The sequence below is a fragment of the Ruminiclostridium papyrosolvens DSM 2782 genome, assembly GCF_029318685.1.
Classification (GTDB): domain Bacteria; phylum Bacillota; class Clostridia; order Acetivibrionales; family DSM-1351; genus Ruminiclostridium; species Ruminiclostridium papyrosolvens.
Genome location: NZ_CP119677.1, coordinates 3,669,114 through 4,130,486 on the forward strand (window position 1 = coordinate 3,669,114; position 461,373 = coordinate 4,130,486).

The window sequence follows — 461,373 nt, forward strand, 5'->3', positions numbered from 1 at the left end:
CATCAAATGCGTCAAATGCTTGTGTGATAGCTTTAATATCCTCATCCCGTAGCCTGTTCTTGTTCCCGTTCTTTACAAAGCCCTGGCTTGCATCGATAAAAAGGATTTTACCCTTTCGTTCCTTTGATTTATTCTTATTGATTATCATCAGAGCTGCAGGAATACTTGCTCCATAGAAGCAATTGCTTGGCAATCCTACTATTGCTTCTATCAGGTCGTCTTTTGCAAACCCTTTACGGATCTTCCCTTCGGCCCCACTACGGAACAATACACCATGCGGAACAACCGTCCCCATCTTGCCCTTTGCATTGAGGCTGGCTACCATGTGCGACACAAACGCCAGATCGCCGTAGCTCTGCGGCGGAACGCCATAGACAAAACGATGATACGGGTCTGCCATAGCTTCTTCATGACCCCAGTTTTTCAGGGAGAACGGCGGATTTGCCAACACCTTGTCGAAGGTCTTCAATACACCACCTTCCAGATGCATCGGGTTGCGTATAGTATCACCCTTGCGGATGTCAGCCCCCTTCGCATTATGGAATATCATATTCATTTTGCAGATTGCCCAGGTTGATAAATTGATTTCCTGACCGAACAAAGACAGGTTCCGAGGATTGCCGCCATGGTCACGGACGTATTCGATACTCTTAATCAGCATACCGCCGCTGCCGACGGTCGGGTCGTAAATGCGATCCCCCTCCTGGGGCTTCAGTATATTTACGAGTACCTGAACCACCTCTGAAGGCGTATAGAATTCACCGCCCTTGGCTCCGCCTTCATCTGCAAACTCCTTGATGAGGTACTGATAAGCATCTCCCAGCATATCAGAGCTTTCCAAATTGTCAGCATCCAACTGCATGGTATCAAAGAGCAACAGCAGCTGTGAAAGCTTTTTATCACTTACACGTTCTTTGTCGTTAAAATTCGTTGTAGTCAGAACACCAATCAGTTCAACATTCTTGGGCTCGTCTTCAATAGCCTTGAAGGCTTTGTCCAATTCAGGACCGATATTCAGATTCAGGTTTTTGAGATTGTCCCAGCGAGCCCGTTCTGGAACAAAGAATGAAACATAAACCTGGGGATCTTCCAGCAGCTCGTCTACTTCTTCAGCAGGCATGCCCTGCTTCAGAAATTCCTGCTTCTTGGTTTCTCTTTCGGTCTGGAATTCATCATTCATGCGTTTCAGAAATAAAAGATCAAAAATATAGTCCTTATACTGGGCAGCATTCAGCTCTCCACGGAGAATATCTGCTGCTTTCCAGAGATTTGCTTCCAGTTCTTGCAGTGTCAGTTTCGCCATTATCATTTACCCCTCATATATGTAAAAATTCGTTAATAGTCAAATGTAATTTTATCACATTTCGACTAAATTCTAAAGAAAACTTGTCCTCAAATGCCCACAAAATTCATTATACCACCAAACCCACTGTTCATGGGCTTTTTGAGTGATATTAGACTTTAACCCTTTTTGTAGCTATTATATAGTCATTACCAGACATTTTGATTTCAGTGGAGTGTGATGCTATGCCAATTATGTATGAAACCATAAGAGATTTCCGTTCTTTGATTGTATATCAGCGAGCCAAAGAACTTGCTAATGATATATGCAAACTCTCGGACAAATTTCCGCCGTCCGAGAGATATGAAAGCACCAGCCAGATACGAAGAGCTGCAACTTCCGTGGCGGCTAATATCGCAGAGGGCAACAGTCAAATCTACCCATCAAAAGAATTGACCTTCATTAGCACTGCCATAGGGAGTCTCGGCGAAGTCCGATACTGGCTGGAATTCGCCTATGATCAGGATTTCGTCCCGCAATCAGAGTACGAGCGTCTGGATGCCCTGTGTCTTGAAATTACGAAGATGCTGTATGGATACATGCGGCGTGTCAAACAGGTTATCGACGGTGTCGGGCAGCATAAAGGCACTATTAAATATCCTTAAATTCTACAATATACTTGAAAAGTATATATATCCCTTTGTAATATAAAGGTAGTATTAAATATCATAATTTTGAAGAAGAAGGAGACTTGAGCTATGGCAAAAACAAAAACAACTGTATTGAACCACGAAAAAATCGGAGAGATAATTCTTCCTGTTGATCAAAATGGTAAACCGATCTACAATAAGGAATCCATAGGTGCCATTCTGTTTGCTGGAATCTCTGCATTAAACCAAAAGCAGATCATCACTGATAACGACATGGAAATTCTTGATTACAAGTTGAAAGAGGCACGAATCGATGTCATCGAGAACTTGGGTACTCGGATATCCTACGATTACAAGTACAATAGCCTTACTGGTGAGCCCGTGGATTTATCCATTTCATTCGATAGCATGAATGCATTGCTGGATATAAATGACACAATTGATTCACTGCTATGTATTTTATGTGATATTACATTGAGCGTCATACATCCAGAAAGCAATATCAAACGTGCCGCAGGAGAAGACTACAAAGGCAGCAATTGGGAAAAATACGCTTTTTCATTATTACCAGAGGAAAGAGCAACAAATGAAATCATTGAAGGAAAATTGCGTAAAGCTGCCCTGGATTATTTTGCAGAACACGTTAATCCTAAACTCTCCGAGTTATTAACCGAAGAGTACGGTGAGGATTGGGAAGACTTTCTTGCTAATAATTATGCGGAAACAGTTGTGTCCGACCTGAATGAAATTGCAGACTTTGAAAAAGGCGACTATCTACCAATAGATGGTTACGTTGAAGATTTAATTTACGACCATGAATGGGAAGAACAACTATCATAATTTTAAGCCTCAACCGCTGGGTTGGGGCTTTTTATATATATCAGGCTTTTTTAGTATGTTTTATGTTGATAAGCTTAAGCCATAACAAAAACATATCTTAAGCCATATCTTGAGTATAGCCTTAAACCCAGCATAAAAGGATGAAAACACCGCTCTGTACAATCGACCCTAATGGGATGATAAAGCATATATCTTAATCGTTCCAATTATAGCGGATATAGCAAACTCCTGCATTTCTTATATATAAAGAGAATTCGGGAGTTTCTACTATGCTGCGATAAAGATATGGCTTTAGCATACGATTCTGCATACCATGATTGAGCATATGGTTACAATTATTTTATTTTGTTTCAAATAATCATAGAGTCACTTTATTGCCAAAATCATGCCAGCATATAGGAGATTTGGTCAGAAAAGCTTATATTTGTGGTATCCCACTTCCTTGTTGGGCAATCCTTAAGTTCATATGCAGTCCCTAAACTGTCGACAAATTTTGCAAATCGCTCATCAAGCCAGGGTGGAGTCCATGCACCCGATCTGCATATATGAACTGCCGACACTTCAATTCCTGTGTCCAGGTCATTAAAACCTGGGTAACGAACATTGAAAGCATTATTTATCGGCTTGAAATAATCTGGCTTTTCTGCTGTATACGGGCTGTAAATTATATTTGCTTCTCCAATCCAATTATCCTTTAAGAGCTTGCCAAGCCAGTTGGCACAATTAACCTCAAAATCAAGCGAAGATAGCCCTCCATAGCCCAGGTCTGCATGTGCATCAAAAAGATATACTGTATTACACCCCTGCTTCCTTGCTATATTATAGGATAAAGCGTGGGAGTCGGAAACATAGGCTTTAATTCCCTTTGCAAATATGAAATTCCCCTTGATTTTCTCCCAAAATCCGTCTATACACGAAGAAAGCCGAAACGACTTTTGAATATCCTTTCCCAGTGCCTTCGCCTGGATATACCGCTTATACCACAAATTTATAACATTTTTAGTATTTTCTATATATGAACCCCAATTTTCTTTCTGTGTATGGATAAAATAGTCCCAATCTATTGATAATAAGCACTTTCGCATTACATCACCCCCCCAAAAATGGAATTGGCTTATGATATAAAGACATTTTTATAGTAAAGGCTGCGGAGTTGAAATTCCGCAGCCCGTATACAAATCATTTGAGGAAAGGGAGCCTTTGGGGGACTTTGCTGGACAAAGCTGACTCCCTTTTCCATATATATGGCTAAAGGCTATTTAGGCCACAAGCCTTATTTTAGTAGTCCATATCCCCTGCAGGCATTGCTGGAGCTTTCTTTTTCTCTGGCTTTTCAGCTACAGCACTTTCTGTGGTCAGGATCATCGCTGCCACCGATGCTGCGTTCTGGATAGCAGATCTGGTCACTTTCACAGGGTCGATAATTCCTGCTTCAAACATATCTACATATTCATCTTTTGCAGCATCGTAGCCCTTTCCTTTTTCACTGCTTTTCACTTTTTCTACAATTACCGAACCATCAACACCAGCGTTGACAGCAATTTGACGGAGCGGTTCCTCCAAAGCTCTTAATATAATCGCAGCTCCTGTCTTTTCATCACCATGAAGAGTATCTACTAATTTCCCAACTTCTGGTATTGCATTGAGATAAGCTGTACCGCCACCAGGGACAATTCCTTCTTCTACAGCTGCTCTGGTTGCATTGAGAGCATCCTCAATTCTGTATTTCTTTTCCTTCATTTCGGTTTCTGTTGCAGCCCCGACACGGATTACTGCTACACCGCCAGCCAGCTTCGCCAATCTTTCATTGAGCTTCTCCTTATCATAGCTTGAGGTTGTAAGCTCTATTTGCTTTTTGATGGATTCAACCCTGTCCTTTATTTCTTGCTGGCTTCCCGCACCGCTCACAATAATAGTATTTTCTTTCTGGACTTTTACCGATTTTGCTTTTCCAAACCATTCGAGCTTAATATCCTTAATGTCCATGCCCACTTCTTCGGATACAACCTGTCCGCCCGTCAGGATTGCAATATCACGCAACATCTCTTTTCGTCTGTCGCCAAAGCCTGGAGCTTTTACGGCCACACAGGTGAAAGTGCCTCTTAATTTGTTTACTACCAAGGTTGCCAAAGCATCTCCTTCAACATCCTCTGCGATTAAAAGCATTTTCCCGCCGTTCTTTACCACCAGCTCAAGGGCAGGCAGCAAATCCTGTACATTGTTGATCTTCTTTTCTGTTATAAGGATATACGGGTCTTCCAGAACGGCTTCCATCTTATCGTTGTCTGTAACCATATATGGAGAGATGTAGCCCCTGTCAAACTGCATACCTTCAACAATCTCTATTACTGTATCCGAGGCTTTATTTTCTTCAATGGTAATGACACCTTCTGCTGTAACCTTCTCCATTGCATCGGCAATAAGGCTGCCTATTTTTTCATCTCCAGAAGAGATAGTCGCTACAAATGTCATATCATTCTTGCCTTTGATTTTCTGGCTGTTTCCCTTTATAACCTCAACCACCTTATCAGTGGCTTTTTCTATTCCTCTTTTAAGTATTATGGGGTTCGCACCTGCGGCTATGTTCTTCATGCCTTCTCTGACAATTGCCTGTGCGAGCAATGTTGCTGTGGTAGTTCCGTCACCAGCAACATCATTGGTCTTGCTGGCTACTTCCTTTACAAGTTGAGCACCCATGTTCTCGTAGGGGTCTTCCAATTCAATCTCTTTTGCAATAGTTACACCGTCATTTGTGATCGTAGGAGAACCGAATTTTTTCTCCAATACTACGTTTCTGCCTTTAGGTCCCAGTGTTACCTTTACGGCATCTGCCAATTTATTTACACCATTTTCAATTGATTTTCTTGCATTCGCATCAAACGAAATTATTTTTGCAGCCATATTTTCCACCTTCCTTTACTCTACAATTGCTAAAATATCTTCCTGTTGTACTATCAGGTATTTCTGACTGTCCAGTTTGATTTCGGTCCCTGCATACTTGCTGTAGAGTACCTTATCTCCCTTTTTTACCTGCATTTTAATTTCCCTACCGTCCTTGATTTCACCAGGACCGACTTCAACCACTTCTGCCACAAACGGCTTCTCTTTTGCATTTGAGGGCAGAACAATGCCACTCTTTGTGGTCTCTTGTGTTTCTACCTCTTTAAGTAGAACTCTTGTTCCTAATGGTTTAACTTGCATAATTGTTCAGCTCCTTTACTCTTATTTTTTATAGTAAAGCTACTTGATTAAGCAGCTTATAAACAAATTACACCTTGAAGATATGAACAGGCAGGCTCACACGGGATTTTAACTCCTTCATAGAAGCAATTCTTGGAAGAATAGCCTTTATCATGTCCATTAAAATAAATCCAAGAAGCATGAAAGCGGCAATTATTTTCATATCTTCATTAACTTCATTCATAAACTGTGCCACTATCGGATGTAAGCCATAAATGATAAAGCACCCAAGCAGTCCCCATAATATCGAAAACTTCAGGCAAATCCGCCCTCTTATATTGCAAAATTCATTGCTGTAATCCCAGGCTTTCACCTTAAGGAACGTCTCCAGTATATATCCCGTCAGATACTCCAAAGCAGTGGTAAGCAGAATTATGAATATGATATTGCTTAAAAAGCCTGGATTCTGGAGTTTCAAGAGGGAACCAATATTTAGAATCAAAAGTGTTCCAAAACCGTATATAGGACAGATAGGTCCTGCCAAAATGCCTCGATTTACAAATCTTCTTTCCTCATGGAAAGCGTACACAACCTCAAGAAGCCATCCGATAAAGGAGTACAGCATAAAATAAATTCCTACATCATAAAAGCTGCCACACATTTTGATGTCTCCTCTTAATATTCATCTATATATTTTTTGAAAATCAAGTCCAGGCTTCGCCTGTAAGAATTGGGATGCTACGTTATTCTATGTAAGAAGTCACAATGAATTTTTATTCAAAACTCTATTAAGATACGTCATTAATAAAAGCCTCCTCTCACCAATCACTAATGTTATCCATTAAAAATCAGAAAAAGTTACTCGATGATTAGCACTCATTCAACATGAGTGCTAACAATTTTTATTTTAATCATATTTTTTTCAAAGTCAATATATAAAATTCAAATTTTGGTAGGATTATTTTTGATAAGCTTAAGATATTCCCAAAAGGATTTGATTTTTTTAAAAAAATCTCCCGATTTCTCAATCACAATCAAAGTGAATATGTTGATGAACATGTATTATTTTAAATTGAAAAGGCAGCCTGTTAAGATCACCAGACTGCCTGCCATTCAGCTCTACTGAATATCAATCTTTCTACTCTTTATTTTTGAAGGCTCAACCTTCGGTACTGTAATTGAAAGGATACCATCCTTATACTCTGCTTTCGCCTGTTCTGATTTTACCTCGACAGGCAGCGGGATTGTCCTTGAAAAGCTGCCGTAATACCGTTCTGTCCTGTAAGCATTTTCATCCTTCAGTTCGTTTTCCCTCTTTGTCTGACCTGTAAGTCTTACAGTATTCTCGTCGATATATAAGTTCAGATCATCCTTTGAAACGCCAGGTATTTCTGCTTTTACAACTACATCCTCTTCCGTCTGGTAAACATCCACACGGGGAGAAGAGAAGCCTCCAAATATTTTTGAGGGAAAATCAAAGAAACTGCTCATTTCCCTGCCGATATTATCCATATCCCTAAAAGGATTCCATGGTACAAGAGCCATATTAAATTCCTCCTTCATGTTTTTTATCAGTAATAGTTTTTCCTTTCATATGATTTTTTATAAGATTTTATGAAGGAAACATAATAATTCACTTGCTTGATATTTATTACAGATACTTCAAGCGATTTGCCTTTCCATGATTTATGTTTGATTTATACTGGATTTGTTCCTGTAAAATATCAGTCTTTATCTTGTGGATTAATTACTTGTTTGTTATGTGGATATTTCTTTAAACATTTTAAAATAAACAGGTTCCGATAACTCTCACATTGTGCATAACTTGTTGATAACAAAATCAAAAACTCCCAGACCTTACATCATTTTGAATTATTGTTTTATATGTATTCAATAACTTTCCTGTATGTAATTTACTTTTTTATATAAATTTTATTTCCTATTCTTTTGCAGTCATTATTTTTCAGATATTCCACAATATATGCATACAGTTTCTGGCTTAATCGCAGAATCGATTGCTTATGTACATCACCGCTTATCACCTGTTTATTCAATTCTTCTCTCAATTCATTGATTTTATCCGTCAGCATTTGTTCCATCTCCCTGTTATAATTCATCAAGTTTATTTCTTTTTTTCTCAATAACCTTATCAATAATAAAGAGAACTATCGTCATCACAAATAATGCTCCATATGTAATCTTCCCTTCTCTTGTCTGGAAAAGCTCATAATACAGCATTTTGCATCTCCTTTGCTTATTGTTTGCACATCCCACATATTACACTAAATACCATAATATATACAAAATACTTTACTACTACAAATTGCTATTTGTAAATATTAATCGTATGCTAACTGCACATTCTGTCTTCTGAAATTGTCCAATATTTTGGAATGTTTAGAAGTCGGGATGATATGTGGAAGAAGAAATAACAGATGTAGTTCTTGAGAAGGATCAGTTCCATCGGGCTTTTGCTCCAACTTTCCTGCTACATTGAAGAAGTTTATTTTTTAATAAAGAATTTTTTGCCGATAACAATTTCACTCATCATATTAAATAAAACCGTTGTTCTTCCCATTTATTCTCTAATTGGAAGATAAAGCATATCTATAGCAATCCCATTAAGAGTAATAAACTCCCGCATTTCTTATATATAAAGAGAATTCAGGAGTTACTTCTATGCTGCGATAAGGATATGGCTGAAGCCATACATCGCTTACATATATGGATTCTGATATGTTTAAGCATATGCTCCAGTTATCTCCCTTAATCTGACAGAGTCCGAATCCAAACCACCACAGGCCCCATCTTTCTGGCCGTCATATGGCAGTCTTTTCTTGTGCCTTCCCACCTCATGGAAGAACTTTATTTTCCCTATAGAAGAACCGTTTTTACCGACTTTTTTAGCCCTTTGACCCTTTCCCCTTTTTTCTGACCCCTAACTATATTCCCACCCACCAAAGTCCTTCCCTGCCCCTATCCCCAAACCCCTGATTTTACTGGCTCCTGATTTTCCGTCCAAAAACACTTCTTCCGTAAAATCGCCGAAATCTTCTTTTTTCTTTTTCCCGTTCAACCTAATAAGGTTCTTCCGTGAAAAAGGCAGGATTTAGGGGTAAGGGTTAAGGTCCATGTCCCTAAAACCTTGCAACCATGCCCCTTTCAGGATGTCCTAAAATAGTCCTTCCCTCGGCTGTACCTAAAAAGGGACGGAAGAACTTTGGCTGGTCTGCCGTGGTCCTCTCGTCCCTTAATTCTACTGGGTTTTATCTATATTTTTTATCCGTTTTCTTTTTCCCTGGCACGGAAGGGGTTGGGGCGGCTGGGAAGAAGATGGAGGGCTGAAAATAATCACCACCACCAACCCCATTCCACTACTCCACCGTTACACTCTTTGCAAGATTCCTCGGCTTATCAACATCGCAGCCCTTTTCTATTGCCATATAGTAAGCAAATAGCTGTAGAGGAGTAACGGCTGAAATCGGAGCAGTTAATGAGTCCACGTCCGGTATGGTAATTACAGTGTCCGCTGTCTTTCGCAGTTCTTCTGCATGCTTTTCCTGTGTAATGGCTAGAACCACTGCACCTCTGGCTTTAACCTCACGGATATTACTTACCATTTTATCAAACAGGGTATCCTGAGTCATTGGGCAGACAACAAGAGTTCCTTTTTCAATAAGTGCTATAGTTCCGTGCTTTAATTCGCCACCTGCGTATGCCTCCGAGTGAATGTAGGAGATTTCCTTAAGCTTTAAAGAGCCTTCCAATGAGAGAGCATAATCAAGGCCTCTTCCGATAAAGAATATACTCTTGGCATTGTAATGCTGATGAGCAAACTTCTGAATATCTTCTTTATTCTCCAGAATCTTTTCAATATCGTTTGGGATCTCCTTTAGCTGATTCAAAATAGTATCGGCTTCCTCTTTTGTTATTGTACCCTTTTTGAGTCCAAGTTCCAGAGCCACCATATAAAGAGCCGTCAGCTGCGTGTTGTACGCTTTTGTTGATGCAACTGCAATTTCAGGCCCCGCCCATGTGTACAGAACGTCGTCTGAGTCACGTGCAATAGAACTGCCTATAACATTAACTATAGATAGAATTCTTGCTCCTCTCTTCTTTGACTCACGGAGTGCAAACAGTGTATCAAGAGTTTCCCCCGACTGGCTTATGATTATTGTCATATTCTTATCAGAAATAAGAGGATCACGGTAACGGAACTCAGATGCAACATCTACTTCTACAGGGATTCTGCAAAGCTTCTCTATAATGTATTTTCCGATAACACCCGCATGATATGCTGTTCCACAGGCAACAATATATATTTTATCCAGCTTGTTAATATCTTCCTCAGTAATAGTTACATTATCAAGAACCAGTCCTCCGTCCTTTAAACGAGGATTTATAGTGTCTCTAATAACCTTTGGTTCTTCATACATTTCCTTCATCATAAAATGCTCATAGCCACCCTTTTCAGCAGCTTCCACATCCCAATTTACCTTGAAAATCTCTTTATCAACAGGAGCTCCGAGGCTATTGAAAACCTGTACGCTGTCCCTTGTAAGAATAGCAACTTCCTTATCCTCAAGAATGTAAATATTTCTTGTATATTCAAGAATTGCAGGAATATCTGAAGCAATGAAGTTCTCGCCTTCCCCAAGTCCTATAATCAAAGGACTGTCTTTTCTCGCACATACGAACATATTCTCATCGTCCTTGCAAATTACTCCCAGTGCATAGGAACCTTCGATTTCATCAATAGCTTTCATTACTGCATCTACAAGGTCTCCATCGTAGTAATACTCCACAAGATGCGCAATAACTTCAGTATCAGTCTCTGACTTAAAAACATATCCCTGACCTTTTAAAAACTCTTTAATTTGCATATAGTTCTCAATAATTCCGTTATGGACAACAACTATTTCACCAGACTGACTTATGTGTGGATGTGAATTAACATCGTTTGGCTCTCCGTGAGTAGCCCATCTTGTATGGCCGATTCCCATATTACCGTTTAACTTCTGTGATTCAAGCTTTTCTTCCAGACATGCAAGTCTGCCCTTGCACTTGATAACCTTTAAAATTCCGCCCTCATTAACAGAGACTCCTGCTGAATCATAACCCCTGTATTCAAGCTTTGACAATCCATTTATAAGAACAGGTACTGCTTTTTTATCGCCAATATATCCAACTATTCCGCACATATTAATTCTCCTTTTAATTTGATAGTTTACATAATTAATCATTATTTCAACAGTTTTAACACAAAAAAATATACACTTCTCCCTTAGTACAGGCGAAAAAACGATGCAAAATAACGCATCAGTGTAAAAAAGGGCAAAACTAAAAAACCCTTCCAAATTACTAAAAAACAATATTAAATTTTTATATAATGAATTTTATGAGATATATACAGGATCAGTTACATGAGACCATTTTGTTTTTGCAGTCGCCTGCAAGCTTTGTTTTGTCTCTCTCGACCGTAACAGCCGGAAGGTATCCGCCGAATCTTTCGATACGACACACGTTGTTTTGTGTATCGCTTCCTTCTCCTCGTCAACAGACTTATAAAAATCTGCCCTGGCGCCTTTTTAATTCATATTAATCCTGCCTTTTTTCCCACCTCCCTATTATCCAGTTATTTCTTGAAGCTATTTACATCTATATTACAATATATTATATATACTATAAAATTGTCAACACTATTCACAGTTTTTTAACTTTTGTGGGATATATATACTAAGGACATTTGACACTAAAAACAAAAAAATAGAAGGGCGGAAAAATCTCTTTCCACTCCTCCTATTATGTGTAACTTTATGACAACCTTCCTTCAATAACCCTTACGAGTTCCTTTGCACGTCTGGTAATAATGTCCTTGTTCTTGCCTTCAATCATTACCCTAACCAAAGGCTCGGTACCTGAAGGTCTTATAAGAACTCTTCCTTCTCCCTTGAACTCGTCCTCTAGCTCCTTGCACATTTTCTTAATTACTTCGTCATCCAGATATTTGTACTTCTTTTCATTGGTTACTTTTGCATTTATTAATATCTGTGGCAATATCTGCATTACGCTGGCAAGCTCTGAAAGCTTTTTGCCGGAATCCTTTAAAACCTTCATCAGCTGAACGGCAGTTAAAAGACCGTCTCCGGTAGTATTGTGGTCTAGGAAAATAATATGTCCGGACTGCTCACCGCCAAGCATGTATCCTTTATTGAGCATTTCTTCCAGAACATATCTGTCTCCAACCTTTGTCTTCTCAATATTAAGTCCGTTATTTTTAGCCATAATATCAAGTCCCATATTGCTCATAACTGTTGCTACAACTGTATTTTGAGCCAGCACCCCTTTATCTTTCAGGTATAGGCCTATAATAGCCATTATCTGGTCGCCGTCTACAATATTACCGTTTTCATCAACAGCAAGAACTCTGTCAGCATCTCCGTCAAAAGCAAGACCTATGTCAGCCTTTATCTCCTTTACATACGCCTGAAGCTGCTGCATATGTGTAGAACCGCACCCGCTGTTTATATTTGTTCCGTCTGGTTCATTATTTATAACACTCACTTCTGCTTTTAAATCAAACAGCGCCATAGGAGCCGCTTGAAAGGATGCCCCGTTTGCACAGTCAATTGCTACCTTTATTCCTTCAAGGTCACCTGAAATAGTTCCCTTTACAAAGTTTACGTAATCTTCGAGTGCATTTTCCTGATAGCATTTAAAGCCAATATTCTGACCAACAGGCTTAGGCAAATCTTCACCGTCATTTTGTATTATTTCTTCAATCTTGTCTTCAATAGCATCAGGCAGCTTATACCCGTTTGAATTGAAAAACTTTATACCGTTATATTCAAAAGGGTTATGTGAAGCTGAAATAACAACACCGGCATCGGCATCATATTGTCTTGTAAGGTACGCTATTGCAGGAGTTGGAATTACTCCAAGGCTGACAACCTGCGCCCCTACAGAGCAAATTCCCGAAATCAGAGCAGCTTCCAGCATATCCCCTGATATTCTTGTATCCATACCAACAAGTATCTTAGGTGTATGCTTGGTTTCTCCCGTAAGTACGTAAGCACCTGCCTGACCAAGCTGATATGCAAGTTTTGGAGTCAACTCAAGATTTGCAACACCTCTGACCCCGTCAGTTCCAAATAATCTTCCCATTTTATCCTCCAAGTTCCATTTATTTCGAATTTAACTTTCAATATATAATATATCATTTTTTAATATGTTATTAATAGTTCTATTTCGGAATTGCATAAGTTTTAATAATTTGTTCTGCTATCCGTATTCCATCCACAGCGGCACTAACTATTCCACCCGCATACCCTGCTCCCTCGCCTGCCGGGTAAAGTCCCTGCAAATCAACACATTCAAGCATATCGTTTCTTGGTATTCTCACGGGAGATGAGGTTCTTGTCTCAACACCTGTAAGCAATGCATCCTTCATACCAAACCCTTTTAACCTTCTGTCGAAATAGCTTATTGACTGTTTTATACTGTCCGTCACATATTTCGGCAGGCAATTATTAATATCAGCACATTTGGTTTCTCCTGTATAGCTGGGCTTTACACTACCAAGTCCCCCTGTCCTTCCTTCCAGAAAATCCTCAAGCCTTTGTACGGGAGCGCTATTATTTCTTCCTCCTGTTTCAAAAGCAAGTCTTTCCCACTTTCTCTGAAACTCGATTCCTGCAAGAGGGTGCTGACCTTCAAAATCTCCGGGTCCTACGGAAACTACTAATGCACTGTTGGCATTATCCTTGTCGCGTTTAAATTCACTCATACCATTAGTGACAATGGTGTCTGTCTCAGAGGCCGAGGCCACAACCACTCCCCCGGGACACATACAGAAGGAATACGCCGTACGCTCCAAAAATTTGCAGAAAAGTTGGTAATCTGCCGGCCCCAGAGTGGGATGTCCTGCTGCATCACCATATTGTGCAGTGTCTATAACCTCCTGAGGATGTTCTATTCTCACCCCAATTGAAAATGGCTTCTGAACAAAGGTAATTCCCCTTCTATACAGCATTTCAAAGGTATCCCTTGCACTATGTCCAAGAGCCAGTACTACTGCATTTGTGTCAATCAAAGAGTTTGTATTGGTATGAACCCCGCAAATTTCTCCATCCAGAGTCTTAACATCTACCATCTTTGTGTTAAAAAGAACTGTTCCCCCAAGATGTTCAATTTCCCTTCTCATTTGTACTATAATATTCTTCAGAATATCAGTCCCAATATGAGGTTTTGCTTTGTATAATATTTCGTCAGGTGCACCAAACTTGTGAAATTCATTTAGAACCTTTTCGCACCTTGCATCATTTATTCTCGTTGTGAGCTTGCCATCGGAGAACGTACCCGCTCCACCTTCACCGAACTGTACATTTGTTTCGGTGTCAAGGTTTCCCCCGTTCCAGTAAACAGACACCTTTTGAGTACGTTCAATGACATTCCCGCCTCTTTCAATTACAATGGGCCTATATCCGTTCTGAGCCAGAACAAGTGCGCAGAAAATACCCGCAGGGCCAAAGCCTACTACCAGAGGTCTTCCCTGCATTTGTTTATTTCCCGGAAGTAATTCTTCCTTGGGCAATTCTTCAAGGATTCGAATGTCCTTATCGGCAGGTATTTTAATACTATCCTTTAGCTCACATGAAACCGAGTAGACAAAACGTATGCCAGGTTTTTTCCTGGCATCTGTTGATTGTTTAACTATTTTTATATTTTTAACTAAATCGCTGTTTATCCTAAGCTTTTGAAGCACCTGATGTTCAAGTTCCTTTTGGCCTCCATCAAGTGTCGTTACCAGATTTGATATTATAATTTTCATGTTTTCACCTTGCATCCTGCAAATTCTGATTTTCTTCTTCCGGTACTTTTGATATTTTTACAAGTACTTTCGTCTCACCTGATTGTGTAATGTTGGGCGGAAGCGTAATCTTTATGGGAATACGGTGTTCTCCTTCTTTAAGCCCGTTTACATCAACCTTTGCCGAAAGGCTGTTCACCGTTACATTAGCCATATCTTCCTTTTTCCCTTTTAAAGAAACCGACACAGGCTCTTTTATCTCATAAGCAAGTGTATTGTCATTTATGGTGCCTTCCAGAGTCATATCCCTTGGCTCAAATTTATAAGTCTTTACATCCAATGGAATAATCTTTACCTCAACACTAACTTCACGGGTAGAACTCACAAGCTTGAGTCCATTTGGTATCTGCAATAAAACCTGAGTATTTAAAGTTTTATCTGCTTTATCAATATTTATCGGAACAGTCTTAACCTCATTAACTTTATCCATAATATCCGGTTCACCCGTAACTAGTATGCTGTTAGGTTTTACTGAATATTCGCCTTCAAGGAAGTTTTCCGCAGGAATACCTTGTGTAATAGGTATAACAGGTACTCTTTTACCTATCTCTATCTTTATGTCAACGTTAAGCTTCTTGCTTAATCCCGGCATCTCCACGCCTTTTTTGTCGTACACCTTACATTCCTTCCGGATTTCCAGATTTCTGTCAAGTCCGGTTACGTCAACAAAGGCCTTTACAGAGCCAACCGAGGCTATAACAGTATCCACGTCCTGAATTGATACTGTATTTGGCCGTGCAGTTTTTGAAATTATTTCGTAACCTGCAGGAAGTTTGCCCTGAGTTTCCACCTGAACTATAAAAGGATTCTCCTCAATACGTGCCAAATCAAGTGTGATGGTTTTTTGCTTTAGCTCTATATTTTTAGGGTTAACTCTTTCCCTGCCCAAGTAAACAGGTGGTTCCAATGCAATAACCTTGTCATCTACACTTTTAACTTTTGACAAGTCAAGTGTTACTTCAAACTCACTGTCCTTTATATTATTAAGAACATCTCCCTTATCCCTGACATCCACTACAACGTATTTGTTGAAGTTTTTACTGTTCAGAACAAGTCCTTGTGATTTAAGACTCTCCTCATTTATTATATTTAATGGAACAGTATAATGTTGAGTCTGTACAGGGTTAATTGCAAACCACAGAGATATAGCAAATACTATTGAAAATATTTTTAATGTTAGATCCTTCTTCAGGAATTCTTTCACTTTGATTTCCCCTTCCAAAGTGCCAGCTTCTTGTTTACAGACTTCTTTTCAAGTAAATTTTTATTTAACGCCTTTCGTAAAATATCAGGCGTAAGATTTCTGCTCAAACCGCCGTTTAAGGCATAAGATATTTTTCCCGTTTCTTCCGATACAACTACCGCTATGCAGTCCGATACTTCCGTAATACCCAGCGCAGCTCTGTGTCTGGTGCCCAGCTCCTTGCTCAGGTTTGGGTTATCGGTAAGAGGAAGAAAACACGCCGCTGATTTAAGTTTATTATTCCTTAAAATCAAAGCTCCGTCGTGCAGCGGCGTATTCGGTGTAAATATATTCATAATCAGCTCAGCACTGACACTTGAATCAAGCCGTGTTCCCGTATTTATGATTTCACCTAGCTTTGTCTCACGTTCAACTACAATAAGCGCTCCGGTTTTTGTCCTTGACATCTCCGTACACGCTTTTACTATTTCTTCTATTGTAAAAGTCGTATGTATAGTGATATCCTTTTCATCAAAACTGAAAAAGCCTTTAAAGTTGCTTCTTCCAATCTGCTCAAGTCCACGCCTTAACTCAGGCTGGAATACAACTACCAGTGCAAATCCCGCAAGCTCTATAGTTTTGTTCAGTATATAAGCTAGTGTACGTAATTTAAGCCAGTCACTGAGCATTGCTACAACGAGAATTACAACAATACCCTTTACCAGCTGCCACGCTCTTGTCTCCTTTACAAGCTGAATCAGCTTATAAGTCAGATACGAAACAATACTTACGTCAACTAGTGAGCGCAGTATTTCCAATGGCTGGGTAAATGGTACATATACCGATAAAAAATCCAATATGCTTTTAAAACTAACAGCAACAGCATCCAGCAAAAAATTCACACCCTTGTAAGATACATACTTTTACAGAAAAACACAAAGTCACATAATAATTTTATTATATTTACCGCATTCGTAAAATGGGTAAAATTGACTAATTTTTATGGATTTATAAAGCTATTTTTATAACACTGCTAACCTGCAGTAATAATTGAATATCCTGCCATCCCCAATGTGGTAAGCAGCATTATAATTGCAAGTATCAAAGCAACCGTTTTAACCCATTTCTTTTGCATAATAACCTCCTAAAACTCATACATTTTTTAACTTATTCAACCATATTTCCACATCAGCATCACTTGGCATTCGCCAATCACCTCTGGGAGAGAGACTAATTGACCCCACCTTTGGTCCGTCCGGCAGACATGAGCGCTTGAACTGCTGACTAAAGAACCTCCTTAAAAAGGTTTCAAGCCATTTTTTTATAGTAGCATTTTCATATTTGCCCGAGAAAGCCTGCTCCGCAAGTTTATAAATCTTATCAGGTTCAGCTCCGTATCTTACCAAATGGTAGAGGTAAAAATCATGAAGCTCATATGGACCTACAATATCCTCAGTCTTTTGCTGTATACAGCCTTCCTTGTCCGTTGGAAGAAGTTCGGGACTTATTGGAGTGTCCAGAACACTTAACAGTACATTTCTGATGTCATTGTTGAACAAGTAGTCTGCACACCATTGCACCAGATATTTTACCAAAGTCTTTGGGACTCCGGAGTTAACCGCATACATTGACATATGGTCCCCATTATAAGTTGCCCAACCTAATGCAAGCTCGGATAAATCACCTGTTCCGATAACCAGTCCACCAATTTTGTTTGCCATATCCATTAATATCTGGGTTCTTTCTCTGGCTTGAACATTTTCATAGGTGACGTCATATTTTAAAGGATCATGCCCTATATCCTCAAAATGTTTTAAACACGCTTCCTTTATATCTATACGGTGGGTTGTGACATTCATCAGCCTCATTAGTTCAAGTGAGTTACCCAGAGTATTGGATGAAGTTCCGAATCCGGGCATTGTAACTGCATGAATATTCTTCCTGTCCAGCCCAAGCCTATCATAGGTTTTAACAATAACCAACAGTGCCAGAGTAGAATCAAGGCCTCCTGAAATTCCTATGACACATTTGTTCAGACCGGTGTGCTTGAGTCTTTTACCAAGTCCAGAGGTCTGGATATTAAATATCTCTTCACACCTCTTGTTTCTTGCATTTGGGTCTGACGGCACAAAAGGATGAGGATCTATCCACCTCTGGAGTTTACCTGTTTTATGCTCTGCTACACAAAATAATACTTTTCTGAAAACCATATCATTAGTGTTGTGCTTGAAAGCAGAGTTTTTAAATCTCTCATTAACAAGCCGCTGTATGTCTATATCCGAAATAATCATTTTTTCATCAAAAGAAAACCTCTCTGTCCGGGCAAGCACCGAGCCGTATTCACTAATAAGTGAATGTCCCCCGAAAACCAAATCAGTAGTTGATTCATTAGGCCCTGATGATGCATATACATAAGCAGCAGCACATTTTGCCGACTGCATTTTAATAAGTTCTTCCCTATATTCATGCTTTCCAACAATATCATTGCTTGCGGACAAATTAAACAACAGCGTTGCACCATTGAGAGCCTGATTACTGCTAGGTGGTATCGGAACCCACAGGTCTTCGCATATTTCTATTCCAAAACAAAGGCCTTCCATGTTTGCAGCTTCAAATAACAGGTCAATACCAAATGGTACAGTCTTTCCGAGTATATTTACCGTTTCCGCAGGTTTGTCCAGCCCTGAGGAAAACCATCTCGCTTCATAAAACTCGCTGTAATTAGGTATATAACACTTTGGCACAACCCCCAGAATACTTCCGTTTTTAATAACTACAGCACAGTTGTACAGTCTGCTGTCCAAAGTCAACGGCATACCTACTATTATAACACATTCCATATGAGCCGTTTCAGAAATTATTACCTCTAGAGAACTTAATGCCCTTTTTTGCAGTGTAGTTTGTAAGAACAAATCTCCGCAAGTATAGGATGTAACAGCCAGTTCAGGGAATACAACAAACTGTGCCCCCTCGTTTTCAGCTGTTCTGACTGCCTTAATTATTTCCCCGGCATTAAAATCACAATTTGCTACTTTCAATTCCGGCACGATAGCTGCAACTCTAACAAATCCATAATTCATTTTTTATCACCTAAATGTATTTTTATTATTTTTTCCATTTTTACCACAACCGATACTTCTTTCCCACAACGGGGTAATACTATGGTTTTATTTAGTGTATCATATTTATGTTTTTTTTTGTATATTCAAACTTCGTTTTTGATATAGTATCTGCCTCTGGCGTTGCCATACTTATCAACATAATATTTTTTATTTAGAACTATCTGATTAAGACAGGCAATAAATCTGTCTATTTCGTAAAACCCGTTATATATACCAAAACTAGCCCTCACAATTCCGGGGAATATACTATTGGGGTCTTTCATCATATCTTCCATATCCTGCGCCGAATACCCCAGTAACCGCTCGCAATAAGGATGGGCACAGAAAAAACCGTTTCTTACAGCTATTCCTGCTTCATACGATAAAATAGCAGACATAAGGGAATGATGTACACCCTCAACATTAAAAGGTATAACACCAATGGTTTCCTGAATTTCAGGGTGACTATAAAAGGTAATTCCCGGAATACTTTTCATCTTTTCATATGCATATTGCAGCAGTGCTGCTTCATGATTGAATATATTGTCCATCCCCAATGAAGTCAATGCTTTGATAGCTGATAGCATTGCTGCTATTCCCAAGAGGTTTGGTGTACCTGCCTCATCCTTATGAGGAGGCTCCTCCCACCATATTTTATTATGTGTAACCAGAGAAATTGCGCTCCCTCCCTGACAATAAGGCAAGCCTTTCTCAAAGGCGGATTTAGGGCCTATCAAAGCACCGCTGCCATAAGGAGCATACATTTTATGAGCTGAAAATGACATATAGTCTATGTAAGAAGCAGTTCTATAAGGTTTCATTTCCACCGGCAAATGTGGTACCAGTTGGGCACCATCTACGTGTATTTCCGCCCCATGCCTGTGTGCCAGCTCAGCTATCGTATTAATATCATTTAAGTATCCGGTAACATTAGACGCACCGGTGACTGTAACAAGCCTAACCTTATCCTTATACTTTTTCAGCTTATCCTCCAGATTATTCATGGACAGTCTTCCATAGTCATCTGTCTCGATATAGTCAACGGTAAATTTATCCCGCCATGGCAAGTCGTTTGCAGCATGTTCCATCCATGTGGACAGCACTACATCCCTTCCGTTTTTCTGCTGACTGAGTATGCACGCCAGTATATTTATTGCTTCTGTAGTATTTTTTGTATACACTACAGTGTCATTGTCACGGTCTGCCTTCACAAAATCCTTTATAGTATTGCGTCCCTCTTCATATAAATTCGTTGATACAACAGACTTATACCCCTTGCCCCTGTGTACGGAGGAATACCAGGGTATAAAGCTGTCAACCTCATTAATTACAGACAGAAACGGAGGCGTGGTAGCTGCATTGTCAAAATTAATTCCCGTCGTGTATGAACCATTGTCCAAAGGTATTCTTGTATCCACTCCTGCTACAAGGTTACGGTATGAGTGCATATTGTTGTATCTAATGTTTTGTGGCATAAAAATACTCCTATCACTTGTTTAGGCTATTAACAGTATATTGGTTTATTATAAAACTGTTACCTAAGTGAATAGGAGTATTAATTTTTTACTTTTTCAAGCTTTCAAGTCTTTCAACTACCTTGTCATACATATCCTGATATTTTGCCTGTTTTGCCTTTTCTTCTTCAATTACCTTCTGTGGTGCTTTTGCAACAAAGCCTTCATTGCTCAGCTTTCCTATTACTCTTTTTAGTTCTCCTTCAAGGTTTTTCTTTTCCTTTTCCAGTCTCTCAATTTCTTTCTCAATGTCTATAAGCTCATCAAGAGGAATGAATATTTCTGCACCGTGAACAACTGTTCCTACAGCATCAGAAGGAATTCCTTCCTTAGTCAGTTGTACTGTTACGTCAGAGGCACTTGCAAGTCTCTGGAAGAAAGAAGTTCCTTCTGTCAGAGTAGCTTTTTCTGCTTCGCCTGCTGCAACAAATATAATCTTTGCTTTTCTTGAAGGCGGAACATTCATTTCGGCACGGGTATTTCTTACGCTTCTGATGGCATCCATGATAATTGTCATTTTTGCTTCATCGTCAGCAAAGTTCAGTTCTTGGCTATACTCCGGCCATTGGGAAATCATTATGCTGTTGCCGTCATTTATCAGATGAGTATAGATTTCCTCTGTTACGAAAGGCATATACGGGTGCAGCAGCTTCATAGCGTTTCCAAGAACAAAGTTAAGAACATACTGTGCTTCCAGTCTTCCTTCGCTTTCTCTGTCATACAGTTTTGGCTTAACCATCTCGATATACCAATCGCAGAACTCTTCCCATATAAAGTCATATACTTTCTGCAAACCGAGACCAAGCTCAAACTTCTCTATATTTTCAGTAACCTCTTTAGTTACGGTATTTATTCTGCTCATTATCCATTTATCCGCAATAGAAAACTTCTTTTTGTCTACCTTGCTGAAATCAAGGTCTTCGTCAAAATTCATCAGAACGAATCTTGAAGCATTCCATACCTTGTTTGCAAAGTTTCTTGCTGCTTCAACCTTTTCAGGTGAGTATCTCAAGTCATTTCCCGGTGAGTTTCCGATTGTAAGGGCAAATCTCAGTGCATCTGTACCGTACTGAGCAATCACTTCCAGCGGGTCTATTCCATTGCCAAGGGATTTACTCATCTTTCTGCCCTGTGAATCCCTCACAATACCATGTATGAATACATACTTGAAAGGCTCCTGCTTCATATGTTCCATACCTGAGAATATCATTCTTGCAACCCAGAAGAATATAATATCATAGCCTGTTACCAGTACATCGGTAGGATAAAAATATTCCAAATCCTCTGTTTTATCAGGCCAGCCCAAGGTTGAGAAAGGCCAAAGTGCAGAGCTGAACCATGTATCCAGTGTATCCTGGTCCTGCTCAATTCTCTTGCTTCCACATTTAGAACAGGTGTCGGGAGCAGTTCCCTGAACCATCATATGCCCGCATTCCTGACAATAGTATGCAGGTATTCTGTGTCCCCACCAAAGCTGTCTTGAAATACACCAATCCTGAATATTTTCCATCCAGTTAAAGTATATTTTAGAAAATCTCTCGGGTACAAATTTAGTTGTTCCGTCCCTTACAACATCTATTGCCGGTTCAGCCAACGGCTTCATGCGAACATACCATTGTTTTGAAATAAGAGGCTCAACAACCGTCCTGCATCTCTGACAAGTACCAACATTATGTGTATGGGGTTCAATCTTTACCAGAAGTCCCAGTTTCTCAAGGTCCTCTACCATTTTCTTTCTGGCTTGGTATCTGTCCATACCCTTGTATTGACCGGCGTTATCATTCATTATGGCATTGTCGTCCATTATCCTTATCTGAGGAAGATTGTGACGAAGCCCAACTTCATAGTCATTTGGGTCATGTGCAGGTGTTATTTTAACGCAACCTGTTCCAAATTCCTTGTCAACGTAGGAGTCTGCTATTACAGGAATCTCCTTGTTTACCAAAGGCAGCATCAAGGTTTTTCCTATCAGGTGTGTATATCTCTCATCTTCCGGATTTACCGCAACAGCAGTATCGCCTAAAAGTGTTTCGGGACGGGTAGTGGCAATTATCACAAATTCATCAGAATCCTTTACAGGATACTTGATATGCCAGAAGTTACCTGCCTGTTCCTCATACTCAACCTCTATATCAGATATGGAAGTATTACACTTAGGACACCAGTTTGTAATTCTTTCACCCTTGTATATAAGGCCTTTGTCATAAAGCTTCAGGAAAACTTCCTGAACCGCCTTGGAAAGTCCCTCGTCCATTGTAAAACGTTCACGTTCCCAGTCACAGGAGCTGCCAAGTTTTTTGAGCTGCTCAACTATCCTGCCACCGTAAATCTTTCTCCATTCCCATGCCTTTTCAAGAAATTTCTCACGGCCCAGCATATCCTTTGATATACCATCTTTTGCCAGCGCATCAACAATTTTTGCTTCTGTCGCAATACTTGCATGGTCAGTTCCCGGAAGCCACAAAGCACTGTAACCCTGCATTCTCTTTGTCCTTATGAGAATGTCCTGTAGGGTATTATCCAGAGCATGGCCCATATGAAGCTGACCCGTTATGTTTGGTGGGGGAATCACAATTGTAAAGGGTTTTTTGTTCTTGTCAGGTACTGCGTGGAAGTAACCTTCATCCATCCATTTTTTATATAGCCTATCCTCAACCTGTCCCGGATCGTATTGCTTAGCTATGTTTTGCTGTTCATCCATAAAAACAACCTCCTGTTTATTCTTAAATAAAAGCTATCTGAAAATAATTAATAAAGCAATTCCCGGTGTTGCCACAAGAAATCCTAACATTTTTATATTAAAAACAGCCTTGGTAAACTTGTATTCCTCTACTTCCTCAACAGTCATTTCTGTTTCATGCTCACAAGTCTGTTTTTTTGCCAAATCAAACTTCCTCACTATTGTTTTTGCCATATAAACAGTTATAAATCCAATAGCCATTAAGACCAGAGACAATATTTCAATTGGCTTCATGTCTTTTCTCCTTTCTGATTATAATAAAAAAACTCCATCCAATATTTGGACGAAGTCTATTTCGCGGTACCACCAAAATTCACGAATAAATGTTACAGGTCAAATTCCTATAAATCTATTGATGATCTCTGACGAGTTAACGTTCGCAACTCCGCTGCAGCCTACTGTTATTTCGGTGCAGAGCTCCCAAGCTACCTTCTACAGTCCCGATCCGAAGCTTTTCACCAACCGCTTCTCTCTTTGGGTATCAACAAAACTGTATACTCCTCTTGTTCACAGCCTTTATTCCATATCATTTCTTAACAAAAGCTTATTAAATTTATGATATATAATATGAGCATTACTGTCAAGTGTGATTTTCCTTGTCCTGTTCATCTGTTGTCACATCCGTTGTTTCATCAGTTGAAGAACGGTTATTTCTTTTGTTGTCACTGAAAAGCAGGGCAAAAGCCACTATCATAAGAACCATACCTACATTATTTACTGTTTTCGGGTTCAAATTAAAGGAAAAAATCCTGTCGAGTATACCATATAAAATCAATACTCCGGCTATTACTACAATTACAGTTAATTTGGTCTTTCTATTAAGCTTCATATCTTCTCCGTTTCAACACTCTTTTTATTTATATAATAAATAAACTTTTGTTTTAAAGCAATATATTCTATACTATCAAATCTATTGCCTTTTTAAAAATAACTTTCAGCATTGCTGCAACAGGCACTCCTATTAACATTCCTATAATACCGAAGAATTCTCCTCCCACCAGTACTGCAATTATTGTTGTCACAGGATGCAACCCCAGTTTTCCTTCAATAATTTTAGGAGAAATGAATGCATTATCAATTTGCTGTACTACTATAAAAACAAGTGCCGCTAAAGCAGCTTTATAGGGCGATTGAAGTAAAGCCACCGCAACTGCCGGTATAGCCCCCAGAAAAGGGCCGAAATACGGAATCATATTTGCCACGCCCCCCAGCAGTCCAAGGACAAAAGGATATTTTATTCCCGCAAGATACAACCCGATAGTTTCCATACTGCCAACAATAAGTGCTGTGGTAAGCTGTCCCTGTATAAAGTGAGTCGCTATAGCATTCAGTTCTCTGCCTGTATTTATGAAATCATTTCTCATTTTCTTTGGAACAAGCATGAGAGTGGAATTTTTTAAAGTTTCAGCATCCTTTAAAAAGTAGTATGCAATTATCATAGACAGTACTATGTTCAGAATGATTACTATTGAAGAAGCAAGTACGGATAGCGTTTTCTTCATTATCCTTCCCGCATAAATCTGCAAAAACCCTGAGCCATAGTTAATTTCATTGAAAATCAGATTTTTTACTTCCGGGGGCCATTTGCTTGCCTTAATACGAGATATGCAGTTGTTAAAATATTCCTGATAACTGTTCGTTATATTTGGTAAGGTCTTAAAAAGCTCCTTTGCATTACTTAAGACCTCCGGCATAATGTAAATACCAAAGAAAATCAGAGTCAGAGCAATAAATACATAAATCATTATTATAGAAACACTTCTTTTTACGCCTTTACGCTCAAACCTTATAACCATAGGATATATAATGTACGCAATCAAGGCTGCTATAAAAAACGGAAACAGAATCTTTATTATTTTATCAATATAGAAATAGACAAATACTGCTGTACCACTCACTAATAGTATTAATATTATGTAAAATATGATTTTTCTTGTGTTAGTCATAAGTACACCCCATTTATGGTATTTGGGTCTGCTGCAATCAGATTTATACAGCAGACCCCTTGCCTAAGCTACCTGTTTTTTAACATCTTGTTCATCTGAACAGCTGAATCATTTCACCAAACACATTGTTTGAACGATGTAAAATTTTTCTTCCTGACTTCATCATTTTTCTTCTCATTCTGGGATCAATTACCTCAGGATTTGTTAAAACACTGACAGATGCACCAATTAATCCTCCGATTACCAAGCCTTTTGTAAAATTTCTCAACATAACTCACTCCTCCTGTTTTACATTAAAGTATTTTGCCCAAGCCGGCCTTTTAAGCCTCCGCCTGTACTTACCATCTCTTCAACTGCACCGTTTTCAATTAAAATATTACTATTGCTTATTTCAACCTTACCGATAAAAGGTAGAATACTTCTTCCTCTGAGGATGTCCTGAACAAGACCGTCGGAAACCTGCACTCCTTCAACTTTTCCTGTTCTGTAGTCAAAAAGGATATCTTGAACAACTCCTATATCCTCTCCCTGCCGGGTATATATTTTCAATCCACGAAGCTCAATTTTTTCTCTTTTTTCAAAGGATTTCTTAAACTTTCTGTAATTGAGCAGACAGTCCGGATTACTTACTATCAATGCATCATTACCCAGACTCAGAACGTCATGCAGCATTACCACGTTACCTTTTACAGGATTACCTCCCTTTTCCATTACAAAAGCGACTACACCTTTGTTTTCTTTGGAAAACACAACATCCTTCAGATTTCCTATTTTCAATCCATTGCTTGCACTTATTACAGGCAGTCCTAAAACATGGCTGTACATACTCAACATTCTGCTCACCTGCACTTTAATTGGTCTGTTATTTATTAATTTTTACACACATTATTATTTGTTATATTTTTTAAATCATTCAAAGAAATTAAATAATAATAAAGGCAAAATTTATTATGGAAATTGGTGTGTTAAATTGACTAAAAAGTGCAATTAATGTAGAATTTACATGAATACTTTAATTCGCTAAATTGTGAGGTATATAATGAATAATTACAAAAAAATACTATCCGAGTTAGGTTTAATAATTCCTAAAATTATGCTTCCTGATTCAAAATGCCAGCTTGAAAAATGGGCGGTTGTTGCATGTGACCAATACACATCCCAACGTGGTTACTGGGAAAATGTGGCGGATATCACAAAGGGTAATCCCTCCACCTACAATATAATCTTTCCTGAGGTATATTTGGAGGATGGTGACAGTACTACCAGAATAAATACAATTAACAATAACATGGATAACTATATACAATCCGGTACATTAAAAGAGCTGGAGGACTGTTTTATCCTTGTAGACAGAAAAACTACCCATGCTCCGTCCAGAAAAGGGCTTATGGTTGCACTAGACCTTGAATGTTATAACTATACAAAGGGTTCATGCACCTTTATAAGAGCCACTGAGGGTACAGTCATAGACAGACTTCCTCCACGTATAAAAATTCGTCAGAATGCTCCTATAGAGCTCCCTCATATTATGGTTCTTATAGACGACCCCGACAGAAAGGTTATTGAACCTCTGGCTCAAAAAGCTGATAAACTGGAAAAATTGTATGACTTTGAGCTTATGATGGACGGAGGACATATAAAAGGCTATCGAGTGTCTGACGAAGAAGATATTTCCTCAGTTGCAGAAGCACTGTCACAACTTGCGAACTTGGAAAGCTTCCGCAAAAAATATGATTTGAGTAACCAAAAAGATGTACTTCTTTTTGCAGTAGGTGACGGTAATCATTCTCTCGCCTCAGCAAAAGGCCACTGGGAAAATGTTAAAGCAGGTCTTTCACACGAAGAACAGCAAAACCATCCTGCAAGATATGCTTTAGTGGAGCTTGTAAACGTACACGATGAAGGTCTGGTATTTGAGCCTATTCACAGGGTACTGTTTAATGTAGATGCAAAAAATCTTTTAACTGAATTTTCTGCTTATTACAAAAACAATTCAGACAGCGGGGCCTCAAAACCTCATGCATTTAAATACATAACCTCAGAGGGTTCAGGAGAAATGCTCATTGATAATCCCGTCAGCAATCTGGAAGTAGGTACACTTCAGGCTTTTCTGGATTATTACATGAAAGAACACCCGCAAGTAAAAATTGACTATATCCACGGTGAGGATGTTGTAACAAAACTAGGCTCACAACCGGGAAACATGGGTATTTATTTGCCTTCAATGAATAAGACAGACCTTTTCAAAACTGTTATTTTAGATGGCGCACTGCCAAGGAAAACCTTCTCCATGGGAGAAGCAGAAGAAAAACGTTTCTATCTGGAATGCAGAAAAATTAAATAATTGTATCTCTACACCTAAAAAACCTTCCTTTTTGCTTTTGGGCTAAAAGGAAGGTTTTTGTTTAGTTTATCTGTTTTAAGATGCTTCCGAAGTTTCAAACTGACTGTTGTACAGTGAAGCATAGAAACCGCCTGCTGCAAGGAGTTCCTCATGATTTCCCTGCTCTACTATGTCTCCGTCTTTCATAACCAGAATTAAATCTGCATCTCTGATTGTAGACAGTCTGTGAGCAATAATAAAGCTTGTTCTGTCTTTCATGAGGTTTTCCATGGCCTTTTGTATCAGTACTTCGGTACGTGTATCAACTGAACTTGTTGCTTCATCCAGTATCAGAATCTTAGGGTCTGACAAAATAGCTCTGGCTATTGTAAGGAGCTGTTTCTGACCTTGTGATACATTACTGGCCTCTTCATTCAAAACCATGTTGTAACCTTCTGGAAGAGTCTTAATGAAATGGTGGGCATGGGCAGCCTTTGCAGCTTCCTTAACCTCTTCATCAGTTGCATCCAGTCTTCCGTAACGTATATTTTCCATTATACTTCCATTAAACAACCATGTGTCCTGAAGCACCATTCCAAACAAATCACGTAAATCATTTCGCTTGAAATCATTGATATTAGTACCATCAATGAATATGTCACCGCTGTTTATATCATAAAAACGCATTAGCAGCTTAACCATTGTAGTCTTACCGGCTCCGGTAGGTCCAACTATGGCAACTCTCTGACCCGGTTTTATCTTGGCTGAGAAGTCATTAATAATGATTTTCTCAGGATTGTACCCAAAGTGAACATTCTTAAATTCAACTCCGCCCTTAACCATACCTGTATCAGCAGGCTCTTCAACATCTTTTGGTTCTTCCTCTTCTTCAAGGAAAGCAAAAACTCTTTCTGCTGCTGCCGCTGTAGACTGAAGTACATTAGCAATCTGTGCCGCCTGTCCTATAGGCTGTTGGAAGGTACGAACATATTGTATAAATGAAACTATATCTCCAACCTCAATTTTATTCTTGATTGTCAGCCATCCGCCAAGCATAGTTACTAAAACATATCCGATATTACCTATGAAGCCCATTATGGGGAACATCATTCCGGAAAGAAACTGTGATTTCCATGCTGACTTAAACAGTGTATTGTTAAGACTGTCAAACTGTTCAACGGCTTTTTCTTCACCGTTAAAGGCTTTCATTATGTTGTGTCCGCTGAATATTTCTTCAACATGGCCGTTAACATGCCCCAGATATTCCTGCTGGGATTTAAAGTACTTCTGTGACTTCTTAACTATCAGTGATATTAATATTATTGACAGAGGTATTATAAGCACCGCAGCCAATGTCATAAGCCAGCTTATTGACAGCATCATTATCAATACACCGATAAGCACCGTAAATGAAGAAAACATCTGTGATAAGCTCTGGTTCAAAGTCTGACTGACGGTATCAATATCATTTGTAACCCTTGATAAAACCTCTCCATGTGTAACCTTATCAAAGAACTTCAACGGCATACGATTTATTTTCTGAGAAAGATCCTTTCTCATATTGTATGAAACCTTCTGTGCTACTCCTGTCATTACATAACCCTGTACAAATGAGAATATGGCACTTATGAAATACAAACCTACAAGAAATAATAAAGTCTTTCCTATATACCCAAAGTCAATGCCATTACCCGCACCACTGACTTTATCCATCAAACCGAGATAAATCTTTGTAACCGCTTTTCCCAATATTTTAGGTCCTGCAATCGAAAATGCGGCACTGGCTACAGCAAATATAAGTACTACTATCATAGACACTCTGTAGGGCTTCATATAGCCAAGCAACTTTTTCATTGTACCTTTAAAGTCCTTGGCCTTTTCCGCCTTCATACCCATTGGGCCGCCACCGCCCATAGGGCCTCGTCTTCCGCCTCTTTCACGCTTTACTGAATTTCCACTCATGCCAATTCCTCCTTTGATAACTGAGATAAGGCAATCTGTTTATAAACATCGCAGGTCTCCATTAGCTCCCTATGAGTTCCCATACCCACAACCTGACCTTCATCCAGCACAAGTATCTGGTCAGCAGACATTACTGTGCTTATTCTTTGTGCTACAACAAGCACTGTTGCACCCTCTGTCTTTTCTTTGAGCGCTCTTCTTAATGCCGCATCTGTTTTAAAGTCCAATGCCGAAAAACTATCGTCAAATATAAATATTTCAGGTTTTTTAACCAAAGCACGGGCTATGGAAAGCCTTTGCTTTTGTCCGCCGGATACGTTGGTACCACCTTGTGATATTTCTGTCTTAAAGCCATCTTCCTTTTCACCGATAAAGTCCATAGCCTGTGCTATATCAGCAGCAGTTCTTATATCTTCTTCACCTGCTGACTCATTACCGTATTTAAGATTGCTTTCAATTGTACCTGAGAATAAAATTCCTTTTTGCGGTACGTATCCTATTTTGTTCCTTAAATCATGTTGAGAAATATCTCTTATATCAATCCCGTTAATAAGAATCTTTCCTCCGGTAACATCATAAAACCTTGGTATCAGATTAATAAGAGTTGATTTTCCGCTTCCTGTACTTCCTATAAATGCAGTAGTCTCACCGGGCTTTGCTGTAAAGTTTACATTTGATATAACATCATCCTCTGCACCCGGGTATTTGAATGAAACATTTTTAAATTCTACAGTACCCTTCATTCCACTCACAAAATCTTTGGATACATCAGGGTCTTTTATAGAACCTTTTGTATCAATAACTTCACCTATACGTATTATTGAAACTGATGCACGTGGCAGAATTATGGAAACCATTGAAATCATAAGGAAGGCCATAATAATCTGCATAGCATATTGTATAAATGCCATCATATTACCAACCTGCATATTCCCTAAGTCAACTTGGTGTGCACCAACCCATACAACTAATATCATAACTCCATTCATTAAAAGCATCATTGCAGGAAACATAGCTGACATAATTCTTCCTACAAAAAGATTTGTTCTTGTGAAATTAGTGTTTGCCTGCTCAAACTTTTCTTCTTCTGTCTTCTGGGTACCGAATGCTCTTATTACAAGCATACCTGTCAGTGATTCACGTGTTACGAGGTTGAGTCTGTCAACCAGCTTCTGCATACTTCTGAATTTCGGCATTGCTACGGCGAACAAAACACCCACCAGAACCATTATGGCCAATACGGCAACACCGATAACCCATGTCATTGAAGTATCTGTCTGTAATACCTTTAATACACCGCCTATACCTAATATAGGTGCATAGAATACCAATCTCAAAAACATTACAAGGAAAATCTGCACCTGCTGTATATCGTTGGTACTTCTGGTAATAAGTGAAGATGTAGAGAATTTATCAAATTCGGCATTTGAGAAGCCTACAACATTCTCAAATACGTTCTTTCTCATGCTTCTGCCAACACCTGCTGAAACTCTTGCTGCCATCAGACCAACTGTAACAGTAGCACACATACTGATAAGTGATATCAGAAGCATCTTTAAGCCGGCTATCAGTATATAATTGGACTGAAGATTTCCCGTATTCCTTCCAAGCTCCTTGTACTCAGCCTGAACATATTTAACTGCTCCCTGTGTGATTATACTGTCCGGCATGTCACTAAATTTGTCATTTACATTCTTCATTATGCCCTGTAACTGCTCTTTAGGCAGCTTGGTCAGAACAGTAAAGGGGTCAGTTCCGGGAGGAACACTGGCAAATAATTTCTCCAGTTCCTTGTCACCGGTATTATTGCTTTTGTTTTCCGATGAATTCTCGGACATTTTAACACCTTCAATAGCTCCTACAAATAACATCGGCTTTCCGACTGCAGCATTTACCTTGTCAATAACCTCAATGTCGCTTGTATTCAACTTGTATACATCGTTATTTTTGATTTCAGGATACCTTTTTGAATACTTATCCAAATCGTCCTGAGATGCTTTACCTTTTTCAATTAAAGTATAATTGTCCAAAACAGTTTTTTTATCTTTATCATTCATAAAAAAAGTTATTTTGTCCATCTCAGTTTTTCTTATTACGTCAGGTACGGCATTCTTTATACCTCCCTGTTGAATACCTACATTAACAATATCAGACATATAGTCCGGCAGCGATAAATCACAATATGCCTGAACAAGTAAAAATAATACTATTCCGATAATTGATATTATATGAGGTTTCAAATGTCTCATTAGTTTCCCCATGTATTACTCCTTTCTGCAGTAGGGTAAAGTCTTGCCGAAGAACAAATTTATATTCAAGACCATATCCAATTTACTTTACTAATTTGGTGTGTTATTAGTTCATTTTTTAATTATATTTATATAACTATTATATGTCAATAACAATTTGATTGTATTATTACACTGAATCGTTTATAATAAAAATATAATTAATAAATCAATGATACTACTGTGTAACAAATAAATATACTCTGATATTTATTTTATGTCTGTTTTGGGAATATATGGTAGTTCATTTATTTAAAAGGAGTCAATGGAATGTTACCCGAAGAAGAAATTAATAGTATATCTGATGATTTGTTTTTGCTTGTACTTCATTTAAGCGGCAGAATATTTAATCCGTCAACTATGTTCAAAGGACTGCCAATTCCGCCGTCCCATACCAAAGTACTGTTCAGGCTGTCGAAGCTTGGCCCCTGTCCTGTATCACAGTTGGCCAATGACTTGATAATTTCAAGGCCTAATATGACACCGATTATTGACAAGCTTATTGCCGAAGGTTATGCTGACAGATATGATGATCCTAATGACAGAAGGGTAATAATGGTTAAATTAACTGAAAAGGCATGTAAATTATTACACACCATCGAACAGAAAGCCAAAGATTTATTTGTTGAAAAGTTGGCTATTCTGGATGATAATGATTTATCGAATCTGAAAAAACTTGTACCTGAACTAAATAGTATTGTTTTAAAAATTAAATAGAGCTTTAACAACAAAAATCCCGGTGGAATATGTCCTCCGGGATTTTTGCCAAATAATAAATCAGATGTTAAAGAAACTTATTACATTTACAGCATTTAATTAGGTTCGTATATAATCTTCGAATATCCAGCGTATGTAGTTACTAATATATCAATAATTATTTCAACGTATGTATCTGCTATTAGTTTAATCAATTTATGTATCAACTATTGTTATCAACATCTTAATACTAATTTACCATATATATTTTAATTTGTAAACATTTTTGTTGTAAAATATTGAACTTTGTTGTAAATTATTGATTTTCATTGTAATATCTTGATATTTACTGTAAATATTTGCATATTAAAAATACATAAAAAAAGCCTAACAATCGTTAGGTTTTTTTATGTGCCTCTTTTTATGTGCCTCATAGTTCTATACATATGCGAATCTTTTTTTATACAATTCCATTTCTCTTAAAGGATCTATTTCATTATCGGTCTTCATGTATTCTTCCAGCTCACTGCTTAAATCTGTTGCGGTGATTAAGTCGTTCAAGGCCATGCTCAGATTGCCCGTATGAACGTAAAAACATGCCCTGTTGTAGTACAGAAAAGACGCATCAGAGTTATATACTATCCCGTTTGAAATAACCTCTATGGCTTTGCTTACGTCATGTTCCTCCATAAATATCAGAGAAAGATTCAGATAGCTATAAGGATATCTGGGGTTCTTTTCTATAGAGGTATTATAGTATTCCACAGCCTTCTGAGTGTAACCAAGCCTGTTCATAATTACCCCTGCATTAAAAAGTGCTTTAAAATGATTAGGTTCCAGTCTTAAACCTTTTCTTATAGCAATCAGAGCTTTATCATATTTCCCCATTTCTTCGTAAACGGCAGCAAGATTGTTATATGCCCAGAAATGGTACGGCTCAAGCTCCGCCGCCTTTTCATAGTACTCAGCTGCTTCTTCTTTTCTACCACCCTCATCGCATGAATTGGCAAGAAAAAAATATGCTTTCGTGTAGTCAGGATTTATCTCAATAGCCTTTTGGTACATTTCAATGGCTTTGTCAAATTCCTTTCTGTCATCATATATTATTGCCAGACCGTAATGTGCTCTGGCTTCGCAAGGATTAATTTCCAAAACCTTCCTGTATGTTTCAACCGCATCCTGCTGTTTTCCCAAGGAGTCAAGAGTCACCGCAATATTCAGCAATAAATCTATAAAGTCAACTTCCAAACGCCTTCTAAAATAAATATTAAGAGCTTTGTTATAAAAATAAAGGGAGAGTTTTGGAGCCTTATCCATAACCAAACCTCCGCAAAAACAAAAAGTTTTATAACAAATTAAATACAATATTATCACTATCCCATATATTAAAATTGTTTTTTATAATATTAATCAATACTTTCTAAAATAATTCTATGTTCAACCAGTTCCATTTCTTTTATTCTTGCTCGTACTGTTTTTCTTTCGTTGTAAATATTTTCTAATATTATTTCATCTTTATCAGGAATCACCTTGTCCACAGAGTCGAGAACAAGAGTCTCCTTGCCGTTCTTATCTAAAAGATATACATTAGCCTCGCACATTTTTATCACTCCTTATTACGTTACCAACCATAGCTATTGCATCGTCCAAATGATGTGGAAGAGGCTCATCACAAGTCCCGGTTACCAGAATGTTGCATCTGTTTAAAGGAATTAATATCTTTACTGCCTGGCTCTGTGCAATAGACGCTGCCATTACAGGTGTGAGCTCGCCCAGCATGGAATTTGCACATACAATTCCTATTGTCCCGATTATTATATCCACTTTCGATGCATTAAATGAAATTGCATTTTCACCGGAGGCTCCCTCATTTGCACCAGCCTTGAGCATTAGTGATGCGGCTAGTGCATTTGTTCCCAGGGCAAGCAGTTCAATTTCATTGCCAAATGAAGCCCGGAGCTTTTCAATCATGAGTTTGCCTATCCCTCCGCCCTGACCATCTATAACTGCAATCCGCATATAACCTCCCAACAAATCCTTTGATTACCATCCTCACATGCTACTGTCTGAGTGAACATTCTATTACCATTATAAGTAATAAATATATTCTGTAAAGTATTGAATGTATTATTTCTTAATTTTTTTTAAGAATTTCCGTATATCAATTATCATGTCCAAGTCATGACTTGTTATAATTTCTATCCCTATTACATAATAATAGACCCATAAGGGTATGTATCTACTAGCCCTTGATGGGTCTAATTAAATTTTCAACAAATAACAAGCCATAGCTATTTTACAATAAAGAATTTTCCATGTCAAACAAAATACATGTTAATCCATAAGTTCACTCTGCTCAAAAATACCCTTGCTAAGGTATGCCAACAGTATGGAAATTAAAACGTTTACAGCCAGCATACATAAAGATGTTTCTATAATATTGGGCATACCGTTTGAAATAATCGCTATTACAACTAATATTACTATGGCAGGTATACATGCCACAATTACAAACAGCATTCTGAGCATTGTAACTACTACCGCATTGGAGTTTGATCCAATTAACCTGTATGTAAAGATTTCTGCAAAAACAAAAAGTATGGCAAAACTAAAAAATACAAGTATATAGTTAATTCCGGCGGCAGGACTTAGTTTGTATGCCACAGCAGCAATAGCTAAAGCTATTCCGCCGCTTATCATTGTTTTAATTAATCCCGGCAACACGGAATAGATTAGTTTTTTGAAGGAGCTTTCCGGAATCAGAAAAACATAGGGTTTTTTAAAGTCTCTGTGCCATGAATCATTAAGAGACATTGACAAAGCTCCAAAACCCACCATTGCAATAACAAAGTTAAATTTAAACCCAAAAATCAAACCAAAGGCTACGTAAAACAATTGGAGCAATATTTCCCTGTTACTGGACATTATACCAAGTTTTCCACTTTCCAGCATCTGTTTGGAATATATCGCCCCAGCTCCTGTTTTAAATTTAACAGAGACAGGCTTGTTTTTCAGCTTTGAAAATGCATGTGAATCTGCCTTACCCGATGTCTTTATATCATCCATTATTTTTTGGAGACTAACCGAGTCCTCCAAAGTTTTTTCATAGAAATCAACTTTTACATTGTACAGCATGATACAAAGCACAGCATTTACAGCCAGCAGCAAACATACAGACGGAATAAATCCGGTCAATATCTTTCCTGTCAGAAGTGAACTTACAGCCCATTTTGTCCAGCCAAAAAGCGGTACCCAGTTATACCAGGAGCTTTCAAAGTACCTTTTTACCGTAATCTTTAATTCAAAATCATTATTTAACAGCACAGCTGCAAAAGCAACTGCAAGTGCCCCTAAAAATGCCCAGAAAATCTTTTTTGCTTTCTTTTTAAAACCTGTATTCTCCGCATCAATTATATAAATATAATAATACGAAAGAAATATGATTCCAAGAAATAAACTTATAACAACAAGAGTTATCAGATACTTACCAAAACTCAAGGCCGGGCCCATTAGCATTGGAAGATAAAAACACATAAAAAAGCCTATCATCAGCGAAGCAGGTGCCACTGAAATCAAAAGATACATCAGTACCTGCCTTTTTTCAAAGGGCCCTGTAAAAAGGAAGTTTGCGTCGGCCATTGTTAATATTCCCGTATCTCTTGAAAGGAATGAATTGTAAAGCAATACTCCCAAGAATAGTACAATTGCCGCAACAATTGTTTCTGAAGAGGCACTCTCCAGCGGAGACTTTTTCATCCTGAAAGAAGCAATAAATATAAATATGAATCCTGCCACACCCAATACTGTCAGAATGGCAGAGGGTATACTTTTAAATGAACGTTTTATCTTATTTAAATAGGTTTTTTTAATTAAATACATTATTGCCTGCATTCTTCTTCCTCCCCGGTGAGTTCAAAGAATATTGTTTTTAAATCCCTTCCGTCAAGCTCCTCTTTCGTAATTTGTGAAACTATTTTACCTTTATTCATAATATATGCTCTGTCCCAAACATCATTTATAGTATCAATTATATGAGTGCTGACCAGAATACTCTTTCCCTGCTCTTTAAGCTCACAGAATATTTTTAAAACCTCATTTATTGCTTTGGGGTCAAGACCGACCAAAGGCTCGTCAAAAAGTACCGCTTTGGGCTCTATAAGCATAGCCAGTGCAATACTAAGCTTCTGCGTCATACCTTTTGAAAGCTCCCTAACGTATTTGTCCTTTTTATCATATATCTCAAGTCTTTCAAATATTACTTTTATCTTGTCCTCCCAATCCTTATCCATTTTGTAAGCTTTGGCAATAAATTCTGCATGTTCCATGGGAGTGAGCAAATCGTACAAAGCAGGAGTTTCGGGAATGTACCCGAAGACCTTCTTTGCATCTACTGTTTTGTTTGGGAAACCCAAAATTGTTATTTCACCTTCGAATTTCAGAAGCCCGGCAATACTCTTAATTGTTGTGGATTTTCCTGCGCCGTTAGGTCCCAGAAGTATAGTTATTTCACCCGGTTTTGCAGTCAATGAAATTCCATCTACCGCTTTGAACTTACTATAGCTTTTTGTAAGATTGTTTATTGCAATCATTTTTTTCCTCCATGTTTTATTATTAAACTAAGTGTTTAGTACCTTTAATATTTCGCTGTTTGTACAGCCTGCATTTTTCATTGGGTTAACAATGTCCCTTATTATGTCAGGTATATAAGTTTTTAGAGCCTTTAATTTCCCGGAAATCGTGTATTCCCCCAAAGCTGCAGGCAGAAATACTGTTTCTCCGGCATTTACTCTAACACTTTCTTTCTCTGTTTCAACGACTCCATCTCCTTCTACAAATATGTAAATATAGAATTTGCTGCCATCGCTTTTTTCCGTAACCTCTCCAGTTAATTCATATCTTTCACATGCAAAATATCTGTTTGCCAAAAATATTGTTTTGAAGCAGGTATTATTGATTTCAAGCTTTACACCATCGCATTTAACCTTTCGGCTTTCGGCTTTAAAGTTAATAACATCAAGTGCTTTATCCAAATGCAGCTGACGTCCGACTCCTTTTGTGTCAACTCTGTTGTAGTCAAACAGCCTGTAAGTGATGTCTGAAGTCTGCTGGATTTCCGCTATTACTATACCCTTACCTATAGAATGAACTGTTCCCGCAGGTATATTTATGACATCTCCGGGCATAACCCCAACTTGTAACAGACAGTCTTCAATGCGGTTTTCTTTAACAGCTTTTAAAAATTCCTCTTTGGTTGTATTTTTTTTAAGTCCGACTACCAGACTAGCATTTGGTTTTGCATCTATTATATACCACATTTCATTTTTTCCAAAGGCATTTTCAAAAACTGCAGCATATATATCATCGGGATGTACCTGAACGGAGAGTTTATCATTGGCATCTATGAGTTTTATCAACAGAGGTATTTCTCTGCACCCTGAAGGAAAATTTGCTCCTGCAACACCGATTGGATCTGCTTTTATAAGCTCGGAGAGTGTTCTCCCTGCATATTCGCCATTGGCTATGACGCTAAGTCCATTTTTATGACAGGATACCTCCCAGCTTTCAGCAATTAACCCTTCCGGCAGCTCCCTTCCCAGCTTCTGAAAGTACCGGCCTCCCCAGATATATTTTTTGTAGACAGGTTTGAATTTTAAAGGATAATACATAAATGTCCTCCAAAGACAAAAATGCCAAATGATTTTTCATTTGGCATTTTAAATTTACATATTATTCAATTTATTCGAAGTCCTGTTATAGGGTGATTAAAATCTTACTATTTAACGACAGCATCCTTATTTTCTTTTGAAAACTTCAGCAGTTTTCCTATTTTTAACCTGTCACCATAATGGAGTACCGCAAAGGAGTATAGTTTCACCGAAATCATCGCCACAAACGCTATGCTTATAAGTAATATTCCCAGGGACAGTCCGATTTGCCACAAAGGTACATCTGCCGTAACCAGCCTTGATGGTATTGAAAATGGTGAAGTAAATGGTATTAATGAAGCTACTTTTGCAGCAGTACTGTTTGGAACCGCAAATGTTCCATATGAGAAGTAGAACGCTATCAATGCTATAAAGGACATAGGCATTATAGCTGAATTTACATCTTCCGCTTTGCTTACGGTTGCACCGACAACAGCATACATAAGTGCATACAGTGTATAACCAAGTATGAAATAGATTATCACCATTGCAAGTGAAAAGGGTGTAAAGCCTGAGAAATCCAATTTCATACCGCCTATAGTAAAATCTGACGGGAATACAGTCTTATACGTGAAAGCGCCAACCCCTATTATCAATGCAAGCTGTATAAGTCCCAGCACTCCCATACCTGCCGTTTTTCCGAATATTATTCTTGAAGGCTTCACGGAAGTTATCAGAAGCTCCATAACTCTGGAGGTCTTTTCTGATGCAACTGACATTGCTACTCCATAGCCATAGAAGTATATTGCAAAGAACAATATTATTACTATAAATATACTGGAGATATATCCTCCTATTTTACTGCTGCCCAATTCATTTACTTTGACATTTAAATCTGATAAAGTTTTTGCAATAACATCTTGTGAAACATTTTCACCTTTTAGCATGGTTGTCACGTAAATATTCTTGAGTACCTTGCTTATCACTTCAGGGCTAGGGCCGCTGCCATACTGCTTTGTAAAGTACTCTACATTCGGAAGGTTTTCTTTGAGACTGACAACTATCATATAGCTCTCACCCTTATCCTTTATCTGAGTTTTCAGACCTTCCTCTTTATCGTCAGCTACTTTTTCAAGCTTATAGTCTGACATTTGCTTCTGTAAATCATTTATTCCCTGTTCAAATATTCCTGTTTTATCAACAAAATACACTGTTTTGATATTCTTGGAGTCTGTCTGTGTTTGCTCTTTCGGATTGTCCTTGCCCGAGGATTTACTATTGGAAATTGCAGCCGGTATTATCATAGCTGCTATAACTATTATAATAATCAATACCGTTGATACAATAAATGATTTTTTCCGTGCATTCTCTCTGAATGTATACTTAAAAACTTCTAAAAATTCTTTCATTTTGCTTCACCAGCCTTTTCTATAAATATTTCGTGGAGAGATGGCTCTCTTATTTCAAATTTATCAAGCACAAGCCTTTTGCTAAGTATTTTTTCCAGCAATCTGTACGCCTGCTCTTCATTTGATATTTTAAACTCATAGCCTGCTGCGGTGGTGTTAACCTTTGTAATGCCCTCTTGTGCAGCAAGTTCAATAATATCTCCATCAGAATTTATTAACAGATTGTTTCTTCCGTAGCTGTGCTTAATTTTTTTAAGATTTCCGTTAAGTACGGTGTTACCGTTTTTAAGAATTACTATGTCCCTGCAAAATTCCTCTACTGTGGACATTTGATGACTTGACATTATTATATATTTTTCTTTGCTTATAAGTTCATGTATTACACTCTTGAACAACTCTGTATTTACAGGGTCCAGTCCGCTGAAAGGTTCATCCATGAATATCAGGTCTGGGTCATGCAGTATAGATGCAATAAACTGTATCTTTTGCTGATTTCCTTTTGACAGCTTCTCTGCTGCCATATTTGCATATTGGCTTGCTTCCATTCTTTCCAACCAGTAGCTTATGTCCTTTTTTGCCTTAGCAGCACTGATTCTTCTCAAGCTTGCAAAATACATTAACTGCTCTGTAACTTTTACTTTAGGGTAAAGTCCTCTTTCTTCAGGAAGATATCCAAAATTTATAATCTGTCTTTCTACGGGTTTGTTATCCCACATAATGCTTCCCGAATCTTTTTTTACAATATTCAATATCATTCTTATTGTTGTGGTTTTACCTGCTCCATTTGTACCTAACAGCCCAAACACACCCGGCTCGCTTACTTCAAATGAAATATCGTTAACAGCAAGCTTTTCTCCAAACTTTTTTGATACATTTTGTACTTGTAAACTCAAATTATCCACCTCTTTATTTTATTTTTTATTGATTCTTTCTGAATTTAGTTATTGTCATCACCAAACTTGTAATTACAAATGAAAAGAATGCCAACATTACGGAACCACCTATACAAAGAGCAGGCAACATGACTTTGCTGCTGTCCTTATACGTGCTCCATATAAGATTTCCGAATGTCACACACTCCATTACTAAAATAGCCAGTACTATTGCAAGCAATGCCTTATTTTTGGCAATAAGACTTTCAAAGTCAGTGTACAGGTCAGGTCTCTCCTCGTCATATTGTTTCCTCAATATATACCAGCCCATTCCAATCTGATACAGCTCCCATCCGTCGTCCTTAACCAGCGTAACATAATCAGGGGTAAGCTTAGATTGATAGTCAATACAATATCTGGCTTTCATAGGCTGACACCTTTCAAAGTAAAAGTATAAACCTTTCACTCTTGTTTCAACCAGTCTCAGACCTTTTGATTCCATTTCTTCAAGCCAGTCTTCTATCTTTTCATAATCCCAGGCCCACCACCATTTAAATATCTTTATCATGATTGCATCCCCCCAGAACCTCATGCCCGTTCACATACATCTCGTCTATACGACGCATTTCCTGCTCAAGCAGCCATTTACCCTTCTCAGTTATCCTGTATAGCTTACGTCTGTCCTCTTCTCCTGAAGGCTCAATAAGACTATCCTTTTCAAACTTTGTAAGGGTTCCGTAAATAGTCCCTGCTCCAAGATTTATCCTGCCCCCGGTTAAGTCCTTTACATGAAGTATAATTCCATATCCGTGTCTGGGCTCATTAAGTGAAAGCAGAATATAAAAACCCGTTTCACTCATGGGTAAATATGCTTTTATTAGTTTTTCATTCATACCTTCATTCCCTTTCAGATATATCACGCTGTGATATATCATGTTTGTAATATATCACAGCGTGATATAACGTGTCAAGACATATCAGGGATAAATTTCATAAATATTTTACGCATACTAAAAGAGCTATTGCAAAACAAAAAGTTTTCTTGTTTTAACACAGGTACTCCCGTATAAAATTGTATCAATGCATCGTCGATAAACAACTTCAAATATCTTTAACCCAGCTTTCATTGATATAATTTATACTCCGAGTACAGGTTAAAAAAGATAAAAACTAATTTTGCAATAGCCCTTTATAACATCTGCTATACGGCTGTCTTATTACTTTTCCTTTTTCGTACAAACCTGACTATACCTAGAACAGCAGCAGATATAACAGCAACTGCTGCAAATACAAGCAAATATAACTTTACTGCTATACTGTTGGGATTACCCAAAATTGCCCCCAGACTGTTTGTGTTATCAATAATTTTTCGTCCGTGTAAGGTATTATAATAATATGGTATTTGGGGTACACCCTCAACTTTTGGAAAGGATTGTAGATATCTGGCAGTTGCCAGCCATTCCTTTAGCTCGGTGGTATGTCCCCCTGAATTAGTGTAAATAATACGAGAATTAAAATTCTTAATGGGCTTACCGTCCCTTGTTTTAGGTATTATGGGCAGAAGTCCGAAAGACCTGTCACCCACAGTAGAGAGCATTTGTGCATTATATAAACCGCTTACTACCCTATATAGTTTTTTATCATTGATTTTTTCTTTTGTTCCGTCATGCTTTTGCAGGTAAGCTTCTGTAACCCTATTGAGCATCATTCTGTTAGGATTAAAGGTGTAGCTGATGCCTGACATATACAGTTGAGCATAACTCAGCATAGGAGATATGGAGGCATCCAGTTCACATAAATTTTTCAGTTCTTTTCCAGTAAGATACACTGATATAAGGGGATAGCCGGATATGTCATCAGGACCAATTCCAAGGCAGCTTGAAATAAAAGCATCCTGTACGGTTATTTCACCCTCTACAAAAGAGCCTCTAATTGTTCCCACAGGTGCAATAGCAACAGCTACAGGTTCGTAGGCTCCCCCCTCCGCCTGCTTGACGGAATAAATATATCCGTCGGAAATAAGGTTCCCCAAGGTATCCTCTTGCAGTTTTTTTCCTATTTGGTCAGTAGCAATGAAACTAAAAGGAGACTTGCACAAAACTTCATCAAATTGCAAGTCAAAATAATTAAGATATTTTTGCTGAACCATATCCTTGAATTTGCTTATGGTTTGGGAAATTTCTATGTTCTCATTAATTGATTGGTCAATATTCTTCAAATGGTAATCCTTTAGCGACCATCCTTTGCCGGAAGTCTGAACAAGTTCAATAACTCCCAGATTATTTCCATATTCGCCACAGGAACCGATTACAGTATTTCCATGTATAATAGGCTTTTGTAAAAGGGTATGTGTGTGTCCGCTTATTATAACATTAATTTCAGGAACCTTCTTTGCAAGTATTTCATCCTCTGATTTTGAAGACTTTTCCCATGTACCTGAGTGAGAAAGGCATACTATAAGGTCTACGCCCTCCTGTTTGAGCTTTTTTACCACTTTTTTTGAACTCTCAACAATATTATCAAAGGTAATCTCCGAGGCTGTTCTGCAACTGTCAGCGTCCCTTCCCATAAGGCCGAATATACCAATCCTGATTCCTCCTTTGTTGAGAATAGTATATTCTTTCACTCCATATGCTTTCATTGCCTGCTGCAGCTCATAGGAGGATTTATTCATTTTTTTCACATCCGGAAATTCAATATTCGAGGTGACTATCTGAGGAAGTTTGTCACCACTGTTTTTTGCAGCATACAAATGACCGGACAGACCGGTATCTTTAAATTCAAATTCATGATTGCCAAATGTGGTTACATCATAACCCATTTGCCCCATAATTCTAAGCTCCGGTGCATCTGTTGAAAACAATGATTGAAATAAATCTCCCATTGAATAGTCTCCGGCATCTACCAGAACTGTATTTTTGCTGTCCGCTTTTTCCTTGTCAATTGCCGTTTTCAGTCTTGAATATCCCCCTGTCCAGACAGTGTTGCCGTTATATTCTCCCTTGTTTGGAAGCAGGTGATCATGTATGTCATGAGTAAATAGAATTTTTATTTCCCTTGCCTCCTGATATGCAAATGTTTTTGAAAATACTGAAATAATAATTATTATGATTGTTATTGCAAATAAAGCCAGAATTTTATACCTCATTATTTTATCTCCCCTGTTCAATAAGCTATACTGCTACTTATTCATGCACTTAGCAGTTTATGCATTTTATATGTGTTTTTGATATACTCTAGATATTATACTAAAAACAGAGGAGGTTTTGTAATATATGTATAAATTTACAGATAAAACCATAATTGTAACAGGTGCAGGTCAGGGTATCGGAAGAGCAATATCAAGAAAATTTGCCCAAGAAGGGGCTAAAGTTGTAATCGCAGATACAGACGAAGAAGCAGGCTTGGAAAACGAACAACATATAAGGAATGAAGGTTTTGAAGCTGTTTTTATTAAAACTGACGTTTCTGACACGGCCTCTGTGGAAGAAATGGTAAATTATTCGAACAAGAAATACGGCAGTATTGATGTACTTGTAAACAATGCCGTTCTCACAGGCTTTGGTAATATATTTGATACAACTGTTGAACAATGGGACAAGGCTATTGCGGTAAACCTGTCCGGTGCATATTATTGTGCAAAATTCTGTGCCGGATTTATGAAAAGCCAAAAAAGCGGGTGCATAATTAATATGGCCTCGACAAGAGCCTTTATGTCAGAACCGGATACTGAGCCGTACTCTGCCTCCAAGGGAGGAATTATAGCACTGACCCACTCCATGGCATCTCCCTTGGAAAGTACGGCATAAGAGTTAATTCCATCAGTCCGGGCTGGATAGATGTTTCATCCTGGAAAAAAAGCTCTGCTGCAAGTCAGGAGATTTTATCAGCAGACGACCATGCCCAGCATCCTGCCGGAAGAGTGGGTGTTCCCGATGACATAGCTGAATTATGTATTTTTCTGGCATCCGACAAATCCGGCTTTATAACAGGCGAAAACATAACCGTAGACGGCGGAATGACTAAAAAAATGATTTATGTATAGGCCTGCTGTCATCCCTCAACCTGAAAGCTGTTAACAGGGTGCTCAAGGGTAGACTTGCCATATTTTCTGGGAGACATACCGTACATTTTGGAAAAAGTGCGTACAAAGCTTGAATAGTCGTTAAATCCGCATTCTCCTGCTGCATCAGAGGGAGCTTTTCCCGACTTTATAAGAGCAGCACTTTTTTGAAGCCTCTTGTTATTTACGTAACTATGGATTGAGAACCCTGTGTTAGCCTTGAATTTATGCATCAGATAATACTTGTTAATGTAGAACCTTTCGGATAGAGTTGCTATGCTCAGATCCCCTGACAGGTTCTCATTAATAAAGTGTATTACCTTCTGAATCTGTTCATCAAACTCTACTTCTATGTCCTCTACTTGTTTATCCGGCTTTAAAAATAATCTGTTTATGTATACCATGAATTGCACGAAAAGTGCATTTGCAAGAATACCCGAACCGAAGGTTATTTTTTTAAGCTCTTTTTCAAGATTCACCAATATAGGCTTAATATTATTAAGGGAATTAACACCCAACCTCACCAAATGCTTTTTGTCTCTGGCCATGTTAAAGCATGTCAGAAGATCATTATCGCAATTTCCATGCTCCTCTAAAAATCTATTGTTTATCCATATAACTATTCTTTCATAGTCACGGTCAGGTGCTATTATAGGCTTATGTACCTGATTTGCCGGAACAAAAAGTACATCCCAAGGTTTGAGTTTATAGTTTTTACCTTCTATATTGTATATAACGTCACCAAGTAAAAATATTATTATTTTATTAAAATCGTGATAATGGTGTTCAAACTGAATATTGTTTCTGTCCTTCAAGTGAAAGAATTTAAAATCATCCTCCAGATAGCCTCTTTTGATACCCGGCTCCTTTTCCATCTTAATCATCCCTTCATAACTTGTGAAAATACTAAGTAATACTATTTTATTATATGTTTAAAATAAAATAAATGGACAAAAAGCACTTTTTGCATATTTTTAAACAGTTTATGCAATAAACTTGGCTAAAAGTTAGAATATAATATAATATGTAAACTAATAAATTCAGGCGGGTACATATTATGAACATTATTACGAAAAACAACGCTCAAATATTTCTTATATTAAATGCCGTACTGTGGGGTTCATCATATATATGGTCCAAAATGCTTCTGGGCTTTTTGCCGCAGTTCTCAATACTCTTTATATGTGCTGTATTGGGGCTTGGTTCAACAGTAGTACTATTCAGAAAAAAGCTACAGGGTTTCAGTAAAAAGATTGTTGTCACCTGCGTACTTATAAGCCTTGTTTCAGTGGTAAGCAACACCTTCTGTATGCTTGCACTAAAAAGAACCTCCGGCTCAAACACGGCATTTATAGTACAGCTGGCTATAGTAATAACACCTGTTATAATGGCTGTATTAGAGAAAAAAGCCCCTACCCGTAAAACAATAATTCTGGCAATGACAGCTATGATAGGTATTTACTTTATTACTTTTGCCGGAAAGGGTTTCAGTATAAATATAGGAGATATTTTCGCACTATGTAATGCAATTTTTTTCTCCTTGTTTATTGCACTTCAAAATAAGTTCTCAAATGTATTTACCCCGGTACAGTTTACATTTATACAGCATAGCACCAACATAGTAAGCTTTTTGGCTCTGGCTCTGATATTTGAAACAGGTAAAATATACTTATCAAATGTAGTAAATCCGGTATTCCTATTACTTATTTGTCTTAATGCCGCTGTTACTATATTTACCTCTCTGTTTCAAAGCTCTGCAATCAAATTTGTGCGACCCGAAAATGCAGCTATTACATATGCCTTAGAGCCTGTTGTTACTGCATCTCTGGGTATATTACTTCTTGGAGAACGCTTCACAGGAATTCTTTCTGTTATAGGCTGTGTGATTATATTGTTTACCATAATCGTTTCAGCTTTTAAGAAAGGTAAAGCTGTTACAAGACAATCACTAAAAATACGTATTACAACAAAGGCATAAATATTTTAAGGATATATTCCCAATAATTTGAACTACTCATATTATACTATATATTTTATTTGTTCCGGAGGAATCAGATTTGAGCAGCGATTTTTTCAACCTTTCTCCTGAAGAGTACACAATTTTGTCTCTGGCATTAGCATTTTTACTTGCAGAAAATCTTGACGACAGAAATCGTCTCATATTGGGTGAATTTTTAATTTCAACAGGTGTAAACCTGACTCATTTGACTGCTGAAGCCTGGAATTCCAACTTGTACGAGAATTAAAAAAGGACGCATTTTTGTTAATATGCGTCCCCTTTTGTCATATAAAACTAATTATTTTGTTTATTATCCGGCTTGTCAATCTTCAAATTAGGAAAATCTTTGCCGTCCCACTCATCAAGCTCTTTTTTTAGCTCCGTCAGAAACTTTTGGCCTTCCTCATTTGTCAATTTTCCTTCTGAAACCTTTCTTTCAATGTGCTTCTGGAATCTGCTGTAGATTTTTTCTTTCTTCTCGGAAAGAGGCAAGCTGTTAAACTCATTGATTTTTTGTATGCGATGCTCTATTTCCTTTATCTTTTCGTCAGCTTCCTCCTTGGAAATACGACCTTCCTTCAAATCTTTTTCTACGCTTTGCTTTTTATCTTCAAGATATTTAATTGGATTCTTACGACACTTCTGACATTTGTCTTTGTCCTTAATCTCTTCTTTATGTTGATCAACTGCACCATCTTGTGATTTTGAACCTATGTCTGACTCAACTGCAAAGACATTAGAAGATAGCATTGAAATAACAAATGCGATAGTAATAAGAAGTTTAATATTTTTCACTACTATCACCTCCTTTCTACACTATCTTTCTCAACTAATGTGTAAATATTGTGTAGATTTTGTAAATTGCTTCAAACAATTTTTTCCATGGCACTATGCCAAATCAGTTTCAAACCAAAACATAACACCTTCTGCCTTGTTTATAACACCATAAGCATTGTTATGGGCTTTCTGAATTGCTTTTACAATGGACAAGCCCAGACCTGTTCCTCCGTACGCTCTTGTTCTTGCCTTATCAACTTTAAAAAAGCTCATCCAAATGCTTTCTATAACTTCATCAGGAATGTTTTTTCCTGAATTGAATACCTCAACACGTGCCTTTGTATCTGTTATTTCAAGGTCGACATTTATTATCTTTTTATCATCCATGTGATTAAGTGCATTGCTGAGATAGTTCATGAAAACCTGTTCAATATAATAGTAATCCGCATTCACAATTACATTATCCTTGCCCTTTGAATTGAAGGTGACTTTCGCATCTTTTTCGGCAAAAAGAATGGCTTTCTTTTTTAAAACATCAGTTATAAGCTCATTTATGGGAAAGTTATCCCGCTCAAGAGAGATTTGATTGAATTCAAGTTCTGATAGTTCAAGAAGCTTTCTTACCATGCTATCCATTTTGTTTGCTTCATCAATTATAACGTCACAGTAAAAGTTCTTGTTTTCCTCGTCATCATTAACATTGAGCCTAAGTCCCTCTGCATAGCCTTGTACAATAGCAATAGGCGTTTTCAGCTCATGTGATACATTGCTGATAAATTCCTTTCTCATTTCATCAATCTGTCTTTCCTTCTGTATATCCTGCATTAACTTAAGGTTGGCTTGTTGCAAATCTCTTATTGAGGATTCCAACTGCTTCGACAGTGAATTTATGCTTTCTCCCAGTGTCCCTATTTCGTCGTTTCTGTTTACATAATATTTCTCACTAAAATCAAGGACAGCCATTTTTTTTGCAATAACATTCAGCTTTACAATTGGTTTTGTAACTCTTGAAGTAAGAATGTAAATAATTAGTCCTCCAAGTACCAGGGTCAGAAGGCCTGTAAGAATAGAAAAGCTTATAGCTATTTGTGAGCTTTCCTGAATAGCGGCGAAGGGTGTTCCCATGTATATATATATATTATCATCTATTTTGGCATAGAGTGATACAAAGTTTGATTCCATCCTTTTATCGTATCTGATTTCTATTTTGGGAGTATCCGTTTGAAGTCTGCTAATTTTGTCTTTTATAAACTTTCTGTCAATAGACGGAGCAGTCCCCATAATATGTCTGTTTTCCCTTAACATTTGCAGGTTTCTCTGTCTGGATTGATAAATTACATTTAAATCCTTATCAAACAATAGTATGGCTGTTCCTCTCAGACTTTCAATTTTTTCTATATCCATCATTATATTGTCGGAATCGTTATTATAGGCATCCTTTATAATATTATAGCTCTGCCTCATAGTATTTCTCTGGTTATGATAGTAATACTTTTGAAGAAGAGTACTGTTTAGAACCCACGTCAGAACCACCGAAAATACTATCAAGCCAAAAAATGCCCCAAAGAGCTTCGTTTTTAATGAGATTTTCATTTAGTCACCTCAAACTTATATCCCAAGCCCCTTATGGTTTGTATGAAATCGCCCTTTTCTCCCAGTTTCAGTCTCAATTTTTTTATATGGGTATCAACAGTTCTGACATCGCCAAAATAACCATAATCCCAAACGGAATTAAGGATTTTCTCTCTGGACAGAGCTATTCCGTCATTATCACAAAGATAGAGCAACAGTTCAAATTCCTTTGGGGTAAGCTCTATTTCTTGACCGCTGACATGCACTGTATGAGCCGGAAGATCAATCTCCAAACCGTCAAAGGATTTTTTACCGTTTATATTAATATTTAATCTTTTAAGCAGAGCTTGTACTCTTGCCAATAGTATCATCAGGCTGAAAGGTTTGGTTATGTATTCGTCTGCTCCAATACCAAAACTCAGCAGCTCATCTGCTTCTGTACATTTTGCTGTCAGCATTATTACGGGAACCTTTGAATATTGGCGAATACTCCGCAATGCCTCCCATCCATCCATTATGGGCATCATTACATCAAGAATTACCAGACTGATTGTTTCTTTTTGCTCAATAATTATCTGTAATGCCTTCATTCCGTTATCTGCTTCAATTACGGCATATCCCTGTTTTTTGAGAAAATCGGCAACCAGTCTTCTCATTCTTTCCTCATCATCTGCAATAAGAATTTTAATTAAACCCACGAAAAGTATGCCCCTTTCATATGAACTATTAAATAAAATTATAGTTTATATTTGTGAACGATACGTGAATTTCCCCGGTATATTTCGTCATAAATTTAAGCTTTGTCGGGCGTACCTACCTTTTTATTTTTTAAGTATGCTATAAAACCCGGTAATATAGATATTGCAATTATAGCCAGTATTACAAGTGTAAAGTTATCCTGAACAAGGGGAACATTTCCGAAAAAGTACCCTGCTGTCAGAAATAATGAAACCCAAAGGACACCACCAATAATATTGTAGCTTATGAATTTCATATAGCTCATTGAACCCATACCTGCTACAAAGGGTGCAAATGTTCTGATTATGGGTATAAATCTTGCAAGTATTATGGTTTTACCACCGTGTTTTTCATAAAAATTATGGGTTTTTATCAAATGTTCCTTTTTAAGGAATCTGACGTTATCCTTTCGGAATACCATAGGGCCGAATATTTTACCTAAATGATAATTACAGGTATCTCCGAGAATAGCAGCTGAGATTAATACCATTGTTATAATCTTCAAATCAAGCTCACCGCTGGCTGAAAGAGCTCCCAGTACAAATATCATGGAGTCCCCGGGTAAAAAAGGAGTTACAACAAGGCCTGTCTCACAAAAGACTATGGCAAACAAAATCACATAGGTCCAAATACCAAAGTTATTCGCCAACATAGTCAGATTCTCGTCCAAGTGCATTACAAAATTAAAAAAATTTACAATAATATCCATCTCTACCTCTTTAATTTAGTTTATATGTTTACCTGCTTTATTCAATATACTTAAATTTAACCCAAAAGTCTGTAGATATATACTAAATTTTTTTATTTTTCTTTATTTTTGGGTAAAATTAAACAGGACAGCTGATTAAAAGCAGTCCTGTTTAATTATCTAACTGATATTAATATTTGCAATCATTATTGTGAATTAAAAGATTATATAAAGAAGCATGCCTTAATTCATCCGTAATTATTTCTACCATCATGTTTATATGTTTTCTGTTTTTCATGGCAGCTAATATCCTGCGGTATTTTTTTACCGCATTAGTTTCACCCATAAGAGCTCCTCTAAGCCCGTCACAATATGTTTTAGGTTTTTCAAAGGTAACATTTTCATCAGGTTTTACGGTCTTTCCCGTATGTTCGAAATAAATCTGTCGGAACATCTTTGCATGTTTTATTTCATTGTCCCTTATCTCTGTGATAATTTCTTTGTCCAGCATCGCCGGGGCATTGTCTAAAAGATATTGATAGAATAATTTGTCATGTATCTCACCTTTTATCGCTTGTTGAATTAACTCCAACGCCTCCGACATATCTACATCCATTTTATCCTGTTGCATCATATCAGGGCTCATACCGCAATTCATCATATCCTGCTGCATCTTGTCGGGACACATCCCTGGCTGCATCATACCCTGCTGCATCATGTCAGGACACATTCCGGGCTGCATCATACCCTGCTGCATCATATCAGAACCCATTCCGGACTGCATCATGCCCTGCTGCATCATGCCAGGAGCCTTTTCATCTTCATCGTGATTTATATGTGGTGTATAGCCCGGTTGTATATCAGGACTATTGGTCTGCATGGTCCAAGGGTTTGTCATCCCTGAACCTTGATTTTTATTTGAAGGGCCCGGAGCCATCATATTACTGCTTACATATGGCCAATTTACGTAATTATGCACAATTATACCTCCTCTTTTATTAACATAAATTCCTTATTACATGTTATGTAAAATATACAGGAATGTTTCCCCCTACTAAGAAGAGTTTTCAAGTCCGATATAATATTTTTTATGTTAATATATTTCGGTAACAGTATATACACACGTTAACTTTAATTAGTGATTAATTAGACAATAAAATCAGAACAGTGATTATCCTTTTGGCTTTCTATTACATAATGCATGTAAGCACATTTTATCTCTTTCCTGCCTGACTGTCGTATGGGAATAGTGAAGCTGTTTTTCAGAACAAACTCATTTTCTTTGGTTGCAATTATATGCTGCATATTTACGATAAATCCTCTATGGGACCTTAAGAATCTTTTGTCCTTAATAATATCACAAATTTTTGCCATAGGCATATGAATTTTATATTCTTCGATTTCGGTAGTTATGACAATACCATTCCTTACAGCTTCAATGTACATGATATCCCTAAGTCTGATTTTCACAGTCTCTTTCCCCAAAGGCAATTCTATGTACTTTGCATCAAAGGCTAAAATCTTTTTGCAACGGTTTAAGGCTTGTTCCACACGTTTATATGTTATAGGCTTAATAAGATAGTGTGTTGCAGCAACCTCAAAGCCTTCACCTTTGTGGTCCAAGCTGGAGGTTGTGAAAATAATTTTACAGTCCTCATCAGTTTCACGTATTTTCTCAGCAACTTCAACTCCGTCTATACCTTTCATGTATATATCCAGAAATACAATTTTATATTTTTCCTCTAAAAAAGACGTCAACATTTCTTCACCACTGTCAAACTCCACAACTTCAATATTGACAAAATTATTTTTTGCATACTGCAGTATGTACTCGCACAGCAATGTACGATCAAATCTTAAATCGTCGCAAATGGCTATTTTCATCGTAACCTTCCTAAGATGCAATAATAATTGGAATATCTTTCCTTTTAGAATTATAACATGAAAGATTTGATTTTTTCAATCGTATTGCACTTTTTGCCGTCGAATTGCACATACCGCTTCACTTTTGTCCAAAATACTGATATCATTAGCTTTAATAGGAATAATGGGTATGGAGGGGATATTCTCGAAAAAACTAACCAAAATTAATCATTATGCATATAGTTACCTTGTTTAAAAGCTTTCTTTCATTAAATTTAAATGTTTTTACTTAAAGGTTAATAATGGTGTTTACATCAAAATTTCAAACAAAGAGGCGAGGCAAATTGGATAGAATTAAGAAACTACGGTTAAGACCTATTGTAGATTTAAAGGTTGACACCATTTTGCCGCATTACGAAATCACTAAATGTGAAGCATGTAATCAGGCAAAAGTAGGTAATAAAGAATTTCCTACACTGCAAAAAGCACTTAATTCCATAGAAAGCCCAGAAGAAACAATTATTACTCTGCTCACAGATGTGAACCTTGGTGAATCTACTCTGACACTGGATACTAATACTAATGTAGTACTTGATTTGGCAGGTCATAAAGTCACCAGTAGAAATTTTGACGGTACAATATATCTGGAGGGTGCATTAACCGTACAAGACTCCAGCGAAAAGGAAACCGGCGTAATTGAAAATTTATATCCAAAAGGTATGGGAATCTATTTTAATAAATCCGGTGTTCTAAAACAAGAAGGTGGAACAATAAAAGGCTATAGTGCATTATACAATTGGAGTAATACACCCGCGCCTTTTGTAATAATGAACGGCGGAACATTAAAAGGCAGTTGGTACGGAATATCATATCTGGATGCAGCAAATATAATAATAAACAATGGAACAATACAAGGCGGAGTAATGGCTTTTAACAATTGGGGCAAATCTAAGCATTCATTTTACATTGGAGAATCCAGTTACATAAAAAAGGGTGCATTGCTGCACAATGGTATAGCTAAGAAATATGATGCTACTGAAAATATTGTTATAGTTAAAAATCAATATGAAATTGTTAACCCTTTTTTTAAACACAGTACTATTACCTCTTCTTTTTCATTGGCTTAACTTATTTTTTGATTAGTTGCAAAATACCTGATAAATATATCGTCCGGTTAGGAAGCTTAAACTTCTAAACCGGATCTTTTTATATTGTTCAAATTACTACATTTCGAATAAAAAAATTAATAAAGCAAATAATTTTTATATCTTATATTTTTTTATAGGGTTAATTTTTCTCTTTTCATAACAATAATTATACTTGGAGGTAGCTATGAATAAAAAAGATAAGCAACTGGACGGACGGGACAACAGACGAAGAACAGCGTACAGACCCACTGACAATGAGGGAACGGCTGCCTGGACAAATGAAGCCGCAAAGCAAAAGGACACTAATGTTGTCATTCCAACAGTGGAAGGTGTTTCAGAAGCAAAAAGCTGGGTAGATAATGGAAGTAAACTATAATACGGGGGTGTTTTTTAAATGTCGAAAATCAAAATGACGGTTGACGGTAATACTGCAGCTGCATATGTGTCCTATGCTTTTACCGATGTCGCTGCAATTTATCCAATAACACCATCATCAAACATGGCAGAATCAGTTGACGAATGGTCTGCCAAAGGCAAAAAAAATATATTCGGGCAAAAAGTCCGAGTAGTTGAAATGCAGTCAGAAGCAGGTGCAGCAGGTGCCCTTCATGGTTCTCTTCAGGCAGGTGCCCTTACTACTACGTTTACTGCTTCCCAAGGCTTGTTATTGATGATTCCGAATATGTACAAGGTTGCAGGGGAACTGTTGCCTGCTGTTTTCCATGTGAGTGCAAGAGCTATTGCAACTCATGCTCTCTCCATCTTCGGCGATCATCAGGATGTAATGGCAGCAAGGCAAACCGGTGTAGTCCTGCTTGCTTCCGGTTCAGTTCAGGAAATAATGGATTTGGCACCTGTAGCTCATTTGGCTGCAATTAAAGGACGACTTCCTTTCCTTCATTTCTTTGACGGCTTTAGAACATCTCATGAAATACAGAAAGTCGAAGCACTTGAATATGAAGATTTGGCAAGTCTGGTTGATTACGAGGCAGTTAAGGAATTCAGAGACAGAGCCTTGTCTCCAAATCATCCTGTTACAAGAGGTACAGCTCAAAACCCTGATGTTTATTTTCAGGGTCGTGAAGCCTCTAATCCTTTTTATAATGATATTGTCGGTATTGTTGAGGATTACATGAATAAGGTTGGGGCTCTTACAGGCCGTAAATATAGCCTTTTTGATTATTACGGAGCACCTGACGCCGAAAATATAATTGTTGCAATGGGTTCAATTACAGATGTTGTTGAAGAAACTATAGACTATATGAACAGTCAGGGTAAAAAGTACGGACTTGTAAAGGTTCACCTTTACAGACCATTCTCTGTAAAACACCTGCTTAATGCAATTCCTAAAACAGTTAAAAAAATAGCTGTTCTGGACAGGACAAAAGAACCGGGTTCCATAGGAGAGCCTTTATACCTTGATGTTAAAACTGCGTTTTACGATGTTCCTAATGCACCTGTTATAGTCGGGGGAAGATTTGGTCTTGCTTCAAAGGATACTACTCCTTCCGATATTAAGGCAGTATATGACAATCTGGAACAGCAGAATCCTAAAAACCAGTTCACCATCGGTATAGATGATGACGTTACTCATACATCCTTGGCAGCAGAAGCAAAAATTAATGCAGAACCAAAGTCAACTATCAGATGTAAGTTCTGGGGACTTGGTTCCGATGGAACTGTAGGAGCAAACAAACAGGCAATAAAGATTATAGGTGATCATACCGAGAAATATGCTCAGGGCTACTTTGCATATGACTCTAAGAAATCAGGCGGAGTTACCATGTCCCATCTCAGATTTGGAGATGAGCCTATAAAATCTGCGTACCTAATAAATGAGGCGGATTACATTGCTTGTCATAATCAATCCTACGTAAACCAGTACGACTTACTCAAAGGTATTAAAAAAGGCGGTATCTTTGTCTTAAACTGCCTGTGGGACGAAAAGGAATTGGAAGACCACCTTCCTGCTGAAATAAAACAGCAGATATCCAAAAATAATATACAGTTCTACACAGTTAATGCAACAAAGATTGCCGAGTCAATAGGTCTAGGAAACAGGATAAACATGATAATGCAGGCTGCTTTCTTTAAGCTTGCCGATATTATTCCTCTTGAAGAAGCTGTTAAGTACCTCAAGGATGCCGTTGTAAAAAGCTATGGCAAAAAGGGCGAAAATATTGTTAAGGTTAATCATGAAGCAATCGACAAGGGTATTAACGCCATAGTCAAGATAAATGTTCCAGACAGTTGGAAGGATGCACAGGATACGTCCAATACTGACATTAATGAGCCGGAATTTATAAGCGAAGTCATGAGGCCTATGAATGCAATGAAGGGTGAAGAACTTCCTGTAAGTGCATTTAAAGGAATAGAAGACGGAACTTTGCCAAATGGAACCTCAGCTTATGAAAAACGAGGCATTGCAGTTAATGTCCCCGAATGGCAGCCAGAAAGCTGCATACAGTGTAATATCTGCTCTCTGGTATGTCCTCATGCGGTTATCAGGCCAACTCTGGCAACCGAAGATGAGTTAAAGGCCGCACCTGAAGCCTTTGTTACAAAAAAAGCTGTGGGCAAGGGAATGGAAGAATACCAGTTCAGAATACAGATAAGTCCTATGGACTGTACAGGCTGTGGCAACTGTGCTGACGTTTGTCCTGCTAAGCCAAAAGCTCTGGTTATGAAAAAACTGAGCACCCAGACAGAACGAGAAATACCTAACTATGACTATGCTACCAACAAAATAGGATATAAAGGCGGTAACTTTGGAAACAAGACCATTAAGGACAGTCAGTTCAGAAAGCCTTTAATGGAATTCTCCGGAGCTTGTGCCGGCTGTGGTGAAACCCCATATATTAAGCTTATAACACAGCTTTACGGTGACAGAATGATGATTGCAAATGCAACCGGTTGTTCATCAATATGGGCTGCCTCATATCCTACAAGCTCATATACGGTAAACCATGAAGGCAAAGGCCCTGCTTGGGCAAATTCCCTGTTTGAGGATAATGCCGAATTCGGTTATGGTATGTACCTTGGGGTAAAGCAAATCAGAGAACGTCTCAGAGATGTTGCAAATGAGCTATTGGAGCTGGATATTGATGAAAAGCTTAAACCTTTATTAGCAAAATGGCTGGAAAGTGTTGAAGACGGTGCAGCCTCCAAAGGAGCCAGCGAAGACTTAATTAGTGCTCTGCAGAGCTACTCAAATAAGGATCAGAAGCAAATGCAGCTGGTTAATGAACTTCTGGAAAAGAAGGACTATCTTATTAAACGTTCCATATGGGTAGTAGGCGGTGACGGATGGGCTTACGATATAGGCTATGGCGGACTTGACCATGTTCTCTCTACCGGAGATGATATCAACATGCTTGTATTTGATACAGAAATTTATTCAAATACAGGCGGCCAGGCCTCAAAGGCAACTCCTACGTCCGCTATTGCAAAGTTTGCTTCTTCCGGTAAGAAACAGGCTAAAAAGGATCTAGCCGCTCAAATGATGACCTATGGCAATGTATATGTTGCTCAGGTGGGAATAGGTGCGGACAGAAACCAAATGCTAAAGGCAATTGCTGAAGCCGAAGCCTACAAAGGGCCTTCTATTATTATTGCATATTCTCCATGTATAAGCCACGGTATCAAAGACGGCATGGGAAGAAGCATAGCAAATTCAGCAGCCGCTGTATCAGCGGGATACTGGCATTTGTTCAGGTATAATCCTGATTTGAAGCAGGAAGGAAAGAATCCGTTTATTCTGGATTCAAAAGAGCCTAAGGAAAGCTTCAAGGAATTCCTGATGTCTCAGGTAAGATATTCCTCTCTTGCAAAGATGTTCCCTGAAGAGGCGGAAGAGTTGTTTACTCTTGCAGAAGAACATGCAAAAGATAAGTACCAGCGTTTAAAGCGTATGGCGGAGTAATAATATGAATTAAATCAATAAAATAAAGACTGATATCTGTTAATTTCAGGTATCAGTCTTTGTTTTCTAAACAACATATCAGTTCTGAGTAACAGATAAAAGTATTAAGTAATCCTAAACGACCCGCCTGTCAGCTGTAGAAAATAATCTTCCAAAGTGTCATTCATTACACTTATTTCACTCACCTCTACCCCATTTTCAGATAATGTACGGTTAAAGGCGGAAGATTCGTTCAACTTTTCGTAAACCCTTATAACTCCTTGTTCAATAACCTTGTAATCTGTAATTCCCATTTTTTCAAGCAAAAATGATGCCTTCTTGTCGTCGCCTGTCTTAATTTGAATATAGCTCCTGCTCTTCTTTTTCAGAGACTCAAAATCAATTTCCTCTAACAAAGTTCCTTCATTTATTATGCCTATTTTTGTGGCTGTCTGCTGTATCTCACTAAGTATATGTGAAGATACCAGAACCGTAATTTTCCTTTTCACAGAAAGGTCTTGAATTAATTTGCGGATTTCCTTTATTCCCACTGGGTCAAGGCCATTTGTAGGCTCATCAAGTATCAGTAATTCAGGCTTATGCAGCAGCGCCCTTGATATTCCAAGTCTCTGTTTCATCCCAAGAGAAAAGCCCTTGACCCTCTTGTTTCGTACATCTGTCATACCCGTTATTTCAAGGGCTTCTTCAATATAGCTTTTATTTGTGACACCCATAAGTCGCCTATGTATCTCCAGATTTTCAACAGCTGTCAGGTTTGGATAAAATCCGGCTGTTTCAATAACCGAACCTATTCTTCCGTAATGTTCATGCTGACCTTGGGAAATTCTCTCTCCGAACAGAAATACCTCTCCCTCTGTTGGCTTTACGAGTCCCATTATCATTCTGATGGTTGTTGTTTTACCAGCTCCGTTCTGACCGAGGAATCCATATATATCTCCCTTGGCAACATTCATATTTACACCGTTTACAGCTTTTTTATTTTTATATAATTTCGAAAGATTTTGAGTTTTTAATACATAATCCACATTTACGCCCTCCAATTATTCTATTTATACACATCATGCTTTGAATAATAAACAGCACTAATTAAAACCGAAAATATAAAAACTGAGGCAACCACTGCCAAAATACCCTTTATATCACCCCTGCCAATATTTTCTGTCAAGAAATAATAATCAACAAGCCTGTTAGGTGTACAGGTAGGTATATAAAGACTGTTTTTTATATTTATAAAGCTCATATATGAAATAAAGTAACCCATCCCGGTAAAAATGCTTGTTCCCACCGATTTAACCACCAGACATATAAAGGATGTGAGAGGAACAAGAACAAAATTCAGTCCAGCCATAATAAATATCAGCCTTAAAAGTTTCAACATTAGTTTCCATTCAGGAACACCAATAAATATGATACCAAATAAGAATGCCGCTACCAGAAATGAAATATACAAGCATATGCTAAAAATCAGCATTACTGCTTGTTTTAACGTAAATAGCCTTATCCTTGAGACGGGATATGTAAACAATATGCCTATAGTACTTTGGTGATACTCACCAGATATAACGTACCCTGTTATTACTGCAATGACCAACAGCGCCACGAGGTTTATACCATTCAGCCCCGCCACTGCAAAATCATCCCATGTTGCAACAGCTTTTTGTGATGTTACAAGGAGCATTGCAGTACCTGCCGAAAGAAACCCTCCTATTGCAATTATCCAGAAGACAGGTGTTCTTTTGTATTTTATCAGCTCTGTATAAATCAGATTCAGAAACATCAGACCCTCCTCCATTTATATTATAAAATTGCATCCGATTTTTGGTATGCTATCAGGCCCAAACCCAATGAAACTGCTGCCAAAGCAATAATAAACATTGCTGCGGCTGTAGTATTTACAGTTACGTCCCTGAAATAGCTGACCAATATGTAGTTGTCTGAACCGAAAATCCGGGCGGCCACTGCCGCAGGCGTCATAAAAGGAGATATGTAAATATTATTCTTTAAATGAAAGGGGAAAACCAGCATCAAATATCCAAATAAAATAACGGATGTAAGAACAAATCGTTTGGTTAATACTGAAATTAAAACAACTGTAGTTGACAGTAATCCATAGGACAACATATACCAGACTGTCACTTTAATTAATTTTAATAGCAAAGCTTTGGGAATAGCAGCTTTTATTGTTATAACCCCAAACAGCAGCTCTGATACCAAAGTTACCGCAAAAATCAATACTACCACGGCAAATATAGTCAACAGCTTGGCCATAAAAATCTGGATTTTAGGAACCCTTGAAGTATAGATATACGAAGCTGTACCATATTGGTATTCCATATTGAAAATGAAGCTTGAAGATAAAATAACTGTTATCAGCACTCCAAAAACCATAATTTCCTGCCTTGAAGCCAAAAACCACTGCCAGCTGTCGACTTTATCCGTGTTTCCTGAGAGAAATTGAAGAAATTTGACTATAGAAGGAAGAATACCGGCAATTAAAGCATAAATTAACAGCTTTGACCTTCTCAGCTTTAAGAATTCCGTTGAAATTGTTTTGTACATTGCATCACCCCGCAGTTTTTTCTTTTATAATACAATATACACCTTACACTGTTTTAAAGAAATTCTTACAAATTTCTTAACAAAAAAGATATTGCAAATAAGAGTGAATATTATATTTACAACATCCTCAACAGCTATATGTGATATTTTATAAGACTGAAGGAAAAAACCGTTTTCTCACCAAGGACACTGGATACTTCAATCTCCCCATTTTGCTTCTCAACCAGCTGTTTTGTAATTGCAAGTCCCAAGCCGGTACCGCGCATACTGCTGTTTCTAGAAACTTCGGAGGTGTACAGCCTATTAAACACAAGCGGTAAATCTTGCTCAGGTATACCTTTTCCCCTATCCCACACATCCACCCATACCTTGTCGGACACTTCTCTCAAAGAAATACCTATTACCCTTCCGTCTTTTCCATACTTTAAAGCGTTGGACACAAGATTGTTCAGTATTCTCTGCAAGCTTATCCTGTCCCCCAAAACATATACTCGCTGCTTGGGAAGCTGAATCTCCGGTGTTATCCCATTCATAACAAAATCCTTATAAAAGGCTGCAACAGCTTCTTCTGCTAAATCTGTCAAATCCGTTTTAACAAGCCTGATAGGCGTATCTTCCGATTCAAGCTTTGACAGCTCAAAAAAGTCCTGAATCATTTGATAAAGATTCTGTGCTTTTGTCTGGATAATATCCAGATATTCCTTTTGCTCAATACTGCTGATACCATCACCTTTTTGAAGTACCTCTACAAAACCAAGAAGTGACGTTAGGGGTGTACGAATGTCATGGGATATATTTGCAATGAGCTGTTTGTGGGCAATTTCCAGAGTTTGTTTTTCGTCAAGTGTTCTCTGAAATTTATCGAGAAGTATATTAAGCTGACTGCTTATGTCCTTGAGTGATTTATATTTCAAGCCCATATGTATTCTTCTGTTTGATCTGAAATTGCTTATGTCAGCCAACACCTCGCCAATGCAGCTCATACCTTTTTTATTAACTATAATTCTCAAGGCTAATATAATATTTAAAAGTACTGATAAAGTTACAATTCCGATTAATATACTCATGTTACTCCTCTACAAGCTTGTAACCTATTCCCCATATAGTCTGTATATATCTGGGATTTGAAGGGTCTTTCTCAATTTTTTCACGCAACCTTCTTATATGAACCATTACAGTATTCTCGTCGTTTATATAGTTTTCACCCCATATGGATTTAAACATCTGGTTTTTTGTAAATACCTTCTTGGGATTCTTTAAGAAGAGTTTTAGTATCTCAAACTCCTTGGCTGTCAATGTAACGGAGTTGCCCCCTACTTTCACTTCATACGTATTTATATCCATTTCTATGTCCATATGTCTGACTATTTGTGTTTGCAGCTGGGGTTCACATGAAAATTTCAAAAATCTTCGTAGCTGTGCTTTTACCCTAGCTGTTAATTCGCCAATGCCAAAGGGCTTGGCCAAATAATCATCAGCGCCAAGCCCCAAACCAATTATTTTATCTGTTTCCTCACATTTTGCAGACAATATGAGTACGGGAGTATTTCCTTTCTCCCTTATTTTTTGCAACACTTCGTAGCCACCTATCTTTGGAAGCATTATGTCCAAAATAACCAGTTGGAATTTGTCAGCCTCAAAATATTCTATAGCGGCTGCACCATCATATGTGCTTGTTACACAATATCCTTCCTTGACCAGATTGTCAGCTATAAGTCTGTTGATATCCCTATCATCTTCAACAATAAGAATTTTTATTTTCTCCACCATGAAAGCCCCCGGATTTTTTATTACACAGCTTTACTGATTCTCCTTAAAAGCCTTAACCAAAACCTTCAGATTCTCATCCATAGTCTTGATATAGCTGTCTGCAGGTGCATTTTTCTCTCCTGTTACAACAGGGTCAAGAAGATAGACTTTTGCTCCTGTTTGTTTTGCGATTGATTCCGCTGCTTTTGCAGAATACTGAGGCTCTGCAAAGAGTATTTTTACCTTTGAACTTTTTATCTTGTCAATCAGTGCTGCCAGCTCTCCGGCACTTGGCTCCGTACCGGGTTCACGTTCTACCACAGACACTATATTCAACCCGAATTCCTTTGCGAAATAGGGAAAAGCCTCATGGAAGGTGATTACATTCTTGTTTTTAAACCCATCCAATTCTTTGTGCATTTTTTCTCTCTGAGCCTCAAGCTGCTTTACATAATCAGAAGCATTTTTCCTGTAGGCTTCAGCATTTTTTGTATCTGACTTTGCAAGTCCTTCAGAAATATTTTTGACTTCTTGTATCGCATCCGAAATACCAACCCAGACATGAGCATTATCTTCTCCGTTGGCATCTTTTAGCAGCTTCATGTCTTTTGAGGCTTCTATTATTTTGAGGGCAGGCCTCTGCTTGATTACTTTGTCCATAAAAGCTTCCATCCCTGCCCCGTTAATTACAAATATGTCTGCTCTCTCAAGGGTTTTTAAATCAGCAGGAACCATCTGGTAATCATGAAGACAGCCTTGCTGTGGTTCAGTCATGTTTTCAACCTTTACACCGGGTATATCCTTTACAAGGTTCTGAGTAAAAATATACATGGGATAGAATGAAGTCACTATTGTAGTTTGTGTTTTTTCTGTGGTATTTGCTGTTCCATTGGAACAGCCTGCTAATATAAATGAGAACGACAACGTTATTAACAGTGTCCTTAAAAGTTTACCTTTTTTCAATTAAATTACCTCCGATAAATGTTATGTACTAAATGGGAACTATTCGCATTTATATTATATACCACTTTTACGGTTTATAAAACCATTAATTATTAATCAGCTTATTTATTGTTTCCAAATCAGGGGGATACAATGCCAGAGGGAATCTGCTGCACACAGTCGCCGCCGTTGCTGCGGCGAATTGTACTATTTTTTCGTCACTCATATTTTTTAGCACTCCATATATTGCTCCGGCCTTGAAAGTGTCTCCAGCACCCAAAGTACTCTGAACTTTAACCTTATATGGTTTCATTCTTTTTATGGGTTGATTTCTTCGTCCGAACATAATTTCCCGGGAACCAAAAGTAAATATTACCAGCCCCTCTGTGTTTGCCGTATACTCTTTAAAGAGTTCATCTATATCCTTCTCAGGATAATTACCCTTTATAAACTCATTTGATAAAATATTAACTTCCGAATATTTATGAATCACTGTATCGTACTTACAGTCAATGGTAACATACTTCTTTCCTAATTCATGGCAGTAGTCTGCAACCTGTTCGGACTCATCCATAAAAAATGGGTCCAAGCCCACAACCTCGCAGCTTTCAATGTCCTTACGATTAGGCTTGTTCCATCTTTTTATATCATTACTGAAATACGCACCAAATCTACCGAAGCAGGTTCTGGTATTTGTCCCTATTAACACCATGTCCTGAACTCCGTCAAAAGTCTCGTCGAAATATACACCCGACATATCAATTCCGAATTTCCTCACAAGGTATTCATCCAGAACTTTCTGAGTTTTTGGTCCCTGATAGTTTCCGTCAAGCTTTACTGTACAGCCCAGTGAAGACAGTACTACTGCACAGCTTCCGGTTTCCCCTCCCGGAAGTACATAGCTTTCCTTTATTTCGGAATAAGTATCAGCTTCCGGGTACCCTCCTACCAACAAATTCATGGTTGAAGCTAAAGTCATGCCGTAAAGGTAAATATCATTTTTTCCCATTACTTAACCCTCCTGATTATTTATTATTTTAAAGGGGTTGTTTCATGAGTCTCACCGTAAATCTAGTACCTTTTCCCAGGGTACTGCTTACATATATTGACCCACTCTGACCTTCCACAATAGTCTTGGTAATGTATAGTCCTATTCCGATATTTGTTGGATTGCAGCTGTAAGACCCTTTATAGAATCTGTCAAAGATTCTTGGAAGCTCATCTTTTGGAATCCCCTGTCCCTCATCTTGAATAATTATCTGCGCAAAGACACTATTTTCGTCCCAGGATATATTTATATCTCCTCCTGCTTTACTATGTTCTATACAATTTTTGATAATGTTTGAAAATGCTTCTGTAGTCCAGTTTATATCATGCTTTACCATAATGTTTGAAGAACCGTGAAGCCTGATGTCCACATTTTTTTCAGAAGCAATTGCTTTAAGCGGGGAAAGACTTCTTTGTACGGTTTCAGACACATCTGCTTCCTCCATTGTAAATTCAACTACTCCTGCCTCAAGTTTTGCCATTTTCAGTATGTTTTTTATAAGCCATTCCATCCTATCCAGCTGATTCTTACTCTCTAAAACAAAACCATCCCTTTCCTCTTCAGAAAGGGTACTGTCATTTTTCATTATATCATTAAACATTATAAGAGACGCAAGAGGCGTTTTAAGCTGATGTGAAATGTCCGCCATAATACGTTTTAAAAATATCTTTTCATTTTCCAAAGCATGAACGTTTTCGCTTAAACGTTCACTCATACAATTTATCTGATATATGAGATATCCTATATCTCCTTCTTGGGTATCCCCTTTTATTGAATCGTAATTTCCTTCTACAATGTCTTCAGCACTCACACTAATCTTTCTTATTTTGTAGAAAATTCTGTTAAAACAAAATACGCACAAGGAAATCAGAACTGCCCAAAACACTATAAGGGTTATTCCTATTGTGTTGTTTGCCTTTCTATAGGTATTTTCAAGCATATAGTTTTTTTCCAGGCTAAGATTTTCGTCATAGGAGTATTTCTTTAAAATTGATTTTCCATACTCATATTCTTCCTGAAAACCTTTTGTGAAGTTCTTAACGATATCGCTTTCAGACTTTGGATATTGCTTTGCAATAGCACCTATTACCCCGATATTCTGCTGTATCTGTATTTTATTAACGGAATCTGCAAAGTTTTTAACCGTGTAATAAGAAACAGCACCAAAAGCTATAAGTAAAACCGTAACTATCCCTATGATAAGCTGTATTTCTTTATTTTTCAGAAGCTTCAATATTAAACCTCCATCTGTGTGCTATCATTCTTTCCACATATACCCCAAACCTCTCACTGTCTCTATATGCTTTTCATCTTCTGTTTCTATCTTTTCACGGAGTCTTTTCATATAAACATTAAGAGTATTATAATCAACAAAATTACTGTCAATATCCCAGAGCTTTTCAATAATAGTGTTTCTGCTTATTACAATCCCTTTATTTTCAAGCAGTACAAGCAACAGCTTATATTCAACAGCTGTAAGAAAAACCTCTTGTAAATTCACATAAACCTTGCATTTCAAGGGTTCAACCACAACATTTCCACTGGTAATTTTCCCGGTATCAACGCCCTCAATCTGCTTCTGCCTTCTCATAATGGCATTTATCCTTGATATTAATTCGCTGGTTCTTACAGGCTTTGAAATATAGTCATCACCGCCTATATCAAGTCCGAATACTACATTAGGCTCATCATCAAGTGCTGTCATAAAAATTATAGGCACATTGCTGGTCTGCCGTATCTGCTTGCAGAAATCATATCCGTTTCCGTCCGGAAGAGTAACATCCAGCAGAATTAATTGTATGTCTTCATTAAACATCCTGTGTGCATCTTTAATATTCTTTGCTATTGATACTGCAAAATCCTGCTTTTTCAATGCATATTCAATCCCCATAGCAAGGGGTGCATCATCTTCCACAAGTAATATATTCATGGATTGTCTCCTCCTGTTATACATTAGGATATAAGTATAATTATACACTATAAATAAAAAATACATAGCCTGCCGGAAATCCGGCAGGCTATATCAAACTAAATCAACCGACTTTAATTTACTCCTCAACACGAAGTGATTCCACAATGTTCATATCGTTTAATTTTCTCAATGGGAACAGTGCAGCTAAAAGTGTAATTCCAATCATTCCCAATCCTCCGTATAAATATGGCCACCAAGCTGCTTGATAACCAATATCACCAAGCGGATTATTGCTGAGTATACCAAGGTAGGTAAGAAGGAAGGCGATTGGCAGTCCTATTATACAAGCAATTATTCCGAACAAAGCTCCTTCTAAAAGCACCAGCTTCTGAAATTGTCCTTTTGTCATACCTATGGCCTTAAAAGTAGCGTACTCCCTCTTCTTTACAAGAAGATTGATTGTTACCGTATTAATTATATTTACAGTTGATATAAGTATTATAAGGCTGATGAAACCGTATACAAGAATCAACATCTGGTTCATCTGGTCGTCAGACTGTTTTTTCTGCTTATATACATCCATGTACTGGGCTTTGTGTTCATCAGCAAGCATATTAAGCTTCTCATAATTTTTTTCAGCATATTCAGGTGAATTAAAGTTTATAGCCAATATTGATAGTTCATCTGCTCCCGTTAATTTCTTAAAACTGTCATGGGACATTATTATGCCGCAACTGTTGTATGGGATATTTTGTAATACTGACTCATACTCAACCACACCGACTACCTTAAAGGTAATTGTATTTCCATTATCAATAAGACGCTTCAACTGTTCGGCATCAGGGCTCTTCATATAACTGCTGTTTAAAACAGGCATTTTTATTTCGTCCCCTACCTTGTATTGTGTAAAGCTATCATATATTGTTTTTTTATCTATACTTCCTCTTGCCTTATTTACAATGATTACCTCATTGTTATTTTTAAAGTTGTTATAGTCAATATTTGTTTTATTTTCTTTATTAAAGAGTTTGAGACAACTCTCGTCATAACCAAAGAGATTAACATTGTTGATAAGATAGTTCTGTCCATATTCTTCCAACTTATTTTTACTTTTCAAAGAATCCTTGAATTTGTCTGAAAGCATTTTTTTATCAATAGTATACGTAATATATTCGCTGGACATTTCATATGTCTCTTTTATTCCCTCCAGCTCTTTAACCTGTTTTGGAAGATTGCCCAGATATACGCCGCCGTTGTTGATAAAAGTACTTTCAACCTTTACAGCCTGACTTGCTATCTTGTTGCTCTGGAGGAATATATCTATAAAGTTCGAGAAAAATACGAACATAATAATGGATATCATAAGTGATATACAGGTAATATAAAATCTTTTTCGGTTCCTTTTAATGTTCTTGTAGGCAACCTGACCTTCAAAGCTGAAAAGTAGTTTTGCCCAACGTCCGCCTCTTCTCTTGGCCTTATCTCCCTTTACAACTACAGTACCCCTTATTGCATCTATAGGTGACACCTTTGATGCTGTTCTCGCCGGAAAAAATGCAGAAATAAACACTGTGAATATTCCTAAAAGAGCAGCAACAATAATTACCTGTGGGTAAAATCCAATTTCAAAAGCTCCTAAAAAGCCGTGCATAACCAGCCTGAAGGTGATAAATATCCCTGCAAAGCCCGCAATAATACCAATAGGTACAGATATTGCACTCATTATTGCAGCTTCTTTGAAAACCAATCTTCTTATCTGAGCTTTGGTGGCTCCTATACTGCGAAGTATACCGAAATGCTTGATTCTTTCCATTACAGATATATTAAATGCATTGTATATAACCACAACCGTACATACAATAACAAATCCTGCAATTATGGCAAATATCTTATCCATACCGGCATTTCTGGTTTTATCAGGCCCTTCACCCATAAGGTATAAGAGACGTGTGTTTATATCTATTTTTACATCGTTTGCTTTTGCTATTTTTTGTGCATTATCAACTATATTTTTTTCGCTTTTCATATTTGCATACAAGAAATAATCCTTTGAATCAGAAGAAGTCTTTATGTCCAGATAGCTTAATGCGGTATTAGTGATGTAGTTGCTGTCGTATACCCCTACAATAGTGTACTCTTTGACACTTGAAGACTCGTTCTTGCCTGTCAAGGTACCTTTTAGCACATTGCTTATTTTTTTATCCTTTATAACAGAGCTTATTTTTTTGTCTATCAATATTTCCGAGCTATTCTTAGGGAGTCGCCCTTCCACTAACTTAACCTTGAAAATATCTTTAAAAGCTGCGGCATCATAGCTCTTAATATCAAGTGTTCTCAAGGATTCTGTTAACTTATCACTTTCAAACTTGTAGGTTCCTTCCTGCTTTGTGATTCCAATGTTTTTAAATTCAGCATTGGAAGCTAATGTATTAACATTTTCTTTTCCCAATTCAAAAAAGTAAACTTGAAAATCACCATTTGCCTTTGCGTTTTGAATTTCACTATTAATTCCACTGTAGTAAATACTGCCTATAGCCGTAAACATTGCTATGGCTATAATAATTCCTATAAGAGTAAGTACAGTTCTTCCTTTATGCTTTTTTAAGTACCGTGAGGTAAGTGCTGAATAGTTTTTCATTGTCTCACCACCTCATCGGAAGAAATTTTACCGTCCACTATAGTTATAACCCTGTCTGCCATACTTGCTATATTCATATCATGTGAAATGAGTATAAGTGTCTGATTGTATTTTTTTGCAGAGTATTTTAACAATTCCAGAACCTCTCTGGAGTTTTTTGTATCAAGGTTTCCTGTAGGCTCGTCAGCTAGAATTATTGATGGTTTATTTGCAAGTGCTCTTCCTATTGAAACACGCTGCTGCTGTCCTCCTGAAAGTTCTGATGGCAGGTGCTTTCTTCTTTCTTTTAAATCAAGTATATTTAGTAGTTCGTCAATGTATTTCTTATCCTCCTTCCTGCTGTCCAGAAGCAGAGGCATGAGAACATTCTCTTCTGCTGTCAATACGGGGATAAGGTTATATGCCTGAAATACAAAACCCACTTTTCTTCTTCTGAGTATTGATAAATCTTTTTCCCTTAGTCCGTAAATATCCTTGTCATCAATATATACTTTACCGGAAGTGGGTTTATCAACTCCCCCTAATAAATGCAGCAATGTACTTTTACCGGAGCCGCTTGGCCCTATAATCGCAACAAACTCACCTTTTTCAACTGAAAAACTTATATTGTCAACTGCTGTTACCTCATTTTGTCCTTTACCATATTTCTTTGTCAAATTTTCGATTCTTAAAACTTCTTTCATTTTACTACCTCCATATATTCTTTAGTTCATTTAAAGTAATAGTGAATTATTTTAAAAGCAATCCGCGGCATTGCTTATCTTTCATACACTTGATTATACGGAGTTAAAATTACAATTGCATAAATTTTAAAATTACAAATCTGTAAGTTAAAATAAAAAAGTGCAGAGGAGCTGTTGCAAAAAAGAAAGTTTTCCTGTTTTAACAAAGGTAACTCCCGTATAAAATTATATCAATGATTGCTTCCAAGCTTCCATTGATACAATTTATACTCTCGTACAAGTTAAAAAGGATAGAACTTAATTTTGCGACAGTCCCATCTACACTTTTTACACATCTTAAAAACTATATATATATTCTGTATTTGCCTGCCAGCATCAGCAAGCTGAAAAAATAAAGACAGTTATCGTAATATCTGCGCTCTCCTTTTCTTAAAGGGAGTTCCCAGAAATCCTTGACCCACTGATGACGATATTTCCCTTTTGCCGCCAAGGAACCGGCAGCATTAGTTGCAATTATTGCAACCGGGTGCATGGCAGGCTCATCAAAAGGTTTTCCCGTAATAGTATAGGCCTTGTATTCGCCTAGTTTTGTATTTTCGCTGAAAAAGGCCTGCAATTTATCTACCGTTTCTCCCAGTGAATTATCCTTGTTGAACCAGGCAGCATCCAAACCTATATTCATTGCTACCCTATAGGCATCGGAATAAAATTCATAATCCCTGAACAGCAGCTTGGGAGTACCATCAAATTTTGCATACTCAGGAGCCATTCCGGTATCCTTGTTACATGACATATGCAGATATTTTCTGCTTTCTTCTGCGGCTTTTTTCCAAAAAGGCCTATCCTGTTCATCTGCTTTTAGTGCAAAAAGCTCGTAAAAATGAGGCAGATGATAAGATGGGTCTGAATAAGCCGCTTCCGGGACAAATTTGATGTAGTAGTTTGAATTGTCCCACATGGCTTTTCCGCCTTTAACAATTTCAGCCTGATGCAGGCAATGTCTCAAAATCTCTCTTGCCTGAGCACTGTAGTCAAAAGGCGGAATCCCGTCCCCCCATCTGCTGCTTGCAAAGAAAAGAGCCATTGCGAAATACTCTTCACCGTCAGGCGCAGGGCCATCATAATTCTTTGTGCCGTCAGTTGCCACAGACCATGCAAAATAACCCTGGTACTTACCCTTGGTATGTTGCATATATGTTTTTGAGAAAAGCCACAGTCTGTCAAATATGTCTTTTCTGTCCATCTGGACGGCCATCATCATGCCGTAACTCATTCCCTCAGTCCGTGCATCATTGTTGCCTGTATCCATTATGTACCCCATGTCTTTACCCATTTCAAAATAAAGCTTATCCTCGGGGTCAAAAAACATGGTATTGAAAGTTTCATCTATTTTCTTTTTGATTAATTCATGGGAAATACCTATTTCAGAAAACAAATCAGGATATTGTTTTGTATAGTATGCTCCGTCTGTCATTATGTAACCTCCTTCAATTTTTTTGTTTACTACCACCACTTTTTCTTTTTAAAATAATAAAGCATGAAGGCAACAATTGCAATCATCACTCCCCATAAAACAGGGTACATGTATGGCCAGCCCAGTTCGGGCATATTTCTGATATTCATGCCATATATACCTACAATAAAGGATAAGGGCATAAAGACAGTGGATATAATAGTTAGTACCTTCATTATTTCGTTCATGCGGTTACTGGTGCTTGAAAGATATATGTCCAACATACTTGAAAGTATATCTCTGATGGTTTCGGTCGTATCCATAGCCTGAACAACGTGATCATACAAATCTCTTATAAATATGTTAGTAGACTCATTTATAAGCTCACTCTCACCCCGTTCAAGGGAAGACAAAACATCTCTTAAGGGCCAGACAGCCTTGTGAAGGAATAGAACCTGCCTTTTTAGCTTATGTATGGTTTTAAGTGTCTTTGAAGTAGACTGTACTATCAGCTCATCCTCTGCAACCTCAATCTCTTCACTGAAGTCCTCCAGTACGGTAAAATAATTGTCCACAATTATATCCAGCAGACAATACATAAGGTAATCTGTGCCAAGCTTTCTTATTCTGCCTGCGCTAAGGCTTAAACGCTTAATTACCGGCGCAAAAATATCCGTATCCTTTTCACAAAAGGATATAACAAAATTCTTACCCAGAACAAGGCTGATTTGCTCTATGTCAAATTCACCGAGCTTCTTGTCATAGTTAAGCATCTTTGCACAAATGTACATATAGTCCTGGCTAAACTCGATTTTGGGACGTTGGTCGGTATTAAGAATATCCTCCATTACCAGTGGATGCAGACCGAATTTATCGCCTATTTGGGCCAGAACTTCAGTCTCATTCAAGCCTTCAATATTCAACCAAATCGCTTTTCCTTCAGATTGCTTTATTTCAGACAAATCTTTTGAAGAAATATTACTTTGATTGCAAGTATCTTCTCCGTACTCAATCCGGGTTATAACTGTGGTATCCCTTTTTTTGTCACCAATGTGAACAAGACTCCCCGGAGGAAGTCCTATTGTTTTTAAACGGGATTTAACAATTTTTTGCATAGTATAAACCCTCTGCTTTTCTTAAAGAATTACTTCCAGTTTTACCAGTCTGGCAACTATCTTGATTTCCTTAGTACTTACAGTCTCAGTTATAAGTGTTCCCCTATTGTAAACCAGAAGTAGCTTGTCTCCCTGAAGTTTCTTCACCTGTCTTACAGCTCTTTCTCCATTGTATTCAATAAGAAATATGCCGTCTTTATCTATCTGGTTTTCAAGAACACCGAAGGCTCTGTCCCCTTTAAATATCCTGAATCCTGCCATATCAGTGTCTTCTATATTCAGATAGAAGACCTTTTCCTTTGCATAACCCTCAACCTTGTTCTTTTCTATGGGAAGCAATTTTTTGTCTATAATCTTGTCCATTTTGTAGCCGTAAACAGGAACTGTTTTCAAAATATTTCCGAAAGCATCATCCCATACCTGTTGTACAGGTTCATTAGTGGCAACAGACGCCACTTTTTTAACAGGACGGACACTATCCTTATTTCCGGTACTCGGTGCGAACTTATCATCCGAAGCAAAAAGTCCTATAGGCCCAAGTTCAAAGTCAAGTGCTTTAGAAATCCTGCCAATCATGTCGTCACTAACTATTTTTTTACCTGATTCTATATCCAGTACAAAACTCTCTGAAACTCCCAATGCCTTTGCGAGCTGCTTTGGAGTCTTTCCTTTTTTTAACCTCACCTTATTTATTTCTTGGCCTATCCTGCTCATAAATAACAATCCCTTCCCCCGTTAAATTACATCACCATATACTAAGGACCTGCTATCTTGCCCAAAGTACCAACATAAATGAGTTATACTTGTCAAACTCATTCCCGCTAAAATCAGCAAAAAGCTTTACTCTTTTAAAGCCTGCATTCAAAACTGCTTCTACCAGTTCATCCTCTCTAAGGGGATAAAGAGGTATTTCATTTTCATATACCTCACCGTCAACGCTAAGACAAGTATTAAAATATATCCTGTTGCAGCTCCTGTCATATCTGTAGTTTCTCTCAAAAGTAAGTCCTGCATCTTTGTTTTCAATAGTCGGCAGACCTTTAATGTCTCTAAGTATTATTCTGTCAAAGTTTATTATCTGAAGCACGAGGTTGCCTTCTTTACCGGTCAATTTCTTTGCTGTCTTTACAAACTCCCTTATCTGCTCCAGATTTTCAAGATGCACTATTGAATTTCCAATGCAAAATACCAAATCAAAGCTATCAGAAATCTTATTCTGCAACTCAAGCATATTTCCCTGCATAAATTTTACTGATTGATTATTTTCCTTCGCCTTAACCTCAAGCCGGCGTACCATTTCTTTGTCTAAATCCACCGCCGTAACATTGTAGCCCCGTCTGTCCAGTTCAAGAGAGTACCCCCCTGTCCCACAAGCTATATCCAGTACTGATTTTGGCGGTTTCCCTGCAATCTCCTTGAGAAAATCAAGCTGCTCTTTTCCCGTCGGAAAAATGTAATCATAATATTTAGATATCTTTTCATAAAATGACATAGTTAATTTTCCTCTTTTGTATTTATATCACTGAAAGTAACTTCAGGTGTTTCCATTATATATTCTGCAATCAGGAATTTTATTAGAATTCCATCTTCAGAGAACATTATTTCATGTTCTGTAGGAACATTCTCCTCAAAACCACTTTCATGTAAATTCAAGGTCTTATATTTTATTATAAACCCATTTTCTTCAAAATATTTTACTGAATCTTCAAAAAGACCGTCGTCATCAGTCTTAAACCATATTTCCGCACCTTGCGCCATAAATTGCTTGTACTTTATAAGCTGTTTACCATGTGTCAGTCTTTTTTTCTTGTACGGAGTCTTAGGCCACGGATTACAGAAGTTAATATAAATCTTGTTAATTGCATCTGTTGTGTCCAGCATATTATCAATTAATTCAATATTCTGGGACATAAGCCTGATATTCTTTATTTCCTCAATACCTTTTTCATTATATTCCTTCTCAATCTTTCGCTTTGCCAGTCCAAGAACTTCACTTTTTATATCTACAGCAATATAGTTAATATTTTGATTGTCAGCAGCAAGCCTGGATATAAAACCTCCCTTGCCGCACCCCAGTTCCAGATGTATCGGATTATTGTTTCCAAAAACCTCCCTCCATCTGCCCTTATAACCGGGCGGATCCTTCACATAAAAATCACATGCCGCCAGTTCAGGTCTTGCCCATGGTTTTCTTCTAAGCCTCACAGTATACACTCCCGTTTTATAAAATAAATATATAAAAATATTTTACAGTCCTCACACCCCCCTGTCCATAATAATTTATACCCATTATGCCATAAATAAATTAAATTTTGTTATTTCCTATACAATTATATTGAAATGGGAACATTTCAGACAATGACATGTCTAAAATCGTAACATTAATTGTTATTACCCGGTGCCAAAGTTTGCTTGACTAACTTTGAGTATTTAAGTAACCTATATACAAAAGGCAATTGGCAGGAAATACATTATTAAATTAATCTGAAAAGGTGGTAGGAAATGGATACTTTGTTATTTGTGCTTAAATCAATAGTTCTGGGAATTGTTGAAGGTGTAACGGAATTTCTCCCTATTTCTTCAACAGGGCATTTGATTATATTTGAAAAGCTGATGAAATTTGAAAGTGTCAGCCCAAACTATGTTGAAATGTATACATATGTAATTCAGTTAGGTGCCATATTGGCAGTTGTTCTCTTATATTGGAAAAAGATAAGGGAAACTATTGTAAATTTCTTTCCTCAGAAGGTTGGGTATGAAAAGTCGGGTTTCAAATTCTGGTTTATGATTTTTATAGCGTGTATCCCCGGAGCAGCTGTTAAGCTTCTGCTGGATAAGCCTGTTGAAAAATATCTCATGTCTACCGTACCGGTAGCTATTGTTCTTATACTTGGCGGTTTTTGGATGATATATGCTGAAAAGAAGTTCAGAAACAACAATCTGGGTAAACAAAAGCTAAGCGTAACCCCAAAGCAAGCCTTGATAATTGGTGCTTTTCAGTGTCTGGCAATAATTCCGGGTATGTCCCGTTCCGCTTCAACAATAATAGGTGGATGGGTTGCAGGTCTTTCTACTGTCATAGCGGCAGAGTTTTCATTCTTCCTTGCCATTCCTGTTATGTTTGGGTACAGTCTATTGGAAATAATAAAAATAGGGGGCCTGACCTCACTTCCGGCGGCTGAGCTAATTTCTCTTGCAGTTGGGTTTGTTGTAGCGTTTTTAGTATCTGTGGCTGTAATCAGTCAGTTTATTTCTTATTTGAAAAGAAAGCCTCTCAAATCCTTTGCAATATACAGAATGATTTTTGCAGTTATAGTTTTAATAGCAGGCTTTATGGGATTCTTTTAAACAATGACATTTCAAAAGGTTGTCGCAAAACATATAGTTTTTTGTTTTAACACCTATACTCCCGTATAAAATTATATCAATGATTGCTTCCATTGATATAATTTTATACGGGAGTATAGTGAAGATTAAGCCTATTTATTCCGATACACGAGTTTCCTTACCAAATTTTGCTCTGGCACTTTCACCTTGAGGATCATGTTTTATATTTTTTGAGTGGAAAGCACCGTCTTCTTTCTGTTTATCACTTTTTTTATTTTTTTTATTACCGCTCATGTCATTACACTCCTTATACCTATTTTTTTAATCAGATATGCTTATTTTACCTGTAATTTACTTTAATATTCGTATAATTATTGACAGATGAGCAGCTTATATCGTATTATTTAAATATAATGATATTAAAATATTATAGGAGGTCTTAATATATGAGCAAAAAAGTGATAATAGTAGGCGGAGTTGCAGGAGGCGCAAGTGCTGCTGCAAGACTTAGAAGACTTGATGAAAACGCGGAAATCATACTTTTTGAGAAGGGACAGCATATTTCTTTTGCTAACTGTGGCCTTCCCTATTATGTTGGTGAAGTCATAACCCAGAAAGAGAATCTTATTGTAGTCACTCCCGAAAAAATGAAGGAACGTTTCGGAATAGATGTAAGAGTCAATAGTGAAGTTCTGAGAATCGACCCAGTAAATAAAATAGTTGAAGTTAAAGACCTTTCCGGAAACAGCACCTATACAGAGTCCTATGATAAACTTGTGTTATCTCCCGGTGCAGAGCCTATCAGGCCACAGCTTCCCGGAATTAATTCCTCAAGGATTTTCACTTTGAGAAATATACCTGATACATACAGTATCAAGGACTATGTGGATAAAATGAATCCTCGAAGAGCGGTAGTTGTAGGGGCAGGCTTTATAGGTCTTGAAATGGCAGAAAATCTCCATATGAGAGGAATTGACGTTTCAGTTGTAGAGCTGGCAGACCATGTTATCGGACCTATGGATTTTGATATGGCAGCCCTTGTCCATAACCATCTGAGGATGAAAAACGTTGAACTTATCCTAAAGGACGCAGTATCAGCCTTTGATGACAACGGAACTCATATAAACGTAATGCTTGCAAGCGGCAGAGCCATTAATGCCGATATGGTCATTATGGGAATTGGTGTTCGCCCCGATGTACGTCTGGCGGCAGATGCAGGACTTACTATCGGAAGTTCAGGCGGAATCAGCGTCAATGAATATCTTCAGACTTCTGACCCTGACATTTATGCTGTGGGAGATGCTGTACAGGTGAAGGATTTTATAAGCCAAAATCCTGCTCTTATTCCTCTGGCCGGGCCTGCAAATAAACAGGGTAGAATTGCCGCCGATAATATCTGCGGAGGTAATGAAAAATATGAAGGCACTCAGGGAACCTCTATTGTAAAAGTCTTTGATTTGACAGTTGCCATTACCGGTAACAGTGAGCGCTTACTGCAAAGAAACAATATTGAATATGAAAAATCCTTTACACATTCTGCCTCACACGCAAGTTATTACCCGGGAGGTATTCCCATGGCAATCAAGATTGTTTTTGAAAAAAACAACGGTAAGCTTTTGGGAGCGCAGATTGTAGGATATGACGGAGTAGATAAAAGAATTGATGTTCTCTCAACTGCCATAAGGGTAGGAATGACTGTATATGATTTAGAAAAGCTTGAATTGGCCTATGCTCCGCCATTCTCATCTGCTAAGGACCCTGTGAATATTGCAGGTTTCACTGCTTCAAATATTCTAAAGAACAAATGCAGTATTTTTCACTGGAATGAAGTTGACAGCATAAATAAAGATACCGGACTATTGTTGGATGTTAGAGAACATGCAGAGTATGAACTTGGAACCATAAAGGGTGCAGTTAACATTCCCTTGGATGAGCTTAGAAGCAGGCTTAATGAGCTGCCAAAGGACAAAACAATTTATGTATTCTGTCAGATTGGTTTAAGAGGCTATCTCGCAGCAAGAATATTGATGCAAAAGGGTTACAATGCAAAAAATCTCAGCGGAGGCCTGAAGACATATAAAATGGCTGTTGAAAAGCAGACAAATGAAGGTATATTTGAAAGCCATTTACCTCAGGAGCGTCACACTTTGGCAGAAAACCCTTCTTCCATAATTGAACTTGATGCATGTGGACTTCAATGCCCCGGCCCTATTATGAAAGTATTTGACACAATTAAGACTCTTAATGATAACGATATTATGGAAGTCAAAGCTACTGACCCGGCCTTTCAGGAGGATATTAAAACCTGGTGCAAATCCACCGGAAATGAACTTCTTGAGGTTAAATTTGAAAATAAAGCCTTTATTGCTAAAATAAAAAAAGGAGCAAAAGAGGATAATTCAATAGCAATGCAGTATAAAAACAGGAATAATAAATCAATGATTGTTTTCAGCAACGATCTTGATAAGGCTATAGCATCTTTTATTATAGCAAACGGAGCAGCTTCAATGGGAAGAAAGGTTACTATGTTTTTTACCTTTTGGGGACTTAATATCCTTAGAAAGCCCAAAAACTCCGGCATTGTAAAAAAAGACTTTATTTCCAGAATGTTTGGTGTTATGATGCCTAAGGGATCAGTTAAATTGTCACTGTCCAAAATGAATATGGCAGGCATGGGCCCAAAAATGATACGCTCTCTAATGAATAAAAAGAACATATATTCATTGGAAGAGCTTGTTGCTCAAGCCCAGAATAACGGAATTGAATTTGTAGCCTGCAATATGTCAATGGATATAATGGGTATTAAAAAAGAAGAACTTATTGAAGGAGTTACTATTGGAGGCGTGGCCTCATTCTTGGGTTCTGCCGAAGAATCTGATATGAGTTTGTTTATTTAGGGAATAATTTATATCAGGGCTATGCTTTAAAAAGGGGGATTACAATTTTGATAGACTTAAAAATTTATGAAAAGAAAGCCGATAAAATAAAAGCACTTGCTCATCCTCAAAGGCTGTGTATTGTAAAAGGCTTAATAGAAGGGGGCTGTAACGTAACCAAAATTCAGGAATGTCTTGGTCTTCCCCAGTCTACAGTATCACAGCACCTTGCAAAACTAAAGTCGGCAGGTATAATTGACGGAGAGCGAAAAGGGCTTGAAATTTGCTATCGTGTTATTGATGATGAAATTATCGACATTGTAAAAGTCCTTCTGAAAGATGAAATTGCTAAAGTCTAAAACTAAACAGCCATACAAACGAAGCAGTCTCTTCACATCATCAATATGAATGTGAAGAGACTTTTATTTATTATAAGCCCGTAAGTGCGTCTACTTCTGCTTTTTTCTCAAATAGCATGCAGCCTCCCTTGTGGTCGCCCATCAGCAGTCCTCCGCTGTCAAGTCTTAAGAACAATGGCGATTTCAAAGCGTCTTTAAGACTGACTTCCCCGAGGTTTGTATCTGATTGAGGCGAAAATGGGCATGGCTCTGCTCCACCATCAGAATTTATATGGAAAAAGCCTCTTCCTGCCGCCAAACAGCCTCCTGTTGCTTTTTCATCTCCCGGAAACGACAAAAACAGTATGTCCTTGTATTCCGACCGCAGCTCTTTAAGCCTTTCTGCCAGCGACTCACGTTCCTTTTCCGTTGGAGCGAGATAATATGTTCCTTCTTCTGCCGGAACATATTCCACGTAAAAAATTATTTTACATCCCATATTTGATAGAATATCAATAAATTTTTTATCAGAAACCTCCCCAACATTTTGTGTTGTTACCGTTACCGATGTCCCGTACACTATTCCATTGTCATTCAGTCTGCTCATTACTTCTAACAATGCTCTATATGTACCCTGTCCCCGTCTTTGATCAGTTTCCTCCTGATACCCTTCAATGCTTAATACAGGTAGCAAATTTCTATTTTTTTTGAACAAATCTATGTAAAAGTCATCTATTAGTAATCCGTTGGTAAATATGGGGAAAATTATATTTTTTCTGTCCGCAGCTTTTACAACCACATCTCTTCTCATCAAAGGCTCTCCTCCAGCCAAAAGTATAAAAGATATCCCCAAATCCTCAGCCTCACCAAATACTTCCTCCCACCTCTCCCATGTCAACTGACTGTTCCTCACTCCATCAGAGCAAGAATGCAACTCTCTTGCATAGCAACCGCTGCATCTTAAATTGCAGCTTTTAGTTATGCTTGCTATGAGGAATGGAGGAATATGAAGCCCTGCTTTTTCGCTTCTCTGTCGTTTTGCTGCTGCTTTTTTTGCAGTAAACATATATTTCATTAAAAAAGCTGTTTCCTTGGGGTTTTTTAAAGTTGACTTGATGGTATGGTTCACAATATTCTCTACGGTTCTGCTCATATATTCAGAAAGACTGCTGCTATCCATAAATTTCTCCTTGACCTTTCATATATAATATTTAGAATTTTATAAAAAAATATTATTATTATATATTTACGCACAAATAACGATTTTGTCTACAGAGAAATTAAACAAAGGGTAAACTCACTATTTTAATGGGTTTACCCTCTTTAGCTAATATACTTTTTTTGTATCATCATCTTTACGGGACTTTAATTCATGTTCCGTAAGCTCATCAACATAGGACTTCAAGAGAAATTCTTCTGCAATGCAACTTTGCTTATAATACCAATCCTTAACGGTTTTCTCAATCTCTTCATCCGTACCGTCAATTTTATAGGGATATACAGCAAGAAGCTGTCTGGTCTCCTTATCCCTTATCCCGACTTTTTCAGCGCCTTCGAATCTTCCCATAATAAGTATCCCCTCTTTAATATTTAATGTTAATTACTAAATAGGTTTACCTAGTTTATGTGATTAAATTCAAATTTTTGATTTTTCTATTTCAAGAAGCTTTTGCTTTATTTCCAGACCGCCTCTATACCCTGTGAGATTTCCGCTTGTACCTACTACACGATGACATGGTATAAATATGGGAATTGGATTTTTATTATTGGCCATTCCTACAGCCCGGCATGCCTTTGGATTTCCTGCCGCCTCTGCAATCTGTTTGTAGCTTTTTGTAGCTCCATATGGTATTGTAATCAGACAATTCCAAACGGCTTTCATAAAATCTGTTCCTTTTGGGGCCAGCGGTAAATCAAACTCTGTTCTTTTACCTTTCAGATACTCATCAAGCTGCTTAGCCGCATCTGTCAAAAGTACTGTTTCTTTTAAGTCGAATCCTGACTGTTGAAGGAACTTATTTTTGTCTGAAACAACCTCCATATTGAAATCTGTTTCAAAAAATACGTTGGTTATTCTGTGACTTTCTTCTGCAATGCCTATTGACCCTATTTGTGTTTCAAAAAAGTATACGTTTTTCATAGTATTTCTTCCTTTTCCTGAGATAATTTACCGGCTAATTATAAAGGCATTACCGTTTGTTATCGGTAATGCCTTATAACTAATACATACATTTATTTTAAATCAAAATCAGCTTTAAGTAAATCCTTGCAGGCAGAAGATGCACCAATTAATGCAACATAACCTATATCCTCAACCACCCACTGATTCGATTCGGTACAATAGTAAGCAAGGTCATCCTTATTTATCTCAATTACCACAGTCTTTTTCTCTCACGGCTCAAGATGAATTTTAGTGAAGCCTTTAAGATCCTTTACGTGGCGTTCAACCTTTGAAGCCCTGTAGCCAATATACAGTTGTACAACTTCGTCTCCGGCCATTTTTCCCGTATTGGATACGTCAACCGAAACAGAAATTGTGTCACCCTTCTTGGATACTTTAGGATTACTGTAACTGTAAGTTGTATAACTTTGTCCAAAGCCAAAAGGATACGACACTGGGTACTTTTCTTTATCTGCAAGGAAGTAACCATGATAATAGTCATATACAATTGAAGTTGCATCTATATCGTAGTAAGGCAATTGCTGCGGAGTTGCAGGTACTGTGACGGGCAGCTTGGCAGATGGATTCACTTTTCCGAAAAGTATATTTGCCAGAGCAGTTCCGCCTTCCATACCGGGATACCATTGAATAAGAATAGCCTTTGCAAGATTTTTCCAAGGTTCAACTATAATAGTACTTCCACCTTGTAAAACCACAATTACGTTTTTATTTACCTTTGCTACAGTCTCAATAAGATCTTCATCTTCAGGATGTAACCCCAGATACTTCCTGTCCCCTCCGATATCACCGCCATTTGTAATAAACTCTCCCTCATCAACAGATGTTAACCCTGCCACAATAATAACTGCATCTGCATCCTTTGACAGTTCCTGCGCCTGATGGGGTGTTCTTCCGTCTGCATACTTAACTTCTGTTCCGCTTCCTGCCTCATTTATAATCCCCTGAAGCGGTGTTATGACATAAGGAGGGAATACGGCACTGCTTCCCTTTAAATCACCTGTATTAGGCTCAACTGCCAGTCTTCCGACAACTGTAATTTTCTTAACCTTAGCCTTTTCAAGTGGAAGTATACCTTCATTTTTAAGCAGTACCGTGGATTTTTCAGAGACTTCCCGAGCCAACTGCGCATGTTCCTTACTTCCCATTTTCTCAGGTGAATATTGTGCCTTATCTCCAACAAAGGAGAATCTGATTTTTTCTCTCAATATTCTCTTTACTGCTGCATCTATCTTGCTTTCATCTACTTTTCCGTCTTTGACAACTTCGACAAGCCTTTTCCCAAAGAACTGTGTTGCATACATCTCCATGCATTGTCCGCCGTTTGCTGCATCTACGGTATCTCTTACACCCCAGATGAAGTCAGACATTACGAATCCTTTGAAACCCCATTCTCCATTTAGAATCTGATTCAGCAGGTAGTCATGGTGACCGCACCACTCACCTCTTACACGGTTATATGAACTCATTATTGCTGCCGCACCTGCATCTACACAGTCTTTGAAATGAGGAAGGTATATCTCCCGCAGAGTTCTTTCATCCATTTCAACACTGACTTTAAAACGTGCATTTTCCATACTGTTGGCAACATAGTGCTTTATACATGCCATCATATGTTTTTGAACACCCTTTGTTAAAGCAGCACCCATTTTACCTAAAAGAACAGTATCCTCACCATATGTTTCCTGAGCACGGCCCCATGCAGGATGGCGAAGGAGATTTATACATACTCCTGCAAAAAAGTTTGCGCCCCCTGAGCGGCCTTCTATACCTATTACATTTCCCACACGTTCCTCAAGTTCAGTATCCCAGGTTGAACCACGAGCAATTGATACCGGAAAAGCCGTGGCATTATAACTCATAACCACACCTGTAGGCCCGTCCGTAAATTTAACGGCAGGAATATTCAATTCCAAGTCTTCACCTGCGTAGTATGGAATGAAGTTATATCTTGGCGGGTTTAAAGGTGCATACCTTGCGTCGTTATCACATGACATCTGGTAAACCTTCTGCTCCAGAGTCATTTCAGCTAAAACCTCTTCAGCCAGTTTGTCAATTTCACTCTCTGACATCTCCGGAAGATTTTCAAAACGTCCCCATTCGGTATCCAGATGTTTTATAGGATTTTCTTCCAATTCCTTTCTGATAATTCTTTCAAATTCTTTTTTTTCTTCCCTTGGAAGACGGAAGAATTCATCACAGTGAAAAATTCGAGTGTTAACAGCCATAGTTTAATCTCCTTTTATTAATATAATGTTTACTGCGAATGTAATGTTTATTCTTTATTTATGTTTGGCATAAAACTCGTTGTAATCCTGTAACTGCAGCTTAAGAAGATTTGGAGTATCAATGCTGTATGGGCAGTGGTTTTTACATTGTCCGCATTCAATACATTTATTTATAAGTTCCATCTTTTCTTTAAACTCATCGCTTAGAAACGGTTGGTAAGGTGCTCTCCGCATAAGTAATGATATTCGTGCCTGAGTAGGAATCTCAATTCCAACAGGACAAGGCATACAGTATCCACAGGCCCTGCAGAAATTCCCTGCCAGTTCTGTACGGTCTTTTTTTATGACTTCCCATAATTCATCAGTCAACTCGGGAGGGTTCTTTTCTAATTGGAGAAATTCATCAAGCTCGGCTTCCCTTTGTATCCCCCAAATTGGAACAACATTATCAAACTGTCTTAAAAAAGCAAAAGTGGATGCCGAATTTGTAATCAACCCCCCTGACATAGCTTTCATGGCTATCAGGCCAACATCCTTCTTCTTGCATATCTCAATCAGTTCAAGATCAATATCCGAAGAAATAGAGTTAAGTGGAAACTGCATTGTGTCATACAAACCCGATTCAACTGCTTGTATTGCAGTTTTTATCCTGTGGTTTGTAATTCCTACAAAACGCACCATACCCTTCTTTTTAGCTTCAATCATACCTGCGTATGAGCTTTCCGGGTCCTCCGGGTCCGGCAGAACCCCGGGGTTATGTAGCTGAAGTATATCAACATAATCTGTTTTCATATTTTTTAAGCTGGTTTCAAGGTGCTCAAGCAGTGTCTTTCTGTCTGTTGCAACGCTTTTTGTTGCAATTATTATATCTTTTCTTATATCAGAAAAAGCATATCCAAGCTTCTCCTCACTATCAGTGTACATACGGGCAGTATCATAAAAATTAATACCGCCCTTGTAAGCCTTTAAAAGAATTTTTTTAGCTTCATCAAATGAAATTCTCTGTATGGGAAGTGCTCCAAAACTGCTTCTTGTAACCATCAGGCCTGTCCGACCCAATCTTGTTTTCTGCATGTAAACCTCCGTAAATTGTTCGTGTATTATTTGTCATATCTCAGGATTGTTCTGCCTGTCCCTGAATTCTGTGGGGGATAGACCGGTATTCTTTTTAAATGCCAGAGAAAAATAATTCGTATCATGATATCCTACCTGTTCAGCAACCTCATAGGTTTTAAGTCTTGAAACAGTCAGAAGATGTTTTGCTTTTTCGATACGTTTACGAGTAATATATTCGTTGCAGCCCTCTCCCATCTCCTTCTTGAAAAGTCTGGAGAAATAATTTCTTGCAACATGGAACTGTTCCGCCAACGTAAATACAGTCAAATCCTCCGTAAGTCTTTGGTTTATGAATAAAGTTGCCGCCTCTATTATCTCATGCATTTGCTTCTTATTAGTATACATCAGTTTTACGATAAACATTTCGGTAAATACACAGCAATTTTCTAAATCATTGGTTTGTAGTGTTGTAATCAAGGTTTCTAGCCTGCCATCTGCCGGATTTCCTGTGGTTTTAAGGTATTCCCAATAAAACGCAGATGCCAAATCGTAAAACTTTTGCTCGGCTATAGACTTTGTAACTCCTGATATTTTAACTTCATTTATGTACTTTTTAAGATATTCCTTTGCTGCTTCAGTATCATGAAAGCTGGAAAGTACCTTTTCTTTCAGAACTAAAAGCTTATCCTTTTTGCTTTGGTATTCATTACCAAGCTTGGTATTATTAATACCGCACTTTCCCCTTGCTTTTTCATAGGAATATTTTATCCGTGACATGTTAGGAACTACGGGGCCTATACCGACCTCCATTTCCACATCAAATTCCACATTAATAATTTCCTGCAATTTTGAAATTTGTTCTTCGGCATTCTCAGATTTTTTGTCTACATAGAATATAACAACTATATCTCCGTCAGAATTTTGAAAAGTCCAGCCCGAATTTTTTGCATCTACCATGTCAATAAAGAAACTCTTTACTGACAGCATAAGCAAATTCCTATGCTGATTCCATATACTATTCTCAGATATTTCAGGAGTAAGTACTGCAACCTGATATTCACAGTTATCCTCAAATTTTATACCTTCCGGGACTTCAATAGCATAAGCGTTGTCAACTGCTTTTTCAGTAAGCTTAATCAGCGACTTTTCAAACTCTCTCTGATTTTCAATCATTCTTTTACGGCTCATAATACTATTTTCAACTGCAGATTGTATTTCAGACTGAATATTGTCTATTTGTAGTTTTATACACTTAATAAGGCTGCTTTCATCTACCGGCTTGAGTATAAAGTCCTTAACACCAAGGGAACAGCTTTTTTGTGCATATTTAAAGTCATCATAGCCTGTCAGGACTATTACTTTTAGGTCAGGCACCTTTTCAAGCATAATTTTAGTCATTTCAAGCCCGTCCATTTCAGGCATGCAAATGTCCGTGAGCATTATATCTGGTTTGGTGTCCTGTGCTATTTTCAGGGCTTCCTTTGCGCACGATGCTGTCAGAACATCGCTTACTCCTAAATTTGACCACGGTATCATATTGTAAAGACCATTTCGTATTATACTTTCGTCATCTACAATCAACACTTTGTACAAATTCATCACCCACTGTTCTTTATATTTCACTTCGAAGTCTGACGTTAACGGTTACTCCGCCATACTCATTACTTTCGTAATACAGTCCGTAGGGGCTGCCAAGAAATAGTTTGATTCTCTGGTGTACATTTCTGACACCATAACCCACACTTGGATCATTATCCTCCAAGGTCTGGTTTAACCTGCTGATTTGCTCTGCTGTCATTCCGGTACCATTATCAATAGTTTTAACAATAATGTCGTTTCCGTCTCTTTCAGCAGTTATTTTAATGAACCCCTTTGCTTCCCTACCTCTTAATCCATGATATATTGCATTTTCAACCAAGGGCTGTAAAGTCATTTTGGGGATATTTATGTCATAAAATTCTTCAGGAATATCAATATAGCTTTCCATTTTTTCTTTATATCGTATTTCCTGAATGGTCATATAATTATCCACATGCTCTGCTTCATTTTTTAAAGAAATAATTGCTTCTCCCTTACTAAGGCTGATTCTGTAGAAGCCGGCTAGGGCTTTCACCATAGTAGAGATTTCATGGTGTCCGCATAGCAGCGCCTGCCAATGAATTGACTCCAGCGTATTGTAAAGAAAATGGGGATTAATCTGAGACTGCAAAGCCTTAAACTCTATTTCCTTTAATTGCCGCTGTTCCTCATATATCTTTTTCATTAATTCATCTATATGCTCAACCATTATATTAAAACCCTGCGAAACCTGCTGAAAATCAGGTCCGTAAGTGGGCAGACTTATTCTCGTTTCCATGTCTCCCGCTGACACTCTTGACATTCTGTATATAAGTTCATCAAAGGGTTTAAATAAATGCTTGCTGAAGCCATAAGAGATAAAAATACCAACTATAAATGATAATATGACTATAATAAAAATTGCCAAAAGCATAACATTATTATCACGAAGGAGATAACTAATAGGCAAGGTACCTACAACGTACCAGTCCCAATCTTTTACATATTTGTAAACCACCAACTTTCCATTTATCTCCTTTGAGCCGTCCTGTTTGTGAACTATGTTTTTTAGTCCCGCATCGGCATATATCCTGTTTTTATTCATATGAGATATTATCATGCCGTTTCCGTCCATGATAAAGGTTTCCAGCGGAAGATTTGTATTTGAGTGTGAATAGAATCTGGCGACAACATCCTCTGAAACGGATATACCCAGAATCCCTATAGGCTGTCTTATTCTATATATATCAAATATAGGCCGATAAACGGATAGTGTATATTCTTTATTTATAACAGGGTCTTTCCTGAAACTTGTTCTCATTGGACTACCTGTTACATCGGGTTTGGATAAATATCCTATACCCGTTGAAAAGTCAGACTTATTTCCAGCTTTTGTGGGTCCAAGATATAACTCTTTACCATTGAGAAGTTTATAAACATATACGTACAGTATATTTCTTTTTGAACCAAGTATGTTTGACATCAACTTGTATACATCGTCAACCTTTTCAGTAAACTCCAGATTATCTTTATCAGCGTTCGACAGATATTCCTGAAGACTCTTATCATTAATAATGTTATCCGGTGTACTCTCAATATTTTTAAGATAGTCCTCCAGGTTCAGTGTGTTCTGCTCCAGTTGCTGCATTGTCATGTTCTTTGCCTGCTCTTTTATTGAGCGACTTGTAATTGTATATGAGAAAGCAACTATAATCAAAACTGTGATACATATCGTTATTACAATAAAATACGTAATTTTTGATCGGAATGTCAAATTTCTTATTGTTTTTTTTACTGACTGTAACAACCAATTTTTCATATCCTCACCTGTTACTGATTATAGTATTGTTTAGTAATCTTTTCCAATTGCTCAGCAGCTTTTTTGGGATCTTCACCTCCGAATATACGTCGGGAAAGGGTTAAATGAGCTTCCGACAGTTTCGGAGGAAGGTACTGGTCATACCAGAATTGAACATTTGGAGAGTGATTTATATAATCCAATATTTCATTAATCAAAGGATTTTCTATATCCAGATCCTTGACAGGCGGTATTTTCCCTGCAACTATACGCTTCTTTACTGCAGTATCATCAATTAAGTACTTTATAAGCTCAAAGGCTTTATCAGGATATTCGCAGGAACTGGCAACGGAGTAATAATTGTCTCCCAGTGTTCCTATAGTATTACGGGGATCACCTTTTCCCCCTGTAATAGAAGGGAATGGAAATACTCCTATCTTATCAACAAAATCAGGTTTTTCATACCTGACATTGCTTATAAACCAACTACCCGCCAATGACATACACGCTGAATTATTATACAAAAGATTTCTGGAATCCCCGGCATCTTCATCCATCCAGTTGAAGCCCTTTGGGAAAGCCCCCATGTTTACAAGCTCCTGCACCATTTTTCCGGCCTTGACAAATACATCGTTATCAAAGGAGCCCTTATTTTTTCTGTTTGCTGCATTGTCGAAAACGGATGGCCCACCAAGTCTGTCTACAAAATACATGTAGAACATGGACCCCGTCCAAGCGGTCCTGTTTGCAAGTGCAAATGGGATATACTGATGTTGTTTAAGTTTAATTATTATGTCCTTGAGCTCATCAAAAGTCTTTGGTTCAGATAACTTCAAGGCATTAAAAATGTCTTTGTTATAAAATATGAGTGCAATTGCCATGTTTTCAACAGGAACACCCCATATTCCATTATCATCGGTAACCATCTTTAACGCCTTGTCATTAAACTTATAACTGTAATTGTCAGCCTTCATATATTTTTCAAGATTTACTACTCCACCAATACTTATATATTGCTTTAAAATTCCACCGGACCAGGTGGGAAAAACGTCCGGCATTTGATTAGTTGCCACACAAACAGACAGCCTGTTCTTGTACAAGTCGTTGGGTATGAGTTCATGTACTACCTCAAAATTACTGTTATCCTTTTCAAATCTGTACACAGAATCAGCAATTACCTGATTTACAGATGAATCCCCCTGTATGGTATATAAAGTCAATTGTTTTTTAGAAGGGTTTGTCTTAACCAGCACGTTATCTCCGTCATAAAAGCACCCGGATATAATTAGTACAATCATCAGTATAATAAGGGCTTTAAATATTTTTTTCATATTATACCTCATTAGTTAATTTATAGCCTTATTATATACCATCTGGAGGTTTCTGTCTGTAGAAAACTACTGTAACTTTACCTTGTATATTGTAAGCTCTATCCTTTGACTGCACCAGCCATCATTCCCTTTATTAGTTTATCCTGACCAATGGCAAAAGCAAGAATCATAGGCAATGCGCATAAGGTCAAAACAGCCATAATCATTGGTATATTAGCATTATACTGACCCTGATACTCCCATATTGACAGAGGAAGCGTACGGCTTTTTTGTGATTGAGTAAGTACAAGTGCAAAGCTGAACTCATTCCACATGTTAACACTGTTGTATATGGCAAGCGTTGCAAGTCCCGGCTTTGAAAGAGGAGCTATAATACTGAAGAAGGTGCGATACTTACCGCATCCGTCAATTTCGGCGGATTCTTCCAGTTCTTTTGGAATTTGTGCCATAAAACCTGTAAGTATAAACACCGATATTGGCAGATTAAAAGCTGTATATGGACCAATAAGTGCAAATACTGTATCATACAGATTCATTTTTTGGGTAAGCTGGAATACCGGAATCAAAGTTACATGTATAGGTACAGCCATTGCAGCAACTATTATTCCGAAAAGAGGCTTGTTAAGTTTAAATTTAAATCTTGAAAAAGGATATGAAGCAAACAGCGATGTAAATAATATCAATACTAATGATACTCCAACTACAAATATACTATTAAACAGGTACTTGTAAAAATCACCTTCAATAACCTTGTTAAAGTTCTGCAAATACAGGCCTTTAGGCATTGCAAAAACTCCTGATGTAAATATTTCAAACTGTTCTTTGAAGGCGGACGCCACCATAAAGTAGAAAGGAGCACCTGCAATTGCAAGCCATATCAAAGCCAGTAAGGCAACGACTATTTTTCCGACTTTAAATTTCTTTTTCATGTGCATCAGGCCTCCTCTTTTCCGTTTATGACTCTTAGTGTTACCAAGGAAATAACGGTAATTATTATAAACATTCCGGATGCTACTGTGGCACCGTAACCCATTTTACCAATGGTAAATGCATTCTTATACATGTACGTCGCCATGAGTTCTGTAGCCCCGTCAGGACCGCCTTGTGTCATAACGTAAATCAAATCGAAATATTTCAGAGAACCTACCAGTGACAGTACAGCTGCGCTTTTAATAGTTCCCTTCATTGACGGTAAAGCAACCCTCCAAAAATATTGTCCGTGGGATGCACCATCAATAATTGATGCTTCATATATTTCAACCGGCAACGAACTTAATGCCGCCAGAAAGTAAACCATGTAAAAAGGTATAAACTGCCAGCAAATAACTGCTATTACACCAAAAATAGCTCTATGGGGGTCTCCCAGCACATCAATCATTCCCTGTCCGCCTAACATAGTGTCAACTGCGCTGATTAGACCGAACTGAGGGTCATATGTATACTTGAATAAGAATCCAACTGCTACTGATGACATTAGCATTGGAAGAAAATATATCATTTTAAGGAAATTGAGTTTCTTTCCTCCCGTATCAAGAAGAAAAGCAATAGCCATTGCTATAGGGAGCTGAATTACAATGGACAATACCACTATAATCATGTTATTTAAAAAAGCTTTAAAAAAGATTTTATCTCCCAGCAGAGTCTTCCAGTTTTCAAGTCCCAAGAAAGTTTTTCCGGAAGTAATGCCGTTCCATTCATGGAAACTCAGCCAAAACGAATCTATTATAGGATATATAATAAAAATAAGAATAAAAAAGAATACGGGCAGAAGAAATACTGTTGTGGCTGTTAACGTACTCTTTTTTCTGTATTCTGATAATGAGCGGGTAGTTTGCATTATATCTTCCCCTTCCTGAATTGCGTTGATTTTATAGAAATAAGGATTATATATCTTTTTTTCTTACGTTAAGTTTATCCGTATAAGTTGATTGGGTACCTGTAAGAGAAAGTACCCAATCGTCTTATACTTTGAATTTATTTTCGAGATACTAATACTTATTTTTTAGCTGCTAACTCCTTAGCCTTTGCTTCCATTTCCTTATCAACCTGGTCAGGAGTCTTTGATAATCCAAACAGAGCCTGTGTAGTACTCTTATGTAAATCACTTAATTCAGGTGAGAGGTATTGGTCATACCACAACTGAACAGAAGGAGCCTTTTGAACTGCATCTAAAACATTCTGCAGAAGAGGATCGCTAACTTTTACACCCTTCACTGGAGGAACTCTTCCTGCTTCAATACGCTTTTCAACTGCTTTATCATCAATCATGTACTGAATGGCTTTAAATGCACCTTCAGGGTCTTTACAAGTCTTTGCAATATGATAGAAGTTGTCTCCAACAGTACCAACAACTGCATTTGGTTCACCCTTACCGCCTTCAGCAGCCGGGAATGGGAATGAGCCAACTTTTTTCATAAAGTCTTTGTTTTCACCTGCAGCTGTTGAAAGGAACCATGAACCCATAAGAGTCATAGCTGCTTTTTCAGTGTACAGAAGTGTACGGGATTGTCCGGAATCTTCATCAAGTCCGTTGAAGCCCTTGTTGAAGTAATCTTTCTTAACCCAATCCTGTATAGTAGCTCCGGCCTGTTTAAATGATTCATCCTCAAATGAACCTGTACGTGCCGCTGCATTCTTGAATGCATCTGCTCCACCAAAACGGTTAGCAAGGTACATATAGTACATTGAACCAGTCCATTGTGTCTTGTTTGCCAGTGAGAATGGGATTATCTTATTTTTCTTTAAAGTGTCACATACAGTTTCAAGTTCTTTTATAGTCTTTGGAACCTGAAGGTTATATTTAGCAAATAAGTCTTTGTTGTAGAAGAACATTGCAACTGCTGTGTTTTCTACAGGAACACCCCATATCTTATCTTTGTATGTAGCCTGATTGATGCCTGCATCCATGAAACGTTCTTTATAGTTGTCTTTATCCATGTAAGGTGTTAAATCTACAATCTTGTCTGCATCAACATATTCATTCATTGAACCGCCGGTCCAGCTAAAGAATATATCAGGTGCAGTATTTGAACTCAATGCGATTTTAAGCTTTGTTTTGTATGCGTCGTTCTGCATAACCTGAACATCTACTGAATATTTTGGATTTTCTTTAGTAAATCGGTCAATATCAGCCTTAACGTTGGATGTCATAGGCTCGGTTGTCTGAATATGCCACAAGGACAATTTTACAGGATCGCCTGATGCTGCAGTACTTGGTGCAGCTGCTGATGAAGAACCTGCCGCCGCTGAAGAGGATGATGATTCTGATTGGTTCCCTGAACCACAAGCCGCAAGTGATACTGTCATAGCCAGTGCTAAAGCGGCAGAAAGGGTTTTTCCAATTACTTTTTTCATATTTTTGCCTCCTTTATTATTATGTTTCAATTCTAACACGATAAAGGAGGCATTTTAATTTAGAAAACTTACTTCTTCATATAAAATTGTGACATTTATATAATTTTAATACTATAAGTTAGCAGTTTTGCATAATGCGTTTAAAATTTATATCAATTCAGATATGTGGAAAATGTTGATATTATCTTTTTTTCTTTCTGGAAACTTTAATAATACAAACATTAATTACAGCACCTAAAACAAAATATAGCATCCAGCACAAACCATAAGTTTTAAGAGAATTACCTAGCTTTGGTAAAGGAGTATAAGACCAATAAAAGCCCCCTACTTTACCATCCACGAAATTGAATATACATGAAATAGGCATTAATAATAAAATCCATGTATTTATCAATAAAAAATACTTTATAGATATTTTTTTAGAATCATTTTCGCCGATTATCATTCCTATCACAAAAATCATACAACCTATAGCCATTACAATAAATCCTGTTGCAACAGCAGAGGATGTCTGCTTCTCTTTCCATATCATAATTGCTAAAATTAAACCAATAAAATTAATAGCCGTACCCATAGCCGCAAAAATAGCAGCACTCGGTTTCTTTTCCGTTGTATCCTTTGGAAGATCAATTCCCTTTAATAAATAATCCGTCGTAATTTTAAAGTACTCACTCATCAGAATAATTTTCTCAATATCCGGCATGCTCTGTCCGCTCTCCCATTTAGATACTGCCTGACGGGATACTCCCAATTCATCAGCAAGCTGTTCTTGTGATATTCCTTTTGTTTTCCTTAAACTTTGTATTCTGTCTGATATATTCATCAGTGATACTCCTCTCAAGTTTTGTTGGTACTATAGTAAATAAAATATCGGTTGCTATCCACCAACTATTAAAGGAAATTTGTCAACCAGTAGTTGCATACCTGTAAAATCAAGGGTTTTAAAACATAAGAGAGTTCAACAAAGTTCAATCAAAACTGAAAATAAATAAAGGAATTGGTATTAAAAACTCCAAATATAATAATAAAAATTAATGCTGAATAGTAAATAACCCATCTGTATGCAACAGGTCTATTGTTTAACTCATTGATAATTTTTCTGTTTCGTTGAAATAACTGCACTACCAGTAATAGAAAAATTACTCCACAGCCTAATGCCAGTTGATATCTGGAAACCCCTGCTCTTCCTATGTTAATTTTCAGACTGAAATCCATAAAAATTCGCTTAATAATTGTAACAGCCTCTGTAAAGGAACTCGCTCTGAAGAATATCCATGAAAAGCATATCAAATTAAATGTACAAAATACTTTAACCATTTTATTTATATATGGGAATTTATCAATGCCTGTCCTCTTTGTAATTTTGGCTCTTATGTCCTTACTGATTATTGCAAATACTAAGTAGAAGCCGTTCAATCCGCCCCAGATAACATAGGTCCAATTGGCTCCATGCCAGAGCCCGCTGAGAAGGAATACTATCATAGTATTCCTAAACCATTTCCATTTAGCGCATCTGTTTCCGCCTAAAGGGATATATACATAATCCGTAAACCAACTTGAAAGGGATATATGCCATCTCCTCCAAAATTCAGATATTGTCTTTGAGAAATAGGGCCTGTTAAAATTCTGCATTAATTCAATTCCCATTACTCTTGAAGCACCCCGTGCAATATCCGTATATCCTGAGAAGTCACAGTATATTTGGAAAGCAAAGAAATAAGTTGCAATTACTAAGGACAATCCATTTACTGAAGTTGGATTCCCATAAACACTATTTACTACCAAAGCCAGATTATCTGCTATTACTATTTTCTTAAAGAGTCCCCACGCCATAAGTTTTAACCCGTCTGAAACCCTCTGAGCATCAAAGCTATGCTCTTTATGAAATTGCCACAGCATATTTTGGGGTCTTTCAATTGGACCGGCAACTAATTGAGGATAGTACATAACATATAAAGCATAAATTCCAAAATGCTTCTCCGGCTGTTGTCTACCTCTATATACCTCTATTATATAGCTCATGCTCTGGAACGTATGGAATGAAAGACCTATGGGTAGTATAATTGAAAGACTGCTTATGGGGTAATTCCAGTTTAACATGTCGGACAAATGCTTTATACTTTCGTTAAAGAAGTTAAAATATTTAAAAACGAATAACATTCCTATGTTTGTAATTAAACTTGCAATAAGAAATATTCTCTTACTGTTACCTTGCATTCTGGAAATAATTATTCCTGCAAAGTAATCCACTACTATTGTTACACCTAATATTAGTATGTATTTGGGAACAAAAGCCATATAAAATATACAACTGCTAATTAAAAGCAAAAACCAACGACTTTTGTGTGGTAATAAAAAGTACAACACTGTCACTACAGGAAAGAATATTAAAAACTCCATTGAATTAAACAGCATTTCTATATCTCCTTATCTATTTTAATCCATAAATCTTGTGCAATAAAAGAATATCCATCCGGCAGTAAATGCACGTGATCGGAAAAAAGCTTATAGTCAACTTTATTATTGTAATTAATAAGTTTTGCATTCTTATCATCAAAAAGCTTTTCTATAGCATTTACATTATCCTTATAGCCTTGTTTTGCTGTCTCACTTTTAAGCAGTTGGTTATTCACTGCATTTAAAATAAATGTTATATTTTTACCCTTTTGCAACTCAATAATCTTGTTAATAAAATAAATTTGAACACTGCTTTCATTAAGATTAAACTTTTTATCAGAGAAATACCATTTATTTTCGGGCTTTGTCATAGCATTTATTAAATCTGCCTTTGAACTCCATACACTCAAAGTCGGGTTTGATTCTCTTAGCAAGTTATTTGATACTGATTTTATCTTATTTGTTACAAACCCGCTGTTTCCAATAATCCCGATATTTTTATTGGCAAAATGGTATATTTCAGATTTTATTTTTTTCCAAAGTGAATCTTCTTTTATTGCACCTGCTTCAACCATTTCGTTATAACTATCATTATCCAGTTCCTTTAAATAATGATTAAACCAGTAAGTTGGTGTCTTTGCATTTATCTCCCAATAAGAAAAATTCAAAATAACATTCTCTATAGAAACCCCATGCTTTTGAAGTAAGAGTAAAATCGTATAATAATCTCCGAACATGGTAGACGGTAATGCTAAATTAAAAAACCTGATATCTTTGCCTTCTTTTTTTGAAATAGCATTTAAATAACTACTAATTGTTTTGTCCGGAGGACATGGGGTACCATACCCAACTGAATCACCAATAAATATGTAGTAATTATTAATTTTTTCTCTTGATATCGTCTGTTTAATGGCTTTAACAGCCAATTCTATAGAATAAACATTATCCTTGAATACATCATAAGTAATTCTTTGATTATACACATATCTTGCAGGGAAAGCATACGCAAAAATAACCTCTGTAGATATAAGAAAGATAATTAAAAAAATAATTGCTTTTCTTAGAATTTTCATATTTCACCCTTTTATTTAATAATTGTAAAACCCTTGCATATAATACTATATTCTTGTTTATTTTTCAATATATGTAAGTTGAATGTGTTTGCAATTAACAAAAAAATGCAGAAAGCCCCTTCAGGCTATAATTAACCTGAAATTCACTTTCTGCATCACCAGAAATTCAGTTTATTAATTTACGATAATCTTCCCTCAAAATCCTCATATCCAAACTGCTTTATTATCTTTATACCTTCTTTTTCACTGTAGAGTGCAATAGCAGGAAGGTTTATGCCGTTAAAGGTATTGTTCTTGACCATCGAATAATGTGCCATATCACAGAAAACAAGTCTGTCTCCGGGTTTCAGTTTTTGATTAAAGGAGTAGTCCCCGATAATATCCCCAGCCAGACAGGTATGTCCTCCAAGCCTGTAGGTTACGAGGTTTTCATCCGGCATTCCCGCTCCGATTATGTTTGGCCTGTAAGGCATTTCTAATACGTCAGGCATATGGCAGGCTGCCGAAGTATCCAATATTGCAATATTCATTCCATTTTCTACCGTATCAAGTACCTTCGCCACAAGATATCCGGTATTTAGTGCAACTGCTTCTCCGGGCTCCAGATATACGTCAATTCCGTATTTATCCTGAAAGTAATTAATTGAACGAACAAGCGCTTCAATGTCATAATCAGGTCTGGTTATATGGTGACCTCCGCCAAAATTCAACCATTTCATGTCCTTGATATAACGTCCGAATTTTTCATCAACCACTTTAATTGTTCGCTCAAGGGTATCTGAATTTTGCTCGCACATAGTATGGAAATGAAGTCCTTCAATACCCTCCAGTTCTTCGGGCTTAAAATTGGGAAGGGTTACTCCCAATCTGGAGAATTTGTAGCAAGGGTCGTATATTGGATGCTCCAATTCAGAATACTCGGGATTAATACGTATTCCACAACCTATTTTTTTAGTTGCTGTCTTAACCTTGCCTTTATATTTGCCCCACTGGTGAAAAGAATTAAACACTATATGGTCACAATATTTCATTATTTCGTCAAACTCTTCTTCTATATAGGCAGGGGCATAAATGTGAACCTCTTTCCCCATTTTCTCGTAACCCAGTCTTGCCTCAAACAAAGAGCTTGAAGTAACTCCTGCGAGATATTTTCCAATGAGAGGATATACCGAATGCATGGAAAAACCCTTTTGTGCCAGAAGTATCTTGCAGCCTGTACGCTTTTGAATTGAGTCCAGAATTTCAAGATTTTTTACAAGAAGACGCTCGTCAACTATGTAGCATGGCGTAGGCAAGCTTTTTATATCAATACCTAAATTATTAATCAATTTTAATTAGCCTCCATGAAACGCCGCCACCAACCCAGCTATTTCTGTAGCTTTCGCATTTGGCAGCGGCTGCATAATGTTCTCTTACTAGTCAATAAGCTCCGGTGAAAAGCTTTCTTTCCAAGGAAGTCCGCATCTGTTCAGTTCTTCCATAAACGGATCGGGATCAAATTCTTCTATATTGAAAACACCCGGTCCTTTCCAAATTCCCTTGAGCATCATCATTGCACCTATCATTGCAGGAACTCCTGTTGTATAGGAAATTGCCTGTGAACCCACTTCCGCATAGCACTCTTCATGCACACATACGTTATACACATAATAGGTTCTTGGCTTTCCGTCCTTTATACCCTGTATAATACAGCCGATGTTTGTTTTGCCCTTGGTTCTTGGCCCAAGTGAAGCAGGATCAGGAAGTACAGCCTTCAGGAACTGCAGAGGAATAATCTTCTGTCCTTCAAAATCAATTGGCTCGATAGATGTCATACCCACGTTTTCAAGCACCTTCAAGTGTGTTAGGTATTTCTCTGAAAAAGTCATCCAAAACCGAATTCTTTTTACACCTTTTATGTTCAGTGCCAAAGATTCAATTTCTTCGTGGTGCAGCAAATAAACATCCTTTGGTCCTATTTCTGGAAGATCGTAAACCCTTTTTAACTCAAGTGGCTCTGTTTCAACCCAGTCCCCGTTTTCCCAATAGCTTCCTTTTGCAGTTATTTCACGTATATTTATCTCAGGATTAAAGTTAGTTGCAAACGGGTATCCATGATCTCCTGCATTTGCATCAACTATATCTATATAATGTATCTCATCAAAATAATGTTTCTGGGCATATGCGCAGAAAACACTTGTTACACCCGGGTCAAAACCGCTACCCAAAAGTGCTGTTATCCCAGCCTTTTCAAATTTATCTTTATAAGCCCATTGCCATTTATATTCAAATTTCGGTATCTCAGGCGGTTCATAATTTGCAGTATCGAGGTAGTCCACACCCGTTGCAAGACATGCATCCATTATAGTCAAATCCTGATATGGAAGTGCTACATTTATAACAATGTCCGGCCTGAATTTATTGATAAGGTCGATTAGCATATCAGTATTATCAGCATCCACCTGTGCTGTTTGAATTTTAGTTTTGCTTCCTGCCAATTTATTTTTTATAGCCTCGCACTTCTCCAATGTTCTGCTGGCTATACATATTTCTTCAAATACATCGGGATTCTGACAGCATTTATGGATAACAACACTTGCTACACCACCCGCACCAATTATCAAAGCCTTTCCCATATCATCAATACCTCCTGATTTACATATCATAATTACTTCACGGTGATTATACAGAAAATAATATCAAAAATCAATATAATTTATCTGCATATAAGTATATTATGTGATTAACACTAATTTTCTATCCGTTTGCCATCACTCGTAAAGGTTTCTAACGGAATTATAACAAAAAAACAGAACCTGTAGATAGAAAAGTTCTATTCCTGCAAGTCCCGTTTTATTAACATATTTATTCAATATCAAGCAACTTCATTACTCTCTGTACCAGTGTCAGGCTTTGCCTGCTTCATATATTCAACTATTAATTCATCAAGTTTTTGGCTTAAGCCTAAAACTTCCAAGCTCATGCCTCCATTTTCCAGACAATCTTCCAGTTTTAGGTTCAGTCTTTCTCTTAATGTCTCCATATCCTTATATAATTGTTGTATATCCAATTAATGTATCTCCCCCTTGACATAACAGAGAATACTCCGCATTTGATACGGATGTTTTACTGTGCTGTCTGTCCTGGTGTTGTTGGCTCTGTCGGTGTTGTTGTTGGTTGTGCTGGCATTGTTGTCGTCTCTGCGGGTGTTGTTGTTGATTGTGCCGGAACAGTAGGAGTCGGGTTTTCAATCTCAACTACCTGTGAATCACTATCCCATTTCACCAATAATCCCATCTTCTCAACAATAAATTTTATTGGAACAACAGTTCTTCCGTTTATTGAACATGCTGGTACATCAATCTTTGATTCAACGCCGTTTACATATATTTTATTATTATCTAATTGAAGAACTATTTCAGTATTATCTTTTGTAATGAGAACCTTTCTTTCTGCAGAAATCCATTTAACCTCAGCTCCGAAAGCTTCTGATAATGCCTTTACCGGAATTAATGTTCTACCGGATTTGATGACCGGTGGTGTATCAAATTTTACTTTTGCACCCTTAACAATTATGTTTTCTACCGGTAATACTGTGACATTTTTATTATTTTTTTTGATTTTATCCCCTGTAATTTTCAGCTTTGCAAGCTCATCTTTAGAATAAGTAGCTTTGATAGCTGCCTTCTCTGCAGCTCTATCCTGCTTTTTCATACTGTTGGCATTTTTATCCGGTTTATTGCTGTCAGCTATCGTATACTTTGAAGTTGTATTACTGCTCTTTGCCAACACACCCGGCATTACCAAAGACGTCATTAAAATTATAAATGCCAACGATCCAATCAATACTTTTTTTAATTTCATTTGTATCCCCCCATAATAAATATAATTTGCAGACAATTATTATCAGCAATATATTCATTCGTTATAGTTTGTTATTTTAAGGGGGTATTTTTATTAATTTTCTACACAATTCCCCACTGATTCATCAGCTTATCAAATATATCGGCACAATTTGCCGTATCTTCAAGAGGAATTATATCACTTTCAAGCTTGCCTTTTTCAAATAATTTATTAAAATGTTTTATTTGATAGACAAAACCTTCCTGGCAATCATCTTCAAATGATTCAACCAGATTATTATTATTGTCGTAAAGCTCACACTTCTTTGAACTGAAGAACTCATATAGAACTATTCTTCCATTAGTACCGTAAATCCCGGCATCCCGGTTTACGTCAGCCCTAACTCCACAGCTTAACATTGCCAGTGCACCTGATTTAAAGCTCATATTAATAACCGCAAAATCATCTACACCAGTATCTGCTTTCGTTGCAAACCCACTTACCATGTCAGGCTTTTCTCCCAAAATTCCGGTTGTAAATTCTATTACATATACACCGACATCATATAGGCTGCCCCCTGCGAGTTGAGGATTAAAAAGTCTGTGTTCAGGGTCATAAGGTGTGTTAAAGCAGAATTTTGCATCTACAAGCCTAACATCACCTATCCTGCCTGAGTTTACCCATTCTTTTGCTTTTTGAAAGGAAGGCAGACAGCGAGTCCACATAGCCTCCATTAAAAGCACCCTCTTACTTCTGGAAAGAGCAACCAGCTCTTCTGCATCTTCTTTATTTATGGCAAGAGGTTTTTCACATAAAACGGCCTTACCGTTTTCAAGACACATCTTAACTATATTAAAATGAAAATTGTGTGTGAGTGCGACGTATACGACATCTACTTCGTTATCTTGTATTAATTCAATATAGCTGTCATAAATTTTTGATGCTTCGAATTTTTTGGAAAAAGCCTCTGCTCTTTCCCTGTTGCCGGAAGCTACAGCCACTAGTTCTGTATCCGGAACGGCATTTAAAGCTCTTGCAAATACCTGAGCTATACCGCCTAACCCTATAATACCATATTTGATATTCATTTGGAACCTCCGCATGTAAATTTCAGCAATATAATTTAACATTATACCACCGTATTTAGCTTTGAAACAACAATTGTTAAAATACTTTTCTAAATCATTTTCTGTAAGTTATTACATTCCATGAAGAATCCAACTCTACGAGGAAAACTTCATTTGTATAATCCTTTATTCCCTGTTTTTTTAACTCCTCTACCAACCAGACTTCACTCCTGCCAACATACTCAAGATTTTCCTTTACAATTCTTCCATTCATTATCAGTGGCATACTGATTGGCTTATCACACACATTAATATTCATATCCTTTTTGGTAACAGGCCTATTCTGTGCCTTAGCAAAAACAGAAAGTGTACCGTTAGGCTCTAAAACTGCTGCTTCAATATCTGAAACCCGGTCGAACCCTTGCTGCCTCAACATGCCGAAAAGCACATTCAAGCTGATATTCAGTCTCCTCAATTCATTAAAGTCTATCTGACCGTCATTTATAATGATAGAGGCACTATGCTCCATTACTTTTGTAAATTTGGCTGTAACAGCTATCTTTGATGTTATTAACATTAATAGTATCAACAGACCTGTTCCATAAACAGATTTAATCATTACCTTGTCAACCAGTGGTTCAGCTGCAACATTTCCAATAACCATCAGTCCTGCAATTTCATATGCCGTCATCTGAGCGATTGCTTTTTTTGTAAGTATTCTTGTTGATAAATAAGTAAAAAAGTAAACTAAAACCACTCTTACAGAATAAGTTAAAACTGTTTGCATATTTTTCTCCCACACTTAATTAAATGCCGTTTTACGGCTCTGCAAATGGCTGTATCGCATATCGGAGTGCTGCTTTCAATAATCCCGCATACTCCAGTGCACTATCCTGTTTATTTTTTACTGCAACAGATAATTGTTCAACTGTATGGCTGAATGTAATATATATTTCACTTGAATTATTAATTTCAATTAAATACTTTCTTGACTTGTAATTAGCTGTGAATTTTTCTGTTTCTTTTTCCGCTCTTGGCCAATCTTTATTTGATACTGCTTGTTCAACTGCTTCCAGTTGGCTTTTCATGGCTCCAGTCTTAAAACACACAGAAAAAACTATCCATATTAAAAGAAATAACACCAGCCACAAAAATACAAGTTTCCTTCTTATGTCAACTCCGATTAACACCAAATATCCACCTCCTTGTATTTATTTTGCTTTAATTGTATAAAAATTATTTACAACAGAATAATAACTAATTATCGGTAATGGGGAGGAAGCGAATTGAACGAAGGACTGGTAGTATGCGTCAGGTCAATTATAAGCTTTTTTTCACTGTTGATATTTACCAGAATATTAGGCAAGGAACAAATAAGTCAATTGACATTTTTTGATTATATTCTTGGAATAACTATCGGCTCCATAGCGGCGACCTTGTCAACGGACCTTTCCAGCCGTTCTTTGCCCCATTGGATAGGGTTACTGGTATGGGCGGCCTTGGGTCTATTACTGGAATATATAACTTTAAGATGGAGATATGTTGCCAAGTACTTGGAAAATGAGCCTACCATAGTAATTATGAACGGCAAAATAATGGAGAAGACTTTGAAAAAAATGAAGTTCAGAGTTTCGGATATTACTGAGTTGCTGAGGAACAAGGATGTATTTGATTTGAATGAGGTCGATTTTGCCATTATTGAGCCAAATGGTCAATTATCAGTTCTGAGAAAGCCTGAATTTCAGAATTTTACCCCAAAGGACATGAATATTCAGAAAAAAACAACCGGTATAAGTACTGAACTGATTTATGACGGAATATTAATAGAAGAAAATCTACGGCAATTGGATAAGGATAAAAAATGGCTTTTAAAGGAACTTAAAAAGCACAAAATATCAAATATTTCAGATGTTTTTCTTGCAACCTTAGACCCTTCTGGTTCCCTGTATATTGATTTATACAAAGACCATATGAATAAAATCACTGATATCGGTGATTACAAAGGACCATATTAATGGAGTGAAGCAAAATGAGAAAATTTCTGGTTATAACTATTCCTATTGTTACAATAGTTTTGTTTATTTTTGTTATGGAAAGTGATATATTCTTAAAAAAACCCTTTGGGAAGAATGACAGTATACCTCAGTCAATAAATGCCGTTATCAATGATATCCAAAAGGACGACTGGGATAAAGCTGTCAAGGATACAAACAATCTGTCTGAAGTCTGGAAGAAAATCGTCAGAAGGGTTCAGTTCAGCTCAGAACGTGACGAAATTAATGCATTTAGTATTAATCTGGCAAGACTAAGAGGTTCCATACTGGCAAAAGACAGAGCAGGAGCTTTTTCAGAGCTATATGAAGCTTATGAGCATTGGGAAGATTTAGGCAAATAGTTATTATTGTATTAATAGCATGGGGAGGCTGCAAAACACAAAGTATTTCTGTTTTGCAGCCTCCCCTTAAAGTCTTTATTTATTATCTTTCGTAATAGGTGTACCCTCTCAATCCGTTATCATATGCACGCATTATTTCAGGTCTCTCACTGGCACTTATTAAACCTTCATGAATTGCCTGCTCAGCTTTTTCACGGAAGCTTACCAGCATATCCTTAGGGTCAAATTCTACGTATGAAAGCACATCAGAAACACTGTCCCCATGGATTTCCTTTACAAGGTCATAGGTACCGTCACCGTTTATTCTGACACTGACAACATTTGTGTCTCCAAACAAATTGTGAAGGTCCCCTAAGGTCTCCTGATATGCCCCCACCAAAAATACACCAAGATAGTAGTCGTGGTCGCTTTTAAACTCATGCAGCGGAAGTGTTGTTCTTACGTCGTGTAAATCTATAAATTGGTCTATTTTTCCGTCACAGTCACAGGTTATATCCGCTATTACCGCATTTCTTTTAGGCAATTCAAGCAGCCTGTGCAAAGGCATTATAGGGAAAAGCTGATCTATGGCCCAGCTGTCAGGTATTGACTGAAATACAGAAAAATTACAGTAGTAAATATCTGCAATTGCACTTTCAATATCCTCCAAGTCAGGGGGAGCATTTTTCAGCTTTTGTTTTTCCTTCGCTATCTGGTTAATAGTATTCCAGAATATCTTTTCAGAAAATGCACGTTCACGAAGACTGATACGTCCATGTTTGAACATATCACGTATTTCATCCCTATAATAAAGGGCATCGTTATAGCACTCCTGTATATTTTTGAGTGTTATATTCTTATTTACATCAAACAGGTTTCGTATCTGCTCTGATGTACTTTCGTCAAGCTTGTCAGGTATATCATGCTCTTCAAATTTCTCAGTATCCAGTACATTAAATATAAGCACCGAATAATACGCAACCGTAGTACGCCCTGACTCTGTAACAATTACAGGGTGAGGTACGTCGCCTGAATCAAGGGTAGTCATAACAGCCTCTACAATATCCATGCAGTATTCCTCAACAGTGTAGTTTCGGCTGTTGGTGTAATTTGTATTTGAGCCGTCATAGTCTACTGCCAATCCGCCGCCCAAATCCAGATACCCCATGGGTGCACCTTCTTTTACCAGTTCCGCATAAACACGGGCTGCCTCAAGAACTGCCGAACGTATATCTCTGATATTCGGTATCTGTGAGCCCAGATGGTAATGCAATAGTTTAAGAGAATCCAACATTCCCTCTTCCTTCAGCCTGTCAACCATTGAAATCACCTGAGACATATTCAGTCCGAATATACTGCGGTCTCCGCCGGATTCAGTCCAATGTCCCCCCGCTTTTGCAGAAAGCTTTATACGTATACCAATATTAGGCTTAATCCCCAATGCCCTTGAACGCTCAAGAACAATATCCAGTTCCCCGGGTATCTCTATTACAAAAAAGCATTTAAAGCCCATTTTTACTGAATACAGGCCTAAATCTATAAATTCTTCGTCTTTGTATCCGTTACAAATCAGACAGGCTTCCTTATCCTTCATTACCGAAAGTGCGGCAACCAGTTCCGCCTTACTGCCTACTTCAAGTCCGTGGTGATATCTCTGACCGAATCTTGTCACTTCCTCTACTACCTGCTGCTGCTGATTTACCTTTATGGGATAAACTCCGCGGTATGCACCCTTATAGTTAAGCTTGTGCATAGCCTCATTAAATGAATTATTTAAAAATGAAATCTGTGAATCCAGCAAATTTTCAAAACGCAATAGTACAGGCATGTCCAGTCCGCGTTCCCGAACTCCTGATATAATATCCATCAGGCTTACAGCCGCAGAGCTGTTATCCTTGTAAGGATTTACCATAACCTCTCCATTGTCAGATACAGAAAAATAGCCGGCTCCCCAATTCTTAATTCCATAAAGTTCTTCGGACTTTTCTTTAGTCCATCTACCCAAAAGTTCTGCTTTATTCATGGCCCTCTTCCTTTCCATATAACAAGTTATTCTCTACCTAACAACGGATTATTCTTGAAAATATCAAGGTGCTTCACAGAGGTAAGAGTCAAAATTTTTTTCTAGAAGCAGACAATACCACACTTAAAGGACTGTTGTCAATATAGTATAGCACACTTGTAAATATTCCTATTAAATCTCAAATTATACATCTGTATTTTTTAACAAGTATCTGCCATTATACAATCCAATAGCCAGTCTGCATATGATTAATTACTATCGTCTAATTTGTTTATACTTAACTTTCCATTATACCTTTTACTTCTTATTATATAACCTGTAAACGCAATAATTTGTGTTACCAGACCGAATATACATACCCCCGTCCATGAAAAATGTTCAAGACTGAAGGAACCCATAAATGAGCCTGTTGCCCCTCCCACAAAATATGATACCATAAACACCGTATTTATCCTGTTTCTTGCTTCATTACTCAATGCGTGAACTCTTGCCTGGTTTGAAATCTGACATGCCTGAACACCCAAATCCAGCAATACTATACCTGTTATCAGCCCCCAAAGCTTAAATCCAAGGAATAAAAAACACAGATATGCCGCTGTAACAGTAAACATACCTATTACTACCGTAAATCTGGGACTTCTTTTATCTGCAATCCTGCCCACTACAGGAGCTGCCAACGCACCTGTTATTCCTATAAGGCCAAATAATCCGGCGGCATCTGCTCCCATTTTGTATGCAGGGCTTTGAAGGAGAAAAACAAGGGTTGTCCAAAATGCGCTAAAAGCAGCAAACATCATAGCTCCGTTAAGAGAAGCCTCTCTTAAAACCGGCAGCTCCTTAGCCAGCTTACCCATTGACCTGAACAAATCCTTATAGCCAAGGCTTGAAATACCGGGGCATTCCGGTATGAACTTTCTCAGAAACACAGCCAATACCAGCATCATAACCGCCGCTATCAGGTATACAACCCTCCAGCCCATATATTCTCCTATCAATCCGCTAAAGGTACGTGATAAAAGTATACCAATAAGTAAACCACTCATTACAGTTCCTATAATCCGGCCTCTCTCCTTGGGGTCAGCAAGCTGTGCAGCCAAAGGTACTATAAACTGAGGTACTACAGAAGTAAAGCCTATAGCAAAAGATGAAACTGCAATCATTATAATACTATTTGAAAAAAACATTAGCAAAAGAGAGCCACAGGAGAAACAAAGCATAGTGATTATTAATTTCCTTTTTTCCTTTATATCTGCAAGAGGAAGTAAAAATAACATTCCCAGAGCATATCCTGCCTGAGTAAGCATAGCCACAAACCCCACGCTTACCTGTGTAACATTAAATTCTGTTGCAATTTCCGCAAGCAACGGCTGAATATAATAAAGGTTTGCTACAGTTATTCCGGTTGCTGCAGCCATTATCAGTACCAAAAATCTGTTTAATTTAAAGCTGTTGTAAGTAGTGTTATTGTTTTGCAAAGAGTCTTGCCCCTTTCAATAATATAAGTATGGGAATCATTAGTACGACTATAGCTGCACCGCAAGATACAAAACCAATCCGTGCATTGTAGAATTGTGTCATTGCACCTGCAAACAAATTGCCTATAGGTGTTGAGCCTGCAAAAACCAACGTGTATATGCTCATAACTCTTCCCCTGTATTCATTGTCTGTATTAAGCTGTAATGCTGAATTTGAACTTGAGCTGAACATAACGAAGAAAAAGCCTGTTATGGCAAGAACAAGTCCCGTAAGTATGAATTTATCCGTAAATGCAATTAATATCAAGAGCAAACCAACCGCAACAGGAACGATGCGTAGTATAATCCTTTTTGGGCCTGACCTGCTGAAAGCTGCTACGTAAACTGCACCAAACAGTGAGCCAACTCCCATAAAAGACATAAGATACCCGAATCCGGCTTCCTTCATATGAAGAATCTTGGACGTAAATACCGGTATCAGTACACTGAAGTTTGGAGCAAAAGTGCCTACTATAGCCATAATTATTATAGTGGAGAAAAGAATTTCACTTCTCAATATATACCTAAGTCCTTCTCCGATATTTTGAAATATGGTCTTACCCTTTTCCACCTCTCCATTCTCTAACTTTTGTGGCTTTATGAAGAACAAACTTATTAAAACAGCTCCAAAGCTGATTGCATTTGCAAAAAAACAAAAAGCTACGCCTGAATATTCCATTAAGATACCTGCTATTGCAGGCCCTATAATTCTTGAAATATTAAAAACAGTGGAATTCAGTGCGATTGCATTCATAAGGTCTTCTTTTCCAACCAATTCAATTACAAAGGATTGTCTTGCAGGCATATCCAAGGTATTTGCCATTCCAATGGCAGAGGCCATTATTATCAGGTGCCAGTATCTTATTTCTCCCGTAAAGGCTAAAATCGCAAGAATAAGTGTTATTAACATAGATGCTGACTGAGTGATTATAAGAAGTTTCTTCTTTGGAAATCTATCAATTATAACTCCGGCAAATAAAGAAAACAACAGTACAGGCAAAAATTGAAGTGCTCCTACCAACCCAAGCAAAAAGGGAGAATCAGTTAGTTTATAAGCAAGCAGAGGTTGGGCTATATTCTGCATCCAGGTTCCTATTTGTGAAATGCACATTCCAAACCAATAATACCGAAAATTTTTATGTCTCAATGATATAAACGGGTTGTTTAAATTCGCCAATTAACCGCCTTCTTTCCAGTTCAACTGATAAATATTATACATTTAAACAACCACAATCATCAACTATTTATATTTTCTGTCTTTTACAGGATTGTCACATGGCTCATTATTGCCTTTTATGGAGTTTATACAGAACTGTTATTATCCGGGTTAATAACAAAATTTTAAAAATATGGTATTTGGTATTGTAAAACTTAATATAATAATATACAATACTACCAAACGGTAGGTAGTATTTAAGGAGGTCATATAAAAAAAAATGAGATACTGAACAAATCATTAGAGTTATTTGCAGGCAAGGGGTATTTTGGTACCCACATGGATGATATCGCCAAAGCTGTTGGAATTAAGAAAGCCTCCTTATACTCACATTACTCAGGTAAAGAAAGTATATTTACAGCTATATTCAATGACATTTTAGAAGATTACTCTTCTTTTATTGATAATTTGACAGCTTATAGTGAAGAGTTAAACTGTCTGGAGAAATTAGTAAGTATTTTTTCAGGCTACTTAAATAACTGTAAGAATAATAACAAAATGGTCTTCTGGGATAGATATTATTATTATCCGCCAGAATATTTAAAAGACTATATTTTACAAAAAACATATGAAATCGAAATGCTTTTCATAAACAAAATCACAAATATTATAGAACATGGAATCAAAAACGGAAATATCAGAAATGTACCTGCAAACGATGTTGCCTTATCTTTTTATTACATGATGATAGGGTTTTCCATGACGGTTAAGTTTTACGATGAAAAGGATATAGAAAAGGATATTGTTAAATGTACAACTGTATTTCTGGATGGTATAAGAAATTAAATTATATGTTAGGAGGGTATTTTATATGAATCAAGAATTCAAGAGAAAACTTGGACGGTCAGGAATTGAAGTCAGCCCCTTAGGATTGGGTTGTTGGGCTATTGGCGGACCATTCTTTTATGCCGGAATGTACGACGGTTGGGGTGATGTTGATGATGCTGAGTCAATTAAAGCCATACACAGAGCTTTAGAACTTGGTATAAACTTCTTGGATACTGCAGATTGCTATGGTGTTGGTCATAGTGAAGAAATAATCGGAAAAGCCATTGCAGGAAAAAGGAACAACATTGTACTTGCTACAAAGTTTGGAAATTTTGGTAACGAAACAACTAAAACCTTATATGGTGTCAATCTTACTCCTGATTACATAGAGAGAGCATGTGATGCCTCCCTTAAAAGATTCAATACCGATTACATTGACGTTTACCAGCTTCATGAAGGTAATATATTAATCTCCGACGTGGAAACAGTATGTATGACTCTTGACGAGCTTGTCAAAAAGGGTAAAATTCGCACATATGGTTGGAGCACTGATTTTATTGATGGTGCTAAACTATTTGCAGAAAGACCTAATTGTTCTGTTATTCAGCACTGCCTAAATGTTTTTAATGATGCTCCGCAATTAGTTGAATTCTGCAAAAACAGCGACCTTGCCAGTATTAACCGCAGCCCTCTGGCTATGGGGTTCCTAACTGGCAAATTTAATGCAGAATCTTTGTTGCCAAAAGATGATGTTCGAGGTGCGGGTCATTCTTGGATTCAATATTTCAAAGACGGAAAGCCTGTACCTGAGTTCCTTGATAAACTAAATTCAGTGAAAGAAATCCTAACCAGCAATGGTCGTACTCTAGTTCAGGGTGCTATAGCATGGATTTGGGGTAAAAGTGATAGCACTATACCTATTCCCGGATTTAAAACAACAAAGCAAGTTGAAGAAAACGCAAAGGCAATAAATTTTGGTCCTTTATCAAAAAATCAAATGGATGAGATAGAAGGAATTCTATCAAAAGGCTAAGTAAATAATATGTTTTTTTGGGGCTTGTAAGTAATTCTTGAGCTTACAAGCCCTCTATTCAACCGTTTTACTTATTACTTATATCTGTGTACTGGGCTTACCTGCTTCTAATAGAATCTTGTTCAAGTATAACGCAATTCCTATAAATACTATAAGTACTCCCGTAACTCTCAGCAGCCACTCTATTTTTATATAATCCGCCATAGGGCCAAACACAAGCATACCTGCCGGCATCATAGAGCTGGTAATCATTGACATAACTCCAAATACCCTGCCCATATACTCTTCTTCAACCTTTTCCTGTAAAAGGACAGTTGATGGAATATTAAAAACAGGCATTGATAATCCTATCGCCCCCATAAAGAACAGATATATCCAGAATACGGGTATTATCCCCAGTACCAAGGTACAAATGCCCGTTACCAGTGTAGATAATGCCATGGTATGGGCTTTGTTTTTAAAGCCGCCCCAGGATGCCATGATAATCCCGCCCAAAGTCATACCTGCTGAAAACACAATTTCAATTGCCGTGAGCCTCCACACATCATTTCCGAAAGTTCTTGTAACCTGAAGTGGTGTAAGGAATGCCGCCGGAGCTGCTAATATTAAAAAAAGCGCTTCAAAAATAAAAAACGTTCTTAAATATCTATGGTTTTTTGTGTATATGAGACCTTCATGAAAATCTTTAAAGTAGCCTCCGGACTGTTTGTTCACAGCTTTTGAATGTACGGGAACATGTACAAATAAAAGAAGAACTATAATTGCGATTACAGCTGTAAAGACATCAATAAAAAATATGAGATTAATTGTTGTAACACTCATTAATGCACCGCTCAGCATTGGCGATGCAAGCATAACCAGCGCTTGTATACTGCCGTTTATTCCATTGACTTTTGTAAGGTTTTCCTGAGGTACAATCTGGGGTATAAAAGCACCTACCGTAGGTGTCTGAACAGCAGTTCCCAGTGCCCTTATTGCAAGAACCACAAAAAGCAGCCACATACTGTTGTATCCGGCCATAAACAAAATCGCCATTATAAGTGTAGCCAGTGCTATTAAACTATCGGATGCCATTATAAGAACTTTACGGTTATATCTGTCTGCCCATACCCCTGCAAAGGGTGAAAGGAAAAATGTAGGGACGAAACCGCAGATAATGGATATGGTCATCATTACGCCGGACTGTGTAGTCATGGTAATATACCAAATAATAGCATATTGAACCAAAGATGAGCCCAATAATGATATGGTCTGACTGGTCAGAAACAGTATTATATTCTTCTTCCAATTATTACTTGGGTTGTTCATAAGGGTCAGGCCTCCTTGCCATAATAAGTTATTATGCTTTCTTGCACACTAACCTATTATAACTAAAAACCGGAACTTATACGATAACTTATTTATTTAAATATTTATCAAAATTCTTGCTGTACTTTATTTTACCATCCTTAGTAACCCACAGTGCCTCAGTATCAGGTAAGGATTCAATCAATTTGTTTCCCTGTTCAAAGGGCATATTGAAAATAGCAGTAGATAATACATCAGCCATGCCTGAATCATGGGTGACTATAGTAACTGCTGAAAAGTATTCTGACGGAAACAGGGTGTTTGGGTCTATAATATGGTGATATCTTTTACCGTTTACTGTGTAGTATCTTTCATAGTCTCCGCTTGAAACAACTGATTTATCGGCAACATATATGAGCTTCAAAGTTGAGTTTTTGCTTTCTGTGTCCGGGTTCTGTATTCCCAGATTCCACAACTGATTGTCAACGCCCTTGTTTCCTATGGAGCGTATATTCCCCCCCACACTTACAAGTCCGGATTTAAAGCCGTTTTTCTCAGCAATTTTGCTGACCTGTTCTGTTGCATATCCTTTTCCCACAGCACCAACATCCAGATTCATTTCAGGGTCTTCCAGATAGACGGTGGAGTTTTTTTCATCTATTTTAAGTTTATTTATATTCGTATGTTGTGATGCTTTTTTTAAAATATCCATAGGAGGTATTTTGGCATTTTCTTCATTATCCAAACCTGCCGTACGGTAATCATGCCATATTTTCAAAACAGAACCAAATGCAATATTCATTTTACTGTCGGTTTTTTTATACCACTCCTTGGAAAAAAGCAGTAGGTCTATTATCTTTTTGTCTACCTTAACAGGCTTTTTTCCTGCATTATCATTTATAGTCTTTATATTGTTTTTCCCGGGATAATCATGATATATATCATATAGTTCATGGTATTCTTTCAGGTTATCATATATTAGCTGAGAATACTTTGTAAATTCTTCTTTGGTGTCAGTATATGCAACAATTTTTGTTACGGTATCAAAAAGCACAAGAAATTCTGCTTCATATCTGGTTTTCTTCTTGTCTGCACATGCCGTAAGATTTATGGAAAATGCCAGTATAAGTATTATCACTGTCAGTTTTTTTAACGTTTTCATTTTATATTAGCCTCCGTAAGCCATTCGGCACTTTTTTCATTTAAAAAATTAAGCTTAAACGGGGCTGTTACAAAACACAAAGTTTTTCTGTTTAGCACCCGTACTCCCGTATACAATTTATACTCACGTACAGTTTAAGAAAAAACTAATTTTGTGACAACCCCAATTTAAGCATTGAATTTGATTTATTACTTATATTATTTGTGGATGATTTGTTTTAATTCAACAATTATTTAGCATTTGCAGCTGCTTTAGCTATAACAGCCTGGTAGTCGCCAATGTGAATTGTTACAGAGCTTGTTAATTCTGCCTGTGAAGGTACTCCTTCTGCATTAACAGCAATACCCTTGATTTCATCAGCTGTTTTTCCTGCAACGTATTTTGCAAGAGCTTCTGTCTGTTCAAACCACTCTTTTTTAATTTTTGAAACCTTACCAAGACCATAGTCAGCACCAAGTTCAATTTTACTCTTTAAAGGAGCCTTTAAATCTGAAGTGATTTTTCCTGCCTTAGAGAATTTCACGTCTGACTGTGAAGCATCAATAACACAGCTGGTTACTTTTCCGTCTGCACCAAATGTTGTAGCTGAGTAATTTGAGTAAGCCTGTGCTACTCCGTCCTTGTCGGCTGCATCAGTTGACTTGCTGATGTTTGTAGTAACACCAAGTCCAAGCTTGTCTCCGGCTTTTGCACCAAGGTCCTTTGCACTGTTAACAGCCTTTTCAATTGCAGCAGTGAAGTCCGCAATATGTATTGTAACTGTAGCGGAAAGTTCCTTATCTGATGGAACACCTTCTGCATTTACAGCTATTCCCTTTACTTCAGCAACTGTTTTACCTTCAACATATTTTGCAAAAGCATCAGCTTCTTCATTCCAGTCCTTACCAAGTTTAGAAATCTTGTTCATTCCGTATGCAGTCTTCAATTCCTGTTTTGATTTGAATTCTTTTTTCAGGTCAGTAGTAAGTTTGCCTGCTGCTGAAAAATTAATCTTTGTCTGTGCTGCATCAATAGCACACTTAACAATTTTACCGTCTTTATCTACTGTAACTGCAACAACAGTAGAATCAACTTGTCCAAGACCATCTTCTTTTCCTGCATCTTTGGAATTTGCTATTGATGAAATAACAGCGAGTCCTGTTTTAACAGCATCTCCATTTGCTTCACTGCTTACAGCTGCAGTAGAGCTGCTTGCGGAAGTAGATGGAGCTGAATTTGTTGAATTACTTGAATCGGATGATGAGCCACAGCCGGCAAGAAGTGAAATTGCCAAAACAGAACTCATTACTAGCGAAATAATTTTTTTCATAAGAAGTCCTCCTATATAATTGTATATGTTTTTATTTAAGCCAGCTTTTTAAGGGCCGGTAAAATAAACCTGAGTAAGGTAGATGTTGCTATCCCTGCGATTACCCCTGCAAATAAAAGCACAGGCAAATAAACCCAAAGATACATGTTTGTATAAAGAATTGATATAATAATAAACTGACCTGCGTTATGTGCTACTGAGCCAAAGATACTAAGAATCAGATATGAAATTTTATCCTTAAAAGCAAATACCAGCAACGCCATTACAACTATGGACAAAACTCCTCCGCCAAGGCTAAGTAAGCCTGCTATAGGTCCTCTTACAGACAAGACGAACAGTGCCTTTAAAACAGCAATTGTAAATGCCTGTCTTTTGTATAAAAAGAATAGAGCAAACATTACGGCAATGTTGGAAAGTCCAAGTTTTATACCGGGAATTCCTGCCGATATTGGCGGAAAAGAATTCTCAACTACAGAAAGTACCAAGGCAACAGCAAAAAGCAATGCAGTAAGAACCAGTTGTTTAGTTTTTGTCATACTGTTCCTTGAATTATTCATGAGCAATATTGACCTTCCTATTTACCTATTATCATGTCTATATCATCGTTGCTGCGGTTATTATCCTGTGGCACTATTTTTAGAAATACTTCATTAGGAAGACATGCCGCAGTCTGTCCAACCTTGTCAAGCCATCCTGTCTTTATGCAAATCTTATCCGGACAATCTGATTCTTCAAAACGTATCCTGCCATCAGCTGAAAGATGAAATACTACATGCTTGGATTGGGGTATACTGAAGGTTTTATCCTTACCCTTAGTCAAATCAACAGTTTCAACAAGTTGAGATTTATAGTATATTTCAGCTTTTGCAGGCTTTTTTGAAAAGGAGCTGTTATATACTGCCCACAAAACTCCTCCGGATATGAGAATTATTATTATTATTAAAATGTCTGTCTTTTTAGCAAATTTCATATTAACTCCTTAATTACCCTGAAATAAGAGTCCTCCTATAAAAATCAGCAATGATATGGAGCTCATTATAAGCACATAATTTTTTATGGAAACAATAAAAGTTTTTGCTTTATCCTGCTCCTTGAAAAACAGATTTATGTTTTTCTGTACCGGATATAATGATATTAATGCTAACAGGCATACCCAAGGCAGTTTGCCAAGCGCCACCATGAGAATGATATCCAGATACACGAGATAATACAACCCGGCAAACAGATAAACTGATTTGCTTTTACCCAAATAATAGGGCAGTGTAAATCTCTTTACTGTAATATCCCTTTCAAGGTCACATATATTATTTGCCAGCATTATGTTTGCTGTAGTACATACCGGTGGTATTGAAAGCAGAATTACTGTAATTATAGGCATAATGCTTAATTGCAGATTTATTTCAGTTAAACTAAGGCTCAAATTCAAAAGTGTTCCCTTTGGAAGGTTAATATACAGAAGAATAAAGGGTATCAGTAACCCGTAAAAAAAACCGGAAAAAATCTCTCCCAAAGGTTGTCTTGATATGGGTATAGGCCCGAAAGTATAAAAAATACCGCACAGGAAACATACACCACCAATAAGAAGTACTACCACATCACTGAGATATGCAAGATATAAACCCAGTGCCGTACTTATACCAAGCATTACATATATAATAGCCAGAGCGGTATTCCTTTTAAATCCCAGTGATTGATGATTGGTTTTTGAATCTATATAGTTATTTATTGCAGTAGTAGTCATATCAAATATGAACATTGATGCAAAAAATATCAAAGTAAGCTTCCAGTTAACAGGATTTCCTATATAGAACAAATAAGCCATTGTAATAAGAAATGCAAATGTACTGGTTATCTTAGTCTTTATTTCAACATAATTCAAAAATCTTCCAATCACCCTATCACCTCTTTAAGCTCATATTGAGCATTAATCATTGTATATATACCATTTTCTGACTACAGGTAGCTTTTTCCACTGTCTTTTCAGGAAAGGCATTGCATAGTAATCAAGTCCGAAGGTTCTTCCTGCGCCAATTAATACGGCAATTCCGGCAAATATCATCCAGAAGGTTCCCAGATACAAGCCTGTTGTACACACGAACATAAACTGCAATATAAGAGATACTGCTGAAGCAGGTGTAGTAAACAAACCGCCTATTAATGCAAGACCTATTAAGATTTCAGCTATTACTATTGAAATCTGCATAAACATCTGAATAGAATCATTTCCAAGTATAACTTTATTAACAAAAGTGTTCATAAGCGGTATATCAAGTCTGAATGCAAAATCACTCAATGCAGACTCAGCAAGGTGCTTTCCACTTACAAATATAACACGGAAAAGGTGTAAGAAATCAAAGTTAATTATTGTAGTTCCTATCTGCTTGACTCCTTCTGCAACTGCTTCTCCGCCTCCTGCAGCTGTAGCCGAGGAAACTGCTTCTGCAGCGGCCTTTCCTGCTTCGCCGGTTGCACCGTTTAGAATACTGTCATACCAGCCGTTAGCCCCACCGAAGAATCCTGCCAGATGTGGTTTGCTAAACCATCCCTCAACAATCTTCATAACACCTTCAAATAGCCATACTGCACCAAGCCATACTCTAAGAGCAACTAGCAAAAAGCTAGGTGTTCTGTTAGAAAAATGTCCGCCGACAAAGCTTCTGCAATTTCTAATTGTGAAAAATTCATGTTTTACGTAGCTGAATATTTTGTTCCAGCCTAGTACCTGTATAAAATAAATAATATTAATGAAATGCTTTGCAAACATTGCAAGAAAAGACGGCAGATTAAACATTAATTTGGGCAAGCCCACTCTTGCTACACCGTATCTTCCTCCTACACATACCATCATTCCATGGAAAGATGGCTTGTAAGCTTTCATTTCACCTTTACCTGTAATAGCACTGTAAATATTCTTTGCTGCAACCGCCGCACTTTGTTCACAGTTCTCTACCATTTGCGGAACAGGTCTTTCCTCTCCCTCAGCTGTAAAGAGCATATTGTCTCCAACTACGTATACATGGTCGTTATCAAGTGAGCGCAAATATGAATCCAGCTTTATACGACCTCTTGCAGCAGATTGAAGAGTTTTTGCAGCCTCATTGGTAATATCGGAGCTTTCGATACCTGCCGCCCATATAACTGTTCCGGAAGAATGTCTTGTAACCTTTTCTCCGTTTTTAGTCTCAATAAAGTCTGCACCGACTCCTACAACGCCATTATTAAGCATCATAGTAACGCCCATTTTCTTCAAGCGGTTTTCAACCTTGTTTGACAGCTTTTCAGGCAAGTTAGGAACTGTACGTGTTAACACGTCTACGTTGAATATACTTACATCTTTTCTGTCTATTTCATATTTTTCACATAGAACAGGAACGTATTCTGCAAGTTCCCCTACCATTTCAACTCCTGTAAAACCCGCTCCAACAACATGGAAAGTCAAAAGTTTCTTTTTCTTTTCTTGGTTGGTTTCTGCTGCAGCCTTTCTGAAGCAGTTATGAATATGTTCTCTCAAATTAACAGCGTCATCGAAAGACCAAAGCTTATGGGAAAATTCCTCAGCACCTGGCACACCGAAATATGTCGGTTTTGAACCTGCTGCCAGTACAAGATATTCATATTCGTAAGTATCACAGTTTCCCATAACCTTATTATTCTCAAAATCAATGGATTCTACGATATCCAGTACAACGTTAACCTTTCTGCCTGCAAACACCTTGCTCAAGCTGATTTTGATACTGTCCTCATCTACTCTATTTGCAGCTACCTCATGGAGCTCAGTTAGCATTGTATGATACGGATTTTTATCAATTATAGTGATGTTTACATCATCATTCTTTTTGAATTTTTTAGCCAGTTTCTTAGCAGTGAGTATTCCCGCATAGCCTGCACCAATAATAAGTATTTTGCTTTTCAATTGGCTTCCCCCTCTTTGCTTACTAAATTTTACTACTTTATTCTACATTTTTCTACACATTTCTACACTATTCTATCAAAGGAATACTAAATAATCAATGAAATTGTTAAATTGTAAACACACCAAATATTTACATTATTTATGTGTCTATAGTCATTTGATATTTACCACATTTTTATCTGTATAAACAAAGACCGCAGCTACAATTTGCATTTTTTTGCATATTGTAGCTACGGTCTTTGTTTTTGTTCAATACCATGGAGTGGTAACAATAAGATTAGAGGAGCTTTCTTATATTAAAAATAGAGCTTAAAACTAACCAATTCTGCGGGAAGTAACGATTTATTGTCCAGTAGCTCACTCCCCCAAGCCTGTAGTCATGGGCCAGAGTCAGTCTTGCAAAAATGCTTCTGGCATCCTCAAACCAAACCACATGCTGTTTTCCGTCATCAGCATAATAATAGAAGAAAGGTGCCTGAGATACTTCGTCATACTGAATTTCAGCCCCTTCCCTTCTGGCAAGATCCACCGCACCTGTATTGGTGACAGTTCTTGCAGCAGTTCCGGGAGTATATGGCAATGTCCAGTCATAGCCGTAATTTGACATACCCATAAATATTTTACGCCTTGGGATTACCGTTACGGCATAGTCCAGAACACGCTTAACCCCGGTTATTGGGGATACTGCCATAGGTGCACTGTATGTGAAGCCCCATTCATAAGTCATAAGTATAACATGGTCTACCAAGGCTCCATGAACAGGATAATCATGAGCCTCATACAATTTGCCCTGCTGAGTCGCTGATATCTTAGGAGCAAGTGCTGTAGTGATGGTATAGCCAAGTGGCCTTAAGGTTCTTACGATTCTTCTCAGAAAATTATTATAGCTCTCTCTGTCATACGGATATATATACTCAAAATCAATGTCCAGACCAAAATAGTTTTTCTGTTTTAAATTTCGGGTAACATTATTAATAAGATTTGTCTGAGCAGTCTCATTTGTAAGTATTGAATGGGCAATATCACTGTCAAAGCCTCCACCCTCTTTTATGTTTGTAATAACCATCAGGGGGGCTACCTTTGCAGCTCTTGCTGCCTGAATAAGAGGCTCATCGGGTATGGACTTCAGGTTCCCGTCGGGACTTACCTGATAGCTAAAAATACTGAGATATGTCAGATTTGGCAGCGTCTTTTTCAAGACTTCCATATTAATATTGGGAAAGGCATAGCCGTTTACTTCCATAGGTCCGTAATTATAGGTCATCGGAGGTATGGTAATAACCATACCCGGCTGTATTCTTGAGGGGTCTGTAATTTGAGGGTTGGCTGCCAAAAGCTCATTAACACTTATCCTATAGGACCTTGCTATGGAATAAACTGATTCACCGGGGGCTACAACATGTCGCCGGGTCCCTTCCAGTATTACTAAAGTTTGTCCTACTACCAGCTGATTCGGGTTGGTCAGCTCATTATCAGATATTATTTTTTCCGGGGAAACCCTATATTGCTGTGCAATTGAATAGATACTTTCACCTGACTTTACAACATGAATTCTCAAAGCAAATCACTCACTTATATATATTTATAAATCCAATATATGTGAGTTAAATTTAATTGGTTACTGTGTTTTGTTGGCTACTTAAAAAGTCTGTTTGGCCCAATTATTATAACAACTGCAATAAGACTAATAATTATCGGATATACACTATCTGGTATAAAATGTACCTGTCTTAAAATAAGTGTCATTATTAATAATACTGATAAAATTATTCTAATAATAAGAAGCTTTTTTTTATTTTCCATATAAGTTCGTCCTTTATATATAGTTGTCTTGCCGTTGAAGCCTTACCCTCAAAAACAAATGCAGCATTATTTACCTCATAAGTACAAATTAAATTATTTTTTTGCAAGGCAGAAAATATCCACAAGTGAAAATATTGTTACCATCTTCTTTGATATTTGCATAATTATCGAATGAGTAGTATTCCATTGAAATCCCAACAACTGAGTAATCAGGCATATACCCGTTTTCTCTCATTATTTTCTCGGTTTTGGTATGTGCCCCCTTTTCCAGATTAGAAGTATTTCCTTTTATCCACCCAATACCCATTAGACATTCCGGGATGTCGCGATAAGAAAATCCGTTTGGAACATTAGTATCCGGTTTGGCAAATACCCCCGCTATGTAAGTAAACTCTTTAGTCTTGGAATTGTAATCACCCATCCAGCCTATTGTGTCCCCTCTGGGAGAAACTCTCTGTGGCATATTTTGAAGAAACTCATTTGTACCGTCTTCTAACATATTACTCCATAATTCAGGAACAGGATTTTTCTTGCCAACAACCACCTCTTTACCAATAAGCCTCACTGCTTTGAAGTTTTGTACTTCAAAAGATATTTTCAGCCCCATAAAATCCTCCATAGTTAAGTCCAATAATAATATAATAATTTAGTCTGTACATTATACCATACATCTCATTTAAAGTAATAATTTCACATTGCTTCTATAATCAAATTAATCCATAGTCACTTGAAACCAGTGGCTTATTAATTCAAAAAACTTATAGCAGTTTCCAAAAGCCGGTTATTTATTTTTTTCATAGTTTCTCATAAATATTGTACAATTTTTTTCACCGTGTTATAATAGCCGTAAGTTAATTAAGTTTTTTTCGGTTGAACGGATAACTACCGTTTTCAAGAGTACTTGGCTTCTGGGGTGGGAAGCTCGTATGCGTACGAGTTTTCCACCTTTTTCGCGTCCTTATTTAGAAAAATCTGGTTCTCGTAACATAAATTACTTCCCAATATTTGAAAGTTTCCCATGCATTTAGATAAAAAAGGGGGTGACACTAATGAATAGCGTAAAAAAACATCTTATAATGGTAGCTTGCTATCTTATAGCTGCAATTGGAATTGTTATTGTTTTAGCTAATTTAATGAAATAAATAGACTTTGGAGGATACTAAATGATTATTGGTCTTTTGATTGTACTGGCATTAATATTAATACTACCTTTCGTATTTAAGCCCATAGAGCATAATCTGGAATACTTTCTGCTGGTTATGGGAATTGCAGCAACCTTAATTTCAGGTACACTGTCTACGGACTTAGTACTGCATATATTTGAAAACTATCTTCTTTATTTTATAACCGGGGCAGTACTGGTAGCCGGATTTATTTTCAGGATTTCAGTGGGTAAAATCAAAAAATTTGTAGGTTATGCCACAAAACGCATACCAATAAGTATTTTTGTTTTTCTGTTAATAATAGTTCTTGGTCTGGTTTCCAGTCTGATTACAGCTATAATCGCTGCTTTGATACTTGTTGAGATAGTACACGCTCTACCCTTCAAGCACAGTCAGAAGGTAAAGCTGACTGTAATATCCTGTTTTGCCATTGGTTTGGGTTCAGCCCTAACTCCTATAGGAGAGCCTCTTTCAACTATAGTAGTTTCCTCTCTGAAAGCTGATTTTACGTATCTTTTCAGAAACATAGGTATATATGTTATTCCCGGAGTTCTTGTTGTGGCAATACTTGGAGCTGTGATTGCAAAAATGATGCATAAGGCAAACCAAAGTGAAATTGAGGGAGAAAATAGCTGGAAGGATGAAAACGAAGGAGTTTTGGAGCTTGAAAGCATAAAAGCAGTATTTGTTCGCGCCATAAAAATATTTTTGTTTATAGTTGCTTTAGAGTTACTTGGTTCAGGTTTTAAGCCACTTATAAACACATATGTAATTCATCTGCCCAGCATGCTGCTATACTGGATAAATATATCCTCTGCTGTACTTGACAATGCAACACTTGCAGCTGCCGAGGTAAGCCCTGCTATGAGTACCAAACAGATTCAGGCAATTCTTATGGGGCTGCTGCTTAGCGGAGGAATGCTTATTCCGGGCAATATTCCGAATATCATATCGGCCGGAAAGCTGGGAATTAAGAGTCGTGAATGGGCAAAAATCGGACTTCCGCTGGGTTTTGCTCTGCTTATTATTTATTTTGTAATTATATTCTTTATATAATAGAAGTAAAAAATAAGCGTAATAACAGAAGTAAAATTCCTTCTGTTATTACGCTTATTTTATGTCTACTATTCCTAACAGGAATTATTCCTTTATTGCTTCATTAAGTTCTTTTATCAGTTCATCCGCATTTATACCGTGAGCCATGGCACCCTGTTCTATGTTCTCAAACCTTGCTGCCATACACCCGAAACAGTGCATTCCGTGGTTCATCAATATTTCTGCAGTTTTAGGATATTTCTCAACTATATCAGTTATTGACCAGTCCTTTGTTATCATTTTATCACCTCCTTGCGAGATTAATTTATTAACCTAACTTTATATACCCATTGCACGGGCGGCCCAATCAGAATCATTTAAAATTATTCTGCCTACCCCTATCAAATCAGCCTTTCCATCAGTTAAAAGCTGTTCTGCAACCTCCGGCTCCGTGATTCCTCCGGTAAGTATGACAGGAATGGAAACCTGTTCCTTAATTGCCTTTGTCAATGGCCAGAAGTAGCCCTGTTCCTTTGCATCCGGCTTACTATAGCCGCAGAAGCCCCCTGAAATGTCCAGAGCTGCCACGCCTGCCTTTTGAAACTCACGAGCTGCAATAGAACTATCTTCTATTGTAGTGCCACCCTCCATATAATCAGCTGCCCCCAGTCTCAGAAAAACGGTGAAATCCTCTCCTACTGCTTTTTTTACAGCATCAATTACCTGAAGATGTATTTTTATTCTGTTTAAAACATTTCCGCCATATTCATCGGAACGCTTATTACTAATAGGAGACAAAAACTGGCTCAGAAGATAACCGTGGGCAGAATGTATCTCAACACCATCAAAACCCGCATCTTTAACTCTTTTTGCAGCATTTGCAAATGAACTTATTATGCCATTTATTTCTTCCTTTGTAAGTTCTTTAGGAACCACCTTCGGACTTCTCGGATGCGGTACGGCGGATGGGCCTACAGGACTCTTTCCGGTTACCTCGGCAGATGCGACACTTCCTGCATGATTAATCTGCATAATGGCCTTAGAGCCGTTTTTGTGGATTACCTCCGATAATTTTTTCAGATTTTCTATTACACTGTCATCAGCTATGGACAACTGATTCGCACTGGCTTTGCCTTCTCTGGTTATATAACTGTGTTCAATAATTACAAGACCTATATGGCCTCCCTTTGACTTTTCATCGTAGTAGTCAATAATGTCCCGGCTTACTTTGCCGTCCTCCTCTGACTTTGCAGTAGCCATAGGCGGCATAACCAATCTGTTGCTTAGTTTAAGATTTCCTACATTTACGGGCTTATGCAGCAATTCCACAATATCTACCTCCACACATATATTATATTCTAAAATCTAAAGTTTACTTATGTTAAATAGTTCAAATATAATTGAACTATTTAAATATATCACAGCTTGTGGTATAATTCAATAGTATATTAAGTTAAAATAATACAGGAGGTACAAAAACTTGCGGGAATTATTTCATCCTACAGCAGAACAAATGTGTTTATCTACTGTTTTAAATGCCCTTGGTGATCCTACCAGACTTCAAATTATTAAAAACCTTGCAAATCAGCAGGAAACCACCTGTGCAAGCTGTAACATAGACTTGACCAAGTCTGCCCTTTCCCATCACTTTAAGGTTTTAAGGGAATCAGGCATTATAAACGTACGGATTGAAGGTAAACAAAGATTTATGTCCATAAGATACAATGATTTAGACGCAAGATTTCCTGGGTTACTGCAATCTGTAATGAAGAGTATTTGATTTGTTGAAAAAAGCATGAACCGGCTGCTTGTGCCAATCCATGCTTTTTCTTACGTATATGAAATTACTTATTATACGGGAACTATTCTGAACTTATATTTATCAAGCTTCAATTCATTTTCACCGCTGTCAGGTGCTGTTTCTACAACATGGTCTGAACCCTTTTTGGTGGTGGAGGCGGCAAACATATAACTAAACTTTACATTCTGTATGTACATTCCCAGCATGGGATGGTCTTCATTAATATAGCCTATTCTCCATTGTGATTTAGCTACATCACCTACGTTTCCGGCTTCAACATAATGGTCATTTTCATCCTTTGTGGTGCTGGCTGCAAACATAGTTCCATACTTGAGATTTTCAATTGAGTAATAGCCGCCCGGATGCTTTGTAATTTTAAATTTAAATTTTTCGTAATTTATATCATCATCTGATGGCCTTGATTCTACAATGTGATCATTCTCATCCTTATCACCATCAGCTGCAAAAATGTATCCATACCTTAAATTCTGGATATAGTATATTCCATCCAAATCTTTCATAAAAGAAACCTCCTTTTAACTTTATTTGTATATTTACGCTTTAAACATTACTGGATTTAATGATATAGTCCAGATAAATATTTACAGGTCGTGTCTCGGCGTCTCCTCCGGCGATAACATGTGTATGATTTCCGTTATTATCCGTTACTTGGCCTGAAGGAAAATTGGCAACCTCGTGTCCTGCACAATAATTTTCTATATATTTATCATGTGGCAGTTTTGGCGCACTGTGAGTATGTAAACCGTCTGTGGATAAAGAAAAATTAGCAGCTTTGGGAAGAGCAGTCAAGTAATCCTCTGTTTGTCCTACTCTGGTGGAGCCCTGTACTCCTGAGGTATCTGATGTATTTGTGTTTACACCTCGTACAAATAATCCTCTGAGATCCGGTACATTGAAGTTGGTCTGGTCTCCGCCGTATATATTGCAAATATTTTCGTAAAGTTCAGGATATTTGCTGACTTCATATGCACTTCCGGTACATGGAAGCCATCCGTTAGCAATCAGGTCATTATTCTGATTTACCGCATCTCCTGCAAAGGAGACAATAGACCCTGCAGCTAATAGCATAGACTCATCATAGTCAGCAGAAGTGAATTTTATAATCCAATACATATAAAGATTTATAGGTCTGGATTCACTGTCTCCACCGGATATAATAGTGTGTGAATGTTGTCCGGCTTCCCCTGATGTAGCTGTACGTCCCGGGAAATTTGCACCTTCATTATCGGTTATGGCACATGCTGCATTCCAGTAGTCTGTGGGCAGATGGTCAACCGAGTGGTTATGATTGCCTTGGTCGTTTGTTATAAAGGTATTTTTTGGCCTGCCTGTGGCAAAGTCCTGAACTGAACCGGTATTGTCTCCTGTCACTGCTCCTGACCTTGTGGCTTTACGCTGCTGTGCATCAGGGTCATACCCTCTTCCATGATCCGTTGCACGAACAAATCTTCCCCGAAGATCAGGTATATAAAAATTAGGTACACCATCTCCTCCATATTTTGTTCCTATTACATTAAACAGTTCTGAATATTGTGCTTTATCCAATACTCTTCCGTCACAAGGAAGCCAGCCGGAAGATTTCAACTGGTCTTCTTTAAGTGGTCCGGCAAAAGGTATAACTATACCTACGGGAAATTTTAAAGGCATATCTCTTCCTCCTATATAAAAAATGATTATTTGCTGTCTTTGCTGAATTTAATTAAGAAATGCAGATTCATATTTCTTGGTCGGGTTTCCGGATCTCCTCCACCAACAATAGCATGAGAATGGACACCGGCTTCACCTGTTCTGGTATCGGCGCCGGCTTCTTTTCCGCCATCTCTGCCTATACTTCCGGCATACGCATTGTGGGAACCATCAGGCAAGTGAGGTAAGTTGTGTGTGTGACTGCCGCTTACATTAGTATAAAAACCAGCCTTTGGAAGTCCTGTTGCAAAATCCTGATAGGAACCTACATCATTTCCGGCATTTCCACCGGCTTTAGCAGCCGCTCTTTGAGCTGCATCAGGATCCATCAGCTTACCTGACGGACTAACGGCATCCCCGTTAACTCCTCTAATAAACTTGCTTTGCATATCAGGCACATAAAAATAATTATTATCTCCACCATGTGCATTTCCGATGGCCTGAAAAAGATCGGGATAATCAGCAATTTTTAATCTGCTTCCGTCACAGATAAGCCACCCCATTCTATACAATCTGTTAACCATTTCAGATTTAATTTCTCCTGCAAATGATATAACACTTCCTACAGGCATTCTCTCCGTAGCTGCCATAAGCAAACATTCCTCCTTCTTTTGGAATCAAATTTAATTTCATTTATTCTATACACAATAATATGTCATAATTAATGACATGTCAATATATAGAATTAAATTCACTTTTACCCTTTAGCCTGTAGTTATTGAGTTGTCTAACTTTAAGCTCAAATATTTTTTTATTCAATATTAATGACATGTTCTTATTTGCAGCTTTATGTTAACAATTTGTCGTTAATTAGCATAAAATATATTAATAGCTCAAATTTGCGTAAGTACATATTCAAACTTAAGGAGGTAGGTAATTTGCCACTCACATTAAGATTTAAATTATTTTTATCATTCGGCATTATATCAGCTGTTTTGATAGGATTGGGAGTATATGCATATGCAAGTGTCGGGCAAATGTATAAGAATGACACTGAATTTGATAACATGTGGCTTACAACTGTAGAGGGTGCACACAAAATAGATACTTTGAGCTATGAATATAAAACCAATGAATACAGGTTTATGCTTTATAAAAGTGCTTATGCCGATAAAATGGCCTTTGAAAAGTTTGAAAAGGAAATGAGCAATATTGAGACAGAAGCCCAGAAAATTATAACATCAAACAGGACTTCCAGTGTACGAACAGAATATGCCAAGAAATGGGAACAAATTGAAATACTATGGGAACACTATATAAACGCCAGCCGGAAAGTTGTTGATAACACAAAACAGAATAATTTCACGGAAGGTATTAATCTTTTGTTTGCAGACAAATCAAATGAGGCCTATGACAATTTGCGTAATGCCACCGATGCTCTTGTAAATTATAACCGTGAGCAGGTTGCGAAAGCCGGTGAAACTCATCATGAGGACTACAAAGATTTAATAGAGGTACTATTAATATACCTCACTGTGTCATTGGGCATTATTATTATAATGGTATTGTATTCTTGTACGGTTCTATCCGGGCCAATTAGCGGGTTAGAAGAAGTATCTCGCGCAGTAGCTGACGGCGACCTTACAATCAGAGCTGAAATTGAATCAAATGACAAGCTTGGCCAATTAGCAGAAGCCTTTAACTCTATGATTAAAAGACTTAGAGTATTAATGCTGCAAATAGGCGAAAGTTCTCAGCACCTTTCAGCCTTATCTGAGGAGTTAACCTCAAGTTCCCAGAAAAGCTCTGACGTTATGGAAAAAATCGAGCTTACAAGCCGTAACGTAGCATTAAGTACTGATAGACAACTTTTAAGCATCAAGGAAGTTTTTGATTCCATTTCTCAAGTTTCTGCAGGCCTGAACCAGATTTCGGTCAGCAGTCAGAATGTTACGGAACTTGCACGGGCGTCTGCCGTTGCAGCAAATAATGGGATGGTTAGAGTCAATGCAGTAGCCGAGCAAATGAAGGAAATTGACAGTACTATTTCAAATACTGCGGAAGTAATAAAAAATCTTAATTTAAAATCCAATGAAATCTGTAAAATTATTGATATAATTTCTGATATAACAGACCAGACAAACCTGCTGTCTCTCAATGCAGCAATCGAAGCAGCCCACACAGGCGAATGCAGCAAAGGCTTTTCCGTTGTTGCCGACGAGATTAAAAATCTGTCAAAGCAGTGCAAAGTATCCGCAAGCCAAATAAGAAGCCTTATATTAAGTATACGTGAAGAAACCAAAAATGCAGTTACGGCAATTTCAAAAGGTACTGCCAAAGTTGCAGAAGGCCTTGAAAAATCCCTTCAGGTAAGTCAAGTATTTGAGGAAATTCAACAATCTGTAGAAAATGTAGATACACAAATTCTGGAGGTATTCTCTGCAACAAAACAAATTACGGCTGAAAGCAATAATATTGTAAAAACCATTGATATTGTTGAAAAAACAGCTGAGCAAATCAATAATACCTGTCAGGAAAATACAGTTACAACACATGAGCAAACTAAAGAACTTGAAAGAATCTCATCAAATACACAATTATTATTAAAGTCTATGGAAGATTTAAATGCTGTGATTTCACAGTTTAAAACCCAATAAGGTAAAATCTGAGGTGTTTTTACTTGACTGGTACGTTTACTGTGGATTATAATATAGGTAATTGAACAAAGAAGCACAAAATGGGGTACACCACCGCGGGTGTAAATTCATTTTGTGCTTTTTTTTTCGAAATTTTTATGAAAGGAAGCACTAATATGAAGGTAAACGGAGCTCATACGGAATTGGCATTTACACAAAGCCTGCAGGATTTTTTGATTTCTCAAAACCATGATGTTTCAAGAATTGCCGTAGAACTAAACGGTGAGATTGTTCCTAAAACAACCTATTCCCAAGTAATACTGGATAATGGAGATACCCTTGAAATTGTCAGGTTTGTAGGAGGAGGCTGAAAATGCTTATTACACTAAATGGAAAAAAAATGAATGTCACATGGGGAACAGCCTTTGAGGTACGCCGTGAACTTGGCAGGGAAACTGACATAGTTATTTTAAACGGATTTCAGATAGACCAGGATTGCGAGCTTTCCGAGAGTGACACTCTTGCTGTCATTCCAAAGGGCTGTATGCCTGACAGGGATGAGCTTGAAAGCATGATGATGGCACGGCATACTCCAAATGTTCATAGCAAGCTGAAGAAAGGCCGTGTTGCCATAGCCGGACTTGGAGGACTTGGTTCAAACATAGCTGTCATGCTTGCAAGAATAGGCGTGGGTCACCTGCTTCTGGTGGATTTTGACGTGGTGGAGCCAAGTAATCTCAACAGACAAAGTTATTACATAAGTCATCTTGGTATGGAAAAAACTGCTGCTCTAAAAATGCAGCTTAAGGAAATCAACCCTTTCATAACCGTTGAAACACGAACGATACGTGTAACAGAAGACAATGTTTGTGAGCTTTTCAATGACTACGGTATTATTTGTGAAGCCTTTGACAAGCCGGAAGCAAAGTCAATGTTGGTCAACACTGTTCTGGAAAGGCTTCCGGGCAGTAAAATTGTTGCTGCCTCCGGCATGGCAGGATATGAAAGCTCAAATATTATTAAAACCGTCAGGAGAATGAAGGGTTTTTACCTGTGCGGTGACTTTGAAAACGGAGCAGGCATGGGCAAAGGCTTAATGGCGCCACGAGTTCAAATATGTGCCGGACATCAGGCCAACATGATTGTGAGGCTGCTCCTTGGTATTGAAGATGTATAAATAATTTATAAATGGAGGTTAATGAATTTTATGAATGATAAGTTAGTTATAGGTGGACATGAATTTGAATCAAGATTTATACTTGGCTCCGGAAAATTTTCTTTGGATATGACAAAAGCGGTTATTGAAAGCGGAAAGGTTGAAATGGCAACTCTTGCTCTTCGCCGTGCAAATGTTGGCGGTGAAGAAAATATTCTGGACTATATGCCCAAGGGCATAACTCTGCTTCCAAACACCTCAGGAGCAAGAAACGCTAATGAAGCTGTGAGAATAGCACGGCTTGCCAGAGAAATAGGCTGCGGAGATTTTGTAAAGGTCGAGGTGGTTAATGACTCAAAATATCTTATGCCTGACAATTACGAAACTATTAAGGCAACGGAGATACTTGCAAAAGAAGGCTTTATTGTAATGCCCTACATGTATCCCGACCTTAATGCAGCCAGAGCTATGACACAAGCCGGTGCAGCAGCAATTATGCCTCTTGCCGCCCCTATAGGCAGCAACAAGGGTCTTAGTACCAAGGACTTTATTCAAATCTTGGTGGACGAGATTAATTTACCTATTATAGTTGATGCGGGAATAGGACGTCCCTCACAGGCATGTGAAGCAATGGAGATGGGCGTGGCTGCAATCATGTGCAATACTGCAGTTGCAACAGCAGGTGATGTGGCCTTAATGGCAAAGGCTTTCCGACTTGCAATAGAAGCCGGACGTGCAGCTTACCTATCAGGTCCGGGAAGAATATTAAACTACAAGGCGGAAGCATCCAGTCCCTTGACAGGCTTTTTGGAGGATTAAAAAATGATAAAAACAAATCATATGGAATATCAAAAAGGCATGGAGGCAATTGATTCAAATATAATGAATCAGGTTCTGAAGCTTACAAATGAATATGACTATAGCAAATATACCTTCGAAGATGTTGAGACAGCTCTCATGAAATCATGGCTGTCCCCGGATGATTATGGAGCCATACTTTCTCCTGCGGCTGCACCCTATCTGGAATATATGGCACGCAATGCAGCAATGGAAACAAGAAAGCATTTTGGTAGTTCAGTCAGCATGTTTACACCTCTGTACATAGCCAACTACTGCGAAAACCATTGCGTTTACTGTGGCTTTAACTGTCATAATAAAATTCGCCGCGGAAAACTCAACTCTTTAGAGATGGAGGAAGAACTAAAGGAAATTGCAACGACGGGGCTTCGGGAGATATTGATTTTAACAGGAGAAGCCCGTAATGCTTCAGGAGTTCAATATATAGGGGATGCCGTAAAGCTTGCTTCACGATATTTTTCTACTGTAGGACTTGAAATATACCCTCTAAATTCAGATGAATATGCGTATTTGCATGAGTGCGGAGCGGATTTTGTCTGTGTATATCAGGAAACCTACAACCCCGACAAGTACCAACAGGTACATCCAAGCGGCCCAAAGAGGATTTTTCCGTACAGGTTCAACGCTCAGGAGCGTGCCTTACTTGGAGGTATGAGGGGCGTGGCCTTTGGTGCTTTGCTGGGTTTGGATGATTTTCGCAAGGATGCCTTTGCCGCAGGCCTTCACGCATATTTCATTCAACAGAAATATCCTCATGCAGAAATTTCTTTCTCTGTTCCACGGCTAAGACCCTTCATAAATAATGAAGAGAACAACCCAAATGACGTACATGAAAAACAACTTTTGCAAGTTATGCTTGCCTACAGACTTTTCATGCCTTTTGCAGGAATTACTATTTCTACTAGGGAAAGAGCAGGTTTTCGTGACAATGTGGTGGGACTTGCAGCCAACAAGATTTCGGCAGGAGTAAGTGTAGGCGTAGGAGGCCACAAAAATGACGAAAAAGGCGACGAGCAATTTGAAATCAGCGACAGCAGAAGTGTAGATGAGGTTCATGAAATGATTTTGTCAAGAGGCTTACAACCTGTTTATTCAGATTACATCAGAGTTTAAAAGGAGACGTACAAAATGGTGATTTATGTAACCAACCGTAATTTGTGCAGGGACGATTTTCTGAAAAGAATAGAGTATTTAGCCTCAGGCAAACCCCATGCCATAATATTGAGGGAAAAGGATTTGAGTACTGAAGATTATCAGGCTCTGGCGGAAAAAGTCAAACCTATAACTGACTCCGCAGGAGTTCAGCTTATAGTCAATAAATTTATTGAAACTGCAAAAAATTTGGGAATAGCCACAGTACATGTTTCCATGGGGGATTTAGTGAAATACCAAGATGCATTGCAATGCTTTTCCCAAGTTTGGGTTTCCGTACATTCGGCAAAGGAAGCACAAGAGGCATATAACTCGGGTGCTTCCGCCCTGATAGCCGGACATATCTATGAAACGGACTGCAAAAAGGATTTATCTCCAAGGGGATTGAATTTTTTAAGAGAGGTTTGCAGTTCTGTTTCCATTCCCGTTTTTGGAATCGGGGGTATTACTAGAGACAGAGTAAAAGAGGTAACTGAGGCAGGTGCAGAAGGTGTTTGCATAATGAGTGAAGCAATGACCAGCCTCTCCCCCTCCTCTCTTACGTCACAGATGCTATCTTTTACACTTAAAGACTCCTGCTATACTGTCAATGATTACAATTATAATAAAAACAGCAGCAAATATCATAAGCCCCCTTTGCCAAAGCAATGTCACTTGTGACAAAGTCAGGTTTGTAAGGTCCTCTAATAAGTGTAAAAATTTAACATTTACTATATTAGTGTCTCTTACCATAAACAGCATAAGAACGGCTGTGGCAATGTTAAAGCCTGCATTTGCGGCAGCCAAAGGTATGCTCCAATATGGATAAATTGTCTTCCATACCAGAATACCAAGACTTACAATCGCCAATAATACTATACCAACTGTATACGTAGACAATATTTCTGCATTGAGTATTGGCACAAATCCGCTGCCCTTCAGGGAAACACCTATAATTTCAGGTCGGAAGATTAATAGCGATGCAAACAAAATTGTAAAAAATATTTCTACCGTTGTAGATACTCTTGATATTTTCTTTTTTCCATAGTCAGGTATAGCCTTCAAGTCTTCCAAAGTCCATTTTTTATTTTTAAAAGGGCTATGGCCCTCATGTACTCCGCTTCTTTCCATAATTATAAATACCAATGTAACCCAGAAGGCTCCCTGCATAGCCCCGCCCATAGCCGCCGATATAACATCCGATACTATTTCCTGAGGTTTTTGTACATCTGAAAAATTAAACACCCCGGTAAATATAGCTATACATCCCAGAGTTATTGCAGCAATACCTGTTACTAACTTTAACAGTTTTATATACTGGTTATAGACACCCGGGCCTATCAGGTATCTTTTTTGCGGATTATATTCAACCGCAAGTTTCGCAGGATTACCCAACTTCTCCAGAACCTCCTTTATTTGAGCGTCCGATGCATCCTCCGTCAACATATCCTGAATATTAGACCGAAGCTCCTTGCTTACATCCTCACGGATGTTTTCCGGCAGGTGTTGTGCAACAGCATATATATAACGGTCAATCATTTCCATAATCTTTTTCCTCCTCTAATAAATTCTCCAAATTCCCGGACAATGTTTTCCATTCCTCTTTAAGACACTGAAATACTTTTTTCCCTTCTTCACTAATTACATAGAATTTTCTCGGTCTGGCTTCGCTTGTATCCCAGTTGCTTACCAAAAGCTGCTGCTTTTCCAGTCTCCTCAATAAAGGATAAAGAGTGCCTGCATCAATAGGGTTATTTTTTTGCTCAAGCTTTTGTACTAGAGAGTAACCATACTCAGGGTTAAATAGTTGGCTGAGTACCGATAGTATCAAGGTTCCTCTCTTTAGCTCCACAACCAGTGAACTTAGTATGTCATCTGTTGCTTCCATTGTATCACCTCACTTATTATTATACTGTACGTCATACAATATTGTCAATGTGTTATTATTACGTATTTTAAATTAATATCAAATCATGCATATAAAAACTCCCGAGGTTAATAGTTAACCTCGGGAGCTATATTCATACGTTAATTTACTGCGGAATACCTTTTAGAATCCGCTGTAAAAAGGAATTTGAATATGTTTTAACAAAACCGTTCTGAAGTATAAGCATTATAGCGGATATAATGATACAATACCCAACACTAAGCCATTTGTAATACCAATTAAATGATAAGAATACAAAATAAATATAGAAGCTTGCAATAACGCCTCCTGTAAAAACCGGAAGCAAAAACATAAGTCCAAGTTTTTTATTAACAAGAGACCGAAACTCATCCTCCCTCATTCCCATTTTATATAAACTCATGAATTTTCTTTCCTCGTCTTCAAATTCCAATTGCAATTTCAAATAAAGAATTATATTTGCAGAAGCCCAAAACAGAAGAAAAACAAAGGTTTCAACAAATATTAAGAAAATTGCTGATTGTTTTGCAAGATTATATTTTCCCAACCTTGAGGACATTTTGTAATACTTAGGCTCGATTGTGGGATTAACTTTATACTGCTTTTGCTCCAGCTTGTCTAAAATATCGCCGGATTTTCTCCATTGTGCAAATTTAAACATCTTAACATTCCCCGCCTTATAATTAAGAGAAGCTTTCTTAATTTGCATATAATCAGCATCATTAACAAGTATTGTAAAATCGGACAGAGCGTTATTATCACCAAATAGTATTCTTATATCCTTCCCAGCAGTCTTTAATGGATAATCCCCATCATTACAGGGAATATTTATTACAGGTACCGATAGAAAAGAATGCTCATACCCGTCCTGTAAATCATATTGGTACAACATCAAAAAATTTCCTTTTGCTACATGGTAGTCCGTTTTAAAAACTTCATTAACCTTTGAAGCAGATAATATGTTAAAAGCCCCTCTTAATACTTCAATTGACTTCTGCTGAGTTACCTTGGTATCTCCACTTTCAAATATTTCGCCAAGGTCATAATCAGATATTTTGTTCATACCGTAAATCTCAGCGTATACCATATGATAAGGGGTATATATAACTGCATTTTCAAGCATGGACGGATATGTAACTGTACATAAGCCCATAAAAAAGATTGCAAATACAAACAGCCATATCATAGTAAAAGTAACTTTTTTGGTTGAATGAAAACGGTATTTGAAATCTCCTAAAAACAGGCAATTTCTTATGTAAAAATTTTTAAACCTTTTACTTACAAACAACACAATTACTTCGGCGTTGCATAAAATCAAATAGGTGGCTCCACAACAAACCAACATACTTATAAACCACATATTCCAAAGCTTGATATAATTATTTACAAACATAAGCACTGCAGAAATAACCAAAATAGCTGTTCCAATGCCAAATACAATTTTAGATGACTTAGCTCCTTTATCAGCCTTATACCTCTCCTTTATCATATCAATTATTTGCATTTTAAGGGATTTGAGAATACTTATTAGTACAGTCACAATAAATATCCCACCGTAAAACAATATTGTTATCAAGTATGCTTTGAAGCTTATTCCAAAGGTTACGTTTTTGATACCGATTACATGTATAATAAAGCTAAAAAAACCCATTGAAACCAGAGTTCCTGCAAGCAGTCCCGTTACAATGGAAATCAAAGCAATCATTCCATTTTCAAATAAAACATTTCTGAAAATTTCTTTGTCTGTCATTCCCAAAGTCATGAGTATACCGTAATCGTTTCTACGCAGCTTTTGGAAAGCACTGTGGGAATATGGCACAAACAGAGCCAGAAATATTGAAACCATAATACTTGGAGCAATAACATTGCTGGAAATCATGCTGATTTCTGATGTTGTGTCCATAAATGACTTGTTTGTGAATAATGCAGCAAAGCAGTAAAACAGTACAATGGAAAAGGTATTGCAAATAAAATAAAGCAAATAACGTTTATAGTTTGCGCGAAACATCTTTTTGGCTATGGAATTAAAATTCATCTGTATCACCGCCGATTAAAGAAAGTACATCCAGAATTTCCTTAAAAAATTGCTTTCTGGACTCTTTTTTTGAAATCTCCGTTATTATCTTTCCGTCTTGCAACAGTATAACCCGGCTGCAATAACTTGCAGCCACTGAATCATGAGTTACCATTAGCACACTGGTTCCGCACTCTTGATTAACCTTATTGAGATATTGCATAACATCCTTTGATGACTTAGAATCCAGGTTTCCCGTAGGCTCATCAGCGAGTATCACTTCCGGCTCATTTACAAGTGCCCTGCATATTGCAACTCTCTGCTTCTGTCCTCCTGAAATCTCGTATGTATTTTTGTCCAGAATATCTGATATTCCCAGTAATTCTGAAAGCTTTTTCAGTTGAGCTTCTATCACAGCCGGCTCTTTTTTCTCCAGAATCATTGGCAGCATTATATTTTCCTTCACAGAGAGGCTGTCAATCAGGTTAAAGTCCTGAAAAACCATTCCCATCTGTCTTCTGCGCAACAATGCCATCTCCGATTTATCCATATCTATGAATTTCCTGCCGCTAAACATCACTGTTCCGCCATCAGCCCGGTCTATGCCGCTGATTATATTCAAAAAGGTGGTTTTACCGCTTCCCGACGGCCCCATGATTGCAATCATTTCGCCCTTGCATATACGCAAGTTTACACCGTTAAGAACTGTAATTCCACCTTTGTTTTTGAGTTTATAAGTTTTAGTAATATGTTGAATCTCCATAATATCCATATGGGTTTCATCCCTTTCAATCAGGCAAAATTTGATACATTATTTCCCATATGTTATCACTTTACAGGTTCTTTAGTCAATGTCGCTTCAAAGTAACATTTCATTGATACTGATGTTTGGATTGGTATAACGTCCCTTTTTTTCAGTACCTTTCCCAAATTGTATTGCCTTTGTGGGACAAAAATTTATACATGCCAGACACTGGTTACATTCCTTTCCCCACTTTGGTTTTTTATCTACTTTAATGCTTTTGCAGGTACACACCTTTTCACATATACCGCACCCATTACACTTGGAAATACAAATCCAATTATTTCACCGTCCTCAAGGTAATATTCAAATATTTCTGCTTCGCTGTTTACGGCAGAAGTTATGGATACTAATTTTGTGTCATTTTGTTGTGCAATGCTTTTAGCAATATATAGTGAATTTCCTGTGCCCGAAAACCAAAATATCATATTATCACCCTTTCAAACGATTATTTACGTTTATTCTCTCTATATTTCAGTCAATGTGTAACATGCCGTAAATCCCCAACATAATATATTAATAACCTATATTCTAACTGTATCACATTATGATACGAAATCATATACTTCTAAAATTAAGGATGATTTATCATGAGTCTGTATGAAAATATATTAAATCGCAAAGAAAAAATAGCGGTAATAGGCCTCGGATATGTAGGATTACCTCTTGCTATCGCGTTTTCTAAAAGAGCCTCTGTCATAGGTTATGACATAAGTATTGATAAAATAGAGTTATACAAAAAAGGTATAGATCCAACCAAAGAAGTAGGAGACGATGGAATAAAAAACTCTGCTGTAGAATTTACGTCGGATGAAACACGACTTAAGGAAGCAGGCTTTTTAATTATCTCGGTACCTACACCTGTTAAATCAGACCATACTCCCAATCTGAATCCCGTAGAAATGGCAAGCCGCCTTGTAGGCAGAAATCTTGCCAAAGGGACAATTGTTGTATATGAGTCCACTGTGTATCCCGGTGTCACCGAAGAAATCTGCATACCCATACTGGAGAAAGAATCTGGTATGAAATGCGGGGAAGATTTTAAAGTAGGCTATTCTCCCGAAAGAATAAACCCCGGAGATAAAACACACAGGCTTGAAAACATTATAAAAATTGTATCTGGCATAGACGAAGATGCACTTGATACAATAGCAAAGGTTTATGCAATGGTTATAAAAGCAGGCGTATACCCTGCTGAAACAATTAAAGTCGCGGAAGCGGCAAAGGTTATAGAAAACTCTCAACGAGATATTAATATTGCATTTATGAACGAAATCTCAATGGTTTTCAATAAAATGAACATTAATACTAAATCTGTGCTGGAAGCAGCGGGAACTAAATGGAATTTTCTGAAGTTTTCCCCCGGATTGGTGGGAGGGCACTGTATAGGTGTTGACCCTTACTATTTTACCTATAAGGCAGAACAGTTGGGATATCATTCTCAAATTATTCTCTCGGGCAGAAGAATTAATGATGTTATGGGAAAATATATTGTTGAGAATCTTATAAAAAACATGATTAGGGCTGATTTACCGGTCAGAAATTCCAAAGTCGCAATCCTTGGCTTTACTTTTAAAGAAAACTGTCCCGACACCCGCAATACAAGGGTTATAGATATAGTGGAAAGCCTCGGTGAATACGGAATTACACCCGTTGTTTCTGACCCCGAAGCTGATGCTTTGGAAGCAATACAGGAGTATGGTATTGCTTTGACTCCTATTGAAGACATCAGAGATATGGATGCAGTAATATTGGCCGTTAGCCATAACTCTTTTTTACAGCTGTCAAAAACTGATTTTGATAGGATGTTTAAGACTGATGTAAAAGAAAATAAAGTCATCGTGGACGTTAAAGGTGTATTAAGTATAAATGAGTTCGTTAATCCTGAGTATATTTATTGGAGTCTGTAAAATTTATTAACATCAAAGGGATTGTTACAAAATAGGAAGTTTTTCTGTTTTTGTGACAATCTTTTTTTATGCCGCTCACGTCACACTGTAAGCACTTTGTATTATATTTGTATATTTATGTAATATATGTTTGAAAATGTATGCCATGTAGAGTATAATTGTAATAGTATTAAAAATATTTTTTTAAAAGTATTTTTTATAAGCAAACTGAACCTTGAAAAATGAATATTTACTAATCTACTTATAGGAGGTATTTTTATGAAAAAAAGTCGTTTGCTGATTTTATCAGCATTTTTTACACTCTTCACCCTGCTATTACCCATGACAAGTGTCGGGGCAACTATAGTGTACGGAGATCTGAATACTGACAGTTCAATAGATTCTATAGACTATTCCATTTTGAAGGGTTATCTTTTTGGCAGTATAACCATTTCAAATCCTACAGCAGCCGATGTAAACGGAGACGGCAATATAGATGCTATTGATTTATCGTTAATGAAGCAATATATTCTGCACATTATTACCAAGTTTCCTGCTGATAATAATACAAATCCCGAAGATAACACTCCTGCAGCTCAATTGATTGGAGATATGGTTTTCTCTGTTCCAAGTTGTACCTTCAGCAACCAAGTAACAGTAACATTGAGCTCAAAAATTGCCAATTCTCAAATCCGCTATACTACCGACGGTAGTGTTCCTACCGCAAGTTCTCCTTTGTATAGCATTCCTTTAACCTTTACCAAGACAACACAGTTGAGAGCTCAATCCTTTGTAAACGGAGTTGTAAGCGGTAATATGGGTACTGCAGTATATGTTGCAAGTGCTATAAACACCAAGCATGACCTTCCTGTATTGATTCTTGACGCCTACGGTGGTGGGAAACCCGCTCGTGACTATAAAGATGTTGCAGTTATGCTGATGGAGCCCCAGAACAACGAAGCTTCATTATTACAAACGCCCACAGTCGCCACTCGTGCAGGTTTTCATGTGCGTGGTCAGTCCTCAGCTAATTACGAAAAGACTCCCTATCGTCTTGAGTTGTGGGATAACAAAAACGATGATGCCAAGTACTCTCTGCTAGGTATGCCGGGGGACGGCGATTGGGCATTGCTCTCACCTTTCCCTGATAAATCTCTGATAAGAAATGCTCTCGCTTATGAATTAGGGGCCAGTATGGGATTAAAATCACCAAGGTACAGATTTGTTGAAGTGTACCTGAATCTTGATAATCAACCCTTATCCTCCGCAGATTACCAAGGTGTATATCTGTTAACAGAAACTTTGGAAATAGACAAGGATCGTGTCAATATCAAAAAGCTTAAGGAAAAGGATCTTACAGAGCCGAATATTACCGGAGGTTATCTGATGCAGTTCAACATGATGGCAACTGATGGGCCGTTAGTAAAAGGGTCGGGATGGAATGATCTTGAGATAACAGACCCAGACGATTTACTGCCTGAACAACTAACTTGGATAAGCAACTATATTCAGAAGGTGCACAATTCTATTCACAGTTCTAATCCTTCTGATACAACCAACGGATACCCTGCTTACATTGACGTTGATTCTTTTATTAATTATATTATTGGAAATGAAATTGCTCGTGAAGGCGACTCATATATGCGCAGTACTTACATATACAAGGATCGTGGTGCAAAGCTCGCCGCCGGACCTCTTTGGGATTATGATCTGGCCTACAACTGTGTAACAGGTATGATGGGGTCAACAAACTACATAGAAGGCTGGCAGTTCCAACCAATGTTTGGTATGAGTTCAACATGCGACTGGTACTACAAGCTTATGCAGGACCCTACTTTTCAAAGCAAGATTAGTGCACGCTGGCAGGAATTGCGCAGCGGACCTCTTTCAGATGCACAGCTAAAAGCACTGGTTCAAAAGCTTACAACACCTTTAACAAACGGTGCTAAACGTAATTTCCAAAAGTGGAACAATCTAGGTACTAAAAATGTAGGTGGTTTCAGTACACAAACAACTCAAACCTGGGAAGAGCAAATATCAATTATACAGAACTTTCTTCTGCAAAGGGCAGCTTGGTTGGATAAATCAGGATGGAAACCAACTACTCGCACAAATCCCGGCTGGGGAGGTTAATCAAGATATATTAAAGGCATCAATCAAGGTTTTCTGATTGATGCCTTTTTTTATCTCCGTTATTTTCTCTGAATTACCTGCAATTAAAATTTCATATTACTCATTTAAAAATTCTGAATTAAAGAATATTTGGATTTATTCCTATATAGACGTCGATAATCATATCATCAAGAGTCAGTCCGGGCATGGGTTCATTTATCAGAACATTATACCCTACTGTTATCTGCTGCAAAGCATTTTCCTGGATAAATAAAAGCATTTCATTGTACGTCTTCTGCAAATCAGTCGGATTGCCTTTGTGTCTTGCATAAACTGCATTCGTCACCTTAAACAAAGGTTTAAATACATAGTCACCCGATAGTTCCAATTCCTTATCCATAGGCACAAGTATTTCCATGTCCAGTACAGGTTCTTCGTTCTGCGTGTCAATTGAAAAAGTTACCGTAACTATGGGCCCCGCCTGAGTTGCACCATTACTCTGAAGAAACTCTCCTATTTTCTCCATTTCATCGTCTAATTGTCTCTGAGTCATCTTTTTTCTAAGAGACAGAACATTTTCCATTATAAATTCTTTACCTGATTCCACCATGAGTTTACATATTCCCCTATCTATGTATAATATTTGCAAACATCTGCAACCAATATTATATATCATTATCAAATAGGTTACTATAGCTTTTTTAGTATATCATATCTACATATCCGTCAAGCCAATCCACCAAAGTCTGAGTGTAGGGTGACATATTTTCCTGGTCAACATCGCCATATTGCTTCAAAAATACGTACTGCAAAGCTCCATTCTTTACGATATTTCCCCCATAAACATTTATCCCCATATCACAAGCAGCATTCTGAGGATTCGTTATTGTTCCCTGTGAGGCCAGATATAAATCTAAATACATAGACTCAATCTCAATTTTAGGAACTTTTATAGTTGAGGGATCTACATTTGGTGTTATGTTTCCGCTGGTGTAAATATTTCCTTGTTTATCTATACTTAATCTTATATTTCTATATCCCCATGCACCATTTACATAACTATATTGAAATACTGTTTGTGGCATGTTCCTTAGTATATCCGCTGATGGCAGTGATGCCAGTGAACCTGATATAAATTTGTTCAGCAGATCGAAATCCTGTCTGTTAATATATCCGTCATCATTAACATCCATTGTGTAGTCCGCCATATCATATGGAAATGTATTTGTGTAGCCGGATACGTATAGATTCAGAATTGCCGCGTCAGTCACATTGACAAGTCCGTCCCCATTTGCATCACCAATAATTAAACCACCTTCCTGAGCCGCTACAGGAAATGCCCCACAAGTAATCAATAAAGCCAGTACCAGAGCCATTGCAAAAACCGCTTTACTTTTTCTTAAACCTTTCATTTTTATTCCTCCTTAAAATTATAATAAAGTACACTATATACCAATATTACCATTTTAAAGAAATACAGTAAATATATTCTGCTATTCAAATAGATTTAATCCATGTCTTAAATAATAATTTACCGCATCGTAATTATTCTTATGGTCATTGATATAATACCCAAAGGATTGATACATTTGATTTAAGCCTATTTGATAGTTATTATACTTCATGGAAATCTTTCTGTTGCCTTCGATATTTTGAAATTCAAAGCCCACCATTTTCATATATTCGCAAAGGCTTATAGAGAATATAGGGAAATATTTACTATTTTATGAAAAAAGTATCATTCATCAGGCTTTTACACCTTTTGAATGATACTTTTTTTAATACTATTGTTTAGTTGCTTGGAAGTATGGTTACCATACCAAGGAGATATTTTTTCAAAACTACAAGGTCAAATGCATTTACTTCATTGTCGAGATTAACATCCAAATTCTTTACATAAGCATGGTCAGCATTCAAAAGATATTTCTTTAAGCCTGCAAAATCAAGTGAGTCAACATATCCATCGTTGTTAATATCTCCATATACAATTACAGGGTCAGGATCATTCTGTGCTTCAAAAGCATATTTCACCATTCCATCCATGATTTCAGGGAACTTGAACTGACAGTTTCTTCTATCTAAGAAACCAAATAATTCACCGGTACCTGAGAAATTATTGTTATCCCACAATACGCATAATATACCACGTGCTTTGGCTTGTGCAACATAATAGGACATATATTCTACTCTTGTCTTCAGATTGTTCTTGTCTACTGCTCCACATTCACCGATTATTACAGGAATGCCCCTGCTTGTATATTTATTATAAATATTATCCATAAACCAAGTAACTTCACTTTGATCTTTTGAATCATTTATATTCCAAGTACTTACTCCTCCACTGGACATTGACTGTCCTGCAAAAACCCAAGGACAGTATGCATGTACGGATACAATTAATTTATTATTATTACTTGAAATATCATTTGGCATTTTAAAGTAATCATTTGTTGCTCCATCAGGAGATGCAACATATCCCGGACACATTAAATATCTGCTTGCATTTTTTCCACCTGTTGCACGTACTGTATTAACAAAATCCTGATTAAGTTGATTAATACAATTAATAGAATCAAGTACATCGGAATTTTTTAAATCAGGCCACCACTCATTAGCATGTCCTACAAGACGAGGCTCGTTCATTCCTTCAAAAATAAGATGCTCATCATAGTTTGCAAACTTAGCAGCAACCTGTGCCCATACACTGGTTATAAATTTCTTAGAGCTTGTCAAATATTGACTACTTGGGAAATAACCTTTTGCTTTGTCAATGTCATGATGTGTGTTTAAAATGACATACATTTTATTATCTATACAATAATTTACTACTTCTTGAACACGATTCATCCACACATCACTGATTTTGTAATCTGAGCCACTTAAGTGTGGAAACCAGGATACAGGAATACGAACTGTATTGAATCCTTTTTGCTTTATGGTATCAATCATCTGCTTAGTTGTTTTGATACCGCTCCAGGATGTTTCATAATCCAATTCATTAGTAATATTTGTACCGTTATTTGCATCAAATGTATTACCCAGATTCCATCCAAGCCTTAATTTCTTTACAAAATTCATTGCATCATTACCGGGAACGTTCTTTTGCTGAATCTGAAGATTCGGGATAAGTGAAGCATCATAAGCATTAGCATTTTGCAGTGGCAATAATGCTGTAAAAATCATTAGAAAACATAATAAAAAGGCTGTTGTTTTTTTCATTAAATTTGACCCCCTCAATTAATAATAGTTTGTAATTACCAGTTCACATTAAAATAAAAATGTGACTTGCTGCTTGAGATAAGAGGTATAATTTGAGATGCTGTATTTGAATAATGTATGTGTAACATACACATTGACGTTAATAGCATAGTCGGCTTAATTATGTATTAAGCCTGAAGACAGGAAGTACTAAAATATATATAATTTCATTAGGTGCTGCATTATCTTACCTCATAAAAACTACTTTTCTGCCCCCCTTTCAAAATACCGTTATTTCATAGATTACTTTTAGAATTGGTTTAATGTTTCTAGCAAAGAAATAAAAATATTTACTGTAATTTACTGTAAATATTATACTTTAATATGAACCACTATTCAATTGGTTTTTATTTTATCTACATAAAAAGGATGCACCAATCACCCGGTACATCCCCTCTTTGTCAACTACAAACTTTTATCTTATTTCCGCACCTGCCGGCATCGGTTTTTCAGGTACCATAAGTGCAAGTTCTCCATTTTCATCCTCTGCACATAGTAGCATACCCTCGGACAAAACTCCTGCCAGTTTTACAGGCTTGAGATTTACCAACACCATTACCTTTTTGCCAACCATTTGTTCCGGCGTATAATGCTTCTTTATACCTGAAACAATCTGCCTAATCTGCCCGCCTACTTTTACCTGTGAGCACAACAACTTCTTGGATTTTGGAACCTCTGCACATTCCACAATTTCGCCAACCTGAAACTGCATTTTTGTAAAATCATCATATGAGATTTCTTCCTTTGCAGCCACTTCAATAACATTTTCCTTCTTTTCCTCTGCAACAGTTGGTGAAGTTGTTTCAGGCTCGTCTTTTTGCCCCACTTTCTCCAATATGTCCTTTATATCCAATCTCAAAAACAGGATTTCTGGTGTTTCAGTGACTTTCGCTCCTGATTTGTACTGCCCGTAAACCTTCATATCCTCTAACGACCTGATGGAGGTATTTAACTGTGCAACAATTTTTTGTGCAGTCTCAGGCATGAATGCTTCCAATAAGCTTGCTCCGGTCACAATGCTTTCTACCAGATTGTACAATACCGTTTCCAGCCTTGGCTTTTTGTCTTCATCCTTTGCAAGTATCCAAGGCATTGTTTCATCAATATACTTATTGCAACGTTTGAATAATGAAAAAATCTCTGAAAGTGCATCTGCAACTCTCAATTTATCCATTTTTTCAACTACTGTTTCAGGTGTTTTCAGAGTTAACTCAATGAGTTCATTGTCGATTTCTTCCCTGACATTTGAATTATTTACAACACCTGAAAAATACTTGTTGCTCATAGCAATTACTCTGTTAACCAGATTTCCCAGCACATTTGCCAAGTCCGAATTTATACGTTCAGTAATCAATTCCCAGGAAATTACACCATCATTATCAAAGGGCATTTCATGAAGAACATAGTATCTGACTGCATCTACTCCGAAAATGTCAACCAGTTCATCTGCATATATTACATTTCCCTTGGATTTGCTCATTTTACCGTTACCCATCAACAGCCACGGATGTCCAAATACTTGCTTAGGAAGCGGTACCTCCATTGCCATAAGCATAATCGGCCAATATATTGTATGGAACCTTAAAATATCCTTGCCTATCAGGTGCATATCGGCAGGCCAGTATTTATTAAATTTTTCATCATTATTTCCGTCAACATCAAAGCCCAGACCTGTAATATAGTTGCTCAGTGCATCAAGCCACACATATACAACATGCTTGTCATCAAAATCTACAGGAATTCCCCATTTGAAGGAGGTTCTTGACACACACAAGTCCTGTAGTCCCGGCAGCAGAAAATTGTTCATCATTTCATTTTTTCTGGACTCAGGCTGAATAAATTCAGGATGTTCATTAATGTGCTGAATCAAACGGTCCGCATATTTACTTAGCTTTAGGAAGTATGCTTCCTCTTTAGCAGGATGACATTCTCTTCCGCAGTCGGGACATTTACCGTCTACTAACTGTGAAGGCGTAAAAAATGCTTCGCAGGGTGTACAGTACATTCCTTCATAGTGTCCCTTATAAATATCCCCCTGTTCATATAGCTTTTTGAAAATCTTCTGAACCTGCTTTTCATGATATTCGTCAGTTGTACGTATGAATTTATCATATGTTGTATTCATTAAGTCACAAATTCGCTTTATTTCTACAGCAAAATTATCAACGTATTCTTTCGGGCTGATACCGACTTCCTTGGCCTTCAGTTCTATTTTCTGGCCATGCTCATCAGTCCCGGTCTGAAAACGTACATCGTAGCCCTGCATTCTTTTAAATCTTGCAAAGCTATCAGCCAATACTATTTCAAAAGTATTACCTATGTGAGGTTTACTGGATGTGTATGCAATAGCCGTAGTCAAATAATAAGGTTTTTTTGACATTTTTACTCCTCCTGATTTACTGTCTGTCTTTTGGTTAAAATAAAAAACGTCTTTAAATAAATAATTATTTAAAGACGAGAAAACTCGTGTTACCACTTTAATTTACTTTTGCCTCACGGCAAAAAGCCTTAACAACTGCAATAAATACAGTATGCACTATAACGGGTGTTCCCGTCCCTGCCTAAAGCCGAAATTCCAGCCCTCAGCAAAGAAGCTCCGAGTCCATCTTCAACAATTTCACGACTCCCCTGTTCTCAGCACTCCCAAGGTTCTCTGTAATCGTTACCTCGTCTACTCTTCTCTTCACAGCCTGTTAACATTATTAATATTAGTCTAAAGCTAACACGATTTGTTGTCAAGGGGATTAGTCCCAGTTATATTAAAGCAACTTTAATTTCTTTACTTTCTTCCCCTCTATCCAGCTTGAAATTGCCTTTCATTCCGACTGCTATTGCTTCATAGTCTCCAAAGAAGCCTGAAACCGTTACTTCGCCATTTTTATCTGTAACTGCATTAAACGCCCCCGTCCACCATTGCTTCTTGATAAGTTTATGTAACTCATCATATATGGGTTTCAGCCTATTGTCCTGTGACACAAAACCTGTTGGTGCACCAAGCCATTGTCCGTCTACAAAGTCCCACCAGGTTATTGATTCTACAAGAGGATGAGAAAACAGTGTCTTATAATGCAAGGCTGCCTCTTTTGCCTGACGTTCTTCTCCTTCCGGGGTGGAAGGCCATTTATCAATAACATAATCATTAAAATCTTCTATTCCTCGTGGCATGGTATGTCCTGATACCAAGGTGGACTCTGTAAAGTGAATTGGAAGCATAAAACATGAAAATCTCTCCAGAACCTCACAGGTTCTTTCAACTCCCCAGTACCCCTGATGCATATGTGATTGAATTCCTATGGCATCAATGGAGACTCCTGCTTCAAGGCAGCCCTCAATTAATATTTCATAAGCATCAATGCCTGTATAAACAAAATCATTAATCATCAGAAAAGCACCCGGGTTCGATTCCTTTGCGGCAGAAAACATCTCCTGTACGGCACAAATCCGCCCCATGCTTTTGCAAATTCTGGTTATTCCGTTATCGTATTTATTAAATATTGGCATAATAACCGCTTCATTAACTACATCCCAAATATCTATTAATCCGGTAAAATTTTTCATTTCACGCCGGATACGTTCAAGCTGCAATTCAAGGATTTTAGCATTTGTCATGTCAAGGAGCCAAGACGGGGCCAAAGTGTGCCAGCACAAGGGATGTCCCTTTATTGTACAGCCGTTTTCCTTAAACCATTGGGCGGTTTTCTTCAATCTTTCGGTATCCGGTTGACCTCTTACATTTTCAAAGTTACTCCAATAGAATGGCAGCGTCACATAATTGAACAGGTCGAAAAATTTTTTAAATATCCATTTGGCTCTTTCATTTTCCTCCTGATTAAGCTCATTATTGGCAAAGGGTATGGAGCTGAATTCCGCACATCCAAAAAGAAATTGGTGCTTTGTCTGTCTGATTGAAACCACTGTATTTGCAACGGGTTTTCCATTTTGTCCAATCAACTTTAATTTTCTCGTACCCATACGATGTTCGTATTTCTTATAGTATTCAATATCCATAGTTTCTTCCTTTCTATTTCATGTACATCCTGTTTATTGCTTGCATAACCAATTCCATGGGAACAGCCGTAAGTATGCTGTGATTAAAGGTTTTGCCAACCCTGTCCAAAAGCACCATTTGGACAGTTCCTTCCTCAACGGCGGTATATCCCCTCTTGTTGTCATATTTCAATATGGATAAGATGGTGTCAGCATTTATTTTTCCGTCTATGGCTGTGGGGGCTCCTGCCTTTTCCAGTAGTGTTCTGTGTATTTTAATATCTTTGTCCGGCAGATGTCCCAGCATATGGGATATTTCAGCTGCACACAGCATTCCCAAGCCCACCGCTTCTCCATGAGTTACAATCCCCCCACCTGCCAGCTCTATGGCATGTCCGATTGTATGGCCATATTCCAATATCAACGCACCTTTTTTTTCATAGGCATCATTTTTCATAACCTGTGTTTTGGCTTTTACGGACATTTCAATAAAATAACGGTAATTTCCCCCGGTATAGCTGCAATCCGCATTAAGTATATCTGACAGCCGCTCTATATTTTCAGGTAAAATAGTAAGCACATTCTTAATTGTTTCGCACAAACCGGATATAATCTCTTTTTTAGGTAATGTTTTCAGAAATTCAGTGCTTGTTATTACCATTTCGGGAGTATGGAATACACCTATTAGATTTTTACCGTAATCTGAATTGATGGCTTGTTTTAATGACAGCACAGAGTCGGATATTGCCATAAGAGATGTTGGTATATGTATAAACTTTATTCCACGAAACAGTAGTGCAGCAACCATTCCTGCCATATTTCCGCATATACCTCCGCCAAGTCCTATAATACATGTACGTCTGGTTGCTTTTAATGAAATAACCTTTTCTATCATTTCTTGCAAAACCGTCAGGTTCTTGGTCTTTTCTGTACACTCAAATATAATCAATTCACACCTGTAGTTTTTCCTTATACGTTTTACAATATCTTGTCCATATATTCCTCCAATATTTTTATCACTTAAAATTACAAAGGAATCAATGTCCTCTAAATCGGACAGTCTTTCCGTAATATTCTCAAAATCGTTATATAAATAGTATTTAAAGGATTTGTCCCCGAACTGAATATCAAAAGTACTGCATGAATTCTCTGCATAAGCATTCTTCATCCTACCACCACCCTTAATTATTTGTAATCATACTGTCCATGGAATCAAACAGGCTATTATAAAGCTTGCTTTCCATATCATATATTTGGCACAGCTTATGATAATATTTCTTCTTATCCTGTACTCCGCCTCTTAACTGGTCTCTATATGCCAAATCCCTCATAACTGCCCACGCCTTATAGATTTCCTCCATCAAGGGTACATATTTACTGTTTTCCCCCAGTATGTTTCTGAACTTAAACAAATTTGAAGCCGAAGCAACTTTATTATTGAAACAAGCTGTCTCACTCATATCAAATTCATTTATGTTTTCAGCCAGTGTTCGTATGCTTTTCAAACCATTATGAATTATTTCACTGTTTGCCATAAGATTATTTATCATTGTATTTTTATATAATTGAGGGTCATCATTTACTTTAATTTGGGGATTTATTTTTGATATCAGCCTTATTGTCGGCAAGCCGCCTTGTACGTAATTAACAACTCCTTCATGACATTTTTTCATATCCTGAAAGCTTATTTCATGCTTATAGAAGCATCTTTCCGAATCTGATTCCATGCCATTGGCTTCTGCAGTCAGAAATACCTTCCTTTCCGAATTAAAACCGTAAATCAATATACTTTGGTAGTGATGGTGCTGCAGATAAAACAAGTCATGGTACGGATGCTTGTAATAGAACCCATCAATTGGAATTATGATTAGCTTGTCATGAAGTAATGCTTCTTTTATTATATCTACAATATCATGGCAGTACTCAAATTTGCTTTCCGTAAGTATTCCGTTATATTTCTCCAAATCTTCTACGGGTCGAATCTGGTAATTTCGGACTACCAGCGACAAACCGGCAGGTGTTTTCTCCAGATTATATGCAAAATAATCATTGGATATATAGCTGAAAATACTTCCGTTAAAAGCTTTTATTGCTGTAAAAAGAGCTAAGAAAAAACAGTCAACATAATAGACCGTATTAAAAGGAGAAACATTTTTTATTTCATAATGTTTCATTTGTATCTGACCTCCTTACTTATGGTATCAGGCGGGTTTTCTTACATATTTTATAGTAATATAAACCACGAGTCAGTTCCACTATATGTATTTGTAGGAATTATAAGTAAGATAAAAAGAAATGCTATGGCATTATATAGTGCTAATGTAATAAAAACCCATAACAAAAAAAGCCATGGCACATGTCATGACTTTTCTTATATACCGCTTACACGGCTACCTTCTGCTCATCAATTAATTGCTTGTACAGACCATTATTATTTAAAAGTGTATCATGGTCTCCCCTTTCAGCAATATATCCGTCTTTTACGACAATGATTTCATCAGCATCCTTAATAGTTGATAATCTGTGTGCTACAACAAACATTATGCCGCCTTTGTCATACACAATATCATTTATATTCTGCTGCAAAATTTCTTCTGTTGAAATATCTATGGCTGAAGTTGCTTCATCCAGAATATAAATATCAACGTCCTTTGTAAACAGTCTCGCCAATGCAAGTCTTTGTCTTTCTCCACCTGACAGGGTAATACCTCTGTCCCCGATTTCAGTGGATAAGCCAGCCTCCTGCTTTTTAATAAAATCATAAAAGCAGACTTTTTTGCATACTTCCACGATTTTTTCGTCTGCTGTGTCATATCCAAACAGAATATTATTTCTAATTGTATCTGCGAACAAAAATGTATCCTGAAAACAAATTGCTGTCTTTTTACCTATCCATTCGTCACTGTCAATTGTACTTAAATCAATACCGTTGACTTTTATAGTCCCTCCTGTTGGCTTAATGATAGACAGCAATAGCTTGATAATTGTAGATTTACCTCCACCGCTGGGGCCTACTATCGCTATTTTCTTCTTACCTTCTATCTTAAAGCTCACATCCCTTAAGACCTCTTCTTTTGAGTTATCGTCGTATTTGAAGCTGACGTTGCAAAACTCTATGGTTTTTATCTTACCTATATTTGCACATGATTCCGGTTTCTCTGTATCATAAGTAAGTTTTTGAACCCTTGATATTTTTGCAACAATTTTTGATAAATCCGTTGCTTCATTATACACTACTTCAGCAGAGTTGAGGAAAAGGTCGCAGTATCTGTAAATTGCTACATATACGGCAATGCTCATACTGCTATTTATAACAAGATATCCTCCATATAACAGGAAAAACACCATCAAGGTCCATTTAATTATATTTGTAGTCAGGAATTGTAAATTCTCCATGTTTTTTAATTTCTTGGCCTTAACATAATACCTGTCGAATACTCTTATTCTTCTGTCCTTTTCCCATTTTGCGCGATTGTACGCCAGCACCTCTCTGGTAGCAGCAACCCCTTCTTCAGTAACTTTATGTATTAGCGTCACATCTACAAAGTAGTCATCCATTGCCACTAAGAATTTCTCTGTAAATATTTTACCTATTAACAGATATAGCCCTCCCAGTACAACGGTTATCAGCAATATGTATATACTTATTCTTCCGAGTAGGAACATGAGCACCAGCATTTGAACAACAAAACTTATACTCTGGGTTTTTTGCTTTATGCCTGAACCGATAGCCTGTATGTCTTGTGTAAGCACATCCACATATGTGGCATTTGAGGTCTCTTTTAGTTTACCTAACGGCATAGCATATACAGCTGATAAAACCATTTTGGTTAAATTGTCTACAAGTGGGATTTGTAACAGTTTGAGTCCGAAATATTCCATAATCGAAGGAAAAATACCTTTTGCAATGAGTATTCCTGCCAAACTTAAAGCTAATACTACAGTTGTATGCAGCTGATTATCCAGAACGCTGTTAATAATGGATTGCAGTACAAAAACTTCACTTAATGTAATAAAAGCAAATGCCAAAGACAAAAGAATAATAATTGCTATCTTTATTTTTATTTTTTCTATTTTAGACAGCACCCAGGACAAGTTGGAAAATACTTTATTCATCACCGCCTATTACCCCTTTTTTCACAAGATTATAAAAGCATGTACCTTCTTTAAATAAGCTGTTGAAATCACCGTCTTCAACAATCCTGCCTTCATTTAGTACAAGTATTCTGCTGAATTGTTTTATGACTGAAAGCCTGTGTGAAACCATAAGCATTGTTTTGCCGTCAGATATGTCAAAAAGATTGTTCATAACCTTTGCTTCCGTAATGGAATCCAAATCAGATGTTATTTCATCCAACAAGTAGATTTGAGGAGCTTTAAGTATAACTCTGGCAATTGATAATCTCTGTCTTTGGCCTCCCGACAGATTTTCGCCCCTGCTTCCCAGCATAGTATCATAACCGTCTTTCATATTTTCAATAAATTCATGAGCTTCTGCCAATCTAACCGCTTTAGTAAAATCATCTTCGGCAGCATCCGGCTTTGCAAATTTCAGATTTTCCTTTATGGTTTCAGAAAAAAGAAACATCTCCTGAAATACAATACCAAAAGAATTGCGAAGGTCATTAAACCTATAGTCTTTTATTGGTACACCGTCTATGAGTATTTCGCCCTCACAGCAGTCATAGCATCTAAGCAGAAGTTTCAGAATTGTTGTTTTACCGTTGCCGCTTCCACCTACTATTACAACTTTTTCGCCTTCGGCAATATTGGTAGTAAGATTATTTAGAATACCAGCTTGATTTTCATAATTAAAGCTCACATTGTTAAAGGTAATACTCCCCTTGATTTTGTTATTAGTGGGATTTTCGCTTTCTTTAACAGTAGGCTCAATATGCATAAAGGTATAAGGCTTTTCAGCATCGGTCAGATTTTTATTCTGGTTAATCAATAAATTAGTCAGTTTGGATAATGCAGTAATCGCCATGGATACATATGCATAATACGCAACTATATTACCTACTGAAAAGAAATTTCCGTCTGCATTATTTATTCCTAGAATAAAATATGTTCCGATTGCTACGGCTTGAAAAAAGTTAACGTAGTTCAATATCCTTTGTTCCAGCCCCAGATTTCTAAGTTTCTTGCTGTTGAGGTTACCCAGCTCAGAAATTACCCCTTTGGAAATCCAGCTGCCTGAGTTGTATCCCCGAACATCTCTTACAGATTCAATGCAGTCATATACCTTCTTATAATGCAAATTTGTAACATCTCTTATTTCCATATTTCTGGTATATATGCGCCTGCTGGATACTAACGTCACAGCCGCTACGCAAAGACAGCAAATTAAAACCGTTGCAATAAAGTAAATATTTTTGCTTAGAATAATCATTATCATAGGAAGTGTGAAGGCACACAATAACCGCATTGTATTTGGAATAAAGTCATAGTATAAAAAGTAGACGGACAATACATTCTGATATGTCTTGGCCAAAAAATCTCCTCTTGGCGTTTTTTCAAAATAGTCATAGCCCAAATCTCTTGCCTTGTCTATAACTGCATATTGTATTACCTTTGTTCCCTTCTCGCAAAAAACCATACCGCATAATCCGTGTAAAAGACGGACAATAATAATCACAGCCACAATCAAAACAGTGTATGCCACAAGTCTTGTAACAATGGAAAAATCCTTACTTATGGCAACAACGTCAATAAATTTTTGAATCTGCTTTGGCAACAGTATAAAACAGGTTTCCTGAATTGCTACAAGTACAAAATACGAAATTACATAGAAAGTGTACTTTTTTAAAAACGTAAAGCACCATAAGTACAACTTAAAATGATTGACCTTTTCTTCTTTCATAAATTTCTCCTAAATTTTACGTTATTTCCATTATTATCAAAATTATACCAATAAACCCAGTCAAGTTCAATTAATATTACAGTAATTGCCCATTTAGTCCAAGTTTTTCAACAATACATTTCATTTCACAGTTCAGCTCCTTTGAAATCATATCTTTAAAATAACTTGTGGCATGTTCAAATTCTTCTTTAGTTAAGCTTCCGTTTTCATAATCCAATTTAAACTCATTTAATTCATGGAACTTAAATCCCAGTTTTTCTTTAAATATTCCAAAAAGACTTGTCAGTTTGCAGCCTGAAGTGGTATATTCTGCATTTGATACACCGGGTGTGGGGTTTTCCCATTGATACTCTTCCTGAAGCTCCTTTTTTATTTGAGAAATGTTGTAACCAAAATACAAGAAGGGATGGATTACAGAGACACTTTCGGGGCAAATGAACATCTTGTCAACAATATCTTTTACAACACAATCTGTTTTGTACCGTTGTGTGGTTTTTATAGTTTCATAGGCATTGTCAAATCTTGCTTTCAGCATCTCCTCTGCTATATTTATCATGCGTTCGGACATTTGTGCCTTTGTACCAAAGATTTGTGCTGCGGTTGTACCGCTTGCCACAAAAGGAATACCCATATTGTCTGCAAAATGCATTCCTAACGAGGTAAAATAACGGTTGCATAAATAACACAAAGGATTATCATCTAAATCTATTATAGCGGGATCTATTAACAAAAAATTATAGAATTTTAGTATATCCCTTACCTTTGGCTTGTAGATAAAAAGGTCAAGATTCAGTTGATCCGCAACTTTTTTTGCCTGAGCATCATCCTCAAAACTGTTATCTACAGTAAACAGACAAACTCTTTGACCTTTTACCTGTTTAATGAGATGGGCCAAATATGTACTATCCTTTCCTCCGCTGAACAGTACGAGACAATCATATTTTGATGTCCCGTTTTTTTCTGATAATTTATTATAAAAAACATTTTCAAGTGACATAGCCACCCCTCCTTATATAATTAGTTTTTTATCATGCTTTCCACGTAGTCAATCAGCTCCTTGATTATAGAAAATCTACCGTTATTCAACTCCTCTTCCCCAAATTCAAAGTTAAACTCCCCTTCTATTAATACAACTATTTTGATATAAGTAATTGAATTGATGCCAACCTCCGTTAGCTGACTGTTTGTATCAATTTGTTCTATGTCAGCAATTCCATCCACAGTGATTCTTATCATTTCTTTTATTTTTAACTCTATATCTTCATATTTTGGAGCTTGGGTATTTGGTTGGATTTTTTGATTTGGTTGCTTTGAAATCAGCTCAGGAGGAGGCAAAGCCTTTCTGTCTATTTTCCCGTTGAGAGTTTGAGGTATGTTGTCTATCCTAATAAAATAGGCCGGCAGCATATAATCGGGCAAAGACCTTACCATCTGTTCACGTAAATCAGATACCGAAATTTCCTCGTCAGAAACATAATACGCACACAAATACTTAACACTTTCTTTTCCATCTATTACTGCAACAACCGCCTGCTTAACAGGGGCAAATTTTAAAATACAGCTCTCTATTTCCTCAAGCTCAATTCTGTAGCCTCTGATTTTTACCTGATTATCAATTCTCCCCAGACACTCAATATTGCCGTTCTCCAGCCATCTGGCAAGGTCGCCTGTTTTGTATATTTTTTCATTAAAAGCTGTCGAGTCCTTTATGAATTTCTGAGCTGTTAATTCAGCTCTGTTAAGATATCCTCTTGAAAGCCCGTCTCCTCCGATACAAAGTTCTCCCTCAGCACCGTCTGTAACAGGTTTATTGTCTTCGTTAACTATGTATATTTGCGTATTTCGTATTGGCAGCCCTATGTCAATACTGTCTCTCTCGGTTAAATCAGCTACTGTTGACCAGACTGTAGTTTCCGTAGGGCCGTACATATTATATATTCTGGCACTTGTATAGCTTTTTACTTTCTCCAACAGCACTTCCGAAAGTGGCTCTCCTCCAATCATAATAATCTTAAGATTCTGCAGGCACTCCAGATTTTTATTATGGTTAATCAGCATTTGCAGTCTGGAGGGAGTAATTTGCAGAATATCTACACTGCATTTCATAATGAGGTTACACAGGGACTTGGGATTTTTCTGGTCGTTCTCATCGGCAATGGCTATTCTGCGTCCAAGTGCCAAAGGAATTAATGTCTCCAATATAAATATGTCAAAAGAAATAGTAGTTAGTGCCAATATCACGCTATGTTCACTCAAGGGAATTATGTCCGATATACCATATAACAAATTAACTACAGACTTATGCTCAATCATTACACCTTTAGGCTTACCCGTGGAGCCGGAGGTATAAATCACATAAGCAAGATCAGAAGCCTTTGCAACTTTATTCAAATTTGAATTATCATGGTCGTATATATCCGGTTCATTAACGCAAATTACTTTATCCTTAAATGGAAGAAATCTATGTTCCATTTCAGCATCAGATATTATAATTTTTGCATTACTGTCTTCAACCATATAAACTATCCGTTCTTCCGGGAAATCAGGGTCAACAGGCAGAAACGCTGCTCCTGACTTTAATACCCCTAAAAGTGCCACAAACATCTGCAGTGACCTTTTAACCATAATACACACTATATCGTTTGGCTGAACTCCCATTTTTCTGATTTTCCAAGCCAGTTGATTCGACCTACTATTCAGTTCCCGATAGGTGAGATAACTGCCTTTGAATTCCACGGCTATGGCATTTGGAGTCTTTTCTGCCTGTTCTTCTATTAATTCATAAATTAACCTGTATTCGCTATTTTTAATTTTATGCCACGGCTGTATCTGTTGAAGCAGCTTTTTGAATCCGGTAACCAGTGAATGTGAATTATTCCTTCCCATAATTGGCATACTCCCTTTCAAAGTTTTATAAAGCTTCCTTCAGGGAAACAATACTTTCTATAAAATTTTCAAATTCTTGTATAAGCTGAGATACTCTGTTAATCGTCTTTTCATACATTTGTGCTGAATTTGTATAGGAGGTTTTTAGTATTAACGGAGATAAAACAAGGAGATGATTTTTAATGTTTTCGAGACAATTAATAGTGTCCTTCAGAACAGGTAATTTCAATTCATCATAGCTTAACTGAAAATAAAGCTGTGAAAAATCCAAGCCATTTTTTATGATGTAAAATTTATTGAACAAGCCTTTCAGAAATGCATTTTTTTTATTATTATCAAGCCCTGAATTTTCTTTAATTATATTCAGTACATGTTTCAGTCCCGAAACTCCTCTTTTAGGAGCATTGTTTTTTTGCAATGTCAATTCAATTGTTTCGTAAAGTAAAGAATCAATATCTGCATTCCAATCTCCACTTTGTATTTCAATAAATTTACAGTTTGTCGGATAACCTGCAAATAAGCCTTCCCCCGAGGGATTGTTTGACTTTCTGGCAAGAGTAAATTCGTCGTAAGTTATTTGTCCTTTAAAAAACCAAGGAGAAAACCAATCAACAATATCTATCCTGTCTGAATTTTCATCATAGCCACAGAATATATTTGCATGTAAATTATGTGACTTCTGATAATTAATAGAGTAATTCAGATAAAAGGTGTCAACAGCAGTAATAATTGGTGTTCCAGAGTGAACTCTCCTTTTATTGTCTTCGTACAGACTCTCAAAATCTTTAAAATCATTTATGTTGTAACAGTTAACCTTATGACAATGGCTTGGTAAAACTGTAGCATTATCACTTAACCCCAGCTTAAAGTCAGGAAAATCTGAATCTGCATCATTTATAACAATATTAAGAGCACTATTGATAAAAAAAATGGCTTTATCCACTCCATAATACTCTAAAACCTGTCTTACTGCATTATGAAAGCATAGAACATCAAATGCCCTATTATAGCTATGTTCAAAGTTATAAAAATCATTAATCAGCACCTTAACCCCTCCTACTTTTTGTAATTTATCGCATTAGTCGGGCATAATTCCATACAACATGTGCATAGAGCACACTTATCCCGGTCAAACTCCGGTATTGTTTTCAGAGTAATTGCATGGAAGGGACAGGCGTCAACGCATGCACCGCATCTTATACATAAGCTGTCATCAACTTTGTAGGTTCGTTTCAGCATATCCATATACTTTTTTCTGTACTTACCAATATAAACAGGTACCCTGTTAAAATTTTCTTCTTTGTCCTGAAATCCACAGTCTATCATTTTCAAGTCGTCTATTTGGGATTTTGTCAGTTCTCTCTTAAAAGCAGTTTGAAGTACCTGAAGATTTTCCGTTTCATACCCTACCAGCTTGGACATATAATAGTCTGCAAAGACACCATCGGTACTAAGCACCAGATATCCCAGATGTCTGGGTTCTCCCAGAGAAGGCCCCATCCCCTCCATACATACTATTGAATCCATTATAATCAAATCAGGAATACGTATAGAGTAGATAGAGCAAATAATATTGGCAAAATCACCGGCATCAATGAACTTGTGCAGTTCCTTTCTTTGCTTTCTGGATATACAGCCATACATGTTTTTTATTGCTCCTGTAAAATCAGTAAGCATATGATTCTTATATTTGGGTACGGAAATGACTATATCGCAGGATTCTATCAGTGACGAATACATATATTCTATTCCTTCAACAAGAACAGACTCGTAGCCGTAGTCTCGCAGATTGTAAAATTTCAGGTTGTAATCCTTTATTAATTCCTTTATACCTGTAACTTCCAACACGTTTTCTTCAGATATATCTTCGCAAAGGACTATTTCACAGTCCAAAGGCAGTAGTGCTTCAACCACCGAACGTACCACCTCAGGGTGAGTCGTTGCAGCTTTTTGAGGCTCAAAGGGGCCCACAAGGTTGAGTTTTACAGCTACCCTGTCTGCTGCTTTCATATTACAATTTTTACTTATGTATTCTGAAATATCCTTTGTCAAAAAAGATAAGTCTTGGTAATGTAAATCTTTTATTATCTTGAGATTATTGTGCATTTTTATCTCCACCCTTACAATCCTACCGTGTCTTTGGTAAGATCATGAACAAGCCATAAGTTTTCCTGTGAATATTCAACTGTACCTTTTTCAATATCAACTTTTATGGGCTGCAGTGCACCGGGAACAATATATTCGCCTGAGTATGGAAATTTCAACCCGGTCCAGTCCTCCCATTCACTAATGGTTCCTGATATGTAGATTCCGTTGCACTTCTTTACTATGGTTGCGCCAAGCTTAACATGGACTCTTATCCAAGGGTCAAAGGGCAACCCTTCCTCATTTGTCCAATTGAAGTATTTCTCACTATCCATTAGAGGATACTTAAATTTTGCAGAAGGTCGGATTGGAATGAACAACCTTGTATAACCCTTTTCTTTCCCGAGACGAATCAGTTCCTTAACACATATATAGCTCAATTTTTTGCCTTTATAATCAGGATTAATGGTTATCTGCAAAGCCATAAAAGCATTTGGCTTTTTGTTCTTATAAAAATCACTGGCTATTTTTTTTAGTCCCCAATATATTCCACCTTCATCCAACTCCGCATTATCACCGTCAAAGTTAAACGCTCCTGAATTTACTATGGCTATCACTTTATCTTCTGATGTAAGTAAAATCTGATAATCAGAAAATTCCTCTTCAACGAATTTCCAATACGTTCTCATTACTCTTTCAGCACCCATAAATTTAGGAAAAGCACCGGCATACAATTTTTGCATCTGCTCCGCTAAATCAGGACGGCTTTTTACAGTTGAAATTTCAAACCTCATATGGACACCTCTATCTGTTTAATAGTTCTTCTATATATGAAATAATAGTTCTAATGCTCTCAAACTTTTTAATATCTAAGTAGCCTGTCTCAAACTCAATTCCAAACTCAGTCTCTATCTCCACCAAAAGTTTGATAAAAGTCATAGAAGTTATGCCGACATTTGCAAGAAAATCATCAAATTTACTTTCGTCGTTGATATTTAACTCAAGCCTCTCATTAAGTATTATCATTACCTTGTTTTTTACCTCATTAGAAGTCATTACAATCCCTCCTTTATTTACGCCATCGCCTTATATGAGCTATCAATCAGTAAGTCAATCATTTTTCTTTCATCTCCACACAGTTTTTCCATAACGCTGATGGCATTACTGAGTTTTTCATCAATATATTCCCCTGAGTACTTGTAGCTGAGGATTGACAGACGGACAAAAGTCCAGCCGTTCACTATATCCTGTATGGTATCTTCCAATTCTTTGTTTTTAAAAAAACTGTTTATCCTGTATTGCTCAAGTTTCTTTGCAGCGATAATCTCCATAAGTGACTCAAGTATTTCATCTGCATGTTGTTCTAGGAGTTCTCTATTCTGCATAGTGTCTACCAGATTATTTTTCATACTAAGCAAATGTTCCATACTTTTTATGACTTCAGCCCGGTTCTCCAGATATCGCGCTGCATATCTGGACACATATGCTTTAAGGGGATGCTTGTTTTTTTCTTCACGGCAAGCCGATTTGCAAAACTTTATGTACGCAGGTTCTTTTAAATGTCCAAAATGCCGGTAATACCCGTCACTGGCTTCCTGAATACAAGCGTATGATATAGTTTCGGGCTTATACCTCAAGCTGTTTTTATTTTTGTGCTCAAAAATATTAAAGGTTTGCATTGAGTCATCGTAGCCATAGACAAGCAAGTTGTGGTCCAAATGTTCAGTTCCGTATAAATCGGGTCTCATAGGCTCATAAAAGCAATCTACCTTCACTATTACCGGCATACCCTTGCTTAAGGCCTCTCGTATGCCGTATACAATATTTCCGTATTCCTTACATTCAACTAATTCAATACTCATATCATTTAAAAGCCGGGTTACCGGCTGGATGAGGACATAGTCCACATCCGCCTGTAACCAGCAATAGGGGGAATGTCTATACAAAATGATATCATTGAGAAAAAATCTCATGACCTCACCTTGAAAGTATTTAACTATTGAAAATAAGCAATTATAGAAGCAATCTTTGTAGTAAACTTCATTAAACGGCATAATATCAGTCAGTTTTTTTGCTGCTATCAACTCTTTCATACAAATTATTCTTCCTTATGTAATCAACTAGTTTATTAATTGTGTTATTGGCGTAAATGGCATCCTGTTCAAGTGCTATGCCAATCTTCTCCAGGGATATCTGCATCATTGCTATAATAATGGAATTGCCCCCCATATCAAAGAAGTCTTCATCGGGATTTATAGTCTCCAGATTAAGCAGTTGTTTCCATATACTATTAAGCTTATTTACCAATACATCACTGCTATCATTTGTCCTGGTACTATGTTGGTTTATTCTATAACTTCTTAATTTTTCTCTGTCTACTTTGTTGTTGACAGTCAGAGGTAACTTGTCTATAAGGACAAACTGCTGAGGAATCATGTAAACCGGAAGGGACTTACTCAAAAAGGTTTTTATTTGTGGGATATCCACCCCTTGATTCGTAAGGAAGCAAACCAGTATATTTTCACCTAAATGGTCCTTCTTATGAATAACAGCCACTTCGTCAACACCCTCAAACAGCAGTATGTTCTTTTCGACTTCACTGATTTCAACTCTGTTTCCACGAATTTTCACCTGATTGTCCATTCTTCCAAAGTAGGCAATATTACCATCACTGCATAATGCCCCTATGTCCCCTGTTCTGTACAGGGTTTGGCTATCTATGGCATTACAGTCAAATTTATCTTTTGTCAGTTCAGGCTTATTCCAATATCCCTTTGCAAGGCCTGTACCACTTATACATATCTCACCTTTTTGACTTATATCACACAATTCATTTTCTCTATTGAGTATATACACTTTGGTATTAGCAATGGGTTTTCCTATGGAAATGGAATCCTGCCCTTGGTCCAGCTGCTTTTCTATGATGTTACAGGTTGCATATATGGCAGATTCCGTCATGCCGTATATGTTGGCAATTTTCGCTGTACGAAACAGTTTGTTCCATCTTTCGGCCAGCTGAGGGGTGATATGTTCTCCTCCGTTGAATATCCATTTAAGTTCGGGCAAAGGATTTTGTATCATATGTCCTTCAATAAAGTCCAAAAAAACCTTGAGGATGGATGGTACGAATTGTGTAATACTGACTTCATTTTCTTTAAGCCTGTAGTACAATCTCTTCTGATCCTTTATATCCCAATCCTTTATAATTGATATCTCCGCACCGTTCATCAGTGGCCAGAAAATTTCCCAAATAGAGTCTGTAAAACTAATGGATGTTTTATGGGCTATAATATCTCCGGAACCTATATCAAATTTTTCACTCATCCAGAACAGGGTATTAAGGACAGCCTTATGTGTTACCATAACCCCTTTTGGTTTTCCCGTGGTACCAGAAGTATAGAGGAGGTAAGCCAAATCATCCTCCTTCACAGGCCTCCTGTTAACCAAATCAAAGGTTCTTGTGTGCTTCCTGCCTGATGTTGACGAGTATTGAAACGAATCCATCACCTGATCTATATAGAGAATTATAGTTTCATCCATATTGATGCCTTCCGGTAAAGTATGACCTGTCAAAGGCAGGATAACCGCCTTACATGAAGTGTCCTCCAATATGTACCTTACCCTGAGTTCAGGATAAGAAGCATCGATTGGAACATAAACTGCGCCACACTTCAATATGGCAACAGCCGAGACAATTAGTTCAATACTTCTGTCCAGCAGAACAGCTATTGGCTGTCCTGCTTCTACACCGCTTTCCAGCAATATATTAGCGACATAGTCGGACCATTTATCAAGTTCTTCATAAGTCATTTCTCTTCCATAATCAGTAACTGCTGAATTTTCAGGGCTAATCCTTGTCTGAGCTGAAATCAGTTCATGGATGGTTGCATTTTTTTGGTACACCTTTGCAGTGTCATTTATCCGGTTATATATATCCATTTTCTCCATAACTGTTATGACGCTCCCCCATTAAAAAAATCCACCAGCAAATCTATTCCTTCCTTGTACCTACTAGTTGAGAATGAGAGCCTTAATGTGGTAGGCAGGCCAAAATCAGAACCCGGTACTGTTGCTACACGTTTGGTTTCAATGATTCTTTTTGCCAGTTCAAGACTGTCTTTATAGTTATGTTTGTCCATGAAATCCTTACATTCCAGTGTGATGTAAAAGCCACCTTCTGAATTTATTACTTTTACCAACTGGTTGTTACGGAATTTTTCCACGGTATAATTTCGTCTATCTTTATAAAGCTCCACAAGCTTCTCAACCTCTTCAGGATAATCAAGGGCTGTCAACGCACCATATTGAACCACCGGATCAACCGTCAGCAATGTATGATGCTGTATAACAGTAAGGGGATCTACCAACTCATCAGGTACGATACAGTAGCCTACTCTCTTGCTGTACATACGATACGCTTTTGAGAATGCATTGGTCGTAATGAAAACGGATTTAGTATTTTTCAGTTGCATTACTGATTTATTTTTTTCGTCAAAATATGTATTGGAATAGATTTCATCGTTGATAATTACTGCTTTGCCGTCAACAATTCTGTCCATCTCGTACAGTTCGTCATCGGTGAGTACATTTCCAAGGGGATTACCGGGTGTATTTATAACTACAATTTTGGTCTTCTCTGTAAAATTCTCTCTGAAGGAATCCATGTCCATTCTTCTGGTGCAGGGATCAATTTTGTAGTACTTTATATCAGCCCCGGAGAGCAGTGCAGAGAATCTGTATAAGGAATAGTACGGGGTAGGAAGTAAAACCTCATCACCCTTTTGGGATAGTATATAAAACAGATTTCTAAAAATTGCACTTGTACCTGTACTGATAATAAAATTATTTGGGTTTATATCCACATCATACTGCTCTTTATAGTAGGAAGAGAGCTTTTCCTTGAGCTCCGGCAAGCCTCCTGGGAATACAAGTGAGCTCTTGCTGAAATCTCCTGTTGCGTCCTGCATGCTTTTGATGATATCAGGATGCAGAGGTAGTTCTGATTTTCCTAAGGTCATTCGGATTACCTTATTATCCGGGTTTTGTTTATCCAGCTCATACGCCATTTGGTCTAAAACAAACATCAAAAATTTGTTATCGAAAAAATTCACTTCGGTTCTTAATTCCACTTTTGACCTCTCCTTTCAACCTGTGTAAGGTTTGTTGTCTGATGTATTTCAAATTCCACTTACTGTAAGCAAGGGTCCATTTGTAATAATTCAATAACGTTTTTATCCGGATCCTCATAAAAAACAATTTTTGTTTTCCCAAACTTTGGAGTGTCAACAGAAAAAACTTTACTTATGGGTTTAATCCCGTAATCCGCCAGCTTTTCCATCTTCCTATCCAAGGAATTGACCAGAATTGTGAAATTTGCCGGAGATGGTGCCAACTCCGCAGAAATTCTGCTTCCGTCCTCATTCATGTATTCCATAAGTTCAAGCATGGAACCTGTGTGTGAGACCTTTAGCAGTACCAGTCTGTAACGGTTATAGGCACCATTCGACACAAAATTTACAAGTTCTCCGTCGATTTGGGTATCGTCTACTATTTCCATTCCTAATTTATTTACATAAAAGTCTAATGATTTTTCCATGGAGCGGACGAACAAATCTATATGTAGCAACATAACTTTGTTACTTCTCCCTTAAATATTAAAGTATTGTTTAGGTTCAATCCCTGCTTTATTCAGCTTCAGGTAAAGTGACAAGCGATTTCTTTCAAGGTCATCACTGGTACTCTTGAAATACTTGAGGTTCCAGTATTCCTCTGTTATCTTATCAGCCTTGTCCTTATTCCATCCGCCTTCAGTCATTGAAAGAAGTTCTCTGAAGCACTTTGCATTGTTCTTATTAACCTTGTGCAAAACTTCCCATGCATAATCTTCATGTGCTTTTATTGTGCTAAGGAATTCAGGAAATTGGCGTTTTATATGATTTAAAAGCTTAAATTCCTCACGGATGTAGCTTCCTATTTTTTTAGAATAAAAGTACTCTTTTGAATTTTCATTTTCGTGATACTTGAAATATAAATAAACCGATAGTTTTCCTACATCTTCATCCACATATCTATATGAATGGCAGCTGTCAATATCATCATTAATGATAAGTCCGTCTCCTTTTACCTTGTAATAAATATTAGAGAATTTGGTTATTCCGCATCTTTCCACAAGGTAGTAGAGTACTGAAGCAAAACAGGTCTTTTCAAGATAATCTACGTTTTCACTAAGTCTTTTTATAGTCGAATAAGGATTAAAGTTTATGAAGCCTATATCAATTGCTATATCATTATCTCTGAAATATTTGATAGTATTATAGTTGTCTTCAGCAGTCGCAGGTTTGTTATAAAGCTTCAAATCTTCCGCATTTCCCGACTCTATTCCAAAAATAGTACCTACAAAACCGGAATCCTTTAAAAGCTTTATTTTCTTTTCGTCAAACTGCTTGTAAACCTCTGCTCTGAAATATGTTTCATAGGATATATGCAAATTATTTTCAATTATTTTTTCGGCTATTTCCCACATTCTGTTGGGACATGACTTATTGCAATCCTCAAAGCTGTCATCAATGAACCAGAACCTGTTTACATTATATTCGTCAACAATTTGCTTGACTTCTCTTACTACGTTTTCCGGGCTTCTTCCTCTCCACTGGTTTTTGCCATTGGTTCCCCAGAAATCGTTATGCCAGCAAAAGCTGCAATTTGCCTTACATCCACGGCTGGTTGAAATGTACGCATACTTTAACATGTTGTTCCTGAGGAGATCTCTTTCAGGGAATGGCAGTGAGTCCAAATCCTCAATAAGTGCTTCCCTCTCATTTTCAATAATCTTATCGCCATCTCTGTATAACAAGCCCTTCACATTACTATATCCACTGTCATTTTCCATTGCTGTTACCAGATTCTTGAAAACTATTTCTCCTTCTCCCTTTATGATGAAATCCACCATAGGGTATTTCTCCATAAGGATATCTCCGCACAGGGTAGGCCAATATGCTCCAAAGCATATCTTTGCATTTGGTACTTTTTCCTTAATTTTTTTGCATACCTCATAAACAACCTTTTCTGTTGTAGAATACACCGGAAGACCTATTAAGTCCGGCTTCATTTCATAGATACGTTCAAGATCAAGATATTTTCTGCTGGAATTAATAAGCTCAACATCAAAATTTTCTTTCCTCAGGTATGCTGCAATAGAACATATGCCTATTTCCTCAGTAATTATTGCATTTTTTTCAGTCAATACACTCAGGAGCAAGGTCTTTATACGTTTTTTCATACTTATCACCCTTCTCTTTACTAGATTTGAACTAAGACTTACTTTTCTTTTCGACTGTATCAACCATTGCATTCAGCGTTTCGAAATTTTCAGGCAGCATATCTTCTTCACTGAATGAAATTTTGAATTGCTTTTCCAAAAACAGAATAACATTAACGATACTGATAGAATCGATTAACCCGCTATCTATCAATTGCTGCTCATCAGATATCGTATCCACTTCCTTAATCACAGTATCCAGTAGGAAATCCTTTATGATTTTCTTTTTGTCCATACTCTCCCCTCACTTTCTATTTTTACTTTTTTGAGATAATATTTTTAGAATAGTACTTCATATGCTGCTCAATTCTTTCCATTACGTCCTCCGGCCTTTCCAGAATCATCAGATGCGTAGCACCGGGCAAACGGGAATAGTTTGAATTTTTAACCCGATTGTGGGCCCATTCGGACTGTTTATACGGTGCTATTTGATCACACTCCGCAGAAATGAATAAAACAGGCTTATCAACTTCAGTCAGAAGGTCTGTTATATCGTGCAGATAATACTCCATACACATATTCAGAAAATTCACCATCTTTTCCTTGGAGGTAAACGGCTCGAGAAGAATATCCCTGTGCCTTTCGGGCATAACTTCATATATATATTTATCATTCTCGCCGGAGTATTGCTTAATAGGTTTATTGAACATGCCGTTATGGATAATGCGCATGTAGAAATCCAGCATCTTTTCATTATCACTTACGAGTTTTGCAATCAGCTGTATGTTCTCTCTGAATTTAGAGTGATGTGCTTTACTTCCCTCGTAAGGTGCATATTCACCTGCCAGCAAGATATGGGATTTTATCATTTCCTTATGCTTTTGGTAATACATCATTGCAGATTTTATACCGGAGCACCAGGATATTATATGAAAGCTTTTTAAGCCTTCGTTATTAACAATTTCTTCTATATCTTCAACCTGATGTTCAACGCCAAAGATAAAGGACGGATCTTCATTGGGTTTATCCTTATGATAAATGCCTCGTGTCTGCCATACTATGACATAGAAATTCTTTGACAATTTTTCTATAACCAGATCCCATGCATCGGGACTGACTCCATAAGCATTTACGATTATTATGGCTTCTCCCTTACCCGCAGTATAATATGTAAATTCACGTCCGTTTTGGGATATAATCGTTTTCTGGTTTTTGTTTACGGCAGGAGGAGGCAGCAAGTTTCTATTCCGGCTCATTTTCAAGGTATCTGCAATATAATCATATATATACATATAACTTTGCTTAACAGCTTCCGGGGATTGTTCTATGACTTTTTCAGAGTCTGTTGTAAGTCTTAGGTACGGGAGATGATATGACAGGATATGCTCGAATATAAGATCAATTTCATTCAATGTCTCTTTATTATGAGTAATTTCTATGCGGATATCACTCATATTTCTGCTGATTTCCTTTATCAGCTTATCAAACTGAAAACTACAGGAACATGTGGCAGGAAGAATTTCAATGTTATTTACACTCTCTTCCCTGTATTGCTCTACTATCCTGTCTATGATGCTCTGGGTGCCTGAAATATCAATTGTAAATTCATCTTCTGAAAATATAGTCAGGGCATTATCATCAAAATAACTGGGAATTCTTGAATTTACCCATTGTTTAAATTCCAGCAATCTGTATATAAAACGGTCTATTGCTTCAATCCAGTCACTTTCCTTCAACTGCCTGAAAGCTAGGGGTGTCTGATACACTTTTATTCTGATGTTTGTACCCTTAAATTTTTCTGTCAGGAATCTCTTATTTTCCGTCTGTAATTTTCCAAGCAAAGTGCAGTTATCATCACCTTTAGCCTCCACCGCCGAATACATGGAAGTTATATAATTCACCTCGGATACATAGCACTTTTCACAGAGTTCCTGAATATTGTCCATGATTTTTTTGTTGCTGCTTAATATCTGGGACTCATAAATTGATACAATACACACCTCTTTATCCAGATGCCAAAGGCTTATTTCCTTGTCTGCGAACAGTTCCTTGCAATTAAATACCTTTAATTCTTCAATATCCTCAAAAATAACCTGTATACTGTTCATTGTATGGAATAAATCTTCTCTTTCGTGGATACATGAAATACTGTCTACTATTTCCAGCAACGTATTCCATTCCTTCTTCCCGGAAAAGCAATAAACGGGGCCCAGACTTTTTTCCATAAGGGTATTGATGAATCTCAATCCAAAAAGGTCGTATATTCCTGTAAATAAGATAATCTTATCCATATTTCCCCCTACTTATTTCTCATTTTCAAGTTGTTAACCAACTCGGTATTTCCTCTGAATACATTAAGCATTTTGTTGACGTTTTCCCTATACCTGTCATCAATTTCCTCGTCCTTGTATCCTACTACATCCTTAAATATTTTTGAAAGCTCCATAAATTCACTTATTTGTGTTCCCTGAGTCAGGAAATAGGCCAAAGACCACAGATTAAAAGAAAGAGAAGGCATAAAGTAGGAATTTTTTATGTTTCTGATTCCATCCAGAACTATTTTACCGGCTGACTCATAATCCATGTCCTTATGGGACCAACTGTACCCGTACCCTTCAAGATTGTAATAATCTCTTTCCTTAGATATAGGTACGGCATTTTCAAAGAACCATACCTGAAGGTCATAAAATGTAGGTTTGGCTTCCTCAATAAATTTAATGGTATCCCTTGCTGTTTTTTCCGTTTCCCCTGGGAATCCCACCATACAGGATGCATGGCTGACAATACCGTATTTATTTAGCTGTCCGATACCCCATACCAGCTGTTCGGTAGAAACTCTTTTGTCCATATTTTTTCGTATGGTATCATTGCCGGACTCTACGCCCAAAATAACACCACCGCAGCCGGATTTAGCCATTAATTCATAGGTTTCTTCATCTGAATGGGATATTCTAAAAAAGGAGTACCACTTGAAATTATATTTATTTCTTATCATCATCCTTAACATGTCTTTAAACCTATCCAGAGGTACATTGAGGGAATCATCAACAAAAACTATGGATTTTACTCCTAGAGAGTGAATATAGTTCATGTTTTTTTCAATACTCTCTACTTTCATGAACATTGGCTCCCCGCCAAGTATAGGGTATCGGCAGAAAGAGCAGCACAAACTGCAGCTGATGGAGCAGCGCATATAAACCGGCGGTTTAGGATGATTTTCATAAAATGTAAATTCTTTTATAGGATCATCATCCAGACATATGTTTTCAGGTACTTTTACCGTTCTTTTGTAATGTCCGTCCTTGTATATGATATTTGGGATTTTGGTTAAGTCGGGCTTGTCCTTTCTTAATTCGGTACATATCTGAAATAATGTATCCTCCCCCTGACGCTCATGAATGAAAATATCTGCCCCTATACTCTGAAGCAAATAATTTTGCTGGGGAGTTGAATATTCAAAATTTATACTGTTAATAAAGGGACCGCCTACCACAATTACAATAGATGGGTCGATTGAGCGGATATAGTCCACAATTTCCCTGATTGGTGCAGGTTCAACATGGCATGTTGAGGATACGCCTATGCAATTTGGTGAATAGTTTTCAATCAGATACTTCAATTTTTCTCTGCCATCATTAAAGTAGTTTACATATCCTACTGACATTCCGTGCTTTTTAAGGTAATTCATACAGTAGTGTACTGCCATGTTGGGCATTCTGTATATTGTAAGGTCGCTATGCATTCCTGTTGAATTTGTAATACTTTCTCTTACAATTTCAGAATACTTCAACCGTTGTCCGTTAACTACAGCAGACCTTGCAAGCATATGTTCATAAGCTGCACTTTTATCCTTGTATGGCTCTATACGTTTGATAATGGTACTCATTTTTTCATCATTAAAGCCAATCATTACGCAATCATGTTTCATATGTATTTTATCTCCCCTCTCTACTAATAAGACTTACCAGATTAGCTATATTCGGCTTATTGAAGAATTCGCTGTAATCAACTTCCACATTAAATTTATTGTAGATTTCGGCTAGGAGTGTCATAACCCGCAAGCTGTCCCCTCCAAGGCTCATAAAGTTTTCATTTACGCCTATTCTATTTATTTTGAGTATTCTTTTCATAACTTCAGCCACAGACACTTCAAGCTCTGTACTTGGAGAATCCTGAATTTCCTTTGATTCTAAACGGTCTTCTAAAGGAACAGGCAGTCTCTTTCTGTCAATTTTCCCATTTTTGGTCAAAGGCCATTTTTCAACTATTACATAATTGTTGGGGAGCATGTACATAGGGAGATACTTTGCAAGGAATTTATGCATTTCCACTTCATCAAGAGAGGCATTTTTATTCATTATCAGGTATGCAATTAATTTTGGATAATCTGAGTCCGAATTTACAATAACAAGTGCTTCAGCCACACTCTCATGCTTATTCAGATTTTCCGTTATCTCCTTGAGTTCAATTCTGTGACTTCTTATTTTTACCTGGTCATCCTTTCGGCCCATGTAATATATGTCTCCATTTGCCATAAATTTGCCTAAGTCACCGGTTTTATATATTTTATCTGCCTTTGGATTAATCTCAGGGTTTGTAATAAAATGGGCATTGTTCATTTCCGGACGGTTATAGTAACCCCTTGTTACACCATAGCCCGAAATATACAATTCTCCAACACTTCCTACAGGTACGTTTTTCATATTGTCGTCCAGAATATATATGCTGTTGTTATCTAAAGGCCTTCCTATATGAGGTTCAGTACTGTCATTATTGTTTACAAGGCAATATGTTGAATCTACTGTACATTCAGTAGGACCATATACATTAAATATCCTAATTTTTTTCTCTTTCCTGAGCAAATCCCACATTTCGTTTGGAATAGCTTCTCCCCCTACCAGAATTAAATCCAAATCTTCACTGCACTTTTCCAGAAGCTTTTCTCTCAGCAGCAGATTTAACTGGGATGGCGTACAATCAAAAACATTCATTTTACTGTCAGCTATGTACTGTATCAGGCCTATGGCAGAATTTCTTACATTCTCAGGGATTATACTGATGCTGTATCCTTTGAGAAGCGCAACAAGCTGCTGTACTGAAGCATCAAAACCAAATGGTGCATTTACTGAAGCTACAACATTATTTTTTTCAGATATATATTTGTACATGTGAGCATCAATGTTCATAAAAAGATTCATAACAGAAAAATGTTCTACAATAGTAAGCTTAGGATATCCTGTTGACCCGGAAGTATATATCCCGTAAGCCATGTTATTTTTTGTAATACACAGGTCAAGGTTTTCTTTTTCAAACATGCTCATGTCAAAGTCATCTATATACAAAATCTGGCTATCATCTGTAGGTATACTGGACTGGAATTTAACTTTCGAAATTATGAGTGGCATGTTGGTTTCACGTATCATAAACTCCAGTCTTTTAACAGGAAAGTTCTCATGTCCGGGATTCAATGTATCAGAATCTATAGGAACATAACCGTTACCTGACTTCATAATTCCCAGTATAGAAATGATGTATTCTATAGAGCGTTCCATAAAAACTCCTATTAAACACTCAGTGTCCTTGCATTTCTTATGGATATAATGTGAAAGTTGATTAGCTTTCTCATTTAACTCCCTGTAGCTTAATTTCTTGTCTGCATATATTACCGCTGTTCTGTCAGGGTACTCCTCTGCCCTTTGTTCAAACATCTGATGGAAACAAATATCGGGAACTTCTCTTTTGGGACTGACAATAAATTTTTTTATAATTTCATCTTCTGTAGAATTTATTATGCTGATATCTTCAATTGTAATCTGAGGGTTGCCGAGGAATTCATCAACAATTTTTTGTAATCTGCCTTCCATGAGAGTTTCCGTCTCATCATCTAAATTAAAACAATAAGAAATCGCATTATTTTCGCTGAGACAATACAGTGTATTAATTCTGTCTTTTTTACCTTGGTATTTCTCCAGCTCTTCTTTACAAAAAGCTTTATCACTGTAGTAAAACAATGGGGTTTCACTACAATCCCCGCTATCTTCAGTCTGACAACAGCAGCAGCCGGATATTTTGTTTTGGATATCCAATAAAAGCTCAGTGAATTTTGTTCCTCCGTCAACTGATACACACAGTACAGATTGTTTACCGGAATTATTGACACGTATTGTCCATTTGCTAAATTCATTCATCTTATGCAGAAGTACTGAATAGCAGCCCAGCAAAAAGCTTTCTTGCAGAATGGATTCCTCCGTTAAATATTTTTCGACTGCACTTTTACTTCCGAGTATAGTAAATTTTTTATCACCCATATTTTCAACCTCTCTTTTGATAATTAAAATTTCTATTGCCTATGTTTTTCAGATTTTTTTAACTTATAGTCTCACCTCTTTTAATTTTTTGTAACGACATACTGTTTAGTTTCAAAATCCTCTTTACTACCGGGGTACTTATCAGAGAAGTTACTATTGCCATTATTACCAAGGCTACAAATACTTGCTCTGTAATCATATTTAAATCAAGAGCGGTAGATGCAATAATAATTTCAACAGCACCCCTTGAGTTCATGCATACCCCTACGCATACAGCGGCCTTTGTATTCATTCCACCTAAAACTGCACCTGCGAAGGCCCCTGCTATTTTTCCTATACACGCAATAAGCAGAACAGCAACAGTAAGAGGTAAGTTTAAGTTACTCATAAAATTTGCTTTTAGTCCGATAGAAACAAAGTAAAGAGGTGCAAAAAATTCGATTGCAAATCTATGCATAATTACACGGTTATTTGCACCACTCATTCTGTAATATTTGCTTAAAACAGTACCTAATATAAAAACTGCAAAAAACGGGTGTATTCCGGCCATTTCAGCTGCAAAGGCTGTGAATAATATAAATACAATGGATATACCGATAAAAGCACTTTCATTTTTAAAGAATTTATTGAAAAACGTTATCACAGTTTTACATATCCTTGGAGCAATTAAAAACATTACAATTATAAAAATAAAAATTTTTAATACTGATATAAAAATGACTATTGTTGCCGCATTCTTTGAATTTACATAACTAATAAGACAGGAGAAAATTGTCCACCCTATAAGGTCATCAATTGTTGCAGATCCAACGATTGCAGTACCCAGTTCTGTTTTTAATATGTTCAAATCCATGAGTGTCTTAATTATTATAGGTAGTGCCGAGATAGATAGAGCTGTTCCGATAAACACCACAAATATCCATCTTTCCATATGTGCAGAGTGACCCTGCTCCATTGGAATAAACAATGCCAGAACAATTCCCAGACATAGTGGAATGATTATTCCCAATGAACTGGTTAGAAATATTAGCCTCCTCCTTTTCCATATAATTCTGAAATTAATTTCAAGTCCTGCAACATACATAAATAAGAACATTCCTATTTGGATGAAGTTTGCAGTATCAGGCAGTAAAACAGTGTCTGATGGAAATACTGCCGAAAACAAGTCCGGTGAAACAGTCTTTAGTACTGTTGGTCCTAATAAAATGCCTCCTATTAATTCTCCGAGTACCGTCGAGTTAACAAGTTTATTGGACAATTGCCCCATTAACAGTGCGACTGCCAGCAAAACACCTATTTGAAGTATATATAAATAAGTATTGCTCATTAGTATAATGCTCCCTCTTTAATGCCTTATTTCTATTTTCTACCATGTTAATATACGGATGGTTTGTTTTCTACTCTAAGAAATTATAGTATTTTGTGTATTTTATGGAATAAAACTACTAAATTTTGTAGTATTAGGAATTATATCTCATCTATGGTTATTAGATTGTACTTCAAAGCTTTCACAACTGCATCGATTACATTTCCGGTATCCAACTTCCTGAAGATAATCTTTTTATGGTATCTTACAGTATTTATACTGATTCCGGAATCGATGGCTACTGCTTTTTCAGTCATTCCCTTAGCCAGCAATTTCAGCACCAATAATTGCTTTTCGCTGAATTTCATTTGAGATACCAGCCTTTTAGCCATACCCTGCCCCGCCACCTCTACTTCATTCGTAACCTGATATGCCAAGAGCTCCGTTATAATAATCAATTCCTTCTTTAAGGGAATACCTGTGGATGCAACAGCTATAGAGCCTATAATTCTGTTTCTGAAACATATTGGTACAGAAAAAAAGTACATCCTGCTGAAGAAGCTACAGTAATGGTGCTGGGGTTCAGTATTAACTTTCTTATTAAGTTGCAGGGATAGAGAAACTGCGTTTGTACCACTGATACCCTCTGCAAGTGAGATGCCTTCCTTGAGAATAGAGTGGTTCTTTTTATTTATATACAGAATTACGCCTTCAGAATCCGTTAGAAAAAAGGAATGTTTACCGAGTATTTGGGCGTTTATCTTTTCAACAGCATCCTTAAAGACCGATAAGAATAATTTATTCTCATCTAATTTGGCCTTTATATCATATTCTTTCACGCCTGCAGGAATTAAAGCATTACTGGGTAAATCCATCTCTATACACCGCCTCCATGAATTTAAAACCTCCTTACTTACGTATGAGTTTTTCATACACTACCTCCAAATTTTGTATTTTTTTTAAAAAACAGCCTTAACTGTTACATAATATAAATATTTCATAAGTTCTTTTAAGAATTTTAATAACCTTTTTGTTTATTTTTGGTAATAACTCCAGAAAACTATAATATTATGTAGGTTAAAATAATTATTTGGAGAAAAGTGGGATTCAAAAGTAAAGAAAAAACGTCGACATTTGTTAAAATGTCGACGTTTTTTCTTTACTTTTTCTATTAGAAGTAAATTATTTTAAAATTTATTACCTGTTTACTGTATGATACGGACATGACCTTATATGGTCATCCACCATACCGATTGCCTGCATAAACGAATATATTATAACAGGGCCAACGAATTTGAAATTTCTCTTTTTCAAATCCTTGCTTATTTCTTCTGACAGAGGTGTTTTTACAGGAATTTGTTCTTCAGAATCCCAAATATTTATTTGAGGGCGGTAATCAGTGTAACGCCACAGGTAATCTGAAAAGCTTCCAAACTCTGTTTGCAATTTTAATACAGCCAGAGCATTACTCCTGACAGACCTTAATTTCAAAGGACTTTTAATAACATTATATTCGTTTTTGATATTTTCCAGTTCTTCATCGCTCAGGGTTGAGCAATACCTGATATCAAAATTTCTAAAAGCCTTTATATATTCTTCTCTTTTTGATAGGACGATACTCCAGGATAATCCGCTTTGAGCCCCTTCCAAAGTAAGCATTTCAAATATATATGAATCATCATAACTTGGTCTGCACCATTCGTTATCGTGATATTGCTTCATTACAGGATTATCGCCGGGCCACAAACAAGCACTCATATAAAATCCTTTCTGTTAATAGTTTAATTTGTATCTATAAATAATCAATTGCCACAACTTCCGGATACTCTGATAAATTGTCTTTGTTTATTGTAAGCTCATTGCTGGAGTACCTTTTACCCTCCAGCTTTTCCATGAAACTTTGGGGTTTTGCCAGTTCAAAAGACAAATGCTCTGTCTTATAGTGCATGGGAATTGTAATTCTTGGATTAATAGATTTAGCAACCGTTATTGCCGTATCTGAGTCAATTGTGTATACACCTCCTATTGGAAGGAGAAGCACATCAATCTTTCCCATTTCCCGAATCTGCTCTTGAGATAAAACATGTCCCAAATCTCCCAAATGACAAATAGTCATACCGTCAATTGAATAAATGAATACTATATTTTTACCCCTTTTTGCGCCACCCAATTCATCATGAAATGTTGATATTCCTTTTATACCTATATCTCTGTAAGAAAAAGCACCCGCATCCTTTATATGTTTGAAAGCCCCCTTCACTACCCCAACATTGTCATGGTCACTATGATTGTGACTCACTGTTACAATCTCTGCCTCTGTGTGAGGAAGAGGATAACCCACCTGCTCATCAAAAGGGTCTGTAAGTATCCTTGTACCATTTTCTGAGGTTATAAGAAAACACGAGTGTCCAAACCATTTAATCTTCATATTTACCTCCTGTTTCATCTAAGTATTATACATATTTTACTATAAATTCAACAGAGTATAAATAAAATTGGAAAATACCTTCTTCGCCCTTCCAATTGATAATAATTATCATTTAGCTTGACTTTTTTAAATAGCATATGTTATATTTTATAAAGTTAGCACACGCTAACTTTGATTAAGCAAACAGAATAGTAAATTTGAAGGGGGTGTTTTTAATAAAAAGCAAGCAACTATTTGAGATAAAGGGAATCTATTTCATGTCATTAGTAACCTTGACAGCTGCAATCATATTCTCCCTGTGTTTCTCGGCATCCGTAGGCCAAGCAGATGTACCTCTGAATCAAAGCTTTAATATCTTGATTAATAAAATTACCGGAGGTGCTGTCGGTTCACTTGAAAATATACCAAAAGCTTTTGTTAACATAGTCTGGCAGGTCAGAATTCCAAGAATTCTTTTTGCTGTTTTCGTTGGGACAGCTCTTGCAGTAAGTGGCGCCGTTATGCAAGCTCTGGTGCAGAATCCTCTTGCCGACCCGTACATATTAGGTATTTCGTCCGGTTCCTCTTTAGGAGCCACATTCGCTATATTAATAGGCTTTGGTGGAGGCACAATTTTTTCACAGTTCGGCTTGACATTCAGTGCCTTTTTGGGTGCAGTGCTGGCCTCGCTGTCGGTTTTACTGCTATCAAGTATTGGCGGGCGAATGACATCAATGAAGCTGGTATTATCAGGTTCTGTTATTAGTGCTTTATTCAGTTCCTTTTCCAGTATCATAGTATATTTTTCAAATAATGCTGAGGGTATGAAAAACGTTACTTTTTGGGCTATGGGAAGTCTTGCATCATCAGCTTGGAGTAAGGTACCTGTTCTGGCACTTGTGGTAAGTATAGTAACCGTATTTTTTCTATTTCAGCACAGGATACTCAACACCATGCTTTTAGGTGATGAGGCTGCAACGACACTGGGTATACCTTTATCAAAGTACAGAAGATTTTACATGCTGCTTACGTCTCTGTTAACGGGAGTTGTTGTAGCATACTCCGGAATGATAGGCTTTATTGGACTTATTATCCCTCATATTGTGAGAGGCTTTATCGGTTCTGACCACAAACGTATGCTGCCTATGACTGCATTGATTGGTTCTCTGTTTTTAATTTGGGCAGATGTGTTATCCAGAATAATTATAGAGAATGTGGAGTTACCAATCGGTATTATTACCTCCATCATAGGAGCACCAATGTTTATTTATATTATTGTAAAAAAAGGCTATAACTTTGGAGGTTAGTATGGAACTTAATGTTAAAAATCTCAGTGTATCCATCAGCAAAAAGGAAATTGTCAGGGACGTTTCACTTCGTGTACATAACAAGCAATTTGTGGGGATTATCGGTGCAAATGGCTGCGGGAAATCCACTCTGCTCAAGGGCATCTATAAAAGTCTGAAACCCCAAGGAGGCTCAGTGTTTTTAGATAAAATTGATTTGTTGAACACACCTCCCAAAAAAGTATCTCAGAAAATGAGTGTGGTAGGCCAGTTCAATGAAATTAGTTTTGACTTAACTGTATTTCAAATGGTTCTGCTTGGACGAACTCCACACAAAAAGCTTCTTGACTCCGATACCAAAGAGGACATGGACATTGTCCACAAAGCAATAAAGCAAACCAATCTGACGGAATATTTGAACAGAAGCTATTTAACACTATCAGGCGGTGAAAAGCAACGTGTTATTCTTGCCCGGGCAATTGCGCAGCAGCCTTCTTTTTTAGTATTGGACGAGCCAACCAACCATCTTGATATACGTTATCAATTGGAAGTTCTGCACTGTGTTAAAAGCTTGAACATAGGTGTACTTGCGGCATTGCATGATTTGCAGATGGCAGCCGAGTATTGTGATTATATTTATGCCATGAAAAAAGGTGAGATAATTGCACATGGAAAACCTAAAGAGCTTTTTACAGAAGAGCTGGTAGCTGATTTATATGATGTTAAGTGTAAGATTTACGAAAACCCCTTTTCAAGAAATTTAAGCTTTATATATCAAATTTAAGGAGATTTTTATGAAAAAAATATCAACACTTTTTACAGCAATAGTATTGACTTTAACCTTTTTACTCACAGGCTGCGGAACTGAACCTGCTGCACAAAATTCAGCTTCTGTCTCAGATTCTGAAAAAACAGCCACCTCTTACCCACTGACTGTTAAAAATTACACTAAGGCAGAAGGAGCAGCAGAATGGCAGGAAAAAACTATCATATTTGAGCAGGCACCCGAAAGGATAGTAGCGACAACACGTACCGCTGCCGAGTTCCTAATTCATCTCGGTCTGGCAGATAAAATTGTTGGTGTGGGCGGTGTTTTCGGTAAACCTGATGAGTCGGTATCTCAAGAATTTAACAAGCTCAAAAACCTTGGAAAGTCATATATCACCAAAGAGGTTGCTATGAGTGTAAACCCTGACTTTGTGTTCGGAAGAGGCGGACTTTTTGATAACGCTGACTGGGGTGTAGGAACTGTAGACGCTTTAAATCAAATGGGTATAAATACATATGTGATGGAATCATCCGTACCCGGCGGTACTTTTGATTCCATATATAAGGACATTGAAACAATAGGTAAAATCTTTGGTGTTCCGGAAAAGGCACAGGAATTTTCTGCTGAATTAAAAGGACGGCAGGAAAAGGTACAGAATGCATTGAAGGTTATAAAACAGGATAAAACTTTTGCATACATACACTCAAGTGAACCTGAAAGCTTATCCGTATATGCTGCCTATAACGATACCTTCTTTAGCGACATGTTCAAAATGCTTAAACTCAAGAATGTATTTGAAAAAGAACAAGGCGAAATCAGTGTTGAAGCCTTAATTGAGCAAAATCCCAATATACTTGTGACATTGCATTGGGACACTGAAGGAGAAGCTGCAACACAAAAAGATGAAAATGCCACCATTAAAAATATTATGACAAACCCAAAGCTTGAAAGTCTGGATGCTGTTAAAAACAAGCAGGTGTTTGTTGCAAACTACAACCATTTATTCGGCTATAGCTATCAGACTCTGGATGGTGTGGAAAAGCTTGCGAAAGAGCTTTACCCTGAGCTGTTCAAATAGTTTTATTGTTTATCAAAAAGCTGCTTAAAAATCCCCCTAAACGTAAGGTATGATTACCATCTACGTTAGAGGGATTTTTTACTGTCATTAATATCTTTCCCTCTTCTTACTTTATTGATAACTACTTTTTGAGGTTTAAGTCCTTCTACAATTGTATCAATAATCAATTGAGGATTGCAGTGTTCACCACAAGTAAATGCATCAATAAAGGTTGAATTATATTCCGGATACGTATGAATGGAGACATGAGATTCAGAAAGCAATGCTATCAGAGTAATTCCTCCTGTATTGAACTTCTTGACTTGAATCCCATGACATGAAGCGTTGGCCTTCATTATCCCATCCGAAACTATCTTTTCCAGGAAATCAATACTCTCCAATTTGTCGTTGGATATTCCGTATAAGTCTCCCAGAATATGTGTACCGGTAAATTTATATTGTTCTTCTTTGGCGTCAACTTCAACCAAGCTGCTGATTTTTGGCCTCACTCTTAAACACTCCTTATAATACATAGGCACTATATCTTAATTTTTACACCTTTTTATATTTGTAGCAATTATATTATTATCAACCTTATTTTAACAAATTTTTAGCAATAAATAAACTGTTTTTATTTATGTTTCCAATGCTTCCATTTTGTTCAACAGAGATATACTATATATAATACCCACATTTACGCCAAATTTGATATAATCTTTCAAATTAATTCTATAATTTGTTAAATTTTCCAACTATGTATTGGAACTTTTTTACTTTCATGGTAAAATTACTTATATCTCAATGTGAAACAATTGGTTTCTGAATTTGAGAAATCTTATAATGGATGGGTGTTTCAATGAAAACAGTATCAATAATTTCTAATAATTTGGAATGTGATGAGCTTGTTGGCTATTTTGCAAGATTAGAGAAATACTTTATACTAAATGGTTGGCAGTCAGTTAAAAATCTTGATGCTGATCTGTACGTTATTGTAGCATGTGGAGCAGTTGATTTTGTACACGACCGTGTAAAAAACGCTTTAAATGATATTTCATTAAAGAAGGGGAATTTTAACTCAACTGTTATTATGGGATGCCAGCCCGTTACATATGAAGGCAAACTAAAAAGTATTTTTGACGGCAAAATGATAAACTATGGTCAGGAAAGTATGCTAGACGAATTAATAGGCGCGGAGTATACGTTTGAATCTGTAAGTATCCCAAATATATTTAATTCTCCGGTAAATCGTAAGAACGAATTGTTTACAATAATTATTTCAACCGGCTGCATGATGAAATGTACATACTGCGTAATAAAGAAAGCTCACGGCTATATCACAAGTAAACCTGTAGACGAGATTTGTGAAGAATTTAAACATGCAGTAAGGTTAGGATATAAAAACATTGCAATAGGCGGAACAGACACTTCTGTTTACGGGCATGATATTAACACCAACTTCATTGCATTAATTAAAAAATTGAGAGCAATTGATTCTACAGTTAAGTTTTATGTTGACAATTTACATCCTCATAATCTGTTGAAGTACCGTGATGATTTTATAGAATTGGCAGGGCAAAATGCTTTTTCATACCTTCACATAGCTTTTCAGCATATTGATGATGTAATGCTGGATCGTATGGGACGTACTGCACATTTTGAACAGGTTTATGCCATGATTGGTGAAATGAAAAAAGTTTGTCCAAAATTGATTCTATTCACCGATTTTATCTGTGCGTTCCCCGGAGAAACAGAAGAACAGTATGAAAAGCTTCTGGATTTTGTTAAAAAAGACACCATATTTGACTATTATTATATTCATGATTACTGTGACATCGACGGTGCAGTTTCTTATAATTATACGGATAAGATCAGTGATGATGTAAAGACAGAAAGATGCCAGAAATTAATGATTGCTTTTGAAAGAAGAAAAGATGAAAAGATAAGTCTTCTGGACCCTGAAGCCTACAGAATCTTCAAGAGCAGATACGATGTTGAAAGCGAGGCCGATAAGGATAATCCTCAAGGCTACTATTTCTGTAAAAATACATATCTTGAGCCGGCATTAGTATAATTAATCAAAAAAATCCTCTACGGTTTGCAAATTTTAATTTGCCGTAGAGGACTTTTTTTATCTGAAACTTTCTTCCCAAGCCTTCCTTAGACCACTTTCCAAAGAAACCAACGGCTCCCAGCCCAATTCCCGAAGCTGTGTTATATCCGCCCGCTCATTTCCCGTTTCCTCATTTCTGAACTGGTCAGAGTCTATTTCCAACTTGAGATTCTTTCCTGTTATATGATTTACTATATTAATTAGCTCCGAAACGGAGGTACTTATACCACTGCCCACATTATAGCAGGAAAAACCGTTTTGAGCTTTTTTTAAAACTGTTGCAATGCTACTTGCAACATCGTCCACATATATGTAATCTCTTTTTATATCTGCATTGCCCAGACGTATACTTCCTGACTTTATATGGGAAATTATTTTTGGAATTAAAAACCCTTCTCTTTGCCCGGGTCCGTATGTGTTAAAAATTCTTAATACTACAATTCTTTTATCTTTTGAGGATATTTCTTTTTGATATAGACTTAGCAGCTGTTCTGCCTGCCATTTGAGTTTTGCCATATATGACGAGGGTTTTACTTTTAGAGATTCTGATAAATAGTCTTGGGTATGATTTCCGTAAACTCTGCTACTGGAGGCGAAAACCAGCGTTTTCAGTTCATTGGCATTAAATGCATTTATCAGGTTCAAGGTTCCCTCAATACATGTATTAAATGCAATGATTCTATTGCTGTTTATCTGTTCATACCCGTTTACTGCTGCAAGGTTAATCACAGCATCACAGCCCTTCATGGCCTCTGACAAGTCATCTTGATTTAAAATATCTCCTTTGTAACACTCTACATTTGGATTATTGATATTCTTCCTTGAAAATGCCACTACCTCGTGGCCTTCTTTTAATAGCTCCGGCATCAGATTGTAACCTATAAAACCACTTGCTCCGGTTACAAGTATCCTCATGGACGAACCTTCTCCCCGCCCAAAAGAGACTTGTGTATCCAGTTTCTGTTATCCAGATACCACTCTATGGTTTTATCAAGCCCTTTATCGAAATCTACGGAAGGGCTCCACCCCAATTTTTCCCGTATTTTCCGAGTATTGATGCTGTAGCAAAGGTCTGATGCCTTTCTGTCCTGTACATGCCGAATCATATCTTCACGAACTTCGCCTTTTATATACGTTAAAATTTTATCTACCACAAATCTATTATGATATTTTTTCTCCGTGGCTATATTGTAAACTTCACCGGGTTGCCCCTCATGTAAAACCAAGTCGATTGCAGAGCAGTTGTCCTCCACATATATCCAATCTCTCATTTGCATACCGTCACCATATACCGGAAGTTTAAGGTTCTCCATGGTATTATGTATCATTAGCGGAATCAGCTTTTCCGGGTATTGATTCGGACCGTAATTGTTAGAGCTTCGAGTAATATTGACAGGAAACCTGTAGGCATCCCAATAGCATTTTACATAGAATTCAGCGGCTGCCTTGCTGCAGGAATATGGATTATGTGGGTTCAAAGGAGATTCTTCGGTACAACATTCAGTACAGGAGCCATATACCTCATCTGTGGATATATGAAGGAACCTGACTCCATCAATATATTCGTTATCTCTGATTTCCCACGCTTTCCTGGCAACATTCATCAAGTTTACTGTTCCCGTTATATTTGTTTCAATAAATTCCTTTGTGTTGGTCATGGAACGGTCTACATGACTCTCTGCGGCAAAATTGACTACATAGTCAATTTTATGTGTTCTGAATATTTCTTCTATTTTGTCTTTATCACAAATATCACAGCAATAAAACTTGTAGTTTGCGTCATTAATTAAAGCTCCTGTCAAATTATCCGTGTTTCCCGCATAAGTGAGCTTGTCTACATTAATTATAAAAATATCTTTATGATTTTTTAACATATATCTTATATAATTAGAACCTATGAATCCCGCACCGCCTGTTATTAGATAAGTTTTCATGCTAAATTCTCCCTTTTACAAATATAAATGAGCATAAAGGACTTTATATTGAAAGCAGATATTCAGAATACTGAGTTCCTTTATACTTTTCAGCCGCCATAGCCACTTCAGATTTCCCTATAAATCTGTTTTTATAGCTTATTTCTTCCAGGCAGGAAATCATATTCCCTGTTTCTGTCTGAACTGACTTAACAAAATTGGATGCCTCCAGCAAGGTCTCATACGACCCTGTATCAAGCCATTTAACATCCGGCGGCAGCACTTCCACCTTGAGCTTTCCTTTTTCAAGGTAGACATTGTTTACAGTGGTTATTTCCAGTTCACCTCTTTTTGAAGGCTTGATACTTTTCGCTACTTCAATAACATGGTTGTCATAAAAATAAACTCCGGGAACCACATAATTTGAGTTGGAGTCCTTGCTTTTTTCCTTTATTGATAATACTCTTCCTGTTTCGTCGAACTCCACCACTCCGAATTCTTCGGGGTTTTTTTCCTGATATGCAAAAATCCCCGCACCCTCTTTAAGCTGACTTAATGCTTTTAAGTGGTAGACAAAACTGTCGCCATAGAAAAAGTTATCTCCCAGAATAAGACAAACAGAGTCGTTCCCGATAAACTTTTCACCTATTATAAAGGCCTCTGCTATTCCCCTTGGCTCATCCTGAATCCTGTATTCTATATGTATACCCAGATTGCTTCCGTCTCCGAATAAATTTCTGAACGCTTCTATATGTTCATTCCCTGCGATAATTAATACTTCGTTTATACCTGCCATTAGTGCAATGGAAAAAGAATAATATATCATAGGTTTATCATATATCAAAAACAGATGCTTTGAAATAGCAACAGTTGCGGGATACATTCTGCTGCCTTTGCCCCCTGCCAGAATAATTGCCTTCAAATAAAATCCCTCCCCCTGCTGTAAAAACGTGCTTTACGGATTCCATATCTGCATGATTGTATCCAATCTTACTTCGTCTCTGTATTCAGGCTTTATCATGTAATAAACATAATTTTCCAGAACCTCTGCAGGATTTCCGTATCTGCCCTGTATTTTAAAATGCTTGAAGCCCATTTCCTTTAATCTTTGTAAATCTTCAAGCTTAACAAAAGACCTGTTTTTAAAGGACTTATAAAAACCTTCGGAACCGTCGTTACATTCCCAGTCATAGGAATTAAGTGTTTCATAATTCAACTGCATCTTTGAGTGATAGTCGAAATGTTCCTTCCTAACCTTACAGTCAGGTGAACATATTTCATTCAATACTATTTCAACTCTTCCCTTGTCCTCTATTTTTTCCAAAAACTCATAGTTGTTGTTGTTTCTATAGTCCAAAACAACCAGCTTGTAGTCTTTTTTAAGCTCTTCATTAAACTCGTCAATGTCAAGAATACATTTTGTTGTAGATGAGATTATTTTATACTTTGGATAAGCTTCTCTGATATTGTCTTCCAACAGCTTCATATTTACAATAGCTTCGTTTAAGCCGTTATTTCCTTCATTCATAATCAAATTGCAGTATGTATCATTCAAATGCTTTTCTTCCAAAAGGCTGTTGGTCCAAGTAAATCTGCATGGAATCCCTTTTTCATTAAAGTATGCAAGACTTGATTTAATGCGTTCTCTGTCACTAATTCCGGGTTTAAGTCTTCCACCGTTCCATATGGCTCCATAAAAGCTTCCGTAGACAGCTTTAATTTCTACACCATCATAAAATTTTTCAGGCTCTTTTTCCCAAAGCTCAACTATTATTCTGTTTAAATTAAATGGATCACAAAAATCTGGTAAATAAAAATTCATGGTCATCTTCTCCTAACATTTTTATATTTTTTTAATACTCTCTACCAACTTCAAGGATTCTTTTCCGGCAAAAAGTTTCATTTTCTGTAAGTCCTCCACGGAAATCTGTCCGTCAATATACAGGTTTATAATTTCTGACACTGTAAAACAGGTTCTGCACGATGCAAGTCTTGGAGGTGTTAGAGAATATAAATTGTACATTTTGCAGTTGCATATGGAATCGGCTATCTCGCTGGATAAGTCTTTTGTCGCATTACCCAGTTTTACGCTCCAATCCATGCAACATGCTGTTATATCGCCGTTGTGGAAGGTTTGAATGATTGCTTTGGGTATATGGCAACCCTCTCTCCTTCTGCCGTCATTAAAAAAACTGCAAAGTCTTTCAAGATATTTATACGGTGGCAGTATTTCTTTATAGTTATCAAAGTATGATAAAATCCTTGAAAAAGCCTCCTTATCCTCGGAAGAAGGATAAAACTCCTTACATTCTTCCCCTCTCACCGGGAATGGCAGCAATAAAACATCTCCCTCCAGTCCATAAAAATAACTGACCATTTCTTCATATCTCTTTGTATTTGCATCTGTCAGACAAGTTGCTATCTCAAGTGGAATACCCATTTTTATCACGTTTTTGATGTTGTTTATCAACCTGTCCTGATAAGCACTGTTTTTAAGCCTTCGGCTGTTCAATTCCAAGGTATGTCCGTCAAGTGATATATGAAGTATGCAGTTGTTTAAATTTTTGATTCTGCTAAGGAGTTCATCATCCAGAAAATGTCCGTTACTTATTATCTGAACAGTTTCATAGTTTCCGTAAATCTGTTCAATAAATGACATAATGTCTTTTATATAAAAAAGCTCTCCCCCGCATATTCTTAAAATCGGAGTCTTGAAAATTGAGTCGTATTTTTCAAGTATTCCTTTAGTTTTTATGAAAAAATCCTTATTATCCCCTTCTTTGTCGTACACTGTTTTTGTGCGGTTGCTGTTGTTGTTTTTTTCCCAGTCGGGAGCTTCCTTGTATAAACAGTAATCACATTTATAGTTGCATAAATCGGGTGTAATAATAAAATCATTCATTAAAAAATTCATTTAAATTTCCCTCACTCCCTCTTAGCTGATTTCTGAAATGTTTTTATTTAAAACATCTCTAAGGATTTTCCCCAGACTGTTCCGGGGAAGTTTTTCTGCAAATTCAATAACAGTGGGACATTGATGCTTATTCATATATTTAGAACAAAAATCATATATTTGCTCTTCTGTAACATCACTTGCTACTATTGTGGCTTTGACACATTCTTCTCCGTTATCTTTTACGAAGCCTGTTACTGCACATTCTTCCACGGCGGGATGCTTTAAGATTGTCTTTTCCACTTCATAAGGATTAACCTTTTTTCCTCCGATGTTAATAAGCAGCTTTGTTCTTCCTGTGATATACAAGAAGCCCCCTTCATCCATATATGCCAAATCACCCATGTTAAAAAATCCGTCTTCATCATAAATACTTTTTTCTTCTCCAAGATACCCCTGCATCATATAGGTTCCCTTAACCCAAACTTCCCCTTCTTCCCCGGTACCAACAGCATTATGGCTGCTGTCACAAAGCTTCACTTTTACCCCTTTCATGGGTTTCCCTATGGATTTGTATGGCATTGGCACAAGTCTTGATATAATACCTCCTGTTTCTGTACTCCCATAATTACTGAAGAGAGTTATACCAAACTTATCCTTAATTGTTTCATACAAGTCCTTTGTAACAGGGCCAGCCCCAACAAGGGCTATTCTTATTGACTCCAGAGAATAGTTCTGTTTTGTATAGGTGTTGCACAAAGCTCTTGCCATTGCAGGTACCATTATGAGAATATTTATTTTATTATTATGAATCATTCTCAATATTTGTCGGGGTGCAAAACTGTCAACCACATACAAAAGGCATCCCGACATAAAAGCAGTCATCAAAGCTGCCCCAAGAGCAAAAGAATGATAAACCGGCGATGCACTGATTATGCTTTCGGACGCTTCCAAACCGAATTCTCTTCTGAAACACTCGCCCTCTAGGCTAAGGTGTTTTACAGTTCTGACACATAGCTTTGATTTGCCCGTGCTTCCCGATGTTAAATGATAAATACCTCCCATTTCTGGGTTTGGCATTTGAAGGTCTGTAGGTGCTCCCCCACAGCTTTCAAGACTACTGTACGTACTGTCATCAAACAGTTTCCCAGCTGTATCTGCCAGCACATTTTCCAGTTCGCCCGGCATAATATTGGATGGTACAGGTACAACCCAACAGGGTATTGATAATAAGCTTAGAAATGCAATTACGTAATGTACCTGATTTGTAATTTTCAGTACTACCGTGTCATTCTCACAAAAACCATTCATACGAAGTAAAGCTTGATTTTCAGCCAATTTTTTATATAGCTCTTTATAAGTTATTTTCGTACTTTCACTTGCCAGAGCGAACAACTCTTTTTCTGAATATTCTTTTATTTTTTCAAATAACATACTTCTTACCTCTTGAACTTTTTATAGCAGACCATGTACAAACTTGTCCAAGTCTATTTTTTCATCCACAAAATCCTGTAATTGAAGTATTTTTTCATCTTTATACTTTTCATAAAAATATGATAATGTACTCCTATGGTCACCCTTTAATTTTTTGCGGTAATGTGAAATATGATAATTGGCTGCACAAGGGGAATATGTAAATTTCTTATTCATTACATACAGTCTGTAACCCATTTCTAAATCCTCACAGCCCCATGTAGTACCAAAATTTTCGTCAAACCCGCCTGCCTCTTCTATCCATTGTTTTGGTACTCCGGTATTCCCTCCGTTAAAAGAAACCCAGTCAGCTGTGGAATTATGCTGGGTAAGTAATATTTCTGTTACACGTTCAAAAGGTGTGACCTTGGTGCAGCTGCCTATTCGTGCTTCAAAGTCCTGCAAAATATCCTTTTCACTAATACACATTTTAATCAAAAGGTCTGATGGCCTTCCCGTATCGCAATCCGGATAAAAAGTACCGTTGGTAGGGTCTTCAAAAAATTTCAGATAGGATAGGTTGTGTATCCTTCCATGTACTATTTTCAGGGCTTCTCTTTGTTCTTTCAAATGCTCCGTAATAAACATGGGATGCAAAATACAATCGTCATCTGAAAAAATCAGAATTTCATTTTCAGCACTCTCAATTGCTATATTTCTGGCACCTGCACGTCCCTTATTTTCAGAATGTATACATCTGTAGTTAAAGGGAAAGGATGAATTCCTTAGAAATTCTTCTGTGCCGTCTGTTGAACCATCATTAGCAAATATAACTTCAAAATCTTCAAAAGGGCATTTTTGTCCCATGATGGATGCTACCGTCAGTTTAAGTCTTGGTAATTTATTATATGTAGGGATTATCAGGCTGACCTTCATATTAAATGCCCTCCTCCTCAGATAACATATCGCTAAAAAGCTTTAATAGTTTCTTCGTACGTTTTCCCGAGTACAGAGGTATATCGGCTATTTCATCATATGTCATTTTATTATCCAGATATAGATTCAACATATCCAAAGACGTGAAGCAAGAGCGGCAGCAATCTATTCTCGGCCTTTTCTGCAAGAAAAGAGTGTACATTTTTTCATTTTTTATATTATTTAAAACAGTTTCTTTGTCGTTCTCCAAAACATTACCCAATTCTGTAGTCCATGAGTTTGGACATGGAGTAAGCTTGCCGTCGTCAAATAGCTGAATCATTGTTCTGGGAATATTGCACCTTAATGTCCTATTACCTGTCAGCAGGTTTGAAAGTTCTTCAAAATATGCCTTACAGGGTATTACCTCCCGGTAAAAATCATATTTACTTACAATATCGTTAAACTTATCTATATCCTTTTCATTTGGATAAAACTGTTTTCTTAAGTCTCCTCTCACCGGGAACGGATATACTTTAACCTTTCCTTCAAACCGTCTCAGATAATCCATAAACTCAGCATAATTTCCTGTATTTGCGTCGGTAAGTACGCTTCCTATTTCTATAAAAAACCCTAAATCCACTGCTGATTGCAGATTATTTAACAGGACTTCCTGCATTTGCTTATTTTTTACCCTGTAGCGGTTTTGCTCGTATGTACTGCCGTCCAGAGAAATATGAAGCTGGCAATTGGGAAGATTTTTTAACTTTTTAAGTCTGTCTTCCGTTAAAAGAAATCCATTTGTGATAATCTGTACAGTTTCGTAACTATCCTGCTTGTTTAAAAAATCTTCAATCCCCTGAATTAGTAAAATCTCTCCACCGCTAATTCTAAGTATGGCAGCGTCAAATATGGAATTAAAATTATTTATAACCTTATCCAGACGTTTACCTAATCCGGACTCTTCATTATAAAGAAATTTTTCTGCAACGCCCTTTGTTATTTCCCATTCCGGTGCCTCGCTGGAGAGGCAGTAACTGCATGAGAAATTGCATTTATCCGGCCTTACAACAAAATCATTAAATACAAGCTGTATTTTTTCATCTGATTCATTTTTCAAAAAGTGCATTATATCACCGCTTCCCATATCCGTTCTATATTATGTCCCTGTATTATGCTGCCGGAATGAGTTATGACAGCACGAATTTCCCTGTCCTTAATCTGACTTTTATAAAGAGACATGATTTCAGCTTTTCTTTGAGTAAAGCCGTCTATCTCAATAAAGCTTTCTTTAAGCTTACAAGGGCATGATTCAAGAGTCTGATTCATCCAAGCCTTATTTAACCCATAAGGCAGTTCCTCGTATAAAAACAGTCTTACATTTTTCCGCTGACTATGCCGCCAATCCAACACAACCTCTCGGGTAATAAGGTGATCCACATGTGCTCCGCATCCCAAGGGTATAAATATAATGTCCGGATTTATTTTTTCTACCAGATAGTCAAATCTATCGTAAACCTTTTCTCCCAGTTGTTTTTCTTTAAAATCGGCAAATGAAAAGTTCAATATATCACTTAATCGTGCATACCCACGCAATCCCGCTTCCGGCAAATCGTCCATAACAAGACTGACACCGAGAGCCTGCATAGCTGCCTCTTCTTCCCTTTTAATCTGTTCCTTTGCATCTGTTTCATTACTGCTTGCGACTGAATATTCCTGTTGAGAAAAAACATCCCAAACTGTTATATCTGCCTCGTGATTTTTTAGAATAAAGCCTCCTAAAGAAAAACAAGCATCATCAGGGTGCGGAGATACAATCAATACCTTCCCGGTCACTTTTAAATTCCTCCATTATTTTATTTATGCATTGATAAAGTCCGGCTAAACGTTCACGGTCTTCCATGCCCGATTTTTGGAAAGCCTCAATTGCACCAAATCCTTCATAACCTGTATTATTGAGGTTTTTTAAAATATCATTCCAGTCAGCTTCTCCGTTTCCCGGGTCAACAAACTCATAAATGGTTCCTCTTCTTTTTCTGAAATCAGTAAAGTGCAGTTTTTTAATTCTGTCCTTTAAACAATTAATCCAGTGCTGAGGGTAACTGTTCAGAAGAGTGTTTCCTAAGTCAAGACACACCGCCAAAGCCGGTGAATTTATATCGTCGCAATATTGGGCAAATTCCACAGGTCCTAAGAGAAAACCGTGCCATACATTTTCAGCACATAATATTATGCCTGCTTTTTCAGCACTACAGGACAATTTGTAAACCTGCTCCTGAGATATCTTCCATGCATCCCTGTAATCAGTGCAAGGACTTATCTTTCCGGGAGAAATTGAAACTGTTTGAAGCCCCAGCTCCGAAGCAATATCTATCATTTTTTCACATATGGAAAATGCCAGTTTTCTTTCATGGGAATCCTCTGAAATCAAGCTGATATCATTTAGCAGTAAAGTTGAAAGACTGCTTAAAGCCAATTCATTTTCTTTGAGTTTTCCTGATATTGTTCTGATATCCTGCAATCTTGAATTCATGCTGATATCCCCATCTTTGTAAAATGAAGCCTCAAGGGCATCAAAGCCCGCGTCTTTCGCCTTACGGGCCGCATCTATAACAGATATTTCTCCTGTCGTCCCACCGTTTAAAGCCCAAATAGTAACCGCAGATTTCATTTTGATTAATCCCATATACTGCTCCTTTACTTTTTTTTGAGTTCATCAAGGTTGTCTCTTATTTTCTTTATGCCTCCTGCAATTTCGTCCATATCCTGTCTGTCTCCCAGTAACAATGACTGTGGAAGCCACACAGCTTCCCGACATACATTTTCGGCAACAGGGCACCGCTTTTCAAATACAGAATAATCATAATCCTCATATAGCTTGAAAAGAGGATTTTTATACAAAGGATACTCATAACCTGCCTGACATTCTATTCCTTCTGCGTTAAGTGCCATTAGAAAGCGCATTTTGCTCAAGTTTCTCCATTGTTCCTTTTTATAACTGAAGGTAAACAAGTGGTAAACCCTGTCCCCCGCCTTTTCCAAAGTAATAGTAGGCTCTATACCCTCTATCTCCTTTAGACAGCTAATAAGGTATTCTGCGTTTTCCTTTCTTTTCTTCTCCCGTTCTTGAAATTTGTTTAACTGTGAGCATGCCAATGCAGCTTGCAGTTCCGTAATTCTATAATTTGAACCGAGAATTTCATGTTGGTACCACTTTCCATTTATTGCTCTTCCTGCCATATGTAGTGAAAAGGCACGTTTATAGTAGTCAATATTATTTGTAATAAGCACTCCGCCTTCTCCGCAGGTAGTATTCTTTGAGGACTGCAGGCTAAAACATGTTATATCACTATTGCTTCCTACCGGCTCATTCCCCCAGTATGCCCCCAGTGCATGTGCAGCATCTTCAATAATCTTGAGATTATGTCTTTGTGCCAAATTTCTGATGGCATCCATATCAGAGGACTGCCCTGCAAAATGAACAAGCAGAATAGCCTTAGTTTTAGAAGTAATGCACTTTTCAATACTGTAGGAGTCAATATTCCAGGTATCCTTGTTTATATCCGCAAATACAGGAATAGCTCCTGCCTTTAAAATACAGGATGCACTTGCAATAAAAGAATACGGCGTTACTATAACTTCATCTCCGGGCCTGATATCCTCAATAGCTTGAACTGCCAGTTCCAAAGCCGTAGTGCCGCTGGTCACTGCAAGAGCATATTTACATGAATGAAGCTCGGAAATCCTTTGCTCCAGTTCTTCTATAAAGCCTTTATAAGAGTTGGGATTTAAAAAGCTGTCATTCCCGCTTCTGGCCCATCTTCTGCTGTGCAAGGCTTTAAGAACGGCTTTGTCGTCTTCCTCCGAAATTATAGGATAATCGGGAAACGGTTTGCTTTTTATTTTGTTTCCGCCCGTAATTGCCAAAATCCCCATGATTATTCACACCCTTTACCTTTGTGCATTTTTATTTATTATCCTTCTGCATTTTAATGCAAGTAGGATCGCTTTTCATAATAGTCCCGTAATATTTGTATGCCACCGCAGGACAGCCTCCTCTGCAGGTTCGCCAGTATTCGCACTCACTGCATGGTTGTTGGGCTTTTATTATATCTTCTCTTTCTTTCATGACTGCACTCCTACTATCCCAATTGCCCAATATTTCTGCTACACTGCTTTGCCTCAAATCACCTGCTATAAATTCTTCCATGCTGTACATGGCGGTACATCCGGTAAATTTGCCCTCTGATGTAATAACCACACTATTTTTAAATGCCATGCAACTCATCAGTGGATCAAATTCAACCGATATTTTTATATTGTAATTCTCCTCAAAACGCTTTTTATATGGCATTAGAGGCTGCATACAAAACCCCGGAAGTACAAGAGTTATATCGAGTGGCTTTTTTGCCCTGCAATTGTTTTTTTCTATCCATTCAATTACATTTGTATAGATGTCTATAAAGCTGTCAATGTTCAAATTTTCTTCAAACATGGCGCCGTTTACTGACACGTCCAGAAGCCTTAACAAATTAATGTATCTTAGGTTATGTTCCAGTGCAAACTGCAAAATATTTTCTATCTGTGTGCAGTTATCCTGCATTATCAAGAAATTAACTCCGATATTTTCAAAACCAGCTTTTTGTATTTCCGTCAAACCCTCAATAGATTTTGCATATGCGTTTTTATCGCCTCTTATGGCATTGTGTTCATCCTCTATGGTGGAATCAAAAGAAATATATAAGCGGTCTATTCCCGACAAAACAGGCTTTAAATTGTCTAAGCGGTCTTTTATTAATGTCCCGTTGCTTACAACAAACAGCTGAGTATTATCATATGACTTGATTTCTTTTAAAATTTCCGTTGTATCATCTCTTAATAAAGGTTCCCCTCCGCTAATATCAAACTTTCGTACACCACATTCATATAAATCGGAAATGAGTTTTTTATATTCATCCAAAGTCAATTCTTTTTTTAAGCTTTGAACGTTTTGATGACCGCCGGAATAGCACATCTTACAATGTAAATTGCATAACAAGGTAGGATACAAATATGCTGTTTTTGGAAAAGCTTTTGTACTTAAATCTTTATTTTCTCCCACAAATAATCACCCTTATCAGCCGGTTGTACATAAAATATTTTTCATGCAGGCTATATTTTCAGTTTCTTTTGAAATAAGCATTTGGAGGAAGTTCAATGCTTTGTCCAAGTACTGCATGGAGTCAAACATAGAATATCTGAACAGGTTTATCCCCATACTTCTCCAATAAGTTGTAAGGTCTGTTATATTGTTCTTTAGCGTCACAAGGTCTTCCTGTACACTGCTTTCTTGGGAATAATCCTCAAGAAACTTTTGAATAAGCCCAAGCATACAGATTGGTCCGCCAAAGGATGTTATATTTTTATACAGTTCCACAAGTATATCCTTTTCACTGTTTTGACGTGTCATTTCAGTGTTCATGAATGTTTTAAAAGCCTCAAGGGCTTTTGTCCCCGTAGAATATATAAAGCAGTTTTTACCTATATCAATTCGGTTGTCAGTTGACGCCTCTTCAAAATTATTTACTGTGTTGATAATATAGTTTTTAAATACTTCTGAGGCACCGGGAAATTTCAAACACTTACTGTCTGCGGGATGCAGCGTCCACGCTATTTTCTTTCCGTGGTTTATCCTTACACCTGTAAAGTCCAAAGCTTTAATAAAAGCTTCCATACTCAAAAGGCCGTTGTAGCTCTGAACTGGAGTAGACGGAATATAGTTGTCTATAACATTTACAAAGCCATCCTCAGATATTCCATACACTATTATGTAATGGGCATAACTGTCGATTATATTTTCCGGCCAATAATTCATATGCAATGAATTTACATTCACAATAACAGGCATATCAGATTTTAATGAAGTCTTTATAAACTCCATAAATTCATCAGTTGTGTCATACATATGTTGTTCAAGCATCATTCCGGCTTGGGATAGAATTTTATCCAAACCTTTCCTTTCAACATCAGCATCAAAGCACTGTAAACAAGGGGTTCTTTCACTGCCATTTCCGGACACCCAATACCCGAACCTGTTTTGATATCCAATGGAAGAATAAAACCAGGATTCACGCATTTCCAGAGAGAAGTAGCCTGAAACCGAAATTAAGTTGCTTATAAAACAGTTGTCCCCTGTTATTTCACGCAGTCTTTCTCTATTACTTATTACCACGTTGCCCTTCACCTCTCAATTATGTACCTGTTTTTAAAATATCACCGAAGCATTCAATTTCGTACTCATCTATGATACAAACAATAACCCTGCTGAACTCGCCCACATTTACTTCGTTTTTCGATAGACATTCTTTTGTTGCCAATAAAATATTTTTTATCAGCTCTCCTATTTGGTCTCTCCACTTTTTTATGCCTATAATTTTTGTCAGAATTTCCTGCCTTGACTCTTTTTTATTGCTGTTTGAACGCATTTGCCTGAATTCACTGCTCATATAATCCGGAAAATAGTCCTGAATCAGCCATGTCAGCTTATTGATATACGGCACCAAGACTTCCCAGACCTTTTCCACATCATCATCAAAAATTTTATATTCTCTTGCAAGCATTTCTTTACAGATTGCAACCAGGTCATTCTCATTTTTCACCGGCTTGGTTATAACCGACATATCAGGTGAGTCCAATTTCCCTTCATCTCTTAAAAGACGTTCGGCTTCACTTCCCCTAAACAGAACCATCTTGTTGAACATATTCATAGGTACGTTATCTTCGTATATTTTTGATTCAACGATAAAGTCTATAGTATCAATTAAATCTTGCTTGGTAGTACTCGGACTAACCATAATCATAGCCGGTTCAAGCATAAATCCGTGACTTTTTACCATTTCAACTGCTCTCAAATTTCTTTCAACGGTAACACCTTTTCTCCAAAGATTCAGCAATCGCTGAGAACCGCTTTCAAGTCCTAACAGTAAATCTCTGAGTCCCGCTTTTTTCAAAAGATTCAGAAGGTCCGGCTTTATGGAGTCAACACGTATTTCTGCATGGAAGTTGATTTTGATATTGTTTTCAATTATCTTATTACAAAAAACTTCCAATCTTTCCAACGCCTTGCTGCCGTAGCCAATAAAATTAACATCGCAAAAATACAGATATTCCACTCCAAATTCCTTAACAAGAAATTCAACTTCTTCATAGAGTGATTCCCCGCTTCTGCATCTCCATTTTTCAAGCTCAAGACAGCTTGACGAAGGCGCTGTACAATAAATACAATTCCCCCTGCAGCCTCTGCTTGAATAAATCGAAGCAGTCCTTGTACTGTAGCCTTGATTTTTCAAATAGTACAAGCTGTCTCTGGCTGCAAACGGCAAAACAGATAAATCAGAAATAGTCTCTTTCTTTTGGTTATATACAGCTTCCCCGTTATGCATGTATGCCAGTCCGTCTATATCCTTCCAGGACTGCTTGCTTTTCAATCTGTTGACAAGGGTGAGCATTGGAAGTTCACCTTCTCCCAGAATTACAGAGTCTATCCCTACGGTTGAATTCAAAAGGAACTCGTATATAAAGGATGCACAAGGGCCACCTATGGTAATATGTCCCTTGTACCCTCTCTTCCTGAGATTAAAAATAACCTCCATAGTGTTATAAAGGTGCAGCTCATAAAGAATACTGAAGCCCACCATAACAGGATTGTCCGCCAGTATTTCGTCCTCAATCTGCCTATTGCTTTTATTTTCTATATTGCTGTTAATTATTTTTGTGGGTATATTGTTTTGCCTCAAATATGCTGCCAGACAGGCAATCCCCAAGTTTTCCCTATACCTGTTTATAAAACCGTTAAACAGAGGATTCAAAGACAGATTCTTTGTGTCTTCTCGTATGGCAGTTTCTCTGAAAACGTTTCTGATGCTAATATTTTTCTCCATGCAGGCAACTAAAACAGCATCCACCATTTACACCTCTACTTTTAAGTTATATATAAACTCGGATAATTTTTCTGCATCCTGCAGCAAATCAATATTCAGGTACTCATCTGATATTTCTATATCAAACTTTTGCTCTATTTTCAAAAGCAGTTCCAGTGCATCAACTGAATTGAGCATAAAAGCCGAAGCAATATTGCAGTTTAACGCAATAGAATCAACGCCCTTGTCCTTGCAATATGTTTCTACAATAAGTTCTTTTAAATCATTCTGAATTTGTGCTAAATTTTCGTTTGCCATATTTATCTCTCCTTACAGTTTTATTATTTATTTACAAAACCGGAGAACTCACTGAAAAATGTCTCCGTGTTAGCTTTTACGCAGTTTATACAGCTGTCCAGTTGTTTTCCATTTTCCAATACATTTTCATAACGCTGATAAACCTCTGTCAGTTCATCAGAACAGACATTGCCGTAAATTTCTGCCGGGCCGAAAAAATCACAGCCGCATTTTAGAAAGTCGCCGTTTGTTCCTATAGTATCCTGATATTTGGGAACAAGACACCATGCCGGTAATTCAAAATTGGGAAGGGTATGATGATTTTCATCCAACAAGACTTTATCAAAGTCCTTCAGGTTGCCTGCTCTGTTCCATATAGGCTTACTACCGGCAAAATCTATTTGTTTTTCTTCCCAAAACCTTTGAATTTCCTCACTTGTTGATTTCACCACTGATAATTCGTTTGATATTATCAATAGTTTGGTCTCTGTAATGTTGTTATCCCTTAAATAGTCCCTTACCCCAAGTACATTATCCAATGTAATATCAAAATCCAGATCCAGTGCAGCCTTATAGTCTTCTTTTGTTATTGCATGTACACTGACATTAATCTGGTTAAGTCCGCTTTTGACCAGTCCTTCAACTCTTTTATGGGTCAACAGCTGACCGTTTGTTATAATTTCCGATGGGTATCCGTTTTGAGTACACAGCTTTATGTATGACTCCAGATTTTTATTCAGTAAAGGCTCTCCGCCGCCTGCAAAAAGAAACTTGGGTTTTCGTTCCTCTGCTTCGGAATAATAACGGTTATATACTTCAATAACTTTTTTAAAAGTGTCCGGTGACATGAATAAGGCCGAATCTAATCTTCTTGTACTTGGACAATGAATGCACTTTGCATTACACTGATTAGTTGTCTCTACTTCCACCTGACTGCAATTATGCTTTACGCTAAATAACTCAGAAAATGACATATATCTCTCCTCGAACCATAATAGTTCTTTACTATACTTTTAAGGTATCTACGTATTCTGCAACACTATTTAAGGTTTTGTAGTCCTTAAAACTGAATTTTGATTCGTCAAACTGAATTCCCAACTCTGCTTCCAATAACACCAAAAGCTTTATCAGAGTTATTGAATTCATACCCAGATTAGTTAATTCCGCGTCAAGATCCACTTTGTAATTTTCATCTTCGTTCAAACACTTTCTTACACATTTTTGTATACTTTCTTTTGTTTCTGTCATATTTCATATCCCCCTTAATTATTTTTCATAACATTATGATACATATCACTCATAGCTTTGATTTCAGCTTCAAAATCAATGGATTTACTCCACGCTATGCTGTTATCCCTGCATTTTTTATATAAAGCTTCATTATCCAAGAGACTGTCAATGGCATTAGCCATTTTGTCAGTATCCATGAAAGGCACCTTTATCCCGTTATAGCCGTCACGCAGCCATTCATCCACACCGCCTATTTCAGCAAAAGCAACCAATGGTATTCCTCTTAGCATAGCCTCATACCCCGGATAACCGTAACCTTCGGCATAAATAGAAGGAAAAATCATAATTTTTGCCTTATTAAATACATTCAAATATTCTTCATATTTGCTATGTCCCATAAAGATTACTTTATCATCGATGTTGTTCACTATTGAAAACCTGACAAGGTCTGCTACATAAGCCTTGTCCCCTGTACCTTCAATAAACAGCTTCCAGTTTTTGTTTTTGACTTTTGTGAGGCTTTTCAGAAGCAATTCCGTTCCCTTGTGATAAACTACCCTTCCCGCAAAAAGAAGTACATTTTCTTCTGCCTGTTTTTCAAAAGTTTTTGGCGGCTTCATAATAGGAGGCATTTTGAAAATTTTCTCCCTGTCAGCACCCATATTCACCAGATAATTTACATTAGCCTCAGACAGGCAAACATTCATCTTTACTCTCTTGAGTAAATTAATTTTCTTGTTAAATGCTGCAATATCTTCTTCCTTAATGCAGCCTTCCTTTATACAGAATCGGTTAATAAATTCCTGATCCCTTTTTTCCTTAAAAAGCGGGTCACACGGACAGTAAGCGTTGTCAAACATAGGACGGGGACAAAAGGGGCCCCAATCGAATACCGATCTTACGGTTACATAATTTTCAATGCAATACTCAAAGCATTCATTTTGTAAATCAGAATGTATATGTATGATATCCGGCTTTTGTTCGTCTATGTAGCTGTAAAAATCACCGTCCCCAAGAACATCCATGGGCAGCGTCACAAGGCTTTGGTCCAGTTCATACGGCGTATTTTTTAAAGCCAGATAGTGATTTTCAATTCCATATGAACCCAGATTTTCTTCCAATATTCTAAGTATTTGATACAGTCCCCCGTGGGGGCCTATATAATCTACTATGTGCAGAATCTTCATTAAAAGCTCCTCCTATTTACAGAGAGTTAATTATTGACCTGAAGCAATATGCAGTTATAGTTTACGCTCTTTGAAATTTCTCCTATTGCATAAAATACCATCTTGTCACCTTTTTTCATCTTTCTCTTTTTCATGACATCACGGCAGTTGGCAATCAGGTCTGCATCACCAATATGTGCAATTTCCTTTATGTTGTCCCAGAAAAGAACATCTTTGTTAAGCTCCAACAACAAACAAAATATTATTTCATATATTTCAATACTAAGGTTTTGATGAAGTACACATGCCAATTCATCCTTACTTACACCATTTCTTTTCAAAAGGTTATTTATTGTTCTGGAGCATACTTTCATCATTTCAAGATTGTTATTTATTCCAACTTCACCTTCATATTGCTTTGTATTAAAATCAAAGTCTAAAATTTCAATACCGTCATTCGAGTATTTTATTTCCATTATGGCTGCCGCATCACCTATAATGGAATGGGGTTTATACCTCTCGGTGAAGCCCTCCATCATATTTGCCGTTAAAATTATTGCGACCTCATTTTCCCTTAAAAGCCTGCTTGCCATTCCAATTGTCCATACACAGGACCCGCACTGCTGATTTATTTCTGAAACAGAAGCATTTTCAATATTAAACTTTTCTTTTATGTAATTGGGAACGCTTGTTATCCCGCCATCTGTCAGGGATGTTGCTATGTCAGTGTAAAATATGTACTTGATACTATTTTTGTCTATATTGGTTTCATCAAGATACTTTTGTACAAGCTCCTCGAAAATACTCAATATATTGCGTTCATTCTCAATAGCAATTTTGTCAAAGCCTGCTTTTTCTATAAAATACTTCTCAACCTCAGCGGCATTTTGCGGGTCAGGGAATAGCTCATCCTTACATTTTTCAAAAAATTCATGTACACAAATTGTATTACCGGGTAAATAATAATCCATATAACCTATACTCGCCATATTAAAACCATCCTTTTCTTATCATTTAAATACTTTTCTGTATTTTATTGCTTTATTTTACACAATTTTACATGTTATGATAAAACTATCCCCTTTCGGCACCAGTTAAATAATAAGCCTGTTGCTTAGGGGAATACGATTTTATTAAGTTGTAAGGCTATATATTTATTTATCCGAACAACCGCTGTCAAACAAAAAATCAGTTAGGCTACCCACGGTTTCCAAGCATTCCAGTTCCAAGTCCTCTTCTATTATATCTACTTTAAAATTGCTCTCTATTTTATTAATAAAACTGGTAATGGTCAAAGAGTCCATAATTCCGCCCTGTCCAAGTAATACTGTATTTTCATTGAAAATATATTTATCTTTTTGAAGTACTTCCTTCAGCATTTCACACACCTGATTGTATATTTGTTCCTTCATTTATTCTCTCCATATATTATTTTTAGCCATTCTATTAACATTTCTTTGACTTTCTCAGCGTCTAGCCTTAGGAAAAAACTTTTCCCCGACTTTTCTATTGTTTCAAATCCCAAAAGCTTCAATAGCAAATATGCAGGTTTATTATTTTCTCTCTTTTCATAGGTACATTCAATATTTTTTATGTAAGGTTTTTCTTTTTCCAAACTAAGCATAGCACTGTTTAGAAAAGCTGTCCCTATTCCCCGACCTTCAATACGGCAGGAAATGCAAAACAAGTCTAAAACCGCATTTTCAGAATTTAAGCTAAACATACTTACCCCTACAATACCATGTTCTCCGAAAATATCAGTAAGCTCACAAACAAATATAGCCTTGCTGCTATCCGTAGCATATTCTTTTAAAGAATTCAAATCCAAACGTGTGTGGAGGTTATTCATTTGATTAGTCCTGTGAACCAACTCAAAAACACGGTTGAGGTCTGAGTCCTTATAGGCACGTATTGTAAGGGTCATACAGCACTCTTTTAAAAATTCTTCCCGTGTACCTAAAAATGCTTTTTCAGCCTGTAACCTTTTTTCTCTCTTTTCCATAAGCTCTCTATGGTTTGATAAAGAGGGAAAAGTTTCAGATAAGGACTTTATCTGTTCTTCAAGCAAAAGCTTGTCTTTTATATTAAAAACCTTTACCTCCGGCAGGAATCTCTTTACTTCATACAGCTCAAAATCATTATCATCCACAAATGCTATGCTGTCCGGGCTTATATTGAAATGGACGGATATCCTTTTAATACTCTCGGCTTTTGAGCTATCCGATATTTCAGGATTAATAAAAAATTTATCTATTTTTAATTCCCTGATTTTATAAAGAGCAGCGGAATAATCATTTCTGCTTGCAATAGTCTGTATAATGCCCATTTCGTCTGCCATCTTTATTGTGCTTACAACGTCCTCTTTGAGTCTCACATCAGAATTGTATTTTAATGTGCCATCCCAAACAGTATCATCCAAATCCCAAACAATGCACTTAATCATTTCATAGACTCCCGGTATCCATATTGTATATCTACTAAAAATTTATCCCCGGTATAATCCAACTGGGGTGCTTAACGGACTCTGCTTTTACTATTTCCACAATACAGTCTTTTACTTCAGGTGCAATATAAAAGTGAGGTTCAGTCAAGTCGGTATCTATATTAATAACTCCCTCCTTGATTGCCAGATAGTATAGGGGAGTTTTAGGATATATTCTCATACCTATAACAATTCCCGTTGATTCAGGCTCTGTCTTTTCAAGTAATGAAAAGGTTTCGTTCAGTGTTTCTTCCGTTTCGCCCGGGCCTCCCAAAATAATATTGAAGTAAACCGGCATATCCTGTAGTTTACATTCTTCTGTAGCTTTATAGATTGCTTTAGTATCGCAGCTCTTGCCATAACGCTTCAACACCTCGTTACTTCCCGAGTCCATCCCTAAATCTACCCCCTCACAGCCTGTATCTTTAAACAGTAAAATATCTTCTCTTGTGAGATTGCCCAAATCGACGCTTCCTGTCCAGCATACCGGAAGTTCTCTTCTCTTTATCTCCTGAGCAATACTACGGCTATGCTCTACAGGGTCATTAAAAACACTGTCTGTAAATAAGAAGTAGTTTATGCCCATGGTTTTTATATAAAACTCCATTTCATTTACCACATCTTCCGGCTTACGTAAATGACATGTACGTCCCTCAATAATCGGGTATGTACAGTAAATACAATTATAGTTACAACCTCTTTTGGTTGTTATGCCTATACTCCCGTGAAACTGCTTGTACCATTCAAAATTGAACTTGGCATTAAGTTCTATTAACTGTTGAGAAACGGTAAAGGGATTTTCATACAGGTCTTCCGTATCATATATAATCAAATGCGGAGGGTCTTCATTATTTTGAAGCTTCTCCAGAAGCTTGGGAAAACTTTTCTCTCCCGGCCCTATAATACCGTAATCAGCTTCTGTTATATCCAAAATCTCTTTAGGCATTATTGAAAATCCTGCACCGCCTAAAATAATTTTACCTTGATAACCGTCTTTCCTTATTTGAGAAACTAAAACCTTTAACTCCGGGATGAAAGATTTATAGTTAAGATAAACAACATTGTCCAAATTTCTCATGGAAATACCTATAATATCAGGTTGAGCCTCCCTTATTCTTTGAAGGGCTTCTTCTGTTGTCAGCAGGTTTAAGTCCACAAAATCAACTTCATGCTGCATCATAATTGACTTTGCAATTATGTAAGCCCCTATAGGAAATACAGGGTGAGGAAAACGTTCCTGATTGACGGATATCAATAATATCTTCATTTGGTTAAACAACCTCCAATGGTTAAAATTTATATTCCATAGATAAGTGTGTAGGTTTAAATCCAAATTCCTTATACAAAGCTCTCATGGATATGTTGTCTATAAATACCTTGCCCACAACCATATTTGCCTGTACGCTTTTACAAAAATCCATTGCAAACTTCATTAATTCTCCCGTTAGCTCTGTGCCCTGAAATTCTTTCACTATATAAAAACTACGGAAGTTAATATACTTTTCGTTTGTTAAAAAGTTTATTTTTTCATCCATCCACAGCCATCCGGATATTTTTTCATCCACTGTTAATACAAACATTCCTTCCGGATTTTTCTTATAACTCTTCAAGAGCTTTTTCTGGTGGACATCCAAATCCGTTACTGCAGTATCCCCGAAAGATATAATGCATATTTCCTTTTCAAAATCCGCAATAGTGAGTATATCCGATTCCTTTATTGGTCTTATATCTACTTTATCCATAATTATCCCTTTTTTATAAGATTAAATTTATTTGTATTGCATTTCAAACATCCCTGTGATTTAAGCTGCTCAACTGTTGTAATTTTTTGATTTATTCCAACCATATATTTCTCACTGCACTGTTTACACTCATATGTTCTTACTGTCTGTTTAAATTTTCCGGTATATATTTCTTCGCTGTATACACCTGATATTACTTCTTTCGTATACTGGGTAGTAGTGGTAAGTACCATCAGGTCACTTACACCGCCAAGTATTTGTGCTCCTTCGTATGAATTAAATTTGGAATATATATCTGACAAAATCAAGCCTTCGCTTACAAACAACTGCTGCATTAAAAATCTCACCTGTGGCGTTTTATGTGCAAAGGAAAGAAATAGGCATAGATTGGATTCCTTTTTTAGTATGGATATGCCTCTGCTTAAAAACAGATTCAAACCGTTCAATGTATACGGAGGATCAGTAATAACGCAATCAAACTTATTTTTGTATTCATTATCAATAGGATTGCAAAAATCATGCTGCACACAATCAATATCAATCCTATACTTCTCTGAATTCTTTTTAATATAGGCCAGTATTCTCTTATCAATATCAAAAACAGTAATATCCGCCATTTTATCCAAGTTGTCACTTACTGCTATATGCTTTAATACCAGGACAATAGCTATACTTATTAAATCATCATCTCCTACGCAAGCTATTTTTTTACCTATCAGGCAGCCTGATTTAAGCATAAGTACAGCCCTCTTTATCCCTGTTTCGGCTGTACACTTGGATTGGTCAACTTCCACATCAACCTCCGGCCTGCTATCATAAACCTGTCTTAATTCCTCAATCTCATTTTCAAAGCTGTCAAGGTCAATATCCGGATTTTCAAGGATGTCATCTAAAACATCCATATCCACATTTTTATACCCCAGCACATCCTTCACATAATACTCTCCGACTTCTGTCAAACATATGCCGTTACTTAAATCTGCGATTCCGTTCTTTTTAAACTCATTTTTCATGGCAGATACTACAGGAACCGGTAAATTCAGCATCCGAGACATTTCCTTTACGGAAATACCTCTGTACATATATGCATTTACAAGAAATTCCTTGAGGACTGCTATACCTTCTTCCAAGTGTACATTTTCATATACTTTACAAACAACATCCTTCACATCTTGCATTTAAGACACCTCATCCCAACTACAGCTTTTTTTAAAACCGGCTTTGCACTGTCCGTCTCCAACTGGCGACAAGTTACTTTGCCAATCTCCAAAGGTAAAATAAATGTTGTCACATATTCTTCTGTCGTATAAAGTCTTTCTTATACCTTTGTCCTTTTCATCCTGCTGTACAACAGTTGCCTTTACCTTACAATTATTATATATGAAAGGAATTAATATGTCATTTTTTACCTCTAAAATATTATAAATATTATCCAATATATAATAAACTTAATTGTGGTCTGCATTATTCCAGTACAACTCAAGGTCTACAAAGATTTTTCCCATGACTGGTCTCCCGTAAATCTACATATATTTGCTCTATCTGCTCTCCCAGTTCCTGCATTGTATCGGATACTGCATCAGGCTCTGCCTGTATAACTTCATCTATGCTTGTATCCCCCCAGGTTACTGCTATAGACATAACCCCGGCTTTTTTAGCACAGAGTATATCGTTAATTCCGTCCCCTATCATTACGGAATTATATATATCCCCATTTAAGTTTTGAATTGATTTCAACAGGCTTTCCGGGTGAGGCTTAGGAAACATAACATCATCTGAACATACAACAGACTTAAAAAAGCAGTTTAAATTAAGAAGTTCAAGTGTGTAAAGTGTACGCTCTCTGTCCTTGCCCGTGCATAGTGCACATTTATGTCCTTTATCAATCAGTTCTGAAAGAAGCTCTTTAACCCCTTCATGCAATAAAATCATATGTGTATTTTCCGTACTTACTTTTATGTACTCCGGAATCATTTCCAATGGAAGATTTATTTTTTTAAAAATATTATTTAAACTGTCTCCGCTATTTAGGAAAAATTCTTTATAAGGAGGTTCTCCTTTACCTACAACTTTGCGGTATGATTCTTCAAGTGCTTTCATTTGTAGGTTGTGCGAATTAATTATTACTCCGTCAAAATCGAATACCAAACACATCCTCATTAAGACACCTCATAATTGTATTTTAAGTGTTTAGGCAAGGCTTGCTCATAATAAAATTTACTCTCCTTTTATTAAAGATAGGAAATCAATTATTGAATTTAGTCCCATTTCATAACCGAAGCCTCTGAAGCCTGCAATTACCCCCACTGCTTTTTCTGAAAAAATACTGTCTGCATGCCATCCGCCTCTTGAATAGATATTGGACAAATGAACCTCCACAAACGGTATGTCGGAAGCAGTCAGGGCATCTAAAATAGAATATCCGTGCTTTGTAAACGCTGCCGGATTTATAACTGCGCCATTCACTTTTTCCATATTATTTTGAATAAAATCAACTATATCGCCCTCATGATTTGACTGGTACAGAAGCAATTCTATCTTTAACTTACAAGCAAGCTTTTTCAGCCTTTCTTCAATGTTGTCCCAGGTTTCATTACCATAATGCTGCGGCTCCCTTTTCCCCAATATATTAATATTTGGGCCATTTATAACTGCAATTGTAAGCTTGTCCACTTTTAACACTTCCATTAACAGCCATCCTCCATAATCATAGAGTAAATGCGTTCAATAATATCCACAGTATAATATCCGTCAATAGGAGATAAATAGTCTGTTTTATTTGTGCTGACTGAATTCACGAAATACTCAGCTTGTCTATTAAAAGCTATATCAGCATACCCTGATTTTATGTCCATTTTAATTATTTCTCTATCGTCTGAACAAATGTGGATTGAATCATATAGGGGATTATTACTGAATCCGAATAAAGTATGTAAGGAAATACTGCCTTTTTCATATATAAATTTAAACGTTGTATAATCACCTTTTACGTCGCTGTCCCAACTTAAGTCGAAATCAAGTATTACTTCGTTGTTAAACTGGATTTCTCCTGAAACAGCTGATTCCACATCTACCTGAAATGCTTCTTTTTTGTTGTACTCGCACCAGACTGCACTGGTAGAATTAGTGTGCCTTTGAACATTGCGCAGTGTAATTTGGGGATTCTCTTTATTTTCAATATTCATTAGGCATATATCAAATATATGTGAACCTAAATCAGCAAGAACCCCTCCGCCTGACAGGCTTTTATTAGTTATCCAAGTGCCAGGCCTTGGGACTCCCGACTTTCTTACCCAAGCTGCTTCTACCTTACAAAGCTTGCCTAGATTACTTGATGAAATTATTTCGTTGAGTTTGCTGATGTCAGGTCTAAACCGGTTAACCAAAGCTGGAAGTATAATTTTATTGTTCTTACGGGCGATTCCCAACGTTTTTTTATATTGGGAAGCAGAAAGTGCTACAGGCTTTTCACACAAAACATGCTTGTTAGCATTTAACGCCATATCAGAGTAAAACGAATGTGTGCTATTTGGTGAAGCAATAATTACTGCATCTATATCTGATTCTAAAAATTTATTAACCTCATCGAATCTGTGGATTATACCAAATTTTTCAGATATATATTCCATCCTCTCCTTATCGGAATCACATACAGATTCAATACTTGCCCCATCAATTCCTTGTATTGCAGGTATATGAGCCTTTTCTGTAATCCATCCACAGCCTATGACACCAACTCTCAACATAATCCTACATCCTTTACAATAAATAAAACTGCATAGGTTTGGCTATTTAGGGCAGTTATTTATTTACATTTTATACATTTATTTTGAATTTTTTTCTTTTTTAGTATAATATACTAAATATTTACATTTTCTATTATACTTAGTTTACTAAAAAAATCAATATATAAATAATATTTAACACAAAATTAATTTTTTCGTGCTTTTATGGAAATATGATTCATGTACTTATATGCCCCTGCTTCCATAGCCACGCAGTCTTTTTTTGCATAAGGGTTGTCAGTAGACAGCCAATCGTTCCAACATTCATTATAACCGTCCATTTCCTCAATTGACTCTATTTTTATTTTCTCTGATTTACTTAAAACTTCCCGCCACCATTGACAGGAGTGTATAGTGCTTAAATCTTGGGGCGTCCAGCATTTAAGCATCTCTTGAGGTATTTCATCATTAAATTCTTCCTTCAATCCCGGAATAGCAATTCCTATTATTCCACCACTTTTTACATGAGGAGCCAACTTTTCATCCATATAGTCTGCTTTCGTACCAAAAAAATGGTATGAATCAACTGAGATAACAGCATCGAAGTATTCATCAGGGTAAGGTAATTCAAGTGCGTCTCCATGAATGGGAATTATTTGATTTTCAACATCAACTAATTTGAACCTATTAAAGTTTTCCGTAGGATTAATCCATAAATCAGTAGCGAATACCTGAACACCAAACTCCTTTGCAAGAAATATGGAGGTTAATCCTTTGCCGCAGCCTAAGTCCAAGACCCGACTGTCTTTATCAAATTCAATGGAATAGGTCAACTCCTCCAGCATTTTCACACCGTTGGGCCCCATAAGATTTTCTTTAACAAAGTTCGGGTCATACTTATTAGTTTTGTAAAAATTCACAACTATTCTCCTTCTATGGTATTTGTATATTTATTACTTTAATGTAATTAAATACCATATAATTTATATTCTATATTTATTCTAAATATCCTTCCCCTTGAAACCAGTTTATACCGCAAATTTGTTAAATATGCCCGTTAATCTGCATTACGTGCTTTTTGCTGTTTTTAATAAATATACATAAAAAAATATTCCTCTCTGATTAATACTTAAATTCTTAACCGTAAAGGAATATTTTATATGTTTATACACAAAATTATTTACAACGTCCTACTCGTTGCAAGTCTTTTTAAACAAAGCAATTGTTTCTTTCATTTTTGGTATGTCCTTATGAAGCTTCAGAACCGTACTTCCTACGAAAACACCGTCAGCTCCTGCTTCTCTGGCCATTTTTATGTCTTCGGGTGTGTATATACCAACACCGCAGTATATCTCTCTTTTAATTCCAAGACTCTTCAAATGGTCTATACAATCCTTGAGGGTTGGAAATTCAGGATTAACGTTGTTGGTCGTAGGCTTTGCCTGCATGTAGACGAATCCGTTGGATTCAATAGCAGCCTGAATTTCATTTTCATCCATATGAAATTGAACGTAGCAGGAAATCTTTATTCCGTTGGCAATAAGCTTGCTCTTAACTTCCTGATTGTCTTTTCCTACATAAATGAGGTCCATCATATTGTTATCGACACAGAATTTAATAAAACGGTCTAAACCAATCTCAAGAATTGTATTTTCATAGGACAACAGGATAAATTTAGTATTGGGATGACTGTTTTTTATCTCTTCAATCCCATCCATATATTTGTCGTAATCATTGCAGGCAGTAAGTGCTTCTTTCATTCTGTTTGAAATATACTCCCCTTCAAGATATGGGTCAGAGGATGGAAAATCCACCTCAATTATATCACAGCCTGCATCAATATAGTCCTTAGCCATTTCTATACTTGACTCTATAGTCGGGTATCCGTTGGATAAATAACATATTAGTTTCACATTAAGCCTCCATAAGCCTTACGGCATAATCATTTTTAAATATAAATTCCCGGTGGCAGTAAGTTATTCAGTTTTAAGAGTACGTTATTTGGTTTACATAAAACTGTTTAATATGCTGCAAATTCACCAGAATAAATTTCTGCCAACCGAGAAATTTGAGTTGTTTTAATCTCTATATACTTTAATAAATAGCTCCTTGAGCTGCTCTATTGTTGGAATAACAGGATTAGTTTTAGTACATCCGTCCTTCAGGGCCATTTCAGCCATTGCAGTCAACTCGTTGGTATAGCTCTTTTCATCAGGTATTAGCTGCGCAAAATTACTTGGAATTCCAATAGATTTATTCAGCTCACGAACTACCTTTAATAAATCTCTAGCACCCATTTCTTTTGCCAGTTCATCATAGCGATTCTTTGCATCGGCATTATGTGAATTAAATTCCATTACATAAGGCAGTATTACAGCATCAGCAAGTCCGTGTGAAATTCCAAAACAGCTTCCCAGAGTGTGCGCCATAGAATGTACTATTCCCAGTGATACGTTGGTAAATGCCATTCCTGCAGCCATAGAGGCATTAATCATAATCTCCCTGCTTGCGATATCATTTCCTTGGTTGCAGGCCTTGGGAAGAGTTAATATAATATCCTTTGCCGCATTCTTCGCAAATATATTACTAATATAATTTGCTCTGTTTGAAACAAGTGCTTCCAGTGCATGAGTCAAAGCATCCATACCTGTTTCAGCCGTAATTTTTGCAGGCATTGTTACAGTGACCTCCGGGTCGCAAATTGCGATATCCGGCATCATTTCCATATTTCCTACTCCGTACTTTATATGTGTTTCATCATCGGTAATTACGACAGAACGGCTTACTTCACTGGCTGTTCCACTTGTTGAAGGAATGCATACCAGAATGGCCTTCATCCTTAGCTTTGGTATTGTATTTGGAGGTACAATATCGTTAAGTGTTTTCAGCTCAGGGTGTTCGTAATATACCCACATTGCTTTTGCAGCATCCATTGCAGAGCCGCCGCCCAGTCCCACAATTATATCAGGCTGGAAATCTTTCATTGCCTCCGCGCCATTGTAAACCGTACTGAATAGCGGATCAGGCTCAACACCTTCTATTACTCTGCTTTCTATTCCGGCTTCTTTTAAGTAATCTATTGTTTTTTGAAGAATTCCGCTTTTTTTCATGCTTGAACCACCGGTTACAATTACCGCCCTCTTCCCCATAAGGGTTTTCAGGTGTGCAAGGGAACCTGCACCAAACATCAATTGGCTTCCGGCGAGTTTCATTGGTCTCATCATATACATTCAGTCCTTTATTTTTAATTTACACTATACCTTCAAAGCATTAATCAGCTCTGTGCAAAGCTCCAAAGAAATAGGATTTTTAATATTTCCCCCTTCTTTCAGGCTGGAACCCACTATGGCACCGTCTGCAATGCTAAGCTGCTCTTTTATATTTCCTGTCTTTACACCGCTTCCGGCAATTACAGGTATATTGGTTACTTTCTTAACTCTCTTTATGATATCTATTGGAGTTTCAACTCCTATGTGAGTACCTGTCACGATAATTCCATCCGCTCCGCAGGCTTCCGCAGCTCTTGCAGAATCCTCAATGCTCACATGTGTAAGTACCATATGTGTGTGCTTTACCTGAATATCTGCAAGAATTTTTACATTTTCAGCCCCCAGATTCTTTCTGAATTTCATGGCTTCTCTGGCACAAGGCTGTATAATCCCTCCGAAAAATTCTACTGTATCCACAAACACTGGGATTCTGACAAAATCAGCTCCAATGGCCTTTGCTACAGATAATGCGGTTTTGTAATCGTTCATTGCCGCATCAATACCTATTGGAATATTGACATTTTGAGCAACGACAGCACTTATTGCTGCTAGAGCACATGACTGTTCAATGTCAAGATTTATTCCGAATACATTGTCACCCATATTTTCAATGATTATGGCATCCATTCCTGACTTTTCAAGTGCTATTGCATCCTTTACAGCCTGACTGGTTACCTTTTCCATATCGCCGCAAAAGTCGGGTGTCCCGGGCAGTGCAAGACAATGTACCATTCCCATTACAAGTGCTTTTCCTTTAAATTCTAATCCCTTCATTTAGAAGCCACCTCCTTATCATAAATAACAAGTCCATCCATTGCGATTTTGCATAAATCAATTTCTGACTGTGTTCTCGCATCTCCCTTCAGGAAATCCTTCAGGTTTTCAAGAACAGTTGTCATTGTGACAATACAGCCCTTTATTCCCATAAGATTAGCTAAAACCAACATACAGCTTGATTCCATATCTACAGCAGATATATTGTATTTCTTGAGTGCAGTGAAGGTTTCACTCATATCCCTCTGCATTTTCTCCGAAAGGCGTGAATCTCTCATCTGACTGTAGAATCCATCCATTGTACAGGATAACCCGTTTACATATTGCCTGTTATTTTGCAAAGTACTCTTATTCATACAATTAATTAATTCAATATCCGCTACCGCAGGATAAGAAACCGGTACATAAGTTTTGCTGGTAGCTTCTTCTCTCATTGAGCCTGTAGGTATAATAAGCTTTCCGAGCAAGTCATCCTTTAAGCCCATTGTGGTTCCCATACGTACTGCTACTTCCATACCGCACTGATACATTTCTTCCATGGCTATTGCAGCAGAAGGTGCACCTATTCCTGTTGATGTTACTGTTATTCGAACACCTTTGTAATAGCCGGTATAGGTGTTAAATTCTCTTGCAAAGGCTATATGTTTCACATCTTCCAACTGACTTGCAACTGTCTCAACTCTCCATGGGTCCCCTGAAAAGAGGACGTATTTTGCAATATCTTCTTCCCGGGTTTTTGAGTATAAGGTTTCCATCGTATATATCACACTTCCTCTTCTATAAATTTTTCGAATCTCTCAAGAAATTCCTGTTCAGTAGGAGCATTGGTGGTACAGCCCACCTTTTCGATGATAAAGGAGGATAGTACACTTCCAAGGCTGCAGCAGTCCTTTATACTTCTGCCTTTGAGATATCCGTACAAGAAGCCTGCCATAAATGCATCTCCTGAACCGGTGGTATCAACTACCCTTCCAAACTCTGCTGCTGTTATCCGATGGGACAGGATTCCGTTTTCTGTCTTCTGGTAATAGACGCTTCCCTTCTTGCCCAGTGTTGTTACAATAATCTGTGCTGCTGTCTTATCAAACAGCTCCCTGATATCATTGAGCTCAAAAACTCTCTGTATCTCTCCCTGCTCTCCTTCGTTGCAGAATATGATACTGCTGGAAGTGAGGACCTCCTTAAAGAATTTTTCAGGGAATGCATCAAAATCACATTTCATTCCAAAAACCAGAGGAACTTTTTCAGCCATACACTGTTTATAAAACTCAAGATTATCTTCATAAGAGCCAACAGTCATGACACCAAGCTGTGACTGTCTGAAAAATTCCGGCTTCATTCCCTTTGCATACTTTTTGTCCATAGCTCCGGGATAAAAAATAGTAACGTGGTTATTTTCCGAATCAGCTATAAGGTAACAGTTTGAAGTTGTTTCATTGGGAACTATTTCAACTGCATCCATGCATACCCCAATATTTTGAAGATAATCATAGAATCCTGTCTCTCTGTAGTCCTCTTCTCCAACTCTTATAACAGGAAGGGCCTTCATATTAAGCTTTGCCATGAGATAAGCAATATTAGTAGAGCATCCTCCGTACTGAATCCTTGCATTATCACTGTTTTCTACCAGCGAAGTATATCCGTATCTTAAAGGAGTTGTTGTTTTTATAATTCTGTCCAAACTGACATATCCGTTTATTACAACATCATATTTCATCAGACCATCTCCCCTTTATCCAGGAGATTGAAAAGCTCCTGTGAAGTCACTACCTTGCCTAAATATTTCTTTATGTCGGTCAAGTGAACCTGATTAACCGTTTCGTCATTAGTTGCCACACAGTCTGACACTACTATAGGAGTATAATCCAGATAATAAGCGTCTGTGACTGTTGCTCTGATACAACAATTTGTTTTAGTACCAACTATAATGACATTTTGAATTTTGTTTTCTCTTAGTACCATGTCTAGGTCAGTAGCAAAAAAACCACTGTAGCGTCTTTTTTTAATAACATAATCCTTCACCGGGTCAACGGTGAGCATAGGGTCTATCTCATCACCACCGGTGCCTTCAATACAGTTTGGACGCATGTTAATGAGATTTTTATCGAATTTATCCTTTCTGTTACTGTGCCTCAGAAAGATAACAAGCATATTATGTTTCCTGCATTCATCAAGAACTTTTTTTATTCTTGGCAATATTTCAAGGTTCTGAGGGTAGAACACCAGCCCTTCGGGGTCAGTGAAATCCTTTACCATGTCTACTATAACGAGTGCTGTATTATTCAAGCTTAAACCCCCTTATATTAGTACGTCTTTTCTCAATAGCCGAAACCGCAAACAATACTATAACAATCATCAGGTATGGTACTATTTCAAACAGTCCCGATACAGGTCCTGCAAACAGTGCAAGGTTTATGGCCAGTGACTTTGCAAGTCCGAAAAGAATTGCGTACATAGCTGACTTAACGGGCTTGGCTTGTCCGCAATATATTGCAGCTATTGCTATAAAACCTCTTCCTGCTGTCATGTTGTTAGTAAACAGCGCCATTCTTTCAACAGCCAGATTGGCACCTGCCAAGCCACATAAAGCAGCTCCTATAAGCACTGCTATATACTTTATTGCAGCACTGTTGATACCAACAGATTTTGCAGCTTCTTCATTCTCACCCACAACCCTTACGTAAACACCGAATTTTGTGTTATACATAATCACGGTGACAACAGCAATGAGTATAATGCTTAAATAGGTAATCGCTGTGTGTCCGCTTAAAAGTGAATTCAGAATCGGTATATCCTTTATAACAGGTATATTTATTTTTAAGCCTGCCGTATTAACAATAGAGCTGACATTGATATTAGCCATTTCCATGTATTTAAGAACAAATGAACTCAAGGCGGCAACAAAAATGTTTATACCGAAACCTGTTATGATAAAGTTACTTTTCATTGTGATTCCAAAGAACGAAAAGATTAAGCCCAAAATAAGTGTACATAAAATACTTATTAAAATTCCTAACCACAAGTTCCCCGTAATCAGAACAAACAGTGTACTGCTGAACGCCCCCATAAGCATCATACCTTCAAGTCCGATGTTAAGGACGTTTGCCTTGTGTGCAAATAAACCACCCAGTACGGCAAGAATCAACGGAGCACTATGATAGATCATGTCATACAAAATGTTATTCAATAAGCTCATAATCATCTACCTCTATTTATTAAAGTCTGTACTTGAAGACTTCTTCCATAATAATTTAACTTTCTCAAACAAATGAAACTGTTCATTAAAGAACTTTACAGATAGTAGCAGTATCAGAATGCCCTGAATAACACCTACGATGTCCTTTGGAACATTGGTAAATACTCCGATATAGTCACTTCCGGTTTTCAGAGCTGAGTAGAATACAGCTGCCACAAGAATTCCTACAGGATTATGACTGCCAAGAAGCGCTATCAGCATACCATCCCAGCCCAATCCCGGACTTCCGGAAAAATCAAGAGTAAACCGATACTTTTCGCTCATGAGGAATCCGGCACCTGCCAAGCCGCTAATTGCACCACTTATAAGCATTATGATAATAATCTTTTTGCTGACATTCATACCTGTGGCTTCTGAAAACTCAGGGTTTTTACCTATTGCTTTTATTTCATATCCAAGCTTTGATTTATTGAAAACTATATACATGATTACAAAAACTATAAGTGCTATAAAGAAGAATACCGTAAGATTAGAGCCGAATATTTTTTTGAACATTGCACTTTCCTCTATTGGATATGTTGAAACATATCCCGAGGCCGGATCTTTGAAAACTCCCTGAGAAAGAAACTTTACTATTTCTACAACTACATAGTTGAGCATAAGTGTTACAACCATTTCATTAACATTGAAATATGCTTTGAGCAGTGCAGGAATAAGTGCAAAAAGCATTCCCACAACAATACCTGTCAGTACACACAATCCAATATGAAGTACAGGAGGTAATCCCTTTACGGTAAATCCCACAACTCCCGCGAAAAACGCACCCAACACAGCCTGACCTTCAACACCCATATTAAAAATATTTGCCTTAAAGGTTATTGCAATTGCAAGACCGGTTAATATTAAAGGAGCTGCAAAGTGCAAGGTTTTTAAAAGTCCGTCCAGACTAAAGAGAGATTTTTTAATCATTACGGAATATGTCAAAAAAGGATTTTCACCTATTGCCGCAATTATAATCCCTCCTAATATAAGGGCACTGATTACCGGAAATAAAACATTAAATATATTTTTTAAAAGTGTATTATTTTTCTTCATAAATTCCCTCTTATTCTAAGGATAGTCCCGCCATAAGCAGTCCAATTTCAGTGCTGTCGGCTTTCTTACCTTCAACTTCCCCTACAATACGCCCTTTGTACATAACTATTATCCTGTCACTCAGGTTCATTATCTCGCTAAGTTCGCTGGATACAAGCAAAATGGCTTTGTTTTCACTTCTCAAATCAAGAATCTTATTATGGATAAATTCAATGGAGCCTATATCAACACCCCGGGTAGGCTGGCTTACTATTAGTACCTTTGGGTCCGAGTCAAACTCTCTTGCTACAATTATCTTCTGGGCATTTCCCCCGGACAGCTGTGATACATTTCCGTTCTTTTCAGCTACTCTGATATCATATTTTTCTATAAGCTTGTTACTGGTATTTTCAATTTCATTTTTAAGAAGAATTCCATTTCTGCATACCTCTTTATTGCCGTGATACCCTGCTATAATATTCTCAAAGATTGTCATATCCTTGCACAGCCCCTGAGCATATCTGTCTTCGGGAACTATTCCGATACCTGCTGAGCGCAAGTCACTTGGCCATTTATTTGTTATATCTTTATCATATAAGCAAACCGAACCTTCCGTTGCTTCCATCAAGCCCGAAAGAACTCGCACCAGTTCACTCTGCCCGTTTCCTTCTACCCCTGCAACTCCTAAAATTTCACCTTCTTTTATTCTAAAACTAATATCCTCAATAACTTTCTTTCCGAAGTTATCCCGGGTGGACAAATGGCTGACTGAGTAGGCAAACTTATTTTCGCTTACATCTTTATCTTCCTTGCTTACGTTCAGTATTACTTCACGTCCCACCATCATTTTGGCTATTTCAGCCGAGTTTGTATCGTTTGTTGCTTTGCTTCCCACAACCTTGCCTCGTTTTATAACTATAACCTTGTCGCTGACTTCCATTACTTCACGTAGCTTATGGGTAATCAGTATTATTGTCTTCCCCTGCTTTTTAAGTTCCTTGAAGCTTAGCAAAAGCTCATCCACTTCCTGAGGAGTAAGCACCGCAGTAGGCTCATCAAATATAAGTATGTCTACATTGCGGTAAAGCATTTTTAAAATTTCCACACGCTGTTTTGCTCCTATGGAAATGTTCTCAACAATATCGTCAGCCTTAAGCTCAAACTTGTAATCTTCAATTATCTTCTGAACTTCTTTTTTCTCAAAGTTTTTGTTTATAATGGGGGTACTAAGCTTAATTTTTTTAGACAAGTTTATCTTTTTGTTTTTTTCCACACCAAGTAGTATGTTTTCAAAAACAGTCAGGCTGGGCACCAGCTTAAAATGCTGATGCACCATACCCAGGCCACAATTAATGGCATCTAATGAAGACCCAAATGAAACGTTTTTTCCATTAACTATGAGTTCCCCGCTTGTAGGACGCTGAAGTCCGAAAAACATATTCATCAGAGTTGTTTTTCCAGCCCCGTTTTCCCCTACTATTGCGGTTATTTCGCCTTTACCGATGGAAAGGTTTATATTATCGTTAGCAACAAAATCGCCATATTTTTTTGTTAAATTAACAGCTTCTATTGCATACATATTGCCGCCCTCATTCTGGTTTATTTTTATTTTTAGTCGTTTGGCATTTTTAGATTTGCAAGCTTAGTTTTATCAAATTTCTCTCCGGCCTGTGCATTTGTAACCTTGATTTCTCCACTTGCTATCTTTTCAGAAATGGTCTTGAGCTTACCCTTTATTTCATCCCATTTAGCTTTTCCGTCAGCAGTAATCTTTGACTCGATAACACTTAAATCAGTGATTCCTGTAGCACCTGAAGCAAGATTGTAGCTCAGTACTTTTCCGTTAACCTTATCCATAGCACTATCCTTAAAGTTCTTTGCTATTTCAAATACAGGTACTTCTGTGTTCTTTAAAACACTTGTAAGTATATTTCCGGGTTGGTTTGAGTCCTTGTTTGCGTCTACTTCTACTGAAAGCTTTTTAACTTCTTTAGCTTTGGCGTCTACTCCATCACCTACTGCACCTGCAACTGCATATACTATGTTTGCACCATCTGAATAGTATGTGTTTGCTTTTGTTGCACCGGCTGCTGAATCACTGAAGCCTGCATTATAATCACTGTAGAAGGTATAATTTACATTAAGTTCTTTTGCTACATAGTTGATACCTTCTGCAAAACCGTATCCGAATACTGTGATACCGTTTGATTTTGAACCTCCAAGGAAGCCTACTTTTCTTCCTGCATCGCCGGAAGTAAATGAATAATCTGCACTATTAAACAGCTTAGAAGCATTTTCATTTACCAATGTAGCTAATGCACCAGCCATAAAGGATGCTTCATGTACATCAAAGAGAACTGAAACAACGTTTTTATGTTTTACACTTCCGTCATCGTTTACGTTTGGATTGTCATTAAATATTACAAATGTAGTGTCAGGATATTGTTCAGCAATTGGCTTGCTTCCTCCAACTCCTTTAATTAAAGCGTCAAAGTTATATTCAAGGCTGAAAATAAGCTTGAAACCTGCACCTGCCAGTTGTGTCAAGCTTCCCGGTATATCGGTAGTTTCAACAACCTTATAATTTATTCCCAAATCCTTCTTTGCTTTTTCAAGACCGGCAATTGCTGACTGGTTGTATCCTTTGTCGTTAGGGCCTGCTGCTGAAGTAATCAGTGCTATCCCGGGGCCTAAATCGGCAGTACCGGAACTTGCTGCATTAGTACTGCTGGCAGTGGAATCACCAGCTTTGGAATTTGAACAGCCTGTAAAAACCATTGTTACCAGCATAATCATTGCGAGCAGAAAAGACAGTTTTTTTGTAATTTTTTTCATGTTGACCTCTCCTCCGATAATATAGTGTTATAGTTTTGATATATAATAATTTTAGAAGCCTAAGTCGCGATCTTAGATCCTCTTTTTATAAAAGCCATGGCATAATTGATTTTTGAGTGCAGGAAACTAAGCCATAGCATATTATCTTACTTGGCATTTTTACTTACTTTTTACTAATTTGAAATTTAAGTATTATTCATGTATCTGGTTAATATAAAATTTAAACTTGTCCGACCTGTAGAAGCTTTTAAAAGATTCTATAGGTATTTCCCTCCCATTTACCATTCCATATGTTATAGCCTTAAATAAAAGTACAGGATCTCCCTCTTTTACCCGAAGCTCTCTGGCAACCTCATCAACCGCCAACACTGCCTCAATGGTTCTTGTTGCTTTTGTGATTTTTGTACCGTATTTCGTTTCAAGTACTTTATAAATGGAGTCAACTCCGAAATCATATGTGTCTATTAAGGGAAATAACTTGCATGGTAAGTACGCAGTTGTCAGGTTAACAGGTTCATTATTTGCATAGTATACACGCTTAACTTTATATACCTTGTCCCCCTGACTAAGTTGCAATTTCCTGAGCATAACTTTGTCAGCCTCAATAACCTCTGACTTTAGAAGTCTCTTGGAAGGAGTCATTCCCAATTTTAAAATATCTTGAGTACAACTGGTTATAGAAATCAAATCCTGATCCAGAGTATCTTTTTTAACAAAAGTTCCCTTACCTTGAATACGATAAAGGTATCCTTCGTTAACAAGATCATCTATTGCCTTTTTAACAGTTATCCTGCTCAACCCAAAAACACCCATCAATTCTCTTTCACTTGGAATAAGGCCATCGGCACCGATTTCCTCATTATTAATCATTTCTACTATTTTTTGTTTCACCAAATAGTATTTAGGTACCATTCCGCTCACGATTATCCCCCTTGAATGTCCTTGTTATCATAATATTATATTGTTATGTTGATATGTCCACTTACATATTATATTATTTATAGCCAAAAGTCAACATGATTCGACATAAATTTTATGTGCACTTTCACTATAAACCGTATTAATAATATTGTTAATTATAGTATTTGTTATTTGCTCTGCTTCTATTAATTTTTTAAAACAATTTCAGTATATGGAAAATAAAATAATATCTATTATATTATATTATTGCTTATATTCCACCAAATTTCTTCATAATTTCCCAGCATATTACTTGAAGAAATAGTTAATTTGTTGGTATAATTAACCTATTGCTTGGTGAAATTCGATATATTAAATCTATAATACTTCAATTCTAATTCAGACTAAAATATTTAACTAACTTGAGGGGAGGATAATTTATATTACGGGAGATTATTGAGCACCAATGCAAAATATATTCTAGGGGTTAAAAATATGAAGATTACAAAAAGCATTTCTTTAGCATTGTTGTCATTATCATTATTACTATGCACAACAATCCCGGCAGCAGCTTCAGTAGTTCCTGCAGACAAATATACTTATACTTTGTCCGGTCAAGTGGGAACTCAATCAGAAAAAATTGAGTTTGAAAACACCGACGGAGAACAAACGTATAACGTTATTCTTGTTCAAGCCGATACTGAAATTAAGTTTACACCTAAAGAGAATATGTCTGCAGCAGTAAGAGCATATGATCCCGACGGCTACTATTCAGGAACCGTAATGTGGACAATAAATGGCTCCGAAGAAGCTGTAACTGATCTAGAAGCAAATAAAACGGCTACTGCTACTCTTGTTAAGAATTTCTTTGGGCTTAATAATCCTTACTACATTTTCAGTTTTGGCAACGGTAAAGATACTACAACTATTGTTTATAAGATTTCTGACAGTGCACCAAAGCCCACTCCTACTCCTACACCTACACCAAAGCCTACTCCTGCACCTACACCAAAGCCTACTCCTACACCAGCACCAAAGCCTACTCCTACACCAGCACCAAAGCCTACTCCTGCAACTAAGCCCGCTGCAACTGCAGGCAATGTTACTTACAAGGTGCAACAGGGAGATACATTGGCAACCATCGCATTAAATAATTATGGAAGCTACAAATATCATACAAAAATATACAATGCAAACAAAGCTGTAATTCAAAAGAATAAAAACCGTTTAGATGTTGGTATGACACTTGTTTTACCAAAAGACGGATTACTTCCTGCACTCAAAGTAGGAAGCGGAGATAAGGTTTATACCGTTAAAGCAGGCGATACACTTGGTAAGATTTCAGCTAAGTTTTACGGTAACTCAAGCAAGTACAAGAAGATTTACGAAGCAAATAAGAATAGAATAAAGAATCCTAACATGATTTATGTAGGACAGAAAATCGTAATAACAAAATAAGTAATGCCTTTAAAAGCAACATAAAACAGACCCTATAAACTAAGATTTAGTTCTTTTAGTTTATAGGGTCTGTTCTGTTAAATTTATATAAAAATTAAATATAGTTCTTTACCTGTATAAGCTCTTGAATAATTGCATCAGCCAGGAAAAGATCCTGAACTCCCGATGTGAGATTTCTGTAACCAATACATGTTATTCCGGCCGAAGCCGCTGCCCGAACCCCGGATGCGGAGTCTTCTATAGCAATAGTACTATCCTTTTTTATTCCACTGATAGAAAGTACTTTTTGATAAATATCAGGACTTGGTTTCTGAAACTTTACTTCATCTCCTGTAACGGAGTAATCAAAATATCCACTTATATGGAAATATTCCAGTACACGACTAATGTAATACCGGTTGGAGGATGAAGCAATTGCGATCTTGTAATTATTCTTTTTGAGTTCACTTAACAACTGCTCAAGTCCATTTGTAGGCTGTATTTTTTGTTTCTTAACATAATCCAGAATTAGATTAAACTGGCGCAATTCCAGTTCTTCCTGATTTGCATTTAGATTGTTTTCTTTTATGATTTTAGTCCACAAGTCCTTATTTGGCTTACCTACGTATTCTTTGAGATTAAATGTCTCATTTAGTCCATAGCTTTGTAAAATCTCCAATTTTGCACGGTAATGCAGAGGTTCACTGTCAAATATAACTCCATCTACATCAAATATGACTAAATCTTTTTTACGTTCCACCGTATTCATTTTACCACCTCAGACCTTTATTTTTACTTTTTAACTTTACATAATTAGATTTCATGAATACAGTTCAGTGCTTCGGCTTGGCTAAGGTATTGTAAAACCTCTGTGTGGGGACGGTTTTCCTTTGATTTTACCGAAAGTAGAACAGACATTGCCTTTTTCTCCTCACCTTTATTCTTAACAATCTGAACATCCATGACATCAATAGAGTTTTTCTTTGCCAGACTGAGAAACGAACCCAATCCCAGTGAGTTTTCAAATTCCAGATACAGATGCAGCAGATTTGATTTCTTCCGCATTAAATTATCCATCTTATGCAAAATAGTCATAACGAAAAATATAGTAGTACCACCCAAAATTGCACCTTCGTAAAAACCGATACCTATGGACAAGCCGATACAGGCTGAAGCCCACAATCCGGCAGCCGTAGTCAAGCCTCTGACCTGATTTCTTCCGGTGATTATTATTGTTCCGGCACCCAGAAATCCGATTCCGCTGACAACCTGAGCCCCAAGTCTGCCGATATCTCCTGTATGATATGTTTGGTAAATGTATTGATTTGTCATCATGACAATTGTTGAACCCAGACATACAAGTATGTATGTGCGAAAACCTGCAGGGTGGCGTTTACGTCCCCTTTCAAATCCTAGAATTCCGCTGATTACTACAGAAAGAAAAATACGTACGCAAATGGAAAGTACATTTATATCTTTTAATATAGCTAATTGGCTAATCAATCCGTAAATCACCTTCTTATCTATTGCCTTTTAGCATCTGACTGTGCCATCCTTTCTCTTTCAATATTTTAAGTGCAGGAAGCGGGTTGTTACAGGTCATGAGCCTTGCACCGCAGCGTATGGATTCATAAACCAGCTCATCAGTGTCAGGGCAATAGGACCACGGTAGTATTCCAAGGTTTTCAAACTCCTTCACACGCTCGGGAGTTATTATTTTCATATCAATACCTACTGCAAATAATTTTGAATAAGTCCCGGTTTCCCCATCAACAAAGTTCTCCATTTTTTCCTTTGGAAAGCCCTGAACCCTTACTCCATAGGAGTCGTACATATAGGCTGCAATAAAAGCATCAAAGCAAGTAAAGACACATCGATGCATTAAGCCGTATTCCTTTAATACTTCCATAGCTAAATCCACTGTTTCATAAGTCTTTTCCTTAATTTCTGCATTCAAAAGAATATTCTCATATGGTTGAACCAGCTCACAGAATTCACGCAGTGTTGGTACTTTCAACCCTTCAAATGCTTTGCCAAATTTCCCGCCTGCGTCCAATTCCTTAATTTGTTTCAGCGTCATATCATGGATATATCCCTTTCCATTCGTGGTACGGTCCACAGTTCTGTCATGCATTATGACAACAACTTTGTCTTTAGTCAAATTCATATCAAATTCAATCATATCAACATTCATTTCCAGCGCTTTTTGTATACTAAGTAGAGTATTTTCAGGATAAAATGCGCCAACCCCTCTGTGTCCTGCAACTAATATGCGCTCTTTATCCAACAACCTGTCTATGATTTTCCCCATATCCAAAAATACTTCCTTTCAAAAATTACATTTAATAAGATGTAGTTTTCTTAATATTTTTCAAACGCTTTATTACACTGTCATTATCTTTTCCGAAATAATCATGAAGTTTTGAATACTCCTGATACAGCAATTCATATGTTTTGCTGTTTTCAGCGTGAGGAAGGTATGTATTTTTTACTCCTCCGCCCATAGCATTTCCTGCTTGTTCAATTGTGTCGTATCCTCCATGTGCACCTCCTGCCGCAACAGCTCCAAACATTGCAGCACCCATAGCAGTTGTCTGCTTTGATGCTGTTACATGAACAGGCATTTGTATGATATCTGCAAAGGTTTGCATCACAAAGGGACTTTTTTCAGCTATACCTCCCGTTGCATACAACTTTTCTATTGTAACCCCGTGTTTTTTAAAGGTGTCAATAATCATACGTTTTCCATATCCCACAGCTTCCACTAATGCCTTATACATTTCGGGAGCAGTGGTAGTAGTGGTCATTCCAAACATTACACCTGTCAAATCCACGTCCACCAGAACAGAACGGTTTCCGTTCCACCAGTCCAATGCAAGCAAACCACTGCTTCCCGGCTTAATTTCTGAGGCAAGCCTGTCCAGATATGCTGTAACATGCATTCCTTTTTCTTTTGCCTGTGCTGAAAATTCTTCCGGCACACAATTTTTTGTAAACCATGCAAAATGGTCTCCCATACATGATTGTCCGGCTTCGTAACCGAAATATCCCGGAAGAATTCCGTCTTCACAAATTCCGCACATTCCCGGCACCTTTATATTCTGTCTGCTTGCCATCATATCGCAGCCCGATGTTCCTATAACCATCAGCATTATATCAGGACCTGTAATACCGGCACCGGGAACAGCGGCATGTGCATCTCCGCAGCCTACTGCCACAGGAGTTCCCACTGGAAGCCCTGTCCATTGAGAACTGCTTTCGGTAATATAGCCAGCTTTACTTCCAACAGGGTATATAATTCTTGACATTTTTGTATCAATTACATGTTCAAGTCTTGGGTCAAGTGTTTTAAAGAAATCCTTGGAGGGATACCCCGTTTTCTTTTGCCAGATTGCTTTATAACCAGCTGTACAGCTATTCCTTTTTTCTTCACCAGTAAGCATCAACGTTATCCAGTCTGATAGCTCCATAAACCTGTCGGCAGCTTCATATATTTCGGGAGCTTCATTGAGTATCTGCCATATCTTAGGGAACATCCATTCAGAAGATATTTTCCCTCCGTAAAATTCAAGGAATTCTTCGCCTCGCTGTGCTGCAATCTCATTGAGTCTATTGGCTTCATCCTGTGCTGCATGGTGCTTCCACAGTTTTACATATGCATGAGGATTATCCTTAAATTTGTCCAGCATACACAAGGGAGTACCATCCTTCAAAGTAGGAAGCATTGTACATTCCGTAAAGTCCGTACCTACACCGATAACTTGTGAAGGGTCGATGCCTGACGCCTTGAACACATTTAACAATGTTGTGCTTGCGCATTCTATATAATCAGGAGGATATTGCAGAGCCCAATCTGCTTCCAGCTTTGTAGTTCCGTTTGGAAGTTTTCTTTCCATAACTCCATGTGGATAATCCATGGAAGATGCTGCTTTAATTGTCCCGTCCGATACATCAACTAAAATTGACCTGGCACTTAGTGTTCCAAAGTCAATACCAACAACATACTTTGACATCTGTTTACTATTTCTCCCTTCCATTTTGTTTAGAAAGTGATACAAACCTTGAAATCACCATATTTTCCTGTTGCATACTCAAATGCCTTTTCCCATTCCTCAATTGGGAAGCAGTTTGTTATAAGTCCTTCTGTTTTTAATTTTCCATTATTAATGTTTTCAATTACAAAAGGGTAACAATAAGGGCTGAGATGTGAGCCCAGAAGATCAAGTTCCTTGCTGTCTCCGATAATTGACCAGTCAACTGTTGTCTCCTGACCAAATACACTGAACTCTACAAAGCGACCCAGCTTACGTATCATTGAAAGTCCCTGCTTAACGCTGGACGGATGCCCTGTAGCTTCTATATAAATATCACATCCATAGCCTTCGGTAAGCTTTAAAACCTCAGCTACTACATCCTGATTTTGAGGATTGAAGACCAAATCAGCACCGAATTCTTTAGCTTTGTCTAATCTGGATTGAACCATGTCCAATACAATCAATAATTTAGGATTTTTCATTCTTGCATAGGTAATCATCCCAAGTCCCAAAGTTCCTGCCCCTGAGATAACCACAACATCGTCGCAGCCAATTTGCCCACGGTCAACACAGTGCTTTGAGCATGCATACGGTTCAATTAGCATTGCTTTATCAAGAGGCATTTCTTGTGGAACTTTATGGACAACTGAGGTCTTTGGATAGCGTACATATTCTGCCATACCACCATTATTATCACTCTGGAACCCAAAAATATTGTGAGGCTGGCACATCCAATAATGTCCATCCTTGCAGAATCTGCACTCTCCGCATGGAACAATCTGATCTGCAGTAACTCTATCACCAATTTCAAAACCTTTAACGTTTTCTCCTATTGCAACGATTTTTCCTAGGAATTCATGCCCGGGAATAAACGGCGGTTTTACCCATGAAGGCTGGCTTTCATCGCCCCAAAATTTAGGAGCACCATGCTGGCATTTTAAGTCCCCTGCACAAACGCCGCATCCTTCTGTTTTAATAATTATATCATCTGGGCCGCATTCCGGCGTAGGGTATGCGGTTTCAAATCGGTAATCACCAAGCCCGTAGGCTACTAGAGCTTTCATAGTCTTTGGATAGTTTGACATAAACATCTTCCTTTCTTAATGTATAATATTTATTTTAAAGGTGAATTCTTATAAGCTATTGTAAAGAGATATGCTGTACTGACCAATATCGTATGCGTATTTGGCTGCAATATCTTTCATACTTTCAGGCATATTTTTTGTAAAGCCGTATACTTCATATGTGAAATCGCCTGTATAATTTGTATCTTTTAATGCTCTAAGAGCTTTTTCCCAACCTACCGTACCCATAAAAGGCAGGAAGTGCAAGTCGCTGATGCCCGTATTATCGTTTACATGAAGTGCAACTATACGGCTGCCAAGTGTTTTGATAGAATTGGACTCATCATAATACAGACGGTTTCCATGTCCAAAATCCCAGCAAACACCTATACGGGAATCCTTGTAGGAATCTACTAACATGCAAAGTTCTTCGGCTCTTGCAGAAAACTTCCTTCTCTGGGGGTATTCGATCATATTTTCATAAGCTATGCTTACTCTATTTTTCAATGCAAGCTCAATAATTGAATCATAAAACTCATGATTGAACCGGACACTTGCTTCATCGTCAAATTCTTTTTCAATACACTGTGTAAATGGATGAACTACCAACCACTTTACCCCAAGCATACTGCTGATTAACACGCTTCTGCGTGCGAATTTATAATAATCTTCTTTCTCCAAATCACTATTCCATTCCGGCATGTATCCCGGATTATAAGGCAAATGGGCTTGTGAAAAATCGATTCCCAGTCTATGACTTTCTTCAATAATTTCATCCACATATCTTTGCCAGTCATCTTCGCTTAATTCAGTTCTTGTGAAAAAGAATTCCGTAAAGCTGAAGTCAAGCGTTGTAAAACCTGCCTCCCTGCATCGGCGTATTGATTCCAAATACGGTGTATGCAGTCCGCCATCCCTGCGTTTTGAAAAAAGATTAGTAGAAGTTGCCAGACGCATAATTTTACTCCCCTTCTATTTGATATCAGCACAATGAAAGCAGATAATTTCCTACATCAACACTAAAGCGTGCACTTGGAATTTTTAAGCCTTCCGGCATATAATTGTTTATTCTTATTTCATATACCAAATCGCCTTCATACCCGATTTTAGTTAGTGCCCTCATGACTTTTTCCCATGGAATTGTTCCAAGGAAAGGAAGAAGATGCAAGTCATCCTGACCGAAATTATCATTTACGTGAAGGGCCTTTATACGACTGCCAAGCTTTTCTAGAGCAGGAATCTGATTTGAATAAACACGGTGTCCATGTCCTGTATCCCAGCAAACACCAACCGGCGCACCTTTGTAGGAGTCAACCAGCGCTATCAGTTCTTCGGCTGTTGCTCCAAAGCGACGTCTGTTATCCCTGTCACACATGTTTTCAAATGCAATTCCTACGTTTTCTTTAGTGGCTTGTTCTATAACCTTATCAAAATTCTCATGGTTTGCTGCAAGGTCTGCCTGCAAATTGTATTCGGCTTTATCCGTTTCTGTTACCGGGTGCATTACAGCCCATTTAACTCCCAGAATACTGCTGACGTGTATTGCACGATAGGTAAGTTCGTCAAAGCGTTCTTTTTCTTCAATGGTTTTGAAATATGCACCTTTAAAAGGACGATACGGGGGATGTGACTGTGAAAATGTAATACCAAGCTTTTCTGCCTCATTACGGATATTTTCAGCATTTTTTATCCAGTCATCGCCGTTTAGTTCTGTCTGACGGTTCAACATAGCACACATGTTTAAATCAAGAACTGTAAAGCCTGCCTCCTTGCAGCGATGCATAGATTCAATATATCCTGTGAATTCCTTTGTTTCCCTGCATTCTCTGAATAGTGAAGTCATTGTAGCAACACGCATTTTTTATATCTCCCTTCTCATACAATTTCTTAAATAAATATTTTTCTCTGCCCAAAGGCAGAGAAAAATATTTTAGTGGATTATTTTCCGTTTGCATCTAAATAGTCTTTTAATGTCATATTTACTTTTTTATCAATATTTGAAATAGTAGTTGCTCTATCCTGAGAACCTTCACTCAGCTTTATAATTTCATTCTGTACGGTAGTATCAATATCTGTAAACGCAGGAACCCATGGCTCTAAGTAGTTGGGATATTCCTTGGAGTTGTCTGCAATTTTAAGAATAATATTATACAGAGGATTTTTTTCTAGGAATGTCTTTACTTCCGGTAAATCATAAGCTTTTGAATTCATGGCATAGTAACCGGTGTTCATAAACCAGTCTCCTGATACTTTTGGGGTTGCAAGATATTTCATGAAGTCCCATGCACCAAGACGCTTATTGTCATTTCCGGCATCAAAAACATACAATGCAGAACCGCCTATACCTGTACCCTTTGTACTATTAGCATCAACACGAGGGAGTTCAGCCACACCTACGTCAAAGGTTCCGGTATTCTGAATCTTTGAAACAATTGAAGCCATTGAAGAAGTACTTGCAGTCATCATTGCATACAAACCTGATTGGAAACCTTCATTGGGACTGGCTATACCAAAATCAACACCACCTGTAGCCAGCACCTTTTCCCATTCTTTCAGGAAGTGGTCAAGGGTTCCGTCTTTTGTCATTGCAATAGCGGTAGGAGTACCTTTACGGCCGTCGGCGTTATCAAACATATACTTTTCACTGCCTTGCATTGGAATCCATGATCCCAGCAGGAAGAAACGAGTCTTTGTACCAAGACCAAAAGTTTTAATCTTATCTCCGTTCTTAACAGTCAAAGCTTTAACATATGTAGCCATTTCTTCCAAAGTTGTAGGTGCTTTATTTGGGTCTAGTCCTGCAGCCTTAAACATATCCTTGTTGTAGTACAACATAACTGATGAGTTTGAGAACGGCAAACCAAGAACCTTGCCGTTGTACATTGCATAGTGCAGTGCATTTGCATTAAGCTCACTTAGATTAATTCCGTTGGCATCCATATCAATAAAATTCTGAACAGGATAGATATACTTGCTTTCCTTTACGTCAAATATACCCTTTGAGCTCATCTGCATAATGTCAGGAAGTTCGTTTGCAGCATTAGCCTGTAATATAGCAGATAGCTTTGTAGAAGCTTCATCGTATTCTCCCTGATATATAAGGTCTACTGTGATTCCCTTTTTAGTACCTTCTGATGAGTTGTACTCATTAACCATCTTCTTTAGCTGCTCAGCGGTGTTACCTTTCATTGAGTGCCAGAAAGTAACCTTGACGGGAGCTGAAGGCAGTATATTTCCTGATGCCGACTTAGTTGCAGTAGGCTCTGTTTTTGTGCTGTCCGTAGGCTCCGAAGACCCACAACCCACAAATATGGAAGCAGACATAACTACGCTTACAAACAATGCTAAAAATCTTTTAAGTTTCATTTTCCTTTCCTCCTTTAAATTATTTATTAATATTTTCTCATTTAAAGCTATATATAAGAAATGTGTTACAATTTAACCCTTTACCGAACCGCTGGCTATACCGCGAACAATGTTTCGCTGACCGAATGCGAAAATAATTATAGTAGGAAGCAATATGATTGCTATTGCTGCAAAAATCGGGGCTTTAACGCCGGAATCATCTGCTGACAGCATCGTTATACCAACCTGCACAGTTCTCATTTCAGGTCTGTTGGTAACAAGCAGAGGCCACAGGTATGTGTTCCATACATGAACAAAAGAGTTTAACGAAAGTGCGGTAATAGTTGCTTTTGAAACCGGAACACAAATCTGAAAAAAGAATTGCAGATCCCCGCAGCCGTCAAGAAATGCCGCTTCACGAAGGGAGCCGGAAATTGTCTTGAAGCTTTGCCTGAACATAAACACCTGAATCGCTGATACAAAATAGACTGCCATGATACCTACATATGAATTAAGCAATCCCAGTTTACTTATAGTAATGTAGTTAGGGATTAAAACTGCTTCCGTTGGTATCATCATTGTACCTATTATTATGAAAAACAGAACATTTTTACCTTTGAAATTGAAAAATGCAAAGGAATACGCCGCAAACATGGAAAGCAACAATCTTACCAGTGTAACCACCACTGCTATTAGTAGTGAGTTCAGCATAAACCGGGGTACCAGTGAGTCAAACAGAACATGCTGAAAGTTATCAAAATAAGTAAAATCTTTCGGAAATATTGTCGGCGGATAACTGTCAAATGTAGCATCATCTTTAAAGCCGCACATAAAAGCATAAAAAAGAGGGAATGCAATCAATATACCTAATGCCAAAGAGAGAACCGATCCAACAATGCTTTTAGTCTTTATAATTTTATTGGCAATCAATCGTATACCACTCCTTTCTTCTCATACATAAAGTTGAACATCAGGAATATAAATGCAAGCATAAAAGTTACAATACTGGCTGTAGAACCAAGTGCGTAATTACCGCTCCTGAAACCCGTAGTATATACATAGTAAATCATTGTAGATGTAGAATTGACAGGACCGCCCTTTGTAAGAATCATGGTTGGAGCATTCATCATTATACCTGCAACCATTTGTGTACAAAAAACAAAGAAAATAGTTGGTGATGTAATAGGTATAATAATCTTGAAAACCTTTCTCCAGTAGCCACAGCCCTCAAGATTAGCTGATTCAATTAATTCGTCCGGCACATTACGTACTGCAGCCAGCAAGAGCATAAAGTTGAAGCCGATATGAATCCATACCATAATTACAGATAAAGAAGGCAGTGCCCATACTTTATCATTCAGCCAGTCTATGTTGGTTTTGTTTTGCATTACACCGATAATTTCAAGGAAGTAATTAACCAAACCTATTTTACGATGCAATAATTGTTGGAAAATATAGCAGGAGGCAGATACTGATACCGCCATAGGCAGTGCAAACAAGGTCTGATAAATATTTGAAAAAAGCTTCCTTTTGTTTGCAATTAATGCAAGAGTAAAGGGTAATATAACTGCCATAGGTACATAAATTAAGGTAAATTCAAGGGTTACCCCAATAGCATTCATAAACTCCTCACGGCTGAAAATACTCAAATAGTTTTTTAAGCCGACAAATCTTACAATCTCACCCTGTTTGTTTACAGCCGATAAGCTATATAACAGCGTTCGAATAAATGGATAATAGGAGAACGCTACCGCAAAAATAAGGATTGGTAATACAAATAAATAAGGTTTCTGAAACTCGACTATTTTTCTACCTAGGGTTTTTTTGCCCGCTATTTGTCCCCTTTCATTAAGGGATTTAGAAGTGGACATAAATAAACACCTCCCATGTTGTAAAAATTCTTCTATATAACATCAGCTGTGTTCAGATTTTTCAAAACAACAGACAATGATATCGAATAAATATAAAATTTGGAACATTCCAAATTAAATTTAAAAATACATTTTCTTTCTTTCCTTCAAATTACTATGCATAATGCATAATTTTATTAAAAATCAGCTGACTTTATTGAACAATTTGTATATATACTAATTAAAACTTTTTTGTCTGGAACGTTCTAATTTCTACTTGATGTTTATTGGAACGTTCCATTAACCTGATGTCTATATCTTAGTTCATATGATAATCGAAGTCAATACATTTTGCATAATTTTTTTGAAATATTTCTTTATTTTTTGTCGAATTATAATAATAATAATTGGTGTAATTGATAATTGAGTCAATAATATTGACATTATTAACTTCAGGTTATATAATTTGAATTGGAACGGTTTAAGAAGTTCTATCTAAGCAAGTTAAGTTAGCGATATAATAAAGTCCTCGGAGTTTCCGAGAACATACTTTCATATAAGGAGGGATTTGAATGAAGGTAACAATTCTAGACGTTGCAAGGGAAGCCAATGTTTCCAAAAGCACTGTTTCACTTGTCCTCAATAATTCAAAAGCCGTTAAACTAGAAACACAATATAAGGTACGCGAGGCAATAAAGAAACTAAATTATACACCAAATCTGGCTGCACGTGAACTGACCACCAGTCGCACACACACTCTGGGGATAGTTTTTTTAACATCGAATCATTTTAAAAAGCCATATGCTTTTGATTCTGTTGCTGAAACACTTTTATACGACACTAGCAACGGAATATATACCGGTCTTAAAAACACGGATTACGCATTGCTTACAGAACGTTTCTCATCTGTCAGCAACCCCGATGCACTGCCGTCATTGATTATGAGCCGCAGAATTGACGGAGTGTTTTTAATAGGAGGACTGTTTACGTCCGACCTTATTGAACATTTAAGACAAATTAATCTTCCGACAGTAATTATCGGTTTACAATACAACGGAACAGATTCCATCTTCTCCGAGATGGAACAGGTTGGTTATCTTGCGGCTAAGGAGCTTCTGGAAAAACATCATAAGAGAATCCTGTTTCTGAACGGTCCTGCTAACAGCAGTAATTCTCAAAAAAAGCTTTCCGGTATGCAAAAAGCTTTTTCCGAATATGGTGAAAATCCAAAGAATCTGTATGTAGTTAATTCAGGTTACGCCGGTTTAGACGGCTATAAGTCATTAAAAGAAATATGGGAATCCGGCTTACGTCCTGATGCTATTTTCGGCGCAAGCGACGGTATTACTTCCGGCGCCATGAGATTTCTGTTTGAACAAAAGGTTAATATTCCACAGGACTTGTCCATTATCGGGTATGAAAGTTCTATCCTGTCTGAATATTCACCCGTCAACCTGACTGTAATTGATGCTCATAAGGAGAAAATGGGTGAAGAAGCTTGTCGTGCACTCTTGAAGAGGATTGAAAAGCCCCGTTCAAATACTGTTTGGTTGGGGATTCCACCTACTCTGTCCCATGGTTCCTCTGTAATAGAACGTTAAATTTTGCTTACAACGTATGCTATAAAAATAATAATTCATTCAGAACAAGAGAGGAGATTTTTTATGAATATTCAGCAGTTACAATGTGATGTTGCAGTTATCGGAGGTGGACCTGCCGGAATTGCTGCAGCATTGGCAGCCGCCAGAAATGGCGCCAAAGTTTTTCTTGCAGAACGCAATGAGTATCTTGGAGGCAACATGTCTTCAGGGCTTCCTTTACTTGGTTTTCTTGATAAAAACGGAAATCAGGTAACAGGCGGTATTGCACAAGAAATTGTAGATAAATTAACATTGCGTGGTGCATGTCTCGGGCATAACCCATGCCCACTGCATAATTCCGTTACAATTATTGACTCTGAAATGATGAAAGTTCTCGCCTTCGAAATGTGCAAAGAAGCAGGAATTCAGGTTTTACTACACTGTGAGGTTATTGATGTTAATGTTGAAAACGGACGAATTGACAGGGTGTATCTCATGGGTAAAGGCATGCGCTATGATATTGAAGCTTCCGTTTTTATAGATGCTACAGGTGACGGCGATGTCGCATATCTTTCAGGTGCTACATATGAAAAGGGGCAACAGGAAACCGGGATTTTACAACCCCCTTCCCTCCTTTTCACTCTTAGCAGTTTTAATGAAGAAAATTTCTGGCGTTTCTTAGAAGAACACCCCGAGGATTTGATACCCGCTGAAAGCATGAATGTATCCAACGGGTATGATGTACAATTTTTCAGAAGCCATCCCGGCTATGTATTTCTTGGTCTGCGAAATACATTAACACGAATGAATGAGCAAAATTTAAGTCCCTTTAAAAGAGATACTCTCATTTATATTAAAACGCCACATCCGGGCCAGATTTGCATTAATGCCACACGTATTCTAAACTTTGACGGAACTGATCTCAAGGATTTAACTCGAGGCGGAGAAGAGGGTATGCAGCAAATAGTAGCCATAACTGAGTTTCTTAAAAAATATATACCGGGCTTCGAGGACACCTATGTTTCTTATATTAACAGTTCCATAGGTATTCGTGAAACACGGCGTTTTACAGGCATTAAAAAGCTTACTATAGACAATGTAACCAAGGGTGTTATTCCTGTGGACAGTATTGCTCTTGGTTCCTATAAAGTAGACATTCATAACGGTCTGAATAGTTCCACTGACCTTATTGACCTTGAAGGGCCTTATGGAATCCCTCTGGGCTGCCTAATAAGCAGTGAAGTGAACAATCTGGTACTAAGTGGAAGATGCATTTCCATGGATGCACCGTCTTTAGCCAGTGCCCGAGTTATGACAACTTGTATGGCAATTGGACAAGCTGCCGGAGTATGCGCTTCTCTTTCTACTAAAAATAATATTCTGCCTTCTTCGGTTAACAGTGCTGAAGTCAGAGATATACTGCTAAAAGAAAAAGCAATTCTTAGTATTGAACAATAATTCCATTATTTAATTAAAGCATTGACACAATTTACCCTTATCATTCCAACTTATGAAAGCACAACACGTTTACATAAGGCATAAGATAATATTATAAATACTATTAAAGGAGTGATACATGTGGGTAATATACCTAACCCATACCCCTGTCTATATAGTAATGACAACATAATGAATAATACCGGTAACATGAACCCGGTTCCCTACTTTGAAAATGTCCCGGATTTTTGGAATCAGCTTCCAAATCAATATCTTCCTCATATGGAACAATCAAAACCCTGTAATCCTTTAATGCTAAAGGACTATGGCCCAAAACCTTTTGCTATAGATATTGATAAAGCAGCCAAAGAAAATAATAATTTTCGCTTGGCTTTATGGACGGGAAAGCATTTACAGGTTACTCTAATGAGTATTAATGCAGGAGATGAAATAGGCTTGGAAATACATCCTGACCTTGATCAGTTTATCCGAATTGAAGAAGGTCAAGGGCTTGTTAAAATGGGTGATAGCAAAAACTGTCCTGATTTTGAGGCTAATGTTCGGGAGGACTATGCTTTTGTTATCCCTGCCGGAAAATGGCACAATCTGATTAACACAGGAAACAAGCCTCTGAAATTATATTCGATTTATGCACCACCACAACATCCTTTTGGGACTGTCCATAAAACTAAAGCAGATGCACAAGCTGCTGAAGAAAGCCACAGCCGCTTATACTAAATAGTATAAAAATAGTCTTCCTATTGAATAATTTTTAATCATAGGAAGCTATTTTATTTTTCACAAAATCATCGATTATGTTATTTACGTCTGAAATTATCCCGATAATTTTTGACTTTAAAACTGACGACAGGCTTGTGCCAAAATCAATTTCATAAGGCTGAATGCCTATTAGCAAACCTTTTATATTTTGCCCGGATTTTCTGACCAAATCAAGGAGATGTGTATCGTGAAGAGATATTGGATAAACAGGGTTTTCATTAAGTTTGTCAAGTGATGCTACACTGATACTTCCGGCCTCTTTGTATAAATATGCTGCATCAATTATAATGGTCATTAATGCACTCTCTATTTGATTCAAACAAAAATAAACATCGGTTTCTCCAACAACATATTGAATATCTTTGTTTGTATTTATTTTTTGCAGTTCTTCTACTATGTGTATACCTATTCCGTCATCAGTCATGAGTCTGTTACCTATTCCAAGTACAATTAACTTTTTCATGGCATTACCTGTATTGTTTTAACACATTTACCCATGGAGTAAACATGAGTAGCACAGGAAACACATGGGTCAAAGGAACGAATAATTCTTCCCAGTTCAACCGGGTTGTCAAAATCAGTAATTTTTGTATTCATTAATGCTTGTTCAGCCGTTCCTCTCAAATTGTTATTACCTCTGGCAGACAGGTTCCATCCGGAGGGAGTAATAAGTTGATAGCGTGATATATTTCCGTTTTCTATTTTAAGCCAATGTCCTAAAGCACCTCTCGTTGTGTCTATAAGTCCCGCTCCTTCTGAGGCGTCTGGAATCGTATACTGTTTTTGGACGGACACCCCGGGGATTAGGTTTTCTATAAGAATGCCCATGACTTCAGCGATTTTTCTGGCTTCCAGCACCCTTGCAATGGTTCTGTCCATAGTGGATATTCCATTTCTGTACTCTCCGCTTAACCATTGTCTGGCCAATGGGCCAACTTCATAGGGTATACCTCTGTATCGTGGAGCTTTTACCCAAGAGTATGCTTTACTTTTATCCATGTCTGCTTCAGCTGTTGCGCCTGTGGGTTTGTACTCATTGGTTTGGCTCTTATACCATGAATAATCTATTTCCTGAGTTATTTCATCAGGATTGAAAACACTTATATTGCCTTGTGTGTATACCAGCGGGTCAACATATAAAGTTCCCAGTTCAGTATATTTGTTGAAACAACCATAACTCAAAAGGTTTCCGTAACCTCTGCCGTTTTTGAAATAATCCTTATAATATCCGGCAATGGTGTATGCGTCGGGTATCATTCTGTTTTCTATAAACTGACGGATGCTAAGTAATATTGATTTTATTTTAATGATTTTATCAGTGGTTGCCTGAGTCGTAATTCCACCTATAAAAACCCCATGATTATGCGGTGCCTTTCCTCCCAGTACTGCCAGCATTTCATGTGCACTCCTGCTTATATCCAGTGATAGAAAATAGTTTTTGACTATATTTTCGTTTTTTCCTTCAGGAAGTCTGAAATCATTATGTTCTGTTACATATAGAGGATACTTGTCCGGAAGTCTCACAAAATCAGGTATAGTGTACTGATAAAAATGCCTGATGTGATTCTGCAGAAACTCACACCCATGGAGGATATCCCTTAGGTACCTTCCTTGTTCTCCAGGGACAATTCCCATTGCAGACTCAAGTGCCATAGTTGCTGCAACAGAATGGGCTGTGGAGCATATTCCGCAAATCCTTTGCGTAAAATAAACTGCATCAAAGGGATTTCTTCCTTCCAACATTTTCTCAAAGCCTCTAAAAAGTAGTCCTTCTGTTTTAACGTCTGTAACTGCATTATTATCAATTGTTGCATCTATTTCCATGAATCCGCTGATTCTGGTAACCGGGTTTATAACAATCCTTTTTGTCATTCCTTTACCTCTCTGGTAGTATTGTAGGTGATAAAAGGCTCCATTTTATCCGGGAAGCCAAACTGTGCGCAACCGATACAAGGTGTATCATCTTCTATCGGCCAGTTTACATACTGATTCCACTTTCGTATTGGACAGTCAATATACGTAACAGGCCCTCTGCAGCCCAGCTTAAACATACAGGTCTTCTCTCCCAGTTTCTGCGCAAAAATTCCTTTATCAAAATATGACCTTCTGGGACATCGGTCATGGATTAATGTACTATAAAACAATACCGGCCTATCTTTGTTGTCAAGTTCGGGTTCTCCATACAAGAGTATATGGGCAAGTGTTCCCATAAACCAGTCTGGATGGCAAGGACAACCCGGAAGCTTTATAACCTTTCTTTTGAGAATACTTTGCACACCCACGCTGTCCGAAGGGTTTGGTTTAGCTGCAGAAACACCTCCGTGTGAGGCACAGGCTCCAAGTGCAATAACATGTGAAGCTTTTTCTCCAAACATTTTAATCACATTAAGTGCGGTAACGGGTTTACCTTTCCAGCGTCCTATAATATTGTACATTCCGTTGTTTTTAGTTGCTACCGCTCCCTCAACAGCAAGAATATATTCTTTGCCGTAAATACCCATTAATTGCTCCATGGCTTTTTCACCTTCCGCAGCCATAAGGCTATTATCATACATAAAGTTAGTCATTTGCGAAATCAGATATTTAAAGTCAGGATTTGAGCCATTCAGCAACGAAATGATGTTGCCTGAACAACCTGTCAGTTCAAGCCAAACCAGATTCTGTCTAATCAGTTTACCTTTATTGATTTCTTCCCTGACTCTATTAAGTAATTCTCGCGCCGTCTCAAGACGTGCAGTATACTCGGGACACGGTTTTGTTTTGTTCATTAAATTAACTTCCCTACCACCTTTAATTTATTCAATATGGACTGTCCTCCGTGGCATGAGGCAAACTTGTCTGTTAAATCTTTACCTGCCGTAAGCCCAAAATGTGTAGCCGCTGCCCATGCTGCATTCTCCGTAACATCGTACACGGTTCCGTTTACAGCCACATATGCAGGATTTCCATCTTTTCCGTTGAACTTGGCAAGTTCCTCCAGTGTAAAATCTATTCTAGGTTTATTTGTACATAATTCAAATGGAGAAACAGATATTTGATTCACCTGTTCAAATATTAACCCACATAAAAAGTCAATCTCATTTATTTTATCCCTTAGTTGCTGCAAAAGTATATTTCTGGTATGAACACAAGGTGCAGCATGAATTAAATTGATATAGTTATCTGTTTCTGCTGTCATTGCTTTTATTCTAAGTCGGACATCATTCTCCCAATTCATATAAGCCTCTCCTATAAATATATTTTTAAAATAAGCTGATTATTCTTATTTATTTTTCATTGATAGACATAATATAAATTATGCAAATTTCGGGCTTATAGTTACTTGAACAAACTCTCAGAAGATATAAAAAACCACACCGATTAAGTGTGGTTTTTTATACTTCTATAATTATTTTTCTATAACCGGAATCCAAATTTCACTGATATAGTCTTCACTCTTTATGTCACCTTCTGTATAAAGCTCTATGTCATAACCCGGTATCAATTCATATTTTGATTGTGGAAGCCATTCACTATAAATCCTTCTCCACATATTCTGAATAGAGTCCGGCATTGCTCCTACGCACTTGAATACTGCCCAGGTGTAAGAAGGTATATCAATGGTTATAAAACCTTCCGGAATCTGCTTTACATACTTTTCTTCACAGCCTATACCATATTCAAATTCTTTGCAGTCGGGTTCGCCGGGCAGACATATTCCGAACATGCCGCAAACCTTTTGATGCAACCCATCTTCACAATATTCCGACCAGAACATTGGAATACTTATAATTCTGTTCTCCTCTGTGAACTTTCTTGTTTTAGTCACTACCCTGAATGAATCCTTTTTTTCAATTTTGTAATCCATAACACTACCGCCTTCCAAAACGATTTTTAGCGTGAGACGATTAAATGCTTTGAGTTCCGTTCCATGTTTTTTTGCCTGTGACGGCAGTACTCCATGAAACCTCCTGAATGCTTTTGCAAAGCTCTCGGGGGTATCATATCCGTACTTTAAAGCAACATCAATAACTTTTGAATCGTAGTTTAATAACTCTTGGGCTGCAAGAGAGAGCCTTCTGTTTCTTACATATTCACTCACTGTCATCCCTGTTAATAATGAAAATGTCCTCTGAAAATGAAAGCTCGAGTAAAAAGCACTTTGTGCAATATCATCACAAACAATATTTTCACTTAAATGTACTTCAATATAGTCTATTGCGTAATTCAAAGAGCGAACCCAGTCCATTCAATCACCTCCTTTGCATTTTCATTTTACAAAAAACAGTAGTATTAATTCCTGTCATTTACTGCTTCTAATTGTCTATTGAATTTTTAAGAGCCATAATTTTTTCTTCTATGATTTTAATCACTCTGATAAATTCTTCATCATTTTTTCCCGTTGGGTCTTCCAGACCCCAATCTTCCCTGTGATTACAAGGCAAAACCGGACATTGAACATTACATCCCATGGTTATTATAATGTCAACAGTCGGTATGTCTTCCAGAAGCTTTGATTTTTGTGTTCTCTCCATATCAATTCCATAAATCTGTTTCATCAACCTGACAGCAGACTGATTTATTTGAGGCTTTGTCTCTGTGCCTGCGGAATAACTTTCAAATACGTCCGATGCAAGATGTTTGCCCAGAGCTTCCGCAATCTGACTACGACAGGAATTGTGAACGCATATAAATGCTACTTTAGCTTTTCCCATTTTACTGTTTCCTTGCTTTCTCCAATATACTGATTATTTCTTCAGTTTTTAAAACTTTCCCGTACGAAACAACTTTACCGTCTACAACCAAGGCAGGTGTTGTCATTACACCATATGCAGCAATCTGTGCAAAATCCTTTACATGCTCAATATCAGTGTCCATTCCCAGCTTTGACATTGCTTCTTTTGCAGCAGCTTCAAGCTGATTGCATTTTGCACATCCTGAGCCCAGCACTTTTACATATGCATCCCCTTTAACATTTGTTTCACTTTTGTCTTCCTTCTTCTTTTTAAACAATGACATAATAAAGTCCTCCTCATAAGTTTATTTTATAATAATAAATATTGAAATACATTAAACAGATATCCAACAATAATAATACCTATTGTACAAATTGCAACAAATAATGCCAAAAGCCTTGGTTTTACAGCCTTACGAAGCATAATTAGAGATGGTAAGCTCAGAGTTGTTACCGCCATCATGAAGGACAAAACAGTTCCCAGATTTGCTCCTTTGTACAGTAGCGCTTCTGCAACCGGGATAGTACCAAAAATGTCTGCATACATAGGAACACCAATTAATGTCGCAAGTACGACACCAAACGGATTATTACTTCCCAGAACGATTTTAATCCAGCTTTCTGGAATCCAGTTATGAATTACTGCACCGATTCCTACACCTATTAATATATACGGAAATACTTTTTTAAAGGTAGATATTACTTGGTCTTTTGCATAGGCAACACGTTCTTTTTTTGTTAAATCCGGTGAATCAATATCCACACCTGAGGCATTTAGTATAAAATCCTCCACATACCTTTCCATATTCATTTTCCCGATAATTGTACCTCCTGCAACTGCAATAATAAGACCAATTATTACATATACAACAGCCACCTTCGCACCAAAAATGCTCATTAGAATTACCAGTGAACCAAGGTCTACCATAGGGGAAGAGATTAGAAAGGAAAATGTTAAGCCCAGTGGCAGTCCGGCGCTGGTAAACCCTATAAACAGCGGAATTGACGAACAGGAACAAAAAGGCGTAACTGTTCCCAGAAGTGCTGCTATGGTATTTGCTCCGATTCCGCGGAAACGAGTCAATATTTTTTTACTCCGTTCCGGTGGAAAAAAACTCTGAATATATGAAATTATAAAAATAAGAAGACATAATAGTATTGTTATTTTTATTACATCGTATATAAAAAACTGAATACTTCCCCCAAGCCGTCCTGACATATCAAGGCCAAAGAAGGAAAGCAAGTTATGTATAAGTGTGTTAAGCCATTTCATTCCAAGCACCTGATTTTGTAAAAACAGTCCAATTCCTTTTAATAACTCCATACATGTCTCCTTTACATAAATACATCTATTTTTATCGATATATCCATTTTTAATAAAGCCATCATATGATGGCTGAGTATATTTCTGTAATCTTGCCAAGCAGTTCTCTGGCATAAACGCTGCCTTGCGGGCTTATGGAATAGTGCGTCCATTTCCCTTCTTTTCTTGCATTTACAACACCGGAATCACATAGTATTTTCATATGATGGGACAAAGTGGACTGACCAATTTTCATATCCTCTAACAGTTTGCAGGCACATTTTTCTCCTGTCTGAAGCAATTCCAGAATCATTAGACGATTTTCATCACAAAAAGCTTTAAATACTTTTGCATTTTCTTCGTATTTACTGATTGACACTTTATCACCTCATATCTAAAATATTCGATATGAAATATTATATTAACCAAATCGAAGTTTGTCAATGTATAAATCACTCATCATTTCCCTTCGTATATTTCTTCAGTATCATTATATATTATTATGCTTGGAGGATTTAAGTTTCCACTCTGCCACTCCGATTCTCGGTCCAGAATAGAAAAATTAATATCCAAATTGACTTGTCTGTTTGGAAAAACCACAAATTTGACGGGTTCCTTCAAAGTATTGCTGACAGTTATAATTTTAGCATTTTTAGACAGATAATCTTCAAGGATAGGTATTTTTATATAAAATTCTTTCTTATCATTACTATAATTCTTTAATTTTATTTTTCCATTAAGAGAAATAATACCGCCGTTATTTGTATAATTAATCTGACTGCCATCTCTTATGTATTCTATAGTCTGTAAACCACTTAATTTTGATTTAACAAATCCATATGCTATATCATATGTAGGTTGGTATATAATAGAGCCTACAATAAAAAACAGAACAACAAATTTTCCAAAATTCCTGTGAACATCTTCATTAAAACATATTATCCCTGCAACCCCCAGCAATATTAATGTTAAGGTTATTACTCCCGTATAATGCAAACCGGAGTTTCCGTCCGACCATACACTAATACCCATCTTTGTCAAAATAAAATCACCAAGTATCAGATTATGTTTATTATTAGAAAATAGTATTACCAACAATATTACCATAAAAAAAGATGCTATAGCTATTATCTTTCTTTTATTCATTTTGTACCTCCATTCCATCAATATATAATATATGTTATTAAATGTAAATTTTATGTGCAATTATTTTTAATACAACTATCCTGAGAATCATAGGTTAAAATATTCTGAGCTACGGATGTCAAAAAATTTCCAAATACATTACGTTGGCAGTTGTCCAACTCCTCTGCAACTGCCAGTGATATCACAGTGGCAAGCAAGGTAAGCTCACTGGGACTTAACGAAAAAAATTTATTGCAGCAATTATTATTCATCATATTATAAAACCTCTTATTTAAATTAATAACATAAACATACTATGTTTATTATTTACCTGTTGTTAAACTATATAATAAAAAAAGACACCCTTTGGGGAGTGTCAAAAAGCAGGAGGTTTGTTAAATGGAAGAGTGCATAGTATAGAGTATATATTTAGTGCCACCTACTTTAAACAAAACCTCTCTAATAAAAATCACATACAGAACAATCTACTTACTTTTGTGGGTTTTTATCTCAGGCGGCATAGTTATCATATTAGCATTAAAATCCTTATTTAAGGGCCTACCGTTTATTTATCTAAAGAATCCCTCCTGTTTTACCTTTAAAGTTCCTCCATTTATCTTGCATTAAATACCTTTTTTCTTTTTGGGTAATACGTTTTGGTACAATCAGTACCGAAAGTAATTATATATGAATAATTTTTGTTAGTCAATACATTTACCATTATTTTGTAAATAAATACTCACGGGTCTTATTTATAGTTCAATAATTAATATTGCGTTCTTCAACTGCTATAACTTATAATTATTCATTGAGGTGATTAGGATGTCCGTTCTTTCAGAGAGGGTTAAAAAATTACGCAATTGTAAGCGACAATCCCAAAATGAAGTAGGTAAAGCTTTAGGTAAAAGTAGAGAAACTGTTTCAAAATATGAGCTGGGTGAAAGAGAACCTGATCCGGAAGCTATTATACTTTTTGCAAAGCACTTTAATGTTTCTTCAGATTATTTATTAGGAATTAATGAACAGTCACAAAACATGGCAACTGAAGAAATAATACCGTACAGCCCGGAATTAGCCGCCTTTGAAAAGTATCTTAAAGATGAAAATTTCATCCCATATTTACAACTTGCAGTGAGGATGAAGGATTCAAATATTGAAATAAATCAATTTGAAAAGTTAATAAATAAGATTATTAAACAGACAAAATCAAACGTAAAGTAAAAGAAGTGTACCAACCTTGATTTAATTAAAATAAGTGCTTTTTGTGATAGTTTGTCGTAAGTAAATCATTTAATGAGTTGGTACACTTAGTACCTATTTTTTATTATAATACCCTTACAATCTATTAGTCAACCTTATTTTGTAATTATTTGTAATTAATTACAAAATTTGATAATATACGCCTTATAAATAAGCTTTCTTTTATTCTCCAAAACTTTTTAAAACCCTATTCTGAAGCGTCACATATTGTTCCATTTCATCAAATGTATTGGTAATGAACTCATACACCAAATACTTAGGATTTATGTATTCTATAACCCTCTTGATTGACGGATGTGAAAAGGGAATGTGGTTGTCAATTTTGGCGATGTGCTCAAATACTTTCAGATATCTGTCAAAAAAGGATTCACTTTTGTTAAAACCACCCCAGTTCTTGATTTTATCTTTTACATATTTTCCTGAGACAGAGCTATTAAGGTGTATTCCTTTAATATTTGACGATAATTCCTCCAGATTCTGGAGTACTCGAAGAATATATTTAACACCTTCCTCTTCTGTTTTCAGCTCAGTGTTGGTATTCATCATATGGCCTATATCAAGCATGAATCCTTTTTTGGGATAGTTTATTCCGTCCATAAGCCTGAATGCCAGTTTTTTATCCAAAAGTGTAAGACCGGGCCACCATTGATTTTCCAAAAGCAGGTCAAAATCTGCTGAAGTGTCTTTGAACAACTTATTTATCATTTCAATAAATGCTTCAATAATTTCTTCATCACCATATGTAAATTTATAATTATAGCAATGTTCAAGCTGTACATGGCTTACATGAAAAACTATGTATTTTACACCCATATCACAGGCTGTTTTAATTTCATTGCGGTAATACTCCAATATACACTCCCATGTTTCACCGCCATAGTATTGTTTGTAGGCTTCTATATCACCAAACTGTCTATAAAGCTCATACTTATCATTGCGATAAAAATCAAGCCAAGCAGGCCAAAAGCGCATATGCAGCCCATGAAGCAATGAAGACGAAACAATCTCATTCTGCCACTGAGAAGTCTGAATAATTTCAAGTCCTTGCAAATCATGCTTGTATAAAAACTTTTTGATTTTGTTGCTGTCACCCGAAAATCTGTATAAATCATATGGGTGGTTTGAAAAATTCATCAGCTTTAACACCGGGTATACCTCCTATTTCTATGATAATATTTTACAAACTGGTTTGATTCCTCATCTTTTAAAAGAATATAAAAAAACACTACCTTTTTACGAGGTAATGCTTCCGTTTTTCGTTCAGCACTGTGCAGTTTATATATTACTGCATTCGCATATCCCATTTTTAATTTCAATACTAATGGTAACAAGCGCAATTATTTTTTTACCAGATATATGGTATATCAATATAACTCTATTGTCAACGTATCTAAGCAACATATAAAATTTTATTTGCCATTAAAAATGCCAATATAAAGTTATTCACCCTACATCGGCATATATAATAGTTCATGACCTCACAGTCACCTTTTATAAAAAGTATAATAAGTGTTTATAGTTCAATTACCTTTGGCTCATCCGTAAAAGAGCAGATAGTTGCTATGCCATGTTTAAATGCAAATACGGTCATTACATTGTCATCTACGGTGTACATGGAACTAAGAGCGGCATGGTTGGCATCCATCATTGCCACACGAGCTTCCCTGCGCAAATCTTCCTCGACTTCACCTTCTAGTCGAATCCAAGTTCCTTTATTCATACCGCAAATTTCAACCTTGTTGTTTTTCTTCATCTGGTGGTATACTTTTTTTCGGTTATTGGTAACGATATAAAGCTTGCCTTCGAAGACACATACAGCGCCAAAGGGACGCACACGAGCCTGTCCGTCCTCGTTGGTAGCAAGGTATATAATACCACATTCTTTCAGGTATTCTAAAACTTCGTTCATATTAAAAGCTCCTTTCAAATCATGGGGTTGTGTTTTTTGTTTCTCACAGGTATAATTATATCTTACACAAGCATTAAAACAAGTACGATATTTTTTGATACCAGTATCAGAGAGGATAGTATTAATGGAGAAAAAACAACTTTTTGGCCTATGTCCGTACGTAACAGCCCAAAGAATATTAACCGGAAAATGGTCAATGTACATTCTTTATTTGTTAACTGATGGGCCTATTCGTTTTAACGAGCTACAAAGGCGTATGCCGGAGGAAATGACACACACCACATTATCTCGCCAGCTAAAAGCAATGGAAAAGGAAGGACTGATTATCCGCACAGAATATCAGCAGATACCGCCAAAAGTAGAATATTGCCTGAGTGATATCGGAGATAAATTCAAAAAGGTTCTTGCGGAGCTTGAAGTATGGGGAAATGAGTATATTGAATTTCTTATGAATAATGAAAAAACAAAAACACCCTAAATAATAATATAAAGGTGTTTTTGTCCTCTTAATGCATGGTTTTTGATAAATTCATTAATGACTTCTGCGTACCGTCAAATGCTTGGGTGCTTTCGGCTGATAGTAGTATCCGTAACATGCCGAGCAAACACCTGATAACGCAAGAAGTGTGATTAATAGTGACAAAGGTACAAACAAAAGTTTGATTTTTGCCTTCATAATCTTTCCCTCCTCTCTGTTTATGTACTTATTCATTAATATAATCTATAAGTTTAACCGCCTCATCCACTTGATTATTTGTGAGCAAACTACGAATTTCATCTAAAGCAAATTTAACATCATCCTCAAATTCACAATATTTATCATACGATTTTATTATTAATCCAGTTATCACAGTATAAATCAATTTAAACATCTGAATATTAAGTACCAATACTATTACAAACAAGGATACAGAGAATGTTATTTGATAAACTAATTGCATCTTATCAAAAACTGCGATGAATACAAAATATAACAATTGTCCTCCGTAGGATAACATTAAAATTGATGACAGGAACAATCTATTAAGTCGGCGATTAATCCGTGTGACCAGCAAAATCTCATGCTTCCATAAAAATGCTGCTACCATTGCCTGAGCAAATCGTTGTGGCATTGCAAGCAGTACATACCAATGATAAGCGTTTTGAAATCTTTCCATTCCTTTGAATACATATGTAATCACATAAGGTGCGTATAGTATCTCTGTAACAGTCATTATTAAAAAAATAAAAGATGTTGCAAAGACAGCATATACTGGCTTCATCTTGTATACCAGTATAAGTATCAGTGAGTATGCAATATTATGTAATGTAATGCTTGCTATAACATTAGGAGATATAGGTCTTATAATACAAGAAGAAAGTAACATTAAAAGTATTGCTGTAGAAAACTTAAAAATATTCTTCTTGTTTATTTTTAGATTCCCCTTGCATCCAGTAAAAAGCAAAGCTATTGTTAAATTTAAAAACGCTTCGGGCAATGACACTAGCAGTAATATATATAAATTCATTACCATATAAGACACATCTCCTACAATTTTATTCAATATTTGTATTTTATGACATTTTATTTTGAAAGTAAATACAACCAGAAAAAGACCGAACAAGCCTATAAAAGTTGTATTTTTCGACAACTTATAGGGTTCGGTCTAATGTTTTATTCTCAAGCTTAAATTTACCCTTTTGGGCCTGACTCTCCGTTAGGATTTGTAATTAAGACATGCATTAACAGGTTCTCAAACATTCCTTCCTTATATACAGACCAGAGTAAATCAAATACTATTTTTTTGTTTTTAGTATCTAATATTTCCAAGAAAATATCAACAACCTCGGTGTAAGAAGGCAGTTTATTTTCAAACAATTTTTGGGGATAAGCTTCAGTAATGCTTTTTGTAATATATATATCATTACTATTCTCCATTTCTTCCGTGAGCTTATTATCTTCTAATACAAACACATTTCTACGATAGTATTTATTTGAAAGAAGCTCCAGTGCAAATTCTATTTTTTCTTTCTTTTGTTCAGTAATATCAAAGCCTAGCAAAAATTCCACGTATGGATGGATTTCTCTTGCCTGTTTAGATACATATAGTAAATGTATCTTGTACTGTAAATTCTGAATTTTATTTTGGAGCTGATTTATTTCGTCACGCAATTTCTTTATTTCATTTTCCATTAATATCTCCTTGTAATTTTCCTGAAGTAATCAATTACTGTAATTCATAGTGTGGTAAATGTTTGCATGACCATCATATGTATATATTTGACCAACTAAAGTAATTGTATGTTCGCCATTCCCTATCCAACAATGCGACTGGTTATGGGTTGATAAGGATATACCATCTCTTGAGGAGAAATTTAAAGTTTCCCAACCATCAATCTCTAAGAGCAAGTCATAACCTGTAATAATTTTATTAGCTGTAATACTCCAATCAATCCATACTGTGCCTGAAATCGAGTTTGGGTCCTTTGTAACCTTAATTCTAGTTGTTCCATAGAAAACACTAGGAATATTAATAGAGTCTTGAGAAATATTCGTATTGTTTTCAATTATACCCTTTGGCTGGGTAGCTACATTACTCTCTGATGCAAATACACTACATTCCATTGATAACATAATTGCTAAAATAGTTATTAATACTACAATAATTCTTTGTTTTTCACAACTAAAAACCTCCATTAAAATTAATTAATTAACATTTTAGCATTAAATGACATTTTTGTAAATTATTTATCTTGTTAACTTTAATTTTTCGCAGTTTGCTATTTATATGTATTCTTTAGGATAAACCCCAATAGCCATTTACAGCTATTGAAACTGATTGGAAATACCAATATTTCATCCTCTTGCAATTCTGAGTAATAATTTTGAAACCGAATTTCATCTAAATAATCCTTCTTAAACACATTTGGCCGCCAAAGACTTACCCCAATATCTTTAAATACGTCATTCCTAAGTGTATTCTATCAACGCCAATATGCAACTTTAGCTCTATTTAAACATTTTTCATAAGCTTCCTTTTCCTCTGTAGTAAAACCAAAAGAAATCCATTCTTTCATCACTACTTAATTTTTTCATCAAACTCGTAATAGCTTTTTGTTTCAGTATCAAACAATATAGTATTTTTAACTTGTGTAGGGCCTAGCATTTTGCCTTTCTCCCTATCCATATAAATATATTCATCTTGTATGAGCATTTCTCCAACTTCACCCTTCTTAAACAAATCTAAGTTGCTTTTGCCCTTTTTGACATTCAAATCAACCAGACTTGACTTAATCATATATTCTGAACTGAAATTGGGAGGATCAAGTTTAGACTGGATAAAATCCCTGTACTTATCTTGAAGTTTCTTAGAATTATGCTCAATATACAAATTATTGTAAACCAGAATATATTTATCTAAACTAGGGTTTATAATTAAGAAGCAGTCATTATTTGATTTATCAACAAATGATACATAATAATTAAACTTTCCTCCCAATATTGGAGGAACTGTTCCATCTACGGATTTTATAGTTTTACATTCAAAGTTCTTGGCAATATAAGTCTCTATGTCTTTTTCCGGCTGTTGTGGACATCTGACCAGAAATCCTAAAACAATTAAGAAAACAAAGGCAAGATTAATTTTTTTTATAAAAATCACCTCCCGTTTGCAGCCAACCCGTTCTTTATTATGTCAAAAAATTTGTGTCCCGTAGGCGTTATTGCGAATAACTCCTGCAAAACACTAAAGCATAATAACAGAGTATACATTTTAAATCCGAGTACGGTTAATATTGTAACTACTATTAACCATACACAGATATATAAAACAGATAATTTCTTAAATCTGAGTTTCTCTTGGGAATCTGTAATCAGCCTATTGGGAGTATCCTTTGGTGCGTATTTTATTAATATATGAATACCTATGATAAATATTATGGCAATCAGTATTATCAACCATGTAATACTCCAATAGTCATATGTATGCTTTGCAATCAATGCTGCTGCAACAAAAAAGCCTATTGACACCAATAAACATTTACCATATGTATCCATATGATATCCTCCGGCTACCTTTCGCAGTAATGCGAAGGATATGGATACTATCAATGTAGGAAGCAGTACTCCAAAGACCGTTGAAACAGCTATCAATACGCCAGTTTTAACAATACTGCCGATAGCCACTTGAAAACCGAAATAATATTCAGCCTTCTTCTGGTGACTCTCTTCAAGAACACTTGACAAACCCTTTGCACAAGAGTATGACCATTTATTTATAAATCTCAATAAATTCACCCCCTGTAAAAGGATTATATACCAAATTTTGTATTATGGCTATCTTTTAAAAGAAAGCCCCTGCCACTGCATTTTTGAAATGTTTGTTATATGAAGTGTTTTTATCTCATTAGTAAGAGGCCAATTTTTATCCTTCTCAGTGTGATGATATTGAAAACCACATTTTTCTTGAACACGTTTTGATTTTTCGTTTCCGTCAAAATATCCGCACCAAATAGTTTTTAGATTAACATCTTCAAAGCCATATCTCATTAATTCAACTACCGCTTCTGGAATCAGCCCCTGTCCCCAATAAGGTACTCCTATCCAATAACCGATTTCACCTTCATCTTTTTCTATTCCAAGGTTACTGCTCTCACCAATCATTAGGCCTAAACTACCAATAACGCCCTTACTTTCTTTTAATACAACCGCAAAAGTGCCCTCCGCGGATAGTACATCCTTTATAATCTGACGGCTGTTTTCAACGCTGGTATGAACCGGCCAGCCTGCTGCAGGTCCTATTCTCGGGTCTTTTGCATATTTGTATAATTCTTCAGCATCACTTTCTTCCCATGGACGTAAAATTAATCTCTTAGTTTCAATCTTCATTTTCCACACCTCTCTCTCAAATAAATAAGCCTGTACCATCTATAGTACTATATTAATTCCAGAATTTACATTTGTTTTTATTAAAAAAGACGTGAAAGAATTACTTCCACGTCTTAGTATATAAATTCCTCAATTATAGCTTTTATTGAATAAGTACTTATTTACACAGCAGGAAGTGTATTTACCATTCCCAGTAAGTACTTTTTCATGATTACAACATCTAGTGCGTTTATTACATTATCAGCATTTAAATCCATAGCACTATTATATGTACTTCCGCCATTGAGCAAATACTGCTTTAGTAGTGAAAAATCTATAGAATCAATACTTCCGTCATTGTTGCAATCTCCGACTTTTGGTGTTAATGGAGTAGTTTCAAAGAAACCGACCTTTTTCATTTCTGCCCATATAGCATCTGCTGCTGCATTACTTCCTGCCAATGTCGGATGAATTCCGTCAGACAAAATGTATGAAGAATACTTTCCTTCAAAAGTTGGTCTTAAATCAAGGAAATATCCTTTTGGTGATGTTGAACCAGTCACAATACTCTGAATCTGAGGTCTGAGAGTGTTAAGTTTTGGATTTAACATACCAGACAATCCTCCTTGAGCATCCGGATAAAACAGATAAAATACTTTTACAGTTCCGCTTTTAGTCATCTGCTGAAATAAACTTTTTGCAGCTGTAACCGCACCATCAACGCTACCGCCTAAGCAGTCATTTCCGCCGCCATCCATTATTACGTATTTTACAGTACCTGCATTTACACCATTCTGATACTGTGTGGGAATATTTGGAGATATTCCACCGTTCAACATAGTTCCGCTTACTGAGAGATCTCTGAACTTGTCGGTTGAAGCCAGGATTCCATCGTTTCTTGCATTTTGTTGCAGTCTGCTTGTAATATCATGAGACAAGGCTAAAAATGAATCTCCTATTACAAGGACTTCACTTCCCGAAACTTTGCCGGTATCAGCGGCAAAGGAAGCTGTTGGCAAGCAAAAAGTAATTAATGCAGCCAACAACAGGAAAGTAATAAAATTGGATTTTTTCATATTAACTCCTCCTTAATATGTCTATCGTTTTCTACGATAGCAACTTTGAATCCCCCCAAGCCATTCAGAACATGTTTTACCGAAGCTTCACTGAATGCATTCGGTGAATTCATTAGATAAATAATATCACATCGTCAATGGAAAATAAAGTATTAATTGGGGTTTGACTCTATAAGTATTAATAATTGGAATTTTGTTATATCTGTTTTGTCATTATTTCCATAATTTCTTTCATCTGAGTTTTTAAATCAGTTTTTCCGTCGTGCAAACACCAATCAAATATGATACCTCTTGCAACAACAAAAAGCATCTTTGTCAAGGCTTCCGGGGCTGAATCATTACTTATCTCATTATTTTTGTGCCCGGCTTTAATAATATTTGTTAAAACAGTTTGCATACCCCTACCATCAACAATAAACATTTTATTTTCTGACGTATAAAACTTTTTTATCACATCAATTCCATCTTTTAAAGTATAGTCTGCATAAATGTCAAAAAATTCTACTATTCGCTTTTTGCATCCTGCTTCTGTTAATTTACCTTCTACTTGTTCCAGGAAATACTTATCAGCCTTATTAAATGCCTCTCTTAAAAGAGCCATTTTAGATTCATAATAATAATAGTATGTACCTACCGATACACCGGCCTTTTTTGCAATCTGTTCTACTGTTACAGAATCAAAGCCATATTTTTGAATCAGCTTTTCTCCGCACTTATATATTTTATTTTTTGATGCAATTGCCTGCTTAGTTCTTGTTGTCATTTTTTTGTTCATGTTATATCATATCCTTTCCGTATTTTTTCTTTATAAATATTACTAAGTTGAATGTTGTTACTACACAATAAAAATAATTTTGTTTTACAATTGTAAACATTTCAGTAAATTCTATCAATTAAAGCAGATGCTTTCAAGTTACAAAATACATAAAAAAACCGCGCATTATATCAAAATGTGCGGTTGCAGTATATTCCCATATATGATTAGTATATTTTTACCCTTTGCCTAAAATGTCCCCGTTAGTGTCAGTTGATTCATATTCAATATTTTATTAAATATTTCAGGTCTTTTTGTTTTAATTTTATCCTGATTCTGCAAAATGGAATCCCATATAAGCTTTGGGGTCTTATATTGGCTATATGTACCCTCCAGTGTTATCCCTTCCAACAAAGAGAACAAGTAATCGAGTTCATCATCTGTATATGTTGGAACTAATGCATAGCCTTGCGAAACTTTAAGATATTCATCACGGTTAAACTCAAAAGACTTATTCCACCAATCAGTATATTTTTCAAAACCGTTTTTACCTTCAAGCTCGTTCTTAATAGCCTTTGCAGCATGATATCCGCACATTAGAGCACCCTGTACCTCAACTTCAACAAAAGCAGCACTGTCGCCTATAGACAGGACATTATCTGTATACGGTTTCTTTAGAGACATAAAGGCTTTAACTGCACAGCCATGAGTGTCCAATACAGTTGCATTGGCAAGCAGGTTTTTAAGAGGGCTGTTTGTAAGGAGGTTTTCAAAAATAGATACGGGCCTCATATTTGCACTGCCGGAAAGTGTTAATTCAACAGTATCATCGCCATATAAGCTTGGTCCTATAATTACTGCGGCATTGGAATGATACGCTTTTCCGTAGTATAAGTTCCAGCTGTCAGGAATATACTCAGACACCCCCTTTAGAAAATATTTTACAACGTGAGCTGTTGCAAAATGGTGTCTGTTTTTATTAAGACCAAATATTCCAGTAAGCTTTGCATTGACGCCTTCAGCAATAATTGCTTTCTTTGCTTCAATTGTATAATGTTTATCATTTTCTTTAAGCACTATTTTAACATAGTCACCCATATCCCAACCTTCGCAGGCCATAGTTGACATTCTTATGTCTACTCCTAAATCATCGCATTCTTTGCATAAGTCCTGAATAAGCTTATTCTTATCAAACTTAACAGCAAATGGCTTCCTGTCGGGATGGGCAAAATGAATTTTATGTCCACTGGGAGAGTGATAGTATTTGTCGGTAACATTTTTCAATTGCCCTGTATAATTAACCTCAAAATTATTCCTTTCAAAGGTTATTTTCCCATCATTTACGTGGACAAATTCATTTTCATATCCGTCATCAAGAATTATCTGTGCAGAACATGCACGTTTCAAGTGAGTTAGACTTTTGCTTTTCTCAACTATTATAACACTAAGCCCCATTTCAGACGCTGTCTTTGCAGCCATAAGTCCTGCCGGACCGGCACCCACAATAATCAAGTCTGATATTTTTTTCATAAATTTACATTTTCCTCCACAGTCAGAATGTGGATATTATATCATCTTGAATTTTTATTTACAAATATAGGGAAAAGCCATCCCATGGTTTTTTATCTGTTAAACAATGTTTATTACATCTTTGCGTGGAGCAGCCGAAGCAGGTTCTGCCGCTGCATAACCCATTACAACGGAACCGTATATAATGTGGCTATCAGGGATTCCCAAGTCATCCATTAGTTTACGTATTAAAGGCATGTTTGATAGTCCCGGCAATTGGTTTAGCCAACAAGAACCAATACCAAGAGAATGCGCCGCCAGCATCATATTACCAATAGCTAATGCTGAATCCGGCATTGCATTTGTGTTGTCTTTCAAATTTGAGACAATAATATAGGTTGGGGCGTTATACAGGAAATTAGAATTCTCGTCTTCCGCTTTTTTAATCAGGCTCACAATATAAGGATGGGTTTCTGCCACAACCGGAATAGTTAAAAGGGTTTGACGGATAGCCTCATTGACCTTTTTCATTGAATCCTCATTTTGTATGGCAGTAAATTTCCAACTCTGCATTCCCATACCGCTTGGGGCATAGCTTCCTGCTAATAGAATTGTGTTTAAATCCTCTACAGATATCTGCTCATTTTTAAAGCTTCTTACACTTCTTCTTGTTAATATATTTTCTATTATTTCATTCATTATATGTCTCCTTTGATTTTAGCCCTTTCTTGATATTTCTTCATCCTTTTTAATATTCCTATAATCCTTTAAAATAATCATCTGTTAATTTCTGATATTTTGTAGCAAAGTCTTTTACTTTTGCACTTTGTTGCTTGTATACAGCTGAAGATTGGTCCATTAATTTATTTTTTTCATCGGTACTCATTTCAGAAATATTCTTGCTTATTTCTGCCAATGAACTATTCATCTCCTTTAGAAGGGCTAGAGCTTTTTTCTTATTTACAGTCCGCTCTTCATCAATCAGGTTTAAAAATAAAGGATCATAGCTATTTACTAATAAATCAGACATATTCCAATTTAACTGGCTTACCGGCGATGCCAACCTAAAGTGATGGCAAATCTTATTTACATACTTCTGATATTTTTCTCCATCTACGTAATTTAGTGCTATATAATTGTCAACTTGTCTGGAAAGTTCATATACTTCAGACCACTCTGTTGTCATCTGTTTTATTTGTTCATTTTTCAATTTACTATTTTCATTATGTATAACTACATTCCCTACTATAGATAAAAATAAAGCCACTACCAATACTATACATATTACAGTTAACTTTTTATTGCTCACTTTTGTCACTATATCTCTCCTTATAAAAAAATTTTTAGTTAGGTTTCTACGGGCTGTTCTTCAAATAGTCTGGAAACAGCTTCGTCATAATCAGATAATCTTTGTGACTTCTTGATTTTTTTTGCGTGTTTTTCATTATCAGTAAAGACATTTATCATATAGAACCATAACTCTTTCATTTTAAATAAAACATTGCGTTCTCCTGAAAGTATATCTTTATAATCATTATATATTTTGTTGTGGAACTCCTTCAATAAATTCTTTTCCAATTTAGTGCCATTTTTAATTTCATGTACCAGGGCAGGGTTCATTAATAATCCTCTGCCTAGCATCAGAGTATCTACACTTGGGAAGTCCTCATGAAATTTCACATAATCCTTTGACGTAAAAATATCACCATTATAGCAGACAGTATTTTTACTTAGCCCCAAGGCATCCTTAAAAATCTGCAAATTGGGCTTATTTTTATAAAAATCCTTTTGTATTCGAGGATGTATAATAAGCTCTTCAACAGGATATTTATTAAATATATTTATTAAATCATAAAATTCCTCAGGATGGTCTTTGCCTATTCTGGTTTTAACAGATATTTTGGTCATAGCCTGTGAGAAAATTTCTTCTAAAAAGGCATCAAGTTCTTCCTTTTTTGCAAGAAAACCTGAGCCTCTGTTTTTGGAAACTACAGTCCCTGAGGGGCATCCCAAATTGAGATTTATCTCATTGTAACCCATACTATTAATTTTTTTTGAAGTGTAAATAAAGTCTTTTGCATTATTAGTAAGCACTTGTGGAACTAAAACCAACCCTTGATTATTTTCAGGCAAAATATCTCTTAAGTCTCTGGTCTTAAAGCCATCTATTTGATTTGCGATAATAAAAGGAGAAAAGTATTTGTCCATGCCATCAAAAAGAGCTCTGTGTGCATTTCTATAAATATATCCGGTCAGCCCCTCCATTGGTGCAAAATAAAACTTCATAGATTAAACATCCTTTTCTTCTTTAATTAATATCTCCATTTGCTGCTTTGCCTTCTCCGGCAATGCATCCATCAGATAACTGCGGCCCATTCCCTGTATTTCCTGAAACTCCTGTTTTATTCTTCTATTGGCCTCTTCCATATCAATTTTTAGTTCTCTGGCAGATAACAAGGCACATCCGGCACCTCTCACAATTATCTGCTGCAGACCGTCGGATGTTGCAACTGTTATATTATATTTTTTCTGATTGTCATGAGCAAATTTTTCTATATACTGGTCAGCTGTTTGTGCCTCTTTAGTATATACCACATGGATGTTATTATAACTAATTATCTCCTCACGATGCCCTTGAACACGGTAAGCATCAAATACCACTATAATCCGGCATTGGCGAATTCCCTGATAGTTGCTGAGCAAATCAAGGAGCTTCATTCTCGCAGCATCTGTATTCTTATCGGAAAGCTCCTTTAGTTCCGGCCATGCAAATAAAATGTTATAGCCATCCACAAGAAGGTATTCTTCTTTAAATTCTTTCTGTGCGCTAACATAGGAAGCTTTTTCATAATAACTTTCCTCAGCTGTTTTGCGTCTTCTCCATGCAGATTTTTTACCTTGATTAACATAATAGGTTCTATTGATAATCTGGTCAATCTCCTCTAAGCTGATAGACAATTCCTGAGAAACTCCATGTCTTTTTTCCTGTTCCTTCAATGAATTATCTTTATTTTTAAGGTAGCTTTGTATGTGCATGTAATTCTTTACTTCATCCCAAGGGACAGAAAATCCCGTCCCATTTGCACAAAAGACAGAACCTGTAGGATTTGCCATATCTCTTTCGGCGTCATACCCGATGTTATCTATAACCTCCTGTGCGTTGTGACAAGGCTCATAACCTTTCACACTGCAAAAAAGTCTGCCTGCTCCTTTGGTATACGCATTTACTTCTTTCTGATAATTCCTCATGGTAATAACAGGGGCACTTCCCACAAGTACTGCAGTTTCGCCGTTTGTCTGTGATATACTGCTTACGCCGTGCATTTTCTCAATATCAGTCATAGCTCTTCCTACCATTTTCTCAGGCAGTTCCAGCTGAAAGGTATAATACGGCTCTAAAAGTATGGATTCTGCTTCCATTAAGCCTTGCCTTACCGCACGGTAGGTTGCAGCTCTGAAATCGCCGCCTTCAGTATGCTTATTATGTGCTCTTCCTGAAACAAGAGTAATTTTAACATCGGTAAGGGCTGACCCTGTAAGCACGCCTTTATGGGTTTTCTCAGCCAGATGGGTTAGAATCAGCCTTTGCCAACTTCTGCTGAGAATATCCTCACTACACTCCAATCCAAACTGCAAACCGCCACCCGGCTCTCCCGGCTCCATTAAAAGATGAACTTCCGCATAATGTCTCAGGGGTTCAAAATGTCCTACCCCCTCAACAGTATTCCCGATGGTTTCCTTATACACAATGCGTCCTGCATCGAAGGATACCGATACTCCAAAACGGCTTTGTATTACACTTTGGAGTATCTCTATCTGTACCTCACCCATAATCTGCGCATGTATCTCCTGTAATTGCTCATCCCATACAATGTTAAGTTCAGGTTCCTCTTCTTCAATCTGCCGTAACTTTGGAAGCATCATTCTTGGGTCACAGCCTTCCGGAAGTATAATCCGATAAAACAGCACTGGCTCCAACAGAGGTGAACCTGATGCAGCCTCTATTCCCAAGCCCTCTCCCGGTCTGGTCTGATTAAGTCCTGTTACTGCACATACCTCTCCTGCCGTGGCTTCACTTGCTGCGTCATATTTCTTCCCGGAATAAATGCGGATTTGGTTCACTTTTTCTTCCCATTTCCCGTTTGTCAAGAGGTCTTTTACCTTCAGCTTTCCTCCTGTAATCTTCAAATGGGTAAGACGGGTTCCTTGTTCGTCCCTTGTTATTTTAAATATCTTAGCTCCAAATTCTGCCGGATAGGATGGTATCGTTGAGTACACCCCAATGCCTTGCATTAATTCGTCAATGCCATCCAATTTCAAAGCCGAGCCAAAAAAGCATGGAAATACTTTGCGTTCTCTCATAGCTTTACTAATCTGTTGTGTCTCTATATGTCCTGTTTCCAGATAGTTTTCAAGAATTATTTCATCGCACATGGACAGCTGCTCGTAAAACTCGGTTGTATCAACCTTGCCAAATTCAATACATCCTTCGCCTAACTGCTTTTTCATATCCTTTATTAATTTTTCTTTATCCGTCCCAATCTGGTCCATCTTATTTACAAAAATAAAGGCAGGAATATTGTACATTTGCAGTAGCAGCCACAGTGTTTTCGTATGTCCCTGTACCCCATCTGCACCGCTTATTACCAAAATCGCATAGTCCAATACCTGTAGTGTTCGCTCCATTTCAGCTGAAAAATCCACATGTCCCGGTGTATCCAATAGCGTAATATTTACCTCGCCTGTCTCAAGCACAGCCTGTTTGGAAAAAATAGTGATTCCTCTGGCTCTTTCCAACTCGTAGGTATCCAAGTACGCATCCTTATTGTCTACCCTTCCCAATTTACCGATTTTACCGCTAAGATAAAGGATACTCTCTGATAATGTCGTCTTGCCTGCATCAACATGTGCCAATATTCCAATGATTAGTTTTTTCATGATTGATTTCCAAATCCTTTAGTCTTTCTATCCGTATATATTTCACGGCCCCTTTGAGCCTTTATATTCAAGCTTTTATTATATGATACCAGTATGATTGAATTTTTACAATTTAACAAGGTATATAGTTTTTCGTATACCTACAACCTAAAAATGAAACCTTCGGAGCATCTCATTTTTAAAGCCTTTATCGGAAAAAATTATCATACCTGAAAAGGTTAAAAATGCATATAATTCTGATGTAGCAGCAGCCCATAATATCTGTGATACGCCAATTACGTATAAAAGCAGTGGTAAAAATCCCAACAGGATAAGTGCAATTATGAAACCGACAAATTCCTTCCACAGCATTTTTTTAACAACGACAATCAAGGTTATCAGAAAGGTTGCACCAATGATTAAAAACGGGAAAATGTAGTTTACCGACCAGCGGCTGCCCCCTTCCAACATATTTAATATCAGCAGCATTCCTGTCAATCCAAGGACTTGTACAATAATTTTTTGTCCCAAATGTACCTTGGATAAAAAGGTATGCCTTATAAGAAGCCATCCGTAAAGTACACAAGTTATAACATTAAGGCACCACAAAGTATCCGGTGTGGCAAAAAAATTCGTGAAAACACAAATACTTATAATAACTATTGCAATAAAAGCAGTCAATCTTGAAACAAAACGGTTTGGCTGCCGGGCTTCGGCAACGGAATAAATAGGATACCAGGTCTTTTCTGCTGTTGTATCCTCCTTTGACAGAGGTCTCTGGCAAAGTGGACACTTCTTATTTGTTGAATAAACTGAAACACCGCAGTTTGAGCATTTTTTCATAGACGTATCCCCCAATTATTACTGACAATCTGCACTTCAAGACCGCTTTGTAATGAAAGCAAATAAAAAAACTCCCGTATAATTTCACTTTCCACAATATTTCGCGCAAAAGTAATTACAAGCTGATTATTAACGGAACAGACAGCACAATTAATAGGGCTTTTATTTGTAGGGTAAATGGTAGCTTCCATAGCATCAATATGGTGTGCCATACTTTCCGGAAGTTTTACATTTCCAATATTTGTAAGAGTAATGGTTTTAAGGTTCTCTCCAAGATGATCAAACCCATAACGTATGGCAAGCTCTTTAATACCTATCGGAACAAGCCTTGAAGCCAGATTCTTTTCAAATTTCATACTTTCTGTTATAGTTTTTTCCAAATAATTTTTGGAAGTTCTTTCTTTTAACTGATTGGAAACCTCGGCAAGAATCTCTGAGAAAGCAATATCTTCCGTAACTTTCATACCTATATTAACTACTGTAAAAAAATTCCGGAGACTTTTAGAGTTAAATATCTTTCGGAGATTTACCGGTATAGTAACCATAATTGGTTTGTGATATTCATCGGGAAGCATACTGGCATGAATAGCAGCTATAAGCAGAGCGGTAAGATATGCTGTTATTGTAACTCCTCTCTGCTTGGCTATACTGCGAAGTTCCGATGAACTTACTAATCCATGTATAACATTATGTCCATAAGGAACAAAACGTGAGCCTTGGATATGATATGCCCTGTATTTTTGTTTTACGGCTTTGTGAGTTGATTCATAATATGTGTCATAGCTGTCCTTAGCCTCCGACCTGCTGGAAAATGTTTCAGGCAGCAAAATAAGTCCTTCATCATCGCTAACATTTTCTCCAGCCAGATTAAGATATTGAAACACCAGTGTTTTTAAAAACTCCACTGCTCCTGTGCCATCAGTAAGAGCATGAAATATTTCAACAGATATTTTTTGTCTATGGTACAATACACGCAATAGAAATCCATTGTTTTCTGTTACGGTAATAGGTGCACAGGGATAGTTTGTTTCCTCCATAATCAACAATCGATTTTCATTACCACTTAGAAAACGCCAAAAAACACCATAATTAAGCTTTACAGCCATCATAGGGAACCTTTCCATTACAGTATCCAGTGCTCTTTGTAATATAGGCGGTTCAACCGGGCTATTCAATATCATAGACACTCTAAATGTAGATGTATTTTTATTATTAGTAACTGCCGGAAACAATTTTCCGGCATGATCAAGTTTATACCATTTATCCAAAACCCAATTCCTCATTCTTTTGTGATAATTTATTTTAATAAAAAAGTCATAATATCGCTCGTTTCAGGGGCGACGTATTTATCTCCCATAAATAACTTCATATCCGTAATTCCCTGGATTACCGAAAAAAACATAAGTGACATTTTATACGAATTACCCTGTTTAAATTCACCCAGCTCTTGACCCTTTTCAATTAATCTTGCAGTATTTTCGAATAATAATAAATCAGATTTTTTAAATTCTTCCATCAAATTTAAAGCATCTTTCTCTAAAATGCAACGGGTTATCAAAAGAAAATAGTCAGATAAATCTTCGCTTGATTGGATATCTTTTAATAAGTTAGCTGTAAACCTAGCAAAAGTTTGGGCGGGAGAAATATTTGAATCCTCAGGGAATCGAACTGCCTTTGACATTTCTATTATAGTTTTTTTCAGTATCTCACTAAACAGTTCTTCTTTTGTAGAAAAATGGCAATAAATAAGGCCTGTACTTATACCTGCTGTTTGTGCAATATCTTTTACACTGGTCTTAGAAAAACCTTTTCGTGAAAACAGACTAAGACCTGCTTCAATAATCTTATGTTTTGTTGCCAATGACATTTTGTCATTTTGTTCCTGTGTACGGGCCATATTTTTTCCTTCTCTGTATAATAAACTGAACGTAAGTTCATATTATGTCTTTTCTTGTTTTTTGTCAATAATCAGATATAACCGACTAAATCTACGGATAAAATAAAAATATCATTATAATTAGCAGAAAAGTTATTAGTACATATAATATGCTCCCTCCTAAGTGACAAGTTTTTATTATTTTACTTGTCTACCCTAAGGGAGCATATTATTGTTCAAGCTCATCATTATTGAAACCTGTCACATATGTTTTACTCCACCTAATACTAAATCATAAAATTTAATTAGAGTCACAGCCATCTGAGCTCTGGTAGAACTACCTTGTGGTGATAAAGTCCTGGTACCCGTTCCGCTGATAAGTCCATAAGCATTAGCCCATGCTAAGGCATCCTTTGCGTAAGGGCTGATTTCACCTTCATCAGAAAATTTACTCAAATTAGTCCGTTTACCTAAATCATAACCGAAAGCGGCGGTGTAACGATACAGCATTACCGCCATCTGTTCCCTTGTAATTGTGTCATTGGGGTTTGTGCCGTCAGAAATGCCATTTGCTGATGCCCACAACTGAGCATTCCTATGCTCAGTCATGGTGCTTTCAGAAAGTTGTAGTCCTTGCAAACTGTAGAGCATCCTCCATAGCATGGCCCGAGTCGCAGGCTGATTCGGAGAAAATTCAACCGTACTCGTCCCTTGTAAAAGCCCCAATTTTGCAGCTTTATTCACTCCGTCAAAGTACCATTTTGACGGAACCACATCCCGGAACAGCCAGCCCTGCCGTGCGTAGACAAGGGCCTTCTCCTTATTCAAAATACCCCAGCCGGAAGCTCTGTCATAGCCCATAGTACCGAAATCTGTGGCAGAGGCATATATTATCTGACGTACCTGTTCCGTTGTCAGTTCGGGATATTCCGTCATCAACTTAGCTGCAACGCCTGAAATATATGCTGTGGAATAGCTGGTACCGGTAGCCGGAAGGCTATTGCCCTTCATGGTAGCTGTTGGTAACTTTTCTCCGGGAGCCAATATATCTACTTCGCCATTAGTGTTTGAGAAGTCTGCCGGAGCACTATTCACTTCATTTACCGCACCCACACATAGAGCATTGCTGTATGCACCGGGATAGTAAACGGTGTCGTCTCCGTCATTTCCCGCACTGGAAATGACCAACGCACCCTGTTTCTCCGCCCATGTCACCGCATCCCGCAGAGCCGGTGTATCGTTCAAAACACCGGAACTTATATTGAGGATTTTACAGTCATAGACCTCCACTGCTTCCCGAATAATTTTTGCCAGCAGGGTTCCGTCACCCTTAATGGTGTCACCAGCCTCATTTTTTCCGTAATATACCAGTGGAATCAGAATTGTTTCCGGGCAAATACCCTTTATATCGGCTGCCTTGCTGCCTACAATGATAGAAGCTATTGCCGTGCCGTGTCCAACTGTGTCGGCAGTGGTTTGATTAGGCAGAATGTAGTTTCGCCCGGAAGAAATATTTGTCTTAGAGATAGCTGTTTCGGAAATACCTGTATCGATTACGGCCAGCCGTACGGGTTTGAACTTTGCAGCCAAAGCAGGTACGGGTAATAGTATAACAATCAGTACTGCGACTAAAAATACACGCAGTCTCATGTGCTCACCCTTTCATTGAAGTTACAAAGGGCGGGGTTTCCCCCGCCTCTTTTTAAAACTTTACTAATTTGTGACATTGATATACTTGTAGTTCCGATAGGTTTCATCCTGTGTTACGGAAGTTTGTGAAGTACCATCATAGCTGTTGCTGACAGTGATGGTGTCAATTTTTTTATAGCTTCCGTTTTCAACAAAATACTTAACCGTACTGTCCAGTGGACCACAGTATGCGGCACTATCATAACCGTGAACCTCCAAGGTACCTTTTTGCAGTTTGACAGTGTATGTAAGATTTATAGGACCAACACTCACGCCATAGCTCTTGCCACCACTATTCGCAATACCGGCAAAGGCTTTCACTGTAGGCCCATTAATGATAAAGTAACTTCCGCTGGTACCGACTTGAATACCGCAGTTGTAGCCGGTTCCCCCTGTTCCGCTGGTTGAGGTCAAAGTACCGGTTCCTTGAATGACCAGTTGTCCGGATGCAAAGATACCGTATACATTACTCAGGGTAGCAGCAGGTGCGTTGTACGTGTTTGTTACTGTACTGGTGCCCGTGTTTTCGATAGTCAGGCTTCCATCACTGTATATTGCTGCACTAGCATAGCTGTTGCTGTAGGTTCCGGCTATTGTCGCACTGTTAAGGTGCAGTATACCCGTGACGGGATCAAACTGCACACTTGCTGAACCGTCACCGAGGATGTCGTTCATGTTTTCCGTGGTAACTTTTATTCCGGCAACATAGAGCACAATATTGACATTCCCTGTATACCCTGTAGTAGCCCAACGAGCATACAGAGTCTGGTCAGCGGAAAGTTCAACTTTGGTTTCGCTGGTAACTTTCGTTCCACCGCTTTTTTCAGTAAACCACCCAAGGAAATAGTGCCCTTCATAGGCAGAAGCGGGAAGTTCACCGTATGTACTGCTTGCAAAAACAGACTTTGAGGTTGTATCAACTGTTCCTCCGTTAGCATCGAAGTTAACAGTATAGGTCGGTGTGTCAGACCATACAGCCACCAAGGTGATATCCTCCGCAGGCATGGTAGTGAATACATAATTTGTACCTTTTAGTTGCCATCCGGCAAAGCTGTAGTTTACCTTGGTGGGTGCTTTAGGCGCAGTCACTTGAGTACCATAAGCTTTTGTAATGGCTGCAACTTCACTGCCGCCGTTACTGTCAAAGGTAATGGTATACTGATTGGCTGCCCAATCGGCGGTAAATGTAGTATCTGCCGCAGGCATGGTCATATTTGTAGTATATCCTGACCATAGGTTGAAGGTATACCCTGTTTTTGTAGGGTTATTTGTAGGTTTTGTAATGGTCGCACCGTACTTCACGCTGCCTGTGGTTGCTCCGTTGGTGTTCACAATTCCGCCGTCACCATTCCAAGTCACAGCGTAACTATTACGGGTGTAGTACAGCTTCAACACCAAGCTGCCATCTGCAGTGACTGTACCGGAGGAAACCGTACCACTGACATTGGAGTCATAGGTAAAGCCGATATAACTCTTAGCGGTTGCAGAGACCGCAGCCCCTGTGCTACCCTTCAAATTCTCCGTCTCACTTGGGGAGGAAGAATAGCTTCCGTCCAGTTCCGCCTTGTAGTGTTTCACCGTGTAAGTGATGTTACTGTCTGCTGTCCAGACGACAGTCAGAGTGATATTTTCCGCTGGCATTGTAGTGAAAGTATAATTCGTACCATTGAGCTTCCAGCCGGCAAAGCTATAGCCTGCTCTGGTAGGTGCTGCGGGCTTGGATACGGCCGTGCCGTATTCCTGAGTAATTGGGGATACGGAGCTGCCACCATTGCTGTCAAAATTAATGGTGTACTGCTTCGCACTCCATTTTGCACTCAGAGTGACATCTCTTGCAGGCATAGTAGTCGGAACCAAAGCTGCCACGCCGTTTTCCGTCCATCCGGCAAAGGTGTAGCCTGTTCTGGTAGGATTATCTCGCTTTAAGACTCCATAGCCGAACTTAATTGGAAGTACGGCATTGTCTTCGCCATTGCCCAGTACATAGGTTAAGTTATATTTTTCACGGGTATAATAATATTTTACCACTGAAGAACCGTCACTCTTAATGGTTATATTCTGGACTTCAGGTGCGTTGAAGCCCTCGTAGGACTTAACGTCAGGGGTTACTCTGGTTCCTGTCTGCCCCTCATGTACCTCTCTCTCAGTCAGAGTGTAGCCGTTGCTGATGTTCTCCTGATAGTGTTCTACGGTATATCTGGTATCCTCCCATGCACCCCAAACAGCGTTAAAGGTCAAGTCACTGGCTGGCATAACCGCTGGAATGGTGTTGTCCCAACGCAGGAAGTAATAACCTGGGGTGGTGGGGTTACTGCTTTCAATTTTCGCACCCACCGGGTATTTTATCTCAACACTTCTGTTGTCCGCTTCCGAACCATATTTAAATGTCACGGTATAACTATTGCGTTCATAATAGACCTGAACTACCGTATTTCCTTCTGCCAGAATAGTCTTTTGCCTGATAGACTTTGGCGAAAAGCCCACATAATTCTTTGCCTGAGCGGCAGTATCCTGATTGCTGATTCCACTCATGGTCTTGCGTTCGGCAAGCACATACATGCCATCCAGTCCCTTTTGATAGTGTTCCACTGTATAAGATGCCATATTTGGGGTCCACTTAGCATACAGAGTCACATTCTCACCGGGCATGGTGTCAGGGATGGTATAAGCTGTCCCTGAGCAGTCGCTATTGGTGTACCAGCCGGCAAAAGTATAGCCAGCTTTGGTTGGATTTGCAGGTCTCAGCGCAGCTATATTCGCCCCTGCCAACTTGCAAATCATTGCCACCGGGTTACCGCCGTTTGACTCAAAGACCATAGTTTTTCCATTAAGCACATCGCTCCATTTCAGCGTAACGATACGGCTGATGGTTTGTGTTGAGAATGCCAGAGGAGCGCCCTTCCAAGTCAGCTTCATTTCGCAGTTAAGAGTACTGTCTCCGGAAACTCTACTAACGGTAATCTGATTGTTTATGGGATTATATGTAAAGGCAGGGTTAGACAGCTCCACGGCGAAATACTTTTCATCTTTGGTGTTGTGTGCGGTAATTTCGTCAAAGTTTTTGGTTTTGTTATTCTCACCTAAATCACCGGTTTTCAAATCCATCCACTTCATATCGAATACCGTAGTAGGAAGAGTATAAGTGGTTACATTCTGTATATTGTAGCTGGGAGCCTTCACATAGGCGAAGTCATAGACATTTTCCCTCTGTCCCGCAGACCAAATGGGCCACTCTTTAGCGTAGATGGTAGGGGCATAGGAGTATTTTCCATTCAAGACCTCAGCCACGAATTTTACGTCCAGATATGCTCCAATTTCCACTAAAATTGCTCCAGAGGAGCTGCTGTTTTTTTCCCAGACTCCCCCTTTTTTATAGTTTGTCAGAGAGTAGTAGAAGTATCCCCATAATCGGGCATATGCTCCGGCTTCAATCTGTAACCCGATTCCGTCCAATTTTGTGGAGAATAGGCCCACCAAAGCTTTGGCTCGGATACCGGCACGAATGCCCAGAGTACCCATAACATAGAAGTCGAACTGATAACCGTTTGTGCTCAAGTCGATGGTCTCACTGTTTGCCTTCTTGCTCTTCAGAGTCAAAACAAAAGAGTGACGCTTGGAATTTTCATACTGGAAGGTCATGCCGATGGCCACATTTAAATTGGCTGACACCACAAAGTCAACCTGAATGCCATAGGCCAAAATGTGAAGGGGGTCAACCCCGCCACGAAGGTCTATCAACTTAACCACAAACAAATCCACCCATGCATCGTTGGCATCCTTCATAAATGCTGCGTACTTCTCAGCCAGAGCGCCTGAAGAAGAAGCTTCAGCCTCAGGGAGTACAGATTTAACCTCCTCCATCTTCTTTTTGATGGATTCACTAAGACTGAAGATCTTTTTAGTGGCCTGTGCCTCTTTGGCACTTGTCGGCCAGGGCATTCCCCATAGCTCTTTATCTTCAGCCAGCTTAGCAGTAGCGGTGACACCCACTCCGGTATAAGTACCAAGGTCAATGTTGCCAGTCATGCGGTAGTCGGCAATGTAGGGGAATATCCATTTCTTTTTCCACACTGCGCCGCCGCTGACGCTGAAACCAAAGAGCACTTCTTGTTCGAAGAAGGCAGTCAGTTCAACTTCCACCTTTTTATTTGAGCCGGATTTCTTAATATCAAAATTATATGTTACAGCCACTTCCGCACGAATACCTTTTCTGCCTTCAAAATGCGATAGACGTGGTGAAACGGACACACTGGTCTTTACGCCCCCATCTTTATTCACGATATTACCCATGAGAGCCAAATCCTCTTTGCCAATGGGAGTGCCGTCATTATAGGTAATATTATAGTCGGTAAGGGTCGTGTTATCCTCGCTGCCAAAAATCCCTTTAACCTCATCGGTCTGAACAGCTAATCCTGCCAGATACTCACCAGCCTCTTGTATAAAGCCGCTGGACCTAAGTTGGGACTCCACTGATTCACGGATGAGCTGTTCGTCGTAAGCAGCATTAATTTCTGCATCGCTCAGCTCACTTTTGTTGTACAGCTCCATGGCAGACAGCACGGCTTCTTCGCTTACTACTGCATATGTGATAATTGTACTCTCACCAATGGTAGTAATATTGGTGATTTTGCCATAGCCCTGCTTGCTGGCATTGGAGTCCCCCAAATTACCATTTTTAAAGAAGCTCAGAAAATCTCCCGGCTCCACCACAGTATCAGCACCCAGACCCATATCAGCGTATTTTTCAGCCGAGAAATCCAACATACTCGTAAAAATGGTGATGCTATCGGTTCCGCTGGCAGCAACCGTGTTTCCGGCCGTCACGCCATCTCCGATATCAAGGTCGATTGGCAGTAAATCAGGTGTAAACAGCACGTCTTCCGACTGGGCAGACTTATAATAACAAGTCGTACCATCTATGCGTGTGATTTCCACATATGCCACAGCACCGCTGTCCTCCACAGTTCTCTTATCCGGCTTTTTGCCGGTATAAACGGCTACGGTGTCTCCCACCATGATTCCTCCGCCTGAGTAAGTAAAACTACCGGTGCCACTATTAGCGTTATATGTGGTTACACCCTTGGCATCGGTGACAGCCTGATACAGACCTGCATATTCCAATACATCACTGCGGTCATTTTCAGACAGAGCAGAGGCAGCAATATACTTGATGCCGTCACTCAGCTCCAGATTCATAACTTCATCCTTTTGAATAATGAAGTTATAGTATCGAATTTCTTCGGGCTCACCTGCAAAGGTGATAGCATCATTTAGTAACTGGAGCTGATAAGTATGACCCGGAGTAAAGTGCCCGGTGTCAGAAGCAATAGTAAAGCTGCTCCCACTGCCGGTAACAGAAACCTGCTCCTGCTCCACCCCATCCGTTTTGTTGGTCACAGAAGGGTCGGTAATGTTGCTGAATTTGAAATCCTTACCTGAGACAGGCGTACTGCCCGCATTCAGTGTAAGGGTGAAATTTGCGGCAACATCCTGCTTTGTCACGAAGTTCAGTTCGCCGTTCTCCGTCAGTGATACGGCTTCGGTAAATTTCGCATACAGAGTCAGATTCCTTGAAAGAGTGTCCGTGCTGGCCACCATGTTGCTCAGGGCACTGTCATAATACCAACCCAGAAACACCTTTCCCCCCTCTTGAGCAGGAGCAGGCATGGTGTTAAGGAGAGTTCCGGCAGGATAGAGCTTGTTCGTAGATTCATCTCCGGCTTTCAAGGTCACTCCATAATAGACTGTAGAGCTGCCGCCGGAAGTATTTCCACCAGAGGAACTTCCATTTGAAGGCGGTATTACAACAGGTTTCTCCTCCTTGGGTACACCAGGTTCCTTATACCATGTTTTCACAGTCTCATCTGTACTCATACACAGTGTTGCAGCCTGTGCACGGCTGGCATTGCCGAGAGGATTAAAACTCACTCCGTCTCCTGCCAGCAAGCCGATTTTCCACAACTTCAAAACGGCATCCTTGGCATAATCGGCAACATCGTCAATATCTGCCGGAGTCGTGGTAATTTTGTCTCCGGTTTGGTAGTCCACACCAAATATCTCAAAGTAGCGTACAAAGAATACTGCCATCTGTTGACGATTTATAAGTGCATTAGGTGCAAAATTACCGTCACCAACCCCCGATGTAATGCCGTGTTTTGCTGCCCACACGACAAAAGGAGCATAATAGGCATCTGTTGCCACATCAGAAAAAGTAGATTCACCCTTGTAGTTTGCGGTGTCCACTCCAGCCATACGCCCTAAAACGGTTACAAACATACCCCGGGTCATTGTTCCATTTGGCTCAAATGTAGTTGTAGAGGTACCTGAGAAAACTCCTTTCTCATGTGCATACTGTACCCCTTTGTAAAACCAGTCGGATTTTTTTACATCCGCAAAAGGATTTTCTTTCTTTTCATATGTAGTCATCGGTGTTGTACTCAAGCTGTCGCTCCTGTCAGCATATGCTGTGACAGGAAACATAGTAATCAGTATACACATGCAGAGTAAAAGACTCACCAGCCTTTTTTTCATCTTGTTTATTCTCCCTTCAATCTCTTTATTTGTTTTAAGTTTAGTTGCTAAGTTGAATTCACTATTTGTTTTCCTCGTTTACAGCCCGAAAACCCATTAGTAAGGCCGGAACACGGTTCATGGGCTTGTGCAGAATGCGGTTATAGCTTTTTGTTGCCTCACGGCAGAGCATCCTGCTGGTTTCCACCATTCCCTTTGCAGACCTCCCATCCGGACCGTCCCTTGCCTTGGCATATAGCCCTTCGTGAAAACGCAGCTGCTCTTTAAGATCGTTAAGGCTGCTTCTCTTTGTTAACAGCTCCTTATACGCGGTTGTAAACCAGATGGTCACGAATCCCACCCCACTGATGCCCGCAACAAAGCAAGCGATAAATGTGGTCATATGGCATCACACCTCTTTTTTAAAATTTAACGACAGAATATCAGAAATATTGCCAAAATAATTGTGTCTATCCCGAACAGTAGTGGATTTTGACCTGAACGGTAACTGGCAGTTGATGAAACATAAAAAGTATAGTAATATGGTTATAAATTTTAACTTAGGAGAGGTGGAATACTTGAGAATTGCCATTTGTGACGATGATCATGGAGATCTGCTGCAGATCGCTTCTCTACTGGAATCATACCGACGTGAGAGCAAGGCAGAACTAACCTATGCAAGCTTTCAAAACGCTATTGAACTTTTGGTTTCTATGGAAAACAGGGACTATGATGTGCTGCTTCTGGATGTGTTAATGCCGGGCATGAGCGGTATGCAGGCTGCTCACGAAATTAGAGAGAGAAACAGTCGGATACAGATCGTATTCCTGACCTCCTCTCCGGAATACGCCGTGGAGAGCTACAGCGTGAGGGCACATCATTATCTTTTAAAGCCCGCCTCAGAGGAAAAGCTCTTTCCGATTCTGGATAATTTGCTGTATTATTACAAAAAGCCTGAGGACGCCTTGTGTATCAAAACGCAATCCAGCGTGTTCAGTCTCCCTTATGGGAAAATAGAATACATAGAGGTCATCGCAAAAAAACTGTATTTTTATCTGACGGACCACGGCACGCGGGAGGTAACAGGAAGGCTGTCAGATTTTGAACAAGCCCTGCTGAAAAGACCCGGTTTTATAAAAGTACATCGCTCTTATCTCGTGAATCTGCAGTGTGTGCAGGAGTTAAGGCAGGGAGAGCTTATCACCGTGTCCGGGCGGCGTGTGCCTGTGTCCAGGGCTGCCTATCCGCATGTACGAACTGCATACACAAAGTTCCTGTTCTCTGAGGCAGAAGAGATGGAGCAGGACGGAAGAGGCGGTGTTGAATGATCACAACTTACATTGGACTTATACGATTTGGTTTTTCTCTGCTCTTTGGAGTGGCGCTTTCGGTCAGCTTTGCGGGTATGGAAAATACCAGAAAGAACAATATTGTTGTTGGCTGCTCTTGCGCAATTCTCCTTTTTGTGCAGTCCTCCTGTTGGTGGCTTTTTGGCATAGATTTAACATCAAAATTATATCCCCTGATTATCCATCTGCCAATGATTCTTTTTATTAGTATATATCTCAAACGCACTTGGCTGATTTCCTCCGTGAGTGTGCTGTCTGCCTACCTTTGCTGTCAGGTTCCCCGATGGATTGGCAGCATTGGAGGCGGAATCTTCAATAGCAAACTCATTGAGCATATTTTCTATATTGCAGCTGTGTTTTTTGCGTATTATCTTTTTAAGACATATGTGGCAGATACTCTTAGGCAATTGATGGAGAAATCAACTAAATCCTGTGTCCTACTGGGGGCTGTTCCACTGTTTTATTATTTATTTGATTATATTACCACGATTTATACCGATTTGCTTTACCAAGGTGTAAATGGAGCGGTTCAATTTATGCCTTCCGTTTTCTCAATCGGTTATTTCGTGTTTATTATCCTTTACTACGTGGAAATACAAAAACAGATACAGGCCCATAGAGAACGGGATATGCTGGCAGCTCAACTTCACAGTGCCCATTCGGAGCTTGTATCACTTCGGCAGATGCAGAATATTGCTGCCAACTACCGACACGATATGAGACATCATTTTGCTATTTTGAAAGGCATGGCTTCAGAGGGGAGTATAGAAAAGATTAAAACGTATGTAAATATTGCACAGTCAGATATTGATACAATCACCCCAATACGTTTTTGTGAAAACGAAACAGTCAATTTGATTCTGTCAACCTTTTTTGCCAAGGCAAAACATGCCGGAGTTACGATGATTGTGAACGCGAAGTTACCGAATTCATTACCTTTAAGTGACACAGAGCTTTGCTCCTTGCTCTCAAACGGTCTTGAAAACGCCATCTTCGCTGCTGCCAGCCTTGCTTCTGAGCACAGGGTAGTGTCCGTCAAGGCCACGATACATAAGGCTAATCTTCTGATTTTGATAGAAAACCAATATACAGGCATAATTGCAATGAAAGGAGGTCTTCCACAATCCTCTCATGAGGGACATGGCTACGGGACTCGCAGTATCGCTGCCATCGCCGATGCCCATGGCGGTCAGGCAATTTTCAGCGCTGATAATGGTATATTTACACTGAAAATCATGCTTCCACCAAAAAAATAAGACTTGCAAGTAGATAAAAAAACAGAGAAGAAAAACGTTATCGTTTTAATCTTCTCTGTCCTATCTGTTATTTTATCCTTTTGGGTAAACTATTCCTTTTACGGCATTAACAAACGTATCAGCTTGCTCCAAATTATTGAAATAACCCAATGATATTCTAACGGTTCCTTCCGGGTAAGTACCAATGGTTTTATGTGCCATAGGAGAACAATGCATTCCTGTTCTGCTAAGAATGCCGTATCCCTGTTCTAAAGTAATACCTAGCAAAGAGCTATCCCATCCGTCAATATTAAAGGATATTACAGAAGTTCTTAAACTCAAGTTTTCAGGTCCATACAGTTTTAACTGACCTAAATCCCCTAGTCCTTCAATAATATACTTTACCAAACATTCTTCATGTTTTCTTATAGCGTCGATTCCTTCGCTCATTATAAACTTTACTCCCTCAAGGAGACCTGCAATGCCTAAAACATTCATAGTTCCACTTTCATATCTGTAAGGTAAGAGGGCAGGCTGCTCAACTTCTTCCGAATGACTTCCTGTTCCCCCTCTCCTAAATGGTCTTAAATTGGTATTCCGAGGAATAACAAGACCTCCTGTTCCTGTTGGTCCAAAAAGACCTTTATGCCCGGGAAAAGCATAGAAATCAGCTCCGATTTCATTGATGTCTACAGGAATTACTCCCACAGCTTGAGCACCGTCCACCAAAGAATTTATGCCATTCTCCCTGGCGATAGCACAAATTTCATTAACAGGCTGTATAGTACCGGTTACATTAGAAACATGGTTTATACATATTAACTTTGTGTTGTTCTTTATTTGCTTTTTAATGTCAGAAGGTGAGACAAACCCCTCGCTATTACACTGAATATAACTTATCTCAACACTTTTTTTGCGCATTTCTTCTAAAGGCCTAACAACTGAATTGTGCTCCATCGTTGTTGTTATTACATGATCTCCCTGATTCAATAAACCGTTAATAACCATATTTAGCGAATCAGTTGTGCTAAATGTAAAAACAATTCTATCTTTCTCAGGGCAATTAAAGAGTTTAGAAAGCATTAGTCTGCATTCTTCCAGAGCCTTTGCCGATTCCACAGACATTATGTGTGAAGCTCTGCCAGGATTTGCACAACTATTTCGGAAGAACTCATCATTCTTCTTATACACTACTTCCGGCTTTGGCCATGAAGTTGCTGCATTATCAAAATATATCATCTGAAACTACCTACATTCCTATGTATTTAGCATATAGCATCCTAGCTACACTTGGTTCGCTTGTGCCCTTAATTACAACCCGTCCGTCCGGAAATATGACAAATTCATAAGACTCTATTTGTGCACTAATAAAAAAACCGTTATCACTTATCTGAGCTATACTTTTTAAACTCTCCCTTACCTGCTCTATTTCCATTGAACTTTTGGGAGCAGAAATTTGCACGGCATTTCTCCCGCATAGACTAGTAACCTGATATGATGAAATCGCATCAAGAAATTCAAAATTTCGTTTTGAACAACATAAACATTCTTCTCTTTTTTCTATCGTATTTAAAGAGTTAAAACTTCCTGTCCAAACATCAAAAGAAGTCATTTTTCTTTCCCCGTCATCATTGTTACCAATAAGAATTTTCATGGCTTCTATAGTTTGCAATGATGCAGTAATACTCACCGTTGCTCCTAATATTCCGGCTAAATCACAGGTTGGAGTCTTCCCTTGTGCAGGGGGATTAGGAGTTAGGCAACGTAAACAAGGCCCCTCTTGAGGAATTACTGAATAAGCTATTCCCTGACTACCTATACACGCACCGTAAACCCAAGGTATAGAATATTTAACAGCTACATCGTTTATGAGAAAACGCAATTCGAAATTATCGGTTCCATCCATAATCAAATCAACATCTTTTGTAAAACTCTCTATATTTGATGATGTTATATCTGAAAAAAATGACTCCAAAACCACTTCTGAATTTATCTTTTTCAGTTTTCTTTTTGCGGCCTCAACTTTGGGTAGCATCTCTCGCGCATCATCTTCGTCGAATAAAATTTGCCTGTTCAGATTGGACATTTCAACATAGTCTCTATCTACTAACCTTATAAATCCTACACCAGCCCTCACTAAATTATTTAATATAACCGTACCGAGAGCTCCTGCACCTAAAACCGCCACTCTTGCGTTTTTCAGCTTTTTTTGCCCTTCTTTGCCTATGGGAGCAAATAGTTCTTGCCTTGAATATCTACTATTGTCCATTATAGTTATACAACCTTCCTAATAAACTTCATGAAAATAGAATTATAAATTATTCTTCTGCTTTCTTTCCTATTAGAACAAAATACTTAATATGGTCCCTTATATCGGTTTTGGCAATCTGAAGTTCTTGATACAATTCCTTCAATGCACCTACCCCATATTTCACAAGTAACTTTGATGCTCCCAAAAAGCCTTTTTGAAAACCCATATCTTTGGTTGAATCTTCATAGAACGTATCCATCATATCCAACTTTTCTTCTACATGAACAACTTCAAGTCCACATTCCTTGAAAATCTCCACCCATTGCTCCAGGAACATAGGATGAAAACCTTCGAATTCGTAAAATTGTTTACGCTTTTCTTCCCCGGGTTCTTTCATCCAGTACATATCATGCACCCCTACTTTACCCCCGGGTTTAACTACCCTCGCCATTTCTGATATTACTTTTTTTACATCAAGTGGTGAAACAGCAGCTTCAGAGAAAGCAGCATCAAAAGTGTTACCTTCAAAAGGCAAACTATGGGCATCAGCCTGTAAAAAATTCAGATTTTCCGTTAAACCGTTTTTCTGGGCTTTTTCAGTAGCAAATTTCACCATATTGTGAGAATAATCTATTCCAGTTATTTTGCAGCCGTATTTACCGGTAATCCAATTTGAGGTTTCTCCACTTCCTGATGCAACTTCTAGCAAGTGTTGTTCTTTATTGAAACCCATTAATTCTGAAAATTCCTTTGTCATTTCCAAAGCACCGGGATGTAAGCTCTGAATTCCCATTATCCCAACCAAATCATCTAATGTAACTCTCCTCATATTATAATTCTCCAATTTTCTTTATTTTCGTTTTAATTGATATTCACAACAGTTGTCTCCTGCTGATATTGTTTTATTTAATGTATATTCTGCCGAAAAACCCAGAGAACTACATACCCCAAGGTCAAGTTTGCACAGAACCTTGCATATTCCCTGCGTTTCTCCCATAATCTCAAACATCATACCTAATGGACAGTCTGTAGCAACTATGACTGCTTCGTTTTCATCATGACTAACAATTTGCTTTTTTACATGACCTAACGTTGAAAACAATTCGACAAATTTGAGAAAACCATCCATTCCCATTTGTTTAACGTATCCACTGGTAAGAAGCTTATCGCCCACATATTCACCTATCTCAAAAAGTATTTTTTCAGCGAGCTTCTTACCCTCATCTCCATAATGGGATATCATTGAATTGGAAAATACAAATGCAATATATGAACTAAGCATCATTTGATCAGAAAGTTGCTGCTGTAGCTCCTCTTTTGTCAAATCATCAATGGATGAATAATTTGAATTTTCGTCCATTTAACCCCCTCCTAATAAAGCTAATATTTTTATATCATCATTGTCATTTAAAACGTAATCCGCTCCACCTTTTGCTCTATAGTCACTACTGTTAACAAATATCAGTATATGTGAACTAATCTCATTCTCTTCGGTAAATACATTCCTGCGGAACACTTCGCTTTCTTGGGATAACAGATTTAACATTTCAGAAATTGTAATATTTGAGTTCTCAATTTGTCTTGTCCCTATGTCACAAATGGCTTTTGATACTTCCACATTTACCATCATACTACCCCCTTAAGCAGTAAGTTAGTTTTTATCATGTTCTCAATATCCATAAATATAGCAAGTATTTTTAACATTACCTGTTTTTGTCCGGGATGGCTTATGCTTAATGCCAGCACTTTTGCCTGCTTAATCAGATTTTGTATAACCTGCTGAGCGTCATCCTTTATGTTTCTGTCTTCAATTTCCTGAATAATATCCTCAAGCTTATTGTATTCATCTGCGCCGATTTTCTGGTAAAGGATGCAAGTAAAAAGGTTAGCACATTGCATTTTAATGTCGGATGCTTGTGCTCTACCTAATTCCTTCTCAAATCCGAATACATCTAAAAAGTCATCCAGAATATGTGCCAGCAGTCCCAGTATCTCAGATAATTTAAAGACTTCATCGGGGAACTCGGAGCCGGTTACAATATAAGGTAATTCAATAATTCCCCTCATCAATACACCTACCTGGTCTCTAACAATTCTTTCATATGTATCGTAATCATTTACCTTTCCTCTGCTTGCTACATCTCTTGATTTACCTTCTGAAATCAAATATGCGTAATTGAATGCACCCATCAGTTTCAAGCTTTTATCCTTTGGAAGATCCGTACTCTTTATAAAGTCAAGAAATAGCTCAACTGCCTTGAAGATTAATATATTTGAAGCCAGAAGCGTATAGTCCCTTCCGAAAACTAAATATGTACATTTTCTGCTTTCTCTTACCTCTGACTCATCTATCAAGTCATCCTGTATATGTGCAGCATTATACAGAAAATCAAAAGCAAAGCAAACCTTGTTAAAATTATTTACAAAATCAATGTTATCTGTAAGACTTTTCAGCATATATGAAGAAAAAATTACAGGCCTTATCTTTACCGGTTCATAACACGCATACCTTGCTGCCCTGATTGCAGGATTTAAGCAGTCAGAATTGGGATTTGAAAGACAATCTTCACAATTCTTACTACACTTAAATATGTCAAACAATTCCTTCTTCAATGCCTTTTTGTATATTTTCCATTCTTCAATTAAAGTAATGTCCAAACAACTCTTCCCCCTTTATTTATTTCTGTATAATGCAAAATTTAAAAGCCCATCAAGTATTTGTATTTCATAACTGTATGGTAATTCAGCAAGTTTGTCCTTAGCCCTTGATATATACTTCATTGCTATACCTTCTGCATAATCCTCCACATCGTATGATTGTAGTATTTTCTTAAGACAATCTATATTCCCTGGCTCAACATGTTGTTTTTCAAACAAGTTCTTAATGAAATCCTTTTCGGAGGTACTTGCTTTTTGAAGTACATATATAATCGGAAGGGTAATTTTGCCCCCTTCAACATCACTTACCAGCGATTTTTCAACTACTTTCTCATCTCCGAAAAAGCTCAACATATCATCCTTAATCTGAAATGCCATACCTAAACACTTACCCATCTCAGAAATACTATGAATATTCTCCTCAGAGGTATCAGCTATAATCCCCCCAATAGTACAGACTTTTTCAAAGAATACCGCTGTCTTTTTGTAAATCATATCCAAATAATCATCTTCGGCCAAACTAAATTTTCTCTCGAAATTCAAGTCTAAGAATTGCCCTTCACATATCACCATTCCAAGTTCCAAGATTTCTTTTAACAATCTGGATCTTTTGGCGTTATCAAACTCGTGATTAATAAAATTGATATTGAAACTCTCAAAGGCTTTTAAGAAAAGATAATCTGCAGATAGTATCGCTGTATCCAATCCATATTTTATATGTACAGTATCAGTTCCACGGCGTTTTTCTGATTTGTCCATAATATCATCTTGAACCAGCGAAAAAGTATGTAATATTTCATGGCCAGCTGCTATATCTATTGCATTGCTTGGCTCTCCACCCGTTGCTCCACACGCCAAGAGTAACATCAAAGCCCTTAAATGTTTTCCTTTACCCATGTAGTGTCTGGCCGCACTGTACAGAGGTAAGTCGCTATCACAAATAGATTCCGATATCCTATTCTTAACTCTTAGTACCATACTCTGGTAATACTTTTCATCTCTTTCACATAAAATATTAATCATTTATACCTCACAACAATTTTCTATAGCATAAAGCCTTTATTTAGTACTCACTATTCAACTCCTGATAACTTTAAACCGATAATCCCAGCCATAATTAATAGAATGGAAACAACTTTCATTAAAGAAATTGACTCTTTTAGAAAAACTACACCAATAACAGAAATTAATGTTATACCAACCCCTGACCAAATTGCATATGCAACTGAGGTATCAATATTTTTTATTGCTAAAGACAAAACACCTAAACTTGCTAAATAAAACACGATCATCAATATACTAAAACCAAGTTTGGTGAATCCCTCAGAAAGTTTCATAAATACAGTTCCAGATACCTCCAAGATAATTGCAGCAAATAAATATACCCACTTCATTTTGTCACCTCCTCTATCCTTAAGTTATCTTTGAGTTTCATAGCAGTACTTATTATGTTTTACAAAAACAACCAAATCCTTTAACAGTGAAATTGACCATTTCAATGTTTGAATACAAGAATCAGTGCTTAAATAACTTGCATTAACAGAAAAGAAAATGTCGTTTATAAATCGTCTGAATTCGACAAGAAGCCGCATGATTTATGGGCATTTTATTTATACTTTATTATAGCTCTTCCACTTTAATCTATTTTTTACACATAATAATTATAGAGCAGTTTGAATAATTTGTCAAATTTTACTTATTTTAAAAAAATTGTCGAATTAGTGATTATCAAGTCATTTTTAGATAAAATAAATAATAAGTACACTAAATAATATTTGATAAAACCTTTATAAAAAATACTCCTTTCTGACTAATACTTAAATTCTTAACCATAAAGGAGTATTTTCTAGTTTTTGTATCGCTACTTACATTTCACCGTTTACTTTTCCTGAACTTCTTTTTCAATTTTCATAACTTCATCCACGTCAATCTCACCATTTTCAAGTTGTTTAAGCAGAAGCCACGTCAATTCTGAATTTTCCATATTTTCATTTACAACACTGTCAGCTTCTGATTTCTTATTATTAGCAGCAATGTATTCGTAAAGCTTATTTACGGTATTGTATTCTTCCAAAATACTAATCTCCATCGGACAATTATACAATTCCGTAATATCTTGCGTAATCTTTAAGCCCAGGTAAGAATCCAAGCCATAAGTGCTGAAGGATGTATCATAATCAAGTAGGTCAGCCGATATTCCCAAGGTACTTGCTATAATGTCCGCAAGCTTGCCACGTTCATCTGATAGTTGTACTGAGCGTGTTGCCGGACTTTGATTTAAGGATGAATCCCCAGCGCTGTCCTCATTTTTGCAGTTCATGATAATTTCTTTAGGCAGCCAATACCTTTCTTTTGCAAAAGGATACTCAGGTAAAACAACTTTCTTTGGAGTAGCGGATTTGTATAAAGCTTCCCAATTGACATCTTTATACTCAAGCCATGCACTTATAAGAGAATTTAACTCACTGTCACAAGTTGACTTATCCTCAAACCCGTAATACACGCCGTTTACATTTTCCCGAGAACTGCTTTGTCGAATTGCAGCTAACAGTTCTTCAGCTGACTCTGCCACAAATACCACTCTTTCAGCCATACTTTCTCTTCCTTGCTGCAGAGAGTATGCAATCTGTTCTAATTTGATACCATCCTCTTTAATGCTATTACAAGGAATGTTATCCACAATGTCTTTTACAGTTACTAGGTTAATAAAATCTTCATATTCCATATTTAAATTAAACACTTTATTAATTTCATTCAATACTTCAACATAATTCTTATTGGATAGGTTTAATTCAGCCAGTATGCTTGCTTCTGATAAAATACTGTTTGATACACCTGTTTTAGTACATATTATTTTAATTACATCTTCTAATATGTTACCCTTGCCGTTATTGTTGCTAAAAAGTGATTTAATATATTCTTCAAAATTCCAAATCATTTGTTTCAGAGCATTTTTATTTTTACCTGAAAGATTAAATGCATTGTGTCCCTTTCTTATTTTCTTTACTTCCCTTTCCGGCTCAACATATTCTTGCAATATGAAATGTACATAGGAGCCGCCTCCGCCAAAACCATTCAAGCCTGCTGTCAGCGGGTATTTCTCTCCATTTTGACTATATGGTTCCCACACACCGGCTTGCTGTTGAATATAAAAGGGTGAATCTGCCAACGGAAGTTTCTCATTTATCTCATCATCATTCAAAATTCCGGGTATCAAATGGTTTTTCATTTGCATAGTTATTTTTGCAATTGCTAAAATACCCGAGGCTGCTTCCGTATGACCTATATGATACTTAGCACTTCCTACGGAACATACCTGCTTTTCCTTCGTAAAATTACCAAAGGCTGTCGACATGCCTTTTACCTCCACTGCATCACCAATCTCCGTACATGTTCCCTGAGCCTCAATATAGTTAATACTCTGAATTGGTACCTTTGCTTTTCTGATAGCTTTTTCAATAACCTGTGCTTGTGCTTTAGGATTAGGCACCATAAAGCCTCCGCCTTTACCTGAATGTGCCATCTCATTTGACTTTATTACTATGTGAATATTATCCTTATCCTTAATGGCTTGGGATAAAGGTTTTATCAGCATTAATCCAAGTCCTTCTGCGGGAATATAGCCGTCTGCTCCTTTGCCAAATGGTTTGCACTTAGAATCTGTTGACAATAATCCTCCCTGTGAAAGGTTTATATATTTGCTTGGGTGTATTGAAGTATTAACGCCTGCTACAATAGCTGAACTGCATTCTCCATTTCTGATACTATTAATAGCGAGATGCAAAGCAGTTAATGAACCCGAACACATAGTATCTAAGGCTATACTTGGCCCACTCAAATCATAATAGCTGGATAATCTGTTTGCCAAATTCGAAAATAGAGAAGGAATCATTCCCTGTGCCGGCCCATTCATAAGCAGCATTTGATATTGCTGCCACATTGCTCCCACGAATACACCTACATCTCTGTCTTTCAGATTTGATACTGCGTAACCTGCATTTTCAAAAAGATGCCAGGTTTCCTGCAGCAATATCCTTTCTTGAGGTTCTATAAACGCCGCATTACTTGGTGCTATATTGAAAAACAGCGGATCGAACTTATCTATATCCTTCATAAATCCACCATATTTGCAATAGGTTTTACCTATTTCACCTTTAACTTCACTAAAATAAGGTTTATAGTCCCATCTTTCCTCCGGCACCTCTGTAATACAATTCTTATTCTGAAGGATATTCTGCCAGTATTCATCTATATTATCTGCTTCAGGTGCTTTTGTTATCAATCCTATAACTGCAATATCCTCATTACATACAGTGTTTGCATCAGATATTACCTCTTTAATATAATTACTGAATATAATTTTTTCACGTTCAGTCGTATACTCTAAAGTACTTTCATCCTCACGCTCCTCGGCAGCTTCAAGTTCCATGTATTCTGCCTGTATTACTGAGGATGAACCAAATAACTTATTATACTCTGCGGTGTAATTTGTTTGTAAATATTCATTTAGTTCATTAATATTGTGGTTTTCATACAACAGTGTCTTAGGTAGTTCCCCAAACTCTTTTTCCATGCTTACTGTTATATTCATAATCATTACTGAATCTAATCCGTACGCATCAAAAGCTTCATTGTTTTTTATCCGGTTTGCTTCTATCTGAGTCTCTTCTGATATAACATTTTTCAAATAGCTTATTGCTGATTCTGAAGCCGATACGCCTTTTGTTTCAACACTCTTCTTACCAGAAGGCTCCTTGGATTTACTTGAATCCTCTTTTACGGTTTTAACTTCCTGACTTTTTGTTACGTTATCTGATGCCAGAACAAATAATTGGTGTACGGAGCTTAAATTTGAAATAGCAAATTCAAATGCTTGTAATCCGTCTTTTGTCTGCAACGGCACCATGTTATTACGTCTCTTCATACCTTCAATTTCACTGTCTTTCAGCCTCATGCCGCCGTCTAACCAATATGGCCAGTTGATTGATAACATGTTCTTTCCATTAAAGCCTTCAACCGTTGCATATGCATCTAAATAGTTATTAGCATATGCATAGTCAGCTTGTCCCATATTACCCATTAAGCCTGCTAAAGAAGAGAAGGTAATAATAAAATCAACAGGCTCCTCACCTACTGCTTTACATGTATTTTGTATGCCCAATGTCTTCGTTTCAATAATGCGGGTAAACGTTTCAGGCGTCTTATTAATAATAAGTTCATCCTGCTTTATCCCTGCGCTATAAACAATTCCATCTAAACGCCCATAGGTATTTCTGATAAGTTCAACAGAATTTTTCATATCCTGATATACATTTACATCTGCCTGTAAATACAGAACTGATTCACATACTCTTTGCAAGTTTTCAATATGTTTTTTGTTTTCTGCGCTCAGTTCAGTTCTTCCTGAAATTATCAGGTTAGCTTTGTATGTAGTCGCTAAATATTCGGCAAACTTTAACCCTATTCCCTTTAATCCGCCTATTATGTAATATACACCGTTAACCTTCAGCGTGCTTTGTTGCGGATTAGTCCCGGTAAGCTCCTTTAATGCTCTTATATGTCTTTTATCCTCAAAGGAATAATAAATTTCCTCAACATTTTCTGTCCCCAAAGCTAATTCGTCCCGTAAGTAACCTGCAAGTTTTCTGCTGTCCCGTACAATACTTTTATCAAAAGCTATATTCTTGCAAACCAGTTTTGGCATTTCCATCACAGCAGTTTTAAGTAAACCTGCACAAGCTAAATACATAGGATTTACACTTAATTTGTTGGCACTTTGAATGTCTCCGCTAAAAACATGGAATAACTTTATATTACTTCTCAACCCACTGCTTACAACAGCTTTAACAAACACAAAAAATTCTTCGGCATAGTTAATATCAAAGTCCATACTCAGGTCACGGTTCAGATTGTAAATTATGCAAGTTGAACTTGAATTATTGACTGCATTCTGGAAAAGCCACTTATAATCCTGTTCTTCACAACTGCAAATTTCATATTCAGTTTGAGATATTTTGTTTTTTGCATTTCCCGGCCTGACTAATACTGCGTCCAGTCCAAGCTGTTTTATACTGTCATAAAGCTCATGGGTATTATCCAAAATTACAAATTTGGGCTTTTCATTGTTTATAGGCAGTTTTGCAGTTTCTTCTACTATTGTTGTGAAGTATTGGATTACATCTTCTTTTTCAGCCACTTTCTGTTCTTTTACCGTCAAACCAACAAATTTTAAAAGTACTTTTCCGTCTTCTGACACAAACTCCAAGTCGAAAGAAATGGTATCTGATTGAACGCTCATATCATGAATCAATACATATTTTACATTATCCAGTGAATCAAGGATTTCCACCTTCTCAACACTGTGAGGTAAATATGAACGATTATATGTATTTATCAATGCGGCCACCGATTGAATTCCGCTGTCTAATATTGCGGGATGCAGTGTGTAGTTTTCTTTTTCAAATAATTCATTAGTATCATGAAGTTCAGTTATTGCACATTTGGATGCTTCTGATACTAATATTCTGTCAATAAATTGAAGTCTCTTTCCATAAACAAAATCTGTTTTTTCAAACTCTTTATAAAAATCGCTTCCATCTACATTTACCGTACATATCTCTTTATAATAGTTCAAATCAAGCTTGTCATCAGCTCTCCACTTTGGATCATATTTCACCAGCTCAAGGTTAGCTGTACAATGTAACAAGTGAACACCCAACTGATTTATCGTTTCAATTTCACATTTTACGCTTTCTCCCTGAGGAATTAAATTTATGTATGCATCAGCAGCGTTGCTGCCATCTAACATTAACGGTCTTAGCCATACAACCTTTGTGATTTGTGACACAACCCCCTGATGAACGGAAAATGTACCTGAAGCTCTTAGCATTTCCAAAAATGCAGCTGCCGGAAGGATGCTTCGTCCTTTAATTACATGATCCTTTAAATAAAATTCATTTCCGGTGAACTGTTTTACAAATTGCTGATTTTGAATTTTGGACACATTATTATCCACCATACTATGTAGTGCAACTCTTCTTTCTTGTATTTCATTTTTGACTTTTGGTGGTTTAATTACACGTTTTTCAAAGCAATACGTAGGCATTGAAATTTTTCTGTACTGTTCTCCAACAAATGTATTGTAATCAAAATCAACATTGTTAACCCAAAGCTTTGCTATTTTCTGCAAATTCTTCTTTTTCATTAATGTTATTAAATACTGTTTTCCATCCTCATCCTCAAAGAAATCGTCTACTATACTATTTGCATCCATTTCACCTATAAAAAGATTTCTTTGCTCTTCACCTGCTAAATAAGCCTCTATTCTATTGAGAATTTCGTCTATTTTCTTTGCAACAATGGCTATTCTGCATTTAAAGAATTGGCGTCCCATCAGTAAATTGCTTTCCAAATCATACATAAAGCTGTTTTCTTCAGCTTGACCGGAAAATTCCTGTTGTTTTAAGAACTGAACAAATTTCTGGAGCAATTCTTCTAACCGCTCTTTGTTTTTTGCAGAAAATACAAATATTCTGTCTGCTGCTTGGATGTTTCTCAAATCTTCTTTTTGTTTATTTTCCTCCAAAACAATGTGAACGTTCGTACCACCTGCTCCAAATGCGCTTATTGCAGCTCTTCTGGGATATTCGACCAACTGTCCGTTCTCATTTATAATCGGTTTCTTCCATTCCTCATATTCATGTTGAACATAAAAAGGTGAACCTGCAAAATCTATTTTACTATTTAAAATCTCTGAGTGAATTGACGGTACTAACTTTTTATGCTGCATTTCCAATAATACCTTTGTTAATGCTGCAATACCTGCTGCTGATTCAAGATGTCCAATATTGGATTTAACCGAACCTATAGCGCAGTATTGTTTATCCTGAGTATAAAGTCTATAGGCTTTATTAAAGCCTTCAACTTCAATAGGGTCCCCCAAGGCTGTACCTGTTCCGTGTGCTTCCACCGTACTGATTGTTCGTGGTGATATATCAGCATTCTTCAATGCTTCTACAATTAAATTTTTCTGTTCAATTACGTTTGGTACAAAATAAGCGTTGCTTCTGCCACCGTGATTAATGGAGGTTGCTTTTATTACACCATAAATATGGTCCTTATCCTTTTCAGCCTGACTGACTTTCTTCAGCAGAATTGTACCTACACCTTCGCCGGGAACATAGCCGTCTCCACCTTCACCAAAAGATTTACACCTTCCGTTGGTTGATAAAAATTTACCTTGGCTCAAAGAAATATACTTGTCCGGGTGCAATGATAAGTTGACCCCTCCCGCAATAGCCATATCAATGCTTCCGTCATTTATTGCTTTGCATGCTAGATGGATTGCCGTTAATGAAGATGAGCACATTGTATCTACAGTCATACTTGGGCCGTGTAAATTCATAATATAAGAAACCTTATTTGATGTGCTGGCAAAAGACGAACTAAGTGACATTACATTTCCTTTTAATGTTTCTTCTACACCAACCTTTTGATAGCACCCCCACATTTCTCCTGTATAAACGCCCACTTTGTAATTTTCAAGTGCCTTAACAGTATAACCTGCATCTTCAATACAGCTCCAAGCTGATTGGAGATAAATACGCTCCTGGGGGTCCATTATAGCAGCCTGAATTGGTACTATACCAAAAAAATCCGCATCAAATTCCTCGGCCCCATTAATAAAGCCTCCCCATTTGCTGGATATCTTACCCTTTTCATTTTTATCTGCACTGTACAGTGGCCTGTAATCCCATCTTTCCAATGGCACTTCTTCAATACAGTCCTTACCATGAACCAAATTATCCCAGAAAATATCTAAGTTATCTGATTGAGGATATCTTCCGGCAATACCGATTATGGCAATATCCTCGTTGCTATGACTATACTTACTGTTATATAGTGTGTCCGCATCCTTTTGGTCTGCTTCAAGGTAATCCGTTTTTTCGGCTTCTTCATTTTGTGTATTTAATTGGTTACTATCTTCGCCAAAATGTTCAACGGCAATATCATGAAAGTCAGAGAATAAAAAGTCAATGAGACTTCCTATTAATTTATGTTCGAATAAAAGTGTTGCCGGTAATGTTTTAAACACTTGGTTTAATCTATCTGTAATTCTCATTGTAATTACAGAGTCAATGCCGTATTTTTCAAAATCATCACTTTCTTTCAAAGTGTTGGTATCAACACCAATTTCTTTTGAAATGCTATGTTTGACAAATTCAGCTACTTTTGACTTTAGCTCACGGTCAATTTCATTACTGCTTTCAACTCTGCGGACTGCTGCTTTATTAATGTTTTCCGGCTTACTATAAGTTTCTATAGTATAGTTGCAAATTTGAACACAAATATTTCCCTGAGCATCGTATATTTTTATATTAAATACATACCCTGATTTTGAACAGGATACAGTCTTTACAACAGCTGTACAAGTATTTGTCATGCTGCCGTAGATAATAATATTTTCTATTTTACTTGGTATAAACTTGTTTCCATCCTCTTCACTTTTTAGCAAGATTGAAGCAGACTGTAGTGCCGAATCCACTAAGGATGGTTTTAACTCATAAAAACTATTCTCGTTTGCAATGTCCTCTTCAATTTCTAATTTTGCAATAACAGTGTCTTCAACAAGTGATATTTTGTTAATGCATTGATAGTATTCTCCGTAACTAAAACCTGCCCTCTTCAGCATTGAATATATTTCGTTTGTATCAATACAGGAGTCATAAACCTCATCTTTCAGGCAGCTTTCTTCCTCAATATAGTCCCCTTGCATACCCAGATAGCTGACTTCTCCCGTACAATAAACTATATTTTTTTCGTTTTCATCTTTTATCTCAAATAGAAGTCCTCCCTTTTTAGGGTAACATTCCACCACTATATCCGAGGGCTGTTCTACAACCAGCGGTCTTCTGAACACTATATTCGACATGTTCTTAACTGTACCAATACCTGCTAATGCCAGTTGTCCTGCTGCCCTTGAAAGTTCTACAAAGCCTGCTCCCGGCATTAATACTTTTCCGTTAACAACATGATTTGACAAATAAGGCTCATGCCCTGATAATCGCTTTTTGTATATCTGTCTGTTTATAGTAGAATTATTTACATCAATCATTGGATGAATTAAGTCAACATTTATCTTGGTACCGGCTTCATTGCCATAATCTAAAATCCAAAACCTTTCCTTTTGGAAACTATAAGTAGGCAATGCTATTTTTTTAGGCTTAAACACCTCTTTAGTATATAATTTTTCCCAATCTACATATTTTCCGCTTACCCACTCTTGGGCCAGTTTTTTCATATCATGATTTTTTACATGAAGCTCGGTAGCAGTCTCCATACATAGATTGCCTTTTGCCACATTCTTTTCAACAAATCCCGAATAACATTTTTCAGAAGCCTTGCCCTCAATGTAGCAATTAAGCTCGTTACTGAGTTCGTCAATAGAATTAGCCAAAAACGCTGCCCTGTAAGTCATTGCCTCGCGTCCTGTTTGCAAGGTATAGCAAATATCAACAAATGTACCGCTGCTTGTATCTTCTTGTTGCTGAACATATTCTTTCAGACTGCAAATATTTTCACGAAGTGCCTTTTCAGATAAGGCTGAAATTACAATTAACTGCTCATTAATTACAAAAGCACGCTTATCCGTTTCCTGTGCAAGCTTTCCTAAAATAGTAAAGGAGTTGGAACCCCCTGCACCAAAGGAGCTGACTGCTGAGAAAAATTCAATCATCCCATTTTTATGTTCTTCTTTTAGCTCCCAAGGTTGTAACTGTTGAACAACCTCAAATGGAAGCGTATCAAAATCAATTTTTTTATTCAAATTGTCAGAATAAAGGGACGGCACAATTGTATTATGTTTCATTTGTAAAATAACTTTAATCAAGCCCGATACTGCCGCTGCAGATTCCAGATGACCAATATTGGATTTTACAGAGCCTAATAAATACTTATCAGAATAATTTTCCTTAATATTTAATCCTTTTGACAAGCCTACAATTTCTATGGGGTCTCCAAGACTGGTTCCTGTACCATGTGCTTCAATGTATGTAATATCAGTGGGTTTGATGTTAGCCTTTTCTATTGTTTTTCTTATAAGTTCACCTTGTGCATTTGGACTTGGAACAGAGTAACCTGTTGCCTTTCCACCGTGGTTAACACCTGTGGCTAAAATAACAGCCTCAACATGATCTCCGTCACTTATAGCTTTTGATAAAGGCTTTAATAATAATGCACCAACACCTTCTCCCGGCACATATCCATCGCCCCCTTCACCAAAGCTCCTGCACTTTCCTTCGGAAGAAAGGTAGTTTTTGGTTGACAGTACTTTATATTTTGCAGGATGAACAGAAAGATTTACTCCTCCTGCAAATGCCAGAGTTGATTCGCCGCTTCGAATACTCTCACACGCTAAATGGATAGCTGTACCGGAAGAAGAACACATGGTATCCACAGCCATGCTTGGCCCTTTCAAATCTAAGAAATAGGACACCCTATTTGCTATTGATGAAAAAGAGGAAACCGGTGATAAGGTATAATCCTCAACTTTTGTTTCATAAAATTGATAATGCCCCCAAGCAATACCTACATAGACACCAACTGTTTCTTCTTTCAGCTTATTGCGTGTATATCCTGCATTTTCCATGGTGTTCCATACAGTTTCAAGGAATATTCTTTCCTGAGGGTCTATCATAGTGGCTTCTATTGGTGAGTAGTTGAAAAATTCTGCATCAAAATACTCCGGCTTATTCAAAAAACCGCCCCATTTGCAATTGGTCATGCCCGGTCTGTTATCCTGTTGGGAATAAAAATTATTATAATCCCAACGTTCCTTTGGAACTTCAATAATACAGTCCATACCCTCGGAAAGCACCTTCCAGTATTCTTCCACATTGTCCGCACCGGGGAATTTACCATCAAAACCTATGATTGCAATTGGTTCGTTCTCATAATCAAATTTAGTTTGACTATTACTTTTTAAAACCACAACTTCTTTCTCTTTAGCTGCTGAAATATCAGCTTGGACTTTTATTTCAGGCTTTGCAGCTGTTTCCTTGGTATTAAATAATTGTGCGTATTCTTTCTCTACGAATTCTTCCAACTGATCCAGTCTTTCGTATTCAAAAAATAATGTTTTGGGCAATGAACCAAGTTTTTCTTCCATTTTTGCAATAATGTTTATCATTTTGATGGAATCTATTCCAAGATTCTCAAAATACTCGTAATCATCAATATCCGTAATCTGGTGTTTTGTAATTGAAGCTATAGATTCTTTCAAGAATAAATTGATTTTTTCTTTATTCATAAAACTGCTACCCCTTTCATTACCCTCTTGTTTTAATCCTAGTAAATCAATGATTTCTCGCTTTTTCCCATAAAAAGTTATAAATGTTCCTGACTTTCCGCTATTTAAAACTGTCTCAAATACTTTTATTCCCTGTTCCCGAGATAAAACATCGAAGCCTTGTTTTTGCATATTGTTCTTAACAAGTTTTGAGGCATTCATTCCTTTGCTTTCCCATAAAGGCCATGCAATACTGATAAGGCGTACATTTAAGTTCTTTTGCTCAGAAACATAATTATTTAAAAAACTATTCCCATATGCATAATCACATTGTCCTACGGTTCCTACATATGCGGCAATTGATGAAAAGTAAAGTATGTAATCACTCCTGCACTCTTTTGCTATCAACTCTACCTGCTTAATGGAATTTACCTTGGGATTAATCACATAATCAAAGTCCTGTTTTTCCTTTTTTATTATCATGGAATCCTTTGAGGTTGCCGCACAATGAATGATTCCATTTATTTTCCCCTGTTCAGCTATTTGGGATATAAATTTTTTTGTTGACTCTTCAGAGGTAATATCGCATGAATGGAATACCAGCTTTTCAGCGTCTCCACCCTTTTTCCTTATTTCAGCTTTAGCCTCTTCAATCAAGTCGTAATTACAATTTCTGCCGCAAACTATAACCTTTGCATTATATTCGGTAATCAGGTGACTGGCCAGAAGGGTTCCCAGTCCTCCAAGTCCCCCTATAATTACATAGTTTCCTTCCCATACGGTGAATTTAGCATTATCATCAATCAGTTCTGTCAGTTCCAATTTTTTTATATATCTTTTTTCGCTGACATATTTTACTTCAAGATTTTTACTTGTTCGCTCGTCATTTATTAGCTCTAAACAAAGCTCATTGATTGATGACAACTCTATACTGTGGCAGCAAATTCTTGAGTTCTCATTGGACAGTACTCTGAAAAATGCACTTGTTGCTGCGCAGGTGGCATTCCATACGGGATTCTTTTTCATATAAAAGAATAATATGTCCCAACCCTTTCCTCTGAGCACATGCTTACTCATATGAAAGAAGAAATCCACCGAAAAGGTTGATACGTTTTCATCCAAAATCTTATTTTCACATAAACAAAAACAATTTATAGCTAATCGTATTTCTATATGATTAGAAGTTAACCAATCGTATAACTTCATATATGAACTTTCATCCGACAAATTCAACTCTAATTCATATGGATTAATTTGTCTGAACTCATTGCCCGGATGAATTTGTATTATATTTTCTCCTAAACTTTTAAATACTCTTTCCTTTGTAAAATCTTTATGGCAGAAAACTAAAGCACCCTCTTGCTGCTCTGTATTTGTTCCGGTTTTATGCAGCTCCTGTTCTTCCCAAGTTTCAATGCAGTATATGCTTTCTGACGCATCTTCTATTTGTGAGGAATAAAAATTATCAGCATTATTCAGTTTTTCAACAATTTCAAAAAGTCTATCTTTGCTCATTTGAATTCTCCATTCTGATTATTTGTTGTTGATAATTTTTTGAACTACATATTCTTGGATTACAACATTTATATTTCCGTATAAATCCATAATAAAAATATCGTAGCTGTCCGATTTACTGCTTATTTTTTTTCTCATTGCAAGGATAAACCCTCTTTCCATAGGCCTGTTAACAATAGTGAGCTTTTCCATATAAAAGGGTACTCTGATTTGTCCGCTGTTAAATCCGGCTGATATATTGCCTACAACACTTTGGAATGCCGCATCCAATATTCGGGGATTCAGTGCATATTCCTCGGATTTATCATCATTCTCTATCACATATTGAACAACTGAGTAATCATTGGCACACCACATTGCATTTATTGTTTGGAATGTTTCTCCAAACATCATATTAGCGGCTTCAAACTGTTTATATACATAATCTCTGCTAAAAGGTTTTTCACATGAGTCAATGAGGGCAGCTATATCCGGCTCTTTAAATATTGCATCATTGTTCAGTACAGTACCTTTAGCAAGTAATTTATTTGAAGTTATACTTACGGTACTAATACTATCCTTTTTATCTATTGATACGGCTAGCTCAATTGGCTTTGAGCCGGCTTCAAAATTACCTAACCAAAACATATCCTGTATGCAGTTAAACTGTTTTTCTTCTGTGGTACAAGCAGCCTTCATAATTATTTCCGAATAAACCGCACCGGGCAGTATCATCTTTCCGTCTACTATATGATCTCTGAGAAAAGCATCCTTAGCTGAAAATGCTATAGTTTGCTGCGTTCCAGAAGCCTCTTGGCTTATATCTGCCTCAGTTGATGATAAAGAATAATATTCAGGAATCCAATATCTCTCTTTCTTAAAGGGATATGTCGGTGCATGTATTTTCCTTGGTTTTTCCAGAGAATAAAGCTGATTCCAATCAACATCAATCCCATAACACCACATCTGCGTTAAATCCTTTATTTGCCCGGTTTCAATCATGTGATTAGTCAATTCTGACTCAGAGCCTTTTTCACATTTCTCCTTACACCAAGAAGAATATTTAGCAATATTCTCACATAGAATATACCTTTCATCTGCCTGCTCAGTAATAACTTTATCAATCATTTCCACTAACTCCGACAGAGATGTTATATTAATAGCACAACGGCAATTAAACCTGTCCCGTCCCACTTGGAAGGTATAACACAAGCGTTGAAGCAGAACATTATCTTGCGTATCTACCCCTGTTCTCACTTTGCCGATATTATCTGAAACTAATTTGAGATAAACTTTTAATCTGTCCGCATTATGAGCTGATATAGTGAATATAAAATTATCTTTACTTTTTGACTCCAATAACTCAGTCGTCGGATTTTCATGTTCTTCAAGGACAACATGGGCATTTACTCCGCCTATGCCAAAAGCACTCACACCTGCTCTTCTTGGCAAGCATTCACCGTCATCTGCATTATAGTATGGAGCATATTCTGTCAGTTCACGATTAACATAAAATGGAGAGTCCTTTAAGTCTATATAAGGATTCAGTGTTTTGAAATTTATCGTTGGGGCTATCTTTTTATTTTGCAGTGACTTGACAGCCTTAATAACACTGGCAATTCCTGATGCTGCTTCTAAATGTCCGATATTAGTCTTAACAGAGCTTAATGCACAAGCCTTTGTCTTTACAATATGTTCACTGCCGCTTGATGCTTCAGCAAATGCCTTCTTTAGTCCATCTATTTCAATGGGGTCACCTAATTTGGTTCCGGTACCATGTGCTTCTATATATGTAACTGTACTCATACTAATTCCGGCATTATCATAAGCTTTCTTAATTACACTTGCCTGCGCTTCTGCATTGGGTACCGTAAGCCCTGTAGATTTGCCCCCATGTTGTACTGCGCTTCCGCATATAGTTGCATAGATGCTGTCTCCATCTGCTAATGCATCCTGCAAGCGCTTTATGAGGATAACACCTACTCCTTCACCACGAGCATACCCGTCTGCAGCTTCATCAAAGGTTTTACATTTCCCTGTTGGTGATAAAGCCTTGGAAAGACATTCATACACATATGTATTGGGCGATAAAATCAAATTAACGCCCCCGGCAAATGCCATTTTACTTTCACCATTTTTCAGTGTTTCAATTGCTCTGTGAATTGCAAGTAAGGAGCTGGAGCAGGCCGAATCACAAGGTTCGCTTTTACCTGTAGTTTCCAGTACAAAAGAAATCCTGTTTGTAACCATGGAATGGGTCAGGACTGTTGGTATTTTTCTCTGTACAAGCAGTTCCCCATAATCAGCATTTGATATTCCTATAAAAATCGACGTATCTGTTCCCTTTAAATCTTTTGAGCTATAGCCTGCATCCTCCATGGCTTTCCAGGTATGTTCCAATACTAATCTTTGCTGTGGGTCCATTATAGCTGCGTCGAGTGGTGATATTTTAAAGAATTTTGCATCGAAGCAATCTACATTTTCAATAAAGCCTCCTGAGTGAGTATAAATGTTATATGCTCCATATTCGCTGTCGCCGTCATACTCTCTCCAGTCCCATCTGTCAGAAGGAATATCTGTAATTAAATCCCTTCCCTGACTTATGTTATCCCAGAATTCTTCAATGTCTGAACTTCCCGGGAAAGCACCACTCATACCGATAATGGCATACTTGTCCGAATATTCCTTAACCTGATAATTACTTTCAGCATTTGTAAAAACCCTTGTAAAATCATAATCAGGATATGCCTGACTACTCACGCTGCTATGGCAGGTGGTTTTATAAGCCTCTTTTACATGAGTATACTTTTCCAGAATATGTTCAACAATGTTGTTGACCGTATTTCTTTCGAAGAAAAGCACCGGGTTTGTATCTATATTCAATTTCTCATTTATAGCATTGGACAGCTCTGTAAATGTAATGGAATCAAACCCGTATTCTAACAAACTTGTATCCGGATCAATTTTTTTTCTCAATTTTAAAGTCTGAGCACATACATTTATTATTGTTTCAGTTATACTATTTTCTTGAATAAATTCAATATTTTCTTGGTCGTCACTTTTGTTTTCAATTGAACACACATTTTCAGGCAAGGCTTTTGTGCTGACATCACCATTTACAGCCAAGATAGTGTAATTGCTAATCCGAGCCAACATTTTGCAAGCTTCACTATAATATTCTACTGTGTACTTCCACTCGGAAGGGTTTTGGGTTTTCCCTGCTTTCGCAATAACATGAACATATTTTATAGCTGTCCCTTTTTTAAAAAATTCTATGTTTTCAGTTACAAAGGGCATATAAATCGTCTCAGCATTTGCTCCCATTTTATATGCAAGTGCAACAACACTTTGAAATCCCGCATCCAGTAAGGTTGGATGGTAATTAAAATCTTTTCTTGTTGCGTCTAAAACATCGACTATACCTGCTTCGGCAAATGCCTCTTTATCTCTGAAAAAGAAGGCTTTTATTCCTTTGAATCTATAACCAAAACAAGAATTCAGCCGTTCCAAATGGTTGTAGTATTCCTCTGCCTCGTGTTTTCCGCCAGTCATGCTGCTAATACAATCCGCAACCTTCAACTGCTTGTCCGGAAATCCTGTTTTCTTACCTAATACAATATTGCACTGAGCATAAACAATTTCACATGGCACATCGCTGAATACTTGTGCAGAAACTGTTTCACGCTGCAGCATAAAACGAACCTTTAAAACTCTTTTTTCTGCTCTTACAACAAAGGGTCTCATAAGTACCAAGTTTTTAATACCAATTAAATTATGACCTTTACTTGAGGCCATAATGCCTTGATAAATCATTTCTATGTATGCCACTGCGGGTAAAATTCCAAGGTGGTCTTTAATAAAAAATTCTTCCCCTGTAAACAGTTTTGAAAAACAAACATTGCCTAAAGTTGATATATTTGCATCAATCAGACTGGAAATTTTCCCTGCATTATCTTGGATACTTACAATATTTTCTGTTTTATCTGTAATCCAGTAGCGTTCTTTCTCAAACTCATAACAAGGTAAATCAACTTTTTTGAACTGACTATTTTCCCCGTATAATTCATTCCAATTAATGTAAGCTCCGATAGTCCATAAATAAGCCAGTTTCTTAATGTCTTTCTCTTGATATATGGCATTAATAAAAGCTTTTCCCGCCTTGCCGCTATATAAATTTTTATCGAAATTATTTAGTTTAAGCTCCTTATTATCATAAACCCCATCAATTATTTTTCCTTGACAATATTCTTTTATCTGTTCTTTTAATTCAGAAATAGAATTACATACAAAGGATACCTTACTGCTGAAACATTCTCTTTTTAGCATAAGCATCATACTGGTATCATATAATGATGCCTCAGGATTCTTATCCAGCCAATTTGAGAATTCAACCAAATACAGCTTTAGTGATATTTCAGATTTTGCGGATATGTTTATTATATAAGGGCCTTCCGTATAATTGTGCAGTGTATCTGCTGAGTATTCCTCTATAATTGCAGATGCATAAGAGCCTCCTGCACTGATTGAATTAATCAGTACCCTTCTGGCAGTATCCCCTTTTTCAAAGTCTTTTGCTTCTGAAGTAATAAAAAACGGTGAATTTTTAATATCTATTTCAGGATTAATTTTATCTGCTAGCAAAGTAGGAACAATTTTGTTATGTTTAAACTGCAATAATGACTTAATTACTGCAATTAGACCTGATGCTGATTCCAAATGTCCTATATATGGCTTAACAGAACCAATTGCACAACTTCCTTTTTGGATATTATTCTTTTTAAATGCACTGTTTATTGCCCTGAATTCTATTGGGTCACCGATGGTGCTGCCTGTTGTTCCCATCTCTATGTAATCTATAGTATTAAGACCAACCTTGGCTTCACCTGCTACTTTTTCAATAAGTTCTTCTTGCAGTTCCGAGCTTGGGGCAAAAAAAGTAATTGTTTGCCCTGAATGATTGATGGCAGTACCTTTAATAACCCCGTATATCTTGTCATCATCTTCTTGTGCTTTTTCCAGAGGTTTAATTAAAATGGTTGCAACGCCTTCACCGGGAATAAATCCATCTGAATCCTCTCCAAGAAAAGCATATTCATTATTAGAGGAAAGCAGCCTTAATTTACTTGCTCCTATATAAGAGGTTGGATGGCTGTACAGATTTACACCACCAACAACAGCTATACTGCTTTCACCATTTATTATGCTTTTACAAGCCAGATGCAATGCAGTCATGGATGAGGAGCAGCCTGTATCAACAGGTAGGCTTGGGCCACTGAAATCATAAACATGTGATATTCTGTTTGCAAAAGCCCATTGCCATGAGGATGGTATTGTGTAATTCCCTTTATTCCATTCACTTACGGCACTTAATGCATATGAGTGGTTGGTTGCACCAATAAATACACCAACCCCCGGCTGACTGTGTTTCCTGTATTTTCTTTTCAGTTCACCTCTGGTATATCCGGCATCTTCTAATAACCGCCATACGGATTCCAATAGTATTCTTTCTTGAGGGTCCATTATTTCAGCTTCTTTTGGTGAAATATTGAAAAACATTGCATCAAAACAATCTGCGTCTTCCAGAAATGCTCCATATTTACAATACGATTTTCCATAAACAGTATCATTTATATTTGAGCTATAAATTTTATCATGATCCCATTTTGTTTTGGGAACCTCGGTAATTGACACCTTTTTATTAATAATGTTATTCCAGAATTCCCTTACGTCTTTGGCGCCGGATACTCTTAAATCTACACCGATTATAGCAATATCTCCATTGGGGGTCAGAACTTTACTCAACAGCTCTTCTTTTTTTATTTTTATAGGCTCTGCCTTCTTTTGCGTCTGTTTTACATTAGTTGTACTCTTAACGGAATTAATTTGATTCTCTATCATATAATTGGTTAACTCTGACAAGTTGTTTTTTTCATACATAATTGTTTTAGGCAAACTGATTCCATCTTCTTCAAAACAAGTATGCAGCTTTTCAACTAATATTGAGTCTAAACCCACCTCGGTAAATGAGGTATCATCCGACAGGCTGTTCTTATCAATTCCCGTTACCCTGCAAAATGTATTTTCCAAGTAATTTCGTATTCTCTGATATTCATTTTGTTTATTACTCTGTTTACCAAACTTTTTATCTATAAAGCTTCTGTGATTCTCTATAATATAATTACTTAAGTCCCTATTTGTTTTCTTTTCATAAAGAATTGTTGAAGGTAAACTAAGAGAATCGCTTTCGAAATAATTAGTAAGCCTTTCAATCATAATAGAATCTAACCCAAATTCATCAAAAGAACAATCCTCTGACAGTGTTTCAACGTCAATTCCGGCTACTTCCGTCAGAGCTTTTGAAATATACTTGCTAACTATGTCATAAAGCTCACCGTCACAATTATCTTGTACCGAATAAGCATCCTCTGTAATAGCATCATCTTCTTCATTATTTAGCGGTAAAAGCGTCTCTTCAATTGCTTCTTGTTTATCACAAAGGGGAGCAAGCATTTTCTCAATCCGATTATTATGTCCATATAATATAATACTTCTGGGGATTTTATTTTCTATTATGGTGTCTATTACCAACAGCGCTGTAGAGGTTAACAATGGAGCCATTCCCGTCGCGTTTATCATTAATTGGACTCTGTCATCATCAACCTGCATTCCTCCGTCTTTCCAAAGGGGCCAATTGACAGAATAAACTTGAGTACCTACACCATTTTGGGCTTCCAACTCCGCATAATTGTCAAGAAAAGCATTTGCAAAGCCATAATCACTTTGTCCCATATTTCCGGTAACAGAGGCCAGTGATGAAAACAGCATAACAAAATCAACGTCCAGTTTCTTGGCAGCATTGATAATATTGATCGTTCCTTTTATTTTAGGTTCCAGTACTTTTATTACATTTTCCTGCTGTTTATTTATTGCTAAGGAGTCTTTAATAATTCCTGCAGTATGATAAATACCATTAATTATTCCATACTGCTTGTTTAAAGAGTTTAACAGCTTCGATACTTGGGATGCATTTAATATATTACATTTTTTATAAGTAACAAGCTCATCCCTGCCGTTAAAACTTTTAAGCATAGCTTCTTCTTCATTTGTCATAGCTCTTCTGCCAACCAGAACAATGTTAGAGGCACCGCAACTAACCAAATGACTTGCAAGACTTTGTCCTATCCTGCCTAATCCACCAACTATAATATAACAGCCTCTTTGCTTTACAATATTGGCGGTGGTATAGTCAGGCAATACTCTTTCTATTACATTGACCTCTCTGAAACCATTGCAATAAGCTACTTCCAGATAGTCACCCATGGAGTGGAATTCTTGTTTAATCAATGAAGCCTTTTCATTTATATCTGAAATATCTCCTATATCAATTGATTTGCACAGAACCTTGCTATTCTCAACACAATAATTTTTAAACAGGCCTGATATAGAATTTAACAAAACTTTTTTCTTATCTTCTTTTGTTGAATAAATGTATTGAATATTTATTTCCTGAACATTTTTTAGCTTAGAGAGCACTTTTATTAATATATATACTTGCTCTATAAGCCCCTCTAAAGCTTGGGATATTTGTTCACTTGAGTTTTGCAGTTCTAAATTTGAGTTGTCAATTACAACCGATAATATTGAATCACCATACTGTCTTACTTTTTCCGTTATTCTTTCGCAAGACTCACTTGAAATATCCATTTCACAATTTATCAAATAAACATTGTCCCCTGATTGACCAGCTAACGCTTCTCCTAATTGCTGTTGGAGTGAAAAACATATTATGGTCCCTAAAGAGCTTTTCTTCTCTTTTTCAATATCTTTTTTTAACCATTTAGGAGTATATACGGCTAAACTGCAATTGTCGTTTTTCTGTATTAGCTTTAAACTTTGAACAAGAGTATCTCCGGATATCTCTTTATTATTATATAATTGAACAAGTTTCTTCTTGTCTGTAATTAAAGTATCCTTAATAAACTGTACTGTTTTTGAATTCTGGCTTGCATTGCCGGATAAGTCATTTTCAAAATCAATGAAACCGTTTAATACATCGATATCTCCATTATCCTTATTAAGCAAGTCTCTTACAATTTGATCCAAATATGCCTGTTCCATTTTTCCTCCTTAAAATAACTTTTCTTACTGGTATTTTTCTTGCTTTATCTTAGAATTTAATGTCATTTAAGAGTAACGTTTGGACAAACATGCTCCTATTCCCCCGTTGCACTATATCATTCTCTTTATTATTTCATCAGACAGCTCCAGAAAACTGGTATTACAAATACTGTTTTTCTTTAGCTGAAAGGTTGTTACATAGTTTAGTGCCGCTTGATTGATATGTGTATTATGAGGGATTCTTGTTTTAAAAAGTGTATCTCCTATATTCTGTTCCAGACTGGCGACAATTTTTTTTGAGGTATTTGTTCTGTTATCAATATTATTTATGAGTATACCTAATTCTTTAATATTGGGATTGGTTTTCTTTATATCAATTACAAATCTACGTGTCAGGTTAATACCCTTCACACTATCAATACTTGGAACTGCCGGAATTATGTAATAATCACTGGCTATCATTGCAGATACAAATAAATAATCTAGCACAGGATGCGTATCCATAATGATATAATCATATTTTTTACCTATTTCCCCCAGCCGCTCCTTTAGTATGTATAATCTTTTGCTTGTCCCTCTTTGCTCTAATACTCTTCCTATTTCACCAATATTAATTTGGGATGGGATGATGTCCACATTAGGTATTCCTGATTGATGTATACATTGTTCAGTATTAATGTCATTGTCTGTTAAAAGTTGATATACTGAATTGCGTTGCTGTCCATTACTTGAACGATCAGATAAATTACCCTGCATATCTAAATCAATCATTAAAATTTTCTTACCTTTTATGGATAATGCATGAGATAAATTATGCACAATTGTAGTTTTGCCTACACCGCCTTTAATATTAGCAATACAAATAGTTTTCGTCATATTAACCGTCCATTCCCATTATTACTTAATGTTCGTTTTATCTATGGTCTCAATCTTTTCAATGATACGGGCTATATCGCCCTCATCACTGGCAAGCTCTTGAAGAATCACTTCTAAATCATCCTCAGCAGCAGCTTTTACTTCCGGCCGAACTGGAATGGTCTTGTTTATTGTCTTGACCCAGCAGGACTTTTGTGCAAAAGGATAGGTTGGTAAATCAACAAGGTCAGGCACCAATCGTCTAGTCTCATACCAACTGATTTTGTTTCCCTGCACCCACGCTTCTGCCATGCTGCGAGCCGTTTCCATATCTTCTATTGCAGTTCTTGAGATTTCTTTTCCTCTATTCTTTTTTACGATACCGCTAAAGAAATTCCGGCTATCCTTATGGTTTAAATAATCACTCATTAATTTGATAAAACCATCAAGGGTTTTTGTTAGAAATGCCGCACGGTATTCCATTTCATTACGACATCTCTGAAGAGTGTATGCAACAGCTGAAAGCTTTAAATTGCTTTTGTTATTACTAATATACTGATACATTAAATTCACGTATATCCCTAATTGAGCCTGTGTCTTTGCTGAAATGGGAAGTATATATACCTGCTCCGTATCTTCATTATAAATAGATTTTTTATCTTCTTTATATTCCTGTACCAATATATGCCCATTTGCACCGCCCGCTCCAAAGGAGCTGACACCGGCAGTCCTTAAACACTCCTTTTGTACACCTTGGTCTGTAATAAGCGGTTTATTCCATTTCTCAAGTGTTCTTTGAACATAGAATGGTGAATTGTCAAAGTCAATCACAGGAGAAAGCTTATCAGAGTACAATGAAGGTACTAATGCTTTGTGCTTCATTTGTAACAAAACCTTTATAAGTCCTACAATACCGGCAGCGCCTTCCGAATGTCCAATATTTGTTTTAATAGAGCCTAAGGAACAAAACTGATTTTCTGATGTGGTTCTTCTAAAGGCTTTGCTTAATGCATTTACTTCAATTGGATCCCCAATTGGTGTACCTGTTCCATGAGCCTCAATATAGCTGATTTCTTTTGCTGATATTCCGGCCTTCTTAATGGCGTTGCTTATTAAAAGCTCTTGTGCTTTTGGGTTAGGAGCCATATAGCCGTTTGAATCTGCATCATGATTAATTTCACTTGCCTTAATAACTCCATAGATTCTATCATTATCCCGCTTCGCAGCTTTTAAAGGCTTTAGCAGCACGCAGGCCACACTTTCACCCGGTACAAATCCATCTGCTTTGTCACTGAATGCATAACATTTACCCGTTTTTGACAGCATTTTTACTTGGCTTAAGGATACGTATTTATAGGGGTGCAAATACATATTTGCTCCTCCGACCAATGCCATTTTACACTCATTATTTTTCAAAGAACTAATTGCCTGATGTATAGCAACAAGCCCGCCTGCACAAGCAGCGTCCACTGTATAGCTTGGTGCCGAAAACTTCATAAAATATGAAATTCTGTTTGATAATGACCAAGGCAAGCTATTGGGAACAACATAATTGCCTTTTCCCCATTGCTCTATTCCAATAAGATTGTAGGTATTGGAGGCAGTTGACATAAATGTTCCTACTAATGCATTACCATTTTCATCACCAAATTTCTTTAATCGTTCATGGGTATATCCTGCATCTTCAAACACTTCCCACGCCACCTCCAGCATCAACCGTTCCTGAGGGTCAGTCATTGCAGCTTCTATAGGTGACATATTAAAAAACTGTGGATCAAATTTATCTGCATCTGCTAGAAATCCACCCCATTTACAATAGCTTTTACCTTCAGGTAAATTCTTTATCTCACTGCTGTAATAGTAGTCCACATCCCAGCGTTCTTTTGGTATTTCCCCCACACAGTCAACTCCGTTTTTCAAAACTTCCCACAGTTCTTCACAATTTGAAGCCTTGGGGAAACGTCCGCTAATACCAATAACGGCAATATCATCACATGGCTCCTGAACCTTCTCAACTATCCTTTCGGTTGGTTTTTCGATGACATACGCATTAACTTTTACAGGTGGAACAGCCGGCATACTTACACACAAAATTTTCTCTAATTTATCCGACATTGTTTCTAATAAATAATCAGCTATTTCATTAATGTTTTTTGTCTCATATAATAAAGTTTTTTTAACAGGACCTAATTGTTTTTCTATTCTTAACATAACCCTGTTAAATCCTACTGAATCAATTCCTAGTTCGCCAAATCCGGTACCTGTATCAAAGTCACTTATACCAAAGGTGTCTTTAAATATTTTGATAAGCCACTCATTTGTTTTACTTTTCAAATCCGGTGTACTATAATCAGCCGACACTGCATTATCAGTAAATTCAGTAATTTGAGCCTTTTCCAGCACCTCTCTGAGTTTTTTTTGCACTCCATATAAAACTGTGTATGAACCGGATTTTGCATTTAACAGCTTGTTAAAAGCTTCAACCCCAAATTTGTTTGTCAGAGGTACTGCCCCTAATTGCTCATACAATACATCAATTTCATAATCATCTATGGCCATCCCGCCTTCACTCCAATAGGGCCAGTTGATACATATTGTCTTCCCCTTGCATACCCCATCTGTGCGCAGCCCTTCCCTGTAAGCAGCAAAGTTGTCCAGAAAACAATTTGCGTAAGCATAATCTGCTTGTCCTATTTTCCCAAGCACACCTGCTATAGATGAAAATGTAATAAAGAAATCTAAATTTTCATTAATAAACTCTTCATGCAGTGCAATTGTTCCGTTGATTTTAGGAGATAGCACATCAAAAATATCATTTTCTTTTTTATTAATTATGAAGGAGTTATTAAAAACACCGGAGCAATTAATTATTCCCCTGATATCATATCCATTGTTTTTAATAGAGTTATGAACTGTTTTTACTTCTTTACTTACAGCAATGTCAGCCCTGTAATACTGTATTTTACTTGCATTTTGCCCAAACCATTCCTTCAACTGACTGTCAGCTACCTCAGAGCGACCTGTTATTATAACTTTACCTGCCCCATTCTCAAATAAGGACTTCACAATCTCTCTTCCGATTACACCATGCCCGCCACTGACAATATAAGCATCTTTTGCGCTAAAAGAGATTTGTTCATTATCCTCAAATTTCTTGAGAAAATTAAACCGCTTGACCATTCTTCCATTTTTATTATATGTAACTTCAAATTCTTTCGAAAAATCTGACGCTTCACTCTCGATTATCTTGTCAATGCCGGAAAAAGCTTGGTTAGCTTCCTCAATACAAACTGTTCTCAAAATAACATTCTGCATTTCTTCAAAAGCAGTTTTTGCAAAACCCTTTAGCGCCTTGTGAAAGCAGCTGTTTAATTCCCTGTTTTCATACACCCATAAGCACAAGAGGGAAGAATTTTGCTTTGCTGCTGCTACGGCTTTTACTATATTATAAGCTTTTAAGATAGTATCAGAATTGCCATTACTACTATGTACTATAATTGTATCTATCTCTATATTTCTCTTATTTAAATCCTCAAATAGGTGCTTGTAATGTTGAGGATTTTTAAAATCAATTAATGCTTCTTTATTCTCACTAAATTTGTATGCAGATGAGTTTCTGACATATACGTTGCAGGGATATTTATAGTGTTGTACCTCTTCAGCAAATGCAAGTACTCCTTTTGGTTTCCGATTCTGTATTGACGGAGAAGGCACCCAGCTTTCTTGAAAATAATTCAAGTTCAAACCTATACTGTAATTGCAATTGGATAAATAATTGTATACATTTAATGCTGAATTTTCGCCGGATGACAGTTGACTTAAATATTCTTTTAAATTAATGTTTTCCATAATTAATTCCCTCTTTCTAAAAAGCCTATTGCGCTATTAACTGTCATGGTTCCGCTTTCTACCTTCTTAATTATTTCATATAAATTTAATTCATCGCTATTTTCCTTCTCCTCATAAATCCCTTTATTATGGCTGATAGCAAGTTGTGCCGATGGAATTTGTTCGCCGGAAAATGGGTACGTTGGAAGGGACATCCTCCTTCTGCCTTTAGTATTACTCAGCTTCTCCCACTCCAAATCTATTCCTTCAACCCATAATTGTCCGATATTATTTAAATCACCACTATCTATCAGTGCTTTTATAAAATTAACACCTGCATTTCCTTTAAACATTGACAGTAAAGTACTTTCCTCTCCCTTGCTTTGCTTCAATATAATATTTTCATGGTTTTGGTTTTGAAGAAACATTTTCAAATATACAAGCAGTTCTTCTGTCGTAGAGGCAATTACAGCTAATCTTTTTTTCATATGCACACGGCCTGTCTGTAAAGTATACTCATAAGAATCCAAGAACTCAGCTTCTTCCTCTTGAGATAGTTCACTCTTTGCTTTAACCTCACAAACCGTTTCATTACAATCATTTTTAGTTTTTAATAATTGTCTCAGCTCGCTGATGGATTTACATACGGCAAATTGTTCAACTGACGGTGATTTTAACCTGTTTCGTTTCAACAATTCCTCTAACTTTACCATTTTATATAAATCAAAATTTAATTCATCAAGTAAATAAGTACAAAGCAGCTCATTGTTGTTAAATCCAAAGAAATCTATAATTATATTATCTAAGTCAGCCAAATCTATATTCTCAGTCGGAATATCATTATAGCTGCTGTACTGACTTAAAAAATCAATATGCTTCTTAACATAATTTAATAAGATATCCTGATTATATGCTGAAAATACAAATAACTTAGGGCTAACGCCTCTTACCTTACTCCGGCTTGGCTCATATTCTTGGATTATAATATTGGCATTAGAGCCTCCTGCTCCAAAAGCACTGATTGCCGCTGCTCTTAATCCGTCAGAATTCCAATTTTCATACTCTTGCTGACAATAAAATGCTGTTCCCTTGAAGTCTATGTTTGGATTTATCTTTTTAGAGTGAAGACTTGGAACTATTTTTTTATACTTCATCTGAAGTAATACCTTGATTATTCCGGCAATACCTGCTGCAGCTTCTAAATGTCCGATATTAGATTTAATCGAACCTATGGAGCAAAACTGCTTCTCATTTGTATACTTATCAAATACGCTTTGCAAAGCCCTTATTTCTATTGGGTCGCCTAAAGCTGTGCCTGTTCCGTGAGCTTCTATATATGAAATATCCGAAGGCAAAACTTTTGAAGCTTTTATAGCACGTTCTATTACCTTGCTCTGATATTGCACACTCGGAACACTGTAGCCTCCCGTTCTTCCTCCATGGTTTATCTCACAGGCTTTAATAACTCCATAAATATGGTCGCCATTTTCTACTGCCTTGTCTAATTTTTTCAGGAGTAATGCCCCAACCCCTTCACCCGGTACATAGCCCGAGCCATTCTCACCAAAAGAACGGCATCTGCCATCTTTTGAAGTAAAATTGTTTTGTGCTAATACTATATATTTTGCAGGATGAATAGATAAATTTACTCCCCCTGCAATAGCCATTTCTGCCTCATTATTATTAATACTGTCACATGCCATTTTTACTGCCGTCATAGCTGAGGAGCACATTGTATCAATAGAAAGGCTTGGGCCGTGCCAATTAAAGTAATAGGACACCCTGTTTGCAATGGATGCAAAAATTGACGAGGGCAATGCAGGCTGATTATCCAGCAAGGTACTGAACATTTGGTACTGCCCCCACATTGTTCCTACATATACACCTATATCTTTATTCACTAATTGCTTCATGGAATAACCCGCATCTTCTAGGGTTGTCCATACAATTGATAAAAACAGCCTTTCTTGGGGGTCCATCATTTTGGCTTCCGAGGGTGTGATATGAAATAGTCTTGAATCGAACCTGTCAATTTCTTTAAGAAAACCTCCATAATTACTTACATCCAATGTACTATCCTCGCCTATTATGGCTTTAATATCTTCCCTCGTCCAACGTTCTTCCGGCACTGTCTGAATACAGTCTTTTCCGCTCTTTAGGTTTTCCCACAACTCCATAACATTACCTGCCATGGGAAATTGACCGCCAATTCCGATAATGGCAATATTTTTTGACTGTGAATATGCTTCTGACATGCTCTTTCTCTGCTGCACATGATTTTTATCGGTTATCTTATAATGCTTTGTCATAAAGGAATTGATTTTAGCTTTAACGCCATTTAATATAATTAGCTGTGACGAATTATCATAATTTGCACAGAGCAATAAATCAATACCCCTATTGTGATTCATCTTTTGTATTCCGGTTGCATTATAAATGTGACTATAATCATATCCAACATCCATCCCGTCCAATTCCCACAAGGGCCAGTTAATGGAAAGTGTCCTTCCATAACGCAGCTTCTTATGAGCCAGTTCGTTTCTCATAGATGAAAAGTTGTCCATATACCCATTACCATAAGCGTAATTTGACTGCCCCAGATTTCCAAAAACAGCGGATATTGAAGAAAACAATATCATATAATCAATTTTTTCTTCACCAATTGCACTGTCTAAATTATTGATACCTGCTACTTTAGTAGTAATAGCCGGTTCCTCTGCTTCAGCCGAGAACTTTTTGGACATGATAATAGCATCTTGTAGGCAGCCTGCTGCATGTATGATGCCGTTTATCTTTCCATGTTCTGCTAATGTCCATCGGACTTCCTTATCAACTGCCTGTTTATTACAGATATCTGCACTATGGTACACCACTTTTGCTTTACCGCTATTAACCCTTTGAAGCCATATGTCCATTTCATTTGTTATACTGCTTCTTCCAAGTAAGATGATATTACATGCATACTGCTTATATATTGCGTTAACTAAGCTTTTTCCAATTGCCCCCATACCACCAGTGATAATATATGTTCCATTGTCTTTAAAAAGGACATTCGTGCTCTCCTTATATTCCGTCAAACACAGTTCCTTGACATGTCTCACATAATCCCGATATTTTATTTCATTTACAGGAAGCTTTTGTTTAGAAAACTCATTAATTATAAGCTTCCATACAAGTTGACTGCTATATAGTTTCTTATCATATTCCAATGTAATAATACTTGAAGTAATCCTCGTTTTTTCTGCCGCCAAACACTTATAAAAGCCAGTCAATGCCGAAGTATAGCAATTATTTGCGTTATCGTGAAAACCAATATTAACAATTCTGATTTTACTGTTAGCATCGGCAAACTTAATCAAGGCTTGGCAAAACAATGCATTAAAAATATACACTACTTGCTCCGAGTAATTAGAAACAAGCTCATTTAAGCAGTCAAAATCAAACATATTGACCACATTAACATTTGCATTTTCAGGTACTGTCTTTGAAAATACTTGCTCTATTTCTTCCTTATTCAGAGGATTTATACAGTAGCTATTGTTATCGTCAATCTCCTTGCACATTTTATTTGAACATATATGTATTACATTTCTAAGCTGTTCTTTAGCCTTCTTGTAGACCTCTGAGTCATTTGTTAAAATTATGGTTAAAGACGGACCATACTCCCCACTTTGTTCTTTTTCTTCAATATCTTCCTTCCAATATGCTTCAAAAATGACATTTTCATCATTCTGATTATTTAATTTATCAGCAGTAACTTTAACCTTTTCCCTCTTTTGATTAGGTGGAGGGGTCTGATTTTGTGTAAGATAAATGTTAAATTGTTCACTGAACTGACCTTTTAAATATTCACTTAACTCCTTTATATTAGAGTATTCAAACATAATTGTAGGGTAAAGCTGTATATTTATTTGATTTTCAATATTTTTAACTACTGAAATAAGATCCCTTGAATCAAGTCCCAGTTCATAAAAGCCTTTTTCTAAATCTGATTCCTGTATAATGATTTTTTTTAAGTCTTCTATTTTTTTAATGATATATTTTTCAATGCTATTCTCTGTTAATGATAATTTTTCAAGCCCCAACTTCGGAGCTTCCTGTTCATCAGAGTTTATCTCTTGGGTGGAAGTAACCTGTTTCGTTGCCATACCTACTTCCCGAATCTGCTTTGATGACAATCTTTCAATATCAGCAGCTAATTGGCCTTGTTCGTCGAAGATTTTCCAGCTGGCACTTGTAACATCACCGCTATTGGCTACAGACACATCTTTATTTTCAATATAAACATATGCTTCACTGTAAAGTGGTTTAAATGCCCTGAATTTTTCTATATGTATTGGTATAAAAGCTTTATTTTCAACTTCGCTTATTTTGTTATCTCTAATACATAAATAGGGTATTATGGTTGATGAATCCATAATGGAAGGCTGATGAAAAAAACCGTCCTTATATTGATTTGCTTCCTGACTCAGTTTGCTGTGAGTAATTATTTTATCTTTAAAGCAATAAACTTTGCCTTCCGCCTTCATAAAAGATTTATGAGTAATTCCAACATTTCTCACAAACTTATATGCTTCATCCATATCCTGAATATACTCAGCCGATTTAGTCAGTTGCTCTGATATATTTATCTGCTCCCGGGCAGTTGGAGATACTTGACAAATTTCACATTCAAAATGCTCCACCATTTCATCTGTATTATTTTGCTCTATATCTGCAATATGACTTTTACCTGTGATAAAGCTTTTTTGCCCAATATTTTTCAAACTTATTACTAACTCTCTTTTATTAGATGTTAAAAGTTCAATTGGTGTTTTAAAGAGAATATTTCGGAATTCTATTGTTTTGTAATCAATGTTCTCAGACAATAATACTTTAATACACAAATCTAATAATACAATTCCCGGCATTACTTTAGCACCATGTACAATATGGTCTCTTACAACCAAGTTATTCTCGTCTATTATGAGGGAATACCCAAATTCTTTAAACAATATAATTCACCTCCCGAATTTTTATTTATCTTAAAACATCTTTTTTAATCCAAACATATTTGCCTCACTATTTGTATTAATTATTGTTGTAGAAGTCGGCTCTTTTTTATCAAACCAATAATATTTTTTATTTAAGGCTAATGGCGGCAAAGGTTGTCTTATGACTTCATGATGTCCTGTGTATTCTGATAAAATAACATGGGCGTTGGTTCCGCCAAAGCCGAAACTGCTTATTCCTGCAATTCGTCTTCCGTTTATTCCTTCCCATTCTTTATTCTTTGTACAAGGAAAGAATGGGGATTGTTCAAAATTAAATCTTGAATTAGGCTTGTCACAGTTCAAGGTCTTTGGTAACTTTTTATTCTGCAAGCATAATACAACCTTAATTATGGAGGCCATACCCGCTGCACTTAAGCAATGCCCTATATTTGTTTTTACGCTGCCGATACCGCAGTAGTTCTTTTTATCTGTATATTCTCTAAAAACACTTGTTAATGCTTTTAATTCAATGGGATCCCCAATAAACGTTCCTGTTCCATGTGCTTCTATGTAACTAATATACTCAGGAGCAATATCTGTTCTCTCGATTGCCCGTTTAATAACATCCATCTGCATGTTGTAATTTGGTGTTGTAATTCCCATGGTATGTCCATCATTGTTTATTGCAACAGACTCTACAACTGCCAAAATATTATCACCGTCAGCTATTGCTTGTTCAAGCTTCTTAATTACAATAGTTCCACAGCCTTCTCCCGGTACAAAACCGTTTGCTTTCTCATCAAAAGCACTGCAAACACCGGTAGGAGAAAGAGCATCACTGAGTAAAACCAATGTGTTCTCACACAATATTAAATCAACGCCTCCTATAATTGCCTGTTCACATTCACCAAAATGTATATTTTTACAGGCTTCACTTAAAGCAACCATAGAAGATGAACATGCTGTATCAATTACCATAGAAGGGCCCTTCAAGTCTAAATAATGGGAGGTGTAAGCAGCTATGAAATTTTGTCCTAGCCCTGTTATTTTTGCTTTTTGCTCCTTTGGCATCAAGGAATGAAAATCCCCTACTCTGCTTCCTATAAATACCCCTATGTTCTTACCTTTTACATCAGCCTTGTCATAGCCCGCATTTCTAAGTGCATTCACACTAGTCTCAAGTTGTATGCGTATCAAAGGGTCCATTGTCGCCGCTTCAGTTTCCGGGATTTCAAAAGCCTTAGGATCAAAGTATTCAATATCCTTTACCATGGCAGCCCATTTTCCTATTGATTTATTTACTTCCGGCGTAGGTGAATAAAAAGGCTCCATGTCAAAACGCTCTTTTGGTATTTCTTTTACACTGCACTTCTCTTCCATCAAATTATTCCAGAACTCAATACAATTGTCAGCGTCAGGAAAGCGACAATCCGCTCCTATAACAGCAAATCTGGGATTTTCATTTACCCCGCATGGTTTTATTTCAATGCTCTCCTTTTTTGGAAGAGAAATATTAACAATACCTGTTAACGCAGTACTGATTTTTCTGATTGTATTGCATTCAAAGAACAATACAGGGTCTATTGCCGTATGAAGCTTTTCTTCCAATTTTTTTATTACTTCACCTAAGAAAATAGAGTCCATTCCATAATTTTCAAAGGCTTCATCTAAAGATATTTCATTTATATTAATAAGTAATACATCTGAAATCACCTGTGTTATTATTTCGGTAATTACATTTACTTCTGAAGACAACCTTTTATTATCTACAGTTTGCTGAGTAAAATCTGACGCCGGTTTATTCTTTGATAAAACTGCCAGCTTTTCAATTTCAAAAACTTCATTATGTTTTACAGGTACAACAACTCCCGATACTTCCTTTTGTAAGATATTAAACAGAATATCTATACCTTCCTTGCAGTTAATTGGAATCAGGCCATTTTCTTTGCCAATCTTTGGTTCTGACACCATAAAGCCAACATCTGACCAGCTTTGCCAAACCACAGACAAAACTTGAGAATCGGTAATGTTTTTCCCATATTCAGGCATACCATTCAGATAGTTATTTGCCATGGTATAATCACTTACCCCTTTTGAAAGCCAAGGGCAAATGGAAGATATGGAAGAAAATAATACGGTTTTCTCCACCTGTAACACCTTTGTTGCTTCTAACATATTGAGCAGTCCAATTACTTTTGGCTCTAAAACATCCTCAATTTCTCGCTCTTCTTTGTGGATAAAGGCAGCATTTTCCGTTGAATATCTGCCTGCACAGTGGAACATAATGTGTGCTTCACCAAACTGCTGATACACCTGTTTAAAAAAGTCCTCCAGTGCAGTTTTGTTATGTAAGCCTTGGGAATACACCAGCACTTCTGTACCATGGGACTCTAAGTCCTTGAGCAGTTCCTTCTTTTCAGGTGTATTCATATCGCTTCTTCCTAACAATACAAGCTTCTTTGCACCGAGTTCTGCCAGACGTGATGCTATCTTTGCACCTATCCCTCTGGTACCTCCGGTAATAATGTAACACTTGTCCTTCTCTACTTTGAAGGCATTGTCACTTTTCCAATTAAACTCTAACTGCTGATATCCTGTTGTATTTCTTATGCCTGCTTTATAAAAAACTTCACCATTGCCATCAAAGGTAATTTCGTTTTTCAAACAATTAAGTATTGAATCCATTGTATAGTCAATTGTAAAATCAATAGTTTTACTTTGAATCCAAGGGTATTCTGCACCTAAACTCTTCATCAATCCCGCCGTAAGAACACCATTTTGTGTAATGCCTTCATTTACGCCCTGTGTGCAATGAAGGATATCCAGACCTGCTTGTCTTGTTTTCTTTATAAGATGTTTATACAAATTAAATTTGCTATGAGGTATTTTAAATATTTCTTTACTTCCTGTTTGCAAATCAGATAAATCAATGACTACTGTTTTATTTTTCTGCTTTACTTTCCTCTCTAAACTCGCTTCACAAACAGTAGAAGCATCATCCATTTCTATGAATTCTGCGCTGTCTAAATTCATTGCTTTTATTGCAGCACTTTTTAAAAAGCTCTGTTCCTTTTTAATAAGAAAGACTATGTTTGCATTATATATTTCTGTCGTACTGCTTGAAGCTTCTGACTTACTCCATTGTTTCTTATACAAATCAATGCAGATTGATTCAGCTTCATTTTTCATCTTATAAATACGTGATTCACCAAGGGGCGCCCAATGCTTTATCTTTTCGAAGGGATATAATGGCAAGTTAACAATAGCCATTTTTTCACTATAAAATTTCTCCCATTCCACTTCATATCCATCCACCCATGCTTGGGCTATTTCTACGGCATTTGCACTTAAATCATATTTTAAAGTCTCAATGTCTAAGCTTTTAACATCAAGTTTGTCATTACTAACATTATTGATAAATACATTAAGGCTCTTTTCATTGCCCAATGTAATATCCTCTAAACATTGAATCAGTTGTTTTGTGTTTTCAAATACTATAGCTACACGGACATTCATATGATTACGTCCGATTTGAGTTGTGTAAGCCAAGCGAGTATCAAATTCATATTCTTCTGTCGCCTGTGGTGTTTTCAACAAAAAATTCCTGTACAAGTCGATATATCTTAACAAGGCTTTTTCATTTTTTACTGATAACACAAATATCTTTTTTTCTTTAGTTTCGATTATATCTTTATAAGAATTATCATAACCTTCCAGAATAACATGAGCATTAGCTCCTCCGGCACCAAAAGAACTGATTCCGGCTCTTAAAATATTATTATCATCACCACTCCATGGCTCTAATTGTGTCTGTACTTTAAATGGAGTAGTTTTCATATCAACATTGGGATTTAGTTTTTCTGCATGAATTGATGGAACAAGCATTTTATACTTCATTTGTAAAAGCACTTTTGTGAGGCTTGCCATACCTGCCGCCGCTTCTAAATGCCCTATATTACTTTTTACGGAGCCTATGCTTATAGATTGTTTTTGATTATTGTCTTTTTCGAATACCTTTCGCAATCCTGCAATTTCAATTGGGTCTCCTAATGAAGTACCTGTTCCGTGTGCTTCTATATAGCTGATGGATTTTTTATCAACTCCTGCATTTTCTAATGCAGCATTAATAACATTTGCTTGCTCTATAGGATTCGGAACAAAATAGCCTTGCGCTTTGCCTCCATGATTTATACTAACTCCCTTTATAATCCCATAAATTTTATCCTTATCAGCTAATGCCCTATCCAAGCGTTTTACTATAAATGAACCTGCACCCTCACCCGGTACATAACCCGAACCGCCTTCGCCAAAAGAACGACACCTGCCATCTTTTGAAAGGAAATTTCCTTTTTTTAATTGGATATATTTATATGGATGCAGTGTTAAATTAACACCACCCACTACTGCCATATCTATATCATGATTTTGTATGCTTTGATATGCCAATTGCAACGCAGTTAATGAAGATGAACACATAGTATCCAGTGTTATACTTGGGCCATGTAAGTTAAATATATATGAAATTCTGTTGGAAATAGAGGCTAAAGAGGAATCGTACCCTTCCATTTTTCCGTTGTATGCATCTTCAATACCGTATAACTGGTAGTTACTCCACATTGCTCCGGTATATACTCCCACTTTATATTTTTCTAAGCGTTTCTTATTATAACCTGCGTCCTCCAAGGCATGCCAAACAGTCTGTGCATACACTCGCTGATGAGGGTCCATAGCCTTTGCTTCGGCAGGAGCAATATTAAAAACCAAAGAATCAAATTCATCTGCTCCTTCAATAAAACCTCCCCATTTTTCAGGGCTTTTCCACCATTCATCAGCATTTTCATCACAGTAGTTCATGTAATCCCATCTGCTTTTTGGTATAACGTCTATACAGTCCATTCCAGCTTTCAGGTTCTCCCAAAACACATCTAAGCTTTCAGCTTTTGGGTATTTTCCTGCTATTCCGATAATAGCAATTTCAAATGCTCCACTATCTCCCTCATGGATTTCATCTTTTACAGTTACCTCTATCTCCTCATTATGAACCGCTTCAACAATTTTCTCAGGACTTTTTTCTATAATAATTTTATTCTTGCAGGCATCATAATAATTCTGTATAAAATGCTCAGCTATTTCCTTTATACAGCGGTATTCAAATAACAAGGTTTTTGATATATTATCAAAAACTTTTTCAAATTCTATATTTATCTCTGTTGTCATTACAGAATCTATTCCCAGATTTTGAATTGATTTTTTGGGAGTCAGTGAATCTGTATCAATTCCTGTTACCTTTGAAATTATTTCTGTAATCCATATTATTACATTATCTAAAAGTCCATCATTATTATCATTAGCAGACATTTTCTCTTTTGGTACTGTATTAGCGGATGAATCCTTTGCTTCAATATACTTGTCTGTATTAGTGTTTCTCGAGAAATTCTCCAATTTTTGTCTGTCTCCATATAAAACAATTAAGCTTTTTGAATTATCAGCTAATGTATGTTTAACAATGTCAATACCCACTCTGGTGGGCATTGGTCTGAAGCCATATGCTGAAAATATTTTTTCTTTATATTCCTTCGGCATTTTCATGCCCTCAGTGTCCCAAAAAGGCCAGCTTATGGATATAATATCCGGGTCTGCTTGTTTTGTACAAAGACTGTTTATAAGCATATTGGCATATGCATAATCTAATTGACCTTCGTTTCCAAAAACCCCTGAAGTAGATGAAAAGAACAACACTTTTTTAAAATTATACGTTCTCTTCATATCAATTATAGCCAGTGCTCCGTTAATTTTTGAACTTATTACCCTTTTAAAGGATTCAACACTTTTATTAGGTAATCTGCAATCTTCTAAAATCCCTGCACAGTGAAAAACATAGTCTATTTTTTCAAACTTAGACCCTACTTCATGAAACAACCTCTTTATATCAATATAGTTACTAATATCTGCACTAATATATGTAATCTCATTGGTACCATGTCTTAAAGCTTCTATGTATGTTTCTATTTCATCTGATATTTTTCTTCTTCCTACTAAAATAATCTTTGTATTTGATAATTTAGCAATTTCAGCCGTTACAGCTTTACCAATTGCCCCCAGTCCTCCTAAGATTACATAAACTCCCTCAGGGAACTCATGATAATTCTTCGGGGCCTCTAAAGCCATTTCTGATATGTTGTAAGTCATACGTTTATCAGATTTATAGTAAATAAATCTTGTATCAATTTCAGAATGCAGTTCTTTACTAATTACAGCTCCTAAACCTGAAACTTCCTGTGGGTTTATTATGACTACTTGTGTAATAAAAGCCGGTACCTCTTTTTCAATACTTCTTCCAAGGGCTACTACTGCTTCTTGAAATACTGTTATTTCAGAAGCTCTTTCAGTAGAAAAAATCTGAAAACGAACACCGCTCTTGTTAAACCGATAGGCAAAGCTTTTAGCAAATAAGAGTGCTGTTATTCCGGTTGAATTAACTTGATATTCCCAGTCATTGCCTGTTGGAAATTTATGTTCTCCTATCATATATATAATACGAATTTTCCTATTATCATAGGAAGAATATACATAGTTGGACAATTGCTCAAAATGGGCTTCGTTATTTAAATCCATTTCAATGCTGTTAAAATCCTGTTTAAATGAATTACCCCTTGAAATCCAAAGCAGTTGATTTTCACTACTGGTATTGTCTAAATTTAAACCCTCAATCACATTAATATGTTCTACGTCATCAGCCAAAACAATAATATACTCATTTTTAATATCTTTTTGTACAATCTGATTGGCAAGGATACTATAGTTTTGATAAAATAGTACTTCTGAATGATTATTCTTTATATTCTGTAATTCCTGAGTACCGTCTTCAATACTGATTTCACTATTCTTCACTTTTTTTAAAATTTTAAGTAAATTTTCATTTATCATTGAATTCTTCCTCCAAAATAGCAGCCGCTTTCTCTAAAGTAATTTCATTCCCCTTCAATAATCTTAATATATCGGGAATGTCATATTTCTTTTCTTTTATCTCCATCATACTTAGCTTTTCAATCTTTATTTGCGCTCTGCCTTTGTCATCAATTATTTGTATATCAAAATTGATGTCCTTGGTGTTGTTGCATATTACATGGATATATTCCGGTGTAAAACTTGATTTATTACAGGATATACTGCCTATCTTATATGGCAATATTACTTTGTTATCACCCAAGTCAAATTTGCTGCCAAACACAAATACTGACTGGAAGGCTGCATCTATGCACGGTATGACAGTACTGTCAAATTCCGCTTCAAAGTAATTACTATAATTCTGTTTAAAAGACTTTAGCTCAACTAAGGCTTCTTCCTCCGAATAAGATATTTTCTCTATAATACCTAATGAGCCTCCATATTCTAATCCGTGCTGTTTAATTGATTTATACAGTTGTTCTGAGAAAATTTTTTGATTACACCTTCTATTTATGGCTTCAATATCAGTAACATAATTAAGCTCAAGCTCCTTTGTAAGGTTCAAAGTACCTATTCCAATAGCAATCTCACGTGTGCCGGAAACCATTTTTGTTTTAATATCCAAGGTTTTATTATCTACATATGACATTAGCTCAACTTCTTCATTTTCAAAGGATACCGGCGATACAAAGGTCAAATCATCTATGGATTTTAATTTACCCTCTGCCAGAATATTACCGATAGCTTTTGCATTTATGGCAATAGCTGCTCCGGGCAAAATCAATTTTCCTTTTACCTTGTGATCTTTTACAAAAAAATCTGAAACGTTAAAAAGAGTTTTAAACTTTATCTCTTTCAACGTAGATAAATTATGTAAACGGTTCATTGCAGAAACATTGGTAAGGCTTTCTGCTTTTACTTCCGGTTTCTTCCAGTCATCAGAAAGCCAATAACGCTTCTTTTCAAAGGGATACAGCGGAAGATTTATTTTAGGATATTTTATATCCCTCCACATAATACTCCAATCATCATTTGAGCTATAAAAAGCTTCACGGGCAAGATTTATAAAATCCTGTCTCTTCGGGTTCCGGTTAAAATCATATTCAAACTTGTTAATATCATCATTTTCATCCTCTTCAGACACATAAATAATATCTTCTTGCTCTTGAGCTGAATTTATAAATGCTACTAACTTGTTAATCATATCTTCGTAATCTAATCCAATTACAGCCAACTTCTCATTTAGTAGATTTCTATAAAACTGAGTTGCATAGCATATCTGTTCAAGAGCAACATTATTATCTCTTGACTCTCTTAGATATTTTATATATGTATGGCAATAATTTACTAAGTCTTTTTTATTCTTTGCGGATATCACAAGAATGTTATAATCGAAATTGCCTAATTTCTGTTTAATATCTTGCTTATCTGCATATTCTTCTATAAGTAAATGTGCATTGGAGCCGCCTGCACCAAAGGCACTCAATCCGGCTAAATATGGTATGTCTTTTCCATTGCTTTTTTTATGCTCCCAGGTTTCTGTTTTTTTCTGTACAACAAAGGGAAGCTCATTAAAATTGATATTTTTGTTTAACTGGTCGCAATGAATAGATGGAACCAATTTCTTGTATTTCATTTGCAAAATAACTTTTGTAAGTCCTGCCATTCCTGCGGCAGACTCTGCATGTCCCATGTTGGATTTGATAGAGCCGACAGCACACTTTTCTGTTATGCCGTATGCTTTTGTTAATGCAGATAATTCTATTGGGTCTCCCAATGGCGTACCTGTACCATGAGTTTCAACATATGTTATATTAGCTGCATCCGTTTTAGCTTCTTTTAAAGCTTTCTGTATAACCTCAGTTTGTGCAGCAGGATTTGGTACGGTAAATCCGTTGGAGCTTCCCCCGTGATTAATTGCTGCCGCCTTTATGACTCCATATATGATATCTTTATCCCGTTGTGCATCCTCAAGCTTTTTAAGGATAACGACCCCTACTCCTTCACTTGGAACATAGCCGTCCCCGCCTTCACCAAAGCTTCTGCATTTTCCTTCTGAGGACAGAAAATTGTTCTGACTTAAATTAATATATTTATTAGGGTGTAATGATAAATTTACACCCCCTGCAACAGCTATGGAGCTGGAACCGTTATAAATGCTTTCACAGGCAAGATGTATGGCAGTTAAGGAGGAGGAACACATTGTATCAATAGCAATACTCGGCCCATGGAAATCCATATGATAGGAGACACGATTTGAGACAGAAGCATAAGATGAGTTAAATGCCATTTTATGACCCGGTTTATCGTAATCTATTCCATATAGCTGATAATGGCTGTACATTATTCCTGCAAAAACTCCCACCTGATGATTTTTCAGCATTTTAGCAGTGTATCCCGCATCTTCTAACCCATGCCATGCACATTCCAGAAAGATGCGTTCCTGAGGGTCCATATAACGGGCTTCCCGGGGAGTTATTTTAAAGAATGCTGCATCAAAGCAGTCAAAATCATTAATAAAGCCCCCCCATTTACTATTTGTATATCCATGCTTGCTTTTATCAGTATTATAATCTTCACTATAATCCCATCTGTCTGATGGAATTTCAACAACACAGTCTCTTCCCTCTAAAAGGTTATTCCAGAATTCGTCCAGAGTATCAGCCTTGGGATACCTTCCTGCAATACCTATTATTGCAACATCACTCTTGGTTTCAGATGGAGTCGCTTTTTCTTGTGTAACTTTCTTAAACCTGTTATTTTGAATTGCCCCAAATCCTTTGTCAGGTACTGAACTCTTTACCTTTTGAGGAGTTGGTGCTATTTCTTTTTTTAACAACTTTTCTAATCTGCCGGCATATTTTTCAAAAAAGCACTCTGACAAAGCTTCTATATTACGATATTCGTACATAAGGGTTTTGGGACAATTGGGTATAACATCTTCTATTATTTCATTGAAACGCATAATTGCTAATGAATCTATCCCGTAATTTTCCCAAGTGGTTGTAATATTTAATTTTGATTTAGGGAGCTTAATGATGTCACTAATTATGCCTTGCACATAATCCGTAACATCCTCTTTAGTTAATTTTGATGCAGAAACAATTTCGTCTCCTTGAATTTCGTTTTCTTCCATCGTATATACTTTTTGCCGACGTACTTCCTTCATGTATCGAGATATTTTTGCTTTATCACCATACATGGCTATGGGACATTTACTATCCAAACTCATTAGGTTTTCCAACACAATTTTGCCGTTAGCAGTACTTAACGGTTTTTGGCCTGTTTGTTCATATAAGCGGTTGAGTTTCTCTCCGTCTACTGTAAGACCGCCTTGCTCCCAATATGGCCAACAAATAGCTTGAATATTAAACATATGGTACTTACTTTGTATGTCATATGCAAAAGCATTAAGATAACCATTGGCATATGAATATGCAGTCTGCCCCATGTTCCCCATTACTGAGGTAATTGAAGAATACAACTTCACAAACTTCATATCCAGTCCATATTTTATAAAGGAATCTAATATATTAATTAAACCCTTTATTTTTGGATTCACAGATTGATAAAAATCCTCTAGCTTCAAATTTACTATTATTGCATCTCTTATTACACCTGCACAATGAAAAAGCCCTGTAACATGTCCGTCTTTTTCTAAAATATTTTCAATAACTTGTTGGCATGCGATTGAATCTTCAATATCGCATTGAAGGTATTTTATTACCGTGGAGGATGGGTCAATTCGACTGACACTATCCAAAATAGCCTTATCAGGGTACTTTCTGCCTAACAAATATACTCTTTGAGGTCTATAGACCAATATCTGTTCTGCCAGTATCTGTCCTAATGCACCCATACCTCCTGTTACTATAAAAACTCCTTGGTTAAAGATATCTAATTGCTTATTTTCTGTTTCACTTGACTTCTGAATAGGTTTAAATTCTGAAATATACCTTTTATTTGATATGTAACTAATATCAGTTCCATCGCTTATGTCAAAATTAACTTCCTCAATTAATCTGCTGCAAATCTCCCGTTCATTCATATTCTCAAACTGAATATTTTTGTGCATCAGGTTTGAACATTCTACAGAAATAGTTTTCAGCATTCCCGATAGGGCAATATTTACATAATTTGTATGATTATCCTTTGTAAATCCATGAATAAACCTGATAGTGCTATAATCTTTTGAAAATGCTCTGATTAACTGTGTGATGGAATATGCTGTTTGTATTGAATTATCAATCTCTTTAGCCGATGTGTCTGCACCAGTATTTCTGCTTTGGGAAAAATAAATTATATCCCATTCCGAGCATTTTTTTTTATTTAGTTGTTCATATAAATTTATGTAACTTGCAGAATCTGTCTTGTTAATTTGATAGTTGTATTTCATATTACTGCTTGCTTCATTGCCGATATAAACTGATATTGTATTCTCACTAAAGTAACCATAATTATTGCAAAATTTATTGATGCTTTCCATATCCTCTGCTATAAATAACAATGTCCTATCTTCTTTTGTTGGTAATGTCCCGTCACGTGGTTGGATAGATAAACACTCTTCATAATAACATAAAGCTTCTTCAGGTCCTGCTTCTGTTCCTTTTATTATAGCTAAGACCTCTTCCGGACATAAATCCCCGGAACGTAGTTTTTCATATAAAGAATCCATTACTTTCCCCTCGACATAATAATTTTTTTAACGAATACGGGTTTACTCCAACAGCTTTAGATTTAGAAGCATATTTTTATCAATTTCACCACTTTTAATTCTGCGTATAACTTCCTGTATTAAATCATCCGTATCCTCATACTTTTTGGAAACATGATTTGCCTTTTTTACATTAACCAATCGGTATTCCTGAACTTCCATCACCAGTTTTCCATTTTCATTAAGTATGTATATATCAAAAATAAATTCACCCTTCTCTTCCTTACAATTCTTGCTTTTTTGTGCCAGAGCGATTAAATTGCTTCTCGTTGATTCATGCATTATTAATTTGCCAATAGAAACCGGTAATGATAAACAGCCTTTCTCTGTATGATTTTCAACAAGCTTAAAGGTGGATTGCAAAACACCGTCAATCAACGGCGGCCATAATGTACAATTTTTACCCCTACCCTCAAATTGTTCAGTTTGAGTAATTGAAACTACTGACATTACTAAATCCTGACTGACAAATAGTTTTTCAATTGACTTAAAGGAATTCTTAAAGTTAAAGCCTAATGTATCAAGCCATGCGTAATACTCCTCTGAATCAGCCTGTACTAAGTTCTCAGTCAGTGGAAGTTCAAAGATATTATTAGCGTCAGTGTCATTATCAATTATTAATTTACCTTCTGCACTTAAAATTCGTTCATCCTCTTTGCAAATATATATTTTAAATCCAATGTAATAATCTTCAGGTATTATATCAATCTGCAATTCAACAGCTTCTTCACTAACTTCAATAGCTTTATGAAAATGAATGTCTTCTAAAGACTTTATATAATGCTTGGGCAAGGATAAGTTTCCGGCTTCAATTGCCATCTCGATTATAGCAGTTCCCGGTAATATAGCTTGTCCATCAATAACGTGGTCCTTTATAAAGAATTCATTACTGTGAATAGTTCTGGTAAACCTTTGATTTTCAATGGTAGAAATATTGGCATCAATTAAAAATGCTAATTCTGATTTATTATTTTTTATATAAAAATCAGTGTCTTTATCACTGTTTTCTTCAAAATTCAGCCAATACCGATGATTGTCAAAAACATAGGTTGGTAGCATAATTATAAAACCTTTCTGAAGACGATTAAATTGTTCCCAATCAATCTTTATTCCCAAAATAGCAAATTTAGCGATTTCTTCAACATTTCCGGCTGTTATGGCAGTTTGCGCCATAATCGCATATTTATTTTTTTCACTCTTTGTAATTGTAATTTTATCAGCGGTCATATGAGTCTTCACATAAGTACATGGTTTATTACTTAAAAAATTCATTAGACCTGCCTTTAGTTCATTAACACTGCTGCACAATACACATATTCGTGAATCCAGAAGTTCACGCCCAACTTGCGTAGTATAGGCAATATCACTAATATCCAATGTATTATTCTCTGCCTCTTGTTCGCCAAGCCAATGAAGGAATTTCTGTACATATTTGTGTACTCCATCATCATTCATTGCGGAAATCAGAACAGGCACTTGAGGAATCTCTCTTGCTTGTAAACGCTTTCTATTATCCTCATGGTTTTGAATAAGAATATGCGCATTAGAACCACCAGCACCAAAAGAGCTTATTCCCAAAACCAATTTATCATTATAAGTTGTCCAAGGCTCTAGCTCTTTTTGCAAGTAAAATTGGCTGTCGTCAAAAGAAATTCTGGGATTAGGAGTGTCACAATTAATTAATGGAATCTTAACTCTGTTCATGAGTTGTAATACAGCTTTAATTGTTGACACTATACCCGCTGCACCTTCTAAATGCCCAATATTTGATTTTACACTTCCTATTGCACAAAATTGATTATCCTGCGTATAGTTGCTGAACGCTGACTTCAACCCGTTTATTTCTATTGGATCTCCCAGTATTGTTCCTGTGCCGTGTGCTTCTATAAAAGTAATATCTCTTGCAGATATACCTGCATCATCAATAGCAGTCTTTATAACTTCTGCCTGAGAAGTTGAACTGGGTACTGTATAGCCATTTGGATGCCCCACATGATTTGAGGCTACCCCCTTGATAATGCCCAAAATATTATCCCCGTCACGTTCCGCATCACTTAATGGTTTAAGAATAATTGCTCCGATTCCTTCCCCGGGTACATATCCGTCTGCTTCACTGCCAAAGCTGTGACACTTACCTTTGGGTGATAATACTCTTAGCTGACTCCTTAAAACATACTCAGACGGGTGTATGTGTAAGTTGACACCCCCTGCAATAGCCATCTTACATTTACCGTTTCTTATATTGTCAACAGCTACAACAATGGAGTTTAATGAGGAAGAGCAGGCAGAGTCAATTATAAAACTTGGACCGTTTAATTCAAATACGTAAGAAACTCTATTGGCAATTGACCATGGCAATGCCTGATGTGTTCCGAAATTGCCTTTTACCATCTCATCTTCAATTAGCAGTCGGTAGCCATTTGTAGTATTTCCTATAAAAACACCAACATTGCCTTTTACCTTCTCCTGAATTCTCTTCCTCGTGTATCCGGCATATTCAAATGCTTCATACACCACTTCTAAAAGAATACGCTCCTGAGGGTCCATATTTCCAGCATCTAAAGGTGATATCTGAAACAGCATTGGGTCAAACTGGTCTACATCTTCAATAAAACCACCCCAGCGAGAAGACATTTTCCCTTTATACGCATTTTTAGCTTCATTATCATAGAAATTTTCTACATTCCATCTTGTTTCCGGAATTTCTGATACGCAATCTTTTTTCGTAATCAGATTCATCCAGAATTCTTCAATGCTTTTTGCCATTGGAAAACGTCCGCTCATCCCGATAATTGCAATATCCTTGCTTTCACACTCAGCGGAATCTGCTGTCTGTAACTCACTTTCCAAATGCTTTTTATTAATTTGAATACTGCTTGGTTTTACACATTCGCAACTGATTTTGCTCTCTATAATAGAATTATTCTCTGGAGCTAAAATGCTTCTTAATTGTTCTTCTGAATATGTTTGCACAAAGTAGCTCACCATTTCATCGATATTTTTACAATCAAAAAATATCGTGGATGAAACTCCTGAAAAATCAGCTGATAATACACGATTTAATTTATGGATTAGTATAGAATCAATTCCCATACTTTGAAAGCCATCTTCCAAATCAATATCATCATTATTCAATTTTAACTCTTTGGCTATTACCTTTGTCAGGTACTGTTCTACTATTGTTTTAACGTCTATATCAGAACTGTTATCCAAAGATAGGTTTATGTTTTTTTGCAATATCGTGGGTAATGTGAGTTTGCTTTCCAGATAGTCATTCATTTTTTTATCTTTTCCAAAAAGCACACAACATTGTAATGACACATTGCTTTTCATAATGCTGTCGAAGGCAGTTATTGCATCTTTGTTTAACAGTGGAGAAAGTCCTGTCGTTAAAGAAAATCTGCTGGCATCCTTTTCAACCATTCGCAACCCGCCATCCTGCCAATATGGCCAATTGATGGATATAGAATTACCACAGCGCCTACCTTCTTTTCTTAATTTTTCTCTTTTACTGATAAATTCATCAAAGAAACAGTTTGCATATACATACTCACTTAATCCGAAGTCGCCAACTAATGCTGAAACAGACGAAAAATTTACAAAAAAGTCCAAGTTAATATCCTTCGTTATTTCATCAAGAAAAACTGTTGCATCTACTTTTAGTTTGACTCCGTTTCTTAAAAAGCCGTTGTCCTTGGATTCAAGGAACCCGGGCTCAATATATCCTGTCATATTAAAAATTCCAGTAATATATCCGAACTCATTTATTACATTGTCAATTAATCCTTGTAGCTGCTCTTTGATTGATATATCAACAGATTTATAAATTACCCTTGTACTTCCTTGATTAAGGGGATTAATGAACTCCCTTACTTTATCATTTTCGGGTTTACGCCCGCACAATATAAGGTTTACATTTGCCTGTTCAGTTAAATGCTTTGCAATTACCTTACCAATTTCTCCAAAACCACCTAACAAGATATATGTACCATTTTCTTTCAGATATGGTATTTGAGTTTCAGGTTGGTAATCAGTATATGTTTGGACTGTCCTTTGCAGTTTTCTATATGTAACTTTATACTCACTTGAAGAAAAATAGTTTATCTCTTTATTCAGAACTGAAACAAAATCACTTGTTGTTTGTTCATAACATATGATATTTCTGAAATAAAGATTTTCATATTCAATATGCAATGTTTTAAAAAATGCTGTTAAACCTTCACTATACATTCCGCTTTCATTTCCCATCGAACTAAATAATAGCTTCCCGGAAAATTTATTTTTCTGAATTAAACATTTTGCCAGATTAGCAGCAAATATAAATGTACTTAATACATAATCTTTTGTTTTCCTTATTTCCTCTGAATCATTTAGGGCAACAAGTATAACATCAGGCACGTATTCCATCTGCTCTAATTTGTTGAATATATAAAAAGAATCTTCCAGCAGCTCCGGCTGAACCGAGTATTCATCCATCTGTGCTTTTTTAGAGTCACTAACCTTAACATAAACCAATTCTTTAGCATCGAACCCTTCAAAGTTGCTTTTATCAATATTGGAAAACACTAAAAGTCTTTGCTTTTCACTATAACTATCCATTACATCTAAGCTCGATGGTTTATAATCCAGCACTTTTATCTGCAGCTCATCTTGCTCTGACTCAGACTCTATAATGTTCTGCTTTATATATTTAAATGTTTTTTTGTTAAAGCAGTATGTTGGTAATGATACTAATTTGCATTTTTTGAAAGTCAGACCTTTTTTCCAATCAATATTTGCACCCTTCAACCATATATCCGCTAAAATTTTTTCCACTGTATTTATATCTTTAAGTCCTGTAAAGATGCTATATTTCTCACATGCTGTTATACTATTACTTTTTTCTATTAACAGAATATCCTCTAAAGTATGGTTAAATGGCCCCTGCCACTTTTTGCCCGACTCCTTTACATATAATTCACACATTTCTTTAAATGTAAAATAGCCATTTATGACTAGCTCACTTATTTCATTCACTCTATCATCTGCAAAAACATTTGGCGGTATCAATGACCATTTTTTATATAATTTTTTAATTGCAATGTTAATAGCAACTAAAACCATAAATCTCAATTTATTGTCTTTAATGTCATCAGGATTATTTTCCTCAGCACTGATAAATTCGCCTAAATCGAAATCATCAAATTCAATAAATTTGCTTGCTTCATGGATAAATTTATTAAACGTTCTCTGATTCTTATATAATAATCTGATATTATTCAACCATTGTAGTGAAGCTTCTGTTTTGGATATGTCAGATTGCTTAAATTCTAAGGATAATTCAGCAAACAGGCAGGTTATATACTTGTCCGTTATAACTTCTTTAGTAAGTAAAGTTTTATTATTGAAATTGACTATTATTTTCGGTTTACCTGTAATGATAATTTTTGCATTTTCTTTATTGTCCAGATACGAAATAACGTCTTCAATATTTATTACATCAGCAATCATTAATGCTAATAATTTATTGTCTTGTGTTTCTACATAAATACCTTCAAAATTATCAGCAAGGCTTAACAGACCTTTAATATATGCTGTTGCCATAATCAGGTCAAATGTGTGCTTTGAAGGATAATATTCAGGGTTATATACCTGTTTTTTTGATATATTTAAGCTTTTAGAAATAGCTAATAATTCAGTTTCAAAACAAGTATTATTCCTAACAAGCTCCACTATTCTATTAACAAAATCTTCATTAATAAAAGAAATATCCAGCAAGTATTTATTATCAGACACCTCATGGATGTCTTCTTTTAATCGTTCTATACAATCAATTAACTTTGAGCCTTCCTCTGCAATGCAGGCGGTTCTGTACTTAAACTGCTCTCTTCCGCTGCACAAGGTGAAAGAAATATCTCTAATGCTATTATTGCTTTCAAGCTTTTCAATTTTGTTGTCCCACTTTTCTAACAGGTGGATTAAAGCTTCTTCTGATTTAGCAGAAAATACTATGGGATACTTTTTTGAAGGTTCTGAAACACAGGACTCCTTCTCCACCTCTATATATTGTTCCAGAACTACATGTGCATTAACACCTGCAAATCCCAATGAAGTTACCCCTGCACGCAAGGGTAACTTTTGCTCATCAGGCTGCCAAGATACATTTTCTGTAGTAATATTAAACGGAGAATCCTCAATACTAATTAAAGGATTTATCTCAGATATATTAATTTGTCCGGGAATTACCCCATGCTCAAACATTTTTAATACTTTTACTATTCCGGCAAGACCGGATACGGGCAGTGAATGACCAATATTTGGCTTAACTGAACCAATCCAACAAAAATTCTTCTTATCTGTGACTTTTTCATAGGCCTGCTTTAATGCCTCAATCTCAATAGGATCACCTAAGCTGGTTCCGGTACCATGTGTTTCTATATAATTGATGGTATCCGGAGAGAACTTCAGTCCCTTCCACGCATTAAGAATTAAGTCTTTTTGTGCAGATAGTTTGGGTGCAGTAATTGAAAATGTTTCTCCTGAATGGTTAACAGCTGTATTCTCAATAATTCCATATATGTGACAGTTATTTTCCTTTGCAACGGATAAAGGCGCCAAAAGAAGTGAAACTACTCCTTCACTTACTACGATTCCGTTTGCATCAGCTGAAAATGTCTTGCATTTTCCATCGGGACTAAACAAGCCATTTTTTGACATCAGCTTTAACATATGGGAAGTTTTGAAGGTATTAATACCACTTACAACAGCAAAATCACTTTTACCCAGCTTAAGTAAATTAACACTGTCATTTAATGCACACATACCTGACGGGCATCCGGTTTCTACTAATTTACTCTCACCGGAAAAACCAAAGTACCAGGATATGCGATTTGCAATCATGAATAAAAACATACCTTTTCCGGAAAATTCATTTATCTCATTACCGGGCATATGTTGATTTTCAAAAGTGTCAACTTCAGCTGTCCCAACTATAACGGAGGTTCTTTTCTCTCTTAACGTTTTCAGGGAAATCCCTGAATCTTCGATGCACTTCCACGTTTCTTGAAGTAGTGCTCTCTGGTCAGGGTCCATATTATCCGCTTCTGCCGGAGAGATGCTAAAGAACTTATTATCAAATTCCTTTAAAGCACTTACCTCTCCAATCCACTTACTACTTATTTTATTCTTGGAATCAATATTACTGTCAAAAAAATTTGATTCCATCCATTTTTCTTTACTAATCTCTACAATACAATCTTTCTTTCCAACAATGTTATCCCAAAGCTCATCCGCTTCATTCGCCTGTGGTAGCATACATGATAATCCGACAATTGCTATTTCGTTACCGCATTTACTTTCCTTTCTCATATCTTCCACCACCTAATTTGTAATCAGTTCACTGACCTAATAAATTAAACTACCGCAACTTTTCTTAATAGAGAAATAATTTTTTGTCTGCATAGTTTTAGTGCAGGCCCAAGTGTACATAGAATTGAAAAAACAATAATAACTACACTTGCAAATAAATAATCAGATGCATTTAAGATTAAGTATAGGTATTCTCCGCCAAATGCATTTGTCATTACACTAGGCCCTATATAAATCCCGTTACTTGCTACAACATTTACTATAACTAATGCAACTCCTATTGCAACAACCGCTGCCGTACAGCAAATATAGAAAAGTTCTAAAAATACAATTCCAAAACACTTTCTTTTGCTAAAACCAATTGCTCTCATAATTCCGAATTCTTTCATGGAAGATACAATATTTAATCTGATGATAGCTTTTAGTCCCACAGAAATAATCAGCAACAGTATTACTACAAACCATTGATAAATAATTTTACAAGTTGGTGATAAACTGGTGAAAAACAAACCGGCATCATACCAATCCTGTGCACGCAGTACATCTGATTTTACTAATAAGGCCTTATCTAATTCTTTTGATAATTCTTTCGAATCGTTGATGTCTTTAAGATATATTTTTACCATATCATACATATCATCACGCATATTGAATAATTTTTTTGCACTTTGATCTGTCATAAATCCAAAATATCCGTTATACTCTGCTCCATCTCCATAGACCCCTACAATTGTATAGCTTTGTGAAACAGGTTTATTTGAGATGTCAAAGGATTCAATTTTTATAGAATCACCAAGTTTTAAATTACCTTTTTGAAGTCTGTCTTCACTTATCATTATCTCGCCTAACTTAGCAGGCCATTTTCCATCTACTAAATTTACAGCTTTTGATTTATTCAGATTATCTGCATCTTCTTTTGTTACACCATATAAAATAGTAGCATAGCTATTGCTTCCAACTGAATAGCTTACCGAACGCCTGATAATTTTCGCAGCGAAATCAACTTTGTCGCTGTTTTTTGCCAGAAAATCATCTAGTATTTTTGCAGCAGCAATGTTTTTTTCATCCTCTTCATAGTTAAATGATTTTGATGTGTTTGGATTTAAAAACTTACCCGGCAAAAAAGGACTAAGATTATAATGAGCTTTCCACATAGCTACGATATGTCCTGATTGCACCTGCAAATAGTTATAATTAATTGTTTTGACCATCCCGTTTGTTAATGCACTGGATATTAGAAGAATTAATATACTAAAAAGTACTGCTATAAAAACAAAAATTGATTTTCTTTTATTTTTCTGAGCATTTTTCCAAGCTATTTTCATTATTTCTAACATAAAATGTCACCTCAATTTTCTTTAAATGCATCTACTGGATTTAAGTTAGCAATTTTCCTGCATGGTACGTATGAAAATATCCCCAATACCACTACTGCAGTAATTAAAACAGTAAATGTATTACCAAACTTAATAGATGGATAGAAATTCTGGCCGAAAATATTTCTCATTAGTCCTGTTATATTTGTAATACCAACATTCGAAAGAATGCTCAAGATAATAAAACTTACAAGTGTTGCGCAAAGCAATGCCAAGATTGATACAAGCATAATTCCGCAAAAATATATGACCGCTATTTTTCTTTTACTAAAACCTATGGCTTTCATTACTCCAATGTCTGTTTTTCTTTGAATTCCTATCATGACTATCAGATTGATTACAAGAATACCTATGATAATAAATAATATAACAATTAAAGCTATGAACATCAGACTGAATATTGTTACAAAATCCATTATATATCCGCTTAATTCTCTTCCCTTTTGTATAGTGTATGTACTTTCATTAATATCTTGACTATTGAATTTATCAGTTATTTTATTAATTTGTGTCTGTGCACTTCCACCTTTGTTTGGTGTTATAACGATATCTGTCAATTCACCTTTGCCATAGCCAAATAATTTTTCTGCATCATCTAAATTTAAGTAAATAATAGGAATATTAAAAAATGATAATGAATTCATTTCTGCAATTCCAATTACCTTTAATTCCTTTGAAATAACTTTTCCATCTTCTGCAGTGGCATCTACCACGAGAGTTTCGCCTACTTTAGCTCCTAAAGCCTCTGCAATTGCTTTAGTCATAAGAATTCCGTTACCTTCATTTGCGGACAAGTAATTACCCTCTATTAATTGCAAGGACTCCTTATAAGCATTATAATTTGCATCGAGGCCAATAAACATAGCCATTTCAGACTTTAAATGCATTGATACCATTCCGTTGTATCTAATACGTCCGGATACATCACCTTTACTGTACAAATCATTTAAAACACTAATTTGTTTTTTTGCATCATCACCTTTAATCTTTACCTCATTAACAGCATCAATATTCCAAGAATAAATTTCACCCTTAGTTGACTCGCCTGAACGAATAATAACATCACCTGTAAAACAATCTCTGATGGAGTTTTGCATATTACTTTCTACTGTTCCTAATACATTTGTACTAAGAACCAAGGTAATTGTTATTACGAAAATGAAGAAAAATAGAGATAACGCCCGCATTTTATCATGTAAAATATCTTTAAATGCTAATTTTATCGTAATCATCTATATTCCTCCTGTTTTATTAATCCATCCTCCATAAAGCAAACTCTTGATGCTCTGTCAACAATTTTACTGTCATGAGTAGAAAATATAAACGCAGTACCTTCTTCTTTATTTATCTTTTGCATAATATCAACAATTTCTGTACCGGTTCCTTTATCAAGATTCGCAGTTGGCTCATCAGCTAAAACGATTTGAGGTTTTGTAACTAATGCCCGGGCAATAGCGACTCTCTGACATTGACCACCTGATAATTCATATGGTTTATGCTTTTTATACTTGTCCAAACCTACTTTTTCTACGAAATAAGCAACTCGCTCTGCTTTTTCCTTCTTTGATATGTCCTTCAATAGTGAAAGAGGCAAAGCAACATTTTCTTCTACTGATAAAACTGATAATAAATTAAATGACTGGAACACAAATCCAAATGTATAGAGACGTAACTTATCTAATTCCTTGTCCTTTAATTTTGCTATAGATTGGCCATTAATAATTACTTCACCGGATGTCATCTGGTCCAAACATCCGATAATATTCAGCAATGTTGACTTACCGCTTCCGGAAACACCCGATAACGCGACAAATTCTCCCTGTTTAATAGTCAAATCTAATTTTTTCAATGCATTTACTTTTGTTTTACCCAAAGAATAATCTTTGGTTAACCCTTTAATTACAACGATATCTTTACCCATAGTAATCCCCTTTATCTTTTATTATTCGTACCTCAATTAAAAAAGTATCAACCCATCAAGTATTCAGCAATTTTAACAACACTTCTGTTTTGCCATAAAGAATACTCAGTTTTTTTCAATTCTTCATTCAACAAACCCATTGCTTTACTGCAATAAATGACAGAGTTAACCAAATCATCTTGAGTCATGTTCATTTTTCTAGTTTTATTAAACGCTTCTTTTAAATATTCCTTAAAAACCAGTGATAGTTTGTATTTACTGTTCTTAGCTGCGAGTTCCAGCCTCTTTTCACTAAAGCCCTTTGATATAATATTTTCATATACTTTCTCAAGTTTTGCGTTAAAGAATCTTTCTTCAATGTACTGTGCTATATCACTTGGAATCATATCAATTGAGTCAACAAAGTCATAAATATTTTTAAGCTTTTTTGCACGAGCAGGATAAAATATTCCTTTCTTTAGAACCTGTACCTCCTTTCCTAACTCAAATAACCTTTCAGAGGGAGCATAGCCAACATCATATGTTGTGATTTGTGCCAGCTGCTCCTTTATTAAATCCGCAACGTCAGCTTCTATTGTGCATTGATTAATTGAGCCTGTCAGAATAAAATCCGAGCCCATGTTAAACAATGTACTAACAACCGTTGGTGAACCAATTCCACCGGCCACTCCTATACGTGAATTCACTATAAGTTTGTTGCTGTTTACTACTTCATTTTTTATTGCCAATACTTCCGGTAAAAATGTAAGAAGATTATTTCTCTCCGTTTCAAAAGCAACATCACCAACAACACAAATATCATCAGCCATTGGAATTTGCAGCGCAATACTGTATTCCTCTTTCGTTATGGAGTTTTCTGATAATAACTCCTCTAAAATGTCTACCGGAGCCGGCAACATAAACTCCCGCGCCATATATGACTGAGATATTTTAGCTAATATGCGGTTACCGCCGGTTACTTGAGCACCATTAAACTGCATTCCTTTAACTCTATATAAAACTAAATCTTTTGTTATCGCCATAACATTAGATAGCTCTACAACTTTTACATTATGTTTTAAACATAGCCTTAATAAATCTGTAAATATGTGAGGCTGGGAATAATCTTTTGTTATATTAATGCCATATAAAGTGTCATTATGTACTTTTGACTTTAATTGCAAAATTTTATTTTCTACCTCATCCATGGTCAAACCATTGGTTCCAAGAAAGCTCAAAAGCTTTCCGTTGCAAGCCGCCGTTACTAAATCCACGCCGGAAATACCTGAACACATTCCTCCAACCACGTAATTATACCGGGTTTTATAGGTGTCCCTAAATTCTTTGCATCCCAAAGCTGTCTCTTTTACTTCCACTTGCTTTGTGTATTCTTCAAAATCAATATCATAATCTATTTGTATTTTTCTAGTCTGCTTTTCTTGTTCACTAAGCGGAGACATATTGGACTGAATACTCTTTACAAGATTAATTGTTGCATTACCCGGGCCAATAGGAATAAACTCCATATTATCTGCCAACAGATATCTTACACTTTCAACCCATTGTACTGAATTGGATAATTGCTGAATAAGAGTGTTTTTAACTTTTTTATTTTCATATGGTCTGGCAGTCAAATTAGCTACTACAGGAATTTTCGGATCATTAAATTTAAAATCCTTCATGTACTCATATAACTTATTTTGAGCATTTCTAAGATATCTTGAATGAAAAGCGCCACTTACCTTTAAAGGCATTACTGCCCTTGCGCCTCCCTTGGTAAAAATCTCATTGCAGCTTTCTACAATATCAGCCGGACCTGATATAGCAACTTGTGTCATTGAATTATAGTTTGCTATATCTATAGCACTGAGATTATTGTTATCAATGATATTTTGAACTTGCTCTCCTGATAAACCTATAACTGCTGCCATGCCACCCCCTTTTTCATCAAACATTAATTCTCCTCTTCTTTTAACGAGCCTTAAGCCATCTTCAAAAGAGTATACTCCTGCAGCATAAAGGGCGGCATATTCACCTATACTGTGACCAATCAGATAATCCGGTATTTCACCCAAATTCTTTTTATGCAGATATTCCAATACTGAAACTACGTATAATGCCGGTTGAGTATATTTAGTCAAATTGAGTTGTTTATTCTCATCATATAGGCACAGGTCTTTAATAGAATATCCCAATATATTATCTGCTGCTTTCACTAACTCGGTGAACTCATCAAAATAATCCTTACCCATTCCAACAATTTGTGAGCCTTGTCCACAAAAAACAAACGTCTTCATTTTATCCCCCACTTTTCGTAAAAAGAAACTCTTCCTCGATATTCTCATGTAAATCTACTAATACTTTTCATTCCATTTCTAAGTAAAAAGGTCTTGAAATCTTTTAAATTGTTAAAAGAAAAGTAAATATTATTTTCAAATACTTCTTTCATACTTTTCCCTACTTCTGTACCATAAGAGTGTCCAGGCAGCAAAATAATATCATCATTAATATGTTCTTTTATTTTCCTTATACTTTCGTATAAGCTTTCCACCATGCTTTCACGCTCAGGAAGTCCGCATCCTTCATTTAGTAAAAAATCCCCGGTGAGAAATAAATTTCCAATCACATAGCTAACACTTGCTGCCGTATGGCCCGGTGTTAATAAACACTTTATAGGCGCAGTTATAGTGCATATGTTTGTTGGTGCTGAAAGTTCAATAATATTTTGGCATTTAAAAGGTCTGGCTAACATCTCTCGTTCTTCAATAAATACAGGACAATCGTATGTGAACGATAACTGGTCAGCTAAATTTATGTGATCAAAATGTGAGTGTGTTATTAGTATTGCGTCTATTGTACAACCTAATCTACGAATTTGAAGTTTAAATTTGTCTATCTCCCATGAGGGATCGACAATGAGGGCGTGATTATTATATGTATTATGAAGTATATAGCAATTGTTAACGAATGCTTGCCACTTTGTTTTTAGGCAAATATAATCAAGCATTTTTCACCTACTCAGACCTAAATTTTATGTCCGCCTGCTGACATATTTCCTGAACTGCAAATTTCCCTGTAGAAGCTGAAATAGTAACAGCTCCCGGACTTGATATCCATTGACCGGCAAGTGCAAAATTATCAATGCCCTCCAGTTTGCATTTATGGTTGCTGTATTTTGCGGATACTTTTCTTCCATATCCCATCCATGCACCTCTATACGCACCATAAATTCTATTATATGTAACAGGTGTGGCAACCTCTGCTACCTCAATTTTCCCTTTTGCCTTCGGGTATGATACTTCAATCTGTTCTATAACTGCCTTTGCAACGCGCTCTTTTTCGGATTTATATTTAGCAATATCTGTGTCATGCAGATTTTTCCAATAATTGTAATCATACACATCCATTGTCACAACGGCAGCAGTTTTCCCTTCCGGTGCAAAAGACTTTTCATGTTTAAATGTATTGACATAAATGTCTTCTATTAAGTCATTACCTATTTTAATCGATTTATTAAGAGAAACTACAAGAGGAGAGACATCCTGTGATAAATCTGCAGCTATTCCTAAGCTGACAAAAACACAGCTGGCAAAGGTATAGTCTCCACCGTTACTACTTAAAATTTCATTATATGCCTCGTCTTTAATTTTACCTTCTAATAGTTTGTTCAGTGTAATACTTATATCGGTAGAAGATATAACATAGTCACCCTTAACAACTTGTCCGTTATCTAATTCAATTCCAACAGCCTTACCATTTTCCTGTAATACTCTTTTAACAGGTGAACTTAAATGAATGGTTCCCCCTAGCTCCTTGAACCTTTTGCAAATGTTTTCGGAAACACCGGCTGATCCGCCCAAAGGCCATCCACCATCATATGAAGCTACTGAGCCAAGTTGAGCAATTGGCGCATATGCCGGAAAAGTATCTAAAGCAAGTGTTTTTAGGGCATTTCTAATTAGAGTACTTTTAAACTTTTTAAAATAGTCTACTCCATCAACTTTTCCGTACTTCATCATAATAGGTCCCATAGAGGACATTTTCATAGAAAATTTGATATTATCGAATATTGACATTTCAGGCATATGCTTATTTACGGGTGTTTCAAATGATTTTGCTTTCTTAGCAAACTTACACAATTCCTTAATCATTTCTGTATCTTCGGGAGCAACTTCAAGTAAGTGTTCTTTTAATTTATCTACATCTCTGTAGAAATATAATTTTTTACCTTTATGTTCAACAGTTAAAAAGATGTCTTCCATTATAATCTTATCGTCTTCAAAAGCACCTAAGGTTTTAAACATATCGTAAGCAGCGGTACCTTTTCTTGTACCAATTAACCATCTTATTGCTCCATCAAAGGTATAGTCTTTCCTCTTCCAAGAAGTACATTCCCCGCCCGGCTTTGGCTGTGCTTCAAATATCTCGGTTTCAAATCCGTTAAGCCTGGAAAACACCCCCGCGGATAACCCTGATATTCCCCCACCTACTATCAATACTTTTTTCATAGTGCTCCCCCTTTATTGGTTGTACTTTTCTAAAAATTCTTTACATACTGCATTAAATTCTTTAGGAACTGATAAGTTTGAACTATGTCCTGAGGTCTCAAATATATGTAATTCGGAATTCCTTATTTCTCTATTCATTCGTTCTGATAATTCAACCGGAAGTATCTTATCTTTTGCTCCGGCAAGAATCAGCGTGGGAATATTAATTTTACCAAGAAAATCTCCTGTTTTCCCATGACCCGAATGTAAAACAGCTTCATATTTCAATGCCATTTCATCTGATATACAGGTACTGTCATCAAATAGCTTCCTTGCTTCGGATGCTCCTGCACTTTCAAAATCATCATAAACTAATTCTTTTAATCCAACATGACTGTCTACCGTCAGTTCAGCCGATGTATTTGCCAGTATCAGTGAATTACAGCGTTCTTCATATTTAATGCCTATAAATTGTGCTAACACGCCGCCCCAGGATGTACCCAGCAAGTCAATCTTAGTATTAATCCCAAGCATATCAATAACTTCCATATAGTAGCTGCTTATTGCTTCAAAAGAGACATCATCACAGGCTTGGCTAAGACCTACACCGGGCATATGGATAACAATCATTTGTCTGTTAAAACTGTCATCACTAAATTGAGGTATAAATTGACTGGCAGCCAAACCAAAACCGGGAATCATAATAAGAGGTTTTCCCTTACCTTTTACAACCACTTCAACCATAGTACCAACTGATTGAAGCTTAATTAGGAAGTGTGTAACTCTGCTATTGGAATCTTCTAGCAAATTTCCAATTGATTTTGGTTCTTTTATCTCATTTACACTCTTCCAGAACTCAACCATATCATCCTTAATGTTGCCAATGCTTCCCGTTCCTAATAAAATCGGCCTCTTATCAGCAATAAGCTTAAATAGTGTTTTATCCGGAGGATTACATTTTTGTCTGTTTAATGATAGTGATATGGACTTTTTAACCTTGTGTTTTGGTGTATACTCACCTAAAACTATGTGTGTGTTTCTTCCTCCGCAGCCGATTTCCGTTATTGCAGCTATTCTGCTGTTATCCGAATTCCACGGATGCAGTTTAGTCAAAAATTCTATATGTTCAGAAGGAGCGTCAGAAATCCGTTTGTTTAGAGTACTTCCCCTTGATATAGATGCAGGAATAATATGATTTTTCATCATAGATATTATCCTAATGATGGCTGCATATACTGAAACTGCTTCCATATCACCAAATTGACTTCTTGAACTTCCAACTGCAATCTTTGTGTCCTCTCTTTGCGGTATCTTTTTTCCAAATACATTAGCATATGACATATACTCATTTTCAGCGGAGAATTTCGTTCCCAAACCAATTGAGTCAATATAATCAACGCCGTTAATTTTACTGTCTGAATATACCTGAGTTAACAATTCTATCAAAGAAGCTTGTCTTGGAACTAACTTTCCGTTACTACTATGTGATTGTATCTTTTTTATTACTGCATAGACCTTATCCTTGTCCCTAACAGCTTCTGATAAGGGTTTTAAAAGAATTACTGCTGCACCTTCTGCAGGTATAACTCCCGAGACATCTTCTCCAAACATATCACTAGCATTATTTTCAGCTAAACGACTTTCGCTGGTTAGTCTCTTGAATCTTTCATCAGAAAGCAATAAATTTACTCCACCTGCGATTGCCATTTTACATTCGCCTTTGGAAATAGAATCTATTGCATCATTTAAACTTTGAGAAGATGATAAAGTCCCATCCAATACTTTAGCAGGGCCCTCCAAATTAAAATGAGTACTTATGTTAGATGCCAAATATGCATTAGTAATCAATTTAATGTCGCATTCATCGTATCCTTTGCTATATAACAGCTCCTTATACTCTTCTCTTGTAGTTCCTAAAAATACGCCTATATTTTGATTTGCTATTTCACTTGTTTTATAGCCTGCATCTGCAAATAATTCAGCTGTTAATTGCAATAAAATTCTATACTTTGGATCAATAAAAGTACTATCTTGTTTTGAATAATTAAAATATTCATTATCAAAATCCCAAATATCTTGAACAAAATAACCTGATTTATTATTTAAATTAGTGCCTTCTCTATCACTACAAGCTTCAAAAACCGTACTATTTGAACAAATTTGCTCCAATACATCTGCCTCATTATCTCCAAAAGGCAGTTTAAATGACACCCCTATAATCGCAATATCATTATCTTCATTTTTCTCTTCTAATTCATACGGCTCCTCTTGATGATATACTTCTGAGTAAGACACTACTTCTATTACATCATCTTTTCTACATCTGCCAACTGACAGTTCACAATATTTATTGGTTACTTCCGTTGAGAAATTAGAAACTAAATAAACAGCTAATGAGGATATATTTTTTAAATTATTAAATATAACCGGACTTATTTCAATTGAGAACTTATCCTTAATGGATACTGCTAATTTAACAAATCTTAACGAATCAAATTCCATATTAGAAAACGGTGTATATTCCCCTATATCTTTTTCAGATAAATCCACAATCTCTATAACGCTTCGCTTTAATTCGTCGTTTACAAAGGCTAATAACTCATCGGGGTTACATTCAACATCTATACATATTGCTTCTGGCGAAACAGTAGTGCATATACTGGTCTCTTCCTTAATAATGTCATCCCGTACTTCTTTATTCTCAACCTTTTCTTCCTTTGTACCTTCTAATACGTAGCCTTTATAATTTAGTAAAATATCTTCGATTTTTTCTGTACTTAAGTATTTTCGATTTATTTTAGTATTAACATTTAAAGGCATTTCTTCCAATACAATGTAATAACTTGGTAACATATACACCGGCAGCCATTTACCAATGTTTGCTGAAATTGCACTCGCATCTATATCTGATTTAATTGATTTTAGTATAACAAAGGTTACTATTTCCGAATGATTAGAACTATCTTTCCTAATTACAGATGCACTGTTACGTATATAATCTAATTTTAATATTTGATTGTCGATTTCTTCTAACTCAATTCTCAAGCCTCGAAATTTTACCATGCCATCAATTCTACAATAATATTTCAGATTATCATCATCCATAAATGAAACTAAATCTCCGCTGCAATGTAAATAGCTATCTTTCAAAAAAGGATTCTGAATAAATTTTTTACCATTAAGCTCATCTTGCTTGTAATAGCATGGCTGATTAGTACCTGCTCCTCCTATATATAATTCCCCTTTAGCACCTTTTGGGAGCAGCTGATGATAGCTATCTAATATATAAATTTGATAATTGTGAATTGGCTTTCCTATCCCAACTTTCCGGGCATCAGTTATTTTCTGTATTGATGTAATAATCGCTGCTTCTGTTGGCCCACACATATTCCAAACAACACCATATAAGTCCATCATCTTTTGAGCCAGATTATTATTTAGTGCATCACCTGCGACCCATGCTCTGGTCATTGTTTTGCTATTAAAGCCTGTAACAAATAATATTTCATACAGTGAAGGAGTTGCACAAAAATATGTAACCGGTATGTCATGTAATTTCTTAGTCAATGCTATCTGATCATCAATAATATCCGAAGATAGCATCTCAATAGTACCGCCGGCACATAATATAGGTAATATTTCTAATAGTGACATGTCAAAACTTATAGAAGCAATTGTAATCGTGTAGTCACTACCGGATACTCCTGGTTCTATTAACATAGACTGAATAATATTAGTTAAACTATTCTGCCAAACCTGAACTCCTTTTGGATTTCCTGTAGACCCGGATGTATAAATCATATATGCTAAATCTTCTAAATTTGTTTCACTCTTATACACTGTTCCCGATAAACTGCTCTTCTTATTACGAAGCTCAGATTCAACAGACAGCTTTGTTATATCGTCATTAATAAATTGAAGTCTGTTATCGTTAGTCAGTACCATTTTCATAGCCGTTTCACCGATAATATAACTAAATCTGTCCAATGGAAGCTTTGTGTCATATGGAAGATAAACCGCACCGATTTTAAATAACGCCAGCATAGAAATGATTACCTCTGCTGATCTATCCATATAAACACCAACTATATCTCCCTTATGTACTCCTCTTTCAACTAATAAATGCGCCAAATAATTGCTCTCATCTCTTAATTGTGCATAAGTAAGCATAGTCCCCTTAAACACTACTGCTGTTTTGTGGGGAAGGGTATCTCCATATCGGTCAATTATTTCATGAACACACAACTGCTCAAAATTTTTGTCAGTATTGTTTATTACATTCAATAAATAATTCTTCTCTTCTTCACAAACGCAATCAAGTTCATATATTAATTTTTCTTGATTGCTGCAAATATCATTTAGCAGGTAAATATAATTCTCACCAAATTGTTCTATAAAATCCTTACTAAATGAGTCTCTTTTATATTTTATTGCAAGTATTGCATTATCCTGTTGTTCTTGTAATTCAAGAAATATGTCAAATACGCCTTCTTGTTGTATACTATTAACTAATTTCGTATCTTGTTCACTCTTACTTCCGAAATTATCAAGTTGGTGTCTTCCTAATTCTTTCAGAAAGGATTGAACTGCAAATACAATAGTATACATATTATCAGTAGTTTTGCCCAATTTCCCGGCAACATTTAAAAATGGATATGTACTATATCGCATAATATCCATTATTTCTTTTTTCAGATTAGAAACAAAAACCCTAAACTTCTCCTCTAATGGTATTTCAGTAAAGACAGGTACTGTATTGGAGAAAAACCCTATGCAGTCAGAAAACTTTGAACTTGGCCGACCATACATGGGTGTTCCAACTTGTAATTTATCCTGTCCTGAGTATCTGTTTAGCAATACAAAAAATGCAGCTAAGGTTAATACATATAAAGAAACACCAAACTCATCTGCTGTCTCCCTTAACTTCTTCAGAGTTAAATAATCAACGCCTTTTAGTATTGTTTCACCTTCAAAAGTTATTCCTCTATTTTTAAGGGGTTCTTTCGGCAAATCTATGCCATTAAAATCATTATTCAATTTTTTTATCCAGAATTCTTCTGCTTCTTTTCCAAAAGCCGATAAAAGCATATTTTCCTGCCACTCAACAAACTCCTTATAGCTCGCCTTGGGCTTTTGAATACGTATTTTTTCACCAATTTTACAGGTACAGTATGCTTCTACAAAATGACTTGCCAGAATAGTTAAGGACGGCCCATCTGCAAGAATATGGTGAATCACTAAAAGAACCAGATGTTTTTCTTTTTCGATTTTAAAATTACATACTCTCAGGCTATAATCCTTAGCTAAATCAAAAGGGCGCTTATAAACAGATAAAACTGTTTTTTTCTGTTTATCAAATGTTTCATTAGTAATATCAAGATATTCATAGGAAAAGTTATTTTCATCCCGAACAGATTGATGTGGTTCGCCATTTTCAACTTCTGTACAATTTGAAAACACAGTTCTCAAATTTCCATGGAGTGATACTATGTAAGAGCAAGTTTTTAAAAGAATTTCTTCATTGACTTCTTCGTTTATGATAATAGGCACTGACAAATTATATGCACTATTATCCGGATACATAATATTACTTAGCCATAATGGCTTTTGAATAGATGAAAGTGGGAAATTAACACATTCCTCTTCATTTCCGCTATTTTCAAGTAACTTTAAGGCTTCTTCTGCACTAATCTCATGACGAAAAACCATACTATATATTTCTCTTTTATTCATATGATTACCTCAATTCACATTCTCTTAAAAATAAATTGCATAATATCAATATTTCAATTTATCTTGTCAGAAAGAAAACTCTCCAAATTATCCCCTGCTAAATTCATGAATGCATAAGTAGATATTAAGTCACTTTTGATAATTCTATTTGAGAATCCTGCCAAAGTAGCCATTGGCCCTAAATCCATTAGAGTAGTCGGCACTGCTGCTTTTTCAATATATTTTATAGTGTCGCTAAATTTGATTGGTTCAGATAAAATATTAAATAGATATTCACCGTTTATATAATCTACTTTCTTTGCGGTCATAGTAGAAATAACTTCAATTGTAGGCTTATTAATTTTCAATTGCTCTAAAAATTTGCAACAGCTTTCTTTGTATGGTTGAATTAAACTCGGATTATGGAACCCTACTTTTGTAGGTAATAAAACCGTCAAATACTTATGCTCTTCATAATACTTATTTAACTTTTTCAATTCTTCCGTTAATCCTGATACAATAAAATGATTATCATGATTAAACGCACCGATACAGCCATACCGATTAGCACAGCTATCATTAATATAGTCTTTATTAATATTTCCGATTACCGTTAACATTCCACTGGGTGCAACTCTGTTTTGTATATAACTGGTAACCGAATATACATACATAATAGCAGCTTCAGGTTCTAATGCACCTGAAACAGTTAACGCCACAAACTCACCTAAACTTGTTCCCACTAATAAATCCGGCTCTACACCATTTTCCATCAGCACCTTCGCTAAAGAATACTGAATTGCAAACAGTACTGCACAGCCAAAACCAACATCGTTAAAGAGTAAGTGTGAATTTTTCTTATTATACATTTCATCAACAAATGATATATTGGTATTTAAAAAGAAGATATTATCAAGATAATCCATGTAATACTTAATTTTTAAGTTCGTATTATACAGATTTTCTCCCATTTCTAAGAATTGTGAGCCCTGTCCGGAAAACATAAATACTATTTTCTTACCGTCATACATCTTTAGTATCCTCCCTGTTATTACTTTCACCCTTTTAAAGGCACCTTTATTTATTCTTATAAGAGAGTCTACCAATAGGTGTTCATTTTTTTATAAGACCAAATGAAAGATTAATATTATGGGACATGTTTATCTATTGATTTATTCTTCCCAACCTTTGATATTTTTCGTATCTCATGTTTACCAGCTTATCCGCAGAGAACTCATAGTATTTATTAATACTTTGCAGGATTTTATTGCTTAAATCCTCATACACATGATTAAAATCTCCGTTATTTTCTTTGATTACCATATCAACAACTCCAAGAGAATACAAATCATCTGCAGTAAGCTTAAGACATTCTGCTACTTCTTTTACTCTGGCCGGGTCCTTCCACAAAATACTTGCACAGCCTTCCGGGGAAATTACAGAATATATTGCGTTTTCCAGCATCCAAACCTCATCAGCTACTGCCAATGCCAAAGCACCACCACTTCCACCTTCTCCTATAAGAATTGAAATAATGGGTACTTTCAAATCAATCATTGTAATCAGATTTTCAGCTATTGCCTGTCCTTGTCCTCTTTCCTCGGCACCAATTCCGCAATATGCCCCTGAGGTGTCTATAAAACATATTACCGGCCTGTTAAACTTTTCAGCTAACTTCATCTGTCTAAGAGCTTTTCTGTACCCTTCAGGATGAGCTGAACCAAAGTTTCTGCTCAATCTTTCTTTAGTATCCAGACCTTTTTCTAATGCTATTACTGTAACCGGCCTATTTCCAAGCAAGCCAATTCCGGCAACTACAGCATTATCATCTCCGAATCGTTTGTCACCGTGGAACTCCATAAAGTTAGTAAAAATATTATTGATATACACTTTTGATGTGGGACGATCTTTTGACCTTGCCGCCATTACCTTATCGTAAGCGCTCATTATCTCGCCTCCATGTTATGTAGCATTAATATATTCCCTAAGTATTTCTTCAGCTCATTTCTGCTAACAATATTATCTATAAATCCTTTTTCCATAAGAAATTCTGCCTTTTGAAATCCATCAGGAAGAGATCTTCTGATTGTTTGTTCTATTACTCTTGGACCTGCAAAACCTATTAATGTATCCGGCTCACTAAGAATAATATCTCCCTGCATTGCAAAACTTGCTGTTACCCCTCCGGTAGTCGGATCTGTCAGAACAGCTACATACAAATTTCCATTATTGCTGTGTCTCTTTACAGCTCCGCTTATCTTTGCCATCTGCATCAAAGACATAATACCTTCTTGCATCCTTGCCCCGCCAGAAACGGTAAAGCCTATAACAGGAATTGATTTGTCAGTTGCCATTTCAAAAAGTCTTGCTATTTTTTCTCCAACAACACAGCCCATACTTCCCATCATAAAAAATGGTTCCATAGCAAAAACAGCACACTCAAAGCCTTCTATTTTAGCAATTCCGCAAATTACAGCTTCGTTTTCGCCATTTTCTTCTATTGCCGTCTTTAACTTTTCGGCATATCCCGGGAAATCTAATATATTCTTAGATTTAAGTTCTTTATCATACTCCACGAATGTCTCATCATCTACTGTTATGCCTATCCTTTTTCTTGCATTTATTCTGAAGTGATATCCGCATTCTCTGCAAACCTCAAGGTTATCTACCAGTTCACTTTTTAGCAAGGTCTCTTTGCATTTTGGACAAATCAATAACAGTTCCTTAGGTGCACAAGGAATTAAAGTTGATTCCTTTTTATATTCCATTTCCGGTTTTAGTTCGAGTTTTTTAAATGATATTTTTTTTAGCATATGGTTGCTCCATTCTTATTTTCCATTTCATTTAAAATATTTTCGATATGAATTGGATCTGTAGAATAGCTACCTTCTTTAAATATCTGACTTGATATAATGTTCATATGAAGTAAACTATTATGTTCTATACCCTCAATAACTAATTCAGATAACGCCACCATCATCTTTCTGATAGCCTCTTCTCTTGTCCTTCCGTATACTATTAACTTCCCCAGCATGGAGTCATAGAATGGCGGAACAAAATAATCTTGATATATGGCAGTATCAAACCTTACCCATGGCCCGCCGGGAATGTGTAAAAGTGAGATTTTACCACTGCTTGGCCTGAAATTTATCAGCGGATTTTCTGCATTTATTCTGCATTCAATACAATGCCCTTTAATCTCAATATTTTCTTGTTCAACGTCCAGAGGCATGCCCGCCGCAATACGTATTTGCCATTTTACAATATCTATTCCAGTAACCATTTCAGTTACCGGATGCTCCACTTGAAGTCTGGTATTCATTTCCATGAAATAAAAATTACCATATTTATCCAATAAAAACTCTACTGTTCCAACACCTGTATAGTTAGTAGCTTTTGCGACTTTTACGGCTACTTTCATCATTTTTTTTCGTAGCTCTGCGCCAATTGCGGTAGATGGGCTTTCCTCTATTAATTTTTGGTGTTTTCTCTGTAAAGAACATTCTCTTTCCCCCAGACAAACAACCTTTCCGTAGTTATCACATAATATCTGCATTTCTACATGCTTAACAGGAGAAAGATATTTTTCTATATAGCAAGCCCCATCTCCGAAGGCACTTTTTGCTTCCGAGGATGCGGTAAGATATGCGCTTTCAAATTCATTTTCGTTATATACAATCCTTATACCTTTTCCTCCACCACCGGCTCTTGCCTTTATTAGTAATGGATAACCTATATCGTTAGCAATATTAATAGCATCCTTGGGATTTTCAATAATATCACCGCCTGGGATTACGGGGATTGAAGCATTTTGCATAATCCGTCTGGCATTATCCTTATCTCCCATCTTTGATATTATATCTGAACCAGGTCCGATAAAAACAATGTTGCACTTCTCACACAGAGATGCAAATTTAGAGTTTTCGGATAATAGTCCATAACCTGGATGTATCGCCTGAGCATTGCAAGCAATAGCAACAGTAATAATAGCAACCATATTTAAATAGCTTTTTCCGGTTTGAGCAGGACCTATACAATAGCTTTCATCAGCCAGTGTTACATGCAATGCATGTCTGTCTGCTTCTGAAAATATTGCTACTGTGGATATTCCCATTTCTTTGCATGCACGTATTATTCGAACAGCTATTTCACCGCGGTTTGCAATAAGTATTTTATTAAACATATTTACCTCTTTACCTCCGCCAATATTATAAATATCTGAAAATTGGCTGTCCAAATTCAACTACATCACCGTTTTGTGCACAAATTTCTACAATCTCACCATCTTCTTCAGCAACAATCTCATTGAATAATTTCATGGCTTCAATTATGCAAACAACTTGTCCCTTTTTAACTTTATCTCCTGTTGCAACAAATTCCTTATCTTTTGAGCTGGGTGCAGTATAGAATATTCCAACCATAGGAGCTTTAATCTCCTTTGTTGACGGGTTCACAGATAATGAATCAGCATTAACTTCATCACTATGTATAGCAGTATTCAGTTGCACTTCATTTTTTGAAACAGATTGAATTTTTTGTCGTTCCATTTCAATTCTTATTCTGCTATCACCTTCATTAATCTCGATGATATTAACGTTAGAAGAGTTTACAATTTTAACCAATTCTTTTATCTGCTCTATATTCATAACTTTCCCCCACATTTGTTATTGTTTTTGAAAATTTATTTAGCCATCAATAAAAAGTTCACTTGGCATAGAGACTTCATCAACAAATTGCTGCAACATATTTTCCTTGGATTTTATACTCATTGTCTCAGTTTTATCTTCTGTTCGGGTTTCACCTTGATTACTCAAGCTCTCATTATACTCATAGTCTTGTTGACTATATAACTTTTTGCCATGTTTTGTTTTATTAGCTGATATAATTAAATCTTCATGTTTTACTTTCAAATAATCAGTATTTATCTCTAAATTTATAAATGAAGTATCTCCCATTATTGCCTTCAAATAATCAATATCTGTATTAACGCCTTCAATTACAAACTCGTCTAATGCTCTGCTCATACGGGATATTGCTTCTTGTCTGGTATTTCCTTTAACGATTAACTTTGCAACCATAGAATCATAGTAATGGCTGATAAAAGAGTTCTGGCCTATTCCTGAATCTACCCTTACTCCCAAGCCATCCGGAACTTGATAATATGTTATGGCTCCTGCTGAAGGCATAAAACCATTATTTGTATCTTCCGAATAAATTCTGCACTCTATAGCATGACCCTTTAAATGTATATCCTTCTGTTTTATAGGCAGTTCCTTGCCATCTGCTATCAATACTTGCATTTTTACAATATCTATGTCCGTAACCATCTCTGTTACAGCATGTTCAACCTGTATTCTTGTATTCAATTCCAAAAAGAATACTTCACCATTGCTATATAAGAATTCCACAGTTCCTGCACTGGTATACTGGACTTCCTTTGCAATGGAAATTGCGTATTCAAATATTTTATCTTTTAATTCTTGAGAAATAGTCAAACATGGTGCTTCTTCAACTATCTTCTGAAATCTTCTTTGAATGGAGCATTCACGTTCTCCTAAATGGACTACATTGCCGTGAGAATCAGCCAAAAGTTGAACCTCAACGTGATGAACATCAGTGTAATATCTCTCAATAAACACTGAGTCATTATGAAATAGTGACTCAGCTACACTCTGAGATTTGAAAAAAGTATCCTTCAATTCATCTTTACTATTTGCAATATACATGCCCTTTCCGCCGCCACCTGCAGCCGGCTTTATCATTACCGGATATCCTATTGAAGAAGCAATATCTTCCGCCTCAGCAACGTTATTGATGGCTCGGTTTACTCCGGGAACCAATGGAATACTTAATCTTTCTGCTACAGTTCTAGCCTCAAATTTATTGCCAAGTAATTTAATGACTTGAGCGCTAGGCCCGATAAAAATAAGCCCAGCCTCTTTAACAGCTTTTGCAAATTCTTCTTTTTCAGATAAGAAGCCATATCCGGGGTGTATTGCATCAACTTTTGCTTCTATAGCAATCTTTATTATTTTATCAATATTCATATACGTATCTTTTGCAGAACTTCCTTCTAAAGGATAACTGTAATCTGCATACCGGACAAACATACTGTCCCTGTCATCATCTGAATATACCGCAACAGTAGAAATATCCATTTCTCGTAGTGTTCTGAATATTCTTACTGCAATTTCTCCTCTATTAGCCACAAGTACCTTTTTTATCATTTAATATCCCTCATTTTTTATAATGTCAATTACTATCGCTATTTGTTTAGAATATACTATATTATATTATATATATTGAATTAATAGATATACAATAGTTTTTGTATATCTAAATATGAATCACCTCATAAAAAATTCTTTTTTGCATAGCTTCGCCACTACACATAGACTAAAAACCTATGTTACATAAAACCATGTAATGTTTATCAAAATGCTGTTAACATGACCCACCAGCGATTAACAGCAATTAAAACTTTTAAATATTGAAAAAAAGATGATAGAATTAAGAAACTGTTGTTATCCCATAAACCATTCTGTCCGGGCAAGAATTTGCATGATTTGTGGTATTTTCTTTTCATCTACGTGAAATAATTATACAATATCGATGATTTATTGTCAAATTTATGAATTTTTTGCATCTGTAACGTATTTTACATTTTTTGTCATTTTTTGTCGCAATCCGCAAACACCTAATATAATTACTAAGCATGACTTTTCTCCTGTTTATTATACTAATATTATAAAGTATAGCACATAAAATATGTCAAATTATAAAGGTTTAAAATAAGGTTGTATCCGGTAATATTGCACCAAATAAAAAAAGTACTGAAGCTACTTATTTCAGGCTTCAGTACTCTTTTTTTGCAATTAATTACTTACGAGTAGTTACCATCAGCTTTTTATCAAACTTTTCAACAACGGCTGCAACCTCTGCACGAGTTGCTGTTCCCTTTGGGTCGAAACGATTGCCGTTCTTGCCACTGATAAGTCCAAGACTCCGCATTAAATATACAGCTTCTTTTGCCCAACTGCTTACATCCTTATCATCAGCAAATGGAACTGATACATTATCTGTAGCCGGAACTGACAATTTTTTAGCCTTTATATAGTTTGCAAACATAACTGCCATTTCCTCACGTGTTATGCTTCTTTCAGGCTTAAACAGGTTGCCTCCTGCGCCGTTTACTATACCATTTTCTGCTGCCCAAGCAACGTAGGGGCTGTAATAGGCAGTTTTTTTCACATCCGAAAATCCTGATGTTTTTCCTGATGTATCTGCGCCATCCAGTTTTCCTAGTATTGTTACCATCATTCCTCTTGTAAGGGAAAGACCGGGTGCAAACTCTGAACTGCTAATACCGCTCATATATCCCTTGTCAAATACATGTCTTACCGGTGTATAGAACCAATCTGACAATTTAATATCCTTAAACTGATTTTTCCAACCGGAACCTTTTTGCTCAAATATCGCTGTAACACTTGTATTTTTAGTTACATTTTTATCTTTTCTGGTTGGTGCTGTTACACCATCGCTCCATCCTACAAAGCTGTAGCCTTCATCTGCAACAGCAGTAACCTGACTGCCGGTTCCATTGCGATATACAGTTTGTTTAATGTAACCGTAAAGACTTCCACCCTTGCCCGCTGAATACTCTAAACTAAAATAATTAGCTCCGCCACCGCCGTCATTATTCACAACCTTAACCTGCATCTGAGGGGATAAATTATCTCTGTTAGAAACATTCTGTGGGAGTACAAGTGCTCCCCTTATATTATATGTTCCGGCAATATTGCTGTTGTATCCGCTTTCAAGCCATTCAACGGCGCAACTGATTTTTGTGCCGTCATTCAAGGTTACACATGCCTTTTCCGGCATTTTGAGCTTTGAAAAAGCTGTGCCTCTACTAACACGTACTGATTCAAAGGGGTCTACAGACGCCACATTCTTTTTCACTACAAAATCTATTTTGTCTGAAATATCAAATTCTCCTCGGCTATCTGCTACATCTACCAGATAATTACCTTTTGCATGAAGCATAATATTGAAATCAGCAATATCAAGAGCATTCTGTTTCAGCACCAGTGTATTATCCCGGACACTTAAATATGGATTTTCATCCACACTCCATTCTACTGATGTTCCAATAAGCATATCAGGTATTGAAAGTCTTGCAACCACATCACCGTTTTTTGCCATAGCATCAATATCAGTATTTGATATTCGTATTGTTTCAGGCTTTTTAGCTATTGGCTCTACACTTATATTTGCCGTTGCTTCCAGAGAGTAGTTGTCGGTTACGGGATATTCACACATTACAACCGCATCACCTGCATAAATACCGCTGATTTCTCCCTGCTCATTAACCTGCAATTTATCACTGCCATAAATGGTCCGGAATTTTGCTCTACTGTTGTCCAGTAAAAATGACTGTCCTTTTTCAGTAATTCCGTATACCTTCAGTTGTGCAGCATCGCCCTTTGCCAGTGTGAAGGCTTCATCTTCCTTCAGTTCATTTTGATTCACTTTGAGCTTCACATCTACAAACCTTGACATTTCGGAAGGAATAACACTGCAAAGCATTGTAGTTTCATTCCCCGCCAAATCAACAGCTTTTATCTCAATATTTTCATTTGATACATTTCCGGAACCGTTATATTTAAACTTGCCGTTGGAAACCGCTACAGGTGTTCCTGATACATAAACTCTGGCGTTTGCCTCAGCCGTACCTGTGATTGTGTAGCTGCCTGCCGTACTTTGGACAACGGCGCTGTCCAGCATTAATGACGGAGGAGTGGTATCTGCAGTAACATTTACTGTAAGCATTGTATAATCATTATTTTCATTGACGGCATAGAAATCAAATACAGTACCGCCCTCATCAAATATCAGGTCGTCAGACAGAATTTTATCAAGAACATATGGCTCGTCTGCTTTGAGCTCCAATAGATTATAACCGCCATAATTACCGTCAATTCTGTACATTACACTTACATCCTGGTCAGAAAGCAATGTTATATTACCTTTATTGTTGTTGGTAGTAAGCTCAAAAACATTCTCAGTCTGAGTCATGTTTCCTTTTCCCATTGTATCTGACTTTGCAGGACTGATACCGTTAACAGTTACAGACAACTTTGCAGGCTTAGGTTTTGGCAGGTATACAGGCTCTGTAATATAAACATTTCCTTTATAGGTCGTAAACCCGCTTTCACTCTTTTTGTACGCATATACCATTGCGCGGTACGATTTATCCGGCTCGACTGTCACTGTTTTATAGCTGTCCACAACAGGATTCCCATTTTTGTCCATTTGGTAGCTTCCGTCATTGTTTACCTTATATACAGGTACATCCATTGAGCTATTGAAATATACCTCTGTTTTGTTTGTATCCATTGTTTCAAATCCATCAATTGCCTTTGCATTTTCATCAAGCAGTTGTACAAAATATCCGTCGGCTTTTTCAGAAGGGGTATATTCCAGTTTCAGCTGTCCGTCTCCTGCCGGTGAAAGCTTTGCATTTTTTATCTCTCCGGGCATATTCGGATTTGTATATCTGAAGGTTTTGTCTGCCATCGCTGAAGATACTGTGTTTCCATTTTCATCATATAATATGGTTCTTACTCTGTAATCTCCTGTAGCAAAGCGTTGTTCCAGCTCTGATAGGTTAAAACTGTACGTTCCCTTTTTGGCATCAATACCCTCTTTAACCTTAACCCCGGAATCAAAACCTTTCAGCAGCGAGGCATAATAGGCATTCTGCTCCTCTTCACTCATAGTCTCAAGTTCCTGCTGGCTCTTTGTATTTTGCTTCACTTCATCACCTGATGAAACATATACACCTACAGTGTACCCGTCCTGAATATTTTTAGTTGTCCAGTCAACCTTTACAGTGTCGTTTGACAGCTGTGAATCCAGAACATCAATCTCTGGAAGTGATGCAACATTGTAGCCTGTTACTTCCAAAGGCTTGGTTGAAACTACCTTCCACTTTCCTTTTTGGTTCACCGATACATTTATGGTATTTTCTTCTAAACCACTTTTCGATTTATCCGCAGAAATAGTTTGTACAAGACAGTTTTCATTCATTTTGAGTGAATATTCCTTACCATTTGGGTCATACACCTTAATAACATCATTTACATTCTGGGGTAATTTATCAAGTTTCAGACTAAACAGTCCATAATCATCCTGAATGTCTATATTATCGTAAGTATAGGTTCCTTCGTTATCCATCAAAACAAGGTAATCTTCAGAGTTATAGCATTTTTTAAAATTACTTCCAACCAATGCTACACTATCGGCGTTTGAATCTCCTGAGCTGTGATAAATGCCTATAGAATTTTCAAGTTCTTCCCGGGGAATGTCAAACTGATTTTCAAGGTAATCCCAATCATCGAAGAATTTTACCTTTCCATCTGCCCAATAATATGAAACCGATATTGGTATGCCGATAATCCTTATTCCCAGATATGCTCTGTAGGTTGAAAGTTCTGCCATAATTGCCATAAGTTCAATTCCGCCTAAAACCGGAATCCAGTCAGGTATAAAGACTCCTACATAAGCCTTACCGCCAAAGGACAGAGGGCCGAATATGCCGTTTATACTCGGGTTATAGGAGAACCACGCCGAGGCCTCACCTTTGAGTATCCCTAAAAAATTGGCTTTAAAGCCTGCGCTTATGTCAAACCCCGGTTCTTTCTTGCCATTGTGTTCAAGTTCATACATATAAAGCTGGAAGTACGCAGACTCCAAGACTTTAAGTCCTACAATTTTACCTTCTGAGGCTTCAAATTTAAAACCTGTACCACCTACCGATATTTTTATTGTATCCAGAACAAAGGAATAGAGAGTGGGATCCGCATAGCCTGAAATAAGTGCTACTGTTACAGGAGGGAATTTCCCATAATTGCCCTTTAATTGCTTGTAGAGGTTATAAACACCACCGCCTATTTTTGTAAGAAAACCTGCCGGGCCCAAAGGAATACGCAAAACATCTCCACCTAGTACAAGCTCTACGGAATCCGGGTAAATCTTACCTCCTGTTTCTAAAACAAGTGAAAACAATCCGTTTGCCTCAAAGGCATCTCCTACTTTTAGTCCGGCTGCAATTTGCATAAACCAACCGTCATAGTCTATGGAATTCACCTCAAATGCTGCCTTTGCTCCACCTTTTGTAAATGCGGGAACTGAATCAGAAGTCAGATTTACACCGCCACTTGCCTTTACACCCACAAGCTCAGTTGAGTTTGTCTGATCGTTGACACCATAGCGCATTTCTTCCATATTAAGCTCTAAGAAGCTGTCATTTTTCTGACCGCTGGACACAATTTTATTATTTTTGTCCATTTTTTCAAACTTTTCTTTTGCCTTATCAACATTTTCATTCTTTTGCTTTACTTGTGCTTTTTCTTTTTCAGTCATTCCGGGCTTTTCTTTATAAACGTCGGATTTCTCATCGTCATCCTCTCCATTTGATGCTTTTGACCACCATGGAAGCTCTACGCTGAAGGACCCTCCCAAGGATATTGTTTTTTCGCCGAATACAGCGTTTTTGACTGCAATCCTGAAGCCTGTCAAAGCGCCCAATGCCTTAAACAGTTCGCCGCCTACAACATTGGCAGGAGTTATTATTTCAATATCCTTCCCGCCTTCCTTGGCATTTTCGTCACCACGAAGTGCGTAGTCGGTACCGTCTTCAAGGCAGGTATAAAACTGGCCGTAATGGAACATGTACTCACCTACATAAAGTGCTCCGTCCCCTGCCATTACCAGTGAATCCGATATTTGCCCCCACCATTTCCAGCCTTTAAACTTTTCCTCATATGACTTTCTCAAAAGTTCCTTCTGCTCCGATGTAAGGGGCTTTCCTGTTGCTTGGTCCCTAAGCTGATCCAAAGATTTTGGAGTGTCATTATATCTTGTCAACGTTATGCTTTTGCTTGTACTTAAAGGTGAAGCCACAAATTTAATGGCATTATTTATAATTGAGCCTGATTCAATTGTGTATGAAGTTACCCCATTGGCATTATAGGAGGAAACCTCACCTCTTACAGTAAGCAGTATATTACTTTTAATATCATCAACATAATCTTTACGTTTTTCCGCACCCATTGTCTTTATTAAATAAGCATTCAGGTCTGCCATATCTTCTTCTTTTTCCACCATAATTACATCATAGACAGGCTTTCCGTTATCTTCTTTGAATGAGCCGATTAACATAACTCCGTATTGCTTACGGTCATATTTTTTGTCATTGGAAATCTTAAAAGGCATGGACATATTTCCATAGTTTTTGCTTTCAAGGCTGACTGAATAATTTCCTTCTTTGAAGTTGCATTTGGAATTGTCCAGCTTCACTGTCATAGTACCATTATCAGAAATATTCACGTCTGCACGTGATATTGCATATTTGTTATTTGAATCTGTATTATACAAGTAAACTTGCCAATCATAATCTGCCTTTAAAAGGTTAAAATCATTTCCTTTTATGACAACTTCTTTTTTTATGGCACCCGAATAAATGACTGACGGGGTAATTTCCGTCATCTGCATGGATGGAGGTAACCCTTTTGCCGATGGAAGAATAACATATTTCATAGATTCTGCACGTTTCTCCCCATTTGTAACCACCACCCCCAACTCGGCAACGGAGGTACTTTGCATAATTTTAGGCTCAACCAGATAAGTGACTGAGGCTGTATCCCCCGCTTCAATGGTTTTTATGGTTTGCATTTCATTTTGCCCCGTATATAGAGCCAGTTCTTTAGAAAGCCCCAGTGTAACCACAAAGTTATTTAAGGTAAGCATAGTATTATTTTTTACATCTACCTTAACTTCAAAATAGCCTTCATGATTTCCTGAAATATAACCATCCTTTTTAGCGTTTAAGGACAACTTCTGAGGTGCACCTATTTGTACACTGTAATCATCGCTGTTGTAAGAAGCATCCGATATACTTCCTATACCATAAAAGGTTTCATATGTACGGGTTTCACCTACTGCAAGGGTTTTGGCATCATAATAAAGAGCCACCCCACCGTCAGCACTTCCATAACTGTTCATGTTGGTTGAAAAATTAAGGAGAGGATTTGTTTTCACATCCCATTTGGTTCCATAAAGGGTGTTCCAGTGTGCCATAATAACTTTGGATGGAGCAATTGCACCCTCCCAGCCCGATAAAAGCCCATATGTAATTACATTTGGAGCAAATCTCTGGTCATAAGCCTGCCATATCTGTGGAATGTCGTCTCCCTTTAGAACTGTTTCGTTGGTAATAAAGCCTCCATTAACGACAAACGCTGCCCCATCATTTGAGCCTAACTGTGTATCCATGAGAATTCTTGCACCCAGTTCAACTTTCTTATTGCTGCCGTTAGAAATCTGGTATGCTACACGCATATTTCCCACATTGGGATTTGCTTCATCTACAATTAATGTTAAGGTCTGAATTACCTCTACATCATTGACTTTCCATACTGTTTTGCATATCCTGTCGTTTTGCTGTGTTTCTGATATAACTCCGCCCTTGATTCCGTAGCTGTTTCCAAATATGTAATCCTCACCGTCAATACGGATTGTGGTAATAGACGTTTGAGGCTCCTTGTTCAGATACAGTAGTCTCTTGTCATTATCTTTTTGTGTAGTCGTAAGACCTTCAGTGGTTGCAAGTGAATATCTGCCGTCTGCTTTATTTACAATATATTCAACAAAACCGTTCTGCACCGTTATGGGTTTGCTTGCCTCCTGAGCCGCAAATACATTAGGTCCTAAGAAGGTAATTAAAAATGCGGCTAAAATAACAATTGAAATAACTTTTTTCATGGATGTTGTCCCCCTTTATTCTGCAAATACATATACAAGGATGTTGTTACATTCAACATCTGTTATGTACACCGAATACCAGCCTCTTTCTGAGAAATTGTAAGTCAAGCCAACAAATTCATTTATCGACTTAAAGTCACCCATAAGCTTTTTACCGGGCAGAATCTGCACATTCACTATTTCAGCACTGTTAATTGCCGTAATCTCCATTTTTTTACTTCCAAGAGTTACAGCCCCTGCCAAAGGCATTTTACCGTTAACGGCAACATTGAATTTTGTGGGATCATATACTGTAACATAACGTATATACTGTGCTTCATTGCCGGCTGAATCCGTTGAAGAATACACTAATTCATAATCACCCGGAGTATTTGTATTTACTTTTCCTTCAACTTTAATCTTTACGGTTTTATCTTTATTATCAGTTGCACTTACTCCCAGCATTGGGTCAAAGACCTTACCCTTTTCCAGAGCAACATACATGTTGTCAGATGTTATCACAGGTGCCTGAGAATCTATATTCAGAACATAAACCTCTACTGTAGCAATATTGCCCAGCAAATCTGGTATTTTTACCGATATGCTCCTATTTTCATCAAAAACCAGAGACGCACTGCCATCTTTATTTACATTCATACCATTTGGCCAAACTACCTGTTTGTTTGCTATAAAGGTAACTGTAACAGGTTGGTTTGTAACTTCAGTTGTTGAATAACTTACTGCTATTTCAGGAATAGTCTTATCAATATTTGAAACCTGAGCAGTAACCTCACCCTTTGTACCCGCTGAATTTGTATACTGGAATGTAAACTCTCCGTTTTGAGTAAACTGGTGCACCGATGAGCCTTTGTTGTTCAGCATGTATATATTCTCTTGAGGATCCTTGGTCTTAATTGTTACATATACATTTTCATTGGTCATCTCTTTCGCAGAATACTCAAGTTCAACCTCAGGCAGAGAGTTATTAATATAATCAACCTTTGCTGTTTGCCTTGTTATATTACCGGCTCTGTCAGTCGCAACAAATTCGTAACTCCCGTTTGAAATAAACTTATAGGAATTAATATTATTGAACCAAGTCACGGCTTCGTCAGCTTCAGCCCTTACAAATACGTTAAACGGAGTTTTTACAGGCGGTGTATATGTAAGTGAAACTACAGGGGGTGTCTTATCAATTCTGCTAACGCCGGATGAGAACAGGGTTGAATTTCCGGCCTTATCATAAAGCACAAAAGTATAGCTTCCATTCTCTGTGTAGGTATAAGTCATATCTTCCGTACCGCTCATATTATCTGATGCGTGCAAAGTGACAACTACATCTTTATTTGTCCAGGTCTGACTGTTATATGTCAAAAACCCTGTAGGTGCAATTTTATCAATTTTGTCAACGGCAGCTGTAATGCTTCCTGTATTTCCTGCCTCATCATAGAAGGTGAAATTATATAAACCATTTCCGTTAAAGGTATAGCTGTCCTCCCCGTTTGTATGTGCAGGAGACAGACTTTCCAATGTAACTACTGCTTTAACGCTTTGATTTGTCCATTCGCCATCCCATTTGCTGCCATCTGGCAGATAATAATTGACCTCAGCTATTGGCACATCCTTGTCAATGTTTGAAACTTCCACTGTATATTCATCCATATTTCCTGCGCTGTCCTTAAAACGGAAAGTATGAGTTCCGTTTTTCGTAAAGGTGTATGTATCACTGTCCAAATAGGTTATACTGCTTAAATCGTCGGTTGCTTTTAATGTTACAACTACGTCCTTATTTGTCCAGTTTTCAGTAGTTCTTATAACCTGTGAAACCTGAGGTAACTGCTTGTCTATACGTATAGTATTTTCATTTTCGCTTGCCATCTGTGTATCAGTATCCCTGACCGTGTAGGAAAGCAACCCATAGTCTTTAACCAAATATACATCGGAAATAGCATCCAAGCGCTCTATTTCATCACTGTCTTCCACCTTTTTTCCGTTATAGGTAAGGTTCTCAACCACACATTGTGCAGGTGGTACAATGGTTACTTTAAGATTGTAATTTACCCATTGTTCGGGATTTATCTTATTTTGTCCGCTTTCATCAGTAATTTCCAATCTGGACTGAGGTTTGGAGCGGTCAATCCAATCAACCACGGCAGCCTTACTTGCCGTATTTCCTGCTTCATCTGTATATTCAAAAGTGAACTCGCCATTTTCAGAAAAAAGGTATGTTTCTGAAGCACTATTATTTGTTACAAATGTCTTCTCATTAAAACTTATTTTGGCCTCAACATTGTTTGCCGTTCTTTTTGAAGGAGTATAGGTAATGACTGCTTCCGGTGACGTGTTGTCCAGCATAAACGGTCCGTATGTTTTGGCAGCAACATTACCTACGTGGTCTGTTGCTCTTGTTTCAATATTAAATAACCCGTCTGTAGCACTAAGAATTACATTATCACCTGAAGAAATTTCTTTCCATTCTCCGCTGCTGTCTCCGCTTTTTACAAACCTGTATTCCAACTTAGTGAGCTGTTTGTTATCTGTTGCATTTACAGTAACCTCAACAGATTTATGGGGTTTGTTGTCCAACTCGGCAGTTGATATATCAATCACAGGTAAGACCTTATCAATCCACGTTACCTTCGCAGTTTTTTGAGAAGTATTTCCGGCATTGTCTTTTGCATAAAAGGTTACTTCCTCTCCATTCTGAGTAAAGGTATAAGTATCTGCTCCCATAATTTCGTCTTTGGGATTGTCGGTGGTTGCGGTTGCAACTACATTAGAGTTGGTATCTGTTTCAGGACTGTATAAAATTTTAATTTCAGGGGCTACATCATCATATATAACCTCAGCACTGTAAGCCTCACTTATATTTCCGCTCTCATCACGATATTTCACCGATATTGTATGAGTGCCGTTGGTGGCAGGTATGGTTACAGCTTTGGAATCGATGAATGGCTCCCATTCTTCCTCTGTACCGTCAACGGCTATTTGCATTTCAATTTTGCCCCGTGTACTGTGATTATCCGACGCATCAAATGCAAATGAAGCTGTGGCTACATTTATCTCCCCACTGCTTGTCCTGGTAATTATTCCTGTTGGAGCTGCAGTATCCGCTACGAATGGAGCTGATTTTAATACAGATACATTTCCCAGTTTATCTGTTGCTTTTACATAAAGATAAGTAGTCTGCTTAAAATTTGAAAGCGTAAGCCCTTCCTCTGGATACGGTTTGAAGTTAAGGGTCTCCGCTGTTTCCAGAGATGAAAATGCATAAACTGTAGTTATTTCAGACTTTATGGATATATTGTCACTATAGTTTATACCTATTTCATAAACTGCCCTTCCTATATTATCAGCGTTTCCGTTTGGTACAATTACAATAGTAGGCGGCGTATTGTCAAAAAGATATGGACTGGAGGTTGTAATACTTGTATTTCCGCATTTGTCAACTGCTTTAACGTGCAGATAGTAATTGCCGGTAAGACCCTCAGGAGCTTTAATTACAGCAGTTCCCACATTCCAGTCTGCACTGTTGCTATCGGGAGCGATTGACGAACCGAGCCATTGATAATACCACTTGTCAACACCTGACTTGGCATCGGCAACAGTTGGATTTACGTTTATAGAGCGGATATATCCTTCACTTCCGTTTGGTGCAAATTCTACGGTTGGAGAGGTTGCATCAATACTTAGATTTGGAGTCTGTGATTCAGTTTTGTTCTGTGCATAGTCAAATGCTGTAACAAGCATTGAAAAAACACCGTCAATATCAGGATATGGTATAACGCCGTTATCCTGCACATCCCCACTCAACACTTCCAGATTTGAAGAATCCTTCCAACTGAATTTTTTTGAAAAAATACCTGAGGTTATATCGGTAATTGCCGCTTTCATTCCTGCAATGAACCCTGTTCCGCCGGCATAGGATGGTGTAACCGTTATACCGGGATTATCTGTATCTATTTTATATGTAAAACCTGATTTTGTGACACTTTGATTTCCCGAATTATCAACGGCCTTTATCCAAAGACTATAGATGCCGCTTGTACACGGAACTAAAACCTTACCGTCACTTCCAATGTCCGGTACGCTCCCAAAAGCAGGCTGACCGCTGGAGGTTGCAGTCCATTTAGAGTAAAGTTCTTTTACTCCGCTTCCTGCTACTTCAGGTACTATATTATCGGTTGCAGTTACTTTTACATTTAAAGAAGCATTCTGCCAACTGTCCGGTACACCTGAAAAAGTGACAGCCGGAGGATTAGTATCAATTTTCATATTGTATCCGTCTAATTTACTGTTAAACATGCTTTGACTGTAGCCGGTATATAGAGTTGCACTTTGTCCCACATAATCTTTGATACCGTTAAAGTCTACACCTGTAACAGCCACATTACCGATATCATCGCCCCTTGCCACGGTATATGAAAAAACTACTGTTTTGGTACTTGTATTGCCGCTGTTTATAACATTTGCCATTGCTTTTTTACCGTTTGAAAGCTGTATATATGAAGTACCGTCCGAATACACATTCTCATGGAATTGCACATTAAATTTCAAAACCTTACCTTCATTGAGTACAGAGTTTTGACTGGCACCCTCCACGGTCATTGACCCTATTGCTGTTTCAGGAGGGCGATTATCCATAAAGAAGCCGTTTACTGAAACACCATCAGTTTTACCATTTAGCGAAAGGGAATTTCCGCTGTCATCTGAAACAGATGTATTTACTATTTTTTTTGGACTCACTACGTTTGAATCACTGAGGGGCATTCCACTCGAAGGAATAGTATATATATACCGCAAAGTATCAGGAGCAGGCTGACTGCTATATAAAGCAGTTCCCGTAGGATTCATTTCCAGATAACCTCCATTTGTTACATTAACAGGCTCTGAAAACTTTATGTCAAAGTAAACCTTATCACCTGCTTTATAGGTACCCTGACCCGAAACAGGTGCTAATACCGAGAAAAAAGGAGCGGTACTGTCTTTAATAACCATATTGAAATTTCTTGTTTCAGAATGTGCACCCTTTCCTCTTATGGAAACTATGTAGTCAATTCTTGCAGTTCCGGCAGGTATAGTTGTATCAGGAATTGTAAAAGTCATCCAACCGGAGCTTTTGCTGTCTTCCTCTGTTTCTTTCAATGACAAAAGGCCGTTAGAGGAATTGTAAAATGCTATTCCCAGCTTTCCCCAACGCTCATTTGTTCCCCATGCCCAAAGATATGAATACATCTGATGGCTTCCGCTTACTATCAATTGACCAAGGTTAGCTCTTGTTTTATCATTTTCAGTCAAATATACACTTTGCGTTGCTGATCCAAAACCCTGAAAGTAGTTATCTTTAAAATACATTCCCGACAGGTTCCAATTGCTGGCGCTTGTGGGGGTGGTATTCAATAGTGCATTTTGATTTTGCGTATATGCCTGTACTTTCTGTACAGAATTAATTTGCACAATGGAAATAAACATTGCCATAACAACGATTATTGAAATAATTTTTTTAACCTTTTTCATTGTCGTTCCTCCTCTGAAATATTTATATATCCATTTCCATAATCCATATCAAACCCCGGATTTCCCAGGTCTATAGCCATGTTTTTCAAGTACTCCTTAAACATGTTCGAATTTCTGTAGCCCTTTTTTGCAGCGTATGCAGAAATTAACGCCGCTGAATAGGAAGTACCGCGAACAGTTTTATTGTTTCCGCTTAAATCCTTTACCTGAATATCCTCTCCGTCTGTCACTACATATACGCTGTCATTCCTTTGAGAAAAAGTTGATACAATTCTGTTTTTATCTACTGCTCCGACACCTATTACGTTTTTATATGCTGCCGGATAATAATGCTTGTCCTTTTTATATGTATCTCCCAGGTTTCCTACAGCGGAAATCATTATCACTCCTTTTCCATCTGCATATTCCACTGCTTTTTTTAGTACTACTGAATCAGAAAGTCCGTTTGAAAGATTTATTATGTCACATTTATAGTCATCAACCGCTGCAATTATTGCCTTCGCCACAATATCACCCGTTGTTACAAAATTTTCATCTGTAACCTTTAAAGGTATTATTTGTGCCTTTCGTGCATATCGTGATATTATCGAAGCAATAGCAGTTCCATGTCCGGAGTGGTCATTTGTAGTCGTTGTCCCAGAAATAAAATTATAGCCCTTTTTGTAGCTTATACCTGCATCGGCAATTCCTGAATCTATTATCCCCACGCGTAAAGGCTTAAGCATTATAAGGTACTCACGCAATCTATAAATAACTGCAGCTGCTTCTCCGTATGACATATAATCCCTTGGTGCAAATATTTTATTTTTTTTACCCGTCATAATATTGTTCTGAGTACAAAAGCTCACGCCCTCCACTGCCCAGCCTGATATCTGCGAAAAGTCTTCAAATACAGCTTTTTTGTACTTTTGTGTCCCATAAAAACGGTTTACAAATTGTAAAATCACCGTTGCCATTTCCTGTCTGGTGATATTTTTGTGTTCCTCTATGCTATTTTTTGTGCCTTTCATAACACCGTTTCGCTGTACCCATTCAATGCTGTTATCAATAACAGTATTCTCTGTCTGTGAATACAGTCGGGCAAGACTTTTTGCAGTATGGCCTCTTGTTGTGTATATATCAGGGTTTTGAACCTTTTCGAGGATATCTGCTGAAGACATCTCCTTCAAATACAATTCCGCCCAATGCTTTGCTGATACATTATTAGAAGTCAATGAAAATATAATAAATACAATCATGATTACTGCAAGCTTTTTTTTCATACCTCGCTCCTGTTATTTAACTGTCCGTGCCACAATTTTCATAATTACTTTATAATTTTTCAAATTCTAAAACAACTTGTTTGGCATAATCGGCAGATTTTGGGGCAGAATCGACATTTATCAACTGAATTTGTTATACTCTTACAAGACTTGACTTATATTTTTATGTGGATTCGATTATATCCGACAAACAGCACCATAAAAAATGCACCTCAAACATTAGATTTTTGTCTAACGTTTGAGGTGCACCACAGCCTTAGTTCACTAATTTTCTATGTATTATTAATTGTTAATCCTACTGTCAGCATGAATTCTCTGTTTGTATGTTCAATTTCGACATACCCGCCGTACTGTTCGGCTGTGCTTTGAATACTTAATAATCCAAAACCATGAAGGTTGCCATCCTTTCTGGTTTTGTAGTCCGGGTTTAACTTTCCGTCATAGCCGTTACTTATCACCAATAGTAAGTTATCATGTACCTGACGTCCGGCCACGGAAATTTGCCGATTATCTTCACTGGCTGTCAATGCAGCCTCATAAGCATTTTGCAGTGCATTTCCCAAAATCAGTCCAAGCTTGGTCTTATTGGGAATGCGGTCTTCATCATAATCAATATCAGCCTTAAATACAATGCCATCCCTTTCACACAATGTACTGTATTTACTCATGAAACTCTCTGTGATAAGATTCTTGTCACTTAGGGTCTTTTGCGGAAGCTCCTCTGTTATTGTACTGATATAATCCATAGCCCCTTCTGTATCATTTTTCACCAGAAGAGCAGAAATTACTGAAAGGTGGTGCTTTAAGTCATGTCGCAATCTTCGCACCTGTTCTACGTTGCTCAGTGCTAAACGGTACTCATTTTGGGTCAGCTCTACCTGAGTCTCCATAGCATCCATAGACATCCTTATGAGTTTCTGCTGCATCTGAATTTTTATGTTTTCCTCTCGCAGCTTATATTCCGATGAAATGGATTGGATTGAATAGAAAATAGTAATGTATATAACTACACCAAGAACAATTAATAAAAATAAAGGAACTGATCTTTCGCTGAGGGTTTTTTGAATATTCTCACTTATAACAATATAATAAAAGAAATTTACAAGTAAAGCTGTCACAACAAGAAAAAATACATTCCAACGCTCCACTGTCTGCCTATAAAGCCTGTGAATATAACGACGCACCAGAAGAATAACCAACCCAAAAAGTAAAAAGCGTAGTACAGAATTGGCATATGGGGGGTACGGAAAATATCTGCTGAACAGATAGCTCAATACCACAACAGCTAAAAAGACATTCATTGCTGTTATAAAATTGAAACACCACTCCATAATACTATCCTTTACCAAAGGCTTTCCAATAATGCAAATGAAAATTACCAGCCCCACGTCAAACTTTGCCAAAGCAGTGTAGTCATTCCTAAGATAAAAGTAAATACTTGTAAAAAGATCCAGTAGTGCCATGGTTATTATAGCAATAGTCATAACTTTTTTTCCATACTTAGGTTTAGACAGTGTAAACATCAGCAATAGCACCATCACTTCGGATACTACAGCACGCAAAATGTCAGGAAGAATAGTGTTCATAGGCTTACCCCGATTCCCGTAATAGCTTTCAGATAGTCGTAATATCGTTTACGGATTTCCGGAAAGTCTCTTTTACGTATGAGCACCGGGGTATTTAAAGTAGTGATAAAGGTTTCATTTTCAATGCGCTTTATATAGTTTAAATTAACAAAATAGCTCTGGTGACAACGTATGAAATGCTGCCCTGAAATTTGCTCCTCCAGAGTATCCAATTTTTCTCTCAGTTCAACTATTGTCCCATCCTTAAAGTGAATGTGTACTCTTTTTAAATTACTTTCGGCAAATACGATGTCATCAAGAACAAATAGTTTACCCCCAAGAAAAATACTTTTGGGGCGATAATCTTTAAGGAATCTTTCCAAAGCTTTTTTCAGCTTTTCAGGTTGGATGGGCTTAACCAAATAAGATAGCGCCTCTACATCGTAGCTATCCAATGCATAGTCGGGAGAGGAGGTAAGAAAAACAATGGGTGCAGATATGTCGATGTTGCGGAGTGCTTTTGCAGCTTCCATACCGTTAGAATGCCCCATAAATATATCAAGAAAAAAAAGGTTAAAATCAGCAAGAACTTGGGCATTCTCTGATAAAAGCTCATTGCCGTCATGGTATTCCTTTATTTGTATTTCATATTTATTCGATTGCATAAATGTTGCCAACACACACTTTAGAGAATCTCTGTCCTCTTTCATATCATCACAAATTGCAATGCGAAGCAAGTTTTCTCCCCCTCTTAATCAAAAACAGTTCCTTAAAATCTTATTTTTCGACCTAGTTTACCACATAATATTAAAATTGTCGATTTAAAAGAGTTTTTGTATAAAGCAAAAGGAACCCTCTTTTCTGTCTTTTATTCACTATACGCCAAAACGCCGTCCTTTTTATTGGACGGCGTTTCAAGTATGCGCTGATGTTTAGTTTTTGGTAAAAGCTATACTATTTTTTTCTCACGGGATAGCAAACCTCGGTTACCCATTCATCTGGGTTATTTGTTTGTGCAGGACTGACATGGTAGATACAGAACATGGCACCATTGAATTCATATTCATTATCATTTACCCAACCTGCAACTGCCTGATTTACCGGTGTAATTTGCTCATAGCTGCCTTTATATGTGGCAGAGGCAAATTCCACTTCAGGAACATTTTTAAACACTACATTTTCAGTATCCTTATACTGTCCTTTTACAGGTATCTGTATTTCTACATCTACATCACTTTCCTTAAATCCTTCATCATGAAAAACTGCGAGGCTTTCACCGCAGCAAGCCTGCTGAAAATTCATACTCTGTGCTGTTTCCGTCATCAGCAAATTCCATAGTATACCTTCTTGATTATATGAAGGTATTACTTTTCTTACACTTGCAACATATCTTTCCGGTAATGTTTTTAAAATTACATTATAAGTCATGGCATTGTTATCCTCTCTTAACCTCATTATGGATGTTTCAAGGAGAAGTAAACGCTGGTTGATTTCATGGGCTTGTGTCTGTACCTCAGCTTGTTTTATTTTCAAAAACTCAGCCAATGCTTTCGGATTATCATAATTTTTCATTATCTCTGAAATTACTGCCAGACTAAAGCCCATGTCTTTAAGGGCAGTAATTCTGGATGCATTCATTAGCTGTTCCTCGCTGTAATAGCGATAGCTTGTATAATAATCTGTATTTTTTGGCACCAATAATCCCAATTCATCGTAGTGCCGAAGCATTCGTATACTAATCCTTGATAACCTTGAAAAATCACCTATTCTTAACATTATTTTACCTCACATATGTGTATAATCTTGAGCTCATTTATAGTATAAAGTGTACCATAATGTGAGAGTCAATAATAATTTAATGAGATAAAGAATTTCTTGCTATTGACCTATTGAAAACAAATAACCCGAACTATACTTGTCACAGCCATCAAGAAACACTTCCGCAGTCCAGTATTTATCCGGGTACGGAATATTAACTCCGTCACCTAATATAATATTGCGAGTGACATTGTACATTGCATCTCAATCGTAACCCTCCCGAGAATGCAAGGCTTCCATGTCTCCGAAGAAGGTTGCAAAGGCAAAACTCGAATAGTAAGGCGGGCCTGCCTCAGGAACAATCTGCCACAAAGTATACCATAATGTGACAGTTAATAATAAATTAAGAGCTGAAAATGTATTTTTATTGACATTAACCGACAGAAATATCAATAAAAAATAAATGGTATTAATTGAAAAACAATCAAATGTTTAGTATAATATCGATACATATCACAAAAATACATATCACAAAATACGTAAAATTAATAGTTAAATTGGGGATTAATGACTTTTTATAAAAAAATGTAAAATTTCTGGAAGTGAGGTAAATTAAAATGGAATTAGAACTTTATCACCCACCAATAAATTGCTATTTACATCATGCGTATCCGCTAACTGTCGCAATGTCTCACAAAGATTTCTATGCATGGTTATTCAGCAACTATATACAATTAGAATATTTTGATCGTTCTAAGACTTTAAACTTTCTTACGTACCCAATATGTGGTACCGACAGCTTATGTCCATTGATAGATTATAAAAGATTAGATTTAGAATTTATATATAAATCAAATATAGATATATTTGATTTTATAAAAACCAGTATAAACCTCGGATATTACGTAGTAACATATACTGACGAGTTTTATATACCGGAGAGAATATCATATGTTAACAAAACACATTTCAGACATGATATTATGATTTATGGATATGATTCAGACAAAAGTTTATTTAATGTAATAGGCTATAATGAAAAATTAAAATATGCTTCATCATGTGTTAGTTTTTCTGAATTTGAATCCAGTTTCTTAAATTCTATTGACAAAACCAACGATATTATATTAATGAAAGCAAAAGACAGTAATTCATATAACCCCTTCTATGAATTTGATATAGAAAATGTTAAAAATCTATTATCTGATTATTTGTTCTCTAAAAATACATCTGCAAACTATCGTTCTCTGGGTAAACCAAATGACTCTATAAGCGGAATTTCAGTATATAGTCAGTTAATAAAATATTATCAGAATATACTGCAAAATAATAATAATAATAATGAAAGATGTGATGTTAAACATTTTCATTTACTCTATGAACATAAAAAAACTATGGTGTCTCGCCTGCAATATCTTATAGAGAATAAATATATTAATCCTAAAAGTGATTTTATTAGTATATTCCACAATTTGGAGAATGAGGCTTTAAATAAGAGAAATGTAATAATGAAATATAATGCTACTAAAAACAAATCTCAAATAAACACTATCATTGATTCTTTACATAAAATGTGTGAAAGTGAAATAAGGGCTATGGAAGCTTTATTAAACGCTTTAAATTAACCTTTAGTACATGTTAAAAAGCCTCCGATTGGTGGCTTTTTTTTGGGACTTCTCAATTTACACTTGGTTATTTGATGTTTTATAAAGTTATTTCAATTTGATTTCCTTCAAAAGCAATAATACAACTTTCGTAATAACCGTCGCCTGTCATTCTTGGTTCACTGGCAACCTCATACCCATCATTTTTTAATCTGCCAGTCAGGATATCAACCACTTCCTTGCTCCCAACACTAATGGCGATATGAATATAACCGGTTCGGCTCAAGTATTTGTCTTTACCAGACATATTGGGTTCATTCATTATTTCAAGTCGTGCCCCATCGTCAAAAGTCAAGAAGTATGACCTAAAATCCGTCTTTTTATTATGGTACCCATGATTTGATTTGGCATTAAAATATTTTATGAAAAAATCCTTTGCATTTTCTAAATCATTTACATACAATGCAACATGTTCAATCTTCATATAAATTCTCCCCTAACATAAATTTGTAATCAAAGTGTCCCATTTATATGGAAATGTTATCCTATTATTTGCAAATAGTAAAGAGGGGGTTATCACAAAACAGAAAACTTCTGTTTTGTGATAGCCCCTTTGATATTAACACTTTGATAATTATTTACATACCGCTTAACAGGTTTATCTTCAGCAGAGCCAAGTCAATTGAATCAATAGCACCGTCTTTATTCAAATCACCTGCTTTAAGGTCATCTTCTACAGGGAAATCATTGATTAAACCAAGAATATATTTTTTCATCATGGCATAATCTGTTGAATCAACGCTGCCATCCCCGTTGACATCCCCTGCTAGTACAGGTGGTGTACCTCCTCCGATGAACTGGAACCAGTTAAGATTGAATAAATATCCGCTTCCTCCGGTGAACTTAAGATACAAGTTGTGGATTCCACTGGCACCGCTGACATTGCATGTAACGTCAGCCCAAGTCTGCCAGCCTCCGGTAGATGTCACAGGACATGTTCCTACTAAAGGCCCTGTGATACTGTCCAACCTTATTTCAATATTTCCTCCGCTGCCACCGCTTGCTACCCTCGCCTTAAAACCCGAAACTCCGTTTTTAAAATCAAAATTATTGTAAACAGTGTAATCCCCATTTTCAATATATCCTACATCCTGTCCGCCTTCGTTGCAGTTTTCAGTTTGAACCCCCGATTGCGAGGAAAAACTTTCTGCTTCAATTTGTGAAGCAGAACCGCTGACTCTCAGCAATGCACTCGATTCACCTATCTTTGCACCTGACGAGTTTACTACAAACAATTTGTACGTTCCTGCTGTTTCAGGCGTTACTATTGATGTGGCAGTTCCTGACGCCTTGGTCATAGTTGGCCCCTGAACAAAATTTGTTGTACCGGAAGGAGCAAACCATACAGTATTTGCTGCATTACCGCTGCTTCTTATATTTAAATCAGAACCACATTTTGTAGCACAGCTTGCAGGGAACACATAATCCTGAACAGGGAACAGATTACCTGGCAGTATGCTTCTATATGCTTCCTGAACTCCGGCTTTCAAAGCTATATTGTACTGTGCCAAAGGCCATACATTATCCGGAACTGCAACAGGCGTATCAATTGTACTGCTAGGAGGGTTTTTACCCATTTTATTAACCGTTGCATAGGTTCTTAGTATCGTTAAGTCGTGTTTTTTTCCGTAATCTTCACAGTTGATTGTGTACGTTACCTTTGGACTAATATCAAGGACATTGTCATTTTCAGTTATGTATGCGCTTCCTTCATCATTATGCAAACCATAGGTAGGTCCTGTTGAATTATCTGGAATGCCCTTGACATAGTTCTCATTAATAGTAGTATAAGGCATTTGACCTATTGTATATATTGCTCCGCTGTCATGAAGCCTGTTTAATGAATTATATACACGGTTATTATTTATTACATTGTCCTTACAAGTATTTGAGTCAAGGAAATTACACCAGCCCCATCCAAGTGTTATACCGTTATAACCTGTGGTATGAACTGTGTTATAGGTTACCTTGAGCTTGTTTACAAAGAAGGCCGTAACCCCGGCGCATCCTCCGAAGCCGGGAGCGGTACTGCAATCCCACAACATATTATTATTGATTGTGATATTGGTACAAATACCTTCTACACCCGGTGCGTACTTCTGGTGTTCTCCTCCGTCTCCCAAGTACACATGCTGTGGATGTCCTACCGTAATACCACTTGATGTAATGTCATAAATATAATTACCTATAAGATTTGAATTTATTACATCGTTTACCATGGTAATTCCGTCGGCAGCACTGTGCTTTATTACATTGCCTGTAAAGTTGATGGAATCACTGCTGCTTACGTTTATCATACCCGGATATGTATCCAGAAGAGTGTATTTTGTATCATGCCAGTTACCATTGTAATAAGCTATAAATCCATCTGCACTCTGACAAGTTGTTCTTCCGTATGAATCTCCTACTTTAATAAGGTTCCAGTCCGTATTGGCAAAGGTAATTCCCTCAAATGATATATTCTTGACTCTGTTTGAGTTTGACTTCCCTGAAATGTCAATAAGCTTCTCTAAAACAGGAGCCTCAACATCGGCAGTAGACATGTCCTCACCTTGGCGCGGATAATAATATAGTGTTTTCGTAGTTTTGTTAAAATAGAACTGCCCCGGAGAATTTAAAAACTCAAATGCATTGTAAATTGTATGGGTGCTTGTAGTGGTGAAAGCCGCACCCCAACCGGGCAATTGAGCTATTGCTCCATATGGCTGCTGTAAAAGAAGTACTCTTGAAGAACCCGATGTAATAACATCCCTTGTACAAACAATATTCTCGTTCCAAGTTGAGCCGTTTACTATTTCTAAGTCGTCCTTATTGCTTGCGATTTCCGGTACATCGGATGCATTATACTTAACTCCGTCACTATTGCTGCCGCTTGTCCATGCCCAGCTGGCCTGCCCTTTTGTAACAGAATAAGTTCCATATCCGCCCTGACCTTTTACTGTCTTTTTGGTCATCTGCGCTCTCTTATCATTTACAAAAAGGTACCTCAGTTTGGTATTGCGGTTAAGTGTAGCCTTATATATGTTGCCACTGTGTTGAGTCCACCCTGTAACCTTTGTCGCACCATTCAAAACGGGCGTTTCACCTTGATATGCCTGATAAATAATTCTGAATCCGTTTGTCCCCGAATCCTCCGGCCCAAAAGAAATGGTACTGGTCAAACGATAGTCTCCACCTCTTAAATAAACATAAATATCCCCTGTCATATTTTTGTTTATAGTACGTACTACATCCCTTGCCTTTGTGATTGTCATAAAGGGTTCATCAATGGTTCCGGGGTTGCTGTCATTTCCTGCGGGAGATACGTAATAAACCGCCTGAGTTGCAGCAGAAACAACCATTGGAGACACTGTAGAAATTAAGATACTGCATAAAACAATTACAATAGAAAGAGTTAATGATATAAACCTTTTTGTAGCCTTGTTTTTAAGCATACTTTTCCTCCTTATTTTTATTTACATTAAGATAGTTTTGGAATAATGCACAGCAGAAATTTGTAAAAAAGCCCGGGATAACCAATACCCTGACCTGAAACTTGTACAAAAAGCTCTTTCAACTACATATATGTATTGATTATCTATAGGCAAATGTAAAGAATAGGAGTAAAATGATAAGAGAATGATTAGTTAATCTGTTTTTCATTATAGAATGTAAACTGTTTCCAAATCAATATAATTCCTTTTGACAATGGTATATTAATTTTGTAATTATTTGTATCGAGACAAATAAAACATATAAATTGCATTTGTTCAAATTATTTGTTCACTTTTTTTATATTTTATTAAAATATTTTATACAAAGCTATAAAAGGCACCTCAAGGGTTCATAAAGGTGAATCCCTGAAATGCCTTTATTTTTTGTTTAAGGCTTAGTACTTATTATCTCCACCAAAGAGGCCTCCCAAAATTCCGCCTCCAATACCTGCAATACCTGACTGCTGCTCACGATGGCGTGCTCCTGAGGATGAAAGCCTGTCTGACAATCTTGCAAGAGGCAAGCTTTGCAGGAATACAATCCCCGGGCCTGTCATCTTTGCAAGGAAAAGACCCTCTCCGCCAAACAAGGCATTTTTGAAGCCTCCAACTGACTGGATATCATAGTCTACACTTGGCGAAAAAGCCACCAGACATCCTGTGTCAACTCTCAAAGTTTCGCCGGGAAGCAGGTTCTTTTGAATAATTGTTCCTCCTGAATGTACAAAAGCCATACCATCACCAACCAGCCTTTGAAGAATAAAGCCCTCTCCTCCAAAGAAGCCTGCACCAAGCTTTCTGGTAAAGGCTACCTCAATATCAACTCCGCTTGCAGCACACAAGAAGGAATCTTTTTGGCAAAGGAAATTCCCTCCAAGCTTTGTTAAATCCAACGGTACTATCTTTCCCGGATAAGGTGCTGAAAATGCAACGTGCTGCTTTGATGTACCCGCATTATAAAAAGTAGTGATAAAGAAGCTTTCTCCCGTAAGCATTCTCTTGAATCCCTTGAAAGCTCCGCCATCTGTGGATGTCTGCATCATAATGCCGTCTTCCATATACATCATAGCACCGGCTTCAGCTCTAACGCCTTCTGATGGGTCCAATTCTATCTCCACTATCTGCATATCGTCCCCATAGATTTTATAATCAATAACGTCTGCCATATTAAACCTCCCAAATTTATATTAATTTGTTTAGATACACTATAATACGTTTTTAATAAATATTAGTCTGTTCTTTTTACCCACTGTGAGTACGGATGTGAATATTTTGCTGCCAGAAGTATTGCCTCCGTCATGCTTATCTCACCGGCTATTCCCTTCCCGGCTATATCATAGGCAGTTCCATGGTCAACTGATGTCCTCAGGAACGGAAGACCTAAGGTAATAGCTATTGTCCTTTCAAAATCCAATGTTTTTGTAGCTATGTGTCCCTGATCATGATATAGGGACAATACAGAATTGTATCTGCCGGTTAATGCAAGATGAAACACAGAGTCAGGACCTACAGGGCCTTCCACATTAAACCCTCTCATTTTCGCTTCCTGAATTGCCGGAATGATATTTTCGCATTCTTCCAGTCCGAAAAGACCATTGTCACCGCTGTGGGGATTTAATCCGGCAACTGCCATTGTCCCCCCTGTTATCCCAAGGCTTTGCAAGGCTTGGGTGCATCTTTCCACGTAGTCCAGCAATCTTTCCTTAGTTACCATATCACAAGCCTTCCTCAGAGATACGTGTCGGGTAAGGAAAAATACCCTCATTCCTCTGACCTCAAACATAGTAAGAGGATCTTTCGTGTCCGTCAGCCCGGCGAGTATTTCCGTATGACCGATAAACTCAATTCCTGCCGCTTTTAGTGAAGGTTTGTTTATAGGGGTAGTTGCTATTGCAGAAAGTTTTCCTTCCATAGCAAGCTCCACACTCTTTTTTATATATTCAAAGGAAGCTCTGCCATTTTCCTCCTGTACCTTGCCGTACTCCAGAGAATCAGGATTTATTATATTTAAATCCACTACATTTATAGTCCTATTGTCTGAATCTATCACGTCAACACCTGATACTGTTTTAACACCGGTTTGTATTCCGCATATCCGAGCTGCCTTTTCAATAACACCGGCATCACCAATTACCAAAGGCTTGCATACTTTGTATATCTCATCATTAGCAAGTGCTTTTACTATTATCTCGGGACCTATTCCGGCAGGATCTCCCATTGGAATACCTATTACGGGTTTAATCATTTTATCCCCTCCTGTTAATACTATTATAGTATATCTGTTTATATCAGAGGAATATGTATATTTTAAAAATGTTGACATTTTAATCAACTGGTAATAATATAATACTGTACTAAGTGTACTATTATTGTTAATACAGTTACGAGGAGGTGCTTATGATACAATTGGATTTTAAAGACCCCAGACCTATTTATGAACAAATAAAAGATAAAATCAAGGAGCTGGTTATAACCGGGGCAGTTGAAACTGACGACAAAATTCCGTCGGTAAGAGAGCTTGCTCAAACTCTTACCATAAATCCCAATACCATTCAAAAGGCATATAAAGACCTTGAAGCCGAGGGAATAATTTATTCGGTTAAAGGCAAGGGTAATTTTATAGCCCCATTAGATAAAAGCTCGGTAGACCCCAGACGAAAAGAGCTTTTGCTCATTATTCAGAAAACGGTGGAAGAACTGATTTTTCTTCACACACCGCAACAAGCAGTAATTGACATAATTTATAACACATATAGTAAAAAGGAGGCATCCCAATGATTCATGTTAAATCTTTGAGCAAATCCTATGGGGACTTTAAGGCGCTTGATTCCCTTGATATTCACATAAAAGAAGGTTCAGTCTATGGGCTTTTGGGACCTAACGGCTCAGGAAAAACTACATTGATAAAGCATTTAACCGGTATTTATAAAAACGAGTCAGGCTCCATAGCCATAGATGGTAAAACCGTTTTTGATAATCCCGAAACAAAATCTAAAATAATTTATATATCCGACGACCTTTTTTTCTTTTCTCAGTACAGCATAAAGGAAATGGCTTCTTTCTACGCCAGCATGTATCCCGGATGGAGCTGGGAAAGGTTTAATACTCTGAAGCAAGTATTTCCAATTGATATTAAGCGTAGGGTCGTTAAGCTTTCAAAAGGTATGCAGAAACAAGTTGCTTTCTGGCTTGGGATTTCGGCAAAGCCAAAAGTAATGATACTGGACGAACCCGTTGACGGGCTTGACCCGGTTATGAGAAAAAAGGTATGGAATCTGATACTTCAAGATGTTGCAGAATACGGAACAACGGTTCTTGTTTCTTCCCATAACCTGCGTGAGCTTGAAGATATATGTGATCACGTTGGTATACTATATCAGGGTAAAATGATGGTTGAGCGTGAGCTTGATAATATGAAATCAGATATTCACAAGCTCCAGCTTGCATATTCAGGTAATACACCTGACAGTTTATTCAAGGATGGAGAGGTATTGCATCGTACCCAGAACGGAAGCGTGCTGCAATTGATAGTTAGGGGCAACAAGGATACAATAATATCCAACGTCAAGTCCACGAACCCTGTTGTCATGGACATTCTGCCGCTTTCCCTTGAGGAAATTTTCATTTATGAATTAGGGGGTAAAGGTTATGAAATCGAAAACATCCTTATTTAAGCAAGGCTTAATTTTGAGCGATTTAAAACGCTATTGGTGGGTCAGTGTAATTTTTTCATTATTCCTTATTCTGACTATGCCTATGGCACATTACATGCAAAAATTTAATATAAATATTGACAAATCCAATACTCAGTATATTAAAGAGTTTATAGCTAATGAGCTAAGCTACACCAGAGGGATAAGCGCAATATATCCTGTTGTTATTCCTGTTATTATTGCAGTTTTAGCCTACAGATATATTCATAAGGGCCGTCAGGCTTCTTTGTATCACAGTCTTCCGGTTACCAGAGCGGAACTGTATTTTAACAGCTTAGTTTCAGCAGTGATACTGTATGTTTTGCCTTTATTAGTAAATGTTTTCGTTATGGGCTTGCTGAATTCCTTTAGCTTTTTATCTGATTTTTATACAATGGGACTTATTTTTAAATGGTTTGGACTATCGGTTTTATATGGAATTTTGTTTATGTCCATGACAATTTTTGTTGGCATGTTTACAGGAAGTGCCATTGCTCAGATAGTATTTGTTTATATACTAAATCTGCTTCCATTGTTCTTTTTTGAAACTATAAAAATTAATTTATCTTCATTGCTATACGGCTTTTCAACTTTTTCATATACGGGTCTTTACCGTAAATTACCTATGACTATGCTCCTTAGCAACACCATACAGCATACACCTCGAATTATTATAAGTTATATAGTTTTATCACTGCTGCTTCTGGTGGGAGGCCTTGTTGCATTTAAACTCAGACGGCCTGAAACCGCCGGTGATATTATAACCTTTAAACCTATACGACCCGTGTTTATATACGGTGTTACAGTATGTTCAACACTAGTGGGAGGCGCCTATTTCTTAGGCATTAGCAGATCCTCCGTCTCCTTTGCGGTATTTGGATATTTCCTATGCGCATTAATAGGCTATGTCGTTGTTCAAATGTTAACAAACAAAACCTTTAAAGTACTTAACACATACAAGGGTTATGTGGGGTATGCACTTGTATTAATAATCATGCTTCTGGGTGTCAAGTTTGATATTTTCGGATATATAAATAAAGTTCCCGCTGCTGATGAGGTTGCAAATGTTTACATGGGATATAACCTCTACTGGTGGGAAAACCAAGACAGTGAAAAATATACAAACATGTCAAATGACAATACTACCGTTTATAAAGAAACTTCAAATATAAAGAACATAATAGAGCTTCATAAAATGGCTCTGGATAACAGGAGTAAGAATGGCTTCTCAACTTACATTGCCTATACATTAAAAAACGGCAAAAAGATTGTAAGATATTATTCAATTGATACCAACCTGTATGCTTCTGCACTGGGGCCAATATATGAAAGCAATGAATACAAATACGGCAGATTCCCGATTCTTCATCAGGAAGCAGATGATATTAAGTATATACAGGTACACGATTATTCAAATAAAAAACAACCTACCGTCATTTCTGATAAAGAAAAGCTTAAAAACTTTATAACAGAAATGCGTAAGGATATTAACGGTTTCAACTATGAACAGCTTGCAACCTCTGCTGAGGATAAGCTCTGGATAGATATTAATGACAATAACGACAGGATTGTTTCATATGGTGTAAATTCAAACTATACTAACACATTGAACTGGTTTAACAGTAACAACTATCAATAAAAAAAGGGCAGTAATGGCGATATTACCATTACTGCCCTTTTTTCATTTTATTAACCTTCTTTTACCGGGGCTTTTCTTATCAACAAATATGATAATCCCGAAAGTAAAAGCGTAGTAACAAGGAATATACCGGCTGCACTTATAGGCCCGTAGTTTGTATTTACTCCAAACATTGCTCTTAACCCGTTGTATAGCCATTTAACAGTAGCTGCTGAACAAAAGTTTTGAAGTATATACGGAAGTACCATTGCAAAAAAGACCGGAACTCCAATTGATACACATATCTTCTGTATTTTGTTCATTCTGTAATAAGCAAGTGTTATAAAATACCCAAGAGTTATTGCACACGTATACAGTGTTACGTTCCATAAAAAAGAAATCACTATATCTCCGCTGCTTTGGGTTTTATCCTGATAAATCATTCCATACAAAGTATTATAATTTATTATTTTGTTAAATACAGCTGTAAAAGCCATATTAATAACTGTCATGCCTGCTGTTACAGGAATTACAGCCAAGAAAAAGCTTTTAAACTGAGTTTTTCTTGGTACACCATTGGACATTAAAAATAAATAATTTTTTCTAAAAGAGTTTAAGCCTACAATAAACAAAAATATTGCCGACGTCATTTCAATTCCGTTAAATGAGCTGTCATTCTCAGATGTGACACAAGCAAAAAATATTATCAGCGTTACTATAATTAAATAAAAAATCAAGACAGTATTCTTCATCTCCGAAAAAATATATTTAGAAGCTGTTTTTAATCTCATCAATAATCCCCTCCATTATCTATTAGTCATGTGAATGAATAGTTTCTGTAAATCAGGTTTTGTAACTTCCAATCCTTCGGGAATACCTGACTTATCCAAATGCCCAAGTATATATGCACTTTTAAGTCCACCTATGGTATCGGCTCCAAGTACATTTTTGCCTGCAGTAAAACTGTCAACCGCAGATATACTTCCGGTTATGGCATAGCCCTGTGACAGAACGCTTTCCACAGACTCCTTCAAAATCAGTTTGCCTGATTTTATTATTATAACGTCTTCAATTATCTCTGCCGCTTCTTCAATCAAATGTGTTGAAATGATAATAGTTTTTGGTTTTTCACTGTAATTTTTAAGCAATTCCTTATAAAAGAGGTCACGGTGATTTGCATCCAGTCCCAGAACAGGCTCATCTAAAAGGACAAAAGGCACATTGCAGGACAACGCTAAAATCATTTTGAATATAGATGTATAACCTGTAGACAGAGTTTTTATCTTTTGACTTAATTTCAGCGAAAACTTCTCACACAATTCGCTAGCGTATTCAATGTCAAAATCAGTGTAAAATCCTTTAGTCCATGTAAATGCCTTTTTTACAGTCATATGCTCAGGATAGTAATTATTTTCAGTCATAAAATAAAGCTTTGATAAAGCACTATCATTTTCTATAACACTCTCACCGTCTACAAGAATCTCACCATCTGTAGGAAAAATCCTGTTTGTAATAAGGTTCAGCAAGGTTGTCTTTCCTGCTCCGTTACGGCCCAGCAGTCCGTAAATCTTGTTCTCTTCAAGCTTCAGGGTTACATTGTCCAGGGCTGTCACGTCTGCAAATTTTTTAGTTATATTCTTGATTTCCATTTGACTCATATTTCAAACCCTCTTTCCAACATTTTTAATATATCCTCTTTTGAAATTGAAAGCTTCTTTGCCTCTGTCACAAGAGATTTTATATAGCTTTCAAAAAAGTCTACCTTCCGTTGTTCAAGTATTTTTTCTTTTGCTCCGTTTGCAACAAACATGCCAAGCCCCCTCTTCTTATAAACAATTCCGTTATCAACTAAAATATTTATTCCCTTCAGCGCAGTGGCCGGGTTTATCTTGTAGTTTACCGATATCTCTGTTGTGGATGGAATTTGCGTCTCCTCTTGGTACGCCCCCGCTATAATGGCATCCTCCAATTCCTCAGAAAGTTGAAGATATATAGGTTTGTCATTATTAAAATCTAGCTTCATGCCTTCACCACCTATTTAGTTAATTTGTTAACTGGTTGATTGGTTAATTACTTCTATAACTAACTATATAACTAAAGGTTATAAAAGTCAATATGTAAATTTAAATTTTTATATACTTTTGAAAAGTTAAATCGTATAATTTACATATCTAAAATGAATAATGTACATAATTTTACATATGAATCCCTGTTTAGGGGTATACGGAGGTAACATGCCTAATCTGGTTACTCATTATCTTTGCGGCTTGGAAGCTGTTAAAATGATTGAAAATAAAGAGTGCAAAAAACTCATTGAACAATATAAGAACGTCTTTAATCTAGGTGTTCAGGGCCCGGATATACTTTTTTACTATGGTATCTGGCCTTGGTCTCCTAAAACTAAATATGGCACTATAGGAGAGAAATTTCATATATCAAAAGTGAATATTGTATTCAGTAATATTATTGACTACATTTTAAAGCAGGAGGGGACTGTAAAAGACATTCTTACAGTTTATTTTATGGGCTTTTTATGCCATAACTGTCTGGACAGTATTACTCACCCTTATATATTCTACAAATCAGGCTTTAAGACTGACGATGATCAGCGCACAAACCTGTATCACTACTATCACAGGCGTTTTGAGACTTCCATTGACGTATTGATGTGCAATCGCCTTTTAAAGAAAAAAGTTCATGAGATACGAATTAACAAACTGATAGGTATACCTGTCAGGGAACGTGACATAATCGGGGATATGTACGAAAGCGTTATAGCCTCGGTTTTTAATTTTAAAATCCCCGGTAAGCTTATATCAAGAGCCATAAAGGATATGAATATAGTAGAAAAACTCCTTAGGGACCCACATGGTATAAAGAAGAAATTTGTAGCAGGTGTAGACCAACTTTTGTATGGATTCCCTCTTTTCTCCAGCCTCATTTTCCCTTTACAGCTAAAGGACGGCTTGGATTACTTGAATCTTGCAAAAAAAGAATGGGCAATGCCATATGATAAAAACCGCAAAAGTAATCTTTCATTTATAGAAATGTTTAAAGAAGCCTGCGACAAAACGCAACGCTTTTGTCAGGTACTATATTCAACTATAACAGAGAACACATCCAATGTTTCTAATGCCTTGAAACTATTTGGGAACAATTCCTACACTTCAGGAATCAATTGTGATTTGTCAGTTAAATTCAAATACCACGATATTATTTTTGATTAACATGGTGTTTAAGCAACCTCATTACCATGTCAACGGTATCAGCCAGATCTTTCTTGCTTCTGGCTTTTGCCTTTTCAAATGGCATAGCTACTCTGTTAATACTTACAATAGCCGACACTCCCATTTCATAGGCTGCTTCAGCTCCATCCCCCACATCTCCTACTAGGGCAACAACAGGAATATTCTTACTTTTAGCACGGGCAGCAACGCCTATAACAACCTTTCCTCTGAGACTTTGGCGGTCAATTCTTCCTTCCCCTGTAAAAATAACATCGGCATCTTTTATTATGTTTTCAAAGCCTGCTAAATCAAGGACTGTTTCGATTCCGGGTTTGAGACTTCCTTTAAGGAAAGCCAGTATTCCTGCACCCATTGCACCTGCTGCACCACTTCCCGGAATTTTTGATACATCAACTCCCAGCTGACTTTTTATTGTCTCGGATAAATCCATAAGATTTTTGTCGAGGAGTAAAACCATATCCCGGTCGGCACCTTTTTGTGGTGCATAAACATACGCAGCACCGTTTTTACCGTACATGGGATTGTCAATATCGCACATAGCAGTTATTTTACAATCTTTAAGGAGCCTTTCAGCAGAAGCAGTGTCAATATGCGCTATTTCTGCCAAGGTACTACCTGTGGGAATAAACTCATCCCCTGCCTTGTTCTTAAAGCATACACCCAAAGCACACGCCATTCCGGTACCACCATCGTTTGTACAACTTCCCCCAAGGCCTATTATTATCTCACGGCAGCCGTTTTCTACAGCATGACGTATCATTGTACCAACTCCAAAGGTAGTGGTGACAGAAGGATTTAGCCTTTGTTCTGCCAATGGAAGGCCTGCAAACATGGCTGTCTCCAGTATGGCTGTATTGCCTTTTCTGGCGTAATAGCCTTGCAGTTTTTCATTATAAGGTCCTGTAGCCATAAGAGTAACCTTTTGCGCTCCAAGAAGCTGTATGAAGCAATCAGATGTACCTTCCCCTCCATCAGCCACGGGTATTTCAATTATTTCACTGTCAGGATAAAATTCTATAATTTTTGATTTTACTATGCCACAAACCTCAACAGAACTCATACTTCCTTTAAAAGAGTCAGGAGCAATCACAAACTTCTTCATTTGACATTCCTCTTTTCACGCTTATATGTATAAAAAGAACACATATTCCATACGAAATCTGTGTTCTTTTTATACATATAAGTTATTAATATTTATTATATTGAAAGTATATTACTTAGTTCAAGAAGCTCATTGTCAATATCCTTTTTCATAGCCAATGCTTCATCTATATCAATATCAACAACCTTAGAATCCTTTACAGATATAATTCTGTTAAATACACCATCTTTAAGCAATGTCACAGCCTTTGCTCCCATAACACTTGCCATAACTCTGTCCTGAATAGTCGGGCTTCCGCCTCTTTGGATATATCCCAAGACTGTTCCTCTTGTTTCTATTCCTGTAAGGTCTTCTATCTTCTTGGCAAGCTCCAGTGCTCCACCTATTTTCTCAGCAACACCTTCAGCCAATATGATAATATAGTTTTTCTTTCCGCTATTTCTTCCCTGAATTATTTTTCTTATGATATCTTTATCAAAATCGAATTCTCTTTCAGGAAGAAGAATTACTTCCGCACCGCCTGCAATTCCTACATTCAAAGCAATATGTCCTGCACGGCGTCCCATTACTTCAAGTACGCTGCATCGTTCATGTGAATATGCCGTATCTCTGATTTTGTCAAGTGCGTCCTGAACAGTATTCATTGCTGTATCGTAGCCTATTGTATATTCTGAACTTGCTATGTCATTATCAATTGTTCCCGGCAAACCCATAACCTTCATACCAAATTTACTGAAATCTCTGGCTCCTCTGTATGAACCGTCTCCTCCGATAACAACAAGTGCATCCATACCAAAAGCCTTTGAAATTGACATGGCCTTCTGCATGCCTTCGTCAGTTGTAAATGCCTTACATCTGGCTGTCTGAAGTATAGTTCCCCCTCTATGAATAATATCCGATACATCTCTGGCGCTCATATCAAATATATCTCCGGTAACTAAACCATTGTAACCTTTCCTGATACCCAGCATCTTGAAGCCGTGATATATACCTGTTCTTACAACAGCACGTATGGCAGCATTCATTCCCGGTGCATCCCCGCCGCTGGTAAGTACTCCTATTGTTTTAATGTCGCTCATTTCAAAACCTCCCCATAAACAGTAAAATCTGAATGTCGTATATATACATCAAATTTTTATACAAAACTGAACCCAATTGAGTTCATTATAAACCAATACAACATCAGAAACAATATAAATCAGTTACTTTGTTTTTTTATACATACAATTTCCAATAGCTTCTCCAGCCAGAACTCTTGTTTCAAAGCCTTCTTCAGTCTGTTGTATTATATCTTCATCAATTTTAACCATGTCCTTTTTAAAAATCAGAAGAACAGTAGAACCACCGAATTTAAAAAATCCTTTTTCATCGCCTCTTGAAACACGTTCCCCGGGAGTATAAGTCTGAATTATTGAGCCTACTGAGGTTGCTCCCACTTCTATGTATAGAACATCCCCAAAATTGTCTGTTTTAAATATGCTGTATTCCCTTTTGTTTCTGCAAAAAAGCTCAGGTATTTTCTTTAATGCAACAGGATTTACAGAGTAGTATTCGCCCTTTATTTTGTGTGTTTCCATACACTTACCGCTGTCAAAGAAATGGAATCTGTGATAGTCTACGGGACAAAGCCTTAATATCATATAAGTACCCCCATTGTAATCCTGAGCCAGTTTTTCGTCCTGAAGGAGGTCACTTAAACTGTAGGTCATTCCTTTTATCTGAAGAAGTTTTTCCTTATCTATATTCTCCCATGCCTGAAGTCGTCCATCCCCCGGAGACAGGAGTTTTTCTTGAGCTTTGTCAAAATTTCTGGCAGAAGATTTCAGTTTTCTGGCAAAGAAATCATTGAAGCTTTTGAAATCTTCCGGCTTGTCCTGACATTCATTAATATCTATTGAAAATTTATCTGCAAAACCCTTTATAGTCCTGCGGCTTATTTTCCTGTCACAGAAAAATCCCGTCAAAGCAGAATATACCTTACGTTTTACAAGGAGTTCCAAGCCCAGCTTTCCTCTTCTTGTTGTGTACAGGGTATCAAGGAGATTGCCTCCTGCTACCTGCTCAATATCATATTGTTTGTTCTTTCTATTATAAATCTTAATCATTGTATTCTCTTTTCTATAAATAATTTTTCCCTTAATGAGAATTTTATATTATTGAGAAAATTAATGCAATTTAAAAAACTCCTCCCGACATATTATTATTTTATGCCAAGAAGGAGTTTTTTTAGTCATTTTATGTTTTGTATGACGGTTTACTTGTATGGGTCTATTGTTTGAATAGTTCCATCCTCGTTATATTTTAATTCAGTAAATTTCACGCATCTCTTATTGTCACGGCCACCTGATAATGAGCTGTCATGGTAGAACAGATACCACTTATCCTGATACTGTACTATTGAGTGGTGAGTAGTCCATCCTACAACCGGTGTGAGTATTTTTCCTTTGAATACAAAAGGTCCTTTTGGATTATTACCAACTGCATATACAATGGTATGAGTTGTACCTGTTGAGTATGAAAGGTAATAATTCCCATTATATTTATGCATCCACGGGCCTTCAAAATATCTTCTGTCTTCGTCCCCGGCAAGAATAGGATTACCCTCTTCATCAACAATTGATATCTCTTCCGGCGCTTCTTTGAATGTAAGCATATCATCACTCAATTCAGCTACTCTTGGACCTATAGCCGGTGCTGATACATCAGGACCTTCAGCGTCAGGACTAAAGCTGCCTGTCTGCCACTTTTCAAGTTGACCGCCCCAAAGACCACCGAAATAAATGTAAGCTCTGTTGTCATCATCCACTAAAACAGCAGGGTCTATGCTGAAGCTGCCGGGAATAGGCTCTTTTTGAGCTGTAAACGGCCCAGCCGGTGATGAACTTGAAGCTACTCCGATTCTGAATATACCATCCTTATCCCTTGCAGGGAAATACAAATAGTAGGTGTTATTTTTGAAAGCAGCGTCCGGTGCCCACATTTGCTTAGATACCCATGGAACATCTTTCATGTGCAGAGCTTCACCATTATCAACACAAGGCGAATTTAAATCCTCCAAAGACAATATGTGATAGTCTTCCATCATATACTGGTCTCCGTTATCATTTGAAACTATATCCTCGTCAAGGTCGTGAGAAGGATATATATAAATTTTGCCTTCAAATACATGTGCAGAAGGGTCTGCTGTATAAATGTGTTCCACTAAAGGTTCTTTTTGTTTTACGATTTTCTCCATACGACTTTCTCCTTAAATTAACATAATAGTTATAATAGAGTTAACTGTTACCATTATATCAATATTTTATTAACAATCAATCACTAAAATACTTTTTAATAGTCTTTTAATAATCACAAAGGCGTAATTGAATGATAATTAAAGCCTGCTGAACAGTCAAATTCAGAATTTATACGACAGACAGCCTCCCTGACAAATTTTCATACATTGCCCCCACTCTACGAAATCGTTATTAATACATTGTATATAAATTCATAGTATACCATTAATTGTAATCAATTGGAATTTATTTCTAGTATATCAAGTCATTTAAAAAAGCAGTCTCCGAGGTATTCTCCAACCTATACGAGAAGCAAATAAGCAGGGCCACCCGGAAGGGTGGCCACTGTAAATGATTATCTCAATATTTTTGAATTCTATTATTCACATTTTGGATATTTAGTAGTATCCCATGTCCTTCCCTCACTCTTAAGGAAGGCGTCATTTACATTAAAGTATTTATAGGAAAGAGCAGCATTCTGTTTGGTATATATAGTATCCCATGTACAATCAAGATGATAATATTTGCCCTCTAATTTTACTATATTCCATGCATGGGCTCCGCCTGCCCATCCGTGGGCAACCTTGATACACTCTATTCCTGCCCTGTTGAGAAGGATATTCATTGTATCAGCAATGGCATCGCATGCACCCTTCTTGTCTATGAGAACGCCATATGCACCTGTATATACCCCCAAAGTATAATTTGTATTATTACAAATATAGTCGTGCAGAGCCTTCTCCTTTTCCACAGGAGTCATGGCTGGAGTTGTAACTGAAGCAATGATTGCATCCGCTGTGTTTAAAAATGCTGCCACTTCCGCCTTTGTCTGGGTAAAACCCCAGAAATCAATTTTAATATTGGCATTGAACCCGGTATAACTTGAATAGTCTTTTATTGAATTACCGCTCAAGTCAAGCTCTGTAAGTTTTGTCAGGCAGGACAAAGGTGCAAAATCTTCTACGGCATTATCACTTAAATCAACATCCTCCAAGTTTGCAAGGCTGCTCAGAGAAGTTATATCCCTGATATTATTGTACCCCAGTCTCAAGGTTGACAGATTTTTTAATACTGAAAGAGAGCTTATATCTTCAATTTTACATGAATACAATACCAGTGAACTGAGATTTGTCTTAAAGTCCTTTATACAGCTTATATCCTTAATCGGATTACGATCAACATCAAGATTGTTTAAATTTGTAAGATTTTTTAAAGGACTTAAATCTGTTATCTGGTTACTCCCTAAACTTAGTATGTATAATTTTGACAGTTTCTCCAAAGGAGTTAGACTTTTAATCTTGTTATAATTTAAAAATAAGTATTTGAGATTTGTCAGCTCACTAAGCTGAGATATGTCTTCTAGTTGGTTGTCAGTCAAATAAAGCATATTCAAATTCTTTGCGTATTGAATCCCTTCGAGAGAGACTATGTCCAAATACTTTGCATCAAGGCTGTCGATTTTAAGCATATCGCTTTTGAGAATATCTCCGGTAGGTTTTGAGATAGCATCCCTAATAACATTCTCCAAACTAGAATCAGCAATATAAATTATATCATCCGTCTGAACAATAAGTGTTAATTTTACTTTGCCATCATAGCCTACAACTGTACCTTCAAAAAACTGTGTACCACCTATGGTTGTATCAACACTGGCAGTATTCCATTCAACTGGTAACTCCACCTCAGTACCGTCATATCTTTTTGCCTTGACCATAGCAGGCAGGGTATAAGGTTCTCCCTGCTTTACGGTGGTTCTTATATCCTCTATGGTATATTGAGGAACTACCTTTACGGTTACATAAGCTTTCTGTGAGAAGCCCTCTACAGTGCCTTCTACTTTGTACTCTCCTGCTTTGTTTAAATTCAGTGTCTCTTTGTTCCATGTTACATTGCCATATGGCATCCTATATGTACCATCGCTTAATTGTGCTGCCACAGTATCAGGCAGCTCCACTGAACCGTATTGTGGGACAGTAACCGGCATTCCTACAAAAGAAACTATAGAAGGATTTACATCCACAGTTAATGTCATCTCTCTTGAATACCCTTCAACCCTGCCTACAAATCTAAATCTTCCCAGAGTATTTAGGTCTATAACTGACGGTGTCCATATTACAGGAACCCTCGCGGTACCTCCTCCTACAATATTTACTTCTACTGTTTCAGGTAACGAGTAATCCGTCCCCTGAAATGCGTTTTCCCCCCATGCATAATATTTAAGTGAAGCAATTTCTCCGGCTACATTTAATGTCAAAGCAACTTGCATCGGCCTTCCTTCTACCGTTCCTATATATTTATAAGTACCGGGTTTTGTAGTGTTTGCGATTTCGGGATTCCAGGCAACTGCAACCTCGTAGCCTGTGCCGTCAGCTAGAAAGACATGGAGTGTCTGTGGTAAAACGTATGCTTGTTTCAAAACTGTATAAGCTACGGGATTGACTATCAGATTCCAATAAATCTTCTCTGCATAACCTGCAACACTACCAACAAGCTGGTATATTCCCTCGTTATGAGTGTTTATTTTTACAGACTGCCAGGTTACCGCAACATCAGCTCTGCTTCCGTCTGCCAACGTTGCAGGTATTGTTTGGGGAAGTGAATAAGAATCACCCTCATTAATGGAAATGGTATCGTTTGGATTTTCTACCCTTAGTACCTCGTTCCCATTTGCATTTGCTATCAAAGGATTGTACAATGAGGACATTGTTATAAGCAATGCCAGAACCATAGTAAGAAAAACCCTAAATTTGCTGTAACTTTTCATTAGTTATCTCCTTTATAAATTTTTGTTTGGAATTACATGTTATATTTTACATTATTATCAATTGGCTTGTAAATCAGAAACCATACATATTTCTGAAATCATGGTAATTCCATCACAGAGCAGCTTTTACCAAGGGTAAGAGCCACCTCTTTTAGAGATGACGAAATCGTAGTATACTTGTACGGAGGTGTTCATTTTGGTGAGTAAAACTTTATTTCAGTGTCCTAATTGCAAAAAACCTTTAAATAAAGGGCAAAAACAGTACTTTTGCCCAAAGGGACACAGTTTTGATATCGCGAAGCAAGGATATGTAAATCTTCTGCTTTCAAGTCATATCGGGGCAGGAAAACCCGGTGACAGTAAGGAAATGCTTAAAAGCCGCAGAGAATTTCTTGATAAAGGTTATTATCAGGAGTTTTCCGATACCCTCAATAGTATGGTTGTTGAAACGTTGAAAGCTGAACCTAATATGAGTATTTTTGATGCAGGTTGCGGCGAGGGTTATTATGTTAACAGACTGAAGCAAAGCTTATCTGCTTTTGATAATACAAAGACCTTGGACATGTACGGTATAGATGTGTCTAAATCAGCAATACAATATGCTGCGGGTCGTGACAAGGATATACATTTTGCAGTTGCAAGCAGTTACCATGTACCCCTACTAGACAATTCCGTTGATTATATATTGTGTATCTTCGCTCCCAGAGATGAGCGGGAGTTCAAGCGTATTTTAAAACCTTCCGGGAAGCTGTTAGTAGCTGCACCCGGTCCCAGACACCTTTATAGTCTGCGGAATTTTATCTACGATAGTCCGGACATAATAGGTCAAAAGGGTACCATAGAAGAAGGCTATAAGCTTTTAGAGCATAAAATTGTGTCCTACTCAATCACTATCAACGACAAAGAAGACATTTTCAATCTGTTCAACATGACTCCATACAGTCGTCACGCTGATACAGACACGGAAAACAAACTTAAAACAACTCAAGAATTCAGTACGGAAGTAGAAATAAATATAAGAGTGTACCAAAATGCCTAATTTCGGTACACTCCTTGTTCATTCATTAAATGGGTATAAATTTTTCTTAATGTAAGCACAGCTATCTTGCTTGCATTAAGAATTATGTGCCATAACGTTGCTGCTTTTAGAAATAATAAAGTTTTTAACTGACTTATACAAAACCGCTGCCCCCAAGGATACCAAAAATACCATTACAGGTGCACAATATAAGAGAAAGTCCGGCATACTGCCTGTTTCATACCATTTAAACGTGAGAATAACAATTGACATATGGAAAATATAGATAAAAAGCGAATACTCACGTCCTATTTTTTCAAGAATTGTATTTTTCCCAATGGATGGATGTTTGAGTAAAAACAATACTATGGCTATTACCAGCAATTCCGCACTTATAAAAGGAGGTGCAACAGAATTATATATAGTAAGTTCAATATAATTGGTAATTATTAACACGGTTATTATAATCGGAAGAACCATCTTATTCAAACGTTTGATTAATGGTTGGTACCTTCTGATAATACATCCAAACATGAAATATGGTACCGATACCATAATGCAATTTCGCCATACAATCATATTCCCCCCTGCCCTTAAAGGAATTATATAGCATAATAATAGCAAGGGTGCTAAAAACATAATATAGTTTACCAAATTAAATTTGCATAATACCAGAATGATAATAAGGGCATATAAAAGTGAGCCTAAATACCACAAATGATCTGCAAAAGGAGATTGGTTATATACCAGAAAGTCGAACCATTTTTCAGAAACAAAATACTGTTTGATATCGTATACAGAATTATTACTGAAAATAAACTGCAATATGATATCAAATATTAAAAACAAAGCATTGGACAAAACCGCCAGTATTGCTATTTTCTTTATTTGCTTTTTCAATCGTCTTGAAAATTCTTCTTTCTCTGTTCTATAGCAAAAGTAACCGCAAACCACAAGGAAAAATGGAACAGCAATTTTACCATAGGCTATTGCAATACTTCCTCCCATACCATAAAACGGGATATGTATACAGACGACAAGAAATGCTGCTATTGCTCTCATACAATCAACAGAGTGTAGCTTTTCCACTGGTCTTTCCTCCTTTTGGAGTTATTAATCTGATTATAGGCTTATCAATCAAATGCAGCAGGAACGCCGACGCAACTGAAGATATAATTACCAATGTTACATATAATAAGTCATTGGTTATATTCATAAACATATCTGATTTGTATAACAACATAAATAGATGGTGTATCAAATATATCTCCAAAGATATCTTTGAAAGAAATCTCAGTATTATATTACTAAATGTAATTTTCATGCAAAGTATAAAAACAGCCGCTACAAAAAGAATCACTGCGGGAAGCTGAGTGAAAAAGCATATCAAGGTTTCAGGGTATCCGGAAGCAGTTTCAGTTTGTGCATAATATGAAAATTCTTTAATGGTATAATTTGAAATCCTATACATAACCACAAACACAACAGTAACTATCGGCAATATTACAACATAGTACTTTTTGACTAACGATATTAGTCCCTTCTCAAATCTTGCTGTGAGCATCCCTATATAAAATAGGAAACAGGTATTGTACCACCATTCTCCCTGCAACCACCATTGTCCATGTCTTAGAATAATGCCGAATACTATATAACAAACAAGGAATATTGCCATAGACACAAATGCTATTATTTCATTTTTTATATATTTGAAAATGAAATAAAATGCTATATAGAAAATTACTATTGCTACTATATACCAAGCATGGGGATTAATAAGTTGTACACCCGTAAAAAGAAAGATTGTTTGCAATAAAGAAGGCATAGGATTGAATGGTAAAATTACTGCCAGATAAATAAGTGATGTAATATAAAAAGGAACCAGTACAGACGGAAATCTTCTTCCTATAAAACCCTGCATATAGTTGTCTTTGGTTTTGAAGCTTTTTATTAATCCATAACCGGAACAGAAAAAGAATATACCTACAAATAGAACCCCATATTCATTAAAAGGAGATAGTACCTTAGAATCAGATAAAACTTGAGAAATGTGATGAAAAATAATCAGAACCGCACAGAATCCCTGTAACATCTTTGTATTACCCAAGGTTAAAAAGCCGTCATCCCAGCCCTTTATCCGAACTTTTACTCCAAAAAGGAGAGTAACAGCAAGTACCACATAAATACTTATCATAGCTCACACCTGACTTTCTTTTTAGATAAGTACATTTTATTTCCATATTATACCGCTAACAATAGACTAATTTGTTGTTTTGGTAAATAACCTACTGGAATAAATTGCTGTATTTGCATTCATAAATTTTGATGATTTAATGAAACTAATTGAAAGCTGTTCAAATTGGACAAAAAAATACAACTCCCAAATAAGTTCTTCTCCTATTCATGGGAATTGTATTTTTTCTGAAATTTTATTTAGATTGTTGTCCAACCACCATCAACTGACAAAAGCTGTCCTGTAGTATAGCTGGATGCATCAGATGCAAAATAAACAAGAGCACCGTCTAATTCTCCGTCTCTTCCTGTTCTTCCCATTGGGCAGCTTGCTTTAACAAGGTTACTGAAATCTTCATTTGCAAGAACATCATCTGTCATTTCACTTGGGAAATATGCAGGGCCTATGGCGTTAACTGTGATACCGTGTTTAGCCCACTCACTTGCCAATGATTTTGTTAACATCTCTACTGCTCCCTTTGTAGTACAGTATGCTGTAATAGGCAGTCCCGGCATTGCAACGGTACTGTGTATTGAACCGATGTTAATTATTTTTCCGTATTTCTTTTCAAGCATAATTTTCCCGACTTCACGTGCAAAATAGTAAACCCCATTTATGTTAACACTCATCATTGTCTGCCATAATTCATCCGATTGTTCTTCAGCAGGGCCTGTTAAACCGATACCGGCGTTGTTTACCAATATATCAATAGTTCCGAAATATTCTTTAATCTCATTAACTGCATTTTTAATATCAGCGCTGTCTGAAACATCGCACTTTACTGCCAAGCAACGTACTCCGAGTCCTTCAATTTGTTTTTTTACCGTTTCTAATTTTTCAACTCTTCTTGCAACAATAGCAATATCTGCTCCTTGTTTTGCCAAAGCCATAGCAAACTGAACTCCCAAACCTGAAGATGCTCCTGTAACAACTGCTATTTTTCCTGTTAAATCAAATAATCCTGCCATAAGTCAGCTCTCCTTATACTAATTATTTTTCGTTATGTTAATATACTTAATAATAAAATTGTATGTTATTTGTTTATTTTTTGTCAATCTTATGTTGTTTATATTGCGGCAATTAACTAATAGTTGGGGTTAGTATTGAAGGACTATTGCCTTAGGAAGAAATCCCTCAAGGCTTGCCTGTCAAGGGAGTTAACGATTTTTTGTTGTCTTTTCGAGTTAACAAAATATATATTGGTATAAGAAGATAAGGCATTAATTGCAGATAAATCAGGTACCTTATCTATAATTATGTTTGAGCAGGATTTAAAGTGTATAAACCAAAATAAAAAGGAGAGCCTTAGCTCTCCTCTAATTTACCATCTGTTGCCGAAGCTTCTTCCGCCGCCTCTGTTGTTGTTCTGCTGCTTTCTTGCTCTTCTGCAGTCAGGACATCTTTGAGGTTCATTGTCGAACCCTTTCTCTTTGTAGAAAGCCTGTTCGTTTTCAGTAAAAGTGAATTGTGAATTACAATCCTTACAAGTTATTATTTTATCAGCCATATCTAAATACCTCCTTAATTTATTTGGATCATTATAACTTCCCGCTCCAATAAATTAAAGAGAGTTGTAATCAAAAATGAATCCATAAATATTTAGTTTACCTATTCAGCTTAACATATCACGCTAAGTAAAGCAACAAATATTTCAATATTTCCTAAATATACACTATCAATTTACTACAATCTTGCATCAGCAAAAAACTTCAACAATGCATCCCACTATTTTTTATTGGGATTCAATATTACTATCATGTTTTTACCCTCAAGCTTAGGCTGTTTCTCAGGTACCCCAACCTCATTAACCGCTTGGGCAAATTTTGCAAGAACTTCTTTACCATCGGATGTATATTTCATTTCCCTGCCTCGAAATTTTATGCTGACTTTGACTTTATCCCCGTCTTGTAAAAATTTATAAGCATTTTTAACTTTGACATCAAAATCATGCTCCTCAATCTTAGCAGACAACCTTACTTCCTTAATTGAAACAACCTTCTGATTTTTCTTGGCTTCCTTCTCTTTTTTACCCTGCTCAAACAAGAATTTACCATAATCCATAATCTTACAAACCGGTGGTTCTGAGTTTGCAGCAATCTTTACAAGATCAAGATTTTTTGTTATAGCCAAATTCTGCGCATCCTTTGATGACATAACTCCCAGCATGGCACCATCCGCATCAATCAGTCTGACCTCAGGGTCCCTTATCTCTTCATTAATTGGTACTTGGTTTTTCCTAATAAAAAACACCTCCACATTTTTTTAAGTTCTTACAAATAGTATTCACAAAATGTTATTTTAGTTGCAGCGAATTTATATTTCAAAATTCAATAACTTTATTTCCCGTTTTTGTAATCATTTCATTATACCATAATTTGTGGACTTATGTGCTTTTTATTAATTATTCTATTCTACTTGAGCAAGACCTTCTTTCTGTTCTTCCACATACCTCTTGATTTTATGGGTAGTTGTTCTAAGAAATTCATTTTCTCTCAGGGTGAATTCCTTTACATGTTTGTAAAGTGGCATTTTGCCATTTACTGTTTTTACAATGTTCTTAAAAATCTTCGTTAACTCATCTTTTGGTATATTCATAGCGTTTAGCTTGTTGGCAATTGCTTCTATGTTGGGCAAAATCTGAGCACAAACAACTGTATCCCCGGAATTTTCATCATACTTGCCCCAAACATAAGATTCACGTACAAATGGGTCTGAATTTATATAGTTTTCAACTTCTTCAGGAAAAATCTTTTTACCGTTTTTAGTTACAATAACATTTTTAAGCCTGCCAGTTATATATAAAAAGCCTTTTCGGTCCATAAACCCAAGATCACCTGTGGAAAACCAACCATTAGACAAACACTTTTCAGTAGCTTTTTCGTTGCGGAAATAACCCTGCATGACGTTTTTCCCTTTGACTAAAATCTCTCCAATACCATTATTATCAGGTTTTAAAATTTTAATTTCAACGCCCGGAATAGCTTTACCACATGATTTATCCTTGAAGCTTCTATCTCTGTTACCGGCTACCAGAGGTGAACATTCCGTTAATCCATAACCTTGCAGAACCTTAATCCCAATTCGTCTGAAAAATCTTGAAACTTCTGGTTTTATGGCAGCAGCCCCCACAATAATCAGCCTCATTTCTCCGCCAAAGCTATCATGTATTTCTTTAAATAAATTCTTGCTCAGGTTTATTTTGAAAAATGATAAAAAGGTTGTTAAAAATAATGCAAAATTAAATTTTATTTTAACTGCTCTGCTTTTATTAAGTTTATCTTGTATTTTTTTATATATATTTTCTATCAATAGGGGTACTGTAATCATTACCGTAGGCTTAACATTTTTTAAGTTTTTGGGTATATTTCTAAGTCCGTCATTGAAGGATATAGCGGCTCCGTTATATATAAATGCTAAAAACCCTAACGAACATTCATATGTGTGATGCAATGGCAATATAGATAAAGTTTTGTCATCGCTGTTAACTTTAACAGTAGAGCACACACCCATTATATCTGCACAAATATTCTGATGTGATAGCATAACACCTTTTGCTATGTCTGTAGTGCCTGAAGTAAAAATCAAAATCCTTGCCTCTTCAGAATTAATCTTTACGGAAGAATAGCTTTTGTCTCCGGCTTCCACAAGCTGTTTTCCTGATTGCACCAATTCATAAAAGGAAAGTATTCCGTCCTCATTGGTTTCAGCATCCATATCTATAAAAACCTTAGCAGTGTTAACAGTTGATTTTATCATCTTGATTTGATTTCTGTATTTACCTGAAAAGATTATAGCCGTAGCTTCAGATCTTTCAAGAAGGTTAGTAATTTCATTTGCAGGCAGTTCTTTGTCTAAAGGTACAACAGTTCCCACGCCGTTGACTGTTGATAAATATGAAACGCACCATTCATACCTGTTCTCTCCCAGAACTGCAATAGAAGAGTTGCAAAGACCAAGCTTCAACAAAGCAGTACCAAAATACTCTACATCGTTACCAAACCGGTTATAACTGATTTGGCTATAAATATCACCTTTGTTCTTAATTAAAAATGCCGGCTTATCTTTATATAAAGCGCAGCTTTGTGTCAATAAATCCTTTAAATCGGTAATATTTCGAACCTTATAAAATTTTTCCATCCTGGATTTCCCCTTTGAGTAATTTGGTTACTTTAATACAATTCATTATTTTACATTAAATTTTATCAATAAAAATTCAACTAATTATCAACTATATATGTTTTTTAAAAACTATTGCTTTGGAAATGAAATCAATGCAGTTGTTCCTATGCCTTTTTTACTTTCTATTGAAACGGTTCCTTCACATAATTCCACAATTCGCTTTACAAGAGCAAGCCCAAGTCCATTTCCATTGACGTGGTGTGAACGCTCTCCTTGATAAAATTTATCAAAAGCATGTCTTCTTACTTCGTCATCCATTCCAATACCGTTATCCTTTATAGTAATGAATACTCTATCATTATTTGTAAAACAGTCAATATTTAGTACTCCATTGTTATTAGAAAACTTAATTGCATTTTCAATAATATTGCTCCAAACCTGTGCAAGCAGTGACGGATTTCCGTAAAAAATAATACTTTCTAAGTTCAAATCAATTGTAAGGTTCTTTTCCTCCCATTTACTCTCATAGCTTAAAAGAACACGTCTTATCTGTTCATCCAGTGGAAAATTCTCCTTTTGTAGAACAATTTCCTGATTATCAAGCCGTGATAGCGAAAGAATGTTTTGAGTAAGTTTTGCTAACCTTTCAGTGTTGTCTAATATATAATTAATATACTTTTGCTCTTCCTCCCTTGATAAGGATTCATCCTGTAATAAAGTCGCATAACCCTCAATTGCAGAAAGGGGAGTTTTAAATTCATGTGAAACATTATTTACAAAGTCGTTCCTCAAGGTTTCGGTATTTGAGAGTTCTTTAACCATTATATTGAAATTTTCAGCTATTTGTTTTACTTCTTTTGCTATACTTTTTTCTTCCAATCGCACTGAAAAGTCCCCCATAGCTACTTTTTTAGCTGCATCATTTATCTTTAGTATTGGTCGAAGCATTTTACTTGAAACATATGAGGAAATAATAGTTCCAACAGCGATACACAAAAGTGCAATAAACGATGAAGATGTAAGTGCTCCTGTAATTGGATCAAAACTGAACCTCAATAGTATATATATGATTACAAATGTAAGTGCCATTGATGCAGTCATAATTATAGCCATAATAAGTGCAAATATATGGGATATGGTAAACTTTTCCTTGTCTTTTAACATCATGGTTTTACCGCCTTATATCCCAAACCGCGAATGGTTTTGATTTCAAATTGATTATTATCTTTAAAACGCTCTCTCAATCTGCTAATATGAACATCCAAGGTGTGGGGATCGCTTTCGGTATCCATACCCCATATTTCGTCCATGAGCTGCTGCTTTGTAAATGCCTTGTTGGGGTTTGAGAGCAGCTTATAAAGAATATAAAATTCCTTTTGAGGTATAAGCATATATTCCCCTTTAATATTTACAGATAACTCATCATAACTTAATTCCATATCTCCAAATATCAGTTTTCTTTCATTAACAATCTGTGCTCTTCTAAGCAGAGCATTAACCCGCAAAATCATTTCGTTAACATTTACGGGCTTTATCATATAATCATCAGTACCTACCCGAAACCCATTTTTCATATCTTCAAAAGTATCTTTAGCTGTAATCATAAGTACCGGCATATTATATCCATTATCTCTTAAGCTTTTAACCAATTCATAGCCATCCATATTTGGCATCATAATATCTGATATAACAAGATCAATATATTGTTTTTCAATTATGTCCCAAGCTTCAAGGCCATCATTAGCTACATAATAGGAGTACCCATGTTTAGCTAAAACAGTGCAAAACAACTTACTCAGAGACTGGTCATCTTCAACTACTAATATATTAAACATTTATTTTTACCTTTCTTTTAGCTCATATCAATATACTATATTAATTTCAAATTAGCTTCAACTTACTCTTGAATGTAAAAATTCCAGTCTGAAAATTATAGAAAATTAGAAGGGCATATCAACCCTTATGTTAGGTTCTTGATATGCCCTCTATAGTTTGTACTTGCAGCCAACCTTAGTCAATGATTGACAACTTGCATAATTAGTCCAGTAGCTTATAAATTAGAATATTTTGAATCTTATTATTTTTAATATGAAAATTCATAACATCAACATAATTTACCGGCTCATATCGAAAAACATCCTCTCTTTTATCTCCCCCACCTCCGATTAAATTCCCTTCAGGATATGCTTCCTTAAGCTTTTCAAGACTATCACCAACTTTGATATTTCTCACTGTAGAATATTTTGAGTCGGTTATTTTTATATTGAATATGTGAAAATCCTTTCCTTTGGCTGCTTTAATAGCTTTAATTTCAAGTCCGGGAAATTTGTACTGTTTTTCAGTAAAGCCAATAAGAGTATCCATATTAAGTCCATCGTCATTGGTATATGTGTGAGATTTCTTTTCTACTGCTTTTCCCATAATACCTTCCAGTTTTTCATCGTCTACTATATCCGAAATAGCAATTGTTTTTCCATTGTAGCTAACGGCCAATTCTTTAAGAATAACATTCCCTTCCTTCTGAATTGTGCCCTCTTTTATCACTTTGCCTGAAGACCCTGTATTGTTACCGGTTGAAGTACTTGTTGTTTTATCCTCGGTAGAGTTTGTTTTAGATGACTCAACCCGATTATCTTTACATCCAGCTATAACCGTTACACTAAGTACCAGAATCATAGCTACTGCGAATACTTTTTTCAAAATTTTCATTATTGTATACCTCCAAAATTTATTTTTATTTAACTTATGGGGTAATTATAGATTAATATTTTATTAGTGTAATAACAGACTTGTATCATTCTTGTAACATTATGTTGAGGGCATAATCAATGAAACTGCAGTTCCAATATCAATTTCGCTCTCAATAACCAACTGACCGTTAAATTTTTGTATTATTTCTTTACATATTGAAAGCCCTAAACCTGAACCACTTGCGACAGGTGAATTCTGTGCTCGGTAAAATCTCTCCTGCACCATTTCGATTTCACTCTTTGCAATACCAATACCTTCATCACTTATTTTTACAATTGAATTATCATCCTTTGTAAATGTTTCAACAATAATCCGACTTTTGGGATTCGAGTATTTTATAGCATTCTCTATAACATTGGCAATTGCGTGAGACATCAATGTTTTGTTCACACTGGCGATAACTCCCTTATTCAAATTTGTCACTAAAGTAATGTCTTTCTTTTCAGCTTTTGGCTTGAACTCTTGAGCAACTATCTCAGTTAATTCAGATAATTCTGTCCTTTCAGTGTTAAGCTCCTGTACAGCTTTGTCAAACTTGGATAACAATAATAACTCATTAATAAGGTTTGTAAGCCTGTCTGATTCATTGACCAGATGATAGTACACCTTTTTTAATTCCTCATTCTCATTTTCTCCCTCAAATAAGTATTGAGAAAAGCCCCGGATTGCAGCAAGGGGTGTTTTTAATTCATGTGACACATTAGAAACAAATTGCTTTTGATATTGAATATAATCCTTCAACTGAATTCCCATATGATTTAAACCTTCTGCAAGCATCCCAAGTTCATCCTTCCTATTCAGATGGACATTCTCGAACTGTTGTTTAGAGAATTTTTCTGTTGCTCCAAGAAGGTACTTTATAGGTTTAGTTGTTTTGCTTGAGATGTATAAACTGGATAAAGTTACCAGTATAATAAATCCTGCTGCACCAATTAACAAAATATATCTAATTTTATTTAAGATATCGTAAAAGTAAGAGATATTTTCAACAAGCTCGAAAACATAGACATTCCGGTAATATTTATCCTGAATAGGTATTGAAAAATATATTAAATTTTTATCTGTGACGGTATAAGAATAATTTCCCTGCAAGGCATTTTTAATATTTTCTTTAAAAATCAAAGGTTTTGCATCTTTAATTATTATTCCGTCTACAGCCAAACCCAGTAGTTTTTGTTTATTATCATAAATTCTCACTTCTTTACCGGATGCCTTTAATGCTTCTAAGGCACTTTTTGTGATATCTGACTGCTGCGGTGAGGATACAGCTTTATCATGACTTGTTAATATTTCAACAAATGATAACTCGCACATATCGGCCTTTTCCATCATTTGCTTTTCAATGGTCACAAAGCTGTAATAGTCTATGGCCTTGTTTACAGAAATAATTATTATTGTAAAAGATAATACAGACAAAAATAAAAAATTCAAAAGCAGTTTGGTTGAAAACTTCAAGTGGAGTCACCTCCAAGCTGGTAACCGAAGCCGTAGATTGTTTTGACATATTTCGGAGTTTCAGAATCTTCCTCAATTTTCTTTCGAAGACGCATAATGGTCATATCTACACTTCGACTGTCACCGGAATAATCATAACCCCACACTATTTCAAGAAGTTCATCCCTGGTAAATATCTTTTTGGGCCGTTTAAAGAGTGTTTCAAGAATTCCATATTCTTTTGCTGTAAGTAAAATCTGAGTTCCGTTTTTCTGCACTACTTTTGTATCAGGATTTATTTCCAGTTCACCGCATACAAGCTTTGTAGTATATTCATATTTTGCCTCATCATTGTGTTCATATCTTCTCAATACTACTTTGATTCTGGCAATCAGTTCTCTATTGTCAAAAGGCTTGGTTATATAATCCTCTGCACCCAGTTCAAGACCTAATACCTTATCGATGGTTTCATCCTTTGCAGATACCATTATTACAGGAATGTTTGACTGTTTTACAATTTCCTTGCACAAATCATAGCCTGAGCAATCAGGCAGCATTAAATCCAGCAGTACCAAATCAGGCCGGAAGGAATTCAGTTCTATAATTCCTCTTCTGCCATTCTCTGCTGTTTTTACCTGAAAGCCCTCTCTTTTAAGCACCAACTCTGTTAAATCTCTGATAGCAAGCTCATCATCAATTACAAGAATCTTTTTCACCAAGAAGCCCTCTCTTTTAAAATCAATTATTATAGGCTGGATACCAAGCTTTGGAACCGTAATTAACTTTGGTAATAGTGTTTATCAAATTTTTCTAACTATCCTAAAACTATCATTGTTTACTCTGTATATTCACTTTAACATTTTTTCTGTAAGATTGACAAGATACCTCAGAGTAATGCTATTGACTTTGCACATAATTCAAATCATCCGTAGTTTTACCCTTGACATAGAAAACCTGCCTTGATGTATTTCGGCTGTCCCAACTGTCTACCCACTTTTCACTGCCATAGACAGAAGCACCCTTCTTTGTTATCAGGTCAAAGCTCACAAAGGTATTATCATCAGTTTCCAGTGGTATAATCCATTCAAAGGTATAGGTGCTCCCCGAAGTTCTTGTTAATTTAACTGCATCAGTGTGTGTACTTCCTTTGATGTTGTAGTGAATACTAAATGCCGCATAATCCGGTTCGCCTTGAATGTCAACCCTACCTTTTATCTTGTAGCCTGCTTTGATATACCTCCTGCTGTGTCCTACCAGAGAGTAATAGTTTATTGGCATTTTTATGGCAGGAATATCCGTGTTGTTTCTCCGTGGATACCTGTCAATTCTGCCATCCCTGTTATCATCAATACCCTTATAGGTATCGAAATAGTAGGTTCTCCAACCGGGGTCTAACATCATTGTAACTGCAAAGCTGTACGCCCTGACTCCTAAGAATTTATAGTCTACATAAACTATTTCGCTTATTCCTGAAGGAAGCCATGCTTTAAATTCAGCTCTCCCTTGCCTCCCGTCAGGATATGCACCATCTGCAATATCGAGTCTTAGTTCCCAAGTCTTTACCGTCCCTGTGTTTGAGATAAGCTTTATCTTTCCTGCATCCGAGGTGTATGTATGCCCTTCAAAGTTTAATTGGGCTTTTGATACATATTGTGAAGTTGTAAACTTAAATAGAGCCGTATCCCCGGTATTTATATGAGCTGTGGTTTCCTTACCGTTAATATATCCCTTCAGGTTTATTGGGGTTTTTACGGTGACTGGGAAGGTTATGGTCTTGTTCTGTTCTGCATTTGCTGTTATTTTAAAGATATAATTACCGTCTATAAGGGCATCGGGTACGGTATAAGGAATATTGTTCCAGCTAATATCATTTCCGCTTTTATTGCCTGTACCTGTACTGTAGCTGACGGTTTTTGTTCCTGACAGCCGAGTTCCCGATAAATTGTAAAGGGCCATTGTCAAATAAGGATTTGATGGATATCTTGTCCATAAATTAAAAACTTCCAAATCTTCACCGGCGGGTAATGTAACAGGAAAAGCCGGGTTTCTGAAGGTTGTTTTCAGGGCTCTTAGTTCAGCTTCAAACTGCATTGGAGGAGTATCCTTCAGAGTAAATATAATCTCCGGGACATCGGTAAATATTGTTCCGTTTATGTCCATTGTAAATACATCTGACCAAGTATTTTCTATGTCCTTTACGTAATACCTGATTCTATAAGTTCCCGGGCTAAGATTTTCGGGGATTGTATAACTCCATTCCCCGCCTTCCTTCTTCCACATGATTTTCCTGTCGGATATACCTTTGTCAGTCTTAGCTCTGGTGATATTATGGTCTAAATCAAAGCTTAAATCCTTCCAGTTTGTCCTATAGGTATTAGTAGCCCCATCAAAATCCCAATCCAGTGCTGCTTTGGCAATTGGCTTTCTGTGTACATATATGTCAACCTCTGTAGCTCCGCTGTAATAGGAGTAATTATCCCCATATGCACCGGAGGGCTTATCTTTTACTCTTCTGTATATCTGATACTTTCCTACATTGGAAAATGAATTTTTTATTTCAGTTGTCCATCCGGTATCAGCTTTGAAAACCGCTTGGGTTCCGGCTTCCTGTCCTGTAGGGTTATCAAAATAGTCCTTGTCATGTGCATATTGCAGTTCTCTTAAAACTATTTCATCCTTTTCAAGGTCGTCTTCACCCACATTCAGAGTAAACTGTTGATTTCGAAGTATATAGCTTTGCTGTATAGCAGGTGTTTTCTCCCATATGTATTCTAAAGCTTCATTTAAGATTTCCTGAACTGTCTTGTCTTTTGTATTAATAAATTTTGCGCAGTCCAAATATTGTTTTTGTATGGTAGTTGTTCCTGCAAGAATAACCTTTGCATCGGTCTTTGATACAGCTGAAATGAAGTCCGAAATCTCTGATATATCACCATCACTTACATAAAGAATGTATTTACTGCTGTTTCCACGCCATGTATCTGTATAAGGCTGCCGAACATACTTGTAAATAGTACCGCTGTAGTAGCCTGTATAACTTGAAATCCATTGCAGGTTGGGAACCCAGTAGGAAACAGTTCTTGATGCAGTTCCCGAATAACCTGACCATGACCTTGTCCAGTTAAAATATCCCTCTCCATGAGCAGGGCTTCTGGAATGTCCGCAAGGGGTACTTGTGTATACATAGTTTTGAATAGACATGCTGCCTGTATAACCTTCCCCGTCACTGTAGGAAATGCTGGATGATGGGGTTGAACCACCATATCCGTGTCCGGAAGAATAACCACCGCCGGAGCTTATAGTCTTGGTTTCTGTCCGGGATTCATAATGGCCAAAGTCATGATAACCTCCGTTGTCTGTTACACTTGTTCTTTGCAGCTTTCCAGAGTAACCGGCACTGGTATATTGGACTTCCTCCTGAGGATAGCTTGTTCCGGTATTGCTTGACGTACTTGCAGGGGTTGAATATTCATAGGTTTTCATGTCCCATATGTTGACGTTTGGAATGATATTTCTGCCCAGTAAAGCATTTTCCATCGTCACTCTGTTGGTTGCAAGGTATTCGTATTTATCCTGTGGTAATTCCTTATCCCTCATGATATACAAATCTACATTGGGCCTTTCTATCGGCGCATCTATATATATGTCACTTAACGGCTGGTAGTTATCTACCCAAAAATCACATTCCAGACTTGCCGACTTTTTTTCAGAATCTGTAATAAATTGAGACAGCGTATCCTGTCCGTTTACTCCATCAAACTCGTCTTGGGCATATACAAAGAATTTATAGTAGCCAAGCTGTGTTGGAGAATATTTGGGGAAATCACTAAGGCCATTCCATTCTTGAATCAATGTATCGACGCTGCCGTTGTTGTCACTGTCATACCACAGCTCTATTTTAGCACTGGCTATTTTGTCACCGTCAGTACTGTTAACCTCATAGTGCCAAGCACTTATTTCATCATTTCTTGTTACCACACTGTCAGACAGATTGAGTTCTATATCAGGGCTGACATCCTCCAGTACACGGAATTCCATTGTATACGGGTCAGACCATTTGCCCAGAGTGTTTTTGCACTCAAGAGTCAATGAGTATGCACCCGGCTCTTTGTACTGCAATTGTTTTTTAAAATCGGTATCTGTACCTTTATTCAACTGAGTAGTATCACCGCCGTAAGACCATCTGTATTCTGTTATTGGATATTTATCCAGAACCAGTTGTATGTTACCATCAGCAGATGTATTTTCAACGTTTATAATTCTGTTCTGTTTCCAAGAATTTGATGAAAGTTTGAACTGTGCAACAGGTTTTGTAGGATATACGTATACATAATCTGTGGAAACATACTCAACAACTGCTGCATCCTGTATCTCCTGCTTTTTATCTTCCGGTATCCCGATTAATACAATTTTACTTTTATCAAGAGTGTATTTGCAGATGACTTCTGCAAAGTAGCCGTTTTTATCAGATGTTGACGGGAATATGTAAGAGCCTGAAAAGAATTGATTATGGTCAACCTGTTCCCCATTTATGTACAGTTCGGTACTTTTAACCGTTGACATATCTGTGCTATCAGAAACATCGCTGAATTGGATTCCGTCAAATGCAATTTCTCCAATGTGATTATTTATTTTTATGGTTGGAATGTCTATAATCAGAGGTTCTATATCAGGCTCGGGAGGAGTGGGAATTGTGCCTGTTAAAAATTGATTGCTTCCGCTTTTGGAATTATTATGCCCATCCAGATAGTTTACTTTTGCTGTTGCTTCTACCCTTATTATGAAATTGTCCCCTTGCTTGGGAAGCTTCTTGATTTCTTCTACAGTGGTTTCAATACTAAAATTTGCAGTAACTGTATTATCTGCTATACTTTTAGACACAACATTTCTTGTTTTCATTTCAGTATCGGTAAGTTCAATACCTGATATATTGTGAATTTTTAAATCCCAGCTTTCTATATCCTGCCTTGTATAATATACCGTTCTGGACACCGAATCCTTATAATACGGAATCCAGCCCTCCGGTACCGGCTCCTCTTCCTTTAGGATAACATAATCCTGTAGTTCACCTTTTACCTGAAATTCAAGTTTAACCTTTTGTTTATCCAACTCGCTGCCTTCAGGAATATCGGGCATAGGTGATACAGCAGTTACAAAGCACTGTAAGGGCAGGTCTCTCTTACCACTGCCAGATAGCTTATTTGTTTGTCCTAAATTTGGTACAGAAAAGGTTTGATACCAGACAGAGCCGTCAGGTCTTACGTGCCACATCTTTGCGCTGCCTGCCTTTTGAATTGTGGGTGCTGATTGGATATAAAGATATTCGTAAACATTTGGGTCGTAATGACCATTACCGTCAGGGATGCCTGAAAACTTATCCACTGAGTTGAAGGTTTTATAAATCCAGTTTTTTAGTCTTTGAACTGTTTGTTTTGTATAACGATTTAAAGAATTGTATGCTGCATTATTATATGAACTTATATTAGATGTAAGCCTTTTTTTTACTTGATTTTTATCACTCCAAGGTTCCTTTATCCAGTTCCTTTCCCGGAAGGTTGTTACAGTTGCTACATTTATCATCCACATATTACTGAATACTTCCCCATTTATATCAAAACCCAGATACTTCCATTCCCCACGACTAGTCTCACATTTTTCTTTATGAGTTTTAGGGTTCTGCTCCTTGCCTTTGCAGTATATTCCTTCAGGCTTCAAAAAATAACCGCCGTCATATTTAATTTCCGGGTCCTTATTATCCAAATCACTATGTATCTGATATCCGCATTTAAAATAGTTTCCTGCCATACTTCTGTAGCTGCCGTATACCACAAGATTCTTCTGAGTAAATAGCCTGTGGTTTAAACAGTATGTGTTAGTGCCCCTTTTTATTGTTAACGGAACAGATCTTCCATTTTGTGTCGGCAGCAGGTTATTCCTTTTATAGTTATCGTATGTGGACTGGTCGAAAAACTCTAGGCCACCATTTTCGTATTTAAGTACAGTATAGCTATCCTCTGCCTGTACAATTATATCCGGAAAGCCAGTTATTAATAATACAAGGCATAGAATTAGCGAAGTAACTTTTGTATATTTGTTCAAATAATCACCTTCTCATGAATTTAATTTAAGCATTGTTTCTTTTGTAATAAACCCCTTTGCCCAAACCTGAAATGAAAAGACATTTCCACTGTCACCGTTTCCACCTACAACAGAAATCTGTCTGCCATTGATTAAATAAATTTGGTGTTTCCAATCAATATCTTTTAATCCATAGTCTAAATACTGGTCATGTATTTTCTTTGCCTGTTCGTAATCCTTCCCAAACCAGACTTTAAGCAATTCATAGGTGTATCTTTTTAAGTCCTTGTTGTACTTATCAACCTCATAACTTAATATTTCGTAAAGCCAACCATCACAGTTGTCGTATAAACTCTCTCTTTGCCCTTTTTTTATTTGGCTCCTTTGAGTAGCTATGCCAATTCCGTTTAGAGGTAAAATTAAACCATATGTATCATTCATATATTGAGTAAAATGATCCTGACTATTAAAGTAATTGATTCCGAAACTTTTATTTTTTTCACTGTAAGTAAAATCTATCTTTCCACCTGTTATAAGGCTACGGTTCTTGTACATTGCTTGAGCTGTCTCCCATATCTCCATCATTGGGAACAGCCCCTTATACAGTGTATATTCCTTGTTTTCATAGAAGCCTGCTGCCTCATTATCATATTCACCATTATTGGCGTTGCTGTTTTTCCATTTAAAACTTTCGCTTGACGATGGGATACTTTCAACCCTTACCTTTTTATCCAGCAACTTTATTATTATGACGGAAGCTTCAGCCCTTGTAAGTGTACCCTTGGGGTTAAATTTGTTGTTACTTCCCGTCAAAAGCCCCATGCGGTAGCAGTCAATTACATCCTGAAGATATTTACTTGTAATAGTAGGATAATCTGTCATTTTAAGCTTCTGGTAGCCTGTGTATACATTATCAAAAAAGCCTTTGTTTCCCTTGGACGGATATGGGTCACTTCCCTTTACAAAGTAATCACGGGGAACATTTTCATACTTTCCTATAGTCCTTCTTGCCAGACTTGCCGCCAGCTCACGTGTTATAGGCTTTGTATAGTCTGATATTTCACCTTTTGTCAAGATTCCTTCTTTAAGAGCTAAATCTACAAAAGGTTTGAAATAAGGTACTCCCTGGGGTACTTCGGGGCTGTATCCTATTGCCCTCATGAGCATTAAAATATACTGTCCTCCCAAAAGCTTGTCATTTGGGCCAAACCTTCCGTGGGGATATCCGGATATTATTTCAAGTGCCGATATTTTGGCTATATGATTTCTTCCCCAGTGATTTTTAATATCATAATATTTAGCCAGTCCGGCATCTAAGCTTGCTTGGGTCAGGTTGTTGTATTTGTCTACAATGGGCTGCATCCGCATTGTAGTTGTTGTACTCCCCTGTGTACTTGAATTTTCAGCTGTTATGGGCAAAAGCGCTGATAATATAATTGCTGAAACCGTTATGGCGCATAAAAGTTTTTTTATCATGCTTACTATTCTCCTTTTTAAATTTACATAAAATTCTTCTTGGAATGTGTACTTTTGAATATGATAATTGATACAACATTTAAATACTAATAGCTGTAGCATTGTTGAACGAATATGAAAAACTAATATAATAATGAATTTACTCTAAGATGTGATTTTTTTCATTAATGACTTGTGTTGGACTAGTCCAAATTTTCACTTATTTACTAAAACTTCCGATTTTTATTATATCATGGCTGAGATATGTGTCAATAATTTTTTAATTAAGAATTTTGATAAATGATAACATATTAAATAAAAATTATAACAATAAATTTGACATAATTTGCAAAAAAATGTAATATGTTACTATTGATACATTTATTACGAGTTAACATGATGATTGCTATTAGGCAGCCGGAAAATTATACAAAATTTATGAAAGGAATATGTATAATGTGAAAATCATTATACAGGGAATGTTTATGAAATTAAAATTAATAGCACCAAAATCTTATGCCGAAGAGGCTGTAAACCCATTTCCGCCTTATGTTTTGTTGGTTTTGGCATCATTATCTCCTAATTGGGTAGAGGTAACAATCGAAGATGAAAATGTTGAAGATATTAATTTTGAAGAATCAGTTGATTTAGTTGGCATTACAGTGATTATGCACAATGCACAAAGAGCATTTGATATAGCAGATGTATATAGAAAAAAAGGGGTAAAGGTTTTTATGGGAGGAATTTTTGCCGAATCAAATCCCGATGACTGTTTAATGCATGCAGATTCAGTTATAGTAAGCGAAGTCGAAGATATGTGGGAAGATATTTTAAATGATTTTAAGACTGGAAACTATCTTCCTAAATATCAGGCCGTAAAAAGACCGGAAATTTCAGACAGGCCTATACCACGCCATGATTTGATTAAAGATAAACCAGGTTATTTTTCTAAAAATTTAATTATGATTTCAAGAGGATGTCCAAACAGATGTGAATACTGTTCTTCAGGTTTGCATTGGAAAGGTCAGATTAAAACAAGAAATTTAGACGAAATCATTAGGGAAATTGAGTTGCTAGACCCAAGTAAACCAATAATGTTTATTGATGATAACTTAATTTGGAGTAAAGATTATGCAAAAGAGCTGTTTCGTGCTCTTATACCTTTGAAAAGAAAATGGATTAGTTGTGGATCATGTATAGATTCCGTGGAGGATTCAGAGCTTGTATATTTGGCAAAAGAAAGTGGTTGCTCATCTATGTTATTTGGATTTGAAACAATAAATAGCGAGGCACTAAAAACATCCCGAAAAGGATTTAATCAGGTTGAGAAATATAATAATACTATAGAAATATTTCATAAACTGGACATTGCAGTATTAGGAACATTTATTTTTGGGCTTGATGGGGAAACTTACAAAACATTTGAAAATACTGTGCAATTCATTAAAGATTCTGAAATTGATATGGTAAATCTAAATATGTTATATCCTTATCCGGGTACTCCATTCAGAGAGCGGTTAAAAAGAGAAAACAGGCTTATCGAATATGAATATGAAAATGAATGGAATACTTTTGCGTATAATAAAGTAATGTTTAGGCCTAAAAATATGACAGTAGAAGAATTAAGTAAAGGTTTTGAATATTCGGTAAAGGAATTGTCAAGTAGAGAGATTTGCGCAAAAAGAGTCTCTGAAGCTATCAAACATAACCGATACCCAGAGTATGTTTTTAATCAAAACATGAAACTAAGGCAACATGTAACAAAAATGTATGGAGAATATTAAACCTGATAAATTATGTATCAAAATAAGAGTCGCCAGACACAATCTGTCTGGCAATCCCTTTCTCCCTATTAAACATAAACCTGCATATCAGAGAGGTTAAAGGTGAAACCAGAACAAGACCTATGCATCCTATTAATGTATGTAATATCTCCGCTGATATTGACTTTGAATTAAATATATTCATTAGAGGTGTTCCCTGAGCCATATACACCATCATAACTGTTATGTAACTTCCCATATAAGCAAATAACAAGGTAGTAGTTTGGCTGCCTACTACGGATTTCCCAATGGTAAGTCCTGATTTCATAAGCTCTGCTTTCGTAACATTTGGATTGTTATTTACAATCTCCTCCAGTGCTGATGAAATATCTATTGCTAAATCAAGTATAGCACCTGAGCATGCAAGATATATTCCCGCCTGAAATATGGAAGTTAAATCAAGCCCCATGAACCCTGCGTACAGCAGTGATTCTGCTCCTTCCATCACAGCACCATTTATATTAAATATCCTTCCAAAGATAACTGCAAGAAAGCATGTTACCAATGAACACGTAATAGCGCTGATTATAGCAGCATATGCCTTTTTCGTAAAACCTGCAACCAATAAAAGTGTAACAACCGTAAGGACATTTCCCACAATTAATGCAACAAATAGTGGATTATAACCATTTAGTATTGCCGGTATTAAAACTTTCCAGATACTTAGCAGTGCAAAGATAAAGGAAAGCAAGGTTCTAACCCCCGTATAGCCTGAAAACAAAATTATAACACCTGCAAAAACGCCAAACAAAAGTATCTCTTTGTTTATACGGTAATGATCAATCATATTGGCAAAATTAATATTACTATTTTTATCAAATCCTATTAATACCCAAGCCTCGTCCCCTTCTTTGAAAAGCTTATCTGCGGACAGTCTTCCCGTGAGCATATTATTAGCCTGAAGTCGTTCACCTTTATGAGAACCTGTCTTTATGTCAATGGTAACAATTTGATCTCCCAGTTTAAAGATTCCTGAATTATGTATTCCTAAATTATTAACAGAGATGACTTTAGCCCGAACACCTTCAGTGTATCTGTATTCTTGCTTCCGAAACCCTGTGGGAAGCATAATAAGAATTGCTATTACTATTAATAATGTTGCAATAAAAACCAATTCTTTTCTATTTATATTCATAAAAGAAATTTTCAAATGATGCTCCTTCTTAAAAACAAGGCTGAAATCTATTCCAGCCTTGTTTTTGCATGTTCTTTTTACACTAAGCATTTATTTTAACTCCGTAATTGTAACCAATTTGTTGTATACATCAGTGTTCTCATACGCACCATTGAATAGCACTGCTCCCACTCCTGTTGCATACACCGGCACCGGAACTCCTGTGTGTGAATATGATGTCCAACCTATACCTGCTTTGTTATTTAAAATATGAGTTAATGTTACCGAAAGTGGGCTATATCCACCATATAGTAAATCAGTTTCTTCATTATCGGTAGGCTTAGCTGCCATTGTTTCAGCAAAAGCAGTTTTGAGTTTTGACATTTCCCTATCTGACAATTCTAATGTCATGTAGCTGGGCTCACCTTTACGACTAATATCACCTGTAGTTTCGTTAACAAGTCCAAATTTTTCAGTAATTACAGAAAGTACTTTATTAAATGATAAATTTGGATTTTTGGCTTTCATATCATTAATCAAATTATCGAAGGCCACATAGGACATTTTTTGATTATCTAAAAGTTCAAAAGCCGTATCATACCCTGTTGTTGCCTGTCCTATAGTCATACCACCGGTTTCATGGTCGCCTGTTACTATTATTAATGTCTCATCCGGATGCTTATGAGCGAAATCTATAGCTGCTTGGATAGCATTATCAAATGCCAAAACATCACCGATATTTGCTTTTGCATCATTAGCATGGCCTGCCCAGTCAACTTTTCCCGATTCAGCCATCATGAAAAACCCTTTTTCATTATCAAGAACATCTATACCCTTTTTAACAAAATCAGCAAGAGTTAAGTCCCCTGCTTTATTATCAATTGCATAAGGCATAGCACCACTATCTTGCACCACGGGAGTTACGGCATACACTTTTCCTGACTTGCTGTTAAGGTCCAAAATGTCTTTCTTTGTTCTTGCTATTGTATACCCATTTTCTTTCATCACTTCATAAGCATCTTTTTGATCCTTTTTTGCCCCTGTTGGTTGGTTTATAGTACCACCGCCAAAATAATCAAAGTTTGATTTTGCCATTTGCATAGCTATACTATAATAATCATTTCTTGACGCAACATGTGCATAATATGCTGCCGGTGTAGCATGATTAATTGTTACCGTAGATATGATACCCACCTTCATACCCTTCTCTGCTTTAAGTCTTTCAGCAATAGTTTTAGGAACTTTAGAACTATCTATATTTTCCTGTTTATTGCCTGATTTGTTTCCTATGGGCTTTAATCCGATAGTACCACTCCAGGTTTTAAATCCTGATGACAAAGAAGTCGCCGTAGATGCGGAATCCGGAACAAAGGATGTTGCATCATGAGTTGTTTGATATCCTACTGCCTCAAAATTCTGGAAGTTAAGTTCTTTTAATGACATTTGATTATGTTTATTGATACCCTTATAGATTTGAGCTGAATTTACTTGTACTGCTGCCATACCATCCCCGATAAACATAAATATGTACTTAGGAGTCTTTGATGTATTCGATGTTACTGCTTCATTTTGTAATCCCACATTTGAAGCCTTAGCGGACGAAAAAACTGTTCCTACCGCTAATACCATTACGACTGCTAAACATAGTAAACCTGTGAACAATCTCTTATTAGGCATTATTTTTTTAACCATGTCATACCTCCGACTATTAATATTCTGTTTATAGTTTACAATCAGAGTATTAAGCAGACATTAATTAAATGTAATTCTTTTGTAAGAAAAAGAAAAAAATAAAAACAGGACATAAGTACAATATCAGCTTTAAGCATTGTACCTATATCCCGATTTTATTTCTTTATTATAACCTTTAAATTATTTTACAATTCTTACTTTTAATACACCTTTAATTGCCGCAATCATTGCTACAACTTCTTCATTGGTCTGGTTTTCAATATCCAATACGGTGTACGCATAGTCGCCTCTTGATTTACTCACCATGTCTAAGATATTTACATTCATAGAAGAAAATGCTCCGGCGAACTGAGCCAGCATATTCGGAATGTTTCTGTGGCAGATAGCAATACGTCCGTCCGTCATGCAGATACCCGCATCACAGTTTGGATAGTTTACAGAATTTTTAATGTTACCATTCTCAATAAAATCCACCAACTGTTTTACAGCCATCACTGCACAGTTATCTTCCGATTCTTCTGTAGAGGCTCCCAGATGTGGAATTGCTATAACTCCCTCCATCTTAGCCGTCTTATCATTAGGGAAATCGGTAACATACTTCGCAACCTTGCCATTTTTCAAAGCTACTTCTATATCGTTATCACATACTAACAAATCCCTTGCGAAATTAAGTATAGTAACTCCATCCTTCATCTTGGAAATCGTTTCTTCGTTAATCATTTCCTTTGTATTAACATTAGGGTCCGAATTCTCTATCAAAGGAGTATGAAGAGTGATATAATCGCACTCTTTATATATTTCGTCTCTTGTTTTAACATGCACAATATCACGGGATAAATTCCATGCACTGTCTACTGAAATGAACGGGTCATATCCATAAACTTTCATTCCCAAGCGGTTAGCAGCATTTGCTACTAAAACACCAATTGCGCCAAGTCCAATAACACCTAACTTCTTGCCCTTTATTTCCTTGCCCGCAAACTTGCCTTTGCCTTTTTCTACAGCCTTTCCAACAGCAGGCTCGTCCTTGATAGTCTGAACCCAGTTGACTCCACCTATGATATTACGGGAAGCTAACATAAGTCCTGCAATTACTAATTCTTTTACACCGTTCGCATTTGCTCCAGGTGTATTAAATACGACAATTCCATTCTCAGCACATTTTTCCAGCGGAATATTGTTTACTCCTGCTCCGGCTCTTGCAATCGCCTTTAGATTACTGCTGAATTCCATGTCATGCATCGCTGCGCTTCTGACTAATATCGCATCTGCTTCACTGACATTATCAATTTTAATATGTTCCTCATTAAAAATATCTAAACCAATATTTGCTATCGGATTAAGACAACTATATTTCATCACTTTAACTCCTCTCTAAGTCTTATTACAGGTTCTCAGCTTCAAACTTCTTCATAAACGCAACTAATGCCTCAACACCTTCAATAGGCATTGCATTATATATTGAAGCTCTCATACCGCCTACAGTTCTATGTCCTTTTAGGTTTTCAAAACCTGCGGCCTTTGATTCTTTAATAAATTTTGCATCAAGTTCTTCATTCCCCGTAACAAAAGGAACATTCATTAAGGAACGGTCTTCTTTTACAACAGTTCCGCGGAACATCTTGCTCTGGTCTAAGAAATCATAAAGTATTGCTGCTTTTTTCTCGTTATGAGCCTTCATAGCCTCTAAGCCGCCTTTATTCTTAATCCATTTAAATACCTTACCACAGATATAAATGCCATAAGCCGGAGGGGTATTATACATAGAACCCTCTTTTTCATGAGTTTTATATTTCATCATGGTAGGAGTGCCCGGAAGTGTATCTTCAGTTATAAGATCTTCACGAATAATAACAATTACAACACCTGCCGGTCCGATGTTCTTTTGAACACCACCATAAATTATGCCATATTTTGTTACATCAACGGGTTCTGATAAGAAACATGAAGAAACGTCAGAAACTAATAGCTTGCCCTTAGTATTTGGTAATTTTTTGAATTTTGTTCCGTATATAGTATTGTTTTCACAAATGTATACGTAATCAGCATTTTCAGAAATTGGAAGGTCGGAGCAATCCGGAATATAAGAAAATGTCTTATCCTCAGAAGAAGCAATTACATTGGCTGTACCATAGATTTTAGCTTCCTGATATGCTTTCTTTGCCCATTGTCCGGTTATTATATGGTCAGATACTTTATTCTTCATCAAATTCATCGGAATCATGGCAAACTGAAGTGACGCACCGCCCTGTAAGAAAAGCACTTTATAATTATCAGGAATATTCATTAATTCCCGTAAATCCTTCTCAGCTTCCTTTATGATTACTTCGTATGCCTTAGATCTGTGGCTCATCTCCATAACAGACATACCGGTACCTCTGTAATCCAGCATCTCGTCAGCTGCTTCTTTTAGTACCTCTACCGGCAACATTGCCGGACCTGCAGAAAAATTATAAATCCTTCCCACTGTTTTGTCCTCCTTATATATTACTCCCTCTGTATCCAATAATATCTGTATCCATCCTGATTTACAGCAATCGCTACAGGAAAGGACACAATTTCATATTCATCGCCCCATTGCGTTCCAGATAGATGCCATCTAATTTGTACGGCATAATTCCTTAACGAAACTCATAGTTTATTGGAATTTTAGGGAGATATTATGGCACAAGCTTTGTGTATGCCATCTAGTTTAAAGTTTTTTGCAACTATATAAATAATAGCAAACAATGCACTTTATTACAATAAAATAATAGCTAAATGAAGTCGAAAGTTAATTTTTCTACAATAAATCCAGTAATTTCCTTATTAAAATTGTTTCACATAAAGCTGTCCTTGTACCATATAGGTACATACGTCTTTAACCCATTAAAGTAACTATATACTTCATTAGCATTGTTAATCATATATTTTACGTCTTCTTCTCCAAATGGTATAGCCCAAGGTATTGAAGAAATTATATCCGTTATAATATAAAGCGCCATTAGCCTAAAAAACATGTCCGGCACCCGTTGGTCGAAATATCCGTGTATTTGCCCTAATACAAATGGAACACTGACTTTACAAGAAAAAACACATCTATTAAATTCTTCCCACGGGTCTCCAAAATCGCTCCTATTAAAATCAATTACCCCAATGTCATTATCTTTGGTGACAATAAGGTTACCTATATGAAAATCCCCATGCTGATACACTTGTGGTCTATAATTCAAACAAGAAATGTTCTTCTCTAAAAATCGTATAAACTCAGCATCATTGTCAAGTTTAACAGAACAGTCCCGGTAGGCTCTGATTTTTTGTTCAATTTTTCTTTTGTATCTGTCTGCCCATCCTTCCTGATTCCCCGCAGCAGGTATTGTATGTATTTTCTGTAATATCTGCCCTGCTTTTAGGCCCAGGTTATATTGCTCTCTTTCACTAATCTTTGGCAAGGCCGTCTCCGCATCCTCACCCTCTACCCATGTTAAAAGTAAATATACGCTTTTTCCATTAGAACAGACCCCGAAATCCAGGGGCTTTGACATTGTTATTCCCAAGCTTGAAGCCTTATTCATATATTCATTTTCCAGACGTTTGACCTCATATTTTGAGTAATCAGATACTCTGAGAAGAAGCTTTCGTCCGGTATTGTCTTCGATATAGAACTTTTTATCATCTGACCAGCCTTTATTCAATGGCTCAACCTTTGACCAATTTGTATGCATTGGAATATCATTTATTAAGCTATAATCCACAATCTCACCCTCTTAATTTATAAATGTCACAGGCGATTTATATCCAAGTTATGACCAACTGGTTTTATTATACCAGCAATTTGGTACCTGTTCCTGCAAAATTATGGTATAGTTATTTAATAACAAGTGTATTACAGTAGTTGATTTTTAGGAATTGTGAATTGAAAGCAAGATGTAGCAATGAAAATTATTGTTGATTTATACCCGCCAAAGCAGCCAAACAAATCACGTTCAGTGTCTCTCCCTCCGGTATTTCTATCATTATAGCAAACCTCTTTCTTTATTTTTCCATCCTATATCCAATAAATATTTTCTATTACTTTACATTTACCTTTTTCACAATAGGAATGAACAAATCCATTTGGGAACGGTATACCCCCATTGGAGAAACAATATGCCCCATATCATAGCGTTCGTCAGTATCATTTTCATTGTTGGAGACTTCAAATTCTTCACTTTCATCTATCCATTTATGTATCAAGCCATTTATCCTGCTTATTTCTTCACCTTCGTCATACGCTGTGGCAACAGCATATAGACCTCCCGGAAAATCAAACACTTCATAACCATTCGTATCAGTCATATTCTCAGGAATAGTAAAAAGCCATTCAAAATAATTAAGTTTTGAATTATACCACATGAAATCACGTGGAAATAATGATTGCTCCACTACAACACTACTCCACCATTTATCAAACTCTCCTAAATCAGTATTTCCTGAACGTGCCATCTTCACTTTCGGAAGCAGAATAATTCGGATGTCCGGCATTTTCTCAAGTTTTTCTGCAACTTCAAGCAATCTTTCCATTGATGAATCGCCACTTGCTTCTTTACTTTCATTCAATCTTTCTTCTATTACATTCGCTCTTTCATACAATAAGTTTAAATCCATATCTTCCTTAAAGTCACATTTCTCAAGCTGTTTTATGAATGTAGCAACAATTTCTTTTAACTCATGCAAAAGTGTAACTTCGTCATCTATTTCATTAACCTTATTACTTAAAACCTCTAATAGAGCTTCTAAACTATTACATAAAAAAATCTTTTTTATATCCTTAATTGCTATGTTTAATTTTCTCAAAACCAGTATCTGCTCAATCCGCTTTATTGCCTTATCATCGAATAATCTATAGGCGTAGTCCTCGGTACGAATACTCTTGATAAGCCCCGCATCCTCATAGTATCGCAGTGCCCTGGTTGAGATATCATATTTTAATGCCACTTCAGATATTTTGATTAATTCACTCATTTTTAACCCCCACCTGCTGTTTTGAGTTAAGGATACTCCTTTACCTAACGTCAAAGTCAACGATATTGGCAAATAAAACTGTGCATGTCTTTACCTAGTGTAAATTATGCTTATTAAACACATCATATTTGTTAAAATGGCTTCTTATTAAAAAAACCTTTTTCTTTCCAATATTCATATGGATATTTGCCTATACCAACGTATTTCCTTAAAATAAACTTTGATATGTAATACATGAAAATCGTAGAAATATATGGGTATTTTTGAGGGGCATTATAATATCTGTTTGCAGCTCTACGCAGTTTTTTTTCAAACTTCATTTGTTTTGGTTGCGACATTTTATTCCATCTATCAGTGAACATCCTAAAACCAAGTGAGTAAACACGGTTAATGCCCCAATTCTTGAGATATTTTTTAATTGGCTTTATCGCTGCAACAGAACCTGCACCTGTCGTAATGATAAATGCTTTCATTTTAAACAACTCGGCTCTGGGTGCAACATTCATTGTCAAAAAGTCCAGATGGTCCAATAAGTTTTTCATACAAGATGTCATACTGCAAGCACCAAAATGAGGAGTGGTAAATATCAGTGCATCAGAATTAATTATTGTGTTCAAAATTGGAGTTACGTATTTTGAATGAGGACATTTTTCATATGGGTTACCAAGGCAAAGTTGACACCCTGTGCAAAACTCTGGCATGGCTTCAGGAAGAAAAAACTCTGTGTATTGAACATCTCTGTATTTTGTCAACTCATCTAAAAAGATTTTCGTGGCCTTATAGGTATTGCCCTTTCGGGGGCTCCCGTGAAACACTGCAATCTTCATGATAGCTCCTTTGCAACAACGAATTGCGACAAACAGTGCATAAGTAACTCTAGCAATATTTAAGTCGCGTCTATTATTTCAAAGATAACATACTGATTGGTATATATCAATACTTCCATAAAGCACCACACAATTTGTATATAAAAAACCCAATAAACCGCTATTTTCAATGGTTTATTGGGTTTTAGTATGTTAGTCCACTAATTATCGTCTTAAAACCACTACAGTTCATTTATCGTATCAGTTATTGCCATATTCCGAATTCGTTTTGACGGAATGTAAACCGCAGCGACAGCTGCACAGCCGACTATACACCCGGATAAAGCTTAAGTAAATACTTCGGCAGCTATCATTTTTGTTAACTGGTGTTCGTTCATGCCGACTGCAGGTGCTTTTACAATCAACCGTAAACGAGTATAGCTCTTGATGACTAAGATTGGAATTGCAGGTATTCAACCGGGACCCAACCTCAGCAAGCGGAATCAGGCACATAATACATATCCTTGAGACGATTTACCTTACTGAATATGAAACTGTACATGCTGTTTAAAATACAATATCTTCGTTCATATCAGAATATAACAATCAAAGGACCATCAGTCATTAGGACAAAGATATCCCTGAGAAGTATATAAAACAGCTATGTAAATGAAATAAATTCACATAAAAAGGAGGGGTGTCACACACTAAGCTTTTTTAAATCAGTGTCTTGACAACAGGGGGCATTATAAACAGAGCTGCTGCAATTCCAACTAAAAGTTGATTTTGCAGCAGCTCTACAATATAAGAACTGCATTTTCTAAGTGATAAACATGGAATAATTAATGGGATAATTATTTAGAAAATTTTTTATGCAGTTCTGTTATTGTTTTCGGCTAATCCGTTCATCTTGTCATTTGACATCTTGTATTTCCCTGATATTCCAGGCTCAGTCATTGACATAGCATCTAAGATAATATTTAACTGTTCTTCATCCAATAAACCTTCATCAATAATAAGCTTTCTGATTACTTCTCCGGTATTAATAGCTTTTTTGGCAATTTCAGCTGCCTTTGAATATCCTACATAAGGACAAATAGCAGTTATTATTCCCACGCTATTGTCGACTAAAGCTTTGCAGTGCTCTCTGTTTGCAGTAATTCCTACTATACAGTTATCCACTAACGTTTCAACAGCATATGTGGTTGTTTCAATAGACTCAAAAAGCTTATAAAAAATAATAGGTTCAAAAGCATTTAACTCCAATTGCCCAGCTTCCGATGCCATAGTTATAGTCATATCATTTCCAATAGCATTGAAAGCTACCTGGTTTACAACTTCAGGTATTACCGGATTTACCTTTCCCGGCATAATTGAAGAACCGTTCTGCTTCGGAGGGAGGTTTATTTCGCCAAAGCCCGTTCTTGGGCCCGAAGACATGAGTCTTAAATCATTCGCCATTTTAGACAGATTTACGCTGCAGCTTTTTATGATACCTGAAGTAGCTACATATCCATCCAAATTCTGCGTTGCATCAACAAGGTCAAAAGCCTGCATTAAACCAAGTCCTGAGACCTTAGCCAAATTCTGAACTACAAATTGCAAATACTGCTCATCTGCATTCAGCCCGGTTCCTATGGCAGTACCTCCTAAATTTACATATTTCATCTCATCCATTGCTCTTTGCATACGGGATAAATCTCTTTTAATCGCTTCGCTGTATGCCTTGAACTCCTGACCCAGCCGAATAGGAACTGCATCTTGAAGCTGCGTCCTTCCCATTTTAATCACATCATCAAACTCAATCGCCTTTTCTATTAATGCATCATGCAGACGCTTTAGCTGTGCCTCTAATTTTATCAGCAATTTGTATGCTGTCATTTTGCCGCATGTTGGGAATACATCATTAGTAGACTGTCCATAATTTACATGGTCATTAGGATTTACAATAGAATAATCGCCTTTTTTCCCGCCTAAAATCTCAATTGCACGATTAGCAATCACTTCGTTTGCATTCATATTGATAGAAGTACCTGCTCCGCCTTGTATCTGATCTACGATAAATTGATCTCTAAATTTTCCGGAAATTATTTCATCACAAGCCTTAACAATGGCATCAGTAGTTTTTTTACTAATTAAACCCACTTCACAATTTGTAATAGCCGATGCTTTTTTGATTTCAACTATGCTGACAATCATATCCTGATGCATTGTCAATCCTGTAATTTGAAAATTTTCTAATGCACGCAAGGATTGTATGCCGTAATAAGCCTCTTCAGGTACTTGTTTTTCACCGATAGAATCTCTTTCTATTCGGTACTTAATATTATCTGCCACATTAACCCCTCTATTCTTAATATAAATGATTACTTATCCATTTTTCTTAAACTCACTAAGCCGTTGATTCCATTACTTCAATATTTGTGACAGGAAAAGCTTTGTACGTTCATGCTTAGGATTTTCAAAGACTTGTGCGGGAGGTCCCGACTCAACTATATTTCCACCATCAAAGAAAATAACCCTATCAGCAACTTCACGCGCAAACTTCATTTCATGCGTTACGACAAGTAACGTTTTGTCAGATTTGGCTAAAGTTTTCATAACATCAAGAACTTCCTTAATCATTTCGGGATCAAGCGCAGAAGTCGGTTCATCAAAAAGTATAATTTCCGGCTGCATTGCCAATGTTCTGGCTATAGCCACACGCTGCTGCTGGCCTCCGGATAACTGTCCGGGATATTTTTTTGCCTGATCATGGATACCAACACGTTCCAATAACTCCAACGCAATTTTTTCAGCCTTGCTCTTAGGCCATTTCCTAACCCATATCGGTGCAAGAGTTAAATTATCCAAAATTGTCATATGGGGAAAAAGATTAAACTGCTGAAATACCATACCGGTCTCTTTTCTTATTGCTTCTATATCAGAAACATTATCGGACAATTTTATACCGTTAACTGTAATTTCACCATTTTGTATTTCCTCCAAAACATTAATTGTACGAATAAATGTTGATTTTCCTGATCCCGACGGGCCTATGATAACTATTACTTCTCCACGCTTAACATCCAGTGAAACATCACGTAATACATGATGACTCCCAAACCACTTATTAATATTTTTGCATGTTATAATAGGTTCCTCATTACCAGCACTCATAACTGCTTCTTTTTCAGTCGCCATTTGAATCCCCTTTCTACGTTAAACTTTACCGTAACTAGATGATACTTCCATGCGCTTGCTTATTTTAGATATTACTGTACATATAACAAAGAATACTGCAGCAACAAACAAGAACACTTCCATTTGCCTGCCTAAAAATTGAGGATTTGCAACAACCCTTTTAGCAATACCCAGTAAGTCCATCAAACTTACAATAGCTACAAGCGAAGTATCCTTAAATACTTCTATTACACTGCCTACCAAAGCCGGCACCACACTTCTCAATGCTTGAGGCATAATAACGAACGTAATTCTTTGTACATAATTTAAACCAAGTGCCTGAGCGGCCTCATACTGTCCCTGAGGGATTATTTGCATGCCGCCTCGAACCGTTTCGGCAACATACGCAGCATTAAACAAAGTAAATCCAATCATTACTCTCAAAACATTATTTAATTCCAAACCATTGCCAAGAAATAAAGGAAGAAGTAATTGTGCCCCAAACAGCACAGTTATCAATGGAACTCCGCGAATAACTTCAATATATATAATACAGAACCAACGTATTACCACAAGTTTACTACGACGACCCAGTGCCAATAAAACACCAATAGGAAATGAAAGCACGATATCTACCACTGCAATAAGTACTGTCAGCAGGAATCCTCCCCAAAGGTTTGTATTAACATCCTTCATATTTCCCACACCGTTCAGAAGAATTAATATGATCGGAACAGATAGAAGCCAGCCTAAAAAATAATACTTCTTTATAAATTTAAACTTGTGTCCTATCCAAAATCCTGCTAATGTAAGTAAAATTTGAGTAAATGCCCACACTCTTGTTGCAATTGATACAAATGGCAATAAAAGTGTTATTGCAAATATAGCAATTATAGAGAAAGAGACTGCCTTGATAATTCCTCTTTTAATTCCCCATAAAACTCCAAGTAAAAATACTACTACAGATAACGACAGCCAAACCCTCCACACTTCAGAAGCCGTGTATTGTCCAACCATTAAAATTTTCAGGTTTGCAGGAATTACATCCCATTTTGCCGTAACAAATATAAATTTCAAAACAGCTTTTGCAATAAAAATTGTTATTATTGCAAATAAGCAAGTTACTATTCCGCTTATCCAACTTCCAAATAAATTTTTCTTCAACCAATCTATAATTTTCGATTTCTGCTGTAAAAAAGACATTTTAATCTCCATATCCTCTATTTACCTTTCCACCAGCTTGTAATAATTATTAAAGCAATTCATTAAAAATGATATCACCAAGCTGACTATCAAATAGATTGACGCCATCAAAATCATAATTTGTATAGACTGACCTGTTTGATTTATAATGGTATTTCCTATCGAAAATAAATCTGTATACCCAACTGCTATCGCCAACGTACTGTTTTTGAACAAATTTAAAAACTGGCTTGTGACTGAGGGTATTATTACACGGAAGGCTTGAGGAAGAATAACCAGACGCATAGTGGCTCCCTTTTTCATACCGAGTGCCTTTGTAGCCTCTATTTGTCCTTTAGGTACAGCCATTATACCGGCTCTTACTATTTCAGCTATAAAAGCGGAGTGGTAAATAAACAGTCCACATAAGATAGAAGCAAACTCAGAGCTGAGAACATATCCTCCTCTAAATGCCATCTTATTGATTTCAGGAATGCTTATCTGCAGAGGAGGGCTATTTGTTACCACATAAGCGACAATAACAGTAATTAAAACTGCTCCGATGCTCCAAGCCATAGGATGCATGTTTTTTCCGATTTCAACCTGTTTTTTCAGCACCACCTTCCACAATACAATTGCCGCTGCCAGACCAATCATGGCAAAGATCAGCCATATACCTGAGGATTGGTTGGTTGTAAACCATGGAATTGCCGTTCCGCGATTACTGAAAAAAATTATATTTTTAAAGTTTATATTTCTTTCAATTTGAGGAAATGGTAAAAATACTGCAAAGTAAAGAATAAAAATTTGTATTAATAAAGGGGTATTACGTATTACTTCTACATACCCTCCGGTAAGTTTCTTAACCAGCCAATTGTTTGACAATCGTCCTATACCTATAAACAATCCCAGAATTCCTGATATTACAATGCCAACCAATCCCACTTTTAATGTGTTAAACAAGCCTACCAAAAGGGCTCTTCCATAACTATCAGATGGAGTATAATTAATTAATCTGTCATCAATTGAAAAACCTGCCGTTGAATTTAAAAAATCAAATCCCAGCTTAATACCAATCTTTTGGAGACCCTTACTAGCATTTGAAATAAAGAACACAGACAATAGGATGAGTACAATCAAAAATACTGCCTGAAGAATAATTGGAATCACTTTTTTATTATTCCATAATGGAGTCGTAGTCTTTCTATTCATGCAAAGCATCACCTCCGATGCAACCAACTTCCGGTATGGAGAAGGAATTTAAGCTATAAATTTAAGCACTACATACCGGACGCCAGCTGATTCGTTCGTTTTTATTTTTATGTAGCTTATCAGTTAAAAGGCGGTGAATACATCAGACCTCCGTCTGTCCACAATGCATTCAGACCACGATCAAGTTTAAATGCAGAACCCTGTCCGAGAGTTCTTTCATAAATTTCTCCGTAATTTCCGACACCTTTTATCAGCTTTACAACCCAGTCATTGCTAAGTCCTAAATTTTTGCCTAAATCCCCTTCTGCTCCAAGTAAGCTACGAATTGACGGATCATCGGATTTAACCATTTCTTCTACATTAGCCTGTGTTATTCCCAATTCCTCTGCCTGCATCAGTGCATACAACGTCCATCTTGTTACATTAAACCATTGATCATCCCCAGCTTTTATTGCAGGTGTCAACGGTTCTTTTGACAATGTTTCTTCAAGAATAGCATGCTCGTCCTGCTTACTCATGCCTGCAAGTCTTGAAACAAGTCCTGATTTATCTGATGTCCATGCATCAATACTTCCTGCTTCATATGCGGATACAATTGAATCCTGATTTTCAAAAACTACTATATTTGCTTTTGCACCTACAGCAGCTAACTTTGTTGTCACATTCTTTTCCGTAGTTGTACCCTGTTCCACACCTATTCGCATTCCGTCAAGGTCTTTAAAGGTTTTAACGTTCTTGTTTTTCTTAACCATGATACCTTGTCCGTCATAAAAATCAGTTGGTAAGAATCTTATTCCCAGAGTTGTGTCCCTGGTAATGCTCATTGTAGTTGCACGGCTTAAAATATCAATTTCTCCGGTTTGAAGAGCTGTAAATCTGGTTTGTCCTGTAACCGGCTTCATTTCTGCAGCATTTGGATCCCCGAGAATTGCAGCGGCAAATGCCTTCCCGATTTCAATGTCAAAACCGCTGTACTTTCCATCTGTTTCCAGAAATCCAAAGCCAGGAAGAACAGTATCACAACCAATGTAAACCTTACCTCTGGCCTTTACCTTCTGAAGTATTGATTCACTGCCCTGTCCCTTTGTACCCGATTTACCACTTGTATCGCTTTGTTCATTCGAGCTGGAACATCCGGTAACCACCAATACACTTGCCACTAACAGCATTGCCACTTTGCCTAAAGCTTTTGCATTAAATATTTTTCTCATTTTTTCAACTCCTTAAATTTTTAAAAATATTTTACCTTTTGACTTTAGTTATACATTTTTAAAGTATCCACTGCTTATATTTATTTGCTGTGCCTGCTAATAAAGCTGCAAAGCCTTCTCACACCTTCAAGCAATTTAGATTCTTCAGTAGCATAGGATATACGTATCATCCTTGCAGTCGTTTTCCCAAAAGTAGCTCCCGGGGCAACCGATACCTTTTCTTCATTAAGCAAAGCTATTGAAAAGTCATCAGAGTCCATTCCTGTGCTTGAAATATCCACCATCATATAAAATGCACCTTTAGGATAGTAAGCCTTAATCCCTGCCTCACAAAACAAGTCATATACCTTGTCCCTACGGTTCTTATAGCTTAATCTTGCTTTTTCAACAAAGTCCTGCGGTCCCGTTATTGCTTCTTCATACGCTTTTTGTGCTACTGATGTTGCATTACCTACCAGCGTAATCATTATCTGTGACATTGATGCAGTGATATCCTTATTCGCTACAGCATATCCGATTCTCCATCCTGTCATTGCATACTTCTTCGATGCAGCCATAATAGTAATTACTCTGCCGTCAGTATCATATGTTTTCAATGAAACATGCTTTCCGTCAAAAATAATAGAGTCATATACTTCGTCTGAAATAATATACAAGTCATGCTTTTGAGCAAATTCAATTATCTTTTTGACTGTTGCTTCATCATAAACAGCTCCGGTAGGATTTGAAGGAGAATTAACCATAATTGCCTTTGTCTTATCAGTTATCCTGCTCTCAAGTTCACTCCAGTTGGGAGTAAACCCGGCATCCGGTTCAAGCTTATAGCTGACAGGAGTAAAGCCTTGTGCAATCAATATCATTTCATATACAGGCCATGCGGGATCAGGCATAAGAACTTCATCACCATGATCTGCTATAGCCATAAGTGCTGCTGTTATTGCACATACTGCACCGGAAGTTACAATTATCTCGTTTATATCTATAGAAGTGTTATAGTCCTTATTGAAATCTTCCTGAATAGCTTTTCTCAGAGTAATATAACCAGGAACGGGCGTGTATTTTGTAAAGCCTTCAAGCGCCGCTTTAGCTGCCGCCTCACTTATATTTGAGGGTGTAATAAAATCAGGTTCTCCTGTTTCCAAACGAATCGCTTCCGGAATTGCAGAAGCTAAGTTTTGCAGCTTACGTATCCCCGACTCCGGCATGCTGTTTCTTGCGATAGATAATTTTTTCATTTTAATCTCCTTTCTTTAAACACATAATTGTAAAAATATATTTTATGGCAAGTACTATTTTTTATAGCCTATCCTATTCAATTGCTCATTAAGCAGCTCAACCTCATCTTTAGTTATGTCCAATTGAGGAGCTCTCATATATCCTGCATCTATTCCTCTAAGCTTCAGAGCCTCTTTGAAAAACGACATGTTACTTCCGCCTTTTAATGTCTCAACATACCTTACCGCAATTTTTTGAATTCTCGCAGCCTCCTCAATATTTCCGTCCATAAAGGCTTTGTAAATATCGACAAACGGTTCAGGATAAACGCACGATACTCCCGATACTACACCTGAGCATCCCATAGCAAGTGCGACATTTAACAGCCTATCAGCTCCTATAAGTACGGAAAAATTGCCTTCTCTAATCCCGAGATACTGCTGTGTTCTGACAAAATCAGGATAGCTGTATTTTATTCCCACAACATTTTCACATCTTTCCGCTATCCTCTGCGCAACATCTGCCTTAAGATCATTTGCTGAGCACTGCGGAATATTGTAAAGATAAATCGGAAAATCGGCCGGTACGCTTTTGGCAACAGCCACATAATATTCTTCTATTTCTCTGTCATTCACACCGAAAAACGATGGCGTTACAACGCCAATTCCGTCAGCACCGATTTCATTAGCATGCTTCGCAAGCTCAATCGTGTCATTTTGACACATCGCGCCAACATGGATATATACTGTTACTCTTCCATTTGCACTCTTAACAACCGTTTCTGCAACAGCCTTCCTTTCTTCAACCGACAAATGATACATTTCTCCGGTTGTCCCCAAAGGATACAAGCAGTTCACACCTTTTGAAATTAAAAATTCTACGATTCCGCTGACTGCCTTAATATCAACATTTCCATTTCTGTCAAAGGGCGTTACCATTGCCGTTGTAACACCATACAATTTTTTCATCACATGACCTCCATTTTTATATGTACATTACGTTTACATAACCTTCAAAGCAAACAATACGGCTCTTTATCCCGTCTGTTTTTCAGATAGTGCTTTATGCTGTAGAAAATTCAGATGTTCTAAAGAAAAAACAGAAAGTAATACTCATTATTTACACATTACTTATATAATCCAACATTTGTAATAAAAATAGTTGTGTAAACGTTTTCACAAGATGATAATAGCATATACACATAAATTAATCAATAATAATATACAAAAAATATTTAAATTCGACATATTTTTTTATGTATTATGCCTACTTTATAATTCCTTCCATATTAACATGCGAATCTATCAATTAAAAATTATTGAATTTTTATACTTATTATGGTACCGTATACATGTGTAAAATAACTGAACAGGTGATTATTAAATGAAAAACCCAACTATAAAAGACGTTGCTACTAAAGCCAATGTCTCAACAGCTACAGTATCACGCTATTTGAACAACAGCAGCTATGTAAGCAAGGAAGTACAGCAAAAGATAAGCAAGGTTATAGACGAACTGGATTTCGTTCCTAACTGTGTAGCCAGAAGCCTTAAGAGGACAGAAACCAATACCATAGGAATAGTTGTACCCGATCTGTCAAACGTGTCTTTTATGGATACAGTTAAGGCTATCAGTGATGTTGTTACGGCAAGTGATTACCAGCCCATCATATTAAATACCGAAGAAAGCATTGAAAAAGAGGAGAAGATTCTTGATGTTTTAGTCTCTAAGCGAGTTGACGGTATTATAATAGCTTCTGCCGGAAAAAATGAGAAGCTGCTGAAGATCAACAGCACTAAGCTGCCGATTGTATTGTTTGACAGGGATTTTTGCAACTCAGATGATGACATTATTATAGATTCAGTGATTAATGACAACTTCATAGGGTCATATCAGATGATAAACTACCTTATATCTCTTGGTCATAAAAAAATAGCTATATTGTGCAGCGAAAACAATCCAATCCTTAAAAACGACAGATTACGAGGATATATCAAAGCCCTTGAACACAATAACATAGCAATTGATGAAAACTATATATTATATGGAAACTATGCATTCGAATCAGGTTATGAGCTAACCAAAAAGCTCATAATGCAGCCTTTGCAGCCAACAGCTATTTTTTCAGTAAACAATCTGATGGCATTGGGCACAGTTGCAGCCTTGAACGAAATGAATATCAGCATACCCGATAAAATGTCAGTATGTGCTTTTGGAGTGTTTAAATACCATACTATCCTTAAGCCAGATTTAACGGTTGTAAATCAGAAGCCTTCCGAATTAGGGAGGATAGCTGCCGAATTGCTGATCAGCAGAATAAAGAATCCTCATGATTGGAAACCTAAAAAGGTGGTTCTTGAAGCCGATATCATTATGCAGAACTCTTGTGCAAGACCCCGTTAGAAATACAGATTACTGAGATTTTAGTCTTGGCCCGATGTATTAGCAGAGCCTTATATAAAAAGGGATGCCTCATAAGCATATTCCAACTATATCTGTGTTTGACCGCTTAGGTTTTACATTTTATATAGTCGTGAATTGTTTTTTAGCATCCCTGCTTTACTTTTTATACAACACCAACAGTAATCAGAATGTTAGCAAATACTCTCTGTTCTCCGGTGGAAATGGCTATTTTTATATTATCTTTTTTACACACATCATAAAAATCATATCGTTCAAGCTTACTAAGTTTTATCCCATCAGGTAAAAGTTCCTGAAACTCTGCAAATATCTCCGGCTCATCGCCGCTTTCAGGAACCATTACTTCTGCACCCTCTATGGCAATAGTCTTGCCAAGTACTTCAAGAACTTGCGTAGCCAGAGGAATTCCGTGAGTCAATCCCAAATACATCTTTGCGGTATTATTCGCTGTTTTTGATTCAAGAGGGTAATTTCCATCTGCTATGAGTACTTTATCGCCATGTCCGCAAGCAGCAAGAAGACCAATTAAGTCAGGATTTATACACGCTGTTTTTAGCATAATACTTCTCCTTAATTTTTACAAAATTTGTTAACTGATTTTTTTCTCATCGTCTCTCAATTTTCCTAATGCTCCTCCCGGATGCCACTTAATATACTGCTCGGGGGTTACATTCTTTTTACATTGCAATAGTATGCTAAGTCCTTGGAGAATAAATATCTCTGCAAGTATAGAGGCTCTCGGAGCCCTGTTCAAATAATCTCCTTCGCTTGAAACCCCTGCATATAAAAAGACTTCACTATTTTTTGCCAGCCAAGATTCCTTTTTACCTGTTACCGATATAATTTTAGCTCCGTTATTTTTTAAAGTTGTTACAGTCCCTACTAATTCAGCCGTCTCTCCGCTGTTAGATATAGCAATAACCACATCCCCCGGCTTTACCTGACCCGATGAACCGTGTACCGCTTCAGTCCCATGCAATTCATAAGCAGGTGTCCCCGTGGACGATAATAGGGAGGCAATATATCCGGCAACATGAGCCGGTTTTCCAATTCCGGTAATATGAACTCTGTTTCCATTACTCTCTGCGCCTAGTATTAATTCAACAGCTTCAGAGTAAATGTCGAAATTTACATCTTCAATAAGGGCATGCATTTCTTTCATGGAAATGTTCACAAACTCTTTTAGCATAGTTTCTAATGACTGCTCTGAATCATATCGCATATTGTTGTCCATATGTATCTCCTTTTTACTTGTAATTATTCTTCTTCATCAATGCCTGCACTTCTTCCATGGTAGGCAACGAAGTAATTGCCCCCATTTTTGAAACAGTTACGGTCGCGGTGTAATTAGAAAAATCAAGCGCTTTATCAGGTTCCATACCCTTACACACAGCTGCACAGAAAGCACCTGTGAAAGAATCTCCAGCTGCAGTCGGATCTACTACATCAACAATATCTATACAAGGCTTTATAACAAACATATCCTTATTCATGAATGCTACACCGTTACTGCCCAATGTAATAATTACGTTTTTCACGCCTTTTGCCAGCAAAGCATTTGCAGCCTTCTCCACCTTTTCCGTGTCAATACTGCCATCATTCTTAGTTGTCTTTATGCCTGTCAAACCATATGCCTCATGCTCATTCGGTGAAATATAAGTCAGTTTTGAAAGCAAGTCATCGTCTAATTCCTGATATGGAGCAGAATTAAGCATAACAGGAACTCCCTTTGCATATGCAAAGTCTATTACTGTCTTATTAACCTCCAGCGGAATTTCTAATTGCAAGATAACAAGGTCATACTCTGTTATTTTTTCTCTTAAAAATTCCACGTCATCAACAGTCAGTTTCATATTTGCACCAGGTACTACAATTATTCTGTTCTTTGCCTTTTTTCCGCGTGCTACTTCTAAAATGATATTACTGACAGCAGATGAGCAGGTTTCATCTCTCAATATATTATCAGTGTTTATCCCAGCATCCTTAATTGTTTTTAATAATTGATCCCCAAACATGTCTGTTCCAATTTTTCCAACCATGGTAACGTTTACATCAAGTCTAGAAGCCTGTACTGCCTGATTTGCTCCCTTCCCACCTGGTGCAGATGTAAATGACAAACCATCGTTTACTGTTTCTCCTTCATTCGGAACCCTTGAAGTAGTGTAAATTAAATCCATCACAAGACTGCCTACCACTAGTATTCTAGGTGTTTTCATAGCAAATTACCGCCTTTGGTTTAAATTTTTTATATTTAAATTCTTATAACATATCGTAAATTTATATCCGTCAAGCATATATACGCTTTTTTGTAATACATTATCCTACTTAGAATGTATGCGACGGCTTAAACACTTAGATAAACCATTGCCTATTCATCTGTCCCTTATATTGCTAAATTCTTCTTTCTATCATTTTAATATACCGCTTTTCAATTTCTGCCACTTCTGCAATAAAGCTCTCCGTAAACTTGATGGACGCACCGCTTACGCTCATTGCTGCAACAACCTTGTGCTGAGCATTAAAAATAGGCAATGCCACACATTTAACACCAAATTCATGTTCCATATTATCAATTGCATAGCCTCTCATTTTTGTAGTCCGAAGCTCTTCTCTCAGTCTGTCTTTATCTATAATCGTTTGCTCGGTATATCGTACAAAATCACGCTCTAAATACTTTGAAATATATTCCTCAGGCATATTGGAAAGAATAGCCTTACCAATTCCCGTACAATACATATTTGCTCTTTCACCAAACAAAGAACGCATTAAATGTGTCGCCTGGGCCGGATAGGTAGCTTCCAGATACAGTACCTGATTATCATGCGGAACTGCCAAATACACATTCTCATTTGTAATATTTGATATTTCCTGCATATAGGGTTGTGCAATTTTTGTTATAATAAAAGTATTGCCTAATGCCCTGCTTAAATCAAAAATACCTATCCCCAAACTGTATTTCTTAGTTTCTTCATCCTGCTCCACATAACCCATCTGCTGAAACGTTTCCAATATGTTGTGAACATTACTTTTATACAAGCCTAATGTCTCACTGATTTCACTAACTCCAAGCATAGGTTTTTTAACAAAGCAGTTTAAAACATTAATTGCTTTTTGAAGACTTTTTATTTTTACTTCCACATTATCATGCATAATACTCATCACCTTTTGTTCTCTATTGTGGAACATCGTTCTAATTTTTTTATTACAATAAAATACTATCACATTATTTTATCGTATTCAACATTTTTTGCATTCATTTCTATATCATTTTTGAAAGTCTTTTTATTTGTATCAAACAGGTAGCCTGCGTCGTCAACCATAGCGTACAGCTTTCCTCCGCTGATATAATAATTATGCTTGTTACCTTTTAACACTGTCTTTTTTCCAGTATCTGTATCATAAACATTTAGCTGACTTGTAAACATATCCGTCATACCCATTGGCTGAATACCTGATTCGTAAACCAGATAGTTTTTAAAATAAGTAATATGAGTAGCGTCAGTACTTAAATAAGTACTTTTTTCCTTGCTGCCTACATAGGTTAGATCTGTTGCCCACTGCTATTGAGCACCTTTACTAATATTGTAAAGCAGTAATATACTTTTGTTCATATTTAGTACATCTCAATATCTGTAAATTATTCAGATTGTATTTTTTCGTATCATTTTGTATTAATTAAAAGGCAAACGCCCACTACACATGCACAAAATTCAGATGCGGTCAGCGACCAAATTACACCATCCAATCCAAATATTATGTTTCCTGCAATAATGATAGGAATTAGTGCAATTCCTCTTGCTACGGACATAATATTGGACTTCACACCTTTACCAAAAGCTTGAAATATACTTGTGATAAACCCCGATAGTCCGGCGAACAAAGTAGATAGGAGTAGTGCTGTTAAAATTTCTTTACCTACACGAATTACATTAGTATCAGAGCTGAACAAACTAAGTAGTTGTGTCCGAAATGCAAACAAGATAGCCGCAATTCCCAAAACAATGCAAACAAGATAGGTTACTGTTGTTTTAATCAATTTACTCAAACGTTCGGTATCTGCTGCCGCATAAGAAAATGCTATCAAAGGCACCACCCCCATATACAGACCCATACCAATCATATCGGAAATCTGACACATTCGGTTGGCTACACCAAAAGCAGCAACCACATAATCACCATACATCATCGAGTAGTTATTAAACAAAAGACTCGATACAATTAAAAAACATGAAAGTAGAAATGCAGATACACCAATCTTGAAAATGTTGCCAAGTATATCTTTTGTAGGTTTAAAATCCTGTAGTGACACACTCTGAACAGGACTTTTTGAGTTCATATACCAAACATAGTATACAACCGCACAAATATTGCCAATCACAGTTGCGATAGCCGCACCCATCACACCCATGCCAAGTGTAAAAATTAAAATTGGGTCAAGTATGATATTAACAACCACGCTAATAACCATTCCAATCATAGATTCCTTTGCCGCACCTTCACCCCGAATAGTTTGACCTAAAGTAAAATTTGCTATCAAGAACGGTGCACCAATCAAAAAAGGCAGAATATAATCCATTGTTGGAGCAAATGCGTCACCGGTCGCACCTAAGACATTTAAAACTGACGTTAAAAACGGAATACAAATTATAGAAAATACAACACCTGCCAACAACGACAAATAAAAATTGACAGAGGATGCAATTTTTACGCCAATCATATTTTTTTCGCCTAGTAGACGTGAAATGTAGGTACTTCCACCGGTGCCAAACAGTTCTCCAAGTGCCATGAGAATAGTAACAAACGGTAGCGCGAGTGTTACAGCGGCCAATGCAGACGTATTATTCAACAGACCTATGAAATAGGCGTCTGTGATATTATAAATCATATTGGCGACCATACCCATAATCATTGGTACTGCCATGTGCATAATCGCTTTAGGTACGGGTGCTTTCTCAAAATAATACATTTCATTATTCTCTTCATTGTTCATAATAACATCTCCTTTTAATTAGTAGAATTCTACCTAATTTTGCAAAAGAAAGCGCTTTTAAGCGCGATTACTAGCACCTACGTTTTCATATGCTTTTACCAGTAATTCCAAAAATGCTTTCTTCTGTTCATCCGTAAATCCCTGCAACAGTTTACGTTCGGTTTCCGCAAAGATGTTTTCAGTTTCATCTATCAACTGCATGGACTTTGCCGTAATTTCAATCTTCATTGTACGCCCGTCCTCATCACCCTGCTGCCGGATAATAAATCCGTTTTTCTCAAGTCCATTCAGAAGGCTTGTGATTGACGGGCCACTTAGTCCCATAGTCTCACTTAATGCCTTGCGGCTTATTTCGCTTTTGTTTTTTATACTATCATGAATGTCTCCAAGAAGCCGGGCTTGTTGATTTGTTATTCCGTAATCGGCTAGGCTTTGGTCGTTGGAATAGCGCATACCGAATGCAATAGCCCGAATGTAGTAGCCGTAACCCTCCATTCTATTCACCTCCAAAATTAGGTTGAGTTCTACTTAACAATATATAGGTAGAGTTCTACTTTGTCAAGACCTACACAGATATTTTCCTACAATGTTGATTGAAATGGAGTTCCCTTCGACCTAAGTCAACCCCTGAGCCTTAATGGTTCGCTATTTGTATTTCAGACTTTAAGTATCCTTATATAGGTATAGGTTACCCCTTTTACAACAATCGGGTAGCTGTATGATATATATCCGTCGCAGATCTTGATATCACAGGATTTTGTAAATCTCTTAGTATCAGGTAATGTTATGGCTTTCAAGATTATTCCGTCATATAAAAAGCCTTTTGTATACCCGGGCAATATTGCACAAATAGGTTCATTCGGTAAACTATATCGGTTAACTGCTCCGTTATTTTTATCTACAAAACTGACATCTGCCCCCAATTTAACCATATATATTCCATTTCCTATATATTTTTTCACTTTGGTCTGAACAGTGAAAGTCTTTTTATTTGTATCAAACAGGTAGCATGCATCGTCTACCATAGCGTACAGCTTTCCTCCGCTGATATAATAATTATGCACGTTACCTTTTAACACTGTCTTTTTTCCAGTGTCTGTATCATAAACATTTAGCTGACTTGTAAACATATCCGTCATGCCCATTGGCTGAATACCTGATTCGTAAACCAGATAGTTTTTAAAATAAGTAATATGAGTAGCGTCAGTACTTAAATAAGTACTTTTTTCCTTGCTGTCTACATAGGTTAGATCTGTTGCCCACTGCTGCTGAGCACCTTTACTAATATTGTAAAGCAGTGATATACTTTTGTTATCCGGGCCGAACATCATGCTCTGAAATGGCTTTGACATACCAAAGCTCTTGAATTTACCTGATTTGAGGTCTATAACTACATAACTTGCGGGTGAATTGATAATATAAATTGCATTTCCTGATGTATTAAAGCCATATTGCTTATAAGAGGGTATATATTCGCTTATATTATCATCAATCTTCTGGTACGAACATACCTTTATCAGACTTTCATCAGGTTTCTGCCAATATACTGAATCATCCTTTATATAAAGAAACCCGTATTTTTCAGACTTAAGTATATACTCCCCTGCACCGTCTATATTTTGATATTCGGAAAGAGACAGGGTTTTAGGATTGAAAATATAATTCTTCCCCCCTATTTCACAGCTCGATTCCACCAGATTATCTGAAAAATAATCATGTATATTTTTAACATTAGTCTGAGAAAACTTCCTGTCGAAATCATAAATTGCATCTCCAAACATAAAAACAGAATTATTATAAACATGGCCTATACTTGACTCCCAGCCAATTTTAGTTGCAAGCACCTGCTTTTTCCCGGTTTTGACGTCGTAAACAATCCTGTCATATACTTCTTTACCGCCATTATCCACTCCACTAGGAGTATGCACAATAAAATAGTTTTCACCAAGTACGGGGAGTCCTGCGCATTTGTCAATGGCTACATTACATTTCTGCTTCATAGTTGCGGCATCAAAATATCTTATAAACATCCCACCGGTATAATTATTCCCAACATATATAAGTGAATTATTAATTTTTACCAGATCGTTAACAGAATCCTGCCCTTTGCTTATCTCAAAGGTAGCACTGCTGCCAGCGGCACTCACATATGTAGGAACAGTGCACAAAAAGGTAAAACAAATTATAATAATTTTTAAAGCTATTTTTTTCATATAATCCCCTTATTTTAACCCATAAATCATTTCTATTGAACATTTTAGCATAATACACAGCATTATCCAATTACGTAAGTATTACGATTGTATATTTTTTAAGCTATGTCATAGCAGATACGCTGATTGCTAAATTATGAGAGTGTTGTCATATAGCCTCTTGGTGAGGGTTAATACAGAGAAAAAGCCCTGACAGAGTGGAAGCTTTGCCAGGGCTTTCATAATAAATGAAATACTTACTTTAATATATTTACAATATCGAACTTAACTCCTTTAATCTTGTTAGCCTTTAATAATTTGTAAACCTTTTTGCTTACAATTATATAAGGCCTACCACTAAACCCTGCCCCGAAATATTCATAAGTATAGTTTACATCTTTTGCATTTTTTAAATTTTCCATATTATAGTATGGAAGTGAATGTAAAAACAATCCGCTCTTTTTGCAGCACTCACAAAATTTTTCTTTAAAGAATACTGACTTTTCATTAAGGGGAGGTAACGTATTACTTGACTTTAACTGATACAGTAGAGGCTCACTTTTTATTTTTCCATTTTTCTTATGATGAACATTTCCAAATTCAACACCTGTAATTCCATTTTCAATAAATAAACGATAAATCTTATCACTTATAACCCAAACCAGATCATACGTAACAGAAATTTCTTTTTTACCCATTTTGGATTTGTCTATATACAAATCTGAAATTTGGGTTCTTCCTGACCCGCAACAGGAACATTTATTATCATAGCTGTATTCGGTATCATATTCATCAGAAAATTCACTACAATATGAATTAACATTCAGTACAAAGTATTCTGCTCTTTCTAAATCTGACTTTGTGTATTCCATTTCAAAACTTCTAAAAAATAAATCTATATTTCTATTTTTACATTCATTTATCAGTCTCAAATATTCTGGTGTGTCTGTATATATGTTTTCAATAATACCTAATTCAGGACTTAAACTATCAGGAAAAATAGTAATCATAACATCTTTTATATCACTTTCATTTCCTTTCAAATAAAACTTTTCTTTTCTTCTCATATTCTAAAATACCACCTTTACTTATTTTACTATTTACTTTGAAGTTCAATTGCTCTGTTAATTATCTTAATTATCTCAGGAAAATCTTTATAAATTTTTAATGCTGTATTATAAACATCCATCATATTAGTAGGAGTTGTTCCATAAGGAATAGCTGTTCTCCATGCATTTGTAAATAATTGATGCTGTTGCGGAGTAACTGCCATTGAATACATTATATCGGTATTTTTAATTCCTAATAATGGTGCAAATCTTTTTTCTATAATATGATGTGCTTGTAAACCAGTGTTTTTTAAAAGTATAGTCATATCCTTATAAGCTTCAAGCCCCCAGCTTTTGATGTTATCTTTAATTTTGCTACAAGCAGCAGTAATTAACGTTATTCTTTCTGCAAGTGTTGGCTTAGGAGGTTTTGGGGGCTTTGGTGATATTTCATTTTTATGTTGCTCCGCCCATTTTTTTATTTCTGCCTGTTCATATTTAGTAGTAGCTGTACTAGTTGGTTTAAACAATACCCAAGTAGCTACTCCTAAGGGAGTAACTCTTTTTAATACTGTATATCCAGTGACACCGGCTTCAATAATAAATTCTCCAGCAGCAATTCCTGCCTCCACATACTTACCTAACGTGCTTGCAATTTGGCTGGCTGTTAACCAATGTCCGCTAGGATCCATATACCTTACTGGGTCATTCTGGCAGTAAGTATAGAGATTTAGGCTCAATGGGTCAGCATCTTTCCCCCAATATGAATCCTCTGAAATAAATCTCCCAATTGTCGGATCATAGTATCTGGCCCGTAGATAATACAGTCCTGTTTCCTTATCAAAGTACTCACCACAGTACTTGAACGGATTCTCTATTCCTTCTGTCTGACTCTTTGTATTTCCCCACTCATCATATGTATAATTATTTACAATATTTCCATTTTGGTCAACCATCTGCACTACATTTCCGTGTGCATCAAACAGGTAGTAGTACATCTGTCCGTTCTTTTTCATACATATGAGGTTGATTCCACGGACATATTCGGTTTTGTCCGCACCTGTAATGTCTGCCGCTACATCTGTTCCGTCCAGTACATGGGTTGTAGTGATACCGTCTACCGTCTTGCTTTGCCTTATTCCGTCAGCATCGTACTGATATGTCGCTTTTGTGAGCCTGTTAAGTCCGTCGTACTCATAGCCCATGTCTTCCATGTTTTCGTATAGCGGTCCGCTTGTGGTGACAGATGAACGGTTGTTTCTGTCATCATAGGTATATGCTCTTTGTACGTTTCCGGGTTCTGCTGTTGTTTTAAGCCTGCCAGGTCCGTCATATTCATAAGCCGTTTCACCTTGCGGGTCTGTTTTTGTGGCTTCGTTTGCATCCAGATAGTAGGTGTAGCTGAATTGGGATAGTGCAGTTCCATCAGCATTTTTGTTTACTAATGTTTTTATTCTGTTTCCAAGATTGTAAGTGTAGTCTACGGTTACGTTGTTTCCGTATGTAATTGAACTGCGGTTTCCATTTTGGTCATATGTGTATTGTGCTACCTGCTGTCCATCTTCCTTTACATTTCGGAGTCTGCCCATATTGTCATATTCATATGCTGAGTCGTTTATTGTTTCGGTTCCCTGCTGTGATACCAAGGTTGACCTTGTACCATTGTCATTGTAGGTGTACTGTTTTGTGATTGATCCGGGTACGGTTTCTTTTAAAAGATTTCCTTTACCGTCGTATTCAAGTGTTGTTGTTTCACCATTTGTTGTTTTTGTGACCTTACGGTTTATGTCGTCGTAAGTTTTGCTTACAGTGTAAAAGACGTTCAATCCATACTTTTGATAAGCGATTACCCACTCTCTCACTGTTCAGTAATTTCTTTTTTAATTAATATACTGTAGTTTCACCTATAAATTTTTAAAATACTGCTTTGTCAAACTTTTATCTATAGGCCATTGGCTCCCTCTATGGTTTTATTGTATAAGGGTTCACTATGTAGACAAGCCTTACTGAGATTAGACATCTCCTATTGCGTGTATTTCCCATTTTACATTCATTTTATCTTTCCAACCCTTTTTACTATAGGTATGACAATTAGAAAGAATATAAATTAGGTTATTATTCGCTAATACAGAAGAAACAATAGTTCCGTTTAACTCAAAATCCCAAAGTTTTTGACCGTCTTTCGTAAACGCCTCAACCCACGATACATATTGGGGATACCTTTGCATAAAACTTTCTTGATAAATTTTATTACAGCTTCCAACAATAGGTGGAACATTTGCAGCACCTTTTACAACCGTCCTCCATCTTTCTTTTCCAGCAATATTAAGTGAAGCGATTTCAAAATCAGTTAAATTCAAGTAAAGATTAGCCATATTATCAACTGCAGGTGTAGATGCTACATAGCCTTCGCCAGGCATATAATCCCATAAAACCTCTCCATTTTTATTTAGCGCAAATAATTTACTAGATAAGCAAGCATATATTGTACCGTCATCTTTCAAATACATAGGATATTCTCCTAATCCTTGTCCTAGCTTTTTCTCCCATATAGTTTCACCTTTTTTATTTAATGCACATAAAGTATGATGAACATTCAATCCAATTAGAATTAATCCTTCTTTTGTTATTATAGGTTCATACCAGTTAACAGAATTGAATTTCCGTTGCCAATTTAAACTACCCTCTAGACTAATGCTAAATAATGTCCCCATATCACTATAAGTATATATATATACATTCCCATCAGAATCTAAAACTGGTTTTGAGTATGCTTCTTCATCGATATCAAATTCCCACTTTACATTACCATCAGGTAATATCGAAAACAATTTATGTCCTTTTGATTTTATTGCACCTGTTGTGGTTATATATATACATCCATTTTTCCCAATAACAGGCGATTTTAATTGCCTGTTATTTCGAAACAGTTCCTCTATCTCTCCATTGGTTTTTATTTTCATAAGTCTACCAAAATGTGGCTCTAGAATGTTATTATCACAGTCTGAAACTATTATATTTCTATCTCTATCAACAACAAACGAGCCATGAACTATACTTTCATTTACAAAAGCATTGTCAACACTTACTTTCCATAGTAATTGAGGATTGTTAGGTATAGTATATTTTGACTGCCTTGTCCAGTTGACATCTACAGGGTGTATAGCATTTTCATCATATCCGCCACTCTCATAACCGCCAAGTCCATCATTATTATCAAACAGAAATTCGTCTTGCAACACAGTTCATCATCTCCTATTTTTGCATTATTAAAATCCTAAAATTGCCTGAGCAGCTTTTGCTGCAGCAAGTGCGCTTGCAGCATCATCTGCTATTCCAGCTCCACCTGTAAGTATGTCCTCTGCAATAGTCGCTCCTGTAATAGCACCTGCTGCTAACATTGCTAATACAGCTCTTTTAGTATATGCCTTTTTAACTTCTGATGAAGTTACCCCAACTCTTTTACCATCATCGTTATATTTATAAAAAGAGTAACTTGCCAATCCATTATTGTCAAAGACTATGCGCATATTATAATTTCCTATAACGGCTATATCTTCAATTGGACTCATTGTAAATCCCGCTCTTAAGTTACCATCCTTCATATATTTTGCCAACTGTGCCGAACCATCTGTCCCAGCTGGTTTTACTTCCCATACTAAATTACCTGCCACAATATCAGCTTCATATTTTTTTGCTCCACCCCACCAATTTTTTTCAGTTTTTGATGTAATTGAATACTCTAAAGTGGAACAATACCCCATCTCATGTAACTTCTTTGCAACATTAAGTTGCGCTATTTCATGAAAAGCAGTCCATACACCAAACCCATTTGCCACCAAAGTAAAAGTGGATGCTAATCTATCATCAAATGTTCCTTTATTGTATAAACCACTTGCAGCCCTTAAAGCATATACAGGCATATTTCCACTAGGGTCTGTATTCATTACTGGGTCATTATAACAATAAGTATAGAGATTTAGGCTCAATGGGTCAGCATCTTTCCCCCAATATGAATCCTCTGAAATAAATCTCCCAATTGTCGGATCATAGTATCTGGCCCGTAGATAATACAGTCCTGTTTCCTTATCAAAGTACTCACCACAGTACTTGAACGGATTCTCTATTCCTTCTGTCTGACTCTTTGTATTTCCCCACTCATCATATGTATAATTATTTACAATATTTCCATTTTGGTCAACCATCTGCACTACATTTCCGTGTGCATCAAACAGGTAGTAGTACATCTGTCCGTTCTTTTTCATACATATGAGGTTGATTCCACGAACATATTCGGTTTTGTCCGCACCTGTAATGTCTGCCGCTACATCTGTTCCGTCCAGTACATGGGTTGTGGTTAGACCGTCTACCGTCTTGCTTTGCCTTATTCCGTCAGCATCGTACTGATATGTCGCTGTATGTGAGCCTGTTGCTTTTGTGAGCATGTTAAGTCCGTCGTACTCATAGCTCATGTTTTCCATGTTTTCGTATAGCGGTCCGCTTGTGGTGACAGATGAACGGTTGTTTCTGTCATCATAGGTATATGCTCTTTGTACGTTTCCGGGTTCTGCTGTTGTTTTGAGCCTGCCAAGTCCGTCGTATTCATAAGCCGTTTCACCTTGCGGGTCTGTTTTTGTGGCTTCGTTTGCATCCAGATAGTAGGTGTAGCTGAATTGGGATAATGCAGTTCCATCAGCATTTTTGTTTACTAATGTTTTTATTCTGTTTCCAAGATTGTAAGTGTAGTCTACGGTTACGTTGTTTCCGTATGTAATTGAACTGCGGTTTCCATTTTGGTCATATGTGTATTGTGCTACCTGCTGTCCATCTTCCTTTACATTTCGGAGTCTGCCCATATTGTCATATTCATATGCTGAGTCGTTTATTGTTTCGGTTCCCTGCTGTGATACGAAGGTTGACCTTGTACCATTGTCATTGTAGGTGTACTGTTTTGTGATTGATCCGGGTACGGTTTCTTTTAAAAGATTTCCTTTACCGTCATATTCAAGTGTCGTTGTTTCACCGTTTCTTGTTTTTGTGACCTTACGGTTTATGTCGTCGTAGCTGTAGGTGGTTGACACATTTCCTTTTCCGTCTGCTGTTGTTACGGTTTCTGTCATTGGCCTGTTTAGATTGTCATAGGTCATAGCAATGCTGTTGCCGTTTCTGTCCGTCCTGTGTGCAAGATTTCCGTTAAGGTCATAGCTGTCGTAAAGGTCTTCCTTGCCTGTGGAGTCAGTTACCTTGCTGAGTCTGTTATTAGTGTCATAATCATATTTGGTTACTGTGTATGTGCTGTCTCCACCGGGTACTACACTGTCAAGTCCGTTTATTGTCAGAGGGCTTGTCAGTCCCTGATACATTCTTAGCTTGTTTCCGTCTGCATCGTAGTAGTACTGGAATATGTTTTCTACTGCTCCGTTGTTGTAGGAGGTTACCTTGATGAGTTTGTTCGTCTTGTCGTATTCATAGCGGGTTTCTTTTACCTTTTCAGGCTCTCCGGGCTTGTTTGACGTTACTGTGGTTTTTGTGACATTCCCGTTTTTGTCGTAGTAGGTTTTGCTTACAGTGTAATGGGTTACTTCGTTTATTTCTTCAAATGGTGTTTTTACTATGTCATATTTATCTGATCCTTCAATTTGATTATATATATACTCTGTTTTATTTCCCTTTGGGTCCGTTGCACTTTTTATTTCCCCATCTTTGTAGTATTCGTTTGTTATCTTTGTTCCATCACCGTTAAGCTGCTCTATTTGCCTTCCGGCATAATCGTAGGTATATGTAATTGTTATTGCTTTGGTACTGTTTTCATAAGTTTTTTGGATTTTTTGTGTTTTACCTCCTGAAAGTATATTGTAGGTGTATTCTTCAAGAAGTTTTTTTGCTGCTCCTGCCTTGTCTGTATAGTATACCTTTGATAACCTGTTCATTATGTCATATTCATATTCGAATATTGCACCGTTTGGTTTTGTTTCCTTTTTCAGATTACCGTACTGGTCATAATCATCGTATGTTGTTGTATTGTTTTCCGCATCTGTTTCAGTCCTGACCTTGCCGGAAGAATAGTACGTATACCTTACACCGTGATTTCCTCTGTAAGTATGTGTTGATAGATTATCCAGAGATTCATCGTATTGCTTTGGCAATACCTCCTGGGTCTTCCTTCCCATTGCATCATAGGTGGTTCTTGTTGTTTCTGTTCCATTGCATACGGTTTTCTCCAGTCTGCCATTATGATCATAGTTATAATCGATCCTAAAACCTTTTGGGGTTATTGCAGATTTGATTAACCCAGTGCTGTAATATTCCGACTTTGAAACATTACCCTCTGCATCGGTAGCTGTGCTTACATTTCCATTTGCATCATACGTATAGTCAGTTGAATTGCCGTTTGGATCTTTTTTTGTTTTTAATAGTCCCTTTATGGTGTACCCTTTCTCAGCCCTTTCTTCTTCTGAGTAGTATACATACTGTGTTATTGCAAATTTTGATGTATCGCTTTGACCTTCTATATATATATCCGTACCATTCAAGGGAACAGCAGTTTTCAAAAGATTTATGCCATCAGCATCATATACATAGAATGTATACTTCCCTTCTGCATCTTTTTCGCTTAATATATTATTCTTTGAATCGTATGTGTATTCTTCGCAGCCACCGTCGGGGTTTATTGTTTTTATGATGTTACCTCTTTTGTCTCTTTCATACTGATACACATTTCCCGAGCGGTCTGTAACCTTCTTTTCTTCCCCGTAATAGTTTACCTGTTTTGTGGTAGTATAGTTTCCCTGATATACATAAAGGTTAGGTTCCTCCAGATAAGCAAAAACTTCAGCCATTTCAGTATTTGGGTTATATGTTGCACTGTGCCAGGTTGTGTATCCGCAAATAGTATAAATATTACCATTGCTTACTGCTGCTCTGAAAGAGTTAAAATATGCCTGTCGCACATCAACATTATAATCAATACCTATACTGGAGGACATCAGTTCCCAGCATTTTTTGTTTATATCATACTTATATGCTGTCTGGTATCTTCCGTTCACAGAGTATATTGTATTATTCGCTACCACCATCTCCCCAACAGGAACATTTGTATCGAAAATACTCCATTGATCATTTACAGGATCATATAATTCAAGATTTCCGTTCTTATCACGTACATATAGCTTGCCTCCCAATACTACTGATATTCTGCCATAATCTAAGGCATTACAAGGAGCTAATGTACTGCTGACCTCTGTCCACCGGGTTCCATCAAATTTCTCAACAAGATTACTTGCATTATATGCATTATCAACCTGTCCTCCTATTGCATACAGATCATTATCTAAAGCAGCAAGCTCATGTCCGTATCTTATGTGAGGCATATCCGGCATTTTTGTCCAAACATTATTAGCCGGATTAAATTTATACATACTTTTCAAGCCAACTTCGTAATTATCTAAAGTATACTTCTGTATAGACTTTCCCCCGGCAACATATATTTCTCCATTTTTTACAGTAGCAGAAGCCTGACTGTATCCATTCGGAAAATACGAGGGCAAATTGAAATTTGACCATGTTTGTGTAGAAGAATCAAAGCTACTTGCAGATGCTAATGAAAGAGGATAGATCGAACATGAATATGAATATGGTGATGAGTAATACAACCATTCTGTATTATAATACTGCCCACCAAAGTAATAAATTTTACCATTATATTCAGCTATTGCTGCATTTGACCTGGAAAGAGCCCAAGGTTTATAATTTCTAGGATAATGACCATCTGTTAAGTTCCATGAAAAAGGATTTGATGTGCTATACTCTACTTTTGTCTCTTTCCCTTCGGGATCTACCGAACTCGTAATAAACTGATAATCATCGTATTTTTTGGTTACAACCCTGTTATTGGAATCAGTTATCGTTGTTGTCTTATTTGACGTATTATACCTGTATGTATATGTATTCGACTTTTGTGGAGTAATATACTTGGTATTCTGATACACTATGCCTTTATTACCTGTGGTGCCACTATTATAGGTAATTGTCTCTATGGTATTTCCTGAGTAATCTTTTACAGAACTCAGCAGTCCGTTACTATCGTAAGTGTATGTGTATATTGTATTATTCATAGGATCAATTACACTTTTCAGTCTGTAATTCTCGTAACTATATGTAACAACCCTGTTATTGCTTGTATCCATAATATGATCCACATATCCTATTGAATTGTAGCTAATTTCAAATTTACGGCCTTGTTGATCTGTAACACTTTTTATTTTACCGGCACCAAACTCTATTGTTATTGCATTTTTGTTTTCGTCCTCTATTTTACATAAATACCCATTTGAGTTGAAATAATATACATGTTGATCCTTTGTGGTTAATTTGTAGGCACCATTTTCAACTGTTAAAATAGAACCTTTAGAGCCATTTGATATATCTGACACATAGGTGTTTGGTCCGTATGATACAAAGTTTTCCCTTACTCCCCCAGGGAGCATTACATTTACCCTCCCAAAATAAGTATCATCATTTGTTATATTTCCACTGTATGAAAAAGTCCAGCCCGCACCAAAATAAGAATAGTTTCCAACTTCCATAGAATTGTATGTCCTTGTCACCGCAATCCCATCTATTGGTGATTCCAGTGACATATCAACATATGAACGTGAGAAGTTTCCTGAAGCGGCACTTACACCGTCTTCTCCGTAATGAAGCTGCTCTACCAGTAGTTTAGATACCCCCGCGGTGAGCATTTCCAATTCCTGATCATCATATATTTTCTTATTACTATCTTCCACCGGCAGTTCCGCTCCGTTACTGTATATCTTTATGTTGTCAAAAGCTTCTGAGACATTTGCTAATTTTATATTTGTGTCCGTAACACTTTTTTCAGCATTGGCCTTTATCGTTAATGCTATATCGTTTGGCATCAGACTTTGCCTGTAGCTTTCAAGGAGAGCTGCCATTCCTGTAACTTGTGGTGCTGCCGATGATGTCCCACTGTAGTAATCATACCCATTGTTAGCGGCTATACTTAGTATTTTCACTCCCGGTGCAGCTACATCAACACTTTCATTATAGTTTGAAAAACTTGCAAGCCCCCCCTTATTATCTACTGCTGCCACCGATAATACGTTCGGCAGTTCAAAGGCAGCCGGATAAATAGGCTCCGCGCTTCCGTTATTTCCTGCGGCACACACGAAAAGGATACCCGTACTCTTCATTTCATCTGATAATGCGGGGTTATAATTACTTGCTCCAAAGCTGCAATTGATTATCCTTACACCCATTTTTTTAGCATATTCTATGGCCTCAATTACAGAAGAAGTACGTCCTTTTCCATCCTCAGAGAATTTAAGAGGCAGTATTTTTACATTTGGAGCAATTCCCTTTATTCCACCGTTTCCTTCCTTTGCTCCTATAATTCCAGCTATATGTGTTCCATGATTTTCATCTGATGTGTTGTCATTTACACTATTATCATCGTTAACGAAATCCCATCCGTTTACATCGTCTATGTACCCGTTATTATCATCATCTATTCCGTTTCCCGGAATCTCCAGTGGGTTTGTAAATATGTTATCTTTTATTTCAGGGTTGTTTATATCTATTGCTGTGTCAATAACACCTATGACTACATCTTCAGAACCCTTTGTTTTCGACCAAGCTTCTTTAACATTTATATCAACTCCGTCTGTGCCTTCTTGCCCCAATATATCCTGGCCATCATTTTCAAGCGCCCATTGAAGACTATATTTTTCGTCTTCCTGTTGTTCCCCTAATAATCCGAGTTCAAAATCTGTCTGTACATACTCAACATTCGGATCTTTGACTAATTCCTCTTTGACTTTTGTGATATCTGCATTTGAGTCTACTTCTATCACATCCATTCTTGATCTTTTAAACTGCTTTCTAATTTCTACCTTACTTAGCTTAATTTTCTTCTTTATGCTACTTTTTAATGTCTGTGCACTCTGATTATCCTTATACTTTATGAGTAACCTTTGATCTTTTTTAGATAGACTACTTGTACTCTTTCCATTCGTTGACGGTGATTCAACGCTTTTTTTACCTACTGATAGAACTCCTTGACTTTTACTATCCTGCTTTATCAATTGATTTTTATTCAAAGCAGCCTGCACTGATAAAATACCCATAAAAAGCACAGCTACTGATATTATTGTTAACAATATAGCCCTAATCTTTGGCATTTCTTTACCCCCAGTTTAAAGTTTTTGTTTGCGTATAAGATTTCCGTTGTTGTCATATATGAACTTGTATATTTGTGCATTACCTTTCCATATTTCTATTAAGCGATTATTATCGTCGTATACATATGTTATGACTGATTCCACAGGAATTTCATATGAAGAATTATCATCCTCAGAAAATTCCTTTTCCCCAATATCCAATTGTTCAGTCAACACAATACCGTTTTGTACTACACTAATATCTGGGACATCTATAATTTTGTCTGTTGAATGATTATTAAGAGAATTAACACAATTTATTTTTGAACTGCCGCTTACTTTTCCAGATAAACTTGATAAATGGTCTGAACATCGAATTATTCCTTCTTTCAAATCTACTGAGTTTATATCAGGTATATTAGCGGACATCAACGCAGCTTCACCTGAAACAAATGCCGTTGCCATTGATGTCCCACTCATTTCACCATACGAATTACTGGGTAATGTACTAATAATTCCATCTCCTGGTGCAGCAACGTCAACATTCTTCTCTCCATAATTTGAAAATCCAGACAATATACCGTTTTTGTTCACAGAAGCTACCACTATTATGTTAGGGCAGTCAAAGTCTGCCGGATACACTGGTACATTGTCGATATCTGCGCTACTATTCCCTGCTGCACACACAAAGAGCATACTTGAGTTTTGTATTACTTCTTCCAACGACGGATTTTTGTCAGTGCTTCCCCAACTACAATTCACTATTTTTACACCAATATTTTCAGCGTATTGTATTGCAAGCATAATATCACTGGTGTATGCTTTTCCATTGTTGAATACCTTAAGAGGCAATATTTTTGCAGAAGGTGCAACCCCTGCTATACCCTTACCATTATCCTTTACTGCAGCAATAATTCCCGCAATATGTGTGCCATGATTTTCATCACTGATATTTAATGTATCATATACTGCATTGCTGTTATCAATAAAATTCCATCCATTAATATCATCTATTTTACCGTTGCCGTCATCATCAATTCCATTGCCTGGAATTTCTTTAGTATTAACCCATATATTCTGTGCCAAATCTTCATGTGTAGCTTCCACACCTGTATCAATCACAGCGATTACTGCTCCATTGCCAGTTGACTTTCTCCAAGCTTCTACTATATTGGAATCACAAATGTAACTATTAATTTGTTCCGAAGATTTTTCGTCGTATACAACCAAGTTATTTTCTACTCCCCACTGACTACTATAGTAAGAATCATTAGTTGATAAGCTTAACTGATAATCAGGCTGTATATATTGGATATCGTTGTTCAAATCTTGTTTTTTTATATCATCAGCTAAATCATTAAGTTTACACTTTTTATCAAGTACTATAAATTCGAAATTATTATGTTTATAATCTTTTTTTATTTTCAATTTTAGTTCTTTATCAACTTTTTCAAAAAACTCATCTGCATTGAAATTACTGTCTTTATTCTTATATTTAATAATTAGCCTATCTGTTTCAAAATCTGAGTAACTCTCTGTTTTCGAGTCTCCGAATTGGTTAACAGCAGTTGATTCAGAATAATTTTTTGTTGGTTGTGTATCTTCGCTGCTAGTCTCTTCTATTTCAATTTGCATTTGATTTTGTTTTTTCTCTGTTGTATTCCTTTCTTTAATTGCCGTTTTAGTCTTGTTTTTAGCCACTATTTTGTTATTGTAATTTGCATTCTGTGAAGTTTCCAAGCCAGTAGATGCTACTGTAAACAAATTAGTGTGAAGAAGGAAGATCACCATTATTACAAATGAAAAACATTTTATAGCTTTTGACATAAAATTGCCCCTTTCGGAAAATAAATAAAATTCAGGCTATATTATAGTATAATAAATGTTAATCTTACTATATTTCTACTCATATTATGATATTTTCTAAAAATAGAGTTTTATTTTAAAAAAGGAATTATTTTATATAAATTTGATGTTTGCCAACTATCTGAGCGATTCTGTTCAGGGATGGAAAACAGGTTTGATTGGTATTATCACCATGCTTACATAGACAAAGATGTACGAACCTTGCACTTTGGGATAGAATACTTCCTTTAAACTCTATCCCCTTCTGGTCTACACTCCATTTGTGGGAAAAGATCAGAGCTGCGGACTAATTTCGATGAATTTCCCACCGTTTTCCCACCAAAAATAAATACACGTTAAAACAAACAAAAGTACAAAAAAATACAATCCTCAAAATCAGTTTCGTGAACTGTAGCACAAAAGCCTTAGTATTCAACGGTTTACCGATAGTAAGAATTGTATTTTTTCATATCATATTGTATTAATTTTTATTTAAAATATCTGTTCAAAAGTCCTTTAAATCCTGCTCCATGTCTTGCTTCATCCTTACACATTTCATGAACTGTATCGTGAATTGCGTCAAGGTTGAGCTGTTTTGCACGAGTTGCAAGATCCTTCTTACCCTTACATGCTCCTGCTTCTGCTTCTGCTCTCAACTCAAGGTTTTTCTTAGTATCAGCATGAACTACTTCACCAAGCAATTCTGCAAACTTTGCAGCGTGTTCAGCTTCTTCCCATGCAGCAAGCTTATAAAAAGCGCCGATTTCAGGATATCCTTCACGTTCAGCCTGTCTTGCCATAGCGAGGTACATACCAACCTCTGTACATTCACCCGTAAAGTTTGCTCTCAAACCTTCAAGTATCTCGGCATCAACACCCTGTGCAACACCAATTCTATGTTCATCAGCCCATTGTTCTGATGTTTCTGACTGCTCAATAAATTTTGCCTTTGGTGCTTTACACTGAGGACAAACATCTGGTGCCTCACCACCGGTGTGTACGTATCCGCAAACTGAACAAACAAATTTCTTCATAGTCAAAAATCCTCCCAATACAATTTTTTATCTTATTTTTTATTTTATTTGATATCTTAACGACAATTATATATGTACCCTATGATGTTGACTTAAAACAAAAATTTTTTTAACACGGATTAATATGAACCACTGCATCCTTTATTCCTTTAATGTCCTTAACTTTTGCCTTAATTACTCCGGCAATCTTATGACTCTCGTTTACAGACAGTTCTCCGTCCACAGACACTTTAATAATCAGTATAAACCCCTCTCCAACAGGCTTTGCATTGATTGAATCAATATGGTCAACTCCGCTGATGCTTTGAATCAGATTATGGGCATTTTCCTTAAAGGCAGGGTCAATATTAGTGTCCATGAGAACCTTAAATGACGAAATAAATATTTTGATTCCGGTATAAAAAATCCACAGAGAAATAATTATACCCACAGCACCGTCTACCCATGCAAATCCGAGGTATCCCATGATAATGCCAAGAATGGTACCGGAGGTAACAAAAACATCATTTCTATGGTCTTCAGAATTAGCAATAACAAGAAGGTTATCCATTTTCTTTCCGACACGACTGGTATAAATAAATAGTGAAAGTTTAACGGCTATGGTAATTATTGCTGCTACTATCAGAAACCAAGATACTGTAAAAGAAGACCTGTCTAATATTGAGGACAGTGAACTCTTAAAAATTGTAAATGAAACAAACATAAGAGAAATACTAATAATCATGGAAAAAATATATTCAGCTTTGCCATGTCCGTATGGATGGTCGCTATCTTCGGGTTTACTGGCGATACTGTTCCCCACAAGTGTCATAACCGAAGCGAAAACGTCCCCGGCACTGTTAAAACCGTCAGCAATCATAGCCTGACTACGGCTTATGAAACCCGCTGCAAGCTTTATGCAAAGAAGAAAAATATTTGCTGCAATACCAAGTATTGCAACAAGCCGGGTGATTTTGAACCTATCCATAATTAAACCTCTCTAAACAAAATATTAAAATAACTGAGTCAGAAGATGAATAACCAGTCCCGCCAAGCCACCTATAACTGTTCCGTTAATTCTGATATATTGCAGGTCCGCTCCAACCTGAACCTCCAACTTATCCACCATATCTTTTGTTTCCCAGCCTTCCATAGTATCGTATATAAGAGAACCCACTCTGTCGCCATACTGGGAAACTATACTTTCAATACCGCCGATTACTGAATTGTCAATTGTTTCACGCAGTATATCATTATTATTGATTCCACTTATAATCATATCAATCAGCAGGCTGACCTTTTCATTAAGCTTCTCTTCATTTTCAAAATATGAATTTTTGTAATCAACTATTACTTCCGTCAACATATTTACGGCTTTATTATAAACCTCTGAGTCCAATATCTGACCTTTGAGCGTCTCACCTTTTTCAATAAGCTCCTGAGAATTTTTCATATCATTAATAAGCTTAGGAATAACTGACATTATTAATTTATTTATTTCAGCCTCTTCGTTTGTATCTATTTCTTCGGTCTGCCTGTTTAAGAATTCAAGTATCTTTCGGTAAACCAAATCCCCAATAAAAGGCATAGTAAGAGTTTTATTTATTCCACCAAGTACAAGGATTGTCTTTTCTTTATTTTCACTGATAAATTTATATGTAGCGTTAAGAATTCCCTTTACGATAGGTTTGTGATAACCTGATTCAACAAGTGGAGTCAAACTCTTGCCCAATAAAGGGTACAGGCATATATCCTTGGCTTTGGTATTGAGCTGTACTTTTATATAATTACCGACTTTTTCATCATTTATAAAGGAATCAGCTAAATAAGGAAGTCTCACAGCTATAGCTTTTACAATCATCTCTCTGTTTTTGGCTACATAGGCTGAAACTGTCTTTGAAATACTTACCTTGTCCAGCTTTGACTTAATAATGTCAGGCGTAAAAAAGTTAGAGACAACGAAATTTGACAAAGCCTTGGCTATTCTTGATTTATTCTCTGCAATGATGGCTGTATGAGGAATAATCCTAAGTCCTAAAGGGTGCTTGAAAAGTGCCACAACAGCAAACCAGTCTGCAAGGGCACCTACCATGGAGGCTTCTGCAAAAGCAGCTATAGACGAATACAGAAGTCCTCGCCCCTCTAATCTTCTGAAAATAATAAATACAAGTGTCATAAATACTAATAGAGACGTTGCAATTATTTTCATCGTTCTCAATTTTTTTCTAAGCTTTTCATTTTCATCTGTATAAGAATACTTTTCCATATAAAAATCCCCATCCTAAGCCTTCTGTTCTTCACCCGTAACATTCAATACATTATCAAACTCTGCCCATACCTGTTCAAGACCTAACCGATTTGAAGTAGAAAACGGGATAACCTTTTCGTCTCCATCCAGTTGTAAAACCTTACGTATATCATTTATGCGAGGATTTATCTGTCCTCTGGTTATCTTGTCAGCCTTGTTGGCAATGATAAGAGTCTTGAGCCCAAAACCCTTTAACCATTGATACATCGTAATATCGTCTTTACTTGGAGAATGTCTGATATCTACAAGTAATACAACCATTTTAAGAAAATTTTCTTTCCTTGAATACAGATAAGTTTCGATAATATTCGACCATGATGCCTTCATTTCTTTTGATACACTGGCAAAGCCATATCCCGGCAAGTCCACTAAATAAAAATTCTCATTAACACTAAAGAAATTTATCTGTCTGGTCTTACCCGGTGTTGAACCCACTCTTGCAAGACTTTTTCTGTTAACCAAAGTGTTAATTATTGAAGACTTGCCTACATTTGACCTTCCTGCAAAAGCAATCTCCGAAAAGCCTGTAACCGGGTATTGGTTAGGCTTTACAGCCGTTATTTCATGTGCAGCATTCTTAATATTCATAAAACCTCCGATATTTCACAATTTTATTATTATAATGCCCAATAATTCATCTGAACAAAATTAAATTTCTCTGACAACATTTTTTATCCACTTATTAGACCTTAATCTGGTAACACCACAAATCATTTTCACAATTTCTTCAGCCATTACCATGAGTACTACCCACTGAACATCAAGTCTTAGAACCAATGCTCCTATAAAAGAAAGAGGAACACCTATAAGCCACATAGTAATGCTTTCAGCAACAAAAGCAAATGTGGCATCTCCACCTCCACGTAAAACTCCCACAATTACAACTATATTTGTAAATCTTATTGGCAAAATAATGGCATTCATTGCCATAAGAATTATAGCTGTCTCAATAACATCACCGCTTACCTTAAACAAACTTACAATGGATGGAGCGAACAGATATAAAAGACCTCCCAGCAAAAAGCCTCCGACTATGCAAAGCCGCACAAAACTCCATGCATACTGCCTTACCTTCTTTTCCTCTCCCGCACCTATAACATGTCCCGTCATAACCGCTGAAGCGCCGGCCATACCAAAAGCAGCAACCATAAACAGGTTTACTACGTTGTTTGTAATCTGTACCGCATCAAATGCCTCAGTACTTATTCTGCCATATGCAATTGAATATACCGCAACACCAAGACCCCAGCACATTTCATTAAGAATTACCGGTATCATAGTCTTAGTAACCCTGCTAAACAAATCTTTCGTAACCTTCCTAAGTTCACTTAATCTTAATTTAAGGAGAGGAAAGTACTTTGATACAACAACTAAAAATATAATTAATTCAACTATTCTGGCAATTAACGTACCTGTTGCAGCACCTCTCACTCCCATTGCCGGTATACCGAATCTTCCGTATATCAGTACATAGTTCAGAAGCGTATTTAATCCCAGTGCCGTCGCACTTATAATCATTGGCATAGCAGACTTCCCAATACTTCTGAGAGCCACACTGAAGCCAAAACTTATTGACGCAAATACAAAACTCACACTTAGTATTCTTAAAAAACCTGCACCCTGACTAATAACCACAGGATCGGTGTTGAAAATAGAAATAATCTGTTCCGGCAGGAGTATGCCTATTGTCGCCATAATAAAAGCCGTCCCTGCTGCTATTGCAATATCCAGATTTACAACCCTGCCTATATTACTGTGGTCATTCTTACCCCAGAATTGAGCAACATAAATACTGCAGCCACTATGTATAGCATTATAAAGTAAAAATACTATCAAACCGTACTGGTTGGCAACACCAACAGCTGCTAATGCCTGATTCCCCAAAGAACCAACCATAACAGAGTCCACAACCCCAAGAGATGAAGAAATTAAGCTCTGAATAGTTATCGGTAATGCCAGTGTAAGGAGCTTCGAATAAAATTCCCTGTTTTTACCTAATAGTCTTTGCATTTATCCCCCTGTTTAAATACCCATAATTATCCTCACGTGATTATACTACACCAGAAAAAAAAAAGCAAAAGACCAGTTATTCACTGGTCTTTTGCTTTTTTTTATTTGTATTTAATAAGATGATTGCTTTTATTACTAAATTGTTTCATCAATTTCATAAACTGATTTACGCAGTTTTTTTGAACAGTCTTGAAGAATTTCTCTAGGTGATTTTTGATTATAACGTGCCTTGGTATGGGTTGAATCAACTATAACAGACTTAGATTTTATAATCCCTTTTTCAATTGAAATGGATACTGTCTTGTTAATTAGCATATCCAACAAATTTACGTCTTTTAACCTTAATTTTCGGAATTTAGTCAAAGAACTTGGATCAATAACAGTATCTTCTGGTGCTATATCGAGAAAATACTTGAAAGACATATCATATTTTGAACGTTCAACAATATCCACATCTGATAAATCAAAGATAGATTTTAATAAAAGATATTTAAACATACGTATTGGACTAATAGCATTTCTACCATTATCCAAGCAATATTAATCTATTAATTCGTCATATACAAAAGAAAAGTCTATAGTCTGCCTCAAAAAATTATCTTTGGAAACAACTAAATCATATATTTCCATGTATGGACTTAAAATCATAGTTTGTGTCTTGTAATTGCAGTATTAATAAGCATTTACAAGGCTTTTTTATCTTTTTTTAGGAAAAGGACTTTTTCAGTAGCCTCCTATTACTCTCACCCACGGCGAAGTGATCAGAGAGATAATAAACGCCAGTCACAGAGTCACTTGTAGAAGCAATATCCAATTGTATTTTGACACAAGTTGTATTTAAGTTTGCAAGCTTTATTAAAAAATATTGGCCTAGATATTATAATTTAGGCTTTGGACGAATGCCTTACCATTTATTGGATTAAACTGCATAAGTCCTGTTATTAATAAACAATTTAACTTAGTGGTTAGAGGGTGCGCTAACAATTTGATTATATAAATATAATATTAATGCGCTTTAATTAGTAAACTTTGTTGACATTATATTTGATTGTGATAATATAAAAGCAAAAAACGTAATATTGTGAAATATTTAGTAATTATATGTAATAAATAAAAATGCATAAAATAACAAACAATATTTAGGGGGAGATGTAGCGATGGATAAAAAAGACAAGGTTATTCTTTCGGTTGATTATCCTCAAATAACATCATGGCAATGGCATGCTGCTTTATTTTCAATACTTGGCAAGGAAAACTATGCTCAAGACTGGATTTATAGTAATTACATTCAAATAAGAAGTTATTTTGACAAAGATGCAAATTCAAAAAGTGATATATTATTTGTAGATTGCATGCCAAGTGATAATTCACTAAAAGATTGTCCGTACCTACTTGCCCAACCAATTACCCAGCAACAGATATTAACTTATTCTGGGGATTTCCTTCAATTCCTTTTAAAATCATTAGATATGTCTTACTATATATTTGGAATATGTGATGAGACAGATATGTTAAATAGAGAATGGAGAATTTTGCATCAAATATTTATTTACGGCTATGATTTAGAAAAGCAAGTATTTCACGTTGGAGATTTTACTTTTACTGGAAAGTTTTCATATACTACAGTTCCGTTTAATACTTTGGTTGAAGGCTTCTTAAAGGTTAAACCAGGTGAGGACTTTGTTTTCGATGCTGAGCATAAAGATATGTATGGTCTATATCTCCTTTCAAAAAATTTAGGGAAAAAGTATTATAGCTTTGATGCAAAATATGTGAAACGCAATATTAATGAATACTTAAATTGTACTAATACAGAGGAGCATTACAGACATAATCGAAATTATGAGGATAAGTTTATTTTTGGAGTTGATGTATATACTGCAATTGTTAAACAGATTACCCTTCTAGAGGAAGGAATTGTGCAAAGGTATGATTACAGACCGTTTCATGTTATATACGATCACAAAGTATTAATGAAGGATAGGCTTCAATATATGATGGATAATAATTACATACCAAATGATCATGCGATATTAGATGATTATGAGGAAGTAAAGAAAACAGTATTATTCACAAGAAATAGCTTTTTAAGGGCATCAAATAAAAGGGACTTATCATTATTAAGTAAGGTAAAGACTCATTTAATGAATGCGAAGGAGAAGGAAATTGAAGTGTTAACGAGGGTAGAAGGGTTGTTGTAAGGGAGAGGTATAAGGATTAAGTAGATGCTATAATGGCATCTATTTTTTTTAGTAAATAAGTGACTTGTATTATTATTTTTTATTATAGTATTACTAAATACTTTACATTCCAGTATGGATAGATTAATTATGGTTAATATAAATATAAAGTAAAAGTTTTTATTGACTATATGGCTAAGTCATCCATATTTAATATTGAATTCATGTCAATTACTTCACATGACACTTTCTGCTTGAGCATTTGATGTGATCCCAAAAAAAATTGATGCGATTATTAAACAACTTATGCCACACCATTTATTGGGAGTAACTGCATAAGTCCTGGTTAAAATCATTTAGAGAGTATCTATATGTTATTTTTAATAAAAATAAGAGTAGCAATACAGAGAATCCCTAGCGCTCTCGTGCTTGACAGACCGAGAGCGGCGAGTGAACCGTATGATGTGTGGAGGAGATAGGACACATACCTAGGATATATAAAGAAAATGTTTGGAAGCGTGCTGTGATATTTTTAGCTCTTTACTATCCTTGGTTTTAAAGCGAATACAAAAAAGTGGTAAATTGTCCCTTTAATCTTTACAAGAGAAATTTACCACACTTATCTATTTATATTAATGTTTATTTAAGGTACTGCTTATCTTCTCTCTAAAAAAAGCTTTCCATTAGCCTTTCTCATATTTAGCCCTGCCTCGTCAAGCACTTGCGTTACTTTTTTGTGCTCAACGGGTCTTTTAATTTTAAGAGTAGTTGTTTTAATCAATTCATCGTAGCTCATAATAAAATATCTTATAATTTTATACTGTGGAATATCCTTGTTTAGGTTTTTTATCTCCTGCTGCATAATGTCTGCTAACTCGCTTTCGGAAGGAAGCCTTCCGTATTTGTCTTTTAAAACAGCTTCATTAAGCACCAGCTTTGCACATACCTGTATATCTCCGTCAGGGGCTTCATTCCCCCATACAAAGGATTCTTTTATGCCTTCAATATTATTCAGAAGTATTTCATACTCTTCCGGGAAGGCTTTTTTCCCGTTGGTGAGGACAATCATAGATTTAGCTCTGCCTGTAATTGTTATAAAGCCTTCATTGTCAATATGTCCCAAGTCTCCTGTGTGAAACCAGCCTTCCTCATCAATGGCTTCTTTCGTTCCGGCTTCGTCATTATAGTAACCAAGCATTACATTCCGACCCCTTGTGATAATTTCACCCATGCCATTTTCATCAGGATTACTAATAGCTGCCTCAATACCATATAAAGGCTGTCCTACGGTTCCAGCCCTATTATAAAAGTCATTATTGGCTGCAACAACAGGTGACGTCTCAGTTAAGCCATAGCCTTGTATAACCTTTAAGCCCAGCATGTCAAAGCCCTCTATTATTTCCTTGTCTATAGGTGCGGCACCTGACACGGCAAGCCTCAACCCCGGTCCCAATTGCTCTAAAATTCTTTTGAATAGCTTTCTTCTTATATCTATTTTAATGCTGCTGAGTCCTTTTGAAACCTTAGCAAGCATTGCAATCTGCTTCGCCTTTCCTGACTTTTTAATGCCGTCCTTCATTTTTTTATACATGGCTTCCAATATTGCAGGAACTACTACTAAAATAGTTACATTAAATTCCTTCAAATTTTTAGCAATATGCTTTATTCCCTCGCTATAAGCAATGCATACACCGTTTTTTACCATAAATAGCATTCCTATAGATAATTCAAAAGTGTGATGCAAAGGTAATACTGAAAGATGCACGTCATTAGGAAGAACTTTTATTGCAGAAGAAACAGCACTTACGTCTGAGCAAATATTACGCTGGTTCAGCATTACACCCTTTGACATGCTGGTTGTACCTGAGGTAAAAAGCAGAACAGACAGCTTTTCTGAATCTACCGCTGCATCCGTAAAGCTTCTGTCGCCATTTTTCATAAGGTCTTCACCCTGTGCAACAAGTCGGTCTATAGTTGTAAAGGAAGAAGGGTAATCTTCACCTATATTATCCATACATATAAAGTATCTGATGCTTTTCATCCTATCTGCCAGACTGCGCATCTGAGCGTCAAAGTGACTGCTGTAAAATATTGCATCTACTTCTCCTCTGATAATAAGCTTCTCAATTTCAACTTCAGGAAGGTGCTTATCCAAGGGGACTGCTATTCCCGTACCACATGTAATTGAGAAAAAACTAACTGCCCATTCATAACGGTTTTCGCCTATCACTGCTATCCTTTTGTCCTTTAAGCCCAGCTTATGCAGTGCTGTACCTATGGCAGCTACTTCAGCCCCAAAGCTCTTGTATGATTTGGTAATGGTGTCTGCCCCTGATTTATATATAAATGCAGTTTTATCCCCGAATGTGTTTATGCTTGTTTTAAGTAGTTCCTTGATATTATCTACGGGACTGATTTCATAATACCCGAGACCCTTTACAATTCTTTTTTCCTTTTCGTTAGTTATGGAGATTCCCTTTTTGGCCATATGCCCTCCTGAAATTAAGATACAATAATATAATTATTACCTGGTTATAATTATATTATTGTATTCCTTTTCAATCAATACTACAACAAAATATATTTACTTATAACTTTCCAAATTTACGGAAATAATATTCAATGTAATATGATACCGGATTATCTGCTGTTATCCCTTGCAGACATTAAAAGAATTACGTTTTAAAGGGCCTCAATGAATCTATTATTAAAATAATGCACTACCTTTTAGTCATGTTTTCCGGTATCGTAACTCCATTTTGCTATTTCAGCAATAAGCAGGAGTGGTAATGGTTTGTTGTAAGGAAACTGTATAGCGCCTTTGCTTGTTTTATATTCTGTGAGCCTGTCACTGAAATGTGCAACAGCCTTATCACCCGGGTATAGCCCCATGTGCTTTTTGAATGCCGCAAAGTGGACTATATTTTGTTTACGCCAGTAAGTTGGCATACTCCAAGCGATACGTTCTTCAGCATTTGGGAGTGTGGCACGAAGCGTATCTCTTACCTGATTTAATAACGGTTGAACCTCCTCCGTTTGCGCAGCAATATAAGCATCAATAGTTTTAGGCGGTTCACCGCAAAAGTGGTCTTGATTTGTTTTCTTAAACTCTCGTTTACAATCGGTGCATTGCCACATAGTACCTTCACCTTCCCTCTCTCTAAAAATACATCCTCCATATTTTTACCCACAAAAAATCTTTAATACCAAACCCTGCATTGTTAATCTTTTCTTATTTCCATTTCTTTTGCTAATACAGCAAGTTTGCTTAGTGTTTTCCAATTACGCACAGTTGTTGTTCCATCCAATTTATGAAGATTATTGGCAAGTTTTGAATTTCGAATACTATGATGGAATAAAAGATATACATCTCTCCCTACAATATGATATTTATCATTTTCGCTTCTATAAACATCTATATTCTCAATCTTTTGTTCAATTTTGTCACAAAGAGATTGCTCTTCTTCATTTGATTTAAAAAGAACATTTCCTGTATATTACTATTTTTACTCCATCCTCTGCCGAAAATCCTTCTCCGACCAGAATATCCCTGTTCATAAACTCTAAAGCCTTACTGTCCGTTATTATTTTTGGATAGGTTCTGAAAAGTGCACCTTGCAGATTTTTGTTCATATTGCCATTATTCTCTATGAACATCTTGCAGGGTTCACCTGTATAGTCCTTTCCTTCAAGCATATATCTTGCAGACAAGGTATGTCTGTCACCGGACTTTCCTATAATTTGAGTATCAATTCCCCCCGGAAGTACTTGTCCTTCAAAGTACTTGCTATTGGCATCGCCTGTAAAAGAAATCATTACAACTGAATCACCATTGTCATTCTTTAAATCAATTGCACTTTGTATTTTAACATTTATTGTTAATATTTCTTCAAAATTCATATGATTATTCCTCAACTTGTTGATATCAAATTCTTTGACACCTCAATCAAAGTTTATCATGCCGTTTAAGATTTGCAGATAAAAACTGTTCGGTTATATTAAGTACCTGAGGATTCCATATTCCTGTGCCATGGTCTGCACCAACAACCTTATAAAATATAACATTCTGGCCATTTTCTTTTAGCGCCTTATACATTTCAATACTCTGATTGATGTGAACTATCTTATCACTGTCTCCATGTATAATGAGAAATGAAGGAAGTTTTTTTGTCAAATCCTGATGAGCAGGACTGGCCTTCTTTGACAGTTCAATATTATCCTTTACTCTACCGCCAATAAGCAACCCTTCAGGAGAATCAGCAGAATCATGGTCCAGAATATCATTGTATTTGCCTAAAGTAAGTAAATCTGAAACTCCATAATAATCCACTACGGCAGATACTTCATCTGATTGTTCACCGTAAAGTCCGTTATTGTACTCTCCACCGGTAAGTCCCGTCATTAATGAAAGATGTCCCCCTGACGAGTCTCCCCATACTGCAACTCTCTCAGGGTCAATTCCGTAGGTGTCTTGATTCTCACGCATAAACCTTACAGCACACTTTACGTCTTCCAAAGCCGACGGGAACTGAGCTTTATCGGTATCTCTTATTTCAACACTTGCTATTACATATCCCTTTGCCGCAACATGCGACAGATTTGGTATAGCACAATATAAGTCCTGATTTCTCCATGCTGAACCTTGCACATAAACTACAAGAGGAAATTTTTTACCATCCTGACAAGGCTTTATTACTTGCAATTTCAATTCCAACTCACCATACTTAGCATAAGTAATATCCTTTAGGTATGTACATGAATAGTACTTCCCGCCTTCAGAAAATTCACCGAATAAAACCTGTGTGCCTTCCGGCATTTCATTTGCTGCAAAACAGGCTGCTTGCTTATCCACACTAAACACCCTTTCATTCTAAATTTTAGCCCTATATGTTTCTGGCAACTTCATAAGCATCCCAAATAGCATACATTATGTTAGATACCTTACGTGCATCTCCTATCAAATGAATATCCCCAATATCATATTTAAGCTGTTCATAAACCGACTTTTCGGAATTGTAGCCTACAGCTAAAACTATACTATCAGCGGATATCTCCCTGATATCTCCGGCAGCATCTACCAAAGCACCTTTTTCGGTTGTTTTTATTATTTTAGAAGAAGTAAGTACTTCAATGCCTTTGTACGGTATTAATCTCTCCAGCATTTCTGAATTTGCATGACACAGAGGGCCGTTCAATGCAAGGAGTTTCTTTTGGATTTCGACTATTGTGACTTTTTTGCCTTTTTGTGCAAGCCAGAGTGCAAGCTCACAACCAACCAAGCCACCTCCCACAACAATCACTTCATTGCCTGAATTTACTTTTTCCAGAAGAACATCTTCCGCAGTAAACACATTATTATATTCTCCAAGATTGAATATCTTGGGTTTTGAACCCGTGGCAATTATAACTGTATCTGCTTCACTGCTTTTTATAATCTCAGCTGTTAACTCAGTATTACAGTTCACCTCTACTCCCAAATCTTTAAGAGTTTCCTCATACCAAGCTACCAATAAAAGATCATCTTCTTTAAAGTCCGGCGTACCTCCGGGTATCAAATTGCCTCCCAGACGGCTGCGCTTTTCGTACACAACAGGCTTGTGTCCACGAAGTGCAAGAACTCTGGCTGCTTCACAACCCGCTACTCCCCCACCTGCTATAAGCACTGTTTTGCTCTTTAAAGCCGGAGTCAAGCCATGTATGGTCTCCCTGCATGCCTCAGGATTTACTGCACAGTTCAGAGCCGAATACTCCTGAATACGTCCCATGCATCCTTCTTGGCAGGATAGACAAGGCCTTATGGATTTTAGTTTACCCCCTCTAAGCTTGTTCACCAAATCCGAATCTGCAAGTAACGGACGTCCAAGACTGATAATATCACAAGCGCCGTCCTCAATAGCCTTTAACGCCAAGTCAGGATTATCCATACGCCCGGCACATAGAACAGGAACATTTACGGCCTCTTTTACAATTTTAGCGTAAGGTATATATAGTCCCTTTTCCTGATACATTGGAGGATGACTCCACCACCAGGAATCATATGAACCGACATCTACGTCAAGGGCATCATACCCATAGGAAACCAACAATTTTGCAGCTTCAATACCTTCGGGTATATCTCTGCCTTTTTCCTCAAACTCTTCCCCTGGCAAAGCTCCTTCACGCCAATCTTTAATAAAGCTCTTAGGACTGTACCTCAATGTAACGGGAAAGTCCTCGCCGCATCTCTTCTTAATCTCTTCAACAATTTCTCTGGCAAACCTAAGCCTGTTCTCAAGACATCCTCCGTATTCATCGGTACGATGATTGAAAAAAGAAATTGCAAACTGGTCGATAAGATAGCCTTCGTGTACGGCATGTATCTGAACACCGTCAAACCCTGCACGTTTTGCGTTATAGGCACCGTCTCCGAATTTCTTAATTATGGACTTTATCTCCTCAACAGTCAGTTCACGGCAAGTCTTATCCAACCACCTGTGTTTAATCGGTGAAGGTGCAACAGGAGGATATTCCCCCAAGTTCGTCGGAATGGTTACTCTGCCAAAGCCTCCGCTAAGTTGTAAAAAAATCTTAGCGTCATAAGCGTGAATGCGCTCTGTCATCTCTCTGGAAGTACGAATAAAATGTACAGGATTGTGAGTAGAACATGGTACATTTGGCATTCCATGTTCTTCAATCTCATTATCTACGAAGGTAACTCCGGTAATAATCAATCCTGTTCCGCCTTTGGCACGAGCAGTGTAGTAGTCGATGCCCCTATGATTGAAACCGCCCTCCGCATCTGCCAAACCTAAAGGCCCCATTGGAGCCATAGCAAACCGATTTTTCATTTCTACAGAACCAATTTTAATAGTTTCAAATAATTTCTGATATTTTTTTAACATAGAATTCCCCAACCTTACTTAGTTATTTATATATTATGTAAATTTTATCTTATACTAGTTATATTATTACTAAAATTATATATCATTAGACATATTTTCCAGTACCTTTGCAGATAAAGTCAACTCTTCCACTGAAGCCACTATCTCTTCAAAAGAAGTTGCTTGGGATTGATAAATATCATTTGCAGTATTTATCTTTGTACTTATTTCTTTAATAGAATTTTTAATTTGCTTTAGTACAAAATCAATTTGCTTTATGGAATCATTTGTTGAGCTTGCTAATTTACGAATCTCCTGAGCAACTATATTAAACCCTTTTCCGTGTTCTCCGGCTCGTGCTGCTTCAATGGCTGCATTTAGGCCCAACAAATTTGTCTGTGATGCAATACCCCTTATAAAACTAAGTATTTCATCAGTAGTCCCTGTATTCTCATCTGCTTCATTAGCTTCTTTCTGAATTTCATTGCTCATTGCCACAACATCCTGCAACCCGGAGGATACCTCATTAATTGCGCCGGAAATATGATGTAATGCTAAAGATTGATTTTTATAGGCCTCATTTAAATCAGAGCTTTTTTGCAAACTTTTGCCCAATAAAATACAACCAACTACAGTATCATTTTCTTTTATTGGTAATGCATACGACTTGAATGGTACACCATAAACTTCCTTAGGAACAACACTTGTAGTCATCTTGCCTGTTTGAATTGCCTTATAGGCAGCCCCGCCCTCGGGTATAGGATCACCCGGCTCTGCCTTTAGCTGAAGACCGGGGCAGCTTTGATTAATTATGTACCTTTCTCGATCCGTTATAGCTATTGATGCTGCATTGTCAAAAAATACGGCCATATAAGGAATAACCTTTGTGAATGCAGCTAAGATCTCGTTATCGATGACAATTGTTGGCATAGTATCATATCCTTTACAATATATTTATATCAACAATTGTATACTTGATTTGTATATTAAGTAAAGTTCCTATTTTAAAGTAAAATTACTGATTAAATAAAGAATATGTGCCTAGTTTGGCTACACATAACTTCTTGGACAAATTCATTATATTTTTACTAATAATTCCTTATAAGATGTAAAAAAACAGCAGTTGTATAAAGATACAACTACTGTTTTTTAAATAATAAGTTATTATATAATTTATTAAAGTGAGTTTACATAAATGTTTCTAACTGATTCCTTTGTTGCCTTAACAGGTGCAATAGCAAGCAAGCCGTCAAGACTAGGTGTTTCAAATGCAAGGTTAACAAGCTTATCAACAACACTGTCATCAAAGCCTTCATCTCTCAGGTGAGACTTTATACCTACACTCTCAATCCAGTTTCTTAAGCCTGTATATGCCTTGTCAGCTTCATCAGCGGTACCTTTAAAGTCAGGAAGAATTGGTTCAAAAATCTCTGCCAAAACTTCTCCTGATGCAGGGTAAATTTCTTTTACAACTGCAGGAAGCAGCATTGCAAGTCCAAGTCCGTGTGCAAGGTCAGGTCTTACTGCACTCAAAGGATGTTCCAGTGCATGTGTGTAATGCAGCAAACCGTTGTCAAAGGAAGTTCCTGCTATCAATGAAGCATATAAAAGATAGTATCTTGCAGTAAGATTTTCAGGTTCTTTTATGGCGATTGGCAAATATTTTGCAACCAATCTTATTGTTTCTTTTGCCAAAAGTATAGCCAACGGATTTGTAACTACTGTTGTTGAAGCCTCAACAACGTGGTTTATAGCATCAACTGATACATAAATTGTCTGTTCAGCCGGTAATTTAGTCATCAATGCAGGGTCGTCAATAGCAAACAAAGGATAAATGCAATCATATGCTATTGCAGGCTTGTATTCTTTAGAAGGAATACTTACAACTGCAAACCTGTCAACTTCAGTTCCTGTTCCATGAGTGAGGTTTATAGCAATAACAGGAGCCGCCTTTTCAGGAACAAAGCTGAGTTCATAAAGCTCTGTAGCATTTTTTTCAGGATAAGCCAATAGTATTGCAACACTCTTCGCTGCATCAATAGGGCTTCCTCCGCCAATTGCAATAACCGCCTCAGCGCTAAATGCTTTTGCTTCTGCAGTTGCTTCATCAACATGATCAACTGTAGGGTTTGGAGTAACTTTGCTGTACAATAAGTACTTTATTCCATTATCTTCAAGAGCTTTCTTTGTTACGTCCCATGCACCTGTCTTAATGTGCGAACTTTTACCTGTCATAACTATAACTTTTGTTATACCTCTTCCGGACAAGTTTGCTGCAACATCAGCCATTTTATTGATAGCTCCCACACCAAAAAACGCTGTTGTTTTAGCTCTTATTTCCACTACCTGATTAATATCAATCTTGTTTTCCCACATATTTTTACCCTCCATTTATTATAATTTATTTGTTAACTTTAATTTATATGCTAATATTATATCTACTTTGTTAAAAAAACAACAATCATTATCTATATTTTATCACAATATTTCCTTGTTTGCTCTCTTTATCTCAATTTAATAGAGGAATACATAACTTTGTTAATATTTTAACCGTTTTCCTTTAGGATTGCTTTGCTACTTCAAACCAACCCTGAGGATGTTTGCACACCGGGCATATTCCAGGTGCCTCAGCCCCCTCATGTATGTGGCCGCAGTTGGTACAAACCCACCTCACAGGGCCATTCTTACTATATAATGTCTGATTTTCAAGTTCAGTTGCCATCTGTTTAAATTTTTTCTCATGTTCACCTTCGATTTTTGCTATCATTCTGAAAGCAGCTTCTACTTGCGGAAAGCCCTCTTCCTTGGCAACATCAGCAAAAGCAGGGTAAACATTTGAATTTTCTTCATGTTCACCATTAGCAGCAGCTTTTAGGTTTGAAAGTGTATCTCCAAGCTCGAAGGGGTAACCGCCGTCTACTTTAACGTTGTTCTCATCTGTCCCCATCCCGTCAATGAGTAAATCGTAGAACACCTTTGCGTGAGCTTCCTCATTCTTTATTATTTGTCTGAACTCCTGTTCAATAACAACGTGCCCTTCTTTCCTTGCATAATTCGCATAAAAGGTATACCTGTTTTTTGCCTGTGATTCTCCGGCAAACCCCCTAGCAAGATTTTCAGAAGTTCTTGTACCTGATAACTTTCCCATAGCTGTCCTCCTATAATAAAATTTAATGTATATTGTTTCCTCTGAAAAGCAATTTATGCAGTATATCCAGAAATGTATTTAAAATTCCATTATTATAGATAGGGTAATTATCTTTCAAAAACAAAAAGCCCAATGGACAGACTTATTTTTATTAGTCGTCCCATTAGGCTTTTTAACTTAAAAAATTAATTTATCTGGAAGTAATTTCTGTCCATATCTTATCATAATCCTTGATAGAAGCATCCAAATCAACGAAAACCTCACAGCCCTTCATCTGTTCTTCGCTTGGATAAGCTGCAATGTCTTTTAATAAAGCAGGATCAAGCTTTTTCTTTACTTCGGTCTGTGGAGTTGAGTATCCTATATAGTTGGTATTTTTAAGAGCAATCTCAGTATCGCACATAAAGTTTATAAATTCTTCTGCTTCCTTCTGGTGCTTTGCGGTACTGGGAATAACCATTGAGTCAAACCACAGATTACTTCCTTCCTTTGGTATAGCGTATTCAAGATCTTTGTTCTGGTTCTTCATGTATACTGCATCCCCTGACCAAACTACAGCCAAAGCTCCCTCGCCCATTATCATCTTGTCCTTGACTTCGTCTCCAACATAGGCCTGTACAATATCCTTCTGTTTTATTAATTCATTCTTTGCTTTTTCTAGTTCAGCCTTATTTTTAGTATTAAGAGAATATCCAAGTTTCTTTAAGGCTACTGCTATAGAATCCCTTTGACTGTCCAGCATGAATATCTGTTTGTCATATTTTTTGTCCCAGAGTATATTCCAGCTGTTTACAGGTTCTTTAACCATTGTTTTATTGTAAATAATACCTACGGTCCCCCACATATAAGGAACAGAGTACTCATTTTTGGGGTCAAAGGAAAGATTCTTGAACTTTTCTTCAATATACTTGTAGTTTGGTATATTATTCAGA

General features: G+C 36.8%; 366 protein-coding genes, 3 pseudogenes and 3 other annotated features (2 of these 372 running past the window's edge). Of the genes and pseudogenes, 48 read left to right on the forward strand and 321 right to left on the reverse strand.

Annotation, left to right across the window (positions count from 1 at the left end):
* On the reverse strand, positions 1 to 1,303 hold the 5' portion of the coding sequence (locus tag P0092_RS16395) for a type I restriction-modification system subunit M (protein ID WP_040758213.1). 215 nt of this gene lie to the left of the window's left edge; only the first 1,303 of its 1,518 coding nucleotides appear in the window; its start codon is at positions 1,301 to 1,303; the stop codon falls past the left edge of the window.
* Between the two features lie 224 nt (positions 1,304 to 1,527).
* Between P0092_RS16395 and P0092_RS16400 the strand changes: the two genes are divergently transcribed.
* Together P0092_RS16400 and P0092_RS16405 are read left to right on the forward strand one after the other, a co-directional pair.
* Complete coding sequence (locus tag P0092_RS16400) at positions 1,528 to 1,947, forward strand: four helix bundle protein (RefSeq protein ID WP_004616335.1); 420 nt, start codon at positions 1,528 to 1,530, stop codon at positions 1,945 to 1,947.
* 93 nt (positions 1,948 to 2,040) lie between these two features.
* Positions 2,041 to 2,772 carry an RNA methyltransferase gene (locus tag P0092_RS16405; RefSeq protein WP_004616334.1) on the forward strand — a complete coding sequence of 244 codons (732 nt, stop codon included), beginning with the start codon at positions 2,041 to 2,043 and terminating at the stop codon, positions 2,770 to 2,772.
* A gap of 383 nt (positions 2,773 to 3,155) precedes the next feature.
* Here the strand turns inward: P0092_RS16405 and P0092_RS16410 are convergent, their stop codons facing one another.
* The 22 genes from P0092_RS16410 to P0092_RS16515 all read right to left on the reverse strand — a co-directional run bounded on the left by P0092_RS16410 (position 3,156) and on the right by P0092_RS16515 (position 26,139).
* On the reverse strand, positions 3,156 to 3,857 hold the full coding sequence (locus P0092_RS16410; RefSeq protein ID WP_004616333.1) for a hypothetical protein: 702 nt from the start codon (positions 3,855 to 3,857) through the stop codon (positions 3,156 to 3,158).
* Positions 3,858 to 4,050: 193 nt separating this feature from the next.
* The gene (gene groL / locus P0092_RS16415; protein WP_004616331.1) at positions 4,051 to 5,673 is read right to left on the reverse strand and encodes a chaperonin GroEL; all 1,623 of its coding nucleotides are present in this window, start codon (positions 5,671 to 5,673) and stop codon (positions 4,051 to 4,053) included.
* Between the two features lie 15 nt (positions 5,674 to 5,688).
* The gene (locus tag P0092_RS16420) at positions 5,689 to 5,973 is read right to left on the reverse strand and encodes a co-chaperone GroES (protein ID WP_004616329.1); all 285 of its coding nucleotides are present in this window, start codon (positions 5,971 to 5,973) and stop codon (positions 5,689 to 5,691) included.
* A gap of 67 nt (positions 5,974 to 6,040) precedes the next feature.
* Complete coding sequence (locus P0092_RS16425) at positions 6,041 to 6,613, reverse strand: putative ABC transporter permease (RefSeq protein ID WP_004616327.1); 573 nt, start codon at positions 6,611 to 6,613, stop codon at positions 6,041 to 6,043.
* Positions 6,614 to 7,071: 458 nt separating this feature from the next.
* Positions 7,072 to 7,497, reverse strand: coding sequence for an Hsp20/alpha crystallin family protein (locus P0092_RS16430; protein ID WP_004616325.1), 426 nt, complete (start codon positions 7,495 to 7,497; stop codon positions 7,072 to 7,074).
* 368 nt (positions 7,498 to 7,865) lie between these two features.
* Positions 7,866 to 8,042 (reverse strand): aspartyl-phosphate phosphatase Spo0E family protein, encoded by a 177-nt coding sequence (locus P0092_RS16435; RefSeq protein ID WP_004616323.1) that lies wholly within the window; start codon positions 8,040 to 8,042, stop codon positions 7,866 to 7,868.
* 16 nt (positions 8,043 to 8,058) lie between these two features.
* Entirely contained in the window at positions 8,059 to 8,190 is a 132-nt protein-coding gene (locus P0092_RS16440) for a hypothetical protein (protein ID WP_004616321.1), read from the reverse strand.
* Between the two features lie 700 nt (positions 8,191 to 8,890).
* The gene (locus P0092_RS16445; RefSeq protein WP_158498405.1) at positions 8,891 to 9,028 is read right to left on the reverse strand and encodes a hypothetical protein; all 138 of its coding nucleotides are present in this window, start codon (positions 9,026 to 9,028) and stop codon (positions 8,891 to 8,893) included.
* A 298-nt stretch (positions 9,029 to 9,326) separates the two neighbouring features.
* Positions 9,327 to 11,153 (reverse strand): glutamine--fructose-6-phosphate transaminase (isomerizing), encoded by a 1,827-nt coding sequence (gene glmS, locus P0092_RS16450; RefSeq protein WP_004616317.1) that lies wholly within the window; start codon positions 11,151 to 11,153, stop codon positions 9,327 to 9,329.
* A 613-nt stretch (positions 11,154 to 11,766) separates the two neighbouring features.
* On the reverse strand, positions 11,767 to 13,116 hold the full coding sequence (gene glmM, locus P0092_RS16455) for a phosphoglucosamine mutase (protein ID WP_004616315.1): 1,350 nt from the start codon (positions 13,114 to 13,116) through the stop codon (positions 11,767 to 11,769).
* Positions 13,117 to 13,195: 79 nt separating this feature from the next.
* The gene (locus P0092_RS16460; RefSeq protein ID WP_004616313.1) at positions 13,196 to 14,782 is read right to left on the reverse strand and encodes an NAD(P)/FAD-dependent oxidoreductase; all 1,587 of its coding nucleotides are present in this window, start codon (positions 14,780 to 14,782) and stop codon (positions 13,196 to 13,198) included.
* A gap of 4 nt (positions 14,783 to 14,786) precedes the next feature.
* Positions 14,787 to 16,025, reverse strand: coding sequence for a CdaR family protein (locus P0092_RS16465; protein WP_004616311.1), 1,239 nt, complete (start codon positions 16,023 to 16,025; stop codon positions 14,787 to 14,789).
* A complete protein-coding gene (gene cdaA, locus P0092_RS16470) occupies positions 16,022 to 16,897 on the reverse strand; it encodes a diadenylate cyclase CdaA (RefSeq protein WP_004616310.1) in 876 nt (291 codons plus the stop codon). Before cdaA ends, P0092_RS16465 begins: the two co-directional genes overlap by 4 nt.
* Before the next feature lie 140 nt (positions 16,898 to 17,037).
* Positions 17,038 to 17,139 carry a hypothetical protein gene (locus tag P0092_RS16475; RefSeq protein ID WP_004616308.1) on the reverse strand — a complete coding sequence of 34 codons (102 nt, stop codon included), beginning with the start codon at positions 17,137 to 17,139 and terminating at the stop codon, positions 17,038 to 17,040.
* 16 nt (positions 17,140 to 17,155) lie between these two features.
* Positions 17,156 to 19,084, reverse strand: a complete 1,929-nt coding sequence (locus tag P0092_RS16480; protein ID WP_004616305.1) for an NAD(+) synthase — start codon at positions 19,082 to 19,084, stop codon at positions 17,156 to 17,158.
* A 125-nt stretch (positions 19,085 to 19,209) separates the two neighbouring features.
* Complete coding sequence (locus P0092_RS16485; protein WP_004616303.1) at positions 19,210 to 20,580, reverse strand: aminotransferase class V-fold PLP-dependent enzyme; 1,371 nt, start codon at positions 20,578 to 20,580, stop codon at positions 19,210 to 19,212.
* Positions 20,581 to 20,668: 88 nt separating this feature from the next.
* Positions 20,669 to 23,320, reverse strand: a complete 2,652-nt coding sequence (locus P0092_RS16490; protein WP_004616301.1) for a valine--tRNA ligase — start codon at positions 23,318 to 23,320, stop codon at positions 20,669 to 20,671.
* Between the two features lie 33 nt (positions 23,321 to 23,353).
* Positions 23,354 to 23,593 carry a hypothetical protein gene (locus tag P0092_RS16495; protein ID WP_004616299.1) on the reverse strand — a complete coding sequence of 80 codons (240 nt, stop codon included), beginning with the start codon at positions 23,591 to 23,593 and terminating at the stop codon, positions 23,354 to 23,356.
* Between the two features lie 42 nt (positions 23,594 to 23,635).
* Positions 23,636 to 23,879: a binding site (T-box leader), on the reverse strand.
* A 60-nt stretch (positions 23,880 to 23,939) separates the two neighbouring features.
* On the reverse strand, positions 23,940 to 24,188 hold the full coding sequence (locus P0092_RS16500) for a hypothetical protein (RefSeq protein WP_004616297.1): 249 nt from the start codon (positions 24,186 to 24,188) through the stop codon (positions 23,940 to 23,942).
* A 67-nt stretch (positions 24,189 to 24,255) separates the two neighbouring features.
* A complete protein-coding gene (locus tag P0092_RS16505) occupies positions 24,256 to 25,305 on the reverse strand; it encodes an AI-2E family transporter (RefSeq protein ID WP_004616295.1) in 1,050 nt (349 codons plus the stop codon).
* 91 nt (positions 25,306 to 25,396) lie between these two features.
* Positions 25,397 to 25,576, reverse strand: a complete 180-nt coding sequence (locus P0092_RS16510; RefSeq protein ID WP_004616294.1) for a YtxH domain-containing protein — start codon at positions 25,574 to 25,576, stop codon at positions 25,397 to 25,399.
* A 17-nt stretch (positions 25,577 to 25,593) separates the two neighbouring features.
* On the reverse strand, positions 25,594 to 26,139 hold the full coding sequence (locus P0092_RS16515) for a PRC-barrel domain-containing protein (protein WP_004616292.1): 546 nt from the start codon (positions 26,137 to 26,139) through the stop codon (positions 25,594 to 25,596).
* A 205-nt stretch (positions 26,140 to 26,344) separates the two neighbouring features.
* Here P0092_RS16515 and P0092_RS16520 point away from each other — a divergent pair, with 205 nt between their 5' ends.
* On the forward strand, positions 26,345 to 27,649 hold the full coding sequence (locus P0092_RS16520) for a DUF1015 domain-containing protein (RefSeq protein ID WP_004616290.1): 1,305 nt from the start codon (positions 26,345 to 26,347) through the stop codon (positions 27,647 to 27,649).
* Positions 27,650 to 27,724: 75 nt separating this feature from the next.
* Here the strand turns inward: P0092_RS16520 and P0092_RS16525 are convergent, their stop codons facing one another.
* On the reverse strand, positions 27,725 to 29,590 hold the full coding sequence (locus tag P0092_RS16525; RefSeq protein WP_004616288.1) for an ABC transporter ATP-binding protein: 1,866 nt from the start codon (positions 29,588 to 29,590) through the stop codon (positions 27,725 to 27,727).
* Positions 29,587 to 31,851, reverse strand: a complete 2,265-nt coding sequence (locus P0092_RS16530) for an ABC transporter ATP-binding protein (protein ID WP_004616286.1) — start codon at positions 31,849 to 31,851, stop codon at positions 29,587 to 29,589. Before P0092_RS16530 ends, P0092_RS16525 begins: the two co-directional genes overlap by 4 nt.
* Positions 31,852 to 32,148: 297 nt before the next feature.
* Here P0092_RS16530 and P0092_RS16535 point away from each other — a divergent pair, with 297 nt between their 5' ends.
* Positions 32,149 to 32,595 (forward strand): MarR family winged helix-turn-helix transcriptional regulator, encoded by a 447-nt coding sequence (locus P0092_RS16535; RefSeq protein ID WP_004616285.1) that lies wholly within the window; start codon positions 32,149 to 32,151, stop codon positions 32,593 to 32,595.
* A 417-nt stretch (positions 32,596 to 33,012) separates the two neighbouring features.
* On the opposite strand, the gene P0092_RS16540 is transcribed toward P0092_RS16535, so the two are convergent.
* The 11 genes from P0092_RS16540 to P0092_RS16590 all read right to left on the reverse strand — a co-directional run bounded on the left by P0092_RS16540 (position 33,013) and on the right by P0092_RS16590 (position 43,648).
* Positions 33,013 to 33,891 (reverse strand): tetratricopeptide repeat protein, encoded by an 879-nt coding sequence (locus P0092_RS16540; RefSeq protein ID WP_004616283.1) that lies wholly within the window; start codon positions 33,889 to 33,891, stop codon positions 33,013 to 33,015.
* Positions 33,892 to 33,980: 89 nt separating this feature from the next.
* The gene (locus P0092_RS16545) at positions 33,981 to 34,175 is read right to left on the reverse strand and encodes a CooT family nickel-binding protein (RefSeq protein WP_004616281.1); all 195 of its coding nucleotides are present in this window, start codon (positions 34,173 to 34,175) and stop codon (positions 33,981 to 33,983) included.
* Entirely contained in the window at positions 34,162 to 34,593 is a 432-nt protein-coding gene (locus P0092_RS16550; protein ID WP_004616279.1) for a DUF3842 family protein, read from the reverse strand. Before P0092_RS16550 ends, P0092_RS16545 begins: the two co-directional genes overlap by 14 nt.
* A 315-nt stretch (positions 34,594 to 34,908) precedes the next feature.
* On the reverse strand, positions 34,909 to 36,465 hold the full coding sequence (locus tag P0092_RS16555) for a putative ABC exporter domain-containing protein (RefSeq protein ID WP_004616276.1): 1,557 nt from the start codon (positions 36,463 to 36,465) through the stop codon (positions 34,909 to 34,911).
* The gene (locus tag P0092_RS16560) at positions 36,453 to 37,163 is read right to left on the reverse strand and encodes an ABC transporter ATP-binding protein (RefSeq protein WP_004616273.1); all 711 of its coding nucleotides are present in this window, start codon (positions 37,161 to 37,163) and stop codon (positions 36,453 to 36,455) included. Before P0092_RS16560 ends, P0092_RS16555 begins: the two co-directional genes overlap by 13 nt.
* A 27-nt stretch (positions 37,164 to 37,190) precedes the next feature.
* Positions 37,191 to 38,240, reverse strand: a complete 1,050-nt coding sequence (locus tag P0092_RS16565; RefSeq protein ID WP_004616271.1) for a type I phosphomannose isomerase catalytic subunit — start codon at positions 38,238 to 38,240, stop codon at positions 37,191 to 37,193.
* A 107-nt stretch (positions 38,241 to 38,347) separates the two neighbouring features.
* Positions 38,348 to 39,628 (reverse strand): ABC transporter permease, encoded by a 1,281-nt coding sequence (locus P0092_RS16570; RefSeq protein WP_004616270.1) that lies wholly within the window; start codon positions 39,626 to 39,628, stop codon positions 38,348 to 38,350.
* A complete protein-coding gene (locus P0092_RS16575) occupies positions 39,625 to 40,521 on the reverse strand; it encodes an ABC transporter ATP-binding protein (protein ID WP_004616268.1) in 897 nt (298 codons plus the stop codon). The genes P0092_RS16570 and P0092_RS16575 overlap by 4 nt, the downstream gene beginning before the upstream one ends.
* 25 nt (positions 40,522 to 40,546) lie before the next feature.
* Entirely contained in the window at positions 40,547 to 41,068 is a 522-nt protein-coding gene (locus P0092_RS16580) for a DUF2812 domain-containing protein (RefSeq protein ID WP_004616266.1), read from the reverse strand.
* On the reverse strand, positions 41,052 to 41,393 hold the full coding sequence (locus P0092_RS16585; RefSeq protein WP_004616264.1) for a PadR family transcriptional regulator: 342 nt from the start codon (positions 41,391 to 41,393) through the stop codon (positions 41,052 to 41,054). The genes P0092_RS16580 and P0092_RS16585 overlap by 17 nt, the downstream gene beginning before the upstream one ends.
* 308 nt (positions 41,394 to 41,701) lie before the next feature.
* Positions 41,702 to 43,648, reverse strand: coding sequence for a bifunctional metallophosphatase/5'-nucleotidase (locus P0092_RS16590; RefSeq protein ID WP_004616263.1), 1,947 nt, complete (start codon positions 43,646 to 43,648; stop codon positions 41,702 to 41,704).
* Between the two features lie 127 nt (positions 43,649 to 43,775).
* Between P0092_RS16590 and P0092_RS16595 the strand changes: the two are divergent.
* A pseudogene (locus P0092_RS16595) lies at positions 43,776 to 44,545 on the forward strand (glucose 1-dehydrogenase).
* Between the two features lie 8 nt (positions 44,546 to 44,553).
* Here P0092_RS16595 and P0092_RS16600 read toward each other — a convergent pair.
* Positions 44,554 to 45,438 (reverse strand): AraC family transcriptional regulator, encoded by an 885-nt coding sequence (locus tag P0092_RS16600; protein ID WP_004616258.1) that lies wholly within the window; start codon positions 45,436 to 45,438, stop codon positions 44,554 to 44,556.
* A gap of 182 nt (positions 45,439 to 45,620) precedes the next feature.
* On the opposite strand from P0092_RS16600, the gene P0092_RS16605 reads away from it, so the two are divergent.
* The gene (locus P0092_RS16605; RefSeq protein ID WP_004616257.1) at positions 45,621 to 46,541 is read left to right on the forward strand and encodes a DMT family transporter; all 921 of its coding nucleotides are present in this window, start codon (positions 45,621 to 45,623) and stop codon (positions 46,539 to 46,541) included.
* A 79-nt stretch (positions 46,542 to 46,620) separates the two neighbouring features.
* Positions 46,621 to 46,809: a hypothetical protein gene (locus P0092_RS16610; RefSeq protein ID WP_004616255.1), complete on the forward strand. Its 189-nt coding sequence runs from the start codon at positions 46,621 to 46,623 to the stop codon at positions 46,807 to 46,809.
* Between the two features lie 47 nt (positions 46,810 to 46,856).
* Here the strand turns inward: P0092_RS16610 and P0092_RS16615 are convergent, their stop codons facing one another.
* The 6 genes from P0092_RS16615 to P0092_RS16640 form a co-directional block, all read right to left on the reverse strand.
* Positions 46,857 to 47,357 carry a hypothetical protein gene (locus P0092_RS16615; RefSeq protein WP_004616253.1) on the reverse strand — a complete coding sequence of 167 codons (501 nt, stop codon included), beginning with the start codon at positions 47,355 to 47,357 and terminating at the stop codon, positions 46,857 to 46,859.
* A 93-nt stretch (positions 47,358 to 47,450) separates the two neighbouring features.
* A complete protein-coding gene (locus P0092_RS16620; protein ID WP_004616251.1) occupies positions 47,451 to 48,932 on the reverse strand; it encodes a sensor histidine kinase in 1,482 nt (493 codons plus the stop codon).
* On the reverse strand, positions 48,929 to 49,609 hold the full coding sequence (locus P0092_RS16625; RefSeq protein ID WP_004616248.1) for a response regulator transcription factor: 681 nt from the start codon (positions 49,607 to 49,609) through the stop codon (positions 48,929 to 48,931). The genes P0092_RS16620 and P0092_RS16625 overlap by 4 nt, the downstream gene beginning before the upstream one ends.
* Before the next feature lie 95 nt (positions 49,610 to 49,704).
* Positions 49,705 to 50,358 carry a DedA family protein gene (locus tag P0092_RS16630; protein ID WP_004616246.1) on the reverse strand — a complete coding sequence of 218 codons (654 nt, stop codon included), beginning with the start codon at positions 50,356 to 50,358 and terminating at the stop codon, positions 49,705 to 49,707.
* Between the two features lie 169 nt (positions 50,359 to 50,527).
* Positions 50,528 to 51,316: a ferritin family protein gene (locus tag P0092_RS16635; protein WP_004616243.1), complete on the reverse strand. Its 789-nt coding sequence runs from the start codon at positions 51,314 to 51,316 to the stop codon at positions 50,528 to 50,530.
* Positions 51,317 to 51,483: 167 nt separating this feature from the next.
* Positions 51,484 to 52,221 (reverse strand): LytR/AlgR family response regulator transcription factor, encoded by a 738-nt coding sequence (locus P0092_RS16640; protein WP_004616241.1) that lies wholly within the window; start codon positions 52,219 to 52,221, stop codon positions 51,484 to 51,486.
* A 323-nt stretch (positions 52,222 to 52,544) separates the two neighbouring features.
* Here P0092_RS16640 and P0092_RS16645 point away from each other — a divergent pair, with 323 nt between their 5' ends.
* The 3 genes from P0092_RS16645 to nifJ all read left to right on the forward strand — a co-directional run bounded on the left by P0092_RS16645 (position 52,545) and on the right by nifJ (position 57,270).
* Positions 52,545 to 53,327, forward strand: a complete 783-nt coding sequence (locus P0092_RS16645; protein ID WP_004616239.1) for a hypothetical protein — start codon at positions 52,545 to 52,547, stop codon at positions 53,325 to 53,327.
* Between the two features lie 205 nt (positions 53,328 to 53,532).
* Positions 53,533 to 53,724, forward strand: a complete 192-nt coding sequence (locus P0092_RS16650; RefSeq protein WP_004616237.1) for a CDIF630_02480 family spore surface protein — start codon at positions 53,533 to 53,535, stop codon at positions 53,722 to 53,724.
* An 18-nt stretch (positions 53,725 to 53,742) separates the two neighbouring features.
* The gene (nifJ, locus tag P0092_RS16655; RefSeq protein WP_004616236.1) at positions 53,743 to 57,270 is read left to right on the forward strand and encodes a pyruvate:ferredoxin (flavodoxin) oxidoreductase; all 3,528 of its coding nucleotides are present in this window, start codon (positions 53,743 to 53,745) and stop codon (positions 57,268 to 57,270) included.
* Positions 57,271 to 57,374: 104 nt separating this feature from the next.
* Here nifJ and P0092_RS16660 read toward each other — a convergent pair whose 3' ends face one another.
* From P0092_RS16660 to trmB, 16 genes are all read right to left on the reverse strand, one after another.
* A complete protein-coding gene (locus P0092_RS16660) occupies positions 57,375 to 58,295 on the reverse strand; it encodes an ABC transporter ATP-binding protein (protein WP_004616234.1) in 921 nt (306 codons plus the stop codon).
* A 20-nt stretch (positions 58,296 to 58,315) separates the two neighbouring features.
* A complete protein-coding gene (locus tag P0092_RS16665; protein WP_004616232.1) occupies positions 58,316 to 59,047 on the reverse strand; it encodes an ABC transporter permease in 732 nt (243 codons plus the stop codon).
* Between the two features lie 20 nt (positions 59,048 to 59,067).
* A complete protein-coding gene (locus tag P0092_RS16670) occupies positions 59,068 to 59,829 on the reverse strand; it encodes an ABC transporter permease (RefSeq protein ID WP_004616231.1) in 762 nt (253 codons plus the stop codon).
* Between the two features lie 134 nt (positions 59,830 to 59,963).
* Positions 59,964 to 60,896 (reverse strand): sensor histidine kinase, encoded by a 933-nt coding sequence (locus P0092_RS16675; protein WP_004616229.1) that lies wholly within the window; start codon positions 60,894 to 60,896, stop codon positions 59,964 to 59,966.
* Position 60,897: 1 nt separating this feature from the next.
* On the reverse strand, positions 60,898 to 61,599 hold the full coding sequence (locus P0092_RS16680; RefSeq protein ID WP_004616227.1) for a response regulator transcription factor: 702 nt from the start codon (positions 61,597 to 61,599) through the stop codon (positions 60,898 to 60,900).
* 30 nt (positions 61,600 to 61,629) lie between these two features.
* Positions 61,630 to 62,541 carry a metal ABC transporter substrate-binding protein gene (locus P0092_RS16685; RefSeq protein WP_004616225.1) on the reverse strand — a complete coding sequence of 304 codons (912 nt, stop codon included), beginning with the start codon at positions 62,539 to 62,541 and terminating at the stop codon, positions 61,630 to 61,632.
* Positions 62,542 to 62,626: 85 nt separating this feature from the next.
* On the reverse strand, positions 62,627 to 63,529 hold the full coding sequence (locus P0092_RS16690) for a carbohydrate kinase family protein (RefSeq protein ID WP_004616222.1): 903 nt from the start codon (positions 63,527 to 63,529) through the stop codon (positions 62,627 to 62,629).
* Positions 63,530 to 63,557: 28 nt separating this feature from the next.
* The gene (locus tag P0092_RS16695; RefSeq protein ID WP_004616220.1) at positions 63,558 to 64,802 is read right to left on the reverse strand and encodes a sensor histidine kinase; all 1,245 of its coding nucleotides are present in this window, start codon (positions 64,800 to 64,802) and stop codon (positions 63,558 to 63,560) included.
* A gap of 24 nt (positions 64,803 to 64,826) precedes the next feature.
* On the reverse strand, positions 64,827 to 65,498 hold the full coding sequence (locus P0092_RS16700) for a response regulator transcription factor (protein ID WP_004616218.1): 672 nt from the start codon (positions 65,496 to 65,498) through the stop codon (positions 64,827 to 64,829).
* 118 nt (positions 65,499 to 65,616) lie between these two features.
* A complete protein-coding gene (locus P0092_RS16705; RefSeq protein ID WP_004616216.1) occupies positions 65,617 to 68,118 on the reverse strand; it encodes an ABC transporter permease in 2,502 nt (833 codons plus the stop codon).
* A complete protein-coding gene (locus P0092_RS16710; RefSeq protein ID WP_004616213.1) occupies positions 68,115 to 68,801 on the reverse strand; it encodes an ABC transporter ATP-binding protein in 687 nt (228 codons plus the stop codon). The genes P0092_RS16705 and P0092_RS16710 overlap by 4 nt, the downstream gene beginning before the upstream one ends.
* A 343-nt stretch (positions 68,802 to 69,144) precedes the next feature.
* Positions 69,145 to 70,275, reverse strand: a complete 1,131-nt coding sequence (locus P0092_RS16715; protein WP_004616212.1) for a family 8 glycosyl hydrolase — start codon at positions 70,273 to 70,275, stop codon at positions 69,145 to 69,147.
* A gap of 29 nt (positions 70,276 to 70,304) precedes the next feature.
* Positions 70,305 to 71,369 carry a magnesium/cobalt transporter CorA gene (gene corA / locus P0092_RS16720; protein ID WP_004616209.1) on the reverse strand — a complete coding sequence of 355 codons (1,065 nt, stop codon included), beginning with the start codon at positions 71,367 to 71,369 and terminating at the stop codon, positions 70,305 to 70,307.
* A 21-nt stretch (positions 71,370 to 71,390) separates the two neighbouring features.
* Entirely contained in the window at positions 71,391 to 72,083 is a 693-nt protein-coding gene (locus P0092_RS16725; RefSeq protein WP_004616206.1) for a helix-turn-helix domain-containing protein, read from the reverse strand.
* Between the two features lie 52 nt (positions 72,084 to 72,135).
* Positions 72,136 to 72,861, reverse strand: a complete 726-nt coding sequence (locus P0092_RS16730; protein ID WP_004616204.1) for a class I SAM-dependent methyltransferase — start codon at positions 72,859 to 72,861, stop codon at positions 72,136 to 72,138.
* A gap of 2 nt (positions 72,862 to 72,863) precedes the next feature.
* Positions 72,864 to 73,574 carry a tRNA (guanosine(46)-N7)-methyltransferase TrmB gene (gene trmB / locus P0092_RS16735; RefSeq protein WP_004616202.1) on the reverse strand — a complete coding sequence of 237 codons (711 nt, stop codon included), beginning with the start codon at positions 73,572 to 73,574 and terminating at the stop codon, positions 72,864 to 72,866.
* A gap of 297 nt (positions 73,575 to 73,871) precedes the next feature.
* On the opposite strand from trmB, the gene P0092_RS16740 reads away from it, so the two are divergent.
* Complete coding sequence (locus tag P0092_RS16740) at positions 73,872 to 74,717, forward strand: undecaprenyl-diphosphate phosphatase (protein ID WP_004616201.1); 846 nt, start codon at positions 73,872 to 73,874, stop codon at positions 74,715 to 74,717.
* 135 nt (positions 74,718 to 74,852) lie between these two features.
* Here the strand turns inward: P0092_RS16740 and P0092_RS16745 are convergent, their stop codons facing one another.
* Positions 74,853 to 74,990 carry a CPC_1213 family protein gene (locus P0092_RS16745; RefSeq protein WP_004616199.1) on the reverse strand — a complete coding sequence of 46 codons (138 nt, stop codon included), beginning with the start codon at positions 74,988 to 74,990 and terminating at the stop codon, positions 74,853 to 74,855.
* 152 nt (positions 74,991 to 75,142) lie between these two features.
* Between P0092_RS16745 and P0092_RS16750 the strand changes: the two genes are divergently transcribed.
* Entirely contained in the window at positions 75,143 to 77,593 is a 2,451-nt protein-coding gene (locus tag P0092_RS16750) for a CoA-disulfide reductase (RefSeq protein ID WP_004616198.1), read from the forward strand.
* 47 nt (positions 77,594 to 77,640) lie between these two features.
* The gene (locus P0092_RS16755; RefSeq protein ID WP_004616196.1) at positions 77,641 to 77,931 is read left to right on the forward strand and encodes an ArsR/SmtB family transcription factor; all 291 of its coding nucleotides are present in this window, start codon (positions 77,641 to 77,643) and stop codon (positions 77,929 to 77,931) included.
* Positions 77,932 to 78,001: 70 nt separating this feature from the next.
* Here P0092_RS16755 and P0092_RS16760 read toward each other — a convergent pair whose 3' ends face one another.
* The 21 genes and pseudogenes from P0092_RS16760 to P0092_RS16860 form a co-directional block, all read right to left on the reverse strand.
* Positions 78,002 to 79,090, reverse strand: a complete 1,089-nt coding sequence (locus P0092_RS16760) for a radical SAM/SPASM domain-containing protein (RefSeq protein ID WP_004616194.1) — start codon at positions 79,088 to 79,090, stop codon at positions 78,002 to 78,004.
* A 147-nt stretch (positions 79,091 to 79,237) separates the two neighbouring features.
* Positions 79,238 to 79,477 (reverse strand): hypothetical protein, encoded by a 240-nt coding sequence (locus tag P0092_RS16765; protein WP_014314446.1) that lies wholly within the window; start codon positions 79,475 to 79,477, stop codon positions 79,238 to 79,240.
* 69 nt (positions 79,478 to 79,546) lie between these two features.
* On the reverse strand, positions 79,547 to 80,050 hold the full coding sequence (locus P0092_RS16770; RefSeq protein WP_004616189.1) for a methylated-DNA--[protein]-cysteine S-methyltransferase: 504 nt from the start codon (positions 80,048 to 80,050) through the stop codon (positions 79,547 to 79,549).
* Between the two features lie 92 nt (positions 80,051 to 80,142).
* Positions 80,143 to 82,317, reverse strand: a pseudogene (locus tag P0092_RS16775) (beta-glucosidase).
* A 54-nt stretch (positions 82,318 to 82,371) separates the two neighbouring features.
* Positions 82,372 to 83,391 (reverse strand): aldo/keto reductase, encoded by a 1,020-nt coding sequence (locus P0092_RS16780; protein WP_004616187.1) that lies wholly within the window; start codon positions 83,389 to 83,391, stop codon positions 82,372 to 82,374.
* A gap of 33 nt (positions 83,392 to 83,424) precedes the next feature.
* Entirely contained in the window at positions 83,425 to 84,996 is a 1,572-nt protein-coding gene (locus P0092_RS16785; protein WP_276186978.1) for a response regulator, read from the reverse strand.
* Positions 84,986 to 86,749 carry a cache domain-containing sensor histidine kinase gene (locus P0092_RS16790; protein WP_004616183.1) on the reverse strand — a complete coding sequence of 588 codons (1,764 nt, stop codon included), beginning with the start codon at positions 86,747 to 86,749 and terminating at the stop codon, positions 84,986 to 84,988. The genes P0092_RS16785 and P0092_RS16790 overlap by 11 nt, the downstream gene beginning before the upstream one ends.
* An 11-nt stretch (positions 86,750 to 86,760) precedes the next feature.
* Positions 86,761 to 88,059, reverse strand: a complete 1,299-nt coding sequence (locus tag P0092_RS16795; RefSeq protein WP_004616182.1) for an extracellular solute-binding protein — start codon at positions 88,057 to 88,059, stop codon at positions 86,761 to 86,763.
* 98 nt (positions 88,060 to 88,157) lie between these two features.
* Positions 88,158 to 88,988, reverse strand: a complete 831-nt coding sequence (locus P0092_RS16800) for a carbohydrate ABC transporter permease (protein WP_004616180.1) — start codon at positions 88,986 to 88,988, stop codon at positions 88,158 to 88,160.
* A 5-nt stretch (positions 88,989 to 88,993) separates the two neighbouring features.
* Positions 88,994 to 89,896: a carbohydrate ABC transporter permease gene (locus P0092_RS16805; protein WP_004616178.1), complete on the reverse strand. Its 903-nt coding sequence runs from the start codon at positions 89,894 to 89,896 to the stop codon at positions 88,994 to 88,996.
* 158 nt (positions 89,897 to 90,054) lie between these two features.
* Positions 90,055 to 91,413 (reverse strand): extracellular solute-binding protein, encoded by a 1,359-nt coding sequence (locus tag P0092_RS16810; RefSeq protein ID WP_004616175.1) that lies wholly within the window; start codon positions 91,411 to 91,413, stop codon positions 90,055 to 90,057.
* Positions 91,414 to 91,594: 181 nt separating this feature from the next.
* Positions 91,595 to 92,236 (reverse strand): helix-turn-helix domain-containing protein, encoded by a 642-nt coding sequence (locus tag P0092_RS16815; protein ID WP_004616173.1) that lies wholly within the window; start codon positions 92,234 to 92,236, stop codon positions 91,595 to 91,597.
* A gap of 149 nt (positions 92,237 to 92,385) precedes the next feature.
* A complete protein-coding gene (locus tag P0092_RS16820) occupies positions 92,386 to 93,828 on the reverse strand; it encodes an MBOAT family O-acyltransferase (protein ID WP_004616171.1) in 1,443 nt (480 codons plus the stop codon).
* A gap of 2 nt (positions 93,829 to 93,830) precedes the next feature.
* Positions 93,831 to 94,883: a hypothetical protein gene (locus P0092_RS16825; protein WP_004616170.1), complete on the reverse strand. Its 1,053-nt coding sequence runs from the start codon at positions 94,881 to 94,883 to the stop codon at positions 93,831 to 93,833.
* 179 nt (positions 94,884 to 95,062) lie between these two features.
* Positions 95,063 to 96,211, reverse strand: coding sequence for a carboxynorspermidine decarboxylase (gene nspC / locus P0092_RS16830; RefSeq protein ID WP_004616167.1), 1,149 nt, complete (start codon positions 96,209 to 96,211; stop codon positions 95,063 to 95,065).
* 87 nt (positions 96,212 to 96,298) lie between these two features.
* Positions 96,299 to 97,498, reverse strand: coding sequence for a saccharopine dehydrogenase family protein (locus tag P0092_RS16835; RefSeq protein WP_004616165.1), 1,200 nt, complete (start codon positions 97,496 to 97,498; stop codon positions 96,299 to 96,301).
* Between the two features lie 239 nt (positions 97,499 to 97,737).
* Positions 97,738 to 97,932 (reverse strand): aspartyl-phosphate phosphatase Spo0E family protein, encoded by a 195-nt coding sequence (locus tag P0092_RS16840; protein WP_004616163.1) that lies wholly within the window; start codon positions 97,930 to 97,932, stop codon positions 97,738 to 97,740.
* Between the two features lie 56 nt (positions 97,933 to 97,988).
* Positions 97,989 to 98,726 carry a copper amine oxidase N-terminal domain-containing protein gene (locus P0092_RS16845; protein WP_004616161.1) on the reverse strand — a complete coding sequence of 246 codons (738 nt, stop codon included), beginning with the start codon at positions 98,724 to 98,726 and terminating at the stop codon, positions 97,989 to 97,991.
* A 101-nt stretch (positions 98,727 to 98,827) separates the two neighbouring features.
* Entirely contained in the window at positions 98,828 to 99,793 is a 966-nt protein-coding gene (locus P0092_RS16850) for a Gfo/Idh/MocA family protein (protein WP_004616159.1), read from the reverse strand.
* A 94-nt stretch (positions 99,794 to 99,887) separates the two neighbouring features.
* Positions 99,888 to 100,559: a DUF421 domain-containing protein gene (locus P0092_RS16855; protein ID WP_004616158.1), complete on the reverse strand. Its 672-nt coding sequence runs from the start codon at positions 100,557 to 100,559 to the stop codon at positions 99,888 to 99,890.
* Positions 100,560 to 100,590: 31 nt separating this feature from the next.
* Entirely contained in the window at positions 100,591 to 100,962 is a 372-nt protein-coding gene (locus P0092_RS16860; RefSeq protein ID WP_004616156.1) for a DUF4363 family protein, read from the reverse strand.
* A 96-nt stretch (positions 100,963 to 101,058) separates the two neighbouring features.
* On the opposite strand from P0092_RS16860, the gene P0092_RS16865 reads away from it, so the two are divergent.
* Positions 101,059 to 101,787 carry a DUF421 domain-containing protein gene (locus P0092_RS16865; protein ID WP_004616154.1) on the forward strand — a complete coding sequence of 243 codons (729 nt, stop codon included), beginning with the start codon at positions 101,059 to 101,061 and terminating at the stop codon, positions 101,785 to 101,787.
* Between the two features lie 14 nt (positions 101,788 to 101,801).
* Positions 101,802 to 102,167, forward strand: coding sequence for a DUF4363 family protein (locus tag P0092_RS16870; protein ID WP_004616152.1), 366 nt, complete (start codon positions 101,802 to 101,804; stop codon positions 102,165 to 102,167).
* An 82-nt stretch (positions 102,168 to 102,249) separates the two neighbouring features.
* Here P0092_RS16870 and speA read toward each other — a convergent pair whose 3' ends face one another.
* From speA to P0092_RS16885, 3 genes are all read right to left on the reverse strand, one after another.
* The gene (speA, locus tag P0092_RS16875) at positions 102,250 to 104,169 is read right to left on the reverse strand and encodes a biosynthetic arginine decarboxylase (RefSeq protein ID WP_004616151.1); all 1,920 of its coding nucleotides are present in this window, start codon (positions 104,167 to 104,169) and stop codon (positions 102,250 to 102,252) included.
* A 248-nt stretch (positions 104,170 to 104,417) separates the two neighbouring features.
* Positions 104,418 to 105,644 (reverse strand): MFS transporter, encoded by a 1,227-nt coding sequence (locus P0092_RS16880; RefSeq protein WP_004616149.1) that lies wholly within the window; start codon positions 105,642 to 105,644, stop codon positions 104,418 to 104,420.
* Positions 105,631 to 106,860, reverse strand: coding sequence for an MFS transporter (locus tag P0092_RS16885; protein ID WP_004616147.1), 1,230 nt, complete (start codon positions 106,858 to 106,860; stop codon positions 105,631 to 105,633). The genes P0092_RS16880 and P0092_RS16885 overlap by 14 nt, the downstream gene beginning before the upstream one ends.
* Before the next feature lie 267 nt (positions 106,861 to 107,127).
* On the opposite strand from P0092_RS16885, the gene P0092_RS16890 reads away from it, so the two are divergent.
* Positions 107,128 to 107,685: a TetR/AcrR family transcriptional regulator gene (locus P0092_RS16890; RefSeq protein ID WP_276187235.1), complete on the forward strand. Its 558-nt coding sequence runs from the start codon at positions 107,128 to 107,130 to the stop codon at positions 107,683 to 107,685.
* A 25-nt stretch (positions 107,686 to 107,710) separates the two neighbouring features.
* Complete coding sequence (locus P0092_RS16895) at positions 107,711 to 108,700, forward strand: aldo/keto reductase (protein WP_004616146.1); 990 nt, start codon at positions 107,711 to 107,713, stop codon at positions 108,698 to 108,700.
* Positions 108,701 to 108,778: 78 nt separating this feature from the next.
* On the opposite strand, the gene P0092_RS16900 is transcribed toward P0092_RS16895, so the two are convergent.
* The 9 genes from P0092_RS16900 to P0092_RS16940 form a co-directional block, all read right to left on the reverse strand.
* Positions 108,779 to 110,008: an MFS transporter gene (locus P0092_RS16900; protein ID WP_004616143.1), complete on the reverse strand. Its 1,230-nt coding sequence runs from the start codon at positions 110,006 to 110,008 to the stop codon at positions 108,779 to 108,781.
* An 88-nt stretch (positions 110,009 to 110,096) separates the two neighbouring features.
* Entirely contained in the window at positions 110,097 to 111,149 is a 1,053-nt protein-coding gene (locus P0092_RS16905; protein ID WP_004616141.1) for an FAD:protein FMN transferase, read from the reverse strand.
* A 229-nt stretch (positions 111,150 to 111,378) separates the two neighbouring features.
* Positions 111,379 to 112,458 carry a hypothetical protein gene (locus P0092_RS16910; protein ID WP_004616139.1) on the reverse strand — a complete coding sequence of 360 codons (1,080 nt, stop codon included), beginning with the start codon at positions 112,456 to 112,458 and terminating at the stop codon, positions 111,379 to 111,381.
* 35 nt (positions 112,459 to 112,493) lie between these two features.
* The gene (locus P0092_RS16915) at positions 112,494 to 112,994 is read right to left on the reverse strand and encodes a Gx transporter family protein (RefSeq protein ID WP_004616137.1); all 501 of its coding nucleotides are present in this window, start codon (positions 112,992 to 112,994) and stop codon (positions 112,494 to 112,496) included.
* Between the two features lie 38 nt (positions 112,995 to 113,032).
* The gene (locus P0092_RS16920; protein ID WP_004616135.1) at positions 113,033 to 113,428 is read right to left on the reverse strand and encodes a NusG domain II-containing protein; all 396 of its coding nucleotides are present in this window, start codon (positions 113,426 to 113,428) and stop codon (positions 113,033 to 113,035) included.
* Positions 113,429 to 113,437: 9 nt separating this feature from the next.
* Positions 113,438 to 114,352, reverse strand: a complete 915-nt coding sequence (locus tag P0092_RS16925; RefSeq protein WP_004616134.1) for a UbiA family prenyltransferase — start codon at positions 114,350 to 114,352, stop codon at positions 113,438 to 113,440.
* Positions 114,353 to 114,382: 30 nt separating this feature from the next.
* Positions 114,383 to 116,371 (reverse strand): NAD(P)/FAD-dependent oxidoreductase, encoded by a 1,989-nt coding sequence (locus P0092_RS16930; protein ID WP_004616132.1) that lies wholly within the window; start codon positions 116,369 to 116,371, stop codon positions 114,383 to 114,385.
* A gap of 277 nt (positions 116,372 to 116,648) precedes the next feature.
* A complete protein-coding gene (locus P0092_RS16935; RefSeq protein ID WP_004616131.1) occupies positions 116,649 to 117,929 on the reverse strand; it encodes a LysM peptidoglycan-binding domain-containing protein in 1,281 nt (426 codons plus the stop codon).
* 333 nt (positions 117,930 to 118,262) lie between these two features.
* Positions 118,263 to 118,781 (reverse strand): GyrI-like domain-containing protein, encoded by a 519-nt coding sequence (locus P0092_RS16940; protein WP_004616127.1) that lies wholly within the window; start codon positions 118,779 to 118,781, stop codon positions 118,263 to 118,265.
* A 261-nt stretch (positions 118,782 to 119,042) separates the two neighbouring features.
* Positions 119,043 to 119,097: a sequence feature (sodium ion sensor (DUF1646 type); this cis-regulatory element may regulate processes involved in with the transportation of sodium ions), on the forward strand.
* A gap of 240 nt (positions 119,098 to 119,337) precedes the next feature.
* Between P0092_RS16940 and P0092_RS16945 the strand changes: the two genes are divergently transcribed.
* Entirely contained in the window at positions 119,338 to 120,393 is a 1,056-nt protein-coding gene (locus P0092_RS16945) for a DUF1646 family protein (protein ID WP_004616122.1), read from the forward strand.
* Between the two features lie 84 nt (positions 120,394 to 120,477).
* Here P0092_RS16945 and P0092_RS16950 read toward each other — a convergent pair whose 3' ends face one another.
* Together P0092_RS16950 and P0092_RS16955 are read right to left on the reverse strand one after the other, a co-directional pair.
* A complete protein-coding gene (locus P0092_RS16950; RefSeq protein ID WP_004616120.1) occupies positions 120,478 to 120,672 on the reverse strand; it encodes a DUF1858 domain-containing protein in 195 nt (64 codons plus the stop codon).
* A 39-nt stretch (positions 120,673 to 120,711) separates the two neighbouring features.
* The gene (locus P0092_RS16955; protein ID WP_004616118.1) at positions 120,712 to 121,701 is read right to left on the reverse strand and encodes an NADH:flavin oxidoreductase; all 990 of its coding nucleotides are present in this window, start codon (positions 121,699 to 121,701) and stop codon (positions 120,712 to 120,714) included.
* A gap of 151 nt (positions 121,702 to 121,852) precedes the next feature.
* Between P0092_RS16955 and P0092_RS16960 the strand changes: the two genes are divergently transcribed.
* Positions 121,853 to 122,152: an ArsR/SmtB family transcription factor gene (locus tag P0092_RS16960; protein ID WP_004616116.1), complete on the forward strand. Its 300-nt coding sequence runs from the start codon at positions 121,853 to 121,855 to the stop codon at positions 122,150 to 122,152.
* Between the two features lie 71 nt (positions 122,153 to 122,223).
* On the opposite strand, the gene P0092_RS16965 is transcribed toward P0092_RS16960, so the two are convergent.
* The 3 genes from P0092_RS16965 to P0092_RS16975 are packed head-to-tail and all read right to left on the reverse strand — an operon-like array spanning position 122,224 to position 124,470.
* Positions 122,224 to 122,694, reverse strand: a complete 471-nt coding sequence (locus P0092_RS16965) for an RICIN domain-containing protein (RefSeq protein WP_004616114.1) — start codon at positions 122,692 to 122,694, stop codon at positions 122,224 to 122,226.
* 40 nt (positions 122,695 to 122,734) lie between these two features.
* Positions 122,735 to 123,841: a phage tail protein gene (locus P0092_RS16970; protein WP_004616112.1), complete on the reverse strand. Its 1,107-nt coding sequence runs from the start codon at positions 123,839 to 123,841 to the stop codon at positions 122,735 to 122,737.
* Between the two features lie 26 nt (positions 123,842 to 123,867).
* Entirely contained in the window at positions 123,868 to 124,470 is a 603-nt protein-coding gene (locus P0092_RS16975) for a phage tail protein (protein ID WP_004616111.1), read from the reverse strand.
* Positions 124,471 to 124,758: 288 nt separating this feature from the next.
* On the opposite strand from P0092_RS16975, the gene P0092_RS16980 reads away from it, so the two are divergent.
* The 6 genes from P0092_RS16980 (at position 124,759) to P0092_RS17005 (ending at position 130,282) form a co-directional block, all read left to right on the forward strand.
* Positions 124,759 to 126,477, forward strand: coding sequence for a methyl-accepting chemotaxis protein (locus tag P0092_RS16980; RefSeq protein ID WP_004616109.1), 1,719 nt, complete (start codon positions 124,759 to 124,761; stop codon positions 126,475 to 126,477).
* A 155-nt stretch (positions 126,478 to 126,632) separates the two neighbouring features.
* Complete coding sequence (thiS, locus tag P0092_RS16985; RefSeq protein ID WP_004616107.1) at positions 126,633 to 126,827, forward strand: sulfur carrier protein ThiS; 195 nt, start codon at positions 126,633 to 126,635, stop codon at positions 126,825 to 126,827.
* Between the two features lie 2 nt (positions 126,828 to 126,829).
* The gene (thiF, locus tag P0092_RS16990) at positions 126,830 to 127,633 is read left to right on the forward strand and encodes a sulfur carrier protein ThiS adenylyltransferase ThiF (protein WP_004616105.1); all 804 of its coding nucleotides are present in this window, start codon (positions 126,830 to 126,832) and stop codon (positions 127,631 to 127,633) included.
* 30 nt (positions 127,634 to 127,663) lie between these two features.
* The gene (locus tag P0092_RS16995; RefSeq protein ID WP_004616104.1) at positions 127,664 to 128,431 is read left to right on the forward strand and encodes a thiazole synthase; all 768 of its coding nucleotides are present in this window, start codon (positions 127,664 to 127,666) and stop codon (positions 128,429 to 128,431) included.
* 3 nt (positions 128,432 to 128,434) lie between these two features.
* Positions 128,435 to 129,583, forward strand: coding sequence for a 2-iminoacetate synthase ThiH (thiH, locus tag P0092_RS17000; RefSeq protein ID WP_004616102.1), 1,149 nt, complete (start codon positions 128,435 to 128,437; stop codon positions 129,581 to 129,583).
* A 15-nt stretch (positions 129,584 to 129,598) separates the two neighbouring features.
* Complete coding sequence (locus P0092_RS17005; protein ID WP_004616100.1) at positions 129,599 to 130,282, forward strand: thiamine phosphate synthase; 684 nt, start codon at positions 129,599 to 129,601, stop codon at positions 130,280 to 130,282.
* On the opposite strand, the gene P0092_RS17010 is transcribed toward P0092_RS17005, so the two are convergent.
* From P0092_RS17010 to P0092_RS22180, 6 genes are all read right to left on the reverse strand, one after another.
* On the reverse strand, positions 130,175 to 131,146 hold the full coding sequence (locus P0092_RS17010) for an HAAS signaling domain-containing protein (RefSeq protein WP_004616098.1): 972 nt from the start codon (positions 131,144 to 131,146) through the stop codon (positions 130,175 to 130,177). The genes P0092_RS17005 and P0092_RS17010 overlap by 108 nt on opposite strands.
* Entirely contained in the window at positions 131,133 to 131,489 is a 357-nt protein-coding gene (locus tag P0092_RS17015; protein ID WP_004616096.1) for a PadR family transcriptional regulator, read from the reverse strand. Before P0092_RS17015 ends, P0092_RS17010 begins: the two co-directional genes overlap by 14 nt.
* Positions 131,490 to 131,634: 145 nt before the next feature.
* Positions 131,635 to 133,542: an FtsX-like permease family protein gene (locus P0092_RS17020; protein ID WP_004616094.1), complete on the reverse strand. Its 1,908-nt coding sequence runs from the start codon at positions 133,540 to 133,542 to the stop codon at positions 131,635 to 131,637.
* The gene (locus P0092_RS17025; protein WP_117407366.1) at positions 133,532 to 134,284 is read right to left on the reverse strand and encodes an ABC transporter ATP-binding protein; all 753 of its coding nucleotides are present in this window, start codon (positions 134,282 to 134,284) and stop codon (positions 133,532 to 133,534) included. The genes P0092_RS17020 and P0092_RS17025 overlap by 11 nt, the downstream gene beginning before the upstream one ends.
* Before the next feature lie 96 nt (positions 134,285 to 134,380).
* Positions 134,381 to 134,557 (reverse strand): 4Fe-4S binding protein, encoded by a 177-nt coding sequence (locus tag P0092_RS22175; RefSeq protein WP_422784817.1) that lies wholly within the window; start codon positions 134,555 to 134,557, stop codon positions 134,381 to 134,383.
* A complete protein-coding gene (locus P0092_RS22180) occupies positions 134,530 to 134,751 on the reverse strand; it encodes a hypothetical protein (protein ID WP_040758139.1) in 222 nt (73 codons plus the stop codon). The genes P0092_RS22175 and P0092_RS22180 overlap by 28 nt, the downstream gene beginning before the upstream one ends.
* Before the next feature lie 162 nt (positions 134,752 to 134,913).
* On the opposite strand from P0092_RS22180, the gene P0092_RS17035 reads away from it, so the two are divergent.
* On the forward strand, positions 134,914 to 136,233 hold the full coding sequence (locus tag P0092_RS17035; RefSeq protein WP_004616090.1) for a nucleotide sugar dehydrogenase: 1,320 nt from the start codon (positions 134,914 to 134,916) through the stop codon (positions 136,231 to 136,233).
* A gap of 258 nt (positions 136,234 to 136,491) precedes the next feature.
* Positions 136,492 to 138,345, forward strand: coding sequence for a CotH kinase family protein (locus P0092_RS17040; protein WP_004616088.1), 1,854 nt, complete (start codon positions 136,492 to 136,494; stop codon positions 138,343 to 138,345).
* A 118-nt stretch (positions 138,346 to 138,463) separates the two neighbouring features.
* On the opposite strand, the gene P0092_RS17045 is transcribed toward P0092_RS17040, so the two are convergent.
* From P0092_RS17045 to P0092_RS17185, 29 genes are all read right to left on the reverse strand, one after another.
* Positions 138,464 to 138,934, reverse strand: coding sequence for a GyrI-like domain-containing protein (locus P0092_RS17045; protein ID WP_004616086.1), 471 nt, complete (start codon positions 138,932 to 138,934; stop codon positions 138,464 to 138,466).
* 91 nt (positions 138,935 to 139,025) lie between these two features.
* Positions 139,026 to 139,736 (reverse strand): dockerin type I repeat-containing protein, encoded by a 711-nt coding sequence (locus tag P0092_RS17050; RefSeq protein ID WP_004616084.1) that lies wholly within the window; start codon positions 139,734 to 139,736, stop codon positions 139,026 to 139,028.
* A gap of 81 nt (positions 139,737 to 139,817) precedes the next feature.
* Positions 139,818 to 140,003 (reverse strand): hypothetical protein, encoded by a 186-nt coding sequence (locus tag P0092_RS17055; RefSeq protein ID WP_276186979.1) that lies wholly within the window; start codon positions 140,001 to 140,003, stop codon positions 139,818 to 139,820.
* A 112-nt stretch (positions 140,004 to 140,115) separates the two neighbouring features.
* Complete coding sequence (locus tag P0092_RS17060) at positions 140,116 to 141,543, reverse strand: cellulase family glycosylhydrolase (RefSeq protein ID WP_004616082.1); 1,428 nt, start codon at positions 141,541 to 141,543, stop codon at positions 140,116 to 140,118.
* Between the two features lie 454 nt (positions 141,544 to 141,997).
* The gene (gene metG / locus P0092_RS17065; RefSeq protein WP_004616080.1) at positions 141,998 to 143,962 is read right to left on the reverse strand and encodes a methionine--tRNA ligase; all 1,965 of its coding nucleotides are present in this window, start codon (positions 143,960 to 143,962) and stop codon (positions 141,998 to 142,000) included.
* Between the two features lie 67 nt (positions 143,963 to 144,029).
* Positions 144,030 to 144,278: a binding site (T-box leader), on the reverse strand.
* Between the two features lie 58 nt (positions 144,279 to 144,336).
* Positions 144,337 to 145,590, reverse strand: coding sequence for an endo-1,4-beta-xylanase (locus tag P0092_RS17070; RefSeq protein WP_004616078.1), 1,254 nt, complete (start codon positions 145,588 to 145,590; stop codon positions 144,337 to 144,339).
* Between the two features lie 13 nt (positions 145,591 to 145,603).
* Positions 145,604 to 146,737, reverse strand: coding sequence for a 2-deoxy-scyllo-inosose synthase (locus P0092_RS17075; RefSeq protein ID WP_004616077.1), 1,134 nt, complete (start codon positions 146,735 to 146,737; stop codon positions 145,604 to 145,606).
* A gap of 13 nt (positions 146,738 to 146,750) precedes the next feature.
* Complete coding sequence (locus P0092_RS17080; protein WP_004616076.1) at positions 146,751 to 147,743, reverse strand: hypothetical protein; 993 nt, start codon at positions 147,741 to 147,743, stop codon at positions 146,751 to 146,753.
* 208 nt (positions 147,744 to 147,951) lie between these two features.
* A complete protein-coding gene (locus tag P0092_RS17085) occupies positions 147,952 to 149,685 on the reverse strand; it encodes an ABC transporter ATP-binding protein (RefSeq protein WP_004616075.1) in 1,734 nt (577 codons plus the stop codon).
* A complete protein-coding gene (locus P0092_RS17090) occupies positions 149,678 to 151,432 on the reverse strand; it encodes an ABC transporter ATP-binding protein (RefSeq protein ID WP_004616074.1) in 1,755 nt (584 codons plus the stop codon). The genes P0092_RS17085 and P0092_RS17090 overlap by 8 nt, the downstream gene beginning before the upstream one ends.
* A 76-nt stretch (positions 151,433 to 151,508) precedes the next feature.
* The gene (locus P0092_RS17095) at positions 151,509 to 152,429 is read right to left on the reverse strand and encodes an asparagine synthase-related protein (RefSeq protein ID WP_004616073.1); all 921 of its coding nucleotides are present in this window, start codon (positions 152,427 to 152,429) and stop codon (positions 151,509 to 151,511) included.
* Positions 152,430 to 152,449: 20 nt separating this feature from the next.
* Positions 152,450 to 154,318: a non-ribosomal peptide synthetase gene (locus tag P0092_RS17100; RefSeq protein WP_004616072.1), complete on the reverse strand. Its 1,869-nt coding sequence runs from the start codon at positions 154,316 to 154,318 to the stop codon at positions 152,450 to 152,452.
* A gap of 25 nt (positions 154,319 to 154,343) precedes the next feature.
* A complete protein-coding gene (locus P0092_RS17105; RefSeq protein ID WP_004616071.1) occupies positions 154,344 to 155,363 on the reverse strand; it encodes a BtrH N-terminal domain-containing protein in 1,020 nt (339 codons plus the stop codon).
* Positions 155,364 to 155,374: 11 nt separating this feature from the next.
* Positions 155,375 to 156,424 (reverse strand): DUF362 domain-containing protein, encoded by a 1,050-nt coding sequence (locus tag P0092_RS17110; RefSeq protein WP_004616070.1) that lies wholly within the window; start codon positions 156,422 to 156,424, stop codon positions 155,375 to 155,377.
* A gap of 14 nt (positions 156,425 to 156,438) precedes the next feature.
* A complete protein-coding gene (locus P0092_RS17115) occupies positions 156,439 to 157,197 on the reverse strand; it encodes a hypothetical protein (RefSeq protein ID WP_004616069.1) in 759 nt (252 codons plus the stop codon).
* Positions 157,198 to 157,207: 10 nt separating this feature from the next.
* Entirely contained in the window at positions 157,208 to 157,459 is a 252-nt protein-coding gene (locus P0092_RS17120; RefSeq protein ID WP_004616068.1) for an acyl carrier protein, read from the reverse strand.
* 17 nt (positions 157,460 to 157,476) lie between these two features.
* Positions 157,477 to 158,496 (reverse strand): BtrH N-terminal domain-containing protein, encoded by a 1,020-nt coding sequence (locus P0092_RS17125; RefSeq protein ID WP_004616067.1) that lies wholly within the window; start codon positions 158,494 to 158,496, stop codon positions 157,477 to 157,479.
* Positions 158,462 to 160,351, reverse strand: coding sequence for a non-ribosomal peptide synthetase (locus P0092_RS17130; RefSeq protein ID WP_004616066.1), 1,890 nt, complete (start codon positions 160,349 to 160,351; stop codon positions 158,462 to 158,464). The genes P0092_RS17125 and P0092_RS17130 overlap by 35 nt, the downstream gene beginning before the upstream one ends.
* A 5-nt stretch (positions 160,352 to 160,356) precedes the next feature.
* Positions 160,357 to 161,532: a pyridoxal phosphate-dependent aminotransferase gene (locus tag P0092_RS17135; protein ID WP_004616065.1), complete on the reverse strand. Its 1,176-nt coding sequence runs from the start codon at positions 161,530 to 161,532 to the stop codon at positions 160,357 to 160,359.
* Positions 161,533 to 161,591: 59 nt separating this feature from the next.
* Positions 161,592 to 162,032, reverse strand: coding sequence for a VOC family protein (locus P0092_RS17140; protein WP_004616064.1), 441 nt, complete (start codon positions 162,030 to 162,032; stop codon positions 161,592 to 161,594).
* An 18-nt stretch (positions 162,033 to 162,050) separates the two neighbouring features.
* On the reverse strand, positions 162,051 to 163,682 hold the full coding sequence (locus P0092_RS17145) for a B12-binding domain-containing radical SAM protein (RefSeq protein WP_004616063.1): 1,632 nt from the start codon (positions 163,680 to 163,682) through the stop codon (positions 162,051 to 162,053).
* Positions 163,683 to 163,713: 31 nt separating this feature from the next.
* Positions 163,714 to 163,956: an acyl carrier protein gene (locus P0092_RS17150; RefSeq protein ID WP_004616062.1), complete on the reverse strand. Its 243-nt coding sequence runs from the start codon at positions 163,954 to 163,956 to the stop codon at positions 163,714 to 163,716.
* Between the two features lie 22 nt (positions 163,957 to 163,978).
* Positions 163,979 to 165,952, reverse strand: coding sequence for an alpha/beta fold hydrolase (locus P0092_RS17155; protein WP_004616061.1), 1,974 nt, complete (start codon positions 165,950 to 165,952; stop codon positions 163,979 to 163,981).
* 8 nt (positions 165,953 to 165,960) lie between these two features.
* Positions 165,961 to 167,589 carry a PhpK family radical SAM P-methyltransferase gene (locus P0092_RS17160; protein WP_004616060.1) on the reverse strand — a complete coding sequence of 543 codons (1,629 nt, stop codon included), beginning with the start codon at positions 167,587 to 167,589 and terminating at the stop codon, positions 165,961 to 165,963.
* Positions 167,590 to 167,596: 7 nt separating this feature from the next.
* The gene (locus tag P0092_RS17165) at positions 167,597 to 169,969 is read right to left on the reverse strand and encodes a non-ribosomal peptide synthetase (protein WP_004616059.1); all 2,373 of its coding nucleotides are present in this window, start codon (positions 169,967 to 169,969) and stop codon (positions 167,597 to 167,599) included.
* Between the two features lie 58 nt (positions 169,970 to 170,027).
* Positions 170,028 to 171,296 carry a cation:proton antiporter gene (locus P0092_RS17170; RefSeq protein ID WP_004616058.1) on the reverse strand — a complete coding sequence of 423 codons (1,269 nt, stop codon included), beginning with the start codon at positions 171,294 to 171,296 and terminating at the stop codon, positions 170,028 to 170,030.
* Positions 171,297 to 171,436: 140 nt separating this feature from the next.
* Positions 171,437 to 172,207, reverse strand: a complete 771-nt coding sequence (locus tag P0092_RS17175) for a helix-turn-helix domain-containing protein (RefSeq protein WP_004616057.1) — start codon at positions 172,205 to 172,207, stop codon at positions 171,437 to 171,439.
* A gap of 265 nt (positions 172,208 to 172,472) precedes the next feature.
* A complete protein-coding gene (locus P0092_RS17180) occupies positions 172,473 to 173,033 on the reverse strand; it encodes a DNA-3-methyladenine glycosylase I (RefSeq protein ID WP_004616056.1) in 561 nt (186 codons plus the stop codon).
* A 34-nt stretch (positions 173,034 to 173,067) separates the two neighbouring features.
* Positions 173,068 to 173,703 carry an MBL fold metallo-hydrolase gene (locus P0092_RS17185; protein WP_004616055.1) on the reverse strand — a complete coding sequence of 212 codons (636 nt, stop codon included), beginning with the start codon at positions 173,701 to 173,703 and terminating at the stop codon, positions 173,068 to 173,070.
* A gap of 257 nt (positions 173,704 to 173,960) precedes the next feature.
* On the opposite strand from P0092_RS17185, the gene P0092_RS17190 reads away from it, so the two are divergent.
* Genes P0092_RS17190 through P0092_RS17200 form a run of 3 tightly spaced genes read left to right on the forward strand, consistent with a single transcriptional unit; the run spans position 173,961 to position 176,815 of the window.
* A complete protein-coding gene (locus P0092_RS17190) occupies positions 173,961 to 174,989 on the forward strand; it encodes a FecCD family ABC transporter permease (protein WP_004616054.1) in 1,029 nt (342 codons plus the stop codon).
* 1 nt (position 174,990) lies between these two features.
* The gene (locus tag P0092_RS17195) at positions 174,991 to 175,752 is read left to right on the forward strand and encodes an ABC transporter ATP-binding protein (RefSeq protein WP_004616053.1); all 762 of its coding nucleotides are present in this window, start codon (positions 174,991 to 174,993) and stop codon (positions 175,750 to 175,752) included.
* Positions 175,753 to 175,762: 10 nt separating this feature from the next.
* Positions 175,763 to 176,815 carry an ABC transporter substrate-binding protein gene (locus P0092_RS17200; RefSeq protein WP_004616052.1) on the forward strand — a complete coding sequence of 351 codons (1,053 nt, stop codon included), beginning with the start codon at positions 175,763 to 175,765 and terminating at the stop codon, positions 176,813 to 176,815.
* 65 nt (positions 176,816 to 176,880) lie between these two features.
* Here the strand turns inward: P0092_RS17200 and speD are convergent, their stop codons facing one another.
* A complete protein-coding gene (speD, locus tag P0092_RS17205; protein WP_004616051.1) occupies positions 176,881 to 177,303 on the reverse strand; it encodes an adenosylmethionine decarboxylase in 423 nt (140 codons plus the stop codon).
* Positions 177,304 to 177,650: 347 nt separating this feature from the next.
* Between speD and P0092_RS17210 the strand changes: the two genes are divergently transcribed.
* Complete coding sequence (locus tag P0092_RS17210; protein WP_004616050.1) at positions 177,651 to 178,865, forward strand: radical SAM protein; 1,215 nt, start codon at positions 177,651 to 177,653, stop codon at positions 178,863 to 178,865.
* 57 nt (positions 178,866 to 178,922) lie between these two features.
* On the opposite strand, the gene P0092_RS17215 is transcribed toward P0092_RS17210, so the two are convergent.
* The 40 genes from P0092_RS17215 to P0092_RS17410 form a co-directional block, all read right to left on the reverse strand.
* Positions 178,923 to 179,819, reverse strand: a complete 897-nt coding sequence (locus P0092_RS17215) for an NAD-dependent epimerase/dehydratase family protein (RefSeq protein ID WP_004616049.1) — start codon at positions 179,817 to 179,819, stop codon at positions 178,923 to 178,925.
* Entirely contained in the window at positions 179,816 to 180,838 is a 1,023-nt protein-coding gene (gene rfbB / locus P0092_RS17220) for a dTDP-glucose 4,6-dehydratase (protein WP_004616048.1), read from the reverse strand. The genes P0092_RS17215 and rfbB overlap by 4 nt, the downstream gene beginning before the upstream one ends.
* Positions 180,839 to 180,881: 43 nt before the next feature.
* Positions 180,882 to 181,739: a glucose-1-phosphate thymidylyltransferase RfbA gene (rfbA, locus tag P0092_RS17225; protein WP_004616047.1), complete on the reverse strand. Its 858-nt coding sequence runs from the start codon at positions 181,737 to 181,739 to the stop codon at positions 180,882 to 180,884.
* 33 nt (positions 181,740 to 181,772) lie between these two features.
* Positions 181,773 to 182,639: a hypothetical protein gene (locus tag P0092_RS17230; RefSeq protein ID WP_004616046.1), complete on the reverse strand. Its 867-nt coding sequence runs from the start codon at positions 182,637 to 182,639 to the stop codon at positions 181,773 to 181,775.
* Positions 182,640 to 182,660: 21 nt separating this feature from the next.
* The gene (locus P0092_RS17235; RefSeq protein ID WP_004616045.1) at positions 182,661 to 183,731 is read right to left on the reverse strand and encodes a radical SAM protein; all 1,071 of its coding nucleotides are present in this window, start codon (positions 183,729 to 183,731) and stop codon (positions 182,661 to 182,663) included.
* A gap of 21 nt (positions 183,732 to 183,752) precedes the next feature.
* Complete coding sequence (locus P0092_RS17240; protein ID WP_004616044.1) at positions 183,753 to 185,144, reverse strand: class I adenylate-forming enzyme family protein; 1,392 nt, start codon at positions 185,142 to 185,144, stop codon at positions 183,753 to 183,755.
* Between the two features lie 21 nt (positions 185,145 to 185,165).
* Positions 185,166 to 186,059 (reverse strand): glycosyltransferase family 2 protein, encoded by an 894-nt coding sequence (locus tag P0092_RS17245; protein ID WP_004616043.1) that lies wholly within the window; start codon positions 186,057 to 186,059, stop codon positions 185,166 to 185,168.
* A gap of 1 nt (position 186,060) precedes the next feature.
* Positions 186,061 to 187,158 (reverse strand): radical SAM protein, encoded by a 1,098-nt coding sequence (locus P0092_RS17250; protein WP_158498404.1) that lies wholly within the window; start codon positions 187,156 to 187,158, stop codon positions 186,061 to 186,063.
* An 8-nt stretch (positions 187,159 to 187,166) separates the two neighbouring features.
* A complete protein-coding gene (locus tag P0092_RS17255; protein ID WP_004616041.1) occupies positions 187,167 to 187,874 on the reverse strand; it encodes a PIG-L deacetylase family protein in 708 nt (235 codons plus the stop codon).
* On the reverse strand, positions 187,837 to 188,724 hold the full coding sequence (locus P0092_RS17260) for a sugar phosphate isomerase/epimerase family protein (RefSeq protein ID WP_004616040.1): 888 nt from the start codon (positions 188,722 to 188,724) through the stop codon (positions 187,837 to 187,839). The genes P0092_RS17255 and P0092_RS17260 overlap by 38 nt, the downstream gene beginning before the upstream one ends.
* A gap of 11 nt (positions 188,725 to 188,735) precedes the next feature.
* Positions 188,736 to 189,974 (reverse strand): DegT/DnrJ/EryC1/StrS family aminotransferase, encoded by a 1,239-nt coding sequence (locus tag P0092_RS17265; RefSeq protein WP_004616039.1) that lies wholly within the window; start codon positions 189,972 to 189,974, stop codon positions 188,736 to 188,738.
* Positions 189,975 to 190,005: 31 nt separating this feature from the next.
* A complete protein-coding gene (locus P0092_RS17270; protein WP_004616038.1) occupies positions 190,006 to 191,139 on the reverse strand; it encodes a radical SAM/SPASM domain-containing protein in 1,134 nt (377 codons plus the stop codon).
* A 15-nt stretch (positions 191,140 to 191,154) separates the two neighbouring features.
* Positions 191,155 to 192,249, reverse strand: a complete 1,095-nt coding sequence (locus tag P0092_RS17275) for a BtrH N-terminal domain-containing protein (protein WP_004616037.1) — start codon at positions 192,247 to 192,249, stop codon at positions 191,155 to 191,157.
* Positions 192,250 to 192,268: 19 nt separating this feature from the next.
* On the reverse strand, positions 192,269 to 193,957 hold the full coding sequence (locus P0092_RS17280) for a B12-binding domain-containing radical SAM protein (protein ID WP_276186980.1): 1,689 nt from the start codon (positions 193,955 to 193,957) through the stop codon (positions 192,269 to 192,271).
* 27 nt (positions 193,958 to 193,984) lie between these two features.
* Positions 193,985 to 194,254 (reverse strand): phosphopantetheine-binding protein, encoded by a 270-nt coding sequence (locus tag P0092_RS17285; RefSeq protein WP_004616035.1) that lies wholly within the window; start codon positions 194,252 to 194,254, stop codon positions 193,985 to 193,987.
* Between the two features lie 23 nt (positions 194,255 to 194,277).
* Entirely contained in the window at positions 194,278 to 195,207 is a 930-nt protein-coding gene (locus tag P0092_RS17290; RefSeq protein WP_004616034.1) for a radical SAM protein, read from the reverse strand.
* Between the two features lie 31 nt (positions 195,208 to 195,238).
* On the reverse strand, positions 195,239 to 195,481 hold the full coding sequence (locus P0092_RS17295; RefSeq protein WP_004616033.1) for an acyl carrier protein: 243 nt from the start codon (positions 195,479 to 195,481) through the stop codon (positions 195,239 to 195,241).
* Between the two features lie 14 nt (positions 195,482 to 195,495).
* The gene (locus P0092_RS17300) at positions 195,496 to 196,650 is read right to left on the reverse strand and encodes a glycosyltransferase family 4 protein (protein WP_004616032.1); all 1,155 of its coding nucleotides are present in this window, start codon (positions 196,648 to 196,650) and stop codon (positions 195,496 to 195,498) included.
* 26 nt (positions 196,651 to 196,676) lie between these two features.
* Complete coding sequence (locus P0092_RS17305) at positions 196,677 to 197,618, reverse strand: 3-Oxoacyl-(acyl-carrier-protein (ACP)) synthase III domain-containing protein (RefSeq protein WP_004616031.1); 942 nt, start codon at positions 197,616 to 197,618, stop codon at positions 196,677 to 196,679.
* A gap of 165 nt (positions 197,619 to 197,783) precedes the next feature.
* The gene (locus P0092_RS17310; protein WP_004616030.1) at positions 197,784 to 198,041 is read right to left on the reverse strand and encodes an acyl carrier protein; all 258 of its coding nucleotides are present in this window, start codon (positions 198,039 to 198,041) and stop codon (positions 197,784 to 197,786) included.
* Positions 198,038 to 199,072: an HAD-IIIC family phosphatase gene (locus P0092_RS17315; protein ID WP_004616029.1), complete on the reverse strand. Its 1,035-nt coding sequence runs from the start codon at positions 199,070 to 199,072 to the stop codon at positions 198,038 to 198,040. The genes P0092_RS17310 and P0092_RS17315 overlap by 4 nt, the downstream gene beginning before the upstream one ends.
* Positions 199,073 to 199,106: 34 nt before the next feature.
* The gene (locus P0092_RS17320; protein WP_004616028.1) at positions 199,107 to 200,378 is read right to left on the reverse strand and encodes a B12-binding domain-containing radical SAM protein; all 1,272 of its coding nucleotides are present in this window, start codon (positions 200,376 to 200,378) and stop codon (positions 199,107 to 199,109) included.
* Between the two features lie 22 nt (positions 200,379 to 200,400).
* On the reverse strand, positions 200,401 to 200,853 hold the full coding sequence (locus P0092_RS17325) for a GNAT family N-acetyltransferase (protein WP_004616027.1): 453 nt from the start codon (positions 200,851 to 200,853) through the stop codon (positions 200,401 to 200,403).
* 2 nt (positions 200,854 to 200,855) lie between these two features.
* Positions 200,856 to 202,031, reverse strand: a complete 1,176-nt coding sequence (locus P0092_RS17330; protein ID WP_004616026.1) for a bis-aminopropyl spermidine synthase family protein — start codon at positions 202,029 to 202,031, stop codon at positions 200,856 to 200,858.
* On the reverse strand, positions 202,032 to 202,289 hold the full coding sequence (locus P0092_RS17335) for a hypothetical protein (protein WP_040758133.1): 258 nt from the start codon (positions 202,287 to 202,289) through the stop codon (positions 202,032 to 202,034).
* Between the two features lie 43 nt (positions 202,290 to 202,332).
* Positions 202,333 to 203,013: an HAD family hydrolase gene (locus P0092_RS17340; RefSeq protein ID WP_004616025.1), complete on the reverse strand. Its 681-nt coding sequence runs from the start codon at positions 203,011 to 203,013 to the stop codon at positions 202,333 to 202,335.
* A gap of 57 nt (positions 203,014 to 203,070) precedes the next feature.
* Positions 203,071 to 203,541 (reverse strand): type II 3-dehydroquinate dehydratase, encoded by a 471-nt coding sequence (locus P0092_RS17345; RefSeq protein WP_004616024.1) that lies wholly within the window; start codon positions 203,539 to 203,541, stop codon positions 203,071 to 203,073.
* Positions 203,541 to 204,599: a Gfo/Idh/MocA family protein gene (locus P0092_RS17350; RefSeq protein WP_004616023.1), complete on the reverse strand. Its 1,059-nt coding sequence runs from the start codon at positions 204,597 to 204,599 to the stop codon at positions 203,541 to 203,543. Before P0092_RS17350 ends, P0092_RS17345 begins: the two co-directional genes overlap by 1 nt.
* A 185-nt stretch (positions 204,600 to 204,784) precedes the next feature.
* On the reverse strand, positions 204,785 to 205,498 hold the full coding sequence (locus P0092_RS17355; RefSeq protein ID WP_004616022.1) for an SAM-dependent methyltransferase: 714 nt from the start codon (positions 205,496 to 205,498) through the stop codon (positions 204,785 to 204,787).
* A gap of 270 nt (positions 205,499 to 205,768) precedes the next feature.
* Positions 205,769 to 206,491 (reverse strand): tryptophan synthase subunit alpha, encoded by a 723-nt coding sequence (gene trpA, locus P0092_RS17360; protein ID WP_004616021.1) that lies wholly within the window; start codon positions 206,489 to 206,491, stop codon positions 205,769 to 205,771.
* 165 nt (positions 206,492 to 206,656) lie between these two features.
* A complete protein-coding gene (locus P0092_RS17365) occupies positions 206,657 to 207,802 on the reverse strand; it encodes an iron-containing alcohol dehydrogenase (RefSeq protein WP_004616020.1) in 1,146 nt (381 codons plus the stop codon).
* 30 nt (positions 207,803 to 207,832) lie between these two features.
* Positions 207,833 to 208,621, reverse strand: coding sequence for a BtpA/SgcQ family protein (locus P0092_RS17370; protein ID WP_004616019.1), 789 nt, complete (start codon positions 208,619 to 208,621; stop codon positions 207,833 to 207,835).
* Complete coding sequence (locus P0092_RS17375; RefSeq protein ID WP_004616018.1) at positions 208,618 to 209,376, reverse strand: nucleoside phosphorylase; 759 nt, start codon at positions 209,374 to 209,376, stop codon at positions 208,618 to 208,620. The genes P0092_RS17370 and P0092_RS17375 overlap by 4 nt, the downstream gene beginning before the upstream one ends.
* 8 nt (positions 209,377 to 209,384) lie before the next feature.
* Positions 209,385 to 210,338: a carbohydrate kinase family protein gene (locus tag P0092_RS17380; RefSeq protein WP_004616017.1), complete on the reverse strand. Its 954-nt coding sequence runs from the start codon at positions 210,336 to 210,338 to the stop codon at positions 209,385 to 209,387.
* On the reverse strand, positions 210,338 to 210,907 hold the full coding sequence (locus P0092_RS17385; protein WP_004616016.1) for a cysteine hydrolase family protein: 570 nt from the start codon (positions 210,905 to 210,907) through the stop codon (positions 210,338 to 210,340). The genes P0092_RS17380 and P0092_RS17385 overlap by 1 nt, the downstream gene beginning before the upstream one ends.
* The gene (locus tag P0092_RS17390; protein WP_004616015.1) at positions 210,900 to 211,817 is read right to left on the reverse strand and encodes an ABC transporter permease; all 918 of its coding nucleotides are present in this window, start codon (positions 211,815 to 211,817) and stop codon (positions 210,900 to 210,902) included. Before P0092_RS17390 ends, P0092_RS17385 begins: the two co-directional genes overlap by 8 nt.
* 12 nt (positions 211,818 to 211,829) lie before the next feature.
* Positions 211,830 to 212,912: an ABC transporter permease gene (locus P0092_RS17395; protein ID WP_004616014.1), complete on the reverse strand. Its 1,083-nt coding sequence runs from the start codon at positions 212,910 to 212,912 to the stop codon at positions 211,830 to 211,832.
* A 10-nt stretch (positions 212,913 to 212,922) separates the two neighbouring features.
* Positions 212,923 to 214,470, reverse strand: a complete 1,548-nt coding sequence (locus tag P0092_RS17400; RefSeq protein ID WP_004616013.1) for an ABC transporter ATP-binding protein — start codon at positions 214,468 to 214,470, stop codon at positions 212,923 to 212,925.
* Positions 214,471 to 214,502: 32 nt separating this feature from the next.
* Positions 214,503 to 215,726, reverse strand: a complete 1,224-nt coding sequence (locus P0092_RS17405; protein WP_004616012.1) for a BMP family lipoprotein — start codon at positions 215,724 to 215,726, stop codon at positions 214,503 to 214,505.
* 192 nt (positions 215,727 to 215,918) lie between these two features.
* Positions 215,919 to 216,647 carry a GntR family transcriptional regulator gene (locus P0092_RS17410; protein WP_004616011.1) on the reverse strand — a complete coding sequence of 243 codons (729 nt, stop codon included), beginning with the start codon at positions 216,645 to 216,647 and terminating at the stop codon, positions 215,919 to 215,921.
* 474 nt (positions 216,648 to 217,121) lie between these two features.
* On the opposite strand from P0092_RS17410, the gene P0092_RS17415 reads away from it, so the two are divergent.
* On the forward strand, positions 217,122 to 218,084 hold the full coding sequence (locus P0092_RS17415; protein WP_004616010.1) for a LysM peptidoglycan-binding domain-containing protein: 963 nt from the start codon (positions 217,122 to 217,124) through the stop codon (positions 218,082 to 218,084).
* Positions 218,085 to 218,178: 94 nt separating this feature from the next.
* Here the strand turns inward: P0092_RS17415 and P0092_RS17420 are convergent, their stop codons facing one another.
* The 10 genes from P0092_RS17420 to P0092_RS17465 form a co-directional block, all read right to left on the reverse strand.
* Positions 218,179 to 218,832, reverse strand: coding sequence for an HAD family hydrolase (locus P0092_RS17420; protein ID WP_004616008.1), 654 nt, complete (start codon positions 218,830 to 218,832; stop codon positions 218,179 to 218,181).
* A 44-nt stretch (positions 218,833 to 218,876) separates the two neighbouring features.
* Positions 218,877 to 219,566: an MgtC/SapB family protein gene (locus tag P0092_RS17425; protein ID WP_004616006.1), complete on the reverse strand. Its 690-nt coding sequence runs from the start codon at positions 219,564 to 219,566 to the stop codon at positions 218,877 to 218,879.
* 16 nt (positions 219,567 to 219,582) lie between these two features.
* On the reverse strand, positions 219,583 to 220,374 hold the full coding sequence (locus P0092_RS17430) for a glycerophosphodiester phosphodiesterase family protein (RefSeq protein ID WP_004616004.1): 792 nt from the start codon (positions 220,372 to 220,374) through the stop codon (positions 219,583 to 219,585).
* 31 nt (positions 220,375 to 220,405) lie between these two features.
* Positions 220,406 to 222,076, reverse strand: coding sequence for a ribulokinase (locus tag P0092_RS17435; protein ID WP_004616002.1), 1,671 nt, complete (start codon positions 222,074 to 222,076; stop codon positions 220,406 to 220,408).
* Between the two features lie 29 nt (positions 222,077 to 222,105).
* Positions 222,106 to 223,182: an erythritol/L-threitol dehydrogenase gene (locus tag P0092_RS17440; RefSeq protein ID WP_004616000.1), complete on the reverse strand. Its 1,077-nt coding sequence runs from the start codon at positions 223,180 to 223,182 to the stop codon at positions 222,106 to 222,108.
* A gap of 48 nt (positions 223,183 to 223,230) precedes the next feature.
* Positions 223,231 to 224,118 (reverse strand): sugar phosphate isomerase/epimerase family protein, encoded by an 888-nt coding sequence (locus tag P0092_RS17445; RefSeq protein WP_004615998.1) that lies wholly within the window; start codon positions 224,116 to 224,118, stop codon positions 223,231 to 223,233.
* A gap of 25 nt (positions 224,119 to 224,143) precedes the next feature.
* Positions 224,144 to 225,019, reverse strand: coding sequence for a sugar phosphate isomerase/epimerase family protein (locus P0092_RS17450; protein ID WP_004615997.1), 876 nt, complete (start codon positions 225,017 to 225,019; stop codon positions 224,144 to 224,146).
* Between the two features lie 80 nt (positions 225,020 to 225,099).
* Positions 225,100 to 226,527, reverse strand: coding sequence for an ABC transporter substrate-binding protein (locus P0092_RS17455; protein ID WP_004615995.1), 1,428 nt, complete (start codon positions 226,525 to 226,527; stop codon positions 225,100 to 225,102).
* Positions 226,528 to 226,599: 72 nt separating this feature from the next.
* Positions 226,600 to 227,337 carry a carbohydrate ABC transporter permease gene (locus tag P0092_RS17460; protein WP_276186981.1) on the reverse strand — a complete coding sequence of 246 codons (738 nt, stop codon included), beginning with the start codon at positions 227,335 to 227,337 and terminating at the stop codon, positions 226,600 to 226,602.
* A 95-nt stretch (positions 227,338 to 227,432) separates the two neighbouring features.
* A complete protein-coding gene (locus P0092_RS17465) occupies positions 227,433 to 228,377 on the reverse strand; it encodes a carbohydrate ABC transporter permease (RefSeq protein ID WP_004615991.1) in 945 nt (314 codons plus the stop codon).
* 551 nt (positions 228,378 to 228,928) lie between these two features.
* On the opposite strand from P0092_RS17465, the gene P0092_RS17470 reads away from it, so the two are divergent.
* From P0092_RS17470 to P0092_RS17480, 3 genes are all read left to right on the forward strand, one after another.
* On the forward strand, positions 228,929 to 229,957 hold the full coding sequence (locus P0092_RS17470; protein WP_004615989.1) for a LacI family DNA-binding transcriptional regulator: 1,029 nt from the start codon (positions 228,929 to 228,931) through the stop codon (positions 229,955 to 229,957).
* Between the two features lie 63 nt (positions 229,958 to 230,020).
* Positions 230,021 to 231,394, forward strand: coding sequence for an FAD-dependent oxidoreductase (locus P0092_RS17475; protein WP_004615987.1), 1,374 nt, complete (start codon positions 230,021 to 230,023; stop codon positions 231,392 to 231,394).
* 120 nt (positions 231,395 to 231,514) lie between these two features.
* Positions 231,515 to 232,111, forward strand: a complete 597-nt coding sequence (locus P0092_RS17480; RefSeq protein WP_004615984.1) for a cupin domain-containing protein — start codon at positions 231,515 to 231,517, stop codon at positions 232,109 to 232,111.
* 34 nt (positions 232,112 to 232,145) lie between these two features.
* Here P0092_RS17480 and P0092_RS17485 read toward each other — a convergent pair whose 3' ends face one another.
* From P0092_RS17485 to P0092_RS17535, 11 genes are all read right to left on the reverse strand, one after another.
* Complete coding sequence (locus P0092_RS17485; protein WP_004615981.1) at positions 232,146 to 232,616, reverse strand: hydrogenase maturation protease; 471 nt, start codon at positions 232,614 to 232,616, stop codon at positions 232,146 to 232,148.
* Entirely contained in the window at positions 232,613 to 234,025 is a 1,413-nt protein-coding gene (locus P0092_RS17490; protein ID WP_004615979.1) for a nickel-dependent hydrogenase large subunit, read from the reverse strand. Before P0092_RS17490 ends, P0092_RS17485 begins: the two co-directional genes overlap by 4 nt.
* Complete coding sequence (locus tag P0092_RS17495) at positions 234,022 to 234,921, reverse strand: hydrogenase small subunit (RefSeq protein WP_004615977.1); 900 nt, start codon at positions 234,919 to 234,921, stop codon at positions 234,022 to 234,024. The genes P0092_RS17490 and P0092_RS17495 overlap by 4 nt, the downstream gene beginning before the upstream one ends.
* Entirely contained in the window at positions 234,921 to 235,370 is a 450-nt protein-coding gene (locus tag P0092_RS17500) for a cytochrome b5 domain-containing protein (RefSeq protein WP_004615974.1), read from the reverse strand. Before P0092_RS17500 ends, P0092_RS17495 begins: the two co-directional genes overlap by 1 nt.
* A 171-nt stretch (positions 235,371 to 235,541) precedes the next feature.
* On the reverse strand, positions 235,542 to 236,381 hold the full coding sequence (locus P0092_RS17505) for an AraC family transcriptional regulator (RefSeq protein ID WP_004615970.1): 840 nt from the start codon (positions 236,379 to 236,381) through the stop codon (positions 235,542 to 235,544).
* 67 nt (positions 236,382 to 236,448) lie between these two features.
* Positions 236,449 to 236,847, reverse strand: a complete 399-nt coding sequence (locus tag P0092_RS17510) for an arsenate reductase ArsC (protein ID WP_004615968.1) — start codon at positions 236,845 to 236,847, stop codon at positions 236,449 to 236,451.
* A 1-nt stretch (position 236,848) separates the two neighbouring features.
* Positions 236,849 to 237,151 carry a thioredoxin family protein gene (locus P0092_RS17515; protein ID WP_004615966.1) on the reverse strand — a complete coding sequence of 101 codons (303 nt, stop codon included), beginning with the start codon at positions 237,149 to 237,151 and terminating at the stop codon, positions 236,849 to 236,851.
* Between the two features lie 26 nt (positions 237,152 to 237,177).
* The gene (locus P0092_RS17520) at positions 237,178 to 238,191 is read right to left on the reverse strand and encodes a permease (RefSeq protein ID WP_004615965.1); all 1,014 of its coding nucleotides are present in this window, start codon (positions 238,189 to 238,191) and stop codon (positions 237,178 to 237,180) included.
* Between the two features lie 61 nt (positions 238,192 to 238,252).
* The gene (locus P0092_RS17525) at positions 238,253 to 238,549 is read right to left on the reverse strand and encodes an ArsR/SmtB family transcription factor (RefSeq protein WP_004615964.1); all 297 of its coding nucleotides are present in this window, start codon (positions 238,547 to 238,549) and stop codon (positions 238,253 to 238,255) included.
* Between the two features lie 80 nt (positions 238,550 to 238,629).
* Positions 238,630 to 239,316 carry a hypothetical protein gene (locus tag P0092_RS17530; RefSeq protein ID WP_004615962.1) on the reverse strand — a complete coding sequence of 229 codons (687 nt, stop codon included), beginning with the start codon at positions 239,314 to 239,316 and terminating at the stop codon, positions 238,630 to 238,632.
* A gap of 50 nt (positions 239,317 to 239,366) precedes the next feature.
* Positions 239,367 to 239,570, reverse strand: coding sequence for a hypothetical protein (locus P0092_RS17535; protein WP_004615960.1), 204 nt, complete (start codon positions 239,568 to 239,570; stop codon positions 239,367 to 239,369).
* A 547-nt stretch (positions 239,571 to 240,117) separates the two neighbouring features.
* Between P0092_RS17535 and P0092_RS17540 the strand changes: the two genes are divergently transcribed.
* A complete protein-coding gene (locus tag P0092_RS17540; RefSeq protein ID WP_004615959.1) occupies positions 240,118 to 240,516 on the forward strand; it encodes a helix-turn-helix domain-containing protein in 399 nt (132 codons plus the stop codon).
* A gap of 201 nt (positions 240,517 to 240,717) precedes the next feature.
* On the opposite strand, the gene P0092_RS17545 is transcribed toward P0092_RS17540, so the two are convergent.
* Positions 240,718 to 241,701: a TIM barrel protein gene (locus tag P0092_RS17545; RefSeq protein ID WP_004615957.1), complete on the reverse strand. Its 984-nt coding sequence runs from the start codon at positions 241,699 to 241,701 to the stop codon at positions 240,718 to 240,720.
* Positions 241,702 to 242,068: 367 nt separating this feature from the next.
* Positions 242,069 to 242,464: a pyridoxamine 5'-phosphate oxidase family protein gene (locus P0092_RS17550; protein ID WP_004615955.1), complete on the reverse strand. Its 396-nt coding sequence runs from the start codon at positions 242,462 to 242,464 to the stop codon at positions 242,069 to 242,071.
* Positions 242,465 to 242,588: 124 nt separating this feature from the next.
* Between P0092_RS17550 and P0092_RS17555 the strand changes: the two genes are divergently transcribed.
* Positions 242,589 to 242,942, forward strand: a complete 354-nt coding sequence (locus P0092_RS17555) for a winged helix-turn-helix transcriptional regulator (RefSeq protein ID WP_004615953.1) — start codon at positions 242,589 to 242,591, stop codon at positions 242,940 to 242,942.
* A gap of 54 nt (positions 242,943 to 242,996) precedes the next feature.
* Here P0092_RS17555 and P0092_RS17560 read toward each other — a convergent pair whose 3' ends face one another.
* The 20 genes from P0092_RS17560 to P0092_RS17655 form a co-directional block, all read right to left on the reverse strand.
* On the reverse strand, positions 242,997 to 243,140 hold the full coding sequence (locus tag P0092_RS17560; protein WP_004615951.1) for a cyclic lactone autoinducer peptide: 144 nt from the start codon (positions 243,138 to 243,140) through the stop codon (positions 242,997 to 242,999).
* A gap of 28 nt (positions 243,141 to 243,168) precedes the next feature.
* A complete protein-coding gene (locus P0092_RS17565) occupies positions 243,169 to 243,978 on the reverse strand; it encodes a hypothetical protein (RefSeq protein WP_004615949.1) in 810 nt (269 codons plus the stop codon).
* 158 nt (positions 243,979 to 244,136) lie between these two features.
* A complete protein-coding gene (locus tag P0092_RS17570; RefSeq protein ID WP_004615947.1) occupies positions 244,137 to 244,637 on the reverse strand; it encodes a hypothetical protein in 501 nt (166 codons plus the stop codon).
* Between the two features lie 30 nt (positions 244,638 to 244,667).
* Entirely contained in the window at positions 244,668 to 245,069 is a 402-nt protein-coding gene (locus tag P0092_RS17575) for a hypothetical protein (protein ID WP_131451595.1), read from the reverse strand.
* A gap of 454 nt (positions 245,070 to 245,523) precedes the next feature.
* Entirely contained in the window at positions 245,524 to 246,105 is a 582-nt protein-coding gene (locus P0092_RS17580; RefSeq protein ID WP_004615944.1) for a hypothetical protein, read from the reverse strand.
* On the reverse strand, positions 246,102 to 246,731 hold the full coding sequence (locus tag P0092_RS17585) for an accessory gene regulator ArgB-like protein (protein ID WP_004615941.1): 630 nt from the start codon (positions 246,729 to 246,731) through the stop codon (positions 246,102 to 246,104). The genes P0092_RS17580 and P0092_RS17585 overlap by 4 nt, the downstream gene beginning before the upstream one ends.
* Positions 246,732 to 246,779: 48 nt before the next feature.
* The gene (locus P0092_RS17590; protein ID WP_004615940.1) at positions 246,780 to 247,331 is read right to left on the reverse strand and encodes a GNAT family N-acetyltransferase; all 552 of its coding nucleotides are present in this window, start codon (positions 247,329 to 247,331) and stop codon (positions 246,780 to 246,782) included.
* Between the two features lie 161 nt (positions 247,332 to 247,492).
* On the reverse strand, positions 247,493 to 248,386 hold the full coding sequence (locus P0092_RS17595; protein WP_004615938.1) for a dockerin type I domain-containing protein: 894 nt from the start codon (positions 248,384 to 248,386) through the stop codon (positions 247,493 to 247,495).
* A gap of 196 nt (positions 248,387 to 248,582) precedes the next feature.
* The gene (locus P0092_RS17600; RefSeq protein ID WP_004615937.1) at positions 248,583 to 249,161 is read right to left on the reverse strand and encodes a TetR/AcrR family transcriptional regulator; all 579 of its coding nucleotides are present in this window, start codon (positions 249,159 to 249,161) and stop codon (positions 248,583 to 248,585) included.
* Between the two features lie 228 nt (positions 249,162 to 249,389).
* The gene (locus P0092_RS17605) at positions 249,390 to 250,670 is read right to left on the reverse strand and encodes an FAD-dependent oxidoreductase (protein WP_004615935.1); all 1,281 of its coding nucleotides are present in this window, start codon (positions 250,668 to 250,670) and stop codon (positions 249,390 to 249,392) included.
* A gap of 99 nt (positions 250,671 to 250,769) precedes the next feature.
* Positions 250,770 to 251,348, reverse strand: coding sequence for a nitroreductase family protein (locus P0092_RS17610; RefSeq protein WP_004615933.1), 579 nt, complete (start codon positions 251,346 to 251,348; stop codon positions 250,770 to 250,772).
* Between the two features lie 58 nt (positions 251,349 to 251,406).
* Entirely contained in the window at positions 251,407 to 251,967 is a 561-nt protein-coding gene (locus P0092_RS17615; protein ID WP_004615932.1) for a hypothetical protein, read from the reverse strand.
* Positions 251,968 to 251,996: 29 nt separating this feature from the next.
* Positions 251,997 to 252,935, reverse strand: coding sequence for a tRNA dihydrouridine synthase (locus P0092_RS17620; protein WP_004615930.1), 939 nt, complete (start codon positions 252,933 to 252,935; stop codon positions 251,997 to 251,999).
* 3 nt (positions 252,936 to 252,938) lie between these two features.
* Positions 252,939 to 255,587 carry a translation factor GTPase family protein gene (locus P0092_RS17625; protein ID WP_004615927.1) on the reverse strand — a complete coding sequence of 883 codons (2,649 nt, stop codon included), beginning with the start codon at positions 255,585 to 255,587 and terminating at the stop codon, positions 252,939 to 252,941.
* A gap of 147 nt (positions 255,588 to 255,734) precedes the next feature.
* Positions 255,735 to 256,409 (reverse strand): DUF6320 domain-containing protein, encoded by a 675-nt coding sequence (locus tag P0092_RS17630; protein ID WP_004615926.1) that lies wholly within the window; start codon positions 256,407 to 256,409, stop codon positions 255,735 to 255,737.
* On the reverse strand, positions 256,406 to 257,677 hold the full coding sequence (locus tag P0092_RS17635) for a hypothetical protein (RefSeq protein ID WP_004615923.1): 1,272 nt from the start codon (positions 257,675 to 257,677) through the stop codon (positions 256,406 to 256,408). Before P0092_RS17635 ends, P0092_RS17630 begins: the two co-directional genes overlap by 4 nt.
* 29 nt (positions 257,678 to 257,706) lie before the next feature.
* Positions 257,707 to 258,306, reverse strand: coding sequence for a TetR/AcrR family transcriptional regulator (locus P0092_RS17640; protein ID WP_004615921.1), 600 nt, complete (start codon positions 258,304 to 258,306; stop codon positions 257,707 to 257,709).
* 240 nt (positions 258,307 to 258,546) lie between these two features.
* Entirely contained in the window at positions 258,547 to 259,935 is a 1,389-nt protein-coding gene (locus P0092_RS17645) for a S8 family peptidase (RefSeq protein ID WP_004615919.1), read from the reverse strand.
* Positions 259,936 to 259,998: 63 nt separating this feature from the next.
* Positions 259,999 to 266,505, reverse strand: coding sequence for an InlB B-repeat-containing protein (locus tag P0092_RS17650; RefSeq protein WP_004615917.1), 6,507 nt, complete (start codon positions 266,503 to 266,505; stop codon positions 259,999 to 260,001).
* A gap of 61 nt (positions 266,506 to 266,566) precedes the next feature.
* Entirely contained in the window at positions 266,567 to 266,836 is a 270-nt protein-coding gene (locus P0092_RS17655) for a hypothetical protein (RefSeq protein WP_242831699.1), read from the reverse strand.
* A gap of 166 nt (positions 266,837 to 267,002) precedes the next feature.
* Here P0092_RS17655 and P0092_RS17660 point away from each other — a divergent pair, with 166 nt between their 5' ends.
* Both P0092_RS17660 and P0092_RS17665 read left to right on the forward strand, forming a co-directional pair.
* Positions 267,003 to 267,812: a LytR/AlgR family response regulator transcription factor gene (locus P0092_RS17660; protein ID WP_117407361.1), complete on the forward strand. Its 810-nt coding sequence runs from the start codon at positions 267,003 to 267,005 to the stop codon at positions 267,810 to 267,812.
* The gene (locus tag P0092_RS17665; protein WP_004615910.1) at positions 267,809 to 269,089 is read left to right on the forward strand and encodes a sensor histidine kinase; all 1,281 of its coding nucleotides are present in this window, start codon (positions 267,809 to 267,811) and stop codon (positions 269,087 to 269,089) included. Before P0092_RS17660 ends, P0092_RS17665 begins: the two co-directional genes overlap by 4 nt.
* A 72-nt stretch (positions 269,090 to 269,161) precedes the next feature.
* Here P0092_RS17665 and P0092_RS17670 read toward each other — a convergent pair whose 3' ends face one another.
* The 36 genes from P0092_RS17670 to P0092_RS17845 all read right to left on the reverse strand — a co-directional run bounded on the left by P0092_RS17670 (position 269,162) and on the right by P0092_RS17845 (position 362,181).
* Positions 269,162 to 270,307, reverse strand: a complete 1,146-nt coding sequence (locus P0092_RS17670; protein WP_004615908.1) for an aminotransferase class V-fold PLP-dependent enzyme — start codon at positions 270,305 to 270,307, stop codon at positions 269,162 to 269,164.
* Between the two features lie 10 nt (positions 270,308 to 270,317).
* Positions 270,318 to 271,337 carry a ThiF family adenylyltransferase gene (locus P0092_RS17675; RefSeq protein WP_004615907.1) on the reverse strand — a complete coding sequence of 340 codons (1,020 nt, stop codon included), beginning with the start codon at positions 271,335 to 271,337 and terminating at the stop codon, positions 270,318 to 270,320.
* 49 nt (positions 271,338 to 271,386) lie between these two features.
* Positions 271,387 to 272,148, reverse strand: coding sequence for a class I SAM-dependent methyltransferase (locus P0092_RS17680; RefSeq protein ID WP_004615905.1), 762 nt, complete (start codon positions 272,146 to 272,148; stop codon positions 271,387 to 271,389).
* A 21-nt stretch (positions 272,149 to 272,169) separates the two neighbouring features.
* Positions 272,170 to 272,679, reverse strand: a complete 510-nt coding sequence (locus tag P0092_RS17685; protein ID WP_004615903.1) for an L-2-amino-thiazoline-4-carboxylic acid hydrolase — start codon at positions 272,677 to 272,679, stop codon at positions 272,170 to 272,172.
* A complete protein-coding gene (locus P0092_RS17690) occupies positions 272,680 to 272,949 on the reverse strand; it encodes a MoaD/ThiS family protein (protein WP_081580204.1) in 270 nt (89 codons plus the stop codon).
* On the reverse strand, positions 272,946 to 273,977 hold the full coding sequence (locus tag P0092_RS17695; protein ID WP_004615899.1) for a polyprenyl synthetase family protein: 1,032 nt from the start codon (positions 273,975 to 273,977) through the stop codon (positions 272,946 to 272,948). The genes P0092_RS17690 and P0092_RS17695 overlap by 4 nt, the downstream gene beginning before the upstream one ends.
* A gap of 15 nt (positions 273,978 to 273,992) precedes the next feature.
* Entirely contained in the window at positions 273,993 to 275,000 is a 1,008-nt protein-coding gene (locus tag P0092_RS17700) for a polyprenyl synthetase family protein (protein WP_004615897.1), read from the reverse strand.
* 50 nt (positions 275,001 to 275,050) lie between these two features.
* On the reverse strand, positions 275,051 to 275,371 hold the full coding sequence (locus tag P0092_RS17705; RefSeq protein WP_004615896.1) for a DMT family transporter: 321 nt from the start codon (positions 275,369 to 275,371) through the stop codon (positions 275,051 to 275,053).
* 485 nt (positions 275,372 to 275,856) lie between these two features.
* Positions 275,857 to 287,778 (reverse strand): SDR family NAD(P)-dependent oxidoreductase, encoded by an 11,922-nt coding sequence (locus tag P0092_RS17710; protein WP_004615894.1) that lies wholly within the window; start codon positions 287,776 to 287,778, stop codon positions 275,857 to 275,859.
* An 18-nt stretch (positions 287,779 to 287,796) separates the two neighbouring features.
* On the reverse strand, positions 287,797 to 295,875 hold the full coding sequence (locus tag P0092_RS17715) for an SDR family NAD(P)-dependent oxidoreductase (RefSeq protein WP_004615891.1): 8,079 nt from the start codon (positions 295,873 to 295,875) through the stop codon (positions 287,797 to 287,799).
* Positions 295,876 to 295,986: 111 nt separating this feature from the next.
* A complete protein-coding gene (locus P0092_RS17720) occupies positions 295,987 to 296,751 on the reverse strand; it encodes a ParA family protein (protein WP_004615890.1) in 765 nt (254 codons plus the stop codon).
* Between the two features lie 21 nt (positions 296,752 to 296,772).
* Positions 296,773 to 300,579, reverse strand: coding sequence for an SDR family NAD(P)-dependent oxidoreductase (locus P0092_RS17725; RefSeq protein ID WP_004615888.1), 3,807 nt, complete (start codon positions 300,577 to 300,579; stop codon positions 296,773 to 296,775).
* A 2-nt stretch (positions 300,580 to 300,581) separates the two neighbouring features.
* The gene (locus tag P0092_RS17730) at positions 300,582 to 305,552 is read right to left on the reverse strand and encodes an SDR family NAD(P)-dependent oxidoreductase (protein WP_004615886.1); all 4,971 of its coding nucleotides are present in this window, start codon (positions 305,550 to 305,552) and stop codon (positions 300,582 to 300,584) included.
* A 30-nt stretch (positions 305,553 to 305,582) separates the two neighbouring features.
* A complete protein-coding gene (locus tag P0092_RS17735; RefSeq protein WP_004615883.1) occupies positions 305,583 to 312,458 on the reverse strand; it encodes an SDR family NAD(P)-dependent oxidoreductase in 6,876 nt (2,291 codons plus the stop codon).
* Positions 312,448 to 317,154, reverse strand: a complete 4,707-nt coding sequence (locus P0092_RS17740; protein ID WP_004615881.1) for an SDR family NAD(P)-dependent oxidoreductase — start codon at positions 317,152 to 317,154, stop codon at positions 312,448 to 312,450. The genes P0092_RS17735 and P0092_RS17740 overlap by 11 nt, the downstream gene beginning before the upstream one ends.
* Before the next feature lie 42 nt (positions 317,155 to 317,196).
* Complete coding sequence (locus P0092_RS17745) at positions 317,197 to 324,540, reverse strand: beta-ketoacyl synthase N-terminal-like domain-containing protein (RefSeq protein WP_004615878.1); 7,344 nt, start codon at positions 324,538 to 324,540, stop codon at positions 317,197 to 317,199.
* Between the two features lie 44 nt (positions 324,541 to 324,584).
* Positions 324,585 to 325,877: an ABC transporter permease gene (locus P0092_RS17750; protein ID WP_276186982.1), complete on the reverse strand. Its 1,293-nt coding sequence runs from the start codon at positions 325,875 to 325,877 to the stop codon at positions 324,585 to 324,587.
* 11 nt (positions 325,878 to 325,888) lie between these two features.
* Positions 325,889 to 327,148 carry an ABC transporter permease gene (locus tag P0092_RS17755; protein WP_004615874.1) on the reverse strand — a complete coding sequence of 420 codons (1,260 nt, stop codon included), beginning with the start codon at positions 327,146 to 327,148 and terminating at the stop codon, positions 325,889 to 325,891.
* On the reverse strand, positions 327,145 to 327,837 hold the full coding sequence (locus P0092_RS17760) for an ABC transporter ATP-binding protein (RefSeq protein WP_004615871.1): 693 nt from the start codon (positions 327,835 to 327,837) through the stop codon (positions 327,145 to 327,147). Before P0092_RS17760 ends, P0092_RS17755 begins: the two co-directional genes overlap by 4 nt.
* Before the next feature lie 47 nt (positions 327,838 to 327,884).
* The gene (fabD, locus tag P0092_RS17765) at positions 327,885 to 330,113 is read right to left on the reverse strand and encodes an ACP S-malonyltransferase (protein WP_004615869.1); all 2,229 of its coding nucleotides are present in this window, start codon (positions 330,111 to 330,113) and stop codon (positions 327,885 to 327,887) included.
* A 44-nt stretch (positions 330,114 to 330,157) separates the two neighbouring features.
* Positions 330,158 to 330,823: an MBL fold metallo-hydrolase gene (locus tag P0092_RS17770; protein WP_004615867.1), complete on the reverse strand. Its 666-nt coding sequence runs from the start codon at positions 330,821 to 330,823 to the stop codon at positions 330,158 to 330,160.
* A 7-nt stretch (positions 330,824 to 330,830) separates the two neighbouring features.
* The gene (locus P0092_RS17775) at positions 330,831 to 332,324 is read right to left on the reverse strand and encodes a phytoene desaturase family protein (protein ID WP_004615865.1); all 1,494 of its coding nucleotides are present in this window, start codon (positions 332,322 to 332,324) and stop codon (positions 330,831 to 330,833) included.
* A 12-nt stretch (positions 332,325 to 332,336) separates the two neighbouring features.
* Positions 332,337 to 338,036 carry an alpha/beta fold hydrolase gene (locus tag P0092_RS17780; RefSeq protein WP_276186983.1) on the reverse strand — a complete coding sequence of 1,900 codons (5,700 nt, stop codon included), beginning with the start codon at positions 338,034 to 338,036 and terminating at the stop codon, positions 332,337 to 332,339.
* Between the two features lie 53 nt (positions 338,037 to 338,089).
* Positions 338,090 to 339,046, reverse strand: a complete 957-nt coding sequence (locus tag P0092_RS17785) for an acyltransferase domain-containing protein (protein ID WP_004615859.1) — start codon at positions 339,044 to 339,046, stop codon at positions 338,090 to 338,092.
* A 133-nt stretch (positions 339,047 to 339,179) separates the two neighbouring features.
* Positions 339,180 to 339,962: an acetyl-CoA carboxylase carboxyltransferase subunit alpha gene (locus P0092_RS17790; protein ID WP_004615857.1), complete on the reverse strand. Its 783-nt coding sequence runs from the start codon at positions 339,960 to 339,962 to the stop codon at positions 339,180 to 339,182.
* Positions 339,962 to 340,828, reverse strand: a complete 867-nt coding sequence (gene accD / locus P0092_RS17795) for an acetyl-CoA carboxylase, carboxyltransferase subunit beta (protein ID WP_004615855.1) — start codon at positions 340,826 to 340,828, stop codon at positions 339,962 to 339,964. The genes P0092_RS17790 and accD overlap by 1 nt, the downstream gene beginning before the upstream one ends.
* Positions 340,822 to 342,198 (reverse strand): acetyl-CoA carboxylase biotin carboxylase subunit, encoded by a 1,377-nt coding sequence (gene accC / locus P0092_RS17800; RefSeq protein ID WP_004615853.1) that lies wholly within the window; start codon positions 342,196 to 342,198, stop codon positions 340,822 to 340,824. The genes accD and accC overlap by 7 nt, the downstream gene beginning before the upstream one ends.
* Positions 342,199 to 342,223: 25 nt before the next feature.
* A complete protein-coding gene (gene accB / locus P0092_RS17805; RefSeq protein ID WP_004615852.1) occupies positions 342,224 to 342,661 on the reverse strand; it encodes an acetyl-CoA carboxylase biotin carboxyl carrier protein in 438 nt (145 codons plus the stop codon).
* A 39-nt stretch (positions 342,662 to 342,700) separates the two neighbouring features.
* Positions 342,701 to 344,242, reverse strand: a complete 1,542-nt coding sequence (locus P0092_RS17810) for an acetyl-CoA carboxylase biotin carboxylase subunit (protein WP_004615850.1) — start codon at positions 344,240 to 344,242, stop codon at positions 342,701 to 342,703.
* A 652-nt stretch (positions 344,243 to 344,894) separates the two neighbouring features.
* Positions 344,895 to 351,842, reverse strand: a complete 6,948-nt coding sequence (locus tag P0092_RS17815; RefSeq protein ID WP_004615848.1) for an S-layer homology domain-containing protein — start codon at positions 351,840 to 351,842, stop codon at positions 344,895 to 344,897.
* Between the two features lie 15 nt (positions 351,843 to 351,857).
* Positions 351,858 to 357,338, reverse strand: coding sequence for an immunoglobulin-like domain-containing protein (locus P0092_RS17820; protein WP_004615846.1), 5,481 nt, complete (start codon positions 357,336 to 357,338; stop codon positions 351,858 to 351,860).
* Positions 357,335 to 358,600, reverse strand: a complete 1,266-nt coding sequence (locus P0092_RS17825; RefSeq protein WP_004615844.1) for a S8 family serine peptidase — start codon at positions 358,598 to 358,600, stop codon at positions 357,335 to 357,337. Before P0092_RS17825 ends, P0092_RS17820 begins: the two co-directional genes overlap by 4 nt.
* 272 nt (positions 358,601 to 358,872) lie before the next feature.
* A complete protein-coding gene (locus tag P0092_RS17830) occupies positions 358,873 to 360,186 on the reverse strand; it encodes a sensor histidine kinase (protein WP_004615842.1) in 1,314 nt (437 codons plus the stop codon).
* Positions 360,183 to 360,902 (reverse strand): LytR/AlgR family response regulator transcription factor, encoded by a 720-nt coding sequence (locus P0092_RS17835; protein WP_004615839.1) that lies wholly within the window; start codon positions 360,900 to 360,902, stop codon positions 360,183 to 360,185. Before P0092_RS17835 ends, P0092_RS17830 begins: the two co-directional genes overlap by 4 nt.
* Positions 360,903 to 361,119: 217 nt before the next feature.
* Complete coding sequence (locus tag P0092_RS17840) at positions 361,120 to 361,941, reverse strand: MerR family transcriptional regulator (RefSeq protein WP_004615837.1); 822 nt, start codon at positions 361,939 to 361,941, stop codon at positions 361,120 to 361,122.
* A gap of 102 nt (positions 361,942 to 362,043) precedes the next feature.
* Complete coding sequence (locus P0092_RS17845; protein ID WP_276186984.1) at positions 362,044 to 362,181, reverse strand: hypothetical protein; 138 nt, start codon at positions 362,179 to 362,181, stop codon at positions 362,044 to 362,046.
* Positions 362,182 to 362,540: 359 nt separating this feature from the next.
* On the opposite strand from P0092_RS17845, the gene P0092_RS17850 reads away from it, so the two are divergent.
* Positions 362,541 to 363,548, forward strand: a complete 1,008-nt coding sequence (locus tag P0092_RS17850) for a hypothetical protein (protein ID WP_004615835.1) — start codon at positions 362,541 to 362,543, stop codon at positions 363,546 to 363,548.
* Positions 363,549 to 363,627: 79 nt separating this feature from the next.
* On the opposite strand, the gene P0092_RS17855 is transcribed toward P0092_RS17850, so the two are convergent.
* The 4 genes from P0092_RS17855 to pdxA form a co-directional block, all read right to left on the reverse strand.
* Positions 363,628 to 364,011, reverse strand: a complete 384-nt coding sequence (locus P0092_RS17855; RefSeq protein ID WP_004615834.1) for a VOC family protein — start codon at positions 364,009 to 364,011, stop codon at positions 363,628 to 363,630.
* A 154-nt stretch (positions 364,012 to 364,165) separates the two neighbouring features.
* The gene (locus P0092_RS17860) at positions 364,166 to 367,021 is read right to left on the reverse strand and encodes a carbohydrate-binding protein (protein WP_004615832.1); all 2,856 of its coding nucleotides are present in this window, start codon (positions 367,019 to 367,021) and stop codon (positions 364,166 to 364,168) included.
* A gap of 434 nt (positions 367,022 to 367,455) precedes the next feature.
* On the reverse strand, positions 367,456 to 368,226 hold the full coding sequence (locus P0092_RS17865) for a TIGR00266 family protein (RefSeq protein WP_004615830.1): 771 nt from the start codon (positions 368,224 to 368,226) through the stop codon (positions 367,456 to 367,458).
* A 62-nt stretch (positions 368,227 to 368,288) separates the two neighbouring features.
* Positions 368,289 to 369,305, reverse strand: coding sequence for a 4-hydroxythreonine-4-phosphate dehydrogenase PdxA (gene pdxA / locus P0092_RS17870; protein WP_004615828.1), 1,017 nt, complete (start codon positions 369,303 to 369,305; stop codon positions 368,289 to 368,291).
* 152 nt (positions 369,306 to 369,457) lie between these two features.
* Between pdxA and P0092_RS17875 the strand changes: the two genes are divergently transcribed.
* From P0092_RS17875 to P0092_RS17885, 3 genes are read left to right on the forward strand one after another with little or no spacing between them, the layout of a single operon-like run.
* Positions 369,458 to 369,838 carry a GntR family transcriptional regulator gene (locus tag P0092_RS17875; RefSeq protein WP_004615826.1) on the forward strand — a complete coding sequence of 127 codons (381 nt, stop codon included), beginning with the start codon at positions 369,458 to 369,460 and terminating at the stop codon, positions 369,836 to 369,838.
* Positions 369,835 to 370,734, forward strand: coding sequence for an ABC transporter ATP-binding protein (locus P0092_RS17880; protein WP_004615824.1), 900 nt, complete (start codon positions 369,835 to 369,837; stop codon positions 370,732 to 370,734). Before P0092_RS17875 ends, P0092_RS17880 begins: the two co-directional genes overlap by 4 nt.
* Positions 370,709 to 372,391, forward strand: coding sequence for a DUF6449 domain-containing protein (locus P0092_RS17885; RefSeq protein ID WP_004615822.1), 1,683 nt, complete (start codon positions 370,709 to 370,711; stop codon positions 372,389 to 372,391). The genes P0092_RS17880 and P0092_RS17885 overlap by 26 nt, the downstream gene beginning before the upstream one ends.
* A 50-nt stretch (positions 372,392 to 372,441) precedes the next feature.
* Here P0092_RS17885 and P0092_RS17890 read toward each other — a convergent pair whose 3' ends face one another.
* The 3 genes from P0092_RS17890 to P0092_RS17900 are packed head-to-tail and all read right to left on the reverse strand — an operon-like array spanning position 372,442 to position 374,393.
* A complete protein-coding gene (locus P0092_RS17890) occupies positions 372,442 to 373,161 on the reverse strand; it encodes a hypothetical protein (protein ID WP_004622278.1) in 720 nt (239 codons plus the stop codon).
* 15 nt (positions 373,162 to 373,176) lie between these two features.
* Entirely contained in the window at positions 373,177 to 374,028 is an 852-nt protein-coding gene (locus P0092_RS17895) for an ABC transporter ATP-binding protein (RefSeq protein ID WP_004622277.1), read from the reverse strand.
* Positions 374,025 to 374,393: a GntR family transcriptional regulator gene (locus P0092_RS17900; RefSeq protein WP_004622276.1), complete on the reverse strand. Its 369-nt coding sequence runs from the start codon at positions 374,391 to 374,393 to the stop codon at positions 374,025 to 374,027. The genes P0092_RS17895 and P0092_RS17900 overlap by 4 nt, the downstream gene beginning before the upstream one ends.
* Before the next feature lie 211 nt (positions 374,394 to 374,604).
* Between P0092_RS17900 and P0092_RS17905 the strand changes: the two genes are divergently transcribed.
* On the forward strand, positions 374,605 to 375,597 hold the full coding sequence (locus P0092_RS17905; RefSeq protein WP_004622275.1) for a zinc dependent phospholipase C family protein: 993 nt from the start codon (positions 374,605 to 374,607) through the stop codon (positions 375,595 to 375,597).
* Here the strand turns inward: P0092_RS17905 and P0092_RS17910 are convergent.
* From P0092_RS17910 to P0092_RS17930, 5 genes are all read right to left on the reverse strand, one after another.
* Positions 375,584 to 376,720, reverse strand: a complete 1,137-nt coding sequence (locus P0092_RS17910; protein ID WP_004622274.1) for a glycerate kinase family protein — start codon at positions 376,718 to 376,720, stop codon at positions 375,584 to 375,586. The two genes, P0092_RS17905 and P0092_RS17910, sit on opposite strands and share 14 nt — an antisense overlap.
* 95 nt (positions 376,721 to 376,815) lie before the next feature.
* On the reverse strand, positions 376,816 to 377,799 hold the full coding sequence (pfkA, locus tag P0092_RS17915) for a 6-phosphofructokinase (protein WP_004622273.1): 984 nt from the start codon (positions 377,797 to 377,799) through the stop codon (positions 376,816 to 376,818).
* A 123-nt stretch (positions 377,800 to 377,922) separates the two neighbouring features.
* Positions 377,923 to 378,825 carry a phosphatidylserine decarboxylase gene (locus P0092_RS17920; protein WP_004622272.1) on the reverse strand — a complete coding sequence of 301 codons (903 nt, stop codon included), beginning with the start codon at positions 378,823 to 378,825 and terminating at the stop codon, positions 377,923 to 377,925.
* Between the two features lie 149 nt (positions 378,826 to 378,974).
* The gene (locus P0092_RS17925) at positions 378,975 to 379,955 is read right to left on the reverse strand and encodes a glycoside hydrolase family 43 protein (protein WP_004622271.1); all 981 of its coding nucleotides are present in this window, start codon (positions 379,953 to 379,955) and stop codon (positions 378,975 to 378,977) included.
* A 419-nt stretch (positions 379,956 to 380,374) separates the two neighbouring features.
* On the reverse strand, positions 380,375 to 382,759 hold the full coding sequence (locus P0092_RS17930) for an Ig-like domain-containing protein (RefSeq protein WP_004622270.1): 2,385 nt from the start codon (positions 382,757 to 382,759) through the stop codon (positions 380,375 to 380,377).
* 199 nt (positions 382,760 to 382,958) lie between these two features.
* Between P0092_RS17930 and P0092_RS17935 the strand changes: the two genes are divergently transcribed.
* Positions 382,959 to 383,798: a putative RNA methyltransferase gene (locus tag P0092_RS17935; RefSeq protein WP_242831807.1), complete on the forward strand. Its 840-nt coding sequence runs from the start codon at positions 382,959 to 382,961 to the stop codon at positions 383,796 to 383,798.
* A gap of 75 nt (positions 383,799 to 383,873) precedes the next feature.
* On the opposite strand, the gene P0092_RS17940 is transcribed toward P0092_RS17935, so the two are convergent.
* The 13 genes from P0092_RS17940 to P0092_RS18000 all read right to left on the reverse strand — a co-directional run bounded on the left by P0092_RS17940 (position 383,874) and on the right by P0092_RS18000 (position 401,868).
* Positions 383,874 to 384,866 (reverse strand): acyltransferase family protein, encoded by a 993-nt coding sequence (locus tag P0092_RS17940; RefSeq protein ID WP_004622268.1) that lies wholly within the window; start codon positions 384,864 to 384,866, stop codon positions 383,874 to 383,876.
* Positions 384,844 to 385,971 carry an acyltransferase family protein gene (locus P0092_RS17945; protein WP_004622267.1) on the reverse strand — a complete coding sequence of 376 codons (1,128 nt, stop codon included), beginning with the start codon at positions 385,969 to 385,971 and terminating at the stop codon, positions 384,844 to 384,846. The genes P0092_RS17940 and P0092_RS17945 overlap by 23 nt, the downstream gene beginning before the upstream one ends.
* A 239-nt stretch (positions 385,972 to 386,210) precedes the next feature.
* Positions 386,211 to 386,978 carry an SDR family oxidoreductase gene (locus P0092_RS17950; protein WP_004622266.1) on the reverse strand — a complete coding sequence of 256 codons (768 nt, stop codon included), beginning with the start codon at positions 386,976 to 386,978 and terminating at the stop codon, positions 386,211 to 386,213.
* A gap of 353 nt (positions 386,979 to 387,331) precedes the next feature.
* Positions 387,332 to 387,517, reverse strand: a complete 186-nt coding sequence (locus tag P0092_RS17955; protein ID WP_004622265.1) for a zinc-ribbon domain-containing protein — start codon at positions 387,515 to 387,517, stop codon at positions 387,332 to 387,334.
* A gap of 218 nt (positions 387,518 to 387,735) precedes the next feature.
* Positions 387,736 to 388,266 (reverse strand): translation initiation factor IF-3, encoded by a 531-nt coding sequence (infC, locus tag P0092_RS17960; protein WP_004622262.1) that lies wholly within the window; start codon positions 388,264 to 388,266, stop codon positions 387,736 to 387,738.
* Positions 388,267 to 388,416: 150 nt separating this feature from the next.
* Positions 388,417 to 390,147 carry an AMP-dependent synthetase/ligase gene (locus P0092_RS17965; RefSeq protein WP_004622260.1) on the reverse strand — a complete coding sequence of 577 codons (1,731 nt, stop codon included), beginning with the start codon at positions 390,145 to 390,147 and terminating at the stop codon, positions 388,417 to 388,419.
* 111 nt (positions 390,148 to 390,258) lie between these two features.
* Positions 390,259 to 391,296, reverse strand: a complete 1,038-nt coding sequence (locus P0092_RS17970) for a HAMP domain-containing sensor histidine kinase (RefSeq protein ID WP_004622259.1) — start codon at positions 391,294 to 391,296, stop codon at positions 390,259 to 390,261.
* Positions 391,293 to 391,964 (reverse strand): response regulator transcription factor, encoded by a 672-nt coding sequence (locus P0092_RS17975; RefSeq protein ID WP_004622257.1) that lies wholly within the window; start codon positions 391,962 to 391,964, stop codon positions 391,293 to 391,295. The genes P0092_RS17970 and P0092_RS17975 overlap by 4 nt, the downstream gene beginning before the upstream one ends.
* Positions 391,965 to 392,166: 202 nt before the next feature.
* Complete coding sequence (locus P0092_RS17980; protein WP_004622255.1) at positions 392,167 to 392,838, reverse strand: hypothetical protein; 672 nt, start codon at positions 392,836 to 392,838, stop codon at positions 392,167 to 392,169.
* A gap of 99 nt (positions 392,839 to 392,937) precedes the next feature.
* Positions 392,938 to 394,335, reverse strand: coding sequence for a sensor histidine kinase (locus P0092_RS17985; protein WP_004622253.1), 1,398 nt, complete (start codon positions 394,333 to 394,335; stop codon positions 392,938 to 392,940).
* Positions 394,332 to 395,030, reverse strand: coding sequence for a response regulator transcription factor (locus P0092_RS17990; protein WP_004622251.1), 699 nt, complete (start codon positions 395,028 to 395,030; stop codon positions 394,332 to 394,334). The genes P0092_RS17985 and P0092_RS17990 overlap by 4 nt, the downstream gene beginning before the upstream one ends.
* A gap of 181 nt (positions 395,031 to 395,211) precedes the next feature.
* Positions 395,212 to 400,413 carry an Athe_2463 domain-containing protein gene (locus P0092_RS17995; protein ID WP_004622248.1) on the reverse strand — a complete coding sequence of 1,734 codons (5,202 nt, stop codon included), beginning with the start codon at positions 400,411 to 400,413 and terminating at the stop codon, positions 395,212 to 395,214.
* Between the two features lie 12 nt (positions 400,414 to 400,425).
* The gene (locus P0092_RS18000) at positions 400,426 to 401,868 is read right to left on the reverse strand and encodes an S-layer homology domain-containing protein (RefSeq protein WP_004622245.1); all 1,443 of its coding nucleotides are present in this window, start codon (positions 401,866 to 401,868) and stop codon (positions 400,426 to 400,428) included.
* A gap of 464 nt (positions 401,869 to 402,332) precedes the next feature.
* Between P0092_RS18000 and P0092_RS18005 the strand changes: the two genes are divergently transcribed.
* Positions 402,333 to 403,631 (forward strand): B12-binding domain-containing radical SAM protein, encoded by a 1,299-nt coding sequence (locus P0092_RS18005; protein ID WP_158498426.1) that lies wholly within the window; start codon positions 402,333 to 402,335, stop codon positions 403,629 to 403,631.
* A 10-nt stretch (positions 403,632 to 403,641) separates the two neighbouring features.
* Here the strand turns inward: P0092_RS18005 and P0092_RS18010 are convergent, their stop codons facing one another.
* The 14 genes from P0092_RS18010 to P0092_RS18080 form a co-directional block, all read right to left on the reverse strand.
* Positions 403,642 to 404,895: a YibE/F family protein gene (locus P0092_RS18010; RefSeq protein ID WP_004622241.1), complete on the reverse strand. Its 1,254-nt coding sequence runs from the start codon at positions 404,893 to 404,895 to the stop codon at positions 403,642 to 403,644.
* On the reverse strand, positions 404,896 to 406,476 hold the full coding sequence (locus P0092_RS18015; protein ID WP_004622240.1) for an alkaline phosphatase: 1,581 nt from the start codon (positions 406,474 to 406,476) through the stop codon (positions 404,896 to 404,898).
* A gap of 180 nt (positions 406,477 to 406,656) precedes the next feature.
* Entirely contained in the window at positions 406,657 to 407,835 is a 1,179-nt protein-coding gene (locus P0092_RS18020) for a phosphoglycerate dehydrogenase (protein ID WP_004622238.1), read from the reverse strand.
* 25 nt (positions 407,836 to 407,860) lie between these two features.
* Entirely contained in the window at positions 407,861 to 408,943 is a 1,083-nt protein-coding gene (serC, locus tag P0092_RS18025; RefSeq protein WP_004622237.1) for a 3-phosphoserine/phosphohydroxythreonine transaminase, read from the reverse strand.
* Positions 408,944 to 409,295: 352 nt separating this feature from the next.
* On the reverse strand, positions 409,296 to 410,210 hold the full coding sequence (locus tag P0092_RS18030) for a phosphotransferase family protein (protein ID WP_004622235.1): 915 nt from the start codon (positions 410,208 to 410,210) through the stop codon (positions 409,296 to 409,298).
* Between the two features lie 316 nt (positions 410,211 to 410,526).
* Complete coding sequence (locus P0092_RS18035; RefSeq protein ID WP_004622233.1) at positions 410,527 to 411,459, reverse strand: MerR family transcriptional regulator; 933 nt, start codon at positions 411,457 to 411,459, stop codon at positions 410,527 to 410,529.
* Between the two features lie 131 nt (positions 411,460 to 411,590).
* Positions 411,591 to 412,286, reverse strand: coding sequence for a flavodoxin family protein (locus P0092_RS18040; protein WP_276186985.1), 696 nt, complete (start codon positions 412,284 to 412,286; stop codon positions 411,591 to 411,593).
* A gap of 849 nt (positions 412,287 to 413,135) precedes the next feature.
* Positions 413,136 to 414,602, reverse strand: coding sequence for an aspartate ammonia-lyase (locus P0092_RS18050; RefSeq protein WP_004622229.1), 1,467 nt, complete (start codon positions 414,600 to 414,602; stop codon positions 413,136 to 413,138).
* A gap of 72 nt (positions 414,603 to 414,674) precedes the next feature.
* Positions 414,675 to 415,448, reverse strand: a complete 774-nt coding sequence (locus P0092_RS18055) for an amino acid ABC transporter ATP-binding protein (protein ID WP_004622228.1) — start codon at positions 415,446 to 415,448, stop codon at positions 414,675 to 414,677.
* 18 nt (positions 415,449 to 415,466) lie between these two features.
* A complete protein-coding gene (locus tag P0092_RS18060; RefSeq protein WP_117407420.1) occupies positions 415,467 to 416,642 on the reverse strand; it encodes an amino acid ABC transporter permease in 1,176 nt (391 codons plus the stop codon).
* 9 nt (positions 416,643 to 416,651) lie between these two features.
* Positions 416,652 to 417,821, reverse strand: a complete 1,170-nt coding sequence (locus tag P0092_RS18065) for an amino acid ABC transporter permease (protein ID WP_004622223.1) — start codon at positions 417,819 to 417,821, stop codon at positions 416,652 to 416,654.
* A 119-nt stretch (positions 417,822 to 417,940) separates the two neighbouring features.
* Positions 417,941 to 419,032, reverse strand: coding sequence for an amino acid ABC transporter substrate-binding protein (locus tag P0092_RS18070; protein ID WP_004622221.1), 1,092 nt, complete (start codon positions 419,030 to 419,032; stop codon positions 417,941 to 417,943).
* A gap of 80 nt (positions 419,033 to 419,112) precedes the next feature.
* Positions 419,113 to 420,267 carry a pyridoxal phosphate-dependent aminotransferase gene (locus P0092_RS18075; RefSeq protein WP_004622218.1) on the reverse strand — a complete coding sequence of 385 codons (1,155 nt, stop codon included), beginning with the start codon at positions 420,265 to 420,267 and terminating at the stop codon, positions 419,113 to 419,115.
* 54 nt (positions 420,268 to 420,321) lie between these two features.
* Positions 420,322 to 421,215, reverse strand: a complete 894-nt coding sequence (locus tag P0092_RS18080) for a dihydrodipicolinate synthase family protein (RefSeq protein ID WP_004622216.1) — start codon at positions 421,213 to 421,215, stop codon at positions 420,322 to 420,324.
* Between the two features lie 415 nt (positions 421,216 to 421,630).
* Between P0092_RS18080 and P0092_RS18085 the strand changes: the two genes are divergently transcribed.
* The gene (locus tag P0092_RS18085; protein ID WP_004622214.1) at positions 421,631 to 422,650 is read left to right on the forward strand and encodes a LacI family DNA-binding transcriptional regulator; all 1,020 of its coding nucleotides are present in this window, start codon (positions 421,631 to 421,633) and stop codon (positions 422,648 to 422,650) included.
* A gap of 163 nt (positions 422,651 to 422,813) precedes the next feature.
* Here the strand turns inward: P0092_RS18085 and P0092_RS18090 are convergent, their stop codons facing one another.
* The 20 genes and pseudogenes from P0092_RS18090 to P0092_RS18185 all read right to left on the reverse strand — a co-directional run.
* The gene (locus P0092_RS18090; protein ID WP_004622212.1) at positions 422,814 to 423,227 is read right to left on the reverse strand and encodes an RbsD/FucU family protein; all 414 of its coding nucleotides are present in this window, start codon (positions 423,225 to 423,227) and stop codon (positions 422,814 to 422,816) included.
* 30 nt (positions 423,228 to 423,257) lie between these two features.
* A complete protein-coding gene (locus P0092_RS18095) occupies positions 423,258 to 423,821 on the reverse strand; it encodes a KpsF/GutQ family sugar-phosphate isomerase (RefSeq protein WP_422784828.1) in 564 nt (187 codons plus the stop codon).
* A 94-nt stretch (positions 423,822 to 423,915) separates the two neighbouring features.
* Entirely contained in the window at positions 423,916 to 424,884 is a 969-nt protein-coding gene (locus P0092_RS18100; protein WP_004622209.1) for a ribokinase, read from the reverse strand.
* Between the two features lie 175 nt (positions 424,885 to 425,059).
* A complete protein-coding gene (locus tag P0092_RS18105) occupies positions 425,060 to 425,818 on the reverse strand; it encodes an IclR family transcriptional regulator (protein WP_040759433.1) in 759 nt (252 codons plus the stop codon).
* Between the two features lie 68 nt (positions 425,819 to 425,886).
* The gene (locus tag P0092_RS18110) at positions 425,887 to 426,108 is read right to left on the reverse strand and encodes a hypothetical protein (protein WP_004622205.1); all 222 of its coding nucleotides are present in this window, start codon (positions 426,106 to 426,108) and stop codon (positions 425,887 to 425,889) included.
* Between the two features lie 221 nt (positions 426,109 to 426,329).
* Entirely contained in the window at positions 426,330 to 427,658 is a 1,329-nt protein-coding gene (locus P0092_RS18115; RefSeq protein WP_004622203.1) for an MATE family efflux transporter, read from the reverse strand.
* A 57-nt stretch (positions 427,659 to 427,715) separates the two neighbouring features.
* Positions 427,716 to 428,153: a MarR family winged helix-turn-helix transcriptional regulator gene (locus P0092_RS18120; protein WP_004622201.1), complete on the reverse strand. Its 438-nt coding sequence runs from the start codon at positions 428,151 to 428,153 to the stop codon at positions 427,716 to 427,718.
* Positions 428,154 to 428,314: 161 nt separating this feature from the next.
* Entirely contained in the window at positions 428,315 to 429,871 is a 1,557-nt protein-coding gene (locus P0092_RS18125; protein WP_004622200.1) for a hypothetical protein, read from the reverse strand.
* A gap of 236 nt (positions 429,872 to 430,107) precedes the next feature.
* Positions 430,108 to 430,917: a hypothetical protein gene (locus P0092_RS18130; RefSeq protein ID WP_004622198.1), complete on the reverse strand. Its 810-nt coding sequence runs from the start codon at positions 430,915 to 430,917 to the stop codon at positions 430,108 to 430,110.
* A 29-nt stretch (positions 430,918 to 430,946) separates the two neighbouring features.
* The gene (locus tag P0092_RS18135; protein WP_276186986.1) at positions 430,947 to 432,725 is read right to left on the reverse strand and encodes an RHS repeat domain-containing protein; all 1,779 of its coding nucleotides are present in this window, start codon (positions 432,723 to 432,725) and stop codon (positions 430,947 to 430,949) included.
* Between the two features lie 186 nt (positions 432,726 to 432,911).
* A complete protein-coding gene (locus P0092_RS18140; RefSeq protein WP_004622193.1) occupies positions 432,912 to 434,141 on the reverse strand; it encodes an outer membrane protein assembly factor BamB family protein in 1,230 nt (409 codons plus the stop codon).
* A 27-nt stretch (positions 434,142 to 434,168) separates the two neighbouring features.
* Complete coding sequence (locus P0092_RS18145) at positions 434,169 to 441,098, reverse strand: S8 family serine peptidase (protein ID WP_004622191.1); 6,930 nt, start codon at positions 441,096 to 441,098, stop codon at positions 434,169 to 434,171.
* Positions 441,099 to 441,113: 15 nt separating this feature from the next.
* On the reverse strand, positions 441,114 to 442,904 hold the full coding sequence (locus P0092_RS18150) for a S8 family peptidase (RefSeq protein ID WP_004622189.1): 1,791 nt from the start codon (positions 442,902 to 442,904) through the stop codon (positions 441,114 to 441,116).
* Positions 442,905 to 443,031: 127 nt separating this feature from the next.
* On the reverse strand, positions 443,032 to 443,220 hold the full coding sequence (locus tag P0092_RS18155) for a helix-turn-helix domain-containing protein (RefSeq protein ID WP_338054769.1): 189 nt from the start codon (positions 443,218 to 443,220) through the stop codon (positions 443,032 to 443,034).
* A gap of 190 nt (positions 443,221 to 443,410) precedes the next feature.
* Positions 443,411 to 443,956, reverse strand: coding sequence for an NADH peroxidase (locus P0092_RS18160; protein ID WP_004622187.1), 546 nt, complete (start codon positions 443,954 to 443,956; stop codon positions 443,411 to 443,413).
* A gap of 109 nt (positions 443,957 to 444,065) precedes the next feature.
* Complete coding sequence (locus tag P0092_RS18165; protein WP_004622186.1) at positions 444,066 to 444,923, reverse strand: cation diffusion facilitator family transporter; 858 nt, start codon at positions 444,921 to 444,923, stop codon at positions 444,066 to 444,068.
* Between the two features lie 24 nt (positions 444,924 to 444,947).
* Positions 444,948 to 446,201, reverse strand: coding sequence for a DUF445 domain-containing protein (locus tag P0092_RS18170; RefSeq protein ID WP_004622184.1), 1,254 nt, complete (start codon positions 446,199 to 446,201; stop codon positions 444,948 to 444,950).
* A 15-nt stretch (positions 446,202 to 446,216) separates the two neighbouring features.
* Entirely contained in the window at positions 446,217 to 446,831 is a 615-nt protein-coding gene (gene yihA / locus P0092_RS18175) for a ribosome biogenesis GTP-binding protein YihA/YsxC (RefSeq protein WP_004622183.1), read from the reverse strand.
* Positions 446,832 to 446,891: 60 nt separating this feature from the next.
* Positions 446,892 to 448,253 (reverse strand): MATE family efflux transporter, encoded by a 1,362-nt coding sequence (locus tag P0092_RS18180; protein ID WP_004622181.1) that lies wholly within the window; start codon positions 448,251 to 448,253, stop codon positions 446,892 to 446,894.
* Positions 448,254 to 448,391: 138 nt separating this feature from the next.
* Positions 448,392 to 448,901 (reverse strand): annotated as a pseudogene (locus tag P0092_RS18185) (transposase); the annotation flags it as partial.
* A 509-nt stretch (positions 448,902 to 449,410) separates the two neighbouring features.
* Here P0092_RS18185 and P0092_RS18190 point away from each other — a divergent pair.
* Entirely contained in the window at positions 449,411 to 450,454 is a 1,044-nt protein-coding gene (locus tag P0092_RS18190) for a hypothetical protein (protein WP_004622179.1), read from the forward strand.
* Between the two features lie 634 nt (positions 450,455 to 451,088).
* Here the strand turns inward: P0092_RS18190 and P0092_RS18195 are convergent.
* From P0092_RS18195 to P0092_RS18240, 9 genes are all read right to left on the reverse strand, one after another.
* Positions 451,089 to 452,921 carry an AMP-dependent synthetase/ligase gene (locus P0092_RS18195; protein ID WP_004622176.1) on the reverse strand — a complete coding sequence of 611 codons (1,833 nt, stop codon included), beginning with the start codon at positions 452,919 to 452,921 and terminating at the stop codon, positions 451,089 to 451,091.
* Between the two features lie 239 nt (positions 452,922 to 453,160).
* Positions 453,161 to 453,571: an iron chaperone gene (locus P0092_RS18200; protein ID WP_004622174.1), complete on the reverse strand. Its 411-nt coding sequence runs from the start codon at positions 453,569 to 453,571 to the stop codon at positions 453,161 to 453,163.
* A 336-nt stretch (positions 453,572 to 453,907) separates the two neighbouring features.
* Positions 453,908 to 454,333: a DUF3237 family protein gene (locus P0092_RS18210; protein WP_004622172.1), complete on the reverse strand. Its 426-nt coding sequence runs from the start codon at positions 454,331 to 454,333 to the stop codon at positions 453,908 to 453,910.
* Positions 454,334 to 454,379: 46 nt separating this feature from the next.
* A complete protein-coding gene (locus P0092_RS18215) occupies positions 454,380 to 455,285 on the reverse strand; it encodes a prolyl oligopeptidase family serine peptidase (RefSeq protein ID WP_004622169.1) in 906 nt (301 codons plus the stop codon).
* A 31-nt stretch (positions 455,286 to 455,316) separates the two neighbouring features.
* Positions 455,317 to 457,314: an oxidoreductase gene (locus tag P0092_RS18220; protein WP_004622168.1), complete on the reverse strand. Its 1,998-nt coding sequence runs from the start codon at positions 457,312 to 457,314 to the stop codon at positions 455,317 to 455,319.
* A gap of 75 nt (positions 457,315 to 457,389) precedes the next feature.
* Positions 457,390 to 458,223: a methyl-accepting chemotaxis protein gene (locus P0092_RS18225; protein ID WP_004622166.1), complete on the reverse strand. Its 834-nt coding sequence runs from the start codon at positions 458,221 to 458,223 to the stop codon at positions 457,390 to 457,392.
* 246 nt (positions 458,224 to 458,469) lie between these two features.
* Positions 458,470 to 459,669, reverse strand: coding sequence for an iron-containing alcohol dehydrogenase (locus P0092_RS18230; protein ID WP_004622164.1), 1,200 nt, complete (start codon positions 459,667 to 459,669; stop codon positions 458,470 to 458,472).
* Between the two features lie 184 nt (positions 459,670 to 459,853).
* On the reverse strand, positions 459,854 to 460,441 hold the full coding sequence (gene rbr / locus P0092_RS18235) for a rubrerythrin (RefSeq protein ID WP_004622163.1): 588 nt from the start codon (positions 460,439 to 460,441) through the stop codon (positions 459,854 to 459,856).
* A 190-nt stretch (positions 460,442 to 460,631) separates the two neighbouring features.
* A protein-coding gene (locus P0092_RS18240; RefSeq protein WP_004622161.1) for an ABC transporter substrate-binding protein crosses the window boundary here: on the reverse strand, positions 460,632 to 461,373 show its 3' portion. 308 nt of this gene lie beyond the right edge of the window; 742 of the gene's 1,050 nt are visible here — the last part of the coding sequence; its start codon lies beyond the right edge, outside the window; the stop codon is at positions 460,632 to 460,634.

Bases quoted from the DNA above. Each gene is read 5' to 3' on its own strand.
- P0092_RS16400 (WP_004616335.1), top strand. From the start codon at position 1,528: ATGCCAATTATGTATGAAACCATAAGAGATTTCCGTTCTTTGATTGTA.
- P0092_RS16405 (WP_004616334.1), top strand. From the start codon at position 2,041: ATGGCAAAAACAAAAACAACTGTATTGAACCACGAAAAAATCGGAGAG.
- P0092_RS16410 (WP_004616333.1), bottom strand. From the start codon at position 3,857: ATGCGAAAGTGCTTATTATCAATAGATTGGGACTATTTTATCCATACA.
- groL (WP_004616331.1), bottom strand. From the start codon at position 5,673: ATGGCTGCAAAAATAATTTCGTTTGATGCGAATGCAAGAAAATCAATT.
- P0092_RS16420 (WP_004616329.1), bottom strand. From the start codon at position 5,973: ATGCAAGTTAAACCATTAGGAACAAGAGTTCTACTTAAAGAGGTAGAA.
- P0092_RS16425 (WP_004616327.1), bottom strand. From the start codon at position 6,613: ATGTGTGGCAGCTTTTATGATGTAGGAATTTATTTTATGCTGTACTCC.
- P0092_RS16430 (WP_004616325.1), bottom strand. From the start codon at position 7,497: ATGGCTCTTGTACCATGGAATCCTTTTAGGGATATGGATAATATCGGC.
- P0092_RS16435 (WP_004616323.1), bottom strand. From the start codon at position 8,042: ATGCTGACGGATAAAATCAATGAATTGAGAGAAGAATTGAATAAACAG.
- P0092_RS16440 (WP_004616321.1), bottom strand. From the start codon at position 8,190: ATGCTGTATTATGAGCTTTTCCAGACAAGAGAAGGGAAGATTACATAT.
- glmS (WP_004616317.1), bottom strand. From the start codon at position 11,153: ATGTGCGGAATAGTTGGATATATTGGCGATAAAAAAGCAGTACCTGTT.
- glmM (WP_004616315.1), bottom strand. From the start codon at position 13,116: ATGGGAAGATTATTTGGAACTGACGGGGTCAGAGGTGTTGCAAATCTT.
- P0092_RS16460 (WP_004616313.1), bottom strand. From the start codon at position 14,782: ATGAAAATTATAATATCAAATCTGGTAACGACACTTGATGGAGGCCAA.
- P0092_RS16475 (WP_004616308.1), bottom strand. From the start codon at position 17,139: ATGCAAAAGAAATGGGTTAAAACGGTTGCTTTGATACTTGCAATTATA.
- P0092_RS16480 (WP_004616305.1), bottom strand. From the start codon at position 19,084: ATGAATTATGGATTTGTTAGAGTTGCAGCTATCGTGCCGGAATTGAAA.
- P0092_RS16485 (WP_004616303.1), bottom strand. From the start codon at position 20,580: ATGCCACAAAACATTAGATACAACAATATGCACTCATACCGTAACCTT.
- P0092_RS16490 (WP_004616301.1), bottom strand. From the start codon at position 23,320: ATGGATGAACAGCAAAACATAGCTAAGCAATACGATCCGGGACAGGTT.
- P0092_RS16495 (WP_004616299.1), bottom strand. From the start codon at position 23,593: ATGAAGCCAATTGAAATATTGTCTCTGGTCTTAATGGCTATTGGATTT.
- P0092_RS16500 (WP_004616297.1), bottom strand. From the start codon at position 24,188: ATGAAGCTTAATAGAAAGACCAAATTAACTGTAATTGTAGTAATAGCC.
- P0092_RS16505 (WP_004616295.1), bottom strand. From the start codon at position 25,305: ATGACTAACACAAGAAAAATCATATTTTACATAATATTAATACTATTA.
- P0092_RS16510 (WP_004616294.1), bottom strand. From the start codon at position 25,576: ATGTTGAGAAATTTTACAAAAGGCTTGGTAATCGGAGGATTAATTGGT.
- P0092_RS16515 (WP_004616292.1), bottom strand. From the start codon at position 26,139: ATGTTGAGTATGTACAGCCATGTTTTAGGACTGCCTGTAATAAGTGCA.
- P0092_RS16520 (WP_004616290.1), top strand. From the start codon at position 26,345: ATGAATAATTACAAAAAAATACTATCCGAGTTAGGTTTAATAATTCCT.
- P0092_RS16525 (WP_004616288.1), bottom strand. From the start codon at position 29,590: ATGAGTGGAAATTCAGTAAAGCGTGAAAGAGGCGGAAGACGAGGCCCT.
- P0092_RS16530 (WP_004616286.1), bottom strand. From the start codon at position 31,851: ATGGGGAAACTAATGAGACATTTGAAACCTCATATAATATCAATTATC.
- P0092_RS16535 (WP_004616285.1), top strand. From the start codon at position 32,149: ATGTTACCCGAAGAAGAAATTAATAGTATATCTGATGATTTGTTTTTG.
- P0092_RS16540 (WP_004616283.1), bottom strand. From the start codon at position 33,891: ATGGATAAGGCTCCAAAACTCTCCCTTTATTTTTATAACAAAGCTCTT.
- P0092_RS16545 (WP_004616281.1), bottom strand. From the start codon at position 34,175: ATGTGCGAGGCTAATGTATATCTTTTAGATAAGAACGGCAAGGAGACT.
- P0092_RS16550 (WP_004616279.1), bottom strand. From the start codon at position 34,593: ATGCGGATTGCAGTTATAGATGGTCAGGGCGGAGGGATAGGCAAACTC.
- P0092_RS16555 (WP_004616276.1), bottom strand. From the start codon at position 36,465: ATGCAGGCAATAATGTATTTAATTAAAAAAACCTATTTAAATAAGATA.
- P0092_RS16560 (WP_004616273.1), bottom strand. From the start codon at position 37,163: ATGATTGCAATAAACAATCTTACAAAAAGCTATAGTAAGTTCAAAGCG.
- P0092_RS16565 (WP_004616271.1), bottom strand. From the start codon at position 38,240: ATGTATTATCCTTTAAAATTCAAACCTGTCTACAAAAAATATATCTGG.
- P0092_RS16570 (WP_004616270.1), bottom strand. From the start codon at position 39,628: ATGAAAGAATTTTTAGAAGTTTTTAAGTATACATTCAGAGAGAATGCA.
- P0092_RS16580 (WP_004616266.1), bottom strand. From the start codon at position 41,068: ATGATAAAGATATTTAAATGGTGGTGGGCCTGGGATTATGAAAAGATA.
- P0092_RS16585 (WP_004616264.1), bottom strand. From the start codon at position 41,393: ATGAATGAAAAACTAATAAAAGCATATTTACCCATGAGTGAAACGGGT.
- P0092_RS16590 (WP_004616263.1), bottom strand. From the start codon at position 43,648: ATGAGGTATAAAATTCTGGCTTTATTTGCAATAACAATCATAATAATT.
- P0092_RS16600 (WP_004616258.1), bottom strand. From the start codon at position 45,438: ATGGAAAAGGAGCCGGGTATCAAAAGAGGCTATCTGGAGGATGATTTT.
- P0092_RS16605 (WP_004616257.1), top strand. From the start codon at position 45,621: ATGAACATTATTACGAAAAACAACGCTCAAATATTTCTTATATTAAAT.
- P0092_RS16620 (WP_004616251.1), bottom strand. From the start codon at position 48,932: ATGAAAATCTCATTAAAAACGAAGCTCTTTGGGGCATTTTTTGGCTTG.
- P0092_RS16630 (WP_004616246.1), bottom strand. From the start codon at position 50,358: ATGGATATTATTGTAAATTTTTTTAATTTTGTAATGCACTTGGACGAG.
- P0092_RS16640 (WP_004616241.1), bottom strand. From the start codon at position 52,221: ATGAAAATAGCCATTTGCGACGATTTAAGATTTGATCGTACATTGCTG.
- P0092_RS16650 (WP_004616237.1), top strand. From the start codon at position 53,533: ATGAATAAAAAAGATAAGCAACTGGACGGACGGGACAACAGACGAAGA.
- nifJ (WP_004616236.1), top strand. From the start codon at position 53,743: ATGTCGAAAATCAAAATGACGGTTGACGGTAATACTGCAGCTGCATAT.
- P0092_RS16665 (WP_004616232.1), bottom strand. From the start codon at position 59,047: ATGTTTCTGAATCTGATTTATACAGAGCTGATAAAATACAAAAGAACA.
- P0092_RS16670 (WP_004616231.1), bottom strand. From the start codon at position 59,829: ATGTACAAAACAATTTCAACGGAATTCTTAAAGCTGAGAAGGTCAAAG.
- P0092_RS16675 (WP_004616229.1), bottom strand. From the start codon at position 60,896: ATGAGTATATTAATCGGAATTGTAACTTTATCAGTACTTTTAAATATT.
- P0092_RS16680 (WP_004616227.1), bottom strand. From the start codon at position 61,599: ATGGTGGAGAAAATAAAAATTCTTATTGTTGAAGATGATAGGGATATC.
- P0092_RS16690 (WP_004616222.1), bottom strand. From the start codon at position 63,529: ATGGGAAAAAATGATATTTACCTTTACGGCATGACTTTAGCTTCAACC.
- P0092_RS16700 (WP_004616218.1), bottom strand. From the start codon at position 65,498: ATGAATATATTACTTGTGGAAGATGATGCACCCCTTGCTATGGGGATT.
- P0092_RS16705 (WP_004616216.1), bottom strand. From the start codon at position 68,118: ATGAAAAACTATTCAGCACTTACCTCACGGTACTTAAAAAAGCATAAA.
- P0092_RS16710 (WP_004616213.1), bottom strand. From the start codon at position 68,801: ATGAAAGAAGTTTTAAGAATCGAAAATTTGACAAAGAAATATGGTAAA.
- P0092_RS16715 (WP_004616212.1), bottom strand. From the start codon at position 70,275: ATGACAGACGGAGCATACTATACAAAACAATATCCTGATTTGTTTTCT.
- corA (WP_004616209.1), bottom strand. From the start codon at position 71,369: ATGCAAAAAATTGTTAAATCCCGTTTAAAAACAATAGGACTTCCTCCG.
- P0092_RS16725 (WP_004616206.1), bottom strand. From the start codon at position 72,083: ATGAGCAGGATAGGCCAAGAAATAAATAAGGTGAGGTTAAAAAAAGGA.
- P0092_RS16730 (WP_004616204.1), bottom strand. From the start codon at position 72,861: ATGTCATTTTATGAAAAGATATCTAAATATTATGATTACATTTTTCCG.
- P0092_RS16740 (WP_004616201.1), top strand. From the start codon at position 73,872: ATGGATACTTTGTTATTTGTGCTTAAATCAATAGTTCTGGGAATTGTT.
- P0092_RS16745 (WP_004616199.1), bottom strand. From the start codon at position 74,990: ATGAGCGGTAATAAAAAAAATAAAAAAAGTGATAAACAGAAAGAAGAC.
- P0092_RS16750 (WP_004616198.1), top strand. From the start codon at position 75,143: ATGAGCAAAAAAGTGATAATAGTAGGCGGAGTTGCAGGAGGCGCAAGT.
- P0092_RS16760 (WP_004616194.1), bottom strand. From the start codon at position 79,090: ATGGATAGCAGCAGTCTTTCTGAATATATGAGCAGAACCGTAGAGAAT.
- P0092_RS16765 (WP_014314446.1), bottom strand. From the start codon at position 79,477: ATGGGAAGATTCGAAGGCGCTGAAAAAGTCGGGATAAGGGATAAGGAG.
- P0092_RS16770 (WP_004616189.1), bottom strand. From the start codon at position 80,050: ATGAAAAACGTATACTTTTTTGAAACACAAATAGGGTCAATAGGCATT.
- P0092_RS16780 (WP_004616187.1), bottom strand. From the start codon at position 83,391: ATGCAGAAAACAAGATTGGGTCGGACAGGCCTGATGGTTACAAGAAGC.
- P0092_RS16790 (WP_004616183.1), bottom strand. From the start codon at position 86,749: ATGAAAAATTGGTTGTTACAGTCAGTAAAAAAAACAATAAGAAATTTG.
- P0092_RS16795 (WP_004616182.1), bottom strand. From the start codon at position 88,059: ATGAAAAAAATATTTAAAGCCCTTATTATACTGATGATTGTACTAATT.
- P0092_RS16800 (WP_004616180.1), bottom strand. From the start codon at position 88,988: ATGAAAAAGAAATTTAAAGTCGGAAAAATAGTCGTTGCCTTACTGGCT.
- P0092_RS16805 (WP_004616178.1), bottom strand. From the start codon at position 89,896: ATGCAAACTACCCGCTCATTATCAGAATACAGAAAAAAGAGTACGTTA.
- P0092_RS16810 (WP_004616175.1), bottom strand. From the start codon at position 91,413: ATGAAAAAAGTAATTGGAAAAACCCTTTCTGCCGCTTTAGCACTGGCT.
- P0092_RS16815 (WP_004616173.1), bottom strand. From the start codon at position 92,236: ATGAATATATCAGACAGAATACAAAGTTTAAGGAAAACAAAAGGAATA.
- P0092_RS16820 (WP_004616171.1), bottom strand. From the start codon at position 93,828: ATGCTGTTTAATTCAATGGAGTTTTTAATATTCTTTCCTGTAGTGACA.
- P0092_RS16825 (WP_004616170.1), bottom strand. From the start codon at position 94,883: ATGAAAATTCTAAGAAAAGCAATTATTTTTTTAATTATCTTTCTTATA.
- P0092_RS16835 (WP_004616165.1), bottom strand. From the start codon at position 97,498: ATGGGAAAGGCTTTGATAATTGGTGCGGGTGGTGTAGCAAGTGTTGTT.
- P0092_RS16845 (WP_004616161.1), bottom strand. From the start codon at position 98,726: ATGAAATTAAAAAAAGTATTGATTGGATCGTTGGCATTTATAATTTTA.
- P0092_RS16850 (WP_004616159.1), bottom strand. From the start codon at position 99,793: ATGAATATCAAATATGGTATTATAGGGTTAGGCGGTATAGCTCAGGTA.
- P0092_RS16855 (WP_004616158.1), bottom strand. From the start codon at position 100,559: ATGCAAACAGTTTTAACTTATTCTGTAAGAGTGGTTTTAGTTTACTTT.
- P0092_RS16870 (WP_004616152.1), top strand. From the start codon at position 101,802: ATGAGAAAATTTCTGGTTATAACTATTCCTATTGTTACAATAGTTTTG.
- speA (WP_004616151.1), bottom strand. From the start codon at position 104,169: ATGAATAAAGCAGAACTTTTGGGTAGATGGACTAAAGAAAAGTCCGAA.
- P0092_RS16895 (WP_004616146.1), top strand. From the start codon at position 107,711: ATGAATCAAGAATTCAAGAGAAAACTTGGACGGTCAGGAATTGAAGTC.
- P0092_RS16900 (WP_004616143.1), bottom strand. From the start codon at position 110,008: ATGAACAACCCAAGTAATAATTGGAAGAAGAATATAATACTGTTTCTG.
- P0092_RS16905 (WP_004616141.1), bottom strand. From the start codon at position 111,149: ATGAAAACGTTAAAAAAACTGACAGTGATAATACTTATACTGGCATTT.
- P0092_RS16910 (WP_004616139.1), bottom strand. From the start codon at position 112,458: ATGAAAAAAATTATTTCGCTAGTAATGAGTTCTGTTTTGGCAATTTCA.
- P0092_RS16915 (WP_004616137.1), bottom strand. From the start codon at position 112,994: ATGACAAAAACTAAACAACTGGTTCTTACTGCATTGCTTTTTGCTGTT.
- P0092_RS16920 (WP_004616135.1), bottom strand. From the start codon at position 113,428: ATGAAATTTGCTAAAAAGACAGACATTTTAATAATAATAATAATTCTC.
- P0092_RS16940 (WP_004616127.1), bottom strand. From the start codon at position 118,781: ATGGGGCTGAAAATATCTTTTGAAGTACAAAACTTCAAAGCAGTGAGG.
- P0092_RS16945 (WP_004616122.1), top strand. From the start codon at position 119,338: ATGATTATTGGTCTTTTGATTGTACTGGCATTAATATTAATACTACCT.
- P0092_RS16950 (WP_004616120.1), bottom strand. From the start codon at position 120,672: ATGATAACAAAGGACTGGTCAATAACTGATATAGTTGAGAAATATCCT.
- P0092_RS16965 (WP_004616114.1), bottom strand. From the start codon at position 122,694: ATGAAAGATTTGGATGGAATATACTATATCCAGAATTTAAGGTATGGA.
- P0092_RS16970 (WP_004616112.1), bottom strand. From the start codon at position 123,841: ATGCCTTTAAAATTTCCCGTAGGTATAGTTATACCTTTTGCCGGACCA.
- P0092_RS16975 (WP_004616111.1), bottom strand. From the start codon at position 124,470: ATGGCAGCTACGGAGAGAATGCCTGTAGGAAGTGTTATATCATTTGCA.
- thiS (WP_004616107.1), top strand. From the start codon at position 126,633: ATGAAGGTAAACGGAGCTCATACGGAATTGGCATTTACACAAAGCCTG.
- thiF (WP_004616105.1), top strand. From the start codon at position 126,830: ATGCTTATTACACTAAATGGAAAAAAAATGAATGTCACATGGGGAACA.
- P0092_RS16995 (WP_004616104.1), top strand. From the start codon at position 127,664: ATGAATGATAAGTTAGTTATAGGTGGACATGAATTTGAATCAAGATTT.
- thiH (WP_004616102.1), top strand. From the start codon at position 128,435: ATGATAAAAACAAATCATATGGAATATCAAAAAGGCATGGAGGCAATT.
- P0092_RS17005 (WP_004616100.1), top strand. From the start codon at position 129,599: ATGGTGATTTATGTAACCAACCGTAATTTGTGCAGGGACGATTTTCTG.
- P0092_RS17010 (WP_004616098.1), bottom strand. From the start codon at position 131,146: ATGGAAATGATTGACCGTTATATATATGCTGTTGCACAACACCTGCCG.
- P0092_RS17015 (WP_004616096.1), bottom strand. From the start codon at position 131,489: ATGGAAGCAACAGATGACATACTAAGTTCACTGGTTGTGGAGCTAAAG.
- P0092_RS17020 (WP_004616094.1), bottom strand. From the start codon at position 133,542: ATGAATTTTAATTCCATAGCCAAAAAGATGTTTCGCGCAAACTATAAA.
- P0092_RS17025 (WP_117407366.1), bottom strand. From the start codon at position 134,284: ATGGAGATTCAACATATTACTAAAACTTATAAACTCAAAAACAAAGGT.
- P0092_RS22180 (WP_040758139.1), bottom strand. From the start codon at position 134,751: ATGATATTTTGGTTTTCGGGCACAGGAAATTCACTATATATTGCTAAA.
- P0092_RS17035 (WP_004616090.1), top strand. From the start codon at position 134,914: ATGAGTCTGTATGAAAATATATTAAATCGCAAAGAAAAAATAGCGGTA.
- P0092_RS17040 (WP_004616088.1), top strand. From the start codon at position 136,492: ATGAAAAAAAGTCGTTTGCTGATTTTATCAGCATTTTTTACACTCTTC.
- P0092_RS17045 (WP_004616086.1), bottom strand. From the start codon at position 138,934: ATGGTGGAATCAGGTAAAGAATTTATAATGGAAAATGTTCTGTCTCTT.
- P0092_RS17050 (WP_004616084.1), bottom strand. From the start codon at position 139,736: ATGAAAGGTTTAAGAAAAAGTAAAGCGGTTTTTGCAATGGCTCTGGTA.
- P0092_RS17055 (WP_276186979.1), bottom strand. From the start codon at position 140,003: ATGAAAATGGTGGGCTTTGAATTTCAAAATATCGAAGGCAACAGAAAG.
- P0092_RS17060 (WP_004616082.1), bottom strand. From the start codon at position 141,543: ATGAAAAAAACAACAGCCTTTTTATTATGTTTTCTAATGATTTTTACA.
- metG (WP_004616080.1), bottom strand. From the start codon at position 143,962: ATGTCAAAAAAACCTTATTATTTGACTACGGCTATTGCATACACATCC.
- P0092_RS17070 (WP_004616078.1), bottom strand. From the start codon at position 145,590: ATGGATATTGAATACTATAAGAAATACGAACATCGTATGGGTACGAGA.
- P0092_RS17075 (WP_004616077.1), bottom strand. From the start codon at position 146,737: ATGAAGAATGCTTATGCAGAGAATTCATGCAGTACTTTTGATATTCAG.
- P0092_RS17080 (WP_004616076.1), bottom strand. From the start codon at position 147,743: ATGAAACATTATGAAATAAAAAATGTTTCTCCTTTTAATACGGTCTAT.
- P0092_RS17085 (WP_004616075.1), bottom strand. From the start codon at position 149,685: ATGAATAAAGTATTTTCCAACTTGTCCTGGGTGCTGTCTAAAATAGAA.
- P0092_RS17090 (WP_004616074.1), bottom strand. From the start codon at position 151,432: ATGAAAGAAGAAAAGGTCAATCATTTTAAGTTGTACTTATGGTGCTTT.
- P0092_RS17095 (WP_004616073.1), bottom strand. From the start codon at position 152,429: ATGTCACTTGAAAATGTTTTTTATAATAAATTATCAGAAAAAAACGGG.
- P0092_RS17100 (WP_004616072.1), bottom strand. From the start codon at position 154,318: ATGGGAAGGAATAATTCACATTCACTGGTTACCGGATTCAAAAAGCTG.
- P0092_RS17110 (WP_004616070.1), bottom strand. From the start codon at position 156,424: ATGCACAATAATCTCAAGATAATAAAAGATTTACATTACCAAGACTTA.
- P0092_RS17115 (WP_004616069.1), bottom strand. From the start codon at position 157,197: ATGAGGTTTGAAATTTCAACTGTAAAAAGCCGTCCTGATTTAGCGGAG.
- P0092_RS17120 (WP_004616068.1), bottom strand. From the start codon at position 157,459: ATGACTTCTAATGAGGTAAAAAACAAGGTAATGATAATACTTAATGAG.
- P0092_RS17125 (WP_004616067.1), bottom strand. From the start codon at position 158,496: ATGAAAGAGTTGATAGCAGCAAAAAAACTGACTGATATTATGCCGTTT.
- P0092_RS17130 (WP_004616066.1), bottom strand. From the start codon at position 160,351: ATGGAGAAAATGGATATATATAACCGGATAAATGACACTGCAAAGGTG.
- P0092_RS17140 (WP_004616064.1), bottom strand. From the start codon at position 162,032: ATGTTGCTACATATAGATTTGTTCGTCCGCTCCATGGAAAAATCATTA.
- P0092_RS17145 (WP_004616063.1), bottom strand. From the start codon at position 163,682: ATGAAAAAACGTATAAAGACCTTGCTCCTGAGTGTATTGACTGAAAAA.
- P0092_RS17150 (WP_004616062.1), bottom strand. From the start codon at position 163,956: ATGGACAAAAAGAAAATCATAAAGGATTTCCTACTGGATACTGTGATT.
- P0092_RS17155 (WP_004616061.1), bottom strand. From the start codon at position 165,952: ATGGATAAGATTATCTTATTTACAGGAATATACGACCTTTTTGGATTG.
- P0092_RS17160 (WP_004616060.1), bottom strand. From the start codon at position 167,589: ATGAAACATGATTGCGTAATGATTGGCTTTAATGATGAAAAAATGAGT.
- P0092_RS17165 (WP_004616059.1), bottom strand. From the start codon at position 169,969: ATGGGTGATAAAAAATTTACTATACTCGGAAGTAAAAGTGCAGTCGAA.
- P0092_RS17170 (WP_004616058.1), bottom strand. From the start codon at position 171,296: ATGAGCAATACTTATTTATATATACTTCAAATAGGTGTTTTGCTGGCA.
- P0092_RS17175 (WP_004616057.1), bottom strand. From the start codon at position 172,207: ATGAAAAACTCATACGTAAGTAAGGAGGTTTTAAATTCATGGAGGCGG.
- P0092_RS17180 (WP_004616056.1), bottom strand. From the start codon at position 173,033: ATGAGTGCTTGTTTGTGGCCCGGCGATAATCCTGTAATGAAGCAATAT.
- P0092_RS17185 (WP_004616055.1), bottom strand. From the start codon at position 173,703: ATGAAGATTAAATGGTTTGGACACTCGTGTTTTCTTATAACCTCAGAA.
- P0092_RS17190 (WP_004616054.1), top strand. From the start codon at position 173,961: ATGTCATTAGTAACCTTGACAGCTGCAATCATATTCTCCCTGTGTTTC.
- P0092_RS17195 (WP_004616053.1), top strand. From the start codon at position 174,991: ATGGAACTTAATGTTAAAAATCTCAGTGTATCCATCAGCAAAAAGGAA.
- P0092_RS17200 (WP_004616052.1), top strand. From the start codon at position 175,763: ATGAAAAAAATATCAACACTTTTTACAGCAATAGTATTGACTTTAACC.
- P0092_RS17210 (WP_004616050.1), top strand. From the start codon at position 177,651: ATGAAAACAGTATCAATAATTTCTAATAATTTGGAATGTGATGAGCTT.
- P0092_RS17215 (WP_004616049.1), bottom strand. From the start codon at position 179,819: ATGAGGATACTTGTAACCGGAGCAAGTGGTTTTATAGGTTACAATCTG.
- rfbB (WP_004616048.1), bottom strand. From the start codon at position 180,838: ATGAAAACTTATCTAATAACAGGCGGTGCGGGATTCATAGGTTCTAAT.
- P0092_RS17230 (WP_004616046.1), bottom strand. From the start codon at position 182,639: ATGAATTTTTATTTACCAGATTTTTGTGATCCATTTAATTTAAACAGA.
- P0092_RS17235 (WP_004616045.1), bottom strand. From the start codon at position 183,731: ATGAATTTTTTAATGAATGATTTTATTATTACACCCGATTTATGCAAC.
- P0092_RS17240 (WP_004616044.1), bottom strand. From the start codon at position 185,144: ATGTTATTTGAAAAAATAAAAGAATATTCAGAAAAAGAGTTGTTCGCT.
- P0092_RS17245 (WP_004616043.1), bottom strand. From the start codon at position 186,059: ATGAAGGTCAGCCTGATAATCCCTACATATAATAAATTACCAAGACTT.
- P0092_RS17260 (WP_004616040.1), bottom strand. From the start codon at position 188,724: ATGGGATTAATCAAAATGAAATCTGCGGTTACTATTTGGGCTTTAAAC.
- P0092_RS17265 (WP_004616039.1), bottom strand. From the start codon at position 189,974: ATGGGGATTTTGGCAATTACGGGCGGAAACAAAATAAAAAGCAAACCG.
- P0092_RS17280 (WP_276186980.1), bottom strand. From the start codon at position 193,957: ATGGAGAAAAATATTAGCATCAGAAACGTTTTCAGAGAAACTGCCATA.
- P0092_RS17285 (WP_004616035.1), bottom strand. From the start codon at position 194,254: ATGGCAAACGAAAATTTAGCACAAATTCAGAATGATTTAAAAGAACTT.
- P0092_RS17290 (WP_004616034.1), bottom strand. From the start codon at position 195,207: ATGTCATTTTCTGAGTTATTTAGCGTAAAGCATAATTGCAGTCAGGTG.
- P0092_RS17295 (WP_004616033.1), bottom strand. From the start codon at position 195,481: ATGACAGAAACAAAAGAAAGTATACAAAAATGTGTAAGAAAGTGTTTG.
- P0092_RS17300 (WP_004616032.1), bottom strand. From the start codon at position 196,650: ATGAAGATTCTGCACATAGTAGATTATATAGGCCCCCACGGGGGACTG.
- P0092_RS17305 (WP_004616031.1), bottom strand. From the start codon at position 197,618: ATGGCGAGTATAGGTTATATGGATTATTATTTACCCGGTAATACAATT.
- P0092_RS17310 (WP_004616030.1), bottom strand. From the start codon at position 198,041: ATGAAGGAACAAATATACAATCAGGTGTGTGAAATGCTGAAGGAAGTA.
- P0092_RS17315 (WP_004616029.1), bottom strand. From the start codon at position 199,072: ATGATTAAGTGCATTGTTTGGGATTTGGATGATACTGTTTGGGATGGC.
- P0092_RS17320 (WP_004616028.1), bottom strand. From the start codon at position 200,378: ATGAAGATATTATTGATATCCGTCAATCAGGAACGTTTTCCTCACCCT.
- P0092_RS17325 (WP_004616027.1), bottom strand. From the start codon at position 200,853: ATGGATAAAGTAGATATAAGACCAATAAAGGAATCGGATATACTCACT.
- P0092_RS17330 (WP_004616026.1), bottom strand. From the start codon at position 202,031: ATGCAAGATGTGAAGGATGTTGTTTGTAAAGTATATGAAAATGTACAC.
- P0092_RS17340 (WP_004616025.1), bottom strand. From the start codon at position 203,013: ATGAGGATGTGTTTGGTATTCGATTTTGACGGAGTAATAATTAATTCG.
- P0092_RS17345 (WP_004616024.1), bottom strand. From the start codon at position 203,541: ATGGAAGTGTTAAAAGTGGACAAGCTTACAATTGCAGTTATAAATGGC.
- P0092_RS17350 (WP_004616023.1), bottom strand. From the start codon at position 204,599: ATGTTGAGAGTTGGTGTCATAGGCTGTGGATGGATTACAGAAAAGGCT.
- P0092_RS17365 (WP_004616020.1), bottom strand. From the start codon at position 207,802: ATGATGAGACCAATGAAACTCGCCGGAAGCCAATTGATGTTTGGTGCA.
- P0092_RS17370 (WP_004616019.1), bottom strand. From the start codon at position 208,621: ATGAAGGGATTAGAATTTAAAGGAAAAGCACTTGTAATGGGAATGGTA.
- P0092_RS17375 (WP_004616018.1), bottom strand. From the start codon at position 209,376: ATGGAAACCTTATACTCAAAAACCCGGGAAGAAGATATTGCAAAATAC.
- P0092_RS17380 (WP_004616017.1), bottom strand. From the start codon at position 210,338: ATGAAATATGATGTTGTAATAAACGGATATGTCAGTTTGGACAGAATT.
- P0092_RS17390 (WP_004616015.1), bottom strand. From the start codon at position 211,817: ATGAGCTTATTGAATAACATTTTGTATGACATGATCTATCATAGTGCT.
- P0092_RS17395 (WP_004616014.1), bottom strand. From the start codon at position 212,912: ATGAAGAAAAATAATACACTTTTAAAAAATATATTTAATGTTTTATTT.
- P0092_RS17400 (WP_004616013.1), bottom strand. From the start codon at position 214,470: ATGTATGCAATAGAAGCTGTTAATTTAACAAAAAAATATGGCGATTTT.
- P0092_RS17405 (WP_004616012.1), bottom strand. From the start codon at position 215,726: ATGAAAAAAATTACAAAAAAACTGTCTTTTCTGCTCGCAATGATTATG.
- P0092_RS17415 (WP_004616010.1), top strand. From the start codon at position 217,122: ATGAAGATTACAAAAAGCATTTCTTTAGCATTGTTGTCATTATCATTA.
- P0092_RS17420 (WP_004616008.1), bottom strand. From the start codon at position 218,832: ATGAATACGGTGGAACGTAAAAAAGATTTAGTCATATTTGATGTAGAT.
- P0092_RS17430 (WP_004616004.1), bottom strand. From the start codon at position 220,374: ATGGGGAAAATCATAGACAGGTTGTTGGATAAAGAGCGCATATTAGTT.
- P0092_RS17435 (WP_004616002.1), bottom strand. From the start codon at position 222,076: ATGTCAAAGTATGTTGTTGGTATTGACTTTGGAACACTAAGTGCCAGG.
- P0092_RS17440 (WP_004616000.1), bottom strand. From the start codon at position 223,182: ATGTCAAACTATCCAAAGACTATGAAAGCTCTAGTAGCCTACGGGCTT.
- P0092_RS17445 (WP_004615998.1), bottom strand. From the start codon at position 224,118: ATGCGTCTGGCAACTTCTACTAATCTTTTTTCAAAACGCAGGGATGGC.
- P0092_RS17450 (WP_004615997.1), bottom strand. From the start codon at position 225,019: ATGCGTGTTGCTACAATGACTTCACTATTCAGAGAATGCAGGGAAACA.
- P0092_RS17455 (WP_004615995.1), bottom strand. From the start codon at position 226,527: ATGAAACTTAAAAGATTTTTAGCATTGTTTGTAAGCGTAGTTATGTCT.
- P0092_RS17460 (WP_276186981.1), bottom strand. From the start codon at position 227,337: ATGTGCGGCTTTAAAGATGATGCTACATTTGACAGTTATCCGCCGACA.
- P0092_RS17465 (WP_004615991.1), bottom strand. From the start codon at position 228,377: ATGTCCACTTCTAAATCCCTTAATGAAAGGGGACAAATAGCGGGCAAA.
- P0092_RS17470 (WP_004615989.1), top strand. From the start codon at position 228,929: ATGAAGGTAACAATTCTAGACGTTGCAAGGGAAGCCAATGTTTCCAAA.
- P0092_RS17475 (WP_004615987.1), top strand. From the start codon at position 230,021: ATGAATATTCAGCAGTTACAATGTGATGTTGCAGTTATCGGAGGTGGA.
- P0092_RS17485 (WP_004615981.1), bottom strand. From the start codon at position 232,616: ATGAAAAAGTTAATTGTACTTGGAATAGGTAACAGACTCATGACTGAT.
- P0092_RS17490 (WP_004615979.1), bottom strand. From the start codon at position 234,025: ATGACAAAAAGGATTGTTATAAACCCGGTTACCAGAATCAGCGGATTC.
- P0092_RS17495 (WP_004615977.1), bottom strand. From the start codon at position 234,921: ATGAACAAAACAAAACCGTGTCCCGAGTATACTGCACGTCTTGAGACG.
- P0092_RS17500 (WP_004615974.1), bottom strand. From the start codon at position 235,370: ATGAATTGGGAGAATGATGTCCGACTTAGAATAAAAGCAATGACAGCA.
- P0092_RS17505 (WP_004615970.1), bottom strand. From the start codon at position 236,381: ATGGACTGGGTTCGCTCTTTGAATTACGCAATAGACTATATTGAAGTA.
- P0092_RS17510 (WP_004615968.1), bottom strand. From the start codon at position 236,847: ATGGGAAAAGCTAAAGTAGCATTTATATGCGTTCACAATTCCTGTCGT.
- P0092_RS17515 (WP_004615966.1), bottom strand. From the start codon at position 237,151: ATGTCATTGTTTAAAAAGAAGAAGGAAGACAAAAGTGAAACAAATGTT.
- P0092_RS17520 (WP_004615965.1), bottom strand. From the start codon at position 238,191: ATGGAGTTATTAAAAGGAATTGGACTGTTTTTACAAAATCAGGTGCTT.
- P0092_RS17530 (WP_004615962.1), bottom strand. From the start codon at position 239,316: ATGAATAAAAGAAAGATAATAGCTATAGCATCTTTTTTTATGGTAATA.
- P0092_RS17535 (WP_004615960.1), bottom strand. From the start codon at position 239,570: ATGATGAATAATAATTGCTGCAATAAATTTTTTTCGTTAAGTCCCAGT.
- P0092_RS17540 (WP_004615959.1), top strand. From the start codon at position 240,118: ATGTCCGTTCTTTCAGAGAGGGTTAAAAAATTACGCAATTGTAAGCGA.
- P0092_RS17550 (WP_004615955.1), bottom strand. From the start codon at position 242,464: ATGAACGAAGTTTTAGAATACCTGAAAGAATGTGGTATTATATACCTT.
- P0092_RS17555 (WP_004615953.1), top strand. From the start codon at position 242,589: ATGGAGAAAAAACAACTTTTTGGCCTATGTCCGTACGTAACAGCCCAA.
- P0092_RS17560 (WP_004615951.1), bottom strand. From the start codon at position 243,140: ATGAAGGCAAAAATCAAACTTTTGTTTGTACCTTTGTCACTATTAATC.
- P0092_RS17565 (WP_004615949.1), bottom strand. From the start codon at position 243,978: ATGGTAATGAATTTATATATATTACTGCTAGTGTCATTGCCCGAAGCG.
- P0092_RS17570 (WP_004615947.1), bottom strand. From the start codon at position 244,637: ATGGAAAATGAAATAAAGAAATTGCGTGACGAAATAAATCAGCTCCAA.
- P0092_RS17575 (WP_131451595.1), bottom strand. From the start codon at position 245,069: ATGGAATGTAGTGTATTTGCATCAGAGAGTAATGTAGCTACCCAGCCA.
- P0092_RS17590 (WP_004615940.1), bottom strand. From the start codon at position 247,331: ATGAAGATTGAAACTAAGAGATTAATTTTACGTCCATGGGAAGAAAGT.
- P0092_RS17595 (WP_004615938.1), bottom strand. From the start codon at position 248,386: ATGAAAAAATCCAATTTTATTACTTTCCTGTTGTTGGCTGCATTAATT.
- P0092_RS17600 (WP_004615937.1), bottom strand. From the start codon at position 249,161: ATGAACAAAAAAATGACAACAAGAACTAAGCAGGCAATTGCATCAAAA.
- P0092_RS17605 (WP_004615935.1), bottom strand. From the start codon at position 250,670: ATGAAAAAAATATCAGACTTGATTATTGTGGGTGCCGGTCCGGCAGGA.
- P0092_RS17610 (WP_004615933.1), bottom strand. From the start codon at position 251,348: ATGAATGAAATAATAGAAAATATATTAACAAGAAGAAGTGTAAGAAGC.
- P0092_RS17620 (WP_004615930.1), bottom strand. From the start codon at position 252,935: ATGAAGTTTTATTTTGCACCAATGGAGGGGCTGACCGGATATATTTAT.
- P0092_RS17625 (WP_004615927.1), bottom strand. From the start codon at position 255,587: ATGAAAAAACTAATCATTGGAATATTGGCACATGTTGATGCAGGCAAG.
- P0092_RS17630 (WP_004615926.1), bottom strand. From the start codon at position 256,409: ATGAAAAAATGCTCAAACTGCGGTGTTTCAGTTTATTCAACAAATAAG.
- P0092_RS17640 (WP_004615921.1), bottom strand. From the start codon at position 258,306: ATGGCCCGTACACAGGAACAAAATGACAAAATGTCATTGGCAACAAAA.
- P0092_RS17645 (WP_004615919.1), bottom strand. From the start codon at position 259,935: ATGAGACTGCGTGTATTTTTAGTCGCAGTACTGATTGTTATACTATTA.
- P0092_RS17650 (WP_004615917.1), bottom strand. From the start codon at position 266,505: ATGAAAAAAAGGCTGGTGAGTCTTTTACTCTGCATGTGTATACTGATT.
- P0092_RS17660 (WP_117407361.1), top strand. From the start codon at position 267,003: ATGAAACATAAAAAGTATAGTAATATGGTTATAAATTTTAACTTAGGA.
- P0092_RS17665 (WP_004615910.1), top strand. From the start codon at position 267,809: ATGATCACAACTTACATTGGACTTATACGATTTGGTTTTTCTCTGCTC.
- P0092_RS17670 (WP_004615908.1), bottom strand. From the start codon at position 270,307: ATGATATATTTTGATAATGCAGCAACTTCATGGCCAAAGCCGGAAGTA.
- P0092_RS17675 (WP_004615907.1), bottom strand. From the start codon at position 271,337: ATGGACAATAGTAGATATTCAAGGCAAGAACTATTTGCTCCCATAGGC.
- P0092_RS17680 (WP_004615905.1), bottom strand. From the start codon at position 272,148: ATGAGGAGAGTTACATTAGATGATTTGGTTGGGATAATGGGAATTCAG.
- P0092_RS17685 (WP_004615903.1), bottom strand. From the start codon at position 272,679: ATGGACGAAAATTCAAATTATTCATCCATTGATGATTTGACAAAAGAG.
- P0092_RS17690 (WP_081580204.1), bottom strand. From the start codon at position 272,949: ATGATGGTAAATGTGGAAGTATCAAAAGCCATTTGTGACATAGGGACA.
- P0092_RS17700 (WP_004615897.1), bottom strand. From the start codon at position 275,000: ATGATTAATATTTTATGTGAAAGAGATGAAAAGTATTACCAGAGTATG.
- P0092_RS17705 (WP_004615896.1), bottom strand. From the start codon at position 275,371: ATGAAGTGGGTATATTTATTTGCTGCAATTATCTTGGAGGTATCTGGA.
- P0092_RS17710 (WP_004615894.1), bottom strand. From the start codon at position 287,778: ATGAGCAAAGATAGACTTTTTGAAATTGTTGAAAAACTGAATAATGCT.
- P0092_RS17715 (WP_004615891.1), bottom strand. From the start codon at position 295,875: ATGGAACAGGCATATTTGGATCAAATTGTAAGAGACTTGCTTAATAAG.
- P0092_RS17720 (WP_004615890.1), bottom strand. From the start codon at position 296,751: ATGACGAAAACTATTTGTATTGCTAATATTAAAGGCGGTGTAGGCAAA.
- P0092_RS17725 (WP_004615888.1), bottom strand. From the start codon at position 300,579: ATGGAAAACATTAATTTAAAAGAATATTTAAGTCAACTGTCATCCGGC.
- P0092_RS17735 (WP_004615883.1), bottom strand. From the start codon at position 312,458: ATGATAAATGAAAATTTACTTAAAATTTTAAAAAAAGTGAAGAATAGT.
- P0092_RS17740 (WP_004615881.1), bottom strand. From the start codon at position 317,154: ATGGATTCTTTATATGAAAAACTACGTTCCGGGGATTTATGTCCGGAA.
- P0092_RS17745 (WP_004615878.1), bottom strand. From the start codon at position 324,540: ATGAGAAAGGAAAGTAAATGCGGTAACGAAATAGCAATTGTCGGATTA.
- P0092_RS17750 (WP_276186982.1), bottom strand. From the start codon at position 325,877: ATGTTAGAAATAATGAAAATAGCTTGGAAAAATGCTCAGAAAAATAAA.
- P0092_RS17755 (WP_004615874.1), bottom strand. From the start codon at position 327,148: ATGATTACGATAAAATTAGCATTTAAAGATATTTTACATGATAAAATG.
- P0092_RS17760 (WP_004615871.1), bottom strand. From the start codon at position 327,837: ATGGGTAAAGATATCGTTGTAATTAAAGGGTTAACCAAAGATTATTCT.
- fabD (WP_004615869.1), bottom strand. From the start codon at position 330,113: ATGAAGACGTTTGTTTTTTGTGGACAAGGCTCACAAATTGTTGGAATG.
- P0092_RS17770 (WP_004615867.1), bottom strand. From the start codon at position 330,823: ATGCTTGATTATATTTGCCTAAAAACAAAGTGGCAAGCATTCGTTAAC.
- P0092_RS17775 (WP_004615865.1), bottom strand. From the start codon at position 332,324: ATGAAAAAAGTATTGATAGTAGGTGGGGGAATATCAGGGTTATCCGCG.
- P0092_RS17780 (WP_276186983.1), bottom strand. From the start codon at position 338,036: ATGAATAAAAGAGAAATATATAGTATGGTTTTTCGTCATGAGATTAGT.
- P0092_RS17785 (WP_004615859.1), bottom strand. From the start codon at position 339,046: ATGTATGACGGTAAGAAAATAGTATTTATGTTTTCCGGACAGGGCTCA.
- P0092_RS17790 (WP_004615857.1), bottom strand. From the start codon at position 339,962: ATGAGCGCTTACGATAAGGTAATGGCGGCAAGGTCAAAAGATCGTCCC.
- accD (WP_004615855.1), bottom strand. From the start codon at position 340,828: ATGCTAAAAAAAATATCATTTAAAAAACTCGAACTAAAACCGGAAATG.
- accC (WP_004615853.1), bottom strand. From the start codon at position 342,198: ATGTTTAATAAAATACTTATTGCAAACCGCGGTGAAATAGCTGTTCGA.
- accB (WP_004615852.1), bottom strand. From the start codon at position 342,661: ATGAATATAGAGCAGATAAAAGAATTGGTTAAAATTGTAAACTCTTCT.
- P0092_RS17810 (WP_004615850.1), bottom strand. From the start codon at position 344,242: ATGATAAAAAAGGTACTTGTGGCTAATAGAGGAGAAATTGCAGTAAGA.
- P0092_RS17815 (WP_004615848.1), bottom strand. From the start codon at position 351,842: ATGAAAAAAGTTATTTCAATTGTTATTTTAGCCGCATTTTTAATTACC.
- P0092_RS17820 (WP_004615846.1), bottom strand. From the start codon at position 357,338: ATGAAAAAGGTTAAAAAAATTATTTCAATAATCGTTGTTATGGCAATG.
- P0092_RS17825 (WP_004615844.1), bottom strand. From the start codon at position 358,600: ATGAAAAAAAAGCTTGCAGTAATCATGATTGTATTTATTATATTTTCA.
- P0092_RS17830 (WP_004615842.1), bottom strand. From the start codon at position 360,186: ATGAACACTATTCTTCCTGACATTTTGCGTGCTGTAGTATCCGAAGTG.
- P0092_RS17840 (WP_004615837.1), bottom strand. From the start codon at position 361,941: ATGTTAAGAATAGGTGATTTTTCAAGGTTATCAAGGATTAGTATACGA.
- P0092_RS17845 (WP_276186984.1), bottom strand. From the start codon at position 362,181: ATGTACAATGTCACTCGCAATATTATATTAGGTGACGGAGTTAATATT.
- P0092_RS17850 (WP_004615835.1), top strand. From the start codon at position 362,541: ATGGAATTAGAACTTTATCACCCACCAATAAATTGCTATTTACATCAT.
- P0092_RS17855 (WP_004615834.1), bottom strand. From the start codon at position 364,011: ATGAAGATTGAACATGTTGCATTGTATGTAAATGATTTAGAAAATGCA.
- P0092_RS17860 (WP_004615832.1), bottom strand. From the start codon at position 367,021: ATGCTTAAAAACAAGGCTACAAAAAGGTTTATATCATTAACTCTTTCT.
- P0092_RS17865 (WP_004615830.1), bottom strand. From the start codon at position 368,226: ATGGCAGACGTTATTGATTATAAAATCTATGGGGACGATATGCAGATA.
- pdxA (WP_004615828.1), bottom strand. From the start codon at position 369,305: ATGATTAAACCCGTAATAGGTATTCCAATGGGAGATCCTGCCGGAATA.
- P0092_RS17875 (WP_004615826.1), top strand. From the start codon at position 369,458: ATGATACAATTGGATTTTAAAGACCCCAGACCTATTTATGAACAAATA.
- P0092_RS17880 (WP_004615824.1), top strand. From the start codon at position 369,835: ATGATTCATGTTAAATCTTTGAGCAAATCCTATGGGGACTTTAAGGCG.
- P0092_RS17885 (WP_004615822.1), top strand. From the start codon at position 370,709: ATGAAATCGAAAACATCCTTATTTAAGCAAGGCTTAATTTTGAGCGAT.
- P0092_RS17890 (WP_004622278.1), bottom strand. From the start codon at position 373,161: ATGAGATTAAAAACAGCTTCTAAATATATTTTTTCGGAGATGAAGAAT.
- P0092_RS17895 (WP_004622277.1), bottom strand. From the start codon at position 374,028: ATGAGTCAAATGGAAATCAAGAATATAACTAAAAAATTTGCAGACGTG.
- P0092_RS17900 (WP_004622276.1), bottom strand. From the start codon at position 374,393: ATGAAGCTAGATTTTAATAATGACAAACCTATATATCTTCAACTTTCT.
- P0092_RS17905 (WP_004622275.1), top strand. From the start codon at position 374,605: ATGCCTAATCTGGTTACTCATTATCTTTGCGGCTTGGAAGCTGTTAAA.
- P0092_RS17910 (WP_004622274.1), bottom strand. From the start codon at position 376,720: ATGAAGAAGTTTGTGATTGCTCCTGACTCTTTTAAAGGAAGTATGAGT.
- pfkA (WP_004622273.1), bottom strand. From the start codon at position 377,799: ATGAGCGACATTAAAACAATAGGAGTACTTACCAGCGGCGGGGATGCA.
- P0092_RS17920 (WP_004622272.1), bottom strand. From the start codon at position 378,825: ATGATTAAGATTTATAATAGAAAGAACAAACAATATGATATTGAGCAG.
- P0092_RS17925 (WP_004622271.1), bottom strand. From the start codon at position 379,955: ATGGAGAAAATCGTAAAACAAAAAGAACCTTTAGTGGAACACATTTAT.
- P0092_RS17930 (WP_004622270.1), bottom strand. From the start codon at position 382,759: ATGAAAAGTTACAGCAAATTTAGGGTTTTTCTTACTATGGTTCTGGCA.
- P0092_RS17945 (WP_004622267.1), bottom strand. From the start codon at position 385,971: ATGATAAGTATTTATGTGGTACTTGCTGTTACTCTCCTTTTTGGAGTA.
- P0092_RS17950 (WP_004622266.1), bottom strand. From the start codon at position 386,978: ATGGCAGGATTATTTGATTTAACAGGAAAAATAGCAGTTGTTACAGGA.
- P0092_RS17955 (WP_004622265.1), bottom strand. From the start codon at position 387,517: ATGGCTGATAAAATAATAACTTGTAAGGATTGTAATTCACAATTCACT.
- P0092_RS17965 (WP_004622260.1), bottom strand. From the start codon at position 390,147: ATGGAAAAATTTTATAAGGTTCGAAATATTACCGATTTAAAGGATTTA.
- P0092_RS17970 (WP_004622259.1), bottom strand. From the start codon at position 391,296: ATGATGTTAAAAGACAAGGAAAAGTTTACCATATCCCATATATTTGCA.
- P0092_RS17975 (WP_004622257.1), bottom strand. From the start codon at position 391,964: ATGTTTAATATATTAGTAGTTGAAGATGACCAGTCTCTGAGTAAGTTG.
- P0092_RS17980 (WP_004622255.1), bottom strand. From the start codon at position 392,838: ATGAAAATTTTGAAAAAAGTATTCGCAGTAGCTATGATTCTGGTACTT.
- P0092_RS18000 (WP_004622245.1), bottom strand. From the start codon at position 401,868: ATGATAAAAAAACTTTTATGCGCCATAACGGTTTCAGCAATTATATTA.
- P0092_RS18005 (WP_158498426.1), top strand. From the start codon at position 402,333: ATGAAATTAAAATTAATAGCACCAAAATCTTATGCCGAAGAGGCTGTA.
- P0092_RS18010 (WP_004622241.1), bottom strand. From the start codon at position 404,895: ATGCTTAGTGTAAAAAGAACATGCAAAAACAAGGCTGGAATAGATTTC.
- P0092_RS18015 (WP_004622240.1), bottom strand. From the start codon at position 406,476: ATGGTTAAAAAAATAATGCCTAATAAGAGATTGTTCACAGGTTTACTA.
- P0092_RS18020 (WP_004622238.1), bottom strand. From the start codon at position 407,835: ATGAAATATAGTTGTCTTAATCCGATAGCAAATATTGGTTTAGATATT.
- P0092_RS18035 (WP_004622233.1), bottom strand. From the start codon at position 411,459: ATGAGTGAATTAATCAAAATATCTGAAGTGGCATTAAAATATGATATC.
- P0092_RS18040 (WP_276186985.1), bottom strand. From the start codon at position 412,286: ATGAAGATTGCAGTGTTTCACGGGAGCCCCCGAAAGGGCAATACCTAT.
- P0092_RS18055 (WP_004622228.1), bottom strand. From the start codon at position 415,448: ATGGCGACTGAAAAAGAAGCAGTTATGAGTGCTGGTAATGAGGAACCT.
- P0092_RS18060 (WP_117407420.1), bottom strand. From the start codon at position 416,642: ATGGAGATTAAAATGTCTTTTTTACAGCAGAAATCGAAAATTATAGAT.
- P0092_RS18065 (WP_004622223.1), bottom strand. From the start codon at position 417,821: ATGAATAGAAAGACTACGACTCCATTATGGAATAATAAAAAAGTGATT.
- P0092_RS18070 (WP_004622221.1), bottom strand. From the start codon at position 419,032: ATGAGAAAAATATTTAATGCAAAAGCTTTAGGCAAAGTGGCAATGCTG.
- P0092_RS18075 (WP_004622218.1), bottom strand. From the start codon at position 420,267: ATGAAAAAATTATCTATCGCAAGAAACAGCATGCCGGAGTCGGGGATA.
- P0092_RS18080 (WP_004622216.1), bottom strand. From the start codon at position 421,215: ATGAAAAAATTGTATGGTGTTACAACGGCAATGGTAACGCCCTTTGAC.
- P0092_RS18085 (WP_004622214.1), top strand. From the start codon at position 421,631: ATGAAAAACCCAACTATAAAAGACGTTGCTACTAAAGCCAATGTCTCA.
- P0092_RS18090 (WP_004622212.1), bottom strand. From the start codon at position 423,227: ATGCTAAAAACAGCGTGTATAAATCCTGACTTAATTGGTCTTCTTGCT.
- P0092_RS18095 (WP_422784828.1), bottom strand. From the start codon at position 423,821: ATGCATGCCCTTATTGAAGATGTAAATTTCGACATTTACTCTGAAGCT.
- P0092_RS18100 (WP_004622209.1), bottom strand. From the start codon at position 424,884: ATGAAAACACCTAGAATACTAGTGGTAGGCAGTCTTGTGATGGATTTA.
- P0092_RS18105 (WP_040759433.1), bottom strand. From the start codon at position 425,818: ATGCATGATAATGTGGAAGTAAAAATAAAAAGTCTTCAAAAAGCAATT.
- P0092_RS18110 (WP_004622205.1), bottom strand. From the start codon at position 426,108: ATGGGTATGACGGATATGTTTACAAGTCAGCTAAATGTTTATGATACA.
- P0092_RS18115 (WP_004622203.1), bottom strand. From the start codon at position 427,658: ATGAACAATGAAGAGAATAATGAAATGTATTATTTTGAGAAAGCACCC.
- P0092_RS18120 (WP_004622201.1), bottom strand. From the start codon at position 428,153: ATGGAGGGTTACGGCTACTACATTCGGGCTATTGCATTCGGTATGCGC.
- P0092_RS18125 (WP_004622200.1), bottom strand. From the start codon at position 429,871: ATGAAAAAAATAGCTTTAAAAATTATTATAATTTGTTTTACCTTTTTG.
- P0092_RS18130 (WP_004622198.1), bottom strand. From the start codon at position 430,917: ATGAGAAGAAAAGAAAAGTTTTATTTGAAAGGAAATGAAAGTGATATA.
- P0092_RS18145 (WP_004622191.1), bottom strand. From the start codon at position 441,098: ATGCCAAAGATTAGGGCTATATTGTTAACAATAATATCAGTAGCTGTG.
- P0092_RS18150 (WP_004622189.1), bottom strand. From the start codon at position 442,904: ATGTCAAAAGCTATAAAATGTTTTTCATTTGTAATAATGGTGATCTTC.
- P0092_RS18160 (WP_004622187.1), bottom strand. From the start codon at position 443,956: ATGAAGAAATTTGTTTGTTCAGTTTGCGGATACGTACACACCGGTGGT.
- P0092_RS18165 (WP_004622186.1), bottom strand. From the start codon at position 444,923: ATGGATAGGTTCAAAATCACCCGGCTTGTTGCAATACTTGGTATTGCA.
- P0092_RS18170 (WP_004622184.1), bottom strand. From the start codon at position 446,201: ATGGAAAAGTATTCTTATACAGATGAAAATGAAAAGCTTAGAAAAAAA.
- yihA (WP_004622183.1), bottom strand. From the start codon at position 446,831: ATGAATATTAAGAATGCTGCACATGAAATAACGGCTGTAAAGCCTAAC.
- P0092_RS18180 (WP_004622181.1), bottom strand. From the start codon at position 448,253: ATGCAAAGACTATTAGGTAAAAACAGGGAATTTTATTCGAAGCTCCTT.
- P0092_RS18190 (WP_004622179.1), top strand. From the start codon at position 449,411: ATGGATAAAAAAGACAAGGTTATTCTTTCGGTTGATTATCCTCAAATA.
- P0092_RS18195 (WP_004622176.1), bottom strand. From the start codon at position 452,921: ATGGCCAAAAAGGGAATCTCCATAACTAACGAAAAGGAAAAAAGAATT.
- P0092_RS18200 (WP_004622174.1), bottom strand. From the start codon at position 453,571: ATGTGGCAATGCACCGATTGTAAACGAGAGTTTAAGAAAACAAATCAA.
- P0092_RS18210 (WP_004622172.1), bottom strand. From the start codon at position 454,333: ATGAATTTTGAAGAAATATTAACAATAAATGTTAAAATACAAAGTGCA.
- P0092_RS18220 (WP_004622168.1), bottom strand. From the start codon at position 457,314: ATGTTAAAAAAATATCAGAAATTATTTGAAACTATTAAAATTGGTTCT.
- P0092_RS18225 (WP_004622166.1), bottom strand. From the start codon at position 458,223: ATGCCAACAATTGTCATCGATAACGAGATCTTAGCTGCATTCACAAAG.
- P0092_RS18230 (WP_004622164.1), bottom strand. From the start codon at position 459,669: ATGTGGGAAAACAAGATTGATATTAATCAGGTAGTGGAAATAAGAGCT.
- rbr (WP_004622163.1), bottom strand. From the start codon at position 460,441: ATGGGAAAGTTATCAGGTACAAGAACTTCTGAAAATCTTGCTAGGGGG.